The sequence below is a fragment of the Paenibacillus sp. PK4536 genome (genome assembly GCF_028594455.2).
GTDB lineage: Bacteria > Bacillota > Bacilli > Paenibacillales > Paenibacillaceae > Saccharibacillus > Saccharibacillus nuruki.
In genome coordinates this window covers 2,946,134-3,407,506 of record NZ_CP126313.1, presented here as the reverse complement: position 1 = coordinate 3,407,506, position 461,373 = coordinate 2,946,134, and the positions used below count along the sequence as shown (strand labels likewise).

Below are 461,373 nucleotides of genomic sequence, written 5' to 3'. Positions count from 1 at the left end.
AGAGTATTCATGTGGGAAGATTCTTTGTTACCTTTGTATCCGATCACCGGAACATCGTAAGGAATCGCCCAGACACCCTCATAATCATGAAGAGAGAATTCAAGTTCGCCATCTTTTTCATGAACTTGAACATTACCACCAAAGCGAACTTCTACTTTACGGTCGTCACGACGGACTTCCCATTCGTTTCCTTTTTGTAGCCAGTTATCTGGTAATTCAACTTGATTACCATCCACTATTTTTTGCTCAAATAAACCGTATTTATAACGAATACCACAGCCATGCCCTGCATATCCCAGAGAAGCTAGTGAATCCATAAAGCAAGCAGCAAGGCGGCCAAGACCGCCATTACCTAGACCTGCATCTGCTTCTTGTTCTTCTATTTCAGAAAGAGAAACCCCTAAGTCTTCCAGACCTTCTTGTACAATTTCAAGGACACCCATATTGAGTAGGTTATTACCTAGTAGACGTCCTATCAGAAATTCAAGTGATAGATAATAGACTTGCTTTTCTTCATTATCTTTAAATTCGCGGTTCGTTGCTGCCCATTCTTTTCCCGCTGATTCACGGATCATGCGACTTAGAATCGTATATACATCTTCACTTGATACTTCTTCTAACGTTTTTCCTAATTTGGACACTACATTATCCTGAAATATACTTTTGAATGACTCTTTGCTTGTAAACAACAGGGCGTTCCTCCTCTATTCTATTTCTATTCTGTATTTAGACGGAAGTGCTCTTCGCTGTAACGTATGGTTTTATCACATCACCAATCAATGTGCGATCACCTGAAATGCGAACATCTTTATCCAAGATAACATTTTCCAGAACAGCGCCTGCTTCGATTGTACATTTTTGCAAAATAACCGAATTGACAACACGTGCGCCTTTTTCCACTTTAACTCCACGGAACAGAATACTATTTTCAACTTCTCCACCAATAATACATCCATTTGCCAAAAGTGAATTGGTCACTTTAGCGCTTTCTAAATACTTGGTTGGTGCTTCGTATTTAATTTTCGTCTGTACTGGTTTTTCATGGAACAATTTCATATAGTTATCCGGGTTCAATAGAGCCAGACTGTTTTTGTAATAACTTTCCACTGAATTGATGACTGCATTGTAGCCTGTATATTCATAAGCTGCAATTTTCAGACCATTCGGATTGTGCTGAATCACATCACGGAAGAAATAGCTTTTGCCATGAGCGATAGAGTAACGAACTTGATCCAAATACAATTCTTTATCCATAATAAAGATTTCTAGATAAACATTGCTGTGATCACGTTCATGGTGAAAACCGGACACATATCCATTCTCATCTACTTCTACACGACGACATGGGCCATGCTCTGGTTCCAATTCAGCTATTTTTTTGTAAACAACAGTGACATCAGCACCTTTTTCTTTGTGATACTTGTAGACTTCATTGAAATCTACTTTGTTCACATGCTGTGTTCCACTGTTCACTACGATATCACCAGAACTGCGATGGAAATAGTCCATATTATTATGAATATGTTGCAGATCCCCAAGTGAAGTGTCGGTTGGATCATGCCAATCCGGTGGCAAAATAAAGAGTCCGCCCCGTTTACGATCCAAGTCCCACGGTCTACCTTCGCCTAGATGATCCATCAATGAACGATATTTACGACGAACAAATAATGCGATATCTTCCATACCTGCATACATCATATTTGATAAAGCAAAATCGATCAGACGATAGCGTCCACCAAATGGAACGGCTGCACCGCAACGGAAATATGTTAATTCATTTAATTGGTCTAATTCATGATCCAGGTTGATAACTCCTACGAAGCCCTTCATTCCCATCACCGTCCTCTATATTATAATGACTCATTCGTTATTAGTAAGATTTCGCTCTCATCTTCACGATCCACACCGATTTGTGTGCCATCTGGTAATACCATACCATCATCAATAATCGCGCGGTGAATACGGACATTTTTACCTATTTTAACATTAGGCATAATAACAGAATCAGTAATCATACTACCTTCGCCGACTTCCACGCCAAAGAATAGAACTGAATGATTAATTTCACCATGTACAATACAACCTTCGTTAATAATGCTATCACTGACTTTAGCTTCAGGTGCAATGTATTGAGCAGGCTGATTCGGGCTACGTGTGAAAATACGCCAGTTTGGATCATTCAAATCCAATTCCGGATGTTCGGATAACATGTCCATATTGGATTCCCATAGACTTTGGATTGTACCGACATCTCTCCAATAGCCTTCGAATGGATAAGCGTACAATGTTTTGTCATCATCTAATAGTAAAGGAATAATATCTTTACCGAAGTCATAAGAAGATGTTGGATTCGTCTCATCTTGAATTAGATAAGATTTAAGCACATCCCATTTGAACAAGTAAATTCCCATAGAAGCAAGAGTACTTTTTGGATGTTCTGGTTTTTCGTCAAACTCGTAAATTTTAAGATCATCATCTGTATTCAGCATACCAAAACGGCTTGCTTCTTCCAGCGTGACATTGACTACAGAGATGGTGCAATCTGCGTCTTTTTCTTTATGGTAATCCAGCATTTTGCCATAATCCATTTTGTAGATATGGTCACCGGATAAAATAAGAACGTGTTCAGGATCGAATCTTTCCACGAAATTAAGGTTGCGATAGATCGCATCTGCTGTTCCTTGATACCAGCTACTACCTTCTTCGCGTTCATGTGGCGGCAATACAAAGACTCCACCATTTTTGCGATCCATATCCCAATCGTTACCAACACCTATGTATGCATGAAGGACCATGGGTTCATATTGTGTCAATACACCTACTGTATCAATACGTGAATTGGCGCAATTACTAAGAGGAAAATCGATAATACGATAAGTACCACCAAAATATACGGCTGGCTTTGCCAGGAATCTTGTTAGACCTTTGAGTCTTTTGCCTTGACCTCCGGCAAGCAACATTGCTACTACTTCTTTCTTACTCATGGAAAAGCCCCCTTCATGTGATTATCATATAATTTGCAGAGACATGTAACGCTAAGAATCAATGAATCATTTAACGATACCCTTGTATTCCAAAAAAGAAGGAGACCGCCTATTAAGGCATGTTGCACCTATAAATACTACAGATTTTCCTTAAAAACAATACCAGCTATGTTCTGCGCACGGCACGCTTCTACGAATTCAGAAGAAGCTACTATTAGACTGATATCTTCGTTCGAACGAACGAGTCCATGACCTCGAAGCCCATCCGGTTGAAAAGCCACCGAAATGTAATGTACTGGACTTCCATGAATACCCGGAAGTAGTGGAATATGTACAGATTCTTCGGGATCAAGACAATTGATAACGGTCAAAATATTGAGCACCTGAAATCCATTCAGCGGTGTTCCGTTCACAGTGACTTCTGCATCTACCAATTGCACATCTTTATCTGCATATTGTCGAATCACATTAGCTAGCCTGGGTCCGACCAAATCTGGACCGTCGCTCATAAACCAATCAAAATGCATTAAGTGATTAAGATCGATATCTCCTTGCAAATGGAACTTTGGCGTCTTCGCCCAATCTCGTTGAGGTGTGCCTTTTTTGAAACTCAAATGATCCGGCGAATCATTGAAATTGTACTTAAACCAATAACGATCCGGGTATACATTCGCTGGTGATAGGATATAGCACATACATATCTCTTCCTTTCGGGATCGGCAGACCATTCCATACTATAAATGAATGATAGATTTACCTCATTACTTGATTATAGTATCTATTTCTACACATAGGGTAATTCTCCCTGCTTACTGTTCATATTACCTTACCCTTTTACACGTTGTATGTGAAAATCCTTCGTCTGCCAATCTCCCGGCAAAATATATATACCCGAAAATGTGCATTTCGCCACTTTTAAGTGATTACGATTTTGTTACAAGCTGGCTTATTGCTATTTTATACCAGTTATAACACAATTGGATACTAGCAATTCTATTCTGCTATTATTTTAGATAAGTAGCCGCTATTTCACAGATTTTGCGATTGGATAAAGTAATCTCATCTCGCCTTGGAATAGGCTCCCAGCGTGTGACATCATCTAGCCATGTACGTGGTAAATCGACAGGACTTTCTGCTTGCCAGCGTTCTAGCCAGACCTCAGGTAGTGATAGTAATGGCTCTTGATCAATCTGTTGAAGTAGTGGATGGTTGCTCATTTCAAGCCATAACAATGACCACGCTCTAGGCACCACACGCCAGATATCATATCCACCACCACCAAGGGCTACCCACCGTCCTTCGCACCATTGATGAGCCGCTTCATGGATCATACGAGGCATCTCCCGATAGATCTGCATCGAACAATGCAAATGAGACAAAGGATCAAGTGCATGAGCATCGCATCCATGCTGACTAATAATGAGATCAGGACGAGCACGTTCTAACACTTGATGCAGTGTTGTCTCAAAACATTCTAACCACGAATCATCTTCTGTATACGGTTCAAGGGGTAGATTGACTGTAAATCCAAATCCTTCACCTGCACCTCGTTCTTCAACTCTTCCTGTTCCCGGAAATAAATACTTACCGGTCTCATGAATCGAGTACGTGAATACATCAGGATCGGTATAAAAGCACATCTCCACTCCATCCCCATGATGCACATCGGTATCAATATAGAGGACTCTAGCTCCATAAGCTTCTCGTACATGAGCTATAGCAAGTGCCGCATCATTATAAATACAGAAGCCTGCCCCTTTCTGTGGCATCGCATGGTGCAGTCCACCGCCCAAATGAAGCGCATGTGTCGCCTGACCATCCATCACCATCTGCGCCGCAGTTACCGAGCCAGCAGCAATCGACAGCGCACTCTGATGCATACCTGCAAAGTAAGGAGTATCGCCTTGATGAAGACCATATTGTGCAGCATGATCCATCGCTTTTGTGGCAGGATGTTCTACACTTAGTTGCTTTACAACATCGATATATTCAGGAATATGAACTTGTTGTAACAAATGATGATCGGGCAGTTCAGTCGGCACAAAGATTTGGTCTATAGACAAAGCATCCACTTGTTGCAACAGATCACGAGTCAACGTTAATCTACGCTGATCAAATGGATGATTCTGATGAAAAACATATTTTAGACTATCAGGATGATACATATATGCTGCTTTGTCCATCTATCGATTCTCCTTTCTATCGCTCCTAATTAGTACATAAATCGCTGACGGAATCGTAAGCGATCAAATGCTTCTACAGAAGATTGCGGCACATATTTACCTACACGTACCATAAGACAATTGGCAGGATGAGAACATATTTCAGGATCATCTGTCGCGAACCAGACCATATCTACATTTTTCATTAACTGCTCCATCATTTTGCGATAATCCCAGACACTAAGCCCTGTACTTTCAAGATCCCAATGCCAATAGTATTCTGTAGTGAATACAATCATATGATCCAATTGCTCTTCTCGAAAAGAAAGCTGGATCAATTTCTTAGCAATGTCTAGTCCGCGATAGTCATTAGCTACTTCAACTGCACCTAGCTCGATCAAATCTTCCATATTTCCTTCAGACCATCGTTCATATTCATCAGCATAATGAAAAGTAACATAGCCGACGATCATATCACCGTCACACGCCATAATAATACGTCCTTCATCCAATGCCGCAATTTCAATCAATGCTTCCCACTGTTCAGGTGGACGACGAAAAGCATCAAGTTGGGGATGCATCTGCTTGGTACGAATATGTTCTGGAGAGACGGGCCCTTCTAATATTAATGTACACCGAGGAGACACCAGTGTTTCCGTTTGTGGGATTTTCAAATGCTCCATACTGAGATTCCTTTCTGTATTAGAGTATTGAATAGGTTATGTTTTATTGTGTATTTATTGATAACGCTTTCTTTATAGTTTTGATTATACCGACTTTTGCAGTAAATGTATGTGTCGATCTACAAAGAAAGACCTTCTTAGTCATTAAGAAGGTCTGCTCTATATCTATATTGAATATATTATGATTTAATTTCTGTAGCCAACTTGCGATTGGATAGTGTTGTAGCTGACTTCGGCACATTCACTCGACCTACGATGTATTTACCTATTTTCATCCGATTCAATATATTAATCGTTAGATACGAGCAAGCAATCCCTCCGATAAATAACAAAGGAATCTCCAAATATCCTAGTGACCAATGAAAAGATTCCACAGCGAGATCCATCATTTGTAGATAGAACCAATGTAACAAGTAAATGCCGAATGAATACTGACTAATCGCAGATAAGATAGGTGGCATTTTTTTTACATGACGGAACGCTAAAAAGAGTACAAAAATCAATAATACTGTGAATAAGATCATGTCCATTCGTTTTGAGCCAAATCCAAAACTAGAATATACATTATTGTACAGAATCAATGCAATCGATACAGGTAATGCGGCATAGATCCATACTTTGTATTTTTCAATATACTGCATAAAAGTCTGATAATTTTTACCGCAATAATAAGCAAGTGCAAAGTAAAATACCCAACCTGTAAATGGCATCCAGTATCCTCGATCCCAAATATAGGCAATATACTGATTATTGCTAGGCGGTGCTACCAGATTAAAGAAAGCCAAATACCCTACATTCACTACTAGCGATATCATAAGTACCCACTTCGCTGAAAAGCGGTCTATATATTTGTTAAACAGTTGATGTAGAATATAAAACTGGAAAATAACCAATACAAACCATCCGTGATAAGCTCCCAGTAAATTAAATACAACTAGCTTGGGAATTGACCATCCATTTAGAATACCCGACATGATCGCATAAAAGACAGCCATACAAGCAAATGGAATCAATAGAAATTTAATTCGTTTACTATAGAACTGCTTAGGCAAATGATTGGGATACGAATAAGCTAAGACTAATGCGGATATAAAGACAAATGTAGATGTCCCAAACGAAAGCAGTCCAGCCAGAGTCCACAGTCCAAATTGAATTGCACCTTCTGTGCTTTCACCTGTAGTGAATTTGATCGAATGTAATAATACAACACTCATACAAGCGATAGCTCGGATCATGCCTACCTCGCCAATCGTTTGCCTGGGAGAAATGGTACTTTGTTTCATTACGTGATAAACCTCCTTTTAAGTTAAAAAGTATAGTTAATGCTTAAGATTTCTAGGTACACATCTCTCCTTTTAATCTGCTTGACTATTAGGGTAGACATCGAATACTGGTTCTAAAAGAACTCAATCACTAGCATAATTATTCGTTTTGAATTATTATGTTCGTCTAAAATAGTTAAGTTATTCAATACGAATCATTTTCATTCGTTATATATTACTACAAAGTTGTAATCTTTTGTAGTCAAAATGTAAATTTATGATTTTTTTCATGATTATGATGTAAAAGTGATTTGTAAAGAAAAGGATATTTCGCTATGCTATACTACAGGAAAATATAAAATTGAACAATTTGTGAAATCGTAGTATTGTTTTTTGTAAGCGCTATATATGGTAATCGCAACACAAGATCGTATCTCAGTAATCATGGAGGTCATTATGGGAAAAGATAACGTGGAAACTATTGCTGTAGAAGCTACACAAGCCAATATGATGGATTATGAAGAAGCCAGTCGTACATTTGACTGGGCTGATGTAGAAAAAAGGTTCTCGTGGCATGAATCGGGAAAAGTGAATTTGGCTTATGAAGCGATAGATCGTCATGCTACTTCTGGACGTGGTGATCATATCGCTCTTCATTACAGTGATGCAGTACGTAGTGAATCGTATACTTTTGAACAATTACGTCAAGAATCGAATCGTGCTGCTAATATGCTTCGCCAACTAGGGATCGGTAAAGGTGATCGGGTCTTTATTTTTATGCCGAGAACACCTGAACTGTACTTTACACTACTCGGTATTATCAAAATCGGTGCAGTTGCAGGGCCTTTATTTGAAGCTTTTATGGAAACGGCAGTTAGAGATCGCTTGGCAGATAGTGGTGCTATCGCTATTATTACAACCCCCAAATTGGTTGAACGGGTTCCAAGTGCTGATTTGCCAGAACTTCAACATGTGATTCTTGTAGGGGAAGCAGCAGAAATTACTGCTCCTTATATTGATTTTGCCCAAGAAATGAGCAAAGCTTCTACTGAAGCAGAGGTCGAATGGGTAGATCTTGATGATGGTCTAATCCTTCATTATACTTCAGGCTCTACAGGCAAGCCTAAAGGCGTGTATCATGTCCATCGTGCGATGATTCAACAAGAATACACCGGACGGATTGTACTCGATCTTCAAGCGGATGATGTGTATTGGTGTACTGCTGACCCGGGTTGGGTCACAGGAACGTCTTACGGTATTTTTGCACCGTGGTTAAATGGAGTGACTAACATCGTGCGTGGAGGACGATTCAGCCCGCAAGATTGGTATGAGACGATTGGACGCTATCAAGTGACCGTCTGGTATAGTGCGCCTACTGCTTTCCGGATGTTAATGGGAGCTGGAGATGAAGTTGTTCAGCAATATGATCTCTCTTCACTTCGTCATGTATTAAGCGTAGGCGAACCGCTGAACCCTGAAGTTATTCGCTGGGGTTATCGTGTCTATGGTCAACGGATTCATGATACATGGTGGATGACAGAGACAGGCGCACAGCTTATCTGTAACTACCCACGTATGGATATCCGACCTGGTTCGATGGGTCGTCCGATTCCGGGCGTAGAAGCAGCTATTATTGATGATGCTGGTAATATCCTTCCTCCTCTACGAATGGGAAACTTGGCGATTAAGACACCATGGCCTTCGATGATGTACAAAATCTGGAATAATCCTGCCAAATTTGAAGAATATACACGTATTCCGGGATGGTATATCTCAGGGGATTCTGCTTATATGGATGAAGACGGATACTTCTGGTTTCAGGGACGGATTGATGATGTTATCAATACCTCTGGTGAGCGTGTAGGTCCATTTGAAGTCGAAAGTAAACTGGTAGAACACCCAGCAGTTGCCGAAGCAGGAGTTATCGGTAAGCCTGATCCTGTGCGTGGTGAGGTTATCAAAGCCTTTATTTCGCTTCGAGAAGGTTATACAGCTACCGAAGAATTGAAGCAAGAGATCACTCGTTTTGTCAAAGAAGGATTATCTGCTCATGCGGCTCCACGTGAGATTGAATTCAAAGACAAACTTCCCAAAACACGCAGTGGTAAAATTATGCGTCGTGTCTTGAAAGCTTGGGAGTTAGAATTACCTACGGGTGATTTGTCGACTATTGAAGATTAATAGAAATGCTTAATAGCTGAAGTACAGCATCTGAAGTAGACTCAATTCGTAATATCCAAATAGATAAGATCAAAAAAAACCGCCCCTTTTAATCAAGAGGCGGTTTTTTGATCTTATTTTTGTAGTTCTTGTTTTACCGAGTCAATCATTTCAGCTAGCTTTTGAATAGGTAACGGCTTAGATAGAGCACCGTTCATGCCTGAAGCTGAGATCTGTTCCTGATCATCTTTGAATACATGAGCTGTTAAGGCAACAATAGGAATCATTCGATTCTGAATCGTACTGGAATGGCGAATCTCATCTGTAGCTTGAAGCCCATCCATTACAGGCATTTGAATATCCATCAGTACCAGATCATAAGTCGAATCTTTTTCTAATGCACGAACAGCTTCTAGACCATTTTCTGCAAATTCTGCGCGATGCCCCAGCTTTTCTAACATACGCATCGTAATAAGACGGCTAATCCGGTCATCATCAGCTAATAGTATTTTTAAGCTATTAGGGTTGGATTCAGCAACCATATCTTCTGGTGGTTCGATATCTTGTACTAAAGGCGTGTATTCTTTGTTCATCCCTTCACTCGTAGACGTATGAGCATAACCCATTGGAATCGTAAATTGGAAAATTGTGCCGATTCCCGGATCACTATCCACCGTGATCTGTCCACCCATTAACTCAACAATTTGCTGACTAATAACAAGTCCTAGACCTGTCCCACCAAATTTGCGAGTCTGTGAATCATCTACTTGACTGAAACTTTTAAATAATTTAGGCATGTCTTTTTCTGCAATGCCGATACCTGTATCTTTAACTTTAAAATGAAGCATCAACTTATCTTCAGATAATTCTTGTCCTTCAAGTGAAATCTTTACCGAACCTTCTGCTGTAAATTTGATAGCGTTACCAATCAAGTTATTCAGCACTTGCTTCAGTCGGTGCGGATCTCCTAGCACGATTTGAGGTACACGTTTACCGATATGAAGAAGCAAATCAATCTTTTTCTCTAACGCTAACGGACGATGCGCTTTGATCGTAATATCCATCAACTCATGAATATTATATTCGATATTTTCAAGATTCATTTTTTCTGCTTCGATCTTAGAGAAATCCAGTACATCATTAATTAGTGTTAATAATGTCTCTGCACTATTTTGAACAATTTTCATATTATCGCGTTGTTCTTGATCAATCTCACTTAACAAGATCAATTCGGTCATTCCGATAATACCGTTCAATGGTGTGCGGAACTCATGACTCATATTAGCGATAAAACGGCTTTTCGCACGATTAGCAGCTTCTGCTAATTCGGCTGCACGTTTGGCTTGTTGCTCCGCTGTTTTGCGATCTGTAATATCAAATTGAATTCCTACAAAATAATGGCATTCACCATTTCGATCAAAAATAGGATCTAAATTAATTTCATTCCAAAAAGGAGTTCCATTCTTTGTATAATTCAAAATCTCGATGACAGCAGATTCTTGTTTATTCAATGCTTCACGAATCTTTTTAACCGCTGCTGGATCGGTATCTACCCCTTGTAGAAAACGACAGTTATATCCGATCGCTTGGTTTTTAGTGTAACCTGTCAATTCTGTGAAATGACTATTTACAAAAACAAGCGGAAAGTCTCTTCTTCGTGCATCTGCAATCGTTACAGAAGATTTTAAATTCTGTACTACATACTCCCAGTCGACTGCTGCTGTTTTAGGATTTATATTCATGGTGCCTCCCAAAGATTTATGTCAAGTTCATCCATTAGTTATATCTATCATATAATTATAGCTAAATTTAAACAAGTAGAAGGATATTCAAACTTTTTATTATAATAAAAAAAGTACTGATTAGCGAGTAACCTCTGCTGATTCAGTACTTTTCATTCTAGTTTATCTCATTTGTTCTAATATTGTGACTCCATAAAAAATCTACCTTTTAATACGTTGTCCCATACTACAGACTGAGCAGATTCCGATAATGAAGATTGAATCGATTTTTTCATTGTAGCTGATGTTGGTGCTGGCTCAATCATTTTGATATTGGCTTGCTTATTATTCGCATCGAATTGCAATAGTTGTCCTGATTGTTGCCATGATTGCCACACAGGTAATGCCCCGCTATGAATAGGTTGATCATGCAAGAAATGACGAATATATTGACGGTAACGATGCATCAATTGTACTCTTCCTGCTTGATTATCTTCTTTGTAAAATTGATCTTTAAATAATAATCCATAATTACTTTGCGCAAAGTTACCACTTAAGAAGTCCATATCTACGCCATGAGTAGCTGCTAGGTATTTGGCAGGTGCTTGTAATCCATCTACATCGGTTCCCCATGCAAAACGATACACATAGATCGGTAATGCTTTACTATCTTGGGTAAATGTATTCGCTACTTGATCGGCATTAAACGCGGAATATAATTGACTTCCATATTCGGTCGCTTGCCAGAACTGCTTCTGCTCTGCTTTGTCCCATGTATTTTTGGTAAAATGGTCGCTAAACTGAGGATCATAAGCAGCAAACACATTAAACTCATTTTTCATACTACCAATTAACATCGGTACACGATTGTATTTGCCACTTTGTACCACATCGAATCCATTTTTCGGTAGAACATATCCATCTGCAAATAAATGCGGAAATTCAGACATTCGAATCATAACGCTACCTACAGCTTGAACCAGTTGCTTACTATCCAGTGAACGTAGCGTTTGTTGTAATGTAGCAGCATCTGTTTCTTTAAGATACGTGAGCGCTTCACTTTCAGTAGCAGCTTTACCTGCTTGAACTAATACTTTCGCTAATTGAGTATTGGAATAAGCTTGTCCTTCCGCTGGTGTAGCTGTGGTCATTCCTCCGCTTAAAGGCATCGCTTTGGTAAATAATCCTTTGGCTAGTGGCGAAATGACTAATGCTAATACATCGCGCGCTCCGGCAGACTGACCGCCTAATGTTACATTATTGGCATCACCGCCAAAGCTACCAATCTGCTGCTGTACCCATTTCAAGGCTGCAATCTGGTCTAATAGCGCAAAATTGCCTGAATCTTCTGCTGGATCGCCACTTTGTATTGCTTTGTTATGAATCCATCCTAATAAGCCTAAGCGATAATTCACAGTCACAACAACCGAGTCCGTGCTAGTAGCTAAAGACTGCGCTTCCAGAGCAGCCGAACTTCCTGTTACATTTCCCCCACCATGCAAAAAGACAAGCACAGGCAGGTCGGTTGCAGACGTATGTGGTCGATAAATATTAAGATATAGACAGTCTTCAGCACCAACGACTTTCCCATCTACTAATTGAGTACAGATTTTGCCTGCTTGGAGAGCATTATAATGCTGGGTTGGAGATGATGCGATCGGTTGAGGTGCTTTCCAGCGTAAGTCTCCTACAGGAGCTTGAGCATAGGGAATACCTGACCATACTAATGTATTATTGTTACCTGCTTGTAACCCTTTAAATATACCTACACTTGTAGGTTGATTTACATTTTCTTCATATTTGTAGTTCATCGTATCACTCTTTGTTTGGTTAGATTGAACGGCTCCTTCTACGATACCGTTGTTAGATAATATACACATGAATACAAGCAACCACAACCATTGAACTTTTTTCTTCATCATTTGAATACCTCCTTGATTGGCAAATCGTTTGATTTATAGATGTATACAAAGAAAAGCACTAGCTCTATAGCTATGTAGATCAAGATGAACGTAAAAAAACCTAATCCAACCACAGAGGATACACAGTAATGTGTTCTTCTATCGTCAAATTAGGTTTTGCCTGCTAGAGCAGTAACAATCCTTTATATTACAGGTAGTATACACTCTTTTGGTAACGCTTACAATATATTTTGTCGAAAATAGTAAAAACTTGTTTTCTTTACCTTACTTAAGGCAGAGAGAACAAGTTTTTACTATCTTGATCTATGAACTAATCTACATTCTTTTGAACTATTGCAAAACACGGCGAGCCGTTACATAGTGCTTCACCCAATAATCAAGATCTAGATTAGAAATAGCGATACCGTCCAAACTCACACTATTATGAACTAGCTTGTTATCGCCAGCGTATATGCCTACATGAGAAATCACATTTGGATCTCCACCTGAGAAGAAAAGTAAATCTCCTTTTTGCCATTGTCCACGTTCAACTTCGATGCCTACATTTTTCTGATATTGTGTTCCCCAAGCCAGATCAATACCTGCTTGTGCGAATACATACCGTGTAAATGAAGAGCAATCAAACAATGTAGGTGCTTCATTTTTGCCATAACCATAATGCGTAATTCCTTGTAAAGCTAATGCACTACCCAGAATAAGATCAGCAGTCGCTTCATCCAAAGGTGACCCTGTTGCTAGTGTAGGTGGTGGTGTAACCGTTACAGGTGGCTGGAATGGCACATCATCCACTTCTGGAATTGCATCTACAGGTAAGCTTGTAAGCACAGGTGTAGCTGAAGCTGGTAACGTATACGATACGTAATCTGTCGATACATAACCGATGGTGCCTGTATTATCTTTGATTTTGATCCAAGAAGCACTGGGTTGTTCCAAAGCTTTGAACGTTTCACCGACAGGCATCACTCGTAATACAGCACTACCTGTTTTGGGCTCTGCTCTAAAATTAACACCCCGTTCGATAATGCCTGTACCTGGATCATTGGTACGAGGTACTGTTGTCACGGGTGGTGTACTTGGCGATACGGACGCAGGCGCACTAGCTTGCGTGATCGTTGGTGTATCTTTTGGTGTCTGAAGCTTAGAAGACGATTGTTCTTGACTGGATACTGTATTGGTAGACGTTGTTGGTGTACTTATCGTCTCAGCGTCTGCTGGCTTAGGTGTATAGTTGATATAACTTGCCGATACATAGCCTGTTTTTACGCCTACTTTGACTCGTAACCAATAACTATTTACTTCTCGAAGTATTTTAATATTCGTTCCAGGTTGGAGTGTACCATACACTGTACTATCTGCTGACGGACCTGAACGGAAGTTAACTGGCAGATTCACTTTGCCTACCGGTACAGGCGTTGCTGCTGCTTCCATCATTTGAGGCGTAGAAGTGAGCAACACAGCCGCTGTCACCAGAGTAATAAGATTTCGTTTCATAGATGCCCTCCTTGAAAATTCTGTTGCGATTGGTCTGATGTCTCCTGATGTGTAGAGTCTATGTATTAACCACAAAAATGACAAGTTCGTCATTAGTTTACCGTGGTTAATTACCACTCCATCTTAATAATGAAACAGTAGCGGTCGAATACATTTCCAAGATAACGTTATTCTACCCCTAAATATTCTTTAATACCTGCTACAACAGCTTCTGCTAATTGTTCTTGAAAGGCATCGGTATACATTAAAGCTTCATCTTTCGGACTACTTAAATATCCAGCTTCGATCAATATAGCAGGCATTTTCGTCTCGCGTGTCACATGAAGACTCTTCTGATGAATACCACGATCCGATAATCCTAGAGCTGCTACCACATGTTTATGCACGATTTGTGCAAGACTCAAGCTACTTGTACGGCTGTAATACATTTCTGTACCACTTGGAGAAACAGCAGAATCTGTACTATTTCCATGAATCGATACAAATACATCGGCATTCAGATCATTGGCAATCTTCACACGATCTGGCAAAGTAGGATAACTATCATCACTACGTGTTAACACAAAATCGATATTCGGCTCTTGTTCTAATAAAGCTTGAATTTTGAGTACGACTGGCAATGTAAAGTTTTTCTCATATCGTCCTGTCAGACTGATTGCACCTGAATCTTTACCACCATGACCTGCATCAATAACGACTAATTTCTTGCCATCTTTCCCTGGTCCAGAACCGGGTGTGACAGGGACAGCCGTCGAAGGTGTATCAGTTGGAGTCGTATTCGGATCGTTATTAGGATCAGAAGCAGGAGATGTTGAACCGTCTGGATTAGTGACTACAGGATCGGTAGACGTATTCGGATTACCTGATACCTGTGTGTTTCCGTTATTGGTGGTCGTTCCTGTTCCATTGTTGATTGTAGATGCTGGTTTAATTGCACCATCTAATTCGACAATGACTACACCTTTATTGTTATTGATCACTTTGTATTTCTGTGCGTTATTCAGATCCATCACGACACGCACTGTAGATGGTGCATTACTAAATAATGAATAACGGATACCTGCTACATCTGGATCACCTGCTACATCGACTTTTCCTACATTACCTAGATTCATTACTTTTCCATTTAAAAATGAATCTGAAAAAGCAGTTTTCGGTAAATCAAGCACGATACGATTCGGATTCGTCAGTGCGCTGTATTTAGGTGATGCTGTTCCATTTAACGTCACTGTTAAGCGACTATCACTAAAGCTAATCGCTTGCAAAGCAGAAGCATTGGTTGTATCTGCTGGTGTTGTCGTATCTGGAGTCTTATCAGGTACAGAAGGTTCTATTTTTTTAGGTGTAGTTAGAAAAACCGTTTTGACTGTATTGTCCCATTTGACTGTTGTTCCTGTATTTTCACTGATAAACCGAAGCGGAACAAGCGTTGTTCCATTTTGCAATAAAGGCGCTTCAGGTAGATCAATCAATTTATTGTCGACCGTAGCCACATGACTACCTGCTACAAGTTGTAATGTTGTTTTATCTTTTTTAATCGTTGCTGTCTGTGCCTTATTCGACCAGCTCACTTTGTAACCTAATTGTTCTACGATAACACGTAGCGGTACCATCACTGTTCCATCTACTGTCTCTACTTGTCCGCTTGCAGGTAGAGCTAACTCTTGCCCATCCAAATTAATATGAGTGCTCGCTGTAATGGCAGCATGTCCTGTCGAAGGCAAGACTACCATCAAAATCATGATCAGAGTTAGCATCCATAAACTTATTCTTTTCATATCATCCCTACCATTCCCTGGTTCACATTATGTATGATGCGATATCCCAGTCATTATTGTGATACAAGTGCCTATCCGATGAGTTCTATTGTGTGGGTAAAGGAAATACTGAATACATTATTTATCGGTAAGTTCAGACATAACCTTTAAACGATCGACACATTTTTATAACATTCTTGTTATTTATTTCGCCAATTGGGTATACAACTCCTTTTAAAAAGAAAAATCGTTTATAAAAAGAACAACTTTGTTAGCAAATAAAGGCATTTTATACGTAATGTTTACTATGTAGTAACAGTACTATCATAAAGTGTATGTCTACCGTTTGTAAATAATCAATATATATTTTTTAACATATTGTGTAAAAGCTATCTTTATATAGATATGATGTTTGATGTTCACCTAACTATAGAAATATTCATTTAACGAATCTTTATTGTCAAAAGTGCTAAAATATTGAGTTTTTATAGGTACCTTTCCTTTGACCTGCAAGCTACAATAAATCTTGTTCCTTCGCAAAAGGAATCTTTTTAAAACGTTTAATGTAAACGCATACAATCAAAAAGAACTGAGGAGGTTATTTATGTTCAAGTGGTCTGGTAAAATCATGAAACGTATATCTGGGGTTGTATTGAGTCTTTCTATTCTAACAGGATTAAGCTATAGTGTCGCTCCACTGACTTCTACAGCAGATGCGGCTACATTTGCCAAAGGTGCTGATGTTGGTTGGTTATCTGAAATGGAATCGTATAACTGGGCTTTTTATAATGATGCTGGCGTTAAGCAAGATGCTCTACAAATTCTTAAAGATCATGGAATGAACTCAATTCGTCTACGTGTATGGGTTAATCCTGCTAAAAATTTCTCTAATAAAGCAGATGTGATCAAACAAGCGGTTCGTGCTAAAAAAATGGGTTTCCGTATTATGATTGATTTCCATTATAGCGATGTCTGGGCTGATCCTGCTCATCAGACCAAGCCTAAAGATTGGGCTAGCAAAGATTTTAACGGATTAATGAAAGCTGTCTATGATCATACGTATGATGTGCTGACTGCTCTCAAAGCGCAAGGAGTTACGCCAGAATGGGTACAAGTTGGTAATGAAACGAACAACGGTATGCTCTGGGAAGAAGGACGTGCTTCTGCTAATATGAAAAATTTCGCCTGGTTAATCAATTCCGGGTATGATGCGACAAAAGCAGTCAATAGCAGTACAAAAGTGATTGTTCATTTATCTAACGGCTATGATAATTCATTGTATCGCTGGATGTTTGATGGACTCAAAGCGAATGGTGCTAAATACGATGTCATCGGAATGTCGCTTTATCCAGAGAAAAATAATTGGCAAACTTTGAATCAACAAACGTTAACCAATATGAATGATATGGTCGCTCGTTATGGCAAAGAAGTCATGGTCTGTGAAGTCGGTATGGATGCTAGTGATCCGGCAACGTCTAAAGCTTTTTTGACCGATATTTTGAACAAAACACGTTCTGTCTCTGGTGGTAAAGGATTAGGTGTGTTCTATTGGGAACCTCAGTCTTACGGTACGTGGTACGAATATACTAAAGGTGCTTTTGATGCTAAAGGGAAAGTGACGATTGCTTTAGATGCGTTTTTGAACTAAAAGCTGGGTCGGTTTCGTGCTGAAAAGGGAGAGCACTTCAGGGGCAGTATTGTCCTTGTCGTCGCTATTGATAGGAACTATTTAATGAGCAGGCGGAATATGTAGAAGGAAAAAGAGCTATTTAGGCTGTGTTGTTGACAGCACAATAGCTCTTTTTTAGATGAAATAGGTTATATCTGTTCGGGTTGGACTAGGTTCCAGATGTGTAAAGATTGTACTTGAGTGATACCGTTGGAATATAACGCAATACCTTGTGATTCTGGTTGTGGATAGATGCGTCCGGTCATTACTTTTTCGCCATCTTGTAAAAACACTTCCACTGAAGATAAATCTACAAAAATGCGTAGGTGTAGTTGACCTTCGGGTGTAATTAGCGAAGCGATCCGCTCACCGCCTGGTCCGATACCCGATTGGTCACGATTAAAGCGAAATAATTGTTCCAAAGGCGAGTAGCTGAGTACTGTTGTTTCTGCTTCACCGGTACGTAAATGTATAGCAAATTCTTCGGATTTGCTGACGTCGATATTCAGTTCAATCTCGTAACTTTCGCCTCTGTAATCCAGCACTTGTTGTCCTTGTACTTCAAATGATTCTGCATATAATCCTTCTAAGCGATATTGTTCCAATTCAGCAACAGGACGGAACAATAAGCGTTCACCGTCACGGATAACTTCGCGTGGTAACGTCATCGCTCCTGCCCAGTGATGTCCATTTTGGGTAGGCATTAATGCTTCCCAGCTATCCATCCAACCGATCATGATACGTCTACCTTGCTGATCGAGTGTGGTCTGACAAGCATAGAAATCAAAGCCATAGTCAATCGGAATATACTGTTTATAATCAAAAATGCCTGTATCAGTATCAAGCTTACCCAACATATATACGGTAGAATGTAAATTATGATAATTATTTCCTTGCGGCGACATTCGTTGTGGAGACATCATTAATACATCTACACCATCCAAATCGAACACATCCGGGCATTCCCAGTTGTCGCCCAATGTACCGTCGCTTTGTGCCATCACATTCATATATTCCCATGTATGAAGATCCACCGAGCGATAAAGTAAAATCAATCCTTTACCTTGATCATCATTGGAGCCAAGCACCATATAAAATTGTCCATTCCGTTCAAATACTTTAGGGTCACGGAAATCTTTTTGACTGGTATGTGCAGGAATTTGATCGGTATTAATGACTGGATTATGAGCATCTTTTGTAAACAGAATACCATCTTGTGATATCGCTAGATTCTGAACTTGATAATAGTCTTTGGTAATATCAGGTCCTGTCATAATATGCCCTGTATATAGTAGATATAGACTGTCCTTATGCTCTATCGCACTTCCTGAAAAACATCCATCACGATCATATTCTTGATCCGGTGCCAGAGCGACAGGTAGATGTCTCCACTCGATCAAATCTTTACTGACTGCATGTCCCCAATGCATGGGTCCCCATACTGGTTGATACGGATGATATTGATAAAATAAATGATATTCCCCTTTATATTGAACAAAACCGTTAGGATCATTGATCCATCCAAATTCACCCATAAAATGATAATGCAAACGATATTGATCGACTAGCAAATGTTTGGAATCAGCAACAAAATGATTGGCACGTTCGATACTATAACTCATTTTTTATCTTCCTTTCTTCTATTTAATAAGAAAAGTAAATATGGTTCGAGTAGATATCTATAAGTGACATGGTGTCATAATAAGAGTATAGATTGCCTGAAGCATCCTATCAATCGGTTAACATACATTTTATAAAAAACCTCCACACTACAGGGTGGAAGCTCTTTCAATAAGCTCAACATCTAATTGATTTTTGATTACATATTCTTCTTTGTTTATTTGTTGACTTAATAACTTAATCGCTAATTTCCCTATGTCTTCTATAGGTTGGCGAATCGTTGTTAAAGAAGGTGTGATCCACGGTGCGATACTGACATCATCATAGCCGATAACTTTAATTTGTTCAGGTACCTTGATGCCTAGCTCTATACATTCTTTGATCACATAAGCTGCAATAATATCACTGGTTGCAAAAACGCCATCCAGATCGGGATGATCGGTTAACAATTGACGAATCATTTTTTGATATTCTTGGTTATGAAAGACATTCGTATCTGTTTCGATAACAATATGTTCAACATTATGTACATTGACTACATCCAAAAAAGCTTTACTTCGCTCATTTGCAAGTAAATTCAATTGTAAGTTTCCACAAATATGAGCAATCTTTCGGCATCCTTGCTTAATAAGCAATTCGGTTGCCAGCTTTCCTCCCATATAATTGTCAGACGAAATGTAAGGAATATCTCCTATTTGCCGGTCAAACGTAACAATAGGGCTTTGCACATTCTGATATTGTTCTGTCTCCAGTGTATGGCTACTCATAATAATGCCATCTACTCGATTACCTCGCATCATATCAATATATTCTTTTTCTTTAACCGGATCTAGATGAGAGTTACATAACAATACCTTCATTCCATTTTCATAAGCATAATATTCAATCTGACTGGCAAATGCTGCGAAAAAAGGATGGGATACATCCGGCACAATTAATCCAATAATATTGGACTGCTTGTTTTTGAGAGAACGTGCAATTTCGTTAGGTTGGTAATTTAAGTGTTCCATCGAAGAGTACACTTTTTTACGAGTCTTATCACTGATATAACCCCTGTTATTGAGTACACGGGATACTGTTGTTGGAGTGACGCCAGCATGTTTGGCGACATCATGTATGGTCGGCATGTCTCTCCCCCTCTTGATAATTTGAATAATAAACAATAAATGTAAACGGTTTAACTTTCTCTTTATAGCGATATGTGTTTCTTTCAGATTTCAATATATATGAAAGCTCAACAATATTCAATGTTATTTTAATTGTTTCGACATATATTTTATTTTTAAAGCATTTTTACGACAATTATATATCAGATTAAAGATAAAAATTAAAATACATATAAAAATAAGGAAGGAATGAGTGATCCATTCCTTCCCTACTTTGATCTATTATAGGCTTCTTTTCAGTACACGAATTCCATATGCTGGAATCTCTATTTCTTTAGGTAATTCAACATGTTCTTGATCTTCTAATAGATCATAATAGGTCTGTTGATCCAATGAAATAGATTGTGCAGCAGAAGTGTAATTCTGAATAAACAGAAATTCATCTTTTTCATTCATACGTGAATGGGCAGTGACACCTTTAGGTAAATTTCCTGCTAATGTACGCTTGATTTCTTGACGATCTGTTAATTTTCCGATAAATGCATCTAAGAAATCATAGTCTGTACGAGCTGCAATATAGTAAGCTTCACCTGCTCCAAATGTATTGACTGTTAGTGCTGGACGATCTGCATAAAAGTCATTACCATATACAGCCAATGCTTGTGCATTTTCCAAATGGATAAGATCACAAAGTTCTTTCACATCATATGTTCCTTGCATTTGTAATTCATTGTTATCAGACATTTTCAAATGATTGCGCTCATGATCATGCAATCCATCGATTTCTTCTGACCAGATCCCTAGTACGTTGCGTAAAGGGCCCGGGAATCCGCCAAGGAAACATAAATCGGTCTCATTTACAATACCTGACCAGTACGTACTTACGAGTGTTCCGCCTGCTTCTACAAATTGCTCCATTCGTTCGTCTACCCCTTCACGTACCAGGTATAACATAGGGGCTACAACGATTTTGTACTTGGACAAATCTTGATCCATATCGATCACATCGACAGGAATACCACGTTCCCAGAAAGGACGGTAACAATTAAGTACAGTCTCATCATACTTCATACCGATATTACGAGGACCTTGACTGTCTTTGATTGCCCAGCGATTTTCCCAATCGTAGATTACTGCGACTTCTGCATTCACATGGCTGCCGACGATATCTTGCATACTGGATAACGCTTGCCCCACATCTTGTACATCTTTAAATACACGTGTATGTTCATGTCCTACATGATCGACTACAGCACCGTGGAATTTTTCGCTTGAACCACGACTTTTGCGCCATTGGAAATACTGCACAGAATCTGACCCGTGTGCAACAGCTTGTAGTGAAGATAACATATGCATATTAGGTCGTTTATTTTTACTGACTTCTTGCCAGTTGGTTAAGCTTGGTGTACTTTCCATCAATAAGAAAGGTTTTTGTTTGATCGAACGAACAATATCATGCATAAATGCAATACTTGCTCCCTGTACTTCATCTCCTGCTTGATCATGCCATGTTGGGTAACTATCCCAAGACAATACATCCAACAGATCAGCGAATTTCCAGTAGTTCAATCCATCGAAATTCCCTGTAAACATAAAGTTAGTCGTTACAGGCAGTAAACGATTGATTTTGCGCAAAGGTTCGATTTCATGACGGCAAAAATCTACTGTCTGATCGGTAACAAAACGACGCCAGTCTAAGTTCATACCATGCACTTGAGTCTCACCATGTGGAGCAGGTGATTCTACTTGAGACCAATCGGTATACGTATGACTCCAGAAGTTCGTCCACCATGCTTCATTTAGAGTATCAAGTGTTGTGTATTTGTTTTGCACCCAAGTACGGAAGGCATCCTGACAATAATCACAATGACATTCGCCACCGTATTCATTTGAAATATGCCATCCGATTACTGCTGGATGCTCTCCATAGCGTTCTGCTAATTTGGTATTCATGATATCGACTTTTTCACGATAAACTGGTGAAGTAAAACAATGATTATGACGGAATCCATGTAAATTACGTACACGATTCGCTTCTACACGTAAGACTTCAGGATATTTTGCAGACATCCAAGCTGGACGTGCTCCACTCGGTGTGGCTAACAAGGCTGAAATTCCATTCGCTGCAAAATTATCCAGTATGCGATCTAGCCATTCAAAGTTATATACACCTTCTTCGGGTTCTAATGCGACCCAAGAGAAAATACCTACAGACATTACGTTACATTTGGCTAATTTCATCAAACGAATATCTTCTTCTAAAATATCTGGACGATGTTGCCATTGTTCAGGGTTATAATCGGCTCCGTGAAGCATTTGGTTCCAAGTGGATTCAATTGTTGTCATGATGGGCTCCTTTAATGGTTAAATATTTGCTTGAGTTAGACCGCTCCAGGAACAAAATCATTCTTGTCGTCGCTGGTAAAGTCAGATATCTTGATTGACTGCTAGGCAGTCGATATCTGACTTTAAAGGCGAACGCTTTGCTCTTTCAGAATTGATTTTGTTCCCTGCGCTCTGATAAGGGAGCAACTTTTTAAAAGATAAAGTGCGCCCTTTGCATGGAAGTGGCAGGGGTAAGGATAGATGTTTAAAAGATTTTGGTTACTTTTTATACTTTTATACTTTTTAATTACATCATGATTAGTAAGAATAATTATTTAAAATATATCCTTTTGACAGCGATAAATATCTTTGTTTATTTGGTTTTCAATATATTGATGGGGTAGTACATAAACTAGCGTTACCATGTAATAATGAATGGTTACTATTCTTTTACCGAGCCTAGAGTCATCCCTTTAACAAAGAATTTTTGTAGGAAAGGATAGACGATTAAGATAGGTGCTGCGCCGATGAAAATTTGGGCGGCTTTGACGGTTGTTTGTGAGATCAATTCCATTTCTTTCGGGCTGGAGCTCATAGAACTCATATCTTGTTGAATAATAACGGTTTGTAAAAATGTAGCTAGTGGGAATTGGCTGGCATTGTTTAGATAGAGCAATCCATCAAACCAAGAGTTCCAATGGAACACCATGCTGAATAGTGTAATGGTTGCGATTGATGGTAATGAGATCGGTAAGTAAATGGTAAACAAGGTACGGAATGGTCCTGCGCCATCAATAAATGATGCTTCTTCCAGTTCTTTGGGAATACCACGGAAAAAGTTAAGCATAAGGATAACCAGGAATGTGTTCACTGCACCAGGCAATACCAGTACCCAGAATGAATCGATCAAGCCTAATTTCTGAATAACGATATAGAACGGTACTAATCCGCCGGTAAATACCATACTGAATACGAAGATCCATGAGTAAATATTACGTCCTTTAAATACCGAATTGTCTTTAGACAATGGGTAAGCGGCTAGGAAGGTTAGGCATAATGTAATCGCTGTACCAATTACGGTACGTAAGACAGATATCCAGATAGAATGTAAAAATACTGGATTAAACATCGTCTTTTTATAGGCTTCTAATGAAAATTGGATTGGCCACAAAGCGACTAGATTAGCATCTGCTGCTGCTTTGGAACTGAGTGAAATCGCTAATACATGCACTAAAGGTATAATACACATAATCGATAACAGGATAAGCAAAATCGTGTTAAATACATTGAAAACACGATATCCTCTGGTTTTGAAATACATATTCTCCCTCTTTCCTTTATGTTTCGCTTTTTAAATGATCCGTTGATGTTGTACTGAGGTTAATACATAACCTTTAGAATATACGGTAGTTCGCCCATTTGTACGCCAAACGGTAAGACAAGAGAATAAGAACCATACTGATCACAGATTTGAACAATCCAATAGCTGTACCAAAGCCCATTTCACCATTCAAGATCGCTGTACGATAGACAAAGGTGTCAATAATATCGCCTTTAGCATAGACAAGCGGGTTGTATAAGTTAAATATCTGATCGAATCCAGCGTTCAATACATTACCAAGTGCTAGTGTACCTACTACAGCTACCATTGGAATCATTGAAGGAATCGTAACGTACAAGGTTTGTTTGAGTCGAGTTGCTCCATCCATCTCTGCTGCTTCATAAAGAGAAGGATTGATACCTGCCAGTGTTGCTAAGAAAATGATTGTATTGTATCCAAATTCCTTCCATACATCAGATGCAATGACTGTGAACCGGAACCAGTCATTATCCCCGAGAAAGAAGATCGGTTGCACACCAAATGTGCTTAAAATACGGTTAGCGAATCCATCAGTTGCTAATAGATCAATCAAGATTCCGCCCAAAATAACCCATGACAGAAAATGCGGTAAGTAGACTAATGTTTGAATGGTACGTTGCAATTTAACACGACGAATCTCATTCAATAAAATCGCAAAAATAAAGGGAACAAATAAATTAAAAATCAGTTTGAGTACAGCAATCACTAATGTGTTCCAGATTACTTGTATACTATCTTGTCTTTCAAATAAATAACGGAAATTAGCCAGTCCTACCCATTCGGAACCTGTAAATCCTAACCACGGCTTATAATCTTGAAATGCCATCACAATACCTGCCATCGGTACATAACTGAAAATAAGCAAGAAAATCATAGATGGTAGTAACATCACATGAAACGGCCAAGTTTTTCTAAGTGTTTTCATTTCTCTCCTCCTAATACCTTTTATATCGTTTTTCCTCTATATTTCGATTTCTCTATATATTGCTTACTGTTATGGTTGTAATCAGTAGATAGGAAGAAAATAACGACTCTGGATAGAGTCGTTATTTTCTCATATCCTTTTATTGCATTTCGATCATTCTTAATGTATTACTTAAGATTATTTATGAACGCTCTTATACCAGTCATTTACTTCTTTGGTTACTTCGTCTCCACCTGACGTTTTCCATGTCTGTACAAAAGTATCAAATGAATCGATAGGTGATTTACCGTAAATGATTTCATTAAAAGTTTGACTCTCGATTTTGTTCAAATAGTCCATTTTTGTTTTCATGCTTTGTGTTGTTGGACCTGTAAACATATTTGGATAAGAACTGTCTTTCTGAGACATCAATACTTTAGCCGCTTCCGGTGTCAAAGGCCCATAGTTATTTTGAATATCACGTTCTAGACGAGTCTCTGCTTTACCACCATCTGCTAATTTAATCAAAGCATCCATTTGAGCATTAGGAATACGTGCGCCATCACGAACTAACAAGTAACGTACACTGTTCACATAACCGCCCGGGATATTTTCGCCTGTCAACAATTTGCCTGAAGAATCGACATCGTAGTCATATCCTTTGAATAGACCTTTATCAAATTCACTATTTGCTGAAGGATTAGCTAATTGATCAAACATATAGTTTTGGTACGTAAAGAATGCTTCAGGATGTTTCATGTTTTTATTGATCAATGTTACGCCGTTCGTTGTTGTTGTACCATGACGCATCGCTTTGCCATTCGGTCCAACAGGGATCGTGATGGGTTTCCATACTGCACTTGGAACGTTTTTCACAGTATCTTGTAAAGGCCATCCGCTCATCCAGTAAGGTCCTGGCAAAATACCTGCTGTACCTGCAACTGCTGGTTCAGAAGTTTTGTTTTCATCCCATAGTGCTGCTTCTTTCGGAATGTATCCTTTATCAAACCATTCTTTGATCTTCACCAGACCTTCTTTCATACCGGGTTGGATCGAACCGTATTGCAATGTACCATCAGAACCTAGATTCCATTGTTGAGGAATCGTTCCATAAGCTCCGAAGATCCACGAAGGATCACCCATCCATGTGTTCATAGAAGATTTGAATCCGATACTGAGTGGAATTACTTTATCTGGTGCTAATCCATCTGGATTATTGTTTTTGAAAGCTTCCATTACTTTTTCTAGCTCATCCATAGTAGTAGGCGCTTTCATATTTAGCTTGGTTAACCAATCTTGACGAATCCACAATACATAATCATGGTTGTATGCATAATCAAGTACAGGAATACCCATTTTTTTACCATCACGGATATAAGGATTCCATACATTCGCATCTTCAGACATTGCTTTTTTCCACGTATCTGAAGCGTATTTATCGAACAACGGTCCAACTTCGCTATACATACCGGAATCGATCAAATCTTGTGCAAGTTGCGAATCCGTATCACCGATTGTCACGACATCTGGCATTTCTTGTCCTGAAGACATTGCCAATCTGACTTTCGTTGCAAATGCACCGTTCGTATCGGTTACAGACCAGAGTGATTTGACATCAATACCGAATTTATCTTTTGCCCATTTGGTTGCTACATTATTTTCAGCAGATTCTCCATTTTTAAATTGTAAGGTTGGATCTACTCCCCACACTGTGGTGATGGTTACTGGAGGATCGTATTTCTCTTTGTATACGTTTTCAGTATTGACCGCCGCAGGTGCGCTTTCTTTTCCGCCTCCGCATCCTGCTAGGCTTGCCGCTACAAGTAGTGTACTCATGACGATTGTTGCTGTTTTCTTGATTCCCATGTTGCTCCCCCTTATTTTACATTCAAGCTTATTATTGCTCACGTTCGTTCATATTGTATGTTGCTTCTTGCTTACTTCTTAAGTATAGGTGCAAGAACATCAATCGCCTATGTCACGAATATAACATTCCTGCACCTTTTGCAATCATTTATGTTTCACGGAACTCATTTGGAGTCATTCCGTAATGTTTTTTGAACAATTTGCTAAAATATTGGGGGTTTTGATAACCTAACGCTGCGGTAATCTCATAAATTTTGCTATTGGTGTGTTTGAGCATATATAATGCTTTTTCCATCCGAATCCGAATAATATAATCGCCCAGTCCTTCACCTGTTTCTGTTTTATAGATTTTAGACAAATACACGGGATGAAGAAATACACGATCTGCAATCGTTTTGACGGATACATCTTGCCCTAGACTTTCAGCGACCATTTCTTGCACTTGCTTCACAATGCGGCTACGACTTGGTTCTAATGCTGAAGGTGTTCCTTGCAGTTCAATCCGGGTCAGCACACTATTACACCATAGACGAAGCTTGCTGAGTGAACCTGTAATCTGTTGCGCTGAAAAAGGGTCTAATCCTCCTGAATCCGAAGCTGCTAATTTGTAGCCATGATGATGTGCCATATACACCAGTGCATTACTCACTGCCAGATAGACTTCATACAAATGTTCATGGGTTAAGGGTAAGGACTCCATCGTATCAAGCACTTGATCGACCTTTTGCTTAGCGGCATTCCATTGTGCAGATTCTAACAGATGAATAAGCGCTGGCGGTTTGTAGAGCGATTCCATAAATTTCATAGCAGATGGACGCTCTAACGGTTGATGCTGTTCTTGAATAAAATGAATGCCTTGTTCTGCTGCTGCATAAGCCAGATGGGCAAAACGCATCATATGACGATAGGTCGATGACATTTCTGCCGGGAATACAAAAGGATCACTAACCCAGAAAGACAAATTCGTTTTCAAATAACGATGTACGCTATCTCTTAGTTCACGTATGTGTAGCTTATAACCCGAGTAGATCTGAGCATCATACTGCCATAAGATCACCAAACCTCCTTGTGGTGCTCTCCCTAACCAGACTCCTCCATGCGCACCTAGAATCTCATTTGTAATATTCCCAATCGCATATTCTAACAATCGAATTGCTTCTTCTGTCTGATCTTGGGTATACGACCCTGGAGGAACAAATAACATCTGCGCTGTATGATTTGGCTTAATTTGAATATCATACGTTTCTAAGCGAGATAACATACTACGATCAGAAGCTTCTCTGCCAAGCAGTAGATCATTTAGCAGACCATCTCGCAACAACTCAAGCTCCGATTGACGCTGATAAGCCAGCTGATTATATTTATCTGTCTGTCCCCACTCCGCTTCAATCTCATTCACTACACGACGAATACTTTCCATAAATGGATCATCATCAACAGGCTTGAGAATATAATCGCCTGCTTTGAGACGAATCGCTTTCTGTGCATATTCAAAATCAGAATAACCAGTTAACACCAGTGTACGAATATGTGGCCATGTATTTCCGATTTCAGCCAGTAACTCGAGTCCATCCCGATCAGGCATACGGATATCAGTCACTACGATATCAATATCATATTTTTTCAACGTTGTCAGTGCTTGATCTACTGAATCTGCACGATACACGTCTTCTATCCCTAATTCTGTCCATGGAATCGTGAGTTCTAAGCTTTCTGTAACATAAGATTCATCATCGACAAGTAAAATGTTCATAATTAACGGTTCACTCCTGAATGTTAGTTCCTTTATTTTGCGTCCAACTGAGAGTCACTTTAAGTCCACCTAATTCAGATGGTGACAAATGCACCCCAGATTGCTCGCCAAAACGCAATGTTAATCGTTGATGTACATTCCATAGTCCACAGCCCATTTCTTCGCCTAATGGTTCGGATAGACTCTGCTGTAGATGTGCTAAAGCTTCAGGTTCCATTCCTTTTCCATCATCTTCTACGCTCAAAAACCACTGTTCTTCATCACACCAACCATGAATAGTGATTAACCCTGCTGACGAATACCGCTCAATGCCATGAATCACTGCATTTTCAACAAGTGGTTGTACAATCAGCGGTGGAATCAGGATGTGTTTGATATTTTCTGACAAATGAATATTATAATTCAATCTGGACATACGCATCTGCTGAATTTCCAAATAATTTTGGACAAAATCAATTTCTTCTGTCATCGGAACCAGATCACGTTCTTGACGGGTTGTATATCGATAATATTGAGACAAATTTTTGGACATCGCAATAACGGCTTGCTGGTTATTCAGCTTCGCCATACTGGTAATAAATGAAAAGCAATTGTAAAAAAAGTGCGGATTAATCTGTGACTGTAGCTGCTTTAGCCTCGCTTCACGCACATGAATTTTCTCCATATACACATTTTCAAATAGAGACTGGATCTGAGCCACCATTGAGTTAAAGCGAATCGATAGATAAGCAAATTCACTTCTACCTTTCGGTCGTATACGCACCGAGTAATCTTCTTGCTTTAACCGATCAAACCCAGCAATCAACTGACGAATCGGAACCTGTACCTGTGCGTATAGAAGATAAGAAGCCAGACAGCTCATTAATAACAGAGCGATCATCGACAAATAAAATAATCGATTCGAATTATGGATCGGCTGTAACACATCGTCCAAAGGAATATAGTCTACCATGTACCAACCGGTTACTTCAGATCGAACAGCATTCACCATGTACTGTTGATCCGCGATCTCAATCGTGCGACTTTCTAAAGCTTGTAATGGCTTTTCTCTAAGATGACCGATCAATTCATCTGTTAAGACATGATCAGCTGAACGATTATAGACGACACCCAGTTCTGGATTATAGTAAAAAGGATCACGTCGACCATCACTTTTGAATTTATCAAGCATATCTTGAATATTACTACTATCAAATTCCACCCGTATCACGGTACTTGCATCTCGCAAATCTGGAGTATTGGCAGTATACGGAGAAATGGTTGTCCATGAGAAATTGAATGTGGTTCTGTTATTATCATGTAATGAAGTGACTTGCCAGCCGGGCTTCGCCCAACGTTGAGCTTGACTGATACGATAGTCTTTCATATCGTTATCTGTAACTAACCGCATCAGGCTTGGCGAATAGATCGACAAATGACTTCGCCAGTTCGATGAACTTTCTTGAATCGCTAATTTACCTTGAATACGCTTGACCAATGTGATCGCATCAAGATTTAGATATCCATTTTGTAAATAAATATCATTAAAACTCACAATATCCGGATCATGAATTAACAAATTCGGCCATGATGATAATAATTCGATGTTGGTATTAACCTGTGTCTGAAAAAAGTTCAATTGATTAATATTCGATTGATTCAGTTCCCGGCTGAGTACTTCTGTTGTTGTACGGTTAGAGTAGATATACAGAATCATAATAGGAATCAGCATAATCACAATTAACATGACCATCTTAGTAAATAAATTATATCGATACATCCTGCTTCATCCTCGCCTTGTCATAAACATTCCGCCACGCATCATAAAATACCCGATCAGGCTAATCACCCAGATCATTGCTGTAAAAACAAACATAAAATGTAATTGCACCGGATCAGTCACAATGTCTATCACATCTTTCCAGATTGACTTGGGATGTGTTATCGCATTCCAACTATTCCAACGAATAAACCGTCCAATATAGATACCGATACTGCTTAGAATCAGAACAATATGCGCAAATATCCACGAACGTACAACACCATAACGTTCACTCACTAATTGCTGTATCGAAGACAATGAATACGTACCTAATCCCAATCCTAAGATAGCCGCGACAAAAAATAAAAACAGATGATACCAGAATTCCAAATGAAATAAAAAGCGTTGTCCTGATGGAACTTCAAAATGAACAAACGGATGCAATGTGTCTGTTACCAGATATACTGAATTAGGATAAAACAATAACCAGACAATTCCTGCTCCAATCACCAATATATTTTTGATCCAAGACTGACGTAACTTGACCAATACATCTATACACAAAGCTAGACCAATCGGAACCCAGCCTAGAAAAATGTCCCAGTTTAGATAACGGTAAATATCTCGCCCTGTATAATCTCGTAAATGAATACCTAGTGCCACACAAAACCCTGTAGCGATCAATAACGTGATCAACATAACCATTTTGCCTGTCCATACTTTGGTACCCCAGATATTGTAATTCTGATTCATTATGATTCTCCTTGCTGGTCAAATTGTTCACAGTACTCTAGCATTTCTTCCAATCGAGCCAATTGCTTGATCCAATCGCTAGGAATCTGATCATAACCGTAATGTATTCCAGCTAGTCCTCCTGCTACAGCGGCTGTTGTATCGGTATCTTCACCTAGATTCACTGCTTGTAATACCGCATCCCGATAATTTGAAGTATGCAGAAGTACCCATATACTGGCTTCTAATGTGTGCACTACATATCCGCTTGAAGAGATTTCCTCTATAGGAAACTGATCGATCGAGCCACTAAGTAAGCGCTGATACCGTTCTATTTCTGGATAATCGGCATATTCACTATTAATGATCTGACAAGCCTTTTGATAGCCATCTTTGATCGTCATCGGTGAAGAAGCTTGTAACAACTGGATACCTATTTCGACATAAATAATACCCCCAAGAATAGATACAGGATGACGATGCGTTAAAGAAGATACACGTGTAATCCAATCCAGACGTGTACTCGCATCTTGATCGACTAATTTATAAATTAAAGGCAGAATACGCATCAATGATCCATTGCCATTGCTATACTCGTCATGACCTCCTGCTTGTTCTGGATGGTTCGGATCTTTTTCTATAAGTGCAATGGCTTTTCGGGTCGCAATCCCAATATCAAATACTTCATAATGTGCACCCCAGAGCCCTTGACGATACCACTGAATAAAACGTCTTCCCAAATCGATCGTATCCAATTGTGGATGGTGAACAAGACTAACTAATAATGCGACCGTCAATGCTCCATCGTCTGACCATGTCCCTGCTGGTTGTTGATGAGTACCATAACCGATCATATCTACAGCAGGCTGACGAGCTATGATTGAACGATCCAAAAATTCGTAAGGGACACCTACAGCGTCTCCAACTAACAATCCGATGATTCCATCTTTACTAGAATGGTTTATAAATGACATATTATGTAGTCTCCTTCTCTGATTAATTTCAATGTATAAATCATTTAATGCTATAATAATTTCCAAACTTATGAGGAGTGAGCGATATGATTATTGATATACAACACGCCAGCTGGCGCAGAGATCAGACTATGATTATCAACGATATTTCCTGGCAAGTACAGCCCGGAGAACATTGGTGCTTACTCGGTCTCAACGGTTCGGGCAAAACCACATTACTGAATATGGTGAATGGTTACATTTGGCCGACCACAGGTAGTATTAACGTGCTTGATGAACAATTCGGTGCTGTCGATCTGCGAGAACATCGCAAAAAAATCGGCTGGGTCAGTACATCGATGCAACAACGATTACATGGTCATGAGAAAGCAGAGAACATTGTGCTTAGTGGCAAATTTGCTTCGATTGGTATTTACGATCAGATCGAAGAACAAGATCATGCACAAGCTTTATCTATTATGAAGCAATTGGATGCCGAAAGGCTAGTAGGACGCACTTATGATACCTTATCTCAAGGAGAGCGGCAACGTATTCTGATTGCTAGAGCTTTGATGGCGTCGCCAGAATTGCTGATTTTGGATGAACCTTGTACAGGGCTTGATATTTTTTCACGTGATCAATTACTGCATCGGATACAATCGATAGCGATGCAAGATCATGCGCCTACATTACTCTATGTTACGCATCATATCGAAGAAATCATGCCTTGCTTTAACAAAACATTATTGATTCGCGATGGAGCGGTATTTGCTTCAGGTGATACAACAGCGATGGTGGAATCCAAGCAACTCAGTTCTTTTTTCAATACCCCTGTAGATGTACGATCCGAACCCGGACAACGCTACTCTATTCGCTTGGTATAATAAGTAAAATAATCGTCAAGGGTACGGTTACAGACTTTATTTGTACTTCATGCTCGATTACTCACCACATCGATACATCTAAGAATAAATCACATAAAGGAGTATACCTATGAACTATCGTAACCTTGGAAAAAGTGGATTAAAAGTATCTGAACTGGGTCTGGGCACCAATTCTTTTGGCAAACGTGCAGATCAAGAAACATCGATTCGTATTTTACATACTGCTATAGATCGGGGAATTAATTTTATTGATACCGCTAATATCTATGCAGGCACAGCTTCAGAACGCATTATTGGTCAAGGTCTACAAGGTGGTAAACGTCAACAAGTGGTATTAACGACCAAAGCTGGTCTTCCAATGGGTGAAGGCCCTAATGATCGTGGTTCTTCTCGCTATCATCTTGAACGCGAATTGGATCAAAGTCTCAAACGGTTGCAGACCGATTATGTAGATCTGTATCAAATTCATACGTTCGATCCGTATACTCCATTAGAAGAAACATTACGTACACTAGATGATATGGTACGTTCAGGTAAAGTAAGGTATATCGGCGCTTCGAATTATGCGGCATGGGAATTGATGAAAGCATTAAGTATCAGTGATCAATTCAATCTCAATCGCTATGTATCACTTCAGACCTCATACTCTTTAGCAGATCGTACACCGGAGCAAGAAGTGGTTCCTTTATGTCTGGATCAAGGGTTAGGCATTATTCCTTATTTCCCTCTTGCTGGTGGTATTCTTACTGGTAAATATTCAGATAAGCAACCTTCTCCTTCAGGTTCGCGTGCAGATACAGATCCTTCTTTCCAGCGCTTTTTTAATACCCAACGTCTCAATCTAGGTGAAGTATTACGACTGTATGCACAAAATCGCTCCACTGAACCTACAACGCTTGCCTTAGCATGGTTACTCAAACGTCCTGCTGTTGCTACAGTCATTGTAGGCGCTACACATGCAGATCAATTGGAAAGTAATCTGAATAGCTTAGACTATGTCATTAGTGATGAAGTCGATGCTCGATTAGATGAAATGAGCCGTTCAAACAAGAATGGAGAACCTTTTGCTAGTTATCGCATATAATGAAGATAGGCATACTCTATATTTCGTGTAACTACCATCGTATTCAGAACCGTCGGGAGGTTAAACCATTATGACCCATCATTCAGATTTGTATGCTTCGCACATCAACTATCCTGCACCTTTACAGGCAGGCGATCTTATCGGTATTATTGCTCCATCCAGTGGGTTAGAACCAGAGATTCATCATTTAATACACCGGTCTACAGCGTATCTGCATCAACTAGGGTATCAGACACGTGTCGGTAGCAGTGTATGGACTAATGATAAATGTGTAAGCTTACCTAAAGAACAACGGGCAGCCGAGTTAGAGCAATTCCTGCTTGATGATAAGATCAAAGCCATTATTCCTCCATGGGGTGGCGAATTTCTAATGGATATTTTGCCCTTATTAAATTGGGAAAAGATTCGTCAAGCCTCACCTACATGGATTCTAGGATTTTCAGATATTAGCACTTTAACCTTTACGTATACGATGATGACAGGATATGCATCAGCTCATGGACCTGGAGTGGTTGATATTTCAGGAGCGGATGATAATCTGACGATTCGCTGGCAGGATCTTTTATCTGCTGCATCAGGACAAAGCGTCGAGCAATCATCTTCTACGTATCATCAGACGCATAGCGATTATTCGAAGCCTAATTTCAATCTGGATACGCCTACAGAATGGAAGATTCTCGGACAAGAAGATCAACCAGAATCTTCTCTTGAATTGTCAGGACGATTGATAGGTGGTTGTATGGATGTGCTTACTCCACTGATCGGTACACCATGGGCTCCTGTGACCGATTTTATCCAACATTATGATCAAGAAGAAGGATTTATCTGGTATCTGGAAAGTTGTGAAATGAATGCGGGTGATATTTATCGTCATCTCTGGCAAATGAATCAAGCGGGTTGGTTCCAGCATACACGTGGTGTGCTGATCGGTAGACCTGCTGGCTATACACCTGTCAAAAATTTCGAACTTCAAGATGCATTACAAGCTGTATTCGGAGAACAACAGATTCCTGTGATCTATAATGTAGATATTGGACATATTCCTCCTCAACTTACATTAATTAATGGGGCTAGTGCTCATATTCAAGTATCTAATGGATCAGGTACAGTTCAACAAACATTACGTTAAATAACAAAAAGACTGCGTCCTCAGTAATCTTGGGATGCAGTCTTTTTGTGTTCTATATTGATTAATCATACAGATAGAAACTTATTGGTTTTGAAGTTGATGCAAATAGTGAATCATGCGCTGATCTTGCTCATGATCATATTCGTAGCCTGTCACTTCTGCTACATATACCGATAGATTACGGAATAGCTTTGTCATCTGAAGCAAGCTTTGCCAGTTATCATCTAACAGATTGCCTGCATACGTTTGTGCTAATGCTTGCGCTAATTCAGGTTCTAGCTGTTGTCGATATCCAGCCCGATCATGATGATACATCACATCCCACTCATGCTGACTACCTGCATACCAATCTAACATTTTTTCAAGATAACGAGTTCGTAGAATATGATCCAACTGATATTTAGCGAAAAGCAATTCTTGTTGCAAAAGGCTTTTGGCTGTTTGCATACAATACCACCAAAATTCATGCTGAATCTGTTCATATTCTTGCCGTGCAGGTTTATTTAGACGTACAGACTGTTGATTAAGTACCACGATTGAATGTTGTATACGATGATCTTTATCCAGCAATACTTGGTATATCGGTGTAGTGAAAGCAGATTCATTGTCGATCTGATTCTCCCATTCACTCACAGGATAGATTTGAAATTCGATTTCGATACCATCGGTATACAATACATTCTGAGTACAAGCAACCGCTCCAGTCACCGAATGATGACGAATATGTTGTAATGTAGTCAACGGTTCTCCGAATGTATGCAACCATTCTTCTTGCCAGATCATTGTATTCAGTTCATTCACTATACATTGAATATGATAGGTTGCTAACGGATTACTATGAACTTGATTATTACCATGTGTACCTGCCAAAACAACAGCACGAATATTGGTTGTCTGTTCTGCCCATGTGACGATCATATTTATAATTTGCTCTTGTGATTTGATTGTATTCACTGTTTTATCCCACCTGTCTGCAAATTAACTCTTTCACCTTATCCTTCTTTTTCATATTAACAAAGTTTACCATATAAAAGCTGTATTACTTTGCATTTCATAGCTCATTTTCATCAATTATGTAAATTTTTGCTCAAACAGTGAAAAATAACAATCTTCTTTCCGATAATAGATAAGGTACTCTACAAAATAGCATCTATAGATAGACGTTTTATCAGATGGATCATGTAGCACTTACATAATTTAGATTGGCACAAATACTCAATCTCATAAAGGAGTGAATTTTTTTATGTCTCGCTCGACGGCGATTCCTACTACTTCTGTAACTCCTAAGCATGTACCTCATTATATGATGATGGTACTGATTATTGGAGTTATTTTAGTGATCATCGAATGTTATTTTTCATTAATCATCAACAGAGAACACATGTATTCACAAACTGGATCACTTTTTCGTACATTAGGCTGTATTCTTGTAGGAGCTTGTCTAGCCGTATCCGGCACAGTCATGCAGTATATTTCGCGTAACACAATGACTTCTCCTTCCACTATGGGCTTGACTCAAGGAACAGCGCTAGCATTATGCATTATTATTATCTTTCTACCTTCACTAAGTCAGTGGATGATTATGGTCTGGGCGATTGCAGGCGCAGCTATAGGTGGATTCGTAGCTTATAGTATCGGCAATCTACTTCCATGGAAAGTAAAATCATTACGCCAGATCAGTGGCGGAATCGCAGCTGTCTTCTTAATTACAGTGATCTCTATGATTATATATTCTTCTTATTCTACTATTGATTATATCGATCATCTGGTGAATCCTACTATATTAGGTGACCCACGCTTTACCATCTGGGTGCTGTTACCTGTCACTGTAGGCGCAATAGTAATCTGTTGGTTACTTTCACTACGTGTACCATCCCACTCAGCAACAACTCGTTTCTTTTCATTAAGTTGGGCAACGATCATTTGTATGCTGATGGTGATTCTGATGACAGGCATATCGACGATGTTAGCTGGGCCGCTTGGACTGGTGGGCATTATTATTCCAAGCATATTGCGCTTTTTCTTTCATCAACCGCCGATTCGCTGGTTGATTCTAGGGTCATCGATTTATGGCGCAGTATTGATTCTTGGATTGGATATTTTATCACATACGATTGATCCGATTTTTGATATTGCGGTGATGCCGATCACCGTTATTATCGGTGCTCCTTTTTTAATTTATCAGATTAGCAAAGAAATTGAGAGAAATTTACTTCGTTATTCATAAGCTTCTACTGTAAGTATGGATGTATCCGGCTCTTTCCCTTTATAAATCAACAACAAACTGTTATACTACGAAGGTTGATTGCGGATACATCCAACAGGGGAGGCATATGACGTGCGTGTACTAATATCGATCTGGAACGAAATACGTAGTTGGCCGCACAATGTGCGGTTATTTTTCTGGGCTAATTTATTTTATCAAATAGGTACAGGGATGTTCAGTGTACTCTACAATTTGTATATTCAAGGGTTAGGTTACCCCGATGTGATGAACGGACGTATTATTAGTATTCAATCCTTAGCTACTGCTATTTTATTTATACCTGTCGGATTAATGGGCGATCGATTCAGCCGTAAAAAGTTACTAGTGCTGGGTGCTTTGACCAGTGGTCTATTTTTTATCGGTAGATCTTTTGCGATGAATGAACAAAGTTTATTAGTTTTAGCTGTGTGTTCGGGAATATTTGCTTCTATTTTTCAAGTCATGGCTATTCCTTTTTTGGCTGAAAATGTAGAGAAATCCAAGCGTCTACGAATGTTCAGTTATCTGGCTTGTCTTACACTTGCAGCTCAGGTACTGGGTAATACAGGCGGTGGTGTGCTTGCCGATATTCTACAATTTACAGGACTCACGTACATATTAAGTCTACAGTTAGTGCTTTTACTGGGGAGTATAGCGACTTTAGCTGCTTTTATCCCGATGGCGATGATTCGGGAAAATGCTTCATCCGCGGTACCTGCTCCACTTGAAGTTAAAACACTAGAGACCAAGCAATCCGAACCTGAGCCAATAGCAGTCTCGACTGCGACTAAATCTGTTCCATCGACTGCTCATTCAGATACTGTATTTATCAGTCGCTTTCTACTCGCTCAGTTATTAACAGGATTAGGTTCGGGGTTAGTTGTGCCTTACTTAAATCTGTATTTCACCAATCGATTCGCAGTTTCGTTAACTTCAATGAGTATATTGATTTCGTTAGGACAATTAATGACGATTGTATCGATGTTACTCGGCCCTTCGTTGGCAGCACGAATAGGTCCAGTACGAGCGGTGGTTGTGTTTCAATTGCTATCGTTACCGTTCTTATTGTTAACCGGATTTACAAATGTATTGATTATCGCTTCAATTAGCTTTTTGTTCCGACAAGCACTGATGAATGCGGCAAATCCTTTGCAATCTTCTATCATGGTAGATCGTGTGTCTGACAAAAGACGTAGTATTGCCAATTCATTAATGCAGACCGTATTTATGTTAGGTTGGGCAAGTATGGGACCTGTACAATCGTATCTAGTCACTAGCTATGGAACGTATTGGGGTTATGCGATTGCGTTTAGTATCACAGGCGTATTGTATACGATCTCTTCGTTGTTATATTACTTTATGTTCCGCAAGCCCACGAACACAGGGAATCAACCCGTTTCTATCTAAATAGGCTACATCATAGGCAACTTTGCAAAACTATATATTATGAATTAAAAAAGCATCCTGTTATCAAACAGGATGCTTTTCTTTATAATGATCTTTGTCTAAACGTAGATATATAGCGCCATAGACACCAACCTATCGTTGCCCCGATCGAATTTAGAATCAGATCATCGATATCAAATGTTCCACGTTTACTGATCATCTGTACAATTTCGATAATGAGAATACCTAATGCGAAGCGAATCATAAATGCCCGCCAAGTATATGACTTTAGCAAAGGAATACATACTCCAAACGGAACAAAGACAGCAATATTTCCGAATAAATTAATCCACTGATCGATCCGCCCACCTACTCGCATCAAAGCAAAATCAGTAATCGTATGAAAAGGAACGATATTATACCGATAAGCTGCTTGAGGGTCATACTCTCTTCCAAATCCGAAAAACATCCAATACAGCAACAATGGCGTGTATATACATAATAAAATAAACGACACTTTTCTGATCATACAGACCTACACTTTCTTTGTACTCACTTTAAATATGATTCTAATAATAGATCAATGAATCTGATGATATAAGGAAGAACCAACCTTTTTCTCTATATCCATTTGTAGCAATAGTTCTAATAATCCTTCAGGCACAACCAAAGCATTAAGGTCTTCTTTCAGATCCATCAGTGTTTTCCATTCTGCTTCATAGGCTACTTCATTACTTTCTATTCCGTATACGATATCTTGCTGATAAATCAAAGGATCTTTTGCTTGTGCACTATAAATAAAATTGATCTCATGTCCTAATACTTCTTTAATTTCTCCTGAATCTTGATGTTGCTCTGTAAACTTAAAATGATTCTCAATTACATACTGCAATATAGGTTCAATGATCTCAACATTGATCTCCTCTTTTACTTCTCGCGTTACTGCTGTTAAACTGTTTTCGCCATATTCCATCGTTCCACCTACAGGGCGATACATCGTTTTACTTTTATGTACGTTTTCAATTCGTTGAAAAAGAAAACGTTGGTCTTGCTGTAGCAAACAAAGACATACTGTACGAATATGCATACATTTCCACCTTTCTAATATTAGATTATTTTATCATCTACTATTCATCACGAACGCAAGCTGATGTCATATCCTATCTGATAAAAGTCAGCAAGGTCTTGTCTACCGGTAGTGGATAAGCGCTTGATTGCTTCTTCAATACTCACCACATCTACTACAGAGACTTGTTCTCCATCTGGAGGATTAAACGGTTGATGATTGAGCTGTACCTGTCCATAGACAGTAAGACGAATAAAAGAAGGATGTGGAATATACGATCGATAAGGAGTCTCGGCAGAAGAGATACATTGAAAATAGCCGAAAACATGATAATCGATAAGGGTTGCCCCCATTTCTTCCATAACTTCACGCTCAAGAGCAGTTACATAATGTTCTCCTTCTTCCAATGTCCCTCCTGGCAATTCCCAGCGTCCATCTTCCAATTGCATGATCACCACTTGATCGCCTACCATCGGTACAATCGATATGTTACTAATCTGTGCAATATCTATTTCATCTAGCGAAGTAATTGGTTGGAATCTTGCTGTAACCGGTCCCCAAGAAATAGGTTGTGAGAGCGCTGGTAATGTACTTAATAATTGCCCGGTTTGCTTCATATCAAAAACCGATTTTGCCGCTTTGAGCCATGGATGAAGTACCATCTGCTCTCGTTGTTGCCAGATATAATCCAAATACACTACAATCGCATCATCTAAAGAATGCTCTGCGGCAGATTTCATCTGATGAATAAAAGGAGCCGAATCTTCTGATGCCCAAGAGCATTTATCGGCTACAAATAGAATTTTATCCATCGTGCCAAGCTCAGCTTGCAGTGTCGTATGACAAGTAATCGCACTTAACAGATCTGGCTCATCCAAACCGAACCATTCCGCGGCTAACCCGCTGGATAATTTCTGATGCAATACATAAGGAACTTGTCGTTCTTCAGCTAATATTTCGATCTCTAGTTGCTCTGCTAGTATAACTTTCTCATGATCGGTCAATAGTGTACTGAGATCATGTAAGTACCCTGCATATTGAGCGGTATGTTGATCTGCTCCATACCGTTCTGCCAACATTACCGCTTGCTTTGCCACATTCAGACTGTGTTGCCATGTATCTTGTTGATGATTTTTGTCAAAGGTATATTCAAGATAATCAGGTATAGATTGTTCTGGATGATAAGGTTCTAAATATTGTGCTAACAGTTGCTGGGCTATATTGTTCATTACTTTTTCCACTCTCCATCCAACGCATTCATCTCTTATTTAAAATATCGTGTTACCACTTCATATGCAAGTTTGGGACGGCGATAACCATCTACGATTCCTTTATTGTTTTGTGTACGTGCTCGCATCATCGGCCAGATGCCTTCTTCCGTAACACGACAATCGCAGAATTGCCAGATAAACATCCCTGATATATATGCTCGCTCATTATATGCTCTCAAATTACTTTCAATAATATCTGCTTGTCGTTCTTCTGTGCCTTTGACACGATTAGGTGAACGATAGCCATAAAATCCATCTGCTCCAAATTCACTCATTATCATCGGTTTCCCTTTTCCACCTGCTTGATCTGCCCATTGGCGTGCTAGATCGCATAATTCCCCGGGATCTTCATCCCCATACCAACCTGGATAGAGATTAAAAGATACAATGTCTGCTAGATCAAAACAAATCTCATTTTCCCGATGATGAGAAGCAAAGCTAAGCGGTCGACTATGATCTAAGCTACGAATCTGCTCCAATTGATGTTGATAATGAACTCGACCTTCTTCTTGATCGCTTGCACATTCATTTAGAATGGCCCATATGATAATCGATGGATGATTGTAATGTTGAGTGACCATTTCACGATTTACTTGTTCACACTGCTCTATAAATTGCGGATGACGCATATCTTCGATACTCAATCCACGAGCATGATTTTCTTCCCATACCAGTATTCCATATTCATCACATAGATCAAGAAAACGTTCATCATTTGGATAATGACTCGTACGAACGGCATTTGCACCTGTATGAATCATTAATTCTAGATCCTGTACCATCAATGCGATAGGAAAAGAAGCACCAACCATCGGATGATCTTCATGGCGATTGAACCCTTTTAACACAATAGGTTGGTGATTCAGTAACAACTTCCCTTCATATGTATTAATCGTTCGAAATCCTACCCGTTCCACCCAATCATCTACAAGTTCTATCGTGTGCGACTGATGCTGATACCATAAAGTCTGCCATTCATAAAGATAAGGATGCTCACAGCTCCATGACTGTATATTCGAAAATGTGAACGTGTGCGTAAATTCCAAATATTGTCCAGCTTTTAGCGTGATTTCTGGTAATTCTTGCTTCCAGAGTGTGGATTGCTGAAGCGGCGATAATTCAAATTGGATGTGCCCTTTAATATCATGATCTGCACGAGACTGTAGAGCTATCCGCACATTTGCTTGCCAGTTTCCTTCTTCATCTGTTGTCCAATCTTCTTTGATAGGTGTAAATTGAACCCATTGAATGGAGCAACTTTGTAACGGAAGTATTTCTATTATGACCGGACGAATCATACCTCCATATGTATAGTAATCATTAGGAAGATGAAGGGCAGAATGTTGACCAAATGAATTATCGACTTCTACACACAATTCATGAGCACCCGGCTCTACATTCATAATAGTCGTATCGAATGCTGTATAAGCATTATAATGCTCAGCTACTTGTTGTCCGTCCCAATAAACTTTAGCAGTATGACTCACACCTTTGAATAACAGCCGAACATGGGCTGTATTGTCGATATAAATCGATCTGCGATATATCCCTTGTCCGCGATAAGTCAACAATTGAGGATGCATTTCCCAACAACCGGGTACAGCAAGCTTGTAGTCATAATCTGTATTTTCAGCTAATTCGTCTATTGATAACGCTCTCATTTTACCAAAGTCCCATAGGCCTTCCAGTGATTGTCTAGCCCGAATACGGTGATTTTGAAATAATCGATCCATAATGCACTCTCCTTTGATCTATCCGAATGTACGATTAGCTTAGCATAACAAAAATACAGAAACCAGCACAAAAAAGAAGCAAACCTATTCTTTTAGCCTATAGCCAAAAAGATGGTTTGCTTCACATTTTATCTAATTACTGGATTATATTGTTCAGTCCAGCTCTGTTCAACATGATCAATAATTTCAACCAATGCTTCTTCATTATTTGTTTTTACCGTTATCCAATTGGCCACTTGTTTGAGATCTGAATGTGCATTTTGCATCGCTACACCATGCCCTGCTAGCTTAATCATTTCTACATCGTTCAAATGATCCCCTACAGCTAGCACTTCATCAGGCTGACTACCTGTCATTGTAATTAATTGTTGTAAGGCTGTTCCTTTGTTTATCCCAAAAGGCAATATTTCTAAAATGTCATGTTCTGATTTAACGGTATTTAGAAATTCAATCTGTTGCTGAAAAAGAGTTAACGATTGAGGCTCGCCCAGTAACATCATCTTAGTAATTTGTTCAGCAATATATTCTAATCCCATCAAAGTAATCACTTGTACTTCCACTTGCTCTTTATCAATCCAACACTGGATTCTAGGCGTAATTCGTGTGCAGTAAATCTGTTCCTGATGAAATACAAGCAAGTCCAGATCAAAGGGCTGACGAATACTATAGTAGTGATTAAATATCCACTGTACATGCGATTTAGAGACAAATTGCTCTTCAAGAAAGCAAGCTTGTAGCGGATCATAGATCTTGGCTCCATTGTATAGAATCAGAGGATTGGTTAGATGCAATAATTCTATAAACGGTTGTACGCTCATTAGTGATCGACCTGTAGCTAAAGTAAAGTATCCTCCACGTTCTGTAAATGTACGAATACGTTGCTGAATATAAGGAGATATCTGTTGGTGTGTATCTAGTAAAGTGCCATCTACATCTGATACGATCCAACGAATAGGCATATGCATAGACTGATCGATAGACATCGTTAGCCCCCTCAATATATAAAATATGTAAAGCATCGGTTAGTATACATGCACATTCATCGCACCAAAAGAATATTTGCCAAGCAATCACGTTACGTTATCCATCTTACAAGTCAATTGTTAGCCACAGTATCATTTTGTGCTGTTGATTTGTTAAATGCAAAAAAAAGACTGACATGGATCAAAGATCGCAGTCAGCCTTTTTGTACATATATACATTTATTGATATGAAAATCTTATCGCTTGGTTAGTAGAATTTACAATTTCTTATCGTCTACTTTATTCAACCAATCTTCAATATTACCAATCACTGAAGCTACACAACCGTCTTCAAATGGAGACGTCAACCCGCCTACTTTCACAAGCTCTGTAAATGGTTTGCTTCCACCTGCACGACATAATTGAAGATAATCATCCCATGCTGGCTTCTGATCTTCATTCATCCGTTTCCAGAATTGGAAAGCACAGATTTGAGCCAGTGTATAGTCAATATAATAGAATGGCGATTCATAAATATGACCTTGTTTTTGCCAGTAAGCTCCACTTTGCAGATATAGATTATCGCTTTGATCCCAGAATGGTAGGTACTTCTCTTCTACCGATTTCCAAGCCGCTTTGCGCTCTGCTGGTGTGAAGTCTGGATTTTCATAAATAATATGTTGGAATTCATCGACAGCGACTCCATAAGGAATAAAGATTAACCCGCTGGATAAATGATCGAATTTGTATTTCTCTGTATCTTCTTTGAAGAACAATTCCATCCATGGCCATGTAAAGAACTCCATACTCATCGAATGAATTTCGGCGGCTTCTGAGGTCGGCCATGTGTATTCAGGCACTTCAAAATGACGGCTTTCATAGACTTGGAAAGCATGCCCTACTTCGTGTGTCAGTACATCAATATCGCCCGATGTTCCATTAAAGTTAGCAAAAATAAATGGACTTTGGTGGTCATTAATAAAGGTACAATAACCGCCACCCATTTTACCTTTTTTACTTAACAAATCCATCAATTCATGTTCCATCATAAATTCATAGAATTCATTAATTTCTGGCGACAATTCTTTATACATTTGTGCACCGTTTTGGATAATAAATTCAGGATCACCTTTAGGCGTCGGATTACCTGTAGGGAAAGAGTACTCTTGATCAAAATAAGACAAGCGCTCTAATCCCAAACGCTCACGTTGACGTTCTTTCAAACGCGCTGCTGCTGGGACAATATACTCTTGAACTTGTTTGCGGAAATTAGCTACTTGTTCAGGACCATAATCGGTACGTCCCATACGTGCATATCCTAATGCTGTAAATGTTTTGTATCCTAGCTTGTGAGCAATCGTTGTACGAATCTTAACTAACTCATCATAAATACGATCCAATTCTTCGCCTTGTTCAGCAAGGAATCCATAACGAGCTTCGCCTGCACGTTGTCTCATATCACGATCTTTGGATAAACCAAACGGTGCTAATTGAGAAAGAGTACGTTCTTCCCCTTCAAACGGAATTTTAGCCGATGCAATCAATTGAGCATAAGCAGTCGTTAACTTATTTTCTTGTTGCAAATCTGCAATAATATCCGGATGGAATGTTTTAAGTTTCATTTCAGCTAATGCGAATAGGTGGCTACCCCATTTTTGCTCTAATTCGGTACGGAACGCAGAAGTAACCAGTGCCTTATAATACGTGTCTATGTACTCTTGAAACAGAGGATCGATTTCATCCATGTAATCTTGCTCTGCTTTGTAGAATTCATCATTCGTATTAATAGAATGGCGAATATAGACAAGTTGTGCTTGAGTTGAATACGTATTGAACAACTTGTTAATTTCAGCCATCGCACGATCCTGCTCTTGAAACGTAGTTGCATTTACAAATTGACTTAACAATTCATCAAATGTAACTTTAACCGCATCCAAATTCGGGCGTTCGTAAGGAAATTCACTAAATTTCATAGGGTATACATCCTCTCTGTATGTAAGCTCCCGGCACATACCGGTTGTTTACATGTTACTAAATTTCACACACAATTTATAGTTTTTTTATCCAATGGTCGAATAAATAGTAAAAATTGCATCTATAGTCTCATATGAACTTGATGTTATTGGCAAATAAATAGATAGCGTACAAATTTTCCTTTGCGAATATGGCAGACTTCGATCACTTGTAAGCCTACAGCTTCGATAGAATCTTCTATAGGTTCTGTCGCCAGAATAAGAATACGCTCTCCTAGACGTTTGCTACTGGCAAGCATATCTAATCGTTCTTCACTGCTTAGCACAGAGCACAAATTATAAGGTAAATCCAAAACTAACGCATGATAGCGTCCTTCTAATCCTCGCATATCTGCTATCTTCACAATATCTGGCATACCGTAATAAGATAGATTTTCTCGTGCTCCTTGCACTGCTAAAGGATTAAGATCATAACCTATAATGTCTATACCCATAGATAAAGCTTCGATCAACACCGTTCCTATGCCACAACAAGGATCAATCATTGTTATTCCTGTAGGTTGTGGAACAGCAATATTGACGACGGCTCTAGCGACTCGTGTACTGAGTGCTGTAGAGTAATGTTTGGGCTTATCATTATGGTGAAGCCAAACAGGTTCAGAAGCTATACATGTTCCTACTACCCAGCGATGATTGGCAAATGTAATCCCTAGCATGATTTGCGGATTTTTCATTTGAGCGTTGCCGCGAATATTCATGCCTATTTGGCGTTCTATCGAACGTTTTTCATCATAGGTGAATAACTGTTCTGCATCAAGGCACATTAATTTGAACGTCTGCTCTTGTAATTGGATGCTCTGTACTATCATTTCCAATTGTTCTAATGTGTTAGCTTCATATTGCACAGCTATCCGATAGTGGATAAAAGGGCTACGATTGGGAGATATAGCCATGTTCGTTTCAAGATAACGGTCATGCAATGTGGACTCCGATGTTCTATAGGTAAATAACGAACGTAATTCTAACTGACATAGCTCATACTCATCTTCATGACAAGCATAAGTATAGATATAGGAAGCGGCATGTTCTGGATTCGATTCATCCGGTGTGTCAGATGAAGATGGTGATGGATATAGCACGATATTAACCTCTTTTCGTTGTTCAACTTCTACTGATTATATCAAACTATAATGAATTAAAAAAAGATCAGATGCACTTATCAAAAGTGATCTGATCTCTTGTCATGAATCTATCCGCATCTATATATCTATAGAATAAGATGATCATACCGCCACATTTATTTTATTTATACTACAGTAGCATGTACTTTTGTGGTTGCTCCTGCTTTGCTAACCATATTACGAGCAATCCATACTCCTGCCGCCCCTGCTTGTGCTAGTCCACGGGTTACCCCTGCACCATCACCACCACAATATAGACCATCAATTTCAGTTTCTAAATGTTCATCTAACTTTGGACGAGCAGAATAGAATTTAGCTTCTACACCGTAGAATAATGTATGTTCAGAAGCAATACCCGGTGTTACACCTTCTAACGCTTCTACCATTTCGATCAAGCTTTTCATTGTGTTATAAGGTAAGACCAATCCTAGATCGCCGGGAACCGCTTCTTTAAGTGTAGGTTCAAGGAATCCCTCATTAATCCGTTCTCTAGTCGAACGACGACCACGAAGAATATCACCATACTTCTGTACAATCACTCCACCGCTCGATAGATCATTAGCACGACGGCAGATTTCACGAGCATATTCATTGGGCTTATCAAATGGCTCTGTAAATTTGTGTGATACCAGTAGAGCAAAGTTCGTATTCGCAGAACCAAGTACCGGATCTTTAAATGAATGACCATTTGCCGCCATCACACCACTATGATTCTCAACGACCACATGACCGGAAGGATTACTACAGAATGTTCTTACTCTTGTCCCAACCGAAGTATTGAAAATAAATTTACCTTCATATAAATGTTCATTGATCTGACGCATCACCACATCAGACGTTTCAACTCTCACACCTACATCCACCTGATTATTGTACATTTTTAGACGACGTTTTTTCAAAATGTCGGTTAACCATGCAGAACCATCACGTCCGGGAGCAATCATCACCATCGGTGCTTCATAGGTCTCTCCTTTTTTGGTAGTGATACCTGTGATGCGGTGTTTACCTTCGATTTTGGTCGTGATAATATCTTCTACTTCTGCTTTGAATACCATATCAATGCGTGAAGTTAAATAACTATAAATAGATTTTAAAATTTCCAAGTTCTGCTCGGTTCCCAAATGACGAACTTCGGCACGAAGCAATTTCAAACCTGAAGCATATCCACGTTGCTCAATATCACGAATAGTATCTGTTGTAGGGTCGGTAATATTACGAGTAGCTCCATGTTCTAGATTGATATCATCCACATAACGAATCAATTCCATTACTTTCGAAGGGGAAAGATAATCGGTTAACCATCCTCCAAATTCAGTAGTAATATTGAATTTACCATCGCTATATGCGCCTGCTCCACCGAAACCTGCGGTTACTGAACAAGCGGGTAGACAGCCAGCATAATCTTTTTTACCTGCGGGAGGTGGACATAATTGAATCTTCTCTTCCATAATCGGACAACTGCGACGATGAATATCATGCCCTTTATCGATCAACAATACTTTCCAATCCGGTGCTTGACGAGTCAATTCATAACATGCAAAAATCCCTGCTGGTCCTGCGCCTACAACAATACAATCATAATGGTTCATAATGTCCTCCTGAGTTGAGTAATATGGGGTCAACGCACAAAAAAATCCTGACTGTTGAATAGATATGCCAAAGCATACTATTCGTAGTCAGGAATTTATGGTCCCTTGTAGAAACCCCCAAACCTTATTTTCGGGGATATACGAATATATTAGATATCAAAATCATTAAAATGTAGGATCAACAAGTCATTGAATACCATCCAATCATTTGCGCTGTAACTTCTATTCTTAATTGTACGAGTAAGATGTATTCATACTAAGTACTAATTAAGAACATTGCGTAAAAATACCACTGTAGCGCCTATACATCTCTATTGGCTACAGTGGTATCTTACAAAAAAATAAGCGAACGGTCAAGTGTTAATTTGAATAATAGTTCGTATAAATTGATTTTATATGTTTATTATTTTTTAATAAAAGTATATTTATCGCTAATTAACGAACATTACTTATTATAAAATCTGCGATCTTTCGTCATTTTTTTTATTTTCCCTCTTTTGATTGTTGTGCTTCATTTTTCCTTTAGACTTCTGCATTTAGTTGATGGTTTATCATCTATCATTTGCTATAGATTTATATTTTAATGCGTAACTGACGATTGAAAATCATTACGACTGCCTTTATTTGTATGATAGAAAAGTACATCTCCATCGTTGAGTTGAAAATTATATCCCCAAGGATCATTAAATTGCTTTTGAAATCCTTCCAATTGCCATTGGTTCATAAGTGGTGCATGGATATATTGTAGATGAGGATGATCGGTATCTCCTTGTTGGATCGTTTCAATATCAAAGTTAACCACAATATATCCATCGGTTAAAAAGACAGACGAATGTTCATCTAATCCTTTGGCACCGTTATTTACTGGATTATTTTTGTTGGTACTATCTGTACTTTGTTCAGCAGATTGTTGTCGATTGGTATTTGTAGAACCGCTAACGTCTTGCAAAGATGTCCCTTGTTTGACTACATATACATCTGACGGCAAGCTATATTCTCCATACCACTTTTGTATAGCAGCCAAAGAACGCATTGTATTATTTCCTTGAGGTAAATGTTGTTGTGGACCGATTAATGTACGTAATGGCTGAGTCAATAATAGATGGGTAAAGTTACCGATATTGACTTTGCGCGTATGACTGGCTTTGCTGAACATTGCAATCGCTTCTTCTGGATTAGTCGGAGTAACCGATATGACGGACAAAGGTGATTGTTCATCTTGAGTCGCTACCGTTTCCCATGAGAGTCCGGTAAGATCTTGCCAGATGGACGATAATGCACGTTCCCATGCTGTATTCCAAAATGAAGTCAATGGTGTAGACGGTTGAGAATGAGCCACTTTATTTGGTGTTTTAGACGGCAGTGCTTGTTTTTGTAAAAGAAGATCATACATATACAAAGCCGTATTTTTCAATTCTTCTTCAGGTACATGACGTGTTGGATCATTCAAAATGGTATACCGTTGCACTGTATCTTGAGGCGATCCTATTTTAATCAAATTCTCTGTCGCTGTTGAATAATACACATCAACTGGAAAAGGAGTGCCACCTTGCCGTGGTACATAACGAAATGTAGGTGTAATTCGAATGCCATCTTTTGAACCGAACATATTCCCTTTTGTTTTCAAATCAAATTTAAAGTGATATCCCGTTTTGACTGCTAGATTTCTGTAAAAGGGATGACTTCCCTGACGTACTGGTATTACATAAGGCGCTGTATTTCCACGAGGCGCTCCATCAATACCATTTTCCCCCACCCAATACGATGTTCCATCAGGTACAGCTAGATTTTGCCACGGATGGAATACGATCTGCCAGTTGTAATCTGCAATATCAGTAATATGAAAATCATAGACACGACCGATCACTTCTACTGGTACACTTTCGACAGCTACATGGTTATCTAATGTTACATTGGCGTTGTGCTGTACGGTAAACGAAGATGGTGCATTTTCAGCAATCGTACGGAATAAAATATCGTATTTACCTTCATCTACCCAGACTGGCAAAAAGAATGTTGTATCCAATTGATTAACGGGTACATCTACCCATGTGTTTTTAGGAATAAATGTAGTCTGTTCTTTATTATAAGTGTCAAACGGAAATTGAACCTGCTTTGTACGTATATACTTCGCATAGTCTCGATTGCCATAACCCGGATAATTAACATGCTGTCCAACAGTAGGAATACGCACTGAAAAAGGACGATCCAAAATAAGCGCTGAACTGTACGCATCAGGTACTGTTTTCTGATTATGCTTCTGATCATCAGACACCAATGAATAATTGACTACAGGGGTATGGACAGTAACCGTATTGATGCCATTAATCGGGAATGTCTGGTTAGCTCCGCCATCAATATTTCCCGGTAAAAGATTATATTCGATCGTACCTGTACTTGGTGCATTTTTTAGATTCGTTTTGGTTTTGGGAATCATATGGTTAGCACTATAAAGCGTATCTTTGCTAATCATAGTAGGCATAGACAGTGCTTTAGGGGTTGGCCCTTTTTTGATCGTTCGTGTACTATCCATAATGATGTCATTGTTAAACTTCAGATTATCATTTTCTACTTCTACATTATCTACAGCATTTTCAGCTTTTCTTTTCATATCGCTGCTTTCATCTGGAATGCTAGGACGGCTACTTCCACTTTTCGTTAAGTTTTTGGTACCTCCATTCTGATTACCAGGATTCTTAGGAGCATAATAGGTACCTGTAGTTAAAACAGAATAAGATGGCGGTATATAGTTGTTAGGAGAAATTATAATCTTATTATCTGCAAACGCATAGTTATTCAGCGTAGCTTGCTTAATTCCGTATACTCCCAATTGATCGATTTTCCAAAATGCATACGGTCGCTGAATATCAAAAGAATAATTAACTGTTTTGGTATCTTTCTTCTCTCCATCATCCCATTTTAATTTGTACGTTCGTTTAACCGATATTCGATATGTACATTCCCCTGTATATTCTGTAAAGGTATGTTGAGAAAGATAATTCAATGCAAATACATTACCATATAGACTTTCCGAGGTCGGAATCCCTTGAGCGACATCGAACATTTCGCTTCCTCGTCGATCGGCTTTGATGATCGCGGATACCATTGGATCCATGTAATTGCCAGTTAATTGCTGACCTGCTTGAGGAATCGTACATATTGCTGAAGGACCTGTTGTCGGTGGCTCTTCGGCTGCACCTACAGTGATAGTAGCACTATCTTTGAGACTCCACGGATCTTTTGACCAATATGCTGTAATCTGCGCTGTTCCTGTAGCATGGGCAGTTACTTCTCCTGTAGCAGGATCCACACTAGCAATCGCAGGATCAGACGATTCCCATTTCGTCTGATCTCGATGTGTGACATCAATCCAATTATCTGTAAATTCTTGTTCATTGTAAGCTTTCGTACGTACTTCAGCAGTTAGTTGTTCCGTATCGTCAATTTGCAATGTTGTATCCGATTTGACTTGAATTTCTTTCTTTTCGATGACATGTCCGGTGTAGTTGATTAGTAGTGGAGTGTAATATTCTACCCACCGTTTATCAGCACCATCTTGACGTGTATCATATTTATAGGCTATTTGTGGTGTATATGGATAACCAGTTTCAGTTCTTATTAGTGCAAATATATCTCCTTTATTAAATTCTGCACTTATACCTTTATAACTATACTGACTTTTTTCACCTATACCATTGTAAGATTGGCTTTTATCAAATTCTATCTTTTCAAAAACTAGATCACTGATATATTTTTGATCATATGGCTTAAAATTTGAATCAAGCATTCTTTTAGGTGGATATTTTTCTAAAGTAATTTTGTATTTCACTTCTTTTGCTAATGGGAAAGCTTCACTTCCACGACCATGAGTACCTGTAGTGTAATTATCAGCACCTTCATTTCTTGAAGCACTCCATATTTCTGTATCACTCTGTACCCATATGACTTTTGGATTAGGGTCATTATCTCCAGTTAATGGAATAGTTAAAGTTTGAATTTTGGCTGATTTACTTGGCGATATGTTTATATCTGATGGATAATCACCGATATTTATAGCTTCACTATACATTTTGTTAGGTCCAATAAATATATTCATTAGAGAAAATAATATAAATAAAGTACATAATATTTTTATTTTTTTACTCATGGTTCTCAGCTCCATATTATTTTGTAATTCCAAAAATGGAACCATCTGAAGTACTATATGTGATAAATGGATTTTCAACTGGAATAGAATTTTTCACCCAAATGTCCATTCCCACTTCATTATTTATATATTTTTCAAATGCGCTTTGAGGATTCTCAGTGGGTAAAGTATGATAACCAAATTTTTTAGGAAGATTGTTTCTGATAGCTGAACTAACTACTAATCTACCTAAACCACTATTCATATAATGATCAAAATTAAAGTTTTTTATTGTTGGATAAATAACTTGATTTTCATAAACTCGATAATAATTTTGTTCATCGCCTCTTTTATCTTCTTTTGTTAGAAAAACATTTTGATAAATACCTTTTATATTATTCCAGTCACGGGAATCTACAATAATAAAGTAATTCATAACCAAGCTTCCAGAACCATTTTGAAATTTCGTACTTTTACTCTTAACATCTTTAAAAGAAGTTTTTCCATTTTTGAGATCAGTTAATACGTTCATATTCGTTCCTGTCGTACCTACAGCTCTTAACTCCTTCAATCCTGTAAATGAATCTGCTGATTGTTTCTGTACATTGGCTAACCGCACCAAAATAACAGCTGCTTCTGCGCGTGTAGTGGTTTGTCCGCCGCCAAAAGTTCCATCTGCATAACCAGACATTAGACCTGTTCCCATCATCAGGGATACATAAGGGTATTCGCTTTTACTCATGGTTTTTTTAAAATATTCGGCTACCGGTACGACTGTATCTACAGTATCGGTAAGGGCTTGCTTATAATCTGTACTAGCTGTTGCTAGACCAGAAGACATCCATTTTGCCATTTCTTTGCGAGTAAGGGGAGTGGTCGGCTTGAATCCATTGGGATAATCAGAAGGAGTCAAAAATCCTTTAGCTACCACTTCATTCACTTCTTTTTCACTCCAATTGCCTGCAAGGTCTGCAAAACTGCCTTTACCTTCGGCTTTCTCATTCACAGACACACGATCTAGCAAAACGGCAAACTCGGCACGTGTGACTTGGGCACCCGGCTTGAATGTACCATCTGCATATCCTTTGAAATATCCTTTAGATACAGCTTCATCGATTGCTGTTTTTGCCCAGTGAGACGAAGTAACATCTTTGAACGTAGTAGCATTGGTGGTCTGCATCAAAGGACTTAACATTACCGAAAGTGTAGCTACTGCGAATACGGAACTGATTAATTTTTTCATTTTAAAATACTCCTCTATCTTTCAAATTGTGATATGTAGTTGCTGTATTTCTATTCCAATCGTAATCTTTTCTGCTGGTAAACTAATCTAGGTATTTAAGACTAAATGGTATACCACTTGCATCATTATATGGGATAAATAGGATTCTTCCAAGTACTTATTTAGTTAGCATATATTTCTGTTAAATTCATATGTAATCACAAAAAAGCGGACTACTCCCTGAAAAGGAATAATCCGCGTGCTTCGCGAGAATATAGGTATTAAGACATAGTTTTCATTTCGGCAAGAATAACATAAAATAATAAAGCTGTAAACCCATTTCTTTTTATACAACAAAAAAGAATGGACTGCAATCACTCCATTCTTCGCTTCCATGCTTATATCATTTACAAAACAATACCGTTCATTTTCAAATGAGCAATAAACATATCTTTGGTAGACGGATGTTGTGTAGCATCTACCCATTCTTCTGGTTGCCAGGCGTTTCCTGTTTTGAGCGCTCTTGGACAATGGATAAAACATTCTTCCACTTCCACGATAATACCAAGCCCCATCGTTTTGCCTGTCCAATTCATTTGCTCTAGCAATGCACTGTCTTTGGTAATTCGGGCATGCCCATTAACACGTAACACTTCATTCATACCGGGAATCAGGAAAATCATACCTAATTTAGGATTGCCTAGTATATTTAACAACGAATCTGCACGCCGATTACCATGACGTTCCGGGAAAATAAGCCGTTGATCATCCAACACTTTCACAAACCCTTGCTCATCTCCACGTGGAGAAACATCGCATTTGCCTTCTTGATCAGAGGTAGATAAGAAAAATAGTGATGATAGTGATAAGTAGTAAGCAATATGTGGATCAATAGACGCAACCGTCTTTTTGATAATATGTTCATGAGGAACTCCAGTAAATGCTCTTAATTCTTCAATCGATGTAATATAGGTTGTAGATTGTTCTATGTTCGCTGTATCGTTAGACTTGTTCATATTACCCTCCCTTGTGCTCGGTTGGGTTTATCATAACAATCTACAACACACGTGTCCATATTCCTACACTTCAATGGCTCTTCAAAGTATATTTATCAGTAACTACACTACATCTATTAGAATCTCATTTTACCGCCTAATCTCTACGTATCCCTTTAAATGAATTAAAATATAAATTAAACGAGACAAAAGACGTATTCAAGCTATTTATATATTCTAGATTTTTATATATTTTGTCTGCAATATGGTGACATTCCTCGGTTGAACGTGCGAAATGACTTCCAAAATATTTTTGCATAATCCAATAGACTTGGTTGCCTAATTCTTCAGCGGACTTCATATAAGGAAGTATTTTGACAATATGATCGATTTCAATCGAATATTCATCAGGTAAGCACCATTCGATCAGATTCATCGGATTCCAATACATCATATGTTTCTCTACCATGGTATATATATCTTGATTAAATGCCTGACTCGGCTTATTGTTCATGATTAACCTCCTACCCGGATAGCTATCTATCCAGAGCGTGATCTCTTTCTCTAATTTACTCTGTTATCAGGTTGTTGAATCATATTTTGCAACTATATTTATAGACTGTAAAATAATTTACTTTTCTACAAAATACTGACTAAAAAAAGTATCTCTTATTCTGCTTCACCTGTAAATATGGTAAAAGTCCCACTTGATTGCCTATTCGTGCATTTCCCGAATTACATATCACCCGATTCCATAAGCATCAGAAAGGGTAAATAAAGCATTACAAGACCTAACTTGCTTTATAATACTATTTCTAATACAAAAGGATGATGAATCATGGAACACGAAAAAGACGTACAAACACTATCAGACTGGTTGAATAATCATCTTAAACGTACCATCATTATCGAAAAACATGAATTAGATGATACCGATGAAGTTCATTTCACAGTCACTGAAGTCGATATTCGCAGTGAAGATAATGCGATTGACGATTATGTAGAAAGCTCTTTGATTTTGCACGGAGAAGGTTCTACATCGAATGCAGATGGCGATAATGTTCCTCTTCCGCAAAATACGTATGAAATTGCTTTACATGATCTTCGCATTGATCATATAGATGATACCCATGTTAAATTAAATACAGAACGTGCTCAATATGCGTTAACAGCTAAATAAACATCTATACTCAACTTTATGTATATATTATTTGATCTCAAAACCTCTTTCGGCTAGATCGATATAAGATTTATTTCTTATTCGTTCTCAAGCAAAAGAGGTTTTTTGTCGTCTTCTTATCTTGTATTTGTATAGGCGATTCTATGGTTTATCTGTGTATTCCTACGATTTGGCACTTACACCCTCTAAAATAATTGTAAAAAAAAGTTTATTTTGCTAATATCAATCCCGAAGTTAGTAAACGCTTACAAAAAAATGTGAAGAGGGTGTATATGTTCATGTCTATGTTCAAAAAAAGCCTTAATCTTGTTTTGTTAAGCTCGTTGATGATTACACCATTATTATCGGTACCTGCACAGACGTATGCAGCCAATGAATCGGTAGAAGTCTGGTTAACGACTGCTGATCCCAATTCAGAACCTGCTGTCGGACTAAGCCCAGGTGCACGTCTTACAAAGAAAGCGAATATTAATTTCGCAACTACCACAGGCAATGCAGACTATACGATCAATGTAAATGAAGGCAAAACATATCAAACCATGGATGGATTCGGTGTTTCTTTAACAGATTCATCTACATGGTTAATGAATTACAAGCTTAGTAGTGGCAAACGGGCTGAAGTGATGGAACGCCTTTTCGGCAATACAGGTATAGGCATGAGTATGCTACGTCAGACGATGGGTGCTAGTGACTTTGCGTGGAGTACGTATACTTACGATGATACAGCAGGAGATACTTCTCTCAGCCAATTCTCGATTGCAAGGGATCAACCTTATATTATACCTATGACCAAAGCAGCGCTTGCCAAAAATCCAAACCTTAAAATTATCGCTTCTCCATGGAGCGCTCCAGCTTGGATGAAATATACAACCAATGACAAAAACGGTACAGGTAAATTACAAGCACAATACTACCCTACCTATGCTAATTACTTTGTGAAATTTATTCAAAGTTATCAAGCACAAGGGATTCCAATCTATGCAGTCACTCCGCAAAATGAACCATTATTTGAACCTGGACGTTATCCGGGCATGAATATGAATGAGCAAGATCAGATCGGTATGATCGGTGACTACTTAAGCCCAGCTCTTAAAAATGCAGGTCTTAACACAAAAGTAATCGCTTATGATCATAACTATGATAACTGGTCTTACCCGAATACAGTTATTGTAGGGCTTAAAAATAGTGGCAAATCCAGTGCTGTAGCTGGTAGTGCTTTCCATCATTACGGCGGCGACTACACAGCTATGACTTCGATGCATAATGCGCATCCAGATAAAGATATCTGGTTTACAGAAGGTGGATTTGGCGATTGGAATGACAAAGTGGACGGCTCCACTCAAGGATTCGATAATATGATCAATGAATTTATCGGGATTACTCGTAACTGGTCCAAATCGATTATCTTGTGGAATGCTGCTCTAGATCAAAAAGATGGCCCTAGTGTAATCGGAGATTACAATACCAACAAAGGTATGATTACGATCCAGAACTCGGATAACAGCAACAGTAATCCAGAAGATAAAGTCACCTATAACAAACAATATTACCTTTTAGGACATTTCAGTAAATTTGTCGTTACAGGAGCTACACGTATTGATACCAATTCATCTAACGATATCCAAAATGTAGCGTTCAAAAATCCAGATGGTACAAAAGTGGTTGTATTGTACAATTCTCAGACAGCAACCAAAACAGTTAAAGTGCAATGGAATGGTCAGTCTACCAACTATACCGTTCCTGGTAAATCGGTTGTTACGTTGAAATGGTAATACGTATACTCTCTGTCGCTAACATGTAAACGTAAAAAGCTCTGTTCCTCTCTTCATTCCTATGTTGCTATAGGTATGTTTAGAGGGGACAGAGTTTTTTTATGTTATGCTATTCCGTTTTGATCATCTATACCTGTAGTTATTATATTACAATTAGTTTCGAAGTATTCCCTGTTGCTGATCTTGCTGACTCAAATCTTCAAATAATGGACGTTGTGCAGGATTAATCTGCTCGATATTCATTTCTTCTATCGGATAAAATACAAATGCCACCGACTCATGATCATCATCTTCAAATAACAACGTTTTTCCATCTGAAGCGATCTTGTCTTCCAGATCAGCCACTACATCGAAAATAAACATTACAAATACCACATCATCTCCACCGGGGTAGGTATACTTTAATCGTTCTCCGCTATACACAGCATACAAGGTAGAAGAAATAACTTCTAAGCTAGTCTCTTCTTTCACTTCACGTATCATGGTTTCTTCAACCGTCTCGCCTGCATGCATACCACCACCCGGTAGACCCCAATCGTTAGAATCCGCACGCTTTTGCCATAATATGCGGTTATGCTGATCTCGAATAATCGCTCCACCGGTTACAATAATCTGACGCTCTTTATCTGAATGTTCCATACGATTCCCCTCTTTTCTTAATAAAATAGAGTTATTCTAGGTAATCAGCTATTAAAAAATGCTGGCTATATGGCTGTTAGTAAAATCCAACAGTATATAACACAGCATTCAGTTTGTATGCGTAATTTGGCTATAGATCACTGAAATAGTTCATTGAATTTATGATCAATCGTACTTATTTTTTGTCTTTCAATAATTTCTCACGTTCTGCATACATATCAGGCAAGTGATCTTGTAACTTCGGATTAGGATCAGGATAAGACAAATCCAAATCTTCCAGTGTGCGTACTACAATTTGTAAAACAGCTAGATCACGATACCAACGATTATCAGCAGAAACGATATGCCACGGATGGTCTTTGGTTGCCGCATGAGTAAACACATCTTCATAATACGCTTGATAATCATCCCAAGATTTACGTTCTAACAGATCACTTTCATCGAATTTCCAGTTCTTTTTCGGATTTTCGATACGTGCAATTAATTTCTCTAGCTGAAACTCTTTAGAAATATGCAAAAAGATTTTGACTACTTTCACGCCATTATCGTCTAACATTTCTTCAAAGTGTCGTATTTGTTTAAATCGTTGCTGTGCCTTTTTATCTGAAATTAATTTATGCACACGTGTAATCAATACATCTTCATAGTAAGAACGGTTAAAGGCTGTAATATAACCCAGTCCAGAGACTAACTTGTGAGCACGCCAGAGAAAGTCATGATCTAACTCTTCACGAGTTGGTGTCTTAAAGCTATGCGTCTGCACACCTTGTGGATGAGAGATCGAAAAGACTTTGTTAATTACGCCATCTTTCCCACTGCAATCCATGCCTTGAAAAATAAAAAGAAGCGATTTTTTCTTGCTTGAGAATAACTTGTCTTGTAACTTCTCAAATCGTTTCATCAGCTCTTTAGTTTCTTTTTCCGTATCTTCTTTGGATGTGTACTCGCCAGTGCTTTTAGGATCGATCTTCTTCAGATCAATCTTATCTCCTGTTGCCAGTACCCAGTTCAATGGTCGCTTGGACATATCTATCGCTCCTTTAATAAAAAAACGTTTCTTTATCTATATAACCGAAACTGTTCTAAAAAAAGTAATAGGTTCCAAAGGGAGTCCCTTTACTGCTTCACACTATATTTTAAAGAGCTTGTTGTTCATGTATGGCTTCATTCAATTCTTGTTGTAATTGCTTCATAAATGTATTCCATGTGTCTTCATCGACTTTTAGCTTTTTGGGATTGAAATCTTCCAATGTTTCTACCCATACTCGCTTATCATTAATATGCCCTAATTGAGTCTGGATCTTTTTGTACACTTCTTCCGAATCCCGGAACTTGGAACTGAGTGCAAATTCAGCAGCAGACGCGGTATACCGAATTTCTTTAGCAGCGATCCGCAATTGATGCAATTCATGCAGTGCTTCAACAGAATCTATACCTTCTGTTTTAGCGGTCTGGCGATACGTACGCTTTTGTTGTTCATAAGCAATCTCAAGTTCACGCATGATCCGATTCACATCTGCTTGCGCCGCTAACGTTTCCAGATGATCTTCGATCAATGTTTTCCATTTCTTTTTAAGTATTTTGCCTTGGAGCTTAGGTAATTTTTTGGCAAGCTTGGTGCGGTACTCTTTGCGTTCTTGTTTGTGGGCTTTAATAACTGCTTTGAGAAGATCAGCTTCATCTTTATGGTCATCTGCTTTGGCATCTTCTTTACGTTCTTTGAAAGCATCGATCATCACATCGGCATCTCTAACTTTACCAAGTGCTTTTTGTGATTTTTTCAACAAAGGAATCAATCCTGCTTGATCCGAAGCATCCAAAATACGTAACAAAGTCATCAACTTACGGCAATTCACACGTGCTTGATGTACATCTTCATCATCAAAATCTTTCACTGCTTTCTGACCATAACTCAAAAATTTATCATAATGCTCTTGTAAGACCGTCTGCCATTGCGTCGTTTTACTTTTAGCTAAGCCTGTCGTTTGAATAGTGGTCATCGATATTCCTCCAGTTGGATGAATCGTTATTATCAAAGGTTTGTATACTATTTAACACATTCTAACCTTATTGAGTCATATCAAGACGATACTCTTTCATTATAACGAATTGGCGTTCACTAAGCTATTTAGCCTGTGCATGGATCACAAAGCGATGTTGCTTCACTTCAAAGTAGCCTTGCTTTTGAATTAATAAATGAATGGCGTATAGGTCATCCATATGTTCTTCGATCTGAAAGTTCGGAATCTGCCATGGAATCGCTTTGAGATAATATAACAAAGCTCCAATATCGTAAAATCGTTCAGTTGGAAATTCTTCTTTTTGGTACACTATTTCAAAGTCATTCTTTTCAAGTTGCGCGACTGCTGTTGCTAGATTCCAATCTATAAATTCTTGGTTAAGAGGCTTATGTAAATGTTGGTTAATCTGCTGGTCATTCAGTCCACCTACTTGCTGAGTCATCAACCATCCATCTTTTTGTAACAAACGTCTTACTTCACTTGGACTATACGCTTCATGCTGATTGGTGATGAGATTAAACTGTTGATCGGCAAATGGTAAATAATCATCGGTATCAATTTGCACAACCTGTACACCTAATGGTTCTAACCGTTCCTTAGCAATCGGTACATTAGGAGCATAAGCTTCTGTTGCATAGATAGATGGTGGAAACGGTTGCAAGCTTGATAAAAATTCTCCGCCACCTGTTCCCATATCTAACATTGATTGAGATTGTCTGATATGTGGTACGATCATCTGTTCAAAATTCCATGATAACGGTTGTACTTTCATTCTTCCACTATCTGTAACCCATGAGAAATCCCATCCACTAAATTCCTGCTCTGCATCTTTGACATATTTCCAAAACGTTGGGTCTTGTATCATTTTGTATGACTCCTTTTTATTGGTAATATATACAGTATAGTTGATAACTAGCTAAGAAAGGAAGATTGGATGAGTATGTATTATAGAAAAGAACATTCATATGCTTAGTGTGCTTCGCTCAAATGCTGTTATAAATTATTTAAATGAATAGGACAATATCGTAGAGATGCAGAATATTTTGAACTGTTAAAAAGCAGTATATGTTAGTGAAATCACTTACGCTTCAGCATAGAAAATAAGAGCCTACTATTACAGACTCCTATTTGGTATTCCCTTGAATAAATGTTCTAACAACAGTTTCCAATCGTTCGACCATTTCAGCAAGTTGTTCATCACTCATATTTTCTATCGACGACTGATCGTTCATATCCAGATGCCAAATCACACTTTTCAGTATGTAACTGTATGTAAAAAACACCTGATCCATAAGAGAACGCTCTAACGTAGGATAATCTTGTGACTGCTCTGTAAGTTGAGTAATCGCATCTACATATTCTTTAAATGCCGCTATATTGAACATATTCTTCTCATGAAGATCATGAATAAAGCTTCCTTCGCTCCCTTTGAAATTTTGTTCGATAGTGGTTCTTGCATCATACATAATTCTATTCCTCCTGCAAAAGTATAATTCTTATATTGATACACTATCGCATTCCATCTATGTATCAAGCTACATTATACTTGAAAAGCACCTGTCATTCCTGTCTGCAAATGAATTGCAAATCGCTGTAGTACATCTTGAGCTTGGTGCTCTTGATCATATTTGCCTACAGTAAAAGCAGATTCAACAGAGCCGTTACCAGCATACGCAGAGATTACGAATTTATGATCGGCGGTTTCAAGTTCTAAAGTGAGGACAGTTGCATCAATAAATGTTGTACCGTCTTGGCTTCTGATCCACATGGTTAAGTGCTCCTTTGATTGGGTTAATATGTATTTTTAGAAAAGAGTGCTAAGGGTTCGAGTATGGGTATACTCCGCTTCGTCAACGGATTATCCTTATCGTCGCTGTTGTGATTGGATATCTGGATTAACCGCTTATCGCGGAAGATATCCAATCACAAAGGCGAGCGCTTTGCTCTTTCAGGACAATTCTGTTGCCTTCGCTTTGAAGATTTAGAGAATACTCTTCTATAATATTTAATAATTCCAGATACACATTATTGCTGTATCAGCAAAAAAATATCTAATTTTTGTCTTTCACATTACAAATTTTAAATCTATTTTTCTAATTTAGCAATAAATAATTTTCTATTTTAGAAAAGTGATATTATTTATTTGCTATATTAGAAAGGAAGTGTGATTACTGTGAAGACCGGAGAACGAATTAAATTACTAAGAGAAGAAGCTGGTCTTAGTCAATTAGACTTGTCTAAATTAATTCATATAAACAATAGCGTATTATCCAGAATTGAATCCGGAAAAAGACCTGTAGAAGACCATGAATTAAAAACCATTGCTGACTACTTTAATGTAGATGCTGATTTTTTAATAGGCAGAAAAGATGTACAACGAGTTGATAATGAGAACAAGGATTACATAGATCATACACTTGGATGGACAGAAGAGGAAAAGCAAATTGCTGAGGCTGTTATTCAGACATTACGGCAATTGAAAAGCCAGACTGATAAAGAAAAATAAAGAAAGAACCAACACTATATGATGTTGGTGCTTTCTTTATTTTTAAATTAAATCTGAAGGATATTGCTCAATTCTATTTATAATATCTCTAGTTAATTTCGATAAGGATTTACGATGAAAATTGTCTATATCATTATAATTTCCAAATAATATATTTTTAATTTCCTGCTCATTTTCATATAACCCTTCAAAGGACTGCAATTCTTTTCTTTTAGTTTTATTATAATAATGATATTTTTGCAGAATTTCAAAAACAATATCATTATGATTTTTGTATAGTTCTTCAATTCCAAGTACATTTAATTGATCTCTAATAAGTTTCTCATTAGAGGGATCGGGTTTGACAGATACCTTAACATGATCTTGATGACTTATTGCTTTTATATCATCAATGTTAAAATCAAATGTAATTAAATGTTCTATTTTATCTATAGAGTAAGGTGAGATTAAAAGTGGAGTATGACTTTTGGCATGATTACAACTAGAACATACAGGTAGTAAATTGTAGAAAGACATAGCCAGCAATGGATACTGTGATTGACTATAGAAATGATCTAATTGGCAAGTTCTTTTAATAGTATATTCAGTTCCATTCGTTCCAATTTTACTTATCCTTTTGGTATTATTTATATAATTCCTATTACATAATGGACATACTTTAAATCCTAAAGATTCTACCATAGTGTTTGCATTGTAATTTGCTCTAGGTTTTCCTCTTGGTTTACGAAGTCCAATATGAGCATCATCTCTACCAGAGAATTTATTATACATTTTTTGGAAAATTTTATTTTTTTTATAGTTCACATTATTTTTTGCCATCTCACTAAGTACATCAAATTTTGAAGTAATAATTTCATACAAAGTATTAGAAATTCCATCTTTTTTTAAGTTAGCGTCGAATTCGGCTTCTATCTCATTTACATTCAATTTTTTAGTTTTTTTATTCTGCTTAAAATCTTTGTATAATTGATTTCTCACAGCTAAATAATGTATTTCAGCAAGTTCATCTAATTTATCATTATAAATTCTTATCATTCTCATCCGACCTTCTGAAACGATTTTCGAGTTCTCTTACTTCTAATTTCTTTATATATTCTTTGAGTTTAATATTTTCTTCTAATAAATTATTTTTTGATTCTTGATCGTCCTTAATTGCTTTCATATACATTTCGTTTAGCTTTAATGCAATTAAAGGCTCTCCCATAAGTTCTATAATATATTTAAAATCTCTTTTTTCATTTTCTGATAACTTTTTATCTTTATTTGAATTGTCGTCATTAAGACGCTTAATTAAAAAGTTGATTTTTTGCCTAGCAAATTCTCCTATAGTTGTTTCCATAAAAAAACTATCTGAAAATAAAGTATGGATATTACTTGCAAACGTTTTTTCAAGATTTGATTTTATTACAACTTTTTTCTCTTTATTTGTATCCAGAGCAATAATTTGATTTGTATGCAAATCAGATAATAAGAAGGGAGAATGCGTGGTACAAATAATTGTATATTTCTGTTTGGACTTATTACTAACATCTTTTAAAAATTCTAAAAGAATAAATATTAATTTTCTACTCCATTCAGGATGCATAAAATTATTGGGTTCATCTAGTAAAATAGTAACATGTTTATTATTTTTTAACGTTTGAATGTTTATTGCATGATAGATTACAGAAAACAAATTGATTATATCTTCTTCACCTGTACTTAAGTTACTAAAATCAGCATGTATATATCCAGATTCTTTAGATACGTATTTGTCATATAATTTACTAAATTCTTTAATATATTCAAAATGTTTCGTAAATTCAAACTCAATATTATCTTCAATTAATCTTTCATCAATTTTATTAAAAAAACAAATAAATTCTTTATAAGCTTTATCATATAATTTTAAATGTGTATTTTCTTTATCAATATATAACTTTTTAAAATCAGTTTTTAAAAGTCTTTTTAGTAGCATTTTCGATAATTTGTCACAAATTTCTTCTAAATAAGCTTGATCGTCAAAATGTTTTATAACATGTAGTTCTTTAATAATTGATTCCACTGTTTGTTCATTAATATTAATTATTTCCTCATTAACTGTAATTATTTCTTTAAAGATTTTATGGATGTAAGATTTCAAAAATTTAATAATAAAACTTTTCTTCTTATTAGGTTGATTTTCTTTTATCTTATCTAAAATCTCTTTTAATTCCTCAACAATATTAAAATTAAGGACATTAATGCACAAATTAATATTTTTTTGAAAAGTAAAAATTTGTTCTAAATATTTTTTTGCTGAACATCTGAACTATTAATATTATAAATAAAATCACACTTTTGTATTAAATTATTTTCTGTTCTTCTAAAAGCAAATCTTTTTATATTATCTCTTTTATTAGGTATATTACTAATAGAATTCAAGCGATTAAAGTAAATCACAAAACTTATTTCATTTCTATAACCATTAAAAGGCTCCTTATATTTGAATCTTTTTTCTTTATCTTCGTATTCAGCCAATATGCAATAAGTTTTATGATTATCTATGGAATGATTAATTATTAAATTAATCATTCCATTTCCCTCAATAATATATTCATTATTTTTATAGTGATAAATATTTAAAAATAAATCACTAACACTAGGATTAAGAAGATCACAATTATTGATTCCATTTCCTAATAAATGCATTATATTAGTTTTTCCCGTACCATTTTTTCCTACAATCACTTTAATATTCTCTATACAAGAGTAATCAGAAAAAAGATTAAAGTAATCATCATTTTTTTTAATATTTATTGTTTGCGTATCTTCTGTGAATTCAACTTCAAATTCATTATCCCAATTTAAGCCAATCTTCTCTAGATTTCGATACTTTTCAATCCATGTATAAATAAGTTTCATTCATTTATCCTTTCTATGTTCCAAAATTTAATAATTTCAGAATTATTATTTGACTTATTTAATAAGCAAAGAAAATCTTATTTGAAATTTTCTCTGCTTATTCATAATATTAAATCATCGTTCCTGATTTAGAATTATTAAATACTTTTTTAGCTGTTTTACCAATTGTGTTTGTTCCTATTCCATCTACTGCTCCTCCTATAATACCTCCAAGCAACGGAACAGCTTTTCCTAAATTTACAAGACCCTTTGTTCCAAACTTAGTAACTAATCTAACTCCTACAGCTTTATTGATTGCTTTAATAATTTCATAAGGAACTTTTTTAATAGCTTCTCTTGCTAAACTATTTCCTATTTTTATTCCGGCTTGTTTTAAAACATCTGAAGCCGCTTGTCCAGTAAGACACACAAAAACAAATGTCTTTACTTGATCATCTTTTAGATCATAACCGCGCATATGAGCAATCGTAGCTATCAATCTAATTTGAATATACATTACAGATGCTATATTGGCAGGAATTGCCACTGGCAGAGTCACTATTCCTCCTAATCCAGTCAGAAATCCGCTTGTAATTCCTTTAGCATTTTGCCACCGAATTAAACTATCGATAGCTTCTTCAACTGAATTGTGTTTATTCAAGTAATTTCTTGATAACTCTTCTACTGTTTCAGCACCAGGGATGCCATTCATAGCTTTTTCATAGCTCCAATTTAGTAATTTGGTCATTTTACTTTCATCTAAAATTTCGTTAGCCAACTTAGTATCCTCCTAAAATTTATCAGATAAAATATATGTAATAATTAGATTTTTATTACATATATAGAATAATATATTTTTAGTTATAAAGTCTAGATAAATAAACTATAAGACCTAATTTCAAAATAGTAAATTAGTCCCTTTTCAAATTCAAGATGCTTTTCTCATAATTTATTTTAGTTCTTTTTAATGCTTAAGATGCTCTAAAAGTATCTACATTAATTTTAAGACTTTCATTTAGTATCATCATCTTTCGAAACTCCAGAATCCAAGACTCTATATTTAAAAATGCGCCATACAATATACACTACAGCAAAAACCAAACTCCATTTTAAACATATAGATAACATGAGATATAAGTAGTCTGATCAAGATAAAGTCATACCTATTACTTACTCTGTTTGTTATGATTCTACTTAATTATACGAATATTCTTTGTACCCACTAGAATATTCTTTGTACCACTATATGTAACGATGCAAGCTATAATAAACAATACAACCGGTATTACCATCCACAATATATTAATATTTCAAAATGCTATACGTAAAATTAGAATTCATTGTACGATCAGATGAGCCTATTGCCGAAATGATAAAACCTGTACAAAGAATGCAAATCGAAGCAAGAAACAAACTGCATCCTGTTATTACTTTGATCATATTCCTCTCTCCTTTACTAATGTATTTATTTTAATACCTTTTATCATGCAACTTCTTCCTTTCATATGCGTCCATATACATAATCACCTTAACACAACCAAGAAAGGAAATCCTTACCATGAATAAAAAAATGATCTTCTCTGCTTTATTATCGTCTACTCTACTGTTGCAATCATCTTTATGTAATCCTGCACTAGCATCTAGTTCTTCCTTTCCAACTACATATACTTTTTATTTTGCTGATGATCCTAAAGGGTTTATTGTGAATCCTACGATCAATCAGAACGGTACCATCTTTGTAGATATCCGTGAGTTAGCCCAAGATGCTGGATTAACGTTTGCTTGGGATTCGACAGGTCAGCGTGCTTCACTTAACGGATTTATGAAAAAAGTAGCTATCCGCTTAGGAAGCCGTACAGCTATGCTAGATGGGAAAATCATCACCTTAAGTGCAGCGCCTTTTACATCTAAAGACAAAAGAAATAATGTTGAAGCTGTCTATGTCCCTATTCGCTTTGCTGTACAACTGCTTGGCGGCGATCATATACAAGTGGATCGACAACAAGTCCATGTCACAGCCCATAACATCAAGTCTTATGATGTCATCACAGATGTCTACAAAGGCTCTACATATACGCTAAAAAAAGACGGCGGAGACTTATATGTAGCTCATGGGAAGCAGACTCCGGTGAAGTTAGTCTCACTCGGGATCAATTTCGATTCAGTCAATATGGAGTTTGAGTCAACTGCGGGTGGATTGTTGATCCTTACGATTAATGATGCGTATGGAGAACCACATATTCATAATCAACAAGTAAAGCTTATTTTCCAAAAAGGGAAGTTGATCCGAAAAGCATATACAGACTTTACCAGAATCAACGACTCCGACATTTCTAGGTATCAAGGTAAGATTGTGCTAAGCGATGGGAAAATATTGCGAATGATTGAAGATGGAACAGGAAATGTTGTCGATCATCTTGATCTGGTCAAGCTTGGTAGTAGCAGTAACGAAAAATATGCTGTAGAAGGTCTGTACGATGATGCCATCCTTATGCGTACAGCATCCAAAGGACGACTGCTTCTCATTGATCGTAATACTAACCAATCTGTCACATTATACAAAGAACTACTGGATACTTCGTGGCAAAAACAGATTGGCGAAGATGTGGATATCGACTCTTTTGGATCAGGTGATTATCTTCAATTGGATAAAAGAGTCAATCATACATTCTATTTTACTTTTCGTACTGGCTCTAATCAGGAAAAACATTTCACCTATACTTTAAAATCGTAGATCATTCTACTTCATTGATATTGGAAGCTATACATCATCTCGCATCGCTATATTTCCAAATAAAAACACACCTCAGATAGATATAAGATAACGTTGAACGTTCTTCCTATCTATCTGAGGTGTATTAAATTCTTACGAGCAATAAGCTACAATAGTCAAAATTACGAATTCAATTCGGCTAATCTTGCGCCCACTCTAGCTACAGCAACACCTTGGATCGGTGATCCGTTAGAAGTGAAATTGACATAATACGTACCGGATTCCCAAGGCTTAGTTGTATATATCGACCAGTTGGTTCCACCTGCGATAGTAACTACACGTTCAGTCACAAGCGCACCTGTTGGTGAATCTTTGGATATGGATATAGCAATTCGTTGCTTCCCTTTGTTTTTCACCCAGATTTTCGCATAACGATACCCTTTATCTATTGTAAAAGGCTTGGACATCTGTGTACCCGATAAGCGCTCAACCAATACAGTTTGAGTAGATTGTGGTAGGCTTTTGGGATCATCTTTTTTTAACATAGGAATGCCAGACTCTCTCTTAAAAACAGAATCTCCTACCCCTTCTGCTCTTCCTACTTTAGAACTTAATACGAAAGGTAATGGATCAACAGGCGTTAATGTCGTATTATTTACAACATTGCTATCTGGACTGCTGACTGCTTGAGTACTCTCTGATTCTACATTGTAATAAGTAAAAATTGGTACTACTACGAATACTACAATTAATGCTAGTACGGCAATTGTAATAACACGTACTTTCTTATGCTTATCCCATTTTTTCCTAACGTCCGAGCTTGATGTAGATTTATTTTTTTCCATTATTATTACCCTGCTCTCTATAGCTTAAATAGCTAAATTAATCTTTCGTCATACATTCTATGTATCGTTAAACAAACTCCTTTCTATATGATATGAGTTACTATTTATATATAATTTATCTTTTTTATTGTTTAATTGTCAATTATAGTATGTAAGTTGTCTATTCTAATACAGAAAGGAATTTAATGTAATGTACAAAAAAATAGCTTTCACGACTATGCTTACGTCTATCTTACTAGCTTCTACATTCACACCTATATATGCCAAACCTGCTGTACCTGTTACTACCTATGAATTTAATTATGCTCAAGATCAGAATAATTACTTTGGCTCTTCTAGTGGGGCAACTATCACTCGTAATGGTGTTACTTTTATCGAAGTTAAGGAATTGTTAGTAGGTAGATTAGGGTTAAAGCTACATTGGGATCAGAATAGAAAACAAGCGACTTTTGACGGCTTTATGAAAGAAATAGTCTTGCGTATAGGCAGTCATACAGCAACAATCGATAGTAAGTCTATAACGATGAATGCCGCACCATTTACAATACAAAATCCTATCACCAAACAAAAGGATATCTATGTTCCTATTCGTGCTGTTGTACAATTTCTTGGCGGGCATTCTCTACGCGTCAATCCACAAAATCATGTGATTATTGCTGATCAATTGCAAGCATTTAATGTGATTACAGATGTATATCAAGGTAACACGTACACGATGAAAAAGATCAATGGCGATCTGTACCGCTCTTACCGCAATCATAAACCTGTTAAAATCGCTTCGATTCATAACGCTCTAGATTTTTTTGAATTTTCCAATATAGATGTAAGTTCTACCTCCAAAGGATTACAGATCATTCGTATCCAAAATGCTTCAGGAGAACCTCATATTTATCATGAAGATTTCACCATGATATTTAAAAATGGATCTTTAATCCGTCAATCTTCTATGGATTATCATTTAAATAAACACACCAATAGTACAATGTATAATGGCAATATTATACTTAACGATGGTCAGAACTTACGAATCATTGAAGATGGTACAGGCAATGTATTAGAAAATATAGATTTGGTCAAACTGGCGGGTAAAAAAGATAGGTATGTCGTTGAATCTCTTCAGTCTGATATTGTGTTACTACAGGCGATCAGTGACTCTCATCTTACATTAATTGACCGCAAAACTGGTCACTCTGTTGTTCTATATAAAGAATTGCTTACTACTGAACAACAAAAATTAGTCGATCCTACGACCATGCCTTTCGGTATTGATGACCGCTTAACTTATGTCAAGCGTATCCATAACAGGCTCTATTTCACTTACGGTAAAGACTCTGAAGATGAGCAACAAGTAACGTATACGTTGAAGTGAAAAGTAATCTACTATACAATACTTCTAAGTAGTGCTGTGGTTATATGACTTCTATTTGAAGGAGGAACACTGTGAGTATATTAGATAATATTGTACACATGCAGTGGATTACGGATGCTTGTCTCGGAGATCAGACTGCCTGGACCAAATTAAAAGAATTACCTATTTTAATAACAGGTGAACAGGGCACATTATTGATCATTGAAAGTGACGATTCAGGCAATCAAAAAGGTTATATTGCTACTTATCAGCCTAATGGCTCAGGTATGACTTCAACATTCGCTATTCCGACTGCTTTTTATGTCAATCAGATTGCGTATGAACAAGATTCTTTTATGTTATATAGTGAATCTAATGAAGTATTGCAAGCGACTCCTGAACAATTTCTAATGCAACGAATAATTGTAGATCAGGATTCTGTACGTTATCAACATAATCTTACCGACGACTTTTTTAAAATTCCATTCAAGCAAAAAGGACTAGAAGATACATATCATGATGCTACTTTAGGCGAACTTCAATTTAATGTTAGCCTTCAATACTATACCAGTGTGTTAACAACATCTTTTCAACAGCAACCGATTGAAGTGATTATCCATGTACAACAGCGTCAGGAATTAATGGATGTGCTTCCTGTAGTACACCCAATTCTGGAACAACTACAAGATTATTATCAACAGGGATTAGAAGAATTATGGCAAAGTGGAACAGAAGAAGATCAAGCCAGTATGAAGAAGCAAGACTTTTTTAATCTATTTATACTTGAAACTATTGCTATCGCCTATTATGGAAACTTTGATCTATGGTTGATCGATACTGAAGGTATTCTCGAATTAGATGGCTACTCTCCTGTATTTTATTTTGATACCGATCGGACTTTGATTCGGTGCGGATTTGAGTAGTATGATGAATATATATTAACAACAAAAAGGTGCACACTTCTACGTATAATATCGTATAAGTGTGCACCTTTTTAGTAAGATATCAGCAAAATTAAAGTTCATTCTAATCAGTAGATTTATTTTACTAGATCCTATTTAACTCTATTTAATGTATTCAGGCTAATAGGATGCGGTAGTGCAAAAATTATGTTTTAGAATATTGCATTCTACTTCTACCAGCTAGATTTGGTAATACCGGGAATTTGACCTTTATGAGCTAACTCACGGAATACGATACGGGATACTTTGAATTTTTGTAGATATCCTCTTGGACGACCTGTAATCTGGCAACGGCTTTTGAGTCGCGTTGGAGAAGAATTGCGTGGTAATTTTTGCAATGCTTCATAGTCTCCTTTTGCTTTCAGTTCACGACGTAAATCTGCGTATTTGGCGACCATTTTTTCACGTTGTTGTTGGCGAACGACTTTTGATTTTTTAGCCATAATATAATAACTCCTTTTATCATTCATTTGATTTGTTATTGATTTTGTTTATATTGCTATACCAATGTCCTGCTTATTGACCTAATTGTGGGAAAGGATCTTTGAACTTTTTCCAGTTAGAATTCATTTCTTCTTCCGTCAGTAAAGCCTGATCCAAAGACTGCTCAATCTGCGCACGATCCAGATCGATTCCGATCATAACCAGCTTGGTCACTCGATCTCCCCATACCTCATCCCAATCTGTTGGTAGCCGGTAATTATCGCCTAGATGATACTGTCGTTCTTCTTCACTCAGCGCTGCAATCCATAAGCCTGCTGGTGATAATTGCTTGGAACTGCCTGCTTGACTGAATGATATGGCTGTCCGATTACGTGTAGCCATCCATAGAATACCTTTGGCACGAACCACTTCTTGGGGCCATTTTGTAATCCATTGCAATAACCGCTCTGGATGAAAAGGAACTTTGCGCTTGTACACAAATGAACTGATTCCGTATTCTTCGGTCTCCGGTGTATGTTCTTCTTTCATCATTTCTTGTATCCAACCTGCGGATTGACTGGCTTGTTCGAAATCGAATCGCCCTGTATTCAAGATCTCATGCGGATCGACCTTACCATATGTGGAACGGATGATTTTGGCGTTCGGTTGCAGTCCACGAAGTGCAGTTTCTAATCGTTCTAATTCATTAGGTTCAATCAGATCGCATTTATTCAAGATCAACACATCGCAAAATTCTACCTGCTCAATCAACAGATGCACTATTCGGCGTGTATCATCTTCTCCTGCGGCTTGTCCACGATCTGCAAGAGATTCACGTGAATGATAATCGTTCCAGAATCCTTGAGCATCGACAACGGTCACCATTGTATCCAGACGGGTAAATTGCGTCAGATCGATACCCTGTTCTTCATCTACATAACTGAATGTCTGAGCAACAGGAACTGGTTCGCCAATGCCTGTCGATTCGATCAACAGATAATCATAACGTCCATCTTTGGCTAGCCGTTCTACTTCTACTAATAGATCTTCACGCAGTGTACAGCAGATGCACCCATTAGACATTTCGACTAATTTCTCATCTGTTCGAGACAATCCGCCTCCATCGCGGATAAGATCAGCATCAATATTCACATCACTCAAGTCGTTAACGATGACTGCGACTTTCAAGCCTTCTCGATTATTTAATACATGATTCAATAATGTTGTTTTGCCTGCCCCTAGATAACCACTCAACACAGTAACAGGCATCTTAAACGCTTGTTCGATCATAGTCATGATTTACACCTCGCATTTCTTTAATCGTAATTATTACTATTAAATCTATGAATACACTGTACTCCTCTTATTTCTAGTTTGTCAAATCATTTTCACCGTATTACACATATGAAAATAAGATCATACGTTAATTAATATTTATATTTTTTAGTTTACAATCGTAATCGTAACGATTATTATTTATGAAGTGTAGTTATTCATTCAGCAAGCAAAACACTGTGCAATATGTACATCGTTAGTCATACCGTTTACAGATTTACTATATATAAGGGGGATTTTTCTTGTTATCATTATTGTCCAAAAAAATAGGTTATTCGATTTCATTCGTTATATTTGTTTTATTGTTAAGTGCTTGTACTTCACAGACTTCTTCTACTTCGGGTGAAGCGACAGACACCAAAAAGCTAACCCTTTTATTCAATGTGCAAAGCAATACCATTGATCCTCATACCGATGTAAACTATACCGCTTCTCGTGCAGGGATTAGCGAAACGCTAGTTAAGATTGATGATGAGCAACAACTACAACCGTGGTTAGCCACTTCTTGGAAAAGTAAAGATGGACAACATTGGACATTCCAGATTCGTCCAAATGTTACTTTTCACAGTGGTGCTCCTGTCGATGCACAAGCGGTTAAATCTTCATTAGAACGTGTCACTCAAGAAAATCCAGCGATTCGTAATGCGCTACATATTGAGAAAATGACAGCTAATGGGCAAACTTTGCAGATCGTTACCGACACCCCTCTTCCTCAGTTCCCTTCTGAACTGGTACATCCTAATACGGGTATTATTGATACGTCTGTCGATGCAAGTACACCAAGTGGTACCGGCCCTTTTGTATTGAGCCAATTCAAGCCCGGTATAGAAGTAGATGTGAAGCGGAATCCGAGTTACTGGAATGGACAGGTTAAGTTAGATGAAGCAACCTTCTCTTTTAATGAAGATGCGAATGCTCGTCTGTTGGCACTACAATCGGGTAATGCAGATGTAGTCTATCGCTTCCCTGTAGAAAGTCTGTCTCAATTACAAACGGATCCTAATCTAGTGATTGAATCTGTGCCTGGATTACGTGCACATCAGCTTATTTATAATATGGAGAATCCACACCTTGGCAAATTACCTGTTAGACAAGCGATCGACGCATTATTAAATCGTCAAGAAATTGTAGATGCTGTTATGTCAGGTCAAGCTTCGGTAGCGGAAGGTCCTTTCTTAGCAGATTCACCTCTTTCTCCAAAATACACAGCGAAGCCATTTGATATAGAACGTGCACGTACGTTATTTGCTCAAGCTGGATATACGGTAACCAATGGACAAGTGACTAATAACGGGGCACCTTTAACTTTCAACCTTGTAACGTATCAGTCACGTGCTGAATTGCCTATTATTGCTCAGCTTTTACAAGCCAATGCTACTCAATTAGGCATTAAGCTGAATATTCAGCAGGTCGATAATGCAGATGAGTATCTAGCCGAAAATAAAAATTGGGATATGGCGATCTATAGCTTTATTACAGCGCCACGTGGAGATGCAAGTTATCTCCTCAACTCAGTCTATACACCAACAGGTGGGCTGAATTATGGACAAGTCAAAGACCAAGCACTCAACACATTAATCCAACAATTGAACCAAACGGTAGATGTAGAACAACGTAATCAGATTGCCCAACAAGCAGTAGAAATGATCGATCGCAACTTGCTACACTCTTATATTATTCATCCGAATAACTTTGTGGCGCATCAGAAACGTGTCAGTGGCTGGGTCACAAGCAAAAGCGAATATTATATGTTAACGAAAGATCTGGATGTGAATTAATATGCGTATTTTTGTACAGAAAATAACAGGATTATTGTTATTTCTTCTGATCTTATCGTTTATTAGCTTTTGTCTACTGCAATTAGTACCGGGTGATCCCATTCGTAGCATGTTACGAGTCGATGATGTAGCTGTGACGGATGATCAGATACAGCAGATGCGTGAACAACTTGGGCTGGATCAATCTGTTTTTGTTCAATATGGATACTGGCTTCAAAATCTATTTTCGTTAGATCTAGGTAACTCTTATATGACTGGACGACCTGTATTTATTGAATTTATCGAGAAGATTCCATATACCCTTATGCTGACAGGCACTTCATTGTTAGTGATGATTATGATTTCGCTTCCGCTAGGGATTCTGTCTGCCCTTTATCGTGGTCGTATGACAGATCATTTGAGCCGAATCTTTGCACTGATTGGCTCTTCGATTCCTAGCTTCTGGTTAGGTCTGTTATTGATTGATCTATTTGCGGTTAAGCTTAGAATATTGCCTTCGATGGGTGAAGGTTCATGGCAACATCTTATTCTACCTTCGATTACACTTGGAATTGCGATGTCTGCGGTATATGTGCGGTTGATTCGGGCGAGTATTTTGGAAAGTAGTCATCAGGAATTTATTCGTTCTGCTCAAGCGCGTGGTGTAGGTAAACAGCGTATTTTCACTTTTCATCTTATGCGTCATAGTCTAATTCCACTACTGACTGTTTTTAGTGAAAGTATCGGCAGTCTACTTGGAGGAACCGTCGTTATTGAAGTGCTATTTGCGTATCCCGGTCTAGGCAAATGGATCGTCGATGCCATAACAGCGCGGGATTATCCGATTATTCAAGGCTATATGCTATTTATGAGTATTTTTATTGTTTTACTGAATATGATCGTGGAATGGTCTTATCGCTACATCAATCCAGCTATTGCGATCGATCCGCGTAAAAAAGGAGTGACTTCCTGATGAGTCTAAGCATAGGATTACGTTACTCTTTTTTAACTCTATTTCTTTTATTTCTGATTGTCGCTCTAGTCTGGACACCTTACGATCCTTACCAAATTCAGATGGGTGATAGACTTCAGACGTCCAGCGCTATCCATTGGTTAGGTACAGATCATCTAGGCAGAGATTTGTTATCTCGAATTATGGAAGGTGCTCGTACCACTGTAGGTATCAGTCTAACGATACTGTTTGTATCTTTATTGATCGGTGTTCCTTTTGGACTGTTATCCGGTTATATCGGTGGCTGGTTAGATAAAGCATTCAAAAAAATCATAGATGCTTTTATGACATTACCGGATTATATCTTTGCCTTAATATTAACTGGATTATTAGGGCCTGGATTATTGAACTTGATCTTTGCGATTACAGCTGTCAAATGGGTCAGTTATGCTCGTTTGGTACGGAGTATTGTACTGGAACAACGCCAAAAAGATTATGTCCGACTAGCAGAAATCAGTGGTATGAAGCCGTGGAAATTAGTTGTAAAGCATATTTTGCCACATACCATCGGTAATCTGCTTGTACTGGCTACACTCGATATCGGTAAAATTATTCTGATGATCGCTTCACTGTCGTATATCGGTCTAGGTCCACAACCGCCTAGTCCGGAATGGGGCGCTATGCTAAGTGAAGGCAAAACGTATTTCCAGACCGCTCCACATCTTATGATTTTCCCGGGATTATGTATAGTCATCACTGTATTGTTGACCAATAGCTGGGGTGATTTTCTACGTGATCGGTACGATGTGCATATTCAATCCCATTCAGCCAAGCGTTCAATGTCTTCTATTCTTTTCCGCAAAGGGGTGTAATCCATGTTATCTATACGTGGACTGACGGTTCATCATCAATTACAGACACTGGTTCATCCGCTAGATCTTCAGTTACATCGTGGAGAATGGTTAGCCCTTGCTGGTGAAAGTGGAAGTGGTAAAACATTGACCAGTCTAGCCATTGGTGGTTTACTTTCAGCCGATCTTCATGCTCACGGCAGTATTCAATTAGAAGGTAAAGAATTACTTCATTTATCAGAACCTGAACTTCGGCATATTCGTGGGCGTGAGATTGCTTATGTATTTCAAGATTATCAGAGTGCGTTCACTCCTTTTATTACAATTGGTAAGCAAATGGACGAAATGATACGTGCTCATACATCGTTATCCCGTCAACAGCGCCAACATTCCTGTTTAGCGCATTTAGAGCAAGTTGAATTACCTGCCAAGCAAGTCTACAATAGCTATCCGTTTGAACTCAGTGGCGGGCAATTACAACGTGCTGCGATTGCTACAGCGCTGTTGCTTTCTCCTAAAGTCTTAATTGCAGATGAACCGACAACAGCGCTAGATAGTCTAACATCGCGTTCTATTATTCAGTTAATTCAACGAATCCAGCAAGAAACAGGAATCGCTATTTTGTGGATTACGCATGATCTGCGTCAAGTCCAACGTACTGCCGATACATTACTTATTATGAAGTCCGGACAAGTCGTAGAATCTGGAAAAAGTCACAGCATCTTTTTCCATCCTACACATCCGTATACAGTTCAACTTTTATCTTCTATTCCCAAATTACCTTCTCGCTACCGATTAGAGTTACAAAATAAGCAGGTGAACACATGATGACAACGACATTTACACCTATTTTGAAAGCAGATCATCTTACTAAAATCTATAGCGATCGCCCTACTCCTGCATTATCTGATGTATCTTTGACGATAGATAAAGGAGAATGTGTCGGTATTGTCGGTGAAAGTGGTAGTGGCAAAAGCACACTGGCACGCTGTCTATTACGTTTAGAATCGTTAGATCAAGGTACGATTGAATTTAGGCAACAACTGTATCATTCGCTTAAAGGTCATTCTTTGCGTCAGGCAAGGCAACATATAGGAGCTGTATTTCAGCATCCTACAGCCGCACTTAATCCTAAGCTCACGATTATCGATTCATTAATGGAACCGTTAGATTTACAACCATCACTACGTCCTTCTTTTGTATCGCCAACGATTCGTAATCGAGAGCAGATCGCTACACAGTTACTTGAATATGTTCAATTACCTACCAAGTTGTTATCAGCCTATCCACATGAATTAAGTGGCGGGCAAAAACAGCGTGTCACCATTGCCCGGGCAATCAGTACTGAACCTGATCTGATCATCTTAGATGAGCCAACAGCCAGTCTAGATGTGACGAGTCAAGCCGCTGTACTGAAATTACTGCAAGAACTTCAACAATCGCTTCATTTATCATATTTGTTTATTTCTCATGATCTAGCTGCGGTGTATCAAATGAGTGATCGTATTCTGGTGATGCGTCATGGACAAGTTGTAGATCAATTTGCATCAAACGATCTGTATCATGAAGAACGCCATGAATATACAGCTTCGCTTTTAGATGTATTTTTGGCATAAAGAATACTATTGGCTTAGTTCACATCTTATATAGACCCTTTTGAGAGTAGATATCATTCTACTTTCAAAAGGGTTTTTTATATATTCATATTGTAATCATTATGTATATAAATAGTTCTTTTCGACTTATTTAATAATCATTAACCATCTATTTATAATGTATATCGTCTAAAATATTGACAAAATGTCGATACATCCATATGATTTATAAAGACGTTTTAACTATATAGATAAGTGAGGTTGGTCATTTGTTAAAGAAGATATGGAAACAATGGAAATGGATTGTTAGCATTTGTCTTATCATAAGTGTCAGTACAGTTGGATATTATACATATTCGATTTACCAATTTGCTCATACAATTTCAATCGCAGATGATACGTACCGTTCTCCTTCTATGGATCAAGATCAGGCTGCACCTGTATCTATTCCGAAATGGGATGGCAAAGAGCCTGTCCACATTTTACTAATGGGTACAGATACTCGGGATGTTGATAGTAATGGACGTTCCGATTCTATGATGGTGGCTACGATCGATCCGATCACCAAAAAAGCGTATTTGATGTCTATTTTACGAGATACGTATGTGGATATTCCGGGTCATGGAAGCAGTCGGTTGAATGCGGCTTATTCGTACGGGGGTGTCGAGCTGGCTAAAGAAACAGTCAGTGGTCTGCTCGGAATTCCGATTGATTACTATGTCACGATTGATTTTGAAGGATTTAAGACATTAGTGGATACGATCGGTGGTGTCGAGATCGATGTGGAAAAAGATATGGATTATACCGATGGTGGCGATCAGCACCGCTATGATATTCATTTGACTAAAGGTTTACAACGTTTAGATGGAACTCATGCCCTTCAGTATGTCCGTTTCCGTCATGATGCTACATCCGACTTCACGCGTACAGAGCGACAACGTAAGTTTTTGACTGCTCTTGCAGCAGAACTACAAAGCTCTACGTCTATCGTCAAATTACCAAGTATTTTGAGTTCGATTGCGCCTTATCTGCATACCAATCTGTCTCTCAACAATATGATCAAATTATCTTCACTTGGCTTAGATATTAATCTGGATAAAACCGAAAAATTACAGATTCCACCGAATCATCTACTGCAAGAAATCAAAGTCAAAGGAGCTTCGGTGATCGGTGTTGATCCACAAAAGTTACATGAGTATGTGCAAAAGCAACTCTCTTCTAGCAACGATGATTCCAGTTCAGATACAACCGATAATAAGTAAACACAACAATTAGCGTCTGTGCCAGTGACTTGGTATGGACGCTTTTGATTTGTATTTCGCATATCTCATTTATATAAAATTAATCCTCTAACAAAGACAAAATGCCTGTAATCGAATGTTCGATAAACGAACGTTCTGGTCGTGACTTCAACATCACTGTAAGCCCTATTAACGATACGATTAGCGTCTGTGCCAGTGACTTGGTATGGACGCTTTTTGGTAATTGCCCTGCTTGCACTCCCTGTTCCAAACGCTCTTGAAAAATGACTGTCAAATACATCTGATGTTCTCGCGTCAAAATTTCAATCTTTTCATCATGAGTCGCTAGTTCAACCATCGTATTGATACAAAAACATCCTCTACTCGTTTTCCCTCCATACCCTTCTCTAGCAATCTGTTCAAAAAAAGCACGAAATGCTTCTTGTACTGATACATGATCCTGTAATTGCTGACGAACTGATACTGCATGCCATTGATTATATTTGCGCAAAGAAGCTTCAAATAATTCTTGCTTATCGCCAAACGTAGCATACAGACTAGGACGCTGAATCCCCATTCCTGTGGTGAGATCTGTCAAAGACGTCGCTTCGAATCCATTTTCCCAAAATAATTGCATCGCTGCCTCTAAAGCTTGCTCTTCATTAAATTTACGCTTCCGTACCATGATTATATACCCAACCTTTCTGTACCAATCAGTATATTATCATTCTATAGATGATCGATTTGATTGTCAAAGTGAATTTATTTCTATTGACAATTGATTTGTAAAGGGGTTATATTGCTTGCGAATCATTTTGTACCAATCGGTATAATTAAAATATATTATAAAAGGATGATCTATCGATGAAGAAAACATTAGTACATACTTCATTTTCTCGTTCTATGGCTTTCTTATTTGCAGTTGCTTGTGGGTTGGCTGTTGCTAATATTTATTATGCGCAACCCTTGTTAGATGCGTTAGCTTCAGAATTTGGTATTACTCATTCATTGATCGGTGTTGTAATTACAGTTACTCAAATCTGTTATGCACTAGGATTGTTTTTACTTGTTCCTTTGGGGGATCTGATTCAGCGCAGACGTCTAATTATTATTCACATGGGGTTATCTGTGATTGCGCTTGTCATCGTAGGATTTGCGCCAACGATCTATATTCTTTTTGCAGGCTTAGCTATTGTTGGATTGCTTGCTGTGGTCACACAGACACTGGTTGCTTATGCTTCTTCACTTGCTAAGCCTACAGAACGTGGACAGATTGTAGGTATCGTGACTAGCGGGGTAGTGATTGGAATTTTATTTGCCCGTTCACTTGCAGGTTTTCTAACCGATTTGGCGGGTTGGAGATCTGTTTATCTGGTATCTGCTTGTTTGATGACTTTGATTACATGTGTCTTGTTCAAAATATTGCCAAGTGATCAGCAAGTTAAATCATCACTCTCGTACACCCAACTTCTTCGTTCTATGTTAGATTTGTATATTCAACAGCCTATATTACGTATTCGAGGCATACTAGCAATGTTGATCTTTATCGTTTTTAGTATATTGTGGACTTCGATGGTATTGCCCTTAAGTGAACCTCCATTCTCGCTCAGTCATACAGCGATCGGAGCATTTGGATTAGCAGGAATTGCAGGTACACTTGGAGCTATTCGAGCAGGCAAATTAGCCGATCAAGGCAAAGCTCAATGGACTACAGGCATCGCCCTTGTATTGCTACTACTCTCATGGGTGCCATTATCGTATATAGGATCATCACTATACTGGTTGATTGTCGGGATTGTGTTACTTGATCTCGCTGTACAAGCTGTCCATGTGACAAACCAGAGTATGATTTTCACTATTTTGCCTGAAGCACGTGGTCGATTAACCGCAAGTTATATGATCTTCTATTCAATCGGTAGTGCTATTGGTTCTATGTCTTCCACGATGATGTACAGTTATGCAGGTTGGAGTGGAGTATGTTATCTGGGTGCTGGTGTAAGTCTGCTTGCTTTGGTATTCTGGTTGGTTACGCTCAAAAACCCAGCTCATTCACAGTCGCCAAGTTGACCTGTGATGAGCTAGGTTTCTATTTTTTTGATTCATCATTTATAGACATATAGCAATATTATAAGAGAGGATAGACTGTTGATTACAAAATCTGTGGTGATGACTGACTGTTCATCTTCTGAAATATTTCGTCCAATTCTGCTCGTGAAGCGAGGCGTGATTTCTCAGAACTGCCATAGCCTACTTCGACTTCGCCTGCTTCAATTCGTTGCATGATGCTATCTGCAAATTCATCTACCGGTACACCCCAATCATGTAGCCCTACGCCACCTAGATCAGTATTGACACCTGGCGGGATAATCTCTACGACATCGATCGGCGAGCCTACTAATTGTTGACGCAATGATAATGTAAATGAATGTAGCCCTGCTTTGGTCGCGCAGTAGATCGGTGCAGATGCTTTGGGTGAGAAAGAAAGTCCTGAAGTGACATTGATAATAGCCGCATGACTTTGTTGACGAAGATGAGGTAGAAATAAAGTCGTCAAATGAATCGGCGCATCTAGATTAATGGCTAATTCTTGACGATGAGCCGCCCAGCTAATTTGGTTGTCGTGAACCGAGAAATTGCGCTGTATACCTGCATTATTCATAATCATATTTAGCTTGGGAAATTCAGTCAACACACGATCTGCTAATCCCACACGATGAGCTTCTTCAGCTACATCTGTAACGATCGTATGTAATGCTGGATATTGTTTCTGCACATCATCCAACCAATCTTGACGTCTTCCACAGATAATAACCGTATTACCCAGCGCCATAAATCGTTTTGCAAAAGCCAAACCAATTCCTGATGCTCCACCTGTAATTAATATTGTATTTCCTGACATTTTCATCGTATAACCCTCCATCTATTGTAAAAATAGGACTTCTATTCATATACCCATTTTTACACAAACGATAGCTTAAATAGGGTAAACCGATTTAAAGATAATTTATTATTAGAGTAAATCCATACTCTATGAAACATGTATAGTTTACAATTTATTTTGAGAGTTATACGTTAAACTCCATTCATAAGGAGCTGTAAATCATGGAATAACAACGCTCATCTCAACGCAAAAAGTGGAAAATAACGTTAATGATTATATTGTTTATTTTAATTGTATGGGTACTTATGGGAATATATCAGTTTGCTGTTGCCAAATCATATAAAAAGCTGATCACAGTCTATAGTGATCAGCTTTTTATATGAGATATATAATTATGGCTATCACCCGATCAACAATGTATATACAATCCCGGGACCATGCACCCCGATTGTTAATTCATTTTCAATATCAGAAGAACGACTAGGCCCTGAGATAAAATGAATACCAGCAGGTAGAGTCTCTCTACCTTTACTATCCCATGGAATCAGTAGTTCGCCTAAGCGTGTCTGCAAGCGTTCGATCGGGAGTAACACGATACAGACGGTCGGTAATAAACTCACCGATCTACCTTGTGATGCAGAAGACGTTACCATAACTGTACCTGTATATGCAGCGGCTCCATCAGCCAAGACAATTCCGATATCCGCTTCGGCGGCTCTTGCTTTCCATGCTTCTTCTGTATGGCTATTCCACGCTGATATTTGTACATGGGGTAGGCGCGCTTCCAAAGTTAATGCTTCTGTCTCCGGTAATTGTTGGCGGACGATATACTGTGCATTCAATAGATGGCTTTGTTCAGCAATAAATGCACCTGCTTCTGCCAACGTCTGCATCCGTAATACATTACCACCCACTTCGGTAAAATGCTTTGTGAATTTTTCGATCTTTTCAGCTTCATTCCAATTGAAATCTTGCCAGATCTCTGGTGCCCCGCGAAAAGGATGTTGCGGTGCTTCTTGGATTCGTGGGCGTTGTAGACGATCTGCAATATGGTTCATAAATGTCTGCTGTTTGGCTTTGGACTTCTGCTCTAATTCATCAAGCCAATCTGCTTGCGATGAATCATGTTGTTCATGATCTGGCGTAAGATGAGAACCTTCAGGATTGGGTACCACGGGTGGCTTAACAGAAAAAGGTTGATTAGTGTTACTCATGTGATTCTCCTCCTGTTCTGCTTGTGGACTTGTTATGTTGGCGATCTGCAAGTACTTGTTCCATTCGCTGACGTACCGCAGGGTCTATCGTTTTCGGTTGAGCCGTAGTCTCCGCAGATAGTTCTTTCCATTGATCACGGAAAGAATGATTCGCTAACGTTGGAGCTACACGGTACGTGTTCCATCCTTTAAGTGGCCCTAGTTTGAGATGAATACCACTATTATGCACAAATGGTTTTTGGGCAATTTTCCCCAAACGCATAGCTAGTGCAAATCGCTTCGAATTAGCCATTAATGTGGCAAACCCTCTCATACCGAGTGCTTCAAGTTTGTCGCCATGACCTCGCTCCACTTTGCGCCTGCGTAGAGAAACAAGCATATCGTGGAGCGGAATTTTGACCGGACAAGCTTCATAACAGGCTCCACATAGACTGGATGCACTGGCGATATCATCCCATTCAGCTACATTTTTATTCAGCGCTGGTGTTAACACAGCCCCGATCGGTCCACTATATGTTCCACCATACGAATGACCACCAATCTGACGATAGACCGGACAGACATTCAGACATGCCCCACAACGGATACAATTGAGTAATTCTTGAAATTCAGGATCACCCAACTGTTGTGAGCGACCGTTATCTACAATAATAATATGCATTTCTTCTGGGCCATCAGCATCTACGGTACGCTTGGGTCCAGTAATGCCAGACATGTACATGGTTAAGCGTTGTCCGGTAGCCGACCGCGGCAGAAGGGTCGCCATCACTTCAAGGTCAGCCCATGAAGGAACGATACGTTCCATCCCCATTAATGTGATCTGCGTCTTAGGAACCGTAGTTACCATACGGGCATTACCTTCATTTTCAAATAACACCATCGAACCCGTCTCTGCGATCGCAAAGTTACATCCGGTCATCCCGATATCGGCTTCCAGAAATTTTTGCCGTAATTTGCGCCGTACATAACCTGCCAGAATCGTCGTATCCGGTTCTAACGTTTCCCCTGCATCTTCGGATAAAAGCTCAGCAATCTGGTAACGATTTTTGTGTATAGCTGGAATTACAATATGAGAAGGGCCTTCGCCAGCTAATTGGATAATATACTCACCGAGATCGCTCTCAATTGCTTCAATACCAGATAATTCAAGCGCTTGATTAATATGCACTTCTTCTGACACCATAGATTTGGATTTGATAACAGACTGTGCTTCTTTCTGTCTAGCGATCGTCATGACGATATCTGTCGCTTCTACTGCATTATCCGCAAAATGAACATGGACTCCATTACTACGAGCATTTTCTACAAATAGATTGAGATAATAATCGAGATGAGCAATTGTATGCAAACGAATCTGACGACCCCGTTCACGCCATTCTTCCCAGTTCCCATGTTCGGTAGAAGCTACTTTTTTACCACTTCGTAGACGATCGGTTGTAAAACGCACTGCATTTCGCAGAAAATCATCATTTAGCGCAATATCTGCACGTTCTTTGACTGTACCACGGGTAGAAGATGCTGGATTCATCGTATATTCACCCCTTCATATAGAAGTTCAGCTAGATGCATAACCCGTACTTGTTCACCACGATGTCTAAGATTGCCTGCAATATTCATCAGACATGCCATATCCAGACCGACCAATACCTCAGCTTCTGTCTCCTTGATATGATCGACTTTTTCAGTGACCATCGCACCTGATATATCTGCCATCTTCACAGCAAATGTACCGCCAAAGCCACAGCAATCTTCAGCAAAAGGTAGCGGTACCAGTTCTAATCCTTGTACATGATTTAACAAGGCGATCGGTTCATCTTTGATTCCAAGCAGACGACTACCATGACAGGACGGGTGATATGTGACTTTATAAGGAAATGCTGCTCCGATATCGGTAATTCCCAATACTTTGACCAGAAATTGCGTAAATTCATACGTCTTACTTTCCAATTCGTGAGCTAGCGCTAAATATTCCGGTTCATCTTTAAATAATTCAGGATAATGATGAATCATATAGGTGCAAGAACCGGACGGAGATACCACAAAGTCGCTAGATTGAAACGCTCTCAAAATCGTCCGTGCGGCTCTTCTTGTCTCATCCCAATACCCACTATTGTAAGAAGGCTGACCGCAACAGGTCTGCACGGGTGGGAAATCAAGCTGTATACCATGTGCAGCTAATAGACGTACCATCGCTTCACCGACTTTGGGATAGATAGCATCACTCAGACAAGTAATAAATAACGATACTTTCACTCTGCACACCTCTTCCCTCTATACATAAGATGACAGCCATATCTTCTACGACTGCCATCTTTTATTTGCATATTCATAAGCGTATATCATTGTGTCATTAGCTTCTTGTTACATCATCGTTATTGACAAGGATACATTTAGACAACCGTCACTTGAATCGATTGTTCTTGATATTGCGCTATACTTTCAGGAGATAGACGGCGATCGGTAATAAGTTCATGAACTTCACTCAAGTCCATCACATGGGTAAATGCTTGAACACCGAATTTACTTGCATCTGCTAGCAAAATTACTTTATCCGCCATACCGACCATTTTTTGCTTCACTCGTCCTTGCATCTCGTTCGATTCGCTAACGCCTCGTTCGGCATGGATTCCTTTGCACGACAGAAATACTTTATCTACATAATACGTATCCAGTGAACGCTCGGCTAAGGGTCCGACAAAGGATAGCGAGCGTGATAATAACAATCCACCTGTAGAAATCACATCAATCTTTTCTTTATTGCTAAGTTGTGTTGCTACACGAATCGAATTGGTCAGTACAGTCAATGGAATATCAGGTAGACTTTCTGCCATATACCATGCGGTTGTACTTGCATCCAGTATGATTCGATCTTGCGGCTCAATCAGCTTAATAGCTTCGCGAGCAATCCGCCGTTTCTCTTCTGCATACGTAATTTCACGTTCGGAAAAAGGAGTCTCCGGTTGCTCGTCTTTGATACTGACTGCACCACCATGAGAGCGACGCAGTAATCCTTGACGTTCTAAGCGATCCAGATCACGCCGGATCGTCTCTTCGGTCACCTGACACTGTTCACTCAGTTCCGTTACACGCATACTTCCTTTTTCATTGACCAGTCTTATAATCATGTCGTATCGTTCTGCCACCAACATATCAGCCACACTCCGTATCGTTATTGGGTAGACACTGTGATCAATCGCAGAAATTGCCCGTAAGCTTCTTCCCAAGCTTGTACCTGCTCCGGTTCATAGATTTCGATAGGAAAAGAATCCCGGATTACGGTTCTTGCTTCCTGCATGTCTTTGAATGTCCCCTGTGCTATCCATTGTACCGCTAAATTGCCAATTGCGCTTCCCTCAGCAGGACCTGCCCACACCGGACGACCGATCGCATTTGCTGACCACTGACACAGCAGTTTATTTTGAATACCGCCACCCACCATATGCAATCCTTCAAATGTTTGGTCAGATAACTGTTCGGTCAGTTCTAGCACATAACGATATTTCAGAGCCAGACTTTCAAAAATACAACGCGTAAGCGCTCCATACGTATCAGGTGGTTGTTGTCCAGTCTGCCGGCAATATTGACGAATCCGAGAACGCATATCTCCCGCATGAAGAAACAATACATCATCTGGATCAATCAGAGCCGCAAAAGCAGGAGCTTGCTGTGCATGATGAATCCATTGTTCAAATGAATAGTGATGCCCTTCCCGCTCAGCTTCACGCTTCAATTCTTGAAAAATCCACAGTCCCATAATATTTTTCAACAAACGATACGTGCCATAAGCTCCGCCTTCGTTGGTAAAGTTCCATTTCATCGCTTGCTCATGAATAATCGGTTGCTTCACTTCTGTTCCCATCAGCGACCATGTTCCACAGCTTAAATAGGCAAAAGAACCTGATAAAGCGGGTACAGCTACCACAGCAGAAGCGGTATCATGTTCTGCTACAGCTGTGACTGGAATCGCTGGAATCCCTAGATCAACCATTAATGAAGAACGTATACGCCCTGCTGATGATCCAGGTTGAACCGGTTTGTGGAACCATGAAGCTGGAATACCGATACTGGATAATAACTTGCGATCCCAATCTCCTTGTATCACATTAAAGAGCTGTGTGGTCGTCGCATTCGTAAATTCATTAATCATTTCACCCGTCATAAAATAACGCAATAGATCAGGAATCATCAAAAAGCGCTCGGCTTCGCTCAGTAACGGTGAATCACTTTGGCGTAATGCAGCTAATTGGTAAATTGTATTAAACGAAAGAAACTGAATGCCTGTCGCTTCAAAAATAGCACGTTTCGATAAGTGATCTTGTACTTTCTCCATCACTCCATGGGTATGCCAATCGCGATAATGGTATGGATTCCCCAGCAGTTCGCCATGTCGTCCAATCAATCCATAATCGACTGCCCATGAATCAATACCGATACTCTCTGGCAACATATGCTCTTGCTTGGCAATGATCAGTCCTTGCTGAATTTCATGATAAAGGCGCAAAATATCCCAATGTAAACGGTCGCCTACTTTGACTGGCTGATTGGTAAAGCGATGAATCTCTTGAGTCACGATCCGGTTATCGGTCAGCCTACCTATAATCGCTCGTCCACTGCCTGCTCCTAGATCGTAAGCAAGGATACTCACCAGCTTGCACCACCTTTGCCTCTCGCTAGAATCGAAGAACCATAATTATCAGCTAGATATGCTTTCATCGGATCAATTGGTACACCTATTTCTTCACGAATCGAATGTAACAATGGTGTCACATCAAATTCAAAAGCTTTACGCACCGCATCTTCTGCTCCTAATACATCACCTTTGCGCTGTGCTTCGGCTACTTCTTGGTGGTCAATCAATAACGCTTTGGCATATTGCGTCTGCACATTCATCACTGAGCGAATCATCGCCGGAATTTTGGATTCGATATTATGAGATTGATCGATCATATAGAGCATTTTATTCACGGTATCTACCAATAGTTGTTCCTGACTATCCAGTGCATCCAAAATCTGATAAAAGATTAAAAATAACTCATACGGATTCATAGTACCGACAACTAGATCATCATCTGCATACTTATAACTGTTGAAATGGAAACCGCCCAAACGACCTTCATCAATCAAATACGAGACAATATGCTCCACATTGGCCCCCGGTAAATGATGACCCGTATCAACCAGTACTTGTGCTTGCTCGCCTAACTTGAGCGACAAATTATACGCCATCCCCCAATCCGCTATATCCGTATGGTAGAAAGCAGGTTCAAAACATTTATATTCAATCAACATCCGCATATCTGGATCAAGGATTTTATACATTTCTTGCAATCCTTCAAGCATCCAGTGTTTACGCTGACGAATACTGCCTTGACCGGGATAATTGGTACCATCGGCAAACCAAAGGCTGAAATCTTTAGATTTGGTTTCTTTTGCGATATCTACACATTCTTTCAAATGAGCAATCGCTTTATTCCGAATCGCTGAATCTGCATGAGTGACGCTACCCAGCATATAATCTTCATCTTGGAAAAGGTTGGGATTGATCGCTCCGATTGTCAGTCCCAAACTTTCTGCATGGCTACGTAATTGACTATAGTCATCTACTTGATCCCACGGAATATGGATAGCTACGGATTGGCAAGCCCCTGTTACTTTGTGTACTTGGGCGGCATCTTCTAATTTCTCAAATGGGGTACGTGGCACCCCGACTTTTTGAAATACTTTAAAGCGAGTTCCTGAATCGCCATATCCCCATGATGGAGTTTCGATTTGTAGCGCTTTCAATCTTGAACGGACAGTGTTCAGGTCGATTCCTCGGGACTGTTGTTGTTCTTCAAATAAGGCATAGGCATTCATTTTGTGGGCTCCTTTGGCAATTTTATGGATAGGTATCTGGGTGGGAGAACGCTATGGGAATATTATTGTTCTTGTCGTCGCTGTTGAAGTCATATCCCTTTGATTTCCGCTTTGCGGTAGGGATATGACTTCAAAGGCGATCGTTTCACTCTTTCAGAACAATAATATTCCCTTCGCTCAGAGGGGAGAGATACCTATGAAGTAAAGATTTTAAAGGTTGGTTGGTGGGTAGCTAATGTTACTTTATTGGGAGATCATTTAGAGTTACTTAGGGTGCTTTGTTGAGATAGAGTTTTAATTTTATTTTTAGAAATGCTTATTAGGTATTGCTTGTATAATTTTCCATGTTTATTTCCATATTATACCTATTATTGAATGATAAGAATGAGTTTATTTATTGTTACGATTTTAAAAGTATGATTTTGATTTTTATCATTAATTGGATTGCATCTTAACTGCACAGCTTAACGGGTGAATGCGGCTGGGACACCGCCGTCGATGGTTAGCATACAACCTGTTGTTTTTTCGGCTTTGGATGAAGCGAAAAAGGCGATGCCTTCAGCGATATCTTTTGGATAAATGTTGACCAGTAATGTGGTGCGTTTGCGGTAGTGTTCTTCTAATTGATCAGGTTCGATACCATAAGCGGCGGCACGTTCGTTACGCCAGTTGGAATTCCAGATTGCTGATCCTTGTAAAATAGCATCAGGTAAGATGGTATTGACACGGATGCCGTGTTCGCCACCTTCTGCTGCGATACAACGAGCAAGATGAGCTTCTAGTGCTTTGGCAGAACTATAGGCGGTTACACTTTTGCCTGCATAGATTGAATTCTTGGAGCCGATAAATATCATACTGCCGCCTAGTGCCTGTTCTTTCATCGCTTTAAAAGCTTCACGAGCGACCAAGAAGTAGCCTGTACCCAGAACATTCATATTCAGATTCCACTCTTTGAGTGTGGTATCTTCAAATTTACTAGAAGTGGCAAGACCTGCATTGTTTACAATAATATCGATTCCACCATAATGAATAGCTGTCTCTGCATACGCTTGAGCAACTTGTTCTTCACTGGTGACATCCATCTGGACAGCCAGTGCACGATGAGGGCCGTATTGAGCATTAATCTCATCTGCTACTTTCTGTGCACCTTCCAGATTCAAGTCTGCTAGCACTACATGAGCACCTTCACTTACCAGTCGACGAGCCGTTTCGCTTCCGATTCCTCCTGCTCCACCTGTAATGAGAGCAATTTGGCGTGAAAATTCCGTTTCGGCAGGCGCAAGCGATAATTTATATAATTCTAAAGGCCAGTACTCTACATTGTATGATTCTGATTCGCTCAGGGACACAAATTGTCCAAGTGAAGTCGCTCCACGCATTACAGCAATCGCACGATGATATAATGCTCCACTGACTAAAGACATCGCATGGCTTTTGCCTGTATTGATCATACCGATTCCCGGAATTAAGATGACTCGTGGTGCGGCTTCGAACATCACATCGCCTTCATGGGCATTTTGTTCAAAATAATTTTGATATTTCTGTTTATAATTGGTAATGCCTTGAATGACTGCTTGTTTGAGTCCTTCATGATCTTCAGCACTTGGTTGCCAGTCAATAAATAAGGGTGTCATTTTGGTATGTACAAGGTGATCTGGACAAGCCGCGCCTACTTGGGATAATCGACTTGCATCGTTCGCATTTACAAAAGAAAGTACATCTTCAGCATCGTCAAATGTTAAAATCATTCGTTTGCTGTCACTTACTGCTCCACGTACTGCTGGCATAATGTGAGCAACCAGTTCACGGCGTTGGTTAGCTTCTAGAGATTGAACTTTCTCGCCACCGAATAACGGTTGTTTTGAAGCTTTTTGTTCGATATAGGTTGCAGCTTTATTAATCATTTCGATCGTTTTGGCATAACATTCTTCCTGTGTAGCTCCCCATGTGACTAGACCATGCTTCTCCATCAAGACCAATTCAGCATTGGGATGATCCAGTACGCCTTGAGCGATCATTTTGGACAATGTGAATCCCGGACGAATATAGGGAACCCAGACAAAGGTATCTCCGAAAATCTCTTGAGCTATTTCTTTGCCGTTATCTGCGCAACACAGACCGATAATCGAATCAGGATGAGTATGATCAACATGTTTGAAAGGCAAAAATGCGTGCAATAATGTCTCAATCGATGGACGAGGTGCTTTGGCATCGATCATACAATTGGCGAGATAAGCCACCATCTGATCATCAGGCATTTCTTCTTTTTCAAATAATGGACGAATATCATCAAGTCGTAATCCTGTAAAATGTTTGGCTTCCATCGACGCTAGATCAGAACCACTGCCTTTGACATACATCACTTCAATCTCACGACCTCGAAAATCAGTTGTGATTTCTTTGCTAGATGTATTACCTCCACCCCAGTTACATACACGGCGATCTGAACCAATAAGATTAGAACGATATACCAGTTGATCTACACCTTCTGTAATCTTTGCAACCTGTCCTGTGTTCCACTGATTCGGTATCATGATATTCCTCCATTAATGAATAAGTTTGGATAGATATTTGGATATGTTTGTTTTGCTTTGATAGGAGTATATCATCTTTGAATACGTTTGAAAAGTTTATAAACAAAAATAAACGGGTTACATTTTAAAAATGTTAACGCTTACTCAAAATTTTACGGAGAATAGTACAGTATTATAAAGATTATTAACTGCTTAATTGACATATAAAAAGCCATTGTATTTGCTTCAGTCTATTTCTCTTAGAACAAACAGAGTCATATGCTGATAAAGCATTTTGTACAATGGCTTAGTATGGTGATATTGATTTTGGAAGTTCCTTTTTATAAATAGATAGTACGCTTTCGCAGAATAACACTTTACTGACTATCTGCCATACCTGAATAGACTTGACCTGTAGCTTGAGATCCTGCTTGCGCTCTGGTCTTACCATCGGCTGCCCATAATAATCCACGACGCATCATTTCTTTGACAGGTGGCATATCTACGATATCGGCATGATGACCTAGCGAGTTGTAATACACTCTGCCTGTACCCCATCGCTTTGTCCAAGCGACAGGCATCTGTACTTGACCATTAAGACGATGTGGACCATCTACAATTGGAAAAGTTGTCGTCGCCAGCACTTCTATAGCAGGATCAATATGAAGATAATACTGTTCTGATTTCACTTGAAAATCAGCGATCCCTTCGACAAGCGGACTAGAGCTTGGGCTGATATTGACGGTATACTCTACTCCATCATTTCCGGGATGTGCTACCCACTGTCCTCCTGTCATGAACTGCCAATCGACATTTTTACGAAAAGCATCACACATGCCTCCATGACAACCCGCTAGTCCTGTACCTTGTTGCACAGCCGCAGAGACATGATCTACTAATTGTTGTTCAATGTCATCCATCGTCCACACAGGTACGATCAGATCAAGCCCAAGTAATTTATCGGCATCTCTAAAAGCTTCTAGATCATTCGCTAGTTCTACCTCAAAAGAAGCTTCTTGTAGTATATCTGCAAATATGCGAGAGACTTGTTCAGGCTCATGCCCATCCCAGCCACCCCATACGATCAATGCTTTTCTCATCTTTAACACTCCTTAGAATTCTAATGGATGGTGCAAAAATTATGAAAATGATGCAAATTCAGGTTGCTTCCATTCGTAGTGAACACCGGTCAATGATTCAGACAGCGTCCATAATTGCTTAGAAAGATCGGCTTGATATAGCTTATCAATATGATCATCTGACTTGGGATATCCTTTGCGTCCACCTTTACCATCTGGCCCTATATATTCTCCGCCATGTACTGCTGGAGAAGTCGCCGCATATAAGGTAGGCAAAGCACCCATTAATGCAGGTTGTCCGAAAGAACGAGATAACAATCCAAATATGCCACTCACAGGCTTGCCTGAACCACGTGAAGCCAAGTTGGTATGTGTAAACCCTGGATGACAAGCCACACTGATCACATCCGCTTGATGCTGTGCTAGACGCAACTGTAATTCACGAGCAAATAGCATATTAGCAAGCTTACTTTGACTATAAAATTTAAATGCTCGATATCCTTTGCTACCATCCAGATTATCGAAATCGATCTTACCTGCATACGCCGCAATACTACTCAATGTTACGATTCGAGCTGAAGGTGTAGCAAGCAGATGAGGTAATAGTAAACCTGTCAATGCGAAGTGCCCTAAATGATTACTACCGAATTGCAACTCAAATCCATCTTGAGTACGGCTATAAGGAGGCATCATCACACCTGCATTATTAATTAAAATCGATAATTGATGATGCTTCTGTCTGAACTCTTCGGCAAAATTACGAATACTGGCTAATTCACTCAGATCCAGACGCATTAATTGTAATTTGGCGGTAGGATGAACATTCTGAATATTTTGAAGGGCTTGTTGACCTTTTTCATAATTGCGTACAGCCATAATAATCTCTGCTCCGCGACCAGCCAGTATACGAGTCGCTTCGTATCCTATACCACTATTGGCGCCTGTAATAACGATCGTTTTGCCTTGCATATCAGGTACTTGTGATTCATCCCAGTGAGTTGTCATCGAATGTCCCTCCTTTTTATCGCTAATGGTCTTGCCCATTGCTGTAGTTCTACATATCAGCGATATTGATCCAACGACGTTCTTCAATCGAACGTTCGACTGCTTCTAATACTGCTTGACACTTCACTCCGTCTTCAAAGTTAGGCGAAGCTTGCCGTTCTTCAGTGATAGCATTAACCAGCTCTAACATTTCATGAATAAACGTATGTTCAAATCCAATCGTATGCCCGGGTGGCCACCATGCATCCATATAATCATGAACATCATCTGTTGCTAATACCCGGCGGAATCCCTGTGTATCTGCTTCGTCTGATGTAAAGTAGACTTCTAATTCATTCATTCGTTCAAAATCAAACTTTACACTACCCAGACTGCCATTAATTTCAAATGAATTGGTCGAACGGTGCCCTGCTGCAAATCGAGTGGCTTCAAAACTGCCTAAAGCTCCATTTACAAATCGACTCATAAACAATGTTGCATCATCGACCGTTACATCGCCTTGTGGACCATCTTGATTTCCTTTAGCACTTAAGCCTGTCATTTCGGTAGCTAGGGGACGCTTTTTGATAAATGTCTCACTCATTCCGATCACTTCTTCCATATCCCCTACAAGATAATGCGCAAGGTCTATTAAATGAGCGCCAAGATCACCATGGGAACCAGAACCGGCAATTTCTTTTTGCAGACGCCAGACTAATGGGAAATGAGGATCAAGCAACCAGTCTTGTAGAAACCATGCACGAAAATGTCGAATTTCTCCCAACCGCCCGCTATCAATTAACTTTTTCGCTAATCGTACCGCAGGTGAGAAACGATAATTAAACCCAATCATATGCACAATTCCTGCTTGGTTTGCGGCTTCTAACATTTCGCGTGAATCAGCAAGTGATAAAGCTAACGGTTTCTCACAAAAGAGATGTTTACCCGCTTGTACGGCTGCTAACGCAATTTCTTTGTGCATATTACTCGGTGCATTAATATCAATCAGATCAATATCAGGACGAGCGATCAAATCTTGCCAATCTGTTACATGTTCTGCCCAACCAAATTGCTCTGCGGCTTGTTCCACTTGCTTGGAATCACGACCACAGATAACAGACATGTGAGGCTTTGCTGCTTTTGGAAAAAACATCGGTAGACTGCGATATGCATTGCTATGCGCCTTCCCCATAAATTTATACCCAATCATGCCAATATGTATATCTTTCATCTGATCTCCTCCTTAGAAATATAACGCTTTCATAAAAAAGAATATCGATTTATCACTTGATTTTATTATGGCAGAATCAATAGTCGATCACAATCAAATCCAAAACAATGTTTGTCCAAAGCGAGAACGGGTATATATAGAAAGGAACACTATACTGATTTCAATACGAGGAGGAGTTAATCATGACAGAAGAAAACAAACAACCCGAAACTCATTCAGAAGATACACTGATGGAGAAAAAGAGAAAAGAGGATGGCTCCAATATCGAGACACAAGCCGATGAATGGACAGCCAAACCTTCTCCAAAAGCAGCTGGAGATGACGATAAATCTAATAAAGAGTAACCTTTTTCAGACATCCTTTTAATCTATACAGCATCATTTAGCAATTGTTGATATATTCTATTGTTACAACATACAGCCTGTAATCAAGCATTTAGATGCTCTGATAACAGGCTGTTTTTTTGTCGGTCATTATCGCTCGTCTTCTTTAAAGAAATCAAACTTAATAAATTTATCGAAAATAGTGTAAATAACAACTGCTCCTAACGGAATCATTGAATAATACCACATTGGATGATGTGCGACTTGACCTTCTGGTGCCCGAACTAAAAGTTCAAACATCACCAAGCAATACATCACGGCTATGAGCCTACCTGTTATATTTTTACCTTTTAACATAAGTGGTGTTCACCTCCAGTAAGTACTATCATACACTTTTTATATTTATTCCTCTTTATCTCAAAAATGGATTTTATATTACTATTTTCATTTTACCATAGCTGTATGGGACAAATAAACCTTATCCCCTATCTTAAGCAATGAAAAAGAAGGTGAGACGTATGATACGCTTCACCTTCTTATGGGTTCTAACACTATCTATCATGCTTCTTCTATCGATCTCAAGCATTGTTCAATTGTTGCTTCATTGTCACTCTAGTACGTATCCATTTAGCCACTTCCATCAACAATACTGCTCCTAACGCAAGCCCTGTAGCTACAGCCCATTGCTGTACACCAAACTCTACAGGAATAGAGAAAATATCGCGTACCCCTGGAAGTAATGTGACTCCATATAGACACAGACATAGGGCTACTGCACCCAATACATATTTGTTGCTAAACAATCCTACTCCAAATGCGGTCTGTACATTGGAACGAGCAGCAAAAGTCTGGAACGTTCTTGCTAGAATCAATGTTGTAAATGCCATCGCAACACTCATTTCTGGTGAGTGTTGTAAACCGATATACTGTGACAAAATCACTGCAATACCGATCAGCACACCACGTGTAATCACAGCCTGCATCGTTCCACCTGCAAAAATACCTTCATTGATATCTCTTGGCTTCCGGCTCATCACATCAGGTTCTGCTTTTTCCATGCCTAATGCAATAGCAGGTAGAGAATCATTCGCTAAATTGATAAACAGTAATTGAATCGCTGTAAAAGGATTGATCCAATCCATAATCAAAGCGAACAAAATCGCTATAATCGCACCCAAGTTGCCTGCAAATAAATAGGCAATCGCTTTTTTAATATTATCGAATACCGTTCTACCTACACCTACTGCATTGACAATAGATACAAAGTTATCATCGGTCAGGATCATCGCTGCTGAATCTTTAGCTACATCTGTTCCGCTACCCATAGCGACACCAATATCAGCTTGCTTGAGTGCCGGTGCATCATTGACACCGTCTCCAGTCATAGCTGTAATCTTACCTTTTTTCTGCCACGCACGAACGATTCTGATTTTATTTTCAGGAGATACACGTGCATAGACAGCAATTTTCTCCAATTGATGATCGAGTTCCTGTTCAGACATTTGATCCAGTTCTTGACCGGTAACCGCAATATCTTGATCATCCATTAGACCAATATCTCTACCTATCGCTTGCGCTGTAGTTTTGTGATCTCCTGTAATCATTACTGTGCGGATACCTGCTTTTTTGGATTCTGCAATCGAACCAGCCACTTCTTCACGCGGTGGATCGATCATAGCGCTTAGTCCAACAAGAATAAGCTCCTGCTCATCCTCTATACCGACTTGAGTCTGATCATTAGGAATAATTTTGTATCCATACGCTAACACTCGCAAAGCACGATTCGAAAAGTCTTCGTTAGCAGTCTGCATACGCTCACGAATCTCGTCCGTTAGTGGAACGACTTTGTCACCTACAAATACTTGTGTACAGCGACCGATTAACACATCCGGCCCACCTTTAGTGAGCATTGCTTTTTGATCATCAAACATATGGATCGTAGACATCAGTTTGCGATCGGAATCAAATGGGAGCTCACCTTGACGCGGAAATTCTTCACGAATTTCGTTGTAGTTTTTATTCTTTTTGTTACTAAAAGCGATCAAAGCGACTTCTGTAGGATCACCTAACTCTTTACCTTCATCATTGATATTCGAGTCATTACATAATACAGCGATATGCAGTAATCGGCGTTCGCCTTCCGACCATTGCTGAGGATCATCCGGGAAATCATCGGTACTTCCATCTGGTAGAAAGTAATCAACTACCGTCATTTTATTTTGTGTTAAGGTACCTGTTTTGTCGGTACAGATAACACTCGTAGAACCAAGTGATTCAACCGCAGGTAATTTACGAATAATAGCATGTTGTTTTGCCATTTTATTGGTTCCGACAGACAACACAATCGTCACGATAGACGATAAAGCTTCTGGAATAGCTGCTACTGCTACCGCCACAGCAAACATTAATGCATTCAAGATAGCTGCCGTCATATCGACTACTTCATTTGAAAACCAGATCCGACCTGCTTCTACGCCAAAAATAACGATACATAGCAGTAAAATAAATATACCTAATTTTTTACTAAAGCTTTCAAGCTTACGTTGTAGTGGTGTCTGCTTGGCTTCTGCACTTTCGATCAATCCAGCAATTTTACCTATTTCGGTATTTAATGCTGTTCCTGTAATCACAACTGTGCCCCGTCCATACACGACCAGTGAACCGCTAAACACCATATTGCGGCGATCTCCAATCGGCGCTTCCTCATGAATAAGATCAATATGCTTATCTACAGCTTCGGATTCTCCAGTAAGCATCCCTTCATCGACTTTGAGACTACCTGATTCTAGTAAGCGTCCATCCGCAGGTACATAATCTCCTGCTTCGAGAAGTACAATATCTCCACTGACCAATTCTCTAGCTTCGATACTTTGCTTTTTTCCATCCCGAATCACTTTAGCTTCAGGCGCAGACATTTGCCTCAGTGCATCAATCGAACTTTCTGCTTTGCGTGTCTGTACAACACTGATAATCGCATTCAGTATTAACACAAAGAAAATAATAATCGATTCTACCCATTGCCCTAATATAAGTTGCACAGTTACAGCTGCTAATAATACGATAACCATGGGATCTTTGAAATTTTCTAAAAACAGCTTCCATGTTGATGTTTTCTTTTTACCTTTGAGTTCATTGTATCCTTGCGTCTCAATACGCTGCTTCGCTTCTTGATTCGATAATCCTTGTGTCGAACTTTCCACTTCCTCAAGTACTTGATCAACTTCCTGACGATAATATTCCATTCCAACACTCCTTTATCTGTGATTACAGTCTGCTCTCTATTATGCCAATGTTGATATGTATCTTTTTAAATAACATATAACAACGGGTTTATACTCTTTTTTTACCCAAAAAAAGCTTGTATTATCTGCTTTTGATATGTACTTTTGGTGACAACTCAAAAAAGGAATCTGAACATCCTCTACCAAGCAGAATGCCAGACTCCTTTTTACAAAAACAGCATAAGTCGATATTGATATAGGATGATCTGATCTAAAAGAATCATTCTAATTCGTTTGTGTAGGATTCCATTGATCTGTTCCACCAAGTACCGTTTGGATAGTGATTGCTTTTGCCTGCTCATTGGTTAAGAATTTTGCCCATTTCACGCGTGCATTGTTGTTCGCTCCTGCACCTTTGCTTGCATATTCATAATAACGAGCTGTTGCTTCATTCGCTGGATCACGCCAGTTATCCCAACCTGTAGGTTGAATATGAGCTCCCATATCGGTATTGATATACGTCACTGCTGAATAAGGACGCCACGGTCTACCGAGGTATACTGATTGATTGGCTGTTCCACTGCTGGTCAGACGACTATTTAAAAAGACATAGCCATACTTCGTATCTGCACCTGTAGAAGCAGCGGTAACATAGCCTGCACCTAGACTATGAATCTGACATTGATCAAATACAGCTGTCGCCGATCCGAAAATAAAATCAACCGTTCCTTCAATATAACAGTTTTTGAAATATTGCCTGCCTGTACCCGGTGTATAAACTGTATCTTGATGCCCTAGAAAACGAACATCGGTATAGATCGCTTTGTCTGCATTATTATAAAAAGCTACAGCTTGCCCAGCATTGATCCCTGCATTGTTGCGGAAAGTAATCGTTTTGGCTTGAAAATAATCGCCTTTGACCGTAGTACTTGCGCTATTGGTTGTACTTCCACTACTGACATTGGTGGCATTGTAGCTAAGAATAGTCCCTGTCGCACTTTCTCCTTGTAATGTAATCCGGGGTTGAGTGATCGTTAATTTTTCAGTATACGTACCGTTTTTGATATAAATTATTTTCTGTTGATTATTGTTAGCTGGAATCGAATTGATGGCTGCTTGTACCGTTTGGTACTGACCTGAACCTTTCTGATCCACAACGATTGCTCCTGCCGGAATAGCCGCTGTAGCAGATGCTAATTCTGTAGAGCTAGATGAGGTTAGATCATTTACAGATGTAGAAGAGATCGTATTCGCCTCCGCAGAAGTTATCCCTACAATGGATAAAGATAAAGCAGTAACCATCGCTGTTGTTCCTAGCACTTTCCATGTTTTCATGCCAACACTCCTTCGAATAAAGTAAACTTTCTCAAAAAGATAACGCTTACATATTTAAGGATAACAACATTTCTTTCAACTAGGTTTAAGGTTCATAATACCTTTTATAACTTATTTTGGAAATATAATCTTATAGAGATAGAATGCAATAAAAAAGACTACTCTTAACGAAAAGAGTAGCCTTTCTTTTTGAAGTTTAAAATAGTTATTGGATCTCTGCTTTGCTGATTGATCTATTATCATTAGATAGTATCTTAGACGATCAGATTAATTGCAATTGTTTGGCTTGTTCCTCGGTCAAAATAAACTGTTCATTGGCATACGTATCATCATCTTGATCCACACCGAACATCTGCATTACTTTTTCCCATATTCCTTTTTGAACAGCTTCTTCACGTGTAATAATAATTTTCATTGTATTCTCCGCCTTTGCTATATGTATATCGTCTTGCTTATCATTAAACCTTTCTCATAGTAGACTAAACGATTAGTATATAATCTCTGCTCCTATTCGACTATATATCAACATAAATAAAACTCTCTATCGTCCCGCACTAATCAGCGAAAACGATAGAGAGCTTACAGATAACTTCATTTCTATCTTATTTATAAAAGCTTGTCATGTTCGTACATATTAGTACGGTTTAGCATCATGACCTTTTTCTTGAGCTAATTTGGCTGCTTTGTTGGCACGATGTAACGGTTTGTTCGAAGGATCAGCTTTAATTTTAGCTAATTCATCTGTTACCCGCTGTGCATACTCGGTATCCGCTTGTTGTAGATTTGCAATAAATTTATCGCTAATCACATCAGCACATTGCGCTAGATTTGCTGCAATATTGGCTACTAGCTCATTACGTTCCCAATCTTCAAAGTTACGATACGTTTCTCCTGCTTGTGCAAAATCGTTAGGACGATCTAGCTTCTGACGCATTAGATTTACATCATAATAATGAGGCTCATGATCAGCACCTGCTTTGGGAGCTTCTTTCAGACCACCCAGAGAAGAAGGCTCATAATTTACATGAGGATTCTGCTTCGGCGCTGTGTCTGGCTCATAACGCATTTGCCCACCGGATTGGTTGGTAGCGACATTCGACTTCGGTGCATTGATCGGCAATTGCTGATAGTTCGCTCCTACCCGGTGACGCTGGGTATCCGAATAAGAGAATGTACGCCCTTGTAACAATTTATCATCCGAGAAGTCTAATCCATCTACCAGTACCCCTGTACCGAACGCCACTTGCTCGACTTCAGTAAAATAGTCTACTGGATTACGATTCAGTGTCATTTTGCCGACTGGAAGAAATGGGAATTGATCTTCTGGCCATAACTTGGTCGGATCAAGCGGATCAAAGTCCAGCTCAGGATGATAATCATCGCTCATAATCTGTACGCACAATTCCCACTCTGGATATTCTCCACGATCAATCGCATCATACAGATCAACTGTCGCATGGTTAAAATCTAACCCTTGCACTTGATTCGCCTGTTCTTGCGTTAGATTCTGAATCCCTTGTTCTACCGGTTCCCAGTGATACTTGATCAATACGGCTTCTCCGTCTTTGTTGACCCACTTGTAGGTATTTACACCGGAACCTTGCATTTGCCGGTAGTTCGCAGGGATTCCCCATGGAGAAAAGAGGAATGTTGCCATATGTGTAGACTCTGGACTATTTGCCAGAAAATCAAAAAAGCGTTCCATATCTTGTACATTCGTAACAGGATCAGGCTTAAAGGCATGAACCATATCAGGGAATTTCAAAGGATCACGAATAAAGAATATTTTTAAGTTATTACCGACTAGATCCCAGTTACCATCTTCGGTATAGAATTTTGTCGCAAATCCGCGCGGATCACGTAATGTTTCAGGTGAATGATTGCCATGTACCACTGTTGAAAAGCGTACAAAAACAGGCGTTTGCTTTCCTTTTTCTTGAAAAAGTTTGGCACGAGTATACTTGGAAATCGGTTCATCGCCAGCTGTTCCATATGCTTCGAATACGCCATGTGCTCCAGCGCCTCGAGCATGAACAACACGTTCTGGAATACGCTCCCGATCAAAATGAGAGATTTTTTCTAAAAAGTTGTAGTTCTCTAGCGTAATCGGACCTCGATTACCTACGGTTCTTACATTCTGATTGTCAGTAACCGGATGTCCCTGACGATTCGTTAACGTTAATTCTTCTTCATGTTCACTTGCTTGCGGTTGCTTCTGATTATCGTCTGCCATGGATAGTCCGCCTTTCGAAAAAGTATGAACTTGCTGTATTCCAAATGAACAATAATACACAGGTGTACATCTTATCATTGCTTCTACTTTAGTCTTTTCCAAAGCATAGATCGATATCTTTGAAAAAGAATATAAGTATTACCTTTTTTTACCTGCATGAGCACATTATAAAACATTTTTTGTCTGAATAGTGTACTATTTTTAAATTTATGTCTGAAATGTGAATGAAGATATGATGAAGTTGGTAACGTTTGCTTTTCATTTTTAACTTCCTTATAATAAGAACAATCAGGCTATGGTGCCCCTTCCTTCTAATCCAACTGCTGCTTTATTAGGGACACCTGTTTCCTGATTTTTTTATTTGTTTTTGTATAACAATGGTTGGTGCTTATCCTATTAAGCGCTTAAGGAGTGAATATCGCCGATGGATCAATTTTCGATTTATTTACAACGTGAATTAAAAGTAATTTTACATACTCAGCAACAAGAATCTCCATTACCTGCTAATGTATTAGCTACAGCATTGACCAACTTAGAACCGCTAGGGTTTACATTTTCGCCAGCAGTATTAGATATATTAAATACATGGTCAGTAACTACTTTTACTGCGTGGTATAAGAAATTAGTGAAAGAACTCTGTGAAATGACAGGTTTTGAACGGAATTATCGGATGATGTACCCTCGATTCCCCGATCAAGTGATGCAAATGTCAGATGCAGAGCTATACATAAACGCTCTTATTCATTATTGGACAGGCATTTTACCTGAGAGTCATAGTACCCCTGAAGATGAACAACCGAAGATTATGCTATTGGATCAAGTCTCTTTACGTGTGATTCATTTAGGAACAGAAGAAGAATTTGACCAAATATGTGAACATTTACTTCGTGCGGTCTCTGCACTTCCTGTAACAAGTCGTGAGCATTTGGTCTGGTTTGCGAATCATCAACCTCACTGGCAACAAAGTACACCTGATGTGATCCCTAATAAAGAGAATGCTGCTATCTTTATGGCAGCATTAATTTCTGCGGGTAAAATAGATAAAGAATGGCTATATACTCATGTGCAGACAGCTACCGATATTTTGCGCATCGCTACTGCTTTGTCTAATGGGGATGTGAGTCTTGCAACAAATACTCGATTTGTTTCTTTTTCACGTGCTCAGCGGAAATTAATCCTAGCCTTGTTGGAAAATATCAGTAACCCGCTGGAAGATATGTTCCGTTATGAAGGCAGATGGATTCGATTAGGCGAAAGACTTCACCCGGGCGAATACCGTCAACATTTTCCACAAACAGCGATACATTTTGATGCTCTGCGCCATGGAGATCGTCCAAAAACATTTTATTCCCAAGTGGAACAAGCTTTTGCTTCTCATCAGGATCAGCATATCTTAGAGCTATTAAGTCAGCGTCCAGGTGAATTTGTACGTCGTCTGGATCGATTGATTCGTAGTGGTGTTGATATGGAGGCTTTGTTGAATCGATATCGGATGATCGCTCCCGAAGTAGCTACACCTATTTTATTAAGTGTACTGGCTCATTTTGAAAAGCGTTCTTCTACCTTACCTAGACGTCACTTTTTCCCAAAAGGCAATACAGCTAAGCTATTTGTATCTACTCAACCTCTTGTTCCTTTAACTGAACAGGTAACGTCTTCGATTATTGCAGTCACAAAGCAAGCATTGATCGACAAATTTGCTGAACAGCCAGATCTGGGACAAATCTATATCGATCCTCAGTTGAAAAGACATTTTGTACCTTTAGGTGTACGTTCTGCTAGTAAGTCATTACGTACATTAACACGTGGTTCATGGATATCACTGAATCAAGGCGATACCTTGCGCTTTTTTGTATGGTGGAAAGAAGGATGGGTAAATGGTGTACATAGTGATCGCGTAGATATTGATCTATCTGCTATTCTGTATGATGATCAATGGCAACGAATAGAGCATATTTCCTATATGAATCTGCGTTCCGATCACTTTTTAGCGGCTCATAGTGGGGATATTGTTACGGCTCCTGAAGGGGCGGCAGAGTATATCGACTTGCATCTTCCTTCTGTCCGAGAATCGGGAGTGCGCTATATTCAGATGTCTGTGAATGCTTTTACATCACAAGTATTCAAAGATTTACCTGAATGTTATGCAGGGTGGATGATGCGTCAAGTGCCACAATCAGGTGAAGTCTTTGAAGCATCTACTGTGCAAAATCGTATAGATATTGCGGCTAATTCCCGTATCTGTATTCCAGTTATTGTCGATGTAGAACGATGTGAAATGTTGTGGACAGATATCGCTCTGGAGCATTATCCTGATGATGTTAATAATATTGCAACAAACCGGATGAGCTCTGCACTGATCGGACGAGCAATGACTGAATTGATTCGACCGAATCTGTATCAGTTGTTCCATCTTCACGCTGAGGCTCATGGAACATTGACTCCACATATTGAAGAAGCTGATATCATTTTCACAGCAGAGTTGGATCAGGATGCTTTGATTCGTTCGATGAACGACAAGACACTGTTACCCGATGTAAAAGTGATTACGCCGCTAGATCAAGATCAGATTTTAGCTGATTTTTTATAATAAACGGTACTATGATATCTACATTTTGTATCAAAAATACCTTTGTGTACGTCTTATAAGTGTAGTGCCTGATGATTGCTTATTTGTACTCATAGGTTACTGCACTTTTATTCATTTCAACGATTCGATATGTATCACTCATATATGTCTAATCAAAAGGAGTACTTCATCATGTCTCTTAAACGAGTTACATTGCTAAAAGACAAAATCGTAGATTTCAATACCTATCCCTTTTCGCTTCCTCTTATTCAGCGTCTGGATCAGCTTCATTTCGATCATCCAGTTACTTTTTTTGTCGGGGAAAATGGGTCAGGGAAATCGACGCTTTTGGAAGGAATAGCGTATCAATGTGGGTTTCATACAGCAGGCGGTTCACGTAATAACAGTTATGAAGTCGATCAAGCCGAATCTGCTTTGGGGGACTATTTGCGTTTGTCATGGCTCCCCAAATTAACAAATGGCTTTTTCCTGAGAGCCGAATCTTTTTACCAGTTCGCTTCTCATATTGATGATGTAGACAGTATTAAAAATTATGGTGGCAAGTCTCTTCATCATCAATCGCATGGAGAATCATTTTTAACATTGTTCACGCAAAAGTTTACCAATGCGCGCGAAAAATCTATCTATCTCTTAGATGAGCCTGAAGCCGCTCTCTCTCCTGCCAGACAACTGTCTTTAATGCGAATTATTAAAGACCTTTCGCCACGCTCGCAGTTTATTATTGCGACCCATTCGCCGATTCTGCTCGGCTACCCTGATGCTGAGATTATCAGCTTCGATCAAGATCGGCTAGAGCCTATTCACTATCAAGATACCGACCATTACCAGATCACTAGACGATTTCTGGAAAATCCGAAAAGAATGCTGGATGAACTGTTCAGTGACGATGATTAGAAACATAAGTTTGCTTTATTCATCTTATCTATCTTCGAGGATATAGACCACTAATTCTGATATACCGAACACATTAGCAATGATTAGGGTAAATAGACAGACTGTTCGCACCACATTAACAACTCATTTCGTAAAAAATTCAACATAAAAAGCCTCTATAGTTCCAGCTTATAGAGGCTTTTTATGTTCCTAATTACAAGCTACAAGAACAATACCATCCCTGTAAGCTTGCTCACCAGACTAGATGACATCAAATTTCAAGCGATCCAACCTTGTATGCTGAATATACCATTGACCTTCGATCGCTACGAATGTCTCTTCGTAATAACCGTACCCGTGAAAAGAAATATTTTCGCTTCCTTCTGGAAAAGTTACATAATCCTCCATCGGCGAGAAGACTTTCGCTTCGGTTGCCGAAATCATTTCAATTTCAGCACTATGTACCTGATGTACCGTTTCCGCAGGATGTACAAGGTCTTTGAACACTTTGACAATCGTATCTCGACCTTCTAACACAGGAATCGGATTGCCTTCTGTACTAAAATCAGCTACTGCATCCGAAGCAAATACACTCCCTAATTCATCCCACTTTTTCATATCAATCAGCCGACAATAACGAGATTTGGTATTACGAATGCCTTCATAAGCTAGCAGAAGTTCCATATCAGTCATAAACGAATATTTCATTATGATTCCCCTAACCGATTAATCTAATTCTAATCCTTTGGTCTCTTTACCTAGAAAAGCAACTGCCGCTACACCGATCAGAATCGTAACAAAAAAGATCGTAAAGATGGTACTAATAGCTACCCCTTTACCGACTAACATTCCGACTAGAAATGGAGCGATAACCCCGCCGACACGTCCAAATGCAGCAGCCATCCCTACGCCTGTTGAGCGTACTTTGGTCGGATACAATTCAGGGGTATACGCATATAATCCACCCCAAGCACCCAGGTTAAAGAAGGATAAACAAATACCAGCCATCAAAAGCGAAGCTGTTGTTGTCGCAAATCCGAACCAGATAGCACTGACAGCAGTCAGAATTAAGTACACAATCAATACAAATTTACGTCCAAATTTCTCAATAAAATAAGCCGCTGTAAAATAACCTGGCAATTGTGCCAATGTCATAATAAGCACGTACTCAAAACTTTTGATCAATGTAAAACCTTTCAATCCCATCACGGATGGTAACCACAAAAACATACCATAATAAGAAAACACAACTGTAAACCATAAGATCCACGCCATAATCGTAGTACGGCGATGTTCACTACTCCAGATATCTGCGAGTCCTTTTACAAAAGAAGCACGTTTGCCTGCTCCACCTTTAACAAACTTCGGTGAATCTTCAATCGCCCGGCGTAAATATAACGCATACAGCGCAGGTACAGCCCCTATAATAAAGCCCCATTGCCAGCCATATTGTGCGATAACAAAGTAAGCAACGACCGCTGAAATAATCCAACCGAGTGCCCAGAAGCTTTCCAGTAATACAACAGCTCGTCCGCGGTCTTGTACAGATACCGATTCAGACACCAATGTAGAAGCTACTGGGAGTTCTCCACCTAATCCAAAGCCTGCGATAAACCGTAACACTAACAGTATGCCGAATCCTGTGGCTAGAGCAGATAATCCACTCGCAATAGAGAAGATCAACAAGGTCCACAACAAAATCGACTTACGTCCATAACGATCGGCTAGATATCCTGCTGTGGCAGCACCTACAGCCATACCAACCGAGTTAATACTGGTCAGATAACCGATTTGTTGCGGTGCTAGATTCCAATCTTTTGCCAGTGCAGCAGCGATAAATGAAATCATACCTACTTCCATCGCATCAAACATCCAGCTAAATCCAGCACTGACCAGCAATTTACGCTGTTTTGGATTTTGCAACATTTCTAACTTATTCATGCACTTTGCCCCTTCTTTCTCTGCGCTTGTACTTTTTGTTACATACTTTCTCAAACCCAATCTTCGTTCATTAGAGATGAACGGTCTGGACGATGATAACAGCGATCCTATTGATGTTGATCATTCTATTGAGATCGATCACTAACAATGGATGACCCTTTAGCTATCGTACGAAGTGAATTTGGATTGTTTACGAATTCTATTATAACCAGATTCTCAGAAATATACCTCTCATCTTTTCATTTCAGACGCAAAAAACTTAAAATTTTTATTTTAATAAGCATTATTGTGTTAACCGTCGATCAATTATGTATTAATTTTCCAATATATAGAATCGATTTGTAAAAATATTTTATACATAAATGAGTATCGTTTCTAATATTTAGAAATTAAAATTTGCTTAAGGATAATATCATTATCCAGACCACATTACAGGAGGAATATAATGAATATCAAGTATACGATTTTGGGGGTATCTTTTACAGTTATTCTAGGATTAACGGCTTTACCACAACAAGCATGGATGGCTCCTACCACTCCTGTTGTTGCTCCTTCTCCCGGGGCTTGGGCAACAGGACAGACGCCTGCCAACGTTTCTCCGAACAAGCCTGCGATTTTGTTTGTTCATGGTCTAACCAGCAAAGCCAATGTCTGGTATGAAGATAATGATATGTATGAGTATGCTTACAAAAATGGATATCAAACGGCTTTTATCAATATGTATGATATTACAGGTACACCGGAAGATATGTGGAAAGATGGAGAATTGCTTGCCACCAAAATTCAAGAGATCAGCAAATACTTTGGCAAAAAAGTAGTCATTGTCGCTCATAGCAAAGGCGGAGTAGATACTCAATCCGCATTGGTACGTTACAATGCCTATCCTTATGTTTCTCGTGTCATTACACTCAGTACACCTCATCATGGTTCTCAATTAGCAGATCTTGCTTATAGCAGTTGGGCTGGATGGCTTGCCGATCTTGTTGGATCACAAAGTCCGGGTACCAGTTCACTTCAGACCTCCTATATGGATTATTTTCGATCTGAAATGGCAAAAGACCCTGATGTAAACAAAGTTCCTTTTTACACAATGAGTGGTAACAAATGGTCGGGTTCTGGTAAAGCTTCATATACTTTTGGCGGTTCATACTTATCGCTGTTCGGTAGTAACGATGGTGTAGTGACTACAGATAGCGCTCTATTGCCCAGCGCAACTTTGATTCAGTCCGGGGCTTGGAATCATAAAACAGTACGTACAGGTTCATCCACATTTGATCTGTTCAAATCATATATCGGTACTCTTCCTGCCGCTGTAGCCAGTCTCAAAACACCTGCTTCTGTTACAGAAAACACCTATCAGACCCAGCCATCGGCCACCAATCCAACTATGCCAAGCCGTTCACAATCGACTCCTCCTGTCGATCCATATAACGTGACCTCTGAAGACGGTCATGGACAATATTATATTCGGGGCGGAGAACATCAAGGTGTAGCGCATGAGACATTAACTGTAGAAAACAATGTTAAAACGATCTCGCTCGATTGGCTCAGTGATCAACCACTAACTGATTTACAATTCATTTCACCAAGTGGGAAAAAGCAAAATATTAACGTACAATCGAATCCGGATGATGAATTTTTCCCAGGAGCTTATCATCAGATCGCTACACTACAGCAACCTGAAGCAGGAGAATGGAAAGTACAAGCGACCAGTGCAAGTAAAGGTGCTTATCTTATGACTGCTGTGTATACACCGGGTGCAGAGCAAGTAGAACTCAAAACTAATCTTAGCAATAATCAGTTACGTATGAACGTCAATACCGAAGGTCTGGACGAACAACGTACTCACCTGAATTACACGGTGAACTATTATCATCCTGATGGTACTAAGCTTGCACCACCTACCGAGCGTGCTAACCGCTCAATGACTACTCAAGAATCGGTAACTACGCCTGTAGCGAATACTCCTTCTATTTATGTCGTTACAACCGATATCGATGGATATACAGAAGCAGGTTACCCGTACCGCCGTACTCTTGTAAAATCTGTTTATGTAGATGAGCAAGGCAATACGTATAGTCAGTAATACAATCGTGCTTCAGTTATCCTATTTAGAACCGATTGTGTAAGGTACATTAAAGAATATTGTATTATATGATATGAAAAGCTCAACATCGAGAGTATTGCTCTTGTCGATGTTGAGCTTCTTTTTTTTATATCTATTTGAATTAATCGTATTACCCTGATCTAAAGCATGATATCAGTAGTCTATTCATACCTAGTCCCTATCTATTTATTGTAGCCTGCATCCTGATAAAATGTTTAATCTAAGGCTATAGCTTGAGGTTGTCTTTGGTGATACGTATAGATCGACTGAAATCCACATTGTTTCGCCAACGCTATCGCATCTGTTATACCTGCTCCTGTATGTTCTACAAAGTGAGAATCGGAACCAAGTGTGAGTAACTCTCCACCTAACTGTCGATATAACTGCAATACTTCTGAAGAGGGAAACGATTGATCGACCCCACTTCGCCAACCTGATGTATTAATCTCGATACCAATATTGCGTGCAATCGCTGTTTGCAGTATCGCTTCAATAACTTCTTGATGATCTTCTAACTTGTAATTGCCTACCGTTCCTACTGCATATCTTTTTAATAAATCCAAGTGAGCCATCACATCAATATCTGCACACTCTACCATTTTTAATACTTCTTTAAAATATAGATCATAATGATTAATACCTTCTTGCGCTAAAAAAAGCCTTAATTTACACTCATCCATATTGTGTACAGACCCTAGAATAAAATCGAGTGGTTGATTAGCTAATGCTGCTTGATACTGTGTCTTCATATGATGAGGTTCACACAATTCAATTCCTATTTTAATCTTCAACTGCCCTGCATATCGCTCACGAGCGTTTTCAATCTCATGTATATAATGTTCAAAATTCAAATGCCCGTACGTAGGCAGTACTGGATTAACTGCATAATGTTCTGTAAAACAAATCTCTTGGATGCCACATCGTACCGCTTCTGCACATACTTCATTCATAACCGCCTGTGAATCAAAAGAATGATTTGTATGTACATGGTAATCATAGATCATCGTCATGCTCCTTCTATTTTATTCTATATCGTCATCAATCCAACGCACAAAAAAACTGTTCTTCTTCTACCGTAGCAGAAAAAGAACAGTCTGTATATTTATAGCTTACTTCGTTAATGTGCTAGATTCTTCTGCATCTTTAACCGGGAACCAGCCTGTCATTGTCATAATAGAATTCCACAATGGATCTGGAACAACCAAACGATCTTGGTCTTGTTTAGTCAATGAATAATCGATTTCAGACTCACGACCGGATTCTACTTTTTCAACCCAATCCGGATCTACGATCAATTCACGACCAAGTGCTACTAGTGGTGCACCTGTATTGATAACATTTAATGCATCCTCAGGTGTGTTAACAGCACCTACACCGATTACTGGAACTTTAGCGCCTACACGTTCTTGAATAATTTCAAGACGAGAACGTTTGTCATCTACACCACGACGTGGAGTCGAAGCATATTCCATTAGAGATACGTGCAAGTAGCTCAAGTTTTTCTCAGCTAATGCATCGATTAATACCAATGTATCTGCCATTGTGATCCCAGGAGTTTCTGGTTCTTCTGGAGAGAAACGGTATCCTACAATGAAAGGTCCTTTAGCATGTTCTTTTACTGCGCGTTGTACTTCGTCCACTACTGCTAATGGGAACGTTAGACGTTTTTCTAAGCTTCCGCCCCATTTATCTTCACGACGGTTCGCATGTGGAGAAAAGAATTGTTGCACTAAGTATCCGTTTGCGCCATGAATCTCTACGCCATCGAATCCAGCTTCAATTGCATTCGCTGTTGCTTTACCAAAATCAACAATAATATCGTCGATTTCTTGTGCTGTTAATTCACGAGGAGCTGGAGCTTCGCTACCATCATTTGTGCGATCTGTTGCGATTGCACTTGGAGCGGCTACATCACCATTAACCAATTCAGCCGGACTTAGACGACCTGCATGAAAAATTTGCAAAACAGCTTTAGCACCATTAGATTTCAATGTTGTTGCTAATTTGCGTAGACCTTCTGTAAATTCAGCACCTGTAGCACCAAATTGATTTTGGAAACCGATACCGCCTTTAGTTACATAAGCAACAGCTGTTACAGCCATACCTACGCCACCTGTGCGACGTGCATAATATTCAAGCTCTGCATCAGAAACAGTAGCATCTGTGTTAGAAGAAAAATGTGTCATAGGAGCAAGAACAATACGGTTTTTTAATTCAATACCATCATTCAGTTGGAACGGTTCAAATAAAGATTTATATTTTGTATTCAAGGCTATCTCTCCTATTCTCTATATCGTACATGTTATTATTTAATGTGACTATATATATTATAGTAACCAATTCAATTTTATGCAAGTAATATACTAAAAATAATTAAGTATACTAACAATACCTATTACTACAGCATATTCCTTTCTGCACAATAGGTATTGTTAGTTAATGTTGAAGCACTGTTTAAGATTGAGAAATCGTTTTGCGTTTGCTATTTACTGGAGAAGCTTTGGCTTTCTCTTCTTGCTTCTCTGTATTTTTGCGTGGGGGTTCTTTTAAGAAGAAGATTAAAATTAATGCTAATACAGATAATCCAGAAGCTACTAAGAACGCCATATTCGTACCATGAATCAACGCATTTTCAGTGCTATTTCCTAATAGAGCAGATGAAGAACTAGCATTGGTCAAAATAGTAATTAACACCGCTGTTCCGATCGATCCACCGACTTGACGTAACGTATTGTTCATCGCAGATGCGTGAGATAACAAATGGGTAGGCAATTGATTCAGACCTGCTGTCGTTACTGGCATCAATACCATCGACATACCGAACATCCGTAGTGTAAACATAATCGTGATGTACGTAATCGATGTAGTTGATGTTAAGAAAGCAAATGGAATCGTTCCGCCTGCCATCAGGATCAATCCTATCGTACTGATGACTTTAGCACCGTATTTATCAAAAATACGACCTGTGATCGGTGACATAATCCCCATCAGAATCGCTCCGGGTAAAACAATCAATCCTGAATGTAGAGCTGTCATATGACGAGCATTTTGAATATATAAAGGCATCAATGTGGATGCACCAATCATCGCTGTAAATACAATCACTGTAATAATCATTGAAACTGTAAACACGCGATCTTTAAATACACGGAATTCCAATAATGGTTCTTTTAATTTGAACTGACGAGTGACAAATAGATACAGACTGACTACACCGACTAGAATACTAATAATCACTGTAGGATCATTCCAGCCTTTAGAAGCGCTACTGAATCCGTACAATAGACCACCGAATCCTAATGTAGATAATGTTACTGAAGTCATATCCAATTTCGGATTTCTCAATTCACTTACATTTTTGAGGGCAAAGATAGCTATCACAAGGTCGATCACTGCAATCGGTAAAATAATGTAGAACAGTGTACGCCATGAGTATGAATCAACAATCCAACCGGACAGTGTAGGTCCAATCGCTGGTGCAAATGAAATGACCAGACCGATCATCCCCATGGCTGCTCCCCGTTTTTCTTTTGGGAAAATCACTAAAAATACAGTCTGCATCAGCGGCATAATAATACCTGCTCCTGCTGCCTGTACAACACGACCGACTAACAATGTACCAAAGTTAGGCGAAACGGCTGCAATGAGTGTTCCTAACGCAAATAAACCAACAGACGTAATAAATAACGCCCGTGTTGAAAATTTATCGATTAAGTACGCTGTCACTGGAATCATAATCCCGTTGACGAGCATGAAAATCGTTGTTAACCATTGAGCAGCTGTTGCATCAATATTAAGATCACTCATAATATGCGGTAATGCTGTTACAAGTAGGGTCTGGTTCAATATCGCTACAAATGCACCTGCCAGCATAATAGCGACAATAAGCGTAATATTTAATTTCGGCTTATTCGGTGTTGAAATATTATTCATGTTTCTTTTCCTCCCATGTTGCACGATATACATGTTGTAGTTGAGCGACTTCCTGCTGAAGCTCTTCCCTTTTCTGTAAATATGCGATTAATGCTTCAATCATAAAGGTTTGCGGTATGACTTTTTTACGTTCCGTGTTTAATCGTTCGGTAGCGGCTATCAGATCCGGGCGAATCGATTCAGGTGAACGTTGATGAATCGCTGTACTGAGTTCACGTATGATTTTGCGCCATTCACTTTCGCCAAAATACTTATGTCGTACATCTGGGTCAGACAAATCAAACTGCTGTGCCATTTGTTCGGTAATCAGTGGTGTTCGATTCAGATGCTTTTGAATCATGGCTTCTAGACTTTCTACAACAAATTCAGATAAAGCAGACAGCTCAAAATTCGTATTTTTGTTCCATCGTAATAAAAACATAAATTCTTTGACGATTCCTTGCATGCACAACGATAAGTCCCATACAATCGGTTCCACCTTATCTCCAAATGCCTGAAGAATCGCTTCCTTCTGCCAGTTCAACATCGTACGCTTGAATTGCAACATAGCTGCTCGAATCTGCGCACTCAATTCCAGAGGCATCGTCTGATTTAGCACCAAGAAAAATTCATGCTTTAAAACAAACTCTTGAAACTGTACCACTAACTTCTGAGTAAATTGTTCTTTAGGTGATACATGATCTTCAAAATGTAATCGATTAGCCGCTAGCAAAATTTCTTCATGCATTTGCTTCACAATGTGTAACAAAATATCTTCTTTAGATTCAAATAACTTGTAAATCGAAGCTTTGGACATATTGCACTGCTCTGCAATATCCTGCACCGTTGTTGAGAAATAACCTTTTTCTGCAAACAACTGACCTCCAGCGATAAGGATCACGCGCTTCCGTTCTTCTACCATAATCAATAACCTCTTCTGCACTATACTTTCACACATTAACCCCTATTGAAACGTTCAAAAACTTTATAGTACTCACGAAACTCTCTAGTTCTTATACTTACTATTTTATACCCCGTTACGTTTGAAGTCAATCTTCCTACCTATAAATTATGTAAAATTGTTCATAAAAAGATTTAAAGTGGATGTGATTAGCCATCTACTAGCAGATGCTCATATCTGTTAACATAGCAAAAAAAGACAGCTTCTACAGGAATATCGTAGGAACTGTCTTTATGCTTAACTCCATATTAAAGCTGTCCATATTGAGATATAGCAGTACTTTTTATTCGTTTAAAGCTTTTTCAAGAGCTGCTAGATTGGTACGCATAACAGATACATAATTTTCACCAGCAGATGTTTCTGCACTGGTTAATCCTTCTAAAGGATTCAGTACATCGGTTTTGGCACCTATTTCATCAGCGATCGTTTTAGCAACATTTGAAGAAACTAGCGTTTCGAAGAAAATCGTTTTAACATCATTTTGTTTCGCAAAATCTACGATTTTCGCCATCGCTTCTGCAGATGGTTCTTGTTCAGGAGAAAGACCTGCAATCGGTACTTGAGTTAAGCCATAATCATGAGCAAGATAAGCAAATGCCGCATGTTGTGTAATAAAGTCTTTACGTTTCACTTTAGAAAGACTTGCTTTGTATTCAGCATCTAACTTCTGAAGTTCTGCAATATAAGCATCTGCATTTTTTTTGTAATCAGCTGTGTGATCTGGATCAAGTGTTGTTAGAGCTGTCTCAATATTGCGAACTTCAGTCTGTGCTTGAAGTGGAGATAGCCACACGTGAGGATCAAGAGATCCATGATCATGACCTTCTTCTGTCGCATGATCAGCTTCTTCTGCATGACCTGCTTCTTCGCCTTCATGTTCTTCTTCTGTGCTCTCCATCATTTGAATACCTTGACTGGCTTCGACTAATTTAGGGCCACTATCGCCTAATGTATCTTTTACTTGATCAATCCAAGATTCGACACCGCCACCGTTGTAGACAAGCATATCTGCATCTGTCATTTTAGCAATATCTTGAGCTGTCGGTTCCCAATCATGAGGTTCTGTACCTGCTGGTACTAACACTTGTACATCTGCAAGATCGCCGGCAACTTTAGACGTAAATTCTTGCATCGGATAAAAGCTAGTCACGATATGCAGTTTCTTACCAGTCGTTGTTGAAGCAGTATTACCGTCTGTCGTAGGTGATGCTGAATTCGAATTATTACCGCAAGCAGCAAGTAATGTACTCATACTTAACAAAGCGATCAAAGGCAGTGTTACCCAACTCTTCTTTTTCATATTCATGTGTAATCTCTCACCTCTCCTAGTCCACTCTTATTTTTATATTGATCATAGATGTTGATGAAGCTTTATCTTTTATTCAAAACTTGTGTTTTGACTTTGCTGTTTTGTTCACTACGATTTTGACGTTGCCAGAATCGACGACTATCAATATCCGGCGCATATCCATCGTTTTTGTTACGATTCAGACGATAATAGATACGTTGGATACCCATGCCTACTAATAAGAATGTTAGCAATAATAGAGCCACTGTTGCTCCTGGAGGCGTGTTCACATAATACGAAGTGGTTAATCCTCCAAACATACCGATCAGACCAATAGCTACAGCAATCACTAGCGCCGAAGTAAATCCTTTGGCAAAGCGAAGAGCTAATGCCGCAGGTAAAGCCATCAATGCAGAGACTAATAACACTCCTACAATCGGCATTGCCGCAGCTACTGTCATTCCTGTTAATACTGCAAACGTCTGCGATAACCAGCGTACATGCGTTCCACCGATCTGAGCGGTTTCTTCATCAAAAGTCAGATTGTACAGTGGTCTTCTCATCGTGACCCAATAAATAATAACCAGTGCAAATACGGTTCCGATAATCCATAACTGGGTGCTACTGACCGCAACAATAGAACCAAATAAATAAGAGCTAAAGCTACGGGTTAGTGATGAACTCATACTCATCAATACCAGCGCAAGCGCCAGACCACCAGTCATAATAACAGCGACCGATACTTCACCATAACCACGGAAGTTCCGTCTGAGTCGTTCGATAATCAATGCTCCTAATAAGGCAACAATAAATCCACCAATAGACGGATTAAAACCAAGTACAGCACCGATCGCTACACCTGCTAGAGATACGTGAGAAAGCGTATCAGCCATTAATACCTGTCTACGCAAAACCAGATATACGCCAAGCAGTGGAGCGATGACAGCAATCATTCCTCCGGCCCAAAACGCGCGCTGCATGAACTCGTAGTCAAACATGCCCATCCTCCACCCTCCTCTCTCTCCAAACGAATAATACGATCCAAATACGGTTCTGCTTCTTCAAGTCCGTGTGTAACCATAACTACTGTACGTCCATGCTTTTGTACATGATGACGCATTAATTCATAAAATCCTTTACGGCTTTCCAAGTCCATTCCTGTTGTAGGCTCATCTAGAATAAGCACATCAGGTTCTTGGGCAAGCGCACGTGCGATACAGACACGTTGCTTCTGTCCACCAGATAATTCCCCGATCTTACGATCACGAAGTTCCCACATGCCTACAGCTTCAAGAGATGACTGAACTAACTGCGCTTGCTGAGCACCAAAACGTCTAAATAATCCAAGATTCATATGACAACCGGAACGAACTAATTCATAGACCGTACTCGGGAAACCGCTATTAAATGAGGATACTTGTTGTGGGACATAACCGATCACAGGTTTGGATCCTTTTTCATTACGCTTAATCTGTACTTGTCCACTCCAAGGTTTCAATATACCAAGCAATAACTTGAGTGAAGTGGTTTTGGCAGCACCATTGGGGCCACTTAAAGCCAAAAATTCATTACTATATATTTCCATCGACAACCGATTCACTACCGGTTCACGATCATATCCAAAAATAACGTCTTGCATCGAAGCTAATAACAAGATATAGCGCTCCTTCCATTCTTTCCGTTCTTATCGTAATTTTTACGAATACCACCTGAATAACTTTACTCCTATGCTATTCCTCTTGTCAACCTATTTAAACAAAATAATTACGATTTAGTTTTTTTAGTGAATATGACTATATTTATATTAGCAAAACGTAAAAAAACAAGCTTTACTTCTACCTTAGAATGATGCTTTGTTCGCATCAGGCAGTTGTAAAGCTTGTTCTTGTATTTCAATGTATTAAATGAATTATTGTTTTAACAAAGAGAAGATAATTCGAGCATTGTCTGTATTATCGATCAGACCTGCAAATTGTTCTTTTTGTGGGCCAAAAGCATATACAGGCACATCTTCACCTGTATGTCCGCCTGTTGTCCAACCTGTAAAGGAACGTGTATCAAAAATCTTCTCAATCGCATTATCAATCGTAGTTACATCTTTTTTCACAGCTGCTTTTTGTACCGATTGAATTTCAGTTGCTGTTAAAGGAATAGAGATATATTTTCTCAGTGTACTTTTCACATTTGCACCTTTAGCAATTTCATTTGCCATAAAATCAGGTGTGCGTTTAGCTGCTTTTAATGATTCTACTTTGAAATTATATTCGCCACCAGCACCCAGAGTCATTCCACCTGTAGAGTGATCTGCTGTCGCTACCACTAAAGTTTCACCATCTTTTTTCGCAAAGTCGATAGCCGCTTGATACGCTTTTTCAAAATCACCCATTTCGCTCATCGCTCCGACAACATCATTATCATGACCTGCCCAATCAATCTGACTTCCTTCTACCATTAAGAAGAATCCTTTGTCATTTTGATCTAGACGTTTAATTGCTGCACTCGTCATTTCTTGCAAAGAAGGAGTTTTACTTGTACGGTCAATGGCTTTATCCAATCCACCTGGAGCGAACAACCCTAACAATTGATTACTATTATTGTTCAATAGACCGTTGCGATCTGTCACATAAGAATAACCTGCTTTTTTAAATTCTTCTGTCAAATTGCGATCTTTACGTACGAAATAGTCTTTACCTCCGCCAAGCAATACATCTACTTTATGCTTACCGTTGATCATCTCATCAAAATAATCGTCTGCAATCCCTGCCATATTTTTACGACTCGGATCATGAGCACCAAAAGCCGCTGGTGTCGCGTGAGTAATCTCAGAAGTTGCGACAAGACCTGTTGATTTGCCGTTTTCTTTCGCTTGTTCTAGCACTGTTTTGACGTTGGATTTGTCATTATCAACCGCTATTGCTGCATTATATGTTTTGACACCACCAGACATCGCTGTTGCCGCTGAAGCTGAATCTGTAATATTTTCAGAATCATCATCAGGGTATGTTGTCTGTGCACCTACAAGATATGCATCGAATGCTGTTTTTTCTACTGCTTTGGTTGCAGGGTTATCTTTGAAATAGCGATAAGCGGTCATATAAGAAGGCCCCATGCCATCGCCAATTAGAAAAATAACATTTTTCACTTTAGCCGGTTGATTCACTTCTGTGTTCACATCGTCTTGTGCAAGTGCAGTCTGCGCCACTCCACTTGTCAAAGTAATTCCAGCCAGAGCTGCAATTGCGATCATTTTTTTCATTGTTTGTTTCATTTGTTTGTAAATCCCCTTTTTTTATAAATTATAAAATATATGTATCAACAACCATATTCACTATACCGATCATTTGTGAATTCTAAACCCTTTGAATATCAACTCTATGTAAATTCATATAAACAGTAAAAAAACGCTACCTTGTTGACGATAGCGTTTTTGGATATTTCTTTATTGTTGAGCATTTTTTTATTCTTTAAGCAACAAAGAATTGTAGTATTATCTTAACTCTCGATGGTGTACAAACGGGAACTTTCTTCCCAAATTTCGCCTTGCTCCAGACGGAATAGTCCTTTTTCATCATCTGGAAGATCCACATTAGGTGCATTGACTAGATTGGTCTGTGGCTCAGGGCAAATAAATTCGCCGCATGCGATATTGTTCCAGATCATCCAATGCTTATAAGCCGTTCCAACATCATAGACTAATTTTACACCTAGACGAGTATCTGTGATTTCTGTAAAGTTACGTCCACGTTGTGGTACAGCTGTATAATGGTTATCTGCTTCTTCGCCTGAAGGATTCGCTCCATCATTTTGGAATTGTTCTTCCCACGCTGATAACGGTTGGAATTCACCTGTCGGTAACATACGCTCTGTCATTTGATAACGCTCACCGATCGTTGCTTTGAAAGACATATCTTCTGACTTACTATCCGGTGCAAACGGAGCATTTAATGCAGTATGGAAAGCAAGCATAACTGGCATATCTTCTGCACCATCATTGCGAATTTGAATTTGTTGCAACAACCCTTCTGCCGACAACGTATATTTTAATTTCACTGTAAACAAATGCGGGAAATATTTATATACTTCATGATGCTCATCGACACTTACACTAAGTAAGACTGAACTTGATTGTGCATTAGCTTCATATACATCCACATTCCAAGGAATCGTATGCAAAAATCCATGCAAATGATTATGCGTTTCAACTTCATTGATCGGGAATGTGTACGTTTTACCATTCCATGTAAATGTTCCATCTTCATAACGATTCGGTGGAAAAAGAACGGGAATCCCATTTACACCTGGATTTGCTCGAAAAGCATCCATTTCATCTTCTTTTGGTTCACGTAAAAAGCGATATCCTTTTTCATTATCACGATAAGCAATCAGATTCGCTCCTATTGCTGGCAATACAATCGCTTCTTGCCCTGCATAAGTAAGTACAATAGCAGGTTCTCCTTGATAAGATTGTTCGGAAGCGCTAGTAAGATTAGACATGAACAAATTCCCCTTTTCTTATAGTAGGATAGAATATCAGATATTCACTTCGCAAAAATCATTTTTGATTTTACTAGATGATGTCGCGTTTTTACTGCCAAACGCTAGACAAGGCGGATTTTTTCTCCGCGTTTGGCGGATTCTAGACATGCGGCGATGACTTTGGTATTGCGGATTGCATCTTCCGGGCTATAAGGTAATGGAGTTCCATCAATTACAGCTGCGGCAAAAGCATCGACTTGAAGAGCAAAATGATTGGCCACTTGTACATTTTCTCCGCGCTTGCCTTCATCGGTATAGATGACGACTTGAGGTTCATCTTCACTGTCATTGCGTCCAAAAGCATATGGTAATTTAATACGCCCTTTGGTACCTACAATTTCTAGAGCACAGCTCGGATATGCCCACATTCCACATTCAAAGGTTAATGAAGCCGAACCTGGAAATTCAATCAGACCGGATGCCATCATATCGACATGATCATGTTTAGAAGAAAAGAATCCTTGTACGGTTACAGCTACAGGTTCAGACCCGAAATACATACGTGCAGCAGATACAGGATAGACACCCAAATCATATAATGAGCCGCCACCCATTTCACGGCGATATCTTACGTTATCAATATCTTCTGCATTGTTAGATGTAAATCGTCCATGCATCGAACGAATCGTACCAATCTCGCCGGATTCAATAATATCTCTGACACGTGCATGCTTCGGATGGTAACGATACATAAATCCTTCGGCAAATAACACCCCTGATCTACGACATACGTCCACCATTTCAGCCGCTTCTTGCGCATCCAGTGCCGCAGGCTTTTCACATAATACATGTTTGCCTGCTTCTGCTGATTTGATCGTCCATTCTTTGTGCAAATGATTCGGCAATGGAATATACACAGCATCAATATCAGGATCAGCTAATAACTCTTCATAGCTACCATAGGCTCTTGGAATATTGCACTGTTCGGCTACTACTTGCGCCAGTTCTAACGAACGACTCGCAATCGCCAATGTTTCATTACGTAACGATTCATGAATAGAAGGGATGACGGCGCTTACAGCAATCCCTGCGGTGCTCATAATGCCCCACTTTAATTTACGTTCAGTCATGATTGTATTCCTTCCCTTCGTTTTAAATTAAATGATTTTAACTTTCCGGCAAGGAGTTTAACTCATTTCTACACTATATACCCATTTGTAGTTATTTGTAATTGTCTGTGGCGGCTTTGGTGAGCATTCCGATACATCGATCCAGATCGACCTTCACTTGTTTCTTATACAGATTCGCTTTCTCATGCCCATCATCTGTAAAATGATAAATAACAATCTCCTGAAAATCGACTTTGGGATCATTACCTTTTAATTGCTTCGTTCGGTAAAGTACACCATCATGCACCAATTCGTGCAAAGCTCGATAAATTTCGCTCTGTGGAGGAGAATAACCAAACGACTCAAATCGTGCTTTCATCTCTTCAAGCATCTCATATCCATATCCGTGATGTTCTTCAACCATAGAAATCAGATACAATTTGATAAAGGCTCGTTGTGCAATCATAAACGCCATTTTCTCGTCCCCCTTCTGCATACTGGTGTGTGACCCGTTATCCAAAGGGTTATCCCATCAGAACATCTGTCCATGTTCTATTATATGAAATTTTCACTGGTTTGAAAAGTTAAGCAGTCTTTAATGACATAAGTAGAGATCATATTTTTGGAATATAGTCATTGATACGTGATTTTCGGTTTTCTATTTTGAATTTTTCATATGTTGAAATAATTATTACATATTTCTGTACTCATATATATTCTGTTTAAATGAGTTGCTCATTTCCGGCTGTCCCTCGTCGGTTCTATCCATTTTGTGATTGTTATATCCTTCTATTCACTGTTTCGAATTTTTCATGTCATTAAATTTAATAATAAATAAAAAAAACACCTTCAAATATTCAATCCAGCTCGAATACAAAAGAACTGAATAAAATCTTGAAGGTGTTCTGTTTGAAGGTAGTTTAACGATTATTTTGAGATCCTTGATTCTACTTTTTAGATCCCTGTCCATACATCTTTGGCATATTGACCTTTGCTGAGTAAGTCGTCTAGCCATTGTACGGATTGTTCTTCACTTGCTCCATGTACTTCTTGATACGCTTCTCGCAAAGTTAGCTCTACATCCGGAGCCATCTTTGTTCCATCTCCACAGATATAGAAATGAGCACCTTGATCTATCAGTTCGATTAGCATAGGAGCATCTTTCTTCATTTGATGTTGAACATATACTTTGACTTCTTCTTTTTCACGAGAAAAAGCAGTATGCAATGTCACAATTCCTTTATGTGCATATTTTTCTAATTCTTCACGATACAAAAAGTCGTGTTCTGGATGACGGCAACCAAAGTATAGATGAGCTTGTCCCAGTGTTTTGCCTTCTTGTTGTAATACTTCTCTGGCTTGTAAAAAACCGCGGAAAGGAGCTACACCTGTACCCGGTCCTACCATAATGATCGGTGTTGCTGGATCATCAGGTAATTGGAAACCTGATTGCGGTCTACGAATAAACATAACGATAGATGAACCGATGGCTTGTTCTGCAAGATAATTAGAAGCAATACCACGATATTCTCCTTTGCCACTACGCGCAGCTCCACGTACAACACTTACCGTAATACTGATTCGATCGGAATGAACTTTAGGCGAACTTGAGATTGAATAGTAACGTGGTTTGAGTGGTGGCAATAATTCCAAGAAACGGTCGAATGGAATTTCGCAAGCTTCATATTGTTCGATTATATCCAGCATGGTGATTCGTTTAGCAAGTACTTCTGTTTTGTATTTTTCTTCATCTAATAACGCTTCTATTTCTTTACGATGTGGTGGACATACTGTATAAGCAGCCACTTCTCGAATCTGTGCACGTGTAGCAGCATCTTGTAATTCGACGCTGTGTCCTAATAAGTCAGGCAAGCTTACTGGACGCTCTAATGGTAAATGAGCTGCACTACGTCCACTACCTTTAAGCAATAGATGATCTGACAATTTCAAATGAAAACGATCGGTCACTCGCTTAATCAGACTGGCTGGATTCTGTGGCAATATGCCTAAATGATCACCTTCACGATAGGATGCTTCGGCAGGCAAAGACACTTCAATATGTCGTGTGCTACGACCGCTATCATGATGTTGCAATTCACGATTGTCTAGAATCTCGGAATGGAACGCATCATAGGTCTCAGCGAGTGGTGTACCTACCATCCCACTAACAAAACTAACCGATAGATTGCTGTGTTCTTTCTTGTCACCACCCGCATAATTAAGATCGAATGCTCCCATCAATTGCGGCCATAATTGCTCTTTCCAATCATCTAATTGCTTTTCAAAATCATCACTTGCATCGCCTTCACCTTGCTCATAAAGACGCTGTGCTCCCAGTTCATTCAATCGTTGATCTACCCAATGAGGTATTTTCTGATAGGTGCTTGCCCAGTTATGATCTCCACAACCAAATACAGCATATTTCACACCTTGTAATGCGCTTGCTTCTACTCCTTGCAACCAGTCCACAAAGTACTTCGCATTATCTGGCGGATTGCCATTATACGAAGCCGTAACGATTAGTACAGCACCTTCTGTTGGTAGTTTGGCTGCGTATTGATCCAGTGTTCCGACTTCACTACGGAAACCAAGATAATGACCGGTTTCTGCTAGTTCACGTGCAATCCCTTCAGCTGTGCCTAGATTAGAACCGTACAATACCAATAATGGGGTATTATGACCTGCTAATTTGGGATCAGCTTCGATTTTTTGCGCTTTTTCTTGCTCTTGCTGACTTTCTTCCATAACAGCGACAGCTGTTGGATTTTTGCGTACTTTCACTTTCATTGTAAAATTGTCCGGTTTGAGGGTTAGCGTTTCTTTGATTTTGAGCTGATAATCGGTATGATCAATAATCTCAAAATGTTTTAACACCATTCCTAATACTAATGTCGCTTCATGCAAAGCAAACTGTTGACCGATACAGGCACGTTGCCCATTACCAAACGGTTTGTACGCATGATGAGGAACTTTACTGTCATCTTCAAATCGTTCAGGACGGAATTCTTCTACATCTTCACCCCATGCTTCAGTATCCCGATGCAACTTGGGAATCAATACACTGACCGCATCACCTTTATTTAAATGATATTGACCATCCAAAACCGTATCTTCTTTGGCATATAGTGAAAAGGCAGGCGCTGTTGGCCACAGACGCAATGCTTCATTTAAAATCATTCGTATATAATCTAACTGTCTGACTTGCTTATACGATGGCAATGGATCAACCAATACACGATCTACTTCTTCATATGCTTTTTGCAGTTTATCTTTATTTTTGAGCAAATAATATATCGCAAATGATAGCAATCCACTGGTTGTCTCATGTCCAGCAATAAGGAAGGTAATCATCTGATAGCGAATATTTTCATCGTCTAATGTCTCGCCCGTCTCAGGGTCTTTGCCGTTAAGCATATGAGATAACAGATCGTCCTTGCCTTCGGTCAATCCTTCGCGGCGTTCAGCAATAATTTTGTCAACAGTAGAGAACATATGCTCAATATCATGCTTGTACTGGCGTTTTTTCGTAATCATTAATTTATCTTGAATACCTAGTCGTTGCAATTGACTCATCGCTTCATCTAATGCACGAGTCATACTTACAATAAATGGATGAGGTTGATCACGGTAGAAGCTATTAAAGCGATAATTAAAACCACATAATCCAATCGTATCCAGTGTCAGGCGGGTCATATCTTCAGGTACATTGACACTTTCGTCTGGATTCAATCGTGCCCATTTCTGAACTAATTGAGTAGCAATATCGACCATCATATTCTGATACCCTTGCATCGCTCGCTGGCTAAAGCTTGGCAACAAAATATGGTGTGCTTTTTTCCAATTGGGTTCATGCGTCCAACTTGTAAATAATCCATCGCCTGTAAATGGACGGACATTTTGCAGAGGTGCCCATACATTTTTATCAAATCGAGATTCGTCACATGCTTCCTGTACTAATTTGTGTCCGGAAAGGTAAACTTGCTCTCTTCCGGGCAACTCCATTCGAAAAATCGGTCCATATTGATAAGATAACTTTACAATCGATTGCAACGGAGCTTCAGCATCGATCAAGGGTAAATTACCGAGTAAGCCTACTTTTTTCGGTTGTGGAATATCTGTATAGGTGGTCATTATGATTCCTCCTTATTTCTTCTGCTCTATCGCGTTCCAGCAACATTCCTCCACTTGCTCTATCAATTCTGCCGACAGTACTACACCGCCCAGACGTACTGCATTATACAATTCTTTGAAAGCACCAAATACGATCGCTATTAATACAGGTGATGGCAATGAACGAATCATCTGTTGCTCAATGCCATAATCACAAAAGGCATAAAGTGCATGTTGTAACTGTTCAAATAATTGTTTGTTCGCAGCTGTCAAATACCATCCTTGTGCATGTGTGACAATAAAATGTAGATGATTGATATCTTGTTTGGCGAAGTGTACCATGCCATAAAATAAATGCCTGAACTGTGTGCGTACATCTTCACCATTTTGATATAATTGACCTACTGTCGCTTCTGTGAGTGATAACGTCCCTTGCTCAAATAATACATTCACCAGTGCTTCTTTATTTTCAAAATAACGATAAATCGTGCCTGCTCCTACTTTGGCGGCTTCGGCAATAACCGGTACTGTCGTACCATCGAATCCACGATCAGCAAATAATTGAAGTGCAGCCGACAAGATTAAATCTTGCTTGTGAAGTGTTGCTTCCATCGTATTCACTCCTTTCTATTCTGTATGGTCTATCTCTATTTTGCTCTACATTCATCAGCTAATCTTTGAGTGATATCAGCGGAATGAATATTCATTCCGTAAATACACTATAAACTTTTTAATCATTTGATTTCAACTTTGACACTCTTTAGCCTTATACATTCTATTCTTTTAAGGATAACAAATAAGAACTTAAAAAAGCAGACATCGGTTGTAATCAGATGTCTGCTTCTTTGGATTTACTATAATTTAACTGGATTCTTTTTACGTAATGACATGCCTGTTAGCCAGTGTCCGTAAGGAATATGTGAGATCACATAAGTAACGAATACTGATAATACGAGCGTAATTATCCATACGATGATCATTCTTACTGTAATATTCATTCCTGCTAATAATGACTCTTCTATGATATAACTTATTCTTAACATCAAAGCATGTGCCAAATAACCACCATATGAATATCGACTTAGTGTAATCCATAATTGTCGATGATACGTACCACCACTAGATAGGATACTCAAAGCTATAATATAGATTAGCAATAGAAATGCAATCAGGAACAATCCCATGGCAGGTTCTAATAAGGTTAATGCGATAAACCGTCTACCAAATGGAGCTTCTGGAGGAAAATGCCCTAAGACCAGCCCTGTATAATACACCGCAAACAACCCGCATATCACTATCACAGGAAATTTCACCCGTTTTAGGATATCCAGGAACACATTGATATGTAGTCCAGCTAAAGCACCTAATAGAAAATAAAACAAATAATAGATCACATTACGATCAGCATAGGTTGTAAAATATGCACTAAGAATCGGAATATTTAACATGGTGGCTGTATCGGTAATATAAGGCCTTGCAAATAAAATAAGTTCATATCCTACAACTAACCCGATCATCAATATCCATGCACGATAACGTTGTCCATTAATCCATGCTATCGTTTTTCTTACACCTATACGTAGAGGCGGAAACAACAGATACATCGGAATAATCATCACAATATACCATAAGTGATAACTTGATTTACCTGTAAGCCAAAAGCGAATCATGGTCGTGATCCATTCCCACGGTGGATTATTGTAAATACCTAACATAAACGAATAAATAACCGACCATAACAGATAAGGCACAATAATGTCTTTAAATCGTTTACGAACAAACGATACATAATTGATTTTTCCTTCATAGTTATAAAAAAGCACCAGCCCTGTGATGAAAATAAAGGCCGGTACTGCAAATTTGGCCGCTAATAGCAATAAAGTAAGCCGAGCCCCATCCTCCATTTTCAATTCTGGGACTACAGAAAAATGAGCAATCGAATGCTGAAGCACGACAGCGGCAAAAGCCATACCACGCAAAATCTCGATTTCTCTTAATCTAGGTTTTTTTGTCATAATGTTACTCCTGAGGGAATATTCAATAGTTCTTCATAAGTCGGTCTTATGAAGTCAAACGTGATCCACAACCCCAGCTTGCAGTGTTAGACATTGTTGGTGTTGGCATGCGTTGTGATTCATTTCTAGGCGATGGTGATGGTGCACCTGGAAGACGAAGTTCGTTACGTAACTTGTTGATCCATTTACGACGATTTCTTTTTTTGTCCTTTGCAGAACCAGATGTGGGCTGAGTCAGTTTATCCTGTACGTCCATGATTATAACCTCCTCATTGATAAAGTAAAGGGAACATAATACATACCCTTTCACTGTCAGTATACCTCTTCTAGCGATAATCTAACAGGGCATTTATAACCTAATGCACGTTTTTTTGGCAATTACTGTAGCGAATCTAGTAGAATAATGACGAAAAGCCTATCTCTGGCAGAAAATCTGACCAAAGATAAGCTTTTGAATATTTCTTTATATAATTTAGGAAAAATCAATTATACGCCGTAACCGCCATTAGAATATGAAGTCAATTTGTTGTCTGATCCTTGACTATCATCGTTAAGACTGTCTTTATCTATTTCTTTGTGAACTTTAGACGCGTTCGGATCTTCTTCTGTACGTCCTACAGGTTGATCTTGCTTTGTTGTAGACTGGTCTAGCGTAGCTTGACGGTCTGCTTGTGTACGGTAACGAGTCTCATTCAATGTACGGTTATTACGGAATACACCATATACATTGTCATAACGGTCATCATCTTCTACAAGTACAAGAATTTTACCATTATTCACATAACCTTCGTATTCAGTAGCTTCCTCTTCCGGTATACCCATACCGATTAGTCCGCCCAACAATCCACCTGCTCCAGCACCTACAGCTGCACCAGTAATCGTCGCTGCAATCGGTCCTGCTGCTAGAATTGGCCCGATACCCGGTATAGCTAGCGCACCAAGACCTGCTAACAAGCCTGCTGTTCCGCCAAGTACTCCGCCTGTAGTCGCTCCTGTTGCTACACCTTCTGGTGCTTTGGTATCTGTTTCTTCTGTAATATTACGTAATTCTTCACGGTCTTTGGTAATCACAGAGATTTCATCTGTAGAAAATCCTTGACCTTTTAATTGTTCAATTGCATTAGAAGCTTCTTGTTCTGTATTAAATACGCCTACGATTTTCTTATCCATTGTTGTTACCTCCCGAGTATTAACCTTTTATCACCTAATTTGGTATCAGGTTGCATGTGAAGTTATTACCCTTGAAGGCATATTTTCAATCGGAATCCCCAAAAAAGTGTTGACAAAATCATATTTCTGTAGTTAGACACTTAGCATTTAAGATTGACGTGGTTTAGCACGATGTGTAGGTTCAGCTGTTAGCGGATTTTCAGGCCAATAATGCTTGGGATATCTGCCTTTCAAATCTTTTTTGATTTCAAAATAGGCTTCTTGCCAAAAGCTATTCAAATCGTTCGTGACCTGCACCGGTCGCCCTGCTGGAGATAATAAATGGATCGTCAGCGGAGTATGATAACCTATAGTCGGTGTAGTGAGACAACCAAATAACTCTTGTAATCGTACAGCGATAAATGGACGCAATGGATCATGATAGTTAACCGGAATTCGTGATCCGCTAGGAACGTCAATATGTGTAGGTGCCAATCGCTCTATCGCTTGACGTTGTTCCCATGATAACTGCTGAGTTAGCAGCTCTGTGATATTTACCTTACGCAATTCACTAAATCGACGGATTCCTTCTATATAAGGGAGTAACCATTGATCCATGTCTGCTAATAATGTCTGATCATCCATAGCAGGATAATCGGCTTGAAGATGATGCATAAAAGATATTCGCTCTCTCCACTGCACAGCTGTTTTGGTCCAGTTCAAGCTATCCAATCCTTTGCGCCGAATAGCTTCTATCATTGCCTGCTGAATCTTTTCTGCTGAAGGCTTAGGATCAGGCACCGATTGCAAAGTAATAGATCCCAGACAAGTATCAATACTTGCAGATATCCTTTCGCTCTCTTCATCGTAGTGAACTTGAGAGACCAATTGAATATGAGCTTGATGGACTTCTCGAATGTGTGCTTCACTTATAACTGTGGCTAATCTAATCATACTGTCTGTGCCTGTACCATCTAATTCGGCGGCAACAAGATACGAAGCAGTTGCTAAATATTCAGAATGAGCCAGCTTCTTATTCCATACAGCTCCTCTTCCCATACGTAATAGAAAGGTACCATTCCCACGATTTTTGGCTATTCGATCAGGATAAGCAAGTGATAATAACAGCCCTGTATGGAATTTAGAAGAAAGATGTTCTGAAGGAGCATCCTTAATATCCACTTCAACTAAACGTGCTTGCTTCTCAAATCGTTGACTCCATTCACGAATACGTTTGACCGCCGCCTGATCTACTGTATACGATGTATTGCCATGAAGAGCTTGTACACGATGTTCCAAATCTGCACCTGCTTCATGAAATGACAATATATCGCGTTCTTGTAACAAAGCGGCTAGATCACACGCTTGTTGAACCAGACCTAAAGGAATAGCTTTTACAATCATATGAGCAAGACGAGGATGAACACGAAGCTTAGCTAATTCACGTCCATGCGCTGTTATACATTTCTGATCGTCCAGAGCTTCCAGATGGATCAATAATTGACAAGCTTGCTCATAAGCGGCTTTCGGTGGCTGATCTAACCAGTTCAATTCATTAATATCTGTTCCCCAGAGTGCAATTTGCAAAGCCGTCGAAGCCAGATCACTTTGCATGATTTCTGGTAAACGAGTAGGCGATAAATACAATTGTTCTTCTTCACTCCACATGCGATAACATATGCCAGCATTTTGTCGCCCTGCTCGGCCTCGGCGTTGATCTGCACTATCTTGAGATACACGTTCTGTTGCCAAATGTTGCATCCCTGTCCGAGCGGAAAAGACAGGCGTACGCATCAGACCGCTATCAATAACAATACGGATTCCATTTATTGTAATACTCGATTCTGCTAACGATGTAGATAATACGACTTTACGTGTATGTTCTATAGAAGGAGCAAGCACTTGATCCTGTTCTGATGCGCTCATACCACCATGTAAAATGACTATTTCTGCCTTAGTACCCATCAGATGAATTAAAGATGCACATTCTCGATATACCGATCGAATCTCACGTATACCTGGCAAAAAGACCAGTACATTTCCTTCATGTTGCTGTAATGCTTCTTGGATAGTCGAAGCTACTTTTTTAGCCCAATCAGAATATGGACGTTGATACATATTAAAAATCGACTCGCCTGCCACATAATAAGTTTCTACAGGATATGTTCGTCCTGCACTTGAAAGTATAGGCGCATTCCCTAATAAAGCTGCAATAGGATGTGGATTCATCGTAGCAGACATAACGACTATCCTTAGATCTTCACGCAAAATAGACCTACTCTCTATCGCCAGAGCAAGCCCCAGATCAGCATGCAGATTCCGTTCATGAAATTCATCAAAAATAATCAAACCTACTTGTTCTAATGAAGGATCATGCTGGATCATTGCTGTCAAAATACCTTCAGTCACCACTTCGATCACTGTATGCTTACTTACTTTGCTATCCAAAGCTACTCGATAACCAACCGTTTGACCGACTTGCTCTCCTAAGGAAGCCGCCATAAAGCGTGCCGCAGCAATCGCAGCTACACGGCGAGGTTCTAGCATAATAATGCGCTTATGTTCTAGCCATTTTTCATGGCGTAAAGCAAGTGGAATACGCGTTGTTTTACCCGCTCCCGGTTCCGCTGTTAATACGGCCATTCCTTGTTGCTCTAAATATAATTTTAAGTCCGGAATCAACGCATCTACTGGTAAATTCAATAATTCAGTCAAATCATAATTCCTTTCTGTAAACGTCTGATTATCTATATAAACGCTATCTAATAAAATGAGAATTAAATATTCCAAGCAAACCTTTTTCAATCACATATTACTATTCTAAGTGAATTTACGACGAATTTGATGTTCATATCGTTGATAAGAAGCATTATCATACAATCCTCTTTGAGCTGTAATCATCTGTAAACGCAATGTTTTCTCATCTAATCTACGATGTAAAGCTTGTCGTTCACCTGCATGCTGACAAGCTGCGATCAGATCGGTTAAGGTTAACATCTCTTGTCGCAATTGTAACTCTTCTGGAATGACACCTGCATTTTTCATCAATTTATAAGCGGCACGTAATTCTTCAGGCACATGAGATAAATCTTCCAATTCCAGTGGCTTTCCTTTTCCCGGAAGATCATCGAATTCTCCTTGTTGTATCGCTTCGTTAATCTTCTGTTCAGCTAACCAAGATAACATAGTGGTTGTCACCTCTTTGATTATTATTTATATCTATTACAGTAATCATTTCAATAGCCTCATAATATAACAAAAGAAGCTCCTATAACAGAGCTTCTTGGTCATTATTTATGATATACATGATTATTAATTATCTATTTAGAGAGTCAGCAACAGATTAACACAACAACGATTCTGCGCCATCAATCGTAATCTGCGCTCCTGTGATATGAGCCGCTTCTGGAGAAGATAAGAAGGTAACCAGATCTGCTACATTATCCGCTGAACCCGATTGCCCTGCCAAAGGTTGACGACCATTCGGGAATTCAATAGGAATAGCAATATTGCGTACCAGTTCATTCACTTCTGTACTTTGATCAATGTTCGTTGAGATTGCTCCCGGACAGATTACATTGACACGAACTTTGAATTGAGCCAGTTCAAGAGCAGCCATTTTAGCAAAAGCGACTTGACCTGCTTTGGAAGTACTATAAGCTGACATACCAAAGCTTGCAAATGTGGTATTACCATTAATCGAACTGGTAATCACAATACTTCCGCCTCCATGCTCTTTTAAGAAAGGAAGCGCATACTTGATCGTCAGAAAAGTACCGCCTAGATTGGTATTGATCGTACGTTGCCAGTCTTCGAATCCGATCTCATCAATAGGAGCAAGTACTCCGTTAATCCCTGCATTAGCAAAAACAATATCCAGACCACTAAAATGTTCTGCTCCTGCCTGAATTGCATGTTTCACTTGTTCTTCATTTGCAATATCCATCTCAAAAGCCAATGCTGCATCAGGACGAATCGCATTTGCTTCTGCTTCTGTTTCACGTATACGTTCAAGCGATAGATCACATAAGATCACATTCGCTCCCTCAGCTACGAATTTAAGAGCAGTCGCTTTACCAATGCCAGAACCTGCTCCGGTCACCAACGCTGTTTTACCTGCAAAGCGATGTATATTAATTGTAGATTCCATCATTTACTCCACTCCTTTTAAATAAAATATGTATGCACAAGTATTGCACTCTCGTGCTTCAACAATTTACCCAATATAGGTACTCATGGAATCACTTTTTCATATTTTTTTAACAATTTTAACAATAAAAAAACCGAACAGATATCACCTGTCCGGCTCCTAGGATCTACTTCTACAATTATACAGGATCAGGTTGTTGTACCCAATCAAGCAACATACGACGTAACTGCTTTTTATCAACAGGCACAGCGATCACCCAATCTTCATGATCTTGATTGCTCATACGAACAATCCAATTGGTATTCTGATCAGCCAATAGCACTGCGCCTTGACGTTGCCAACTATCTTCTTCCCATTGAGAAAATTGAATCTCAGCACGAAGACTATAATTATGCAACACTTTTGCAAAAATACGTGAACCTTCAGAATCTCCGGTCATTTCAGTTAATTCTGAAATCATCTTTTCTAATTGAATAGGTTCACCATCACGAAAATACTGATCAAACCATTGCCGCGAAAATGTTAATGCAGGCATTTCACCTATTTTGTTATTACTTAATTTCATTCGTTTTAACAATAATGTGCATGCTTTATTAAGACTTCCTAATTCAGTTAACGTATAGCTTCCCGGTAAAGTAGGCGTTTGCTTAATATCAACTACCGTTTCATGCGTAAAATAGCTATGCCCTTCACGGACTTTACTATTAGCATCTGTAGCACAAAAGTAACGTATACAGCATCCACGCTTATAGGTGCCGATAAACTTTCCTTGTAAATATGCATCTGGTGGAAGTGACGCTAATTCATTATTATCTTCTATAATCAAGCATCCTTTTTGCAATAAAGATGTACTTGCTTGCTTCCATATATCAGCCAGTTCTTCAGCAGTACTATGGTGGAATGGATTGTCTATACCCATGATCTGATCGAATCCAAGTATGCCGCCTAAAAAGAACAATTCTTTGTCTGTCAACGTCATCATTAGTTCTTTGGAAGAATTTAAAGTTAACATGTGGACTATCTTCTCCCTTCCATACCGGCATGTGAGCTTTTATAACTATATAAAGGGCGACTATTTACGAAAATAATAGAATACAGGTTCTTAGTACCTATTCAAATGTAGCACTATAGGCTTAATTTTGTCAATTGTTTCCCGAAATATATTCCATTTTTAACCATAAATGATTATTATAAGTAATGTAGGTTTATTGAACATTATGTGTCTTGCTTTAAAATTCATGCTAATGTTTTAGGTGAAAATCATGTAATTTTAAGTTTTCTTTAAGGAAAGGTGATTACAATAAAGTCAAGTTAGTCGAGAGGCTAAACCTACACAATCTTTTGAATTCAAATTACTTATAAAAATAAACGAGGTGATTAATAGTGAAAACGACAATTCTTTTAGAGAACAAGATGGTTCCGGTTTACTTTAACGCCGAGAATACACAACCAATGTCCAAGCTGTTAAGACTATTACGCAGAACGATTGAACACAAAGTTGTAAATGGTAAAAAAATGATTAAAACATGTCTAGATACAGTGATCAGTATCGAAGTTGTGGGTTCTGAAGCGATTTTGCACACTTATCGTGAAAGCGATACTTTAGCTTTATCTCTATACTAAACAAGATGAATCTCCATGCACTTCTATAGACATTACGCTGGGCCTGAAAACGGAACATTTCCGTTTGGCCCTTTCTGTCTGAGCTTTCTTAGTCATTACATAAAATAGTGTATTCTTGTCATTTAGCCGGTGTTACATACTGATCTTTACGGATCTATATGTAATACCGGCTTTTTGTGAGCAATTCGATCATTTTAAATAAAAATGCAGGTAAATCAATTGCACACCAATTAACTTTAAGTAATCTAGTGTACTTTTAAAAGAAATATCTTAAAAGTTATTAAATTACTGAAGTGATAGTCTGTATCAAATGTATATTATGTGATATAATAGGTTTATTAAAAGAGGTGATATAGATGGATACATCAATGCTTTGTCCTCGATTCGAAAAGGGGATGCAGATTTTAAGTAAACGTTGGAATGGCTTAATTATTTATCAACTGATGGGTGGTCCTCAACGCTTTTGCTCTATTCAATCATCACTCCCGGTAAGCGGTCGTCTTTTGTCCGAACGCCTGAAGGATCTAGAGCATGAAGGAATGGTTGTCCGCCATGTATACCCTGAGACTCCGGTACGGATTGAATATGAATTAACTCAAAAAGGATTAGCATTAGAATCTGTTATACGCGGTATTCAGGACTGGTCTCAATCATGGGTAGAGCCAGAAGCAATGGTTTTAGAAGCCGAGTATTCTCAAACAGCTAAATAACACAACCATTATAACTATAAAAAAACATCCGGCTCCTTTAAGGAGAACGGATGTTTTTTTGTGAACTCTAAGCATCTACTATATACATCATTAACTCTCATGATTATCTAGACAATCAAAAGAATAATGATGAGAATGTCTCATTAAAGTGATTGATAATCTAAAATCATTTTAGCTAATATATTGATGTTTTCTAACAGCTTCTTGCTTTTCTGCACTCCGGATACGGATAACAAATAAGCGCAATAAATTGGTACGAGTATGCTCATTGGCTTCACGGCTTAATTTATGGAGTATAAAACGATCTATTGACATACCTGCTCAACTCCTTCTCGATTCACCAGAAGCTTCGTTACCAATATACAGTCCATAATAAGATTATGGTAAATCTTCCGGTAAGAATTAATAACCGCATTTCAGATCTTTCAAACCCCTTTTTGATCTTTTTGCTAGGAAATATAGCTATGATTTAACATATACGATCATGCAAAAACGACCTTATCATCCATACGCAGGAATAATAAAGCCGTTTAGGTTGAACAGATCTATGATTGCATTATAGAATACTTGTTGAGTCGATTGATTTAAATATTAGGAAATTCACGGTATTCATGTTGAATACTAATCCAACGTGTACGTGTAAATTTCTCAATCGCCCAATCGCCGCCGAAACGTCCCAAACCAGATGATTTTTCGCCACCGAACATCACATGTGCTTCATCATTTACAGATTGATCATTCACATGCACCATGCCACTTTCTACTTCTTGAGCGACACGATAACCACGTTCAATATTCGATGTAAATACAGATCCACTCAGACCATATTCACTACGATTGACGATTTCAATCGCATCTGCTTCATTTTGGGCACGAATCAATAAAGCAACAGGTCCGAACAATTCATGTTGTGCTGCTGAATTGTCAGGAGACACTTCACTTAATACAGTTGGCTCAAGCACGCTGCCTTTGCTTTTACCACCATACAGTAATTTAGCGCCTTCTTTTTGCGCTTGTTCGATAACTTCTAATAAACGATCTACTTCTTTCTCATGAATCAAAGGCCCAACTAACGTTTTCTCATCAGCAGGGTCACCGAATTTGAGACCTTTGACTGTATTCGTAAATTTCTCTACAAAAGTATCATAGATTGAATCATCAATCACAATACGATTAAGTGCCATACAGATCTGTCCTTGATGGAAAAACTTACCGTATACAGCGGCTTCGACAGCTTTATCAATGTCCGCATCATCCAATACGATCATTGCATTGTCGCCGCCTAACTCTAGCGCTACATCTTTCAAATGTTCGCCTGCTAATTTACCGATCCCACGTCCTACTTCTGTTGAACCTGTAAATGAAATCAATTTAGGAATCGGGTGTTTGACAAAAGCATCGCCTATTTCGCTACCACTACCACTGACAACACTAAGGACTCCTTTAGGTAATCCTGCTTTTTCAAAAATATCAGCGATTAATAATCCTGCTGTGATCGGTGTATCTGAAGCAGGCTTGATCACTACACCATTACCTACAGCAAGTGCTGGAGCGACAGAACGCATACATAGATGTAGAGGGAAATTCCACGGTCCAATTACACCGATTACACCTTTAGCTTCACGAACAACACGGTTTTCTTTGCCCGGGATATCTGAACCGATCAATTCCCCTTTCATTCGATAAGGGAACGAAGACGATTCTTCCAAAATACGTACTGTTGTCATCCATTCACGTTCTGCTTTGAGACGGGTACTACCTGATTCAGCAATCAACAGATCTACGATTTCTTCTTTACGTTCATTCATTTGCATCATCGCTTCACGCATGACTTTAGCACGTACAGCAAGAGGCGTTTTAGACCATTTCTTACCTTCTGTTTGCGCTATTTTGTACGCTTTATCTAGATCATTTTCATCCGAAGAACGCCATTCTACTAATGTTTCACCTGTATAAGGATTTTTATTTTGCATCATTTTGTCAGAAGAACCTTCTACCCATTCTCCAGCTATAAATTGCTTGTTCCAATGTGTATATTTCGATTGTACTAGTGTCATAATAATATCCTCCTTAGGATAGCCTTAATACGTAATAGGCATATATAAATATCGAATAATAACAATTAGTTAGTATATTACTATTATTGCAATTGCTTCTCGTATACTTTACCCTTGTCTTTGGTGAAACAAACATTTAAAACAAATTTATATATCATTATTGATATATAAAAAAAGCCAGAACCTTTAAAGGCACTGGCTTTTGACATGTATTTATTTATAATATCTATTTTACAATTTTAAGATATATATACTTTTAACTTTTGCGTCCTACAATCAATCCATGCGTACTTAATCCTAAAATACTACGCTCCCGGCATGTCTGAAAATGATAGTTGATCCATGTGTTATATGTATCTTTATCCATCACATCTATCGAACCATCTATAGTATGCGTTATTCCATCTGCTCCCGCATGATCGACAATCTCAGCCTGAGCAGACAGCAAATCTTGCTCCATCTGTTCTGGTGATGTGACATACAAGTCTGTCCAGAAGCTATCTTCTTCACCATCGTAAAATACACCTTCTTGCAATACTTTCTCTATAACAGAAGGACGCATATAACCTTGTTCTTTCACTGCTAACATAGGTGCAATCGAGTATTTATTAATATAAGCCACAATAAGTATTCCACCCAAGCGGAGTACTCGCATACTTTCAGACAGACAAGATGCACGATCTTCAGTTGAAGTCAGATGATAATAAGGACCTAGACAAAGTACCATATCAAACGATTGGTCTGCATAATTAGATAAATGAATAGCATTACCGATTTCTGCTTGTACAGATAATACTTGCTTAGATTGCACGATTTTGGCTTGAATTTGCTCAATATGCTTAGGTGTGATATCGATAGCTGTTACAGAGTGCCCGTGAGCTGCATAATGAAGAGCATATACACCACTTCCTGCTCCACTGTCTAAGATCGCAGATGCTGGAGGTAACTGAGATAACCATGTATCTATCATATGTAGAGTCGTTAGATATTCAACTGCTCGAGATGGACGTTCGAATCTTGAATCTTCATTATAAGATTGATAAAACTGAGACACTGCATCGGTCATTTCTATTCCTCCTTTGTCGATTTCATACCATTATATGACAATTCGTTTCTAAAGATAAGTATAGAATAGTAAGTGATCTTGACAGCCTTTTATAAGGGTGAGAAAATAATTTTTTGTATCATCTATAAGAAAGGAGTACCTCTATTCTATGAAAAACTCTTTATTATCGTTACGTCATATTCACCCTTTAGCATGGACAATCATTATAGGAACGTTATTTGGAAGAATGGCGACTTCGATGAGTATTCCTTTTTTATCGATTTATCTTACCCAGTCTTTAGGAGCGTCACCTACACAAACAGGGATTACAGTAGCTGTCAGTTCATTAGTAGGGGTATTTGCTAGCTTTTATGGAGGTTATATCTCAGATCGGATCGGGCGTAAAAAAGTAATGATTTTATCAATTACAGGGTGGAGTATTGTATTTTTTGCTTTTGCTGCTTCCAATCAAATCTGGATGTTTTTTATAGTAAATACGCTAAACGGGCTTTGCCGCTCTTTATTCGAGCCTACTTCTAGAGCACTGTTATCAGAAGTGACTCCACAAGAGCAAAAATTGCTAGTATTTAATATGCGCTATACAGCGGTTAATGTAGGCGTTGTTTTCGGCCCATTGTTAGGATTATGGTTAAGTCGTGATGGATCAAGCAGTGCTTTTGTAATGGCAGGGTGTATCTATGTACTTTATACGATTATCCTTAGTTTTCAATTTGGTAAACATCCTGTGCATAGCAAATCTTCAATAACAAATGAACAACGGATTACGTTAAAAGAAGCATTACGCATTATTTCTCAAGATCGAGTCTTTTTATACATATTGATCGGCACCACATTCTGTGTACTGGGTTATGGACATCTTAATTCAACTTTACCGCAATATTTAGCATTGGTTCCTCATTTACAAAATGGTACAACATGGTTTGCTTATATGTTAACACTCAATGCTATTACTGTACTGGTTGTACAATATCCATTAGTAAAATGGGCTTCACGCTTTGCGCCTGTTGTTTCTTTGATTGTGGGCAATGTGTTTGTAGCGACGAGCTTACTTCTATATGGATTAGCAAGTACTGGTGTAGCCTTTATGTTAATTACCGTTATTTTCACAATCGGTGAAGTATTGTTATTTACGATGATGGATATGTTAATAGATCGTATTGCCAAGCCAGAATGGAAAGGAACGTATTTTGGAACGATTGGATTTAATAATCTGGGTAGTGTCTGCGCCCCTATACTCGGAGGTTTTTTACTTGATGCTAGAGGCGCAGCACACAGTGTCCAGATATTTGTACCTTTAGCATTGACTTGTGCGCTTGGTCTACCATTTCTGATTGCAGCTTATCGTCGTATGAATAAATCTAGTCATATTTGACGATTAACGCTGAGTCCGTATTTCACTAGCTGCTATATCCAAAATAGAATGTTCACCCCAGCTACTAATGAAAGAATAGATTGAAAGACTACTTAATAACTCTTCGCTCAATTCTCCTTGTTCTACTTGTGCCATCAAAACATCACGTATCTGTGCATCGCTACGTGACCAGGGAACCGTCCGCATACCGCCTATTTCTTGTCCGGCGGAGCGGCGATCCCATACTCCTGCTACTTGCTCTAAAGAAAATACAGTAGATATCCCTTGATCGGTTCGGAAGTATACTTTCACTTGATCGGGTAAAAGAATGACTTGTTCAATCACTCCATCTACTAAAGGAATATCACCTATAAAAATATCATTGACCATCGTCAAGCTCCATTCTGTGATCGCTTTATCTATTTGTTTGTGTAGCCATTTGCTTTATCAATGCAGGCATCCATTCCGATAATACATAAAATTGAAATCCGTCTTGTTTCGCTTTGGACGTATCCATAATCCATGAATCAGGCACACCAAAAGGAGACTGTGCTTCATCATCTGTTTCGCTTTGAATAATCGCTTGTTGTTCGGTACCCTGCTCTATCCACTGTACCAATTCACGTAGACGGACTTCTCCGTCAGAACGGGCATTCACAGGTCCTGTCAATTCAGAAGAAATGCCTAACCAGAATAAAAATTCAGCGGCTTCTTGTTCATGAATAAAGTTCATCTGTGCTTCAAGATTCGAAATGCCAATCACTTTACCACTTAATACACGTTCGACATGAAAATCTAACCGCTTGGTATAATCATTAGGCCCTAACACAATTGGAAATCGTACCGCCGCTACTGGAAAATCAGCCTGTTGGAAAAAAACAGCTTCTGCTTGACGCTTTCCTTCTCCATAACTAAGCTCTGCTTCTGGATCTGCATCAATTGTATAATGATGTGTATCCACATCTGATTCGTGGCATATACCTGTGCCGAAATCATAGACGGATAAGCTAGAAGTCAAAATATAACGTTTGGTTTTGTTTTGGAAAATAGACACTGCTTCACGTGCTTGCTGTGGTGTAAAGCAAATATTATCGTAGACAACATCATATTGCTGATCACCGATCGCCTTTTCCAAAGCTACTGCATCTTCACGATCTACCACTAAGCGTTGCACTTGATCTCCAAATTCATCTTCCGTTTTGCCACGAGTCAGTAGTGTTACTTTGATCTGTTCTTTCAATAGCAATTCCACTAGATTTTTGCCGAAAAAGCGTGTGCCACCTAATACCAATACGTTAGTCATTAAGAATTCCTCCTATTTGATATCTAATAGTTTATGAGCTTTCCAGATGAATGTAGCCATTAAGATATACACAAGTAGACCAAAAATAACGTATATAACTCCTAGTAATCCTGCTAGTATAACCAAATTGCCTTCACTTGTAGAGGATACAAAAGCACTGATCGCTAATACAGCCAACGCTACAATCTGATTACATACATAAATGATCCAGCGCTGATAAGATACTTTTTTGAAATCTGGTAAGTTCTGTGCTTCTGCCAGTTCACCGATACCTTTACATACGGTATAAATAATAAATAAATCAGCAATAATAACGAGTAGCGATACGATAGCCAGCCACCACGGTAAAGGTAATACATTGGCTTGACCGGGTAAAAAGATCTGAATAATCGCAAGTACTGCCGCACTGATAGCAGCTATTTTACCTTTGGCGAATTGTGGATTTACTTTTTCTAATTTCATAAATCCAATAAAATACAAAACGCTTACAATAACAGTAGGTACATAATCTAACCAGATTGCTGCTAATCCGAATCGGTTCAATCCTGTAATCAATATCCCTAGTATAGCTTGACCTAAAAACGCCCAAAATAAATACAAAATACTCATGATGATCTCCTTTCATCTTCCCTGCTTCAATTATGTATAGATATGTCTTCTCTTTCATCTTACCATCAAATGACTTTTTGACCAAAAAGGCTATCTAGCTATAGCGTGTAATCATGATAGGATATAGGCAAAACGTATAACCATATCCTACCAGAATGCGCTATGATGATTGTAACAAACAATCCACTTTCAGGGGGAATAATAATGCCAAAAGTACTGAGTAGCAATATCGGTTATCCACGTCTAGGGGAACAACGAGAATGGAAAAAAGCACTTGAAGCGTTCTGGAGTAACAAAATTTCTGAAGCTGACTTTTTACAAACGATGAAAGATTTGCGTCTCGCTCATCTGAGTAAACAAAGCAAAGCAGGTATAGATCTGATTCCTGTAGGCGACTTTTCCTATTATGATCAGGTTCTAGATACTGCGGTCACTTTCGGATTAGTTCCAGAGCGATTTGGCTATACAGGTGGTGAAGTATCATTACAACAATACTTTGATATTGCTCGTGGGACAGACAATGCTACAGCAGGTGAAATGACCAAATGGTTCAATACTAATTACCATTATATTGTCCCAGAACTGGGTGGAATCACACCACAATTAACAGAAAACCGTCCACTGCGACTATACTTAGAAGCCAAAACAGAATTAGGCATTGAGACCAAACCTGTAGTGATTGGCCCGTATACCTTCCTCAAACTGTCTAAAGGATATGATGCTTCTGAATTCAAGCATTGGCTGGATCAGTTAGCTCCACTTTATATTGAAATATTGCAAGGATTGAATAAAGCAGGTGTACGCTGGGTTCAGATGGATGAGCCATCTCTTGCGCTAGAAGTATCTACAGAAGAATGGCAATGGGTGCAAGACATTTATGCTCAGTTCAATCAAGCGACTCCTGATGTGAACTTGCTAGTACAGACTTATTTTGAAGGTGTCGATGATTTTGGTAAATTGATCGATCTACCTGTACAAGGAATTGGCTTGGACTTTGTACATGGATTAGAGCAAAATCTGAACAACCTTGATGATTGGGGATTCCCTGAAGACAAAATTCTAGGCGTAGGTCTAGTCGATGGTCGCAATATCTGGCGTTCCAAATTAGAAGATAAAATTGAATTGATTCAAACTATTTCTCAAACTGTACCTGCCGATCGTTTACTGATTCAGCCGTCTTGCAGTCTACAACATGTACCGGTAACCACCAACAGCGAAACGTCTCTTGATCCGATTATCAAAGACGCTCTTGCTTTTGCAGATCAGAAATTAGAAGAATTGGCTTTGCTAACGAAAGCCGCTAATATCGGTGCAAGTGCGGTACAAGAAGCATTGGATCGCAGTCGTGAAGCCGTAGAACGTATTGCTCATTCGTCATGGCGTGCTCCACAAGAACAACATCTACAACAAGATGAAGGTTCCGCTACACGAAATGTTCCTTTTGCACAGCGTCAAGTGATACATGCAGAAAAATGGAAATTACCATTATTGCCTACAACGACGATCGGTAGCTTCCCACAAACGGTCGAAGTACGCCGTGCTCGTCAATTATGGCGTAAAGGAGAATTATCGCCAGCAGACTATAATCGTTTTATTGAAGAGCAGATTCAAGATTGGATTTCGATTCAAGAAGAGTTGAAATTAGATGTATTGGTACATGGTGAATTTGAACGTACTGATATGGTCGAATTTTTCGGAGAACAATTAGATGGGTTTACATTTACACGCTTTGGTTGGGTTCAATCGTATGGTTCACGTTGCGTGAAGCCACCGGTGATCTATGGTAATGTCCATTTTGTAAAACCAATGACCGTAACGGAAACAAAATATGCTCAATCATTAACCACTAAACCTGTTAAAGGGATGTTAACAGGTCCAGTAACGATTCTAAACTGGTCATTTGTACGTGACGATATTCCTCGTAGTAAAGTGTCTTACCAGATCGCACGCGCTATTTCAGATGAGATTCTAGCACTTGAAGCGGCGGGTATTGAAATGATTCAGGTAGATGAGCCTGCTCTACGTGAAGGATTGCCTCTAAAACGTAGCAAATGGCAAGAATATCTGGATTGGGCAGTAGGTTCGTTCCGTCTATCTACAGCCGCTGTACAAGAAACAACACAAATTCATACTCACATGTGTTATTCCGAATTCCATGATATTATTGATGCGATCAAAGATATGGATGCCGATGTTATCTCTATTGAGACATCTCGTAGTCATGGTGAATTGATTTCTTCTTTTGAAGTTCATGGGTATGATAAAGGCATTGGTCTAGGTGTCTATGATATTCATAGTCCTCGTGTACCTGCCAAAGAAGAAATGGTACAGTTGATCGAACGCGCTCTACGTGTACTTGATCCGAAATTGTTCTGGATTAACCCGGACTGTGGATTAAAAACTCGTGCACATCCTGAGACTGTGGCTGCTTTGAAATTAATGGTTGAAGCCGCAGACGATATTCGTCAAAAGCTAGGTCAAGAAGTAAGCGCAGGTAAGCTTTAATTGCCAAAAGGATGCTAATTTTCAATACAATGTCTAATAAGCTGATAGATTAACAAATAAAAGCCTTTCATGATTAGAGCGGATTCCGACGAATGCTCTTGATCGTGAAAGGCTTTTTATTCAAATAGGAATAAGATTATTCGAAAACAGGACGCATAAAGCTACGCTCGTAACTGATAATACACTTGTTTTTATTAGCAAATTCAAATGCTTGCTGGCATTCTTCATCTACCTCCATCTCTTGACGATAACGTTCGTAATCCGCAAGACTCGGAAAAGAAAATAAAGCATAAGCGATATTATTCGCCCCTTCATGTGGAAGAAAGTATCCGTGATGAGTGCCCCCTAATTTGTTAACTAGCGGTATCCACATCTTCGCATATTGCTCAAATTCTTTCACTTGGTAAGGATCGATCACATATTTGAGATAGCATGTAATCATCGTATTCCTCCTACCTTATTCACTAATCCAGACTGTTTTTTCAGCAAATGGAGTCCGCTTACTTTGTTGATCCTTATTTTCCGGTACACCAATATAAATAAAGCCTAGCATTTTACCTTTTTCACTTAGATCAAAAGCTTTACCCATCAATTCGTGATAACAAGGCTCGCCACTTCTCCATACTGCGCCTAGTCCTAACTCGTAAATTTCAAGCAACATATTTTGAATAGCTGCAAAGACTGCACCATATTCTTCAAGTTCGATAATTTTAGGATTGTCCTCAGGTTCTACCGCTACAGCGATAATTAATGGTGCACGTTCTACCTTTTTGCGTGCAGAAGATAGACTTTCTTCAGTAACTTCACCATTACCTGCTACGCTAGCTAATGCTTCTGCTAACTTATTACGTCCATTACCTTCTAATACGAAAAATTTCCACGGTTCAGTTAGACGATGATTCGGTGCCCAGATCCCTGCTTCCAAAATACGCTCAATACTTTCGCGTGGAATAGAGTCCTGCTTTACTTTACCAATCGAACGCCGATTACGAATACTTTCTGAAATACTCATCTATAATTTCCTCCTCTATGATAATCATTCTCAGTCTCTTGTTTATTGTACACGAAGTGGGAAGAAATCTCTAATTTTAACTTTTCTGATCAATGGATAAAAGAATAATCAACTCAAAACATGACCCTGTATATCATAGAGTCATTTTTGAGTTGATTATATTACCGCTCAATTATTATGTAAACAGATCTTACAAATCCCCGAACCCGCCCTCGTCTATATCTATAATCAGCATGTGGTAGTAACAATAATAGGTGAGTTGTACTCATGTAACAATACAAGGCTAATTTATCATTAAAGGACTCGAACCTTCAGAAATTGCCCCTCATTTCTACCCAACGGTCCAACTTAAACCAGTTGGCGGTTTGTATGCTCGCCTTATAGATAATAGATTACCAACTTGTAAGTGTGTACAGTATGATCTTTAATCAATCAAATCGGTTTTCCAATTCAGTTCTTGAATACGAGTATCCAGTTCACGATACGTTTTGGCCAGATGATCCATCTCTTCTTGCAACGTTCCAATATTTACGGTCGCTAGAAAGCGGACTTCTGACTTGGTATAACGATCTTGCTTGATACTGGCTGTATGCATCAGATCATTCAGTATATTGCGACGTAACCCAAGCGTATCTCGATCGGCTAATGCATCAGCTAATGTTGTCTCATTTTCAAAGATCACTTGTGCATTGGTACGATTAATTCGTTTGATCAGTACATTTAATTCGGTTAACAAATGACCCATTTCTTTTAGCAATTCATTGGGGCGCTCAGGTGGCTTTTCACCTTCTTGTACTTTAGCGCTTCGGCTCAGACGTACTTTCATCTGCTCTATTCTTTTCTGCACATCAGATCGTACTATTAATGCTTCTGCTAACTTCATTACTTTCACCTCCATTACATATTTCTTTCCTATTTCCGCAAATGTCCCTATCATTATAGGTATAACCAATCACTATGTAAATAAACCTTTTGCAATATGTTAAAATAGAGAAAATCGATTCTCAGGAGGATTTATGATGGGTAAAGAAATTGAAAAAAAATACGTATTACATACTTATCCTACAGATTTGGATATTGTAGAGACACAAGAAATTCATCAGACCTATTTGGCTACCAGTGAATCTGAGACGTTGCGAGTACGCAAATTAGTCATTAATGGTCAAGAGCAATTCACGATGACCCATAAAGTAGGCAAAGGACTAGTACGTGAAGAAACAGAATTTGATATTGGTGCTGGTATTTATGAACAGCTAATAGGTAAGTTAGAGGTAACCCCTTTAATTAAAACACGTAAAAAAGTGAAGTGGAATGACTATCATTTTGATCTGGATATTTATCATAATACGGTACAAAAGGATCTTATAACCATCGAAATAGAATTTGCAGAAGAAGCAGATGTAGAACATTTCCAAAAGCCCGATTGGTTCGGTGAAGATGTGACCGGTGAAAACCAATATGTGAATAGCGTACTATGGGAACATATTCAATCCGCAGCTAAGTAAAAGGTATATGTTCCCCGCCTTCTATCCAGTATTGTCATATAGCATAGAGTGATTTATGCTAAAAAAATAGCGTATCATCTTGGCGATTACTACCTTGAGATGTTACGCTATTTGGTTTACTGTGTTTCTTCTTTTAATAGTAAAGTTAGACGATTCCATTCTTGTTCAAACGCTTCTGGTTCTACAAATGGACATTCACCTGAAAAATACCAATCTGTCAGTAAAAAGATTAATTCATACATACCCTGATAATACAATTCTGGATAAGCATTGCGAGAGCGGAAATTGTCATGTGATGACCAATCTTTGACAAAATTCGTGAAGAACCAAAATCCACTTGCTATATGCCGTTCCAAAGGTGCTGTCGGTTCTAATTGCTGGATATACTTTACCATCAATTTGAATACTTTTACCAAATGTACATGATCCCAGTCGAGATCTACTCGTAAGTGCAATATAAAGCTTTCTTTCTCTCCTTCTAATTCATGTAAAAGTTGTCGGGTGATATCCTCTTTATTCATCATCTGACCCTCCTTAATTTCAACATCATATCATCAAGTCCTACAGCGAGCAGTATACCGAATGTATCTCGAACCAGATCAATCCACAAAAATCCTTTGCCTAAGACCAATCCGCCAAGCATAGTATGACGTATGTCGTTAATCCATATGGCTTGATATAGCTGACTACATTCAATTAGATAACAAAATAACAAACTTAATATTGCAGCAAATAACAGACTTCTATGTACCCATATGATACGTATTCCTATATAAATCATTATTGCCCATAGCACATCTCCTGCATGATCGGATAGAATATCAGGTAACGTAGAAGCATATATTCGTGATGCTAATCCAAGTGCAATAGTTATTATAATAGCTACACTGTAATAAAATCGTACTCTTTTGCTCGCAGATGAAAGCTTATGCACAGGTTTAGAGGTAAACACTATCTATCCTCCTACTTGATAGTTATGTATTTTGTAAGTATACGTATGGTAATCATACCGAAAAAATAAAGTAAAAGCGACTTCATAAGGATTATCAGAACCTTAGAAGTCGCTTCAGTATTTATATATAATGATCTATTCAATGATTTACTATTAATCTGTAATTTTTTACTTGGCTGGTGCAGGTTTCACTTTAGCTTTTTTAGGTTTCTTTTTACCATAATTTCGGAACTTCTCTTCCAATTCTTCTAATGTAAAGCCTTTGGTTTCTGGTAAATATTTTTGTACAAATGTAATCGCCAGTAATCCTAAAGCTGCGAACAAATAGAATGTTGCAGATAGTCCAATACCTGCCATCAATATAGGGAATGTTAATCCAACTAAGAAGTTAACAATCCACAAACAGAATACGGTCACACCCATTCCGAACCCACGTAATTGTAATGGGAAAATCTCAGATAACATTAACCAGGTTACCGGAGAAATCGCGCCTTGTTGGAAAGCAAGGAAGGTAACGGTTAAGGATAAGATTACATAAGGCAATGCAGGTGAACCTTCCAATACTGCTGAGAAAATCGCAATCAGTAATAATACGCATGTTGTACCGATTAGACCCGTTCTAAGCATAGGACGACGACCTACTTTACCTAGCAACCACATTCCCAAAAACGTTGCAGCTACGGAGATTACACCGTTCGCAATATTACTAATCAAAGCTGCTTTAGTTTCAAAACCTGAATCTTTAAGAATCTCAGTACCATAATAAATAATCGAATTAACACCCGTAATCTGCTGAACAACTGCGATACCTAATCCAATAAACATCAGACGGCGTATCCAAGGTACAGCAAGATCTTTAAAGCCTGCTTTTTCTGTACTTTCTTCTGCATCAAAGGAAGCTTTGATTTCTTCTACTTCTATTTTTGCTTGTTCTTCTGTACGAATTTTGCGAAGTGCTTTTAATGCACGTTCATTTTTACCTTTTGCCACTAACCAACGTGGACTTTCAGGCACACGTAACATTCCAAAAAATAAGAAGATTGCTGGAATAGAAGCGATCGCTAACATATAGCGCCATACATGGGTATTATCGCCCATCGTTATTCCTAGAATGGCATTAAAGATAAAGGCAAGCAATTGACCACTCACAATCATCAGTTCATTACGGGTAACAATACCGCCACGTTTGTTTGCGGGAGACATTTCTGCTAGATACGAAGGTACGGTTACCGAAGCACCACCTACAGCAAGTCCCAATAAGAAGCGACAAATGACCATAACGGTAACGTTAGGAGCAAGGGTTGAACCGACGGTAGCGACGAAAAACAAAACTGCTAGATAGATAATATTTTGCTTACGTCCCAAGTAATCAGAAAGCCGTCCGCCTGCGATCGCTCCGAATGCTGCACCAAACAGCAGAATACTTGCGACTAATCCTTCTGTAAACGAGTTCAGCCCGAGTGCCGCTGACATAAATGGTAAAGCCCCGTTGATTACCCCTGTATCATAACCAAATAGCAATCCACCCAATGTAGATATCAAAATAATTTTACGTAAAAATGCCTTTTGACTGGCTCCCTTTTCCATCATCATCTCTCCCTATTCATTCCTAAAACGTTATTGCCACTTATTCTGTCTATGTACTTACATATATTGAGTTCATCGATTGACACATTTTCCACTTAAGAAAGATGTAATTTCGATTGAATCAAACAATGACTGACGTACTTTAGTTTCAGAAAAAAAAGCATCTATTTTCAGCCTGTAATCAATATACCCAAAAGCTTACATATTGAATAACAGTATCGAATGAAAAGAATGACATATGATAGAGTTGGATTAATACGATATTACTTTTTCTATTTAAAATATTATGTAATCTCAATATATTCGCTAACGCTTGATTCTAATAATCCGATCAATTCTTCATCCATAAACAAATAAAATATAAAAAAGGAACTTCCAACGATCTGGAAGTTCCTTTTTTGATAATAAATTAGCCTTCGATCAACAATGTTTCTGGATCTTCAAGCAATTCTTTGACTTTAACGAGGAAGCTTACTGCTTCGCTACCGTCAATAATACGGTGATCATATGACAATGCGATATACATCATCGGACGATTTTCCATACGTTCTGCATCAATTGCTACCGGACGAAGCTGGATTTTGTGCATACCCAGAATCGCTACTTGCGGTGCATTCAAGATTGGCGTTGAAAGCAAGGAACCAAATACACCACCGTTGGTGATTGTAAATGTACCTCCTTGAAGCTCAGACAATCCTAATGTGTTTGAACGTGCTTTAGAAGCTAACGTTGCGATTTCTTTTTCGATTTGTGCAAAACCTAGACGGTCTGCATCACGAACAACAGGAACCACAAGACCTTCTTTAGCAGATACCGCAATACCGATATCATAGAATTTCTTCACAATAACATCATCGCCATCAATCTCAGCATTGACCATAGGGAACTTTTTAAGTGCCCCTACAACTGCTTTGGTGAAGAAAGACATAAATCCTAGACCTACATCATATTTCTCTTTAAACGCATCTTTACGGCGTTTACGAACATCCAAGATCGCTGTCATGTCTACTTCATTAAATGTTGTTAACATTGCAGCATTATGCTGAGCTTCAACTAGACGATTCGCAATCGTGCGACGACGACGTGACATCGGTTGACGATCTGCCGGTTTAGCTGGATTGTTCTCAACAGGTTTTTTAGCAGGTGCAGCTTCAGATTTCGCTGGTGCTGGTTTGTCACCATGTTTGCGTACATCGTCTGGATTGACTCTGCCGATCGGATCGTTGCTTTGTACCGATCCTAGATCAATACCACGCTCACGAGCTAACTTGCGAGCAGCCGGTGTACCGATAGCATCCCCATTATCTGGTTTGCTTGTTACAGCATTTGTCGATTTATCGGTTGCTTTTTCAGCAGCAGGCTCAGCACCTTTTGCTGGGTAGTTAATTGTAACGACATCATCTGATTTACTTTCAGGCTTCGATTCTGGAGCTGGTTTGGATTCAGATGCAGCAGGTTTGCTACTTCCACTTCCAGCACCGATCACACCTACAGATTCACCGACTTGTACTGTTTCACCTTCTTGCTTGGTGATAGACTCTACAACTCCATCTTCTTCGGCACTGATCTCCAAGTTGACTTTATCTGTCTCAAGCTCAAGCAGTACATCTCCTTGACTGACAGTGTCTCCTTCTTTCACAACCCATTTTGATACCGTTCCTTCGGTTATAGACTCGCCCATTTCGGGTACTTTAATTTCACTCACAGCCGACTACCTCCCAGGGATATGTTGTTCTGTAAAGAATTTTGTTTGAGTGCTAATCCTAGTATACGCTGTTGTTCGATGGCGTGAATATGTTGATAACCACTAGCCGGGCTAGAACGTTCTGGACGACCGATATAACTTACCGCTACACCTTCTTGTGCCAAATCGCGCAAGCGTGCATCAGTATATCTCCAGTATCCCATGTTTTGCGGTTCTTCTTGTAACCAGATAATTTCTTGCAAGTTCGTAAACTCTGCTAGAACAGCATTGATTTCTTCTTTCGGGAATGGATACAGTTGTTCTACACGAATCACATGTAACCAAGAGTAGTCTTCTTCTTTGTTTTTATCCAAAGCCTCTTCGAGATCGATCGCTACTTTACCCGTACAAAGGATCACACGTTGTACAGCATTCTTTTTGTCGCCCAGACCTTTTTGTTGCAAAATCGGTTGGAACGTTCCTTCACTAAATTCCGCAGGTGATGAAGCAACACGCGGATTACGAATTAGACTTTTCGGTGCCATCACCACTAATGGACGTACATTTTCTTCCTGAGTACTACGTGCCTGACGGCGAAGTAGATGGAAGTATTGTGACGCAGAAGTCAGGTTAGCTACAGTAAAGTTATCTTCGGCTGCCAATTGCAAGAAGCGTTCTGGACGAGCACTAGAATGCTCAGGTCCCATACCTTCATGACCATGTGGCAACAACATCACAAGACTGGATTTTTGTGTCCATTTACTACGTCCAGCTGAGATAAACTGGTCAATAATAACTTGCGCTGCATTAGTGAAATCGCCGTATTGTGCTTCCCAGATTACTAATGTTTCCGGTGCATACACATTGTATCCATATTCAAATCCAAGTACTGAAGCTTCAGACAATGGACTGTTATGAATAGCGAATGATGCTTTCGCTTCTGGCAAACGATGTAACGGACAGAAAGGTTCACCTGTCTGTGCATCATGCAATACTAGATTACGATGAGCAAATGTCGCACGTTCTACATCTTGTCCAGTAATCCGAATAGGCTTACCATCTGCTAAGATTGAAGCAAATGCCAGTGTTTCTGCATGTCCCCAATCAACTTTGCCTTCTGGACTAAGTGCAGTTGCACGACGTTCCAGAATACGCTGTAGTTTAGGATACACATTGAAGTTTTCTGGCCATTTCAGCAATCCCTCGTTGATCGTGTTGAGTAGATTAGCAGGAACTCCAGTAGAAGCTTCAGGTGTTTTGCTATCTGCTTCCAGACGATTTAGAGGTGCATTGGAATCTTCAGTATGATCTGTTTTCACTTCTTCGTAGATCGATTTTAGATGATCTTGGATTTCAGCTTTGAACTGCTCATAACGTTTTTCATCCACAACACCTTGCTTCGCCAATTTGTTACCATATAGTGAAGCTACACGAAGGTGATTCTTCACTTTGCCATACATAATGGGTTGAGTCGTTTCAGGATCATCTGTTTCATTATGACCATAACGACGATACCCAATCAGATCAATCAAGAAATCTTTTTTAAATAAATTACGATATTCAGTCGCCATAGCTACAGCACGTAGACAAGCTTCTGGATCATCTGCGTTCACATGGATAATTGGAATCTCATATCCTTTAGCAAGATCACTTGCATAATGAGTCGAACGTGAATCTCCACTGTCTGTTGTGAAGCCTAGACGGTTATTAACAATAATATGAATAGTACCGCCATTTTGATAACCTGTTAGCTGATTAAAGTTAAGCGTCTCTGCGACAATACCTTCACCTGCGAATGCGGCATCACCATGCATGATGATAGCTGCTGCTTTGTCAGGGTCTTGGCGAGGATAACCTTTGTCTGTACGATCATCCTGTGCAGCACGAGTAAATCCTTCAACCACCGGGTTAACATATTCCAAATGACTTGGATTGTTTGCCAGTGTCAGACGAGTTTCAAAGCTTTGCCCTTCTGGAGTAACAGAACGATGTGCACCTAAATGGTACTTCACATCACCTGTCCAGCCAAAAGTAACACCCATCGAGCCTTCAGAAGGCATTGTGTCTTTATTGGGTGAATGATGGAACTCGGAGAAAATCTTGCTGTATGGCTTACCAAGAACATGAGCCAATACATTTAGACGACCACGATGCGCCATTCCCATTAAGACATGTCTTGCGCCACTACGTGCAGCAATACGTACGATTGAATCTAGCATCGGTACAAGGACATCATTACCTTCGATTGAGAAGCGCTTTTGTCCAATAAATGTACGATGTAAGAATTCTTCAAATTGTTCGACTTCCACTAGACGCTTGAACAATTCAATGCGTTCTTCGTCATCCAATGAAAGTGTAGACGATCCTGTTTCAACTTGACGGTTAAGCCAGTTACGCTCTTTTTCATCATGTACATGTGCAAATTCATAAGCCAGTGGACCTGTATACTTCTTACGCAACATCTGGATAGCTTCCCATCCGTCTTTTGCTTCAGGAGGTGCATTTTCCCAGATCAATGATGCTGGTAATTGTGCAAGGTCACGTTGTCCCAGTCCGTATTGCTCTGGATCAAGTAAACGAACATCAGTCGCTGTACTTAGTCCAAGCGGATCAATGTCCGCTGCCAGATGCCCGTATGTACGGATATTCCATACTAAACGTTCGGCTGCAACCGCTTTCTTAAGCAAATTAGTGTCTACTTTAGCTGGTGTTTCTGTACTACTACTTACCACTGTTTGACCAGATGATACGGTAACAGGAGCAACAGGCTCTCCATAACGTTCAAAAAGTTCACGGTATCCTTCATCTACAGAATTCGGATCTTGTTTGTACAGTTCATATTGTTCTTGTACATACCCCAAATTGGGTCCGTAATACGATTCCCACAGCCATGGTTGGTTTGATTCGTCGATTGTCATCGAGGATTCCCTCCGTCTTGAATTTTTTGTGAATATATTTGTGACGGAATTGCAACATATTTAATTATACCTCTATATGATTGATCACAAAATAGCCTAGAATTAGACTATGAACGAGTAAAACGTCTTTTTTTCAAGAAAACGTTTTCTCACGCTGCACATAAAGAGTTATTCAGGTTTTTTAGCCCTTTTACGGCTATTTTTAATCCAAATACAGGAAAACAGAGATTTTGAGAATAGACATATCGCATTTTGTATATATCATTCTGCACATTCTAGTTGAATACTGAGCAGTGCATGCCCCCTCATTCGTACTAAATTACTCTTTACTCTTCCCATTCTACAATACATAGGTATGAATTTCCAATTTAAATGCTTACTATTTTTACCCAAATCTTCCTGAGATTGATTTCGTAGCAAAAAGGACATGCAAAAAAGTGTCACCACTACTTCACACATCCTCCTTTTTTTGTTCACTTTTGAGATCATTTGCGATTACGATGTTGTGATACGCATCATATCGATATGAGGAATATCGTCTTCTAGATACATTTCTGAGATCGGTTCAAATCCATAACTGCTATAAAATTTCTCTAAGTAATGCTGAGCTTGGATTTTAATTTTGTCTTCTTTCAATTCATGCTGAATAAATTCGATACTTTTACGGAATAGCTCTTGCGCTAATCCTTTTCCACGATATTCACGCTTTACAATCACTCGACCGATAGAAGCTTCTGGATAGGCTACACCGGAAGGAAGAAGTCTTGAATACGCAACAATCTGACCCTCTTCTTCTTTGTAAAGATGATAGCTGGCGATATCTTTACCATCTACTTCTTGATAAGGGCAGTTCTGTTCAACCACAAAAATAGCTGTTCGTTCTTGCAAAATGCGATACATTTCTAAAGATGTTAATTCATCAAACGTTTTGATATGCCAACTCATCGTATCTCTCCTCTTACACTCACTTCTTCATGTTTACATTGGATGAATGAAATTTGATAGGGTTATTTGTAATTCACTTTAACATTTCAGATCATTATTCGTAAAATATTTTGTGCATCTTTTATGCATCTATAATTTATTTTCAAAAAACGAGATTGCTGATATAGAGAAAAGCTCTGTCTGTCCGAATATACGACTTCAGATCAAGTCAGTATCACGAACAGACAGAGCTATTTATAATTTGTTTATGATTTCATGCTTACATATGCTTTGATCTATTCAGACAAGATCGATAGAACATATTAACCCATAATGACTTTAACTTCGTGTTCTTTACCATCACGGAAATCTGGCAAGATATTGCCTTCGATTACTTTACCGTCGACTTTGATTTCTTTAATACCACGAGCTACCCCTGCTGCATTATCTACATGCAGATTATACGTAGCTCCACGGAAAGCACGACGATACGTGAACTCTTTCCAGTCTTTCGGAATACTTGGATCTACCAATAGACCTTCATTCTCAGCACGTACGCCTAGAATCCAGTTCGTTGCCATACGTTGTAACCACTGCGAAGAACCGGTATACCATGTCCAGCCTCCACGACCATAGTTAGGTGAGATTGGACCATCCGAGTTACCTGGTGTTACATACGGCTCGCCTACATAACCATTAGGATCATCAGAACGGTTAGGTGGACAAATTTTGCTATACGCTTCATACGCTTTCTCTGGTTGACCAATCAGTGTATACGCCCATACTGCCCAAGTAGCTGCATGCGTATAGACACCTCCGTTTTCACGTAAGCCTGGAGCATAGCGAGTAATATAACCGATATCACGACGAACTTTAGTATAAGCAGGGTACAATAGCAAAGCACCATGATCACGTAGTAAATGTTTACTTACGCTATCCATTGCTTGTTGTCCACGCTCTTGATCAGCTACGCCAGAGATAACAGCCCACATCTGTGGATTCAAGAAGATTTGACCTTCTTCATTTTCTTTCGATCCTACTTTTAAACCATCATCGTTGGTCGCTTGTAGATACCACTCGCCATCCCAACCATATTTGTTCAATGCTGCTTTTAAGCTACCTTGTACTTCAACCATTTTATCTGCAAAGACTTGATCGCCACGTTTGGCTGCTACTGGTGCAAAGTTACCTAGGATAAGGTATAAGAACTCACCTACCCAGAAGCTTTCACCTCTCCACTCATAACCAATCGCACTTAGACCATCATTCCAGTCATGTTCACCCATCAATGGAACACCACGTGGGCTAAAGCGTAAGAATGTTTTCTCAATCGCCAATTTACAATGCTCATATACCGTTGCTTCTCCACCATCAAGGAACGGAGTAACTTCATCTAAGATATCGTAGTCCTGTGTTTCTTTCAGATACGCATCCATGATGAACGGAAGCCATAACAAGTCATCTGAACAACGTGTACGAGGACCGCCGCCACGAATCGTGAACCACCAGTGAAGTACATCACCTTCTTGGAATTGTTGAGAAGCATGCATAAGAATTTGTTTACGCATCAGTTCTGGCTTGCTTGTTAAGAAAATCTGAGAATCTTGCAATTGGTCACGGTAACCATATCCTGCACTTGTTTGATAATAGGCTGTTTTACCCCATAGACGACAAGAGATAGATTGATACTTCAACCATACATTAGTCATAATATTCATCGCTGGATCAGGAGTGTGAATTTCTTCAACATCAATGAGTTCACTCCAGAATGCATGTACATCTTGAAGTGTACGTTCTGCTGCTTCTACGGTTGTATATTTTTGGATCAATGCATCTGCATCTTCTTTTTCTTGCTCTGCTGCACCAATTGTAAATACAACGGTATGTGAAGCGCCTGCTTCTAAGTTAATCGCTACACGTAAAGAAGCTGTAGCATCACCAAAGCGTCCACTATTACCTGCTAATTCTTTATCAATCATTGCTTGTGGACGAGATTCTTCTCCATACATACCTACAAATGATTCTTTGTCTGCATCAAAAGAAGAAGGGGTTTCACTTGCCGCATGGAACGCTGTATAAGGCCAGCTTACATTGTTACTGCGTCCTTTTTCATCCGGGAAGCTCCATAAGTATTTTTCAAGCTGAATCGCGTTCAGGTCTTGTTTATATTCAGAGTTCATAAAGATTTTGTGGAATTCACGATGCTCATCTGGCGCAAAACCTGGAGCCCATTCAAAATAAGTCGTTGCATCCAGTTCACGCGCTGTTGTGCTGTTATTAGTTACTTTGAGCTGCATAATTTCAAGTGGTGCATCAGGAGCTACAAATACGGTTAACTCACTGCGAATGCCATCCACCTGTTGTGTAAATACGCTATAACCAATACCATGACGTACTTCGTAGAATTCATATTCTGCCATAACGGGTTTCCAGCCTGCTGACCAGAACTTACCTGAGTTACGATCACGTAGATAAATAAATTTACCCCATGAATCTTTAATCACATCTTGGAAAAGACGAGTGATTCGGTTCTGCCCTGCATTACCACGCCATGAGCAACCGCCACCTGCTTGCGATACCATAAAGGAGTAATCGCCATTACTGATAATATTGCTCCACGGACGTGGTGTGCGTGGATTGGTAATTACATATTCACGACCATTTTCTGTAAAATAACCATATTCATTTTGGAAAAGTCCTGTTTGTTGTGTTTGATTTTTTATTGTTGACATTCAATATCCCTCCAAAAAGTAAACTTGTATTCTTCTATCCAAAATACGTTCTCGTAGAACGAATTGTCTCTTGTGCTGCTACAGCATTGTAATTATGATTCAGGTATGAAATTACTTCATACCTGAAATGGTGTATCCTTCGATAATATGACGCTGCATAAAGATAAACAGAATAACGATCGGTACAACCATGAATGAAGCACCTGCCATCTGAATAGCAAAGTCACCACCATATTGACCTTTCAATAATGATAATCCAACTGATAACGTGTATAGATTTTCATCATTGGCAATAATCAACGGCCACAAGAAACTGTTCCATCCGCCGATAAAGGTTAAGATCCCTTGTACTGCAAAGATTGGCTTCGCAATCGGAATTACCAATTGGAAGAATGTACGTAATTCACTGGCTCCATCCAATCGTGCTGCTTCGATCAAGTCAGCCGGAATGGTTGTCATAAATTGACGGAATAAGAAAATACCAAACGCATTAACCATACCTGGCAAAACAATACCTGCCATTGTATTGGTTAGGTTCATCTGATTCAGCAATAGATAGACTGGAATCATTGTAACTTGAGAAGGAATCATCATTGTTCCTAATACAAGATAGTAGAGAACATTACGACCCGGGAATTCGAACTTAGCAAATGCATACCCTGCTGCCGCATTTAAAAATAAACCAATAAAGGAGAAAAATACGATAACTAATGTGTTCCACAAATAGGTCGCAAATCTCATCTCTGTAAATAGACGTACATAGTTCTCAAGCGTAGCTTGTTGTGGCCAGAACTTCGGTGTTAAGGCTACAACTTCACTTTCTGGTTTGAAGGATGCAAGAATCATCCATACAAAAGGGATACACATCGCTATACTCCCAAGAAGTAGCAGCGTAATCACTATCGTTTTGTAGACCGGTTTGACTTGAATATCCATTTTGGAACCTCCCTTCATACTTTGTTCTGTTTATTGAGCTGACTACAGAACTTAGTATTCTACATCGCTGTCTTTTTTACGTACTTTGAACTGGATCATTGTTACAAGAATAATGATTGCAAATAGAACAATAGAACCTGCTGCTGCATAACCAAAGTTATTGCGTTGGAACCCTGTGTTGTAAATAAATAATGCCATAGACATCGTGCTGTTAATTGGACCACCTTTGGTCATAACAAGCGGCTCTTCAAAAAATTGAATCCAGCCGATTAGTGTTGTAATCGATACGAAAAAAGTAGCAAAGCTGAGCAAAGGAACCGTAATCTTAGTCAACTGTTCCCAACGGCTTGCTCCATCAATCTGAGCAGCTTCATAGTACGTACGCGGAATCCCTTGTAACGCTGCTAAGAAAATGATCATATTCAGACCGATTGCTTTCCACACCGCCATAATAATCAGTGAGAACTTAGCAATAACAGGATCTTGTAACCAACTGACAGGATCGATCCCGATAAAGCCTAACATCTGATTAATGAGACCATATTGAGAGTTATACAAATATCCCCAGATTACAGCTACAGCTACGATATTTGTAATCGAAGGCATGTAGTAAATCACTCGGAAAGATTTGAAAAGCCAACTGGTACCCTGATTAATCAAAATCGCAATGGCCATCGAAATAAGAACAACTGAAGGAACACCAACGACTACAAAAATAAGAGTATTGAACATCGACTTCTGGAATGTTGCATCCGAGAACAATCGAACAAAGTTATCAAATCCATTAAATTTGATATTCGAGAAGTCAGCCAATCCCGATAAGTTCATGTTTGTAAAACTGATGAAAATAGCGATAAAGATAGGAATAAATGAAAACAAAAACAAAATAATTAGCGTGGGTGCAATAAATAAATACGGATATTTATATTTGTTTAATTTTTGCAAAGCGTTTTGCATATTGGATTCCCTCCTTCACAGAAGTTTTGACATTCTGGTGTACTATCGATCTCATCCAGATTCACCGTAGATCATTTCATCTAAGCTGGAATCGGATGAGAACAATAGCTAATGTAAATATTTTAAATATAGTTTTGGCAGGTGCTTATTCTGCGAGTAGACTATCTGCGCCTGTGTTTACTTCTTCCATCTGTTCTTTGATATCTGCTCCACCAATCGTAATTTGTTGTAGAGCAGCTTTGATCAGATCACCGATCGATTCCCATGATTTCACAAATGGAGATGGGCGTGCTGTATCGAGTTGGTCACGGAATGTTTGAACAATAGGTTTATTGTTAAAGACTTCGTTATCCCAAGCTTTCATGTTGGCAGGTAGATCCTGATCATGTTTATACTTAGCAACTTGTGTTTCAGGATCACTCATGAAAGCAATAAATTTAGCTGCATCATCTTTGTTGGCTGCACTACTGAATACACTCCAGTTAGATCCACCTAAAATAGAAGCGCTTTTGCCACCTTCTTCTTTTGGAGGAATTACAGCTGTTGCCCATTGATCTGATTTCAGATCAGGTAGATCTGTTTTGATCTGATTCGCAGACCACGGACCACTCACGAACATTGGAATTAAGCCTTGACCAAATGAAGGCAATAATTTGATATCGCTCTCGTTAGGTGTTAATCCTTCTTTAAAGAAGCTAGTCAAATACTCAATCGTTTCGATATAAGCAGGTTGATTGAACTGTGCTTTGTTATCACTACTGATGACTTCACTGCCATTTTCCCAAGCATAAGGCAAGGTGAATGCTGCATCCTGAGTATCTAACAAAATACCGTATCTTCCTTTGCTTTTATCTGTTAATTTGGTAGCTGCATCTTTTAGTTCAGCCCAACTCTTCGGAGCTTCGTTATAACCTACTTGTTTCAACAAATCTGTACGATAGAACAGTACGCGAGTCTCCAAGTACCATGGAATACCGACTAACTGATCGTTAACCGTCATGGTTTCTTGAGCACCTTTGAAAAAGTTCTCTGGTTTGAGATTAGGAAATTCTTCTGTGTATGGAGTCAGATCAAGCAATGCTCCGGCTTCAGCAAATTCTGGAATCCATGTGGTACCCATTTGGATAACATCCGGTCCTTTTTTGGAAGCGACCGCAGTTAGCAATTTATCATGAGCGTTATCCCATGGAATAAACTGAGTTTCTACTTTAATGTCTGGATATTTTTTTTCAAAAGCAGGGATCAGTGTCGAAATGGCATTATCTTCTCCACCCATTCCCCATACTTTCAATACACGTTTACCATCTGAAGTTGTGGTCACCCCTGCTTCTTCTTTATTTCCACAAGCAGCTAATACTAATGAACTGATCAGTAACAATACCAACATTGATTTCCACATTTTAAACATTCATTTCACCCCGTTTATTTAGTAAAGGCATATGAATCTTTGGCAAAGGATACTACTCAAACTTATCAAGATTGTGTTGGGCAGCACCTCTGCCCTGTGGATATCATGAGATTAGTTGGCCAATAAATCATCAGCCTGGCTGTTCACCTGATCCATTTGTTCTTGAACGTCAGCGCCACCGATTGTAATTTCTTGCATCGCTGCTTTGATTAGATCAGCAATACTTTCCCAAGGTTTTACGAATGGAGCTGGACGTGCTGTATCCATTTGTGTACGGAACGTTTGAATATCTTTGTTAGAAGCAAGTGATTTGTCTTCCCATGCTTTGGTTGTAGAAGGTAAATCTTTGGTCAATTCATACCATTTCACTTGTACAGATGGTTCATTCATGTACGAAATAAATTTAGCTCCATCGTCTTTATTTGCTGCACTGCTGAATACCGATAGACTAGATCCACCTAAGATAGAAGCACTTTTACCGTTTTCATCTTTAGCTGGAATCGTAACCGTACCCCATTGATCGTCTTTTAGATCAGGCAATTCATCTTTGATCTGTTGTACAGACCATGGTCCACTGATAAACATAGGGATAATACCTTCACCAAATGATGGTAGAAGTTTCAAATCGACTTGAGAAGGTGCTAGTTTTTCAGTAAAGAAGCTACTCAAGTATTTAACAGCCTCTACATATTGCGGTTGATTAAATTGAGCTTTGTTGTCACTACTAATCACTTCACTACCATTTTCCCAAGCAAACGGAAGTGTAAATACTTGATCCTGGCTATCTAGCAAAATACCATAGTTACCATTGCCTCTAGCTGCCAATTTGGTTGCTGCATCTTTCAATTCAGCCCACGTTTTTGGTGGTTCGTTATAACCAACTTGTTTTAGCAAATCTGCACGGTAGAATAATACGCGAGTATCGATATACCATGGAATACCAACCAATTGATCGTTGTATGTCATTGTTTGTTGAGCACCTTTGAAGAAGTTATCTACTTTCAGATTTGGATATTTCTCTGTGTAAGAAGATAAATCTAGCAATGCTCCAGCATCTGCAAATTCAGGAATCCAACCCAGTCCCATTTGCACAACATCAGGACCTTTTTTAGAAGCGACAGCCGTTAGCAATTTGTCATGGGCATTATCCCAAGGAATCGCTTGCACTTCGACTTTGATATCCGGGTTAGCTTTTTCAAAATCAGGTACGATCTTAGCAAGTGCTGTTCCTTCTGCACCCATCCCCCATACTTTCAATACACGTTTGCCATCTGCTGTTGTTGCCGCTGCTTCTTCTTTGTTGCCACATGCTGACAAGATCAGAGAAAAGATCAACATACAAGCTACAACGGTTTTCCATGTTTTTGTCATTCAATTCACCTCTTTATTATTATAGAAAATGCTTACAATCCATCTTGCTTGTGATGAATCAGATGTAACTTATAAAGGAGCTCGTACAGTCCCCCGGGAAACTAACTCAGTATCCAGTTTGTATTGCGGACTTACAGTCTCTCCTTTTAAAATCTGAAAAATCAGATGTACAGCTAATGCCCCTACTTCATAATCTGGCTGTCTTACTGTAGTCAAAGACGGTGTCAAAAATCGGGCTTGCACAATATCATCAAAACCGATAACCGATATATCATCAGGAACAACAATTCCAGCTTCATTCAAAGCCGTAATGCCTCCTAATGCCATCTCATCATTTGCAAAAAATACAGCCTCTGGAATTTCTCCTTGCGCAATCATTAATTTGACTGCACGATAACCGCCTTCTTCTGTGAAATTGCCGATCAGATTCCAGCGTGGTTCAATCGTTAAGCCATGCTTATTCATCGCTTGTACAAAGCCGTTATAGCGGTCTTTGTTGTGCTTACTGCTTGCCGGACCGGATACATAAGCAATTTTGCGATGTCCTGCTTCGATCAGATGCTCAGTAGCTAAAATGCCACCTTTTTCATTATCTGCTTCAACATAACAAACACTTTCATGCTCTAACCTTCGATCTAACATAACAATCGGGAATCCTTCACGAGCCGATTCCAAAATCGTACGATCTGGAATATTGTGAGCAAGGATAATCGCTCCATCTACTCTTTTCTCTTTGATAAACTTCACAGCTGTTGATGATTCTCCACCAATTGAGCTACAAGCAATCAAGTCATATCCATTGTTCAGGCTCACTTCTTGCACGCCTTTGATCAATCTAGAGTAATACGGACCGGATAGATCGCTTAACAGTAGAGCAATCGTATTTGTTTTGGAACGCTTAAGATCAGAAGCAATCCCATTCTTCTGATAATTCAACTGTTTAGCAGCAACAATCACTTTATCGCGTGTTTTAGGACTAACTCTTCCGATTCCATTTAGCGCATAGGACGCAGTCGATACTGCGACACCCGCTAAAGCGGCTACATCCTTGATCGTTGCTCCCATTGACTTCCCCCCTGGTGTTAATTTGCTAATCGAAACGTTTCGATAAAATCATAAAAAAATGATTTACCCTTTTCTACCAACACCTTAAATGTAGATATAAAAAATGGATTTTTATGGATTTTTAGCTAAAATAGCTAATTTTATGCGCTTTATTCACTAATTTATAGTGTATTCTGCATAAAATGAATAATGTATTGTTTTATACCATTTTGTCGAAACGTTTCTACACGCTTATTATATATCTGCTTGTAACCGATTTCAATACCTTTTAAAATTTTTTTGTTATTTTGTCGAATGTAGTGTTGTGAATCGCGGGTTATACAAGATGTAGGTTAACGAATTCTAAAGCGATCGATATGATCTTGAAGTCCTTCTTCTCTCAAAATACGTAATTGCTCTACTCCAAACAAATCAAAATGAGGATAACGATCACGAAAATGGATATACCGGGGGTTTAACTGATGGTCTTTGCACCATTTTTGCAATTTCTCAATATCAGCACAACCGACTTTGGTTACTGTACGCATATTGGGGAATCGATTATCGATCCAATAGTGAGTCAAAAAAGCAATTTGTCCATTACTTACCTGTTGTTTCCAATCATTTAACTGGGATCGATCTATACCAAATGCCATCCTCTTCACCTTTCCTCAGTACAATCTCTCTATTTATGTGTTACAACATCTGTGTAGCAAAAAAGATCAACCCTATAACTAGCAGCTGATCAATTGCTTTATTTAGAAGATCGTGTATTTATTAAAGTAGATTTACTTATTGTTCTCTTTTTCTTTTTGTTGTTCTTCTAAACGTTTAGCCATACCTTCTGGATAAGCATTTTCACTCGAAGACGAAGATTTCGTCGCATCTTTATCTTTTTCTTCTTTTTTCTCCATATTTAAATCTTCCATAGGCATAGGATCTACATTCTGTTCCGACTCAAAACGGTCAAACAAACTTTCGTTTTCAGTAGGATAATGTTCTGGATGATCACGCTTGCCTTGTTGTTCTTCAATTTTATCGTTTTTTCTTGGCTCAGTCATCATTGATCTCTCCTTTGGCTATATCTGAATCGTCTATAGTATAGAAAGAATAGCAGTTACTGTACTTTACCTCTATACGCAAAATTGAAACATTTTACTGACTATTCTCGCCAAAAGAAGATGTGATTCATAGCAAAAAATCGTGTCTACCTAGAATGCTCTCCAGCAACTAGAAGACACGATTTTCTGATCGATATTATGATGTAAATAGAATTCTATTTAATCAAGATGCAATGCAATTACATGTATACAGACCATACACATACAGGTTTGGAAACTTCTATACTTTTACCTGTGTATGTTAATTTACCACTTTCAGCATCTACTGCAAATGTAACGATATTATTACCATCACGATTAGCCGCTAATACATAGTTACCATTAGGTGTTAAAGAGAAGTGTCTTGGATGACCGCCTTCAGTCGATACATGTTGTACTAACGTAAGCTCTCCTGTCGCCTGATCAACTTCATATTGAACAATACTGTCATGTCCACGATTTGATCCATAGACAAAGCGACCATCTTTGGAAATTGTAATCTCAGCACAACCATTTTCACCATCATAATCTGCTGGTAATGTAGAAATACTATGAATTTCGCTTAATGTACCGTTGCTTCCATCATACTGATAAGCTGTAACCGTTGAATTAAGTTCATTAATCACAAACGCATATTTTCCGTTCGGATGGAAAACAAGATGGCGAGGCCCTGCACCAGGTGCAGTCACTTGCTCTGCTACACGCTCTAACTTACCTTCTTCTTCATTTAGTGCATAAGTATAAATGCGATCTAAGCCCAAGTCCTGAACCAATAGGTATTTTCCTGTAGGATCGTAGAATGAAGAATGTGGGTGTGGACGATCTTGATTCGGATGTACGCTATGTCCTTGATGTTGTTGTACATCTAACGATTCACCAATCTGACCATCTTCACGAATCGCAAACAATCCTACCATTCCTCCATGATAACTGGTTACGCTCAAGTACTTACTATCTGCTGAGCGCTGAATATGGCATGTAGGTGCACCTACAGTATTTAGACGATTTAATAAATGAAGACTTCCTTTCGCTGGATCAATCGCAAACGAAGAAGCTTCACCAATTTTAGTGCCATCAGAATAAGCAGCTTCACCGATAGCATATAATCGACCTGCGGTAGCATCGACATTTACAAATGTAGGATTTTTAAGTCCCATAAAAGCATCAGTCTGAGTCAATTCACCGGTTGCTTCGTCCAAACTATATACATATAACCCGTTATCTGTTGATTCTGCATAAGAGCCTGCAAATACAAGCAAGCGTTCATTTTGGTTGTTCATGTGTGATTCCTCCACTCTATTTATATGTTATTTATGACGGATGAACAAAAGTTCCTCTATATAAGGTAACGCCTTCTGCACAAAAAATCAAAGTTCGTGATCGGAATCATCATATAGATTTATATTCAACTGTCAGTTACACTAAATATAATCCAACTTTTGTAAAGTCTAAGCATTCCAATCTATCTAAGCAGGGGTGAGTTCAATGATAGTTCGTAAATGGTTAGTAGGGCTTGCAGGTGTTTTATTATTTGCTTCAGGTAGCCAAGCTTTTGCCGCTTTCGATGATCTGGATAACACATTAGACAAAAAGAAGATTGAATATTTGGATGAGTATCATATTTTGACAGGCATGACTGATACGAAATATGCGCCAGAACGTGCATTAAATACAGCACAAGGTGTAAGCGCACTTGTTAAAGGGCTTGATCTCAATCTCGATAATATGCGATTTATCAAAAAGCCGGAAGCTAGTGATTACTATACACGTATCAGTAATGAGGCATGGTATAGCAATGATATGATTGTCGCTTATCTGAATGGACTCGATATTCCGGCAGATGTAGATGTAACTGCTGCGATGACGCGTGGTCAATTTGCTACATTGCTCTGGCAAGCGGTAGAACAAGTCGATCCTGATATTAATGAATCGGGTGGTAACAATATTGCTTCGGCGACTGCCAACGAAGAAATAGCAGACGACAATTCGTTAACTGCGATGGATCAGCAAATGCTACAACAAGTTATTCACAGAGAAATTGCTACACTTGATTCCAAAAACAAATTTTATCCCGATGAACCTATTACCCGTGCCGAAGCCGCAGTTATGTTGTACAATGCGATTGAACTCACAGGCAAGCTGGGCAATGTAGGGACAATAGAATAATATAGTAAATGATATGATCGAATAAGAATATTTTTATACGTTTCAATTAGCTAACTAGTTAAATCAAACTCCTTTGATATTGAGCTTAGAAGTGCTCATTGTCAAAGGAGTTTTTGTTTCATTTCTAATTAAGATTCAGACGTTGCCAATCTTCTATCGTGATCGCATACAAAGCATGATCTTCCCAGTTGCCATTAATATGTAAGTAACGCTCAGCTAGTCCTTCACGGCGAAATCCTGACTTTTCCAAAACACGTAATGACGGCGTATTCCATGGCATTACACCTGCTTGTAACCGATGAAGTTGTCCTTCGGTAAAAGCGAACTGTAAACACTGTTGAACAGCCATCGAAGCATACCCTTTGCCATGATGATCTTGATCTACAAAATAACCGATATTTCCATTTTGAAAAGGGCCACGAGCAATTCCACTAATCTCGATTCGTCCTACCAATTGATCATGAACAGATTGAAATATACCAAATACATATCCTTGACCTGCTTCAAAATTCAGTTCCCCGTTGATTAGCATTTCTTGCTGAACTTCAAGTCTCCAATACGATTCCGGACGAACAGGCTCATATGTTTTTAAATAATCTCGATTGCGATGACGTAACTGCAATAATGAATCAGCATGCGTCAGTGTAAGTGGCTTTAAATAAATTTCTGATTGCATAAAATATTCCTCCTCCTTTGTTGTATGTATCATAAAACAATTCTTATTTTTGTTCTACGTAAACCATCAGTTATTTATTAGAGTCGTCTATTGTAACTACTGTGGCTTGTGTTCAACAAACCCATCAAAAACCAGTATCGATCTCAAGAACAATCTGTTCTGAATAAAGATACTGGCTTGAGGATTGTATAGACTGAGCTACATCAGAGTGTTACTTCACTACCTTTTACGTACCAAATTGAGCGGCATGCAGACGACTATATGCTCCACCCGCTTGAATCAGTTCATCATGAGCACCTTGTTCGGCGATACCTTCTTTGGTCACTACAATAATACGATCTGCATTTTTGATCGTTGCTAGACGATGGGCGATAATCAAAGTTGTTCTACCTTGCGACAATTCATTGAGCGATTGCTGAATTGCGGCTTCTGTCTCGGTATCCAATGCAGATGTCGCTTCATCTAGAATCAAAATTGGTGGATTTTTGAGGAACATGCGAGCAATCGATAGACGTTGTTTTTGACCACCAGATAGCTTCACACCACGTTCGCCTATAATCGTATCCATTCCTTCTTCATAGGAAGTAATCACTTCTTCAAGTTGTGCTTGACGTGCGGCTGTCCATATTTCTTCTTCAGTCGCTCCAAGTTTGCCATAAGCGATATTTTCACGAATAGTACCATCAAATAAAAATACTTCTTGTTGTACTACACCAATCTGTGAACGTAACGATGACAAAGTCATCTGACGAATATCGATGCCATCAATCGTCACTTCACCTTCGGCAATATCATAAAATCGTGGTAACAAGCTACAAATCGTTGTTTTCCCTGCACCTGAAGGACCTACAAGAGCAACTGTCTCTCCTTCACGAATCTGAAGATCGATTCCTTTCAAAATATAATCTTTACCTTCATATCCAAAGCATACATTGTTGTAGGTGATATTGCCTTTCAGCCCACTCACTTCTTTGGCATCAGGTAGATCATGAATTTCTGTATCGGTATTTAGCAATTCTTCAAAACGACGGAATCCAGCTATTCCTTTAGGATATGTCTCAATCACTGAATTCAATTGCTTGATCGGCGCTAGAAATACATTCGACAATAGAACAAATGCAATAAAATCACCGTAACTCATGCCTTTTTCAATCACAAACCATGTTCCACAAACAAGCACAAAGATCGATACAAATTTCATCAAAATATAACTAATCGACGAGTTCCATGCCATAATTCGATAAGCGACAAGCTTGGTACGACGAAAACGTCCATTATTGATTGCAAATTGACTAATCTCATGATCTTCATTGGCAAAAGCTTGGACTACACGCATACCTGTTACGTTATTTTCAACACGGGCATTAAAATCAGCTATATCTCCAAACATACGCCGGAAAGCAACTGACATTTTGCGTCCAAAAAAGAGCGATAAATAAATCATCAAAGGCACTACTACAAACGTTAAAATCGCCAGATCCATATTAATACTAGCCATCAAAGCAAATGCACCAACAAGTGTCATCACAGCGATAAACAAATCTTCTGGCCCATGATGAGCAATCTCTCCAATATCCATCAGATCATTGGTCATACGTGATACCAGATGCCCTGTCTTCGCATTATCGAAAAAGCGAAATGGTAACCGCTGTACATGATCAAACAGCTTTTTACGCATATCGGTCTCAATATTAATACCTAGTTTGTGTCCCCAATAGGTAACCACGTAATTCAGAAACGAACTGACTACGAATATGCCTAACAATCCAATACATGCCCACAAAATCACACGCCATTCCCCGCCTGGAAGCAAATCGTCAATCACTCGATTTACAGCCAGTGGGAAGGCTAGCTCCAAAATAGCTGCAATAATAGCACAACCAAAATCGATAATAAATAGTCCTCTATATGGACGATAATAAGAAAAAAAACGTTTTAACATTACTGTCTCCTTTTCTGTTCCTCATTGATGTGTAGTTCATTATGGTTGTATAGACTTCAAAATGTATGTATACCTTCATCAATACAGGTATATAATGCGTACGTACTCAGACGATTTCTTACTAAACGCACTAAAATACTTGTATGTTGATAGCGTTGGACTAGAGTTCTCCTTTCTTTATTATATAGGTATGATATCTACAAAATATAGGTAAAATATCTACAAAAAATAACCATCTCAGTAGTGTAAAACTACATCTAGATGGTTATTATAGCATTCTTTTTCGCAATTGATAATGATTATCAATTAATTTTTAAATTGTTATCGTGTTCGTCTTATCCAAAAGGTAAAAATATCGCTACGGACATAATCATATGAATATAATATTTTGCGATTCATTTCATCATAATGAGTCTGCTTTAACAATAAAACAGAGGATTGTGGGTGCACAAGTAATTTACGACTATGAGGATCGGTAGCCAGTGGAACCGTTAATTCAGAATCGGCACCTACAATCTCTATGCCTACCTGTTGTTCTAAATGTTGAAATAAAGAACCTGTAAATACACTTTCATCAAATGTATTACCGACCAGTTGAACAGGCATATAATTGATCGAATGTGCAACAATTTCTCCATTAGCCATTCGTGAACGTTCTAAAACAATCATCGGTTCATCGACAGACAACTCCATACGTTCGGCTACTTCAGGAGGACACTTTTCTAATATAATATAAGCTAATCGTTGATCTTCGATAAGCCCTGCTGAACGAATCATATCCCCTATACTATATAATCGATCTAGTGAACTTGGGATATGTTGAAGGGCCTGAGTTAGAAATGTTCCACTGCCGTGTTTGACAACTAATTTCCCTTCATCTTGAAGCTTACGTATAGCTCCACGAACGGTCGTACGGCAGACTTTAAATTGAGTCGCCAGCTTGGATTCAGAGGGTAGTTTGTCTCCAGCATGAACATTATGTTCTGTTATCCATTGCTCGATACGGGATTTGATCGTTTCCTGCTTGGCAGACATCCTGTACAATTCATCCTTTCTATACGTATGATCACATGCAATAAGTTATATATTTAAGATGAATGTGTAATATAAATCGCATTCGTGAACGCAATCATGCTATACATGTCGGCAAAATACCCATACAACTCTACACGTACCCAGCTTAATGCCTCTGCTTGTACCAATTCACAATCATAGACTTCTGTCTGTACAGGAATCTGTTGTTCGAACAATATTCCTTGATTACTGTTCACCACTAAGCGTAACGATTGATCCACTAACAGATAATGTTTTTGACGACAGATTGTATCTAATGCTATTTCTAACTTTAAGATTTGATCTTGTGGACAATCGATTTCTTGCCCGATGCTATACCGTTTCGCATGATTATCATGGATAGGATTAACTACATGAGCTGTAAATGTAAGTAGTGGCCCCATCGTAATCGTGACTGCTCCCTGACGCATAGCTGTAAGAACCGAATTATCTTTAGGCTCCAACTCTACATGATCGGTAAACGGTGTATCGGAAGTCTGTACGATATCTAATGAATACCACAACTGATCTTCATCTTCTGTGCCCAAATACGTAATAGCCGCAGGTGCATCATGATCTTCTGTTCGATGCCAATCCCGCCCGCTAGTCGCTGTAATACGATGCCCTTCATTAAGTAAAGATGTCCACCAAGCATATGCACGCTGACTATCCTTTTTTATAGCAGGCATTAAGGTAGACCAGACTTCAATATAATCGACTTTTTCCCAGTTATAGATAGGATATTCCCAGTAACAACCCGTACAGATAGGGCTACCAATACGAAATGGGTGAGCAATCCCCACAAGTCCACCTTGTGCATGTACTTCATCTATCCCTTGTTCAATATCATAAATACCATAACTACGCCAATCTACATAATCGTGAATACCGAGTGTAAGCATATGTCCATAAAAAGTCGTCCATTCCATCCCGGGCACGATATGAATACCTGTCTCTGCTTGTACACGTTGACGATCTTGTAGCCCTGATTGTGTATTGTGATCGGTTAACGCAATGCAATCAATGCCTAGAGCTAGCGCCGATTGAACAAGTTGATCTAATGTATGTTGTCCATCACTATGCAGTGTATGGGTATGTAATTCAGAAGGTATCCATTTCATTTTGTTAGTTCCCCCATACTTCAAGCTGATAATCACATTCAGGTGTAACAACAGAATGAATACTTAACGTTACTTTCCATTGCCCTACTGGATTGAATCCTTTCCAGAATCCAGGAGAAGCATGATCTGCTGATAAAAAGTGTGTCTGTTGCGGATCTTGCCGATGAGCTTGACCGCGATGTGTCTGCGGATCATCAATAGAAAGAGTAATCAGATTGTGTAAAGGCGCATACTTCTGCCAGTCTTGCACTTGTGGATCGTTATAGCCATATTTCAACATGGCAGATTCAATCATTTCTTTGGCCTGATGGGTATCTGTTAATGTTTTGGGTGTATAGTTGAACTCAATCCGAATCATTGAGGACTGTTCTAGTATTGGAAAAGTATACGTAATATGAGTCTGTGTAGCGGATGAATCAATACGACCAGACACATTCAACCATTTCTCCATGTATAAATATCCCCTTTCCTATTCACTGATCTGTCTGGGTCGCTATGTTATCGCATTTATCTCTATATAAGTGTCATACAACTCCATAATGTCTGTGTAGGTGCATCTGAAGTGAGTTCGACCTGTGTAGAAGCTTGAATCCCTTTAGTCGGTACATATTCATGATCAAGCATAAAGGCATAGATCCCTTTCACCCCTATACGATTAACCCCTTCTGGTAAAAGAGTGACTCGAATCTCAGCAATCTGATCTACGTATATACCAGAACGCAACTTAATGGTCGTCGAAAAATGTAAATCAGGACCTTGATAAGCAGCACGAAAATCAGCTACTCGTAAATCGCCAAAGCTAGAAGAAAACCATTCATCTTGTCCCTGCAAACGTACTTGATAATCAAGACAAGTCTGCTGTACGTCTGCTCGTGAATTATAGACATCTAAAGCAAACTTGGAACTTTGGATAAACAAATATTGACGCTGATCGCCAAGTTTCCATGAAGAAGCATCGTGATTACGTTCTACAATATACTGACGATTCATTTCCCAATTGGTGACCTGATACGTAAATGGATAATCACTCATAATCTGCTCACGAGGTTCTTGCTCAGGATACCAGCGATACGATGGTGGCAAAATCAACCGATAATCAGAACGAACTTCATCCACAAAATTTCCGTTGGCTGTTGCTGCTTGCAAAATAGGTAGACCTCCACAATCGGTATTTCCTTGAAAAGCAGTTGTGACGTGATTAGGGCCTTGATAAGTCGCTGTAAGAAGATGACCTGCAAGATCAAGTTCCACCCGATACATCCATTCAATATCTGTTGTTCTGCCCCACTTACTCATCAATAAACCTGACGGTGTGCCTTCATCTTCATGACTAAAAACCATATGATATTCAATAATGGTTCGACTTTCCTTCTGTTGCATCCAGTACATCAGTAGCAGTGGTGTATCTGTAAATGTGCTTTCATAATCATGAGACAAATTACGTCCGTACAGAATCGGAGTATGCTGATAAACGAGCGCTGATGAAGAGGCAGGACTGATCCAGTGAAATTCACACTGCTCCAAATAAACAAGATTCACTTTGGAAGGTGATTCTTGCTCACGAAACTCTAATTCGATCTCATACGTACCTGCTTCTAATTGCCCAATCAGGCGAGTATATACAAAAGACTCTTTGCCATAAAACAAAATCAAATCTTGATTATACTGTTGATTCACATATATACGAACCATTGCAGATTCATGATTCTTCTGTTGCCAGTGACTATTACTCATTGCTTTCAAATGAAGTTCTACGAATCCTTTGGCAGTCACTTCGCATTGCATATAACAACGTTGTGAACGTTCTAATGATGTATTCAGTTGTATAGTACTGATAACGGTAGAGTGGCTTTGAGTGTTATTCATCACGATTATCCCTCTTTCCCCATCGTTCGAATATAGAAATACCCCATGACAGAACATAGTAAGAACATCAACACAGCCATAGCACTTGCTGTATGTGTCTCCTGATAATTAGAAAAGACTTGTTGCATCGCTACACCTAATACTTGAGGTGAATTAGCTCCGATTAGAAAAGGAGCAGTAAAGCTTCCGATCACACCCATAAAAATAAACGTGATAGCTACCCACATCGTTTTGTATGAAAGGGGTAATACAAAGCGGAAAAATAATTGCCCTATATTCGCTCCAGCATCACGCGCGCTTTCGATTACCGAGTTAGGGACTGCCGCCAGAGCAGAACTAAGCAACATTGTAGCAAATGGAATATTGAACCACAGGTTGGCAAGCACTAAACCGTTATAATCATAGATAATTTGGGGAAAAGTATCGATTCCGATCAACAACAGTAGCCGTGACAACCAACCATGATTACCATACATCGTGATCAAACCGTAAGTCGCAATAACACCGGGTACGAACATCGGAATAAAGTACAATCGGTTAATCCATTTCACAACCCAACCATGACCAAAACGTAAATAGACAGCTAAAGAGTAACTAATCACTAACGATAATAAAGTAGACACAATCGTTACATTTAGGGTATATATAATATTTTTACGCATCGTCGGTTCAGTGAATAAACGAATATAATTGGCTAATCCGAATCCACTACCATTTTCATCAATTAGACTTTCTCGAATAGCATATACAATAGGCACAATCACGACAAAAAACAAAATAAGAAAGGAAGGGATGACTAGAGCAAGCCCTAGTATCCCTTTTTTCACACTAGCATTCATCATCATTGACCAGCGACATCTGTCTGCCAGCGTTTGTAAATCTCTTGTTGAAGATCTCCACCGTTAAATTGGCGGTATGAAGCGGAGACACTTGCAAATTTATCTTGTAATTCTTTAGACATCAGATCCCATTTGATTCCCGGGTATCCATACATTTTGTTTACTACAATCGTTTGTGCTTCTGGTGTCAGGACATAATCAAGCAATTTTTGAGCAGCTTCTTTTTTAGTCGACATTTCGGGAACCATTAAGTAAGAAGGGCCACCTGTAAAAGCAGGGCTAATCTGCGTCAGCTTAGTCGTGTCAGGTAGTAATTGCTTGCTAGTCTGTTCAAGCGCCATATCTGACCATGCAGGAACCATATCAACTTCACCGTTAGCGAGTAAATCTAGAGTCCCTTGATTCTTTTTCGGATAGACTCCTTGTTGATACATAGAAGGTCCTAGTTCTTTCAATAAGTTAAATCCTTGATCCCATTTCTGGGCGATAGCAGGATCACTACTGTTCATATCTTCAGCAGGCAAAAAGTTATAGATCGCTGTAGTTACAAATGAACTACCTGCTCCACCTGTAGATGGATCGTTATAGGCAAATTTACCAGGATGTTGACGAATCCAATCGTATAGCTCGTCTGCTGTTTTGGGAGGATTAGGTACATTTTGACTGTTATACGCCAGTACGACAGAAGAAGCACGGTAAGGCACAGCCATATCATCTACTTGTTTAAGTACACTAGCATCAATATTGTTGAGATTAGGCACACCTGTTGTATCCAGTTTCGCCCAGATTCCATTTTTGTTGCCTTTTGAGATATCATCCAAGCTACCTTCATACAAATCAACATCCACATTGGCTTGTCCACTTTGCTTGGCAGCTAACAATCGATCCAGTGCTGATTGTCCACCTGTACCTGAAGGAAGATAGACCAATTTTACTTTGATCGTTGGATTGGCTTGTTCAAAAGCTGGAATCAACGTTTCCCATAACTCTTTTACATTGAGAGAACCACCGGTATATAATGAAATTTCTGTCGATGGTGTAGAAGAATTACTGCTTGCACTTGCTGCTTCTGTAGCTGATTTGCCACCGCATCCTGCCAACCCCATTGCTAGACATAATCCAAGAATCAATAGCATACTCATTTTAGCTTTGTTAAACACAAGAACATCCTCCTTTAAAATAACTGCTTTTAAAATGATTTAAGCGTGAGCTTCTTGTCTTGGTGCTACTTCGGATACACTGATGGCTGGAAAAACATTCATTTTATGAAACATCAGTGAGATGGATTGACCTGGATGTAAGGTAGCTGCTTGTTCGCGAGGCACAAATACTTTTAACGTTTCTTCTTCATAATTGACTGATATTTCTGCATAATGACCGAGTACCATCACCTGACGAATCTGACCTTCTAAGCCCCCTGCTTGCGCTGACAGATAAATGTCTTCTGGACGGACAGCAACGATACAATCTCCAATCGGTAATGCTACATTGGGATTCGGTACACGTAATTCACCGACTGTAATATGCTGTCCATCACTCACCCCCTTCAATACATTGATACGACCGATAAAGCTAGCTACAAATAACGATTGCGGAGCATCATAGATCTCTTGTGGTGTCGATAACTGTTCAATCTGCCCGCCATGCATCACTACAATTCGATCTGAGATCGACAAGGCTTCTTCCTGATCATGCGTGACAAATACCATCGTCATCTCTGTTAATGTCTGGATATCACGCAATTCTTCACGCATCTCCATCCGTAGCTTGGCATCCAATGCTGAAAAGGGCTCGTCTAGCAATAACACATCGGGCTTTAACAATAAAGCTCTAGCCAAAGCGACTCGTTGCTGTTGTCCACCAGATAATTGGGTAGGGTTTTTGCTTGCTGCGCTACTGAGTTGTACCAATTCCAACGCCGCTGTTACTTCACGTTCAATATCGGGCTTTTTATATTTGCGAATTTTGAGACCAAATGCTAGATTTTCATACACCGTCATATGCGGCCATAAGTTATAGCTTTGGAATACCATCGCTGTCGGTCTTTTTTCAGGAGGCAAATTCAATACACTATTTCCACGAATCAAAATATCTCCATGATCCGGTTCTAAAAATCCGCCGATCGAACGCAAAACAGTTGTTTTACCGCATCCGGAAGGGCCGAGCAATGTCACCATTTCGCCTTTGGCGATATCTAGCGAAATATTTCTCACACCATCGCCTGTTTTGAATACTTTGCTCAAATTCCGAATCGATAATTGCGACTCTACTGTTGTATTCATAGCTCCTCCTGCTCTCTATGTCTTATTTCATTTAGAACATGTATCAAATCGATTATTTCACTTGAAATCCACCGGATAACACATCAGCACTTACAAACTTACGTGCCGCCACTAGCAAGATCACTGTAGGTAATGTCAGAATGACTGAAAACACAGCACCTGTTGTATTGGGATAATCTGCAATAATCGAATACATAATAATCGGCATTGTTTTAAAATCAGGAATCCCGACTAGCAGTGTTCCTTGCGCTTCATCCAGGGAAGCAAGAAAAGTGAAAATGGAAGCGACCATAATACCCGGGAAAGCCATCGGAAACGTAATTTTCCAAAATACTCGAAGTGGTCCTGCTCCAACATCACGTGCTGATTCTTCTTGCGCTTGATGTACACTGCGAAAAGCAGAAGCCGGAATCCATGTCATATACATCAATGTGTTGACCATATGAATGAGCACAATCCCAACAAAGGTGTTCATTAGCCCGAATTTGTAAAATAGAACTGCAATCGATACGTAAAGCCCCATTTTGGGAAACGCATGTGTCAGTAAAAAAGAAAACAAAAACCATTTACTCAGCGGAAATGAAATACGAGCAAATGCATACGCCGCAGGCACACATACAATGATCGAACATACGGTAACGACAGTGGCGATCAAAAAGGAAAGAGAGATCGACTGCAATACATCATCTTGACTCAAAACAAATTGCCACCATTGCAATGACCAGCTTTGCGGTAAAGCCGCAGGATACTGCCATTTTCCAGATACCGCTAGAATCAATAGATTGAGCAGCGGCCCTAGAAAGAAAACAACGAACACAATCAACAGTAAAAACTCTACTACTTTGCGTTTACCTAACGCCTGTACATACCACTTCATAATTCATTCCTTTCTCCACCCGATCTGCACATATGTAATCTGTCAAAACGATCATGACTATAAGCGTTAGTACTCCAAGTTGTTTAGACGTCTACATCACTAACACTTCTGAGTATAAGAACCTTTTATCTTCGCAAAATATGTCGAAATATAGGTTTTGGTAAAGGTTGAAAATAATCTGTTTATAGATTTAATATGTAACAAACAAAATAGGATGGGCTTTTACTTTGTAGGTTTACAGTTTATATAGTAGGTAAATTCAAAGTAGATGCTTATGTATGTAAATCTCATTTAAATCTGTAGACATGCTAAAAAGACCTTTAACGATTGCAATCAATCTGCATGCATTAAAAGCCTCAATCATAATTCATATAAATCAATCCATTTTAAAGCGATTGATTTTGGTATAATGGAGAATCTGTATTTTAAAGATATGGAATGTACAGAAAAAATTGAAGTTGGTGTAGACACTGGAGGATGGAAATTGTTAGTATCTCGGATGGATTTGAACGATTATATTGCAAAGTATGTCAATTATTTATTGATCGAAAAAAATTTATCACCAAAATCGATCAAAGCGTATCAATCTGATTTGAACATGTTCAATGATTGGTTAGTAGAGAATCAGATTGAAACTGTCACTGAAGCCGAAATCTATTTGTATTTCAATACATTGAGTCACTTGAATCTATTAAAAGATTCTACCATCAAACGGAAATACATATCCTTTAAAGGATTTTTCTTATTTTTAGCTCAAAAACATTGGATCGATCAATCTCCATTAATTCATTTCGGTAAGCGATTTAAAACAGCAAAACGTATTCCTAAAACGTTACCGACCAATGAAATCAAACGTTTATTATCTGCTCCAGAACATGATCGAAATCGCCTCAAAACCGCATTCAGTACTCGATTAAGTATCCGCAATGATGCCATTATCGACTTACTCTTTTCAACAGGTATTCGTATCGGGGAATTAGTACAGATTCGCCTAAAAGATCTCGATCTACGCAATCGAGTGGTTGTGATATTTGGCAAAGGACGTAAAGAACGTCTACTTTATCTATCTAGCAAAGAACTGATTGATAAGATCCAAGACTGGCTTAAAGTAAGAGACGCTTTTGATCCAAAAGATGACTGCTTATTTTTAAATAAGTATGGAAATGGCTTATCGATCTACGGTATTGAAGATATTTTTTGTAAATATAAAGAAATGGCAAAAATCAATCAAAGTGCCACACCCCACTATCTCCGTCATTCTTTTGCTACTCAATTGTTAGAAAACGGAGCAGATTTGAGAGCTGTTCAAGAAATCTTGGGACATTCTAGTGTGAGTACAACCGAGATTTATACAGAGGTATCCGTCAAAAGAAAGCGCGCTGTATTAACAAAATTCAATCCTAGAAATCGATTAGAGACCTCCAAATAACTATGAATTATTTGGAGGTCTTTTAATGTGTGAAATAAATTAAATTCCATGATTACATAGCAAAAGGAGAAATTTATGATATTTTTTTGTTTTTCAAGCAAGGATCGCCATAATATAGTAGAAGCCATCCTATACCATATTAGAAATTACCGAATTCCTGTATGGTATGATCGAGATCAGATGCTTCTAGGTGACGAACGCAATTATAAAAATTTTGTGGAAGGAGTCGAAGCATCTTCATATGGAATCATAATTTTAAGTCCGAATTCGATTCAGTCTTATTGTGCCAATGAAGAAATCGATTTAATGTATGAACAATATTTAAAAGGTAATATGCATGTTTTTCCTATATTCTTTAATCTTTCTGCAAGTGAAATTCCTCCAAAATACGATTGGTTAAAAAATTTAGTTTATAAAGAAATTACTCCCTCTATTGATGTTCGTTCAACCTGCAACCATATTATTTGTAAATTTCTTTCGGATGATTTGAGCAAGCATGAAAGTCGCAACTTTCATGCTTTAGAGAAAAGGATGAAAAAAAGAGAATGTGATCCTTATATTTTAATCTTACTCCGATCTTATTTGGAATTAGATGAAAAAAACTTCAATTCTCGAATAGCTTTACTATATGCTGGCTGTTCTTATATAGAATGTAATTACGATTTAAGTAACGCCCCTGCTTATTATACAGCTGGGTTCAAAAAGTTATTTAACGAAACAAAACTTTCACTAGAAGTAGACTTAAGAGACATACTAATGATCGAGAGCCTTTTCTTATTATTAGTTAGCACGTTTGTTCTCGGCAACCTCGTTAAGGATGTGTAAAATAATATTGGCTATTTTTTCAGGATCTTTCTCTGTCATTAGTTCATTTATTGTTTGTGAAAGATAAGGAAATTCATTAATATTCTTCTTAACTTCTTTCCAAATCACTTCTGCTTCGTATCCAGTACTTCCAACAGGAATAATCGTCATATTGCGTTCTTTTGCAAGTAAAAATTCCTGATAAACACCTTCACTGTAATGTCCTGTTTTTTCAATAGAACCTTGTTCTGTAGTTTTCTTACTTTGACCAAATAAGAAGATAGCGGCACTACAATCATGTAACATGCTGATTCTATATTCTTGTTTTTTCTCTTGTGAAAGATCTTTATGAAAAGGAAAAGGTCTCATTGAAAGATATTTCTCCTTATTTTGAAAACCTTTTTCCGCCAAATATTGATAAGAGTATCCAGTGATTAGAGTGCCTAACCGTTTTCCTACTCCTGTAGATATTCTATAATCTTTTCCAAGTAATGAAGTAACCAAAGCTTGCGATAATTGATCTGATTGGGTCACTACCTCATTTTTGACTTTGTCATATGCACCAGATATAAAAACCTTTTTTTCCCTAATTCTAGCATTTAATTTTTTTAAAAGAGGAATGATACTATCTTTTGTTATGCAAATAGCTTGAATATTATATCTTTGTTTGAGATCGTCTACCATATGCTCAAATTCAATCGTTGTTTCTTGATTTACTAGCATGATGGCATAATGCGTATTTCCTACTCCTCCAAGTAAATGATTTATTGAACTAAGGCAATCGAGAACAAGGGAATCTGTAAAGCTATAACCAACAAAAAGAAAAGTATTTGAAATTAATTCTTTTTTCAAAAATGTTAAAAATAAAGTATGACTATTTGAATAGTGATCATAGTCCTTCTTAGTTAATATCATTTTTTCTAAGTCAGAAATATCACCATTAAGCTTATAAACATTCACTTTTTCGTTTCGATCAATATTGACTAAGTTTTTTTCATTATGTATAACATTACGAGGAATAAATCGACGATCCAATTCTTGTTCAATTAAAGGATCATAATTCGTTGTCCAAATATTATTGAAATTCACATCAATTAATTCACTTAAAATTTCATTTCCAGGTTTGAATTTATTGATCTGCTCATTAATTTTTTTTCTTAATTGCGGCTCTGTATATTTATTAGCATAATATTGCGCGACTTTATATAAATCTGTATTTTCTGTAAGTTTTATTTCTAATTCGGCGGCTAAAGATTCAAATAAATATCCCCAAGTCGAATGTCCAGAATTTCGGGATACACCAGATCCAGCAAATAAAGAAGACATTTTGTTTATTGATTGTGTAGCTAAATCATCTAAAAAATGATTTAATTCTCGTTCAGTTTTTTCAATTAAACGCTTAGTAACTGGATTATTTTCTAATTCCATTAGTAGTTCCTCCAAATTTTATCAAAAATTTATTTCACACATTAAAAGACCTCCAAATAATTCATAGTTATTTGGTGTTTATTTCATTTTAATGTTCAACCCATTTAATTGTAAAATAAGGTGCAATCTAACAAACAAGACTATAGTACCACATCTTATTTTCAAAAAATAGTAATTTCTTCATTTAAAACAAAAAAAGACCTTTTTTAGAAGGTCTTTAGTTCCAATTTTTGATGCTAATTTAATTTTTATTATCCCAATACTACTTCTTAACTTTCTGCCAAATGTCTTCCAACTCATTCAACTCATTAATCACATGCCACGGTTCTATCCCTAACTGCTGATCCCACTCAAAACTTCGTCGCAGGAAAATGCCTCTCATCCCTGATTGAGAAGCTCCCCAGATATCATTCGTAGGATGATCGCCTACAAATACCGTTTCTTCCCCCGTCGTGCCTAACTTTTCCAGTATCATCTCGTAAATCTTCGGATCTGGCTTTTTGATCCCTGCTTCACCTGAAGTAAGAATTACATCGAAATAAGATTCCAATTCCAAGTGTTCTACTTTGCCGTATTGTATTTCATGGTGTCCATTCGTTAATATGCCTAATTTGTATCCTTGAGCCTGACATGCGTGGATCGCTTCAAGGGCATGATTCATAAGACGGGCTTCTTTCATATAATGTTCTTTATAGTACGCAAATAATTGATCTGCATTCGGTCTTTCTAACCAGGGCAAACGCTCAACTAATTCTTCAAAAAAACCTTGTTTTTCCCGGTAGCCGTCTGCATCAGTAATCCGCATATACCCTACAATATCTCTGGCTTTCTGTTCATCGACATGACCCAAGTAATCTGCAACGAATTTTTGTGAAAAAGTTCGAAACGTATGATCTCGATCCATTAATGTATTGTCCAAATCAAAAATAACTGCACTAATCTCCATGATCTCTCTCACTCCTATATGTAATCTCTATACATCATTTACTAAAAGTATAGCAGATTGTGTCAGTGCTTGAACTGTACCTTAAGCAAATGCAACAAAAAACCCGCTTAGATATCAGCGGGTTTTTATCAATATACAGTGTGCAGAGAATCTACTCTCTTTGATCTGTGAATGTTCCTAGTTAAACTTCATTATAAATTACAACAATACGTAAGAACGATCTTCCTGTGCTTTGACATCGGGTAACGCTACAGGCTGACGATGGGTCACCATCATTTCTTGATCGGTCATATACAATTTGAACTCAGGAAGCTCATGCAAATAATGCTGTTGATACAACATTCGAGAATCCACTTCAAAATACACAGAGTCTTCTACAATCGGTAATTTTCCAGTTTCATTCATATAATCATCTACAGCAAGCTGTACACGATCCAAATGATACGGAATAGACTTGTCTTCTTCTGCAAAAATCTCAAAAGTCTCTCGGGATAAATAGAACTTCTGATCACTCACTCCACCTAAATAACGAGCGATACGTGGCAAGTCCAAGCTGCTATCTTCTTTCATTAGTACGGTACGATTAATCCCATTACCCATTTCACGTTCAAATTGCAATACTGCACAGCGCAATTCGTCTAGTGTTACATGAACCGACGGGAACTTGTTGACGTCTTCTTTGTCTTTTCTTTTAAATAGTCCAAGTACAGACATATCGGTCTCTCCTCCCTCATTCTGGGATAACTAAGCGATCGAGTGCGAAAACGTTTTCAGATACCTCTAAAGAAAGTTGCTAACTTTTTTGTGCTTACTATCATTGTACCTCATTTAACATGAATTGATTCAATTTTTTACAAATTTGTGCGTTTTGCATCTTAAATTGTGTCTATGTGCCTAAGCAAGCTAGAATTTTATAACATATTAAGGTAGGATAAATATGGTTCTATTTTAATAACGATCTGAACGGACAAAGATCGTCTATACAGAAAAGAGATTATGGAAGGAGCTAGACCACTGTGATGGAAGATGTAATTATTATTGGTGCTGGACCTTGCGGATTATCTGCTGCAATCGAATGCACACGTTTAGGCATGAAGACATTATTGATTGAAAAGTATAATATGGTACATTCGATTTACTTATATCCAACGAATATGCAATTTTTTAGTACAGCTGAATTGTTAGAAATCGGAGATTTGCCGTTCTCTACTCCGTATGACAAGCCTTTCCGTCATGAAGCTTTAGCTTATTATCGCCGTGCAGCAGGTCATTACGATCTACGTGTACAGCCTTATACGGAAGCTTTGGAAGTACAACCACGACAAGATGGTACGTTTGAGATTCAGACAACCAATCGTCATGGCGAAGACAAAACATATAAAGCACGTAAAGTTATTATTGCTACAGGTTATTTTGATCATCCGAACTATCTAGGTATTCCGGGTGAAGAATTAGATAAAGTAACTCACTATTTCCGTGAAGCTCATCCTTATGCGGGTATGCGGGTAACTGTTATTGGCGGAAGTAATTCTGCTGTCGATGCTGCTCTTGAAATCGTACGTGTCGGTGCTCATGTCGATATGGTCTACCGTGGTAGCGATCTTTCTCAAAATATCAAATCATGGGTACGTCCTGTATTTGAAGGTCAGGTGTTGAAAGGCAATGTCACTCTTCACTTGAACTCTAAAGTCACAGAGATTACGTCGTCTCAAGTTACCATCACGCAAAATGATGGCGAAACAGCAACGATTGAGAATGATTTCGTCCTTGCTATGACAGGCTTCCATCCTGATCGTAAATTACTCACATCTGCTGGGATTGAAATGAGTGACGATATGGATAAACCGAAGTTCGATCTGGAAACGATGGAATCGAATATTCCGGGTTTGTATGTAGCTGGCGTTATCGCCTCTGGTCGTAATGCAAATGAAGTCTTTATTGAGACAGGTCGTCGTCATGGTAACAAAATTGCGAATCATATTCACAAACAACTGGCTCATTAATAAAAATTTATCCACGATAAAAAAGGTAATCATTTAAATGTAAAGGTGTCCGCTTATGCGGGCATTTTGCTATTTAAAGATGTCAAGAAAGGAGTGATCTTATCAAAATGGCTGCGATCGATACACCTGCACTGATTTTGTTAGTTCTAGCGGCGCTCGGGATTATTGGTAATAACTCAACCGTAACGATTGCTATGCTAGTCTTATTGCTTATTCGCGTATTGGGCTGGCATCAAGCCTTTCCATGGTTACAGAAATATGGCTTAACAATTGGTATTATTATTTTGACGATCGGTGTAATGACCCCACTTGCAAGTGGTAAAATTTCACTGGATACGATACTTTCTTCTTTTCTCAGCTGGAAATCACTTGCTGCGATCGGAATTGGCTTATTCGTGGCTTATCTTGGTGGACGGGGCACGATATTAATGACTAATCAACCTACTGTAGTGGCTGGATTGTTAATAGGGACACTGTTAGGCGTAGCCTTTTTCAAAGGTGTACCTGTAGGTCCATTGATTGCCGCAGGTCTATTATCTCTACTAATTGGCAAATCGTAGCCTCTATAATGACTATAACCAACCACATTCAACGATTATGCTTATCCGATAGGCTTAGGTATGATATACTTTCTAAATATGAATCGATGATAAAATGCTTATATTGAATGTGTTAGCATCATCCAGGAGGATACACCTATGTCTCAAACTTTTGTTATTGAAGCGGTTATGATCGCAATCTATGGTCAACTGCTTGATCCGGAAAAACCGGTAGAATATATTGTGCCTTACACAAGTATTATGGAGTTATATGAATTTGCGGAAAGTACTGAACCGTTAATGAATGAAGATAATGAGAATCAGTATGTCAAAACAAGAATTCAGCAATTGATTGCTTATTTTGAAGAACCCTTGAACAAAAAGAAAATTCAACGTTCTCTTCAAGTTCCATGGGCTCAAAGTTCGGCTATTTTACTCAGTGAAAAAGTCCAATTAAAAATCATTAATGCGATGGATAATGCTCACTATGGCGAATCTTTTGATCCGATTGAAACGGAAATGATTCTTTCTGCGCTAAAAAAAGAAGCACCGATGTTGACCGATCAATTTGAAATGATTCATCGAATTATTGAAGCCAAAATTCCTGTGCAAGTATACGATATCGAAGATTTCGCATTTGCTCTTGAAGGCACACCTACTGTCTAAATGGATTTAAATTATTCCAAGTAAAATACGTAAAAAAAGCTTCTTCCTCATAACAAGGAAGAAGCTTTTTTTGAATCGATGATCCAATAATACAGCGAGCCTTATTGAGATTCAGGCATGTACGCATACCGAATATCGTCTTCATGCTCAATATATTCAACATTCAGGCGATATCCGTTGATATACCACAAATCTTGATCTTCCATATAGAAATGGATATTTTCTACATCTTGCGTTAATGCCGGGCTCACTGGTGGTTCAACAGAAATGCCTAGTGAGAACCCTGGATGAATTTCACTGTTACTGCTGTATCGTGCATAAAAGCGAACAGCATCGCCTTCAGCTAGACTCAATTCTTTTTTGTACCAGCGTGCGGCTTCATCAGATACGGCTATACTCATGATTTATACCACCTCTCTTTTTTACCTTTACCCTATTTTCTATCCTATTATAACATGATATCTTTATTGCTTTTTTGATTCATTTCTTTGCAACAAAATAGCTATATATTAAAAAAATATGAAGATTTTATGAATTTTACGTTGACAATGCAAAAATTGCAGTGATACAATCAACAGCAGACAGGTACTAATTTAGAAGTTATTACCATCTGCATACTACTTTGAAGAAGAAAGGGTGAATCTCCATGGATAAAATGATGAATGTACATAACCACGCCTATGTTCCCGTAGCTTTATCACAATTAAATATCGGAGCACCCCAGCAGATGGAATCCTTCAAGTAGATTGCGTACTTTAAATCACGCTTGATCTCTATCCAACATGATAATTATTTGTCATATGGCGGTTGCTTAGCAATCGCGCTATATGATGTCCATACAAGACACGTCGTTTGCGTTTGCAGACGACGTGTCTTTTTATGTGGATTTTGACAAGTGTTCGACAGAAAGGTAGTGAGTATATGTTTGCTGTTTTTAAAAATTTAGGCTGGTTTTTCAGCCGCGAACGAAAGCGGTATTTGATCGGTATTATTTTATTGATCATTGCCGGTGTACTTGAATTAGCACCTCCTAAGTTACTAGGCAGTGCGATTGATGAGATTTCAGGCGGTACGATTACCGTGTCTTCATTGGTTTATTATATTTCCGTCACATTAGCTATTCTGGTTGTGATCTATGGAATTACGTATGTATGGATGCATAGTCTATTCGGTGGATCAAATCTGGTAGAACGTCTATTACGTACTCGCTTTATGGCTCATTTGCTACGTATGACTCCGCCCTTTTTTGAACGAAATCGTACAGGTGACTTGATGGCTCGTGCCACCAATGATCTACGTGCGGTGTCTATGACTGTAGGATTCGGCATGTTAACTCTTACCGATTCCACGTTCTTTTTATTAACGATACTGTTAGCGATGGGATTCGTAATTAGCTGGAAATTAACGATTGCGGCTATTCTTCCACTTCCTTTTATAGCACTGGCTATGGCGATTTACGGTAAAGTGGTTCATGCACGTTATACACTGGCACAGGATGCTTTCGGTGATATGAACGATCAGGTACTCGAATCGGTTGCTGGTGTACGTGTTATTCGTGCGTATGTACAAGAACGTTTTGATGAGAACCGATTTGAAAAGATCACTGACGACGTCTATCGCAAAAACTTACGAGTCGTTATGGTGGATGCGCTATTTGAACCTACAATTCGACTATTTGTGGGATTGAGTTATATTATTGCACTCGGGTACGGAATTTATCTGGTGTTCCATAATGAGTTAACACTTGGCGATCTGGTTTCTTTCAACTTGTATCTAGGAATGATGATCTGGCCGATGTTTGCGATTGGTGAATTGATCAATCTGATGCAACGTGGTAGCGCTTCGCTAGATCGTGTGAACGAAGTTCTTTATGTAAAACCTGATGTAGATGATATTACTCAACCTGTGCATGTTCCTTCCCTTCATAAAATTGAATTTAAAGATGTCACGTTCCGTTATCCTACGTCCACTGTCGATAATCTAGAGCATCTAAATCTACAGATTCGTGCAGGTGAGACTCTAGGCGTAGTCGGCAGAACGGGTAGTGGTAAATCCACGCTACTCAAACAACTGCTCTATGAATATCCTACAGGAGCAGGAAATCTTACGATTGGTGATGTACCTATTCAGGATATTGCCAAAGATCAATTACACGGTTGGATCGGTTATGTTCCGCAAGAACAAATCCTTTTCTCTCGTAGTGTGCGTGAAAATATTCGCTTCGGTAAATCAGACGCTACCGATGATGAAGTGTTGAATGCGATTCATACAGCAGCTTTTGATAAAGATCTGCATACGCTTTCTGATGGTCTAGATACGATTGTGGGTGAACGTGGCGTGGCTTTATCAGGCGGTCAAAAACAACGTGTATCGCTTGCTCGTGCATTTATCTCTGAACCTGAAGTACTGATTCTCGATGATGCTTTATCCGCTGTCGATGCTCGTACAGAAACTAGAATTATTGAAAATATTCGTACCAAACGTGCAGGTAAAACGACATTGATCGCTACCCATCGCCTTTCAGCGGTAGAACATGCAGATCATATCGTCGTACTGGATCGCGGAAAAATTATTGAAGAAGGAACCCATGCTGAATTGCTACAGTCGGATGGCTGGTATCGTGAGCAATATGAACGTCAGCAATTGGCGGATTCCTTAGAGGGGTAGGTGTCTGCATTGGAGACTCAAGATTACAACGAGCAACCGACAACAAAGCTCGATAACAAAACCATTACCAAAAGGCTTTACCAATATGCGTTACGCTCGAAAAAAACTTTTATTATAGCATTGGTCATGTTAGCGATCGGTGTAGGGGCTGAACTTGCAGGTCCCTTTATCGCTAAAAATATTATTGATAATCATTTATTCGCAATTGAACAACCTTTTTATCAGACTTCTTCCAGTACGAATGCTGTACTGTATAACGGCAACTATTACAAACGTGAAGGTTTCTGGACAGAAGGCGAAACTAAAGGAGCACAGGCTCATGTGATCCAGAGTGGAACCAGTTTTTATTTTGTCGAAGGTTCTGTACCTTCAACGAAAGGTGAACGAACATTTACAGATGGGGTATTAACGATTCAAAATAATCAAAGTACAGCCTCTTATCCAGCTGTTCCTTTGACAGCTAACAAATTATTTTCGTTTTATCAACCTGAATTGCCGGGTATTTATAAGCTAATTGGCTGGTACTTTGTATTCTTGTTGATCACGATTATTATGGAATTTGGGAAAACGTACTGGCTCCAATCGTCGGCCAACAAAGTCATTCAGCAATTACGCTTAGACTTGTATGCTCATATTCAGCGATTGCCAATTCCTTTTTTCGATAATCTGCCAGCAGGTAAAGTAGTATCCCGGATTACGAATGATACTGAAGCTGTCAAAGATTTATTTGTCGCTGTACTAGCTAACTTTAGTTCAGGGATTGTCTATATGATTGGTGTCTATATCGCACTCTTTTTACTAGACTGGCGTCTGGGTATGATTTGTTTGTTTGTAATCCCTCTACTCGTTCTATGGATCGTACTTTATCGTAAAATAGCAACCAAATATAATACGATTATTCGTTCCAGACTGAGTGAAATTAATGCTATTATCAATGAATCAATTCAAGGAATGTCGATTATTCGTGTATTCCGTAAGCAACGTCAGACTCAAGAAGAATTTGAGAATTTGAATAACGATTACCTGTTCTATCAGAATAAAATGTTAAATCTAAATGCGTTTACTTCCCATAATCTAGTTAACGTTTTGCGCAGTCTTACTTTTGCGATTGTGTTATGGTATTTCGGTGCTTCTGCATTAGGCGGAGTCGAAGGTGTCATTTCATTAGGAGTACTGTACGCTTTTGTCGATGTATTAGGAAGATTGTTCCAACCGGTTACAGGCATGGTCAATCAATTAGCTGCACTCGATTTATCTATGGTATCCGCAGGACGTGTATTCGAGTTAATGGATGAAAAAGGCGAGCAAGTGACCGATGGTGCTATGCCTCGTTATCAAGGGAATGTAGAATTTAAAGACGTAACTTTTGCTTACAAAAAAGATCCTGTACTCAAACACATTAGCTTTGAAGCGAAGCAAGGTCAGACTGTAGCCCTGGTCGGTCATACCGGTTCTGGTAAAAGTTCGATCATTAACCTGCTCTTCCGCTTCTATGATCCACAGCAAGGCACGATTACAATCGATGGTCAAAATGTTCAACAATTGCCGAAACAATGGTTACGCCAGCATATGGGCATCGTGCTTCAAGATCCTTATCTATTTACAGGAACGATTGCTTCTAATGTCAATTTGGAAAATGAACAGATCTCGCGTGAACGTATCGAACAAGCTTTACGTGATGTCGGTGCAGAACAGATTCTGTCTGATCTTCCTAAAGGCTATGATGAACCTGTTATGGAAAAAGGAAGTACACTCTCTGCGGGGCAACGTCAATTGATCTCATTTGCTAGAGCACTTGCTTTTGATCCAGCGATTCTTATTCTGGATGAAGCAACAGCGAATATTGATACAGAGACAGAAGCATTGATTCAATCCGCTTTGGATGTTTTGAAAAAAGGACGTACCACTTTCATTATCGCTCACCGTTTATCTACGATTCGCAGTGCAGATCAGATTCTCGTCTTGCATCGTGGTGAAATTGTAGAACGTGGTAGTCATGATGAATTAATGGAAATAGATGGACGTTATCGTCAGATGTACCGGATGCAAGTCGGTTCCGGTTCCAATATGGTCGCTGATGGTACCGAGTCTGCGAAAGACAAAGAAGTTCAAGTCCCTGCTCATCTTGCTGGACGCACAACATAAAAAAGAAGCCTGCATGATCCAGATCAATGGATTATGCAGGCTTCTTTTTTACTAATTTATTTCAAATTTTACAATGAGAACGCTTTTGTTTTTTCTAATAAGCGACTGGTCATTGTGCTTAATTCATCAGAAGATGAAGAAATTTCTTCCATAATAGCCGTTTCTTCGTGAGTTGCCATGGAAATTTGTTTGGCTCCCTCATAAAAGGTATCTGCCATTTGACGAATCGTATGCACATTCTGATACGTGAGTTCTACACGATCTGTTTGTTCTGTAATAGAGTCTTCCATCAATTGAACCGCAGACATAAACTCATACACTACACTTGAAAATTCGATCAGTGTAGACTCTACTTTATGCGTGTTGGAGGTTTCATTTTGTACCAATTCATTTTGATTATGAATCAACTGCACCGTTTCATGAATCTGAGCTTGTACCGCCATAATCAGACTATGAATTTTCTGTGCTGAATCGTTACTTTGTTCTGCCAATTTACGAATCTCTGTAGCAACGACAGCAAATCCTGCTCCATGTTCCCCAGCATGAGCCGCTTCGATAGAAGCATTTAACGCTAGCAAATGAGTCTGCTCTGCTAATTCTTTGACTGTTCCTGTAACAGCACCGATATCAGAAGCTTGATGATCTAACAGACGTACCGTTTGTTCCGCTTGTGTCTGAGATTCGGATAATGTGCTCATGCCTGATTTGAGTGATAAAAAGATATTTTTGGTCGCTTCTACTGATTGTTCCATATTACCAGACAAGGCACGCATATGAGACGACTTTTCTTTCATTTCTTGAAAAGATTCCAACATCTGTTCTGCGGTCTGTAGTGAAGACTCTGAAGATTCACGTTGCTTGCCTACACCACGGTAAATATCATCTGCTACTGTTGCCATAGACTCAATCTGACTGGTCGCTTCGGTAATCGAATGACTGAGATTTTCGGCATTATGAGATGTGGTCGTGGTATTACTAGCAATATCGTTAATAATATCTTTAATATTGTTCACCATGACGCGAAAAGCATCATTCAATACTTTAATTTCATCTTCTTCACGACGCTCTGGGATATCTACCATCAGATCGCCTGCGGATACACGCTTGGCTGCTTTGGATAGATTAACGATTGGTTTAGTTAAAAATTTAGAAATCGCAAATCCTAATATCCCACTCCAAGTAATGCCCATCAACAATATAATAGACACATATAACCAATCACTCATTTCTGTTGCTAAATACGCTTTCAAATAGAAAATAAAAAAGGCACTTGTTCCATACGTAATAATAGATACACCGATAAAACTTAAAACTAACTTTGAACCTAATGATAATTTCATGATACACCTCATAGATCTAAGATTTGGAGTAGAAATAAATAAGGTCATATGTTGGATAATGAGTAAAGAGATGAGTTATACTTTGCTTCTACCTATACTCACTTTTGTACGATTGAGTCACTTATTAATTTAAATTTTAGCAAATAATAAGCAATATCGTTGTGACAAAAGTCATAGCAAAGTAAATTTTATGAGTCTTTCGACGCAATAAACGTTTTTGTGTCTTTTTTCATATCCTTACATATGTAACTTGCTCTCTTGCTTGCGGCAAGCTATTGTTAACTTAATGCTTTTCAAATAAAATAACTAGAGCATAATGTCTTAAAGGGGATGAATGGCCATGGAACGAACTCGACCTTGGAGCGAGCGATTCAAATTATTTTTTCTAAACAATCGGTTTGTCATTTTTTTGCTAGTATTGTTGTTAATCTCAATAAACATTTTTGTACTTTCCAAAATACCTTATGTCTTTACCCCGCTTTTCGTTTTAATTAAAACTGTAATTTTGCCTATTATTTTGAGCGGTATTCTGTTTTACTTATTTAATCCATTAGTCAATTTTCTGGAAAAACGCAAAGTAAAAAGAATATATTCCATCATTTTACTTTATCTTCTTATTATCGGTCTGATTGTATTAATTGTTAGCCTTGTCATCCCTGTGATTCAGACGCAGATTCGAGAATTAATTCGTAATATTCCATCCTTTTACGATGGTATTGTGAATCAGATTCAATACTGGTTAGGTGGAGATGTATCCAAGCAAATACAACATACGTTCAGTATCAATCCGAATGATCTGGTACAGAATTTATCGGAAAAAGGATCTTCTATTATTAACCAGACGTTTACTGGTATTGGTGGATTTTTGGGAGCTTTAACGGAAACGGTATTATCGATTGTGACCGTTCCATTTATTTTATTTTACTTACTTAAAGATGGCGCTAAATTACCGAATTTCATTATGAAATTTATTCCTGTGACTTTACGTAGTCAAACCGGTAAAGTAATGTCTGAAATGAATCATCAGATCAGTTCGTATATTCGTGGACAAATTATTGTGAGTGTATGTATCGGGATCTTACTTTATATTGGCTATCAGATTATCGGTCTTGATTATTCGTTAATTCTAGCTATTATGGCTTCTTGTACAAGTATTGTTCCTTATTTGGGACCTGCTATTGCGATTACTCCAGCATTGATAGTGGCTCTAGTGACTTCTCCATTTATGTTATTAAAAATGGTGATTGTATGGACGATTGTACAATTAATAGAAGGTAAACTCATTTCGCCACAGATCATGGGTAAATCTCTTAAAGTTCATCCGATTACAATTATCTTTGTGATTTTGACAGCAGGTAAATTATTCGGAGTGATTGGAATTTTGTTAGCTGTTCCTGGTTATGCTGTACTTAAAGTAATCGTGACTCATTTATTTGATTGGTTCAAAGTAAGCTCTAATCTATATGAAAAGAAAAAGATTACTGAACCTCCTGTTATCAAACCATAAACGGTGCATGATTATATTGTAGAAACTGTAAAATGACCTACACCCCAGAAAAAACATCATAAAAAAAGACCTGAGTCTAACTGTACATTCCTATACAGTGGCTCAGGTCTTTTTGTTTATACTTTATACTTTATGCTTTATGCTTATTGAATGGAGTTTTATTTAGCCAATTCAGGTGTATATCCCTCAGGGATCGTTGTTGTTACTTTACCTTCTGTAATCACTTGAGGATTCATTTCACCTGGAGCTGGTTTTTTCACATTGTAACTAACCACTGCACGCTTATCATCGGTTAATTGTACTTTAGTAATTTCTACTGAATAACCCGGGTTAGGAAGTTGTACAGTTAGTGTTACTGTTTGTTGATCCGCTGTCTCTGCTGGAGCAACACTTAGTTCTGGCTCATTGCCCATTTGATCATCACCCGTTTCACCTGGTGCAGGAGTAGTTGTATCATCATTTGCTTTGTTATAACGATCTACCATTTGTACACCATGGTATACCCATTCTGCGGCTTGCATACGTGTAATTTCTTTGGTAGGCATAAATGCTTTACCTACAGAGCTACGATCAATCACATTCATATTGACCAAATCTTGAATCGCTCCTGAAGCTTCTTTACTAATTTGATCTTGATCGGTAAAGACTGCAAACATTTTGGTTGTAGGATAATTACCTGTCACATTAATTGCTTCATGTAACCAGATTGCAAATTGCTCACGAGTTACTTTTTTCTCAGCATCAAATGAAGGGATCGATATATTGTTAGCTTCAGCAATACGTAAAGCGTCGGTATACCATGCTTTACGAACTAGATCATCACCCGGTTTTGTTACATCCCCTTTTAATTCAAAAGCTTTAACCAAAATCTGAATCGCTTGTGGCTGTGTAAGTGTCATATCTGGCTTGAATTGAGTAGAAGTCACGCCATTAATAACTCCTTTATCATGTAACATATTGATGATTGTTTGATTATCTTTGTCTTTCACATCGGTAAATGTAGAAGCAGCACTTGCACTTCCTGCTCCTGCAATCGCCAATGATAATGTTAATACAGCTACTGCTTTTTTCTTATGATTCCACATTTGTAATCATCCCTCCATTGAATAGGTCTACTGTCGAATAAATTGGTTTTTATTCAACCTTACAATGCCCTAGACGTATAGAAGTTCTCATTTGTTGCACATCAATTATACAGCAATCACATCTGTTCTGGCGTTTGCAGTCCAAGTAAAGTCATTAGCCTTTTCAAATAAAGTCCTGTTTGCATAGTAAGTGACATACGCTGAGCCTTCACAGACAGCGGAGCATCCACGATCCGATCTTTGTTATAAAATTGGTTAAATAACTTGGCGGTTTCTAGTGTATATCTAGCGATAATAGAAGGTTCATGTTGTGTTGCTGCTCGTTCCAATTCGTGTGTGTATCTTGATAAATGGATCAGTAAAGCCCAGCTCGCATGACTCCATTCTCTATTCATTGTATCTGTTTCCAGTTCGATTGTGGTCTGGTTATGCTGTGAAGTATTCATTGTTTGTACTTTTCGCAAAATGCTTTGGATTCTAGCATAGGTGTATTGAAGATAGGGACCTGTCTCTCCTTCAAAAGTTACAGCGTCTTTCAATGAAAAATCGATCTCATTCTGACGATTATTTTTGAGATCCCCGAAAATAATCGCACCAATACCGATCTGCTCAGCCACCTGTTCTTTATTCGGCAAATCAGGACTTTTTTCAGCAATAATTTGTGTTGCTCGTTCTACAGCTTGATCCAATACTTCTTCCAAAAAGACCACTTTTCCTTTACGGGTAGACATCTTTTTACCATCAACTTTCATTAAGCCAAATGGCACATGAATACAATCTGTTGACCATGAGTGTCCCATTTTACGAAGCACTTCAAATACCTGTTTGAAATGCAATGTCTGCTCTCCGCCGACCACATAGATCAACTGATCTGCACCCATTATTTCTTTGCGATAAATAGCAGTCGCCAGATCACGGGTCGGATAAATCGTTGTCCCATCTGATTTCAAAATCAAACATGGTGGTAATTCCTGTTCATCTAATCTCACTACCTGTGCTCCATCGCTTTCGACAAGTAATTGCTGACGCTGCAATTGCGCAATCACAGCAGGCATTTTATCGTTATAAAAGCTTTCACCAAGTACAGCATCGAACTCTACCCCTAGCCGTTGATACATTTTCTGAAGCGACTGCATACTTACGTCTACAAAATAATGCCATAGTTCTACAGCTTGAGCATCGCCTTGTTCTAATTTGCGGAACCAATCTCTTGCTTCATCATCTAACCGAGGATTCTGTTCAACTTCTTCATGAAATTGAATGTATACTCTTAACGATTCTCCTATAGGATTCAGCTTCAATTGCTCTGGATCGCCCCACCGTAAGTAAGCGGTTATTAATTTACCAAATTGTGTTCCCCAATCTCCTAAATGATTGACTCGAATCGCTTCATACCCTACGGCTTGGTAGATCCGATGCAAAGCCGCTCCTATAATGGTTGAACGCAAATGTCCTACTCCAAAAGGCTTGGCTATATTAGGCGATGACATATCGATTACAATCCGCTTACCTGCACCTATCTGAAGCTCTGTATTTTGTTGCTCTTCTAGACTGGATAATATCTCAGTTCCATAATAAGCACGATCCCAGGTCAAATTGATATAAGCACCTACAGCTTGTGCCTGAATATGAGCATCTGCTAACGGTTGTTCTATTGCTGTTATTATTTCTGTCGCAATCTGGTCAGGCGAACGTCTCCATGTTTTGGCAAAAGTATAACAAGGAAATGCCAGATCACCCATACCAATCGTTGGCGGAACTTCAAGCATTTGAATCAATTCTTCTTCAGTCATTGAGGTTACAGGTTGTAACATCGAAGCGACTTGTTGTTTGAATAAATGAGCTAATTTCATCTGTAAATTCTCCTTTACGTATATTTTAAAATTCATGTGGTTATTCATGTTGTATCTTTGCTAGATACTGGTTTGACTATGTACAAAATACAAAAAAAGCACTCATCTGCTTAAGTGAGTTATCACTTAAGAGACGAGCGCTTATAATAAGCATTCCCGCGGTACCACTCTTTGTACAGTATGTATATGTGGATACTACCATTATTGTATCTGCTCCATCATCCCATTACTGTCGCTTGATAACGATAACGGTGTCAGCCGGACTTATCTATACAGATAAATTAGATCCATGATCGTGTTCACCTTTTGAATAAGTCATTTCCCGAGTGCGGTTCACCTACGAATGTTTTACCGGCTTTCACTCTCCCGGTTCGCTGCTTAAACAGTGATCGTTATGGCTACTCTCTCGTTCATGAATGATAAATGTAAAGTTTAGATTGTATTATACATACGGTGTTAGGTTTACGCAACCTAAAAATTGCAATAAAAAACCTTCGCAAATATGCAAAGGTTCTGAAAATAGTTATGGTTATCCTTACTGTCTATGTATAAAGTAGTAGATTATACAGCTACCATCAAATCTCTACACATGTCTACACAACGACGGCAGGCTTCAATACATTCACGAGAGTGCGCATTGTCATGTTTGGAGCATTCATCAATACAAGCTTCACAGACTTTAGCACATAATTCAGCAATTTCACCAGCAAATTGGCTACCTTGACTTAGCGATTGTGCTGTAAAAGAACAGATCTCTGCACATTCACGAGTAATACGTATACAGTCACACAATTTCTCAAGATTATATTCTTTCAAATTAGCTACATACGAAAGATTACAAGCATTCATAGCCTCGACACAAGCTTCAATATGAGCATGGTATAATTTTTGATTAGTCATCATTAGTATGACCTCCGTTGAGATTGTAATAGTTATATCGAACTATTACCCCGGCTATACTCATATTGAAACTGTGTACTTACGATAATTTAGCAGCTTGCTCTTCTAATGCTAACAACTGTTCCTTTATCAACTCTTTGTCGAAATGCTCTCCAATAAAAACAGCAACATCAGGGACTGCTTTTTGTGGCGTAATCTTCATAAAGTCCATTTCACGATAAGCATATTGGAACAAAAAACGACTTGCGGTGTCGTTAAATGTTAGAATCCCTTTTGCACGATAAACTTCAGTCGGTAAAGACCGGATTACATTCTCAAAAGCTTCACTATTAATCGGGTGCTCAAAATAATGGGTATACGCCATCACATGACTATGTGAACCATGCATATGCTCGGAATGGGTATGATCATGACTGTGTTCAGTCGAAGTTGAAGTCTGTTTATTTTGCGCTAATGTTTCTTTGGCATCGACGATCGATGAAAGGTCTGTATAGATGGTACTCGGCACTTCACAGCGCACTGTCGTATGAATAGGTGCATACGCATTCCATCCACGTAGAATAGCTTCTAACTTTGTAATGGTTGTTGCATCGACACGATCACTTTTATTCAAAATCAATACAGAAGCACACCGAATCTGCTCTTGCATCAGACGATATGTTTTGCCTTTCTGCTCTTGATACAATTCCCATAGATGAGCTGCATCGACTACAGTTATCAAATTTTTCAATTCCATATGGTTGTACAATGAAGTCTCTGTAACCGCATCTAGAATTTCGATTGGATTCGCCACACCGGAAGCTTCGATAATAATCACGTCAGGCTTTTCGGTTTCCATTAAATTATATAATTCCATACTTAGATCAGCACGAATCGAACAGCAGATACATCCACTTAATAATTCAGCCATCGCCACATCTTGATCGACCATCATCCCATCCAAATTGACATCGCCGATCTCATTCATAATCACAGCAGGTGTTTTGCCAAGGGATTTCCATTCTTGAATCATATGTTGAAGCATGGTGGTTTTGCCACTGCCTAGAAATCCAGACAAAATATATACAGGTGTTGTCATTGATATCCTCCTCGTGCATGGTTCTTTGATTTATTAATTTAGGGCTACTCTTATATTATACACTGACATGGCAAGTGTTCATGATCGATCACAACCTATGTTACAATGGCAGGGATGCTTGAATGAGAATAAAGGAGTGAATAAATACCATGAGATCCGTAGATGAACATCGCGCAGAAGCACCAGATACTGTACGTTGTATGGTCATTACTGTGTCAGATACTCGCACTGAAGCAACCGATACAGGTGGACAATTATTACAGTCCCTTTTAACAGAGAATGGTTATCAGGTTATAGATTATACCATCGTTAAAGATAGCTATGTTGGTATCCGTGAATTGCTTCATGATGCCGCAGAACGTCCAGAAGTCGAAGCTATTTTGTTAACAGGTGGCACAGGGATAGCTCCGCAAGATGTAACGTTTGAAGCAGTACAAAGTCTTTTGACGAAAGAATTACCTGGTTTTGGAGAGATTTTTCGCTTTCTGAGTTTTACTGAAGATATTGGTTCAGCTGCCATTATGAGCCGTGCGATTGCAGGTACTATCGGAGGAACTGCTGTCTTTTCGATGCCCGGTTCACGAGGTGCGGTGAAGTTAGCGATGGAACGCATTATTATTCCTGAATTGGGACATGTGATGCGAGAAATTTATAAAAAATAATGGAATAGATTCTATAGGATCATATGCCAACACAGAAGCATAAATGATCTCCCATCCTAGATGGCATACACTATCGATATCATGCCATAGCAAAAAAGCACACTGCCGCTTATCGATGCAGTGTGCTTTTTGATTTTTACTTTATACCTAATGTGATCAGATGAAATACACCTCAGGATGTAACTTTAATCAACTGACGACCGACTGCTTTACCTGCTAGAATCGTTTCTAACGCTTGTGGTATTTGTTCTAGCGTATATTCTGTAACCGCTTGATGAATAGCTGTAGTTGGTTTCCAATCGCTTGCTAGGTGCTTCCAGACTCTTTGTCTGATCTCAATAGGGCAAAATACAGAATCAATGCCGATCAGATGTGCTCCACGTAGAATAAAGGGAAAGACTGAACTTTCAAAATCGTTACCTGCTGTCATACCCGATACAGCCACTACACCACGATATTTTAATGATTTCAGCCGTTCTCCTAGCCCTTTACCACCTGTAGGGTCGATAATACCTGCCCAAGTGGATTTACCTAATGGACCGTCTACTTTCTGCTCCGCTTCTTCTCTTGAAATGATTTGAGACGCTCCCAGTGTGGTTAACCAGTCCTTTTGATCGGCTTTGCCACTTGCTGCATAGACTTCATATCCTAATGCACTCAAGATCGAAATAGCTATGGTTCCCACACCACCTGTAGATCCTGTGACAAGGATCGGACCGTCTTCAGGTTTGATTCCATGTTGAATTAACGCATCTACAGACATTCCAGCCGTAAATCCAGCCGTACCAATAATCATTGCTTCTTTAGCACTTAGTCCTTGAGGTAGCTTAATCAACCATTCGGCAGGCACGCGAGCATACTCACTGTACCCTCCATAATGACTGACACCCAGCTTATATCCAGTACATAGCACTTGATCGCCTACTTGAAACTGCTCATCGCTTGACTCTACTACTTCTCCTGCCAAATCTATCCCCGGCACAAACGGGTACTGCTTCACAATCTTGCCTTCTGCTATACTTGCCAGTCCATCTTTATAATTGACATCTGAATACGATACTTTAATGGTGACAGATCCTTCAGGTAATTGATGAAGTTGTAATTGTTGAACCTCACCGGTTACTTTTTGATCTGACTGTTCTAATACAAACGCACGAAATGTCTGTTCCATCTAACTCATCCTTTCTATCTTTCCTTCTTTATCATAAGGATTCCTTCAAAGCCTGACAGCGATAAATGCTACATTCTGTTCACTGTACTCTCTTACGTAATATAACCAAAAAACCCACCTTTATAAAAAAGGCAGGTTCAGATTCTGGTTTAGTACTGATTAAAGTTCTTCTTCCGGTAAATATTGTGCAATCAATTTCTGCTTCATTTCCCAAGCTTTGACGCTCACATTTACACGATAAATCTCAGGATTTAATTTACGCAAATATTCTGGCCAGAATTCATCCAGTTGACTCACATGATACGCCCGGATCTCTTCCAAATTAGGCATCGTATAGACTTGCTTACCTTCGATAAAAATAGGTTCCAACATAGGAACAGCTTTATAGTCAGATACATATTTACGAATATAAGGATGCGCTGGATTAAACAATTTAAGACGTTTGCCTTCAAGCGGCTCTTTTTCATCTGGGAAACAGATATAGTCCGCAATAGCTTTACCATTGGTTGGATTGATAATGCGGTAGACTTCTTTCGTTCCCGGTGTCGATACTTTTTCGGGATTAGCCGAGATTTTGATTGTAGGTACCATTTCGCCATCAATCTCGCACTCGACTAATTTGTATACGCCACCCAAAGAAGGTTGATCTGATGCTGTGATTAACTGTGTTCCTACGCCCCATGTATCAATTCGTGCCCCTTGCGCTTTTAGATCCAAGATTGTATTTTCATCGAGATCGTTAGAAGCAACGATTTTGACGTAAGATAATCCTGCATCATCTAACATTTTGCGAGCTTGAATCGACAAATATGCAAGGTCACCACTATCCAGACGAATAGCAATCATCTTTTTGCCACGAGCTTCTAAGTCTTTGGCGGTCTTAATCGCATGAGGTACACCGCTACCTAACGTATCAAATGTATCGACTAGCAAAGTGACTCCATCTGGCATCGCATTCGCATAACGATCAAAAGCTTCTTGTTCATTACCGAAACTTTGTACCCAAGCATGAGCATGTGTACCTTTGGTAGGAATACCGAATCTAGCCCCTGCTAACATATTTGAAGTCGCATGGAAGCCTGCGATATAAGCCGCTCTAGCTCCCCAGATCGCCGCATCGGCTTCTTGAGCACGTCTTGTACCAAACTCTAGCAACGTATCCGTACCGCCCACCTGCTTGATCCGTGAAGCTTTGGTGGCAATTAGCGTCTGATAGTTCATAAAGTTAAGCAAAGCTGTCTCTACCAACTGTGCTTCAATAATCGAACCTTCTACACGAATCAATGGCTCATCTGCAAAAACAACGGCTCCTTCTTTCATCGAAAACAAATTGCCATGAAAACGGAACTGGCGCAATTCTTCTAAAAACTTCGCGTCATAGTTCTCTTCCTGTTCTGCCAGATAAGCAATATCTTCTTCTCGAAAACTCAAGTTGGTTATATAATTCACAATCCGTTCCAGACCTGCAAAGACGGCATATCCGTTACCGAAAGGAAGTCTGCGGAAATAAGCTTCAAATACTGCTTTCTTATGATGTGTACCGTTAATCCAATGAGCATACATCATATTGATCTGATACTTATCTGTATGTAAAGCCAGTCCCATTTCGTTCATCACCATGTCACCTCTTCATTGTTGATCATGCTAAAGCAATTCTGCTTGCACGTCTTTCTGCTGCACAAGCAGAATTGTGAATCATTGCACATTAATAACTATGAATAAGTTGTGCACCTATACTTTTCTCAAAATGATCGATTGCCCATACATGACCTTGTGCATTAAAGCTTGCTATTGCATCGGTATGAATCACTAATTTGAACCCTTTATTGTAAGCATCTACAGCTGTATGCAGTACACAGATATCGGTACATACGCCAATGAGATGCAATTCAGTTATTCCACGTTCACGCAATTTCAATTCAAGATCGGTTCCGGCAAACGCGCTGTATCTCGTTTTATCCATCCAGACGATCTGCTGTTGATGTTCTGCATAGACTTCACTTAACCGACCATACAATTCTCGTCCAGCTGTACCACGAATATTATGTGGTGGAAAAAGAGTGGTCTCTGGATGGTACGCATCATTCGGTTCATGCATATCAACAGCCATCACTACATAATCATGAGTACTAACAAATTTCTCTGTCAATTCAACGATACGCTGTTCAATATCGATTGCAGGTTGTCCTACAGGTAAAGCACCATCTACAAAGTCACGAGTATAATCGATCACAATAAGAGCTTTCATGATATAGACCTCCAGATATTGAAATACAAACAATCATTCAGCATATCCTTACGAATAAATCGAAAGACGAGGTACAAGACCTGTAAAACGATACAATTGTGCTGGGCGTTGAGAGTACTGATTCGAACTTAGTAAGTTCCCCTCTTCATCATGCACCTCTTCAATAATACCTTTACGGCTACGTGTTGAAGTGATTTTGCGAATAAAGTTCGGTTCTTCAAAGTCAGGTACAACCGCTTTGATCACCTGATACAATTCGCTTAACGTAAATTCAGGCGGCAAAAACTTTTTGGCAATCACTGTACTAAGCATCTGTTCTTGAATTCGCATATACGCATCACGAATAATATCATGATGATCAAATCCAAGTTCTAGCTTTTCTAATGCTTCTTCAATCGTAAATAGACCGACTTCTTCCGCATCATCAGCAGCTTGCCGTTTTTCCAACACCTGTTCTTCTACTAAAGCAAAAAACGCATGCGATATAATCCAACCACGAGGATCACGCCCGGGCTCACTATAGACACCCAAATACTCAAGATGGCGACCGTCGACTCCTGTCTCTTCTTTGAGTTCACGCTGTGCGGCTTCAAATAAAGACTCATCATCACGTGAAAATCCACCAGGCAAAGCCCATTTTCCGGCAAAAGGCCATGAGCGACGACGAATCAACATTACTTTCAGTTCACGCAAAGGTAATGTTTTGGTAAACGTCTTCCGCTCTTTTTTGGTCAAAGTAAACATGACAATATCGGCGGGTGCGCCATCGGGCGTACGATACTTTTTGACATCATACGAATGCTGTTTGCTGTTATCCGTCATCGTTATCACCACTGTTCATTTTATCTTTTTGATAATATCATTATGAATGATTCTCTAAGGCAGGTCAATCTTTATTTGCGAGTTGCGATAAATGTAGCTGTCGAGATAGCGCCTACAACGCCTTGTTCGTTAGAAACTTCAGCTTGTAAAGTTACTGTTCTTCCTGAAAGATGAAGAATTCTAGCTGTTGCGAATAATTCGCCTTCTTTCATCGACTCTACAAAATGCGTATTCATATTTGTTGTAACACAAGGTTGCCCATCTTGAATCGCCATCGACAACATCCCCATCACCTGATCCATCATCGACATCTGCACACCACCATGCACAATATGCATATGATTAAGATGTTGTGGAGTCGCCGTGAGTCCAATCGTAATATAATCTTGCTCACTTGCGATTAGACGGCACCCCAATAATCCCCAATATAGTTGTTCGCTTTTTTTTAATATTTCATCCCAATGTGTCAAAAAATGCTCCTCCTGTTCAAAACGGTTGTTACAATAACAATCCCATTTGTATCAAATCTACATACTGATGTTCAACCACTAATGCGTTTTTTTGAATCCCTTCGATACGAAAACCTAATGAACGATATAAATGTAAAGCGCGTTCATTACTGCCTTGTACATTCAATTCAAGACGATGTAAATGCCGATCTTGCGCCCAATGAATCATCGTCTGAAATAATCGTCGTCCAATCCCACGATTAGCATACTCTTGAAGTACACCTACAACAATATATACACTATGACGATTACGTGCAACTTTGCCACCAATCGCTTCCAAATATCCAATAATCTGACCTTCGTATTCAGCTAGAAAAATATTAGAATTGGCACTACGCAGTGCATAGCGAATCATCTCTCGTTGTTCGGCTTCATTCAGATTCCGTTCTCCTGGTTCAAGAAGCATAAATGTAGTCTGTTCATCTAATTTCTGCTTCATCCGAACCAAAGCCCCTGAATCTTTCATCTGCGCAATACGTACAGACACTAACATTGCTAGATAAGGTTCTTTGGTATAGGGATATACAGAAGACAGAGAGTTAGAATATGCCCATGTTTTTTGTAAAAGCACTTGATCACGGCAGACAATTCCATTTTCGATAATCGGTTGCTGGTAATGTCTAATAAAATGATCATGCTCGATTCGTATCATGCGAAAACCATGTTTTTGATAAAAAGCAAGTGCTCCTAGACTCGAATTACCTGTAGCCACAGTAACCACTTGAGCTTTGTACTGTTTTAACTGCTGTAATACTTCATCTAGTAATTTGCTACCAATCCCTTGTGTCTCATAATCTACTTCTACCGCAATGTTCATAATTTCCCATTCTTGTGCTGCACGTTGAAGCACTCCACAGACGCCTACGATATGATTCGCTATTTCTGCGGTCCACCAACGACAATAGGCTTTGTAGTGTTCTATAGCTTCTAGATCAGGATCAGCAAGCATTAACAAGGTAATCGGTATACTTTCGTGATTGGATTGAGCACGGATTAACACAGAATCATAACTATAATCAGAAGATTCCATGACCATTCACTTCTTTCTGCATGTAGAATCAAGAGCAATGAGTGATTGTTAACAATGACTATCCACTACAACGAAAAAAGATATCGGAATACAAAAAGACGCGGCTATAGGCTCCGCGTCTTTGAATTTGTTCTAGTCATTGCAGGACGATGGAGGTGAATCCTTACCGCTCTCTACATTAATTTTCTCAGAAACGGTATCATGGATAACGGAAATAACCATTTGTAACATATCGTTAATTTCGACCTGACTTTCTTGATAATCCGATACTAAAGGAATATCATCCAGTTCTTGTTGTAACGCTGTTAATTCGCCTTCAATTCGAGCAATCATTTTTTCGTTTTTCATCGATTCAAAAGCAACCACTTCTTTTTGCTTTTTTTTGATGGTACGAATTAACTCTTCGATCCGTGGATGAGTTTGAATCATTTTTTCTGCTCTTTTGAAATGATCCACTTCTTCACTTTCCGAGATCAATGCAGCTAATTGTTTTGTTTTTGCCATAATATCTTCACGAATAAAAAGACCCTGTGTATTCAATTCAAGTGGTGCTCCGCCTGTCGTTGATTCAACATTGCGATCATGATGCTCCATCGACAATCCTCCGTTCACGTTCCAAATTTAATTAATAAGCTATAACCGGTTCTGGAACCAGATCGCCTTTGATATAGAATGTTTTATAATCAGTAATTTGTACATGTACGAATTGACCGATCATATCTGCTGAACCTTCAAAATGCACCAGTTTGTTAGAACGTGTGCGTCCTGCAAGCACAGTAGCATTATTTTTACTTTCACCTTCAACCAATACTTCAACGACTTGACCTAAGAATTTCTCACTACCGATCAAGCTATAATCTTTAATTGTTTTGTTCAAGCGTTGCAAACGTTCTTTTTTCACTTCCATCGGTACATTGTCTTCCATCACTGCAGCGGGTGTACCTTCACGTGGTGAATAGATAAAGGTAAATGCTGAATCGAATCCTACTTCACGCACAAGTGATAATGTTTCTTCGAATTGCTCATCAGTCTCCCCGGGGAACCCTACAATAATATCTGTAGTCAGCACCGCATGAGGAATCGCTGTTTTGATTCTACCCACCAAGTCTAGATACAACTCGCGTGTATATTTACGACTCATTTTCTTGAGCACTGCACTGCTACCTGATTGCACAGGCAAATGAATATGTTCGACTAGATTGCCACCTTTAGCCAGTACTTCGATCAAGCGATCATCAAAATCTCTTGGATGCGATGTTGTAAAGCGAACACGCGGAATATCAATTTTAGAGATATCATCCATTAGATCGCCAAATGTATAATTCATACCTGTCAAATCTTTGCCATAAGCATTTACATTTTGACCCAGTAGTGTAATTTCTTTAAATCCTTGACGTGCTAATTCACGCACCTCAGCAATAACATCTTGCGGAAGACGACTGCGTTCTTTACCACGTGTAAAAGGCACAATGCAATACGTACAGAATTTATCGCATCCATACATAATATTTACCCAACCACGCATACCCTGCCGCTTTTTCGGTAAATTTTCGACGATGTCTCCTTCTTTGGACCAGACTTCGACGACCATTTCTTTACTGAATAGCGATTCTTGGATCAAATAAGGCAGACGGTGAATATTATGTGTACCGAAGATCATATCTACAAATCCATGCTTTTGCATAATACGGTTAACGACGCCTTCTTCTTGCGACATACATCCGCATACACCGAGTAACAAGCCCGGGTTTTCTAGTTTCAATGTTTTGAGATGACCCAATTCACCGAATACACGATCTTCTGCATTTTCACGAATAGCACACGTATTTAACAAAATAATATCTGCTTCTTCTCGGCTTTCAGTCGCTTGGTAGCCCATTTGTTCCAGCATGCCTTTAATAGTCTCCGAATCATGCTCATTCATCTGACAACCAAATGTATAGACCAGATAATGCTTACCAATTCCGATCATACGCATGTCTTCTGGGATGCTTTCTTCGTACACGACTTGAACATCTTGTTTACCACGTTTCTTTTCTTCACGTTGATTCGGTTCAGATATAATATGGATTTCCCGACCTCGGATACGAATTTTTTTGCCAGTTTCATCTTCTGAAATCACTTTAGCATCCGAAAAATCAAAATACTTGGAATAATCCTTAATTTCTTTTGACATGCTGCCACTCCCCACTGTAAGCATCATTCTAAAGTTCTGTATGCCTCTTCCAACATCTCAAAAAAGCATTACTGCTAATTATATCATGCTTACTCTATTATAAAAAGCTGTCAAATTATACCTCATCCACCCGTATAACAGCTAATATTCTTAACTAGTTAACCAGACATTTAGCGAGCACTGACTGTACCGATCCGAATCTTAGGAGACTTCGTAGGATCGATCGCTTGTAACACTTTTAATAGATTGGCTTCAGATAAAGCGATACAGCCATCGGTAGGTCGATTGTATGCTCGCCAGATATGCATAAAGATCGCACTGCCTTTGCCTTTAATAATTGGATCGGTATTGTAATTCACAACCATACCGTATTTATACAGCGGATTATCCATTCTTTCATAGGATGCCCAGCGTTGATTGGGGTTGCCTGATTCAGTCACCTTTTGATTATAATCATTAGAACTGACATCATCGACCCAGTAATCTTGAGAAGTATGAGGTTGATAATTCACTTTCAGACCTGTAGGCTTGGACGCTGTGCCAAAAGCAGTTCCTAATGAATAGGTACCTAGAGGTGTTTTGCCATCCCCTTCTTTAATTTTGCCTACTCCGTTTTTCCCTAGGACTACGGGTAAAGCAGCGATTTGCAGTTTCCAGTTTCCATTTTGCTTATTGTATATCTGAAGTGTGCCTTTGAATGTCTTCTTATTTGCAGCTGTGACTAGAATAACTTGTTCTGTATGCAGTTGATCGAATTTGTGAAAAAGTGCTTGCTGATGCGCATTTTGTTCATCTGTTAAGGTATTAGACGCGGCTATACTCATTGATGTTGTCGTATTTACCATTGCACTTAGCGTATAGATTAATATCCCTAACGATACCCATTTGAGCATACTTCTTAATCGCATCTAGTTCCCTCCATTGCACGCTATATTTTAATAAGGAATGTATCATAAAAAAGCATAACAAAAAAGCCTATTTCAAAAGAGCGAAATAGGCTTGCTGTATAAAAAGCTATTATTAATCGATAATTTCAGCAGTGTCGCCAGTAGCAGCACCGGAAGCATTGGCTTCATCTGTATCGATATGCATGTCTAATGCAAAAGAATCAGATACACGTGCAATGACGTTTTCTAGAACAAGACCACGTTCACCAGACAAGCGAACTTTCAACAACTCTTGATCTTTAATTCCCCATTTTGCTGCATCAGAAGTATGGAAATGAATATGACGTGCAGCTACAATCACGCCTTCTTCGATTTGTACTTCACCCGCAGGTCCTTTAAGAAGTACACCCGTTGTACCATCAATTTTACCAGATTCACGTACTGGAGCTTTTACGCCAATAGCAAAAGAATCCGTGCGAGAGATTTCCAATTGTGTTGCTGGACGAGCAGGTCCTAAAATACGAACTTTTTCAAAACTTCCTTTGCTACCTACAACAGCAACAGTTTCATTAGCAGCAAATTGTCCAGGTTGGGACAACGCTTTAAATTCTGTTAATTGGTATCCTTCACCAAATAATACTTCAATGTGTTCTTGAGTTAGATGAATATGACGTGCAGACACGCCTACAGGTACAGTTTTACTCATGTGATCACTCACTCCTTCGATATTCTCTATTTCATTTGCACTTTGTAACAAAACGCACATACTCGTACATTTGCAAAATGCATGCTACTTTATTATACATCTTTTATATCAAAAATGAAAAGCAACTCAGCAAAAAGACCTCCAAGCTTAACCAACAAGCTTACAGGTCCCAAGTATCCAAACGAATTGCTACTTTTACCTATCATCTCTGTTGCAAGATTTACACTCTATAATAGGATCATTATAGGCATCCACTTACGTTCAGGATAGCAGCATTATTATCTAGGTTCTACAATCAACTTCATGGCGGTTCTGTCTTCTCCATCAATCACAATGTCCGTAAAGGCTGGAATACAAATCAGGTCAACTCCACTTGGTGCTACGAATCCCCGGGCAATAGCGACTGCTTTGATTGCTTGATTCAGTGCACCTGCTCCAATTGCTTGAAGTTCAGCAGCACCTCTTTCACGCAATACCCCTGCCAATGCTCCTGCTACAGAATTCGGGTTGGATTTTGCTGAAACTTTTAATACTTCCATGATAAGTACCTCCCCTGGGAATGAATGATGGCTTGATTCCATGATTAGTAGATAATATTCGACAACATCCTTTTGGTTCCTGCTGCATAAAATCAAAAATCAATGATATTTCACATAAAATTTATAAAGATTTTAAACACTCTGCTGGGACTTGAAACTATTCCATATGCCATTCGTCTTCATACATACGAATCTTTTCAATCTTTTTCGCTCTGCCTGTCTGATCGTCTATATCCACATACACAGCATGAAAATGCCATTTGCCTTCACACACTTGGAAACGAGCGGGCAACTGTGTCTGGAATTTATACAATACCGCATCACGCTGCATACCGAGTACACCTTCGTATGAACCTACCATACCTGTATCGGTCAAATAAGCTGTTCCGCCAGGTAGCAAGGTGTCATCATTACTTTGGACATGAGTGTGTGTACCAACGACCATAGAAGCTCTACCATCCAAATGCCATCCCATCGCAATCTTTTCTGAAGTGGCTTCTGCATGGAAATCAACTAATACACAATTCACTTTCCCTTTCAATTCATCCATAATCTCATCGACTTTGCGAAAAGGACAATCGATCGCTGGTAGAAATGTACGACCTTGCAGATTCACGATACCTAGCTGCTTACCGCCGGCTTTGATAATCGTATATCCACGTCCAGGCGTATCTGGAGGAAAGTTAGCGGGACGAATCATACGGGGTTCATCATCTATAAATTCAAAAATCTCTTTGTTGTCCCATGTATGGTTACCCATCGTTATACCGTGTACACCCATTTCAAAAAGTTGACGAGCGATTCCTCGCGTAATGCCCCGACCTGAAGCTGAGTTTTCGGCATTAGCTATGATGATGTCCGGGGTATACTTTGATTTTAACCGAGGTAGCGTCTCTTTAATCGCTTTACGACCTGTACTTCCAACAATATCTCCAATAAATATAACTTTAATGATAATTCCTCCGTCCACGAAGAGAAAAAGTGACCTGATTGCCAGGTCACTTTTCGCATCGTTCTTTATTTTGCGTAATCGACTGCTCTCGTTTCACGAATAACAGTAACTTTAATATGTCCTGGATAATCCAGTTCATTTTCGATCATCTTCGTAATATCACGTGCCAAGCGGAAACTATCTGCATCATCCACTTTATCCGGTTGAACCATAACGCGAATTTCGCGTCCGGCTTGAATAGCATATGATTTCTCTACGCCTTCAAAGGATTCAGAGATTTCTTCTAGTTTCTCCAGACGACGGATGTACGTTTCTAATGTTTCACGACGTGCACCTGGTCTTGCGGCAGACAATGCATCTGCTGCGCCCACAAGCATCGCAATAATAGAAGTCGCTTCCGTATCGCCGTGGTGAGACGCGATACTGTTAATTACAACTGGATGTTCTTTGTATTTCTTAGCCAACTCTACGCCAATCTCTACATGAGAACCTTCCACTTCGTGATCGAGTGCTTTACCGATATCATGCAGTAATCCTGCGCGTTTCGCTAAAGTGATATCTTGACCCAATTCGGAAGCCATCAAACCTGTAAGGTAAGCCACTTCCATGGAATGTTTGAGTACGTTTTGACCGTAACTGGTACGGAATTTGAGACGTCCCAAAATCTTGATAAGATCTGGATGAAGTCCATGTACGCCAACTTCAAATGTAGACTGCTCACCGTATTCACGGATACGCTCATCCACTTCACGACGTGCTTTATCCACCATTTCTTCAATTCTTGCAGGATGTATACGTCCATCTGCTACCAATTTTTCAAGAGCGGTACGGGCAATTTCACGGCGAATCGGATCGAATCCAGAAAGGATAACAGCTTCCGGTGTATCATCGATAATTAAATCGATACCTGTAAGTGTCTCCAATGCACGAATATTACGACCTTCACGACCGATAATTCTGCCTTTCATTTCTTCATTAGGCAAGGTGACAACAGAGACGGTAGTCTCGGCTACATGATCCGCAGCACAACGTTGAATAGCAAGAGTAATAATCTCGCGAGAACGTTTGTCTGCTTCATTTTTCGCCTGTTGTTCAATATCCTTGATCATTTGTGATGTTTCGTGGCGAACTTCCTGCTCCACGTTGCTCAAAATGATACCTCGAGCATCTTCCATAGACAGATTAGAAATTCGTTCGAGTTCCGCAACCTGACTGGTGTGAAGTTGTTCAATTTGTTGCTGAGTCTCTTCAATACGTTTCTCTTTGTTAGCCACTTGTTCTTCTTTGCGTTCTAGTGATTCAATTTTTTTATCCAGCGACTCTTCCTTCTGCAACAATCGTCTTTCCAGGCGTTGATTTTCATTACGACGCTCACGAATGTCTTTTTCAGCTTCAGTTCTGAGTTTGTGCACTTCGTCTTTTGCTTCCAGAACTGTTTCTTTTTTCTGTGCTTCTGCTTCTTTCTTCGCACTTTCTACGATTTGGATAGCAGCTTGTTCAGCACTAGAAATTTTAGCTTCTGCAAGAGACTTGCGAATAAAATATCCGACCAAGAACCCAAAGAATAATGCGGCAACAACGAGAATTGTGGTCCAGAGAACTTCCATTCTGTTCACCTCCTCGCTGATTCCTCCAAGGTATTCCCTGGGAATTACATGTTCATTTGGTTAATCGATGATTCGTCCCTTATACATTTGTTCCATTGCTCATGCGGGTACATGTGCTAATTCCCTTTTCATAGGGAGATCAAACATTCTAAAATTCTTCAGAAATGTCTTGCTACAGAATTCATTACCCACTTCATCTAATCACCTGCCGGGAAAAGATGACGTAAAAATGACAATCTGCACAAGTACATTTTATTATTTGCCAAAAGACATTGTCAAGCAATTGCAGTAACCGTATTTAACGATGTCAAGTTTGTTACCCTAAATGACGCGGTTATTCGGTTTTATTATATTTGGATTTTAGTGGTTATTCCCAATCATCTTCTGGCTTTTGTTGAACAGCATCTAGGGCTTTCCTTACAATATCCGAAGAATATCCTCTTCTCATTAAAAAAGCCATCGTTTTTCTTTTTTTATCAAAAACTTCTCCCGAAGTCGATTTCCATTTTTTTTCTGCTAGTATTGTAGCACTTGCGATTTCATCATTAGGATCGATTTCTTCCAAAGCTTGCTCTATATTTTCTTTGTTTACACCTTTTTGGCGTAATTCTTGTCTAATCCATACTTTACCTTTTTTCTGGCTATTCACTCTTTGTTTGGCCCACTGTTGAGCATATAACTCATCATCGATTAATTTCTCTTGTTGTAATCGTACAAGAGTCGTCTCAATGATCTCAGGATGAATTTCTTTTTCTTTAAGCTTGCGTGCAATCTCTGTTCGAGTACGTGCTTTGCGACTCAAATAATTCAGTGCTTCTGCATAAGCCGTTTGACGTTCATTAGCGATCACAATATTTTCTAGTTCTTCTTTAGAAAAGGACATGCCTTTTAACAGCCGATACTTGATCATAACATCTTCATGCACCATAAGGTTCAACTCACCGAAGGTTAACTTATAATGATGCCTAGGCTTACGTAGAGGGGTTACAGCCGTAATCTCTACTTCACCCTCATCAGGGAACCCATCTAGACGCTCTCCTTCATCTGCATAGATATCCCATTCTTCATCAGCCTCAGGTTCAGAGGTAGTATTAGTATTGGACGGTTTTTTAGCATAACGACGATAATCAGCCATAATTGTTTCCTTTCGTCTATCTATATTTTAAATCAGTGTATAGTGATCAGATGAATCTTTTATTAAATATAAATAAAAAAGCGCCCTGAACGTATTTCACGTCCTGGGCGCTACAGGATTTAAGCATATATCATCTTAAAGTGATTATTCAGTTGCTTTAGAGAATAATTCTTGCTCTTCAAGACTTTCTTTTTCTTTTTCTTCAGCTGATGGTTCTTCAACCACTGTTGTTAAATTGCTAGATACACGAATTTTTTGTTCAATGATATCTGCAATGTGTGGATTTTCTTTCAAAAACTGCTTAGAGTTCTCGCGACCTTGACCCATACGCTCACCTTCGTAAGAGTACCAAGCACCACTTTTGTTAACAATATCGTGTTCTACACCAATATCGATCAAGCTACCTTCTTTGGAGATACCTTCTCCGTACATGATATCCACTTCAGCTTGTTTGAATGGAGGAGCCACTTTGTTTTTAACAACTTTGATACGTGTACGGTTACCGACAACATCGTTACCGTTTTTGATTGCTTCAATACGACGCACGTCTAGACGTACAGTAGAGTAGAATTTAAGTGCACGACCACCAGGAGTTGTCTCAGGGTTACCAAACATAACGCCAACTTTTTCACGAAGCTGATTGATAAAGATCGTGATTGTTTTGGATTTGCTGATTGCACCAGACAATTTACGCAATGCTTGAGACATCAAACGTGCTTGCAAACCAACGTGAGAGTCACCCATTTCGCCTTCGATCTCTGCTTTTGGTACCAATGCTGCTACAGAATCGATAACGATAATATCTACAGCGCCACTACGTACAAGAGCTTCCGCGATCTCTAGACCTTGCTCACCTGTATCTGGTTGAGATAATAATAGCTCATCAATATTAACACCCAAGTTTTTAGCATATTGAGGATCCAAAGCATGCTCTGCATCGATAAATGCTGCTTGTCCTCCAGCTTTTTGAACTTCAGCAATAGCATGAAGTGCTACTGTTGTTTTACCTGAAGATTCTGGTCCGTATATTTCGATAATACGTCCTCTTGGCATACCGCCTGTTCCCAAAGCAATATCCAAAGCAATAGATCCACTAGGAATAACTTCAACTTGCATATGAGTGGATTCTCCAAGTTTCATAACCGAACCTTTACCAAATTGCTTCTCTATTTGACGAAGCGCCATATCTAACGCTGCACGACGATCTGACAATAAACTCACGTCCCTCTTCTTCTTATTTATACTCTAATTATACTACTTTTTTTCTCATTTGCCAAGCTTTTTTCGAACATATATTCGTCTTTTTGGCATGAAATCATTACTTAATTACATTTATTGGTAATAAATAATGATTTCAAATAGATGCATGTATTGCTTGATTTTGGGTCTATAAACATAAAAAAAACCGCAACAAATAAATTTGCTGCGGTTCTTCCGTCTACGGTTATTTTAGCATAACAGACGTAGGAATTGCAATAAGCTTCATAGGCTCTTGTACGTCTGATGCAGGTTGTTTTATTTAAAGTGTACTATTTTACAGATTCCTTCTGAAGTTCACTTAAACGAAGCCACAAACGGTACAGGATACTTTTGGCAGCCCGAACACGGATCGATTCACGATTACCACGGATATTCAATTCAAATACCTGTGTAGGTTGATTGCGTTCTGCTAGCCCTACATATACCAAACCTACAGGTTTGCGTTCCGAAGAACCTGGACCCGCTACACCGGTAATCGATACAGCAAAGTCTGTATCTAATGTTTTTCTAGCTTCATCCGCTAGCACTTCTGCTACTTCTGGGCTAACTGCTCCTGGAGCATTCTCGCCTTCTAGTAACTCATGAGGGACATTTAGCATTTTTTCTTTCATTTCATTGGAATAGCAGACGACTCCACCCAGAAATACATTTCCGCTTCCCGGAATAAGAGTTAGATTTTGCATCAGTAGACCCCCTGTGCAACTTTCTGCTGCAGTTAGGGTTAACTTCATACCTGTCATCATTAATAAAATTTGTTCTTCTATACTTATATTTTGATCAGCATACATATGATTAGGCAAACGATCACGAATCTGAGCTTCCATATTTTTCAGCTTGGTCATCGCTTCTTTTTCTGTAGCTGCTTTGGTGGTCAGACGAATAGTCACTTCTGCTTCTTTGGCATAAGGTGCAATCGTAGGATCACTCTGAGCACTGATCAGATCAATTAATGCATCTTCAAGAGCAGATTCACCAATACCTGCAAATTTAAGCATTTTTGAATAAATAGGATGTTCATCTGTGAGCACATGCTCAAGAAGCCAAGGTTTCGCTTCATTTTCAAACATCGGTTGTAATTCTTTGGGAGGTCCTGGTAGAACGATATAATATTTCTCTTTATCTTCAATCGCAATTCCTACAGCCAATCCTGTAGAATTAGCAAGCACATGACTGTTTTCAATCACAAGAGCTTGGCGACGATTATTTTCAGTCATTGTAATGTCTCTGCCTTCAAAAAAGCTAGCGACTTTCTCCATAGAAGCTGGATCAATATAGATTGATCTTCCTAAAACTTCAGCTAATGCATCTTTGGTCAGATCATCTTGAGTAGGTCCAATTCCGCCCGAAAATAAAATAACATCTGCGCGACTGCTTGCAAGTTCAATCGCTTGTTTGAGTCGATTTAAGTTATCTCCTACTACAGTCTGATAATAAACATCTATTCCCATATAGGATAATTGTTGAGATAAATATCTGGCATTCGTATTAGTGATCTGACCTAGTAATAGTTCTGTACCTACTGCGATAATTTCTGCTTTCATTACAAGTGCCTCCTTATTATTAGGGTTGCTCTGTGATGTAAATGCTTCGAAATGAATACAAAGTACTGTGACTATGGCAAAAGTAAGCGGCAATAGAGAAAACCCTATCGCCGCTTACACTATATTACTTGTTATATCACCTATTTTCTGATGAACAGAAACAGGTTATTTTAACTGGAAAAATGAAGTAACGATTTATTTTTGACAAAATAATCAATACCGGAATAGATTGTGATTAGTGTAGCTGCCCAGATCATAATCTCCGCAAATGGAATACCTAGTAAAGCAAATGGGAAATTATTGATCATTAAAGCAGAGATCGCTATAATTTGTGTAATCGTTTTGGCTTTGCCCCAATTACTAGCTGCAACGACTTTGCCATCCAATAATGCGATTTGACGAAGTCCTGTTACTGCAAATTCACGGCTAATGATAATCACAACCATCCATGCTTCACATTTACCAAGAGCCACCAATGAGATCAATGCCGCAGATACCAATAATTTATCAGCCAAAGGATCAAGTAACTTCCCTAGATTGGTGACTAAATTACGACTACGTGCAATATGTCCATCAATGCCATCTGTACTTGCTGCAATAATAAAGATCAAAGCCGCAATAAGATCGTTGTAACTAACCTCAAAAGATGCTCCAATTTTTAAAAGCCCTTCTCCAAACGAAAAATTAACGAGCAGGAACAACATCATCACCGGTACTAAGAAAATACGGGTAAGCGTTATGCGGTTAGGTAAATTCATTGTGTATCCTCCTTACTGCATCTATTTTCAACAGCGAACCAATGATATGTAATTGCTCCCGCCTGCATCTTTTGTTTCATCTTTTTACTGCCTCCATCAATTCGATCACAACCATGGTGATACCTGATTTATTTCATATTCGTGAATTGAAGATCCACAGTAAGGTCTGCTTTGCGAAGCAATTGGATTACTGCTTGCAAATCATCTCTATTCTTTCCGGTAACCCGAATCTGATCGCCTTGAATCTGACTTTTCACTTTCAATTTTGCATCACGGATTAACGTATTGATTTTTTTGGAGTTTTCTTGATCAATACCTTGTTTTAATTTGAGTCGTTGACGAACCGTTCCCATCGACGCAGACTCTATTGTTCCATAGTCTATATTTTTGATAGGCAATCCTCTTTTGAGCATTTTGGATTGCAAAATATCAATCAAAGCACCTAACTTATAATCATCATCAGAAACCACAACTAATGTTTCCTTTTCTAACGTTAGAGTACTTTTACTTCCTTTAAAATCAAAACGACTTGCTAATTCTTTCTCTGTTTGCGTAATCGCATTTGTCATCTCTTGCATATCCATTTTCGAGACAATATCGAATGAACTCTCTGCCATGTGATTTCCCCCTTTTAGGTAAAATTATAGAATATATGTTGTTACAAGTCTAATGGCACAAAAAGGACATCCTTAATCTGCTGTCTAATGGCAGCTTGAAGGTATGTCCTTTTTTGTGTGACTAACCATTAATTTCCGCTTGTCTCTGTAGTCGTCGATTCATCTGTTGTCGCATCTGTAGAAGAATCTGTCGATGTACCCGTAGAATCCGTAGTTTCTGTAGCCGGAGCTTCTTTCACTAATTTCAAAACAATACGTGAAGTTGCTTTACCATCTGTGATCGGTTGTCCATTGATTGTAATATCGGTAGCTGGAGAATTACCAGACTTGATATATAATCCTGTATCCGCTAGATCGTAAGAAAGGTCTTGTCCACTTTCCGTATTATTGAAAAATAAACGTTCTCCGCTAGAATCTGCTGATTTGTATACTTCAAGCCAACTTTGACCCGTTGCTTTGATACTTACTTTAAGCGGTGTCGTACCTGTGTAATTCACATTAAAAATAGTGTTTCTGCCTTCTTTACCTGCTTGTGTAATCACAGGTTGAGAAGCTGTATCTGTAGTCGTTGTAGGATCTGTAGCTTCTTCATCCGTACCCGTTGCTTCAGGTGTAGATTGTTCTTGATCTGTACCTGCTCCAGTCGGTGGTGTTGTCGTTGTACTTTCTGGAGTTGTTGGCGTTGTTGTTTCCGGTTTAGTTGTTGCCTGTGGTGTCGTGGTCGTTGGTTGTGTTGTCTCTTGTTGTTGACCTTTGTTATTTGTTGCCACTTCAGGAGCACCGTTATCTGTACGCACTACGAAAATGTAGACCAATACGACGATCAATAATGGGAATATCCACATCAATGTTGTTGATAACCATTTACCGCTTCGTCCCGATCCTGAAGATGTTCTTCTTGCCGCTCGCCTTTGTTGCACTACCGGTTCCATCACTGCTTCTGTTTCGGTCTCTGGAACATCGTCTTGATGCTCTTGTAACAACTCATCCGCACTAAGACCTACCGCTTCCGCATACGTTTTAATAAATGCACGTACATAAAAACTGCCTGGAAGTACTTTAAAATCTCCTGCTTCAATAGCTTCCAAATAGCGTTTACGTATTTTGGTCATTTCTTGCACATCATCAAGTGATAAACCTTTCGCAAGGCGGGCATCCCTTAACTGCCGACCTAGATCTGACATACTATTACCTCCTGGTTATAATGTTTTTGACTTTTTTTATATATCATCCGCATAACTTTCCGTGAATGTATCATAGACGATCTCTTCTCCCGGATTGTTGCGCAATTCAATAATAATGTTGAAATCACTGTACTCATAATCAGATTCCCGCACAAAAATATCGGGATGTTCGATCACTTTGGTACTTGGCATCGCCATGATATCTTGAAGCAATTGGTGATGACGTTCATTGGAACGAATCGTACTCACAATCCCATCGATAATAAAGATGTTGTTTGGATTGTTCTCCTCTTCAGATAATTGACTACGTACCGTTTGTCTAAGCAAAGTCGAAGATACAAATGTCCACCGTTTCATCGCACATACGCTACCTGCGATAATCGACTCTGTTTTGCCAACACGTGGCATTCCACGTAAACCGATAATCTGATTGCCTTCACGCTTAAATATTTCACCAAGGAAATCAACCAACAAGCCCAGTTCATCTCTTGTAAAACGGAATGTCTTCTTGTCATCCGAATCACGCTCAATATAACGTCCATGACGTACAGCTAGAATATCAACAAGCTTGGGTTGACGTAAAGCCGTCACTGTAATATTGCTCACTTTAGCGAGCATATCGCCAAGCAAACGAATCTTCTCATCATCATCTGTCTCTAATAGCATACCACGGGTCTTACCCTCTACACCATTAATGGTCAAAATGTTAACATTCAGCATACCCAATAAAGACGCCACATCTCCCAATAGACCAGGACGATTTTTATGTATCCTGTACTCCAAATACCACTGTTTTAGTTCCACGTTCACCTCTAACCTTTCTATCGCATGAATACTTTATAGCTCGAATCCTATGTCGATGGATCAAACATTTATTTTTACAACGGTGCTACTATATAGTCATCAAAGCAGATAGTCTGTACGAACTCCGACCCTTTTCTGCTGTTCAATGCAAAGTCATTAACACGTTAATGATATATAAAATAAAATAGAAAGGCAAGAAGCAGACAGTAACAACTTCGTCATCACTCAAACTACACGATTATATCATGATATGAATAGGAGCTTCTATATCTAAATATAGAAGCTCCTTCATCGTATTAAATATCTTACGTCCTTAACAACCTCAAGTCAAAAATCCACCATTCGGGCTGACTACTTGTCCCGTCATATATCCCGATTCAGGCAACGCCAAAAAGTAAACCATCGAAGCAATTTCATCTGGTTCAGCAATTCGTCCTGCTGGAATCTCTTCTTCCAACGATTCAATTTCCGAAGGTTCCAGATGAGCAATCATCTCTGTACGCACTACACCCGGCGCGATCGCATTCACAGTCACACCAGAGGGCGCTAGCTCTTTGGCTAACGCTTTGGTAAAAGCATTGATTCCACCTTTACTTGCTGAATACAACACTTCACAAGAAGCGCCTGTGATCCCCCAGATACTCGACACATTAATAATACGTCCATACCGTTGATGGATCATATGCGGCATAAAAGCTTGAGTACAAAGAAAAACGCTTTTGAGATTGGTAGCAATCACATCATCGAAATCTTGTTCTGTCATATCAGTCAACATTCCATAATGAGCGATACCTGCATTATTTACCAGAATATCAGGCAACATGTCATGCTGTTCCAACTTCTCACGCATCCGCTTAATCTGTTCCATACTGCGTAAATCTGCTGCAATAGTCAGTACTTTCACACCGTAATCCAGACAGACACGAGCTACATCATTCGCTTCTTCATGCGAACTACGATAGTGAACAGCGACATTCATTCCAGCCATCGCAAACCGTTTGGCTGTCGCAGCCCCTATCCCTTTACTTGCCCCTGTAACCAAGACGGTCATTTGTGAAAAAGGCTTGCTACTTGCTGCTACAGATGGGGACTGATTCACGGACTAACAACCACCGAGACAGCTAGCTGATCCCAGTTCATATGTTCACGCAAACGAGCATTTACATCTTCAACCGTTAATGATTCGTAGATAGGAAGAATATCAAAGAAGTCACTATCACGGAAACGATTACGTGTAAATTCATGTGCAATACTTTCTGGAGAATTTAACATTCGCAAGTATCCACCGATTTTTTTACGTAAAGCTCGATCAAATGCATCTTGACTAAAGCCAGTAGCAACCACTTTATTAATCTCTTCTTGCAGACGTTTGACAAGTAGCTTAGGATCACGGGTATCTCCACCCATCATCGAATAGCCATATTCGGTTGTACTGCTATAATCACTTCCGAAATCATCTGAAATCAATTCTTCGTCATACAAAGTCTGGTACAACTGCGTACTGTTTCCTAGCAATAGATCGAGCATCAGCTTGGTTGTTAATGTACGACGTTGTAGAGCTTCACCTGTAAGACCATTTTTGACTTCTTTTAGACCTAGTAGACATTTAGGCTCTGATACAGGCAAGCGAACTTCGTGCCATGCTTCTCCTACAGCTACAGGTTCTTCTTCAAAGAAACGACTGATTGCACCTTGTGGTTGATAATCTTTCGCTTTTTGATTCGAACGTACTTGCTCCATAACTGTAGCAGGATCAACTCCACCTACTACGAATAGCATCATATTCGAAGGATGATAAAACGTGTTGTAACACTCGTACAATGTATCTTTAGTTATCGTACTAATCGATTCAATCGTACCTGCAATATCGATGCGTAATGGATTTTTTTGATACATAGCTTCAAGCAATCCATAATACACACGCCAGTCTGCATTATCTTGATACATTTGAATTTCTTGACCGATAATACCTTTTTCTTTATCTACATTTTCTTTGGTAAAATAAGGATTCTGTACATAATTCAACAATGTTTCTAGATTATCTTCAATCTGTTCTGTTGCTGAAAATAAATATACAGTCTGCTCAAAGCTAGTAAATGCGTTAGCAGAAGCTCCTTTAACTGAAAATTTAGAAAATACATCCACACCATCAGGTTCTTCAAACATTTTATGCTCCAAAAAGTGAGCAATACCATCAGGTACTTTAACTTCTTCTTGTCCTTCTACTTGGAAATGATTATCTACAGAGCCATATTTGGTTGCAAATGTAGCATATGTTTTTTGAAATCCTTCTTTGGGAAGCACATATACTTGTAGTCCGTTATCCATTGTTTCGAAATATAATGTTTCTTGTAAACGCTCATAGCGGATGCTTTCCATAATTATGCCTCCTTCTGTTCTGTCGTAAGGAAATAAATCGTATCCAGTGTCAAAACACTTGCCGCAGTCTGGATCTGCTCTTTTGTAACCGATTCTACTTCAGACAACAATTGCTCTACCGGACGATCTTTATCTGCAAAACGTCCATTGAAATCATAACCGATCATTTGATAAGCAGAATCACGAGATTCTAACAAATCGTTGCGAATCATTGCTTTGGTCTGACTGATCTCTGATTCACTGATTTCACCAGCTTGCAGAATAGCCAATTGTTCTTTGATAATATTTAGTGCTTTATCAAAGTTCTGTATTTCAATACCTGATTGGATCGTAGTAATTCCTTTGTAAGGATCAAATCGTGAACCGACATAGTACGCTAGACTTTCTTTTTCACGTACATTGGTAAACAATTTGGAATGAGGGAATCCACCAAGAATACCGTTTGCTACCCATGCAGATGCATAACGGTTATCTCCATAAGTAATCGGTGTGCGTAATCCCATGTTCAGTTTACCTTGACTGATTTCCATTTTTTCAACAATATGTTTAACTTCTGCACCAGCAGAACGTGGAATAGATATTTTGTAAGCATGTAAGGTATTGGTTTTGCGAGCAAATTGACTACTTACAAGCTCTAGAACCTCATCTAACGTAGTATCGCCTACCACATACAGATCCATCGTGCTATTTTCAAGCCATTGCTGGTAGCGTTCATAGACGTTAGCACCGTTCAATTGATCTAGATCACTAAGTTGACCCAGTGCATTTAAGCGGTAAGGCTCATCTTTACACATTTCTTGAATACAACGTTCAGCTGCATAACGAATTTTGTCATTCACTACAGACTCTAAGCGTTTACGAACATTCTCACGCTCAGCAGTCACATATTTTTCACGGAATGCATTATTTTCAAGCACAGGATTAGTCACTGCATCGCCTAAAAACGAAATACTTTGTTTTAACAGCGACTCATCTGCGGATACAAACGAATCATTGATCGTATCCATACGGAATTGCACCATTTGATAATCGCCTTTTTTATATACGTCAAATCCAAAGCCTGCACCATACATATTTTCTAAAGCTTCACGAAATTGTGTTGTTTCTGGATACTTGGCTGTTCCTCTACGCAAAATAAAAGGAATCAAAGCTGTAGGAGTAACTGTATCTTCTGCAAGGGGGGTTCCCATATAAAGTGAAACGGCAAATGTTTTGAATCGTGTCGTTGGCATTACATGTACACGTATTCCATTCACTTCACCGCGTTCGAATCCGGTCTTATTCAACGTCAAAACTCCTTTATCAAGCCAATTTGGTGATACTCTAACTCTACTTATTTTATACTAATCGAAATACAAGAAGCAAACGAGATGACAGGTATTTCGTTATAGCGCTATATGAGTCAAAGTATTCAAAAAAGCCATTGGGTTTCTTTCACCCCTCCATCTGTGATAAAATTTAGTCTCTGATGAAGGAATATAGACGGTCTGATGTCGAATTTCTGGAGATCAGCAGATTTAAAGCAACATATTTTGGATACACTTCGTCATACTATATGAGGAATGGTCATGCTCAGTCTATCTGGCAAAACAAGCAGTATTATCAAGGGGTCATACTTTAGATTGCGTATAGTAAAAAAGTATATCTCCAAATCTAGAAAAAAAGGAGCTCGACGAACAACATGAAACTAAGAAAAAAACCTGTGATTATTGCTACTGTGTCCGCTCTTGCTATTTCCGGCAGTATTTTTGTAAATAGCACATATGCTTCTCAAGCGACCAAGCAACTCAAAGCGATGTACAACAACATTAAAGTCATTTACAACAACCAAGAAGTGACTGTAGATGCTAGCCAAGAACCTTTCATGGTTAACGGTACTACATACATTCCACTTCGTATGATGGGTGATGTATTTGATAAAAAAGTAACTTGGGACAATACGAACAAAATCGTAAATGTAGCTGACAAAACAACTCAAGTGCCTCAAACAACTGTAGATACGTTAAATTCTCAAATCCAAAATCTACAATTGCAATTGAATACAGCAACAGCGCAAAACACTACAAAAGATACAACGATTGCTCAATTGCAAGCGCAAATCACAAGCTTAAACACTCAAATTACAGATTTGAAAAACAATAATACGAACTCCAATTCAAACAGCACAACATTGAATAAGTTACAAACAACACTTAACAATTCTTATGCTGATTACAAAGGTACAAGTGCTAATATTGAATTAACAGGTAATTCAGACAAATTGAAAGTGAATATCAAAGTCACTGAAAGTGTATGGAACGATTTGTCTACTTCGAACCGCAGAACATTATTACAAAATATCGTAGATGCTATTCATGACAACAGCACTTATGATGAAGCTACAGTAACAGGAACCGTAGTTACCAAAAACTCTGTTAAGTTGCTAACTTTCTCAACCAATAGCAGTAACAGTATCATTATTGGTTCAAATGTTGATCTAAGTACAGTTCAAACTACATTGAATAACGACTTTGGTACGTACAAAGGTGTTAAATTGTCGATTGAATTGTCTAACGACAACGATGAAGAAATCGTATTCCGTATCTATGCTAACAAAGGTGATTGGAATTCATTAACTTCATACCAAACCAATACATTGTTCAATAGCGTTGCTGAAGAAATTGATAGCGCGTATAGCAATATGAACAAAAAGATTTATGGATTTGTGTATGATAGCTCCAACAAAACAAGTATTTTAGAGCGTTACAACGGTTCATAAGATTTCGTTCGTTGAACATCTAATACGCATAAAAAAGAAGCGCTACTCGCTAATACTTAGGAGTGGCGCTTCTTTTTATTTATTATTAAGGGTAGATGAGATGATAAATCCACTCTGGGATAGATCACCTCTTGCACTACCTGTTCTACATCGATTATGAATTGCTAGCTAACTTCTGCTGATATTGCTCAATCGTAATCAAGACTTCACGAGGCTTACTGCCCTCATAAGGACCTACAATTCCATGAGCTTCTAAAGAATCGATTAGACGTGCTGCACGAGTATACCCTACTCTCATGCGTCGTTGTAATAGAGATACCGAAGCTTGCTTACCTTCTACTACAATCTGCACAGCTTGATCATACAATTCATCCAATTGTTCATCCATGTTATTCACCGTATCGTCGATTTCAGGAACCAAGTCTTCTACATACTGGGCATCTCCTTGACCACGACAGTAGGCAACAATCGCTTCTACTTCTTCGTCAGACATAAAGGCTCCCTGTACACGAGTCGGTTTGGAAGAACCTACAGGCATAAATAGCATATCCCCGCGACCAAGCAATTTCTCCGCTCCACCCATATCCAGAATAGTCCGTGAGTCGATCTGTGAAGACACACCGAATGCGATCCGTGAAGGAATATTAGCTTTGATGACCCCTGTAATAACATCGACTGAAGGACGCTGAGTTGCAATAATCAAATGAATACCTGCTGCCCGTGCCATCTGTGCTAAACGTGCAATTGCATCTTCCACATCTCCAGCAGCAACCATCATCAGATCGGCTAACTCATCGACAATTACCACGATATAGGGTAAAACAGCCGTTGGATTATCTTTCATCAGATTATTGTAGCCTTCCATATTACGGGTACCTGATTTGGAAAATAACTCATACCGTTTTTCCATTTCGACAACGATCTTTTTCAGTGCTAATGAAGCACGTTTGGGATCAGTCACGACCGGTGCTAACAGATGCGGAATCCCATTATAAATATTCAACTCTACCATTTTAGGATCGACCATTAAGAATTTGACTTCATCTGGCTTCGCTTTGTACAAGATGCTTGTAATAATACCATTAATACATACAGATTTACCTGAACCTGTGGCTCCAGCTACAAGTAAATGGGGCATTTTAGCCAAGTTCCCTACAATCGTCTGTCCTGCAATATCTCGTCCGAAAGCAATAGACAATTTGGCTTCTGACTCTTGGAAAATCGAAGTTTCCATCACTTCACGCATAGTAACCATCGCTACTTCGTTATTCGGTACTTCTATCCCTACAGCGGCTTTACCTGGAATCGGTGCTTCCATCCGAATATCTTTAGCAGCCAGTGCTAATGCAATATCATCGGTTAATCCTACAATACGGCTTACTTTGACACCTACATCAGGTTGCAGTTCATAACGGGTTACTGCCGGTCCACGAACGACTTCAACGACTTTGGCACGTACTCCAAAACTTTCAAGTGTAGTCTCTAGCTTACGTGCAATCACCATATAGTCATTTTGATCATTAGCAGTACTAATATTCTTCGGCTTCGCTAATAAAGCAAATGAAGGCAATTTGTAAGGCTTAGGCTGTGGTACAGGCGGAGGCACGATCGTGCTACCTTCTATTACTCCTGAAGCAATACCGGAACTCTGCTGATCTTCTACAGGGTTATTAGTCTCAGCTTCTATTGATTCTGCATCTGTATTGGTTAGATCTTCTTCTACCAGATGCAACGGCATGACTGCCTGTTCATTCTGATCTGCCTGAAGAATAGCTGTTAAAGCTTCTGTTTCTATATCTGTTGATAAATGATCTGTAGTCGCATGTTCGCTATTGTATTCTTCTTCACTCTGCTCTCCACGTTCATACTGCATTTGTGCAAAAAAGTCACGGATAATCGGAGGCTTTTCAGCTAGTGATCCTTCGGAATCTACATTATCCCAAATATCACTTTCTGGCGTAGATGCTACAGCAGGTGAAGTCGATAGATTAGCTTGTTCATCAAGCTCGGTTTTTGCAGATAATCGACTTTTCGATCGAGTAGGCATAGCAGTCACAACAGATGCGGTTGCAAGTCTAGCTTCTGCTTCTTCATACTGTGCATCAATCGCAGCATATTGATTTTCTTCCGCTTCTTCGGTTTGACGCTTACGTTTCCAAGGAAAAAGACTAGACTTGGTACGTTGTGCTTCCTCTTCTTCGTCTTCTAGCTCATCTTCATAAGCTTCCATCTCTGCTGCTTCTGCTGCTTGCAGTTCACGTTCTTCTTGACGTTCTGCTTTGGCAATCTGCATCAGTTCTATCTTTTCCTGACTCCATGAAGAGAATTGTCTAACATGCAAACGAATACGTTGTACTAGATCAGCGACCGACAACTGAGTAATCAGCATCAGACTGATAATTACCATAACCGTAGCAATAAGTTTCGTTCCGATCACGCCGAACAACATCATAAATAACCACATCTGGACAGCACCAATATAACCACCTGCTGTTTGCCTTGCTGGCAACAAAGTTAATTGTTCTGCTGGCACATACATTAAAATACTGATCAGTGTAGCTGCACAGGTCAATAATACCAATCCAGATAATCTGCCGTTCCATCCTCGTGGCCATTTTCGTCTTAGCATAATAGCCAGTCCAATATAAATACCTACCAGAGGTAATACGAAATAGACTTTGCCTAAAATAAAGGCTGTTATGTAATGCAGAAATTCACCCACTGCGGCTTGTCTGGATAACGCAATCACCGAAAATGTAATCAAAATAATACCATAGACTTCATATTTTAATGTCGCCCAAGCGGATACTTTAGCTTTGGTATTTCGCTTCCGAGCAACAGGTTTACGCTTGGTTGTCGTTGTTGTTTTCCGAGTCGCTGAAGAAGTTTTGGACACCACTTTTTTTCGTGGTGAACTTTGCGCTGACTTGGATTTCTGGGTTGTTGTAGGCTTCGCCATCTGTCACCACCTCCGATGCACTATTATATCATATACCAAGCAAATTGAGACGATTTCGCTCTCTAAAAAAAACGCAAAACCCCCGTTCATCACATGGGACCGTCCAATATACCATGTGATGAACGGGGGCGACTGGTTGCCTCTTACCCGTTTATTCTATATTTCATGAACTCAGACTTCCATAATGATCGGAAGGATCATAGGTCTACGGCGCGTTTGCTCATATAAGAAACGACCAAGAGAGTCTTTAACACTTGTTTTAAGTGAAGCCCACTCATTAACACGTTCGCTCATTAAGCGTTGCAATGTGCTTGTTACGATGCGGTTCGCTTCATCCAGCAATCCTTCAGATTCGCGAACATATACGAATCCACGAGAGATGATGTCTGGTCCAGATACAATCTGTCCATCTTGCTTGCTAAGCGTTACGACAACAACAAGGATACCATCTTGTGACAATAGTTTACGATCACGAAGAACGATATTTCCTACATCACCTACGCCTAATCCATCGATTAACACGTTACCAGAAGTGACTTTACCGGCTTTGCGTGCTACTCCACCTTGAATCTCAACAGTATCACCAATATCAATCATAAAGATATCTTCTGGAGCAATACCTACAGCTTCACCTAGTAAAGCATGTTTACGTTGCATACGGTGTTCACCATGAATAGGAATAAAGAATTTCGGTTTCATCAAGTTAAGCATTAATTTAAGCTCTTCTTGTGATCCGTGTCCTGATACATGGACGCCTGAGTTAGAACCACTGTAGATAACATTTGCACCTAAGCGGAACAATTCATCAATCGTACGTCCGATATATTTTTCATTACCCGGTACAGGTGTAGCTGCAATAATAACAGTATCTCCCGGTAAAATATCGACTTTGCGGTGTGTCGAACGGGCCATACGTGTAAGTGCTGACATCGGCTCGCCTTGACTTCCTGTAGACAGGATAACTACACGATCTGCTGCCATTTTGTTGACTTCTTCTGGCTCGATAATCATACCATCTGGAATTTCAAGGTATCCAAGATCAGAAGCGATTCCTACTACATTTACCATACTTCTACCGATAACTGTGATCTTACGACCTGTTGCAGCAGCAGCGTTAACTACTTGCTGAATACGGTGAACGTTAGATGCGAATGTAGCGACAACTACACGTTGTGTTGCTTTACGGAAAATATCTTCTAACACAATACCTACATTGCGTTCTGAAGGTGTAAAGCCTGGTTTTTCAGCATTTGTACTATCGGATAGTAGTGCAAGAACACCTTTACTACCAATTTCAGCCATACGTTGCAAGTTAGCGAATTCACCATTTACAGGCGTATGATCAAATTTAAAGTCACCTGTGTGTACAACGTTACCTTCTGGAGTAGCGACACATACACCTACAGAATCAGGAATACTATGGTTCGTACGGAAGAATGTAGCAGTGAGGGTGTTACCTAATTTAAGCTCTGAATCTTCATTGATCAGAATACGTTTAGTTTCGCCAAGCAGATTTGCTTCTTTCAGCTTGTTCTCCACTAATCCAATCGTTAATTTGGTACCGTATACAGGTACATTTAAATGTTTCAATACATATGGCAAACCACCGATATGATCTTCGTGACCATGCGTCAAAATGATAGCACGTACTTTGTCACGGTTTTCTGTAAGGTATGAAATATCAGGGATAACGATATCGATCCCTAGCATATCTTCCTCTGGGAATTTAAGACCTGAATCAATTACGACAATGTCATTACCATATTGAATGACGTACATATTTTTACCAATTTCACCAACGCCGCCCAAAGCAAAGATCGTCAGTTTTTCGTTATTCGTTTTTTTCGACAATGTTATCTAGACCTCCTATAAGTATTGGACGTATTACTAAATATTTTTAAACAAATTTAATGTGTATATACAATAATTACAAAACTTTCGATAAAGGTGGGTTCCTTTTTCAAAACGGATATCTATCAAACCGTTTCGATTCCGCAAGGAATCAGCACCCGAAAGCTTTATCGGTTCGTTGACCGTCTGCTGAGTTGCACAAATACTCTGCCTGACAAAGTACCCATTCAGCAAACCTCTATTTCTTTATACCGCACCCAGTCACTTGAGATTATTATACATGATTAAAAAACAAAAACACAAGTCATGTTTGCTTGAGTCTGCTAAAGCCTTTATAAACTGCCCTGTTTCATTCAAATTTTATCTATTCATTTCCAATATTTTATTTCTAGCTTCTTATGTATGCGTAAAAATTTATCGCTTTAAAAATAAAAAAGCTGCTCCTAATTAAGAGCAACTTTTTTATGTCTAGAACGATTATATGATCGATCATCTACTTTATACAAATAATTGATCGATAAATTGTTGTTCTTGATCGGTAGGCGGTAATAATGGCAGTCTAACGTTACCATTACCAAAGCCACGTTTAGATAGTGCATATTTCACCGCAGATGGATTAGGAAGCGGCTCAGGGCTTTCAAATAACCCTTTGAAAATAGGGAACAGCTTTTGGTTCAGCTTAGCTGCTTCTACAGGACGACCTGCAAGATAAGCTTCGATCATATCAGTCATCTCTGCACCTACCACATGACTAGCTACACTGATAATACCATGAGCCCCTACAGCCAGAGCAGGTAAACCTGAAGAATCATCACCTGAATAGACTTGGAAGCCTTCTGGCGCATGAGCAACAATCTGGGTAACTTGTTCAAGTGAAGCACATTCTTTGGTTCCAACAATATTGGAAATTTCGGCAAGCTTAAGTGTTGTTGTTACAGACATACTTGTAATTGTACGACCTGGAACATTGTACATAATAACCGGAAGTTCTGTAGCTTGAGCAATCACTTTAAAATGCTCATATATACCAGCTTGATTAGGTTTGTTGTAATAAGGAACCACAATCAATACACCGTCTATGCCTAATTTGGAAGCTTCCCGGGTCAAATGTATCGAATGACGTGTCTCATTACTACCTGTTCCAGCGATAATTTTACATCGTCCTGCTGCATGTTTAACCGAAAACTCAAACATTTGCAGTTTTTCTTCATCGCTAAGTGTAGGCGATTCACCGGTTGTACCACATACTACTAATGATTCTGATTTTTGAACATCAATTAAATAATCGATTAATCTTGCTGTAGCATCCCAATCAATCTCATCTTGTTCATTAAAAGGGGTAATCATCGCTGTCATTAATCTTCCAAAGTCTACCACTCTATTTCCTCCTTCAAATACGGAGCTATCCGATGACCTGTATTCAGCACATGATTATAGATGCAATTGGAATTGAGAATGTAGTGCACGAACAGCTTGCACCATATCTTCTTTTTTCACAAGCACCCATATGGTTGTATTCGAATCGGCTGATTGCAATATCGGAATATTTTGTCCTGTCAAAGCAGCTACAATTCGAGCCATAATTCCAGGTACTCCATTGATTCCGCCGCCGATCACAGAAACTTTTGCGCAACCTGATAATCCTGTAGGTTGCAGACCCATTTCTTCTAATACTGCAAGTGCACGTTCTGCTTCGCTATCAAATACGGTATATACAGCTCCAAATGGCGTTACATTAATAAAATCAACACTAATACTATTTTCAGCCATGGCTTGGAACACTTTCAATTGAAGATGTTCGACACCTTCTTGTTGACCGACTGTAATCTGTGTAACGTTATTCACATAAGCGATTCCTGTAACCAGACGATCAACAACACCTGTTGGTGTATCTGCAAAACGTTCAGACTGTGTAACAAGTGTGCCTTCTGTATCTGCAAATGTAGAACGTACACGTACAGGCACTTGAGCTTGCATTGCAATCTCTACAGCACGAGGATGAATCACTTTGGCACCTTGATATGCCATATTACAAATCTCGTTATAACTAACATAAGCAAGTGGCTTGGCATCTTCTACAATACGTGGATCAGCCGTCAATATACCATTAACATCAGTATAGATATCAACCATATCGGCATGTAGTGCTGCTCCAAGAGCTGTAGCCGAAGTATCACTTCCACCACGTCCTAATGTGGTGAGATCTCCTGCTTCACTTTGTCCTTGAAATCCTGTAACGATCACGACTTTGCCACTATCCAGTTCACGACTCACACGATCTGGACGTACAGCAAGAATACGTGCATTTCCAAAATTATCATCGGTAATAAATCCAGCCTGTGCTCCAGTCAGAACAATCGAAGCGATTCCTTCACTGTTTAAAATACCGCTTAACGTGACTGCCGAAATCATTTCTCCGCATCCCATTAACAAATCACGTTCACGTGGAGAAGGGATACTGCCGTTAAGTACAGTACTTTCAAGCAATGTATCGGTGGCATAAGGATCACCACTACGTCCCATCGCTGAAACTACGATTACGAGCTTGACCTGCTCGGCAAGCTCGCGTTTGATATGACGAAGTACATGGACCCTCGCTTCAGGTGTAGACAGCGAAGTTCCTCCAAATTTCTGCACTAAAATATTTTGCTTTTCTACCACAGTAGACATAATAACTATGCGCCTCCGTTAGCTAATTGCTGGTGTTTTTGCTGCAATAATCTCGGCAATTTGCACGGCGTTCCAAGCTGCACCTTTAAGCAAGTTGTCAGATACAATCCACATATTCAAACCACGTTCATGACCTAGATCACGACGTAAACGTCCTACAAACACATCATTTTTTCCAGCTGCTTCTGTAGCTAGTGGATACGCTTGATTCGCTGGATCATCAACTAAAGTAATACCTGGCGCATGTTGCAACAATGTTTTCACTTCATCTAGATCATAATCTTGTTTTAATTCTACATATACAGATTCCGAGTGACCATAGACAACAGGCACACGTACACAAGTTGTCGTTACATGGATCGACTCATCTTCCATAATTTTTTTCGTTTCATTTACCATTTTCATTTCTTCCAATGTATATCCGTTGTCCTGAAATTTATCGATTTGAGGGATCACGTTAAAAGCAATTTGGTGTTTGACCGGTAATGAGCCTACAGGCAAAATATCCGGAGTCACTTCTTCGCCTTCAAGTACCGATTTGCTTTGACGCTTCAATTCATCAATCGCCTGATTCCCTGCTCCAGATACCGCTTGATACGTCGAAGCGATAATACGATCGATACCATAACGATCATAAAGTGGTTTCAGTGCTGCAACCATCTGGATTGTAGAGCAGTTAGGGTTGGCAATAATACCGTTATGATCTGCTATACGGTCACTATTGACCTCAGGAACCACGAGAGGGGTATTGGGGTCCATACGGAAAGCATTTGTATTATCAATGCATACAGCGCCATGTCTGACGGCGTGAGGAGCGAGTGCCTTACTGATATCTCCTCCTGCGCTAAATAAAGCGATATGTACACCGTCAAAACTATCCGGTGTCGCTTCTTCTACTGTAACTTCCTGACCTTTAAAGAGCACCTTTTTACCGGCAGAACGCGCAGAAGACAATAACTTCAATGTTTTTACCGGAAAATCTCGTTCCTCAAGCAATCTTACGATTTGTTGACCCACTGCTCCTGTCGCTCCTACGACAGCTACATTAAACGATTGATTAGACATCTGGCATATCTCTCCCCTTCGATTTCAAAAAGTTCATTTACATCTGAATGTAAACGTAAACGGCAGTCGCAAAGACTACCGTCAACTTTTAGCCAGCTTTCACTGGATTATAATTTCAGTGTTCTGCAATAATTGTAGAAATAATATCATTCCCTGTTACATCTTTCAACTGTTTTCGCAAAAACATTTTAATCATGTAAAGCTTTACTTCGTTCCTGTATGTCCAAAACCACCAACACCGCGTACTGTTTCTGATAATTGTTGTACTTCAATCAAATCCACTTCAGGTACAATCTGGAATACCATTTGTGCTATACGTTCACCACGATCGATCGCAAAAGCTTCTTCACCCAAATTGATCAACAACACTTTGATCTCTCCGCGATAATCTGCATCAATCGTACCCGGTGTATTGAGGCATGTAATTCCATGCTTATACGCAAGTCCACTACGTGGGCGAATCTGTGCTTCAAGTCCAGCAGGCATCGCTAATGCTAGTCCTGTTGGTACCAATGCTCTTTTGCCTGGTTCTAATACCATCGGCTCTGTTACCGCAGCATACAGATCGAATCCAGAAGCCAGTTCAGACATTTTGCGGGGTAATTCTAATCCTTCACTGCCGGGTAAAGCCATAATTTCAACATTAATAGACAAGTTCATCTCTCCTAACATGAGCAAGACTTCGTTCAGAATGACCTACCATTGCCAGCGCATAAGGCTCTGCAAACATATCATCAATCACCGAGCGAATATCTTCCATCGTCACTTCTTCAATATATTGTAATGTCTGATCGACTGTATTGTGTTTGCCAAGCATAATTTCATTTTTGCCCAGACGATTCATAATACTGCTTGTGCTTTCAAGACTCAATACAAGACTGCCTTTCAGTTGTTGTTTCCCTTGATATAACTCTTGTTCAGTAATGCCATTGACTTTGACATCATGTAACAGAGCATGTGTCAATTCAAAAACGTCTTTGGTCTGCTTCGGTGCTGTTCCTGCATAGATCGTAAATAATCCACTATCTGCATGAGCTGTATAATAAGAATAGACCGAATACGCCAATCCTCTTTTTTCACGAATCTCTTGGAAAAGACGTGAACTCATGCCTCCGCCCAGCGTATTGTTCAGAAGCACCATAGCGTAATACCGTGGATCATCTATTTTACCACCAGGAAAGTTCATACAGATATGATTTTGTTCTGTTTTTTTCTTATGAAAAATCTGCCCGCCTGCAAAAGCAGGTATGGTTAAGTCTTGCTTGGTTCCATGATTATCAAAAGCACCGAAATGTTTCTCCAACAAAGGGATCACACTGTCGTCTATATTACCAGCGACACTGATCACTGTATTTTCGATTGTATAATGTTCTTTCATATAGGCTCTAAGCTCTTCACTACCCATAGGATGAAGACGTTCTTCGGTTCCCAAAATAGGATAAGCTAATGGATGATCCCCATACGAAGACATCGTGACTAGATCGTGTACCAGATCATCTGGATCATCTTCATACATTAAAATTTCTTCAAGAATAACATTTTTTTCTTTTTTCAATTCTTCCGGATCAAGCAATGAGTTGAAAAACATATCCGATAAAATATCGACAGCGATGGATAAATGCTCATCTAATACTTTAGCGTAAAAACATGTATATTCTTTGGCGGTAAAAGCATTCACATCGCCACCGATACCGTCAAATACTTCAGCAATCTTTTGCGCATCAAAGCGCTCTGTTCCTTTAAATAACATATGCTCGATAAAATGTGAAATTCCATTGGTCACTAAATTTTCATAACGTGAACCTGTTTTGATCCAGATCCCAATCGTGACAGAACGGAAGGTCGGCATTTTTTCCATAACTATTCGTAGACCATTGTGTAGTTGAACTCGTTCCATGCGAGGGCCTCCCATTCGATAAATGCATACCTATCCTACCAGACTTTTAAAAACCGCTCAAGACTTCGCTATATGTGCAGAGCTTGTAGATCTATCTTTAACGTACTCATTTTAGTATTTAAAATAAAATCCTACAAAAAAAGAGTCAGAATAAAATCTTCTGGCTCTTTGAATTGTTTACTTTATCTCAGCATTGCTAAATAAATAGCAAAACATGAACTTAAGATTGTGTTTTAGCTGTTCCTTCAGCAACAAGTACTGCTTTGCGAGAAAGATTTACACGACCTTGATTATCAATTTCAGTTACTTTAACCGTAATCGAATCACCGATAGCAATAACATCTTCTACGTTAGCTACACGCTCTGTAGAGAGTTGAGAAATGTGTACCAGTCCATCTTTACCTGGAATAATTTCTACAAATGCACCGAATTTCTCAATACGTTTTACTTTACCTAAATACGTTTCGCCAACTTTCACTTCACGCACTAAGTTTTCTATCATCGTTTGAGCTTGTTTGATCATCGCTTCATCCGAAGAACCGATAAATACGCGACCATCTTGCTCGATATCAATTTTTACGCCAGTCTCATCAATAATTTTGTTGATGATTTTACCACCCGGTCCGATTACATCGCGGATTTTGTCTGGATTGATATTGATAATCATAATTTTCGGAGCATATGCAGAAAGGCTTGTTCTTGGCGTTTGAATGATTTCCATCATTTTGCTAAGAATAAACAAACGTCCTTCACGTGCTTGTGACAATGCATCCGATAAAATTTGACGGCTAATTCCATCAATTTTGATATCCATTTGAATAGCTGTTACACCTTCAGCCGTACCTGCTACTTTAAAGTCCATATCTCCTAAATGATCTTCCATACCTTGGATATCACTTAGAATCGATACATGCTCTTGATCTTTAATAAGACCCATTGCAATACCGGCTACAGGAGCTTTAATTGGTACACCCGCATCCATCATCGCAAGCGTACTTGCACAGATACTTGCTTGTGAAGTTGAACCATTGGATTCCAATACTTCAGACACTAGACGAATCGTATATGGGAATTCTTTTTCAGAAGGAATAACTTTCATCAATGCACGTTCGCCTAGAGCACCGTGACCGATTTCACGACGACCTGGTGGACGGAGTGGACGAGCTTCACCTACGCTAAATGGAGGGAAGTTGTAATGATGCATAAAGCGTTTAGAAGACTCTGGTGCGATACCATCCAAGATTTGTCCGTCTCCAAGTGCACCCAATGTACAAATACTCAATGCTTGAGTTTGTCCACGAGTAAACAATCCAGATCCGTGAGTTCTTGGTAGTAAGTTCACATCACACTCAATCGCACGAATTTCAGCTAAACCACGACCATCTGGACGTACTTTTTCATGAGTAATCAGACGACGTACTTCTTCTTTTACGATATCATGCAATATTTCTTTAACATCCTTCATGAGGTCAGGAGTCTCTATGTACTTCTCCTCAAAAAAGGCTACAGCTTCATCATTAACTACATCAATAGCATCTTGACGAGCTTGTTTCTCAGCTACACGTACAGCGTCAACCAAACGAGCTTGAGCATATTCACGTACTGCTGCATTCACATCACTGTCCACCGTATGAAGTTTAACTTCCATTTTAGGTTTACCAGCTTTGCTTACAAGTTCTTCAATCGCTGCTACGATATGTTGAATTTCGTCATGACCAAACATGATCGCTTCTAACATAACGTCTTCAGGCATTTCGTTCGCTTCTGCTTCAACCATCATGATCGCTTCTCTTGTTCCTGCAACCACAAGATAAAGATCACTTACTTCTTGTTGAGCTACTGTTGGGTTCACAATAAACTGACCGTCGATGCGTCCAACTGCTACGCTACCTACAGGACCGTTAAAAGGAACATCAGAAATGCTCAATGCTGCTGAAGTACCGATCATTGCTGCAATTTGAGGCTCGCAATCTTGCTCCACGCTCATAACAAGGTTCGCAATCTGAATATCATTACGGAAACCTTCAGGGAATAACGGACGAATAGGACGGTCTGTCAAACGGCTTGCCAAGATTGCTTTCTCGCTTGGACGACCTTCACGTTTGATAAATCCGCCTGGAATTTTACCTACTGCATATAATTTTTCTTCGTAGTTTACGGTAAGTGGGAAAAAGTCTAAGTCTTTAGGACCTGATGATGCCGTTACTGTACATAGAACTGCTGTATCACCGTAACGTACCATAACTGCTGCATTTGCTTGTTTAGCTAAACGACCTGTTTCAAATGTCAGCGTTCTTCCTCCGAGCTGCATTTCAACTCGCTGTTCCATGAAATTCCTCCTTTTTTAAGTCCATTATTTGTATTCTATAAAAAGGTGATGATTCCCTGCTTCCAGGAAATCTCACCGCTAGACTCTATGCTTATATGATCACTAATAAGTATAAAAATTGCAAAAATACCTCTACTTACAAAAAGCAACCCGGCCGTCACCGTCGGCTCCGAAAAGACCATACGGCTGAACAACCAGGCTGCTTTGGACATACTTTTTAATTTTAGCGACGAAGACCTAATTTTTCGATCAATGCACTATAACGTTTAACGTCAGTCTTTTTGATGTAAGCCAAAAGCTTACGACGTTGACCAACCATTTTCAACAATCCACGACGGGAATGATGATCCTTCTTGTGAGCACGAAAATGCGTTTGCAGATTCAAAATGTTCTCAGTAAGGATAGCGACTTGCACCTCAACAGATCCTGTATCGGATTCGTGAGTTCTGTGCTCTTCGATCAATTGGTGCTTGCGTTCTTGTGTTAATGCCATCCTATTCACCTCCTAATAGTGTAATTCATAATAACCGTTAGCCTCGTTATCGACGGTGAGATCGTATAACCAAGCCAAGGTTTTGAAGACTGTCATTTATTAGAATGACAACGTTGATTAGTATAGCATAAGTCGATATTAAATATCAACGGTATTCTTATGATTCATGATCAAGATTCGATAATAATAAACGTGCACCGTCTGCATCTTTACGAATTTGAGTAACTAACTCTTCAATTCCGCTGAACTTCTGCTCGGGACGAATATAATCTATTAATTCCACAGCTAGATGCTGTCCGTAGAGATCGCCTTGAAAATCAAGAATGTGAGCTTCGAAACTAGGTCGTGTCTCTCCTGTTTGGAACGTAGGCTTGTATCCGATATTCATAACACCAGCACGCCAAGCCCCTTCAGCAAGTACACGAACTGCATATACTCCAGAAGACGGCACTACATAATTTCCATCCAGTTCTAGATTAGCGGTCGGGAATCCAATCGTACGTCCACGCTTATCACCATCAACCACTTTACCACGAATCTGGTAAGGACGACCTAATAGCTTATACGCATGAGCGACATTGCCTTCTCGCAAAGCACCACGAATAGCCGAACTACTTACTTTATTTCCTTCTAATAAAAAAGCAGGAACTGTTTCTACAGACAATACATTTTCACCCAATGTACGTAGTAGATCTGGATTCCCTTCGCCTTTGTATCCAAAATGGAAATCAAAGCCGACCACTACCGTATGAACTTGTAATGGGCATAACATTTGTTCATAAAATTGCTGTGGTGTGACCTGTGAAAAAGCATGATTGAATTCAGCGATATATAATGTATCTACACCCATCGCACGCAACAATTCTTCCTTCATTGCAAGCGGTGTAAGATAACCTTCATAATCGCCTTTTCCCATCACTTCTTTGGGATGAGGATTGAAAGTCATCACAGAAGCAGGAACACCCAGTCGTCTAGCTAGACGAATACCGTGATCAATCACACTTGCATGTCCAAGATGAAGCCCGTCAAACTGTCCAATCACAAGTACTTGTGGTTTGGAAGCATGTTTCACTACATCTTCAGGCCATGGATAAGATAAATGTACTGTATTCATTACGATATCACCTGCAATTCCACAATGGATTCGTTACGGTAAAAATACTTTAACAGGTACAATTTCTTGTGCGGGTTGTTCCAAACGGAAAATACCGATAAAAATCCCATCTGGTGCATACAATTTAAATACAGGTGACTCTGTTGTCATATCAGCTAGAAGTTGTGATTCATCGTGTGGCTGAATCGCATCGATGCTGATACGTTTACCCTGTAGTGTATGCTTATATACCGAAGCATCTACTGTATAAGAAGGTAGATTAGACATAGCTTGATCTGGCTTGATCAAATGTTGTTCTAATACGCCTTGCTCTACAGCTTCTGCAATTTGTTCAAATGTTACACATTGATCGAGTGAAATACCCGCTGATTGTGTGCGAACCAATTCAACCATCACCGAAGGTACATGCAGAGCACGTCCAATGTCTACACAAAGCGTACGAATATAAGTTCCTTTTGAACATAATGCTCGGAAAGAAACTTCAGGATGATCCCCTGCTTTGAAATCAATGATTTCCAATTCATAGATCGTTACTTCTCGCGCTTTGCGTTCAATCGTTTTGCCTTCTCGTGCTAATTCATACAGACGTTTACCATCTACTTTAATCGCAGAGTACATCGGGGGTACTTGAGAGATCGTTCCAATCATTTGCCCCAGTACATGACGCACTTGTTCTTCCGATACATCTACTGTATCGATCTGCTCTGTAATCGTACCGGTCATATCTTCGGTATCTGTAGCTAATCCTAATCGAAGTGTAGCTACGTATTCTTTGGGCATTTCTTGCAAATATTCAACAATTCGTGTTGAACGTCCCAGACATAATGGTAATACACCTGTTACGGCTGGATCAAGTGTACCGGTATGTCCTATTCTTTTCATGCTTACAAGACGCCGAACTTTGGCAACCACATCGTGAGAAGTGAAGCCCGCCGGTTTATGTACCGCAAGCACTCCATCAAATTCATTCATAATGACTCCTTCACCTGCTGGATCACCTGTGCTGTAACTTCTTCCAGAGTCCCTTCCAAACGGCAACCTGCAGCTTTAATATGACCTCCACCGCCAAAATGTTGAGCAACGGCTGCCACATTGACTTTACCTGCAGAACGGAGACTTGCTTTAACAGCAGTATCATTAATTACCTTAAAAAAGATGCCCACTTCGACGCCTTGAATATTACGAGGATAGTTAACAATACCTTCTAAGTCTTCATTATCGGCTCCAGCTATAATCATATGTTCAGGTGTAACATGGACATGAGCAATTTTGCCATCTTCACACATTTGTAATGTCGATAATGCCATCCCTAATACTTTCACTTGTGGTAAAGTCACTTCTTCTAGCAATGTTTCTGCTAAATCCGGTCCATTTACACCAAGATCCAATAATCGTGAAGCAATCTCCATTACTTTAGGAGAAGTACTGGAGTAACGGAATCCGCCTGTGTCTGTTAACAGACCCGTATAGATAGCTTCAGCCGCTTCTTTGGTCCATTTCACATCAAAACATTCAATCCAGTCATATAAAATTTCAGCAGTTGCAGCTGCATCTGCTTTGATCAGATTAACTTCGCCATAATTATCATTGGTCGGGTGATGATCAATATTTAAAATAGAAGCTGTATCACTCATCCAATGGCTAACTAAACCTACACGTTTGAAATCTGCACAATCTACACAAATAATATGTTGATATTGACGTTCACTACCATCCTCTTGTTGATCAATAATCTGATCAGATAAGGTTAGATAGTGCATTCTTTTGGGAATCGGTCCTTCATTCACCAGTGTGAATTTTTTGCCTAGACAAGACAGAAGCCAGCCCACTACTACAGTGGAACTGACTGCGTCTCCGTCCGGCTGAACATGCGAAACCACTAGAAAATCATCGTGCTCCTCAATAAATGCTTTCGCATTCAGAAGCCCTTGTTCATAGGTCTGCATCGCCGTCTCCTTTAAAGATCAAGCTATATGGCTTGATCCTTGTAAAAGTGATTAAAATTACTCGTTCGTTTCGTCTTTTTTGATCTCACCCAAAAGTTCTTCGATTCGACTACCATAAGCAATCGATTCGTCGATTTTGAAAATCAACTCTGGAGTGTGACGCAAACGGATACGTTTGCCCAATTCAGAACGAAGGAACCCTGTTGCTTTTTCGATACCTTTTACAGAATTCGCTTTTTGCTCTTCATCACCCATCACACTAAGGTATACCTCAGCTTGTGATAGGTCATTAGTGACATCTACACCTGTTACCGTTACAAAACCGATACGTGGGTCTTTCATTTCACTTTGAATAAGCAAGCTTAATTCTTTTTTGATTTGTTCTCCGACTCTACCTGTTCGGATTTTAGCCATGTTTTTTCACCTCGCACTTAGCGCTCTACGGTTTCCATTATGAATGCTTCGATAATGTCGCCTTCTTTGAGGTCATTGTAGCCATCTAATGTAATACCACATTCATACCCTTGAGCCACTTCTTTAGCATCGTCTTTGAAACGTTTAAGTGAATCTAATTTACCTTCAAAGATAACAATACCATCGCGGATCAGACGGCTTTCAGCAGCGCGGACCATTTTACCGGAAGTAACCATACATCCTGCAATAGCTCCAACTTTACTGATTTTGAATACGCTACGTACTTCAGCGTGACCAACAACAACTTCTTTATATTCTGGATCCAGCATGCCTTTCATAGCTTGCTCGATTTCTTCAATAGCATTATAGATAACACGATGTAGACGGATATCTACTTTTTCTTGCTCAGCGGTTTGCGTTGCTTGACTATCTGGACGAACGTTAAAACCAATAACGATCGCATTAGAAGCAGCAGCAAGGATAATATCAGAATCGTTAATCGCACCTACACCACGGTGGATAATTTTGACGCGAACGCCTTCGACTTCGATTTTTTCCAATGAACCTTTAAGAGCTTCAACCGAACCTTGAACGTCACCTTTGATAATTACGTTAAGGTCTTTGATTTCACCATCTTTGATATGTTGGAAAAGATCATCCAATGTTACACGAGTGTTAGCACCCAATTCAGACTGACGGTGTGTAATCGCACGTTTGTCAGCGATTGAACGAGCTTTACGCTCATCTTCAAACACCATGAACGGATCTCCCGCTAAAGGAACTTCAGTCAGACCTGTAATTTCTACTGGTGTAGAAGGGCCTGCTTCTTTAAGACGGCGACCTTTATCATTTACCATGGCACGGATACGTCCGAAGCAGTTACCTGCAACAAATGCGTCTCCGATTTTGAGTGTACCGTTTTGTACAAGAATACGTACAACCGGACCGCGACCTTTATCTAGCTCTGCCTCGATAACCGCACCACGAGCACGTTTGTCAGGGTTTGCTTTATAGTCGTTCACTTCAGCAACCAACAAGATCATTTCAAGCAAGTCTTCAATACCTTCGCGTTGTTTTGCAGATACATTAACAAAGATTGTATCTCCGCCCCACTCTTCCGGTACCAATTCATACTCTGTTAACTCTTGTTTTACTTTATCAGGGTTCGCACCTGGTTTATCAATTTTGTTTACAGCAACAATAATAGGAAGACCCGCTGCTTTCGCATGGTTAATCGCTTCTACTGTCTGTGGCATAACGCCATCATCTGCTGCAACTACGATAATTGTAATATCTGTAACTTGTGCACCACGAGCACGCATAGCTGTAAACGCTTCGTGACCCGGTGTATCCAAGAAAGTAATTTTCTTTTTGTTGATTTCAACTTGATATGCACCGATATGCTGAGTGATACCACCAGCTTCGCCACCAGTTACGTTCGTAGAACGGATAGCATCAAGCAATGTTGTTTTACCATGATCGACGTGACCCATGATCGTTACAACTGGAGGACGTGTGCTCAAATCAGCTTCATCATCGACTTCTTCAACGGTTTCAAAACGATCATCTTCAACTGCGATTTTGATTTCAACTTCTACGCCATAGTCGCTAGCAAGCAACTGAATCGTATCCAAATCAAGCTCTTGGTTAATCGTAGCCATTACGCCACTTGTGATCAACTTTTTGATAACTTCTGAAGCATCTTTATGAAGCAATTTAGCTGTTTCACCAACAGTCATTTCACCGCGAACGATGATTTTCTTAGGTGTATTATCAATTTTCTCACGAGGAGGTTGGTTGCTATATTGATTTTTACCGCGACCTTTACCACCACGTCCACTGTTACGGTTACTATTGTTGTTGCTACCATAACGGTTACCGCCGCCACCGGAGCGATTGCCTCCGCCTTGACCGCCACCAGTACTGTTATTGCGTTTAGGACCAGCATTACTACTTCCAGTACCGCCACTAGCATTGCGGTTACCATTGCTACTTGTACTGCTGTTACCTGTAGGACCAGCGCTTCTTACTTGACCTGAAGGCTGACGGTTCTGAGAACTGGATTGAGATGGCGGACGAGAAGCACTGCTTGGTTGGCGACTGCTTTGTCCTGATGTTGAAGATGTTCTAGAACTGCTGTTGTTACTTCCCGTACTTGGACGGTTACTTGATTGACTAGACGACGAGTTACTACGGTTACTGCTAGAGGAACCGTTTTGGGGTTTGTTATTCCCACTATTTGAGTTGTTCTGCGTTTTCGTATCCATACCTACCTGCTTTTCCTGTTGAATTTTTTCACGAGTACGATCCGCACTCGCGTTTTGGGTTGTTGAATTGACATGCTTATCCGCAGCATTTGATTTGATATCTTTGAAAAACTTTTCCACTTTGGATACAGCATCATTTTCCATAACACTCATATGATTATTGACCGGTACATCCAGTCTTTTCAAGATCGTAATGATTTCCTTACTACTCATATTGAGAGATTTCGCATATTCATAAACTCTCAGTTTATCCTTCTGCTCCTGTGTGCTCAATATATTCCACCTCCGAGGAATTCCCCATTCGTTTGCGGAATAACTCTGCGAAACCCTTGTCTGTCAGAGCCAACACGACTCGTCCATCTCTACCAATACTTGAGCCGAGCTGATCACGGTCATACCCGATAAGAAGCGGAATACTGTAACTTCCGCATTTATCACGGAATTTTTTCTGTGTATTATCTGAAGCATCTCCAGCTAATACGACAAGGGTGGCTTCTTGAGAACGAATCGCTTTGAGAACCAATTCGTCTCCAGATAACACTTTGCCGGCTCGCATCGCAAGCCCGAGTAGGGATAGTTCGTTATTCATTAGCGCCTCTTTCCTGTACTGTGCAAAAATCGTTCTCTACACTGCTAAATTCATGGGCAAGCTGCTCATATATTTCCGCACTAACAGGCGCTTTGAGTGCACGATCAAACGCACGACTCTTTTGTGCCAAACGAAAACAGGCCATGTTGCCACAAATATACGCACCACGTCCCGATTTTTTACCGGTCAAATCCATTTCCACCTGATCGTCTGGCGTACGTACAATACGCACTAGACTTTTCTTAGGCATCATTTGCTGGCAAGCTACACATTTGCGCAGCGGTACTTTCTTGGTTTTTATCATCATCTCATGTCCCCCTTCGAACTCCCCATATTGTTATCATAACATCAACATCCAAAGCGGCACCTGTCCCCTGCCATTTTGAGGGAAAGTCCTATCAGGCATACAAATGAAAATGTTTAGTCAACCGATATCGAATCTTGGTGCATTTCTTCGCTAGCTTCTTTTGGACGACCATATTCTTCTTCTGCTTGTGTCTCGCTCTTAATATCAATTTTCCATCCTGTTAATTTGGCAGCAAGACGAGCATTTTGCCCTTTGATACCAATTGCCAGAGATAGTTGATAATCAGGAACGATTACGCGTGCCATTTTCTCATCTTCAAATACTTGAACTTCCAGTACTTTGGATGGGCTAAGAGCATTAGCAACATACTCTTCAACACTATCAGAATAACGAACGATATCGATTTTTTCACCGCGAAGTTCACCAACGATCATCTGTACACGTATACCACGAGGACCTACACATGAACCAACTGGATCTACTTCTTCGTTGCGTGAGAAGACAGCAATTTTAGAACGGAAGCCTGCTTCACGTGCTACAGAACGAATTTCAACCACACCATCGAAAATCTCAGGTACTTCAAGTTCGAACAAACGTTTAAGCAATCCTGGATGTGTGCGTGACAAAATGATCTGAGGACCTTTAGTTGTATTTTCCACTTTAGTGATATAAGCCTTGATACGTTCATTCATTGTGAATTTCTCGTTAGGCATTAATTCAGTTAGAGGAAGTACAGCTTCGATCTTACCAAGATCCACATAAATATTACGTGCATCTTGACGTTGAACGATACCTGTTACGATATCTTCTTCTTTGTCGATAAAAGCATTGTAAATCAAACCACGTTCTGCTTCACGAATACGTTGAGTTACGACTTGCTTCGCTGTTTGTGCAGCAATACGTCCAAAGTCACGCGGAGTCACTTCGATCTCAGCAACATCTTCCAACTGAAAGTTCGGGTTGATGTCGTGCGCAGATACTATAGAAATCTCTGTACGTGCATCCAAGACTTCTTCCACTACATTTTTACGTGCAAATACTTTGATAACTCCTGTATTGCGGTTCATATCAACACGTACATTTTGTGCTGCATTAAAATTACGCTTGTAACTGGAAATTAGGGCAGCCTCGATCGCTTCGAACACGATGTCTTTGCTGATTCCTCGTTCTCTTTCCAATTCGTTCATTGCTTCAATAAACTCCATACTCATGTGCTTCAAGTTCCCCCTTTCAAAAAACTACCGTTTAAAAAATGATTGCCAGTCTTGCGCTGGCTACTTTTTCATATGGAATAGTGTGAGTTTTTTTGCCCGCTTCGATCAGTAATTCTTCATTATCAAATGAAAGCAATCGTCCCTCAAATTCCTTCTGTCCATCCAAAGCTGCATACGTTGTTACAAAAACATCTTTGCCAACTGCTTTTGCAACATCTTCACTCTTCTTAAGTGGACGTTCTGCACCTGGAGAAGATACTTCTAGAAAATAAGCTCCCGTAATCGGATCATTGCCATCCAATTGTTCACTCATATATTCGCTGATCCGACTGCAATCTTCGATATCAATACCGCCGTCCTTATCCACGAACACTCGCAAAAACCAGTTACTGCCTTCTTTTACATATTCCACATCGACCAACTCGAAGCCATGCTCACTCAAAAATGGCTGTACCATTTCTTCTACGGTCGTTTTAATCTTCGGTGTGCTCAAACAATTCAACCCTCCATCACCTTAAAATCCTATATACAAAACATGTTGTTGAACCAATTCATTATTGCCGCTTTTTGTAGAAAATCGAACCAATTTACTTCTCTCGGTTCGATCTTCTGCGTCATTATTTCCTGTAAATGTATTCAACAACCGTATACCAAAGAGTAAAGAGTGGGTTTCCCCACTCTTCACAAAACGGTTTTATCTTCCTTATCACCTTAAAATTATATCATAATTCCAAAGGAGTGACAAGTAAATAACCTTGACTACAAGGTGTTAATGCTTGGTACATGACGCATCGTCTTGATTTAAAATAGAGACAGCTGATTGCTTTCTGGCAAGCCACGGAAACAACCCATTTGCGTCATCAATTCCACGATCGTTTTAGTCGCTTTGGATTTCTGTTGGAAATCTTCAATCGACAGATATTCTCCGTGTTGACGAGAAGCCGCAATATTACGTGCTGCATTATCACCAATCCCCGGTACAGCTGAAAATGGAGGAATCAAGCTATCTCCATCCACTGTAAATGTAGTCGCTTCAGAGCGATACAGATCCACCGGTTGGAATTTGAATCCACGTGCTGTCATTTCAAGTGCCATTTCTAACATAGGAATCATATTTTTTTCTTTGGTTGGAGCTTGGAATCCCATTTGTTCAATCTCGACAATTTTACGATAGATCGCTTCATATCCCTGACAACATAGATCAGGATCAAAGTCTTCGATCCGTACTGTAAAATAAGTCGCATAGTATTGAATTGGATAATACAGTTTGAAGTAAGCCGTCCGCACTGCTGAAATAACATAAGCAGCAGCATGGGCTTTCGGAAACATGTACTGGATTTTGAGGCAGGAATCAATATACCACTGCGGTACTTTGCATTTCTTCATCTCATCAATCCACTCTTGGGACAACCCTTTCCCTTTACGTACACTTTCAGTAATTTTAAAAGCAAGACTGGCATCCATACCTGCTTTGTAAATTAAGAACAACATAATATCATCACGACAACCGATTACTGTTTTGATATTACAGGTATTATTTTTGATCAAATCTTGTGCATTTCCTAACCATACCCCTGTTCCATGAGACAGACCTGATATCTGCAACAAATCGGCAAAGGAAGAAGGTAGCGATTCAATTAACATCTGGCGTACAAATTTAGTACCCATCTCAGGTACACCATAAGTAGCAACAGGGCTGCGTAATTGCTCTGCTGTAATCCCTAATGCTTCTGTCGAGTTAAACATACTCATGACTTTGGGATCATTCATCGGAATCTTCGTCGGATCTACACCTGTCAAATCCTGCAACATCCGCATCATGGTCGGATCATCATGTCCTAGTATATCTAGCTTGAGCAAGTTGGCTTCAAAAGCATGATAATCAAAGTGTGTCGTTTTCCACTCTGCATTCACATCATCTGCCGGGAACTGAACAGGTGTAATATCTTCTACATCCATATAATCCGGTACAACAACGATACCGCCGGGATGCTGTCCTGTACTCCGTTTGACGCCTGTACATCCTGAAGCTAGGCGGCTAAGTTCAGCATTACGCCATTTCTTCTGATGCAATTCTTCATATTTTTTAGCAAAACCAAATGCTGTTTTTTCCGCTACTGTACCAATGGTACCCGCACGGAATACATTTTTTTCGCCAAACAATTCTTTGGTGTAATTATGAGCTTTCGGTTGATAATCCCCTGAGAAGTTCAAATCGATATCGGGAACTTTATCCCCTTTAAATCCTAAAAACGTTTCAAACGGAATATCTTGACCTTCCCCTTTAAGCTTACCATTACAATCAGGGCAGTCTTTGTCGGGTAAATCGAATCCACTCGGGATACTACCATCTAAAAACCATTCACTATGTCTACATTCTGGGTTGGTACAGATATAGTGAGCAGGCAATGGGTTTACTTCAGAGATACCTAGAAACGTAGCTACAACAGAAGAACCTACAGAACCCCGTGAACCTACCAAATAACCATCTTGGTTAGACTTTTTAACTAGTTTCTCGGAAATCAAATAGTTGGCAGAAAATCCGAACTTGATAATCGGTTCTAATTCTTTTTCAAGACGTTTTACAACAACATCTGGTAACTCTTCGCCATAGATCGACTTCGCTGTATCATAACAAGTATTTCGAATTTCTTCGTCTGCGCCTTCCAAAATAGGTGTAAACAATTTTTCAGGGAACAGCTCAAACGATTCAAAACGTTCTGCTAATGCTTGTGTATTGGTAACAACGACTTCTTTGGCTTTGCTTTCACCCATAAAGCTGAATTCTTCGATCATTTCATTCGTTGTGCGTAAATGAGCATCCGGTTTACGCTGATCTTTAAGCGGACTAAAACCAGTAATCCCGTTAATCGTAATATCACGGAACAATTTCTGTCTCGGTTCCAAATAATGAACATTTCCTGTTGCGACTACCGGTTTGTCTAATTTAGCTCCGATATCATAAATTTTGTTCACAGCGATCTCTAACTCACGTGGACTTGCTACTAATCCTTTGTCCACCAGATGCATGTACATCGTTAGCGGCTGAATTTCTAATACATCATAGAATTGAGCAATTTCCTCGGCTTCTTCTACTGATTTATTAAGAACGGCTTCGAAGAACTCCCCTTTTTCACAACCAGAGAGAACTAACAATCCTTCTCTATATTCAGTCAATACCGATTTAGGTATACGAGCTACTCGTTTGAAGTATTGAGTATGTGATAAAGTGATTAATTTAAATAGATTCTTTTTGCCAATCTCATTCAATGCATAAATACCACAATGAAAAGGACGCACATTGGATAAATCTTGCCCTACAAATTCATTCAAACGATCCAAACGAGTTAAGCGACGTTCTTTATCCGCATCACTCAATAGTCCAAACAAAATGCCTCCAAGTGCTAGTGTATCGTCAATCGCACGGTGATGGCTTTCCAAAGAGACTTTATATTTCGAAGCTAATGTATTTAGACGATGATTTTTCAATGTTGGATACAGTAAACGTGCTAATTCAAGAGTATCTAACACCGGATTTTCCATTTCTGGTAAATCGTGATTTTTCAGTGTAGCTTGAATAAAGCCGATATCAAAACGTGCGTTATGCGCGACTAGAATACCATCACCCGCAAATTCTACAAATTCACGAATCACTTGATCAATCTCTGGTGCTCCACGAACCATTTCATCCGTAATATTAGTCAACTGCTGAATATTGTAAGGAATACGTTCATGCGGATCAACAAAAGTCGCATAGCGATCTAACTCTTTGCCATCTACCATTTTGATCGCTGCAATTTCAATAATTTTGTTCTGTGTAACCGATAGACCGGTTGTTTCTATATCAAAAACGATATACGTAGCTGTTTTCAAATCAATCGGTTGAGGATTGAGTACAATCGCTACGGCATCATTCACTACATTCGCTTCAAGTCCGTACATCATTTTGATACCATGCTTTTTAGCAGCTTTGTAGGCTTCAGGATAACATTGAACTCCACCATGATCGGTAACTGCAATGGCAGAATGTCCCCATGCCGCGGCTGTTTTGACATATTGATCAATCGGGGTAATACCATCCATTGAACTCATTGTTGTATGCAAATGAAATTCAACCCGTTTTTCGTCAGCATCATCTTTGCGTCCAGCAGGAGCTTTAACTTCGCTTAGATCCGATGGAATCATGACAAGTTCTGGAATAGTCATAAAGCGATCGTATTCTACTCTACCACGAGCTTTTACCCATTTTCCATTGGCTAGTAGATTCATGATTTTAAGATCTTCTTTATTTTTAGCAAACATTTTCATTTGCAAGGAATCACTAAAGTCTGTTAAGAAATACGTAAATAATGTACTACCATTACGAAGCTCTTTGCTTTCTAAGCCAAAAATAGTTCCCTGAATCGTAATTTTCTTTTCTTCATCTTGAATATCTTGAAGTGGTGTAGGTTGTTCTTTGATCTCATAACCAACTTGTAAGCGTACAGGCTCTCCATCTGCATCGGTATCTTCTTCGAACTCGGATTCCATACTGGTCATCAATTTCTCGATTTCTTCCAGTTCTTCTTTACGACGCTGTACATGGAATTCTTCTACAGCTTCAGTCGTATTTTCACCCACTTGAAGCTTGATCCGTAATGTAAGGTTAAAATAATCTTGATAAAAGCGTACGATAGCTTGATCAATTTGTTTCTTTTTGGCAAGTTCTAGTGACATGTTATCACTCATCGTCACCGTAACTGTATGATCGTCTACCATATATTTAGCACGTGTCATCCATCCATTAACAGAAGGGATTTCACGTTGTACCCATTCCAAAAACATATTCCAATATTCTTCTACAATCTGTACCACATCGACAGCTTCATCGTATTGAAACAGAAAGCGAATTTTGGCGATATGCCCCATCTTTTCTTGAATATGCAAGCAAAACGCACGATAGGTTGGTGCTGCTACTAATGTTTCTTTCGCAATCACGATTTTCCATTCTTTATTGCTACGACTAATCTCTACTCGATCGATCATACCATCTGCAAAATGAGGCTCCATTAATCCAGCAGGTACTTGTGCCTGGTTCATTAACAGTTCGAACCGTGTTCTTTTCTCTCCACTAACGCTCATAAGATCCCCCTTTCCAAAAAGCAACAAGCCTCCACTAAAGTTGGTATCAGACTGCCGTCTACTCCACTCTGTTGGAAGCTTGCCTGCTTCAATAGCTTTACATCGTTAGCTATATGTTCATTTCAGCCCTATACCAACAGCAGCTAGAAATTGAATTATACATTTATCCGATCTAGATAGATAACAGTCTAGATCTATAAGATATCTTAATAAGCACGAGCGAATACAACAGTATGTTTCGCAGGTTCACCTGTAACAAGACATTTTTCTTTTTGTACATCTAATTGGAAAGGAATATTACGGATCGTTGCTCCTGTTTCTTCTTTTACTTTCGCTTCGGATTCGATCGTACCATCCCAGCCTGCGATAAAGAAGCCACGTTTTTCTTCCATAATAGCTTTCATTTCATCCAATGTATCGACTTGGTGCATGTTTTCTTCACGGAAAGCAAGCGCACGATCGTACATTTCTTGTTGTACTTGATCTAACATATTTTGAACTTCAGTTACGATATTTTCAAGAGCCACTTGTTTTTTCTCGCCTGTGATACGAGAAACCAATACACATACTCCATTTTCCATATCACGAGGTCCAATTTCCAAACGAACTGGAATACCACGCATTTCATATTCATTGAATTTCCAACCTGGACGTACATCGGCACGATCATCAATACCTACACGTACTCCGGCTTTTTTCAATTCAGCAAATAATTCATCTGCACGTCCTACAACCATATCACGTGTTTTAGGAGGTCCAATTGGAATAATCATGACTTGTTTTGGAGCCACTTTAGGAGGCAAAGCCAATCCACGATCATCACCGTGCACCATGATAAGCGCACCGATTAGACGTGTACTTACACCCCAAGAAGTGGTATGTGCATACTCTTGTGTATTATCACGACTTAAGTATTGAATTTCAAAAGCTTCTGCAAAGTTAGTACCCATAAAGTGAGAAGTACCTGCTTGTACAGCACGTCCATCTTTCATCATCGCTTCGATAGAATACGTGTCACGTGCGCCTGCAAATTTCTCAGAAGGACTCTTCTGCCCTGTAATTACAGGAATCGCTAAGAAACTTTCTACAAAATCACGATACACTTCAAGCATACGCATTGTTTCTTCGCGTGCTTCTGTTTCTGTTTCGTGAGCAGTATGACCTTCTTGCCACAAGAATTCACTTGTACGTAAGAAAGGCAATGTACGTTTTTCCCAACGAACAACGTTAGCCCACTGGTTAATCAATACTGGAAGATCCCGGTAAGATTGAATCCATTTAGAATACATATGTCCGAACATGGTTTCTGATGTAGGGCGAATAGCCAAACGTTCTTCTAGCTTATCTCCACCTGCTTCAGTTACCCAAGGCAATTCAGGATTAAATCCTTCGATATGTTCTTTTTCTTTTTCAAAAAAGCTTTCTGGAATAAATAATGGGAAATACGCATTACGATGACCGGTTTCTTTAAAACGACGGTCTAAATCGTGCTGAATATGCTCCCAAATTTCATATCCATCCGGGCGGAAAACGATACAACCGCGTACAGGTGAATAGTCCATTAATTCAGCTTTTTTGATCACGTCAATATACCAACGTGAGAAGTCTTCGCTTTGTGGTGTAATTTCAGTTACGAATTGTTTGTCCTGCTTATCATTCGACATAAAAATGGATATCCTCCTGTAAGTAACCAAATATTTAGCGAGCAGATCTGAATAATATCAGAATCGATATCTGTTATTATTAGTCGCTCATTTTACCTTATTGTATCATGATTGTGAGTGCTTGTTGAATGATTTCAGACAAAGAAGCAAAAGAGTGATGATCTGCAACATCCTTCAACTTTACGCTGAGGCGTACATGTTGCATTTCCACCCTTCTGCTTCCGTGGTCTTTCTTTGAGTATATCATGTCTGTCTATACGCTACAGCACAGATATTAACCTTTAATTAAACGTACAATATCATTATAGGTTACAGCGATCATCAGCAAGAATAACATACCGAATCCGATTAAATGAACCAGACCTTCTTTGCTTGGTTCAAGTGGCTTACGACGTATCCATTCCACCAACAAGAAAATCAAACGACTTCCATCTAATGCTGGAATAGGCAATAGATTGAATATTCCCAAGTTGGTACTAATTAGTGCTGTCCAAAGAATCATACTATCAAGTCCCTGTCTTGCGACTTCAGTCGTAACTTGAATCGTACCTACAGGTCCTGCTAGATCATCTAAATGGAACTGTCCAAAAATTAACATTTTTAAACTTGTTAAAATCGTTGTACTCATATCGATAAAGCGTTCGCCTGCATAGCTAAATGTTTCACCAAAAGAAGCTGAACGAGTTTGAGGTTCTACAGCGACCCCTACTTTACCTACATTTTTTTCATTTGCTTTAGGAGTAATAGTAACCGTCTGTTCTTGACCACCACGTTCAATCGTCCACTCCATAGGTTTACCAGCCGAAGATTCAATCAAACTAATCATTTTGACAGAATCTCCTGCAATTTCGGTTCCGTTGACTTTCTCCACTAGATCGCCTTTTAGCAACCCACTAGATTGAGCTGGAGAATCCGAAGTGACCTGACCCAAAATAACCCCTGTTGGATTTTCAACAGGTACACCTGTCATACGTACCAAGATCAGACAAAGAATAAAAGCAAGAATAAAGTTCATTGCAGGTCCTGCAAAAATAGACAATGCACGTTGACCTACAGTTGCACTATTAAACTGACGATTGCGCGGTGCAATCTGAATATCTTGCCCTTTGATCGACATCATTGCTTTGGGATCTACATTAAATGTTTGAATATCACCATCAACATCTAATACAATTTTGAGATCATCAATAATATCAATTGATTGTACTTCGCCACGAATAACATTCTTACGATTATCTAATTGATCTACAAAAATCGTTTTAACGACTTCATTGGCTGTACGAATAGCGATCGTCTGTCCGGGCTGAATCTCAACCAGTTCAGGATCTTCACCAGCCATACGGGCATAACCACCAAACGGCAGTAAACGCAATGTAAATACAGTCTCATCTTTTTTATATGAAAACAGTTTTGGGCCGAAGCCAATAGCAAATTCGCGTACTAATACTCCTGCACGCTTGGCAAAATAATAATGCCCCCACTCATGCACTGTAACAATAATAAAAAACATGAGTACCGTCATAACTACTACTTGAAGTGTCTCCAAATCGCCAAATCCTCCTTTTTCGCTTGCGACCGAAGGTCTGCACTTTTAGATTATCACTTTTGTACGGTCTGATACAAGCAGAGCATGGCGAACATCAAGAAATAAATTCCATTTCTGTTGATAATCCCGGTTATAGGCATAATCGTCATGATACAAAACCACTATCACATTATCTATACAACATACCATTCCTTTTACAATACTGAAAATGCACTGGCTCTTGCTCTAGTCTGTGCGTCGGTAGCATAGATGACTTCTAGCTCTGGATTGGCAATCACTTCATGCTGTTGTAGAGCATCCGCAATAATATCTTCGATCAATAAGAATGGAATTTCTCCATTTAAAAATCGAGCTACTGCAATTTCATTCGCTGCATTAAATACTGTCGGTGCTGTTCCGCCCAAACGTCCTGCTTCAAAAGCCATGCTTAGACAAGGAAAACGATTGTAATCCATTTCACGGAAATTAAGCTGTCCGATCTGAGCTAACGACAGACGCGAAGAAGGAGCTTGCTGACGATCAGGATACGTTAATGCATATTGAATCGGTACACGCATATCTGGATTACCCAATTGTGCAATAATACTGGTATCTACAAATTCTACAAATGAATGAATAATACTTTCAGGATGCAACAGTACTGAAATCTGATCATAAGGCATATCAAATAGCCAGTGTGCTTCAATCACTTCAAGTCCTTTATTCGCCATCGTTGCAGAATCAATCGTAATTTTGGAACCCATAGACCAGTTAGGATGCTTCAGTGCATCAGCCACAGTCACATGCTTCAATTGCTCTCGTGTACGATCACGAAATGAACCTCCCGAAGCAGTCAACGTTAATTGATGTACACGTTCACGGGGTTCTCCATTTAGACATTGAAATAATGCTGAATGTTCGCTATCAATCGGCAACAATTGAACGCCTTTTTGTCTAGCACGAGCTGTAACTAGATGACCTGCTGTTACCAATGTTTCTTTATTCGCTAATCCTATCGTTTTGCCTGCATCAATCGCTGCAAGTGTAGATGGAAGCCCCATACTACCCATAACTGCTGTAACAACGGTATCTGCATCTGTTCCTGCTGCAATTTCAATCAATCCTTGCTCCCCATAGAATACTTCGATATGAGAAGGTAGTTGTTGCTTGATCTGCTCTGCTGATTGTTTAGAACCTACAGAAACTTTAGATGGCTTAAACTCCAATACTTGCTGAATCAACAATTCTATATTATTACCTGCTGCTAGTCCTTCAACTTCAAAAGCTTCAGGATGCGCACGAACAACATCTAATGTTTGAGTACCGATTGAACCTGTAGAGCCAAGAATCGCTAATTTTTTCATTGTGCACCCCGTTAGATTACAATAGGTTATCATTTAAATCCGTATCATTTAGAAAGGTAAAAGCAACGCAATATGAACCAGTGGAAATACCATTAACCAGCTATCACAGCGATCTAAAATACCACCATGACCTGGTAACAATTTTCCAGAATCTTTGATTCCATAGATGCGCTTGTATGCCGATTGAATCAAATCACCCATTTGTCCTACGACTGCCGCTGCTATACCTATTAATATCGCATTGGTCATTGGAAGAAGTTCTGGTGATATCAGTGAGAAGATAACAGCTACAATAATAGCAAATACGACTCCACCAATCGCACCTTCAACCGTTTTATTGGGACTGATCGAAGGCCATAGCTTATTTTTGCCAAGCATTTTTCCTGTAAAATAAGCTCCAATATCACTAGCCCAAATCGAAGCTAGCAACATAAACGTCCAAAATAATCCATGTCCGTCTGGTGTCTGACGTGTATCTGCAATATATGCAAACCCTGTACCTATATAAACGGCTCCGATGAACAATAATGCCATTTGTTTAATATCCACTTTATTTTTGGAAATAACAGTAATGGACAATAATAACAGCATCACAATCCACATACTGTGATCAACAGACAACGGCGGTTCAAGATTCATTAATGTCCATGGTAAAAGCATATATAGCACACTAATATAACCAATCACTGCCGGTGCTCCGAACGGAGCCGACTTTGTCATGATTACAAATTCATAATATCCAATAAGAGCCATCACCACGAGCAGCCCATGATAAGCATAGCCACCGAGCAGGCAAAGCCCTAAGTAGAGTATTCCGGCTACAATGCCAGTGATTATCCGCTCTTTCACAATCCATCCTCCATCCGAACAAATGAATATTCCCTGCCTATGCAGAGATCACCATTCATTTCAAACCACCATATCTGCGAGTTCTACGCTGGTATTCTAATACCGCTTCGATCATATGCTGCTTGCCAAACTCTGGCCAAAAAATAGGAGTGAACCATAATTCTGTATAGGCAAGTTGCCACAACATAAAATTACTCAGGCGAAGTTCTCCGCTTGTTCGTATAAGTAAATCAGGATCAGGCATCCCTGAAGATTGTAAAACACGTTCAAAACTTTCAGAAGTGATATCTTCGATACGCATTGTACCTTTTTGTACAGCTTGAGCGACTTCTTTCACACCTTCAGTAATTTCATCACGACTTCCATAATTCAGAGCAAAAGTAAGAACCAGTCCTGTATTATTAGCAGTATCACGAATCGCTTTTTCTAAAGGCTCAATCGTATGAGGGGGTAATACATCTTTGTGTCCCATCAAACGAATCTGTACATTTTTTGCAATCAACTCATCCAATTCAGATGCTATAAATTCACCAGGAAGTTTCATCAAAAAATCGACTTCCTCTTTGGGTCTTTTCCAATTTTCAGTAGAGAAGGCATACATGGTTAAATATTGAACTCCCAAGTCATCCGCAGCAATTGTGGCACGCTTTACAGCCTTCATACCATTCTGATGACCCATTACACGCGGTAATCCCAAACTTTTCGCCCATCGTCCATTGCCATCCATAATGATAGCGATATGCTTTGGAATATTATCTTGCGAAAGCTCGGAGGAAACCTGTATCTCTTCCTTTTTCCACCACGAGCGAACACGCTTGAGCATCACTTTTCCTCCATGCGAGTAGTGAAAAGAGACAAACCCCACCTATTCGGAGGGGTCGTAAGTCTCTTACACTTCCATAATCTCTTTTTCTTTTGAAGCTAGTACATTATCAACTTCTGCAATAAATTTGTCTGTAAGTTTCTGCACATCTTCTTGATGACGACGTGATTCATCCTCAGAAATGTCTGTTTTTTCAAGCTTTTTAATATCTTCATTAGCATCACGACGAATATTACGAATCGCTACTTTGGATTCTTCGCCAAACTTTTTAGTTAATTTAACCAATTCAGAACGACGCTCTTCTGTTAGAGCTGGAATACTTAGACGAACAATGTTACCATCGTTAGCCGGTGTAAGACCCAAGTCTGATTTCATAATTGCGCGTTCAATCTCAGCTAAAGAAGATTTATCCCAAGGCTGAATAATCAATGTACGTGAATCCGGTGTACTGATATTTGCCAACTGATTAAGAGGTGTCAAAGCACCGTAATATTCAACTTGTACACGATCTAAAATAGAAGATGAAGCACGACCAGCACGAAGCGTGGACAGATCACGGCTTAAAGCTTGAATAGCTTTCTCCATGCGCTCTTCTGCACTTGTTTTGATTGATTGTGGCATTAATCTACACTCCCTTTAACGATCGTCCCGATCTTCTCGCCGAGCACGACCCGTTTGATGTTTCCTTCTTCGGTAATCGCAAACACGATGAGTGGAATATTGTTATCCATACACAACGATGAAGCTGTAGAATCCATTACACCTAGATTTTGATTCAAGATATCCAGGTATGTAAGTTGTTCGAATTTTTGAGCATTTTCGTCTTTAAATGGATCTGCTGAGTATACGCCATCCACTTTATTTTTAGCCATCAAAATAACTTCTGCTTCGATTTCAGCAGCACGTAAAGCAGCTGTTGTATCTGTAGAGAAGAAAGGATTACCCGTACCTGCTGCGAAAATAACAACTCGACCTTTTTCTAAGTGACGAATAGCTCTTCTGCGGATATAAGGTTCTGCGATTTGTTGCATTGCAATAGAAGTCTGCACACGAGTAGGCACTTCAATCTGCTCTAATGCATCTTGCAAAGCTAAAGAATTCATTACAGTGGCAAGCATACCCATATAATCGGCTGTTGCGCGGTCAATACCATTTGCGCTGCCCGCGATTCCACGCCAGATGTTGCCTCCTCCACATACAATCGCAACTTCTACACCCAATGCGACAACTTCTTTGATCTGATTGGCAATTGAGACGATTGTATCGGCATCAATACCGTATCCGTTTTGACCCGATAATGATTCACCGCTGACTTTCAAGACAACTCTTTTAAATACAGGTTTATTCAATTGTATACCCTCCACTTTGTGAAAATTAGTCCTGATGGTGATAAAGCCGGATAGGGCGCTGATACTGCCTGTTCCGGCTCTGCCATGAGGTTCTCGGAATGATAAGATTTTACAAAAGAAGGAACACAGTCTGTGTCCCTTCCTTCTGTTCTATTCTTAAATCGTGTTCCGGTTATTGTAAATCTTTAGTTCGCTAGTAGCGATTATTGATTTACTTGTGCCATAACTTCTTCAACAAAGTTGTCTTGTTTTTTCTCAAGACCTTCACCTAGTTCATAACGAACAAAGCGACGGATAGAAATATTTTCACCAATTGTGCTGATTTTTTCGTTCAACAATTGATCGATTGTTTTATCAGGGTTTTTAACGAAAGTTTGCTCCATCAAGCAATACTCTTCATAGTATTTACCGATGCGGCCTTCAACCATTTTTTCAACGATTTTTTCTGGTTTGCCTTCGTTCAACGCTTGAGCTTTCAAAATTTCTTTTTCTTTCTCAAGTGCTTCTGTTGGAACTTCTTCACGACGAACATACAATGGGCTAGCTGCTGCGATTTGCATAGCGATATCGCGTGCAAACTCTTTAAATTGGTCTGTTTTACCAACAAAGTCAGTTTCACAGTTGATTTCTACCAATACGCCGATACGACCGCCAGCGTGGATGTAAGATTCAACTACGCCTTCTGTTGCAGCGCGTCCAGCTTTACCAGCTGCTGCAGAAAGACCTTTTTCACGAAGTACGTCTACTGCTTTAGAGATATCACCGTTTGTTTCTTCAAGCGCTTTTTTACAATCTAACATTCCTGCGCCTGTTTTTTCACGAAGCTCTTTTACTGCGCTAGCATTAACTGCCATTGTTGTAACCTCCATATAATTAGAAATTTAGTTTTTTATACATCATCTTAAAAAAAGGGCAGTGAGAGGTTATCCACCTGCCAACCACCCTTTTTATTTTGTCATTCATTTAAAGACATATGAATAGAAATAATTATGCAGTTTGCTCGCCTTGGTTAGCTTCAACCACAGCATCAGCCATTTTTCCAGTCAACAATTTAACAGCGCGAATCGCGTCATCATTACCAGGAATAACATAATCGATCTCGTCTGGATCACAGTTAGTATCAACGATACCTACGATTGGAATACCCAATTTGCGTGCTTCTGCAACAGCGATACGCTCTTTACGAGGATCGATGATGAACAATGCGCTAGGTAAACCTTTCATGTTTTTGATACCGCCCAAGAATTTCTCAAGACGATCTTTTTCTTTGCGAAGCAAGATTACTTCTTTTTTAGGAAGAACTTCAAAAGTACCGTCTTCTTCCCATTTTTCCAACTCTTTCAAACGATTGATACGTTTTTTGATCGTTTCAAAGTTAGTTAGAGTTCCACCCAACCAACGTTGGTTGATGTAGAATTGACCAGAACGCTCAGCTTCTTCTTTAACAGAATCTTGAGCTTGTTTTTTCGTACCAACGAACAATACTGTACCGCCGTCAGCAGCGATGGATTTTACAAAGTTGTAAGCTTCATCAACTTTTTTCACTGTTTTTTGCAAATCAATGATGTAAATTCCGTTTCTTTCTGTAAAAATGTAACGATCCATTTTCGGGTTCCAACGACGTGTTTGGTGACCGAAGTGTACGCCAGCTTCTAAAAGCTGTTTCATGGAAATAACTGCCATATCCATGTACCTCCTATTATTTTGGTTTTTTGTGTGCCTCCGCAAACGTCAACTTTCGGTAAAACTTTTCGTCTGAAAAGCACCTTTACCTGAAATCAGAATGCGTGTGTTTTAACACCATTAGTTAATATATCATATCAAATACATATTGTGCAACACCCAAATTGATTGATATGTAGTAGTCATCATATTCAGACGTGAAGCCGCCTTATAATGCAGCAATCACATTATTGAGACGGCTCATGCGTGATCTTATCAATAATTGAATCCAAATCTTCACCTGCACTCAAATTGAATGTGCCGATTTGTAATTTCGTATTGGCTTTAAGTTCAGAGACCCGATTCACAAATTCTTTTTGGCTATCAATAACACCTTTTGTTTTTAAATTATAAGCTATATCATTTAGCATTTCTCCACTTGTAATTTTAAACGTAGTCGGTGTATTCGGTTGCGTTGGAGAACTTGGAGTGCTTGTTTTTGGCGTTGTACTTTTGGTTTCTGTCGACTCTGGTGTGGCTGGATTTTCTGGAGTTGTTGGTTGCTCGCTAGTCGGCTCTTTGGTTGTTGTCTTGCTCGCTTCTGCCTTTTGAGCTTTAGCGGCTTCTTCTTTTTGCTTCTCTTCTTGCTGCAACTGTTTCCATTCATCACTGCTATACACTTTTTCTGTCGAATCATACACCTGCATATTTTGAGTCTGTGCTGCTTCTCTGATCTGTTCAGCGGTTAACTGGGTACCATCTAACATGGTCTGACCATTACCAATATTAAAAAGCTGAAGCAAAACAGCACCGATAATAATTCCTACACCTATACCCATTATTAAAGAACGATTTTTAATCACTTATGATCCTCCTGTTTAGCCAACTGCAAAATCAATTGTACTTCGCCTCGCTGTAAACCTACAGTTTTGGCAATAGTATCAATAGATTTCCCATTTTCATAAAGGGCAAACAGTTCTTGATAACGATCCTGAATACGTTCTGTCGTGTCTGGTTGCTCTTCTACAACCGGTTCACTGTACTGTTGCGCCATTCGTGCAGCTGATTCCCGCAACGCGTCTCCTTGTGTTCCTGTACCCTGTGTTTGCGTATATGCAGGATTCTGCATGGTAGCTACAGGTGGAACAGCAGATGGCATGATAACAGGATCAGGCTTTTGCTCTAGCTGGATCAGGCGTTGTCTCATCTCTGTTAATTGTTCTTGAAGAGCTAACTGCTTGGCAGTAGACTCTTGCTTAATTTTAGAGACTAGATCAATAATTTCTTCATTTTCTTTCTCGATCTCAGCCATGTAATGTTCTAATGTATCCTCGACTTTATCTACTGTAGCCATAGACTGAGCTGTTGCTGCTACATTACGAGCTTTGGGTAACAAAAATCCATATACAATTGCGACTGCTCCGATCAGAACAATATATATCCATCCTGGCAAATTCATTCAACTCACCTTTTGTGTGGTTTAAATTTTAGAAAGACAAATCGATATTTTTACCTTTGTAAGGATGTTCCGCTGGCTTCACTTCTGGATGAGGGTGTTCGTCAGAATGATGCTCACTAGCCGTATGGTGATGTTCTCCAGGTTCTCCATCATGGATAAAGTTAGATGACGACTCGTTCACTTCTCCGCTACGGTTACGCATACGTTCTGTATGCTCATTGATTTGCTCAGCCAGTAAAGTCTGATCAATCGCCGGACGTAACAAGTGTGCTTGTTGAATTTTACCCACTTCACTGGTTCTAGGAATAGCAATTTGCAATTCAATATTTCGTAAGCTCATCTCAAACACCCCACCTTATGGTTAATTAATGGTTAGAAACCATCACAATATCACCATCATCATATGTGAAGCTAACTCGTTCTGAAGTATCCTTAATATATTTAGTATATCTACCGATAACCACTTTAGAACCACCGAAGATAGTATGAATGACTTCAACTTTAGCTTTCGCCGATTCTTCTAGTGTTCTTTCGATTTCCCAAATACTTTCTTTGATTTCATCATGTTCACGCAGTTGGCTTTTTTTAGTCGCTGATAATTTAATACGCAAAGCCAATTTATCTGAACCAAGTTGTCCAGCAGAAGCAAGTTGATCTAATAAATGAAGTGCTTTTTCTGTTTTTTCCAAATTCTCTACATGGGTTTTTAATTCTTTGCGTAGTACACCCAGTTGATTACGTAATTCAGGAAGAACACCTACTTCAATATCAGTCACCGTAAAGCTGCTATTTCCGATTGTTCGCGCAACAACTGTTTCACCTGCTTGTAATTGCCCACCTACTATTAATCCTTTAGGTCCATTACATACAATCGTTTTACCTGCACGTACATTGGAATGCATAATACTTTGAGATACGATAACCGCTTCGCCTGCTTCTACATTTCCATCTTGAATAAATGAGCTTTTCACATTTACCGCAGCTTTGACTAACCCTTTATGATAACCGATAACTCCACCTGTGATTTCGATCGAACCCCCTGCTTCGAGTTCTGCACCTTCTACACCACCAACGATACGAATATCACCCGATGCTTTGACACGAAAATTAGATAACACATTACCACGTATAACGACCGTACCTACAAAGTCGATATTGCCTGTATGATAATCAATATCTCCGTTAACTTCATAGACAGGAAATACGTTAATTTTACTTTTTTCGGTCAATGATATCATACCATCTAAAGCAGCATAAATAACGGTATGTTCTGGATTTAACACAATATTTTTACCAACTTTGAATCGAGCTTCTTTGCCCGGTTTGTAAGGAATAGGTTCACCTGCAACCGATATTCCGTCTTCTCCAGGTAATGGATCGATTTTCTTACCGATCATTTGCCCTTTACGAACATTGTTAAGTTGGACTAATTCTTTGTAATCTACCTTACCATCTTGAGTTTCAAGTGGTCTTCTACCTACATCATCAAATGATACGGTATATTCAATTCTTCCATCTATTCCATTCACCGGCTTTTGCCCTTGAGCAACGATTGCTTTGTCCAAAGTATAAGCTTCAGGCTGACTAGAAATTTGTTGTAAAATTATTGAATCGATCCCATGACTCAAACCTTGCGTACGCAAAAATCCCTCCAGTTGTTCGGCTGTGCATTCAAATTCTTCATCAAACTTTGTAAATTCAAGATAAGCGATAGATTTGTCTTCAGAAAAGATAACTTTTAAATATGGGTCTATTGCTAATTGAGAGGTCACGCCTAATTCACCCTTTCATACAAGTAGCGGCGTCTCACATGTCTTGCATTAATAGACCTTTTTGCTTATCCAGTGCTCCACGCAAACGTAGAATAGCTTTGGAATGAAGTTGAGAGATTCGTGATGGTGATAATGACATGACTTCAGCAATCTCACTGAGTGATAGGTCTTCATAATAGAGCAGTGATACAACCGTTCTCTCTTTCTCGGTAAGCTTTTCGATCCCTTTCATAAGCGATTCTTTAAGTACAAAATCGTTTACAGCGCGATCTGGATTTTTGGCTTTCTCATCTACAATCAAAGACATTCTTGTTTCTGATTCTTCTTCACGAATAGGATCTTCCAAAGAAGTAATCGTCATTACAGCTACATCTTGAAGCATATTTTGAAAATCTTTTTCCGTAATATCCAAATAGTTACTGATCTCTGCATCGGATACGGAACGCAAATATTTTTGCTCTAGTTGCTGATAAGCGTCTTCAATTTTGCGTGCTTTCTCACGTACCGATCTTGGAACCCAATCTCCTTGACGAAGACCATCCAATATGGCACCACGTACTCTCCAAGAAGCATACGTTTCAAATTGAAGTCCACGTTTATAATCAAACTTTTCAATAGCATCAATTAAACCCATGACCCCATTACTCATCAGATCATCTTTAGAAACATTTTTGGGTAATCCAATTGCAAGGCGGCTGGAAACATATTCAACGGTGCCATAGTAGTTTTCAATCAGCTTCTTTTTGGCTTCTACGTTTCCATACTCCTTCCATTGTACCCACAATTCTGAGTGATTTAGATGTGCTGCCTTTTGCTCGCTCAATTGCTTTCACCCTCCTTACTTTTGTGTCAGGTGACGAACAGCCTTCGCCATTTCCTCCGGATCTTGTTGCTTATTTGAAACCAGTTTTGGCGGATTAAGAGGTGCAAAGCCACCCTTGTCCACTGTGTCTGTTGGTTTCGGTGTTAGCAAATCGCTTAACTCCTGATCTTGATCAGGCGTTACTACATCAAATTGGCCCCCTCTGCTTGGATCATCTACGGAAGAATCAGGTTGTCCATTTTCCGAAGAAGTTGGAGTAGAAGGCTTATTCGTGGCTGCACCTGCAGGATTGGCTAGAATCCCAAGAACAAAGCGCAGCACGAATGCCAGGAAAAACCATAATGCAAATCCTAAAACGCCTCTAAATAAGCTAGTGGTCCATAAATTGTTTTCGATAGAAGCAAAAAAGGTAATCAAAAAACCGATTAAGCCTAACCAGAGATTAATTTTAATATTCCCTACCATAGGCTATAATTCCTTCTTACCCATTTGTACGCTTCTTATGAACAAAATCCCAGAAATACAATCCATTTCTATCGTTCGTCCGTAATTAGCGCCAGTATCCTCAGCTAACAATGGAATTTTGTATTCTTCTAAAAACAATTTACACGCTTCCACATTGCGAGGACCAATTCGCATGTGATCACCACCACTAGAAAAGTTAAACATTTGAGCACCGCCAGCCATTTTAGCAACGATTCGTGAGCGCGAAGCACCCAACGCTGTCATTTTGCGAACAAGTTCTGGAAGTGCTGTATCTGCATATTTGGCTATATTCAATTGTCCGTCTCTAGCAATATCCGATGAAGGAAGCATCACATGAGCCATCCCTGCAAGTTGAATGTTTTTGTCATATAGCGTTAGGCCCACACAAGAACCAAGTCCCGTCGTTCGAATAATTCCGGATGTTTTCACGACGTTTAAATCCGCCATACCCACTTTAACAATGTTTTGCTCTTCAATCATCAGTCAATGGAACTCCTAATGATTTAAAAATTTTATCAAAAGATTCAGGGTCCGGAATCAAGAAAAACTGCCCTTCCACTTCTTCTTTTCCTTCTAAGAAAGTCGTATCGATCAACAGTGCATCGTCGCCCATTTCGCCGAATTGGATCAGACCATAATTTAAAATAGCACCCGCCATATCCATTGCTAAGCCAGGAACAGTCGGTGTCATTGAAAGTTGTGTGAAATCAGCTAATGAAGATAGATACGAGCCTGCCAAAATATTTCCAATCTCAGATAATGCAGATTGTTCCATTTCGTTGAAAAACTCTTCTTCACTTGCTTCAATTCCTGCTAAACGATGAAGTAATCCTTTACCCGCTTCAGGAGTTAGAATAAAGAACAAATTCCCTGGTGCTTCACCTTCTACACGAAAGAAAACAGCAAGTACGATTTGTTCAGGTCCTCCAACTTTATCCGCAATCTTTTCAAAAGGTAAAATCTGCACTTTAGGCACTGCCATATCAATCGGTTTATCTAAAAGTTGGGAAAGGGCAGTGGCTGCATTGCCTGCCCCTATGTTTCCCACTTCTTTTAGAACATCCATTTTGAACCCTTCAAGATCATCAAAAAGGTTCATAAGTTTAGTCCTCGATATTTTCTAGTTGACTGACTTCGCTTCGGTTCAAGACTTCAGCAAGGTTAAGCATAATCAGCAGCCGTTCTTCGTCCAGCTTAGCAACTCCATCAAGATATCTAGCTTTCACTCCACCTACAACTTCAGGCGGTTTCTCAATACGACCACGATCTAGATCCACTACATCATTAGCAGAATCAACGATAAATCCAACTTGAGTGGTATCTACGTCTACAATGATAATACGTGTTTGATCGTTATATTCATTTTCCGGAAGGTTAAAACGTCCACGAAGGTCAATAACCGGAATAACAACACCACGTAAATTGATAACACCTTTTACAAAATCAAATGTTTTCGGTACACGTGTAATTGGTAACATACGTTCAATCGTTTGTACTTTATCTACTTCAATACCGTATTCTTCTTTTGCAAGCTTAAAAACGATAACTTTTATATCTTCTGCCATGGGTAAATCCTCCTTGTTATAAACTACATCACTTGATAAATGCGTTCGGATCAATAATCAAAGCCACTTGGCCATCCCCAAGAATCGTTGCTCCTGAAACCCCTTGAATATCTGGAAGATATTTGCCCAAGCTTTTCAGTACGATTTCGTTTTGACCAATAAAGTTCTCAACAGCTAGTGCTGCTAGTTTGTCACCTTTACGGATTACGACAATTTCTGTTTCTTCTTCTTCACGCTCATCAAAGTCTGGAACTTCGAATACACGGCTCAATGAAAGTAACGGAATATGCGTTTCACGATAAGGAATTAATTGACTACCATGCAAATCACGTACCTGTTTGGATTTGATAATACCTGTTTCCACAATTGAAGTTAATGGAATCGCATATTTCTCTGAACCTACACGAATCAACATCGCTGAAATAATAGACAATGTCAATGGAAGTTGTACAGAGAACTTGGTTCCTTTACCTGGTGTGGAGTACACAGTTACATGTCCGCCAAGTGATGAAATTTTGGATTTAACCACGTCTAGACCAACACCACGTCCAGAAATATCAGAGATCACTTCAGCTGTACTGAATCCTGGTGCGAAAAGAAGTTGATATACTTCTTCATCTTTCATCGTAACAGATTGCTCTTGAGTTACGACGCCTTTTTTGATTGCACTTTGAAGAATTTTGTCGCGGTAGATTCCACGTCCATCATCCTCAATCTCAATAAATACATGATTACCACTATGAAATGCGCTTAGTTTGACAACGCCTGTCTCATCTTTACCTGCTGCAATACGATCTGCAATAGGCTCAACACCGTGGTCAACTGAGTTACGCAGTAAATGAACCAGTGGATCACCGATTTCATCAATAACTGTGCGGTCTAGCTCTGTTTCAGCACCTGTGATAATTAAGTCTAATTTTTTGTCTAATGATTTAGCCAAATCACGTACCATACGAGGGAAACGGTTAAATACAGTATCTACCGGAACCATTCTCAATTTGAGTACGATATTTTGCAAATCACTACTTACACGACCCATATGCTCTACAGCATCTGTTAGTGCAGGTACTTTCACTTCACTTGCAAGCTGTTCTAGACGTACACGGTCAATAAGCAATTCGCTGAACAAGTTCATAAGAACATCCAAGCGATCGATATCTACACGGATTGTACGAGATGGAGCAGCAACCGCTGCTTTGGCAGCCGCTTTTGGTGCAGCTGGTGGCGCTGCTGCGACTTTAGCTTCTTCAACGACTGGAGCTGAAGCAACAGATGCTGTTTCTACAGGCAAGATTTCAGAAGAAATTGGAGATGATTTAGCTGCTGTAGCAGACATTTCTCGCAACGATTCTGCATCCAAGCGTGTCATCGTTACATTTTCAATCTCAGATACGCCGAGGATCATCGTTTTGAGTTCAGCTTCATCTTTTTGCGTGATGTAATACAGAGAGAAGCTACGATCAAATTTATCCTGTTCGATATCTTGTGTAGAAGGTTCAGATTTGATAACTTCACCGAAACGCTCTAACATATCAAACACCATATAGGCACGAACCGCTTTTAGTTGACAATCTTCACGAATAAAGACTTCAAGGTAAAGCGCTTGATGACCTTCAGACATCGATTGTTCAATAACAGATTGTTGGAACTCATCCAATTGGATTCCTTTGCTCTCTTGAACAATTTCAGCTGGTGTTGATGATGTTGGTGTAGCAGATACTGCTTTAGATACAGCTGGTGCCATGTCTCCACGTACAATCGCTTGTAAAGATTCTACGATTGCGGTTACATCTGCTTTACCTTCTCCGCCTTGTGTAATATCTTGAACCATTGATTCCAAAGCGTCCAAACTTTTAAACAATGTATCAAAAATAAATTCTTGCATTGCTAATTTTTCATTACGTACCAAATCAAGTACATTTTCCATTTGGTGCGTTAGTGCTGCTAAATCTTCAAAACCCATTGTTGCTGCCATACCTTTAAGTGTATGTGCTGAGCGGAAAATAACTTGGACGATCCCAAGGTCAGCCGGGCTGCTTTCCAATTCCAGCATTTTTTCGTTCAACGATTGTAGATGATCGTTCGACTCATCAATAAACATGTTTAGATATTGATTCATGTCCACCGTGAGACACCTCCTCCATAAGATAGCATATAGCTTGTTGTAAACTATTTAACGATTTGTATAAGTTTAGGCGCAATTTCCGGCAATGGCAGGAGGTGATTGACACATCCAAGCTCTACGGCCGACCGCGGCATTCCGTACACTACACAGGTATCTTCGTTTTCTGCGATTGTAGAGTTTATACCGCTATCATATAAATTTTTCATTTCTCTTGCGCCATCGCTTCCCATACCTGTCATTAATACAGCATGACGCTGTAGCTCGGTAAAAGGTTGGATAGAGGCAAAAAGCGTATCCACTGAAGGGCGATGTCCATTACGTGGTGGTTCTTGTGTAAGCTGTATCCGGTAACTTCCTTGATTGCGAGCGACAGTCATATGATAACCGCCAGGAGCAATATAAGCTGTACCTGCTTGAAGAACCATTCCCTGTTCTGCTTCAACGACAGTAATACGACTTAAACTGTTCAAACGCTGGGCCAGAGATCGTGTAAAATTCGGCGGCATATGCTGAACAATCACAATCGGAGCAGGAAAGTTAGCCGGGATATTTTCTAATAAGCTTTTAAGCGCTCTAGGACCGCCGGTAGAGCATCCAACTGCTACCAACTGACGCCAAGGAGCTGTATTGCGTTCAACGCCTGCTGGGCGATTTACAGCCGGAGTAGACATTGATGGTGACACAGGTGCTACTGGTTTTTCGATTTCTTTTTTGAAAGAAGAAGCCGCCGGTGGAGTAACCACTGGTTTGGTGCGTTTCGGTTCTTCTTCACGAACAGGCTTAGTCGGTATCTCCGGTTGCTTTTTAACCGGTGTTCCAGTAACAAAGGAAGGCTTAGACACATGACGCGGATCCGCAGGCTTAGGTGCTACAGGACGTTTGTCTTGTGCTTGCTTGTCTGTTGTTACTTCTGGACGTGAAGGACGTGCAGTTGTATTCGGTGTTGGCGATGCTGGTTTGACCTGAAACCGTTCTGGACGACCTTGTTCCAGACGTTTATCAATGTCACGTTTAGATGTTTTTTTCTCAGAAGGGGCTGCCTGAGGTTCTGTTGAAGGTTGTTTGCCTTCTTCTTGCAGCTCTTGACTGTCTTGCAGATATGGCGACGGAGCAACGTCAGCCGCCATGTTTTTTTGTTCAGCTCTTTTGCGGTTTCTTTCCAGTGCATGAACAGCGGTATGAAGTTGTCTTCGTAGCTGTTGCCCAACCTCTTCAATATCCTGCGAATTACTGACGGAAGGCTTACGAATAAAGTCAAAAGCACCATTTTCCAAAGCCATAATTGTTTCACGCATACCCTGCTCATTAATGCCTGATAACATAATTATCGGCAGAGGACGCTGAGACATTATAATTTTTAGTGCTTCTAGCCCATTCATTTCTGGCATTTCTACATCCATTGTAACAACATCGGGTTTAAGTTCGACTACTTTTTTAGCAGCTTCACGCCCGTTGTTTGCAGTATCTATCACGTGAAACAGAGGATCTGTCTCAATTAAATCCGAAATGATTTTTCTCATAAAAGGAGAATCGTCAACAACTAATATTTTATAAGTTGTCATATCAGCACCTCTGTTCCCTACAGAATCATTTAGTACGTTTAAGCCATTTTTGCATAAATCCTTTGATTCCTGTTAAGGTTCCTTCTGGACTTGCGTTTGGTGCAACCATATAACGTTGAGCCAAATTTTGAATGTCTTTGGATGCAATACATCCGGGAGAGTAGATTGAAAAAGGAACTTGTTTTTTTACGGATTGACTCACATGAGAATCATCGCTTACAAATCCCAAAAGAGGAATTTCTAAGTTCAGAAAGCGACTGGTAACCAATCTAATTTTATCTGAAGTCTGTACTGCTTCTTTTTCACTTTCAGCTCGATTCACGACTAATTTGAAAGAAACATCTTCTTCCATTCCGTGAACCACTTTGATTAATGCATACGCATCTGTAATCGAAGTTGGTTCTGGTGTCGTCACTACAATACATTCGTCAGCTGACATGATAAATTGTAGTGTTTCTTTCGACAAACCTGCTCCAGTGTCAAACAGAATATAATCCATATCTGTTGCTACTTTTTGAATCTGGTCTGTAAAGTAGATTAAATCTTTATCGGATAAAGAGAACAATGAGGTTAGCCCGGATCCACCAGCGATATAAGGTAATGATCCTGCTCCCTTTTCAATAATCTCATTGATCTGTTTCTCTCCACTAAGTAGATGAGACAAGTTAAACTTAGATCGTACACCCATCAGTACATCGATATTCGCCATTCCAATATCTGCATCAAATACCAACACTTTTCGCCCGAGCCGTTGAAGAGCAAGTGCAAAATTAAGCGTGAAATTGGATTTGCCTACTCCACCTTTACCGCTAGTGATCGTGATAAACTTCGCACTACGTGGTTCTGATTTAGGAGCCTGCACCGTTTTGGACGACATCAAATTTCTTAGTGATTGGGCTTGGTCCATCATGGCAATATATCTCCAAGCAATAGATTGGCAAGAAAGTCTGGACTTGGCATCAATAGATCGTCAGGTACATTCTGTCCATTGGTCATATAAGAGAGTCGCAATGGATATTCCTGAAGAAGATTGAACAAAGCACCATAACTTCCTGTCTCGTCTGCTTTGGTAAAGATCACTTTGTCCAATGGATACTTACTAAAATGTTCTGTGATCGTTCTCATATCTTCTGTTTTGGAAGTAAAAGATAAAACCAGATACGTTTCACTATTTTCCAATGGAGCTAATAAGCTTTGTAATTCAGATACCAGTAATTCATTACGGTAATTACGACCCGCTGTATCCATCAAAATCAGATCACATTCAGCTAAACGTTGTAGTGAGCGCTGCAAATCTCCAGGAGATTGAACCACTTCTAAAGGTACTCCTAAAATAGAGGCATACGTTCTAAGCTGCTCTACTGCCGATATACGGTACGTATCCGAAGTAATAAGACCTACTTTACGTTTATACTTAAATAACTGTTCAGCAGCCAGCTTAGCGATTGTAGTAGTCTTTCCTACACCTGTAGGACCTGCGACATATACAATTTTGGTAGCCGGATCAATCCCACCACCGATGCGTGATTGCGTAAACTGTTCGATCTGAAACTTCATAGCTGCTTTGGCATCGACATTGGTAATTAATTCTGGAGCTGGAAATTGTCCCATAGCTTCACTTAACCATGAATCAAGCAATTCTTGATCTAATCCTTGCTTTTTAAGACGGTCTGCGATTTCAATCAATGATGTTGGTAACGTCGCCATTTCTTTCTCACGACTTAAGTCAGCCATCATTTTTTTCATTTCACGTAATTCTTCAAATAATTTGTCTTGTTGATCCGATTGACTTGCACCATTAAATTCTGGAGCCTTATACACTGGCTGTTCAGCAACGAATGGAACATGACGTAAAGAAGATTGGGCTTGGTCTGAAATGCTTGGTTCCAGTGGAGCCGAGAATGGTGTTGAAGCTACCGAGTTACCTTCAGCTGAATCGGTTGGTTCTCCTGCTAATGCTTGTCGCATCGATTCAGCAAAAGCTTCACTTGATTTACGATAGGCGTCTGGTACTACACGTTTAGGCACCGCAGCCGGAATATTAATCTCCGGCTGTGCTTTTACTGGTTCAGTAGCTTGTTCTTTCTCTACGGCTGCAATCACTTCAATCTTTTTTTTCTGAAACATCCCTAGAAAGCCGCCTGTTTTAAGTTCTTTGGTACTTAAAATAACTGCATCGCTACCAAGATCAGTTCGAATTTTTAACATCGCATCGGGCATTGTATCAACGATATATCGTTTTACCCTCATAAGTTCACCACCCCGACACTTTGAATTTCAACGTTAGGTTCAAGTTCACTGTAAGAAAGAACTGGAATATCCTGCATCGTGCGTTCAATCACTTGACGCAGATACATGCGTATAGCTGGCGAAGTCAACACGATCGGTTGTTGTCCCATTTGCAAAAGACGATTCACTTGCTCATTCATCTTCTGATACATCGATTGGGTCGATACCGGATCAAGAGCCAGATAACTTCCTTGTTCAGATTGCTGTACACTTTCGGCAATCTTTTTCTCCAGATTAGGTCCTACTGTAATCACACGTAGTGTTTCACCCTGGCTTGTAAATTGCTGCGTAATTTGTCGGGATAGAGCTTGACGTACATATTCAGTTAATACATCTGGATCTTTGGTATATGTTCCATAATCGGCAAGTGTCTCGAATATTGTAACCATATCCCGTATAGAAATTTTTTCTCTTAGTAATTTCACGAATACTTTTTGGATATCTCCTACTGCTAACACCGAAGGAATCAAGTCATCTACAAGCACAGGATAATTCTCGCGCAAGTTGTCAATCAATGCTCTTGTTTCTTGACGACCTAGTAGTTCATGACAATGTTTTTTGATCAGTTCAGTTAAATGTGTAGCCACAACTGAAGGTGGATCAACCACAGTGTAACCAGATAATTCAGCACGTTCTTTTGTTAATTCATCAATCCACAAAGCTGGTAAACCAAAGGCTGGTTCTAAAGTCTCTATTCCTGTAATCGAATCATCATCAAACCCAGGACTCATAGCGAGATAGTGATTTAGTAGTAATTCACCACCACCTACCACATTTCCTTTAATTTTGATGACATATTCATTTGGTTTTAATTGAATATTATCCCGAATACGGATAACAGGTACCACAAGACCTAGTTCAAGTGCACATTGACGACGAATCATAATAATACGATCCAGTAAATCGCCACCTTGCTGTGTATCAGCCAGAGGAATCAGACCATATCCAAATTCGAATTCAATCGGATCGATCTGTAGTAAGTTGATAACACTTTCAGGACTACGTACTTCTTCGATCTGTTGTTCTTCTTGTTGCTGTTCGGCTTCGACTACTTTTAAGTCAAGATTAGACTGCATCTTCCGAGCAGCGAATACTAACAGAATCGCTAGAGGGAATGTAGTTAAAAAGTGAATCGGTGTAAAAATACCTAACAGTGTAATTACGCCTGCTACGATATATAACAATTTTGGATAAGAGAATAATTGTGCTGTAATATCGTCTGCCAAGTTACCTTCAGAAGAAGCTCTTGTAACAATTAGACCCGCAGCTGTTGAAATCAGTAATGCTGGAATCTGACTGACTAGACCATCACCAATAGTTAAAACAGAATACGTTGAAAGTGCTTCAGCGAATGGCATTCCGTGAACAGTCATCCCAATAATAAATCCACCAATTAGATTAATTAAGAGGATGATAATACTCGCAATAGCATCCCCTTTTACAAATTTACTTGCACCATCCATCGCTCCGTAGAAATCGGCTTCACGTTCGATTTTGCTACGACGTTCTCTAGCTTGATGTTCATTGATTAGACCTGCATTTAGATCCGCATCAATACTCATTTGCTTACCAGGCATAGCATCGAGCGTAAAACGTGCTCCAACCTCTGCTACCCGTTCAGAACCTTTAGTGATAACGATAAATTGTACAACGACGAGAATAAGGAAAACAACAAATCCAATAGCGATTTGTCCACCTGCAATCCAGCTACCAAATGTAGCAACAACTGAACCTGCATCCCCTTGTCCCAAAATCAATTTTGTTGTAGATATATTCAAAGCTAGCCGGAATAATGTGGTTATGAGCAACATAGCCGGGAAGATAGAAAATTCCAGTGCTTCTTTTGTATTCATTGCAATCAAAAGAATAATCATTGCCAGGGAAATATTCACAATCAGCAATACATCGAGTAGCCATGTCGGGATCGGAAGAATCATCATCATAATAATTCCTATGACACCCGCAAGCACAACCAAATCTTTAGTTTTCAATGCTATCCAGCCCTCCGATCCCCTGGTTTACTTGTTTTTACCTTTCATCTTGTACACATAAGCAAGAACTTCTGCTACCGCTTGAAAAAGATCACCCGGAATAGAATCTCCTATTTCTGATCTAGCAAACAATGCTCTTGCGAGCGGTTTGTTTTCCATCACGACAACACCATGTTGCTTGGCAAGTTCTCTTATTCGCAGGGCGACGTAATCTTGACCTTTCGCCACCACTTGTGGAGCAGCCATCTGACCATTGTCATATTTCAAAGCTACTGCAAAGTGAGTCGGGTTGGTAATAATAACGTCAGCATTGGGAACGTCCTGCATCATTCGCTGCATCGCCATACGGCGCTGTCTTTCACGAATTTTCCCTTTTATCAACGGATCCCCTTCCACCTTTTTATATTCATCTTTAATATCTTGTTTGGACATCCGTATTCCTTTATTATGCTCATATCGCTGATACATATAATCAAAGATAGCAAGTACAAGTAAAGCAACACCTACTTTTATGCCCAAGCTCATTGTTAATCCAGCCGTATAGTGAAGAATGGCTTCAACAGACATATAAGCTGTTTTGGATAATTCATGAGAAGCACCAGACAATGTCTGATAAACCAGATATCCGATGACCGAGAGTTTGAGTATTGATTTCAAAAATTCTACGACTGAACGCATAGAAGCAATATTTTTAAATCCTTTAATCGGATCAAGCTTGCTGAACTTAGGTTGTATAGGCTCTCCGACTAGCAAAAAGCCAACCTGTGCATAGTTAGCGACTAATGCAAGTACTACAACAACCCCGAATACAGGTGAAACCAACATCATAATCTGTATCGCATATTGACCAAGCATCTGCATAATATTAGCTACAGTAACATCCATCGTTAAACGATGTAGAAAAGAATCTGTGAATAGCCATTCAATTCGTTTCATAAAAAAACTGCTGAACATCATCAAAGAAAATATTCCACCTAGCAATACCGCAGAACCGGGTATATCCATACTTTTAGCTACTTGACCTTTTTTACGCGTTTCTTGCTTTTTCTGAGATGTTGCTTCTTCTGTTTTTTCTCCAGAAAATAATTGCAGATTGATCCGTAATCTGAATGCCAATTCACAACCTCCTTCCATACGAAGTTTATTGTGGTCTGTTACCTACTACTTTTAATAACGATTGCATCGCTTGAAATAGTTGAGCAAAAACATGTTCGAACAGATAGCCAAAGCTTGGAGTTAACAGCATTAACATAAATAGTCCAAGAATAATCTTCACCGGCACACCGATAACAAAAATGTTAAATTGCGGTGCACTACGTGCTAGAAATCCAAGTCCTACATCTGTTAGAAACATAGCTACTACAATAGGTGCGGCCATTTGAAAAGCAATTAAAAATGAATTACTGAATGTTCGAATAAGAAATTCACTAATCGATCCATCCATCATTTTACTCATGATCTCAGAATCAATTGGAATCCAGTCATAACTATAAAGTACAGACTGAATCAAATAATGATGACCATTCATGCTCAAAAACAGCAGCATTGCTATCATGTACTTCAAATTACCAAACAATGGTGAAGATGCGCCTGTTAACGGATCAAGTACACTAGCGATACCAAAACCCGTTTGAATATCAATAAACGCACCAGCCATTTGTATAACAGCAAACATTAAATAAGCAACATAACCAAGCATCAATCCAACCATGACTTCTCTGATAACCAGTAGAACATAAATTTCTGGACTTTCTGATACGGTTACTGTTGTACTTTTGATCAAAAAAATTAAAAGGGATATAAAAAAGGCAATGCCTACTTTAAATGTGTTGGGCACTCCTTTTGATGAAAAAACGGGTGAAACTACAAAAAAAGCAATCATTCGACAAAAAACAAGCAAAAAAACAGGAAAACTTTGCTGTAACATCTCCATAAGCAATCAGCCTAACCGACATATTTGTATAAATTGTCGAGAATATTATACGTGTAATCTACTAGAACACTCAGTATCCATGGACCGAATAGCAGAAGTGCAAGCATAACAGCCACAATCTTAGGTACAAAGGCAAGCGTTTGCTCCTGAATTTGCGTAGTAGCCTGAAAAATACTGACTAACAGACCCACTACAAGTCCAAGTACAAGCATCGGTGCGCTGACTTTGAGTACTGTATACACTGCCTGTCCCGCCATACCGATGATAAACTCCGAACTCATGATTAACCTCCCTTAATTAGGAACATCTCTAACTTCGCTAATTGAAGCTGAGTAAGAGGGACTTAACGACCAAATACCATCCGTCTACAAGAACGAACAGTAAAATTTTAAACGGTAATGAAATCATAATCGGCGGTAGCATCATCATACCCATCGCCATAAGTACACTGGCGACTACAATATCAATAACTAAGAACGGTATGAAAATCATAAAGCCCATTTGAAAAGCTGTTTTCAATTCACTGATTGCGTAAGAAGGCACCATAACCGTAAGCGGAATATCTTGGATATTGCTTGGTTTTTCTGCACCAGTGTAATTGAGGAAAAGAAGTAAATCTTTTTCACGTGTATGTTTAAACATAAATTCTTTAATCGGTATTTCAGCAGCTTTCAAAGCCTCAGTCTGTGTAATACTACCTTTCAAATAAGGTTGAAGCGCTGTTTGGTTCATAGTGGATAGTACCGGCGACATTATAAAAATAGTTAAAAATAAAGCCAGCCCCACCAATACCTGGTTAGGAGGCATCTGGTTAGTCCCGAGCGAAGTCCGGACAAAGCTGAGCACAATAACAATACGGGTAAAGCTAGTCATTAAGACTAAGAATGCTGGCGCAACACTTATAACGGTAAGCAGCAACAGGATAGATAACGAGCTAGTTGCTGGTGCTGCATCTCCTGAGCCACTATCATTGCCGATCTGAATATCAATATTAGGTATCGGATCGGCAGTGGCAAATGCTGAACTTACAGATGTCAGACTAACGATAAAAAGCAGTACGAGCGTTATAATCAGCTTTTTTTTCATGAATCCCTCGACCGATCTGTAGAGTTTTCCTCCTTCATCAGCTCTTCCATCTTCTGTTTACGATTAGGAATTTGGCGAAGTTTACTTTCAAATACTTCTTGAAAAGCTTCAGTTTCTCCCAGTTCCTCTTCTTGCACATCCGATTTTGGACGAAATCTTGCACTGATTTTGGAGATTAGTGGAGAAAGAATATTTTTCTGCTCCACTGCTTCTGTTTGAAATGAACGGATAATCAGCATAGCTTCTTCAGGATCCGAAATTTTATCCACTAATGTGATATCATCTCCAACACCTACCAAATATATGCTGCTACCAATTTCTATAACTTGTAATGATTTATTTGGCCCCATCGCTACCCCGCCGATCGTGCGTATCGCACGACGTGATAACCAGGTTTGACTTTTACGACCAAGAAATTTAAGTAGTAAAATGATAAGGGCTATAATTACAGCCAAGACGATTATAACCCAGACTATGCTTAGGAAATAATCGCCTGTTCCTCCCATTGTGGCTGTTTCACCTGACATGGGAATAATCTCCTACACGCCAAGCGTTTTGCTAATTGCTTCGATAACACGGTCAGCTTGGAAGGGTTTAACGATAAAATCTTTAGCTCCCGCTTGAATTGCATCAATAACCATTGCTTGTTGACCCATCGCAGAGCACATAATTACTTTTGCAGCTGCATCCAGCTTTTTGATTTCTTTAAGAGCAGCGATACCGTCCATTTCAGGCATTGTGATATCCATAGTAATTAAATCAGGACGCAGTTCTTTAAATTTCTCGATAGCTTGTGAGCCATCTTGTGCTTCCCCCACTACTTCATATCCGTTTTTACTCAAAATGTCGCGAATCATCATTCTCATAAAAGCTGCATCGTCCACGATAAGAATTCGGTTTGCCATTGATTTAAAATCCTCCCTAAATGATCATTATTGTATTTTTTGAATGCGGTCCCATTGGCTGATGATATCCGTAACACGAACACCAAAGTTTTCATCAATAACAACAACTTCGCCTTTAGCAATCAGTTTGTTATTTACAAGGATGTCTACCGGTTCACCTGCCAATTTGTCTAGTTCAATGATTGCGCCCTGAGACAATTCGAGGATATCTTTAATTTGCTTTTGGGTCCTACCTAATTCTACGGTTACTTTGAGCGGTATGTCCATCAATAAGTTCAAATTATTTTCATCCATGTTCGTCACAGACGGTGATTGGAAGTTTGCAAACTGAACAGGTTGAACATTAACCTCTCTTCCAGCCATACCACCATAATGCTGTGGAGCCTGTGGTGGATAAGCCTGAGGCGGGTAAGCCTGTGGTGGCATCGCATACCCTGGTGGATATTGCGGATACGGTGGGTAAGGCGGATACGGCTGTTCTGGCGCTCCGTATGGAGGCTGTTGGCTATAATCCGGTTGCATACCCGGCATACCTGGTTGTGGCATATTAGGCGGTGCCATAGGTTGCTGTGGAGCCTGTTGAGGTGGTACGGCAGCCGTAGGTGCTGGTGGTGCGACTGGAACTTCTGGTTCGGCTACTGTTTCTTCAGCACCTCCATTAATTAATATATCTACCATATATTTAGCAAATTCGACTGTTAACAATTGCATAATTGTAGAATCAATCAAATCACCAATCAAAAGTCGGAATGAAATTTTGATTAAGGTCTCATCATTAGGCAACATCGTTACCCCTTGATCATTGCTTACATCAAGGATATCAATTCCTGGTGGTGAAATATTAACAAAACGATTAAAAATAGTCGACATCGATGTTGCTGAGGAACCCATCATTTGATTCATCGCTTCTTGAACCGCACTGATATGAATCTCATTCAACTCTTCATCTTTTGGTTCTCCTTCGCCACCTAACATCAGATCGGCGATTACTTGTGCATCTCTTTTTTGAATCACTAATGAATTTATCCCTTGAAATCCATCTACATATTCAACATGAACAGCAACATGAGGTTTAGGGAACTCATTTTCAAACTCAGGACGTGTAATAATTCCTACTTGAGGAGTTGTAATATCTACTTTTTGTCCAAGTAGTGTAGATAATGCTGTTGCTGCACTACCGAAAGTAATATTACCAATCTCACCAAGAGCATCCTGCTCCATAGGAGTCAAAAAGTCGTCCACCGTTTTGACAGACGATGACGAAGAAGTATCTTCATCGCTTGCAGACTGCTTAAGCAAAGCGTCGATTTCTTCTTGTGACAAATAATCCTTACTCGTCAAATTCTTCCACTCCTTCACTCACAATTTCATCAATCTGAATAGCTACCCGGTCTTTTACTGTTCCCGGACTGCCAATAAATTTAACTTTATTTCCTATTTTGATCGATAGTGCATCATGTACAGGCTTGTTCAGTGAAATCACATCACCTATAGATAAGCCGATAAACTCCTGAATTGATAAATTAGATTCTCCTAATTCAGCAATAACAGGCAATGTAGCACGATTCACACGATGTTGTAGAGCTTCTACTTCTTCTGGAGCAGGCTCTTTCTTCTGAGAAACGAACCAGTGATGCGCAGATAACTTCGTCATAATCGGCTCAATAACCACGTGAGGAATACATAAGTTGATCATCCCTGTCGTGTCACCGATTTTGGTACTTAGTGAGATCAAGGCTATCGTTTCATTGGGTGAGACAATCTGCATAAATTGTGGATTCGTCTCTAATGCTTCCATTCGCGGTGTAAGATCGATCACCGTTTTCCAAGCTTCTTGCAAACTATCGAATGTACGGCTAAATACTCGCTCAATAATTGTCGTCTCGATCTCTGTCAACGCGTTTATTTTAGAAGGAGCATTACCTACACCACCAAGCAAACGATCTAGCATTGCATAAGCAATATTAGGATGAACTTCCATGACCATTCGACCTTCAAGCGGTTCAGCTTCAAATATATTAAGTATCGTCATTTTAGGAATAGAACGAATAAACTCATCATACGGAAGTTGTTCTACCTGTACCACACTAATTTGAACAAAAGTACGAAGTTGAGCAGAAAAATAGGTTGTCAGATATCTGGCAAAGTTCTCGTGAATCCTTGTCAAACTTCGAATATGATCTTTAGAAAAACGGACAGCCCGTTTAAAATCATATGCTCTAACCTTTTTCTGTGTATCCTCTTTTTTCAGTTCTTCTGCATCCATCTCACCAGAAGAAAGTGCTGCTAAAAGAGCATCTATCTCATTTTGGGATAATACATCTACCATAATCTCACCCCCCTTGCTAGTTTATTTGTAATGAGGATCATCTTATTCCAAGATTAAATCGCACTTACAATAAAATTAGTGATCTCAATATCTACGACTTTACCTCCATCTTCTGGAAGAGAACTGTTAATTAATTTGAGTAACTTGTCATTTAGAGCATCTTTTCCTTTTGCTCCATTTAACGCATCAGGGTTCGTATCAGCAAGTGTTTTGATGATCAATGGTTTTACTTTCAAATCTTTGATCAATTCAAAAGCCTCTTTTGTTTTACCATCTTGAAGTTGGAAGGAGAAACTCATATTAACTACGTATGAAGGATCACCCAAGTTTGTTTTGATATCGTCTATTGTTGAAGAGACCTCGGCTATTTCAGAAGCTGTCATTTTAGATAAGGCTTCTTTTTCAGCAGCAGCTGCGGCGGCAGCACTTACGGGTTCTTTCTCTCCGAACATATTTCCCATTAAGAAATAGGCTACTACACCGATTAATCCTACTGCCAATACCCCGCTAACGAGCCAAGGTAGTAACTTTTTCATGATAATTCCTCCATATGCTGCACTTTAATAGTTCCTGTTAATGTGCCTATACTTTTGTTGTATTCGTGGATGAGTTTGTTTAATTGATCTGCTTTTTCTAAAACGATAATTCGTTTGCCTGTAGTTAATGTGACATACGTATCAGGTGTTTCTTCGATCATCTCGATTAAGAGTGAATTAAGCCACATTGGCGAACCATTTAATCTTGTTACAGGGATCATTTTGCCCCTCCTCAAAAAATGTCCTTATACAGCAAAAGGATGAGAAGGATAATATCATCCTTCTCGAACCTTTCATTAATTATCGTTTCAAGTTAACAATTTCTTCAAGAATAGAATCAGAAGTCGTAATAATACGAGAGTTCGCTTGGAAACCACGTTGAGCGACGATCATTTCTGTAAATTCACTTGTTAAATCAACGTTAGACATTTCAAGCTGACCTGCTACGATTGCACCAGTACCCGTTTCAGCATTATTTGCTGTAGTTAGAGTAATTTCTCCATCTAAAATCGCATTTGGTGTTACACGATACAAGCTACCTCCGATTTTTTCCAAACCTTCAGGGTTAGTTACTTTAGCAACTGCTAAAGTCTGACCTGTAGCTGTCGTACCATCTGCCAATGTGTATAATAGTTGACCATTTTGCTGAATCGTAAATGAAGTTGCTTCTTCTCCAACGACGACAGGAGCGCCGTCACTATCGACTACAAAAGCTCCATCAGAAGTTACAAGGTTACGGTTAGCATCTACATGGAAGTCACCAGCACGTGTTAGATAAGGTACTTCTTGCTCTTCAGTCAATTTAACAGCGAAGAATCCATCACCATCTAGACGTAAGTCTGTAGGGTTATTTGTTGTTTGTGCACTACCTGCTAAGTGAAGAGTATCAATAGAAGATACGGATGAACCTAAACCAATCTGTTGAGCATTTACACCACCAGCTGTATCTGTAGGCGCTGAAGTTCCTTTAACCGTTTGACTCAAAATATCTTGGAACATTACGCGAGATTGTTTAAAACCTACTGTATTTACATTGGCAATATTATTACCAATAACATCTAATTTAGTTTGAAAGCCTTTCATACCTGAAATTCCTGAATATAAAGATCTTAACATTGTGTTTCCTCCTATGGATGTTCAATTAGTGGGATGAGACTGCTTCAGTCGGTCGGCTAGTCTCCTGACTTTCCAATAATGGTCCAAGTCAGCAATCAAATAATTACAGCACTGTCGATTTGAGTAAAAACGTTATCTTTCATTGATTTGCCATCCATGGCGGTAACAACGGTCCGATTGGGTACATTCACTATTAAAGCGACATTGTTTTGCATCAGAATCAGTGATTCTTTGGACCCTTTTGCAGCGGCTTTATCTATAGCCTGATTAACACTTTTTAACTGATCGGCACTAAGTTCGATTCCTCGTTGCTCTAATCGTTTAGAAGCATGATTGCTGAACTTTAGTAATTTGTTATCTAAAATGTTTTGAAAGTCAGATGTTGACGTTTCATTGTTTACATTTTTGGTACGTCCCAGTAGACCGGAATTGAGATTAGTCGGATATAACTGACCTACTTGGATAGGACCACTCATGATGAACCTTCTTCACTAGCCGGTGTTGGTGTATCCGTTACAGGTTCTGGTGTTGTCTGTGTTGCTCCTGTAGGTGTACCTGCTTGTTCTCCTGAAGATTCAGTAGACGTTTCTTCAGTGGTAGGCGTAGGCACTGTTGCAGCTGGTTCAGTCGTTGTTGCCGGTGTTGTTGTTTCTACTGGTGCTGTTGGTGTCTCTGTTACGCCTGATGGTGTTGTTGGCGCCGGTGTCGGTGTAGCCGTATCAGGTTTGGCTGGTGTTGTCGTTGCATTAGCTGCTTCTACCATAGCAATAATACTAAGCGGAACAGCATTTTCTCCTACCTGCGCATATTGCACGCCAGCTTTCATAACAATCGATCCTACAACTCCGGATTGATATGTTGTTGTTTTCTCACCTGTTGCACTATCTGTTTTTTCTTCAGGCCAAGTGATTTTTTTACCGATCAATTGGGAAGAAGCTCCTAGTGAACTATCTACAGATGAACCTACAGAATCAATTTTTTTACCGATGTTGATCAACTGTTCTAATGAGGAGAACTGAGCCATCTGTCCGATAAATTCAGTGTTTTCCATTGGAGACATTGGATCCTGGTTTTTTAATTGAGCGACTAGAATCGTTAGAAACTGATCTTTACCTAACTCGCTTTTGTTTGTTTCGGCTGCTTTCTTTACATTACTTGCAGAGTAATTAGGCCACATATTGGATGTTGAAATTGCATCTGCCAATTAAATTCACCTCCGTTCGTTTATGCCTTAGCTACATAAGTGCTACCATAGTTGACTGTGCTCGATGCTGTAGCGGCTTTTGTTTCTTCACGCCATTCTTTTAACTCACCATTCAATTCAGCTGCAAGGATTGCATCATCATTCTGTTCTTCTCGTCCATTGGAACGTCGTCCAGACTGTTGTTGACCTGCACTCGAACCAAATCCCTGTCCGCCGTTATACATTTGAGATTGCAATGAAGAACTTTGTGTTACCTCTAGCTTTTCAACTTGAAGTCCTTGAGATTGAAGCGCTGAGCGTAATTGAGACATTTGTTGATCCAACATATCTTTTGCCATATGCTTTTCAGTAATAAATTGAGCTAAGACTTGACCGTTTTGTATTGTAATTTTGACATCCACTTTACCCAAGTTTTCAGGATTCAATGAAATGGTTGCTTCAGAGATATCTTTGAATTGTTGGACATCTAATTTATTAACGATAAATTTACTCATTTCATCTGGAAAGTTCTGAATATTCACAGTTGTTGTTGGTACTACAACTTTTGCATTAGGTACGGCTTCCGCACGCATTGCAAATTGTCCTACTGTCATTACAACTGGTTCAGGTTGCTCATCCGCTTGATCAGACGCAGCTCCTTGCTCACCACTAGCATCTTTTGCAGCATTTTGAATAATGCTTTGTACTGCACCTTGTTCAGCAGCTTTCTTCGTTTCATCTACTACTGTGATCTGTGCCGCTGTATTTGCTTTCGCTTCATCTTTAGGGGCTGTAATGATAGCTCCTTGATTATTTACAGAAGTTGTCACTGCATCAGGTGTTTGAGTACTCGCTTTTTGCAACATCGTTTGTAGTCCTGTAAGCAATTGTTCTAGTTCAGGATTAGCTGCTTGTGTACCATTTTTGACAGCTTGTAAAGTATCTACAATTTGTGTCACAGCATCTGCTACTGCAAATCGAAGTGTTTCTGGGTTTTTAGCCAGATTGTTCATAGCGGATTGTGCTGTATCCAAAACGTTAGAAGCTGTTACGTCTTGTGCATCTGTTCCTTCTGTTGGAGATGTTGATTCTGAAGAACCTGATAAAACTTGTTGAACTTGTGTCAACCAACCTTGTAAAGATTGAACAAGAGCAGGATCTGTTGTAATGGCTTGATCCATATCTTGCAGTTTGTCCAATAGATCGTCTAGAAGCTTACCTACTTTCTCAACTTGTTCCCCATTTGTTCCATCACCTGTGACATCAGTAGATTGTTGTCCACCAGAAATCATCGCCTGTAGTGTTTCTAATAAAGAAGCAGCAGTACCCATAATTCCAGAAGCCGTTTCTACTAATGGATTAGTTGGTGTACCATTTACTCCCATTACCTGTACAAGAGCTTGATTAAAGCCTGGAGCCGAAGTAACATTCGTACCTGATGCTTTGGTTGCCGTCGTTGCGCCCGCATTACCTAATAAGTTTTGAAGTATCATACTCATTTATTATCACCTCCTTTAAGGAAAAGGTTAATAAGACAGACTTCCCAACTGTGACCTATATCGACACAATAGGAAATGCTTCCGACTCTATTCATCATTAGTTACCTAATAATTTATTGACGATCTGTGCAGTGCCTGTAGGATCTGTTGTAGACATTGCAGCCAAAATACTAGAACGTGTAGAATCATCCATCGTGTTCAAAATTTGAAGCACTTTAGTCTGACTCACTTTAGCTGTTTGTAATAACAATGTTGCTGCACTACTTGCTGGCATACTTGTAAATGTCTGAGCCATCGCTTCTGCATCTAATTTTGTACTAGAAGTAGACGCTGGTGTCGTCGCTACAGTAGGCGCATTCGCAGGTGTTGGTTTGGCATTTCTCAAAGCCAAAGATGTTTCTGCTGCTATTTTAGGATCCATTTTTTGCAAGATACCTGCTTGATCCGTAGCATTCATTTCATTTAAAATCAAAACCTGTTCATCTGTAGTCATGACTTGCATAATCGCTGCTGCTTTAGAAGAGCTCATCTCAGCATAGACTTTAGAAAGATTTTTGATCTGTTTTTGATATCCAGTAGGTGGAGCTGTACCCGCGGCTGCCGCAGTAGCATCCGCCAATTCTTTAGTTTTTTTCTCTTCTTCTAGTGTGTCAATAGTTGTTTGTTGTTTTGTATTTACCACATTTGCTGCATCCAATTTTTCTTTTAATGCTTTGACGGTTGCATCGTTGCTTTCAGTTTGAGTCGCACTTGCTGTTGTACTACTTTCTTTATCGGCAGAAGGCACCCAATTTTTCACTATAGGAATTTGGTCTAATGTATTAAACATACTTTTACGTAAATCTACGTTGAATAACATAACGATTACGCCTACTAATACAAGGGTAAACAGAATTGGAGTTGCAATAAAAAGGAATCTTCCCATTCCACCTGATTCCTTTTCCACTTCCATTTCTGGACTTTTCTTCGCCACGGTAAACCTCCTTGAGCCAAACATACTTAATTCTAATTAGCGTCATACTGGTATCAATTGGTGTATATATTACTTGGAGTTCATTACATAACGCACTGTAGCCATTTCGTCGAGATCATTTTGCTCACGAACCATGTGCTCATGAGTAAATTTAGTCTTTGCTTTATCTTTGGCTTGTAACCATACTTTTTCATCAACCATTTTTTCAGTTAAATGAAGTTTTTTGTGTTCTACTTCTACCTGAGCTTCACGAATATCGATAATTTTGCGTGAGATACATTGATCGAGATAAACGACATAACGTTGTAAATCTTGCAATTCAGAAATAGGCGCTCTATTTTCAATCGCTTGATTAATCATTTCCAACGTGCGGCCTTGATCTTCCAGCAGTTGATCTAATGTTTGTTCCTGTGCTTGTAGTTCTCCCAGTGCTGAAGATAATAGCCATTCTGCCTGGTTCTTTGCACTCGATTTGATATCAACAACTTTTTGAAAAGTATACTGGAATTTCATAAATTATCAGCTCCTCGCAAATTCGGCAATCATCTGTTCTTGTGCTCCAGAAAGTGTCGTTTTTTCATGTACTTTTTGTTTGGTGAATCTCCAGATATCTTGTATACGTTCAATCGCTTCATCAATATCAGGACTGGATCCTTTTTGATAAGCACCGATATTAATTAAATCTTCTGATTCTTTAAATACAGACATCAGTCGCTTGATATTATCTGCTGCATCTGTCTGTTCTTCTTCTACAATGTCTTTCATTACCCGGCTGATACTGGCTAATACATCAATCGCTGGAAACTGTCCTTTGTTAGCAATAGAGCGATTCAGCACGATATGACCATCCAAGATTCCTCTGACAGCATCAGCTATCGGTTCATTCATATCATCACCATCTACCAGTACGGTATAGAAAGCAGTGATAGAGCCTGTAGGTCCTGTACCCGCTCTTTCTAACAACTTGGGTAATCCAGCAAATACAGATGGTGTATATCCTCTCATTGCAGGTGGTTCGCCGACAGCCAATCCTACCTCACGTTGAGCCATAGCATAACGAGTGACTGAATCCATCATAAACATCACGTTCATTCCGCGATCTCTGAAATATTCAGCTATCGTTGTAGCAATCAAAGCACCTTTGATACGAATGAGTGCAGGTTGATCAGATGTAGCCACGATAACGACAGAACGTTGTAACCCTTCTGGACCTAGATCGCGTTCGATAAAATCGCGTACTTCACGTCCACGTTCTCCAATAAGTGCAATTACATTCACATCTGCTTCTGTATTACGAGCAATCATTCCCATTAACGTACTTTTACCAACACCAGAACCAGCGAAGATACCTACACGCTGACCTTTACCTATGGTTAACAGTCCGTCAATCGCTCTTACTCCTATACTGATAGGATCTTGAACTCTGGGTCTTGAAAGTGGATTAGGTGGTGTGTTAAAGGTAGAATAATGGGTCATTCTTGCTGGAATCAATGAACCATCTAAAGGTTGTCCTAATCCATCTAGCACTTTACCTAGTAATTCTGAACCTACTTGAACAGTAAGCGGCTTCCCTGTACCGACAACATCACATCCTGGACCAATCGATTGTAACTCACCGAGTGGCATTAACAGAACTTTGTTATCCCGGAAACCAACTACTTCAGCTCGTAATGGAGCAATACCTTTTGTTGGATAGATATAACATACATCTCCAATGCTTGCGTCCGGCCCTTCAGACTCAACCATCAATCCTATCACCTGAGTCACTTTACCGTTGATACGAACCGGATCAAGTTGCTTTAAATATTCTAAATATCGTGAAGAATTAAGATCCTGCATTTCCATTCCCCCGCTCTTCATCATGAAGCGCTAAGCGAACCAATTCTTTTTTAATTTCGCTTAGTTGAGTATCAATACGAGCATCCACACTACCAAATGCTGATCGAATGACACAGCCGCGATCGGTTACCGTCGAATCCGGTAAAATTTGAAGTTCTGCTTGAGAGTCGATTGACAGTGTTAACTCTTCTCTAGCAGCATGTACAAAATCGAATTGACTTGGACTAATACACAATGTAATGACACCTTGTTCTCGCTTGCGAGCGAGTGTTCTTTTAATCAAATCAATCACATAATCTTCTTGTTCTTCAAGCTTTTTATTAATCACTTTTTCAGCTATACCACAACTCAAGTTAACTAAGAATGGTTCTGCTTCTTGAATAATTTGCTCTTTAGCTTCATAAGCTTGACCGAGAACTGTCTGTGCTTCTTGCATCACTTCAGTCATGTGAATTTGCATTTCAGCTTCAACACGTTCTCTTCCTTCTTCAAAACCTTCTTGAAAAGCTTGTACTTTAATCGCTTCAATCAAGTGCTCATCTTGCTGACGACGTTCTTCCCACCAAGCTGCAATCATTTCTTGTGCATTTTGGAGAATACGTTCTGCTTCTTCAGCCGCTTCGCGTACTTGACGTTCTGCAAATTCTTTGGCATCTGTTAACATTTCTTCTTTCAAGCGAACCGTATGCTCATCCACATGCGGTTGATCATAAGCATGTGAATGAGGAACAATATAGGATTCTTGATGATTTAGATCTGATTGTTTGTAATAATCACGGCTAAAGTCGAGCTTTTTAAGCACTTCCACCGGAGTGTACTGGGATGATTTGATCAAATTAGACAATGATATCATCTCCTCCACCGCGCGCTATGATAATTTCACCAGACTCTTCAAGTCTTCTGATAATGCCTACAATACGAGTCTGAGCTTCTTCTACATCTTTCAAACGTACAGGACCCATGAATTCCATTTCTTCTTTGAATGTCTCAGCCATACGTTTGGACATATTTTTGAATACAGATTCGCGTACATCTTCGCTTGCCACTTTGAGCGCCAATTGAAGATCGGCGTTTTCCACATCCCGTACAATCCGCTGAATCGAACGATCGTCGATATTGACAATATCTTCGAAAACAAACATCCGTTTTTTGATTTCTTCAGCAAGTTCAGGATCTTGAATTTCTAGTGAATCCAGGATCGTTCTTTCTGTTCCTCGGTCAACACCATTCAAGATTTGAACAATCGATTCGATACCACCAGCATTTGTATAATCTTGTGTAACTGTTGCTGATAGTTTCTGTTCTAGTACACGTTCAATTTGTGAAATAACTTCTGGTGATGTACTGTCCATCATCGCAACTCTTCTTGCAACTTCAGCTTGCTTTTCTTGAGGTAACGAAGAAAGAATAGCTGCTGCTTGTTCGAATTGCAGATAAGACAATACTAGAGCAATCGTTTGTGGATTTTCATTTTGGATAAAGTTCAAAATCTGACTAGGATCTGCTTTACGAGCAAAATCAAATGGTCTTACTTGTAAAGTAGCTGTTAGTCTGTTAATCACTTCAAGCGCTTTATTTTCACCTAACGCTTTTTCAAGAATTTCTTTGGCGTAATTGATACCGCCTTGAGAAATATATTCTTGTGCTAAGCAAATTTGGTGAAATTCGGAAACTACCGAGTCTTTTTCACTACTTTCTACTTTGCGTACGTTAGCAATTTCGAGTGTTAATTGTTCTATTTCTTCATCACGTAGATGTTTAAATATTTGAGCCGATACTTCCGGTCCGAGTGAGATTAATAATATGGCTGCTTTCTGTCTTCCGTTAAGCGCCTGAGTACTTCCCTTTGCCATCGATTCACCTCTTATTCATCAGCAAGCCATGTACGTAATAAGTTAACAAATTCATCTGGTTTCTTTTTGGCAAGTGATTCAAGTTGTTTACGTACTTGACTATCATTCGTCAAGTTATCCAAACTAATCGAAGGAAGCTCAGTTACTACCGGTAACAGCATATCTTCTTCATAGTTTCCTGTTTGTTGTTGCTTACGACGACGGTAGATTACGAACACCACTGCTGCGATTACAAGTGCTGCAAGTGCTGCAATAATCCAAGTCATATTGTTAGCGAAAAATCCTTCATCTGTTGTGTCTGTAACGAATGCTTGTGAGAACACATTTACTTTAGATGTTAAAGCAGCATCATTTGCTGCATAGGTCACTCCGTTTTCTGACAACGAAGTTCTAACGATACTTTCCAGCATACCTTTGACATTATCCAAAGTTGCTTGGTCTGCTGGTTGTCCAGGTAAAGGATCAATAGCAACGTTGATTGTTAGATCTTTTACAAAATAAGGACTGGATACAATTTCATTATGAATTTTGTTGACATCATAATTGATTGTACTTTGAGATTTTTCTGATTCATTACTACCTGATGATGAGCCACCTGGATAAGTTGGAGTATCTGTACCGCCTGTGCCAGCAACACCGCTATCAGGAGTGGAAGAACCGGTACTGCTTTCTTGGATCTGTTGAGCACTGATCTCGATGCCTTTCATATTCTCAACATCGACAGGCTCTACACGATCTTCTTTTGAATTTTTTTGATCAAAATTCAAGTTCGAAGCAACCAATACATTTACTCGTTCAGGTCCTAGCAATCTTCCCAAAAACTGTCTTACATTATTTTCAATATCAGCTTCATACTTTTTCTGTAAAGCCATGTTTTCTTGTACTGCACCTGCAAGTCCAGAAGGACCGCCACCTTTAACAGTGGATACTAATTCGCTACCGTCTGTACCATTTGTGATAGTAATATTCACAATCGGTAAGTGAGGAACAGCTGTACTTACTAAGTTATAGTACCCGTCGATAGCTTCTTGCGTCACACGAAAACCTGGCTTGAACTGCATCACTACGGAAGCTGTACCTGTGTCTTCATCTTCTGTGCTAGCAAATAGACTTTCTTGTGGCAAATTCACTAATACTTTTGCATTGCTTACTCCGTTCATTTGTTTAAGCAATTGCGATACTTCACCATTCAAAGCGTTATTATATTTTACGTTAAACTCATTATCTGTCATACCAATAGCAGAAGAACTAGCGTTAAATTCGCTAAATCCGATCGTTCCGTTCTGCATCAACCCTTGCGATCCTACAGCTACTTTTGCTTTAGCAGCACTTTCACTCGCTACGGAAATACTCGTACCATCTTGATTTAACTGGTAAGGAATACCTTGTCCATCTAAGTATTCCATAATCGCAGCCGAGTCTGTAGAATCTAAATTCTGAAATGCTACTTCATATTGCACTTTAGAAAACTGAATTGTTAGTACAACAATAGCTAGAATAATAAACGCCAGCGTTGAGATTAGTAATATTTTTTGGTTTTTATTAAAATTCTTCCAGTATTGGACAAGTTTATCTCTATACTGGGCAACTCTCTCATTCACACTGTCACCCCACTCGAAACTATGCTATGAAACATATAATTGATTACAATTGCGTACGCATGATTTCTTGATACGCTTCAAGCGCTTTGTTACGAACTTGAGAAACCATTTGTAGACTCAGTAGCGATTTCTCGGCAGCGACCATGACTTGATCAACATCCACTTGTCCTAAAATGAATTTGTCGTTCATCTGGTGAACTGTTTTCTCCTGTTGTCCAACTTGATTCATAGCATCTTCTAAGTAAGAACCAAATTGTTCCATCGCTTCACCAGGTGTTGCTTTGGCTTGCGTCGTCATTCCCGTTGTCATCTTTAAAGGGGATGCAGCATTGAACATTGTGTTCTCTATCATTATTTACCCCGCCTTTCTATCTTTGATCGTTTATTTACCAATTTGTAGTGCTTTGGTAATCATTGCTTTAGAAGCATTGAGTGCAGTTACGTTAGCTTCATATGAACGCGAAGCTGATATCATGTCCACCATTTCTTTTAAATTATCGACGTTTGGCATTTTCACATAGCCGTCTTTGTCTGCGTCTGGATGAGTCGGGTTATATACAAGTTTGAAAGGTTCTGGATCTTCTTGAATCGCTGAAGCTTTAACACCGTTAATTCCGTTGCGGCTTCCATTCATTGCGGAATCAAGTGTATCTGAGAAAGAAGGTTTGTTTGTTGACAACACAACTTCTTTACGACGGTAAGGAACAGCTTCACCATTGACGACTTGAGCTCTTGTTGTCTCTGCATTCGCAATATTAGAGGAGACGACATCCATCCGAAGTCGTTGTGCGGTTAAAGCAGAAGCGCTAATATCAAAACTGCTACTAATTCTCATGGATTAGCTTCCTCCCTGAATAGCGGTTCGCATCATTTTAATCTGATGATTAATTTGTTCAATATAAGCATTGTAACGAAGTTGGTTTTCAGCAAGATTGCTCATTTCTACATCCATGTCCACATTGTTTAAGTTGTTATTCATGACTGTGCTTTCGTTGCTAGTGACCATTGCTTGAGGAATAGAATTTGTATTACCTAATTGAAAATGTCTTTTATCTTCAACTTTACCACTAAATGGCATCTGAGAATCATCCATTTGGCTTTTAAGCATATTTTCAAAAGATACATCTGATCTTTTAAAATAAGGAGTATCTGCATTGGCAATGTTATTTGAAATAACTTGCTGTCTGAGTGTAGCTGCTCCCATTGCTCCTTCTAATCTTTTAAATCCAACATCATTTAAAAGGTTCATTGACATCACTCCTTTCAATATCCATGCTGATCTGGAAAGTAAATTCCATATTTTTATCATAATTCCTTTTTTTTCGACAAAATCATTGCAAATCATGTTCGTAGTTGAAGTTGTTTTGTGCGTCATTCTTCCTAAAATCTTATACCATAAGTTTCCTAGAGAATTGGACATAACACAATGAGAATAAAGCCCTATCTTTTGACAAAAACTGAGTCTTTTTGTCTTGTTTTAAAAAAATTCTTCCAAATTACATGAAGAAAATACCATTTAAGATGAATTAAACCATGTAATTTTTGTCGATTATGCACGAAATTAACTAACTTAACTTTTAAAGGTTTTATTTAATTTTAAATATTTTAGGTCTTTTATCATCTATAGCGTCCTGATAAAAATTAAGAAGATTAGTTAATTGAACAACTTTTAGCACGATTTAGCGACATATAGCCTAGTGCATATTACTTACTGAAAAATAATTTTTTAAGGTTTTGTGAATTTTATTTCATTTATCCATTTTATTTTTGACTAAATGTGCTTTTTAGAGAATAGTGCATGCTGGGGAAAAAGAATTTGCATGTTTGCGAAAATGAATCAATCATAACGTATTCATTGTAAATTGGCTAGTATAATATATACGTGTTCTTTACTATATCGGATCATCTCAACTGATCTTGTACTGTGTTTTTCTTTCTGTACTCATCATACAACTTTCGCGAGTATGAAAATATAGGAAAAAGGCGGGGAACTTTGAGAAACAGTACCCCACCTTTTTCCTAAAAAGATGATTTCCTATTCAATTTTAGTCTTTAGCGACTAGTACAAGTACTATAGCCATAGAAATTTACAGAATATACTGACTCAAATCTCTGTTTTGAGCAATTTCTCTTAATTTCTCTTGAACATATTGAGGGGTAATAATCATTTTTTCTAACGTCAATTCAGGTGCTTCAAAAGATAAATCTTCAAGCAGTTTTTCCAAAATCGTATGCAATCGACGTGCACCAATATTTTCAGTATTCTGATTAACGGCTGCGGCGATCGAAGCAATCTCACGGATCGCTTCAGGAGAAAATTCTAACTCTATATTTTCTGAACGTAAAAGATAAATGTATTGTTTTGTTAACGCATTTTCAGGCTCTGTTAAAATATTTACAAAGTCTTCTAGAGTTAAACTATCCAATTCTACCCGAATCGGGAAGCGTCCTTGTAATTCAGGAATCAAATCTGAAGGCTTGGACGTATGGAAAGCTCCAGCTGCGATAAATAAAATATAATCGGTTTTGACCGGACCATATTTGGTCATAATGGTAGAACCTTCAACGATTGGAAGGATATCGCGTTGTACCCCTTCTCTCGAAACGTCAGGTCCTGTACCACGCCCAGAACTGGTTACTTTATCAATCTCATCGATAAAAATAATACCAGTCTGTTCTGCACGACGTAGCGACTCTTGATTCACATCGTCCATGTCCATCAATTTATTCGCTTCTTGTTGCGTTAATATTTTACGAGCATCTTTAATAGGGAGTTTACGTTTTTTTGTTTTTTTAGGTAAAAAGCTACCTAACATTTCTTGCATATTCATGCCCATTTGATCATTGCCTTGACCTGCAAACATATCCATTAAAGAAGGCATAGAATCTTCAACTTCAACTTCAATCACATCGTTTTCTAACTTGCCTGCCAACAGATCAAAACGCACTCTACGTCTTTTATCTTGAATCGAACCCTCTTGTTCAAAATTCGTCTGAGGTTCTTCAGGCTGACTTTGATTACCAAATAGCATTTCAAGCGGATTACGTTGTGATTTATTTTTAAAACCAGAAGGTACTAGGATTTCGACGATACGTTCATTCGCCATTTCTTCTGCTTGATCTTTTACTTTTTCAGTACGTTCTAATTTCACCATACGAATAGCTGTTTCTACTAGGTCGCGTACCATAGATTCAACATCTCTTCCTACATAACCTACTTCAGTAAACTTGGTTGCTTCTACTTTAATAAACGGAGCATGAACCAACTTCGCTAAGCGACGAGCAATTTCTGTTTTACCTACACCTGTTGGACCGATCATTAAAATATTTTTAGGTACGATCTCATCCTGCATATTTTCCGGTAATAGGCTACGACGATAACGATTACGAAGTGCGACCGCAACTGATTTTTTAGCGTTTTTTTGTCCAACAATATACTTATCCAATTCGGTAACTATTTCTCTAGGGGTCAAAGCAGTGGTTGTCATGATCTTACCTCCATATCGATAAAAGTAGTGAACTGATATTAATGATCATTATTAAACAAAGATACGATTATATAAAAACCGGTGCTTCGTCGCACCTGTTACTAAAGTACGCAGTAGCACCGGTCCCTCTTACAATTCTTCTACAATAATATTATCATTCGTATATACACAAATCTCCGCAGCGATATGCAAAGAGGCTTCTACGATATCTTTAGCTTCCATATCTTTACTATGACGTTTAAGTGCACGAGCCGCAGACAATGCAAAATTGCCTCCAGAACCGATAGCAATCACATCATCGTCAGGTTCAATGATTTCTCCGCCACCTGAAATCAATAAAATTCCACTTTGATCCATAACGATCAATAAAGCTTCTAGTTTGCGAAGTACACGATCAGAACGCCATTCTTTCGCTAGCTCTACAGCAGCACGTTGCAAATTACCATGATGTTCTTCAAGCTTTTCTTCAAACTTTTCAAACAACGTAATCGCATCAGCTACAGAACCTGCAAATCCAGCGAGTACTTGTCCGCGATAGAGGCGACGTATTTTTTTGGCATGTTGCTTCATAATAACATTTTGTCCGAATGTAACTTGACCGTCACCCGCGATAGCTGCTTTACCATTGTGACGAACAGCACATATCGTTGTAGCGTGAAATGAGAGATCCATTTATACTTCCCCTCCTTTACATAGTCAAACGTTAATTATTGTGTAACTTCTGATGGCTCTAGCTCAAAAAATGTTTTAATACTTTCTAAAGCTTGATGCGCCAGCATTTCGTTTTTCTCTTTTTTATTACGAATACGTTTTTCTGGTTTAGGTAGCAGACCAAAGTTCGCATTCATCGGTTGGAAATGATCTGGATCAGCATGTGTAATATAGTGAGCCATACTTCCTAGTGTACTCTCCAAAGGTAAATGAAGCAATTCTTGCCCTTTAGCTAGACGTGCTGCGTTCATACCTGCTATCAATCCAGAAGCCGCAGATTCTACATATCCTTCTACACCTGTCATTTGTCCAGCAAAGAAAATACGATGATCATTTTTAAGCTGATACGTATCTTCTAACAGTCTAGGCGAATTGATAAATGTATTACGGTGCATTACTCCAAAACGAACGTATTCCGCATTTTCAAGACCAGGAATCATTGAAAATACACGACGCTGCTCGCCCCATTTCAAATGCGTCTGGAATCCAACTAGATTATATAACGTACCTGCTGCATTATCTTGACGCAATTGAACAACCGCATAAGGTAATTCACCTGTATGAGGATTAATTAAACCTACAGGTTTCATCGGTCCAAATAAAGCAGTTTGTCTACCACGTTTCATCATCACTTCAATAGGCATACAACCTTCAAAATAGATTTCTTTTTCAAAATCTTTTAATTGAGCGGTTTCTGCTTCGATCAGTGCTTCATAAAACGCATTAAACTCTTCTTCATTCATCGGACAGTTCAGGTAAGCGGCTTCACCTTTATCATAACGTGAAGCTAAGTAGACTTTATTCATATCAATAGAATCTTTTTCAACGATAGGTGCCGCAGCATCATAGAAATAGAAATATTCTTCACCTAATAAAGCTTGAATTTGCTGTGACAATGCAGGTGAAGTTAGCGGGCCTGTAGCAATAACTACAATACCGTCTGTAGGAATTTGTTGTAATTCTTCATTGACTACAGTCACCAACGGATGGTTATGCAGAGTAGATGTAATTTCACCAGAGAACCCATCACGGTCTACAGCAAGAGCTCCTCCTGCTGGAACGGCATGACGATCCGCTGCTCCAAGTACCAAAGAGTTCAGCATACGCATTTCTTCTTTCATTACCCCTACTGCATTTGCTAATGTATTCGAACGTAATGAATTACTGCATACTAATTCTGCAAATTGATTCGTATGATGCGCTGGTGTTTTTACAACAGGACGCATTTCATATAAAGTGACAGGCACACCTTGACTTGCGATTTGCCAAGCCGCTTCACTACCTGCAAGTCCTGCCCCAATAACCGTTACTTTTTGAATATCTGACACAATAAAAAACCTCCTGCATAATGCACTTAATCTAAATAGTTATAACTTGTACCCTATTTAAATGAATAAATAAGATACAAGTTATAGGTAAAGTGGATACAATGATCCACACTTTATTTAATGATACGTATTATACGTGAAAAAGTCTCAAAATCCTACTTCTTAGCAACTAAACGTCAATCCACCTCTAATGCCTCATCTTCTTGTTCTTCAACCATCTCCGTATGATCACAATGAGTACATTGCAACTTCACACCTTGTTTGTTGCGTTTTTCGACCATCATCGATTCACAGACTGGACAAGGTTTAGGCGATGGACGATCCCATGATACAAAATCACAATCAGGGTAACGATCGCAACCATAAAAGACTCTGCCTTTTTTACTGCGACGTTCGACGACATGACCTTCTTTACACGTTGGACAGGTTACGCCGATATCTTTGATAATAGGCTTCGTGTTACGACAATCTGGGAAGCCTGAGCAAGCTAAGAATTTACCGAAACGTCCTAATTTATATACAAGTGGTAATCCACATTTATCACAAATTTCATCAGACACTTCGTCTTCAATTTCGATTTCTTTCATTTCTTCTTCTGCAAATTCTAAGCGCTTTTCAAAAGACTCGTAAAACTCGCTCAAAACATGAACCCAGTTCTCTTCACCTTCTTCAACATGGTCCAAATTCTGTTCCATATTCGCAGTAAACTCAGCATTCAATATTTCAGGGAAAAATTCTTCCATCAACTGAATAACCAATTCACCCAGTTCTGTAGGCATAAATTTCTTTTCTTCAATCGCTACATAACCACGCTTTTGAATCGTTTCGAGTGTTGGTGCATACGTACTTGGTCGCCCTATACCTAACTCTTCCAACGTTTTCACTAAACGTGCTTCTGTATAACGCGGAGGCGGTTGAGTAAAATGCTGTTTGGGTTCGATCTCTTCTTTTTGAAGTTGATCGCCTTGAGCAAGTGGTGGTAAGAATTTGTCGCCTTCTTCTTTACCATCATCATTACCTTCCACATACAATTTCATAAACCCTTGAAAACGCACTTTGGAACCTACTGCACGGAAGGTTGTAGGACCTGCTGTGATATCAACAGATAATGTATCCAAAACAGCTGAAGACATTTGACTGGCTGCAAAACGTTCCCAGATCAATTTGTATAAGCGGAATTGATCACGACTCATTAATGGCTTCAATGTATCCGGTTCACGGATTGCAGAAGTTGGACGAATCGCTTCATGCGCATCTTGTGAATTTGCTGCTTTTTTAGAATACTGGCGTGGTTCATCAGGAACGAACTCTTTACCGTATTTTTCTAAAATAAATTCTTTCACTTCTTCTTGTGCTGATGCAGCTACACGGGTTGAATCGGTACGCATATAGGTAATCAAACCAACGGTTCCTTCTTTACCTAGATCGATACCTTCGTATAATTGTTGAGCTACTGACATCGTTTTGGCTGCACGGAAGTTTAATTTACGAGCGGCTTCCTGCTGTAAAGAAGATGTTGTAAATGGTGCAGATGGATGACGCAAACGTTCACGTTCTTTGACATTGGATACTTCAAAAGAAGAATCTCCAATCGCCGCTAGAATTTCTTTCACTTCGGCTTCATTATGAAGTTCTTTTTTCTCGCCATTTAAGCGGTTGAACTTCGCTTCAAACGTTGTATCATTAATCGTTAATTTCGCAGTAATACTCCAGTACTCTTCAGCTACGAAATCAGAGATTTCATTTTCACGATCAATAATAATTTTAACAGCTACGGATTGAACACGACCTGCGGACAAACCTTTTTTTACTTTTTTCCATAACAATGGACTGATTTTGTACCCTACTAATCGATCCAGTATACGACGTGCTTGTTGAGCGTTTACAAGATCCATATTAATTTGACGCGGTGTTTTGAAAGCGTCTTTTACTGCTTGTTTGGTGATTTCATTAAATACAACGCGACACATTTCGGTTTCGCCAACGTCAAGCGCATGAGCCAAATGCCATGCTATTGCTTCACCTTCGCGATCCGGATCGGCTGCAAGATAGACTTTTTTCACCTTTTTACGGGCATCTTTTAATTCTTTGAGGATAGAACCTTTGCCTCGAATCGTAATATATCTAGGATCAAAATTATGTTCTACATCAACACCTATTTGGCTTTTAGGCAAATCGCGAACATGTCCCATAGATGCTTTAACAATATATTTACTACCCAGGTACTTACCGATTGTTTTTGCTTTTGCCGGTGATTCTACAATAACCAGTGTATCTGCTGCCATTAGGTTCGTCCCCCTTTCATCATTTCTATCTTTTATATTATTTATATTAAGGTATATAGCGCACCAGAGCGTTGACTGATCTGTTTTTTTATGATTAAAGATAACAGAACGGTATGCAAAAGTCCAAAATCAAACTTCGATTGAATATGTAATTCATCAATCGTTGCATCACCCTGCTCCAATATAAGGTATATCGTTTTTTCGTCTGTTGTCAAATCGAATTTTGCAGAAAAGTCTGAAATTGGAGGTTTTGAAGCACTCATTTGACTGGATTTTTCTTTCATTTCGTACGGATTATCACACCGTTTGATTAAACTTGAATCATATTCCTTCATTATATCTTCTGTAGAGGTAACCAGAATGGCTCCTTGCTTCAGTAGAGAAAGCGTCCCCTGACTTTTGGGAGAAGTGATTGGCCCAGGTACAGCAAAAACATCACGATTCTGTTCCATGGCAAAATCAGCGGTAATCAAAGAACCACTTCTAGCATCAGCTTCAACAACCACAGACCCGTAAGAGAGCCCTGATATAATGCGATTACGTTGCGGAAATAGCCCGGGTGAGGATTTGGTACCTATCGGATACTCGGATAATACAAGTCCTTGATCAGCAATTCGATGATACAATGAGCGATTTTCCGCAGGATAAATAGTATCAATCGCTGTGCCTAGAACAGCAATAGTCTGTCCATTCGCTCGAAGCGCTGCTTCGTGACATACACTATCAATACCTCTCGCCATTCCACTGACTATCGTAACACCACGCTCTGCCATTTCACCAGCAAGTAACTCACCAACTTTGCGTCCATAAGCGGTCGGAACTCTTGTCCCTACCATACCGATACAGAAGCTAGATAGCAGTTCTACCCGTCCTTTAGCATATAATATCCATGGCGGTTGAAAAGTTTCCTTCATTAAAGTAGGATACTCCTCATCAAGCATCGTGATAATATGAATTCCTTGCTCCTCATACTTCTTTATTTTGGTTTGGAGATACTCTGGTTGTAGCTGTTCAGGTAAAGATTGAGCTACTTTCTCAGGCATGCCTAATCCACGCCAGCTTCCGGCATCCCATTCCGGCAGTTCGCGCAGATCTACATGATTCTGCAATATATCCTTCATTCTTTTCCAACCTATACCAGAAGCTTCACATAGTCCAAGCCATATCCATTTATCATCCATTGTAATGATCTCCTTTTCAGGAGCAGGAACAAATCGTCCTTCTCCATTTAATCGTAAACCTAACTATTTTGCAAGCGTTTACTTCATTTTTAGGTATTTTCTTCCATTATTCTAAGTCATTTTGAGGTAAAAAAAGCTAAATGAACGCAAAAAAAGCAACCTTTGTCTCCTCAAGAGAATACAAAGGTTGCTTACCTTATACGTCCGTTACTATCTAATTACATTCATTATAAAGAACAGACTGTAAAAAGTCTATATAGGAGTATTAAAGTCCCTTTTTAGTGCGTAGTACACTCACTTAAAAGACCTTTTTCTTCTAAAACTTCAACTAATGTTGAACCCATTTCAGAAGGAGTAGGTGCTACTTTAATACCGCAAGATTCTAGCTTAGCAATTTTTTCAGCAGCAGTACCTTTACCACCGGAAATGATTGCGCCTGCATGTCCCATACGTTTGCCCGGAGGAGCTGTAGCGCCGCCGATAAAGCCTACTACAGGCTTCGTCATATTCGCTTCAATCCACTCTGCCGCTTCTTCTTCTGCTGTACCACCGATCTCACCAATCATAATGACTGCGCGAGTATTCGGATCTTCGTTAAACATTTTCAGAATATCAATAAATTCTGAACCTTTAACTGGATCTCCACCGATACCTACAGCAGATGATTGACCGATTCCACGAGTAGACAATTGATGAACAGCTTCATACGTTAATGTACCACTACGTGATACAACACCTACATAACCTGGCTTGTGAATATAACCTGGCATAATACCAATTTTACATTCGCCTGGTGTAATAACACCCGGGCAGTTAGGTCCGATTAAGACTGTTTTTTTGCCTTTTAGATAACGGGATACTTTAACCATATCCAACACTGGAATACCTTCTGTAATACAGATAACCAGATCTAGTTCAGCATCGATTGCTTCAAGAATAGAATCAGCTGCAAATGCAGGAGGTACATAGATAACACTTGCTGTAGCGCCTGTTTTTTCCTTAGCTTCTACAACCGTATTAAAGACTGGCAATTTAACTGTTTTGCCATCTTCCAGTGTAATCTCAACATCAGTTCCACCTTTACCAGGTGTTACGCCGCCAACCATTTGAGTACCGTAATCTAGCGCACCCTTAGTATGAAAGAGTCCTGTTGCCCCGGTAATACCCTGAGTGATGACTTTTGTATGCTTATCTACCAAAATACTCATTGTTTAGACACAGCTCCTATCACTTAATTTAGGTCCTGGATTTTATACGAGAGCTACGATCTTCTGTGCTCCGTCCGCCATAGAATCCGCGGCAACGATGTTTAGCCCTGATTCGGCGAGAATTTGTTTACCTAAATCTACGTTCGTACCTTCAAGTCTTACAACTAAAGGACGATCCAGACCGATTTGTTTGGCAGCTTCAACTACGCCGTTAGCGATAACATCACAACGCATAATACCACCAAATATATTAATGAAAATACCTTTTACACTACTATCGGACAAAATAATTTTGAATGCTTCTGTTACTTTCTCCGTTGTTGCACCGCCCCCTACGTCAAGGAAGTTAGCCGGTTCGCCGCCATAATATTTGATAATATCCATCGTAGCCATAGCCAGACCTGCACCATTAACCATACAACCGATATTACCATCAAGAGCGATATAACTTAGATCGTATTTGGAAGCTTCAATTTCTTTTGCATCTTCTTCATCCAGATCACGAAGTTCAAGAATATCAGGATGTCTAAAGATCGCATTCGAATCAAAATTCAATTTTGCATCCAAAGCAATAACTTCACCGTCACCAGTAACAACTAGCGGGTTGATTTCTGCGATAGAGCAATCTTTTTCGATAAAAGCAGTATACAATGCAGTCATAAATTTAGCTGCTTTGTTCACTTGTTTTGTCGGAATATTGATTGCGTATGCTAGTTTACGAGCTTGGAACATTTGTAGACCAATAGCCGGGTCTACGGTTTCACGGAAAATCTTTTCAGGTGTTTTCTCAGCGACTTCTTCAATTTCAGTGCCGCCTTCTTCAGATGCCATGATCACGACTCTACCTGTAGCACGGTCGATAACAACACCTATGTAATATTCTTTTTGAATATCACAGCCTTCTTCGATTAGAAGTCGTTTAACTTCTTTTCCTTCAGGACCTGTCTGATGTGTTACAAGCACTTTACCCAAAATCTCTTGAGCATAAGTACGTACTTCGTCCAGACTTTTAGCTACTTTAACTCCGCCAGCTTTACCACGACCACCAGCATGAATTTGAGCTTTGACCACACACACTGGGCTGCCCAGTGATTGAGCTGCTTCTACAGCTTCTTCTACCGTGAAAGCAACTTTACCTTCCGGTACAACTACTCCGTACTGTTTAAGTACTTGTTTTCCCTGATATTCATGGATATTCATTCAATAAATCCTCCTATCAACATGAATGCATTCCGGCAAGAGCCCCCGGCAAATCAATAACCTTCAATATTGTAACATGTTTTTAAAACGCTTTCCTTAAAAATTTCGCCAATTTACTCCATTTACTGGAAGTTATCTTGAGTAAGCTAGCTCTTACTTAATATATCATGTATACGCTATCAAAGTAAAAAAACAAAAGCCCTTTTACCAAAATTCGATAAAAGGGCTTTATTTCAACCGATATGCTGTTACACAAGATACCTGTATTTTGTATAGATTAAGACTTGTTATTCGCCATTTCGATATTCGTTTGGTGTACATTATGAAGCAACTGTTTAAATTCGCCTAGCAATTCTTCAAGTTTCTTCGTATTCATACATGTTCCATCCATAACATCTTGTGGAATATTAACTGCTTGTTCCTGCAACTGCTGACCTGCTTCAGTCAATGTAATATGCACTTTACGCTCGTCTTCTGTAGAACGTTTACGAATAATCAAGCCAGCGGCTTCTAAACGCTTAAGCAAAGGAGTCAATGTACCTGAATCCAAATACAAAGCATTTCCTAATTCTTTAACTGTACACTCTTGTTGCTCCCATAACACGATCATTACGAGATATTGAGAATAAGTCACTCCCAAGCGATCCAATAGCGGTTGATACATTTTAGTCATTTCGCGAGAAGAAGCATAAATAGCAAAACAAAGTTGATTTTCAAGCTTTAACTGCGGATGTGGATACTCGTTAGAATCTGTAGTCATGCTATATCACCTACCTATAATTATTATAAAATATATTTTTCTTTAACTAATATTTTACCCAAATACAAAAAAATGAACGACTAACAAGAGTGTGCGAAATCTACTTTATAGATATGATTATATCATAAAATCTACTGATTTACATAAAGATAGCGAAAAATATTTTACTTTTCATATTAATTGTGTTAAATTTAATTTTGTAAAATAAATTATATAAAAAGGTGGAGTTATTCATGTTAACTATCCAACAAAAAATGTATGAAACTACAGTAAAAGCAGTTGGAGGTCGTGCAGGTTATGTTGAATCTTCTAGCCCTGAACTTCGTTTAGATATTGCAACACCAAAAGAAATGGGCGGCGCTGGCGGTGCTGGTACTAACCCTGAACAATTATTTGCAGCAGGATATTCTGCTTGTTTTGATAGTGCTCTAAATATGGTTGCTCGTATGCAAAAAATCAAACACGAAGGTACAGAAGTAAATGCTACTGTAAGCTTCGGTAAAGCTGAAGATGGCGGATTTGCGCTTGCTGTTAAAATGGATGTTTTGGTTAAAGGTGTAGAGCGTGATGTAGCTATGAAATTAGTAGAAGAAGCTCATAACGTATGTCCTTACTCTCGCGCAACACGTGGTAATATCGCTGTAGAACTAAACGTTATCTAATATTAGATTGTCCAACTTGTACTTTATCCCTATAAACCCTTTCTAACTCTACCCCCTTAATATAGAGTTTAGAATATCGATTTTGAGAATATTACAAAAGAAGCAGTCCCCTAACTGCTTCTTTTTTCTATGCAAATAAAACATTTTTGTTCTATTTTGATTTATTTTCAGAAAATATGATATTATTACAAACGTTCCAAAACGTTGCTATGACTGATATTTTCTAATTATAATTATGGATTCATGGTTCTTACAAAATGTAAGATTCGTGTCAAAATCGACTGTTGTGTGTATGTATGTTATAGTGAAAAACGTTATTTATTTTTCATATTCAAAAGATTCATCGCCTTACAGATGAACTTAACACACAGGAGGTCCAATTTATGAAACTCAAAATCAGTACTTTTCTACTTGCACTCACCGTCGTAGCTGCGACCGCCGGCTGTTCTAATGGCAACACAGAAACACCAGCTAGCACGACAACCCCAACAACAACCAATGAATCTACAGCCACTGATTCTACAGCAACAACAGATGAAGGTGCCGCTGTAACTGACAATGAAATGGCTACAACTGAAGACGCAACTACGACAGACCCTGCTACAGAAAGCACAGACAAAGCAACTACAGATGCTACTACTGATAGCACTGCAACAGATGTTTCTGCTGAGAAAGTAGCAAGTGCCATCAAAGCGCAAAAGATCGATTTGATCTCTGCTCCAGATGAGCAAAATAGCTGGGTATTGAATGATGTAAAAGCTACTCGTTATGTAACAGATAAAGACTTGAATAAACAGGAAACTGTTTCTATTTATAGCTTCAAATCAGCTGACGATGCTAAAAAAGGGTTGGAAGATTTGAAAACTCAAACAAGCAAAACCCCTTACGATTTGCTTAACAAATCCACTTACACTAAAGGTAATGCTGTAGTGGTATACTGGTTTGAGCCTTCTTTAAACAAAGGTAGCAAAGAAAAAGGAATGTTAGACGCTAAACTTCAAAAAGCTGTAGATAGCTTGTAAGTTAGATTCAGCTTCTTGAACCTAATTCATTGTGAGTATTTGATCCAAACTCTTTATTATACTGTTTAAAAACAGACTATAATATTAAATGAGCTAAACAAAAAGAACCGTTTATAAAAAACGGTTCTTTTTGCTGTATTTATTATTACCAGCATTCTAAGAGTGCTCTGTTTTGCTGCTCACCATTATTTGGATAATTACTCTCTTCCACCTGTAAAAGGATTGATCTCATACGTCAGATCTCGACCTGCTTTTTTTTCTTCATGCGCTATACGTTTACCAATCGCTATGTGATACCAAATTCCTGGGGCAGAAAGCAATACCATAAATAACAAATACCATACTATAACCATATTTATCAGCTCCTAAATATTAGTCAGCTTCACAATATTTCCATTCATCTTCTGGCATTTCATATTCGTCGGAAGAAAAACGTTGTTCTTGGAAAGGATCAGCTACATTATGAAAGCCATGATCTTCCCAGAATCCACGTCGATCTTCTTTCATAAATTCAATACCACGCACCCATTTGGCACTTTTCCAAAAATAAAATTTCGGAACAACCATCCGTAATGGCCCCCCGTGTTTGGCAGTAATCGGTTGATCATCATAATTCCAAGCTAATAATACATCTTCGTCCATCAGATCTTTCAAAGCTACATTGGTTTCATAATCAGGATCTGCATGAATCATTACATATTTTGCTTCTGATTTGACTTTCAATACATTCATTAGATCAGAAAATTTGACACCTTCCCATGCTGTATCAAATTTAGACCAGCGAGTCACACAATGAATATCACTGACAGTACGAGTGACTGGTAACTTTTGCAAATCTTCAAATGTAAATACTTGCTCTTCTTCAACTTCGCCAAAAATACGCAAATTCCAAAAATTCATATCATATTCAGGTACACTACCTTCATGCAAAATCGGAAAACTTTCAGTAAGTGTCTGTCCCGGAGGTAAGCGACGTTGTAAATCTTGCTCTAATATAGGCGTTTGCGGAACTTTAGCGCCTTTTAGACGATCTGCTTTATTCTGCATTATTGCCCCTCCTGTCTTTTTGTATTCATATTCTATATTTTAACATTAATTTTTGCGTATTTATAGCAATTCATCTGAGTACTGATTCAATAAAGTCTAGTATCCTTAGATCTATACTACAATCATGAACTCTTTATAAAAGACTTCAGTAACTATTCACTATCGCTTTAATCTTTGATGAAATCGGACATATATAGGGTGAATATTTGAGTTATTGTCTATCTTTTACCTATATTGAGCAAAATCAGTACATATTTTGCTTTACTATGGACAAAAATAGGGTCAATACTTGGGTTCCTATTTATTTGCCCTATTTTTGTCCATAATAAAATAATAATTTTGATCAATGACCCTATTTTTGTCGCATTTCATTTCAAAATAACGCTAATAATCACTGTGATTATGGCTGATTGACACCCTAATTTTGTCCATAGTATGCCCTACAATTGTCTATAGTTCGTCCTATTTTTGTCGCACTCTACCCTAAAGTTGTCTATAGTTCGAACCTAAATCTGTCTGACTTCTGCCCTATTTTCGTCTACAAATGACCCTAAAACTGTCCATAATTTACCCTATTTTTGTCCGATATTAAGGCTGGCAAGCTAGGACTATCAACAGATATCATCGACTCTAAACAAGTAAAATATTTAAAACAATAAAAACAAGATATGTAAAATAAGATAAACAACTCAAAGTAAGATATTGTGCTGCTTAAGCTACTTTTATCATAGATTATCTATTATAATGAAGGAACGTCTTGGAGGTTATATAACATATGAAGAAAAATAATCTGGTTACAAAGTCTAATGATCTTATTGAAATGCCTTTAAAAATGAGTGTAGTTGAACTACGCATTATTTATGTACTGATCAGCATTATTTCGCCGGAAGATCAAGAATTTCAACGATACCGATTTAAGATTAGTGAATTTGCCAAATTAGCAGGTGTGAAAAATAAAAATATTTATGCACAAGTAAAAGAATACACACTAAATCTAATGTCCCATCCTTTTTACATAAATGAAAACTTACAAGTAAACTGGTTGGCATCTGCGGAATACTTTCCAAATGAGGGCATAATTGAAGTCGAATTTTCGCCCAAGTTAAAACCTTATCTTCTTCAATTGAAGGAAAAATTCACTTCATTTCGTCTAAACGATATTCTAAAGCTTAAAAGTGCTTATTCTATGCGCATCTATGAGCTTTTAAAACAATATGAGAAACTAGGTCAGCGTACTCTTAAAGTTCAACGTTTAAAAGAACTACTAGGTATCGAAGATCAATATCCCGTTTACTCGGACTTTAAAAAGCGTGTGATCACCAAAGCACAGCAAGAAATCAACAAAAGTACAGATATCGAATTTAGTTATGTGGAACGTAAAAGCGGTCGTAAAGTAGATGAAATTGTATTTACAATCAAAACAAAAGCTAAACAAAATGTCACGATTCTTCCAGCTACTGAAGCGGTATCCTCGGTACAACCTCATACAGCTCATCGTTTAAGCGATCGTTTGAAAAAAGAATTTGGATTAACGATGATAACGATCCAAACGATTTTAAAAGCGTACGAAAAAGACTATATCACTGAAATTCTAGATATCGTCAAAATCGATGTACTGAGTGGACGTGTACATGATATTCCAGCTTATACAGTCGCTGCGCTGAAAAATGATTATCGCAAAAAGAAAACAGAACTTGATATGGAGCTAGAGCGCCAGCACACATTGAAATTAGAAAAAGAACAAAAATCGCAGTTACAACAACAATATTATGCGACTGTTGCTGAAAAGTTGAATCAGTATATTATTGCTATGAGTGAAGAACAGCTAAATATAGAAGTTCAAGCGATGTTACATAGTGTAGCTGACAAAGATATCGAAATTATTATCACAGATGTTCGTGATCCACAATTGATGTCTGGTGGTTACTTCAGACAATATCTCAATAAAAAATACTTTAGTGATTATACATTTGATGTATTTATGCTAGACATCACAAAAGCTTAAAAAAAGAGAAGTAGCTATAATAGCCACTTCTCTTTTTTATGACATCATTACATCATCGGTGCATAAGCGCGAAGAAAAACGCGTACGCCTTCAGTAATGATATGTTTCACTTGCTTTTGATCCAAATCCTTAGGGTTGGGTTGATTAAATACCAGCAGAATCGTTAGCGCAGCAAAGTGCTTGGTAGCCATATGAGGATCAGGGATATTCAGTAATTTATTTTCTCCAAACGCTATAAACCTCTTGATAATGCCTTCTTCTGTTGCACGATCCATATCTTCATAAAAAGATTCTGGCAAATTAGCAACCTCTACCATAGCTAGACGGATCAAAGCTTTATAATCAGACGAACCATTGGCAAAGACAACTATTTGTTCACAAAATAAAATAAGAGCTTGCTCCAAATCATCAAATTCCAAAAGATGATCTGAAATTCCTTGTTCAATCATATTTAGAACAGTTGCACTGGTTTCTTCCATAACCGTAAGTAATAAGTGTTGTTTATCCCCATAATAATCATACACTGTCCGTTTAGAAACTCCTGCTCTATGAGCAACAGCATCAACACTGGATTGGTTAAATCCCTCAGATAGAAAAAGTTCTCGTGCTGCTGCAATAATTTTAGTTCGTTTATCTAAAGAACCTTTACGAACTTTTTTATTTTCTATCGTATTCATTCTCAAATTCCCCCCTTATAAGTATATTATCAAAAATTGATTAAAGTTCCACTTTACTTATTACACTGCACGGTGTAGTATAATTCATTATCTGCTATATCCCAAGGAGGATTCTATACATGGAAACGATCTTTTCTTCTATTGATGTGCTTATTGTTGGAGCTGGACCTACAGGACTTACACTTGCTTGCGATCTTGCCCGTCGAAATATTAGCCACCGCATTATTGATAAAAACACTGTATATAACGTAGCATCTCGATCCAAAGCTATTCAACCTCGTTCCCTTGAGGTCGTTGATGATTTGGAAGCTATTGACTACATTTTAGATACAGGTGTTGTCGATTTGCCTGTTCGTTATTATACTGCTGATGGTAAAAGTATAGATAAGCCATCTATTACTGTTGCCGCTAGCAGCAAGTTTGAGACACCCTATCGTCATCCAGTCTGGATTGCTCAATTTGATGTAGAAAAAGCATTACGTGATTGCTATGTTATTCTTGGAGGTCAAGTCGAGTTAGGGATAGAAGCTGTAAAGCTTGTTCAAGATTTGGATGGAGTAACAGTAACTGTCAAGACATCGCAAGGCGAAGAGCAAATTCATGCTCGTTATGTAGTCGGTGCAGATGGAGGTAAAAGTAATATTCGCAAGTTTATTCAATTGCCATTAGTTGGCGAGACATACGATGATGAGCGGTGGTATCTGGGAGATATACAATTAGAAGGTCTAGATCGTGATCGTATTCATATTTGGACATCTTCAGAAGGAATGTTAGGGATAACTCCACTACCCAAATCGAATATTTGGCAACTGCAAGCCACTATTTCAGCAGAAATTCAAAACCCAGCAGAACCATCTTTAGAATTGTATCAGACTATGTTGGATCAACGAGCTGGTACTGGGCGTGTTAAGCTCACTCATGCATCCTGGCTTTCTATTTACCGAATCAATGTGCGGATGGTTGAATGTTATCATAGCCATAGAGTTTTCCTTGCTGGTGATGCGGCACATGTTCATTCTCCAGCAGGAGGTCAGGGTATGAACACAGGGATGCAAGATGCGTATAATCTTGGATGGAAACTAGCCGCCGTACTTCAAGGAGCTGATACTCATTTACTCCATACGTATGATGAGGAGCGCCGTCCAATTGCTCAAGCTGTTCTTCAAGATAGTTCTAAGAAAATAAAAGCAGTTACTGCAACAGTAACTGAAAGTGGGTCATTATCTCAATCTCTAAGTACAATATCCGATGATCTAACAAGCGGGCTTTCTATTTCCTATCGCTCCAGTTCTCTTACTCGTTCATTTACTGGAAAAAACATTCCTCTTTTACTACCTGGAGATCGTGCTCCTAATGCTGATATTCTGCAAAGTGAAAAATTTTCCGGAACTATTTTTGATCTGCTACGTGGTACACACTGGACAGTTTTAGCTTTTGTAAATCATACCGATTCTTCTATATTGGAAAACCTTACTCATGACCAGCTTCGCTTATATTCTATACTTCCATCACACACAGAGAGAACAGATCATATCATTGATAAAGCAGGAAATGCTTATCGAATTTACAATATATCAAATGAAGAACTACTATTGATTCGTCCAGATGGCTATATTGCACTACGTACTTCTATAGAAGAGTCACGATCTATTTTACAATATTTAAATGCTATCTATTACTTAAGTTAAATAGACTGTCTTATCCCAATTAGCAAGAAAGTGAACAGAAGGAATGAGATAAGTCATTCCTCCTGTTCACTTTTTTTATCTATTTTACATTAATATATGTTACTACTTATCCATGCATCGGATTACTCAGGTCTAATTGACGATATTGAATCGCTTCTGCAATATGAACCGCTTCAATCTGCTCCATATTTTCCAGATCAGCAATCGTTCGAGCTAATTTCAAAATTCGATCTCTAGCTCGCATACTCATTCCTAATTGTTCAAAAGCCGTTTCTAACAGTTGGTTAGCAGAATCAGATAAAAAGGTATATTCACGTAACCATTTACCTGATAATTCACTATTCCAATGAATATCCAAATGCTGATAGCGATTCAATTGAATCTGGTGTGCTTGCTCTACGACAGCACGCATACTTGCCGAATCATAGCCTGTATCTTCTGTTCCTTCTTTGGCTCGTTGCCAATCTTGCTCGGTAGGACGAGGCACTTCTATTTGCAGATCTATTCGATCCAATAATGGACCTGAGATTTTGGAACGATAGCGAGCAATCTGACTATGACTACATGTGCAAGGATGAGCAGCATGTGTACTCCCTAGATATCCACAAGGACAAGGATTCATCGAACCTGCTAATAAGAAATTAGCGGGGAATGAAAATACAGCTCGTGCTCTACTGATCGTCACTTGATGATCTTCGAGCGGCTGTCGCAATACTTCTAATACCGATCTTGGAAACTCTGGCAATTCATCTAAAAATAATATCCCTTGATGCGCCAGGCTGACTTCTCCCGGCTTAGGTATACTTCCCCCTCCAATCAATCCTGTAACTGTTGTACTGTGATGAGGGGCGCGAAAAGGACGCACAGAGATTAAGCCAGCATTAGAGTCTTTGAATCGTCCTGATACACTAAAAATTTTAGTCACTTCCAGTGCTTCAGCATCAGTTAAGACAGGCAAAATAGTAGGTAGACGTTTAATCAACATCGTCTTTCCTGTACCGGGAGGACCTAATAATAAGATATTATGCATTCCTGCGGCAGCAATCATTAATGCTCGCTTCACATGTTGCTGTCCGAATACATCTCCATAATCTTCTTGCATCGATGACGTGGGATGCTGGATATGTTCTTTTTTGACCTTTTGTACACGTAATGGGGACAGAATGACCATTTTGCGTGGATCTGATTTCTTTTTCGATTTATTCATCGAATCATCTATCGCTGTAGCGAGTTTCTGTTCATTGGGAGAAGAATGAGCATGAATCTGTTTTACTTTAATCTCAGGCTGACCGGGTAAAGACATGTGGAAAGATTCAATATGATCTTGCGATACAGGCTGATTTGCTTTCCTATCGGAATCATGTTGTGAACCAGCAAACAAATCATTTAGATGATGAATAGCATATACCTCTATACCTTCTACTAACGCAGCTTCTGTTGCATTTTCTTGAGGAACCAATACTGCTTTTAACCCATGCTGACGAGCGGTATCGACCATAGACAACACCCCCGGAACAGGTCGCAAAGTCCCATCTAATGCTAATTCTCCAATTAACAAGATTTGATCTTGATCCGGCAAAACAATCTGATCACTTGTTGTCAAAATACCCATCGCAATCGCAAGATCAAAGGCTGAACCTTCTTTGCGTAAATCTGCGGGTGCCAGATTGATCGTCACTCGTTGATTAGGAAAAGTAAATCCGCAATTTTTAATCGCAGAACGCACTCTTTCGATCGATTCTCGAATCGCTGAATCGGGTAATCCAATAATCGCAACCATGGGCAGACCATTCGATAAGTCTGTCTCGACTTCCACCATAACTCCATTGATTCCATGTAAACAAGCACTAAATAATTTACCATACATAATAAAAAAACACCCTTTCTCCAAAAACCTTGTTAATCTCGCAACTGATTACAGTGCGGATAGAACTACCGGTTTATTGAAAAAGGGTGCTTCCTCTATTTTCAATAGATTTTATTTACAACTCATTATACAAAAGCAGCTACGATATGCTCCAACTCTACCACTTGATAGGAATGATTCATCTGAATCGTTATCACATCATAGCGAAAAGGAAAATGTGACTGCCCTTTGTGATGCGCATAGACTTCTGCGGTTTCCCGAATTTGTTTTTGTTTGCGCCAGTCGACAGATTCAGCGGGCGTGCCATATACATCACTTGTACGACTTCGCACTTCTACAATCACAATCGTGCCTTCGTAAAAAGCAATAATATCCAACTCACCACTACGACAGCTCCAGTTGCGATAACCAATCTGATAGCCTTGTTGTTCTAAATAATAAGCAGCGGTATCTTCGGCAATACGTCCTTTGTATTTGCGATCATCTGTTTTCACCAATCATGACCGCCTCGATTCAAATTCTTATCTGCACGATAAATAAAGCTAAGCACTTCAGCAACCAGTTCAAACAATTCACCCGGAATTTGTTGATCAAGATCAAGCTTCGACAATACTTCAACTAACGCCGCATCTTGTTGCACAGCTACTCCTGCTTCTTGCGCTTTTTCTAGAATACTTTCGGCAATTCTTCCTTTACCTTTGGCTACTACTATCGGAGCTGAATTTTGATTTGGATCGTACTTAAGGGCAACGGCTCTTTTGGCTCTCATTGCCATATCGTCTTTGGGTTTATTCATATTTTCATATCCACCCCTTTGTAATCAGGCGGTGCATAACGTTGTAAAAGATCATGATCTGACATACCTGTACTGTTTTCATTAGTAGCAATGGATCGAACAGGCATGGCATCTACTTTAAGAGATAACAATTGATAACCTAATGCACTCATCGCTGTAGCCATTTCTTCACGTTTACTTTCAACAAGAGGTGCGAGTTGTTCCAGATCATTATGCACTTTAAGAGTAACGATTTTGTCTACGACATGCACATCGACAAGAGTAGGTCCTAATGAATGCATATCTAGGTCAAACCATAGTCGGCAATTAGAAGCGTCTAATTCCCCTTTAGGGCCACGGCGAGATTGAATCTGTACAGAAGCTGTTTCCTGTCCATCTGGACCTTTAAATGGAACAAACATCGTGACCTGTGCAAAAGGAGCAGTACGATCTGTATTTAGCAATAATTGCTGACCTGTTAATTGCTGAACTAGCTGTTGCGCGGCTTCTTTCAACGCTGGAGGAACATCATCTGCGGCTGTCAATTGAAGTAAGATTCCTTTTAATGTATCTTGAACTTTGCTAACAGCATCATCCGTATTCGAAGCCATTTGTTGTGCAATATGAGCTGGATTTGTCGCATCTACACTATTACGGTTATTTAGAAGTGCAGGATTCAGTAAAGGATCTGCTTCTGTTGGTGTATTCTGCGCATTAATTGCTGCTTGCGCCTGTGCATTGGCAGTCACTTGTTTCGGATTCATGGTGTTTTGCAATTCGGCATCTGGAGCTATCTGATCTGGATTTGTTGCGATTTGTTGGAGTCCATTCGGATTAGCAACACGAGCTGTAGGTGCAGGCAATAGTTCTTCTAATGTAGGATTTGGCATACCATTAACCATATTCATATTAGACTGAAGAGCCGGATTAGCATTACGAGCCGTTGTAGGGTCTGTTGATGCTTGTGTAAGTCCATTAGCTCCCAAAGATGTGGTTGTCTGCTCAGAGCGTGTAGGTACAGTTTCAGGGGCTGTATTATTTACACTTGCACGTGCTACTTGTTGTTCATGCTCTGCTCCAAGCAATTTCAACACACGACCCAACCACGGTTCTGTTGCTTGAGCTTTTGGACTACCTGTTGCTGCTGTATTTGTAGAATTAGCCAGAACTGATGGAGCATCCTCCGCAGTGTTTGACGGACTAATCGTTGTAGAAGCATTTGTCATTGATCCTTGTGCTTGTTGTGTTGGATTATTGGCTGTTGTGGTCACAGGTGCTGTTGGCGATTGAGGACCATTTGGATTAGGTACAGATGGTAAAGTCATTTTGCCACTATTAACATCTGTATCTGGATTGGCAGATTGTGCAACGATACTTCCCAATTGATCCAGTACCGTTTGTAATTTACCCAGTAACACAGATGTGGGATTATTATTTTGTGCGGGATTAGCATTTCCTTGAACTGCCTGATTAGATGTCGATGGATTCGATGCTACATTCTCTGGCGCTTGATCGCTAGTTGTACCTTTACCTAGATTCACTGCATTTTCTTGTACTTGTGTCACGGTAGCACGAACCAGATTATCCAGATTGCTTAACAGATCATGAAGAGGAGGTCCAAATATCGCTTGCTGTAGACCGCTCACACTCTGTGCTGTCACAGGTAGACCCCGCTGAATCGCTACAGCCGCAGATTGTACCCATTCACCTACAGGTACACCAACTGGCTTTTGAGACAGTGTTGATTGTATATTTTTGACGTTATCGGCATTAAGCGTTATACCCGACGCTCTCATCTGAGTAATCATTTCACGATTTTCTTTGGTATCTGGCAAGTTAAAAGATTCTAATACTTCTCCCATCGACGCATTAGATAAAGGATTCGATGGATTGCCTGTTACAGGTTTTAAAACAGGTAACCCATCTGAATCAGGAGCTTGTACTTGTAATAATGTAGTTGCTCCTTGTTGTAAAGGTGTCTCTAATTTGGCTCTGACCTTCACACCTTGAATCTGGACAACTGCTTCTTGCCCATCTTCCGATACGCTTGTCACCACTCCGCGGACGACTTGACCTTCTTTCAACTCCATTTGCCGTGCTTCACCTGGCTTGCTATCGCCTATAAGCCCACGGAATAGTGATCCAATATTCATAGTCATCCCTCCTATCATCTTTTCTAGTTCATCATGATCTCTATTTTTGTATCACTAACAAGTAGACTATAAATAACTTCAACATTATGAAGACCATTTGTAGTCGATGCTTATGTATATTTTGATTTACGATTCGTCCTCTTGGTTATCTTATTTATCGGTTAAAAAGTGTCTAATGATGAGGATATGTCTATACAAAAAAGAACCCGCTCTTTATTGTAAGATGCGGGTTCTTCCCATAGCATATCTATTGATATCTTCACATAAAGTAATATAGATGCATAATAAATCATTCTATCTTAGAATTCAATACCTTGATGTCTAAAATAAAGTGGGTTGTTCGAGTAATAAATTGCCCAAAAAGCTTTTGCGATGTAATGGTGTAATCCCCTGCGCAATAATCTGAGCACGATGAACTTTGGTCGCGTATCCTTTATGACCAGCAATACCATAGCCTGGATATTGTTCTTCCCATTCACCCACACACAGACGATCACGAGTGACTTTGGCAATAATCGACGCAGCCGCAATACTATGACTATTCGCATCACCTTTGATAATCGAGCGTTGCGGAATATCAAGATCGACCTTTTCAGCATCCACGAGAATGTAATCAGGAGATACGCTTAATTGTTGCAAAGCGATCTTCATCGCTAGCCTGGCAGCTTGCTTGATATTAATCTCATCAATCGTTGCTGCGTCTACATAACCAACACCTACAGCGAGTGCTTGCTCCATAATCTGATCATAGAGTTGCTCACGCTTTTTCTCAGACAGCTTTTTAGAGTCATTTACGCCTTCAATGATTACACCTTCAGGCATAATTACAGCTGCCGCAATCACATCTCCAAATAGACAACCTCGTCCTACTTCATCTACACCTGCAATATGGTGATATCCTTCTGTAATACATTCACGTTCATATTTTAACAATTCTGACATGATGATTCCTCCAATACTTAAGGAGTCTCCATGGAGATTCGTCCCATTTTACCTGCACGCAACTCACGCAAAATAACTTTGGACGCTTTTTCTAAATCAATGCGTCCACCACTCATTAAGCAACCACGTTTATGACCGATTTCTTCCATAATTTCTACGATTTCATTCGGGTTTTCAAAATCTTGTGGTTGTTCAGATAATTCAAAACGTTCAGCGATATTATCCCAATAGTGCTTGCAGATGTATTTCATTCCGAAATAAGCTACATCTTCTACGTTCAGAATTTCTTCACGAATAGCGCCTGTTACTGCTAGCTTATAACCGATAATTTGGTCTTCAAATTTAGGCCACAAAATACCCGGTGTATCTAACAGTTCCATTTCTGTACCGACTTTGATCCACTGTTGCCCTTTGGTTACACCTGGACGGTCACCGGTCAAAGCAATACTTTTTCCTGCAAGACGGTTGATCAAAGTCGATTTACCTACGTTTGGAATCCCTACAATCAATCCGCGCATAGGACGTTGATTCATGCCTTTAGCAGCACGTTTGTCACGCTTGTCTTTCAACAAGACTTTAGAACGTTCCGCGATCTCTTTGATCCCTTGTCCACTTGCAGAGTCTAAAGGAAGAACAGCATGTCCTTCTTCTTTAAAATATTCAACCCATTCTGCTGTCACTTTGGGATCAGCCAAATCGGATTTGTTCAAAATAATCATTCTCGGTTTGCCCTGCAAAATCTCATCAATCATTGGATTACGACTGGAGAGTGGCAGACGTGCATCCACGAGTTCAATAACCATATCGATTAATTTAAGCTTTGCCTCGATCTGGCGACGTGCTCTTGTCATATGTCCGGGAAACCATTGAATAGCCATCGGTTTTCCCCCTTACTTCTTTAAATTAGCTGTCCGTATATGTTAGGCAGCTTTATTGTTCAACCCACTTCGCATCACTAAACGGCCAGAAAATAACATCTGCACGTCCAATAATATCTCCAAGCGGTATATAACCGATCATACGACTGTCTTGACTGTTGGAACGATTATCTCCCATAACAAATACATGACCCGCAGGTACAGTTCCATCCGGGAAATTCTCTGTTGGGAAATTGTTAATATTATAATCGCTACCTTGTGCATGTGCATTATCCAATGCCGATTGGATATAAGGCTCACTGATTTCTTTACCATTGACAGTAACTTTATCACCTTCAACTTTAACAGTGTCTCCAGCAACAGCGATAACACGTTTGATAAAGTCACGATTTTGTGAAGGAACTTTCAGTACAACTACTTCTCCAGGTTGCGGAGTACGAATATCGTATAGAATTTTGTTCACGATCACACGTTCACCCGTATGAAAATTCGGTTGCATGGATGGACCGTCTACAATAAACGGTTCAAACAAGAACCAGCGGATAACGACAACAAGTAACAAAGCAACCACAATCGCTTTGATCCACTCTTTTGTCTCGCTTTTCTTTTTCTTCTCAGGTTGTATCGTTCCTGAACCTGGAGTACCTGTGTTGACAGGTTCTTGTACTTCTGTCGTATTTGCTGCATGTACTTCATTGTTAGATGGTTTTGTGTCTTGCTCCATAGGCCATGCCTTCTTTCCTGGTTTAATTGGCGCTTTGTATATGTACCGACTAACATACTAGGACTAATCCTTATGCTACGTATACCAAGTACCTATACGATTTCACTCTATCTATTTTACACACAATTTTGTAAAAACCAAATTTTGAAGGATTCTATTCGTCAAGAAATACAAAAATCCCGTCTACAGCCGTGTATAAAGGCTGTCCGGCGGAATCGGATGTGAATCATTATCTTAAATAACAGCGTAAAAATAACGAAAAGGGCTTGTTTCACCAAGCCCTTCTCAATCGCGTATCCAAAAGGATTAACGACGCAATTCTTTAATTCTAGCTGCTTTACCGCGAAGCTCACGAAGATAGTACAATTTCGCACGGCGAACTTTACCACGACGAGCTACTTCTAGTTTATCGATTTTAGGTGAATTTACTGGGAAAGTTCTTTCCACACCTACACCGTAAGAAATTTTACGTACTGTAAAAGTTTCACCGATGCCGCCACCTTGGCGTTTGATTACAACTCCCTCGAACAACTGAACACGTTCGCGAGTACCCTCGATTACCTTAACATGCACTTTTAAAGTGTCGCCTGCACGGAAATTAGGGATATCTTTACGAAGTTGATCTTGAGTAATTTCTTGAATGATATTCATTAATAACTTCCTCCTTCCACACAGATGTTCATACGTCTCAGGGAATAATTCCTCATCATTGATCGTAGAGGACCATCAGATTCACACAACAGTCTAATATTATCATAGATCCTTATAGAATAACAACACTTTTTCAAAAAAAGTTAAAAGATATATCCACTTTAAATCATCTTTGATTCATTATCTATATGGTTAACTATTCAAAATCACTTTGTTCTAGTAGATGTTGTAGACTTTTCAAGCGATTGATTTCTTCTTCAAAAGTAAGATGATCTGTTAATCGACTATTTTCTAACGCTCGTATTCTTGCTGTCTTTTTGTGATCAATACTACGATCAATTAATTTCACGACTGTATTACGTCCACTGTAATCAGCGATAAAATATTTTTTGTACGATTCGACTTCAATATACATAAGATAGGCAAATTCCGGTAGCAAACGATTGATCACAATCGTAGCATCCTGTTCTACAAATTCTTTATTTAAAACTGAAGCATATCCCTGACTACGCAAGTCACTACTTAATCGATCCAACCATTGCACGTATTCCTGTCGCAAATCATTCATGGTGTCCAAACTCCTATTCATTGGGCTTATCCAATTCCAATATGTACCTAGAGATACAAAAAAGAATTTCCCCATAATCGACCTCTACAGATCTTCATACAGCGAAATTCTTAGGTATATTTAGTTAACTACGCTGATTGTTAAGCCATTGGCGTTCTTTGGTTGTCAAATCAGCTTGTTCTAACAATTCTGGACGACGTTCTAATGTACGAAGTAAGGATTGTTCACGGCGCCACTTTTCTACATTAGCATGATGACCGGATAATAAAATATCAGGTACTTTCATCCCTCTATATTCGACTGGACGTGTATAATGTGGATATTCTAGCAAGCCTGTGCTAAACGAATCGGTCACCGCACTGTTAGCATTCCCTAATACCCCTGGTAAAAGGCGTACAATGCTGTCTACAGCCGCCATAGCCGGTATTTCACCGCCAGTAAGCACATAATCACCTATTGATATCTCATCGGTTACCAGATGCTCACGAATACGTTCATCATATCCTTCATAATGACCGCAGATAAATATCAAATGTTCTTCCTGAGCCAATTCTTCAGCTTTGCGTTGGGTAAAAGGCTCCCCCTGTGGACACATCAAAATAATACGTGGAGATACAGATGTTGATGCAGGTGCCAAATCTTCCACAGCATCAAAAATAGGCTCAGGCTTGAGCACCATTCCCCCGCCTCCACCATAAGGTGTATCGTCTACCGTACCATGTTTGCTTTTAGAATACGTACGAAAATTAATCGCATTTAATTCCACAATACCTTTGGCAGCGGCTTTACCCAGAATGCTAGAACCAAATACACCGGTAAACATTTCCGGAAATAAGGTCAGCACATCGATCTTCATCATTCCAAAAGACCTTCCATCACATGAATCAGTACCTTTTTCTCTTCAACATTAATATCAAGCACCACATCATGAATATAAGGAATCAATACTTCTTCGCCTTTATCTGGACGAACGACCCATACATCATTAGCACCCGGTTTTAAAATATCTACAATCTTACCAATTTTGGTGCCTTCTTCTGTAAAGACTTCACAATCTAGAATTTCATGAAAATAAAACTCATCTTCTTCTAACTCGATGATATCATCTTTAGAAACTTTTAATGTCCAGCCTTTATATTTCTCTACTTCGTTAATATTGCCAAATCCTTTAAAACGAACCACATACATATTTTTCTGCAAACGAGAACTTACGATTTCAACTTCAAGTTTATTCCCGTTTTCTTCATTAATCATCCAGAGTTTTTTGCCTTCAGCAAAACGAATTTCAGCAAAATCGGTATTCGGATATATTTTGAGTTCTCCGCGGATACCATGTGTATTTGCTACTTTACCTACAGTTAAAAATTGTTCAGTCATGTTATTCTCCTCTAACCTGTAATCTATATTTGATCGTATTTTGATTGAAAATGTACGAAAAAGGGCTAGGACATCATCCTAACCCTCTTTCGTATATTTTTAAGACATTATATCAACGGTCACCCGTTTATTAGTCTTGACTGCTGCTGATGTAACGACCGTGCGGAGAGCCTTGGCGATACGTCCTTGCTTGCCGATCACTTTACCAGCATCGTCCGGATGGACGCTAAGTTCGTATACGATCAAGTTCTCTTTTTCCACAACGTTCACTTTTACATCATCGGGATGATCCACGAGAGCTTTAGCAATAACCATTACTAATTGTTCCATAGATACTCCTCCGAATCAGCAATTATTTTTGCTGTTTAAGCTCATGAAACTTTTTCATAACGCCCGCTTTGCTAAGCAAGTTGCGAACGGTATCAGAAGCTTGTGCTCCTTGTTGAAGCCATTGAAGAGCTTTTTCCTCATCAATCTTAGTTACAGAAGGTTCTGCAACTGGATTATAAGTACCGATTTCTTCGATGAAACGGCCATCACGAGGGGACCGAGAATCGGAAACCACGATACGATAGAAAGGCGCTTTATGAGCACCGATGCGTTTTAGACGAATACGTACTGCCACGAAAATTCACCTCCTTCAAATTAGTTCAATAATATATACATTGCATTTCCTGGGTTTAACGGAAAGGAAACTTCATTCCCTTGCCACCCATTTTTTGCATTTGTTTCATCATTTTATTGTTCTTGCCGCCGCCCTTAGGATCCATCATATCCGAGAACTGCTTCATCATACGGCGCATTTCATCGAACTGCTTGATCAGACGGTTTACTTCTGCAACAGAAGTTCCGCTACCTGTAGCGATCCGTTTACGACGACTATGATTGATTACCTCTGGATGTTGTTTCTCCTGAACAGTCATCGACTGAACAATTGCTTCAATACGTCCAACTTGCTTATCATCAACTTGAAGATTTTGGTTTTTCATTTTTCCCATACCTGGAATCATGTCCATAATCTGATCAAGCGGTCCAAGCTTTTTCACTTGATCCATTTGCTCTAAGAAATCTTCGAATGTAAATTCGGCATTACGCATTTTGCGTTCCATTTCTTTTGCCTTATCTTCATCGATATTCATTTGAGCTTTTTCGATCAAGGATAACATATCACCCATACCTAGAATACGTGAAGCCATACGCTCTGGATGGAAAGCTTCCATTGCATCTAGCTTTTCACCAAGAGTGGTGAATTTGATCGGACACCCTGTTACGGCTTTGACAGACAATGCTGCACCACCACGAGTATCTCCATCAAGCTTAGTTAAGACTACACCTGTTAATTGCAATTGAGTGTTAAAGTTCTCGGCTACATTGACTGCATCCTGACCTGTCATCGCATCTACAACTAACAGAACTTCATCCGGATTCACTAATTCATGAATCTGGCGCAATTCATCCATCAATTCTTCATCAATATGCAAGCGACCTGCTGTATCAATAATCACGTAATCATTATTGTTATTTTTGGCTTCTTGCAAAGCTTGACGAGCAATCTCAACTGGACTTGTCTGATCTCCCATTGTAAATACCGGTGTATTGATTTGCTCTCCCAGTACTTGCAACTGTTTGATCGCTGCCGGACGATAAATATCGCCTGCAACCAGTAAAGGACGATGATTTTGCTTTTGAAGCATTTTGGCTAGTTTCCCAGAGGTTGTTGTTTTACCAGCACCTTGCAACCCGACCATCATAATAACGGTTGGTGACTTCGCTGCTTTGGCAAGTTTGGACTGTGTTCCACCCATCAACTCGGTAAGCTCTTTATTAACAATGTCGATAATTACCATGCCTGGTGTGAAGCTTTCCATCACATCTTTACCGACCGCTTTTTCTTTCACTTTGGAAATGAATTCTTTTACGACTTTGAAATTAACGTCTGCTTCAAGTAACGCTAACCGCACTTCGCGCATTGCTTCGTTTACATCTTCTTCAGATACTTTACCTTTACCACGAAGTTTGCTAAATACGTTTTGCAGTCGTGTTGTTAAGCTTTCAAATGCCATGTGTCTTCACCTCCGTTTATTTCACGTTAAATAATATATGGTCTGTATATCTATATCGTACTTCTTTACATGTATAAGTATATATGAATTAATCGTTGGCTTCCAAGCGCTCTACAATATCCATCATTTGCGATTGATATTCATGCGTCACTCCACTTGAAGACAATGTCGATTTGAGCTCTTCTAAATCACGCACACGGCGATAATGCTTTTCCATCAGACCAAGCTTTTCTTCGTACATTTCTAATACTTGCTCTGCACGCTTAATATGCTCATACACCGCTTGTCGACTAATACTGAACTCTGCGGCGATCTCTCCTAGAGAGTAATCATCATGAAAATAGTATTTAAGGAACATCTGCTGTTTGTCTGTAAGTAGAAGCTCGTAGAAATCAAATAATGAATTAATTCGGGTCGTTTTATCGAGCCGATTCTCTTGACTCATATGGGGCACTCCCTCCGTCAAGGAAAAACACTTTACACCTCATCAACGTTCTATATCATAGCAAAAAATAAAATAAGATGTCAAGCATAATTACTTAACATCTTATTACTTTTATAAATGAGCTTCAAATATCGATCATGCAAGCCCAAAATATGAACTTTTTACGTCTATTTATCTATTACAAATGAATCGGCAAAACATAAAATAAAATCATAAAGAAATGCAAAATGCTACCTGCGAGCACAAACAGATGCCAAACCGCATGGTGGAAAGGAAATCCACGCCAGACGTAAAAGATCGTACCCAGCGTATACATTAATCCACCAATAGCAAGTAGAATAATTCCACCGCTTGCCATATTCGTTGTCAATGGTTCCCATGCGATAACAATTAACCATCCCATTAAGATATAGAAAATCGTCGACATAAATAGAAAACGTTTGACGAAGTATGCTTTAAATGCACATCCTAAAATGGCGATGCCCCATACGATTCCAAATATACTCCAACCCAGTGCCCCTTTAACAACAATTAACATCAAAGGTGTATATGTCCCTGCAATAAATAGATAAATGGCTGAATGATCAAAAATTTCAAATAAATCTTTGGCTTTGCCCTCTCTGAATCCATGTACTAAGGTGGAACTGGTATACAACAACAGCATGCTGACTCCATAAATCGTAAAGCTTACTACATGCCATGGTGTACCTTTAAGTACAGCAAAAACAATTAAAATAACTAATGCAGCAATACTAAGAGCAGCTCCTATACCATGAGTTACTGCATTTGCTACTTCTTCTTTACGGCTATACGTATGTGTGAGAGCCATAAGTCACTTCCTTTCTTCGATCCAATCTTATCCCCATGCTATATGATCTACTTGATGCTTAAATGTTATGTAAATAACTCTAGATCGTATCTGATAACGAAAATAAAAAGCAGTAGAAATCGGATAAGAGTTATCTCATTTCCGTTTGATTTCTACTGCTATTATAACTCAGTTCTGTATGAAGATGCTACTTTGGCAATCTGGCCCTACTCTTTGGAATCCGTCTTTTCAGCTTCTTCCTCTTCTTGAATCAATCCTGCAAATAAAGCATGAACAAACTGTTCACTATCAAACGGTTGTAAGTCATCAATCTTCTCGCCTAGACCTACAAATTTAACCGGTAAGTCTAATTCTTGACGAATGGCTACCACGATTCCACCTTTAGCGGTTCCATCTAATTTGGTCAATACCAGACCCGTTACGCCACTTTTCTCACCGAATAGTTTGGCTTGACTTAGTGCATTTTGACCTGTTGTCGCATCAAGTACCATCAGTACTTCGTGCGGAGCATCTGGAATTTCACGTTGAATTACACGGAAGATTTTGTTCAACTCATCCATTAGATTGCTTTTATTCTGTAAACGTCCTGCGGTGTCGCATAACAATACGTCTGCTCCACGCTGCTTAGCTGCGCGTACAGCATCATACATCACTGCTGCTGGGTCAGAGCCTGATTGTTGCTTAATCACTTCTACGCCTGCACGTTGGCCCCATACTTCTAATTGCTCAATAGCTCCCGCACGGAATGTATCTCCTGCGGCAAGCAACACTTTTTTACCTTCTTGTTTGAAACGGTGTGCCATTTTGCCAATTGTTGTTGTTTTACCTACACCATTGACACCTACAAATAAAATAACTGTAATTCCACCTGGTTGCATATTTAAGCCTGTATTTTCGTTTCCACGAAGTAAGCCCGTTAACTTCTCAGATAATACAGGTTGTAGTTCAGCAGCATCTTCGATTCGGCGAATACGAACTTCTTCACGAAGATCATCAATAAGCTCCATCACTGTATTTACGCCTACATCAGCACCGATAAGAATTTCTTCTAATTCTTCATAGAACTCTTCATCAATTTTTTTGCGACGAATTACAAGGTCTGATACTTTTTCAACAAACCCTTTACGTGTTTTTTCTAAACCATCGCGGAACTGTTTAGTTACTGTTTCTGTTTTTGTAGAAATGCTGTCTTTTAACTTTTTAAAAAAGCTCATGAGATTCCTCCAGATGATCAATTATATATAGTCCATAATAAGCCTATCAAAATGTAAATAGATTAAGCGATATCTGCTTCTTCATCGTCCAATTTAACAGAAACCAGCTTCGAGACGCCGCCTTCTTCCATCGTGACTCCATATAGCACATCAGCTTCTTCCATAGTGCCTTTGCGATGAGTCACTACGATAAACTGTGTTAATCCTGAAAACTCTCTTAGATACTGTGCAAACCGCACTACGTTCGCTTCATCCAGTGCCGCTTCTACTTCATCGAGTACACAGAACGGTACAGGTTTAACTTGTAAAATGGCAAATAACAATGCCATCGCTGTTAATGCTCGTTCGCCACCAGAAAGCAATTGTAGATTTTGCAACTTTTTACCCGGTGGTTGGGCGACAATATCAATTCCTGTTTCAAGCATGCGTTCAGGATCGATCAATACCAAGTCTGCACGACCTCCACCAAATAACTTACTAAATACCGTACCAAATTGACCACGAATCGCATCAAATGTGACTTTGAAGCGTTTGGACATTTCTTCATCCATTTCGCGAATGACTTGATATAGTGTTGTTTTGGCTTCGACCAGATCGTTTTGTTGAAGCGTCAAAAATTCATAACGTTCATTCACACGTTGATATTCTTCGATCGCTCCTAGATTTACTTCACCCAGATCCATGATTTTGGATTTCAGATGACGCACTTCTTTTTCAGCCACTTCAATATCTTCTGGTAATTCATAATCTCTTTTTGCCATTTCGTAAGTGAGTTCGTAATCTTCACGCAATTTGGCTAAAATATTTTCAAGTTCTACATCCAAGCGATTGACTTGAATTTCTATTTTGCGCAATTCATCTTCAACGGTTTTGAGTTCGTTACGCTGTTCGCGTGTTTCGTTTTCTTCCAGTTCTAACTTTTGTTGAAGTCGTATTCGTTCTGCACGTTTCAATTCAAGTTGTTCACTGGTTTCTGTACGTTTACGGCGTAGACGTTCCAAATCAGTACGTTGCTTCGTTTGTTCACGCTCATTTTTTTCCAAATCTTTAAGAATAACAGCCAGTTGTTCTCGATTGCTCTCCAACTCTTGACCATAATCTTGTGATTCTTCCTGTGAACGGGATAATTGTTCTTCTAGTGAGAAGATTTCTTGACTCAGTTTACCTTCACGAATTTTGAGATCAGTTACTTTTTCTTGCAACTGTTCTTTAGCAGACTCATTCGATTTACGCATTTTTTCTGCATTTTGGATACTATCTTGAATCGCTTGCTCTTGCTTTTGCAATTCAATTAGTTTCTGTTCTGCATCTTTACGAGCTTTGGCAATCCCTGCAAGTTCTTCAGTATAGCTACTTGTCTCTTGTCCATACAATTCATATTGTTCATTCACATGACGTAACTCATGCTCGATTTGTTTGAGTTCGCTTGCGACCTGTTGTTCTTCTGTACGCTTACGATCCCCATCCGCTCGCAATTGATCCAGTCGATGTTCATGATCTTGCAGACGCTTCTGCACATCAATAATTTCTTTTTGCAGACGTTTCACTTGAGACTCGCTTTCAGTGATCTCATTTCCCAACTGATCCAATTGGCGTTTACGTCCAAGTAAATTATTATTCTTTTTGTGCTGACTACCCCCGGTCATCGATCCACCTGCGTTGACAACATCGCCCTCAAGCGTCACGATCCGGTAACGGTATCCTAATTTGCCTGCGATACGGTTGGCTTGCTCTAACGTCTCTGCAATGACTACACTGCCGATCAGACTACCGACTATCGATGCATAACGCTCATCATAGTCGACCAGTTCAGCACCAATCCCGACAAAACCTTCTGCACTTTCAGCAAGTCGTTTGTCATTATCCTGCATTTTGCGTGGACGAATAACATCAAGAGGTAAAAATGTAGCTCTGCCTAATTGACGTTGCTTCAAAAATGCTATCGCTTTACGCGATACTTCTTCATCTTCCATCACCACATGCTGTACTGAAGCACCAAGCGCCGTTTCCATTGCCAGTTCTAATTTCTCAGGCACGGTGATGAGTTCGGCTACAGCCCCGTGTACTCCGTGCAGTTGTGAGTTACGTGAAGCTTTGAGCACTTCTTTAACGCCCAGCATAAAGCCTTCAAAGTCTTCTTGCATTTCCTGCATCGTATCCCGGCGAGACACTAATGCTTCACGACGTTGCTCCCATTTGCGAATGGCTGTCTGCATTTCTTCGCCAGACTTCTGTAACTTATGCAATTGCTCACTATGTTGAATATAATCAACACGTATTTTAGCAATTTCTTTAGCTAATTTATCCGTCTGTAACGCAGAAGCAACTTTGCTATCTTCAAGACGTTTTTTCTCGGCTTTCCATTTACCAGATTCACTTTCTGCTCGTACCATACGGCGTTGTGTATTCTCGGTCTGCTGATCTGCGTACCGAATTTCATTACGAGCTTGTGCCATCGTATTCATCAGTTCTAGCAATTCGCCTTTCAAGCTTTCTTCCTGATGTTGTCCGATACCACCATTAATCTGGATCAGGCTATTTTCTTCTTGAGTAATATTTTGCTGTAGTTCTTGCAATTGCTTCGTTAAGGTAGCGAACTTGGTCTGTAATTGTTGACTTTCTCCTGTACGCTGACTGGTACGTTCTTCACTACGCTCTAAAGCTACACCTAATTGCTTTTGATTTTGTTCTAAATTTAGACGGCGTTCTTTGAGTAATTCACCCAGACCTTCTGATTTCTCCGTCTGCTCGCTATATTGAAGCAGTAATCCTTGTAGTTGCTCTACAGCTTCTTCTGCTTCACGAAGAGCACCACGTTCACTTTCAAGCTTCTCATCATGACCGGATACAACACTTGCTAACTTTTGCTGTACTTTTTCCAGTTCAGCCATTTTGGCACTTGCTGTACTCCATGCGGTATGAATCCGTTCGATACCATGAACATAGAGCGATATTTCTTTATGTTTAAGCTCTTCTTTGAGTTCTTTGAAATGAATCGCTTTGGTAGATTGTTCTTTTAGGGGTTCAATCTGATCTTCTAATTCATGTACAAGATCATAGATACGTAACAAATTCTGCTCGGTATCATCTAATTTACGAACCGCATCTTTTTTACGAGACTTGTATTTCACAATTCCAGATGCTTCTTCAAAAATACCCCGACGATCTTCCGAACGAGTACTTAGTATTTCTTCGATACGTCCTTGCCCGATAATCGAATAAGCTTCTTTCCCTATCCCTGTATCCATAAACAGCTCAGTAATATCTTTTAGACGACAAGATTGTTTGTTGATCAAATATTCGCTATCTCCACTACGGTGTACACGGCGCGTAATCGTAACTTCGCCAAAATCGAGTGGTAGCGTCTGATCTTCATTATCAAGTGTAAGCGACACTTCTGAATAACTTACTGCCTTCCGACTATCACTACCTGCAAAAATAATATCTTCCATTTTGCCACCACGAAGAGACTTGGCACTTTGCTCACCAAGCACCCAGCGGATCCCGTCAGATATATTGCTTTTACCGCTACCGTTTGGTCCGACAACGGCGGTAATACCTTTCACAAATTCCATTTCTGTCTTATCCGCAAAAGATTTAAATCCTGCTAATTCTATTCTTTTCAGGAACATAGTTCGTTGTTCACCTCTACTGCTATTGTAGCATAATTACCTGCTGCTTCATCAATGGAAAAAGAGCAAAAAGCGGTCGATGCCTCTTGATTCACGCAAGCTGGCTGTGACTGCTCTTTGCTCTTTGTTTGTCCTGTAATTGTCAGAAAAGAGAACGGTTTATTTCAACTTCAACCGATTCAATGCCGCGGCAGCTGCCCGTTGCTCTGCTTCTTTTTTAGAACGCCCGGCTCCCTGACCTAAACTCTCTTCTCCCATACATACTTCCGAGACAAACTCCCGCTCATGTGCAGGGCCTTTCTCTTCAATAATACGATACTCCAGTACTCCCATATTGTGATGCTGAGTTAACTCCTGAAGCTCGGTCTTGAAGTCCATCATCTGGAACTGCCCACCTGGAGAAATGCCTGAGAATACATGTGCGTTTAGAAAAGACTTCACAGCTTCTAAGCCTTGGTCCAGATATAATGCTCCAATAAAAGATTCAAAAACATCAGCGAGCAGTGCTGGACGCTGACGTCCGCCTGTCAATTCTTCTCCCTTGCCAAGCAAAACGTATCTGCCAAAGTCGAGCGCTTCCGCAAACTTCACCAACGAAGGCTCGCATACAATCGCTGCACGCAACTTCGTAAGTTCACCTTCAGGACGCTCAGGATATGCATTGTACAGGTACTCCGACACTGTCAATTCCAAAACCGCATCACCCAAAAATTCCAAACGTTCATTATCTTGATGTTGACTAAAACGATGTTCGTTCACATACGAAGCATGTGTGAACGCCTGTTTGAGCAATTGACGGTTTTGAAATTGGATTTGAATTTGCTGTTGTAGCTGTTTCACATCTCCGTTCAAGAAACTGACTCCTTACACTTCAAATTTCTTCAGGATGACTGAGGCATTATGCCCCCCAAATCCAAAAGAGTTGGACATTACTACATTCAAATCTGCTTTGCGCGCTTCATTCGGCACATAGTCTAAATCACATTCAGGATCTTGATTATGCAAATTGATCGTAGGAGCGATAATCTGATTTTCTAAAGATAGTGCACAGATTACAGCTTCAATACCACCAGCTGCTCCTAAAAGGTGACCTGTCATCGACTTGGTCGAACTTACAGCGATGTTATACGCATGATCGCCTAATGCTAATTTGATTGCTTTGGTTTCAGACTTATCGCCTACAGGAGTCGATGTACCGTGAGCATTGATATAATCAATATCTTCCGGTGCAATACCTGCACTACGAATCGCCATTTTCATACAACGAGCTGGACCATCAGGATCAGGCTCTGTCATATGGTGAGCATCTGCGCTTAGTCCATAACCAATCACTTCAGCGTAAATATGAGCTCCACGTTTTTGAGCATGCTCCAGTGATTCAAGAATCATAATTCCTGAACCTTCACCCATTACAAATCCATCACGACCGGTATCAAACGGACGACTTGCGGTTGTTGCATCATCGTTACGTGTAGACATCGCACGCATCGCACAGAAACCACCCAATCCCGAAGGACGAATCGTTGCTTCAGCACCACCGGTAATCATAACGTCTGCTTCACCATCACGGATAAATTTGAATGAATCTCCTATGGCATGACTACCACTTGCACACGCACTGACAGGAGCCAAGTTAGGTCCTTTAGCGCCGTGAAGAATAGATACATGACCAGAAGCCATATTCGCAATCATCATAGGAATAAAGAATGGACTTACTCGCTTTGGTCCTTTTTGCATCAAAATAGCATGCTGATCTTCAAATGTACCTAGACCACCAATACCTGATCCGATAATAACCCCAACACGCTCAGGATCTGTATCTTCTGCAATATTAAGTTTACTGTCTTTCAAAGCTTCAACCGTTGCTGCTTCTGCAAATTGAACAAAACGGTCCATTTTGCGAGCTTCTTTACGTTCCATATAATCTTCTGCATTGAAGTCTTTCACTTCAGCAGCAATTTGCGTAGGATAACCACTGACATCAAAACTTTCAATGGTACTTACACCGGATTGACCGGTAATGATATTATTCCAAAATGTATCTTTGTCTTTACCAAGGGAAGTCATAACTCCCAAGCCTGTAATTACTACTCTATGCTTCAAACACATTCACCTCTATATCGACTGCATGTGTATATTTTTTGTTCCATCCAAAAGACGCCAAAATGAGGAGAAGTCCCGGCCCGCTAACAAGCAGGTAACGGGACTTTAGTTAAGCCTTAGGTATGAGATTGTATGTAAGTTACAACTTCACCTACGGTCGTAATTTTCTCCGCATCTTCGTCAGAAATTTCCAAGTCAAACTCATCTTCCAATTCCATAACAAGTTCCACTACATCAAGCGAATCTGCGCCAAGATCATCTTTAAAAGATGATTCCAATTTAATTTCAGCTTCGTCAGCTCCCAAACGGTCAATAACGATGCGTTTTACACGATCCAAAACATCAGACATCCGTTTCACCTCCTCTTCCAAAGTATTATACGAAAATCACACGTAAAAAGCCACATATCCCTAAAAGAGATATTGTACTTCTTTTACATGTACATACCGCCATCCACATGAAGCGTCTGTCCTGTCATGTAAGAAGCTGCTGGTGATACTAAGAAAGAAACAACCGATGCAATTTCTTCGGGTTGACCGAGACGTGCAAGCGGAATACCTTCTAGCATTTTGTTACGCAGTTCTTCACTCAGTTCATCCGTCATATCTGTTGCAATAAATCCGGGCGCCACACAATTCACTGTGATGCCACGTGAAGCTAATTCTTTTGCGGATGCTTTGGTTAAACCAATTACACCTGCTTTGGCTGCGACATAGTTGGCTTGTCCAGGGTTACCCAGTACACCTACTACAGAAGAAATATTAATAATACGACCGTAACGTTGTTTCATCATCGGACGTGTAACCGCTTTGAGGCAATTAAACACACCTTTGAGGTTCGTCTCAATGACTTGATCAAATTCGTCTTCTTTCATTCGCATGATCAGGTTATCACGGGTAATTCCTGCATTATTAATCAAAATGTCGATTTTACCAAAAGTTTCGTTAACTTGTTTGACCATAGCTTCGGCTTCTGTAGCTATTCCTACATTAGCACGAACAGCAAAAGCTTTGACGCCTAACTCTTCGATCAGACGTACGGTTTCGTTAGCAGCATCTTCACTACCCGCATAGTTAACTGCGATATCTGCTCCAGCTTCTGCTAGTGCAATCGCAATACTACGACCTATGCCTCGTGAAGCTCCTGTAACCAAAGCAGCTTGTCCTTGAAGTGGCTTACTCATAACATACGCATCTCCTTTTCAAATGAATCATCTGATCCGGCTTCTGGAGGGAAGATTAAACTTCCACTTGAAGTGCTTCTATACTTTCCAGACTGCTTATATTAATCAAGCGTACATTTTTATCTATTTTTTTAATTAATCCTGTTAATACATTACCAGGGCCAATTTCGATAAAAGTATCTACACCTTCATGAATCAGAAAACGAACACTATCTTCCCATAATACAGGAGAGTATACCTGTTCTACCAGTAACGCTTGAATATCGCTTCCCTGAGTCACTGTTTTGGCTGTTACGTTCGCCACAACCGGTACAGTCGCATCACGGAAAGATACCGTTTGTAAACGCTCAGATAATTGATCTGCTGCTGATTTCATCAAAGAAGAATGGAAAGGCCCACTCACTTCAAGCATAATCGCACGTTTGCCACCGATTTCTTTCACTCTTGTTGCTACAGCATTTACGCCTTCTACCGAACCTGATACTACAATCTGTCCGGGACAGTTCACATTAGCCAGTTCCACTGCATGTCCTGTAGCTGAAATCTCAGCACACAATGCCGCTAAAGGTTCACGTTCTGCTCCAAGTACAGCAGCCATAGCTCCTTGACCGGATGGAACAGCTTGCTCCATATATTGACCACGTGCACGTACAATCGCTACAGCTTGATCAAAATCCAAAGCATTAGCGGCTACAAGAGCACTATATTCTCCAAGACTATGACCTGCTACATAATCAGGTGTAATATTTTTAGATTTTAAAGCTTCAAACAAAGCGATACTTGCCGTTAACAAAGCAGGCTGTGTATTCGCTGTTTGTTTCAATTGCTCTTCAGGTCCTTCAAAAGCAAGTTCACTGATGCTAAAACCTAATACTTCATCAGCTGTTTTGAACAACTCTGCTGCTTGAGGTAATGCATCGTAAACGTCTTTTGCCATACCTACTTTTTGAGCACCTTGACCTGGAAATACAAATGCTATTTTACCCATAGGAATCATCTCCTCCCTATTATCTGTTACCAATCAGATTCGTTGGATTACCACACTAATACAGATGCGCCCCAAGTTAGACCGCCGCCAAAACCAACCATAACGACACGATCGCCTTCTTTGATTCGTCCTTGTTCCACAGCTTCTACTAATGCTAGTGGAATAGATGCCGCAGAAGTATTCGCATATCGATCAACATTGATCATCACTCGATCTTCTGACAACTCTAGACGGTTCATCGCGGATTGAATAATACGGATATTCGCTTGGTGAGGAATCAAAATATCGATATCATCTTTAGTCATTCCTGCTTTGCGAAGAACTTCATCGGTTGCTGAACCCATCACACGAACGGCAAATTTGAAGACTTCACGTCCACCCATACGAATATAATGTTGATTGTTGCTTAGCGTTTCTGCGGAAGCTGGCAATCTTGAACCGCCTGCTGGCATTGTTAATAATTCGCCACCAGAACCTTCAGCACCAAGATCGAATGATTTAAATCCACGACCTTCGCCCACTTCACCGATAATCACTGCTCCAGCACCATCACCGAACAACACACAAGTGTTACGATCGGTATAGTCTGTAATACGTGATAACGTATCTGCTCCAATAACCAAAGCATTTTTATATAAACCCATTTGCAACATACTTGTTGCAGATGCTAGTGAATAGACAAATCCAGAACACGCTGCTGATAAATCGAAAGCCGCCGCATTTTTTGCACCTAATTTATCTTGCAAAATACAAGCGGTTGAAGGGAAAAATGTATCTGGTGTAATCGTAGCTACTACAATTAAATCCAATTCTGTTGCATCCATACCTGCTGATTCCAATGCTTTGAGTGCTGCTTCATAGGCTAAATCAGAAGTTGCTTGCTCTGGAGCTGCAATATGACGCTCACGAATACCTGTACGACTGACAATCCATTCGTCATTCGTTTCAACCATTTTTTCAAGATCTGCATTTGTTAATATTTTTTCAGGAACATATTTTCCTGTTCCGATAATACCGATAGGTAAAACATTAATCATTGGTGTCACTCTCTTCCCACTAATTTCCTCATCGTTTTCGTTCCACGTCATTACGGTGGGGATGGATAAAACATGACGCAAGATGCTTATTGTATAACTTCTTTAGATATATTTTCAACCAACTGATTGCTGATCGCTATTCTTGCCTGACGAACAGCATGCTTAATGGCTCCAGCGTCAGATGAACCATGACTTTTGAGAACAAGTCCGTTCAATCCAAGTAAAGGAGCACCTCCATGCTCTTTGTAATCCAGCTTGCCTTTGAGACTGCGAAGTTCGGGCATTAATAATGCTGCCCCAATCTTGGTCTTGAGCGATTTGCTAAATTGTTGTTTGAGCAGTGAAAACATCGCTGATGCTGTACCCTCAAGTGACTTTAACATAATGTTGCCTGCAAAACCATCGCAGACCAACACATCACAGACTCCATTAAGTACATCGCGAGCTTCTACATTTCCTACAAAATTAATAGGCAATGCTTCTAGTAATGGGTACGCTTCTTTGGTTAATTCATTGCCTTTGTTGGCTTCTGTACCTACGTTCAATAATCCTACACGCGGGTTAGTAATACCATGAACTTTGTCTCTATAAATGCTACCCATCAGCGCATACTGTGCTAGATGTTCTGGTTTTGCATCCATATTAGCTCCAAGATCAAGCGCAAGTGTTCCGCCATCGTCGATCGTTGGAATCATAGGCGCCAGCGCAGGACGCTCAATGCCTTTGATACGACCAACAACGAGCAAACCTGTTGTCATCAGTGCGCCTGTATTCCCTGCTGAGATCATCGCTTGAGCATTGCCTTCTTTGACCATGCGACCTGCTACAACCATTGAAGCGTCTTTTTTACGACGAACAGCTTTGACGGGCTCATCTTCTGCTTCAATAATTTCAGTCGTGTGTACTATTTTTAAGTTGGATGGAATCTCTGTCAGTAGTGCTCGAATACGAGTCTCGTCTCCAACTAAAATGATCTCGGTATCTTTCCATTCTTTGGCGGCTTCGAGTCCACCTAATACATTGCTGTCTGGAGCGTGATCTCCGCCCATCGCATCAATGGCGATTATCATGATCTACTCCTCCTTCATGCTGTTCTTCACCATCTGAACGATAGATTGTAAAGTTTCCTTGGAATACCATTTCTTCACCAACATACGTCAGTACTTCTACTTTGGCTTTTCCTTTACGTGCAGGATTAGACTGCACATATGCTTTGGCAATACACTTTTCACCCAGATGAACCGAGCGGACAAATCTGATATCTGCCGATGCTGTCAAAGCAATCGCATCATTGATCACAGCGACCGCTAATGAATTCGCCTGTGCAAAAATGTGATGTCCACGTGCAATCTGTGTACGAGAAAATATATGTTCTTCACGAATCTCAAAAATAGAGATTCCGCTTTTGTCGAGTTGCAGATCAACAACATCTCCGATAACTTCATCTAGAGGAAGTGATTTTACCTGATCGTAGGAGCGCTCAGCCATCAATTTCATTCGCTCACGCAACTCCGGTATTCCAAGTTCCATTCGATCTAGACGAATCGTCTGAATACTGACTTTTAATTGTCTGGTTAATTCTTGATCAGTCACAAACGGATTCTCTTCGATAATCTTCACGAGCCGTTGTTGGCGCTGCCGTTTGGGCAAACGTTCGATGGCTACGCACCTCCTTCGTGTTACGCAAATCGCACACAGATTTTAAAATTAAAGATACAACTTGAAAAGTTCTATCCGGATACTACTGTATTCAAAAATATATGTAAACCTATTCGGTTTTAGTTTAATTTCATGTTGCCGTTCATTTTTTAGAACCTGGTACTAAGAATGTAGTATAAAGCATATTGAACTAAAAAGAAAGTGTCTGGTCTAGGTTATCCGCTAAACACGATTTTTCTGTGAACATTGTGTTTGATATACCAAATTATAAATATACAAAAAAATAGTACTTCACCAAATGATGAAGTACTACCTTTGTGAAAGACTATTGTTTGATAATCTCTCTTGATTTGTATGTTCCGCATACTTTGCAAACGCGGTGAGCCAATTTCATTTCTCCGCATTGCTCGCATTTCACCAAACCAGGTACTGCCAATTTAAAATGTGTACGACGTTTATCACGACGTGTTTTGGAAGTTCTCCGTTGAGGTACTGCCATTGTTCCCACCTCCTTCATCTAATCAATCTTATCCAATGAACATATTACATGATCATTAAATCACTTAAAGAAATCTTTGAGTCCTGCCATTCTCGGATCGATAGGTGTGTTGTCACAACCGCAATCCTGCTCGTTCAGGTTGACTCCGCATGTCGGGCAAAGACCTTTGCAGTCTTCACTGCATAATACTCCAGGCGGAAGTTCAAGTACAGCAGCTTGTTCCATATATGGAGCTAAATCAACGGTATCTGTATTCACATACAGTGTATCATTATCTTCAGCTACATCTTCTGGTTCTTCACCATGCTTGAATTCTTCCTGAATCTCGAACTGTAAGTTCAAATCCACAGGCTTCAGACAACGTACACACGCCATCTGTAAGTCAAGTTTCAGTGTTCCTTGTACATCAACCACTTCATTGACTCTTTGCGCCGCTTTCACATCTACTTGGAGAGGTGTATAAGACAGAACATCGCTATGTTCCTTTAAAATGGAACTCATGTCAAGCGTGTCATGAAACTCTATCGGTTGATCGCTTTGCGCCAATTTTCTAAATTGAAATTGCATCATTATCACTCCAAACAAACAAAAATTATTATACCGATTATACGCAAGCTTTGTCAATGAATATTTGTTAAGGTATTTTGGTTAACACCTATTTTCGTTTATACTGATACCTATATTCAATATCAATGCTTGAGTTTTAAAAAGGAGCCTATCTATGAAAGTCGCAGGAATAATCGTCGAATATAATCCACTTCACTATGGACATCTACTTCATTTACAACGGACACGCGAAAAAACAGAATGTGATGCTATCGTTGCTGTGATGAGTGGTGGCTTCACACAACGTGGCGAACCGGCTATTTTTAGCAAATGGGCACGTACTGAAATGGCACTACATGCTGGATGTGATCTGGTTATCGAGTTACCTTCTGCTTATACTGTACAACCTGCTGAGTGGTTCGCTTATGGCGCAGTTTCACTTCTTGAAGCGACAGGTCTTGTAGATTCATTAGTGTTCGGTAGTGAGTCTGGTTCTCTGTCCCCATTAAAAGCTTTAGCAGACCTGCTAACGAACGAATCACCTGAACTGCGTCTACTTATCCAGAATCATCTTAAAGAAGGGATAAGCTACCCTGCGGCCCTTGGTCAAGCAGTAGCCAGTCTCTATAGTATACCAGATCAAGCCACATCTTTGTTAGATCAACCTAATAATACACTTGGACTTCAATATATGATTGCGCTGAATCGGTTAAATAGTTCTATACTGCCGGAGACGATCCAGCGAGAACAATCGCAATATCATGATCTTCAACCGACTCATGAACAGATTGCAAGCGCTACAGCAGTACGCAGGCTTCTATTTAGCGATGTTCAGCAAGCAACACCGTATCTGCCCGCAAGTACGATGTCTATTATTGAGCGCGAAATAGCCGCAGGTCGTGGCCCTGTAAAGCTTGATCAGTTATGGCAATCTTTATTTCAGCAGATTACCACGCATTCACCACAACAACTTGCACAGTATTATGATATGAGTGAAGGGTTGGAATATCGTTTCAAAAAAATATTACCTACTTTACAAAATTACAGTATTACTGATCTGATGACAGCACTCAAAACCAAACGTTATACTTATACACGTCTACAACGGCTTATTGCACATCTATTATTAGGTCATACGAAGTCGGTGTTGAGCATCGAACAGTTGGAACAAGGTCCCGGGTATATTCGTGTACTTGGCTTTACAGACACAGGCAGAGAATTATTACGACAAATGAAAAAGACCGCTTCTCTACCGGTGATTACCAAACCGACAGATACCGATCATGTTCATATGGAGCTAGATATTCGCGCTTCTGCTATTCAAGCTTCTTGCTTTGCTGTACAGCAATCTTCTACTTTATATTCGGATTATAGACGCTCTCCGATTAGAATATAATGATGTCAAAATAAACAAAACCATTACGAAGTTGATAAGGTATTCAATGCGTTAAGTGCATCATCTAACGTACTTACCGAGATCAGTTGCATCGAAGATTTCATTTTGGCTAATTGTGCTTTGGCATCGGCATAATTGCCTTTAGGCACTAAGAAAATAGTTGCTCCTGCTTGCTGAGCTGCGACCACTTTGTGCTGAACACCACCAATTTCTCCAACTTGACCTTGAGGATTAATCGTTCCTGTACCTGCAATACGATGTCCTCGGGTTAAGTCTCCTGACGTTAATTGATTATAGATTTCTAATGTAAACATCAATCCAGCCGAAGGCCCACCAATATTAGTATTGGCAAAATGAACTTCATGATCCGCATCTTTAGGCGCGATTTTTTGGACTTCACCGATCGATACGCCAAATCCGACACGTTCTTGTCCGTTGCTATCTTTAAATTGAGTTAAGCTCACAGGCAGAGTAATCTGATTACCTGCACGATCAAGCACCACTTGCACTTGATCGCCATTTTTTTTGCTTTGTAATACTTGTTCCAGTTGTTTAAACGATGTAATCGGTTGCTGATCTATAGAAATAAATTTGTCCCCGGCATGAATAGAAGTACGAGCATCCGGTACACTAACCACAAATACATACTGAGGTTCTACACCGTAAGGAATACCTGCTTTTTTGTAAGCAGCAGCGATCGCATACGATTGTGAACTGCTCATATAATACAATTGTTCTGCTTCATATTCAGCACGATTACTTTGAATTGTTTTGCGAACAATTTCTTCATTGGAATCAAATAAAGAAGCGATCAACATCGCTGTATTGGCGTAAGTGACCGATATGGTGGTTAGCATAAATGTTCCTTTTTCATCCTTCTGACCACCAGCCACACTTACGATTGGCTTCAATTCATCGGCACTACCAGGTCCATTGATCATATAAGGAGTTGGCATATATACCAGTACATAGACCAGAATAACAACACAAATAATATACAAAAAAGATTGTTTGCGGCTCATCGGGGATTTTAATAATCGGCCAGGCATGTTTTTCTCTCCTTTGATTCTTTTACAGCCTCACTTGGCGGCTACTCTTATTATCCCACGCTTATGTCCTCAATTCCATATTCGCGATCTAACTACTCGCTATCCGGACCTTCACTGAACTTTTGTTTTAAATGTTTTTCTATAATAGGCGGTACAAATTCAGATACGTTGCCATTAAAACGAGCGATTTCTTTAACCACGCTCGAGCTTAAATAAGAATATTTCGGATTGGTCATCATAAAAATAGTCTCTGCATCTGGATTCAGTTCACGATTGATCGAAGCCATTTGTAATTCATACTCAAAATCAGTCACTGAACGAATACCACGCACAATCACCTGCGCTTGGCGTTCACGTATGTAATTCGCTAACAGATCGCGAAAACTTTCAATGGTTACATTTGGCAAATCTGCGGTGACTTCTTTTAACAATTCAACCCGTTCTTCCACGCTAAATAGGGGCTTTTTGCTCATATTATTCAAAACAGCTACCACCAGATGATCGAACTGCTTGGCAGCACGATGAATAATATCCATATGCCCCATCGTTACAGGGTCAAAGCTCCCTGGATAAACCGCTAGATGTGATTTGGTTCCATGTTCACTCATTGGATGATTGTCCTCCCTGTTGTTGTGGTTCATATTCGTATACATTAATCGCTGTTTCTCCATAAACCACATGACGAATACACACGAAATGTTCTAGTTCTTCTGGATAATCATGTCCTGATTCATACTCTAGAACAATCGTTGCTGCTGGAGCTAACAATCCTCGTTCATGCATTTCGTTCATCAGTTCGATCCCATTTTTCATTTTGTAAGGAGGATCAAGAAATACAAGATCAAATAGGGCTTCACGTTTGGCTAATACTTTCAGTGCACGTCCTGCTTCATTACGGTACACTTCAGCTTGTTCGGTCAAGCCAGCCACTTGTAGATTACCACGAATCACTTCTATACTTTTATGTTCCAAATCTATAAATACCCCTTGCTGGATACCACGACTGAGTGCTTCGATCCCCAGACCGCCTGTACCTGCAAAAAGATCTAATACTTTTCCACCATCAAAATAAGGTCCAATAATACTAAAAATCGATTCTTTTACTTTGTCTGTTGTCGGACGTGTTCCATTACCGGGTACAGCTTTTAATGGACGCCCTTTGGCACTGCCTGATATGACTCTCATCTTGTGTTCACCTGTCTTTATGATATTTCGTATCACCATCTATTTGGCTTCATATGTCAGTTCTACGATGTACAAAGCTATCGTATCATATCATGTCTATGGTTCAAAAGGAATGTATCCTCAGCTTAGATTAGCATGCTAGATATAGATATGATGATGTATATATCAAAAAGCCCCTACAAGCAATGTAGGGACCTTCTGTATTTTAAAATCGATTGACTACGAGCTATAAAGTTCATTATTGCAATATAAATTTCACTTTGGTTCCATCCGGATATTTAGTCAATTGGTTACCCACCCATGATCCTGCTCCGCGGTTGTCTGAAGGTGTGACATAACGGATATCAGCTCCTGTACCGCCTTCAAGACACATCGCCATCGGCCACTCATCACGATCATAACCGGATTTGGTAGGTACTCCTTTTAATGAATCTTCACGTCTTTGATCTGCGCCATCCCGATCAATCGTACAGACTTCAGAATGTCCATCTGCAATTGCGTCTTTGATATGATCTGCTGTCTCAGGGTAACGACTGGTTGGAAAAGTAAGTGTGTAATCATAGGCTGCTGCTGCGTATATCGTATTATGTATTTTGCCCTCACCTTGCACTAAAAATGACACCGTTACTAACATCATAAACGTCATAGCTGTAAACAAAATCTTTTTCATACATCAACTTCCTTCCATTTTTTATTTAAATAATATAGGATATGAGATTATTTTAACTGCAATTTGTGATTTTTAAAATAGGTTTATGTAAATTTAACAAACATAAATTGTGAGTAATATTTAATCATTGCCTTTATCTGCGATTACATTTTATATAAAGTTAACAAATACCTAACATAAAATCCCAAAAAAATAACCCCATCGATTATCGACAGGGTCTATATTTATATTTATTTCAAAAGGGGTATGTCTGTATATTAAACGCTTGATATGAAATTAATCTGATGATTAGCTGAAAATAAGATTAATTTTATTTTGCTTGGATTTATATTTTATAGAGATTGTCCGATATAGATTAGGTATGCCTTCATTTCCAATACAGGCAACGAAAGGAGGTCCTATCATGGATATCGCTTCATTATCCACGGCAATGAGCCAAAGTTCGCTTTCGCAAGCTGTTGGTATCAAAGTACTTTCGTTATCTAAAGACATGGCTGAGCAACAAGGTCAACAAATGGCAGAAATGCTTAAACAAGCACCTCACCCGAATTTGGGAGGATCACTAGATATTCGCGCGTAATTCTGTATAAGATCACTTTTCTTATCTTTTATGATGCCGAATATGTAGCCTTGTCTGTCATCAGCAGACTTGGGAACAGAGCAAAAGGCTTCAATCTAGATCGATTGAGGCTTTTTGCTCTGTTTTACGTTATATTTGTGCTTTATTGTATAAAATATCTTCTATTCTTTTGAAGTCACAGATTGCTCAAGATTTACTGCACGCTTCCCTTGATTAAAGTAAGCGGTTGGCATCCCTTTCACTCCTGGCTTAACCATAAACAAACCACCTGCTAGCGGTTGATCTGCACTATCATCATCTTGTGCTGTTGTGATATAAAGCTCATCCAGATGCTCACCACCAAAAGCACAAGACGTGACACAGTTAACAGGCAAGGAGACTTCTGCAATCACTTTGCCACTGGTTGGATCAATACGTGAGACACGTTGACCCCCCCAGCGAGCGACCCACAACATGCCTTCTGCATCGATCGTCATTCCATCCGGATATCCTTCACTTTCGTCTACCGTAGCAACGACTTGTTTATTCGAAATGGTACCTTCATTGATATCATAATCAAAAGACACAATTTCAAGTGTTGGCGTATCAATATAATACAACGTACTATGATCTGCGCTCCATGCTAATCCATTCGATGTAGAAACTTCATCTATTAGCAAAGAAACATTGCCTTCAGTATTTAAGCTATAAAAAGCACCTTGCTCGGATTCTCCATTCAAACTCATTGTTCCTGCAAGGAAACGCCCTGCTGGATCGCATTTACCATCATTGAATCGGTTACCCGGTCTGCCTTCTTCAGGATCGTGAATAATGAATTTCTCGCCTGTGGTCAGATTTAAGCGATATAGCCCACTAATAAGTGCGACAATCACTTCATTTTCCAGATACGGAACTACTGCGCTAACATGCTCTCCAATATCTATAGTACGATCTTCATGGGTAGAAGGATAATACATATGCAATTGATAACCTTCAATATCCACCCAGAGTAAGCGTTGAGATTGTTGATCCCAGCTGGGTCCTTCACCTAATTTGGCTTTGGCATCGATAACGATATTTGCTGTATATGTTTTGATACGTAACCCTCCTTGCTTTTCAATTATGGTGTAGAACGGCTCCAATCATATTGAACAGCTTGCAAAAATGAACGAGCAAGCACTAAATGTCCATTTTGATTCGGATGAACATGATCCCATCCATTCGATAATGAAGCTGGATACACATAAGCAGACAATGCGTCAAAAGCCGCTTGAGTATCTACAACGATCACCCCTGTTTCTTGTGCAATACGTTTCACAGATTCTCCGTAAATATCCATCGTCGCACGCATAGGATCTTCAGTAGTCGTTGATAAGTAATAAGGTGTCATTAAGATTAACCCTTTGACTTTAGGCAATGTCTGCTGTACCAGTTCACGCAATGTCTGTTCATATTCTTCTAAGTATACATGCCAATCCGTTTCAAGTGGATGGCTGAACTGCCGCCATACATCATTGATCCCGATCATAATAGATACCCAATCTGGATTGTGTTTGAACACATCTTCTTCCCAGCGAGCTTTGAGATGTTTGACCTGATCTCCACTTGTACCTGTATTGAGTACACGAATATTATAATCAGGATAAACCGTTTGCAAAAGAGAATCGACTAAAGAAACATAACCGTCACCGATCTCCCAGTATTGTCCTACAGGTCGTCCACGTCCACAATCAGTAACCGAGTCACCAATCATCAATAAGGTGCTATTTTTTTCAATTTTCATCTCTATCCATCTCCTCTAGACTGACAAAAATAGGGTCATCTACAAGTACAGTGATTACCATCCTTGACGATGAAGCCAAATCATACATTGCTTGGTCCAGTTTCCCATAACTGGGTGCTCCAAAGCAAGTCCCTGTCCATGTCCACCGCTCTCATAAATATGTAATTCAAATGGAACATGATGTTGCTCTAAAGCCATTGCTATCTGCAAGCTATTTTGGACGGGTACAACATCATCATCTGTATTATGCCAGATAAAAGCAGGCGGTGTCTGTGCTGTAACACATTGCTCTGCACTATGAGCACGAATCTGTTCAGGAGATGCTTCTGCTCCCAATAAAGATAATCGAGAACCCTCATGTCCATAGTGCTCCATCGTAATAACCGGATAGCACAAAATCATAGCATCCGGTCTCGAACTAATCGATTGAGTAACTCCTGCTACCGTCACCGATTGTTCTTCGTACACAGTACCTGTCATCGCTGCTAAATGACCCCCTGCGGAAAATCCTAATATCGCGATTTTGGACGGATGAATGCCATAATGCGCGGCATGTGCGCGTACATAACAAATAGCACGTTGACCATCTTCTAATGGAATACGTTGCTGTTTGGGTGATAAACGATAATGAAGTACAAAAGCAGAAATACCATTTTGATTAAGCCACTCTGCAACAGGCGCACCTTCATGGTCTGCCCGATGTTCATACCCTCCGCCGGGCAATACAATGACCACTTTATCCGAATACTCTACAATAAACGGTACTAAATAAGCTCTTTCTTCTGTGGTAGCTGTATCTTCTTTTCCATCGATCCATATCTTTTCTACACTCACATTTTGATCCCCTTTCTGAACTATCACTGGTTATCAATATATTGTAAGCGCTTAATAAAATCAACTCAATAATTGAAGCAGATCGGACCTATCCGCTTCATGATTCATTGATAATCTAACCTATTATTCAATACAAATTACGGAATTGTTCCGGTGTAACATCTTCTAATCGACGGAATGTAGCTACAAAATGACTGGAATCTCTAAATCCAACTTGACCTGCTACTTCTTTAATCGTCATGCGAGGATACAGTGTCATCAATTCTTTGGCTTTACGAATACGAAGTAAAATAAAATAAGCATACGCCGTCATTCCAAATGTCTGGCGGAATAAAGTATTCAAATGTCTCGCACTTACACCGACTTGATCTGCCATATCTTCAAGACCAATATTAGGATCGTCATAATGGGATTCCATAAAGGACATCAGTGGCTTCAATCGTTCTACTGTATGGGATAACGAAGGCAGATTATTCACACGACCATGCTTTTTGAGCAATGTTAAAAAGCGGTATAGATCCGAACTGGTATCTAGCCCTGATAAGTCACGATCACTACGAATCTGACCCAGTAGTCCACTGGTAAATGTCTCTAATTCACATCCACGATCCCATTCATAATAAGCCGAATGTGATAATCCAAGCGTAGATACGATAGCGAGAGACTGAGGTCCTCCAAATGTTAAATACGCGGTCTCCCATACCCCGCTGATCGGACGATACCCATGAGCATCTCTGGGTGCCAATAATACACCTGATCCTGCTTTGACTGTATAGCTGGTTCCACCAAAATAAAGTTCGCCTTCTCCATTAACAGCTTGAATCCAATGATAACAAGGATAGCCATCTGGACGATCAATAGATTCCTGATCGGCGTTGTACCCGATACTCTCCATATGAATAGGTAACTGCAAGTCTCTAAGCTCTGTAAAAAAGCGACGATCCGGTATAGTTACATACATATTTTTCACTTCCAATCTCCATATTATTATACACTAAGCACATTTTATTATATTCTATAAGGGAACGAGTTGCTTTACTATAGAGTTATTCTTATACAAGGAGTGACAATCATGATTAGCAGTAAACTTCCCAAAATTTTTTACGGTGGCGATTATAATCCTGAACAATGGGATCAACAGACACACCAAGAAGATCTACAACTATTCAAACAAGCTGGAATCGATATTGCTACAGTCAATGTATTCTCTTGGGCACGTAATCAGCCCGATGAAGTTCATTATCAATTTGAATGGTTAGACCAATTGATCGATAGCCTTTATGAAAGCGGTATCTATACTTGTCTTGCAACCAGTACTGCTGCACATCCGGCATGGATGGCGAAAAAATATCCTGATGTTCTTCGTACGGATAAAGATGGTCGTAAGCGTAAATTCGGCGGTCGTCATAACTCTTGCCCTAATAGCCCGACGTATCGTAAATACTCCACAGAAATTGCTAGTCGACTTGCCGAACGTTATAAAGATCATCCTGCAATTGTAGTATGGCATGTCTCTAACGAATACGGTGGCGATTGTTATTGTGACAATTGTGAACGTGCTTTCCGTGTATGGCTCAAAAAGCGCTATGATACATTAGATGCACTGAATACCGCATGGAACACTTCATTCTGGGGTCATACTTTTTATGACTGGGATGAAATTGTGCTGCCAAGTAATTTGAGCGAAGAATGGGGAGACGATAATACGAACTTCCAAGGTATGTCTCTTGACTATTCCCGTTTCAACTCGGACAGCATGCTAGAGTGTTATCAATTGGAATATGATGCGATTAAAACTATTGTTCCAGAAGCATTAATTACTACGAATCTTATGGGCTTTTTCAAACCTTTAGATTATTTTAAATGGGCGAAACAGATGGACATTATCTCATGGGATAACTATCCAGGATTGGACACACCGGTTAGTTATACCGCTTTAGCTCATGATCTGATGCGCGGTATCAAAAATGGTGATCCATTTATGCTGATGGAACAGACGCCTAGTCAACAGAACTGGCAAGCTTACAATTCACTTAAACGCCCGGGTGTGATGCGCTTATGGAGTTACCAAGCTGTCGCTCATGGTGCAGATACTATTATGTTTTTCCAACTTCGTCGTTCAGCAGGCGCATGTGAGAAATTCCATGGTGCTGTCATTGAACATGTTGGACATTCCAATACACGTGTATTCCGTGAAACCGCAGCACTTGGAAGCGAATTACAGACTTTGGGTGACACATTACTTGATTCGCGTATTGAATCCAAAGTTGCTATACTGTTTGATTGGGACAACTGGTGGGCCATCGAAAAATCAAGCGGTCCTACGATTGCGCTCAAATATGTAGATCAGATACATAAATACTACAAAGCCTTTTATGATCGTAATGTTCAGGTCGATGTAGTGGGTGTAGATTCTGATCTTAGCGCCTACGAATTAGTTATCGCGCCTGTTCTTTATATGGTCAAACCAGGTCTAGCTGATAAATTAGAACAATTTACGCAAAATGGTGGCACATTTGTCACGACATTCTTTAGCGGCATTGTAGGCGAGACTGATTTGGTTGCTCTGGGTGGTTATCCTGGCGAACTACGTAAGTTGCTTGGTATCTGGGTAGAAGAAACAGATGCTCTGCTTCCTACGATGCGTAACCAAATCGTAATGGATACTCCTTTAGGTGATCTTAACGGCGATTATGAATGCGGCATGCTCTGCGATCTGCTTCATACCGAAGGTGCCGAAGTTCTTGCCCACTATGGTGATGACTTTTACAAAGGAATGCCTGTACTTACCCGTAATACGTATGGTAAAGGTGAAGCATGGTATATCGCTTCTGATGGAGAAGAAGCTTTTATTGACGGTCTCATGAAATTTATTGCCGATCACAAAGGCATTCAACCTGTGCTTGATACTCCAGCAGGTGTTGAAGCTGGAAGACGTGTTAAAAACGGCGAACAATTCATTTTCTTGCTCAACCATAATGCGGAAGCTGCTACAGTAGAACTACACGATCTACAAACGACTAATTTGCTAGATCCTCATCACACAGGTTCTTCTATCGAAATTCCTGCGCGTGGTTCTCTTATTCTTAGTGCTTCCTATAGCAGTTAAATCCATTTCAGTGTAATATTAATCTCAATTGGTAATATATGACATGATAATCGATTAACATCCTTATTTTACCACGAATGAAGCGATACGTAAAATGTATTTAATTACATTTACGTATCGCTTTTTTTCGTTCGTATTTCTAGGCTATATCTATATTTAAACCGTCATTTGCTTATAAAATAACGCCATCTTTAAAAATAGCTATTTCGCGGAAACCATGTTTTTCACTGTTCGTTTGTTGCCGTCCTGAAGCAATATCTACAATCGATGTTAATAGATCTAGAGATACTTCTTCCATCGTTTTACCTTCTAATAGTTGCCCTGCATTATAATCAATCCAATGTTTTTTTCGATAAGCCAGATCTGATTGTGTAGCGATTTTGAGTGTAGGTACAGGTCCACCAAATGGCGTTCCTCTTCCTGTCGTAAATAACACAATGTGTGCCCCTGCCGCAGATAGGGCTGTGACAGATACCAGATCATTACCGGGTGCTTCGATAATATTTAGTCCGGATTGTTGTACACGCATACCGTATCTGAGTACATCCATGACTTGAGAATGTCCACCTTTTTGCGTACAACCCAGAGACTTTTCTTCCAGTGTAGTGATGCCTCCTGCTTTGTTTCCCGGCGACGGATTTTCATAAATATTTTGCCCATGATTCACAAAGTATTGCTTAAAACCGTTGATCAATTCAACCAGTTCGTCAAACACTTGCGGTGTCTGCGCACGATTCATCAATATTGTCTCTGCACCAAACATCTCCGGTACTTCTGTTAGGATTGCTGTTCCTCCAGCAGAGACAATAAGATCTGCAATAGAACCGACTAACGGATTAGCTGTAATGCCTGATAGACCATCTGAGCCACCACATTTTAAGCCTATTTTTAATTTGGATAAAGGAACCGGTTGGCGCTGTACTTGCTCTGCCTGCATGACCAGTTCTTCCAGTAAGTTTAATCCTACTTCCATCTCATCATCTTCTTCTTGTGCTTTGAGATAACGGACTTTGTGCGCATATTCTGATGGGATTGCTTCGGCAAATTGTTCAATCTGATTATTTTCACAACCTAGTCCGATAACTAGCACACCCGCTGCATTGGGATGAAGTACAAGTGAAGCTAATAATTGCTTCGTGTATTCCAGATCATCACCTAATTGGGAACAACCAAATGGATGCGGAAAATGATAGACCCCTTCAACCCGTCCTTGCATATCTGCATGAGCAATACGAGCGAGCGCTTCACAGACTTTGTTAATACAACCTACAGTATTAATAATCCAGATTTCATTACGAATACCGACTTCGCCATTCTCACGTACATATCCTTCAAATGTCTGTAAATGTTCAGGAACAATTGTAGGCATCCATGTCGGTGTAGGTTCATAACGATAATCTAATGTTCCTGATAGACCTGTACGTAGATTATGCGTATGAATCCATTGTCCGGGCTGAATGTGCTCTTTGGCTTTGCCGATTGAAAATCCGTATTTCATTACATCTTGATCAGGAGCAATCTCATGTACTGCTATTTTGTGACCACGTGGAACAAGATCACTAACAGACAGGATGGTTCCATTTTCCAGCATAATGAGTTCGCCGGGAGACACATCTCGAAGCGCAATCACAACATCATCTTGCTTTTGGATAGTGATGCAATCTTTGATTATAGTATTCATAGCTGTGGTTCCTCCAATATTCGAATATTCGATACGATGGCTTTCGCTAATCCTTCAATTTCAGTCAAATCTTCATCCCAGATCTGTTGATCTGCCAAAATAGACGCAACAACATTTGCTAATTGTGGTTGTTGCCAGTGTTCTGCAAGGCGCTGTAGATAGCGTTCATTATCTTTTATAGTAATCAGTGTGCCTGATGGAATCTTCGTCTGATACCGTTGTCCATCTTCCACTGATTGTGTCCGATACAATAAAATCAAAGCTGCAAAGGAGTACACGATCTCAGCAGGCAACTGGTTATATTTTTCTGAATACGCTTTCAATGTTGGTAAGATTCGAGTCTTAAATTTGCTTAGACTGTTCAGTGCAATATCTTGCAGACGATGTTCCAGATAGGGATTACGGAAACGCTCGAATGTTGCTGTTGCATAAGCATGCAGTTCTTTTTCATCTAATGTTAATGCTGGAATCACTTCTTTAGTGATCGTAGACATAACCCAATCGCTAAGCTTTGTATCTTCCATCACATCACGAACAGTGACTTTGCTATACCATAATCCTACAGGAGTCATTAAAGTATGCGCTCCATTAAGAATACGTACTTTGCGTTTTTGAAAAGGTTGAAGGTCTTTCACCCAATGCACATTCAGTCCAATCTGTGCCAATGGTAAACGCTTGTCCAATTCTGGTTCCCCTTGAATCGCCCATAGATGATAAGGTTCTGCTGTATTGATAAATGGATCTTCGTAACCATACTGATTTGCCAGACGTTGATATTCTTCTTCAGGTGGCATACCGGGTACAATTCGATCCACCAGATTGTTGAGAAAACGCTGGGACTGCTCGATCCATGTCACAAAATCAGCACCCAATCCAAATTCTTTCGCATAACGAAGTACATATTGCTTGAGTAGATCACCATTATGTTCTATTAATTCGCAAGGTAAAATTAACAACCCGTGTTCCAAGCTCCCTGCAAAATGTTGAAATCTGCGATACAAAAATACGGTTAATCGTGCAGGATAATTAAGTAACGGTTCTCCTTCTGTATAGTGGATCGGTTCATAGGCTAATCCTGCTTCTGTCGTATTGGAGATAATGATATCCAAAGACTCCAATTCCGCTAATTGTAGAAATTGTTCCCATTCGGTATAAGGGTCGATAAACGTTTTGAACACAGGAATAATAGACTTTTCTTCAATCACTTCTCCCTGTTGTAATCCCCGCGTGATCAATGTATACAGCCCATCTTGCTCTGCTAATTGTTTTAATTTGATAGCTCCATTTGGTGTAGGCGGAGTCAGAGCAATACTGCCATGGTATTTCCCTTGATTAATACTTTCATAGATCATCCAATCAAAAAATCCTCTTAAAAAGTTACCTCCACCTATTTGCAATATTTTAATCGGAAGCTGGCGAATAGTTTCGATCTTACGACGCTCATCCTGACTATTCATTTCTAACCGCAAAGGTGCAATATATTTTCCGATCGACATGATACGCCTCCATCCTGATTTATATATGATGATTATATTTTCGATTAAATGATTGCATCAATATTGTTCACGTTAACATTTTACAAAATATGACTCTTATTTGCTTCCTATTGTAGCATCAAATCTATAAAAATAGTCAACTAAAATATATTTATTATGATCCTTTTTTTATTTCAACTACGATCGGGACGTATTCTGTAGTCATTGGCTATAAAAAAATAACGAACATCGAGAGTATTCTCAACATTCGTTATTTCTGTGTTCACTTTGGACGAAGTAGTCATCAAGTCTCAATGCATTACTTAAATATACGACGACATAATAATTGTAAAAGCGGTCCACTTTTTTCATACCATTGTAGTCCAGCATCAAGACGCTTGGCTTGAGCAATCACCACATCAGCATCATCGATCCCTTCGAAATATCGGCTTAAAAAGTGCATAAATACATCAATACGACGTAATAAAATAAGCAATGGGATCACTTCAGTCTCCTGATCTGATAACTGAACATGAGTAGCATATCCTTGTAAAAAAGCAGTACATTGCTTTTCGTCTGCTCCATTCCACTCTACAGTCTGCAACATATCTGATAAGCATACCGCTGGCTCCATAGCCCGTAGATCACGTGTAACAAATTCAAAATCCAATATAGCGGTAATCTCTCCATCAGCGGATTCAAGCATATTCGATGCATTTAGATCCCCATGAATTAATTGATGTGGTAATGATACCAGACGTGTAATCCGCATCAACTGCTCTCCAAGGCGTTCTCCAATCCGATAAAGAATATCTGCAATACTGTTAAAATCTTCTGGTGGATGAGCGCAGAACGCTTCCAATCGACCCGGACTGCACAAAGGATACGATTGACCTAAACGATAATAAGGCGGATACACTGGATGCAGATCAATATCAATCTGTGCCAATGCCGCTGATAATTGACCGGTGACCTGTCCAAAGTGGAAAATCTCTTCTGTTGTTCTAAGTTGAGGCGTCCGCCCATCCATATAATGAAATAACGCTGCTATTCTGCCAGCGCTACGAGAATCATCTTCATTGACTGGTTGTGTAACATAGATTGTCTGCCCTTTGGTATCTTTGACAGGCTTTGGTGTATTTAGCCCAACCAAAACAGCAGGAAGTGCAGATAATACTTCATGCTCATAACGAACTTTCTCAGGCTCGTTGTGTGTCTCATAACGTCTTAACACATAACGACTAGACGCGTGATCGATAAACATCGTGGTATTATTCATACCGCCTTTACCTTCAACCATATGCCAATTTCCAGATGGAAAATAATGATCTGCCAGTTGTTCCATGGAATCTATATATTCGCTTTCCAAGGGTTCCCCTCCTTGCTGCCTTTTATAATGCGGGTAATGGAGAAGCTGATTGAGTCCATATCGTTGAGAACTCTAGGTGCAGACACTGACTTTTTTCAAGCCAAAATATGTGAGCAATAGAAATGCAACACGACCATGCTTCATCTATTACGTTGTCTGTATACTATTCAGCAATCTTATCAGCCTATTGCATCTTATTTTCGATGAAAGCTAACCTCTAACCTTTTACCTGTTTGTTAATAATATAACAATTCAGGTGTCCTTACCAATCCAAATTTTAACGGATTGCAAAAGTTCAGGAATACGTTTACTTAAACAGCACTGATTCTTGTAATTCTTACCTTATAAATAGCTAGGTAGCTTCTATATCCTATCTTTGTATGGGTAAAAGATATAAGTGTATACACCAAAAATCCTTTTCCTGTTCGCAGTGATCTGCTTCAAGAAAAGGATTGATCTTCTATAGGATAGGAAGTGGGTCAGTATCATTGTTGATATGGTTAGCGTTAACGAATAATTTGTTGTTGAGTCGGCAGTTGGATATCTTGTTGCTGGCATTTGGTAGCGGCACTTTGGACAGCTCGCATAATTCCTCCGTATCCAGTGCATCGACATAAATTACCACATAGTCCTTCTTTGATCTCATGATCGCTCGGAAGAGGATTCTGATCCAGTAAAGCTTTGGTTGAAATAATCATACCGGGTGTACAATATCCACATTGAAATCCACCTTCTTCTAAAAAAGCTTCTTGAATCGGATGTAATTGATCTTCGTGTTCACCGTGTAATCCTTCAATAGTCGTAATCTCTTTGCCTGCACATTGATAAGCCATCGTCAGACACGAATTAACAGGTTCTCCATCAATCAAGACCATACAAGCACCACAACGACCGATTTCACAAGAGACTTTGGTTCCAGTCAGATCGAGGTCACCACGGATGATATCTAATAGACGACGCGAAGGATCAATTTGCAGTTCACGATGTTCTTTATTCACAGTCGCTTGCCAGGTTGTATTTGTTGTTTTCATCGTGGACTCACTCCTTCTTCTTGCCATGTTTCGATTGATTGAATCAGTAATTCACGAGCAACAGGTAAATGAGGAACCCATACACCGACAGCATCCCGAATCGCAGCTGTAATCGCTGGTGCAAGCGCCACTGAACCTATCTCGCCTATTCCTCGTGGACCAAAGGTGTCTCCTTCTGGCAAATCTTCGATCGCTTCTACTTCAAGAGAGGTATGCATATCTTTGATTGTAGGAATCAGATACGTATCCATATTTTTAGTCAAATAATGCCCTTGATCCATCACTGCATCTTCAGTAAGTGTGAATCCTAATGCCATCACACTACCGCCTTCAATTTGTCCCAAAAATCCCATCGGATTAATGACCGGTCCTGCGGCAACCGTATGATAATTCGCTAACAATTTCACATGTCCTGTTAATGTATTAACTTCCACTTCGGCGGCAACAGCGGCATACGTATATAAATAATGTCCACCGACTACAGCATCCGGCGTAGTTGGATAAGCGAATTCGGTATCAAAAATCAATTGTTCTTGTTGACCGGATTGACTCATATATTCTGCAATTTCAAGATACGTGATAACAGGTTCAGATTCTTCTAAAAGAATCGGGTCATCGGTCAATAATCGTATCCCTTTAACCCCTGTGGTTAACTGCTCCGACGGTACACCTGTGATTTGCGTAGCTATTTTTAAGATCGTTTGAAGAAAAGGAGTCTTCAGTCGTTGCAAAGCCATCCATGCCATCGTCGTCGAACGGGAAGCTGTACTTGAGCCGCTATGAGGTACACGATCCGTATCTCCTATAACGATACTAAGATCATCAGGTTCACACTGGAAGAGATCCATCAACATCATCTCTAATGTAGCAATTAATCCTTGTCCGAATTCTTCATAGCTAAATGAAACTTCAATCTTGCCTTGTTCATTGAGTGCAAGACGCCCGCCAGCGGGGTCATCAATCCCATATCCTAAGCCTGCACCATGCATAGCCAGTGCCGCCCCTATCCCACGCTTAATCCATGGAGGCTGGAACGTGGATGACTCTTCACTTAGTCCGCTCATCACTTCAACGTTATCATGCCATTCAGAATCTGCTGAGCTAGCTAACTGTAACTTACGTTGCCATAGCTTGGATTCAGCCAATGCTTGCATCACTTGTTCAAGACCATTGGTCTGTAAAATACGTTGTTCTAATGGCCCAGGATCATGTTGCAGACGACGATTCATCATTCGGAATTCCCACGGGTCCATATGAATCATTTCAGCCAACCGATCCATTTGCCCTTCCATTGCAAATATCGCCTGATTGCCACCAAATCCACGAAATTCACCAGATAGTCCGTTGTTGGTATAGACCGATACGCCTTCTACATCCACATGCTCAATACGGTAGGGCCCCATAGAGTGTTCTGTTGCAAAATTAAGCACAGGTGCTCCGAGTGTCGCATATGCTCCTGTATCTGCCACAATACGAACATAATGAGCGATAAGACGGCCTTCTTCGTCCATGCCTGTTTTCATTTCAATCTTCATCGGATGACGCTTGAGTCCAGCCCGAACCGATTCCTGACGTGAATTATGCATTTTGATCGGACGACCACTTTTCAATGCTAATAATGAACCATACGGCTGTACATTTAATTCATCTTTACCGCCAAATGAACCCCCAATTGGACTGGATATCACACGAATACGTTCTTCATCCCAACCTAGAATACGCGCAATTTGCATCCGATCTTTATAACCATGTTGCGTTGGAGCATAGACCGTCAGACGACCATCGCTTTCAGGGACAAATAAACCGCCTTCTGTTTCCATATACGCATGCATTTGTCTGGGTGTACTGTAGACTTGATGCATCACATACGCACAAGCCGCTAAAGCCGTATCTGTACTTCCACGCTTCACTTGCGTACGATGAAGAACATTGCCTTGGGGATGAAGCCTTGGAGCTGATTCTTCCAGTGCTCTAGTCGGATCGGTAATCGTCTCTAACACTTCATATTCTACATGGATCAAAGACAGCGCATGTTCAGCAATCTCTAATGACGTTGCGGCTACGGCTGCAATTGCATCTCCAATATAACGAACCGTATCTTCACATAAAGCAGGTTGATCAGGGGTAGCTATACCAAATCGATTCAGTCCGGGGACATCCTGATGAGTAATCACTGCGATAACGCCTTCATAGGCTTCGGCTTCAGACACATCCAATGACAAAATACGTGCATGCGGATGAATACTGCGTAGAACACGTCCATATAACATGCCTTCTGCGGTCATATCGGTTAAATATCGCAATTCACCAGTTACTTTTTCTTTACCATCCCGTCGTTTGCGCCAGCGTTCCCCACTACTCTCCCGATTCAATAGCATACTCTGTCATCTCCTTTCGATCTGTGAATGAATACTTTCCCATAATCCAGCTGCTAGCAGCTTTCCTGCTGTTTGTTGACGATACTGTTCACTAGCAAAAGGATCACTGTATGTTACAAAGTCTTCACTTGCTAATAGAGCTATCGAAGTGATCATTTCTGCATGATACCGATTTCCTTCTAATAACTGTTCACATCTTGATAGTCGCATCGCAATACCTGAACCACCACCTGCGGCTATTCTAACTTGTGAGAAGTGCCCTAACGGATCGACCATGGCACGAAAAGCCACCGTAACCAGCGATGGCGTAAATGCTTCTCTCCGTCCAATTTTGCGAAAAAAAGTGATTTCTTGTTGATGTTCAGTAGACTGCTTTTCTAATACAATACCCATTAAAATAGCATCTAGACTTCTACGACCGCTTTTCACTACATCTAACCAATCGACGATATCTTGTTGGATCAAGTCGACTTCGCTTCCGATATCTGCCCAATGAAGTGAAGCATTGTGCACTAACAAAGCGGGAATAGCATCACCCACTGCTGAAGCTATATTGCCCCCGATCGTTGCTTGATTACGAATAGAAGGAGCGGCAATATGACGACAAGCTTCATATAGAGTGGCTCCATGATTCGCTATATACGTATCTGCTCCGCATTCGCGTAGTCTTGTTAACGCTCCAATGCGTATATGCTGATCACTCTCATCAATACCACGGAGATCGGCAATCGTATCGAGTCTTATTAAATGCTCATGTTTACTTACGATGCCGCCTTCCCACTGAGTACGCAATAAGGTTCCACCTGCTACAAAAGCGGCATTGGCTCCATATTGACGTTTGATCATCATGGCTTCTTCCATATCTGCCGGTTCCCACACCTGACATGGAAAAGGATCAGGAATCCTGCTTGTCTCTATATTCATTTCCATGATGTCACCTCCACTTGTTCAAACCTTACTTTCGATGATGATATGTGAGCCTTTATCATCTATCCGTTGAACAAATTTTAATGAAATCATAGATTTATGTCAATTATTCTAACCTATATTTGTGTTATACCTAAATTAAAGGCATTATTTTGTGCTTTACGCCCTTTAAATAAATAAAATACGATCTTATATGTAATATAATATAACATAAAATGAAAATATTAATATTGAGCTAGATGCTGTTGGATCTGTAGCCATGCTTCAGGTGTATCTGCATCCCAGAAGAAATGATCGGGATATCTCACGATATTGCTATAAAAATAAGGATTTGTTAGTAACTTACGAGCGCCTTGATCACCTTCCAGTTCTTCTAGATACGTCCACATATGTTCAGGAAAAATAACAGGAGGCTTTATTCCTTCATGATCGGCACAAGCAATAAAATCTACATCCGGCTGATGCTGATAAATAGTCATTAGTTCAGTCAACATAGTCGATGTAATTAAAGGTTGATCACCAAGTAAAATAAGTACGGCATCTGCTGAAGATAACCGTACTTGCTTCATTCCACAACGAATCGAATACGACATTCCTAAATGTGCTTGTTCACATACTACATTTTGCATTTTAGAAGGGTATTGCTGTATCCAATCTTGAATCTCCTGTTGCCATTGTGATGAAGAATAAGGTGCTGTGACAGTGATAACCTGCTGAATCTGCTCGGTATGGAGCACAGTAGACAGTACCTTCCCTCCAATCGTCATGACAGGCGTTGCATTTTGATTAGAGGGTATAGATTCTAACGGTAGACTTAATTTGTCTTTGCCCATACGACTGCTTTTACCCGCCGTAAGCACTAATGCGGTAATGTTCATTCATAACTTCCTTTCTCGGTACAAGCACACGCCCGCGTTTGACAGCAATCAACTCGGCTACAATACTAATCGCTATTTCATCAGGGCCATCTGCTCCAATCGATAAGCCCACAGGCGAATGGAGATTAGCATAAGCAGGTAATTGATCCATCAGACGACGTGTCCGCTCTTTAGAACCCATGATTCCTAGATAAGCACAATCTTGGTCTATCATTAACTCAATCCATTCTCGTTCACGTGGGAAATTATGACTCATTAATATCACATAATCTTGTTCACCTGGCTGGATCTGTTCATACAATGATTGTGGAAATCCGACAACACAGGTCGCTCCGGGAAAACGTTCATTTGTACATAATCCTTCACGCCAGTCTCCGATCACTACGTCAAATCCAGCTACCTGTGCCAAAGAATGAACAAGTTTACTGTCATCTCCAGCACCGATCAGAATTAGACGTGGCTTAGGTCGATACGTGCGTACGAATGTATACTGCTCCTTTTCCGAAGAAGGAACTTGTACTATACTCAAATCTGCATTATGAGCAAGCATCAACGGTTGATGAGATAACTGATAATCAATCTGGTCGCCATTATTTTGAAAAGAACGAGTTAATACGACATTTTCACCTTGATTTAAGCGGGTATACAATTCAGTGATCACATTCAAAAAGGAACCTCTGACTGGCTCTAACAAAATATTCAATAATCCGCCACAGCCGATATTTTCGCCCCAGGATAGATCATCTGCTGGTCGCATATCATATTCCACGACGCAGACTTGTGAACTGTCCCAGACAGCATCGACGCGAGCTACAAGATCGCTCTCTAAGCAACCCGGGCTAATACTTCCAAATTGCTGTCCATCAGCCGTCAGAATCATGGAGACTCCTTCTTTGCGGTACGCATGTCCTTCTACATGGACAACAGTAGCCAGAACTGTACGTATGTGTTGTTGATGTTGCGATAATGCAATTGTGCACAGGTCTTTCATATCCATGAGTCTCCATCTCCTTTGAATGTAACTATGAATTTTTAAATCCGTGTCATTAAACGTTTAATCGAACGATCAGACTCACGTAATACAATACTGCGATCAATTGTTTTGACACGGCGATTCGCTAATACTACGCTACCATCAATAATCACAGTATCTACATTGCTACGTGTAGCGGAGTAGACCACTCTGGAATAGACATCCACATCATATGAAGGAAATGTATGATAATCTTCTAAATCCAGTAGTACCATATCTGCTTTTTTACCGACTTCGAGACTACCGATTTCTTTGGCCATACCAAGTACTTCTGCGCCACCCATCGTTGCCATACGTAGCACCGTTCTAGCATCCATCACTGTAGGCCCATGAGGAACCTTTTGGATCAAAGCCGCCAGTCGCATTTCTTGGAACATATCTAGATTGTTGTTACAGGGTGCTCCATCAGCGCCAAGACCGACATGAATATGACGATTCATTAAGTCTGGAATCTCGGCAATTCCTGAAGATAACTTCAGATTGGAACCCGGACAATGCGTTACTTTAACTCCACGCTTGTATAAAATCTGCTTTTCTTCTTCGCTTAGCCAGACACAGTGTGCCAGAATCAGACGTGGATTCGCTAACCCGATATGATCGAGATAGACAATATTGCGCATGCCTCGCTCTTGTTCAACCAGTGAAATTTCGCCACGATTTTCAGAAGCATGGGTATGCACTTTAACATGATATTGTGCTGAAAGATCACGAACTTCGGTCAACAATCGTTCAGTACAAGAAACAACGAATCGTGGACAAAATGCATATTGAATACGTCCACCGCCGAATCCATTCCATTTTTCCAGTAAATCTACACTTTTTTGTAGAGATTCATCGGTATCTTCTTGTAAAGGTTCAGGTACATCGGTTCCATGATCCATCATCACTTTGCCCGAGATCACACGTAGTCCACTCTGCGCCATCGCTTGAAAAGCCGAATCGGTATAATGCACTGTTTCCATATCACAAATGGTAGTCGTTCCACTGGAAATAAGTTCTCCAATACCAAGCAAAGCCGAATAGAAAATGGATTCTTCATCATGAGCCGCTTCCAGTGGCCAGATACGCTTACGCAACCAGTCCATTAGCTCCATATCATCCGCTCGACCACGGAACAATGTCTGACACAAATGAATATGAGTCTGAATAAATCCGGGAAGCAATGTTTTGCCTCGTCCATCTATTTCTTGATCCGCATGATCGTCTAAATAAGGAGCCATTTTGACAATTTTATTATTTTCGATCAATAAATCTCCGATAAATACTTCTTCAGTGGCATTCATTGTGACCATCTGTGCTTGTCTTATCATGATGCTTCCCATGTTGCTTACCCCTCTCTGTCTCTATACCACGTTATATGCCAATCGCGATCCCATCACTACGAGGGTCAGCCGCACCGCTAAATACGCCTTGTTCACTAATCATAATCCCCTGTGCTTCGCCCATTACCGCATCATAATCACGGATCGGTTCAACGATATGACCGTATGCTTCTAAACGTGAATAAATATCTTCGTACGAACGACTTTCGATCTTCAACGTATCGCTCATATCGCCCCATGTTCGTCCATAGAGCCAGCGAGGTAATCCTATGGCTTGTTGGATATTAAGCTGATAATCAATCACCCCGGTCAAAATAGACAACTGTGTCTGTGGTTGCCCTTCTCCACCTTGTGTACCTAACAGCAGATAAGGCTTACCATTTTTGGTAACCATCCCGGGCATTAACGTATGGAACGTTCGTTTACGTGGCTCCAAGACATTAGGCGCACGATCATCCAGTGAAAAGAATGATCCACGATTTTGTAAAATGACTCCACTATCTCCCGGTACATAAGCCGATCCAAAATCAAAATAAAGACTTTGAATAAACGAAACGGTATTTCCTTCATCATCTGTGACAGCCGCATAGGCTGTATCTTGACCCATCGCTGGTGATAGATGGGGAGACGCTTGTGGACGATACTGCATGTCATACCATAATTTGCGTGCATAGTCTTTGGAAAGTAATTGCTCTAGCGGAATCTCTCTAAACGCAGGATCAGTCAAATAACGATCACGATCTTGAAATGCTTTTTTGACGGTCTCAACTACAAGATGATAAAATTCAGGCGAAAAACGAGCAATCGACGATAGTTCTACATTTTCCAGAATATTGAGCATCATCAATACCGAGAATCCCTGTGTATTCGGTGGCATTTGATAGACTTCATGCCCTCGATAAGTGGTCGAAACAGGTTCTACCCATTCGCCTTGATGGGCTGCTAGATCAGCGGTTGTGAGCACACTACCGTCTCGTTCTGTCGCTTCCCCGATCATCTGTCCGATACTGCCACGATAAAAGCATTCACTTCCTTGCTCACTAATCAATCGAAGCGTCTGAGCAAGCTTATGCTGAACAACAATATCGCCTTCTACAAGTGGAATACCCTGAGGGCAAAATACGGATTGAAGATGAGAATCTTGTTGTATCCATTCCAGATCACGTATAATCCAGCGTGCTAGACTAGGTGAAGCAGGAAAGCCTTCTTCGGCATAACGTACCGCAGGAGCCATAATCTCAGCCCACGATAATCGTCCATACTTTTTCCAGACATTCTCCCAAGCATCCACCATACCCGGTACCGTTACAGCAGCCAAAGGGCCACGGCTTGGAATAGAAGTATACCCTTGCTTGGTGTACCATTCAGGAGTTGCTTTGGAGGCGGAACGCCCACTTCCATTATACCCTTCAATCTTGCCTGTACGCCCATCATGAATCAGAAAAAAAGCATCTCCACCAGGTCCTGTCATATGTGGATAAACGACACCCAGTACAGCACTTACCGCAACCGCAGCATCGAATGCATTACCACCGGACTGCAAAATAAATGCACCTGTCTGACTTGCTAAATAATGCGGTGCTGCAACCATTCCTCTACGCGATTGGGGCATAATGTTCACTGGTACGTCACCTCTTTCTGACCGGCATAGACACGAAGCGCCGCTTGCACTCCTTGTCCTGCTGGCAATGATACACCATGATGAATCAATACTGCTTCTAAAGCGCCCAAGACGTGGAGTACATTTTTGCGACTACTGCTATATCCCATACTCCCAATCCGCCAGATTTTACCTTGTAATGGGCCAAATGAACTGGCGATCTCAATCCCAAAATCATGCAATAACATCGAGCGTACACTTTCTCCGTCTACACCTGATGGAATATAAATACATGTTACTACAGGCAATCGTGCAGCATCATCACCGAATAATTCTAAGCCCATACCACGAATACCGGCTACGATCGCAGCTCCATTTTCCGCATGACGTGCAAAACGTGCTTCAAGCCCTTCTTCTAATAAAATCCGTAATCCTTCACGTAATCCGTACAACATCGAAGTCGCTTCAGTATGATGATTAAGTCGCTTTGGACTCCAATAATCTTGCAGTTGAGCAAGGTCAAAGTAATTGCTAGCAATACGATGATGACCGGATAGGACGGCTGAAGGAATATCGTCTACAGGACGAAGTCCACGCTCAATACTTTTACGATTCTGAATCTTACGTTCCACTCGATCATTGTACGTAATCGGTGCCATACCTGAAGGGACAGATAGACACTTCTGTGTTCCTCCCATAACCGCATCCACTTTCCATTCATCGGTATAAAAAGGAACACCTCCGATGGTTGCAACCGCATCGACAATAAATAACACATCATGCTCACGGCAAAAGTGACCGATCTCTGGTAAAGGTTGCATACATCCTGTAGACGTTTCCCCATGGACCATTGCTACAATTGTAGGACGATGTTGTAGAATAGCTTGCTGTACAGTTTGAGGATCAAATACCGTTCCCCATTCGGTCTCAATCGTCACAACGTCTGCACCGCAACGCTCAGCAATTTCCGTTAATAAATGACCAAATCGTCCATAGATCGGAACCAATACTTTATCACCCGGTTCAATCAAACTAACCATAACGGCTTCTAGACCTGAGCGTGAAGTACCATCTACAGGAAAAGCCCACTGATTATCCGTTATATATAATTCACGTAACATTTCCATTGTCTCATTCATGATATCGGTAAAAGCCGGATCAAATTGTCCCAAAATAGGCATCGACATTGCTCGCAATACACGCGGATCGACTTCAACAGGACCCGGTGTCATAATGGTGCGCGGGGGCGGAGATAAGTCTTTATAACGCTTCATGGTATTCACCTCGATAAGCATATTGATATAGCAATTCGGTTAGCACTTTGAAGCCCTGTACGATATCAGCTTCGGCTGTATATTCCAATGGATTATGACTAATTCCTTCCCGACTAGGTACAAAAATCATAGCAGAAGGACATTCCACGCCGAAAATCTGAGCATCATGCCCTGCCCCACTCGGAAGTAACATCGATGATATGCCTGCTTGATCACATACATGTTGCAAATCATCAATCATCGCTTGATGCATCGGCACAGGTTCAGCACGTAGATGTTCTTTCCACGATAATGTTAATCCCTCTTGCTGAGCAATCGCCGAAATTTCTTCATATAAAGCATCTGTATAATCATTCAATATACGATGATCCAGATGACGGATATCCAATGTAAATGTAGTTTCGCCTGCAATCACATTTGGTACATTTGGTGAAACATGTAGACTACCTACTGTAGCTACCAGAGGATCACCCCACTCCAGTGCCGAACGTTTCACATGACTAATCATTAATGCTGCTCCTGCCAAAGTATCTCTACGCCACTGCATGGGTGTTGTTCCTGCATGATTGCTTTCACCGAGTACCTTCACTTCGATCCGGCGTTGTCCTACAATGCCTGTCACCACACCGATCTGATGGTCTGTCCGCTCCAGTACAAATCCTTGTTCAATATGAAGTTCGATATAAGCAGCAAATTCTCGTTTACACGTTGAATAGTTCGAATCAGTTCCAAATCCGGCTTGTTTCATCGCTTGTTCGAGACTGATCCCTTCCCGATCTTGCACCATAGGAACTTGATCCGCTTGATAAGATCCTGTTATATTACCTGAACCCCAATAGGTTAAAGGAAATCGGCTACCTTCTTCTTCTGCCAGTGATATGACTTCAATCGTTCGTAAAGGCTGTCCATATGTTTCTTTTAAATAAGACAGTGCCAGCACACCGGCTACAACGCCAAGTGCACCATCATATTTTCCTCCAAAAACAACCGTATCGATATGAGAACCCGTTACAATCGGTAATTGTTCAGCTTGTTTTCCTACTAATCGACCGCTTAGATTTCCGACTTGATCGTAAAAGGGTTCTAATCCTTGTGCTTCCATATAAGTAAATAAAGACTGTTGTGCTTCTAACCATGCAGGAGTATAAAGTAAACGTGTGACTCCGCCTTGCTCGTCAGCTCCGAATTGAGCCAGCCACTCTAACATATCGTGTAATTTTGCACTGTAATTTTCGATCATAGGAGCTGCTTGCTTAGCCATGAATCACTCCTCCTGTCTGATAAGCGATAAACTGCCCTACACATGTATCTGTTAATCCTGAAGATTGGTCATAAACAATATGTCCGCGTACAATTGTTTTTTGCACTGTCGAAGAAAAAGAATATCCGATATACGGACTTTGACGATGCTTATCATAAAGATCCTCTTTATCTAACGTATTCGGTTGATTCAGATCAACAAGCACCAGATCAGCATCTAAACCTATTTCAATCTGACCTTTAGACTGTGCCAAGCCTAACCGTTGTGCCGGATTCTTCGACAACATATTCGTTATCGCTGGCAAAGGAATCTGTCGCTGGTGATATCCTTCTTCTAACATTAATAACAATGTGCTTTGTGCTCCCGAAATACCGCCCCATGCTTCAAAAAAATTAGTGGATTGCTTCATTTCTGGAGGACAAGGCGAATGATCCGAAGCAATAATATCAATTAGTCCCAGAGATACAGCATCCCAGAGAGCAGATTGTTCTTCAGCACTCCGTAAAGGTGGAGCACACTTCGCAAGTACACCTTTATTCTCCATATCTTGATCTGTTAACACTAAATAGTGAGGGCACGTCTCTACCGTCACATTCAGCCCTTCTTGCTTAGCGGCTGTAATGATATCAACAGCTTCACGACTACTGATATGCACAAAATGCAAAGCACAACCTGTCTGACGGCTATAATCTAGCGCACGTTGTACAGCGATGACTTCCGCAACAATCGGTCTGGAATCCAGATAATCTCTAACCCCTGTTTTCCCTTTGGCTATCGCTTGATGTGCAAGTGTAGATACCGTCGATTCATCTTCTGCATGTAATGCAAGCACATGACCTAAGCGTGCGATTTCTTTCATCCCTGCTAATAACGTATCATCATCTGCTCTTGTGAAAATCTCTTCCCCTTCGCCGCCCGGTTCTGACATAAATGCTTTGAACCCGACTACACTGCCTACAGATAGCTCTGCTAGTTGCGCTACATTGCCTTCGACCAGACCACCCCAGAGCGCATAATCAACATAAGAATGATGTTCTGCCGCTGTCTTTTTGGTAGCAAGATGTTCTGCATTTACAGTTGGAGGTACTCCATTCAGTGGCATATCGACATAAGTTGTCATTCCACCTGCGGCAAGGGCAGCCGAACCTGTCTGGAATCCTTCCCAGCTACCTAATCCGGGTTCATTAAAATGAACATGAATGTCAACAGTGCCTGGTAAAATATGCAACCCTTCTGCTTGGATAACAGTAATCTCATTTCCATATGTCATAGGAGGAGTGAGCGATTGTATAGTTCCATTTCGAATACCAATATCTAGTTTTGCTACACGATCTGATAATACGACTGTTCCTCCAGCAATAATCAAATCCAGTTCTGGTTGCATGCTCTACACTCCTTTTCACTTCCCATGGGCTAACATCATGTATGCCTCTGCTATCCAGCTTATTTCAAATAGATCAACTTCCGCGATATGTACTATATCCACCGGGAGCGACCAATAAGGGAATATGATAATTTTGCTCGGTATCTACAATATGGAAACGTAAAGGAATCTGTTCCCACAGTAATGTTTCTTCTGTGCTTGTACCGATATTTCGATGATAATCGCCTACATAAAAAATCAATTCGTACACTCCTGCTTGTATATCTTCCCCTGATAACAATGGTTGATCGACACGTCCGTCTGCATTGGTGATTGCGGTAGCCAATAATGCTTGCTTTGCACTATCATAAAGTTCGACTTTAACCCCTTGTGCGGGTATACCTTGTGCCAAATTTAATACATGCGTTGTTATTTTACCGCTCACTCACTCCACCTGCTTTCTGTATAGATTACGCTCCTCTGCCCACATTTGAAGTCTTAATCCTGCTATCGTATGTACTTGTCCAAGAGCAGTTTGAAATTCTTCTGTAGCTGATCTACCGGTTCGTTGACGCATGGATTCTAGAATTTGATCTGTACTTTTTCCTTTGACAGCTAGAATAAATGGAAATTGATATTGGTCGGTATAATTGCGATTGAGTTCAGCTAGCTGTTCAAATTGTTCTGCTGATAGTCCAGTCAATCCCGCTCCTGCTTGTTCCGATTGTGAATGTTCACTCATTTCTATTTTGGTTCCCAGATCTGGATGCTGTCTTAATAACGTTAACTGTGTTTCTTGACTGGATTCAGCCACTATATTTTTCATGGTATTTAACATGTCTTGTAAAGTATTGAACGGTTGATGCTCCCATGCTTGCTCTGTAATCCAAGCAGAATGTTCATATAATCCGCCAAATTGCTGTAAAAATTCTTCTTTTGACCATAACTGCCATGGTTTCTGTGTCATTTCCATTATTATTCCTCTTTTCGTTCGTTCTTTTTTATCATTTTACGTAAGGTTATTGAACATATCAACTAAACACCTATAAATTTGTTATATAACATAACATTGAAGTGGTGTTTTGTGAATAATATAAAAAACCCTTAACAGAAGGCAAGGGTTCATCTACATATAATCAGCAAACCTAGATATAATCAGCAAACAGAAAAAGTCTATTCTTTACGTATAGCAACCAGATAGCCATCCAAAGAAATCGGTAACCTTTATCCAATACTACCCTAATCTGCTATCGGCTAAGACTGCTGTTTATCTTTCAAAAATTTGCGGAACGTAAATACCATTTTAAGCTTGAGTAGATCGTTTGTTTTTTTGAAATCCATCTGCAATAATCCACCAATCTTATCCATTCGATACGTTACTGTATTGCGATGCACATACAACTGCTTAGCCGCTTCATTAATCAATCCATCATTTTCAACAAAAGCTTCAAGGGTATTCATAAGTACCTGATTGGGATCGCTATCTTTGATCAGTAACGGTTCCAGTATCTTATGACAATACGTCTCCATAATATTCTCCGGTACATGTTGAAATACATACGCAAATTCCAATGTCTGAAATTGTAAAGCAATATGCGTCATTCCAAATCGCTTCGCTAACTTGCGTGTCTCCAATGTTTCCTGATACGCTTCACGTAATGAACTGGGTTCCGTCTTAATCTTACTGATCCAAAAGCGCGGACTACCTCCATCATGACTAAGTGATTCCATATCTTCAAACCGATTCATCAAAAACGTAGACAACTCTTCACCATAATCACGCTCGGATGGACAAGCATAGATCGACAATATACCTTCTTCAATCCGAAAATGCTGAGAAGGAAATAACTGCATGAGCGGATTATATTGTAACTCTTGATGAATCTGTGCAAGACGCTTTTCAGAAGAAAAAGCTTGAGGTTCAAGGGTCGTTAATACACATTGATAAGGACCTGTGAATAACTGAACACCTAATCGTCCTGTACCCTCGGTAAGATCATCCAGAGACATTCGCTTGGATAGATATTGTGTAATCAGTGTACGCATCTTATCTTGCACACCTGGATTCACATGTTCACGGTAAGTAGTATCCATATGGAAGGCTAACACTTCTGCCGCTTGCTGAAATAACTCCTCTTCTTCTTTCAGGAGCATCGAGCTATCTGTGAAAACAAGCAAAAATCCATATTGCTCACTACGCTTCATAATCGGTACACGGTAACAGCTACCAAGGTTCCATTTCACACGGGTAGGTGACATTTTCCACGGCCATCCTTGCAGTACATTGTCTCCGCCTTCGCCACCATTATAGAGAATATGTCCGCGGGAGCCAATAATCGCAATCGGATATTTCAAAATATCTTCCAGTACAGCAAAAACATTTCCCTGTTGATCCTGATTAAGCGCAAACTGCATAAGACGCTTTTGCTTATGTAAAACCGATTGCAACAGTTTGGTACTCCGTTCATGTTCCGCTTGAAAAAGAGCATTCATCTGATCGGAAAAGGTAAATTGAAAAGGAAGCTCAAGCAGTGGAAATTGTAAACGATCGGCTTCATCAATGATCGCTTGTGGAATCACTTCCCAGAATCGTCCTAACTTGACTCCTAGACCTGCACAACCACGCTCATTCAATTTACGCATCAGCTTGATCGCTTCTTCTTCACTGTCTTTCATAATAAAAGCAGTTGTAAATAACATTTCTCCACTTTTGATCCAGTCGGCGATATCTGGCGCGTCCATAACATTCACTGACTTCATCAGTCGTGATGTTCCCCGGGCACCCGCAACAAGGCGCGCTTCAGATAGAGGGTACACTGCGAGCGCTTCTTGAACCGTTAATTGCATACGAGTACCTCCTATTCCGCTAACATCTCTACGAAATTCCAAATAATATTGTGATGTATTATAACATACAAATCATTTGCATTAGTATAACGATTATTTATACCTTTTCTCTTATGACTCGATCTAAACAAAAAATACACCCTTCTATCCACTATAACTTCGATCTGCATAGGGCAAGATCTAGGTTAATAAGGACAAAAGAGTGTATTCAGATACAATAATCTTCTATTGCGTGAAATAAATCAAACGATAGTAGTTCAGTTCAAGATTATATGATAATCCTTATTACGATTTTAACGACTGTAATTACTCATCGTCTTCTTCAACATCATAACGACAGATATAGCGTTCTGAAGCTGCATTCAATTCACCATTGCCAATAACAGTAAATCCAATATTGCGGTAAAATTCTGCACCTTCATCATCAGCTTCAGCCAATAGAACAGCAGGCTCTGCTGTTTCTAATAATTCTAGTAAAATGCCACGTCCATAGCCTTTACCACGTTCGGCTGGTGTAATCGCTAAATGACGTACACGCAATGTGTATGGTGCTTCGCCTTCTTCTGCGCAACCAATAACACCGATCCATTCGCCTTCTTCTTGGTATCCGTATAAATGCATATGATCCTGTGTACTATATTGGTGTATCACTGCTTCCAACACTTGAGGATCAGGAAACACTGCATACGATAATAATTCCTGTAATTGAGGTTGTTCTAATCTTCCATCGATCCGTTCTAACACACTGTATTCCTCCTGTACGGTTTGCTTGACTACTTCTCTATTTTACATGATGTGTCAAACCGCTACACGATTTCATTTCATATCCTTATATATCTGTATCTTTTCCGACTTGTTCTAACACTTCAGGGTGAGGTTGTGGATCTTCTTTACAAGCAGCAAATGTGATCCAATTACCTTGAAGTTCGATTTCTTTATTGTCTTTCGTTTCTTCGATCGCTTGTGCTACCGCTTTGCGCTCGATAATATTCCAACCTTCATAATATTGATGTAATAGACTTACCAATTGCTCTGTGGTCAAATTCAATTCAATATTACCTTCTTCTGCTCCTCCTGTCTGTTGATCGACCTGTTGGACGGAAGAAGTCATCGAAATCAGATGAATACCACCTGTACGAGTACCTGCTTGCATATTCGCAATCACTTTTTGCAAAGATTCTTCAGAAGATACATGTTCTAAGCATCCGGTAGCGATCATATAATCGTATTCTTCTTTGGCAATCTCGTAACTTTCCACATCACTGGTCACCGCTTCAATTCGATCAGCCACTTTATATTCTTCTGCATATTTTTTCAATTGATCTATCGCAGAATCTAACAAATCGACTCCAACGACCACACCGCCTTGAGTGAGTTGTTGCGCTACTGGAATCGTATGTCTACCTACACCACAAGCCATATCAAGCACTTTAGGAGCCGGTGTATATTTTTGCAGTCGCTCTAATAACTCCATTACAATCGGTGTAGGCCCTGCCATCCATGTACCCGGTTCAAATAATTTATTTTCTTCGTAAAACTTTTCGTGGTAATCTGACTCTGATTCTCTAGCTGTATCAAATGTTGCGCACATCCATATCGCCCCTTATTTCGAATTTGTATATATACCATTACCCAATTATTTATCCTTTCTAAAGGAAGCATTCAATTTATTTGTATAGACATATATGTAAAAGAAAAACCTCCAATCAAAACAAAAAACGGAACCTGCTTTGTGCAGACTCCGTACTATCGTTTTTATTTGATTAGATGTTCTAGTTCCCGACATGCTTTCTCATAAGCAGGTACCAGTAACTGTACAAGCTCCTGAACACCTCGCAAGTCGTTTTCTTTAGCAAGACTTTCAATCTCATGCAGTAATTGTGCCATATATTGAATACCTATACTCAAGCTACCTGATTTCAGTTCGTGTGCTGCTTCAGACAGTGCAGTTGCATCTTTACGAAGCACTAACTTTTGTAATCGTTCTAGCTTGTTAGGTGTCTCACTTTTGTACATTTCGATCAGTGTCCGTAATATCTCTGGATCTCCATCATCATTGAGATCTAATATTTCCTGAATAACACTCATATCTAATGCTTTTTCATGAACAATATCAGGCAGCCATTTACGCATCATTATCGTTAAACTTTCCAGATTAACAGGCTTTGTCAAAATATCATTCATACCTGCATCCAAGCATTTCTGACGATCTTCCTGACTTGTATTTCCTGTTAACGCAATGATAGGTACAGGAGAACGCATTTCTGCTGTTTCCAACTCACGTATCTTATGAGTGGCTTGCAGACCATCCATAATAGGCATACGATTATCCATTAAGATCAGATGATACGTATGACCCAAATACTTGGATATCGCTTCTTGTCCATTACTCACTGTATGCACCTGTTCCATACCCATTTTTTTCAACTGCAATTGAATAACCTGACGATTGATCGGATTGTCTTCTACAATTAATATCGATTTATCTGTCTGCTTGTGATGCAGACTTGAAGGCAATTTCAGATGTTCGCTTTGTTGACCACCCAAATGATTAGAGATCAATTCTGGAGTATCCGAAGAAGTTTGAACTTTTTTGAGCGGAATATCGAACCAAAAAGTTGATCCCTTATTTTCTTCACTTTTCAAATCAATCGTTCCTTCCATCAGCTCTACAAATGACTTGCATATGGAGAGCCCCAGCCCTGTTCCTTCTACATTATTTTTTCCAGGTTGATCGGCTTGTGCATAAGGCTGAAACATATTTTTTTGATTCTCTTCTGAAATGCCGATTCCGGTGTCTGTAACTTCAATGTGAAGAATCTGTGAATTTGCACTATTGTGTTTGAGTTGTATACTCACTTCGATGGTTCCTTGATTAGTAAATTTATTAGCGTTACTCAGTAGATTAAGCAAAATTTGTCTTATTCTACCTCCATCACCGATCAATTCATTTTCTACTCGATAATCGATAAAAGCAGAAATGATGTTTTGATTTTTTTGCGCTTTCGGCTGGCTTAGTCGAATAATATGATCCAATAACAATCGTAGATCAATCGGCTCTTCTTGCAGTCTCATTTTGCCTGCTTCCATTTTGGAAAGATCAAGCATATTGTTAATCATACTGAGCAGTAACTCAGCGGATTCTTGAATCAACATCACCGATTGTTTTTGCTCATCCGATAATTCAGAAGTCATCAAAATTTCTGACATTCCGATCATTCCATTCATCGGTGTGCGTATCTCATGAGTCATGATTGCCAAAAAACGAGAGCGAGCTTGATTCGCATGAATCGCTTCTTCTTTGGCTGCATTTAATTCAGCATTGGTCTTGGCTAGTTGACGTTGTAACGTAACCATTTCATTATTCATTGCCGAAAATTCAGACAGAATTTGTTCTTCTTGATATTTGCTTTTGATCATCTTATGGGAAAGATCTTCGATCGTTTTACGCAAAATCGTGATTTCTTGTTCAGCATTCGTCATTGCGTTCATCTTCCCTTCTAAAGGCTATTTAACCTTTTACCGAGGGCTGGCTGCCTGATTGGTTCAGGGCTACTAAGCTTGTCGCTACTTCAACAGCTTTATTTGCATCAGGTGCAAAACCATCTGCCCCAACTCGCTTCCACAGTTCCCTGTCAATATTAAACGGCAATCCGCCGACAATGATTTTGACATGTCTGGTTGATTCTTCAGCGCGAATTTTTTCGATCAAGTCTTGCACTAAATGAACGTGAAAGGTCATTGTTGCAGAGATAGCGATAATATCCGCTTGATGTTGCACTATCGATTGTAAAAGACTGTGATCTGGAACATTAGCACCTAGATAGTAAGTATCCCAGCCTTCCATTTCAAAAAAATCAGCCAACATGCGAATTCCGATCTCATGTTGTTCTTCTCCTACACAAGCCGCAACCAGGCGATATCGCTCTTGTCCCGCACTGATCCAATAAGGATACAGACGTGAAATAATGCTTTGAGTCGCAGCTGTGCAGAAATGTTCTTGTGCAATATTGATTTGGCTAGTCTGCCATAATCGACCGATCTCATATTGTACAGTCTGGAATATATGAATGTATATGTCTTTGATAGGAGTATCGTTTTCAAGAAGGTGTACGATCAGCGTGTAGGCTTCTTTGCGTTCTGTACGTAGTAAGCAATCTAAATATTGCTTAGCTTCTTTTCCTAATAACGAGGTTTCCACAATATACGATGATTGAAATTCAGTTGTTTGAACATGCTGTATACCCATATCCAAATAGTCAATCACATTGGACTTATGGGGATGATCAAAACTTTTTTGGAGCGCTTTTTTGATGGCATTCAAGTTCACTAATAAATCTTGTTCGGATACTCGATATCCATTTAAAAGCACTTTAAGCCATGAAATATAATTCATAAACAAACTTGGACTCTTCATCAATACACTTTCAGCTAAATAACTAAGGGTATATAAAGAATCTTGTTTGGTTCGTATTCTGCCGTTCGGTCCGAATCGTTGTATCAAATCAGGTTGCTGACGATATTGCATCTGTGTGACCTTTTCTGCAAATCGATTCGCTTCTGAGATTAACTGTTGTCCTGCTGTACCTTCTTGTTGTAGTGCCATGCGTGTGACCTCCCTGTCATAAAGACCTTACGAGGATCAATTCGCCTGCACAGATCGTAAGATGTATTTACAACTGCTGTTTATTATTCAGCTTATTGTCATATCCAGAATGTATACCTTGGTGAAATTTTCCCATAGATTGATGAATTAAGCAAGTTCTATAGGTTGCATTTTATACATAAAGCCCACTTTTAAGCCTTAGATAAATGTAAAAAAACAGAAAAAGCTGTCAAAAATCAACAGCTTTCGTTTTTTAAACGTATTTGTATAGTTGTAGAATATGAATCCGTTTGCAGTTCAGCTACCATTTCCCATTGAATACCTATTCGTTCCTCTAGCATATCCTTCTGATCTGAAGTCAATCTCAATCCAGACAACCTATTTTCATGTTGGCTATAATCTTTATGCTCTTGTAATTGAAAGCGCAATTTGAGTAATCGTTTCACTCCACCAATATGAATAAATTTGAAGCGATATCCTTCAATCATCGCTCGTTCCCACGGATCGTTCATTTCAGTAGCGATATGTAGGCGATCCAGCATATCCATATTAGGATCATCTACTTTGGATACAATGGTTGCAAAGTCTTTGTGATGAATAAAATCGAGCAGTTGAGCAGCAGGTATTCCACTGCTCAAACAGTTCTCAATCCACAGACCTACTGGTAATGACAACTTCACTTTTTCCAGAAATGGTTCTTTCATGGATTCACCTCTATTGGGAAATGAATATGTTGCTTCACCCAGTCGTTGACATGGCTCAGTAGATCAACACGATAGCTAGGCTTTCCGCTTTTTAACACTGTATGATTTGAATCAGGATAACGTACCATTTTGGTTTGTTTTCCTTGCCGTTTTAGAGCGGTATACAGTTGTTCACTCTGTTCGATAGGGCAACGCATATCTTGTTCACCATGAATAATAAGCAGTGGTGTATTGATATGCTGTACATGAGCAAGAGGAGATTGCGACCATAACTGATCAAAGTCTTCCCATGGATTCCCACCTACGATCCCTTCTGTATACGAAATACCAATATCACTAATTCCATAAAAGGATATCCAATTGGAAATACAGCGCTGTGTGACAGCCACACGAAAACGATGATCATGAGCAATAATCCAATTGACCATTAATCCTCCATAACTACCACCGCATATCCCTAATCGCTGTTCATCTAATTGAGGATGATGCTGTAATACATGATTAACAGCTTCGATAAGATCACGATAATCACCACCACCGAAATCTTGACGACATGCTTGTGCAAAATGTTGACCGTATCCAAAGCTACCACGCGGATTAAGCATTAACACTGCATACCCTTGCGATACTAATGTCTGCATCTCATGGCTATACACATCAGAGATCATAGCATGAGGCCCTCCATGAATCTGTAAAATCAGTGGTATGTTATCGCTATTGTCTGTAACTTGTACAGGTTTCATCAACCATCCTTGAATCTTAATTCCGTCTTCATGGGTGTACCAAAATGATTCTGGAATAGAGACTTCATGTTGAGATAACCACAGATCTGCTGTATGTGTTAAGCGATAGGGATCACTTGATAGATGATGAGCTACTGGATCAACTGGTAATTCTACCAATTCATAAGGATGATTAGCATCTGCTATCAATGCAACAAATCGATCTCCTTGTGGAGCAACTACCAGCTGATGAATATCTTTTCCACCTGTGGTGATTGCAGTACATGTTCCTTGATTAGTGATTCGGTAAATATCTACACTTCCTTGATAGGTTCCTAGTACATAGACAGATTGTCCATCTATATCGTAGATCGGTCCTGGAATAGCCGCAGCTGACTTCATATCATTCAGTATAAAATTACCGAATTGAATATCAGAGTATGGAGTGAGCGAGTCTATCTGCCCGGTTGAACGATCCACACGGTACACTTGATTCTGAGTTCCACTTCCATATTCTCGATTATTAGCAATACATGTCCATGACTGTCCATCCGGTGCATACGCAAATTGACTGATAGTAAGGTCATGTCTGGTTTGTAATTCGGTCTGCTCAGAAGCCATATTTAAAGTATACAAATCATTATAAAAAACTAGATCCATATCGCTATATATAATAGAAGGTTTTTTTTGAGCAAGGTAACTAATTTCGGTTCCATCCGGTGACCAGACAGGATAAGAAGCATCAAATTCACCGCTTGTTAATTGCTTTATTTGACGATGTTGTAATTCTAATAAAAATAAATGTTGGTACGTTCCATTCCATAATCCAGAACCTTCTGCTTTGGGCGTCGTTCGCTCTACAATATGTCCACGATCAGGTAAATGAGCTTGCTTTTCATATTCACCTATTACTCGGCTAGTCATAATTATAGAACGTCCATCTGGTGACCAGCGGAAGAATCCAATACCACGTTCCAGCTTACTATATGGAGTCATAGATCCAGAAGTATAATCCAGTATCCACAATTGAGGTTTTTTATCGGTTTTACGAATAAAAGCTAGATATCGTCCATCTGGTGACCAGCTAGGCGCTGTATCATAATCGCCATCAGTGATCCTTTTGGTGTGTTTACGATCTGCTGAAATATAATAAATATGCGTTTTGTACTGATTATGTTCACGATCAATGATTTTATGCATATAAGCTATAGATCCATCTGGATGAATAGAAGGATCGCTTACCCATTGATAATCGTACAAATCTTCTGGTTGTATCGCCTTTTTACTCATCACCCTAGTCTCCTTCACTTATCACGTTCTTATCTATACTTCATAATTGTTATAGGGATCGTTATATTGATATTGGCAAGGGTCTTTACGATTGATCATTTGTAATTCGAGGATCTAATTTATCCCGCAACCAATCTCCAAGAAAGATAACTCCCAATACTGTAAATGTAATCGCCAATCCTGGAAAAGTAGCGACCCACCAACTGGTTGCAATATACTGTCTGCCATCACTCAGCATTCCACCCCATGATACATCTGGTGGCTTAATCCCTAATCCGAGAAAGCTTAGCGACGCTTCCATTAGAATCGTTGTCGCTACATTCATACTGGAAATAACGATCAACGATGACATCACATTTGGTAAAATATGATGGAAAATTAAGCGACCTTGCCCTGCGCCTGCCGATTGTGCCGCTTTGACAAAATCACGTTCTTTAAGACTTAATACTTCACTACGAATGACTCTTGCATACGATACCCAGTTGGTTAATCCAATCACGATAATTAAAGTGATCAATCCCGGCTGAGTCACAGCTAATACAACCAATGCTAATAATATCGAAGGAATCGCTAGAAAAGAATCTGCAACCCGCATAATAATGGCATTAATCCATTTCCCATAATATCCAGATAATAATCCCAGTACAGCTCCGATCATGCCGGACACCAATACTGCTCCTACACCAACAATTAAGGATACCCGAGCTCCATATACAATTCGGCTCCAGATATCACGACCTAGATTATCTGTGCCTAACCAGTAAGTCGACTCGCCTCCATCTAACCATACCGGTGGCTTGAGTCGTTTTAAAGGAGCAACCGAAGCTGGATCATGACTCGCTAACCACGGTGCAAATAAAGCACATAATACAACCGCTACAATAATCAGCAACCCCAATGTGCCGGTTTTACTTTTTAATAACTGACGGATCATTCCTTGATCAGGCATGTCTACCCCATCCTTTCTGCCGATTGGTTCCTGATCAACTGTATCTAATACGAGGATCAAGCAGGCGATACGAAATATCAGTCAATAGATTTCCTATAATGACAATCAATGCGATCACAAATACAGAAGCCTGTACAATCGCCATATCATGCGTGTTTACTGCTGTTACTAACAATTGCCCTAGTCCTGGCCAAGCAAATACGGTTTCAGTAATCAATGTGCCACCGATCAGACTGGTAAATTGCAATCCTACAATCGTGACAACAGGAATTAAGCCATTACGAAAAGCATGCTTCATAATAATAATAAATGGACGTAACCCTTTACTCTTCGCAGTCAAAATATAATCCTGATTCAGAATTTCAAGCATACTGGAACGCACCAAGCGGGTCATCTGTGCACCAATTCCAATCCCCAGAGTAAAAGCAGGCAATAACAAATGCTCTATTCCTCCTCTACCGGAGACAGGTAAAGCACCTAACATTACTGAAAAGAATAAAATCAGCATAATCCCCATCCAAAAGTTAGGCATTGCTTTGCCAATCACAGAAATACCTGATATCAATAAGTCGGTAAATGTATTACGCTTGACCGCAGACAAAATACCGAGTGGAATCGCCATAATAATCGCAAAAATCATCGCTGCTACCGCCAACTCAAAGCTAGCGGGTAATCGTTCTAAAACCAGTGGTAAAGCAGATTCTCCATAACGAAAAGAAGTTCCAAAATCTCCTTGCAATGCGCTTCCTAGAAATGTGATGTATTGCTTATACAGTGGTTGATCCAATCCGAGTGCCTCTGTAAGCACAGCGCGATCTTCTGCTGTAGCCGTTTCAGGTAACATTAACGCTACAGGATCACCGGTCACCCGCACTAAAATAAATACAATTAACGATACCAGTAGCAATACCGGAATCACCTGAAGCAGTGACTTTATAATATAGCCTTTCAATCCAATCACCTCCGTACCTCGTATATACTGAACTTTTGCCGATTTTTATAACAAAAAGCAGGGAAGACATATGGCTATCCCTGCTTTAATTTGTTTATCCATTCACAGGTGTAATATCATCTGCATAGAACATTTCATCACTTCTTGGCGTAAATTTCACACGGTTATCTGCTCCATAAATTCCTTCCATTTGGAACAAATACACTGCTGGGCGATCTTCTGCCAAAATCTGTTGTACCTCTTGATATTGTTTTTCACGTGATGCTGGATCCATATTTACAAGCGCATCTTGTAATAACTTTTCAACTTTAGGATTGTTATAATCCGTTTCCCCTGCTGCTTCTGTTTTGAGATAACGATTATAGTTATTGGATGCGTCAAATAATGAATTACCTATGCCGATCATAAAAATTTCTTTGAATGATTTGGAACTGTATCGTTCACTAAAAGCACTTGGTTCTAGCACTTCCAGATTTGCTTTAAATCCTGCTTCATTCAGCATAGCCGCTACCACTTCAGCATATTCTTTGTATTGAGAAGAGACCGTCATATTCAGTTCTGCTCCTGTATGACCGGATTCTTGTAATAATTGCTTCGCTTTGGCTGGATCGTATAATGTCTGTTTGTATAGCGAAGGATCTGCTCCAAAGTTACCCGGTGTAACAGATGTACGAGTCACAATCCCTGCTCCGCCTGCAATACTGTCTACAATCCCTTGCTTGTCAATCACCAAGTCAATTGCTTCACGTACTTTCGGATCAGCTGTGACTCTACCCTCTGTTTCACGCAAAATTAATTGAAGTACACGTTGGATTGGAGCTTTAACGATTTGTTTGCCTTCTTCGCTCTGAATACGTTCTACATCGGTAGAAGGAATACCTGAAGCAATATCAATGCCTCCTGCTAACAATTCAGATACACGGGTAGAAGCTTCAGGGATTGAGCGGAACACAACCGTATCCCATTTAGGTGCTTCTCCAAAATACTTATCATTTTTGACCAGTTCTACACGGTCATCTTTTGTCCATTTGCTGAACTTGTAAGGACCTGTCCCGACTGGACTTTTAAGAAAAGCATCGATTCCTTTTTCTTTGATATATTTTGAAGGTAGAATGCCTGCTCCCATTTTGGACAAACGATTTAATAATAGTGGATCAGGACCATCTGTGATCATATCAACGGTGTAATCATCGACTACTTTTACTTCTTTAATAGATTTGAAATACGAGTTTTGTTTGAGCGCACTATCTTTGGCTACACGATCAATCGTGTATTTCACATCTGCGGCTGTGAACGGATCACCATTATGGAAAGTAACGCCTTCACGTAGCTTGAATCTCCATGTTGTATCGTTTACTTGTTCCCATGAAGTAGCCAGCACAGGCACTTTCTTTTGTTCATTATCATTTTTGACTAAATAATCGAACATGTTGACCAGTACAGCTTCACTAGAGGTATTGTTATTGTTATGTGGATCAAAGCTTTCAATATCAGTCGCATTCCCGATCGTTAATGTTTTGCTATTCGTAGCTGAATCTGTAGATGATTCTTTGCTACTAACACACCCTGCTAATACAATCGCGACCACTAACAATAATAATCCACTGGTTATCCATGATTTTGTTTTCATTTTCTCCACTCCACCCTTTTAAATCGTACTTTTTTTATTGATGCGTGTGACGGATCGGTTGATCCAAATAATGTAATGCCATAGCAGACAACATCGCTACACCATAAGGAAGTGCAGATTCATCAAGATCGAACATGGGATGATGCAATGGATATGAAGTCTCAGGTTGTCCATTACTTGTCCCTAAACGGAAAAACACAGCAGGTACTTGTTCAGCATAAAAAGCAAAGTCTTCGCCACCTGTAGAAGGTCGAGTATATTGCCACTCCGGCCCTTCTGCCATCAGATCGCAAGTAGCAGTCAAAAAATCAACCATTTGATTATCATTTTTGACGACAGGATAATTCATGTGGTAATCGAGTTCGTAATCAGCTCCAAAGGAACCTACAATCCCTTCAATAACCTGCTTAATCTTCGTAGGCATTTGCTGACGGATATCCGCAGATAATGTGCGTACTGTGCCTACCATTTCAACTTCAGAAGCAATCGAAGCTGCCATTGTTCCTCCTCGAATCTGTCCGATACTGACAACAGCTGTTTCTAATGGATCGATCATTCGACTGGTAACATGTTGCAGGGCAGAAATGACTTGCGCTGATACGGCTATCGCATCAATACCTTCATGCGGACGTGCTCCATGTCCTCCTTTACCAATAATACGAAGTGTGAAAAAGTCAGCTGAAGCAAAAGCGACTCCTTTACAAACAGATACTTCACCGATCTGCAAACTCGGATAAACATGTAAGCCTGTCATTGCATCCACATGCGGATGCTCCAGTACCCCATCTTTGATCATGGCATCGGCTCCGGCTAGCCCTTCTTCCGCCGGTTGAAAAACGAATTTGATATTACCGGATATCGGTCTACCCAGACTACTTAGTAATTGAGCTGCACCCATTAAAATGGTTGTATGTGCATCATGACCGCACAGATGAGCTTTACCGGCGGTTTGCGAAGCATAGCTCGTATCTTTGGCATCTTGTATCGGTAAAGCATCCATATCTGCTCGAAGTGCAATTGTTGGTCCGGGTTCTATACCACGCAACAGTCCGACAACACCTGTTTTGCCTATACCCGTCTGCACTTCAAGCCCTAGACTTTGTAAATGCTCTGCTGCAATCGCTGAGGTTCGAACTTCCTCATAACCAATCTCAGGATGTCTATGTAGATCACGTCGCCATGTAGTTAATTTTTCTTGCATAGACTGCGCAGCAGGTAATAACTGCGACAGTCTCACTTGTATCCCTTGCGGATCAGAATGATTCATAAGGATTCACTCTCCTTTTCTTGAGTTCGGATATCATGATCAAATACTCGATGATAGATCGAAGAGGCAGACTGTTCAATATGTTGACGCATCAATATTCGAGAGCGTTCACCATCATGTGCACGCAGTACATCTAACAATTCGAAATGGCTATCTGAATTGCGTACCCGTACTTCTTGACTATAAGGCATAAGATCAAGTGCAGGATTGATCTTGGTACGAATCTCTCGTACTGCTTTTTCAAAATAAGCATTATCAGATGCTTTGGCAATCATCAGGTGAAACTTCACATCCAGCGCACGAAATAACTCGCGTGAACAATCTTGTTCAATACTCATCTCTAGATACTGCTGTAGTTGATGTAACTGTTCGACTTGAATATGCTGTGCAGCTAGAAAAGCAGCTTCTGGTTCAATAATCAGACGGTATTCAAATACTTTGCTCCATGACTCCCAATTACTCGCAATCTGTTCACGGTGACGATGATGAGAATTGAGCGTTAAAGGTAAAACAAAGGTTCCTCCTTTAGCCCCGACACGCTTTTCAATCAATCCCTCTTCTTCTAATCGAGAAAGAGCTTCACGTACCGCTAATCGGCTAGCATTGAACATAACCGCCATATCTCGTTCATTGGGAAGTTGTTCTTCAGGTAGTAATTCTTTTAAAATAATCGATTCTTCTAATTGGTCGAAAATAAAATCACTAACTTTTTTAGGAGAAACTTTCTCAAATTGTTGTGGAAAATAAGTTCGCATGTCTTCCTCCTGATTTAAAAAGTAATGAGGATATAGTGTTAATTGTTCTAATTGAATGGTATAAGGTACGAACTTTAGACCATTTAATAAGGCGACAAAAAGTGACTTTTATTTAATATACTCTCTGTTGGAACAGAGGTCAACGATTATTCATACCAAAACGATAGGTTTTATCAATTTCAAATAAAAAAGCCTAATCAGTGGTATAATCACTGATTAGACTTCTTTGTTCGCGGCAGCATATCCTAGCTTTTTGAGTAATGGAATAATATCTAATTTCTCATCATGATTTAACCCTTGTGTAGCTTTGATAATAGCTTGTTTGTGACCTGTAAAAATGCTCTCAAAAAATTGATTGCCTTCTTCAGTTAGCTCTGCAAAAATAACACGACGGTCATTATCACAAGCACGACGGCATAACATATTTTTCTTTTCTAACTTGTCGACCACATACGTGATATTCCCGCTAGAAATCAGTACTTTTTGCCCTATTTTCTGCAATGGCTGTGGATTCTCGCTGTGATACAAAAAGTCCAATACACCAAACTCAGTTGGGTTCAGACCATAACTTTGAATATCATCATTCACCTGATTCATTACAGCCTGATAAGCACGTGACAATATAATTAACAAATGAAGAGATTCTTTTTCTTCATCATTTTCCATATCTGGATTCGGTTGAATCGACGAGTGTTTCATCTATGAAACCTCCTAACTATCATAATCGTTATATTCTAAACATATAGCGCCTGCGATGTTTTTCATTTAAATTCAGAAAAATATACGCAGACGCTTTATGATTTTATTTCAATAAAATACGTTTAAATTAGAAGCTTTGTGCAACTGTTGCTGCATTTTGAAGACCATCAGCAACGATTTGTTGTGAACGATCCGGGAATGCGTTGTGACCTTCGATGATGAATTTCTCAACATCTGTAATACCCCAGAAGCCAAGCAATGTTTGTACATAACGTACAGCCAATTCGATATCAGCGCCAGGACCTTCAGAATATACGCCACCACTAGCGTGTAACAACATTACTTTTTTACCACCAGCAAGTCCTACAGGACCTTCAGCAGTATATTTGAACGTTTTGCCAGCTTGAGACAAGTAGTCGAAGTAGCTATGCAATACAGCAGGAACAGCAAAGTTCCACAATGGGAATGCAATAACCACTTTATCAGCACCCAAAAATTGAGTTAAGTATTTGTTTACACGGTCAACAGCCGCTTGCTCTTCAGCAGATACTTCCATACCTTGAGAAGCTTTGAAGTTAGCACCTAGAACAAATGCATCATAGTAAGGAATATTTTCAGCAAATAAATCAAGTTCTACCACTTCGTCTTGTGGATGAGAAGTTTTGTAGCTGTTTAGGAATGCTTCGTATAGTTGTACGCTGACTGCTTGATCAGCAGGACGGTTATTCGCTTTAACAAAAAGAACTTTAGACATGGATGAAATCTCTCCTTTTATTTGGATACTGTAATAGTATCAATTCATAAATCTTAATTTAAAGATAATATATAAATACACTTTTGTCAACTATAAATTATATAGTGTACTGATAGCAGTTAAACTAAAAGCAACCATCTGATCACTTCCTCTATCAGACAGTTTCTTTTAGTTTTTAGCTTGCTTTATTATATTTATGAACGACGAGCAGGTGCACGTAATACTTCGATAACGCCACTTTCATAAGCAACAACAACTGCACTAGCCATATTAATAAATAATCCATTATCTACAACACCTGGAATATTATTCAACTGATGATGTAATCGTGCTGCATCCTCAATCACATTGAAATGACAATCTACTGTATAGTTGCCATTGTCTGTTTTGAACACATCGCCATCTTTCGTTTGACGCAATACAGGTTTGCATCCAAAGCTAGCTAATTTCTCAATCGTCCACTCATGAGCAAAAGTAACCACTTCTACAGGCAAAGGAAAAGCGCCCAGTTTCTGTACCACTTTATTTTCACCTGTAATGATCATCACTTGACGACTTCGAGCGGCTACGATTTTTTCACGTAACAATGCGCCTCCGCCCCCTTTAATGAGATTAAGATTAGGATCGACCTCATCTGCACCATCAATTGTAAGATCAATTTCTCCTACTTCAGCAAAAGGAATGATGGGTATAGACCACTCCCGTGCTAGATTTTCTGATTGAACAGAGGTTGCTACTGCACGTATATGTAGTCCTTGCTTCACACGTTCACCAATTTTTTCAATAGCATAAGCCGCTGTAGAACCTGTACCTAGACCAACCATCATCCCTTCTTCTACCCAATCCACTGCTTTCTCCGCCGCTAACTTTTTGATATTCATGACCTGTTCACTCCATTATTTAGTCTAATAATTTATTGGATACGATGTTATGGATATGAAATAACAGAATGAGTCTCATCCATAGATTTCATGTAACATTTGCACTATACTGAATACGGGTGAATATTCTCAGCATCATACTATACACATTCACAAATTAAAAGGAGCTTACTATTATGCGAACCGAAAATCAGATCAAATCCAAACTCAACGAATTGACATTGCAGAAAAGAAATATCCAGACACGCCTTGAGGGTCTAACGCCTGAAACTGCTTCTTATACCTCGCTCAATGAACAACTTGCTCGTATCGAAGATATGTCCAATATGCTTGAATGGGTACTTAATGAACCGCTAGGAAAATATCATGCGTAATCATCTTATATCCTATTTTATCTGAATGTATTCAGAATTACAAAAGCAATTCCTCTCTAATTTCTATCCTTCTTATTGCAAAAAATGACAAAAACTATATAATTCTAAATATTTTTTAGGTCTTTTGGTTCAATTCTATAGAACTATGTTTATAAAGTTAAAGAAAATTACTAACTACTATAAATTATTGGAATACAAATTCCGACATATAGAAATGAGTGTTACTGTGCCATTTTTTACAGCTTTATGGAAATAAAGCGACAAATTATTCGAAACAAGCCGATTTATGGGTCATACTAAATACCTAATTTGCTTAGTTCTCTATTAGTTGATTTGTTATTTTATTTCTTATTGATTGTTGTCAACAAACAGGCTCACAACAATCCTTATCCATCTACAAAATCTTAGATTGTTGACTACGTTGACCGATAAGCTTTATAGGGAGTCACGCAACCTTAGATTCACCAACCAAAAATAGGAGTGAGAGCATTGAAGAAAATCAGTAGACTATCTTTTTTCGCTAAAAATTTATTAATCTCAGCAGCTAGTATCATACTTATCGGAGTCATCTTGTTGGTAAGCAGTTATTTTACCCAGAAAACGATCTTAATCAATCAACTTCATGGTCAAGTTCAAGCGGTAACCGACACTTTTGCACAAGGTATTACTCTTGCTGATGTTGAAAAACTTGTGGCTGAAAAAAGTTATGAGGGTGCTAAACAAACAGAAATCCGTAGCTACTTAGATAATATCAACAAATATAATCCTAACATTTCTCAAGCTTACATTTTCGGGACGGAATTGGCAGACGGTAATAAAACATCATTGATCGCTGTGCCAACTAAAGTTATGGAAGCTTTAAAACAGGGAAATATCGATATCGGATATTTGTACGAACAACCTACTGAAATCGTAAACGGAATTCAAGAAATGCTCAAAACGAAGCAACCTACTTTTACAAGTTTCTACACCGATGATCTTGGACTATGGACGACTATTTTGTATCCTATTCAAAATGGTGACGGTAAAGTTGTTGCTTACTTTGGAGTAGATGCAGATGCAAGTGCTGTACCAGAAGGTCTGAATCAATTGTTAGTGCGTGGTATTACGATCATGGTACTCTTCCTTATCGTTATCTTCTTACTTCAATTCTTTGTAGTTCGTAGAACACTAGCTCCTCTTCGCGAATTGATTCGTGGAATTGAAGATGTAAGTAAAGGTAATCTAGATATTCATATCAAAACAGGTAAAGATGATCTAGGGATTATCAATCACAAATTTAACCAAATGGTTGAAAAAATGAACAGTGTTATCGTCAATGTACAATCTGCTTCTCAACAAGTTACTGAATCTGCCAAAATGCTAATGGATACTTCATCTGACAATAGTGAGCGTTCATTAACATTGATTAGCAATATTCAAGACATCGCTAATGGTATGAAATATCAAGAAGAAGCTACAGAAGATACAGCTAAAGCAATGGGAGAAATTTCAACCGTTATTCATACGATTGCTAACAACTCTTCCAACGTAGCAGACCAAGCGTATTCAATGGAGCAAAAATCAGTAGAAGGTAATAAAGTCGTTAACCAAGTAACAGAACAAATGACATTGATCTCTCGTTCTGTACATGATACTTCCAAAGCAGTTGAATTGCTTGAAAGTCGTTCACAAGAAATCGGTAATATTCTAGGTATTATTACAGGAATCTCCGGTCAGACTAACTTGCTTGCTTTGAATGCATCGATTGAAGCAGCACGTGTAGGTGAACATGGACGTGGATTTGCAGTGGTTGCTGGAGAAGTTCGTAACCTTGCAGAACAGTCTGCTCAATCTGCGAACCAGATCAGTACTTTAATCACTGAGATTCAAACAGAGATCCAAAATGCAGTAACTGCAATGAAAAAAGGAACAGAAGAAGTGGAATATGGTCTATCTATTGCTGACCAAACTGGCAAACTGTTTGCCGAAATTCAATCTGTAACTAAACAAGTAACCGAGCAAATTCAAGATATTTCTAGTGCTACTCAAGAAATCTCAGCAGGTACAGAAGAAATGACAGCAACTACAGAGAACCTTAAAACAACAGCAAGTGTTGCAGCAGAAAATAGCGCTAAAGTATCTCAGCACGTTGAAGGTCAAAAATCTTCGATTATCTCGACCACAGATGCAGCTAACCAACTTTCAACAATGGCTGAACAACTTCAAGAATTGATCTCTCATTTCCATGTACGCAAAATAGATTAATCTGATTTAGGGAAGAATGCCTTCCACAGAACTTGTGGACGGCATTCACTTTCTATCCTAATATCTTTATTTTAAGAAAATTATATATTTTATTTCATCATTAGATCACATTTAATTCACATATATCGCTTACTCTTTTCTCATATCTACCATTACAGCGATCAACTTCAAAGGAGAGATGTTCTATGTCACTGTCGGAAAATGCCTTTACACCTAACGAATATATTCAATTACCTGCTTTGCAAATTCCACTAGATCAAGCAAGACAACAACAGAAAGATACGTTTGCTGTTTATCGTTTTGACCTAGGTGCCAAAATTGCTTTATACATCGGGACATTAGTCAATCCTATTGAGCGTCAAGCTGTTCTGTTTTCTGCTTACCTTGGATGGCTTTATCGAATCTCGGGGGAACACGAGATTCATGCAGTATCTGGATCAACAACTGGACTTTTCCCTTTTTCTCTTTCTATCGAAGATTATCCTTATTTTCAGTCTTTAGTCGACTATGTTGCTTCACAACTCGATGCAAGCCCAGCTACATCTCCTGTAAAAAGCGAAACGGTTTTTCATTTTGGACAGCAGATTCCTGCACAACCTGGACAAGTCATGAACTGGACATTAGAAGCTCATGCCACCTCACTCTCTATTGCGATTGAATATAACGATTCTTTACTAACAGCAGCAACGATTGAACGCTTTGCGGATTATTATATCCGTTTGTTAGAAGGATTATTAGATAATACAGCACTTGCTATTGGTTCTATTGATATATTAAATGCTCAAGACCACGCGATCTATCAAGAAATGAATAACACTGCTTTCCCTTATCAAGATCAACAAACGTATCATGGCGCTTTTGAAGCTGCTGTAAATAAATATCCTCAACATACTGCTATTTCTTTTCAAGGGACAGAATATACGTATGAAGAGTTGAATCAGCGCGCTAACCAAGTTGCACATTTGTTGTTAAGACAAGGACTGCAACAGGGTGAATTTGTAACGATGTATATTGATCGCAGTCTGGACAGTGTGATCAGCTTACTAGGTATTATGAAAGCTGGCGGTGTCTATGTACCTGTAGATCCTTCTCATCCTGATGAACGCAATCACTATATTGTACAAGATACCCAATCTGCTTTTGTATTGATTCAGCACAAATACAATAATAAAGTTCTTCAACTGACTGAAGGTATTACCACATTACGAGGCATCCTTGATATTGAATATCTGAACTTAACATCTGATCCAGCATTTTTGGTCAATCCGAATATTACTGTATTACCTGATGATCTAGCTTATGTTATTTATACGTCTGGTTCTACAGGTAAGCCTAAAGGTACATTGGTTGCTCATCGTGGCGTAGTCAACTTAGGCGAAATTTTGCAAAGAGAATTTAATGTAACTTCTCAAGATGTGATGACTCAGTTTGCTACTTATAGCTTTGACGGCTCTGTCTGGGAAACAATTGCTGCCCTTTTCCATGGTGCACATTTATTCTTATTAGATGCTGAAGAAAGAGTGTCTATCGAAGAATTTGCAATTGCCATTGAGCGTACACAAACAACAATTGTAACAGCTTTACCTACTGTATTCTTTAATCAGTTATCTGCTTATTTGTCTGACGAAGGTTATGCCAGATTAGCCAGTCTTAAATTGATTGCTGCTGCTGGAGAAGCGTTGTATGGCAAACGTGTACGGACGTTCCAACAGAAAATAGGCAAACCGATTGAAGTGGTCAATGCCTATGGTCCTACTGAATGTACGGTTTGTGCAACTATGCATAAAGTAGATACTACACTTAGTGAAGATGTTGTAAATGTTCCTATTGGACGCCCTATTGATAACTATAAAGTCTATATCATGAACGAATTTCAAATGCTCTCTCCTGTAGGCGTTCCTGGAGAAATTTATATTTCAACTGTAGGTATTGCTCATGGTTATCTGGATCAACCTGAAAAAACAGCCGCAGCCTTTATGCCAGACCCATCCGGTAATGGTGAAAAAATCTATCGTTCGGGTGACTTAGCTAAATTGTTAGCAGATGGTACGATTGAATATGTAGGTAGACGCGATTCTCAGATTAAAATTCGAGGTCATCGTATCGAAATCGGTGAAATTGAAGATAGCCTGAACAAATATCCGAATATGCAAGATGCTGTTGTGGTTCCTAAAGTAGATGAAACCGGTCAAAATATGCTAGTCGCTTACTTTACAACGATTGATGGTACAGCATTATCTCCAGCTGCAATTAAGCAATTTTTGTCTGATCGACTGCCTTCTTATTTTGTGCCTAGATTTGTATGTCAGTTAGACGAGATTCCTATCTCTCCAACAGGCAAAGCAGAACGCAAAAAATTGATCGCTTATGATCATATCGAAATGCAAGAAACAGCTACCGATTATGTCGCTCCACAAAACGAAACACAACAATGGATAGCAGATGCATGGTCAGGCGTTTTAAATAAGCAACAAATAGGTATTCACGATGACTTTTTTGAAATTGGCGGAGATTCTCTGAAAGTACTCCATGTTCTTACATTGTTAAAACCACAATTTCCTAATCTCAAAATAGCAGATCTGTTCGCTTACAAAACGATTATCCAGTTAGCCGAATATGCTCTTCAGTTAGACGATAAAATGAATATTGAAGCAACAAGCCCAACGATTGAACACACTATTGATCTGGTGGAGTTCCCTGCTCGTATTCAAACCAGTTATTCAGGATTGCTGAACACCACTCATGTTTTATTAACAGGCGCTACAGGATATCTAGGATCACACTTGCTGTATGAGCTTTTGCAACAAAGTAATGCTCACATCTATGCCCTTGTACGTAAAACAGGTAGTGCAGCTAGTATAGAACGTCTCAAAGGCACAATGGAACTGTATTTCGGACAAGAAGTATTACGTGACTTTGAAGAACGTGTAACTGCTGTAGAAGGCGATCTAGAAAGTAAGCATCTAGGACTTAGCGATAGCGATTATGAAATGATTACAGAGCATATTGATGCGATTATCCATAGTGCAGCAGATGTTCGACATTTCGGGGATACAGAACAATTTGCCAAATCTAATATTTATTCAACAGCAGAATTACTAGCGATCGCTAGTACACGTCAAGGCATTCGCTTCCATCATATTTCTACGATGGGCATTCCTGAAGATTTATCATTAGAAGGCAAATGGGATCAAGTAAAACAAACCGGCATCCTTGCTGACGATCTTCAAACTGAAAATATGTACACTAACAGCAAGCTAGAAGCAGAAAAATTAATATTTGCAGCTGGAGAACGTGGTATCCCTGTCAACATCTATCGCGCAGGTAACTTATCTAGCCAATCGGTAACTGGTCGCTTCCAACGTAATATAGACAGTAATGCAATGTATCGTATGATCAAAGCGATGCTGTTATTAGGTAAAGCCCCTGCTGCAAATCAATGGATGGACTTTACACCGATAGATTATGCAGGTCGTTCAATTATTCATCTGGCGCTTCAACCGGATACAGCAGGTCAAATGTTCCATATCTGTAACCCACAACAAGTTCATTACGATGATTTGATTGCAATGATCCAAACGTTTGGATATTCGATTGATGTTTTACCAGCTAAAGAATATGCTGAATGGCTGTTAGATTCTTCTATCGAGAAGCAAGCAGATGCTCTTTTGTTAGCAATGGGTCAATTAGATGGTGATGGCGCTAAAGATTCTCCTTACCGACTCGCTAATCCTGAGACTGCCAAGTTGTTAGAGCAACAAGAAGTATTCTGTCCCAAACCTGATTATGAATTTATATCAGCTATGTTGAGTTATGCATCAAGTATCGGTTACTTCCCTACTGCACCTGTACGTGATGTAGCTGATGTCACTGTCGATGAAATGATTTCTAGTGATATGAATAGATAAAATGATAAAATAAGCGTCTAAATAATTAGGTAAAAGACCCGGTTTATTGAACGGGTCTTTTATTTTTTTGAAATATTTTGCACAACTTAATTGAAAACTATAAACTTTCTCAAAATCGTACCGATATAAATAATACATAATACGACATATTAAGACAAAATAAAACAAAATTTATTTTGTCGATTATTGTATTAATATGTTTCAAAGTGTATAATATGGTTAAATATATAATACTTAATACCTATAATAAGCAGGGAGACCTAAGACTAATGAACTTTAAAAACTCCAAACTAAAATTAACGGCACTTATTGCCACTATCGCTATTCCACTTACGTTGTCACTATATGTACCAACTATGAATACTACAGATACAACTACTCAACGTTATATCGTTTCTTATTCTAACGATCAAGGTAAAGAACAGATTGCACAAGTAGCTGATCAATCTACTAATGATCTTCACGCATTTAACCATCTAAATATGGTTGCTGTCAATCTTACAAATGATCAAAAGAATGATCTTGCTACACAATCAGGCATTACAAGTATCGAACAAAATACAACCTATACTTCGGCTGCTCAAGCTTTTGGTGGAAATATCAAAACAGTAAATGTAAAAGGAAATGAACAAGCTTCATGGGGATACGGTACTATTGATGCTCAAATGGCTTCTGATAGTGGTTACACAGGTAAAGGTGTAAAAATCGCTATTTTAGATACAGGAATTTCTGCTCACTCTGAATTGAATATCGCTGGTGGTGTATCTGAAGTGGGTTACACTCAATCTTATGCAGATGATAATGGACACGGAACATTTGTAGCAGGCGTGATTGGCGCTCAATCGAATGGTAAAGGTCTTGTAGGTGAAGCACCAGACGCTCAAATCTACGCAGTCAAAATTTTGGATAGCAAAGGTAATGGTTCAACAGAAGATTTAGCTAAAGGTGTAGACTGGGCTATTCAGAACCATATGGATATTGTTAACATGTCGATCGCTTTTCCAGAAGGTTCTCCAGCCGTTGAACAAGTACTTGCTTCTGCTGATCAAAATGGCATCTTGCTTATCGCAGCTGCTGGTAATAAAGGTACAGCTAGTGCAGCAACAGATACGGTTCAATATCCAGCTAAATCTAGCCATGTGATCGCTGTAGCTGCTATAGACGACAATCTACAACGTGCTGATTTTTCTTCTAGCGGTTCTGATATCGAACTTACAGCACCAGGTGTAGATATTGTGAGTACATCTAGTAACGGTAAATATGAGCTTCGTAGTGGTACATCGGTTGCTGCTCCATTTGTAACAGGTATGGCTGCTATTCTCAAACAAGCTTATCCAGGTAGCACTAATGCACAGATTCGTCAGGCTCTAAACCAAGGCAGTATTGATTTGGGAGCAGTAGGTCAAGACAATCTGTATGGTAACGGTATGATCAGCTTCCAGCATTTATTAGGTAAAGCTTCTATTCTTGCTTCTAAGTAATGATCCCATGTCCACTTTCCCTTGAAAAGCTGGCATGTTCATATAGAGAATACTTTGTCCCTGTTTGCACTAGATGACGCAGCTTATATCTACTACAACCTAAACTATTCATATAGTATTGTGATGATCCACATCAGATAATAATATGCATCCAAATAGCCACGGTTTTATACCTGTGCTCATCCAAAAATAAAAGCGCCGTTCTCAGCCAGAGACACGACGCTTTTATTTTGTTCTTTTATTGTTTCACTAGAGCAAACGTCTAAAGTTCAGCGACAGGCAAGCTACCTTGCATCCAATGAAGCTCACTATCTCGAATGACATAGTCTGCCCATTTCATCTCACCAATTCCCCAATTACGAAACTCGGTAATATGACGGTAAAATTGCTCAATCACAGCTTCTTTCGGTTCAGACATCAACGATTGAATCTGTTCACGTAACCGCTCAGGCTTCTCTCTCACACTGTCTAGTACACGCATCATCCACTTATGTCCGGGATACAACATTTCATTATGTGCAAGCACCATACGGCCACCGAATAGCGCCATATTCATCACTGCTTGATGTAGCAAATACGTATCATCACGCTTCAACGCTTGTTTGCATTCTCCATACCATGCTTCAAATTGAGCATAAAACCGATGGATATTATTTTGCTTCAGAGACATAGGATATTCTGTGATCGTGTTTAATACATCCCGCAGTTCTGGAATATCTGAGAATACGACAATAGCACCTAGAAAAGCAAACCGTGCAGGTTCACTACCACAGCGAGCTACTTTCTCCAAATACGCCATACTAATGTATTTGCCATCTATATTTTGCAAAGAACGTCCTACCTTACATTCGGCTCCATCATAATGCAATGAACCGGATTGGAAACGGTCTTCAAATTCTTGATCTGAAACAATAATCATAATATTCATATCTGAATGAGGTGAAGAATATCCATAAGCGACCGAACCAGTGATCAATAGCCCTTTCACTGATGAATCACCACGAAGATGTTCTGTCAGTTGTGAGAGGCAATCCGATAATATATTCACACGGGCCCTCCTTAATCTCAATTTTTTAGTGTTCGATTGATAATGATAATTATTATCAATTAACTTTGTAACGATATTGTAGCTTATTCAATTTCACTTGGCAAGTATTTATGGCGAATCTGTGTCTACAAAATTCAAACGGTATCGAATATATTCACAATTACGCTGATAATTGGGATATGAACTAAAGCTTACGCATCTATTGCACTCTATCGCTCAACAGAAAAAAGCCTTTTTCTTGTAACTCTGAAGATGAATTCAGAAATCACTTGAAAAAGGCTTCGTGGAATCATTTTATTATACAATACTGTAGTTCACGATCTGCTTTCGCTCACTCTAGCAATTACGCTTTGGGATGAATCATTTGAGAAGGATCAACGTATTTGTCGAATTCTTCTTCCGTCAACAATCCACTTTGTAATACAGCTTCTTTCAAAGATAGCCCTTCTTGATGTGCATGCTTGGCAATTTTCGCTGCATTTTCATAACCAATATGCGGGTTAAGTGCAGTTACAAGCATTAATGAATTGTCCAAGTTATGTTTAATCTGATCAACATTCGCTTCAATGCCTACAGCACAATGATCATTGAATGAAATCAATGCATCACCAAGTAATTGAACCGATTGGAGGAAATTATAAATAATTACCGGCTTAAATACATTCAATTCAAAGTTCCCTTGACTTGCCGCAAAACCGATCGCTGCATCATTCCCCATCACCTGCGTAACGACCATCGTCATCGCTTCGGATTGAGTAGGATTGACTTTACCCGGCATAATTGAACTACCCGGTTCATTAGCAGGAATTGTAAGCTCTCCTAGACCGCTACGAGGTCCACTTGCTAACCAGCGCACATCATTAGCAATCTTCATCAGATCAGCCGCTAGTGCTTTGACAGCGCCGTGTACATAGACCACTTCATCATGGCTTGTTAACGCATGGAATTTATTTGGAGCCGTCACAAATGATTTGCCTGTTAATTCTGAAATTTTCTCAGAAGTTAGTCGTCCAAAATCAGGATGTGCATTAATTCCTGTTCCGACCGCTGTGCCTCCGATAGCAAGTTCTTTCATTTCTTCTACACTATGTGTAATCATACGTGTACTTTTCGCCAGCATCGCTTCCCATCCACTGATCTCTTGTCCCAGTGTAAGTGGCGTTGCATCTTGCAAATGAGTACGTCCAATTTTGATCAAATCTTTGAACTCTTCTGATTTCTGTGTAAACGTCTGTTGAAGCTTAGCAATCGCAGGGATCAAATGATCTTCTACAGCCAATACACCAGCTACATGTAATGCTGTTGGAAAAGTATCATTCGAACTTTGCGACATATTCACATCATCATTCGGATGTAGACGATCTGTTTTGCCTTGTTCTTCAAGCCACTGATTACCACGATGTGCAATCACTTCATTGACGTTCATATTGGACTGTGTACCGCTTCCTGTCTGCCAGACAACTAATGGGAAGTGTTCATCCCATTGACCTGTTAGAATCTCATCTGCGGCTTGAGCGATCGCTTGTGCTTTATCAGCGGATAATTTACCTAATTGTTGATTGACCAGTGCTGCGCTTTTTTTGAGCAAAGCAAATGCATAGACCACTTGCTTCGGCATTTTTTCTTGACCAATTTTGAAGTTTTCTTTACTACGCTGTGTTTGTGCACCCCATAATTTATCAGCAGGTACATTAATTTCGCCTATTGTATCTTTCTCTACACGGTATTCCACTCGACAAAATCCTCCTTTGGATCAAATCATCTGTAAAATAGTAGGACAGATTAGCATCATTCTGCTAAAGATCAACCTCTATGATTGTAACGCTTACATGCTCTGCAAATCAATCCTTTATACACCAATCGATCGGTTCCATCCCTTGTGATTCCAAAAATTGATTCGTATGACTAAATGGCTTACTGCCCATAAATCCTTTGTGCGCTGAAAAAGGACTGGGATGCGTAGAGGTAATCACATGGTGCTTACTACGGTCGATCGCTGCTCCTTTACGCTGTGCATGGCTTCCCCACAGAATAAATACAGCAGGTGTCTCACGTTCATTTACAGCTTCTATCACACGATCTGTAAATGTCTCCCATCCTTGATTCTGATGCGAAGCCGCTTGTCCACGTCTGACTGTCAGTACAGCATTCAATAATAAAACTCCTTGTTCTGCCCAATGGATCAATGAACCATGCTTAGGGATAGCACACCCTAGATCATCATGTAACTCTTGATAAATATTATGTAATGAAGGTGGAATCGATACGCCTGGCTTGACTGAAAAGCTTAACCCGTGCGCTTGTCCTGGACCATGATAAGGATCTTGACCCAAAATAACGACCCGAGTTGATTCTAATGAAGTGTAATGCAGTGCGTTAAAAATATCATACATATCTGGATAGATCGTTGCTGTCCGATATTCTTGCGCTAGAAATTGACGCAGTTCCAAATAATAAGGCTTTTGCAGTTCATCTTCTAGTACATCTGCCCAATCGTTGCGAAATATAGCACTCATAAATTAGCTTCTTCCTTTCATTGACTAGATTCTTTTATCATTACCCATATTTAAGAATAACCAAAAAAATAGCAGTCTCTTGATAATACTCAAGAAACTGCTATGTGAATATATCTATATTTTACAGACGGGATTGCAAAAATTCATCAGTAAACTTTTTAAATTTATGACTCATTTGAGTTAAACTATCTACCACTTCACTAAATTCATTCACTAAGTGTGCTTGTTCATGAGAAGACGTAGCAATTGCTGAAATTTCTTGTTCCATATATTGAATCGATTGTTGCACACTGGATAATGATTTCTCGATATTTTGTGTCGCTTGCTTCGTATCGACAGACAATTTGCGTACTTCAGACGCTACGACACCAAACCCTGCTCCTGCTTCTCCTACACGGGCTGCTTCAATCGCTGCATTCAGACCTAACAAATTGGTCTGCTCTGAAATTTCACGGATAAAGCCAGCGACTTTATTCACATCTTTAGAATTTTCAACTGCTTGACGGGTGTTGGACTGAATATCTGTTGTTGTTGCAGATAATTGCTGTGATTGAGCAGCAATCGTCTGAACCATATCGCTTAATTGTCCACTGATCGTTTCTAGATCAATAGTGAAGTTACCTAACAGCTCATTGTGTTGTAACGTGTACGCTGTTGCCAAAGCACCGATCACTTTACCATTTGCGTCTTTAATTGGAACCGAAGCGGCATCCAATTCAAATCCATACGCAGAAGCAGGTACACGACTCACAGAAGATATTCCATCTACCAATGCTGCACGTAAATTATTATCGTCTGGCGAGATCGGTGTACCTGGACGCAAACCAAGATCCAATTCTTTAGCAGGACGATAATATTTAAACTCTTTCAAGTCACATACACCTAACATAATATCGTTACCTACAATTTTTTCGAAATATTGCATACAGATAACCATCATATCTACAATGCTGATTGATCCATGACCTGAAATTTCATAATTGCCATTATTATTTATTTGATTTGAAGACTCATTAGACAAGTGATTCACTCCTCATACTATAAATTGTTCATAATTTAATTTCGTCATTTTGAAGTTGTTTGTGAATAGCATTATTGATAATCATTGTATATTTAAGAATGAATCTATCATTTTAAAAAATATTTTTTATTCTTTTGAAAGTCTCATTTTGACAATAATAAGGTCATTTTTATACTATATATGGTCTATTGATATTTTTTAAATCAACATATCGATTTGGGTTTGTCTTTGGTTCACCTCTAATTCCCCCCAAAACCAAAACGTAGAGTTGTGTGAATCCTTTAAATATGGTAAAAATGATACATAGACATTGTTTTTCAGCAATTTGTCTTGGATAATAAACAATCGCTTAAAAGTGTACATATCGATCATTTTGGTTAATAGAATGATAGGTGTTTATTTCTAGGCGTGTTGTAGATACATGTTACAAATTGCAGCTGGATGCCTAACGTTTTACAAATTATAGAATTTTACGAGGAGGAAAAGAGAAATGAAATTTTTCTTAGACACAGGTAACCTTGAAGAAATCAAACGTATTTCACGTTTGGGAATCGTAGATGGTGTAACAACTAACCCTTCATTGATCGCTAAAGAAGGTCGTGTATTTAAAGATGTAATCGACGAAATTTGTGCGATTATTGACGGACCAGTAAGCGCAGAGGTTGTAAGCCTTGATGCTGAAGGTATGTTGAAAGAAGCTCACGAAATCGCAAAATGGGCACCAAACGTTGTTATCAAATTGCCTATGACTGAAGAAGGATTGTACGCTTGTAACCAACTTTCTAAAGAAGGTATCAAAACAAACGTAACTTTGATCTTCTCCGCAGCACAAGGTTTGATGGCAGCTAAAGCTGGCGCTACATTCATCAGCCCATTCGTAGGTCGTCTAGATGATATCGCTGTTGATGGTATGAAATTGATTCGCGATCTTCGTTCAATCTTAGACACTTATGGTTTGAAATCAGAAATTATCGCTGCAAGTATCCGTAATGTAGGTCATGTAGAAGCAGCTGCTCTTGCTGGTGCTCACATCGCTACTATTCCAGGTACTTTGGTTCCAGTTCTATGGAAACACCCATTGACTGACAGTGGTATCGAACGTTTCTTGAAAGACTGGGAATCTGTTCCTCAAGCTAAAGAAGAAGTTAAAGAAGAAGCTGGAACTAAATAAGTCATCCAAGTATAAGTGATTATACTTTATAAGCAGGGATCTTCGGATTCCTGCTTTTTTATTGCAAATTTTAATTGTCTTAGATATAATTGTTATAACATCTATATTGAATGATGCCTTTACCTAATGAGAAGTAAGATATTTAACTTCGTACAAATCACTTTCTTATTCAATCACAAAAAGTCGCGCTTTTAGTTGCAGGCGCTAAGGAGTGGGTATATCGTGCAAGAATTAGAATCGATCGGGTTTGTGTTAGGAACGACTTATCGTAAAGTCAGTCAGTCTTTGGCTTATCATTTAAAAGAACATGATATTACACCTGAACAATGGAGTGTATTGTATTATGTCTGTGCGCAAGAAGGTATGAATCAGAAAGAACTAGCTTCGCATGTGTTCAAAGATCAACCGACTACGGCTCGTATATTGGATGTATTGCACCGCAAAAATCTAATTCGTAAAGAAATGGACCCTCAAGATCGTAGAGCTTTTCTTGTCTACCCTCTGCCTGCTGGGCGTAAATTAATGGAAAAAATCTATGCGATTGAACAAAAACATAATCAAGACTTAACAAACCTACTTACACCTGAGCAATTCAAAGAACTTCATCATTTACTGCATTTATTACGCAATAAGTTAGAACCTCATGCCGAAGATACACCTGAAGTACCGCGTCACAAGAATTAGGATTGGCAAAAGAAATGGAGAGAAATATAGACTATGGAACATACTAACAAAGAGAACCTTTTATCAAAAGATAGCCTTCCATCCCAACAGGATCAACCGTTAACAGAGATAGCAGATATAGATGCAGACGCCCCTTCTCGTCTTTGGACGAAAGAATTTTTAATTTTAACTGCATGTAACTTACTTGTTTTTCTTAATCTGCATATGATCTTATCTTCTTTACCTTTATACATGCGTGAACATTATAATGCAGGCGACTTCTATGTCAGTCTATGTACAAGTCTGATGGCATTAGCAGCGATCGTTTCCCGTTTATTTTCAGCGAGAGCCTTAGAACTGGGTAAACGGAATGTGATTTTGTTTGGTGGATTGTTGATCGCACTGCTAGGTACGATTGGATACTATTTTAGTGCTACTATTATTTTATTATTGGTGATGCGTGTTATTTTTGGATTTGGATTTGGGATGTATAGTACTACTTTTCCAACGATGGTATCCGATATTATCCCACGCAAGCGCATGGGTGAAGGTATGGGATACTTTGGTCTGTCGACTACAATCTCCATGTCGATGGGTCCACTGATCGGGATGAGTATTGAAAAGCAATATGGATTTACACCGTTGATTATTATTGGTTCGATATTTATTCTTATTTTGTTCCCGCTTGCTTATAGCCTTGTTAAAGGGCAAGATAAAAAGATTGCTGAGCAAAAAATCATAGCAGATCAGCGCAAATTAGCTGCCCAAGCCAAAGCAGCTTCAGAAGGAATAGTTGTTGAGACAATCGATACTCCATCGCTTCCTGCTAAAGCTTCTAAATTCGAGAAAAAATTATTATTACCCAGTCTTTTGAATTTCTTAATGTCATTAACATATGGTGGATTGGTAAGCTTTATCGCTTTATTCGGTAAAGAAGCTCATCTTGCTAATCCAGGTTACTTTTTCTTATTTAATGCTTTGGCTGTGATTGCAGTTCGTCCGTTTTCAGGCAAAATCTATGATAGCAAAGGCCCTAAAGCGCTGATCATACCCGGTGCTGTCTTATTAATCGCCGGTTTATTATTGTTATCTTTTGCACACTCTACGCTTGGCTTATTCGGTTCAGCGATATGTTATGGACTAGGATGGGGAGCATTACAACCAACCATGCAGACATGGATGATTCAAGTGGTCAATCCACATCAACGTGGTATGGCGAACGGGATGTTCCTCAACTCACTGGATATGGGCGTAGCGCTCGGTGCGATGATCTTAGGAGCTATTGCAGGGATTACCAGTTATACTTCTATGTACCGCTTCTCCGCTCTGTTTATCGTGTTATATATCCTTGTAGGTATTGTCTATATGATCAAAGCCAAAGGAACACCTGCTCAGACACAGCACAGTATTCATATCAAAATTAAATAATATCGATTTTAGATTCAAATGAAATATTTCCCTCTGCACATATTAAAAAGACTGCCTCTACATCATGTAGAAGCAGTCTTTTTTGATTATTTTCACAAGCCTCATATGATATTCACATATTCATTGAATTCATTGAATGATCTCAAATGTACAAGCTTTTTTTGTGGATACTGAAACAGACTCTATAAAGAGTACTAGCTTACAGCGTTACCGTTACTTTCTGGTCTTGTGCTTGCAATCGGATACCGTGTTCAACAGTAGATTGCTCTGCACCTACGATTGCGCCAACACTTATAATACCTCGTAGTACAACAGACCACGATTTGAGTGTACCTTCTGTAGCGATATCAATCGTATTATTTTGACGAGAAGCTGTTACGATCGCTTCTTGTGCACCTTGCATATTCACTAAACGGATTGAAGTGGATTGACCTTCTTCCAATTCGAAAATATGAAGTTCTACACCATCGGTATAATCATAATCTGGTTTGTTTTCTTCTGCACCTAGAGCAATAATGCTATTTGGCTTAACCAGTAAAGGCAAGTTCATAAAGTCGAATGTCTCGTTATACCAACGTCCACCTTGTACAGAAGCACCTGTTAAGAAGTTCGTCCATTTGCCTTCAGGTACATAGTAAGTCGCTAATCCTTCGGTATTAAAGATCGGAGCTACCAATAGAGAATCACCGAACATGTACTGACGATCTAATGTATGAGTCGTTGGATCTTCATGGAAATCGAGTACCATTGGACGCATCATCGGTACACCCTGCTCAGACGCGTTTACAGCCGCATCGAATAGGTAAGGCATCAGGCGACATTTGAGCTTCGTAAATGCACGTAACACATCGACAGACTCTTCATCGAACAACCAAGGGACACGATACGATTCGTTACCATGTAGACGACTATGCGAAGACAACATACCGAATTGAACCCAGCGTTTGTAGACCTCTGGTGCAGCTGTCATTTCAAAGCCTGAAATATCATGACTCCAGAATCCAAAACCAGATACTCCTAGAGATAATCCGCCACGTAGCGATTCCGCCATCGATTCGAATGTAGAAGAACAATCGCCGCCCCAGTGTACAGGGAATTGTTGTCCACCAACTGTAGCCGAACGTGCGAACAATGCTGCTTCATTTTTGCCTAAGCTTTCTTCCAATAATTCAAATACCACTTTGTTATATAAGAAAGTGTAATAGTTGTGCATTTTCACAGGATCAGAACCATCGTAATAAACGACATCAGTTGGAATACGCTCACCAAAGTCTGTTTTGAACGAGTCTACGCCTTGGTCAATTAGCACTTTCAACTTGCTCTTATACCATTTCACTGCATCTGGATTGGTAAAGTCGACCAGACCCATCCCTGCTTGCCATAGATCCCATTGCCATACACTACCATCTGCACGTTTAACGAGATAACCATGCTCCATACCTTCATCAAATAAATATGACTTCTCAGCGATGTACGGATTGATCCATGCACAGATTTTGAGACCTTTTTCTTTCAAGCGTGTCAGCATCGCTTCCGGTTCAGGGAACATGCGCTCATCCCAGACAAAATCACACCATTGGTATTCACGCATCCAGAAACAGTCAAAATGGAACACCGATAATGGAAGATCACGTTCTTTCATACCATCGACAAAATGATTTACTGTTGCTTCATCATAATCAGTTGTAAATGAAGTCGTTAACCATAGTCCAAATGTCCAGGCTGGTGGCAATGCAGGCTTGCCTGTTAATGTTGTGTAATTATCTAGCACTTCTTTTGGATTACGACCACCAATGATGTAATATTCTAAGCTTTCGCCTTCAACACTGAATTGTACTTTAGATACATTTTCAGAAGCCACTTCATACGATACTTTCTCTGGATGGTTAACGAATACGCCATATCCTTTGCTTGAAAGGTAAAATGGAATATTTTTGTATGCTTGCTCACTGCTTGTACCGCCATCTTCATTCCAGATATCGACAACCTGTCCGTTTTTGACAAATGGTGTAAAGCGCTCGCCTAAGCCATAAATATATTCGCCAATTCCTAATTCCAATTGCTCACGGAAAAAGACCGTATCTTCAGGACCGTTAATATAACCTGGACCCCGGTGTACACTACCTGTTAAATGACGACCTGCGAAATCAAAGCTGATTCCCCAATTGCTATTTTTACGAATGGTTGCTGTCAGATCGCCTGTTTGAAATACAGTACGATCGTCATCTTCGACGATTTGAATATCGGTCTCCAATTGAGCCAATTCAAATTCAGGTCCTTTTTTTAATCCACCTTTGTGATGGTTAAATTGCACTTTAATCACGTTCGGGATAGGAGAACTCAAAGATGCTTTGAGCAATGTCCCATTTAACGTATCGCCTTTATGTACAATTTTCTTAGTTGCTGCGTATAACGTTAATTCATCATTTTTGGTTACGATATCGCGAATATCCACTGGATGTTGCATACTGTACCCTTTGCGTGTCATCCAATAGCCATCTGTAAATTTCATGTCATTTCCCCCAATAATATTGATTTGGTTATAAAAATGTATTTGTGCAAATCGTTTTGCTATAGTTATAATAATATTGATAAAGAAAGCGCTTTTCTTCTTTTATTTTGATCATATGTGTAAGGATATTGATATTGGGCTGATTTGATGAGGGTGGGGGATCTTTGATGGGAGGTGCTGCGTGAAGGAGGCAGTGCTTGTCGTCGCTGGTGAAGAAAAATGCTTTGAATGACTGCTAAAGCAGTCGCATTTTTCTTCAAAGGCGATCGCTTCGCTCTTTCAGCACCGCCTCCTTCCCTCCGCTCGTGGTAGGAGATCATCCGCTTTTCACAAGAATGCAGGAAATTTCAATAAGGTGGTGGGTAGGAAATGAATAAGAACAAAGAAATGAAATCGGCAAGAGAGATGTTGACTGCTAATAAAGTGTATAGTGATGATGAATCAATACAAGCTCTTGAAGATCAGATTACATTTATAGATAATCATGGATTATCTGAAATGAATCTTCACCTTTCATCAAATGCTGTAAAAAAGAATACATTTCTTGCTGCTATAGCAGAACATAATTTTCTTACGCAATTGATTAACTATAATGCTGGTATTAACATTCAATACGAACCTTCAGAGAGTAACAGACCAATTGATTTCGTATATACAAAATCTAACATTAAGTATTCTATCCAAATGAAAAGTTTATCTATTAGTAAAAGAGATAATATACAAAACAAATTGATAAGTCATTTAAAAAATGAATTAACTCATATTAAAATTAATAAATATATAACAATCCATAAAAATATACGTTTTAAAAAAGTAGATATACCTGAATTTATTAGCTATTTGAATTCAAATATATCTTTTTTCAAAGATAACGAGATGTATTGTTATCCTTCTAAAATAGATGAAAAATTACAATTTAGTTTATTCCCACCAAATAAGAAAAACTTAAACAATCTAACTTTAGGTATTTCTAGTGACCTATCAATGATAGATATAACAGAAGAAAGTTCTGAACAAATAAAAGGAAATCTTGAAAAAGCTATAGGTGCTTTTGAAACTGATAATGACAACCAAAATATTAATTTGATTGTTACAGAAGCTAATGAGTTTGATGAGATAGATTTCTCTCAAGCAGCTTATGGAGAAGAAATTTATGATTTTAGTAATAATTTAATTAAAATCATAAGAGATACAGGCGGTTTCTTTTTTAAGGAAGAATACTCTCATAAAATTGCAGGTATCATATCTGCTCATAGATTAGATCATAGGATAATATCTGGTTATAAAAATGTTTTGTATATAAGCCCTCATTTTGAGGACTTAATGGATGTAATCAAAGCTGGTGTTCCAATTGATGAAGTGTTGACCTTTAGAGATATCCCTTTATATGAATGACCACTTTCTACAGCGGAGCAAATGGAATTGTTCTGAAGAAGCGAAGCGTTCGCCTTTGTGAGCTAATCTCTACCGCAGAGCGGTAATAAAAGAGATTAGCTCACAACAGCGATCGTAAGAATAATCCATTTACGGAGCGTTAAATCGCTCTATTGCACAATATTATATGATTTAAGGCGGTGATTGGATGATTAAGGAGCAATTGCGGGAAGAGTTAAAAGAAAATCGGATTCATGGGAGTCTGATGTATCCGGTGAGTGTGTATCCGATGGATGATATTGAGGAAGAGACTGTTTTGGAGTGTCACTGGCATGAAGAACCAGAATTGATTTTGGTGACGAAAGGTCGTGCTTTGTTTCAAATTGGAACGATTCCTTATGAGGTACATGCGGGTGAAGCGGTGTTTGTGAATAGTGGTGAGATTCATACTGCATATCAGATGGAACATGAATCTTGTAGCTTTGTAGCGACTGTATTTAGTATGTCTTTGTTAAATAGTGCAGGCTATGACATGATACAAGCGCGATTTATAGATCCATTGTTACGTAAGCAAATGGTGTTGCCTGTTCATATTCGAGGACAAGAAGTCTGGGAACAGGAAGTGTTGACATTGCTAAATCAGATTGTGGATATCAATAAACAGCAGACCGTAACATGCGAACTGACTACCAAAGCGTATCTTTATCTAATTTTTGCCCAAATGATTGAGCATATGGATACTCAAGTGGCTCTTATTCCTGCGCCGAGCGATAAAGTACAACGACTCAAAACAGTACTCGGTCATATCCATGATAACTACCAACAGCCATTACGTTTACGTGAATTAGCAGAACAGATCAATATGAGCGAAGGACATTTTTGTCGCTTTTTCAAAAGTTTAACTCAAAAAAGCCCTATCGATTACATCAATCGTTATCGGACCCAGCAAGCTTGTCGACTGTTAGAAAGCAGTGATCGCAAAATCGTCGATATTTCGCTTGAAGTTGGATTTGATAGTTTGAGTTATTTTATCTCTGTCTTCAAGCAACATCGAGGATCGACTCCTTCACAATATCGCAAACAGACCAATGGTGTCTCCAATTCGTTCATTACTGAGTTGCAAAAGAATTCTATTGAGTGACAATGCTAATGAAATAAGTAGATGTAAAAAAGGAGAACCTCTGCGAAATGACACAAAAGTTCTCCTTTTTCACTTACTATCTATTAACCACGATGATCATTGAGCACATAGCGATCTGCATCCATACCGGTAATAAATGGAGTCACTTCATCAATCGCATATAAATGTAATACGTGCATCGCCCGTGTACAAGCCGTGTAAAATAATTTGCGTTCGGCTTCACGATGATACTGTTGACTGGAAGCATCATATAATACAACTGCATCAAATTCTACACCTTTAGCTAGATAAGCAGGAATAATAACGGTTCCTTTTTCAAAAGCAGGTGTGTTTTTAGTAATCTTACGCAGTGTGATCTGTTCTTTAAGCATATGATAGGCTTCTTCGCATTCACTCTCCGTTTTGCAAATAATCGCTGTATACTGATAACCTTGCTGTTGTAGCCCGTGAATATCTCGAATAATATCGGTATGCATCGATTCACGATCATCATAGAGAGATACTTGTGGCTTATCTCCACGACGATTAAATGGAATAATATGCTCTCCACCTTTAATCATGCCCCGTGTAAAGTCTACAATTTCATACGTAGAACGATAACTACGGGTCAAACGAATAATCTCGCTATTTTCTTTACCATATAATTCTAACAAAGGATCTTCTTCATCAAAAACAGAATTATGGCTATAAATCGCTTGATTAAGATCGCCTAAAGCTGTCATGCGAGCACGTGGAAACAATCGCTTCATAAATTCCAACTGGAACGGTGAATAATCCTGTACTTCATCGACAATTACATGCTTAATCGCATGGTTAGAACGGAATCCTTGTAGTTGCTCTTTCAGATACAGATAAGGTGTAGCATCTTCGTATCCCAATTCACCTTGATCCAAACGACTAACGGTTTGTTTGGCAAAGTCTTCCCAACCTTCAGGCAATTGACCGTTGTTGATTTTGGCAAATAATACTTCGTCTGTGAACATCTTACGATAGACTGCTTTGATATCTGCAAAGCGAAGCCTTTTCACCCATTTACGTAGTGGTTTGAGCCAATCATTAACGACCATTCGAGCAGCCAATTCGGCTTCTAATTGGAAATCATCAAAAGAAGGCATTTTCCCTTTTTGCTTCCGACGCATCATGGTATAGGCACGATGATAATCATCGGTACTCATCAATTGCACTTGTTCTTCTACCCAAGCTTCTTTACGTTCTTTGCGTCCAAATAAACTAACTTCTTTAAGTAGCCAATCCCGCATTAATTCGATACGATTACCTAATTTGACAGCGGAATCGAATCCATAAAATTTATCTAACATCTGTTCACGGGTCACGATATCTTTACCTTGAAAACGAATCGGACGGAATACCATCCCTTCGGTTAACAATAGCTCTGTATATCGACGAATCGCTTTGAGATAAGTTGCTGATGATTTATAGCGAATTCCTTGTACACGTGCATCATGCTCCAGATCGTCTTTCCATGCTAAAAGATATTCCATTTGTGAAAAAACATCTTCCAGATCAAATTCTCTTCCGATTCGACGTTCTAGATACGCTTGAAATGTTGTCTGTAACATATTCTCTTCGCCAAGTTCAGGTAATACAGTAGATACATAACTGTTAAACATAGAGTTCGGGGAAAAGAGTACCATCTGATCCGCGCGCAAGCTATCACGGTAACGATACAGCAGATACGCTACACGTTGTAACGCTGCTGATGTTTTACCACTGCCTGCGGCTCCTTGTACAACCAGTAAACGACTACGATCGTTACGAATTACGCTATTTTGTTCTTTTTGAATGGTAGCTACAATATTTTTCATCTGATTATCTGCGGTATGACTAAGTACTTGCTGTAACAATTCATCACCGATCGTAACTCCTGTATCAAATAAAACATCAATCTTGGCATCACGAATAACAAATTGACGTTTTAATTCCATATTCCCTTCAATATTCCCTACAGGTGTACGGTATGAAGCTGGCCCGGGAGCACCATCATAATAAAGACTCGATACCGGAGCGCGCCAGTCATAGATCAGAAACGTTTCTTCATCATCATCGAGAAAAGAACCAATACCTAGATAAATATGGTCGGTTGCAGGCTCACCTACTTCTTTGAAGTCGATCCGTCCAAAATACGGTGATCCTGATAAACGACGTAATTTGTCTAAAGTTACACTGGAACGCTTGTGAGCTAATTCAATCTCGGTCAATACCTGTGATTGCTGACGCAAACTGGTTGAAGTCTCACCTACATCATCCGGTTCACTAAAGTTAACAGTTACTTCATCCCAGAAGTCTTTACGCATACCGACAACATCGCCACGTGCTGCTCCTACTTCTTGTTCAAGCACTGCCATTTTGCGATTAATCTGACGGGTTACGTCATCTACCCGTGCTTGTTCGTCTTTCCAATCTTGATCATCTATCGCCATATTGGATCATCTCCTTTATCTATCTCTGAATGTTCTATGCAAATATACATTTGACAATATATATTAATTATGTTATGTTAATTCTGTATTGATAATTTTGGTATATTTATGTTCTTTTGCAGACCAATTTTTATTGTACGCTCATCTATTACAAATTGCAAATACCAAAGCCGCATGTCTGGAGTTGTCCAGCAATGCGGCTTTTTTTGATGGTTCTATTTGATTTAAAATGATTTATTTGGTTAAGATAATAGGTTCGCCTTTAGTGATAATCATCGTGTGCTCATATTGAGCTACAAAGCTACCATCATCTGTTTTGAGTGTCCAACCATCGCTACCTTCTGCTACTTCTTCTGCTTTGGTCGATACGAATGGTTCGTAAGCAATCACAGAGCCTTCTTTCCATAGCCCATTATCTGTTGGATCATAATAACTCAAAATATATTCAGGATCATCATGTAACGATAGACCAATCCCGTGTCCCGTTAAGTTGGTAATAATTTTAAATCCTAATTTTTTGGCGGTATTATATGTTGCTTTACCTGCATTGCTTCGCTTAGAACCTGCACGAATTTTTTGAGCCCCTGCTTCAAATGCCAAAATCGAAGCTTCACACAATTGAGTCAGAAGCGGATCGCCTTTACCCACAACGAAAGATACGCCTGTATCAGCAAAATAACCATCTAATGAAGCAGACACATCGACATTCACCAGATCGCCTTCCTGAATCACACGATCCCCTGGAATACCGTGAGCCACTTCTTCATTGACACTAATACAAGTAAAGCCCGGGAAATCATATGTCACTTTAGGTCCAGATAGTGCGCCATGCTGTTCTAACAACTTAGCTGCATGTAAATCAAGGTCTATCGTACGCATTCCTGGCTTCGTCATATCTTTCAGTTCATCGCGGATAATAGCGACCACTCGACCTATTTTTTTTAATCCTTCGATATCTTTTTCTGTTTTGGCAATCATATCTTTTTCTCCTTTGTCGTAAACGTCAGGAAACGCCGACAAATAAGCAGGTGTGATTGAACCTGTTTTTTGCCGGCGACTTCGTGTCGCACTTCTGTATATTTCCTGATTCATCTTCTAGCTCATATTCTATATTGTATAATTAATCTTCACTCGTTACAAATAAATCTACTACTTTTCATCATTGATCTATTCATTCTTATAATGATTATGAGTAAAAGAGCAACGCAAAAAGGAGAGAATCACTCTCTCCTTCTTGTAGATATTTAGTATGACAATCGTTTGTCATGCAGCCATACTCCGACAAGCTTCAGCGCAATGACGGCAGGCTTCTGCACAACGTTGACAATGGTCATGATCATGTTTGGCACACTCTTGAGCACAATCTTCACAGATTTGCGCGCATAATGCACAAATTTGTTGCATATATGGACTTTGAGAAGTCATAGCTTTGGCAGCATACTCACATATATCTGCACATTCACGATCCAGTCGTAAACAGCCTCTCATCATATCCAAATCTTTTTCTTCCAGACAAGCAGCATAACATTGATTACAAGCTTCCATACATTCCAGACAAGCTTCTAGACATTTTTGTCTTTCTGCTACAGATATCATTGTTAATTCCTCCTTGGTATTAAGTTTCGCTCTACTATTTATTTAACCTAAATAGAGAAAACTAATACAAAATACAGGAATTAATCCAAATTATCGATAATACGGTCAAGCATTTTGATGGTGATATTACGTTCTTCGACTGTAAAACCATTAAATACATCTTCAATGGTCTGACTGGCTTTATCACCTAGATCGTCAACAATACTACGGCAGTAATCTGTCAAATAAATCAGATTGGTACGACGATCGTCAGGATGAGGTACACGTACCACCATCCCGCGTTTGATCATATTATCGATCAATCTCGATACGCTAGGCTGATCTTTACGAGATAGGCGTGCAAGACGGTTCTGTGTCTGCCCGTCCCGTCTCCATAAAAATGAAATCAAAATCCATTGTTCATGTGTGACCGGATAGCCACCATCACGGAAATATTGATTTAAGCGATTGTGTGCAAGACGTGTAGCAATAGAAAGTTTGTAACCGATTGAGTTCTCTAATGTGTAGGGGATATTCGTCATTCCCATAAGTCTCCTTTTAAACAGTCATCTTCGATGTATCGACTTGGTTATTATGATTTCCAAGGCCAAGTCGGGAAATTTCTGCGGTCCTGTTTCTCTTCATTTTCTTTTTCAATAGTATCATGCTTAGAACTGGTATGATCTACTAAGCGATTAAGGCGTTCTAATTGATAGCCATAATCATACATCACAGCTGCTACAATAGACAACCTTAACACGCCACTAAAGTTTTCTTGATAGCGATCAATCATGGTATCCAAAAATTGATCATTGGCTTGCTCAACTTCTTCAGCCTCATGTCCATCATTTTTAATCTTATTATCGAGCTTCAGCAAAATATGCTCATGGAACTTAATTAACTGTTCCAGATGATTGTCAAAGTAATCATCTAACTGTGGAGTTCGTTCTGCTTGAAAATAATGTTGCTCTATAGCAGTTAGTACATCTACCCCTTTCCTAAGCGCTGTTAGCATTTGTTTATTGACTACAATGTGTCGATGTCGACTGAAAGAAGCTCGTTTTAATTTCTTCAGTTCCTCTTCCATCAAATTGTACTTATCACTTAAAGACTGAATCGAATTTTCTAGCGCTTTTTTTTCTTCACGGAAAACAGACTCTTTAATTTCATCTGACACTGCTGTTCGTAACAACAAAGATAATTTAGCGAATGTATTCTCAATCTGCCCTTTAAACTGTTCTAATGGCTTCGGTGGTGCAACCAGTATATTAATCAAAAAGGCAGACACGATACCAATAATACTGAGTGAAAAGCGATTAAGTGCAAATTGCCATTGACCGGAAGCTTCCATTACCGAAATAACAGTCACTAATGTTAGGCCAATCGTATCTCCCATTTTGAGACGCAAACAAATCATAATCACCACAACACACATCAAGCCAATCGCAATTGGCTCATTGGAGAAAAACATTCCTCCAAGTAGTGCTAGTATGGCTCCTAATGTATTGGTCTGAATCTGATCCAGAAAATAACGGAAAGAGCGGTAAATAGATGGTTGCATTGCAAAAATAGCAGCAACCGCAGCAATCACCGGTGGCGTCAGATCAAGCCAGGAGCTAATGTACAAAGCAAGCGTAACCGCGATTCCGGTTTTGAGCATGCGGGCTCCAAAATTCACATGTGTTCCTCCTTCTAATGATACGGGTTCGAGTAGATTAATCTTTGAGTATAATAGTTGTAAAAATAGTGGAATATATAGTATTACCCCAGATTAGTCCTTTTGTGAAGCAGAAGGTTGAACTTTTTTACCTCGCAGTCTACGCAGTAGCGGTACACGATACTTTACCATCACCCATTTGATCACAATATAAATAATAATCGCAAAGATAATGCTGTTTACAGCGGCTCCTGTAATAAAATCAACTCCTGCATCCCGCCAATGATGAGACTGATGGATCGGCTGCATATAATCTTCTGGCCAGTCTGGAATATCAATATTAGGCATACTTGCTGGAAGACGCGCAGAGCGCCATAATGTCACTAAAAAATGTCCTGTATGATAATTCAGAAAAAACGTTAAAGGCCATACAAAAGAATCCAGTGAAGCGGCGAAAATAGCGGCTGGCATCGCTCCTTTGAATAAACGGGTTAATCCCAATGAGAGTATGGGACCGATACCAATTAAAGGATACCAGCTTGGAAATAGTCCTACTGAAAAACCAATAGCTACTTGATGTGCTCCTTTTTTTAAGCGAAGCAGGCGAATCATGTTTAATTTCAGAAATCGTCCCGGGTGAATTTTTTTCATCAGGACCTCCAATCAGTGCCTTATCCATGTCAGTATTCTTTATTGTAACTGGTTCTTTTACGTAAAGAAAGTCTGGCTTCATGGAATTTGTCGAAATATGACAAAAAGCGCCCTTCCGTATGATAACGGCATTAGGCGCTCTGAAATGTATAGCTATAGAGGTTACATTTATATCATAATTTTCTCTTTTAATAATTCTGCTAAAATATCAGGGTAATCGGTAATAATACCGCCGACTTGCATGTCGATCAGTTCGCGCATAACGATAGGATCATTGATCGTCCATACGTTATATATCACTCCGGCTTGCTCTGCTTGTGCTACCCCGTCAGATGTAACTGCACTGTAATGAGCATGTAAAGCTGAAGCGCCAAATGTTTTGACATAATCCCATGGATGGACTAGATTTTCCATATACAGAATGCCTGTTTGAATCTCAGGTGCTAATTGATGACATGTCTGTAATGTATAATGGTTGAAACTTGAAATAATCACACGATCAGTCAAATTATACTCTTGTATCATACGTACCAATTTTTCTTCAATACCTATATAGGGTTCAATATTGTTTTTGATCTCAATATTAAGCATCATCTCTGTCGGTGCGATCCAGGACAATAACTCGCTTAATAACGGAACATGTTCATTGGCAAATTCCTCGCTATACCATGAACCTGCATCTAATGTTTTAATTTCATCGTATGTTAAATCTTTAATCTGACCTTCATACCCTGTAGTACGCTTCAAGCTCTCATCATGAATCAAGACAAGCTGTCCGTCTTTGGTCATTTGTACATCAGTTTCAATCCCGGTTGCTTCCAATTTCCAACTTTTCTCAAAAGCCGCCATTGTGTTTTCTGGGCAATACCCGGAAGCTCCTCTGTGCGCGTAATTGATAATCGATTTCATGGAATAGCTCCTTTTCGATATAGCTGATTTGTAATCTACATATTCTACTTTACCAATTATACACATTAATGATTAGGAGAATATAAAAAAAACCACTTTCTTAAATGATCCAGAAAGTGGTTTTTTATTCATTATTATAGATAAATTATTTGTCATGAGTAGATCAAACTATTATTTCACAAGTGCTTTATTGGCTAAAGTCTGTGTATCAGCCAGCATTTTCTGCATATCCATTCCATAATGATTACCTAGTAAAATAACCAGAACATCATCATCCAAATTATGCGTAAATCCTGTTGCATATCCTGTACCACTACCATTGTGATAGATGGTGCGTTTGCCATCTACATTTTTAATTAAGAATGCATAACCGTATGGCTTCAGATCGGAATATGTTGTAAACATTTTGTTGACGGTATCTTCACTTAGAATCGTATGATTATCAAATGATTTGTACCATTTCATCATATCATCCAGTGTTGAATAAAACGTACCTGTACCGGATTGAGATACATAATATCCTGCTTCATCCCAAGTATCGCCGTCTTTGACATATCCAGTGATCGTTTTGGTTGCTGGTGTTGTCTCGCCAGTGTCTTTCATATTTAAAGGATCTAAAAATTTCTGTTGGATATACTCTCCATACGATTCACCGGATACCTGTTGAATGATATAAGCTAGCAATACATAACCTTGATTACTATAGTTAAATCGTTCTCCTGGCTCAAAGCGTAACGGTTTGGTTTTGATCTCATCTACTGTCTGTTCTAACGTCATTCCTTCTGTACGGGTGAAGTTAGAGTTAAAGCCTGCGGTATGTGATAACAGCATATGCACTGTAATCTCATTCCCACGCGGGAAGTCTGGAATATAATCGGATAGATGATCGGTTAACTTTACTTTACCATCTTCGATTAATTTCATCACTGCGGATGCGGTAAATGATTTGCTCAATGAAGCAATACGAGATTTACCATCAGGAGGTGTTGCTTTTTCGCCACCAGATAATCCGTATCCTTTACGCATAACCACTTTACCTTTGTATGCAACAAGAGCTAGACCCGAATAATTTTGAGATTGTAAATACGTATCTACCGTTCTGGCAGAGCTTGCATATACGGTCGATTGATCGGGTGTCAAATTAATCGTCGTTACTTCAGGTGTAGAACTTACGGTCAAATTCGCTTTAAGTGAATCCGATAAAAAGCGTGCTGGAACCATCATCGTACCATATACGTTACGAGATACTTCTGGCATTTCAATCTCATATCCATCTAAAGTAATCTTATTCGTATTGGGTGTATGTACAACCTTGTCTCCATGACTATACATAACAACAGAACGAGTTGACGCATCCCATTGTGCTGTGGCTCCTAATTCACGAGCAGCTTGACGTAAAGGAACCAGTGTTGTTCCTTTGGTTACAAATGGTGCTGTATCCCAAGCGACTTCTTTGCCAGCAATCGTAATTACTGCGGGCTTTTCTGTACTTGCTGCTTGAGCTTTGGGTGCGATATGTGAAGCTGGAACAATAGAAACGGTTAGTGCAGAAACGATTAACAATTTGGTCGCTAACGATACCCAATTGCTTTTTTTAACAAATGTCATAACGGTAAAATCCTCCTAAATCAGATGTAGCATTATAACGCATGCTCACGTAGCCGATAATATGCAGCACTATCTATTATAGTAGTTCAGCCTTCGTACAAGCAAGGCGAATACACATCAAATATGCGATTGATCGAAAAACACAGTCATAGTGTGTACGCTTTGCTCGACCTAAAAGTTGTGCTCCTCTCTGATTTTGTTGAGGTTATGACGAGGTAGTTAGCTGTTTGACAGCATCTTTGATTTTCAATTCATCTGCGATCGGACCCGTACTGATCCAATACTTGGCATTTACAGAATACAGATGATGGTTTTGCACAGCGGGTAGTGCTTGCCAGATCGGTGATTTTTGCAATTCGGCAAATTCAGACTGATCTTTCTGTAAATCTTCGCTTGTTCCTCCTGCACTGCCTGATGTGACAAACACATAATCAGCTTTGACTTCAGGAAGTACTTCTGTCGATAAATTTACATTTTGTTTATCTGGATTGTCTTTCTGCAATTGATACACCAGTGGCATCGGTAGCAATCCAAGATCGTTGTATAACATGCCTGCATAGCCAGGTAACGTTTGACCTTGTTTATTCTGATACCCTGGCAGATACAGACGTATATCTTTACTTGTTGTCCGTAAAAAAGCGATCGTTGCTTTATCGCCGACAGCCTCCGTAATAGTAGCTTTGGCTTGTTGAACCTGACGATTATGATCGGTAATGACTTGGTGAGCTTGATCTTCCAGATCCAATGCCTTACCTATTTTGACAATAGAATTTTTCCAATCTTCACGATCATACACAATGGTAGGAGCGATTAAGCTTAACTGATCATATGTAGTTCGATCAATCGTGGCACTGGCTACGATCAGATCAGGCTGTACATCGGCAAAAGCTTCTAGATTGGCTAAGCCACTATCCATATTTAGAATAGATACTTGCTGCGCTTTGAGACGATCTTCTAAATAATAATTCTCACCCACAGATACTCCTAATACTAATGGAGCTTTGAGCGAAAGCAACATATCTTCAAGATTGTATGAAGCGATACGCTTAGGATGTAATGGAATCGCTGTCGTTCCGAATAGATGCTCTACCGATTGAGTCTGTGTAGCATCGGTTTGACTTGTAACCATTGATGATTCAGATGAACCTGTAGCACCACAGCCTGCTACAACTATACATAAGATAAGGATGAATACAGGAAAGACTTTGCGTAATGATAATAAATACATGTTTTCACTCCTTTTATTTATTGAGAATAATTCTCATTTATAAATATAACATAGTATTTGCTTTTATGAATCTAAACGCTTCGATTTTCATTTTTTAAATACATATCTACACCAAAAAGCCTTCTATTCCTTTGAAAGATAACTGTCCATCCAAAGTATATAAAAAGCTTTAATGATAATCAGATAAATAATCTATAGGTATAATTCTCTGATATTATAAAAATTCATTATAATGGATAACCACTTGTCTCAAAAATTGTAGCGACTTCTCTGTATTGGACGACTCCAAAGAATGATTAGCTTCTGGCAATACAATCGTCTCCATCTGTTGCAAATGTTTTACTTTTTCACGACTGATCTGACTGAACATCGGATCATCGGTACCGTATAGCAATAATCCTTGCGACTGAGTAATATAAGGCAATGTCTGATCGAGCGGAGTTAGAAATAGATGACGTACAGGTAATGCTTTGTATTGGTCAAATACGCCTCCTGCTACTACCGTCCCCAGACTTTTGCTAATACTGGTGTAATTGGTGTAGTTGTATGCATTGGATTGACGGATCACTTCTGTACACTCTTTAACCAAAATATCCATTTGATCGGATTCCAGTTCAGTTCGAGCTGCCTGATAACCATACTCTAATTGAAGAACATCGTTTCCTTTTTCTAAAGCACTTTGGGTCGCATAATACAATAAAGAACGATCACAAGAATAGCTTTTACCTGGAAATAAAATAACAAGTGTAGAGGAACCTTGTGTAATATGTATATGTCTGCATGTTGTTCCCCAATGAGACTGGGTTTCAATAATCTTTCGTTTCAACAACACTATATTCCCCCTATACCGATAGCTTGATCATAGAACCAACAAACGTAGACATGCTCTGTTTATTTATCCTCAAGAAGTCTATACATTAGCTCCTTTATACAGTCAGCCCCTTACGAATCAGATTGGCACTGACAGGCTCACGTCCTAATTCTCGTGCCCAAATGGATAACTGACCGATATGATGAATCTCATGGGCAATCACATGACGCATCACCTCACCATAGGTCAATGATTCGCTTGATCCGTCTTTGCGTATATTGTGAAGAATATGGTTTTCTTGATCGGATGTCCATGCTTGTATATATCCGCCTACTTCTACATGCAATTGATCGGACAAAGCCCGTAATTGAGCGACTGTATGGTAGTCTTCAAAATCAGTGAGTAAGCCATGTTGATCTCTAAGGTCATTAATCCAGCTATATTCTACATCTACAATATGATAGAGCGTATACAAAATACTGCCTACGCCGCCGGTACGTTGTTGGAGCAATTCTTCTATCGATACGGATTCACACCAATCGAACCACTCTTGACGTACTTGCCAGTTATAGCGAAATAACATTTCCATCGGTATACCTCCATTTTCCAGATCGTTTTATCTATTCAAAACAATGATATAGATAGGTCTTCCCGTTCATACTCCGTTGGTCTGGATCATAAATATGAGAAGTGAGTAATTGTTCTACCGTTAATGAAAGAATAAATTTCTGCAATTGAATCTGATCGTCAAATTGCAAACGCAGTACCTGATCATGTTTATCGTCCTCTAGTGTAATATCCCAAGTTCCTATATTAGCGTTTGTCATTTTCAAGCACTCCTTGTTGATGTGTTATCCCTTAGTATACATGACATCGCCCTATCTTTCCTATCCTTTCTCTATTGTTCATTATCGTTCTAGTTCACTATCTGTAAAATGGCGAATGCCTTTTTCTTGTTCAAATTTGTTCTGATTATACGTGGCAGAACTTTGACGTGGGATCGATAAGCTATTCCATTCACCGGTTTTGAGCATTTTGGCAATATATACAATCTGTCCAACATGATATGGATAATGAGCAAGCTGTCGATTGATCGCTTCAAGTAAAGTATGCCCTTCATTACGAATATAGATGATCTGTTCTAACTGCTGAGGTTCAACTTGGTCCAGCGTATCTAATAAACACTTCCACCCTTCTTCCCACTTGCTGATCACATCAGCCGCTGTAGCAAGATCATTTTCAAACTCAGCATCTCGATTACGCCATTCCTTTTCACCATCGGTTGTAAATATTTCTGTCCATCGTGAAAGCATATTGCCCCATAAATGTTTTACAATCATCGCAATACTATTACTTTCTTCACTGGGAATAACAAATAACTGATCTTCTTCTAATTGTGACATCGCTTTATCACCGAGCGTTTTGTAATATAAAAACTGCTTACGTGCACTGGATAAAATGTTAGTATATATTTCCATAATATTAACCTCCACTATTGGGATAGGATCATATTCGTCTTATAATGGTATTTTAAAGCAATATCGACAGTACTCCCAATTATTTTTTATCATGTAAGCGATTAAATATTTGTATAAGCTTCATTTATCACTTTACAAATGTCGATCATATGCCGAAATATACATTACTACCTTTGTCATTTTTTATCAAAATATAGGAGATTTACAGATTTGCGATTGGCATGAGTGTGATACATTGCAGTATGATAGATAAACCGTAGCCTCTTTTTCTCGAAAAATATTACTGATTAATAACTTTTTATTTTGTTTAACCATTTATGTACTACATTTGTATAGCTAACTGTTATTTTTAGAAAGGAATTAAACGATCATGAAGCACCACGCTAGAAGAGAACGAGATAACGAACAATTACGAAGCAAAATTATGGATGCGGCACGTACTCTTTTTGTCACTGAAGGATATGCTCACGTATCAATGCGTAAAATTGCAGATCGTATCGAATATTCACCGACCACTATTTATCACTATTTTGCGAATAAAGAAGCCATTGTGCAGGAGTTATTGCGTGAAGTCTATTCTCAATTTTTTACTGTGTTAACGAAGCAAGCGAATCAATTAGAAGAACATGGTTACGATATTCCAGCACGCCTATTTCTAGTATCCAAAACGTATGTAGAATATGGGATTATGCATCCTGATCATTATGATATTATGTTTATCAGCAATCTAGAATCCGTATCAAATGCAGAACTTGATGTGAACGATCGACTTAATGGATATACTTTTCTCCATGAAGCGGTACAGATCGCAATTGATCAACAATATATTGTAGATGTCGAAGCAGATATCATTGTACGCTCACTCTGGGCGATGTTGCACGGATTAACTACGACATTATCTAGCTTTTCCGAACGGATTGGTCAAGAGCAAGACGAACCACAAGCACAGCAAAAGGATACACTGTCTAAAAAAGAAAACAGTATATCCCCGTACAAACAGCACATTATTGACTTTACTCTTCGGCATTATATGAAGAGTATTCTACAACCAGGTACACCACTACCTGAGTCTGATCCTGAACTATAATTCTATACGGTAAATAGCAAATCCTTCTCCGTTCATTCCAGCGTACGTTAAATGTGGATGAGCGGATAGGATTTTTTGTGCATCCGGTGAAGAAGGAACAGTAATGATCGGCTTGGATAATACCAGTTCTTTATCAGAGGATGATCCTAATGTAAGCGACCAGTTATGATCTGCTTCTGGATGAATCACCTTTTGTGCACGAATATACTGAATCAATACTTCTCGATTCTCTACAGGCACATCTAAAATAACACGATTTCCATCAGGATTAGCAAATGGAGTCGAATATGCCCGGTATTGATTGGTCACCACGATATACTCTGCATGATCCTCTACGTCTTTGCCTTCATAACGTAACTGTTCAATACGATGAGCATCTTTGTTCAATAATTGTCCTGCTGCACTATACCGTGGTGGCTGACACACATTGATCTGATACGTCATTCCGTCAATGATATCGAAATTAAACGAAGGAAAATCGGGATGAAGCAATGATTGTTCTTCAGTAACCTGTGGATCAATATGCTGATAAAGCCCTGCTGACCATTCTAACCATTCACGAATCTCTGCCCCGGTTAGACGTACTGCGCATAACGTATTCGCGTAATTATAAATATCCGATGTATGTTGTAGTGTCATTTTGCCAGCTTCAATATAAGCGTAATATTGTGGTCCATACCGTCCACCTGTTTTGAAAGCAGAAGCAGCCGACACGATAGGAAGATGACTGTACAATGTATCTGCTAATGCTTGTTGTGCATACCAGATTTGAGCGTTATTAATAATTTGTACATAAGCACTATCCATTACTAATGAAAAATAACTGTACAACGGAATCGTACTTTCTCCTACAGGTGTATGAATATGATCCAATATGATTTGGTGCGGAATAGCAGCAATCTGTTCTAATTCTAGATCTGGTTCTACAGTAGATACTCCTTGTTCACGATCATAAATCGCACGCAATTGCGATATACCTTGTTCTACACTCCACACATCATTCTTATAGTGCAATTGCAGATCGATGATGCCTAGATGACTCCCCCACACGCCAGCTTCTACCGCAGGCACACCGTTAATTGTACCTTGCTCTAGATCCACTCCTTGTTTACCAGCAAATTCATTGCCCGGAAATAACTTATGCGCATGCCCGAAAAAGATCGCATCGATCCCTTCAATCTCACTTAGCGGTAAAACAGCATTTTCACTGAGAACCGTTGTATCGTCAGAGTCTACATATCCAGTATGAGCAAGCATCACAATCAGATCTGCCCCTGCTGTACGCATCTGTGGAATCCAATACTGTGTCGCTCTCACCATATCTTGCACTGTGATTTCACCTTCTAAATGAGCCTTGTCCCATTGCATAATCTGAGGAGGCACTACGCCTATCACACCGATATGAATATTATGTATATCTCCATGATCGTCTACAATTTGTCGTTCTAAAATTAAGTAAGGTGGCAACAATGTATCAGGTGATCTATCTGATCCTTGAGCTGTTGCTGAATCCTTAGAAGCATGATAAATATTAGCATTCGTATATGGAAACTGGGCACCTTCTATACACTGCTGTAAATAATCCAATCCATAATTAAATTCATGATTGCCTACGGTTGCTGCATCATACGATAACGTATTCATTAATTGATGAATCGGATGTACTTTGTTTGTTGCTTCTATATAAGAATCTTGTTGCCAGAACAGACTGGAAGCTGCGTAATCCCCTAATGGATTTCCCTGTAAAATATCTCCGTTATCAAACAGCATATGATTTTCCACTTCTTTACGTGCTTGGTGAATCAAAGTCGCTGTACGAGATAGTCCAATATCTACAGTCTCTTCATTACGATAGTAATCATATCCTGTCAGACTCACATGCAGATCAGTTGTTCCTAATAAACGCAATTGAGCTGTGATCGGTTGCTTGGTATTCATTCTATACTCCTTCTTTCACACTCATAATAGTAACCATTTTACAAAACATTTGACCACTGTTTAATATTTTACAAATAATTGACAGAAGTCATCATTTGCGCTGACCCTTCTTTCCCAATAAAAACGTAGAATAAATTTTGTGGGTTGTTTATCACCATTTACAAATGTATAACAACTTTAAAAGTGATATTAACTATCATAGTTATACCTTAGCTTATCGTAAATAGTAAATATCTAACCTACAAATGATTACATAAGGGAGTTTTGCATACTTCAAACGGTGCCTACGGTCTATATCATGCACAGCTTTACCTACACAACCAGTAAGACTACTTTTCTAGGGGGAAATAAAAGTGTTCAAAAAAATATTAATGTTAAGTATGACCGTTGCTCTGGCAACAGGACTTGCAGCTTGTGGTAATCAAGCGGCATCTACAGGAACAGGTAATGCAGCAGAGTCTTCTAGCTATGTACCGACTGAATTAAAAGTTCAATTCGTACCTTCACAAAATGCAGACACGCTTGAAGCCAAAGCCAAACCACTTGAACAATTACTAGGCGACAAATTAGGGATTCCTGTCAAAGTAACAGTGTCTCCTGATTACAATACAATCGTAGAAGCAATGGCTTCCAAACAAATTGATGTTGGATTTTTACCACCGAATGCTTACGTACTTGCTCATGACAACCGTAAAGCAGCAGACTTATTGCTACAAGCTCTTCGTTTCGGTGTAAATGATGAAACAGGTCAACCGACTACAGATAAAGTAAACTTTTACAAATCAATGATTATCGTTAAAAAAGATTCGGACATCAAAACACTTGCTGATCTAAAAGGTAAAAAAATGGGATGGCAAGATGTGACTTCTTCCGCAGGTTATGTATTCCCGGCAGCTGAAATGAAAGCAGCAGGTATTGATCCAGATACAGACGTACAAGGTATCACGATCAAAGGTCATGATGCGGCTGTAATGGCTCTTCTTAATGGACAAGTTGATGCCGTAGCGATCTTCCAAGATGCTCGTAACAATGTTAAAAAAGATGTTCCAGACGTATTCGAACAAACGCGTGTCCTTCACTTCACTGCTCCTATTCCTAACGATACGATCAGCGTACGTTCTGATATGGATCAAGCATGGCGCGACAAAATCAGTCAAGCCTTTATCGATATCGGTAACGATCCAGAAGGTAGCAAAATTATTGAAGAAATCTACAGTCATGTAGGTTATGAAAAAGGCGACGATAAAAACTTCGATCCTGTTCGTAAATATGCAGAAGCTGTAGGTCAAGCAACCAAGTAAACAAAGAATGTAGTGAGCACTTGGCAGCACCGTCCTTCTTTTCGGACGGTGTTTGCTATTTTACATAGCAATCTGCTTGTTGAGTTCATCTATAGGTACGATGCGACTAATGAAGTACATTATTCTGAATATAGAAAGTTGGCAAATCATGATTACATTCAATGACGTTTCCAAAGTGTATCCTAATGGAACCAAAGGGCTTAACCATATCAATCTAACGATTAACGAAGGCGAATTAGTCGTCATTGTCGGACTGTCCGGCGCAGGTAAATCAACTTTACTTCGTTCGATCAATCGGTTGATCGATATTAGCGAAGGTGATATCCAGATTAACGGTCAATCGATCACTTCGGCTTCAGGTGCCAAATTGCGCCGTATTCGCCGTGGGATCGGTATGATTTTCCAAAGTTTTAATCTAGTGAAACGTTCGACTGTAATGCGTAATGTATTGTCCGGTCGTGTAGGTCATCATTCTACACTACGCACTGTATTCGGTATGTTCCCCAAAGAAGACCATGAACTTGCTTTAGATGCGTTAGCACGCGTTAATTTGCAAGAAAAAGCATATAGTCGTGCAGATCAGTTATCCGGTGGACAGCAACAACGGGTATCTATCGCACGAGCGTTAGCACAACAACCACAGATTATTCTAGCCGATGAACCGGTAGCTTCTCTTGATCCGTTAACGACTCGTCAAGTAATGGATGATCTTCAACGTATTAATCAAGAACTTCAAATTACTACGATTATTAATCTGCATTTTATAGATTTGGCACGTGAATATGCGACTCGGATTATCGGGTTACGGGCAGGAGAAATTGTATTCGATGGAACACCGGAAGAAGCTACAGATGATGTATTTTCTCATATTTACGGACGCCCGATCCATCGTGATGAAGTATTAGGCGCTAATGCACCTGGCGAAGATATCGTGACTGTGATTCCAGATGCGGCAGATATCAAAGCGACTTCTGGAGAACCGTTATGAATATGATGATTGAAGCCCCTGCGGCTCCTAAGAAATATAAAAAAATACTGACATGGCTATTTTTTATAGTCGTGCTTGTCCTTTGTAGTATTCAGACTGAAGTTACTCCTTATCAATTGATACGTGGATTACCACAAATGGGCATTTTGTTAAGTGAAATGTTCCCACCCGATTGGAGTTACTTGCCTACGATCTGGAAGCCGATGGTTGAAACCGTACAGATTGCACTGGTCGGTACGATGCTAGGTGGATTGTTAGCAATCCCTGTATCGTTACTCTGTGCCTACAATATTGTACAAAGTCGTTTGGTTTCTTTGCCTGTACGCTTGATTCTGAATTTAGTGCGTACCATTCCTGATCTATTGTTTGCTGCGATTTTTGTAGCGATTTTCGGGATAGGACCATTTGCCGGAATGTTAGCGATTCTATTTTTCTCATTTGGACTTATTGCTAAGCTTACTTTTGAAGCGATCGAAGCGATTGATCCAGGTCCTATGGAAGCTATGACGGCTGTAGGTGCCAATAAAATTCAATTAATCGTCTTTGGCGTAATTCCTCAAGCGTTGCCTTATTACATGTCTTATCTGTTGTATGCTTTTGAAATTAATGTACGAGCAGCTTCTGTTCTAGGTCTAGTGGGTGCTGGTGGTATTGGTCTATTACTGGATCGCTCTCTTGGATTATTCCGATATGATCGCGCAGCTATGATTATTTTGCTAACGCTTGTGATTGTACTGGTTATTGATTACGGAAGTACTGTATTGCGGAGGAAATTACTATGAATCATACGTTACCTGCTAAGCCACTCTGGCACAAAATTCGTCCGTGGTGTTGGGTTATTTTTCTGGTTGTTGTGTATATCTGGGCATTTAATGGTCTCAAATTCGAAGGGATTCAATCCACTGCCAAAAGTGTCTCCCTCTCTATTTTAGATGGATTTATGCATCCTGATTGGTCATTTGTTTATGATCCTGCGGGTGAAGATTTATTACGTGGACTACTTGATACTTTAGTCATTTCAATCTTAGGTACATTTATTTCTGCTTTTCTTTGTATTCCTTTTGCTTTTTGGGCAGCAACTAATATGAGTCGTCGTCGTCCAGTTTCAGGAACAGGTAAGTTCAGTCTTAGTGTAATTCGCGTCTTTCCTGAAATGATTGTTGCGATCTTATTTATCAAAGCTGTTGGCCCGGGTTCTTTTGCCGGTGTGCTTGCACTTGGTATCCATTCGATCGGTATGCTTGCCAAGTTATTTTCAGAAACGATAGAAAGTATTGAAACAGGCCCTAGTGAAGCCTTAACGGCTGCTGGAGCCACGCGATTACAAATTCTATGGTTTGCCGTATTGCCTCAAGTGATTCCTCAATTTCTCTCGTATTCGTTGTATCGGTTCGAGATTAATATTCGCTCAGCTACAACACTGGGTCTAGTAGGCGCTGGCGGTATCGGAACACCACTGATTTTTGCTCTAAATATGCGTAATTGGAATCGTGTAGGTGTGATTCTGTTAGGAATCATCGTACTGGTTATCTTAACCGATCTGATCTCGGGTTGGATTCGGAAGCGTATTGTGTAAAATGGTTGGTTAGCGCTACATGATAAGCAATCAGCAGATCGTATCGATTGCTAGATAGAAACAAAATAAAAAGGCATGAGCACTCTGGGATTCATCAGAGTATTCATGCCTTTTTGGTATGGATCTAGTATTGCCTATAGCTTACCGATTCAAGTCTAATCTTAATGCTCAATATCTTCTTCATACTCTGCTTTTTGCTGTTCCCAGTATTGCTTATCTTCAGCAGTAATCGCTCGTAAGACTTTGCAAGGATTTCCTACAGCAATCACATTGTCTGGAATGTCTTTGGTGACCACCGAGCCTGAACCGATTATTACATTGTTCCCAATCGTTACACCCGGGTTAATCACTGCATTTGCTCCGATCCAGACATCATTGCCTATCGTGATTTCTTTACCAAATTCTAAAAGGGTATTGCGTACATCAGGGTCAATAGTATGCCCTGCTGTATACACACCTACTCGCGGGCCAAAAAACACATTGTTGCCTATCTTTACTTTGGCAACATCAATAATAATACAATCATAATTAGCATAAAAGTTATTACCAATTGTAATATGACAACCATAATCACAACGGAATGGTGGTTCAATAAATACGTTCTTACCTGCGGATTCTAACAATTGCTGAAGTAATTCAGTCCTATACTCCCACTGCTCTTCGGTTGTGTTGTTAAATAATCGAGTAAGCATCCGAGATTTCTTATTATCTGTTGCTAATTCGCCTACACCAGCCATATATAATTTCTGGGCCAGCATCTTTTCTTTGTCTGTTGCCATGTATACGATTGCCTCCTTGAATATCCACCTGTATCTGCTTAATTCATTAGACAATGATGGGGTATTAAATTATAATATTACTTATTATAATACTTTTAATAACTATTATCAAAATTCGATAGAGGTGATATCCATACAACCGTTTATCCATAACACGATACATGTAAAACAAATCAATACAGAAGTGATTAAAAAAACTCTAAAATCGCTCACTTCAGCGACCAAAGCTAATCTAGCTCAAGCTACAGGATTAAGTATCGCTACCTGTGGAACAATACTCAATGAATTACTAACAACGGGTGAAGTGTTAGAACATGAACAAGAAGATTCTCATGGTGGTCGTCCTGCGAAGAAGTTTATGTATAATGCTCACTTTTCTTATATTGCTTGTATCTATATCAAAGCAGAAGAAACTCGGCACTCGCTGACGTATACTGTAGCTAATTCCATAGGTCAATATATCGAAAGCGGGCATGAAGAGGTGTCTTCTGTGAATGCGACAATAATTGATCATTTGATCGAACGATTGATTCATACCTATGGCAATATCAAAGCGATTGGGATAGGGATTCCGGGTGTAGCGCATCAAGGGATGATACAGATCTGTGATGCTTCAGAACTGATTGGGGTTCCTTTAGAATCTCAATTGAACGAAAAGTATGGCATCGATATTATTATTGAAAATGATATGAATCTGACCGCTTATGGATTTTATCAAAAACAACAGTATGATCAAGATAAAACGATAGCAGTAGTGACTTTTATCAAAGGAAGCTTTCCCGGTGCAGGATTAATGATCGATGGGCATATTCACAAAGGAAATACTCGATTTGCAGGTGAAATTTCTTTTCTCCCTTTCGGCATAACACGAGAAGAACAATATGCTCAACTTCATCAGCCTTCGACTTTTATTCCTTTAGCCGCCAAAATGCTAATCAGCTTAATCGCTACAATTAATCCGGAAAAGATTGCTTTAACAGGCGATCAAATACATTCAGAACAAGTTAAAGATTTGTACAACGCTTGTCTGGAATACATTCCTTTAGAACATATGGCAGAACTTCACATGTTGAAAGAGCCTGATCAAGATTATATGCATGGGCTGGTGTCTATGACTTTAGAAAGCTTAGATTATGCATTACAGTTGGTTGAAAAGCGAAGATAAATGATTAGATGTTGATAACTTTTGGCTTCTTGAAGATCAAAAAAACCATTCCTTAGAAAGTAGGAATGGTTTTTTGATTTATTTTCTAATTTGCTCTTCGATAGGTGTATTCATATATAGAAGTGCTCCACCATAGTCTAAGATTTCAAAAGTTAACGGTTGTGTTAAAAATTTGTTTTCAAAGCTTAATTCATATTGTCCTTCTTGGTTTCCATAAAGCATCCTTCCTTCTAAAGGATACTCTTTTCCAAGTCCATCTTTAAAAGTAGATTTCATGTCAAAAATATAAGTAGCATCTGGATCACTCACAGCGTACGATAATGCTATTTTAATATGACTATCTTGTTGTGTTACAGAAGAAACTTCAATTTTGTTATCTCTTGTAGCTTGAATTTTCTTTTCCTCAGTATTTATAGTAATTGATATAGGTTTAGCCAAAGCAGGCTTGATTTTTTCGATATCCACCCATAATCTTTGATCTGAAGCATAATAATTACTTTCACTATAATTTATAAAATGAGTAGCACTTCCTTCTTTATACGTAGTGTACTTATTAATCACAAAAGGACTTTTAATTCTCCCGCTAGGCTCATAAGCAAATACGTTAGAATAGATACCTTGAAGTGTTCCTTTAGATTGTGGTTCCCATGCAAACTCGGTATCTGTGCGTAAAGGTGTCTGGGACACTTTGAGTAGTTTAAATGTATATCCTTGAACAGTATACGATTTATTAAATATTGTTTCTTTTTTCAAGCCTTCGAATTTCTGTGTGTCAATCTGAAACGGGATATTTAATGTTTCTTCTTTATTTTTATAAAATCCATTATGCACTTTAGCTGATAATGTTATATGATCAGGTACTTCACTCCAACTTGCAAAATCAAAAATTAATAAGCCATGACTTGACCTTTTATTTTCCAGTTTATCCTGATCAGGCAGAACAATATTGTCAAAGTAGTTGCCGACATTCATACCTTGCGACTGATTCATCAGGATAGGATGTTCTTCACTATCAATCTCCGCTCGACCTTGATCATTGATTCGATTTTTCGCTGTATAAAAGATCATCACTCTGCTACTATCTGCGACAACGCCTTCTATACTCAAAGTATAATTTTCAGATTCTACTTTTTGATTAATAGGCTGATATAGTCCATGATCTACTGCACTTTTTAATGATTTGGTTAACCCATTCTGCCTATATAATGTATTCATATAATCAGGTAATCCCGAACGAATCAAAGAGACAGATGTGTTAGATATTGGAGCATGCGAAATCCATATTCCTCCCACTGTGCATATTAGAATAGCTACCATAGTAGTGATCCAAATAGGACGTTTCCATTGCCACGACTTTTGTTGTTTTTGGCGGTTAGCACGTTCTATACCTTGCATGATCGATTTTTCTAAATGTTGTTCTGCCACTTGTTTACTAATCTCTTTTATCTCTTGAGCTTGTTTATGTAGCTGCAACTCATTCGAATTTTTCATTTCTAACTTCACCTCCTATATCAATCTTGGTTCTGATTTGTTTGAGTCCCTGATGAAGCCATGTCTTAACTGTTCCTTCTGATTTCCCTAATACTTTAGCTATTTCAGCAAGAGTCATATCATCATAGTATTTAAGAATTAATACATGTCGATAATTAGGCTTGAGACGATCCAAAGCACGTTCCAAATCGAGTTTGTCATCATGTACCATTTCAGATACTTTACCAATCATATGTCTTTCTAACAAAGGAACATTACGTTTACGACGTTTCAGTTCATCCATACAGCAGTTAATCAGAATTCGAATAAGCCAAGGAATAAAAGCTTCTGGATGACTTAATTTATGACATTTAGACCATCCTCGATATGTGGTTTCTTGTAAAATATCTAGTGCATCTGCTTCATTATGCATATAACTGTAAGCAATCCCATATAACCTTCGACGATGTGACGACACAAGATGATAAAATGCTTGCTCATCCCCTTTACAAGCAGCCACCGCCCATTCATGTTCCTCCATGATGACACTTCCTTTTCGCTATCTAAATATTCATATATATAAGACAATCAGAGTGTATAAACAGTTTTTTTTTTTAAGAACACAAAAAAAGAGAGATTTCTCTCTCTTTTTCATTATTTTAATACTATATTGTTACCGGAAAATTTAATTATTCTACCAATAGAATATCACGAATCATTTTTATATTGCCTTGAGATTCCTCTTGTAGTTGCTCTGCTTGTTCTATCATGTTCAAATGATCTTGGATTTCTGTGATATATATTTGCTTTTCTTCTTCAAATTCACTAAGTACGTAACTGAGATAAAATAGTGCTATTGATTCTTCGCCTGACTCTATATAATTGGTTACTTCTTTTTTCCATGCAGGTAATAGATCATTCGCAATATCATCTAGATTTTCGGCTAAAGCTTCAATTGCATGATATTCTGTTTTGTAATAATGTTCAAAAACACTTTGACCTATCCGATTCTCATTGTTCTTGATCTCTTGAAGCCAGTAATTGACTTGTTCATTAAATGAACGTTGTTGTAAGTCCATCTTCAATTGTTCAAATTGAAAATCACCTTGATGTAATTCAGGAAGAGCTTTGTACAGTACTTCACGTTCAACAGTTTGTCTCATCATAATACTTCGATCAGTTCCGGCATCACCAATAGCACCAAAAAAAATAAAATCAGAAGTCTTATTTATTTTTGCTTCAATATCTGTATCTTTTAAACGCTTGGCTACTTCTTGTACTGCAATATAATGACCAAATTTAATAAGAGATTCGTTTATAATTATTGAAATATTATTGAAATCTCCTTCATACAACGGAACATACAATTCATCGACTTCAAAGTCACATACCTTGTCCTCAATTACGTGTACTCCAGTTAAAATATCTAAAATTTCATCATTATGAAGTTGATTATCAAAAGAGAAATTCCCTAAATTATACTTACTGTAATTCAATTCCACTATATCTTTTTCTTCTGTAAGATATTTTTCTTGAGAACGTTTAAATCGTTCCTCTGTATTTATGTACAATTGAAAATCATAATATTCACTAGTAGCAATAGCAATTATATACACATCTTTATTATACTCAGAAGATATAAATTGCTCTATTTCATCTACACTTTGTTTATACAATTGCTCTATCATCTGTTCCTGCGTTATGTAAGGCACACCTGCTGGTAGCTCGGGTAACTGATACAATTCATCATCTGTCGTCAAAATATAATTTGTAGGATTCAACATAAATGGTTGTCGATTTTTCATAACTTTAGCAATATCAATTTCATAAAAATGCATAATTGACCTTCTTTCTGCGTCTATTATAATGGTATTTCTTTTTATCTATCGGTCATTTTATTACTCTAGATTAACATTTTCCAAAATAAAAAGGAGATTGCTCTCCTTTGTTATAGATCTATATTGATCTTTAGCGTTACCAGCAGACATTCAATCATCCACTTATACTTTCCTTTATTCATTTACTTTTTTACCGCTTTGAATAAAATAAAAGAAGGCTTGCGACGCTCTTGTGTGAGCTTCGGCATTTTCTCCAAACCTTCTGGAATAGACTCCGGTTCATCGATGTGTTGTACGATCAAATCATGAGCAATCATACCATTTACCAGTGTAGATACTTTCCGGTGATACTTAATCACATTATCAACAACCCAGTGAGTGCTACGTTGCCCTTCTTCCCCATAATTATCTATCGCATAATGCAATCTCTCTCCGTGCTCATCTTCTACCCAACCCTCCATATCTAACTTGGCTGTGGTTATTGGATGCTCGGTTGAAAAGACCAATGTTCCTCCGGAACGTAACCACTTCGCAATCTGCGCCATCAGGCGATCATAATCAGCCACATAATGAAAAGCTAAAGAGCTGACAATCAGATCAAAAGATTCAGCTTCAAAATTCAATTCTTCTATCGGTGCATGAATATATGTAATCTCTGGAAGCTTGGGTGCAATACTTAACATTTTGCTCGAGATATCCGCGCCGGTCACATGCGCTGCTCCCTGTTCTACCATATATGAAGCTAACTTACCGAATCCACAACCCATATCAAGTACTGTTAATCCTTTTAAATCCGGCAATAATGCTTTCAAAGCAGGTTGCTCTACAAAATCATTAAAAGTAATCCCTGTGCTCCGTAACTCTTTATAATATTCAAAAAAAGTCGGGTCATCATAAATATTTTGGCGCATCACCTGTAACCTCCTCAACGCATTTACTTTTGGCGACAAACTACAATGTTCTGTCCATTTAAACTCATTATACAATATAAAGCAAAACAAAAGAGCCGCTAAACACGGCTCTCGTGTATGTATTAATATCCGCCTGTATTCGAAGCCCATACTGGACCTTTGCCAGTAGCATAAAGAACAACATTTCCATCATCTTGTACCACCAGGCTATCTCCAATTAATCCAGCAGGTACATTACCTTTATAATGTGCATTACTCCATCCTTTCACATCTGCTGTCCAAAATACGATACCTTTAGAAGGATCAGTAACGCGTAGTGTGTTAGGGAGAAGTGTTAATGCTTCTGGATATCGTTGAAATTCACGACCTAAAAATGTGTCATAGTATTTGAATACATCACCATCAGTATTCGTATCCCACATTGGAATGCCAGCATCACGATACAATACCAAGTTGCCATCATTTTGCATGACCAAATTAAATCTACCGCTTGGGGATGATAACATCTGACCTTTAGCCAATGTCTCGCCAACGTTCAGTGTACTTTTAGCAGATGCAGCTGAAGCATGGTTGAACTGAAGCATAAATACTGCAAGTAAAACTAGAACAAACTTTAACGAAATACTTTTCATCACCATTTCTCCCTTTGGATATAATTTTAATTCCTGAAATAATATATTACAATTTCAAGGTATTATCAACTAATTTTTAACATTATATACAATTAAGGGATTTTAAAATGATCGGTTATTTTATACGATTTTTAACACAAATGGTGTATATTTTAATGAAATTATTCTATTATACGTATAATTTTAATACTTATTATGATTATTTAATCATTCTACTATTTTTTTATTTCTATATATTTATACCGATTTGATTCGATTTCGTTCTAATATGTATGTCTTCCCCTTTCTTATCTAAATCGATAACTTATATTTTATTTATAATAAAATGGTTACATATGCTAAATATTATTATGTATATAGATTCCGGATAACTTTGAGTCCTTCTGCTTACAATGTAATTTTAAGGGTATAAATGTAAAAAGAACCTATTTTAATTACAGGAGGAATAATTGTAATGAAAAAACCTTTAGGTAAAAAACATCTCGTCCTTTCTTTTCTAGGTGGAGCTTTATTTTTTTCAGGTATTTCATTTGCAGCAGATGCTACAACGGTGACTCCGAATACAGAGGCATTAAAATTTTATGTAGATGGTGAACAAAAAACCACTTCAGCACAATACAATAATCAGGGTAGTATGGTTCCAGAGTCTTTTAGATATAGTGGTACTACATATGTACCGATTCGCCATGTGAGCGATCTTCTAGGTAACAAAATGTACTGGGAACCTCAATCTGCAACGATTTCTGTTAACAGTCCAGTGGTAGAGATCAAAAATAGCAAAGGTGAGTCGATAGGAACAGCCATCCTTACACAAGATCAGAATAATGTGAATATCAAAGTGAATGTCAAAAATCTACCCGCAGGTAAACACGGGATTCATGTTCACCAATCAGCTATTACGAATAACGACTTCGCTACAGCAGGATCACATCTGAATCCAGAAGGACATGAACATGGACGACTCAATCCCAAAGGACAACATACAGGTGATCTACCTAACTTAGAAGTAGCCGCAGATGGTACAGCTAATACTACAATGGTATTACCAAATGCCAGTCTAGAAAAAGGAAATGAACACACTCTTTTAGGGGCTTCCATTATTATTCATGCTGCTCCAGATGATGAGATGACTGATCCGACAGGAAATTCAGGAGATCGTATTGCTGGAGGAAATATTCCACAGTAATCGAATTTATAAGGATAGGAAAAAAATATAGGTTTATTCAAAAACTCTCTATATGGTTTAGAGAGTTTTTTCTTTTATGTTTCTTTGGATTGCAGAACTTTATGTTGGATGCCCTTTGTACAGGCAAATTAAAGTTCAAAATGGTCTAACGTAGAAGTATCTTTCGCTATCGACTATACTGGTTATATCTCATTTTTAGGTGAAAGAGGTGATAGATATGCCCATTCTTCGCAAGCCGATCAGACGTACACGCCAGATTATCACATTGATTGCTATTGCGGTAGTGGCTTTGACGTTTCTATATGTAAGCAGTATAAAGACAACAGAAGGTGTATTCCGCGTGGTCGGCGTGACCGATCAAGGTATTGTGGTTCAACAAGTTCAAGACACTGCTAATCTCAAAACAACACCAGATATTATGCAGTTAGTACAGATCGATCAGCTTTATTTTATCCGCTATCATTCAGACTGGATACGCCATCCCAAGTTAGAAGATATTCAATTGGTCGCTCCAAAAAGTGCAGGTTAAAGCATATATGATCACATGCTTACCTGCACTTTTATTTAAAAAACTTATCTACTAATCCAGTAGCACTAACATATTTGGTATTGTAATGAATCCGCAGTAATGTTTCATCTGTGGGATCCCCTTTCACTCCTTTAAAATAAACAGTGCCTTTACCTTCATCTGTTATTTGACTTGTTTCTCTTTGAGCCTTCGTATCGTTACTGTTAAGTTGGTTATCTTGTGAATACATAAATGCTGTCTCAAACGTTCGATATCCTTTACCAAATACATACATATACTTGTAGCCGTCATTGGCATCTTCTTCTACGCCAATACTAAAACAATAAACCTGATTCTTCTTATTATCTGCACGAGATTCTTGTAGCCATTCGTCTATAAGTTTTTGGTGTTGTGGTTCAATCTTATCAAATTCATATGTATAAATATCTTGTAATAACGGTTTTTGTACTTCTTGCTTATACTGTACAGTAGCTTTCGGAACTTCAACGCTAGGTCGTGCAGGTGCGGTGCAACTAGCAAGCAAGATCATACTACTTATAGATAAACCACTTATTATTTTACGCATAATGACTCCTATTCTCAGATAAATAAATATCAAAGGAACTTATCTATAGAAATCGCAATAGATGAGTTCCTTTGTTTGTTTATAGCCAAAATGTCGGATATTTTCGATGCTTGATTAAGTTATTGTATAGCAAGGCAACACAGACTACCACGATAGAACCGATTAACACCGGCGTAATTAGAAAAGACCATGAACTCGCTGCGGTAATGACAACGATCGGATTTGCACCGGCAGGAGGATGAGTCGTTTTCGTTAATATCATAAGAGCAATACCCAGTCCAACTGCTAAAGATAAAGCCCAGATGCCGTTCCCTAACCAGTGATATATCACCAAACCGCATAAAGCAGTAATAAAGTGTCCACCAATAATATTTCTAGGTTGCGATACAGCCGCCTCTGGAAGTGCAAAAGCCAGTACACAACTTGCGCCAAAAGGAGCTATCAATAAAGACAAATGCAACCCTTCTGAAAGACTCACCAGTATAAATATAGTGATAAATCCACCGATAAAAGCTAAAATAGCCTGCCACATACTAACCTTCAGTGGAGAACGAGCTTGTGTTGAACTTTTGTTGAAATATAACTTTAGATTTTTGTACAAAATGATAACCCCTCTACAGATGTTTATTTCCCTATAGAAGTATACATCAAAATGAGACATCTTTATAATGAATAATACTAATAATGATTATCTAATAATATGCTTATATTTGAATAATAATTTGTGTTTATTGCGCTCAATCGTAAAAAATTATAAAACCAATAACATCGTAATCGATGTACCGACGACAGCTACTTTTTCAAATCCTAAACGTTCATATAAGCGTACAACGGGATTGCTCGGATCTACACTCAATGAGACTTGAGCAATCTGTTGTTGTCGTAATTCAGTTAGTAATGCTTGCATAAGCGCTGTACCTACCCCTTGTCCACGATACTCATCCAATACGGCTAATCCTAACTCTGGTGTTACCTCGTCAATATAACCGTACCCTTGATTGTCTGCTGGCAATACTCTAGCCGTCACAGCTCCAATCGGTTGTTGCTGGTCATTGATTGCAATATAACCAACATCTCCAGCTTGACCCCAATCTTCTACATATTTAGCCAGATGTGGTTCATAGATCACTTCCCGATCAAATGGTGCTTCTCCTTCACGCACATAAAGAGACAAATATAACGTTTCCCACAAAAAATTCTGATCGTCTGCGGTAACTGCCCGAATACTCCATGTATGCATATCCAACCACTCCTTTATTTATATATGTACTCTGTCTATACCGGCTTATTCCCATACCTGATCTAACTTATCAGCATAAAATAAAATCGCTCGCTGATATCGTTCAATCCCTTTATCATTTGTTGTCTCTGCTAGTTCAGTCATTAATAACTGCATGCCTTCTGCATATTGTTCTAGATTGTACAGCACCATTGCATAAAACACTCTAAATTCTCGTGCCTCCGGATAGTCTTGAATCGCTTGCTTGAAAAGAGTCGCTGCTTTGTCATAATGAGCCAATGTGCGGTACGTGCTACCTAGTCCAAGCATCGCTCCCTGACGATCTTCGCCTTGTAGTCCATTAGCAAGAGCTTGTTCATAATAAGGCATGGCTTGTGCTTCTAATCCTAAATTGTCATACGTCCATGCCACCTGATATAACAACACAGGATCATCGGGATCTTCCAATAATAAATGGAGTAATTTCGTGCGTGCTTCTTCTAATTGTCCATTTTGACGTAATTCAATCGCTTCTTGCATCTGAGTATTGGTCATCTTGGTTCTTCCTTTCGACTTGTTGTTTCTGTACTCCATTCTGGATTCGATACATCAATGTAGCTATAAGATCGCTATCATTATAACAAAAGACCGACAATGATTGTCGATCTTCGATAGATGAATATGAAGTTGAAGTTGAAGTTGTACAGACGTATTTATTGGATTTGCTGAAATGAATCGTAGTGATCGGTTGTTTTGTAGATCAGTCCATCGGTAGAATACAATATCCGATTGGCTCCCCGAAAACCAGATGTATAGTTGATATCGGCTTCATGCCATTTGCGTCCTTTGGAAGCTGGCAGCAGCTTTTCATAATTACTAAAATAATCGCCACCAATACTTTTACCGGGTGCTACTTTATTCAAATTACCTTTCGACGATTCCCAGCCCAACGATTCTGCTTTGGACTTGGTGATATAGTTACAAGGTAATTTTTTATATTCTTTCAGATAATCGGCAACACCATCAAAGGTATTGATAACTTTGCATGTATTTGCGGAGTTCGTTTGGTTATTGTTACTCTGGTTATTTGAGGTTTGGCTAGTATTGCTTGTCGGTTTAATCGAAGATTCATTCTGTGTCTGCGAATTATTCGAATCAACCTGTGCTGTCTGATTAGATGCTGTGGTACTTGTATTTGTAGACGATCCATCTTGTAACTGGGTGATAAAGATAACACCCAATACAAGGATTAATACAATACCTGATAATATCTTTTTCAAAAAAATACCCCCTATTTATAAATCTTATTCTAGATGTTTATTTAAATATTCCTTTATACTTCATAAAATTTATATAATTTAAATGTATATCCTATAGATATACATTACAATCTAAATATCTTATACTATATTTATAAAATAAAATGAGGTGATGAATATGTCCAAAGCTACACTTAGCAAATGGGGAAACAGTAGTGCTATACGTATCCCTACAGATCTAATTAAGCGTTTAAATTGGTCTGAAGGTACAGAAATAGAAATGATTATTACCAATGATAATGAAATTCTTCTACGTCCGATTCTTCAACAGGAAGAATCTAATCAAGATTTGAAAGCTCACCTCAATAATCTTTTAGCTCAAATCAAACCAGAATCTCCCCGCCATAAAGAAGTAGATTGGGGTATTGAAGGAGACGAGAAACTTTGAAAATTCCAACTCGTGGCGATTTAATATGGCTTGATTTTGATCCACAAGCGGGTCATGAACAAGCTGGTCGCCGTCCTGCTATCGTATTATCAGAAGAAAATTTTAATCAAATTACTGGTTTTGCTGTCGTATGTCCGATTACAAATCAAATAAAGAATTATCCTTTTGAAGTTGAACTCCCTGCTGGTCTTCGATTTCAAGGCGTTGTTTTAACCGATCAAATGAAAAGCTTGGATATTAAAAAACGTAACTTTTCTATTGTAGATCATTTGTCTATTCAAACAAAATCGATGCAAACCATTTTGCGTAACACACGGTCTATTTTAGCCTGATTACAGTACTAAGCATTCAGGACTTTAAAGTTTTAGAATTCTCCTGATGCAGATATAAGGAGAAATAAATTGAAATTCGTAAAATTAATGCTAAGCCTTACTATAGCTTTATCCGCAATAAATATTCAACTCCAACCGATGTATGCACAATCATCTAGTAAGGTCGATCCAGCACTCAAAGAACGCCTGATGAAACAATACGGTCTATTACCTGCTTCATCTGAAAAACAGCCTTCTCTACTTGATCTAAGTCAGGGTAATTTTGGATTCAGTTTTGGAGAAAGTGATTCTGTATCTTCTTTTTTACCTACTGCACTTTTACGCGTTTATTTTCGCTTGATCTGATCTAGTTGTTATATCGACTGCATCGCTCTGGAAATTTTTTTAGCATTTCATCAATTTCTTCAATCTTTTCTTGTAATACTTCTTTCGTAGACGAGATAATAAACTTTTTCTCATATTCACCTTGATCTAGTTTTATTAGCTTATGCGGATAAAACGCATGACTTAAGCTAAGTTCAATCTGCCCTTCTTCGATATAAGAAACTTCAATTTCCGGATCCATAAATGCTGCGAACTTCCATGTCATCTGGTTATCTCGCACCGAAATTAACCAATCTCGCAAACTTTTCAATTCCGAAGTCATCATAGACGGACTGATGGCTTTCCACTGAAACCCATTTTGATCTTGAGCGATAATCTGTACGGTTAGCCAATCGTCATACCATTCTTCTATAACTTCATATTGATACCCTAAAATCTTGATTTCTACTCTTGCCTTACCATCTATCCATAACATATGATGTACCGCCTTATTTTAAAATGTATGTATAAGATATTCTATAAGATTGCCTTATTGCTTGGTCGAACGTTGTGGAAATTCTACAATCATGTTATCCAGTTGCTGTATGAGATCATACAAAACATCTTCAGGCAATTCCATAATTAAACTTTTATCTACCGTTTGTCTACCATGCTCCATTAAGGCTTTAGGATAAAAAGACTGAGATATGCCTATTTCTACTGTTCCATCCGGAATGTATGTAAAGCTTAATTCAGGTTCCATGAAATAGAACGTCTGCCACACCACATTCTGTACTCGTATCGAACCGAACCAATCTCGTAAGTCCTGTAATTCTTTAGCAAACATACAAGAACTACTCGCTTCCCACTGTAATCCATTCTCATCTTGAGCGATCAACTGCACCGTTAGCCAGTCGTCATATAAGCATTCCACTCTTTCTAGAGGATAATCATAATGTAAGATGTTGAGTTCAAATCGGATGTTTCCACTAATCCATAGCATGTAATGTGCCACCTTTGTTAAATTTAAGTGTAAAAAGACAGTATACCAAACTTTACGAGTGACATCACTTTGCCATCAGAGTGACCGTATACAGCTAAAATAAGCGATGCTACGATAATAGCATCACTTTTGTGGAGGTTTGTATTATGAATGATTTTGAAAAAGATTTTAATCAATTCAAGTCAATGCGGATGGAAAGTATAGCGAATACGATTATTTATGGATCAGAAGAGTATAAGAAGTTGATGTTGGATAGTGATCGGCTGTTTACCGAGTTATGTACATATGTGAAACCAGAAGGAATGAAGTTGTTGATAGATTATTGTAATGTAGTGACTCTGCTACAAGGTATAGCAGAGTCGGTGATGTATGAGCAGGGATTAAAAGATGGGATCAAATTTAAAAATATTTTTCTAACAAAGACAAATTTTAATTAGATTAAAATATGATTTTTTGAAAAATTGATTATTTTTTATAAAATCTATTTGATTTCCAACAAAATAATTTATTTTGCACATAAAAATACAATAATATTATTAAACCAAATAAGGGAATGTAAAGATTAAAGGCTAATGCAATGAATGAAAGTAAAGATATGATCCTTGTGATCTTTACAAGGATTGTAGGAATATAATATACATCTTTAAATATATAGAAAAAAAACAATAAAGCCAAAGTTAAAAAAGTTGATATTATAAAGAATTTGAGATAGTTAAATTCTTTTGAAAAAGTGATATATAGCTTATATGGATCTGATTTGTATTTTTTATTTCTATTGATTTTTTTACTTCCAGCATTAAGATATTTTAAATATTCTTCTGATGGATTTTTTATATTCTCTTCTATGATTTTTTTTTGAAAAGAATAAGTATAATTGTTTAAATTAGATTTTAATGGTTTCTCTAATAAAATATGATTGGTAATAAGCATTCCACTAAGCATTAAAGACTCTGCTTCGATATTTGTGAATGTATCTAAATCTGTTCTTATTCTAGATAAATAATATTGTACTGATTGATCTATGCCATAATCTGTTAATGGCATACTCCCTAACTTGAATGAAGGAGGTTCATTTAAGAGTCCTTTTCTAATACTTATTAATGTCAAATTATTTTTTTGAAAATTAGTATTCTCAATACTATGCTTTTTAAGTTGATCCATTAATATGTCATTTGTTCGCATTAGCATATCTAAGGGTGAAGTTTCATAATAAAGGGTTTGATCAATATGCAAGGATCCATCACTAACAATAATCTGGTCGTAGTCTTCTTCCATAAGTGCTGATATTCCCAAATTATCTATTACTCCACCATCTATAAATGATAATATGGATTTATCCAAAAATATATTCATTGGAGGAAATAAGCCCGGTACGCATGAAGAAGCTGCTACAACATGTCCTATAGTTAACTTTTTATAGTCAAATCTATATTTATTTGCTTGATATTTAGATATTTCTTCAGCAAACTTAAAAAAATTATTTTCGGCATCTTTTAAATCCGAAGTAAAACAACATATCTTTCCAAAGTTTACATTAGTTGAATTTATAATCAATTTAGGGAGACCTTCTGATTGACACAACTGATCCATCGTTACATTTTTATCCTTAAATGAAAATTCATCAAAAAAATATTTATTTAATAATTCTACTAAGTTATGATTTTCAGCAAGAGATTTATTTCTTATAAATAAATCTCCTAAATGATGAATAAAAAACTTATTTCTAAGATTCTTGTTTACTTTCTTAAAAAAATCAATTGATATCTTTTCAATAATTTCTATATAATCTTGATCGACTAAGTCTTTATTTAATTTATTTTTATATCTTTGTAGTTCTAGGTAATAATATGCTCCAATAATTGACCCTCCAGAAACAGTAGATATTGCTGTCACATGTTTGAGAAGACCTAATCTAGCAAGTTCGCTTAGTACACCAATATGAAAAAATGAAGCTCTAAAACCTCCTCCCGATAATGCTAATGCTATTCGCTTTTGTTTAACTGATTCATCCAATTGCTACTCCTCGTTTCAATAAAATATAAAACTAAAATATTATATATTTATCTACCATTTTTCTTAAACTATAATCTTTCAAATAATTGGAATCATTAGAAGTAAGATCTATAAATTTAAACTTATCTATAGATACTTTTTGGGAATCCAATATATATTTCTCTTTTCCTTTAATTTCAACGATTATAATTTTTAAAGTTTCTTCTGAATTTTTTATACTATGATTAGATGTATACACTTCTAAACTAGCATACTCTTGAATCGATTCTTTTTTGACAAACTGATTTGAGTTACTCAACTCAAAAAATTTACTTTTAGATTCTAAAATCTTTTTAAATTTTTCTGTAAAGAGTTCTTCTGGCTTCAAATAGTATAAATTTATATTATTTTGCATATTTAAAAAAGCATATGGAAGATTAAATTTATTTATATATTTATAATAGTATCCTTCAGATTTTATGAATTTATCTATCATATCTATAAATTTATTATTAGAAGAATTTATTTTGGTTATAGTCCTGATACACATTAATAATATTTCAGGATAGTTTTTAATTAAACTTAGAATCTCATTACTTTTATTCTTATTTTTTTGTTTTGTATTATCACTAAAAGAAATAGGAGATTTTAAAGGACAATTGTTATATTTTTCTTGATCATATTTTGCTAAATTTTTAATATCTTTACTGTAATGTTTTGCATATAATGGTTTAGACTTTTCATTTCCAATTTTTTTTTGAGGATATAAATTAATAATTTGGATTGGATTATTACAAGAAGGACAGACAGCATAATATTTCATTTTTTCTTCTTTTATAAAATATGGTTCTCTTTTATGAGTAAGATTCTCAAAATTAGTAACTGTTAATTCATGAATAATATTTGATTCTTGCGAAATTTTGAATATTTTCAATGATTTTTCCTCCTAAATATATTTAAAATTAATTACATTTTCATTTATTTAAAATTTCAAAAGATATCTTAGATTAATATTCTTATATTAAAAAAATGAAATATAAGATTTCACGCTAGGATCATTCAAGTAATAATCATCAAAAGACATAAATTCATATTTGTGATTAGTATAATTGCCTCTTATGACACTTCCAGAAATATGATGACCTAATCCTAAACCATAATGAGTTTTAAATTTCCATTGTCCATTCGCATCTTTCTCCATAGTAATAAAATCTTCATCTGAACTAATAGAATACTTATCTAAATTCTCATTAGTTTGTTTAAAAGACCAATTGTATTCCGTATATACATAAGCGATCTGATCATCCGCATATAATACTGCAACATTTTTAGGGTATGTTTTATATTCTGCTTTTCCTCCTTCAATTGCTTGCTTCTTACTATTGGCAACTTCAAATGAAGCATATAATGCTTTTTTTATTTCTTTTACCTTCTCAGGTTCATTCATTTTAAGGTTGTTCACTTTATCATGAATATCATCTAAATAAAGAGCCTGATTCCAAGATGTTGAAGTATCTACTTTCCAAGCATTATTCACTCTTATTAAGCGAAGCCATACTGCTCCGGGTTTTCGTGATACTTTACCCATCTCTAGATAAGGAACTTTCACCATTACTTCATCATGAGATATAAAAAACAGATGTTTAATTGTCCAATCTGTTACTGTAAGGTGTGGTTCTGGCCATTGTTCATCAGAGAAAGCTGTTTCGATCCAACCTTCATCATGTTCTAAAAAAGCAGCAGTATACAATGACAAATCTGGACTGTATCCTTCTGATGATCCTGTCATATAGTGATTCACAAATTCTTTGACTTGGTTTACTTGTTCAGTTTTGTTATCCCAAGAATTCATATTAATGATATGTTTTGAAAAATCGTATTTCACATCATAATTTAATAAAGAAGCTACAAAATCAATAGGTATATACAAACGTCCATTTTTAAAAGTTGCAGTCGTTGGCATTGTTATATACTCTTCTGCAAAATCATATATATCATTATTGATATATATTTCTATAACATGATCACCATCTCTAAATATTAGACGATTAAGAATTGTAGTTGAAAGAGACTCTTTTCGCTCTACCAAAGACCTTTTTTCCCAACCTAGTGGTCTGCCTACTTTGAATCCAGTATTATTCAACAAATCTGCTGCCGATACCATCATTAATCCATCCTGCATAAAAGCTTGTGTTTGAATAGCTTGTTGATTACCTTCCGTATCAATTTGTAGTGAATATGCTTCTAATTTTGAAGAACTTATCGTACTTTTATTATCTGCGTAAGCTACTCTAGACACAGGCAAACACTGCACAAGTAGCCCTGCTACAAGCACTCCTTTAATAATCAATCTATATACTTTTTTCATGTACAAACCCCTTTTATGTATTTTTTTGTTACTAATAAGTACTATTCTTATTAACGGCAAATTCTATAGTATAAATTAGAGTTGATTGATGTTAACTTGTACCTTATAAATAAAATAAGTCTATTCCTCCATAATAGAGAGACAGGCTTATCTTTTATTCTGGCTTTCAATACATACACGTACGGTTCTATACAATATAGAAAAGTTAAAGTAGATTATTGTACTTCAACCGCAAATATTATAAATTTTATTTTTCTACTTCTTGCCATTTAAGATCAAGCAATATAGGTGGTATATAAACAGGACTAAAAAACTCATATTCTAGATTTCTATTCAGTTGTCCGATTAAAATCTCACCTTTGGAATTGTATTGAATTTTCCAATCTGCACTAATTGCTGCTTTACCTCGTTTTAATTTTTCAATGGCTTCGTTCCAACTTAATGGATCATGTGGCTGATTATTAATTTTAATAATGTAAGCATCATATTCTTCCTTTATACGTTGTTCATGTTGTTGCTCTAATTCAAAATCAGCTTCAGAATCCCAAATTTCTATAAAATCTATACCTTTGATATTATTGGCTAAAAGCAATTCTTTAAATTCATCAGATACAAAATAAGTTAAATCAGCAAGTCCAGGTATTTTAAATATATGTCTTTTTTCATTATCCTTTAGAATAGATTCTACAAAAGAGATTTTACTATACCTTCTGATTATTCCACTATAGATCGTATCAGGAATAGACTTTTCAGCATCCACACAATCAATCACATTAAAAATATTACATAGGTAGAAATTAAAATCAGGGTGTTGAACAGGAAGAAATTCAATTAAATCCTTAACAAGGGGGTTAACAATATTAAATACCTTTTCACTAATTACAGGAATGCTTGATATATAAACAGCAAAATCACTATATTTGTACTTTTTCTTAACTGTGCCTACTGGATATTCAGGCCAAGATAAAGGTAATAGTTCTCCATTGAAATAAGGAAATTCAAATTTCATAAACTTTTCTTGATCTAAAGAAACCAACATTATACTCTCATGACTAGGCTCAATTTTCCAAATTTTCATTTTATTCTCCTTAATTAATTGCTATAGAACTTTTCAAAACGATTAAGTACTCATTTAATTTTTATTCTATACTTAAAAAAATGAAATATAAGATTTCACAATAGAATCATTGTAGATAGTAATTATCAAACGCCATAAACTGATACTTATAATTAGAATAATTTCCTCTTATGAGGGTACTTGGAATGCTATATTCGAGTTCTAAATTGTAACGCATTTTAAAACTCCATTGTCCCTTTATATTTTTCTGCATAGTAATAAAATCTTTATTAGAAGCAATATAATATTTATTTAAGTTTTCATCTGTTTGTTTAAATGACCAGTTATATTCTGTGTATACATATGCAATCTCATCATCTGCATATAGTACTTCAATATTCTTAGGAAAAGTTTTATATTCGACTTCAGTTCCTTCTACTGTCTGTTTTTTAGCATTTGCCCGATTAAATGAACTATACAATCCTTTTTTGATTGCTTTTACTTTTTGTGGTTTATTGATTTTAAGCTTTTTTATTTTCGCTTTCATATCATTTAAATAAAGAGGTTGAGCCCAAGAGGTTGAACTGTCTACCTTCCATTCGCTATCCGTTCGTATTAAACGAAGCCATACTCCACCTACTTTTTTTGATGCTTTACCAACTTCTAAGTAAGGAACTTTTACCATGACTTCATCATGAGATATAAAAAATAAATATCGAATATTCCAATCTTTAAGTACAAGGTTCGGTTCTGGCAATTGTTGATTAGAAAAAGCCGTATCAATCATATCCTCATCATGTTCTAGAAAAGCTGTGGTATATAGTGATAAATCTGAACTATATCCTCCTGATGCTCCATTCATATAACGATTCACAAATTCCTTGACTTGTTTCACTTGCTCTTTCTTATTATTCCAAGAATTAATTACAATTACATTTGTTAAGTAATCATATTTCACATCATAATTCAGTAGAGTGGTCATGAACTCAAGAGGTATGTATAAGTAGCCATTCATAACAGTTGCATGAGTGGGCATACCCACAGATTCTTTAATTGAAAATTCACTATGTTGTTCCTTTATAAAAATGTCTATCGAAAAGTTATCCTTGTTAAATCTAAAAGAATTAAAAATAGTACTTGAAAGAAATTCATTTCGTTCTACCAAAAAGCTAGTTTTTGAAGCATCACTCTCTTCTATTTTGAACCCCGTATTATTCAATAAATCTGCTGCCGATACCATCATTAATCCATCCTGCATAAAACCCTGTGTTTGAATGGTTTGTTGATTACCTTCCGTATTAATTTGTAGTGAATATGCTTCTAATTTTGCTGGTGTGACTAACCATTCCTCATCAGCCGCATAAGCAAATGTAGACACAGCCAAACACTGCACAAGTAGCCCTGCTACAAGCACTCCTTTAATAATCAATTCATATACTTTTTTCATGTACAAACCCCTTTTATGTATATTTTGTTACTAATAAGTACTATTGTTATTAACGGCATTTGCTCTTATTTAATTTACCTATCATTGAGCAAGAATTAACTTATTTGAAATAATACGATTTTCGCAGTGTTTTTAGCAGTTACTTAGCATTCTACTTATAACCAAACATCAAAAAAAGCTGTCGCTCCTGTGAGCACAGCTTTTTCTTCATTTCTATATTTGCCGATCCGAATCTTCTATATTCACTCTTCCACTTGATCCCTTACCCATATCCGGAATCCATTGCCTTCCGCTTGAGCTTCTTCTAGTACACCTAGTACTTGATCTGCTTTGTCTCCTAGACGTTCACGGCTTACATCATAGTTTAGCCACTCCATCTGTAAGGGCAATTCGATCATGCCTGTTAAACAATCCCATAGAGCATCTAGATTTTTTCCATAAAATTCAGGCAGTTCTAACTTCTGTTGGAGTGTCTCGTGTAGTTCAGCGATGGTATGAAAGTCCTCGCCATTGATTGTTACCATGTTCATCTTTAATCATCCTTTACATCTTAAAGTGCTATTCATAGCTATATGCCAGAAGCAATCATCTGCTCTGGCATACGCGTATGAACAACGTTTATGTTCTACATTTTCGTAAATGAAGCATAGTGATCTGTTGTTTTGTACACTAGACCGTCATTGGAGTACAAAATACGATCGGAGTTACGGAAGCCGGAAGTGTAGTTGATATCTGCTTCACGCCATGTGCGTCCACTTGCTGTTGGAAGTAATCCTTCACGGTTGCTGAATACATCTCCACCAATACTTTTACCTGGAGCGACTGTTGCTAAGTTTCCTTTAGAAGAAACCCATCCAAGCGCAGATGCTTGCGATTTCGTAATAAAGTTACATGGCAATGTTTTATTCGCTTTGATGTAATTCGATACACCTGTGAACGTGTTGATAATCGTACACGTTGCTGCTGAAGCTTTTTCTGGCTGTGCAACAGGTGTAACTTGTGAGCCGGTAAAGAAGACAACCGTTAACATGAGTGCAAGTAGTGCTGTGGACAAAAATCTTTTCATTTTCCAGCCTCCTATGTAGCTCGTATTGGATGAACGTTGTTAACTTATAACGTCATATACACATTATAGGTAACAAGTATTCTCTTTACCATTTATATCACACAAGTTTGTTTAAAATTTTAAATTTAATGCATCTATTTGTAAATTTTTCTAAATATAACGTAAAATGAAAGTAAAAGTAACCCCTATATCTCTCTAATCTTCATCTAAACTTAGAAATAAAGGTTACATGCACATGCTTGTTTATTTTACCATATCAATCCAGCGACATCAGGGATACTTCTATATGTTCTATTCGTGCATCCTTCTTGAATAAGGATATAAAAATAGCTACCTCTTCATCAAGTGTAAAGAGATAGCTCGATCTTTATTTACAATTTTAACAAATCTTCTCGAATCGGAGTAAACACATCCAACAATGCAGAGTCTTCTTCAAGTGCAATGACTCCGTGTAACGCATTCGGAGGAATATTAATCGACTGTCCTTGCGTGACTGTGGTCTGCTCATTGTCGATCGTAAATGTAAATGAACCGCGCAGACAGTAACTCATCTGTTGATGAGGATGTTGATGCTGGTATCCTTCTGCGCCTTTGGTAAAATGAACTTCCATCATCATTAAGCCACCATTGGCATTCAGAATACAACGTTTTACTCCCGGCTCTGCATCTTCCCATACCCCTAGATTACTCATACCAATTCTGCCTCCTTATTTATGTTGAACAGCTTTAAGATTGGATCTAGTCAAATATAAGTTTGGACTACGTTATATCTTGATTGCTTCATCTGCATCTACGCGTTTCCATTTGCGATAATTGCCCATAATAATAAGCAATAGAATTAAGAAAGCCACAGCATAACTTGCAATTAACATCAAAGACACTTGAATCGGTGCACGATCCAATGTATAGCCAATCAGCACAGGGAATACAGCATTACCAAAGCCTGCAAATCCGGTGATCAGACTGGTTACTGTACGAGCCATATTAGGTAAAGTATGATTCGCATAGACCATCGTAATCGAGTACACACCTGACATCGTAAATCCTAACAATGGTACTAATAGATAGCCTGCCCATTCTTGACGGAATACGAGAAATGCCAGCAGAATCAATAGACTCAGTGACATACTGATCAATAGGAAGCGACTATAATTCACCCGGCGAATGATCCAACTGGTTGCCAGTCGCCCGATAACCATGGCTCCCCAGAACGCTCCAATACTAATCGAAGCATAGTATTCCGAACTGCCAAAATAACTAATAAAGATAGAAGATAAGAAATTATTCAGACTACCTTCTATTCCACAATACACAAAAATCATCAGCAAAAATATGCTTAATAACACTATTTTATGTCTTCCTGTTACCGTAGCTGAAGGCGCAACTTCTACGGCATCGACTGCTTGATTGGATGATGTCTCTTCTTCTCGGGAATATTGAATACGCATCCATACAATCCCCATCACTAGCGAGATCAATCCAGTAACTGCAAATACCCACTGCCAGTGCCCTAGTGCAATAAAACCGCTTGCAAAAACAGGCATACCGAGCGCCCCAAGACCGAACGATACTTCCAAATAACTCATCGTCACCGCTCGCCGACTCACAAATCTCTCCATCACGAGAGCCGCTACAACAACTTCAATCGCAGATACACTGAGACTATTAAAAAAGTTCAATATTGTAATCCATGAGTACTCTGGTAAAGTGAGCATCATACTCTGGGTGACCGCAATAATAAGCGCTGAACTTGCCAGTGTAACCTTTTCGCCAAATCGATGCATCATATAAGCAGACAATGGAACTCCGATCAAGAATCCAATCGAACCGATAAATACCAGTGTTCCACCCTCCGTATAACTTAGATTATAATGCCCCAATAACTGCGGCATAATCGCTCCAATGGTAGTCACCACTAATCCTGCTAGAAAATACATCAGATACGATGCCAATGCAAACTTCTTCATATCAACAACCTTTCCTGCACTTACGCAACCATCTTTATTTACTAGATAAAAAAATACGTTTTCTTCTCTATATTCTTATATCCTATCTTTTCTACCCTATCAGAAAATGTCGAATAATGAAAGCAAAAAAGCCTCCTTTCACCAAATCTATGGCAAAAGAAGGCTTTTATTTATCATATTAAAATGTTCGTCATTATACACCGACTTCTATATTATAAAGTGGATGCACTACATAGTTATAAATGTACTACCGTATGCATCATTCAAGGTGTAATGTATTAAACTATAATTTTATTGATTTTTTAATTTAGCTTTGTATGCTTTGGAATATTGATCCGCCGCAATAATCGCATCTTTCACATCATCCGCAGTCACAGGGAAAGGCAGATTATGAGCCGTCTCATCTGCTTTGGTCGCCGCTTCAGCTACACGATAAAGATCTTCATCGCTTGCATCTTGTAAATGTAGATCTTCCAATGTCACTGGCAATTCCAAGCTGATATAGAAAGCAATATAACGTTCGATTTCTTGAATAGAACGTTTCTCAAGAGCTAACTGTGACAACGTACCAAAAGCGACTTTCTCACCATGTGTCATATGATGAATTTCTCCATCCAATACAGTAAATCCATTATGGATAGCATGTGCCGCAGCTAGACCTCCACTTTCGAATCCAAGTCCACTGAGTAGTGTATTGGCTTCAACTACCGATTCAAGCGCAGGTGTAACCACTTTACGTTTAACTGATTCATAAGCAAGTACACCATAATCGAACAATACTTCTTCGCATTTACGAGCAATCGCTTCAGCCGCAATCGTTGTTAGACCGCCTGCCATGGTTGTCGCGCGAGCTTCAATTACTGCTCTAGCTTCTACCCATGTTGCTAGTGCATCTGCTATACCCGAAGATAAGAAGCGTGGTGGTGCGCCGGCAATCGTTTTGGTATCGACTAGAATCAAGTCAGGATTTTTGTTGTAAAATTTATAACTTTCAAATACACCTTCATCTGAATAAATAACCGAAAGTGCACTGGTTGGTGCATCGGTAGACGCTGTTGTTGGGATAATAACGCTGTACCCACCCAACTGATCGCTGACCGCTTTGGCGGTATCTAACGTTTTACCACCGCCTACACCGATAACGATCGTTGCCTGACCTTCTTTACCAAGTCCTGCTAGACGGTTAATCTCATTTGTTGAAGCTTCACCGTTAAATACGGCTTTGGTGTATTGTACGCCAGCTTTGTCCAAACTTTCCAATACACGGTTCCCTGCTATATCCCAGACAATATCATCAGCGATAACTAATGCTTTGCCATCGTTAATGCCTTTGACGTATTCTCCTGCTTTGTCGGTAACATCTCTACCCTGTACGTATTTTCCCGGGCTGATAAATATGCGTTCTGTCATGAAGATCTTCCCCTTCCAATTCATCAAATAGTTGGTCGAATGGATCCTATTACTCCGCTATGTACCTGAATGTGTACTTCCCTATATTGTAAATGTTGCCCACTATTCATCTTAGTTATTAGGAATCGGCAATGGCGGATCAATAGTCTCTTCTTCTAATTTCACCAAAACTGACCTTTATGAACACTAAGAAGGTTAGCTTTCGGCTTTTCAAAGTAGATAATGATGTTGATTATAGAATATAGGTGATTATTGTCAAATAGAGTATTCCAAAAATATGAAATTCTGCTAACAGCGAATATTATTTTATTTTGTTCGCCTTTTTTACGAACAAAGTATTGCATCTTTACAAGTTATACCATATAATAAGAACATAAGTTCTTATACTAGGTGGTGATATGAATGGCTGTATTTTTATCTGAAGAAGAGCGATCTCTGGTAAAAAGCTATCTGCTGCTTGTTTATATTCAAAAGAAATTTGATCGTGATGCAAAGTCGTTAGAGGAAAGTGATCAATTGCCGTCTGCCGGATTATATATGGAAGTGATTCGTAGCGGTATTGACCGCACTAATCTATTGTTGTCAGAAGTTCGTCGTGATCTGCGTAGTCATAATTTACGATTATATGAGATTAATCAATCTCCTACTCATATTGAAGCTCAGATTCTTTGTAGTGGTCATCATGGCGTATTTCAGTTAGGAATAACTGAATTTCATCAAGAAGCGAATGAACGGATGCGTGCTTATCTGGGATTGTCTCCTGTTCCAGCTACTCATACACCTTCGTCTTATGAAGATCAAGGTTCTCCACATCCTGCAACAGTGTCTAATAACACGAAGCTACGGGAACCTTCTCGTTATTCAGGTTATCGTCCTTATCGTACAGGTACACTTGGTTAATTACAGTTATTCTAGGGGTTACTATCTAAATACCGTCTAGATTCCATATCCATTGATTTTAGTGAAACCACACATTTCGCTAGTCTGCATTTTCATTCAACTCCTTGAATGGCTTTTATATAATAAAAGCATCTATGATCTCTGTCTTGTCGGCAGATGTTCATAGATGCTTTTTTGTGTGACTTTATATAACTCTTTGACTGCTTTTATTTGGATGATGCTTTATTCCTCAGATGCTGGCTGAGTAGTATCGTCCATTTCATCTAGCGGACTCCGGCGTTCTTCTTTGGAAGGCTGATAGATATAGCTACGACTTAATTTAACAACGTTACGGTTAGGACGGCGAATCAGTACCTGCTCATCATCCCATGCTACAACGATGCCACGAATATCATTTTCTCGAATATCATCACGCACGACACGGACTTTCTCACCGGATACACGGTATGCATCTAATTCATCATCTGTAATCATCAATTCACCCTCTTATCGATTATATTTATCTGTACAAAAAAAGACCTAAATGAAATCCCATTTAGGTCTGATAATTTGTTGAAATGTCTGTAGATTCTAGTTGACTGTAACGACAAAGGATTTTCCTAAAGCGGATTAACGCTGTGCAGGTTCTTTGGTATCGTTTTTCTCGAACCAAAAATCAAGCACTTTAGCTGACATCACACGTTGTTCTACATATTCTACTTGGTGAGCTGAAAATTCTTGCTCCCATGCAAAATCCAGGTCTTTACACAATCCTACAATGGTCAACAGTTCTGACCAGGCAACATAGCGTTTATACCAAAAGAACTGAGGATGTTCAATCATATAGGGATACAGGTCATCAAATTCAGTGTGCTTACAATCCAAAGCACGCTCGAAGTGAATTTTTGCATCGGCTAGTTTTTTGATGAAGAACTCTTCAGTAATCGGTTCTTTCCCCATTGGTCTGCCTCCCCTCGATAACATATCTTTATTATAAGACAAATATACCCCATTTGGAAAGAGATTGCTCACATTTTCAACAAAAGGTTCAAGATATTTGTAAATGTAGTGACAATTGCGCTTAGATCACCAAGCACGAATATGGGTTATATTGTAACATATCGGAATCTGCTTTACCGAATATAAGACTTTGTTGCAACAAATTTGATTCAACTAGAACTTATTTGTAATTGTCTATCTATACGGTAACTACGTGTATGATACCACTTTGGATCACCCGAATGTAATTTGTCCATCTTGAAGTGAAGTGATTTTGACCAGTGAATCCAGACGAATATTCTGATCACGAATCGCTTGTGCTCCACTTTGGAAGCATTTCTCGATTACAATACCTACGCCTAGTAATGTTGCACCGGAGCGTTCAATAATGCGAATCATTCCGCGAGCGGCATCTCCATTTGCGATAATATCATCAATAAATAGAATACGATCTTGCTCGGTCACAAATTGACGGGACAGCATAATATCGGTCACAATCCCTTTGGTAAATGAAGGCACACGCTCGATCAATGAATCGGGATCAGCAAGCAATGTCTTTTTACGACGTGCAAACACAAGCGGTACACCCAGTTCAAAAGCTGTTGTGAAAGCGACCGGAATCCCTGAAGATTCAACGGTAACCACTTTGGTAACCCCTTCTGTCCGGTACAAATCCGCAAACTCTTTGCCCATACGCATAATCAGTTGCGGATCGACTTGATGATTCAGTATGGCATCTAATTTTAGTACATCGTTAGACATAACTGATCCTTCTGCCAAAATACGTTGTTTTAATTCTTCCATATTCTCCGTCCCCCATCACCGGTATTCTGGTGCTTCTTTAGTGTCATCATATCATGTATCAAAGCTGTGATTTACTTTTTTCTATTCTGGCTCATTCGGTAATACCGATAACTGAGACATGGATTCTACTGAATTTTCAGGTTGAAATTCCAAATATAACTTTTTGAGTTCATTGACGATGTGACTTAATGAATATTGTGTTTTGGCTTTTTCCCAGCCTGTGCGTGCCAATTCATAACGATACGAAGGATCATTGATGACTTTTTCAAGCGCATCTGCAAGCAACTTTTCATTTTCCGGTGGAACTAATAATCCATTGACACCATCTTCAATCTGCTCGGCTATACCACCAATATCGGTTCCAACTAATGCTAACCAACAAAGGGCTGCTTCAGCAAACACGGAACCAAATGCTTCAGCACGCGAAGGCAGAACGAAAATATCAAAGAAAGGCATAAATTCTTCTGGATGTAAGGTATATCCATAAAAAATCGTTTCTTCATAAATACCTAACTTTTTCGCTAAGTCTTCAAGATCAGTACGACTTGGACCATCCCCGATAATATGCAGTACATACGCTTGTCCACGCTGTTTGAGAAGCGCGCAAGCCTCAAGTAGTGTGTCTAGACCTTTCGCAGGGACAAGGCGACATACGGTGATAAGCTGAGCCACTTCATTTTCATGAGCGATCGGCTTGAATCGTTTCTCATCGAATCCATTCGGTAACACTCTGACGTGCTCAGGATGATCTAAAAAAGGCGCTAAGTATTGACGGAACGAATGAGATACCGTCATCAAAATATCTGTTTTATGTTCTAGTTCTCGGTACAATGATGTCAAAAATTGATCTTCCAGTCCACCACGTTCGATTTTACCATTCAAAATCAGTTCACGTTCATAACTGGAGTGAATGGTCTGTACCAGCGGCGTATCTGGAAATACTTCTTTCATCACCATACCGACTAATGGATGATGAGAATGGATAAGATCATACGGTTTATTCAATCGCATTTTCGCCCACCAGCGGTAATCTTTATACGTCTGAATATACTTCGTTACTATAGGACTTTCACTATAGATCGTCCAATCAAACGTTTCAAAAACAACGTCTTCTTTTCCTTTATTGCGAATCCGTTTGGGCAAAGAAAATAATTCCATTTCCCAGCGTGCAGAACTGAACCGTTCCTGCAAATAAGGGATCATGGACGATACGCCCCCTGGCTGTTCAGGAGGAAAAAACAAAGCTTGCAACAATCTCAAAATTGTTCCTCCTTCCTGTATGCTGATAATTATTGATTGTACCATGTATTGAAGTCAACCAACACAACAAAACCGCTCAAAATACAGAGCGGCTAATCAAAATTTAAACAGATATCAGTCCATGCTTGACCAAAATGTGATGAATACCATCTTCGTTGTTAGATAACGTAACCTCATCTGCCGCGGCTTTGACTTCAGCAGGAGAATTATCCATCGCAACCCCAAGTCCGGCATACGTAATCATCGAAAGGTCGTTAAAATAATTACCGATCGCTATCACTTCCGAAGAGGCAATCCCTTTACTTTCAGCCAGTGCTTGTAGCGAAGACCCTTTGGAAGATTGAGGATGCATGAGGTCGATAAAAAACTCACCACTCCGCAACATATTGAACTCTGGATTCCATGTTATCCATTCTGCATAAGCTTGATCTAATTGATCAATTGTAGCAAAAGCACTTAGCTTGAGCACAGGCTCTGTAAATTCACTCCACGGTGGTAATACTTGAGGTGTCATTAGAAAGTTATCATACATTTTACCTGCATCTGCTTGTAATGTATCAATTGAATCCACGTACAACCCAAATGCTGTATTGATATCAAAATGAATATCATGTTGCTTACAGTACTGAATATAGGGATCAAGCCCTTGCGCGGCTAACGGAAATTGATGCACGATTTCTCGGGTACCTGCATGAACAGTGGCTGCCCCATTATGGACAATCACATAACCATCTTCGTGTAATCCGAGTTGCTCCATGTATGGAATCGAGTTAATGGGTGTTCTACCTGTGCAAAATACGATCTCCACGCCTTGAGCGGCTACTTGCTTGATCGATTGTGCGGTCTGTGGTGAAATCTCATGATGATCATTTAAAAGAGTTCCATCCATATCGAGTGCAATTAAACGGTATGTCATTGTTCACCTGTCCTTAAATTTATTGTTCAGTTCCTCGTCCAATCTGAACTAACTCTTCAGCGGTAAGTTCACGATATTTTCCAGTTGATAGTGTCGGATCTAGTTGTAAAGCGCCCATAGAGACGCGCTTGAGGAATGTTACTTTTTTGCCTACAGATTCGAACATGCGTTTTACTTGATGGAATTTGCCTTCTGAGATGGTAAGGCGGATCTGGGACATGGTTCCTTCTGGACTTGGCGTGTGATTAAGAATTTGTAATTCAGCAGGCAACGTTACATAACCATCTTCAAGAGTAACCCCTTTGCTAAATTGAACGATATCGTCTTCGGTCACTTCTCCCAGTACGTCAGCTTCATACGTTTTGGGAACGTGTTTGCGTGGAGATAGCAGTTCATGGGCTAAGCGACCATCGTTGGTGATCAGTAGCAACCCTTCAGTGTCTTTATCCAAGCGACCGACAGGAAACGGTTCAAATACCTGATATTCGATATCCAATAAATCCACCACCGTAGAGTCATGACGATCCTCAGTAGCGGAGATTACTCCTTGCGGTTTGTTCATCAACAAATAAATATATTCACGATAATTCACTTGTTCTCCATCAAATTCTAGCTTTTCTTGATAAGGATCGATCTGTAATCCGCTATCTTTGACAACTTCATCATTGACTTTGATGCGTCCTTGTTTGGCGGCACGTTTGAGTTCGCTTCGTGTACCGTAACCTAGATTTCCTAATATTTTGTCTACGCGTTGCTTTTTAACTGATGTTTTCATAAATTTTATGTCCATCTCCATCCTGCTGGATATTCATTTTTGAGCATACCCTCTAACCATTTTCCCCATCCTACTGAATAACCGTCTATACAGACTAATACATAGCCTTTAGGTAGAATATCTGTAGCACGTTCTACACGTTGTTCTTCGATCGTTAATGTTTCTCCTTTTAAGTAGGAAATAGCTTCAGTGGTGTTTGATTGAAGCTGGATACAGCGCTTGGCTTCGGTGGTCTGAAGCGCAGTAGCAAGAGCATGAGACGGTGTAAAGCGTCCATTCTTTATCGTACCGACAAACCAACCCGGTCTGACCACTTTAAGCCCTTTGAGTTGCTGTTCTGTTATCGGTGATTGATAAATACGTCCACCAAAATGAATCCAGTTCTGCGACCATGTTAGATTCAATTCACGATCTGTAAATTCTTGAATCACTTCTGTCATCGACAATGATTCATTGTGATCGCTTGATGGAGTTTTTGCATCGGAACGATAGTCTTTGCTTTTTTTACCTGAACGGCGATCACTTTTCCAATCGTGTTGGTCTTTCGTAGATGATCGTTTTTCGGCACGTTTCGGTTTGTCCGTATATGTTTTGGAGAATGTAAACTGTGGGTTAATATTCATTATAGGATGATTTGCTACAGGTTCCGCTTCTCCTTGATGATCCAGCACACAAATATAATGCCCTTCTCCTTCGATTAGATGTGGCCATAATCGAGCACTATGCGCTGTCTGTTCGAGTGATGCTGTAGATACAGGCTGATAAGATTCATTATGGTCTACATCCAGAGCAGTCCCACTCAACATGGAAGTACCTGCTTGTAATTCATGTTCTACTTGCTGCGCCCAATCACTATGACCGGGTGCAAAATGTTCTGCATTTTGTAGTGGAGTCACTTGAAATTCAGCATACTGATCTAGAAATACAGCGATACTACGCTCATTTTCCTCAGGTGCAAACGTACACGTCGAATATACGATTCGTCCACCGGGAGCTAACATTTTAGCTACAATATTCAAAATATCTTGTTGCATCATTGCACAGCGTTCAACCGAATGATTGACCCACTGGCGTGCCATATCTTCATCTTTACGGAACATACCTTCACCTGAACAAGGCGCATCGACTAATATTTTGTTGAAAAATCCTGCAAACTGCTCTGCGATATGCTCGGGTGTCTCATTCAAAACGACGGCATTACGAACACCGTATAATTCCATATTTTTAGCAAGGGCTTTGGTACGATCTGCACTGATATCATTGGTCACTAATATCCCTTGTCCTTGTAGAGCCGCTGCAATCTGCGTAGACTTGCCTCCAGGAGCGGCACATAGATCAAGTACCCGATCACCCGGCTGTACATCTAGCGCTTCCACAGGAGCCATAGCACTAGGCTCTTGAATATAGTAAAGTCCTGCATGATAATACGGATGCTTACCCGGTCTTGTTCCTTCTTCTACATAATATCCGGTAGGACACCACGGAATCGGACGTAATGCGAATGGTGTTATATGTTGAAAATCCTGATCGGTGATTTTGAGTGTATTGATGCGTATGCCTGCATGAGGTGATTGTTGATAGCTATCCATAAAAGACTGGAATTCATCACCGAGCAAATCTTGCATCCGCTGCACGAATAGCGGCGGGAGTTGCAAAGCCATATTGGGTCGTTCTCCTTTAATTGAGGTTGATAATAGATCGATTGATCTGCATAAATCCAGACAAACGTTATTTTATTTTACCATAGTTTAAAGCTACTCATACCAAAAAGCTTGCCATAGTGGCAAGCTTAGTGTGTACGCTTATATTTCCAAGCGCTTAAAGTAAGATATTTTGCTTCGCAAAAATCACTTTTGATTGGACTTGGGTCGCGCTTTGACTGCCAAGCGCTAGAGTAAGATATTTTGCTTCGCAAAAATCACTTTTGATTGGACTTGGGTCGCGCTTTGACTGCCAAGCGCTAGAGTAAGATATTTTGCTTTGCAAAAATCACTTTTGATTGGACTGGGTCGCGCTTCTACTTCCAAGCGCTAGAGTTCTTTCGATTTGGGACCTCGTTCGTAGCCTGTGCGTAACGGTAGATTCGGTTGAATGGTCTGATACGCTTGGTCTACTTCTTTTTGCAATAATGGGTCTGTAATTTGGATATTGAGGTCATAAAAGTCAAAAGGTTGTTCTTGATAATGTTCTAGTCGCTCAATATACAATTGCACATCTGCCATTAGTTTTTCCATATTAATGCCGAGTGCATGATGTTGATACGGCAGTAATTTGTTATAACTGCTTTTCATCATTTTGACAGCACCAGCGATTTTATTATAGGTATGATTCACTGTTCCATTGCGGAAATGAAAGAGTGCAACTGCAATTTGTAGCAATCCCTGATATACCGGTTCTCGCTGTTTCTCTAGCCATAACTCTTCCAGCACTTCATGACATTCAAAATAATCGCGATCCCGATTAAAGTAGACCAGATATGCTACATACAGCGGCTCAAAATTGGCTTTCATCTTCTTCTCCACTTACTTTAACTGACTCTGCTCGAAGCATGACTTTGATATCGCTGGATAATTCTTTGAGCCCTTCAAAATCATGTTCTTGCCATAATTCATCAAACCGCTTGCGGAAAGCAATCGCTTCTACAATCAGATGGAAGAAGTACAACTTGTGGATATCCGTCAGAATCCGATGCACAATACTAGAATCATCTTCAAAGCTTTTCTGAGCGGATAAAATATCTTCACGAATACTGGACATTTCGTTATCGAGCACCATCGCCGCTTCTGCCGCTGTTTTGAGTCGACTACGAATATCGTCCGGTAGACTGTTATGGTATTTATAATTCAAAGAGTGTTCAATCGTTGCCCAGAAATTCATCGCAAGTGTACGAATCTGAATCTCAGCAAGCACCATTTTTTGTCCGAAAGCGGTCTGCACCGGATATTCAGCAATCATATGGAAGCTACGGTATCCACTATCTTTGAAGTTAGTAATATAATCTTTTTCATATAACACTGTTAAATCTTTGCGAGAACGTACATACTGGGCAACCCAACGAATATCTTCTACAAATTGGCACATGATACGGATGCCGGCGATATCCTCGATTCCAGTTTCAAGTTCATCCATCGGTACATCTAGACGTTTGGCTTTATCTAGAATACTCGATATTTTTTTGACACGACCGGTTACAAATTCAATCGGTGCATATTCCTGACGCTTTTTAAGTTCTGAACGCATTGTTTTGAACTTGACTTTTAATTCTTCAACCGCTTGCTCATAGGGAAGCAAGAATAATCCCCAGTCTCTTCCGTCCATCTTCATGCCTCCTTAGTCTATGACCTCTTCCTTGAGTCGAGGGTATATTGGATTAATGATGATCTGCTCCCACTGCCTGGGAAATGTGTGTGAATCCGTCACGTTGCATACGCTCCCGGATATCCATATGTATCTTCCGGGTCACTTCCGGTCCTTCGTAGATAAATGAAGTATAAATCTCGACCAGACTAGAACCCGCTCTGATTTTGTCATAAGCATCCTGTCCTGAGAAAATGCCTCCACAACCTATGATTGGCAGTTTACCTTCAGTCTGACGATACACTTGAGAAATGATTTCTGTGGATCGCTTGGTTAGTGGTCTGCCGCTTAGTCCACCTGCTTCACTCGCATGCTGATGAGTCAATCCATCACGAGATAGCGTAGTATTGCTAGCAATTAGACCTGCTACACCACTTGCAGCAATCGTATCCACCATATGTTCAAGTTCATTATCGTTGACATCCGGTGCAATTTTGACCAGTACCGATTTGGACATGCCATTTTGCTTCGCTTGTCGTTTCATTTCACCCATCACTTGTCTGAGCAAATCTTTTAATTCATCACCATGCTGCAAGTTTCGCAGATCAGGTGTGTTAGGTGAGCTAATATTAACTACAAAAAAATCAGCATATCGATACAATGTGCGAATACACGTTTCATAATCGCTAGCTGCATCTGCATTAGACGTTACTTTATTTTTACCGATATTGACTGCTATAGGAATAGGTCTTGAAGACAATGAACGCAGTCTTCCTGCCATAGCAGCTGCCCCTTCATTATTGAAGCCCATCCGATTCACCAGCGCTTCATCTGAAGGCAAGCGAAACAAACGTGGCAATTCATTACCGGATTGTGCTTTGGGTGTTACTGTTCCGACTTCCATAAATCCAAAACCTGACGCAGACAATCCTGGAACAGCCTGAGCATTTTTGTCTAACCCTGCCGCAAGACCAACAGGACTAGGAAATGAAAGTCCAAACAATTCAGTCGTCATATCTGGTGTACTTGTCACCCCATACATCGACTTCATAGCAGCTAATGTGCCTGGTATACGCACTCCCGCGCCCAGACCTCCAATAACCATATGATGTGCTTTTTCCGGGTCCATCCGAAATAACATAGGTTTGAAAACATTGCGATAAAGCAAGTCACATTCACTCCGTTCCTGGCATTTACAAAAAGCCTTTATGCATGAATGTACAAGGAATATAGTATATTAACCTGTACATTCATTCTCTATACCAGTTTATCCTGTTCTGTGACAAAAGAAAAGCGCTCTTCTCATTTGAAAAGAGCGTCCACTGTGTACATAAACTCAAACGGTCTATAATGAATCAAACCAGTGACTACAAGGAACCATCCTAATTCAACCAATGATAATGACGGGAAGGATCAGTCTGATCTTGAGTGCGATTTGTCTTGAAACGTACAGTCGGTATCGCAGGATCACCCGGCAACACATTACTCGCAATCGTCACTTTGGTACCTAACGGAATCATATCGAATAATTCTTCAACATCGGCTTGATCCATCCGCACACAACCTAGCGATTCATCTTTCCCAACACTATCCGGATCATTGGTACCATGAATAGCATAATTTGTATCCGATAACTGCATACCCCGACTTCCAAATTCTCCTTTGGATTTACTATTTGGATTGATCACTTTAATGGATACTCTAAACGTTCCTTCAGGCGTTTTGCTTCCACCTAGCCCGACTTCATAATTGCGTAAAATAATCGATCCACTTACAATCGCCAAGCGATGCTTTTCTCTGTCTACGATCACTTCAAGTGGCTTTGTAAAATAAGGATGATTACCCAGTGTAGAGGAGAAAGCTTTGTCTCCTCTGGTACTTTCACTATCACCTGTACTTTGTCCCGGACGACTTTGCCATTTTTTCAATGCTGTAAATGTGCTATTCATCGTATCCGAACTACCTGCTAACCAGTTACCGGGAAAAGGAGCATCCAATTGATTGATCTGCGCCGGAAGATTCCCTTTAGCTGTAATATAATTCGTAATCGCAGTCTGCATCACAATCCATTGTTCTTGTTGCTGTACCCATGCCGCAGATTCATTAGTATAACGTTCCAGTTCTCCCGGCTTACACTTACAAGCTTCTGGATCATACGATTGTAGATCGATTTGTCCGGGTTGCTTGGTTGCAGCCATTGTATATAATACAGGCATATTGTCTTTCCATATCAACCAATCATCTTGCTTTTCCATACCTAGTACTGAGGCTACTTGAGGTGCTGTTTGGAACAATTGTTGTTGCATATACTTGGATACCGCCAATAATGAAGCATTGCTATGAATCCCCGATGCTTCAGCTGTAAAGCTAAGCGGCACAGAGTATCCTTTGAACGTTTCTTTCGGTTGTTTTTGAGAGGCTACCTGAGTAGGTAACTTGGTTGGTTGAGAAGCCAAGTGATCTGCAAGAGGATCATCTGTTGCGTGAGGAGCGTCTACAGAACGTAACATAATCAGAAAAAGCAATAATAATGCGAATAAGCTACGCCGCCAACGACGTATTTTATGATCTCTTTTTTCAGCCATTTCCATGAGCTTGGCTTCATAATCTTTCAAAATATCAGCAGGGACTTTGCTATGTTCAAACGCTTCGTATACATCTCCAGCTTTGTTGTAACAGTAATTAGCTTTACCCATTTGCCCATCTGCTTCATATTCTTTACCTAACAAATACCAGCCCATTCTGTTGTTGGGATGCATTTTGACATATCGCTTTAGATAGAGTAGATTTTTCATTCATTACCTCCAGCATGGACACTGCGCTCCAATATTCTATATTTTCTCTATAGTATGTACCATTTAGGGATAATTACTTTAGATTTAAAATGTACTACAATATTATTTATATCGGCTAATCTGTGTATTTCTTCAAGGGGCTTTAAAAAGATGATAAAAGGCGTTGAGAGACACATATGTGCCTCTGCAACGCCTTTTATTCGGACCCTGTATTTATGATATTATAAATACAATCTAAATTATTCAGATTGAGCGAAAGGCTCATCAGCAATTTTGATTGAATCTGTAGGGCAACCATCGCAAGCATCTTGCAAGTCATCGTACATATCGTCTGGAATTGCCATTATACCGCGGTTAGCATCACCATCATAAATCACTTCTGCCAAACCTTCATCATCATAATCGTAAACGTCTGGAGCTGTTGCTCCACAAGCACCACAAGCGATGCATGTATCTTTATCAACCCAACTATATTTCCCCATCTTTATATATGCCTCCTATCGTTACTTACCAGTTGTCTTTTTGAGAACCGACACCAGTGTACATATACTCACAATATAATATAAAAAATCGATAATTTCAAATCAATAACCAGCAATTTCCAATACACAAATTGTAACATACCTCTTGCATTAATCCAAGATTCCCTAAAATTTAAACTATATTTTTTTATTTTAATGTCTATTTAGCGTCTATTCTTCCATACTTGGTAAGATAACTCTATCTTTTTGCAGCGAAGTTCCTCTGATTTTGTGATTGCGAATCAATACCGAAGGATCATTACCTAACATGCCTGCTGTCAAAATCGCACTTTCGCCAAATTTGTCACGTAATTTATCCATTACTTCATTTAACTGTTCTTTGACCGGTTGACGACTATAATCGAACAAATCCATTTGTAGAGCCGCTTCTTCTTTCGGTTGCAAATTCTGAAGAGATACACCCAGCAATCGTACAGGCGCACGATCTCCCCAATGGCGATCATACAATGCGCAAGCTTCACGATAGACTTCATCAGCGGTTTCGGTAGGAACAGCCAGCGATTTGGAGCGGGTGATCGTTTTCATATCTGGTGTACGAATCGTAATCTGAATCGTCTGTGCTATTAATTTCTGACGACGCAATCGGCGACACACCTGATCACTTAGATTGAGCATTACTCTTCTGATATCATCACGTGCTTGAATATCTGCGGGTAATGTTGTGGTATGCCCTATCGACTTACTGACTTCACGATCAATCTCAACAGGTGAATGGTCAATACCGTTAGCCGCTTGTTTGAGCCAGCTTCCCATTACACCAAATCTAGCTGTTAAGCGAGCTTCATCTGCCGCCGCCAGTTGTCCAATCGTGCGAATACCCATATCTACCAATTTGGCAGATGTTTTACCACCTACACCAAATAATTGTCCACATGGCTTATCCCACAACAACTTGGGCATATCTCGTATACGCAAAATCGAAATTCCTTTAGGCTTTTTCATATCAGAAGCCATTTTTGCCAGTAATTTATTAGGAGCAATCCCTATCGAACACGGCAAATGCAATTCGTCCCAGATCCGTTGTTGTAGCTGTTCAGCAATCTGTGGAGGTGTACCGAATTGACTTGAACCGGTGATATCTAGATAACATTCATCAATGGAGGTTGCTTGCAACATTGGCGTATAACTATAGGCAATATTCATAAATGCCATCGAGTATTGTTTATACAAATAAAAATCAGGCGAAATTAAGATCAGATTCGGGCATTTTTGTAAAGCTTCTCTAACTAACATACCTGTTTTGACGCCACGATTTCTAGCTTCATACGATGAAGTTACCACTATTCCTTTACGAAGTTCAACACTACCCGCAACAGCAGTTGGTTTTCCTTGATATTTGTCAGGTTCTTCCGCCGTATGAACAGAACAGTAAAAAGCATTCATATCCACATGCAGAATGACCCTTCCTTTGGCAGGGTAGTAATTGGCATGATGCCTCAAGTTGATCATCCTCCTTGCCTGTGTAGAGTGTACCCTGTTCCCTTTGCTCGATGATCCGAATCATTTACAATAAATATCGTATGGTTTTATTATATCGTAACTGTATCATTTAGCCTATCCTATCCCTCTAAAAATAAGTACAAACGTTCGACATTTTATTATGTATGTATTGGAGCTGAATAGAGATGAATCAATTTCAACCTTATGGATACTGAGCCAGATACTTTTGTACTAATTCATATCCTGCTACAGAAAGTGGAGGATAATCTTGTAATTCACTGATTTCAAGTATTCTGATGTAGCCGTCATTATGATATAGATGGTTAGAAACGGAGAAATATTGCAACGACGCTTGTTCAGCCGATAATGGAGCATAATCGATGATTTGCCATGTTCCTTTTGCGAGTAATTTAGAGGCGGTAACGATCATGGAGAAAGATCCTCGATAATTTGTAAATAAAAGATACTGTTGTTCCCCGTGATAGACTTCATCTTCTTGAATAGAAAGCACACCAAATGAAAATACCTTTTTAAATCGGTCATGCAGAGCACTAATCACCTGACAAATCGCAAATCGATGATCATGCATTGGAATCATAAAAATATCGCCTGCTTTATACTTTACCTTTTTAAACATCTCCTAACTCCTTTTTTCGTTTATTAATACGTCCTCTGATGGGCT

General features: G+C 39.1%; 419 protein-coding genes and 1 riboswitch (1 of these 420 running past the window's edge). Of the genes, 69 read left to right on the top strand and 350 right to left on the bottom strand.

Features of this window, described 5'->3' with window-relative positions; genetic code table 11:
* The 7 genes from PO903_RS15330 to PO903_RS15300 form a co-directional block, all read right to left on the bottom strand.
* Window positions 1–689 carry the 5' portion of a glycogen/starch/alpha-glucan phosphorylase gene (locus PO903_RS15330; protein ID WP_069328415.1) on the bottom strand. Its footprint begins 1,756 nt before the window's first position, so the window shows 689 of its 2,445 coding nt (coding positions 1–689); it begins with the start codon at window positions 687–689; its stop codon lies beyond the left edge, outside the window.
* A 37-nt stretch (window positions 690–726) separates the two neighbouring features.
* Complete coding sequence (gene glgD / locus PO903_RS15325) at window positions 727–1,830, bottom strand: glucose-1-phosphate adenylyltransferase subunit GlgD (protein ID WP_069328463.1); 1,104 nt, start codon at window positions 1,828–1,830, stop codon at window positions 727–729.
* Window positions 1,831–1,850: 20 nt separating this feature from the next.
* On the bottom strand, window positions 1,851–2,984 hold the full coding sequence (locus PO903_RS15320; protein ID WP_069328416.1) for a glucose-1-phosphate adenylyltransferase: 1,134 nt from the start codon (window positions 2,982–2,984) through the stop codon (window positions 1,851–1,853).
* A gap of 137 nt (window positions 2,985–3,121) precedes the next feature.
* Window positions 3,122–3,679: an imm11 family protein gene (locus tag PO903_RS15315; RefSeq protein ID WP_069328417.1), complete on the bottom strand. Its 558-nt coding sequence runs from the start codon at window positions 3,677–3,679 to the stop codon at window positions 3,122–3,124.
* A 309-nt stretch (window positions 3,680–3,988) separates the two neighbouring features.
* Window positions 3,989–5,167 (bottom strand): acetoin utilization protein AcuC, encoded by a 1,179-nt coding sequence (locus PO903_RS15310; RefSeq protein ID WP_273593845.1) that lies wholly within the window; start codon window positions 5,165–5,167, stop codon window positions 3,989–3,991.
* Between the two features lie 29 nt (window positions 5,168–5,196).
* Window positions 5,197–5,829: a GNAT family N-acetyltransferase gene (locus PO903_RS15305; protein ID WP_069328419.1), complete on the bottom strand. Its 633-nt coding sequence runs from the start codon at window positions 5,827–5,829 to the stop codon at window positions 5,197–5,199.
* Between the two features lie 179 nt (window positions 5,830–6,008).
* Window positions 6,009–7,112 (bottom strand): acyltransferase family protein, encoded by a 1,104-nt coding sequence (locus PO903_RS15300; RefSeq protein ID WP_273593844.1) that lies wholly within the window; start codon window positions 7,110–7,112, stop codon window positions 6,009–6,011.
* Between the two features lie 435 nt (window positions 7,113–7,547).
* Between PO903_RS15300 and acsA the strand changes: the two genes are divergently transcribed.
* Window positions 7,548–9,272 carry an acetate--CoA ligase gene (acsA, locus tag PO903_RS15295; protein ID WP_273593843.1) on the top strand — a complete coding sequence of 575 codons (1,725 nt, stop codon included), beginning with the start codon at window positions 7,548–7,550 and terminating at the stop codon, window positions 9,270–9,272.
* A gap of 113 nt (window positions 9,273–9,385) precedes the next feature.
* Here the strand turns inward: acsA and PO903_RS15290 are convergent, their stop codons facing one another.
* The 4 genes from PO903_RS15290 to PO903_RS15275 form a co-directional block, all read right to left on the bottom strand.
* Window positions 9,386–10,993, bottom strand: a complete 1,608-nt coding sequence (locus PO903_RS15290; RefSeq protein WP_273593842.1) for an ATP-binding protein — start codon at window positions 10,991–10,993, stop codon at window positions 9,386–9,388.
* A 176-nt stretch (window positions 10,994–11,169) separates the two neighbouring features.
* Window positions 11,170–12,894: a carboxylesterase family protein gene (locus tag PO903_RS15285; RefSeq protein WP_273593841.1), complete on the bottom strand. Its 1,725-nt coding sequence runs from the start codon at window positions 12,892–12,894 to the stop codon at window positions 11,170–11,172.
* 330 nt (window positions 12,895–13,224) lie between these two features.
* Window positions 13,225–14,385, bottom strand: coding sequence for a C40 family peptidase (locus PO903_RS15280; protein ID WP_273593840.1), 1,161 nt, complete (start codon window positions 14,383–14,385; stop codon window positions 13,225–13,227).
* Window positions 14,386–14,552: 167 nt separating this feature from the next.
* Window positions 14,553–16,163, bottom strand: a complete 1,611-nt coding sequence (locus PO903_RS15275) for an N-acetylmuramoyl-L-alanine amidase family protein (protein ID WP_273593839.1) — start codon at window positions 16,161–16,163, stop codon at window positions 14,553–14,555.
* Between the two features lie 583 nt (window positions 16,164–16,746).
* On the opposite strand from PO903_RS15275, the gene PO903_RS15270 reads away from it, so the two are divergent.
* Window positions 16,747–17,790: a glycoside hydrolase family 53 protein gene (locus tag PO903_RS15270; protein WP_273593838.1), complete on the top strand. Its 1,044-nt coding sequence runs from the start codon at window positions 16,747–16,749 to the stop codon at window positions 17,788–17,790.
* A gap of 170 nt (window positions 17,791–17,960) precedes the next feature.
* Here PO903_RS15270 and PO903_RS15265 read toward each other — a convergent pair whose 3' ends face one another.
* The 10 genes from PO903_RS15265 to PO903_RS15220 form a co-directional block, all read right to left on the bottom strand.
* Complete coding sequence (locus tag PO903_RS15265) at window positions 17,961–19,433, bottom strand: glycoside hydrolase family 32 protein (RefSeq protein ID WP_273593837.1); 1,473 nt, start codon at window positions 19,431–19,433, stop codon at window positions 17,961–17,963.
* A gap of 147 nt (window positions 19,434–19,580) precedes the next feature.
* Window positions 19,581–20,558, bottom strand: coding sequence for a LacI family DNA-binding transcriptional regulator (locus PO903_RS15260; protein ID WP_273593836.1), 978 nt, complete (start codon window positions 20,556–20,558; stop codon window positions 19,581–19,583).
* 261 nt (window positions 20,559–20,819) lie between these two features.
* Complete coding sequence (locus tag PO903_RS15255; protein ID WP_273593835.1) at window positions 20,820–22,883, bottom strand: beta-galactosidase; 2,064 nt, start codon at window positions 22,881–22,883, stop codon at window positions 20,820–20,822.
* A 421-nt stretch (window positions 22,884–23,304) separates the two neighbouring features.
* On the bottom strand, window positions 23,305–24,183 hold the full coding sequence (locus PO903_RS15250) for a carbohydrate ABC transporter permease (RefSeq protein WP_069328429.1): 879 nt from the start codon (window positions 24,181–24,183) through the stop codon (window positions 23,305–23,307).
* Between the two features lie 73 nt (window positions 24,184–24,256).
* Window positions 24,257–25,147: an ABC transporter permease gene (locus tag PO903_RS15245; RefSeq protein WP_069328430.1), complete on the bottom strand. Its 891-nt coding sequence runs from the start codon at window positions 25,145–25,147 to the stop codon at window positions 24,257–24,259.
* A 177-nt stretch (window positions 25,148–25,324) separates the two neighbouring features.
* Window positions 25,325–26,992: a type 2 periplasmic-binding domain-containing protein gene (locus PO903_RS15240; protein ID WP_069328431.1), complete on the bottom strand. Its 1,668-nt coding sequence runs from the start codon at window positions 26,990–26,992 to the stop codon at window positions 25,325–25,327.
* Between the two features lie 148 nt (window positions 26,993–27,140).
* The gene (locus PO903_RS15235) at window positions 27,141–28,745 is read right to left on the bottom strand and encodes a response regulator (RefSeq protein ID WP_069328432.1); all 1,605 of its coding nucleotides are present in this window, start codon (window positions 28,743–28,745) and stop codon (window positions 27,141–27,143) included.
* A gap of 10 nt (window positions 28,746–28,755) precedes the next feature.
* Window positions 28,756–30,504 carry a sensor histidine kinase gene (locus tag PO903_RS15230; RefSeq protein ID WP_273593834.1) on the bottom strand — a complete coding sequence of 583 codons (1,749 nt, stop codon included), beginning with the start codon at window positions 30,502–30,504 and terminating at the stop codon, window positions 28,756–28,758.
* A gap of 6 nt (window positions 30,505–30,510) precedes the next feature.
* Window positions 30,511–31,239 carry a DUF1361 domain-containing protein gene (locus tag PO903_RS15225; RefSeq protein ID WP_273593833.1) on the bottom strand — a complete coding sequence of 243 codons (729 nt, stop codon included), beginning with the start codon at window positions 31,237–31,239 and terminating at the stop codon, window positions 30,511–30,513.
* Entirely contained in the window at window positions 31,239–32,192 is a 954-nt protein-coding gene (locus PO903_RS15220) for an ADP-ribosylglycohydrolase family protein (RefSeq protein ID WP_137225086.1), read from the bottom strand. Before PO903_RS15220 ends, PO903_RS15225 begins: the two co-directional genes overlap by 1 nt.
* Window positions 32,193–32,278: 86 nt before the next feature.
* On the opposite strand from PO903_RS15220, the gene PO903_RS15215 reads away from it, so the two are divergent.
* From PO903_RS15215 to PO903_RS15205, 3 genes are all read left to right on the top strand, one after another.
* Window positions 32,279–33,055 carry an ABC transporter ATP-binding protein gene (locus PO903_RS15215; protein WP_273593832.1) on the top strand — a complete coding sequence of 259 codons (777 nt, stop codon included), beginning with the start codon at window positions 32,279–32,281 and terminating at the stop codon, window positions 33,053–33,055.
* 109 nt (window positions 33,056–33,164) lie between these two features.
* Window positions 33,165–34,139, top strand: coding sequence for an aldo/keto reductase (locus tag PO903_RS15210; RefSeq protein WP_069328437.1), 975 nt, complete (start codon window positions 33,165–33,167; stop codon window positions 34,137–34,139).
* A gap of 70 nt (window positions 34,140–34,209) precedes the next feature.
* Window positions 34,210–35,268, top strand: coding sequence for a S66 family peptidase (locus tag PO903_RS15205; RefSeq protein WP_273593831.1), 1,059 nt, complete (start codon window positions 34,210–34,212; stop codon window positions 35,266–35,268).
* An 81-nt stretch (window positions 35,269–35,349) separates the two neighbouring features.
* Here the strand turns inward: PO903_RS15205 and PO903_RS15200 are convergent, their stop codons facing one another.
* A complete protein-coding gene (locus tag PO903_RS15200) occupies window positions 35,350–36,222 on the bottom strand; it encodes an aminoglycoside 6-adenylyltransferase (RefSeq protein ID WP_273593830.1) in 873 nt (290 codons plus the stop codon).
* 289 nt (window positions 36,223–36,511) lie between these two features.
* Here PO903_RS15200 and PO903_RS15195 point away from each other — a divergent pair, with 289 nt between their 5' ends.
* Window positions 36,512–37,495: a FecCD family ABC transporter permease gene (locus PO903_RS15195; protein WP_273593829.1), complete on the top strand. Its 984-nt coding sequence runs from the start codon at window positions 36,512–36,514 to the stop codon at window positions 37,493–37,495.
* Between the two features lie 111 nt (window positions 37,496–37,606).
* Window positions 37,607–38,920 carry an MFS transporter gene (locus tag PO903_RS15190; RefSeq protein ID WP_273593828.1) on the top strand — a complete coding sequence of 438 codons (1,314 nt, stop codon included), beginning with the start codon at window positions 37,607–37,609 and terminating at the stop codon, window positions 38,918–38,920.
* Between the two features lie 82 nt (window positions 38,921–39,002).
* On the opposite strand, the gene PO903_RS15185 is transcribed toward PO903_RS15190, so the two are convergent.
* From PO903_RS15185 to PO903_RS15130, 12 genes are all read right to left on the bottom strand, one after another.
* Window positions 39,003–39,428, bottom strand: a complete 426-nt coding sequence (locus PO903_RS15185; protein ID WP_069328442.1) for a VanZ family protein — start codon at window positions 39,426–39,428, stop codon at window positions 39,003–39,005.
* A 51-nt stretch (window positions 39,429–39,479) separates the two neighbouring features.
* Complete coding sequence (locus PO903_RS15180; protein WP_273593827.1) at window positions 39,480–39,986, bottom strand: NUDIX domain-containing protein; 507 nt, start codon at window positions 39,984–39,986, stop codon at window positions 39,480–39,482.
* Window positions 39,987–40,033: 47 nt separating this feature from the next.
* Complete coding sequence (yqeK, locus tag PO903_RS15175; protein ID WP_273593826.1) at window positions 40,034–41,194, bottom strand: bis(5'-nucleosyl)-tetraphosphatase (symmetrical) YqeK; 1,161 nt, start codon at window positions 41,192–41,194, stop codon at window positions 40,034–40,036.
* A 35-nt stretch (window positions 41,195–41,229) separates the two neighbouring features.
* Window positions 41,230–42,969, bottom strand: coding sequence for a glycoside hydrolase family 2 protein (locus PO903_RS15170; RefSeq protein ID WP_273593825.1), 1,740 nt, complete (start codon window positions 42,967–42,969; stop codon window positions 41,230–41,232).
* 128 nt (window positions 42,970–43,097) lie between these two features.
* Window positions 43,098–43,952, bottom strand: a complete 855-nt coding sequence (locus PO903_RS15165; RefSeq protein ID WP_273593824.1) for a Cof-type HAD-IIB family hydrolase — start codon at window positions 43,950–43,952, stop codon at window positions 43,098–43,100.
* A gap of 257 nt (window positions 43,953–44,209) precedes the next feature.
* Window positions 44,210–45,904, bottom strand: a complete 1,695-nt coding sequence (locus tag PO903_RS15160) for a M3 family oligoendopeptidase (RefSeq protein ID WP_137225097.1) — start codon at window positions 45,902–45,904, stop codon at window positions 44,210–44,212.
* A 146-nt stretch (window positions 45,905–46,050) separates the two neighbouring features.
* Window positions 46,051–47,043, bottom strand: a complete 993-nt coding sequence (locus tag PO903_RS15155) for a TRM11 family SAM-dependent methyltransferase (RefSeq protein ID WP_273593823.1) — start codon at window positions 47,041–47,043, stop codon at window positions 46,051–46,053.
* Between the two features lie 167 nt (window positions 47,044–47,210).
* A complete protein-coding gene (locus tag PO903_RS15150; protein WP_273593822.1) occupies window positions 47,211–48,674 on the bottom strand; it encodes an NAD(P)/FAD-dependent oxidoreductase in 1,464 nt (487 codons plus the stop codon).
* Window positions 48,675–48,738: 64 nt separating this feature from the next.
* Window positions 48,739–48,838, bottom strand: a riboswitch (purine riboswitch).
* 416 nt (window positions 48,839–49,254) lie between these two features.
* Complete coding sequence (locus PO903_RS15145) at window positions 49,255–52,821, bottom strand: DUF5704 domain-containing protein (protein ID WP_273593821.1); 3,567 nt, start codon at window positions 52,819–52,821, stop codon at window positions 49,255–49,257.
* Window positions 52,822–52,837: 16 nt separating this feature from the next.
* Window positions 52,838–54,043, bottom strand: coding sequence for an S-layer homology domain-containing protein (locus PO903_RS15140; protein ID WP_273593820.1), 1,206 nt, complete (start codon window positions 54,041–54,043; stop codon window positions 52,838–52,840).
* Between the two features lie 386 nt (window positions 54,044–54,429).
* A complete protein-coding gene (locus tag PO903_RS15135; protein ID WP_273593819.1) occupies window positions 54,430–55,038 on the bottom strand; it encodes an MSMEG_1061 family FMN-dependent PPOX-type flavoprotein in 609 nt (202 codons plus the stop codon).
* A gap of 136 nt (window positions 55,039–55,174) precedes the next feature.
* On the bottom strand, window positions 55,175–55,531 hold the full coding sequence (locus tag PO903_RS15130) for a hypothetical protein (protein ID WP_273593818.1): 357 nt from the start codon (window positions 55,529–55,531) through the stop codon (window positions 55,175–55,177).
* A gap of 324 nt (window positions 55,532–55,855) precedes the next feature.
* Between PO903_RS15130 and ymzB the strand changes: the two genes are divergently transcribed.
* Entirely contained in the window at window positions 55,856–56,197 is a 342-nt protein-coding gene (gene ymzB, locus PO903_RS15125; RefSeq protein ID WP_273593817.1) for a protein YmzB, read from the top strand.
* 278 nt (window positions 56,198–56,475) lie between these two features.
* Window positions 56,476–57,969, top strand: a complete 1,494-nt coding sequence (locus PO903_RS15120; protein ID WP_273593816.1) for a glycoside hydrolase family 30 protein — start codon at window positions 56,476–56,478, stop codon at window positions 57,967–57,969.
* 153 nt (window positions 57,970–58,122) lie between these two features.
* Here the strand turns inward: PO903_RS15120 and PO903_RS15115 are convergent, their stop codons facing one another.
* The 6 genes from PO903_RS15115 to PO903_RS15090 all read right to left on the bottom strand — a co-directional run bounded on the left by PO903_RS15115 (window position 58,123) and on the right by PO903_RS15090 (window position 62,397).
* A complete protein-coding gene (locus tag PO903_RS15115) occupies window positions 58,123–58,608 on the bottom strand; it encodes an NUDIX domain-containing protein (protein WP_273593815.1) in 486 nt (161 codons plus the stop codon).
* 175 nt (window positions 58,609–58,783) lie between these two features.
* Window positions 58,784–59,635 carry a PPK2 family polyphosphate kinase gene (locus tag PO903_RS15110; protein WP_273593814.1) on the bottom strand — a complete coding sequence of 284 codons (852 nt, stop codon included), beginning with the start codon at window positions 59,633–59,635 and terminating at the stop codon, window positions 58,784–58,786.
* A gap of 109 nt (window positions 59,636–59,744) precedes the next feature.
* On the bottom strand, window positions 59,745–60,608 hold the full coding sequence (locus PO903_RS15105; RefSeq protein WP_137222892.1) for a CHAD domain-containing protein: 864 nt from the start codon (window positions 60,606–60,608) through the stop codon (window positions 59,745–59,747).
* Between the two features lie 124 nt (window positions 60,609–60,732).
* Window positions 60,733–61,494, bottom strand: a complete 762-nt coding sequence (locus PO903_RS15100) for a class I SAM-dependent methyltransferase (RefSeq protein ID WP_273593813.1) — start codon at window positions 61,492–61,494, stop codon at window positions 60,733–60,735.
* Between the two features lie 259 nt (window positions 61,495–61,753).
* On the bottom strand, window positions 61,754–62,095 hold the full coding sequence (locus PO903_RS15095) for a hypothetical protein (protein WP_273593812.1): 342 nt from the start codon (window positions 62,093–62,095) through the stop codon (window positions 61,754–61,756).
* 74 nt (window positions 62,096–62,169) lie between these two features.
* Entirely contained in the window at window positions 62,170–62,397 is a 228-nt protein-coding gene (locus PO903_RS15090) for a hypothetical protein (protein WP_273593811.1), read from the bottom strand.
* Between the two features lie 405 nt (window positions 62,398–62,802).
* Between PO903_RS15090 and PO903_RS15085 the strand changes: the two genes are divergently transcribed.
* Window positions 62,803–63,135, top strand: a complete 333-nt coding sequence (locus PO903_RS15085; RefSeq protein WP_273593810.1) for a helix-turn-helix domain-containing protein — start codon at window positions 62,803–62,805, stop codon at window positions 63,133–63,135.
* Window positions 63,136–63,177: 42 nt separating this feature from the next.
* Here PO903_RS15085 and PO903_RS15080 read toward each other — a convergent pair whose 3' ends face one another.
* From PO903_RS15080 to PO903_RS15065, 4 genes are all read right to left on the bottom strand, one after another.
* Window positions 63,178–64,170 (bottom strand): hypothetical protein, encoded by a 993-nt coding sequence (locus tag PO903_RS15080; RefSeq protein ID WP_273593809.1) that lies wholly within the window; start codon window positions 64,168–64,170, stop codon window positions 63,178–63,180.
* The gene (locus PO903_RS15075) at window positions 64,154–65,365 is read right to left on the bottom strand and encodes an AAA family ATPase (protein ID WP_273593808.1); all 1,212 of its coding nucleotides are present in this window, start codon (window positions 65,363–65,365) and stop codon (window positions 64,154–64,156) included. The genes PO903_RS15080 and PO903_RS15075 overlap by 17 nt, the downstream gene beginning before the upstream one ends.
* Window positions 65,366–65,397: 32 nt before the next feature.
* Entirely contained in the window at window positions 65,398–66,018 is a 621-nt protein-coding gene (locus tag PO903_RS15070) for a hypothetical protein (protein ID WP_273593807.1), read from the bottom strand.
* 109 nt (window positions 66,019–66,127) lie between these two features.
* Entirely contained in the window at window positions 66,128–66,775 is a 648-nt protein-coding gene (locus PO903_RS15065; protein ID WP_273593806.1) for an EcsC family protein, read from the bottom strand.
* A 780-nt stretch (window positions 66,776–67,555) separates the two neighbouring features.
* On the opposite strand from PO903_RS15065, the gene PO903_RS15060 reads away from it, so the two are divergent.
* Window positions 67,556–68,731, top strand: coding sequence for a copper amine oxidase N-terminal domain-containing protein (locus PO903_RS15060; protein WP_273593805.1), 1,176 nt, complete (start codon window positions 67,556–67,558; stop codon window positions 68,729–68,731).
* Between the two features lie 161 nt (window positions 68,732–68,892).
* Here PO903_RS15060 and PO903_RS15055 read toward each other — a convergent pair whose 3' ends face one another.
* Window positions 68,893–69,555: a hypothetical protein gene (locus PO903_RS15055; RefSeq protein ID WP_273593804.1), complete on the bottom strand. Its 663-nt coding sequence runs from the start codon at window positions 69,553–69,555 to the stop codon at window positions 68,893–68,895.
* Window positions 69,556–69,745: 190 nt separating this feature from the next.
* On the opposite strand from PO903_RS15055, the gene PO903_RS15050 reads away from it, so the two are divergent.
* Window positions 69,746–70,924, top strand: coding sequence for a copper amine oxidase N-terminal domain-containing protein (locus tag PO903_RS15050; RefSeq protein WP_273593803.1), 1,179 nt, complete (start codon window positions 69,746–69,748; stop codon window positions 70,922–70,924).
* Window positions 70,925–70,995: 71 nt separating this feature from the next.
* On the top strand, window positions 70,996–71,826 hold the full coding sequence (locus tag PO903_RS15045; protein ID WP_273593802.1) for a hypothetical protein: 831 nt from the start codon (window positions 70,996–70,998) through the stop codon (window positions 71,824–71,826).
* Window positions 71,827–72,038: 212 nt separating this feature from the next.
* Here the strand turns inward: PO903_RS15045 and rpsN are convergent, their stop codons facing one another.
* Window positions 72,039–72,308: a 30S ribosomal protein S14 gene (gene rpsN, locus PO903_RS15040; protein WP_273593801.1), complete on the bottom strand. Its 270-nt coding sequence runs from the start codon at window positions 72,306–72,308 to the stop codon at window positions 72,039–72,041.
* Window positions 72,309–72,381: 73 nt separating this feature from the next.
* A complete protein-coding gene (locus PO903_RS15035; protein ID WP_502921693.1) occupies window positions 72,382–73,587 on the bottom strand; it encodes a GTP-binding protein in 1,206 nt (401 codons plus the stop codon).
* A gap of 278 nt (window positions 73,588–73,865) precedes the next feature.
* Between PO903_RS15035 and nikA the strand changes: the two genes are divergently transcribed.
* The 6 genes from nikA to PO903_RS15005 all read left to right on the top strand — a co-directional run bounded on the left by nikA (window position 73,866) and on the right by PO903_RS15005 (window position 80,040).
* Window positions 73,866–75,401, top strand: coding sequence for a nickel ABC transporter substrate-binding protein (gene nikA / locus PO903_RS15030; protein ID WP_273593800.1), 1,536 nt, complete (start codon window positions 73,866–73,868; stop codon window positions 75,399–75,401).
* Between the two features lies 1 nt (window position 75,402).
* A complete protein-coding gene (gene nikB, locus PO903_RS15025; RefSeq protein WP_273593799.1) occupies window positions 75,403–76,353 on the top strand; it encodes a nickel ABC transporter permease in 951 nt (316 codons plus the stop codon).
* Entirely contained in the window at window positions 76,353–77,204 is an 852-nt protein-coding gene (gene nikC, locus PO903_RS15020; RefSeq protein ID WP_273593798.1) for a nickel transporter permease, read from the top strand. Before nikB ends, nikC begins: the two co-directional genes overlap by 1 nt.
* A 3-nt stretch (window positions 77,205–77,207) precedes the next feature.
* Complete coding sequence (locus PO903_RS15015) at window positions 77,208–78,011, top strand: ABC transporter ATP-binding protein (RefSeq protein WP_137222872.1); 804 nt, start codon at window positions 77,208–77,210, stop codon at window positions 78,009–78,011.
* Window positions 78,011–78,799, top strand: a complete 789-nt coding sequence (locus PO903_RS15010) for an ABC transporter ATP-binding protein (RefSeq protein WP_273593797.1) — start codon at window positions 78,011–78,013, stop codon at window positions 78,797–78,799. The genes PO903_RS15015 and PO903_RS15010 overlap by 1 nt, the downstream gene beginning before the upstream one ends.
* Before the next feature lie 260 nt (window positions 78,800–79,059).
* Window positions 79,060–80,040 (top strand): LCP family protein, encoded by a 981-nt coding sequence (locus PO903_RS15005; protein WP_502921692.1) that lies wholly within the window; start codon window positions 79,060–79,062, stop codon window positions 80,038–80,040.
* 79 nt (window positions 80,041–80,119) lie between these two features.
* On the opposite strand, the gene PO903_RS15000 is transcribed toward PO903_RS15005, so the two are convergent.
* Window positions 80,120–80,704: a TetR/AcrR family transcriptional regulator gene (locus PO903_RS15000; protein WP_273593795.1), complete on the bottom strand. Its 585-nt coding sequence runs from the start codon at window positions 80,702–80,704 to the stop codon at window positions 80,120–80,122.
* Between the two features lie 179 nt (window positions 80,705–80,883).
* On the opposite strand from PO903_RS15000, the gene PO903_RS14995 reads away from it, so the two are divergent.
* The gene (locus tag PO903_RS14995) at window positions 80,884–82,086 is read left to right on the top strand and encodes an MFS transporter (protein WP_273593794.1); all 1,203 of its coding nucleotides are present in this window, start codon (window positions 80,884–80,886) and stop codon (window positions 82,084–82,086) included.
* Between the two features lie 82 nt (window positions 82,087–82,168).
* Here PO903_RS14995 and PO903_RS14990 read toward each other — a convergent pair whose 3' ends face one another.
* From PO903_RS14990 to PO903_RS14940, 11 genes are all read right to left on the bottom strand, one after another.
* Window positions 82,169–82,924 carry an SDR family oxidoreductase gene (locus PO903_RS14990; RefSeq protein WP_137222867.1) on the bottom strand — a complete coding sequence of 252 codons (756 nt, stop codon included), beginning with the start codon at window positions 82,922–82,924 and terminating at the stop codon, window positions 82,169–82,171.
* Window positions 82,925–83,301: 377 nt separating this feature from the next.
* The gene (locus PO903_RS14985; protein ID WP_273593793.1) at window positions 83,302–84,114 is read right to left on the bottom strand and encodes a LutC/YkgG family protein; all 813 of its coding nucleotides are present in this window, start codon (window positions 84,112–84,114) and stop codon (window positions 83,302–83,304) included.
* Window positions 84,107–85,642 carry a LutB/LldF family L-lactate oxidation iron-sulfur protein gene (locus tag PO903_RS14980; RefSeq protein ID WP_273593792.1) on the bottom strand — a complete coding sequence of 512 codons (1,536 nt, stop codon included), beginning with the start codon at window positions 85,640–85,642 and terminating at the stop codon, window positions 84,107–84,109. Before PO903_RS14980 ends, PO903_RS14985 begins: the two co-directional genes overlap by 8 nt.
* Window positions 85,639–86,367 (bottom strand): (Fe-S)-binding protein, encoded by a 729-nt coding sequence (locus tag PO903_RS14975; RefSeq protein ID WP_273593791.1) that lies wholly within the window; start codon window positions 86,365–86,367, stop codon window positions 85,639–85,641. The genes PO903_RS14980 and PO903_RS14975 overlap by 4 nt, the downstream gene beginning before the upstream one ends.
* A 137-nt stretch (window positions 86,368–86,504) precedes the next feature.
* Entirely contained in the window at window positions 86,505–87,263 is a 759-nt protein-coding gene (locus PO903_RS14970; RefSeq protein ID WP_273594660.1) for a DeoR/GlpR family DNA-binding transcription regulator, read from the bottom strand.
* A gap of 20 nt (window positions 87,264–87,283) precedes the next feature.
* The gene (gene rhaB, locus PO903_RS14965; RefSeq protein ID WP_273593790.1) at window positions 87,284–88,759 is read right to left on the bottom strand and encodes a rhamnulokinase; all 1,476 of its coding nucleotides are present in this window, start codon (window positions 88,757–88,759) and stop codon (window positions 87,284–87,286) included.
* Window positions 88,756–89,970 (bottom strand): L-rhamnose isomerase, encoded by a 1,215-nt coding sequence (gene rhaI, locus PO903_RS14960; RefSeq protein ID WP_137222859.1) that lies wholly within the window; start codon window positions 89,968–89,970, stop codon window positions 88,756–88,758. The genes rhaB and rhaI overlap by 4 nt, the downstream gene beginning before the upstream one ends.
* Before the next feature lie 464 nt (window positions 89,971–90,434).
* A complete protein-coding gene (locus tag PO903_RS14955; protein WP_273593789.1) occupies window positions 90,435–92,504 on the bottom strand; it encodes a bifunctional aldolase/short-chain dehydrogenase in 2,070 nt (689 codons plus the stop codon).
* 356 nt (window positions 92,505–92,860) lie between these two features.
* The gene (locus tag PO903_RS14950; protein WP_273593788.1) at window positions 92,861–93,583 is read right to left on the bottom strand and encodes a ThuA domain-containing protein; all 723 of its coding nucleotides are present in this window, start codon (window positions 93,581–93,583) and stop codon (window positions 92,861–92,863) included.
* 39 nt (window positions 93,584–93,622) lie between these two features.
* Entirely contained in the window at window positions 93,623–94,567 is a 945-nt protein-coding gene (locus PO903_RS14945) for an oxidoreductase (RefSeq protein ID WP_069325914.1), read from the bottom strand.
* A 49-nt stretch (window positions 94,568–94,616) separates the two neighbouring features.
* Window positions 94,617–95,777, bottom strand: coding sequence for a Gfo/Idh/MocA family protein (locus PO903_RS14940; RefSeq protein ID WP_273593787.1), 1,161 nt, complete (start codon window positions 95,775–95,777; stop codon window positions 94,617–94,619).
* 182 nt (window positions 95,778–95,959) lie between these two features.
* Here PO903_RS14940 and PO903_RS14935 point away from each other — a divergent pair, with 182 nt between their 5' ends.
* Entirely contained in the window at window positions 95,960–96,121 is a 162-nt protein-coding gene (locus PO903_RS14935) for a hypothetical protein (RefSeq protein ID WP_273593786.1), read from the top strand.
* 129 nt (window positions 96,122–96,250) lie between these two features.
* Here PO903_RS14935 and PO903_RS14930 read toward each other — a convergent pair whose 3' ends face one another.
* The 5 genes from PO903_RS14930 to PO903_RS14910 all read right to left on the bottom strand — a co-directional run bounded on the left by PO903_RS14930 (window position 96,251) and on the right by PO903_RS14910 (window position 102,889).
* Window positions 96,251–96,457 carry a hypothetical protein gene (locus tag PO903_RS14930; RefSeq protein WP_069325912.1) on the bottom strand — a complete coding sequence of 69 codons (207 nt, stop codon included), beginning with the start codon at window positions 96,455–96,457 and terminating at the stop codon, window positions 96,251–96,253.
* 221 nt (window positions 96,458–96,678) lie between these two features.
* The gene (locus PO903_RS14925) at window positions 96,679–99,342 is read right to left on the bottom strand and encodes a cation-translocating P-type ATPase (protein WP_273593785.1); all 2,664 of its coding nucleotides are present in this window, start codon (window positions 99,340–99,342) and stop codon (window positions 96,679–96,681) included.
* 264 nt (window positions 99,343–99,606) lie between these two features.
* A complete protein-coding gene (locus PO903_RS14920) occupies window positions 99,607–100,656 on the bottom strand; it encodes a pectinesterase family protein (protein ID WP_273593784.1) in 1,050 nt (349 codons plus the stop codon).
* 262 nt (window positions 100,657–100,918) lie between these two features.
* Window positions 100,919–101,071: a hypothetical protein gene (locus PO903_RS14915; RefSeq protein WP_193555948.1), complete on the bottom strand. Its 153-nt coding sequence runs from the start codon at window positions 101,069–101,071 to the stop codon at window positions 100,919–100,921.
* Between the two features lie 219 nt (window positions 101,072–101,290).
* Window positions 101,291–102,889 carry a catalase gene (locus PO903_RS14910; protein WP_069325910.1) on the bottom strand — a complete coding sequence of 533 codons (1,599 nt, stop codon included), beginning with the start codon at window positions 102,887–102,889 and terminating at the stop codon, window positions 101,291–101,293.
* A gap of 424 nt (window positions 102,890–103,313) precedes the next feature.
* Between PO903_RS14910 and PO903_RS14905 the strand changes: the two genes are divergently transcribed.
* On the top strand, window positions 103,314–105,479 hold the full coding sequence (locus PO903_RS14905; protein ID WP_273593783.1) for a TerD family protein: 2,166 nt from the start codon (window positions 103,314–103,316) through the stop codon (window positions 105,477–105,479).
* 171 nt (window positions 105,480–105,650) lie between these two features.
* Window positions 105,651–106,373, top strand: a complete 723-nt coding sequence (locus PO903_RS14900) for an AAA family ATPase (protein ID WP_273593782.1) — start codon at window positions 105,651–105,653, stop codon at window positions 106,371–106,373.
* Between the two features lie 240 nt (window positions 106,374–106,613).
* Here the strand turns inward: PO903_RS14900 and PO903_RS14895 are convergent, their stop codons facing one another.
* Together PO903_RS14895 and PO903_RS14890 are read right to left on the bottom strand one after the other, a co-directional pair.
* Entirely contained in the window at window positions 106,614–107,060 is a 447-nt protein-coding gene (locus tag PO903_RS14895) for a nuclear transport factor 2 family protein (protein ID WP_069325907.1), read from the bottom strand.
* An 18-nt stretch (window positions 107,061–107,078) separates the two neighbouring features.
* The gene (locus PO903_RS14890) at window positions 107,079–108,293 is read right to left on the bottom strand and encodes an MFS transporter (RefSeq protein ID WP_137222846.1); all 1,215 of its coding nucleotides are present in this window, start codon (window positions 108,291–108,293) and stop codon (window positions 107,079–107,081) included.
* A gap of 445 nt (window positions 108,294–108,738) precedes the next feature.
* Here PO903_RS14890 and PO903_RS14885 point away from each other — a divergent pair, with 445 nt between their 5' ends.
* Window positions 108,739–110,379, top strand: coding sequence for an esterase/lipase family protein (locus PO903_RS14885; RefSeq protein WP_273593781.1), 1,641 nt, complete (start codon window positions 108,739–108,741; stop codon window positions 110,377–110,379).
* A 236-nt stretch (window positions 110,380–110,615) separates the two neighbouring features.
* Here the strand turns inward: PO903_RS14885 and PO903_RS14880 are convergent, their stop codons facing one another.
* The 20 genes from PO903_RS14880 to PO903_RS14785 all read right to left on the bottom strand — a co-directional run bounded on the left by PO903_RS14880 (window position 110,616) and on the right by PO903_RS14785 (window position 134,582).
* Complete coding sequence (locus tag PO903_RS14880; protein WP_273593780.1) at window positions 110,616–111,404, bottom strand: histidinol-phosphatase HisJ family protein; 789 nt, start codon at window positions 111,402–111,404, stop codon at window positions 110,616–110,618.
* A gap of 105 nt (window positions 111,405–111,509) precedes the next feature.
* On the bottom strand, window positions 111,510–112,670 hold the full coding sequence (locus tag PO903_RS14875) for an NADH-dependent flavin oxidoreductase (RefSeq protein WP_069325903.1): 1,161 nt from the start codon (window positions 112,668–112,670) through the stop codon (window positions 111,510–111,512).
* 184 nt (window positions 112,671–112,854) lie between these two features.
* Window positions 112,855–114,333 carry an MDR family MFS transporter gene (locus tag PO903_RS14870; protein ID WP_273593779.1) on the bottom strand — a complete coding sequence of 493 codons (1,479 nt, stop codon included), beginning with the start codon at window positions 114,331–114,333 and terminating at the stop codon, window positions 112,855–112,857.
* A complete protein-coding gene (locus PO903_RS14865) occupies window positions 114,326–115,234 on the bottom strand; it encodes a TetR/AcrR family transcriptional regulator (protein WP_273593778.1) in 909 nt (302 codons plus the stop codon). Before PO903_RS14865 ends, PO903_RS14870 begins: the two co-directional genes overlap by 8 nt.
* 322 nt (window positions 115,235–115,556) lie before the next feature.
* Window positions 115,557–116,579: a metal ABC transporter substrate-binding protein gene (locus PO903_RS14860; protein ID WP_069325900.1), complete on the bottom strand. Its 1,023-nt coding sequence runs from the start codon at window positions 116,577–116,579 to the stop codon at window positions 115,557–115,559.
* A gap of 65 nt (window positions 116,580–116,644) precedes the next feature.
* Window positions 116,645–117,565, bottom strand: coding sequence for a metal ABC transporter permease (locus PO903_RS14855; protein ID WP_069325899.1), 921 nt, complete (start codon window positions 117,563–117,565; stop codon window positions 116,645–116,647).
* Entirely contained in the window at window positions 117,511–118,215 is a 705-nt protein-coding gene (locus PO903_RS14850; protein WP_069325898.1) for a metal ABC transporter ATP-binding protein, read from the bottom strand. The genes PO903_RS14855 and PO903_RS14850 overlap by 55 nt, the downstream gene beginning before the upstream one ends.
* Before the next feature lie 255 nt (window positions 118,216–118,470).
* Window positions 118,471–119,829, bottom strand: a complete 1,359-nt coding sequence (locus PO903_RS14845) for an alkaline phosphatase (RefSeq protein WP_273593777.1) — start codon at window positions 119,827–119,829, stop codon at window positions 118,471–118,473.
* 224 nt (window positions 119,830–120,053) lie between these two features.
* Entirely contained in the window at window positions 120,054–121,055 is a 1,002-nt protein-coding gene (locus PO903_RS14840) for an aldose 1-epimerase (RefSeq protein ID WP_273593776.1), read from the bottom strand.
* A 104-nt stretch (window positions 121,056–121,159) separates the two neighbouring features.
* The gene (locus tag PO903_RS14835) at window positions 121,160–122,167 is read right to left on the bottom strand and encodes a Gfo/Idh/MocA family protein (RefSeq protein WP_069325895.1); all 1,008 of its coding nucleotides are present in this window, start codon (window positions 122,165–122,167) and stop codon (window positions 121,160–121,162) included.
* Between the two features lie 91 nt (window positions 122,168–122,258).
* Window positions 122,259–122,621 carry a replication termination protein gene (locus PO903_RS14830; RefSeq protein ID WP_069325894.1) on the bottom strand — a complete coding sequence of 121 codons (363 nt, stop codon included), beginning with the start codon at window positions 122,619–122,621 and terminating at the stop codon, window positions 122,259–122,261.
* Window positions 122,622–123,100: 479 nt separating this feature from the next.
* Window positions 123,101–126,277: a bifunctional cytochrome P450/NADPH--P450 reductase gene (locus PO903_RS14825; protein WP_273593775.1), complete on the bottom strand. Its 3,177-nt coding sequence runs from the start codon at window positions 126,275–126,277 to the stop codon at window positions 123,101–123,103.
* A 12-nt stretch (window positions 126,278–126,289) separates the two neighbouring features.
* On the bottom strand, window positions 126,290–126,868 hold the full coding sequence (locus PO903_RS14820) for a TetR/AcrR family transcriptional regulator (protein ID WP_273593774.1): 579 nt from the start codon (window positions 126,866–126,868) through the stop codon (window positions 126,290–126,292).
* Window positions 126,869–127,110: 242 nt separating this feature from the next.
* Complete coding sequence (locus tag PO903_RS14815; RefSeq protein WP_273593773.1) at window positions 127,111–128,271, bottom strand: acyltransferase; 1,161 nt, start codon at window positions 128,269–128,271, stop codon at window positions 127,111–127,113.
* Window positions 128,272–128,317: 46 nt separating this feature from the next.
* Window positions 128,318–128,527 carry a hypothetical protein gene (locus tag PO903_RS14810; protein ID WP_069325890.1) on the bottom strand — a complete coding sequence of 70 codons (210 nt, stop codon included), beginning with the start codon at window positions 128,525–128,527 and terminating at the stop codon, window positions 128,318–128,320.
* 230 nt (window positions 128,528–128,757) lie between these two features.
* Entirely contained in the window at window positions 128,758–129,441 is a 684-nt protein-coding gene (locus tag PO903_RS14805; RefSeq protein WP_137222826.1) for a general stress protein, read from the bottom strand.
* 147 nt (window positions 129,442–129,588) lie between these two features.
* The gene (gene hrpB, locus PO903_RS14800) at window positions 129,589–132,135 is read right to left on the bottom strand and encodes an ATP-dependent helicase HrpB (RefSeq protein WP_273593772.1); all 2,547 of its coding nucleotides are present in this window, start codon (window positions 132,133–132,135) and stop codon (window positions 129,589–129,591) included.
* Between the two features lie 105 nt (window positions 132,136–132,240).
* Window positions 132,241–132,606 carry a DnaJ family domain-containing protein gene (locus PO903_RS14795; protein ID WP_069325936.1) on the bottom strand — a complete coding sequence of 122 codons (366 nt, stop codon included), beginning with the start codon at window positions 132,604–132,606 and terminating at the stop codon, window positions 132,241–132,243.
* A 157-nt stretch (window positions 132,607–132,763) separates the two neighbouring features.
* The gene (locus tag PO903_RS14790) at window positions 132,764–133,570 is read right to left on the bottom strand and encodes an SDR family oxidoreductase (RefSeq protein WP_137222932.1); all 807 of its coding nucleotides are present in this window, start codon (window positions 133,568–133,570) and stop codon (window positions 132,764–132,766) included.
* A 178-nt stretch (window positions 133,571–133,748) separates the two neighbouring features.
* Window positions 133,749–134,582: a hypothetical protein gene (locus PO903_RS14785; RefSeq protein ID WP_069325887.1), complete on the bottom strand. Its 834-nt coding sequence runs from the start codon at window positions 134,580–134,582 to the stop codon at window positions 133,749–133,751.
* Window positions 134,583–134,953: 371 nt separating this feature from the next.
* Between PO903_RS14785 and PO903_RS14780 the strand changes: the two genes are divergently transcribed.
* The gene (locus tag PO903_RS14780; RefSeq protein ID WP_069325886.1) at window positions 134,954–135,193 is read left to right on the top strand and encodes a hypothetical protein; all 240 of its coding nucleotides are present in this window, start codon (window positions 134,954–134,956) and stop codon (window positions 135,191–135,193) included.
* Between the two features lie 356 nt (window positions 135,194–135,549).
* The gene (locus PO903_RS14775) at window positions 135,550–135,903 is read left to right on the top strand and encodes a winged helix-turn-helix transcriptional regulator (RefSeq protein ID WP_069325885.1); all 354 of its coding nucleotides are present in this window, start codon (window positions 135,550–135,552) and stop codon (window positions 135,901–135,903) included.
* 171 nt (window positions 135,904–136,074) lie between these two features.
* On the opposite strand, the gene PO903_RS14770 is transcribed toward PO903_RS14775, so the two are convergent.
* The 3 genes from PO903_RS14770 to PO903_RS14760 all read right to left on the bottom strand — a co-directional run bounded on the left by PO903_RS14770 (window position 136,075) and on the right by PO903_RS14760 (window position 139,026).
* Window positions 136,075–136,218, bottom strand: coding sequence for a hypothetical protein (locus tag PO903_RS14770; protein ID WP_175425102.1), 144 nt, complete (start codon window positions 136,216–136,218; stop codon window positions 136,075–136,077).
* A 269-nt stretch (window positions 136,219–136,487) separates the two neighbouring features.
* Window positions 136,488–137,960 (bottom strand): aldehyde dehydrogenase family protein, encoded by a 1,473-nt coding sequence (locus tag PO903_RS14765; RefSeq protein ID WP_273593771.1) that lies wholly within the window; start codon window positions 137,958–137,960, stop codon window positions 136,488–136,490.
* 256 nt (window positions 137,961–138,216) lie between these two features.
* On the bottom strand, window positions 138,217–139,026 hold the full coding sequence (locus tag PO903_RS14760) for a class I SAM-dependent methyltransferase (protein ID WP_273593770.1): 810 nt from the start codon (window positions 139,024–139,026) through the stop codon (window positions 138,217–138,219).
* Window positions 139,027–139,174: 148 nt separating this feature from the next.
* Between PO903_RS14760 and PO903_RS14755 the strand changes: the two genes are divergently transcribed.
* The gene (locus PO903_RS14755; protein ID WP_273593769.1) at window positions 139,175–140,398 is read left to right on the top strand and encodes an MDR family MFS transporter; all 1,224 of its coding nucleotides are present in this window, start codon (window positions 139,175–139,177) and stop codon (window positions 140,396–140,398) included.
* Window positions 140,399–140,401: 3 nt separating this feature from the next.
* On the opposite strand, the gene PO903_RS14750 is transcribed toward PO903_RS14755, so the two are convergent.
* The 3 genes from PO903_RS14750 to PO903_RS14740 are packed head-to-tail and all read right to left on the bottom strand — an operon-like array spanning window position 140,402 to window position 142,289.
* On the bottom strand, window positions 140,402–140,767 hold the full coding sequence (locus PO903_RS14750) for a hypothetical protein (RefSeq protein ID WP_069325881.1): 366 nt from the start codon (window positions 140,765–140,767) through the stop codon (window positions 140,402–140,404).
* Window positions 140,768–140,792: 25 nt separating this feature from the next.
* A complete protein-coding gene (locus tag PO903_RS14745) occupies window positions 140,793–141,680 on the bottom strand; it encodes an NAD-dependent epimerase/dehydratase family protein (protein ID WP_273593768.1) in 888 nt (295 codons plus the stop codon).
* A 12-nt stretch (window positions 141,681–141,692) separates the two neighbouring features.
* Window positions 141,693–142,289, bottom strand: coding sequence for a hypothetical protein (locus PO903_RS14740; protein ID WP_137222812.1), 597 nt, complete (start codon window positions 142,287–142,289; stop codon window positions 141,693–141,695).
* A gap of 204 nt (window positions 142,290–142,493) precedes the next feature.
* On the opposite strand from PO903_RS14740, the gene metE reads away from it, so the two are divergent.
* Window positions 142,494–144,794 (top strand): 5-methyltetrahydropteroyltriglutamate--homocysteine S-methyltransferase, encoded by a 2,301-nt coding sequence (gene metE, locus PO903_RS14735; RefSeq protein ID WP_273593767.1) that lies wholly within the window; start codon window positions 142,494–142,496, stop codon window positions 144,792–144,794.
* A gap of 136 nt (window positions 144,795–144,930) precedes the next feature.
* Here the strand turns inward: metE and PO903_RS14730 are convergent, their stop codons facing one another.
* From PO903_RS14730 to PO903_RS14720, 3 genes are all read right to left on the bottom strand, one after another.
* Entirely contained in the window at window positions 144,931–145,236 is a 306-nt protein-coding gene (locus PO903_RS14730; protein WP_273593766.1) for an NIPSNAP family protein, read from the bottom strand.
* A 15-nt stretch (window positions 145,237–145,251) separates the two neighbouring features.
* Window positions 145,252–145,806, bottom strand: a complete 555-nt coding sequence (locus tag PO903_RS14725) for a nitroreductase family protein (RefSeq protein WP_273593765.1) — start codon at window positions 145,804–145,806, stop codon at window positions 145,252–145,254.
* Between the two features lie 424 nt (window positions 145,807–146,230).
* A complete protein-coding gene (locus PO903_RS14720) occupies window positions 146,231–146,689 on the bottom strand; it encodes a DIP1984 family protein (RefSeq protein ID WP_273593764.1) in 459 nt (152 codons plus the stop codon).
* A 136-nt stretch (window positions 146,690–146,825) separates the two neighbouring features.
* Between PO903_RS14720 and PO903_RS14715 the strand changes: the two genes are divergently transcribed.
* On the top strand, window positions 146,826–147,311 hold the full coding sequence (locus tag PO903_RS14715; RefSeq protein ID WP_273593763.1) for a CYTH domain-containing protein: 486 nt from the start codon (window positions 146,826–146,828) through the stop codon (window positions 147,309–147,311).
* 116 nt (window positions 147,312–147,427) lie between these two features.
* Here PO903_RS14715 and PO903_RS14710 read toward each other — a convergent pair whose 3' ends face one another.
* From PO903_RS14710 to PO903_RS14640, 15 genes are all read right to left on the bottom strand, one after another.
* On the bottom strand, window positions 147,428–147,832 hold the full coding sequence (locus tag PO903_RS14710) for a hypothetical protein (RefSeq protein ID WP_273593762.1): 405 nt from the start codon (window positions 147,830–147,832) through the stop codon (window positions 147,428–147,430).
* Window positions 147,832–148,263 (bottom strand): ribosomal maturation YjgA family protein, encoded by a 432-nt coding sequence (locus PO903_RS14705; RefSeq protein ID WP_273593761.1) that lies wholly within the window; start codon window positions 148,261–148,263, stop codon window positions 147,832–147,834. Before PO903_RS14705 ends, PO903_RS14710 begins: the two co-directional genes overlap by 1 nt.
* Before the next feature lie 168 nt (window positions 148,264–148,431).
* On the bottom strand, window positions 148,432–149,850 hold the full coding sequence (locus PO903_RS14700) for a sugar porter family MFS transporter (protein ID WP_069325872.1): 1,419 nt from the start codon (window positions 149,848–149,850) through the stop codon (window positions 148,432–148,434).
* 409 nt (window positions 149,851–150,259) lie between these two features.
* Complete coding sequence (gene odhB, locus PO903_RS14695; RefSeq protein ID WP_137222797.1) at window positions 150,260–151,555, bottom strand: 2-oxoglutarate dehydrogenase complex dihydrolipoyllysine-residue succinyltransferase; 1,296 nt, start codon at window positions 151,553–151,555, stop codon at window positions 150,260–150,262.
* The gene (locus tag PO903_RS14690) at window positions 151,552–154,452 is read right to left on the bottom strand and encodes a 2-oxoglutarate dehydrogenase E1 component (protein ID WP_069325870.1); all 2,901 of its coding nucleotides are present in this window, start codon (window positions 154,450–154,452) and stop codon (window positions 151,552–151,554) included. Before PO903_RS14690 ends, odhB begins: the two co-directional genes overlap by 4 nt.
* A gap of 495 nt (window positions 154,453–154,947) precedes the next feature.
* Complete coding sequence (locus PO903_RS14685; RefSeq protein WP_137222795.1) at window positions 154,948–155,397, bottom strand: GNAT family N-acetyltransferase; 450 nt, start codon at window positions 155,395–155,397, stop codon at window positions 154,948–154,950.
* A gap of 302 nt (window positions 155,398–155,699) precedes the next feature.
* Window positions 155,700–158,108, bottom strand: coding sequence for a glycoside hydrolase family 94 protein (locus tag PO903_RS14680; RefSeq protein ID WP_273593760.1), 2,409 nt, complete (start codon window positions 158,106–158,108; stop codon window positions 155,700–155,702).
* Window positions 158,109–158,219: 111 nt separating this feature from the next.
* A complete protein-coding gene (locus PO903_RS14675) occupies window positions 158,220–159,044 on the bottom strand; it encodes a carbohydrate ABC transporter permease (protein WP_069325867.1) in 825 nt (274 codons plus the stop codon).
* Between the two features lie 51 nt (window positions 159,045–159,095).
* Window positions 159,096–160,001: a carbohydrate ABC transporter permease gene (locus PO903_RS14670; protein WP_069325866.1), complete on the bottom strand. Its 906-nt coding sequence runs from the start codon at window positions 159,999–160,001 to the stop codon at window positions 159,096–159,098.
* A gap of 145 nt (window positions 160,002–160,146) precedes the next feature.
* Window positions 160,147–161,409 carry a sugar ABC transporter substrate-binding protein gene (locus tag PO903_RS14665; RefSeq protein WP_069325865.1) on the bottom strand — a complete coding sequence of 421 codons (1,263 nt, stop codon included), beginning with the start codon at window positions 161,407–161,409 and terminating at the stop codon, window positions 160,147–160,149.
* Between the two features lie 111 nt (window positions 161,410–161,520).
* Window positions 161,521–162,780, bottom strand: a complete 1,260-nt coding sequence (locus tag PO903_RS14660) for a sugar ABC transporter substrate-binding protein (RefSeq protein WP_069325864.1) — start codon at window positions 162,778–162,780, stop codon at window positions 161,521–161,523.
* Between the two features lie 69 nt (window positions 162,781–162,849).
* On the bottom strand, window positions 162,850–163,845 hold the full coding sequence (locus PO903_RS14655; protein WP_069325863.1) for a LacI family DNA-binding transcriptional regulator: 996 nt from the start codon (window positions 163,843–163,845) through the stop codon (window positions 162,850–162,852).
* Window positions 163,846–164,177: 332 nt separating this feature from the next.
* The gene (locus PO903_RS14650; protein ID WP_069325862.1) at window positions 164,178–164,480 is read right to left on the bottom strand and encodes a hypothetical protein; all 303 of its coding nucleotides are present in this window, start codon (window positions 164,478–164,480) and stop codon (window positions 164,178–164,180) included.
* 132 nt (window positions 164,481–164,612) lie between these two features.
* Entirely contained in the window at window positions 164,613–164,888 is a 276-nt protein-coding gene (locus PO903_RS14645) for a YczO family protein (protein ID WP_371748214.1), read from the bottom strand.
* A gap of 236 nt (window positions 164,889–165,124) precedes the next feature.
* Complete coding sequence (locus PO903_RS14640; protein ID WP_273593759.1) at window positions 165,125–166,204, bottom strand: lactonase family protein; 1,080 nt, start codon at window positions 166,202–166,204, stop codon at window positions 165,125–165,127.
* A gap of 205 nt (window positions 166,205–166,409) precedes the next feature.
* Between PO903_RS14640 and PO903_RS14635 the strand changes: the two genes are divergently transcribed.
* Window positions 166,410–167,090 carry an S-layer homology domain-containing protein gene (locus PO903_RS14635; protein WP_069325859.1) on the top strand — a complete coding sequence of 227 codons (681 nt, stop codon included), beginning with the start codon at window positions 166,410–166,412 and terminating at the stop codon, window positions 167,088–167,090.
* 124 nt (window positions 167,091–167,214) lie between these two features.
* On the opposite strand, the gene PO903_RS14630 is transcribed toward PO903_RS14635, so the two are convergent.
* The 10 genes from PO903_RS14630 to PO903_RS14585 form a co-directional block, all read right to left on the bottom strand.
* The gene (locus PO903_RS14630) at window positions 167,215–167,766 is read right to left on the bottom strand and encodes a GNAT family N-acetyltransferase (RefSeq protein ID WP_273593758.1); all 552 of its coding nucleotides are present in this window, start codon (window positions 167,764–167,766) and stop codon (window positions 167,215–167,217) included.
* A 226-nt stretch (window positions 167,767–167,992) separates the two neighbouring features.
* Window positions 167,993–169,708: an ABC transporter ATP-binding protein gene (locus PO903_RS14625; protein ID WP_069325857.1), complete on the bottom strand. Its 1,716-nt coding sequence runs from the start codon at window positions 169,706–169,708 to the stop codon at window positions 167,993–167,995.
* 321 nt (window positions 169,709–170,029) lie between these two features.
* Window positions 170,030–170,743 (bottom strand): GntR family transcriptional regulator, encoded by a 714-nt coding sequence (locus tag PO903_RS14620; RefSeq protein WP_069325856.1) that lies wholly within the window; start codon window positions 170,741–170,743, stop codon window positions 170,030–170,032.
* 53 nt (window positions 170,744–170,796) lie between these two features.
* Window positions 170,797–171,882 carry a CehA/McbA family metallohydrolase gene (locus PO903_RS14615; protein WP_069325855.1) on the bottom strand — a complete coding sequence of 362 codons (1,086 nt, stop codon included), beginning with the start codon at window positions 171,880–171,882 and terminating at the stop codon, window positions 170,797–170,799.
* A gap of 4 nt (window positions 171,883–171,886) precedes the next feature.
* Window positions 171,887–172,333, bottom strand: coding sequence for a hypothetical protein (locus PO903_RS14610; protein ID WP_069325854.1), 447 nt, complete (start codon window positions 172,331–172,333; stop codon window positions 171,887–171,889).
* A 62-nt stretch (window positions 172,334–172,395) separates the two neighbouring features.
* On the bottom strand, window positions 172,396–173,748 hold the full coding sequence (locus PO903_RS14605) for a hypothetical protein (RefSeq protein ID WP_273593757.1): 1,353 nt from the start codon (window positions 173,746–173,748) through the stop codon (window positions 172,396–172,398).
* A 5-nt stretch (window positions 173,749–173,753) separates the two neighbouring features.
* On the bottom strand, window positions 173,754–174,587 hold the full coding sequence (locus PO903_RS14600; protein WP_273594659.1) for an ABC transporter permease: 834 nt from the start codon (window positions 174,585–174,587) through the stop codon (window positions 173,754–173,756).
* A 2-nt stretch (window positions 174,588–174,589) separates the two neighbouring features.
* Window positions 174,590–175,747: an extracellular solute-binding protein gene (locus tag PO903_RS14595; protein WP_069325852.1), complete on the bottom strand. Its 1,158-nt coding sequence runs from the start codon at window positions 175,745–175,747 to the stop codon at window positions 174,590–174,592.
* A 39-nt stretch (window positions 175,748–175,786) separates the two neighbouring features.
* On the bottom strand, window positions 175,787–176,869 hold the full coding sequence (locus tag PO903_RS14590) for an ABC transporter ATP-binding protein (RefSeq protein WP_137222781.1): 1,083 nt from the start codon (window positions 176,867–176,869) through the stop codon (window positions 175,787–175,789).
* A gap of 52 nt (window positions 176,870–176,921) precedes the next feature.
* On the bottom strand, window positions 176,922–177,746 hold the full coding sequence (locus PO903_RS14585; RefSeq protein ID WP_069325850.1) for an ABC transporter permease: 825 nt from the start codon (window positions 177,744–177,746) through the stop codon (window positions 176,922–176,924).
* 484 nt (window positions 177,747–178,230) lie between these two features.
* Between PO903_RS14585 and PO903_RS14580 the strand changes: the two genes are divergently transcribed.
* Window positions 178,231–179,175, top strand: a complete 945-nt coding sequence (locus PO903_RS14580) for a tyrosine-type recombinase/integrase (RefSeq protein WP_273593756.1) — start codon at window positions 178,231–178,233, stop codon at window positions 179,173–179,175.
* 75 nt (window positions 179,176–179,250) lie between these two features.
* A complete protein-coding gene (locus PO903_RS14575) occupies window positions 179,251–180,000 on the top strand; it encodes a toll/interleukin-1 receptor domain-containing protein (RefSeq protein ID WP_273593755.1) in 750 nt (249 codons plus the stop codon).
* Here the strand turns inward: PO903_RS14575 and PO903_RS14570 are convergent.
* From PO903_RS14570 to PO903_RS14560, 3 genes are all read right to left on the bottom strand, one after another.
* Window positions 179,956–181,407: an SIR2 family protein gene (locus tag PO903_RS14570; RefSeq protein ID WP_069329911.1), complete on the bottom strand. Its 1,452-nt coding sequence runs from the start codon at window positions 181,405–181,407 to the stop codon at window positions 179,956–179,958. The two genes, PO903_RS14575 and PO903_RS14570, sit on opposite strands and share 45 nt — an antisense overlap.
* Window positions 181,408–181,669: 262 nt before the next feature.
* Window positions 181,670–182,353, bottom strand: coding sequence for an HAD family hydrolase (locus PO903_RS14565; RefSeq protein ID WP_273593754.1), 684 nt, complete (start codon window positions 182,351–182,353; stop codon window positions 181,670–181,672).
* A gap of 198 nt (window positions 182,354–182,551) precedes the next feature.
* Window positions 182,552–183,067 carry a DUF3939 domain-containing protein gene (locus PO903_RS14560; protein WP_137222777.1) on the bottom strand — a complete coding sequence of 172 codons (516 nt, stop codon included), beginning with the start codon at window positions 183,065–183,067 and terminating at the stop codon, window positions 182,552–182,554.
* A gap of 305 nt (window positions 183,068–183,372) precedes the next feature.
* Here PO903_RS14560 and PO903_RS14555 point away from each other — a divergent pair, with 305 nt between their 5' ends.
* The 3 genes from PO903_RS14555 (at window position 183,373) to PO903_RS14545 (ending at window position 185,561) form a co-directional block, all read left to right on the top strand.
* Entirely contained in the window at window positions 183,373–184,356 is a 984-nt protein-coding gene (locus PO903_RS14555; protein ID WP_069327301.1) for a YpdA family putative bacillithiol disulfide reductase, read from the top strand.
* Between the two features lie 116 nt (window positions 184,357–184,472).
* Window positions 184,473–184,916 (top strand): DUF441 domain-containing protein, encoded by a 444-nt coding sequence (locus PO903_RS14550; RefSeq protein ID WP_069327443.1) that lies wholly within the window; start codon window positions 184,473–184,475, stop codon window positions 184,914–184,916.
* Window positions 184,917–185,054: 138 nt separating this feature from the next.
* On the top strand, window positions 185,055–185,561 hold the full coding sequence (locus PO903_RS14545; protein ID WP_069327302.1) for an ADP-heptose synthase: 507 nt from the start codon (window positions 185,055–185,057) through the stop codon (window positions 185,559–185,561).
* A gap of 101 nt (window positions 185,562–185,662) precedes the next feature.
* Here the strand turns inward: PO903_RS14545 and PO903_RS14540 are convergent, their stop codons facing one another.
* A complete protein-coding gene (locus PO903_RS14540) occupies window positions 185,663–185,962 on the bottom strand; it encodes a HesB/YadR/YfhF family protein (protein WP_069327303.1) in 300 nt (99 codons plus the stop codon).
* A 520-nt stretch (window positions 185,963–186,482) separates the two neighbouring features.
* On the opposite strand from PO903_RS14540, the gene PO903_RS14535 reads away from it, so the two are divergent.
* Both PO903_RS14535 and PO903_RS14530 read left to right on the top strand, forming a co-directional pair.
* On the top strand, window positions 186,483–188,228 hold the full coding sequence (locus PO903_RS14535; protein WP_069327304.1) for an ABC transporter ATP-binding protein: 1,746 nt from the start codon (window positions 186,483–186,485) through the stop codon (window positions 188,226–188,228).
* Window positions 188,229–188,237: 9 nt separating this feature from the next.
* The gene (locus tag PO903_RS14530) at window positions 188,238–190,373 is read left to right on the top strand and encodes an ABC transporter ATP-binding protein (RefSeq protein WP_137222773.1); all 2,136 of its coding nucleotides are present in this window, start codon (window positions 188,238–188,240) and stop codon (window positions 190,371–190,373) included.
* A gap of 68 nt (window positions 190,374–190,441) precedes the next feature.
* Here PO903_RS14530 and PO903_RS14525 read toward each other — a convergent pair whose 3' ends face one another.
* Window positions 190,442–191,713 carry a methyl-accepting chemotaxis protein gene (locus PO903_RS14525; RefSeq protein WP_069327305.1) on the bottom strand — a complete coding sequence of 424 codons (1,272 nt, stop codon included), beginning with the start codon at window positions 191,711–191,713 and terminating at the stop codon, window positions 190,442–190,444.
* A 340-nt stretch (window positions 191,714–192,053) separates the two neighbouring features.
* Here PO903_RS14525 and PO903_RS14520 point away from each other — a divergent pair, with 340 nt between their 5' ends.
* Window positions 192,054–193,220, top strand: coding sequence for an AI-2E family transporter (locus PO903_RS14520; RefSeq protein WP_137222771.1), 1,167 nt, complete (start codon window positions 192,054–192,056; stop codon window positions 193,218–193,220).
* Window positions 193,221–193,378: 158 nt separating this feature from the next.
* Here PO903_RS14520 and PO903_RS14515 read toward each other — a convergent pair whose 3' ends face one another.
* The 4 genes from PO903_RS14515 to PO903_RS14500 all read right to left on the bottom strand — a co-directional run bounded on the left by PO903_RS14515 (window position 193,379) and on the right by PO903_RS14500 (window position 198,136).
* On the bottom strand, window positions 193,379–194,305 hold the full coding sequence (locus PO903_RS14515; RefSeq protein ID WP_273593753.1) for a protease complex subunit PrcB family protein: 927 nt from the start codon (window positions 194,303–194,305) through the stop codon (window positions 193,379–193,381).
* A 116-nt stretch (window positions 194,306–194,421) separates the two neighbouring features.
* Entirely contained in the window at window positions 194,422–196,158 is a 1,737-nt protein-coding gene (argS, locus tag PO903_RS14510; RefSeq protein WP_273593752.1) for an arginine--tRNA ligase, read from the bottom strand.
* Between the two features lie 561 nt (window positions 196,159–196,719).
* The gene (locus PO903_RS14505; RefSeq protein ID WP_273594658.1) at window positions 196,720–197,058 is read right to left on the bottom strand and encodes a four-helix bundle copper-binding protein; all 339 of its coding nucleotides are present in this window, start codon (window positions 197,056–197,058) and stop codon (window positions 196,720–196,722) included.
* A 79-nt stretch (window positions 197,059–197,137) separates the two neighbouring features.
* Window positions 197,138–198,136, bottom strand: a complete 999-nt coding sequence (locus tag PO903_RS14500) for a CobW family GTP-binding protein (protein ID WP_273593751.1) — start codon at window positions 198,134–198,136, stop codon at window positions 197,138–197,140.
* A 149-nt stretch (window positions 198,137–198,285) separates the two neighbouring features.
* On the opposite strand from PO903_RS14500, the gene PO903_RS14495 reads away from it, so the two are divergent.
* On the top strand, window positions 198,286–198,798 hold the full coding sequence (locus PO903_RS14495; RefSeq protein ID WP_137222761.1) for a MogA/MoaB family molybdenum cofactor biosynthesis protein: 513 nt from the start codon (window positions 198,286–198,288) through the stop codon (window positions 198,796–198,798).
* Window positions 198,799–198,970: 172 nt separating this feature from the next.
* Here PO903_RS14495 and PO903_RS14490 read toward each other — a convergent pair whose 3' ends face one another.
* The 23 genes from PO903_RS14490 to yfmF form a co-directional block, all read right to left on the bottom strand.
* A complete protein-coding gene (locus PO903_RS14490; RefSeq protein WP_273593750.1) occupies window positions 198,971–199,969 on the bottom strand; it encodes an acrylyl-CoA reductase family protein in 999 nt (332 codons plus the stop codon).
* A gap of 159 nt (window positions 199,970–200,128) precedes the next feature.
* Entirely contained in the window at window positions 200,129–201,583 is a 1,455-nt protein-coding gene (locus tag PO903_RS14485) for a nicotinate phosphoribosyltransferase (protein ID WP_069327311.1), read from the bottom strand.
* 91 nt (window positions 201,584–201,674) lie between these two features.
* The gene (locus PO903_RS14480) at window positions 201,675–202,217 is read right to left on the bottom strand and encodes a cysteine hydrolase family protein (RefSeq protein WP_273593749.1); all 543 of its coding nucleotides are present in this window, start codon (window positions 202,215–202,217) and stop codon (window positions 201,675–201,677) included.
* Between the two features lie 48 nt (window positions 202,218–202,265).
* Entirely contained in the window at window positions 202,266–203,039 is a 774-nt protein-coding gene (locus PO903_RS14475; protein ID WP_175425157.1) for an NUDIX domain-containing protein, read from the bottom strand.
* A gap of 71 nt (window positions 203,040–203,110) precedes the next feature.
* Window positions 203,111–203,509: a PaaI family thioesterase gene (locus PO903_RS14470; protein ID WP_069327314.1), complete on the bottom strand. Its 399-nt coding sequence runs from the start codon at window positions 203,507–203,509 to the stop codon at window positions 203,111–203,113.
* A 28-nt stretch (window positions 203,510–203,537) separates the two neighbouring features.
* On the bottom strand, window positions 203,538–204,578 hold the full coding sequence (locus PO903_RS14465; protein WP_273593748.1) for a GNAT family N-acetyltransferase: 1,041 nt from the start codon (window positions 204,576–204,578) through the stop codon (window positions 203,538–203,540).
* Between the two features lie 132 nt (window positions 204,579–204,710).
* Window positions 204,711–205,172, bottom strand: a complete 462-nt coding sequence (locus PO903_RS14460) for a YlbF/YmcA family competence regulator (protein WP_069327315.1) — start codon at window positions 205,170–205,172, stop codon at window positions 204,711–204,713.
* Between the two features lie 31 nt (window positions 205,173–205,203).
* The gene (gene miaB, locus PO903_RS14455; protein WP_273593747.1) at window positions 205,204–206,754 is read right to left on the bottom strand and encodes a tRNA (N6-isopentenyl adenosine(37)-C2)-methylthiotransferase MiaB; all 1,551 of its coding nucleotides are present in this window, start codon (window positions 206,752–206,754) and stop codon (window positions 205,204–205,206) included.
* Window positions 206,755–206,924: 170 nt separating this feature from the next.
* The gene (locus tag PO903_RS14450; protein WP_273593746.1) at window positions 206,925–207,662 is read right to left on the bottom strand and encodes a L,D-transpeptidase family protein; all 738 of its coding nucleotides are present in this window, start codon (window positions 207,660–207,662) and stop codon (window positions 206,925–206,927) included.
* Between the two features lie 112 nt (window positions 207,663–207,774).
* Window positions 207,775–208,347 (bottom strand): phosphate propanoyltransferase, encoded by a 573-nt coding sequence (pduL, locus tag PO903_RS14445; RefSeq protein WP_273593745.1) that lies wholly within the window; start codon window positions 208,345–208,347, stop codon window positions 207,775–207,777.
* 278 nt (window positions 208,348–208,625) lie between these two features.
* Window positions 208,626–208,886, bottom strand: coding sequence for a stage V sporulation protein S (locus tag PO903_RS14440; protein ID WP_017813748.1), 261 nt, complete (start codon window positions 208,884–208,886; stop codon window positions 208,626–208,628).
* A gap of 157 nt (window positions 208,887–209,043) precedes the next feature.
* Complete coding sequence (locus tag PO903_RS14435; RefSeq protein ID WP_153226900.1) at window positions 209,044–209,838, bottom strand: TIGR00282 family metallophosphoesterase; 795 nt, start codon at window positions 209,836–209,838, stop codon at window positions 209,044–209,046.
* Between the two features lie 65 nt (window positions 209,839–209,903).
* Entirely contained in the window at window positions 209,904–211,445 is a 1,542-nt protein-coding gene (gene rny, locus PO903_RS14430) for a ribonuclease Y (RefSeq protein WP_069327318.1), read from the bottom strand.
* 367 nt (window positions 211,446–211,812) lie between these two features.
* Window positions 211,813–212,580, bottom strand: coding sequence for a regulatory protein RecX (locus PO903_RS14425; protein WP_083243443.1), 768 nt, complete (start codon window positions 212,578–212,580; stop codon window positions 211,813–211,815).
* A 144-nt stretch (window positions 212,581–212,724) separates the two neighbouring features.
* Entirely contained in the window at window positions 212,725–213,792 is a 1,068-nt protein-coding gene (gene recA, locus PO903_RS14420) for a recombinase RecA (RefSeq protein WP_069327319.1), read from the bottom strand.
* Window positions 213,793–214,109: 317 nt separating this feature from the next.
* The gene (locus tag PO903_RS14415) at window positions 214,110–215,381 is read right to left on the bottom strand and encodes a competence/damage-inducible protein A (RefSeq protein ID WP_273593744.1); all 1,272 of its coding nucleotides are present in this window, start codon (window positions 215,379–215,381) and stop codon (window positions 214,110–214,112) included.
* A gap of 170 nt (window positions 215,382–215,551) precedes the next feature.
* On the bottom strand, window positions 215,552–216,139 hold the full coding sequence (gene pgsA / locus PO903_RS14410) for a CDP-diacylglycerol--glycerol-3-phosphate 3-phosphatidyltransferase (RefSeq protein ID WP_069327321.1): 588 nt from the start codon (window positions 216,137–216,139) through the stop codon (window positions 215,552–215,554).
* A gap of 128 nt (window positions 216,140–216,267) precedes the next feature.
* On the bottom strand, window positions 216,268–216,756 hold the full coding sequence (locus tag PO903_RS14405) for a YajQ family cyclic di-GMP-binding protein (RefSeq protein ID WP_069327322.1): 489 nt from the start codon (window positions 216,754–216,756) through the stop codon (window positions 216,268–216,270).
* A gap of 128 nt (window positions 216,757–216,884) precedes the next feature.
* Window positions 216,885–217,940 (bottom strand): helix-turn-helix domain-containing protein, encoded by a 1,056-nt coding sequence (locus PO903_RS14400; RefSeq protein ID WP_273593743.1) that lies wholly within the window; start codon window positions 217,938–217,940, stop codon window positions 216,885–216,887.
* A 36-nt stretch (window positions 217,941–217,976) separates the two neighbouring features.
* On the bottom strand, window positions 217,977–218,744 hold the full coding sequence (locus tag PO903_RS14395; protein WP_069327324.1) for a DUF3388 domain-containing protein: 768 nt from the start codon (window positions 218,742–218,744) through the stop codon (window positions 217,977–217,979).
* A 322-nt stretch (window positions 218,745–219,066) separates the two neighbouring features.
* Window positions 219,067–219,795: an elongation factor P 5-aminopentanone reductase gene (gene ymfI, locus PO903_RS14390; protein ID WP_069327451.1), complete on the bottom strand. Its 729-nt coding sequence runs from the start codon at window positions 219,793–219,795 to the stop codon at window positions 219,067–219,069.
* A gap of 44 nt (window positions 219,796–219,839) precedes the next feature.
* On the bottom strand, window positions 219,840–221,123 hold the full coding sequence (gene yfmH, locus PO903_RS14385; protein ID WP_069327325.1) for an EF-P 5-aminopentanol modification-associated protein YfmH: 1,284 nt from the start codon (window positions 221,121–221,123) through the stop codon (window positions 219,840–219,842).
* 2 nt (window positions 221,124–221,125) lie between these two features.
* On the bottom strand, window positions 221,126–222,409 hold the full coding sequence (yfmF, locus tag PO903_RS14380; protein WP_069327326.1) for an EF-P 5-aminopentanol modification-associated protein YfmF: 1,284 nt from the start codon (window positions 222,407–222,409) through the stop codon (window positions 221,126–221,128).
* A gap of 395 nt (window positions 222,410–222,804) precedes the next feature.
* Between yfmF and PO903_RS14375 the strand changes: the two genes are divergently transcribed.
* Entirely contained in the window at window positions 222,805–223,881 is a 1,077-nt protein-coding gene (locus PO903_RS14375; protein ID WP_273593742.1) for a stalk domain-containing protein, read from the top strand.
* A 154-nt stretch (window positions 223,882–224,035) separates the two neighbouring features.
* On the opposite strand, the gene PO903_RS14370 is transcribed toward PO903_RS14375, so the two are convergent.
* The 73 genes from PO903_RS14370 to PO903_RS14010 form a co-directional block, all read right to left on the bottom strand.
* The gene (locus PO903_RS14370) at window positions 224,036–226,840 is read right to left on the bottom strand and encodes an FtsK/SpoIIIE family DNA translocase (RefSeq protein ID WP_273593741.1); all 2,805 of its coding nucleotides are present in this window, start codon (window positions 226,838–226,840) and stop codon (window positions 224,036–224,038) included.
* Window positions 226,841–227,011: 171 nt separating this feature from the next.
* Window positions 227,012–228,691, bottom strand: coding sequence for a ribonuclease J (locus PO903_RS14365; protein ID WP_069327328.1), 1,680 nt, complete (start codon window positions 228,689–228,691; stop codon window positions 227,012–227,014).
* Between the two features lie 498 nt (window positions 228,692–229,189).
* The gene (gene dapA, locus PO903_RS14360) at window positions 229,190–230,068 is read right to left on the bottom strand and encodes a 4-hydroxy-tetrahydrodipicolinate synthase (RefSeq protein ID WP_137222743.1); all 879 of its coding nucleotides are present in this window, start codon (window positions 230,066–230,068) and stop codon (window positions 229,190–229,192) included.
* Window positions 230,069–230,122: 54 nt separating this feature from the next.
* The gene (gene dapG, locus PO903_RS14355) at window positions 230,123–231,361 is read right to left on the bottom strand and encodes an aspartate kinase (protein ID WP_273593740.1); all 1,239 of its coding nucleotides are present in this window, start codon (window positions 231,359–231,361) and stop codon (window positions 230,123–230,125) included.
* A gap of 18 nt (window positions 231,362–231,379) precedes the next feature.
* The gene (locus tag PO903_RS14350; protein WP_069327330.1) at window positions 231,380–232,426 is read right to left on the bottom strand and encodes an aspartate-semialdehyde dehydrogenase; all 1,047 of its coding nucleotides are present in this window, start codon (window positions 232,424–232,426) and stop codon (window positions 231,380–231,382) included.
* Between the two features lie 204 nt (window positions 232,427–232,630).
* Entirely contained in the window at window positions 232,631–233,086 is a 456-nt protein-coding gene (gene dut / locus PO903_RS14345) for a dUTP diphosphatase (protein ID WP_502921647.1), read from the bottom strand.
* Window positions 233,070–234,323 (bottom strand): M16 family metallopeptidase, encoded by a 1,254-nt coding sequence (locus tag PO903_RS14340; RefSeq protein WP_273593738.1) that lies wholly within the window; start codon window positions 234,321–234,323, stop codon window positions 233,070–233,072. The genes dut and PO903_RS14340 overlap by 17 nt, the downstream gene beginning before the upstream one ends.
* Window positions 234,324–234,543: 220 nt before the next feature.
* Window positions 234,544–236,652, bottom strand: a complete 2,109-nt coding sequence (gene pnp, locus PO903_RS14335) for a polyribonucleotide nucleotidyltransferase (RefSeq protein WP_069327333.1) — start codon at window positions 236,650–236,652, stop codon at window positions 234,544–234,546.
* A gap of 223 nt (window positions 236,653–236,875) precedes the next feature.
* Window positions 236,876–237,145 carry a 30S ribosomal protein S15 gene (gene rpsO / locus PO903_RS14330; RefSeq protein WP_069327334.1) on the bottom strand — a complete coding sequence of 90 codons (270 nt, stop codon included), beginning with the start codon at window positions 237,143–237,145 and terminating at the stop codon, window positions 236,876–236,878.
* 157 nt (window positions 237,146–237,302) lie between these two features.
* On the bottom strand, window positions 237,303–238,259 hold the full coding sequence (locus tag PO903_RS14325) for a bifunctional riboflavin kinase/FAD synthetase (protein ID WP_137222739.1): 957 nt from the start codon (window positions 238,257–238,259) through the stop codon (window positions 237,303–237,305).
* Between the two features lie 33 nt (window positions 238,260–238,292).
* Window positions 238,293–239,231, bottom strand: a complete 939-nt coding sequence (truB, locus tag PO903_RS14320) for a tRNA pseudouridine(55) synthase TruB (RefSeq protein ID WP_273593737.1) — start codon at window positions 239,229–239,231, stop codon at window positions 238,293–238,295.
* The gene (locus PO903_RS14315; protein WP_273593736.1) at window positions 239,228–240,205 is read right to left on the bottom strand and encodes a DHH family phosphoesterase; all 978 of its coding nucleotides are present in this window, start codon (window positions 240,203–240,205) and stop codon (window positions 239,228–239,230) included. The genes truB and PO903_RS14315 overlap by 4 nt, the downstream gene beginning before the upstream one ends.
* A gap of 57 nt (window positions 240,206–240,262) precedes the next feature.
* Window positions 240,263–240,619: a 30S ribosome-binding factor RbfA gene (gene rbfA / locus PO903_RS14310; protein ID WP_069327338.1), complete on the bottom strand. Its 357-nt coding sequence runs from the start codon at window positions 240,617–240,619 to the stop codon at window positions 240,263–240,265.
* A gap of 17 nt (window positions 240,620–240,636) precedes the next feature.
* Window positions 240,637–243,159, bottom strand: coding sequence for a translation initiation factor IF-2 (gene infB, locus PO903_RS14305; protein WP_273593735.1), 2,523 nt, complete (start codon window positions 243,157–243,159; stop codon window positions 240,637–240,639).
* Window positions 243,134–243,475 carry a L7Ae/L30e/S12e/Gadd45 family ribosomal protein gene (locus tag PO903_RS14300; RefSeq protein ID WP_069327340.1) on the bottom strand — a complete coding sequence of 114 codons (342 nt, stop codon included), beginning with the start codon at window positions 243,473–243,475 and terminating at the stop codon, window positions 243,134–243,136. Before PO903_RS14300 ends, infB begins: the two co-directional genes overlap by 26 nt.
* Window positions 243,468–243,776, bottom strand: a complete 309-nt coding sequence (gene rnpM, locus PO903_RS14295; protein WP_069327454.1) for an RNase P modulator RnpM — start codon at window positions 243,774–243,776, stop codon at window positions 243,468–243,470. The genes PO903_RS14300 and rnpM overlap by 8 nt, the downstream gene beginning before the upstream one ends.
* Window positions 243,777–243,895: 119 nt before the next feature.
* The gene (gene nusA, locus PO903_RS14290; protein ID WP_069327341.1) at window positions 243,896–244,993 is read right to left on the bottom strand and encodes a transcription termination factor NusA; all 1,098 of its coding nucleotides are present in this window, start codon (window positions 244,991–244,993) and stop codon (window positions 243,896–243,898) included.
* Window positions 244,994–245,027: 34 nt separating this feature from the next.
* The gene (gene rimP / locus PO903_RS14285) at window positions 245,028–245,489 is read right to left on the bottom strand and encodes a ribosome maturation factor RimP (RefSeq protein WP_069327342.1); all 462 of its coding nucleotides are present in this window, start codon (window positions 245,487–245,489) and stop codon (window positions 245,028–245,030) included.
* Between the two features lie 308 nt (window positions 245,490–245,797).
* Complete coding sequence (locus PO903_RS14280) at window positions 245,798–250,117, bottom strand: PolC-type DNA polymerase III (protein WP_137222735.1); 4,320 nt, start codon at window positions 250,115–250,117, stop codon at window positions 245,798–245,800.
* A gap of 206 nt (window positions 250,118–250,323) precedes the next feature.
* Window positions 250,324–251,781, bottom strand: coding sequence for a proline--tRNA ligase (proS, locus tag PO903_RS14275; RefSeq protein ID WP_273593734.1), 1,458 nt, complete (start codon window positions 251,779–251,781; stop codon window positions 250,324–250,326).
* Between the two features lie 274 nt (window positions 251,782–252,055).
* Window positions 252,056–253,327, bottom strand: a complete 1,272-nt coding sequence (gene rseP, locus PO903_RS14270; protein WP_069327345.1) for an RIP metalloprotease RseP — start codon at window positions 253,325–253,327, stop codon at window positions 252,056–252,058.
* Between the two features lie 194 nt (window positions 253,328–253,521).
* Window positions 253,522–254,670, bottom strand: coding sequence for a 1-deoxy-D-xylulose-5-phosphate reductoisomerase (locus tag PO903_RS14265; RefSeq protein WP_069327346.1), 1,149 nt, complete (start codon window positions 254,668–254,670; stop codon window positions 253,522–253,524).
* A 48-nt stretch (window positions 254,671–254,718) separates the two neighbouring features.
* Window positions 254,719–255,519, bottom strand: a complete 801-nt coding sequence (locus PO903_RS14260; protein ID WP_137222729.1) for a phosphatidate cytidylyltransferase — start codon at window positions 255,517–255,519, stop codon at window positions 254,719–254,721.
* 55 nt (window positions 255,520–255,574) lie between these two features.
* Window positions 255,575–256,342, bottom strand: coding sequence for an undecaprenyl pyrophosphate synthase (gene uppS, locus PO903_RS14255; RefSeq protein WP_069327348.1), 768 nt, complete (start codon window positions 256,340–256,342; stop codon window positions 255,575–255,577).
* 66 nt (window positions 256,343–256,408) lie between these two features.
* On the bottom strand, window positions 256,409–256,963 hold the full coding sequence (gene frr / locus PO903_RS14250; RefSeq protein ID WP_069327349.1) for a ribosome recycling factor: 555 nt from the start codon (window positions 256,961–256,963) through the stop codon (window positions 256,409–256,411).
* Window positions 256,963–257,691: a UMP kinase gene (gene pyrH / locus PO903_RS14245; RefSeq protein ID WP_069327350.1), complete on the bottom strand. Its 729-nt coding sequence runs from the start codon at window positions 257,689–257,691 to the stop codon at window positions 256,963–256,965. The genes frr and pyrH overlap by 1 nt, the downstream gene beginning before the upstream one ends.
* 203 nt (window positions 257,692–257,894) lie before the next feature.
* Window positions 257,895–258,545 (bottom strand): translation elongation factor Ts, encoded by a 651-nt coding sequence (tsf, locus tag PO903_RS14240; RefSeq protein ID WP_069327351.1) that lies wholly within the window; start codon window positions 258,543–258,545, stop codon window positions 257,895–257,897.
* Between the two features lie 133 nt (window positions 258,546–258,678).
* Window positions 258,679–259,374, bottom strand: coding sequence for a 30S ribosomal protein S2 (rpsB, locus tag PO903_RS14235; protein WP_069327352.1), 696 nt, complete (start codon window positions 259,372–259,374; stop codon window positions 258,679–258,681).
* 227 nt (window positions 259,375–259,601) lie between these two features.
* On the bottom strand, window positions 259,602–260,216 hold the full coding sequence (locus PO903_RS14230; RefSeq protein WP_273593733.1) for an MltG/YceG/YrrL family protein: 615 nt from the start codon (window positions 260,214–260,216) through the stop codon (window positions 259,602–259,604).
* Complete coding sequence (locus PO903_RS14225) at window positions 260,213–260,812, bottom strand: DUF6115 domain-containing protein (protein ID WP_069327354.1); 600 nt, start codon at window positions 260,810–260,812, stop codon at window positions 260,213–260,215. Before PO903_RS14225 ends, PO903_RS14230 begins: the two co-directional genes overlap by 4 nt.
* Window positions 260,813–260,840: 28 nt before the next feature.
* Window positions 260,841–261,152 carry a hypothetical protein gene (locus PO903_RS14220; RefSeq protein WP_069327355.1) on the bottom strand — a complete coding sequence of 104 codons (312 nt, stop codon included), beginning with the start codon at window positions 261,150–261,152 and terminating at the stop codon, window positions 260,841–260,843.
* A 25-nt stretch (window positions 261,153–261,177) separates the two neighbouring features.
* Complete coding sequence (locus PO903_RS14215; RefSeq protein WP_273593732.1) at window positions 261,178–262,584, bottom strand: flagellar assembly protein A; 1,407 nt, start codon at window positions 262,582–262,584, stop codon at window positions 261,178–261,180.
* Window positions 262,585–262,618: 34 nt separating this feature from the next.
* Window positions 262,619–263,407: a FliA/WhiG family RNA polymerase sigma factor gene (locus PO903_RS14210; RefSeq protein WP_069327357.1), complete on the bottom strand. Its 789-nt coding sequence runs from the start codon at window positions 263,405–263,407 to the stop codon at window positions 262,619–262,621.
* Between the two features lie 15 nt (window positions 263,408–263,422).
* Entirely contained in the window at window positions 263,423–263,872 is a 450-nt protein-coding gene (locus tag PO903_RS14205; RefSeq protein WP_069327358.1) for a hypothetical protein, read from the bottom strand.
* A gap of 3 nt (window positions 263,873–263,875) precedes the next feature.
* Window positions 263,876–264,373: a chemotaxis protein CheD gene (locus PO903_RS14200; protein WP_069327359.1), complete on the bottom strand. Its 498-nt coding sequence runs from the start codon at window positions 264,371–264,373 to the stop codon at window positions 263,876–263,878.
* Window positions 264,366–264,992 carry a chemotaxis protein CheC gene (locus PO903_RS14195; protein WP_069327360.1) on the bottom strand — a complete coding sequence of 209 codons (627 nt, stop codon included), beginning with the start codon at window positions 264,990–264,992 and terminating at the stop codon, window positions 264,366–264,368. Before PO903_RS14195 ends, PO903_RS14200 begins: the two co-directional genes overlap by 8 nt.
* A gap of 4 nt (window positions 264,993–264,996) precedes the next feature.
* A complete protein-coding gene (locus tag PO903_RS14190; protein WP_069327361.1) occupies window positions 264,997–265,458 on the bottom strand; it encodes a chemotaxis protein CheW in 462 nt (153 codons plus the stop codon).
* A gap of 28 nt (window positions 265,459–265,486) precedes the next feature.
* Window positions 265,487–267,583: a chemotaxis protein CheA gene (locus PO903_RS14185; protein WP_273593731.1), complete on the bottom strand. Its 2,097-nt coding sequence runs from the start codon at window positions 267,581–267,583 to the stop codon at window positions 265,487–265,489.
* A 44-nt stretch (window positions 267,584–267,627) separates the two neighbouring features.
* Entirely contained in the window at window positions 267,628–269,145 is a 1,518-nt protein-coding gene (locus PO903_RS14180) for a protein-glutamate methylesterase/protein-glutamine glutaminase (protein WP_137222723.1), read from the bottom strand.
* A gap of 25 nt (window positions 269,146–269,170) precedes the next feature.
* Window positions 269,171–270,055: a MinD/ParA family protein gene (locus PO903_RS14175; RefSeq protein WP_069327364.1), complete on the bottom strand. Its 885-nt coding sequence runs from the start codon at window positions 270,053–270,055 to the stop codon at window positions 269,171–269,173.
* Window positions 270,052–271,395: a flagellar biosynthesis GTPase FlhF gene (gene flhF / locus PO903_RS14170; protein WP_273593730.1), complete on the bottom strand. Its 1,344-nt coding sequence runs from the start codon at window positions 271,393–271,395 to the stop codon at window positions 270,052–270,054. Before flhF ends, PO903_RS14175 begins: the two co-directional genes overlap by 4 nt.
* Window positions 271,392–273,425: a flagellar biosynthesis protein FlhA gene (flhA, locus tag PO903_RS14165; protein ID WP_069327366.1), complete on the bottom strand. Its 2,034-nt coding sequence runs from the start codon at window positions 273,423–273,425 to the stop codon at window positions 271,392–271,394. The genes flhF and flhA overlap by 4 nt, the downstream gene beginning before the upstream one ends.
* A gap of 27 nt (window positions 273,426–273,452) precedes the next feature.
* Window positions 273,453–274,541, bottom strand: coding sequence for a flagellar biosynthesis protein FlhB (gene flhB / locus PO903_RS14160; protein ID WP_371748216.1), 1,089 nt, complete (start codon window positions 274,539–274,541; stop codon window positions 273,453–273,455).
* Between the two features lie 25 nt (window positions 274,542–274,566).
* Window positions 274,567–275,358, bottom strand: a complete 792-nt coding sequence (gene fliR / locus PO903_RS14155) for a flagellar biosynthetic protein FliR (RefSeq protein ID WP_273593729.1) — start codon at window positions 275,356–275,358, stop codon at window positions 274,567–274,569.
* 11 nt (window positions 275,359–275,369) lie between these two features.
* Entirely contained in the window at window positions 275,370–275,639 is a 270-nt protein-coding gene (gene fliQ / locus PO903_RS14150; protein WP_069327369.1) for a flagellar biosynthesis protein FliQ, read from the bottom strand.
* 37 nt (window positions 275,640–275,676) lie between these two features.
* A complete protein-coding gene (fliP, locus tag PO903_RS14145) occupies window positions 275,677–276,444 on the bottom strand; it encodes a flagellar type III secretion system pore protein FliP (RefSeq protein WP_069327370.1) in 768 nt (255 codons plus the stop codon).
* Window positions 276,441–276,971 carry a flagellar biosynthetic protein FliO gene (locus tag PO903_RS14140; protein WP_069327371.1) on the bottom strand — a complete coding sequence of 177 codons (531 nt, stop codon included), beginning with the start codon at window positions 276,969–276,971 and terminating at the stop codon, window positions 276,441–276,443. Before PO903_RS14140 ends, fliP begins: the two co-directional genes overlap by 4 nt.
* Before the next feature lie 12 nt (window positions 276,972–276,983).
* Window positions 276,984–277,349: a response regulator gene (locus PO903_RS14135; protein WP_069327372.1), complete on the bottom strand. Its 366-nt coding sequence runs from the start codon at window positions 277,347–277,349 to the stop codon at window positions 276,984–276,986.
* Window positions 277,350–277,376: 27 nt separating this feature from the next.
* Window positions 277,377–278,690, bottom strand: coding sequence for a flagellar motor switch phosphatase FliY (fliY, locus tag PO903_RS14130; protein ID WP_069327373.1), 1,314 nt, complete (start codon window positions 278,688–278,690; stop codon window positions 277,377–277,379).
* Window positions 278,680–279,678 (bottom strand): flagellar motor switch protein FliM, encoded by a 999-nt coding sequence (gene fliM / locus PO903_RS14125; RefSeq protein WP_069327374.1) that lies wholly within the window; start codon window positions 279,676–279,678, stop codon window positions 278,680–278,682. Before fliM ends, fliY begins: the two co-directional genes overlap by 11 nt.
* 53 nt (window positions 279,679–279,731) lie before the next feature.
* Window positions 279,732–280,214, bottom strand: coding sequence for a flagellar basal body-associated FliL family protein (locus PO903_RS14120; RefSeq protein ID WP_069327375.1), 483 nt, complete (start codon window positions 280,212–280,214; stop codon window positions 279,732–279,734).
* Window positions 280,211–280,435 carry a flagellar FlbD family protein gene (locus PO903_RS14115; protein ID WP_069327376.1) on the bottom strand — a complete coding sequence of 75 codons (225 nt, stop codon included), beginning with the start codon at window positions 280,433–280,435 and terminating at the stop codon, window positions 280,211–280,213. Before PO903_RS14115 ends, PO903_RS14120 begins: the two co-directional genes overlap by 4 nt.
* 79 nt (window positions 280,436–280,514) lie before the next feature.
* Window positions 280,515–281,330 carry a flagellar basal body rod protein FlgG gene (gene flgG / locus PO903_RS14110; RefSeq protein ID WP_137222710.1) on the bottom strand — a complete coding sequence of 272 codons (816 nt, stop codon included), beginning with the start codon at window positions 281,328–281,330 and terminating at the stop codon, window positions 280,515–280,517.
* A 95-nt stretch (window positions 281,331–281,425) separates the two neighbouring features.
* Complete coding sequence (locus PO903_RS14105) at window positions 281,426–281,806, bottom strand: TIGR02530 family flagellar biosynthesis protein (RefSeq protein ID WP_137222708.1); 381 nt, start codon at window positions 281,804–281,806, stop codon at window positions 281,426–281,428.
* Window positions 281,803–282,534, bottom strand: coding sequence for a flagellar hook capping FlgD N-terminal domain-containing protein (locus PO903_RS14100; protein WP_273593728.1), 732 nt, complete (start codon window positions 282,532–282,534; stop codon window positions 281,803–281,805). Before PO903_RS14100 ends, PO903_RS14105 begins: the two co-directional genes overlap by 4 nt.
* Window positions 282,535–282,554: 20 nt before the next feature.
* Window positions 282,555–284,012 (bottom strand): flagellar hook-length control protein FliK, encoded by a 1,458-nt coding sequence (locus PO903_RS14095; protein WP_273593727.1) that lies wholly within the window; start codon window positions 284,010–284,012, stop codon window positions 282,555–282,557.
* Between the two features lie 97 nt (window positions 284,013–284,109).
* Window positions 284,110–284,985 carry a MotE family protein gene (locus PO903_RS14090; protein WP_273593726.1) on the bottom strand — a complete coding sequence of 292 codons (876 nt, stop codon included), beginning with the start codon at window positions 284,983–284,985 and terminating at the stop codon, window positions 284,110–284,112.
* A 69-nt stretch (window positions 284,986–285,054) separates the two neighbouring features.
* A complete protein-coding gene (fliJ, locus tag PO903_RS14085) occupies window positions 285,055–285,498 on the bottom strand; it encodes a flagellar export protein FliJ (protein WP_069327382.1) in 444 nt (147 codons plus the stop codon).
* Between the two features lie 6 nt (window positions 285,499–285,504).
* Window positions 285,505–286,824 carry a flagellar protein export ATPase FliI gene (gene fliI, locus PO903_RS14080; protein WP_069327383.1) on the bottom strand — a complete coding sequence of 440 codons (1,320 nt, stop codon included), beginning with the start codon at window positions 286,822–286,824 and terminating at the stop codon, window positions 285,505–285,507.
* A complete protein-coding gene (locus tag PO903_RS14075) occupies window positions 286,811–287,668 on the bottom strand; it encodes a FliH/SctL family protein (protein WP_137222702.1) in 858 nt (285 codons plus the stop codon). The genes fliI and PO903_RS14075 overlap by 14 nt, the downstream gene beginning before the upstream one ends.
* Complete coding sequence (gene fliG / locus PO903_RS14070; RefSeq protein WP_137222700.1) at window positions 287,661–288,677, bottom strand: flagellar motor switch protein FliG; 1,017 nt, start codon at window positions 288,675–288,677, stop codon at window positions 287,661–287,663. The genes PO903_RS14075 and fliG overlap by 8 nt, the downstream gene beginning before the upstream one ends.
* Window positions 288,678–288,688: 11 nt before the next feature.
* On the bottom strand, window positions 288,689–290,278 hold the full coding sequence (fliF, locus tag PO903_RS14065; RefSeq protein ID WP_273593725.1) for a flagellar basal-body MS-ring/collar protein FliF: 1,590 nt from the start codon (window positions 290,276–290,278) through the stop codon (window positions 288,689–288,691).
* 43 nt (window positions 290,279–290,321) lie between these two features.
* A complete protein-coding gene (gene fliE / locus PO903_RS14060) occupies window positions 290,322–290,630 on the bottom strand; it encodes a flagellar hook-basal body complex protein FliE (protein ID WP_137222696.1) in 309 nt (102 codons plus the stop codon).
* A gap of 30 nt (window positions 290,631–290,660) precedes the next feature.
* Window positions 290,661–291,113, bottom strand: coding sequence for a flagellar basal body rod protein FlgC (flgC, locus tag PO903_RS14055; protein ID WP_137222694.1), 453 nt, complete (start codon window positions 291,111–291,113; stop codon window positions 290,661–290,663).
* A 3-nt stretch (window positions 291,114–291,116) separates the two neighbouring features.
* Window positions 291,117–291,527: a flagellar basal body rod protein FlgB gene (gene flgB, locus PO903_RS14050; RefSeq protein WP_069327389.1), complete on the bottom strand. Its 411-nt coding sequence runs from the start codon at window positions 291,525–291,527 to the stop codon at window positions 291,117–291,119.
* Window positions 291,528–292,365: 838 nt separating this feature from the next.
* Window positions 292,366–293,766 carry an ATP-dependent protease ATPase subunit HslU gene (gene hslU, locus PO903_RS14045; protein WP_273593724.1) on the bottom strand — a complete coding sequence of 467 codons (1,401 nt, stop codon included), beginning with the start codon at window positions 293,764–293,766 and terminating at the stop codon, window positions 292,366–292,368.
* Between the two features lie 129 nt (window positions 293,767–293,895).
* Window positions 293,896–294,438 carry an ATP-dependent protease subunit HslV gene (hslV, locus tag PO903_RS14040; RefSeq protein WP_069327391.1) on the bottom strand — a complete coding sequence of 181 codons (543 nt, stop codon included), beginning with the start codon at window positions 294,436–294,438 and terminating at the stop codon, window positions 293,896–293,898.
* Window positions 294,439–294,473: 35 nt separating this feature from the next.
* On the bottom strand, window positions 294,474–295,805 hold the full coding sequence (trmFO, locus tag PO903_RS14035; protein WP_069327392.1) for an FADH(2)-oxidizing methylenetetrahydrofolate--tRNA-(uracil(54)-C(5))-methyltransferase TrmFO: 1,332 nt from the start codon (window positions 295,803–295,805) through the stop codon (window positions 294,474–294,476).
* 176 nt (window positions 295,806–295,981) lie between these two features.
* A complete protein-coding gene (gene topA, locus PO903_RS14030) occupies window positions 295,982–298,090 on the bottom strand; it encodes a type I DNA topoisomerase (protein ID WP_069327393.1) in 2,109 nt (702 codons plus the stop codon).
* Between the two features lie 41 nt (window positions 298,091–298,131).
* Window positions 298,132–299,271, bottom strand: coding sequence for a DNA-processing protein DprA (dprA, locus tag PO903_RS14025; RefSeq protein WP_069327394.1), 1,140 nt, complete (start codon window positions 299,269–299,271; stop codon window positions 298,132–298,134).
* Between the two features lie 278 nt (window positions 299,272–299,549).
* On the bottom strand, window positions 299,550–300,479 hold the full coding sequence (sucD, locus tag PO903_RS14020; protein ID WP_273593723.1) for a succinate--CoA ligase subunit alpha: 930 nt from the start codon (window positions 300,477–300,479) through the stop codon (window positions 299,550–299,552).
* Between the two features lie 42 nt (window positions 300,480–300,521).
* Window positions 300,522–301,679 (bottom strand): ADP-forming succinate--CoA ligase subunit beta, encoded by a 1,158-nt coding sequence (sucC, locus tag PO903_RS14015; RefSeq protein ID WP_069327396.1) that lies wholly within the window; start codon window positions 301,677–301,679, stop codon window positions 300,522–300,524.
* A gap of 277 nt (window positions 301,680–301,956) precedes the next feature.
* Window positions 301,957–302,439, bottom strand: a complete 483-nt coding sequence (locus PO903_RS14010; protein ID WP_069327397.1) for a MarR family winged helix-turn-helix transcriptional regulator — start codon at window positions 302,437–302,439, stop codon at window positions 301,957–301,959.
* Between the two features lie 233 nt (window positions 302,440–302,672).
* Here PO903_RS14010 and PO903_RS14005 point away from each other — a divergent pair, with 233 nt between their 5' ends.
* Window positions 302,673–303,101, top strand: a complete 429-nt coding sequence (locus PO903_RS14005; protein ID WP_069327398.1) for an organic hydroperoxide resistance protein — start codon at window positions 302,673–302,675, stop codon at window positions 303,099–303,101.
* A 383-nt stretch (window positions 303,102–303,484) separates the two neighbouring features.
* Complete coding sequence (locus PO903_RS14000; RefSeq protein ID WP_273593722.1) at window positions 303,485–304,123, top strand: hypothetical protein; 639 nt, start codon at window positions 303,485–303,487, stop codon at window positions 304,121–304,123.
* Window positions 304,124–304,320: 197 nt separating this feature from the next.
* Here PO903_RS14000 and PO903_RS13995 read toward each other — a convergent pair whose 3' ends face one another.
* Together PO903_RS13995 and PO903_RS13990 are read right to left on the bottom strand one after the other, a co-directional pair.
* Entirely contained in the window at window positions 304,321–304,476 is a 156-nt protein-coding gene (locus PO903_RS13995; RefSeq protein ID WP_175425160.1) for a hypothetical protein, read from the bottom strand.
* Window positions 304,477–304,495: 19 nt separating this feature from the next.
* Window positions 304,496–305,170 (bottom strand): sulfite oxidase-like oxidoreductase, encoded by a 675-nt coding sequence (locus tag PO903_RS13990; RefSeq protein ID WP_273593721.1) that lies wholly within the window; start codon window positions 305,168–305,170, stop codon window positions 304,496–304,498.
* Between the two features lie 775 nt (window positions 305,171–305,945).
* On the opposite strand from PO903_RS13990, the gene PO903_RS13985 reads away from it, so the two are divergent.
* Complete coding sequence (locus PO903_RS13985; protein WP_273593720.1) at window positions 305,946–307,175, top strand: replication initiation protein; 1,230 nt, start codon at window positions 305,946–305,948, stop codon at window positions 307,173–307,175.
* Window positions 307,176–307,222: 47 nt separating this feature from the next.
* Here PO903_RS13985 and PO903_RS13980 read toward each other — a convergent pair whose 3' ends face one another.
* A complete protein-coding gene (locus PO903_RS13980; protein ID WP_069327402.1) occupies window positions 307,223–307,852 on the bottom strand; it encodes a TetR/AcrR family transcriptional regulator in 630 nt (209 codons plus the stop codon).
* Between the two features lie 119 nt (window positions 307,853–307,971).
* Here PO903_RS13980 and PO903_RS13975 point away from each other — a divergent pair, with 119 nt between their 5' ends.
* Window positions 307,972–309,540: an FAD-dependent monooxygenase gene (locus PO903_RS13975; RefSeq protein ID WP_273593719.1), complete on the top strand. Its 1,569-nt coding sequence runs from the start codon at window positions 307,972–307,974 to the stop codon at window positions 309,538–309,540.
* Between the two features lie 106 nt (window positions 309,541–309,646).
* On the opposite strand, the gene PO903_RS13970 is transcribed toward PO903_RS13975, so the two are convergent.
* From PO903_RS13970 to PO903_RS13835, 28 genes are all read right to left on the bottom strand, one after another.
* Complete coding sequence (locus tag PO903_RS13970) at window positions 309,647–311,407, bottom strand: YifB family Mg chelatase-like AAA ATPase (RefSeq protein WP_273593718.1); 1,761 nt, start codon at window positions 311,405–311,407, stop codon at window positions 309,647–309,649.
* 125 nt (window positions 311,408–311,532) lie between these two features.
* Complete coding sequence (locus PO903_RS13965; RefSeq protein WP_241669336.1) at window positions 311,533–311,901, bottom strand: YraN family protein; 369 nt, start codon at window positions 311,899–311,901, stop codon at window positions 311,533–311,535.
* Window positions 311,898–312,203 carry an EscU/YscU/HrcU family type III secretion system export apparatus switch protein gene (locus PO903_RS13960; RefSeq protein ID WP_069327406.1) on the bottom strand — a complete coding sequence of 102 codons (306 nt, stop codon included), beginning with the start codon at window positions 312,201–312,203 and terminating at the stop codon, window positions 311,898–311,900. Before PO903_RS13960 ends, PO903_RS13965 begins: the two co-directional genes overlap by 4 nt.
* Entirely contained in the window at window positions 312,200–314,335 is a 2,136-nt protein-coding gene (locus PO903_RS13955; protein WP_273593717.1) for a TP0910 N-terminal domain-containing protein, read from the bottom strand. Before PO903_RS13955 ends, PO903_RS13960 begins: the two co-directional genes overlap by 4 nt.
* Before the next feature lie 321 nt (window positions 314,336–314,656).
* Entirely contained in the window at window positions 314,657–315,277 is a 621-nt protein-coding gene (gene rnhB, locus PO903_RS13950; RefSeq protein ID WP_137222674.1) for a ribonuclease HII, read from the bottom strand.
* Window positions 315,278–315,294: 17 nt separating this feature from the next.
* A complete protein-coding gene (gene ylqF, locus PO903_RS13945; protein ID WP_273593716.1) occupies window positions 315,295–316,155 on the bottom strand; it encodes a ribosome biogenesis GTPase YlqF in 861 nt (286 codons plus the stop codon).
* Window positions 316,156–316,207: 52 nt separating this feature from the next.
* Entirely contained in the window at window positions 316,208–316,879 is a 672-nt protein-coding gene (gene lepB / locus PO903_RS13940) for a signal peptidase I (protein WP_273593715.1), read from the bottom strand.
* A gap of 306 nt (window positions 316,880–317,185) precedes the next feature.
* A complete protein-coding gene (gene rplS / locus PO903_RS13935) occupies window positions 317,186–317,530 on the bottom strand; it encodes a 50S ribosomal protein L19 (protein WP_069327410.1) in 345 nt (114 codons plus the stop codon).
* A gap of 196 nt (window positions 317,531–317,726) precedes the next feature.
* On the bottom strand, window positions 317,727–318,098 hold the full coding sequence (locus PO903_RS13930) for a hypothetical protein (protein WP_273593714.1): 372 nt from the start codon (window positions 318,096–318,098) through the stop codon (window positions 317,727–317,729).
* Between the two features lie 124 nt (window positions 318,099–318,222).
* On the bottom strand, window positions 318,223–318,954 hold the full coding sequence (trmD, locus tag PO903_RS13925) for a tRNA (guanosine(37)-N1)-methyltransferase TrmD (RefSeq protein ID WP_137222920.1): 732 nt from the start codon (window positions 318,952–318,954) through the stop codon (window positions 318,223–318,225).
* Window positions 318,954–319,475 (bottom strand): ribosome maturation factor RimM, encoded by a 522-nt coding sequence (gene rimM / locus PO903_RS13920; RefSeq protein ID WP_273593713.1) that lies wholly within the window; start codon window positions 319,473–319,475, stop codon window positions 318,954–318,956. Before rimM ends, trmD begins: the two co-directional genes overlap by 1 nt.
* A 99-nt stretch (window positions 319,476–319,574) precedes the next feature.
* A complete protein-coding gene (locus PO903_RS13915; protein ID WP_069327413.1) occupies window positions 319,575–319,805 on the bottom strand; it encodes a KH domain-containing protein in 231 nt (76 codons plus the stop codon).
* 22 nt (window positions 319,806–319,827) lie between these two features.
* Window positions 319,828–320,100 carry a 30S ribosomal protein S16 gene (gene rpsP, locus PO903_RS13910; RefSeq protein ID WP_069327414.1) on the bottom strand — a complete coding sequence of 91 codons (273 nt, stop codon included), beginning with the start codon at window positions 320,098–320,100 and terminating at the stop codon, window positions 319,828–319,830.
* Between the two features lie 55 nt (window positions 320,101–320,155).
* Complete coding sequence (gene ffh, locus PO903_RS13905; protein ID WP_069327415.1) at window positions 320,156–321,538, bottom strand: signal recognition particle protein; 1,383 nt, start codon at window positions 321,536–321,538, stop codon at window positions 320,156–320,158.
* An 88-nt stretch (window positions 321,539–321,626) separates the two neighbouring features.
* Window positions 321,627–321,983: a putative DNA-binding protein gene (locus PO903_RS13900; RefSeq protein WP_069327416.1), complete on the bottom strand. Its 357-nt coding sequence runs from the start codon at window positions 321,981–321,983 to the stop codon at window positions 321,627–321,629.
* Between the two features lie 178 nt (window positions 321,984–322,161).
* Window positions 322,162–322,812: a PAQR family membrane homeostasis protein TrhA gene (gene trhA, locus PO903_RS13895; RefSeq protein WP_273593712.1), complete on the bottom strand. Its 651-nt coding sequence runs from the start codon at window positions 322,810–322,812 to the stop codon at window positions 322,162–322,164.
* Window positions 322,813–323,018: 206 nt separating this feature from the next.
* A complete protein-coding gene (gene ftsY, locus PO903_RS13890; protein WP_273593711.1) occupies window positions 323,019–324,026 on the bottom strand; it encodes a signal recognition particle-docking protein FtsY in 1,008 nt (335 codons plus the stop codon).
* Between the two features lie 62 nt (window positions 324,027–324,088).
* On the bottom strand, window positions 324,089–327,658 hold the full coding sequence (smc, locus tag PO903_RS13885; RefSeq protein WP_273593710.1) for a chromosome segregation protein SMC: 3,570 nt from the start codon (window positions 327,656–327,658) through the stop codon (window positions 324,089–324,091).
* A 159-nt stretch (window positions 327,659–327,817) separates the two neighbouring features.
* Window positions 327,818–328,510 carry a ribonuclease III gene (rnc, locus tag PO903_RS13880; protein ID WP_069327420.1) on the bottom strand — a complete coding sequence of 231 codons (693 nt, stop codon included), beginning with the start codon at window positions 328,508–328,510 and terminating at the stop codon, window positions 327,818–327,820.
* Between the two features lie 12 nt (window positions 328,511–328,522).
* Complete coding sequence (gene fabF / locus PO903_RS13875) at window positions 328,523–329,761, bottom strand: beta-ketoacyl-ACP synthase II (protein WP_161594245.1); 1,239 nt, start codon at window positions 329,759–329,761, stop codon at window positions 328,523–328,525.
* A 116-nt stretch (window positions 329,762–329,877) separates the two neighbouring features.
* On the bottom strand, window positions 329,878–330,111 hold the full coding sequence (gene acpP, locus PO903_RS13870; protein WP_069327422.1) for an acyl carrier protein: 234 nt from the start codon (window positions 330,109–330,111) through the stop codon (window positions 329,878–329,880).
* A gap of 83 nt (window positions 330,112–330,194) precedes the next feature.
* A complete protein-coding gene (fabG, locus tag PO903_RS13865) occupies window positions 330,195–330,944 on the bottom strand; it encodes a 3-oxoacyl-[acyl-carrier-protein] reductase (RefSeq protein ID WP_069327423.1) in 750 nt (249 codons plus the stop codon).
* A 55-nt stretch (window positions 330,945–330,999) separates the two neighbouring features.
* Complete coding sequence (fabD, locus tag PO903_RS13860; RefSeq protein ID WP_273593709.1) at window positions 331,000–331,932, bottom strand: ACP S-malonyltransferase; 933 nt, start codon at window positions 331,930–331,932, stop codon at window positions 331,000–331,002.
* 47 nt (window positions 331,933–331,979) lie between these two features.
* Complete coding sequence (locus PO903_RS13855) at window positions 331,980–332,969, bottom strand: beta-ketoacyl-ACP synthase III (RefSeq protein ID WP_069327425.1); 990 nt, start codon at window positions 332,967–332,969, stop codon at window positions 331,980–331,982.
* Window positions 332,970–333,055: 86 nt separating this feature from the next.
* Window positions 333,056–334,039 carry a phosphate acyltransferase PlsX gene (plsX, locus tag PO903_RS13850; RefSeq protein ID WP_069327426.1) on the bottom strand — a complete coding sequence of 328 codons (984 nt, stop codon included), beginning with the start codon at window positions 334,037–334,039 and terminating at the stop codon, window positions 333,056–333,058.
* A complete protein-coding gene (fapR, locus tag PO903_RS13845; RefSeq protein WP_069327427.1) occupies window positions 334,023–334,619 on the bottom strand; it encodes a transcription factor FapR in 597 nt (198 codons plus the stop codon). The genes plsX and fapR overlap by 17 nt, the downstream gene beginning before the upstream one ends.
* A 334-nt stretch (window positions 334,620–334,953) precedes the next feature.
* Window positions 334,954–335,127, bottom strand: coding sequence for a 50S ribosomal protein L32 (gene rpmF / locus PO903_RS13840; RefSeq protein WP_069327428.1), 174 nt, complete (start codon window positions 335,125–335,127; stop codon window positions 334,954–334,956).
* 60 nt (window positions 335,128–335,187) lie between these two features.
* Window positions 335,188–335,628: a YceD family protein gene (locus PO903_RS13835; RefSeq protein WP_241669335.1), complete on the bottom strand. Its 441-nt coding sequence runs from the start codon at window positions 335,626–335,628 to the stop codon at window positions 335,188–335,190.
* A gap of 220 nt (window positions 335,629–335,848) precedes the next feature.
* Between PO903_RS13835 and PO903_RS13830 the strand changes: the two genes are divergently transcribed.
* On the top strand, window positions 335,849–337,069 hold the full coding sequence (locus tag PO903_RS13830; protein WP_137222659.1) for a nucleotidyltransferase: 1,221 nt from the start codon (window positions 335,849–335,851) through the stop codon (window positions 337,067–337,069).
* Between the two features lie 23 nt (window positions 337,070–337,092).
* Here the strand turns inward: PO903_RS13830 and PO903_RS13825 are convergent, their stop codons facing one another.
* From PO903_RS13825 to PO903_RS13810, 4 genes are all read right to left on the bottom strand, one after another.
* Window positions 337,093–338,118 (bottom strand): YlbL family protein, encoded by a 1,026-nt coding sequence (locus PO903_RS13825; RefSeq protein ID WP_273593708.1) that lies wholly within the window; start codon window positions 338,116–338,118, stop codon window positions 337,093–337,095.
* Between the two features lie 92 nt (window positions 338,119–338,210).
* Complete coding sequence (coaD, locus tag PO903_RS13820) at window positions 338,211–338,726, bottom strand: pantetheine-phosphate adenylyltransferase (RefSeq protein WP_069327432.1); 516 nt, start codon at window positions 338,724–338,726, stop codon at window positions 338,211–338,213.
* Window positions 338,719–339,342, bottom strand: a complete 624-nt coding sequence (rsmD, locus tag PO903_RS13815) for a 16S rRNA (guanine(966)-N(2))-methyltransferase RsmD (RefSeq protein WP_137222655.1) — start codon at window positions 339,340–339,342, stop codon at window positions 338,719–338,721. The genes coaD and rsmD overlap by 8 nt, the downstream gene beginning before the upstream one ends.
* 199 nt (window positions 339,343–339,541) lie before the next feature.
* Window positions 339,542–339,937 carry a NucA/NucB deoxyribonuclease domain-containing protein gene (locus PO903_RS13810; RefSeq protein WP_371748229.1) on the bottom strand — a complete coding sequence of 132 codons (396 nt, stop codon included), beginning with the start codon at window positions 339,935–339,937 and terminating at the stop codon, window positions 339,542–339,544.
* 439 nt (window positions 339,938–340,376) lie between these two features.
* On the opposite strand from PO903_RS13810, the gene PO903_RS13805 reads away from it, so the two are divergent.
* The gene (locus tag PO903_RS13805) at window positions 340,377–340,553 is read left to right on the top strand and encodes a YjfB family protein (protein WP_069327434.1); all 177 of its coding nucleotides are present in this window, start codon (window positions 340,377–340,379) and stop codon (window positions 340,551–340,553) included.
* A gap of 161 nt (window positions 340,554–340,714) precedes the next feature.
* On the opposite strand, the gene PO903_RS13800 is transcribed toward PO903_RS13805, so the two are convergent.
* From PO903_RS13800 to PO903_RS13785, 4 genes are all read right to left on the bottom strand, one after another.
* Window positions 340,715–341,629, bottom strand: a complete 915-nt coding sequence (locus tag PO903_RS13800; RefSeq protein WP_273594657.1) for an SMP-30/gluconolactonase/LRE family protein — start codon at window positions 341,627–341,629, stop codon at window positions 340,715–340,717.
* Window positions 341,630–341,652: 23 nt separating this feature from the next.
* The gene (locus PO903_RS13795) at window positions 341,653–342,315 is read right to left on the bottom strand and encodes an SGNH/GDSL hydrolase family protein (RefSeq protein WP_273593707.1); all 663 of its coding nucleotides are present in this window, start codon (window positions 342,313–342,315) and stop codon (window positions 341,653–341,655) included.
* Window positions 342,316–342,369: 54 nt separating this feature from the next.
* Entirely contained in the window at window positions 342,370–343,149 is a 780-nt protein-coding gene (locus tag PO903_RS13790; RefSeq protein WP_273593706.1) for an alpha/beta hydrolase, read from the bottom strand.
* 127 nt (window positions 343,150–343,276) lie between these two features.
* Entirely contained in the window at window positions 343,277–344,110 is an 834-nt protein-coding gene (locus PO903_RS13785) for an AraC family transcriptional regulator (RefSeq protein WP_069327437.1), read from the bottom strand.
* Window positions 344,111–344,221: 111 nt separating this feature from the next.
* Between PO903_RS13785 and PO903_RS13780 the strand changes: the two genes are divergently transcribed.
* Entirely contained in the window at window positions 344,222–346,258 is a 2,037-nt protein-coding gene (locus tag PO903_RS13780; RefSeq protein ID WP_273593705.1) for a beta-galactosidase, read from the top strand.
* A 172-nt stretch (window positions 346,259–346,430) separates the two neighbouring features.
* Here the strand turns inward: PO903_RS13780 and PO903_RS13775 are convergent, their stop codons facing one another.
* From PO903_RS13775 to rpiA, 30 genes are all read right to left on the bottom strand, one after another.
* A complete protein-coding gene (locus PO903_RS13775) occupies window positions 346,431–347,939 on the bottom strand; it encodes a UxaA family hydrolase (protein ID WP_273593704.1) in 1,509 nt (502 codons plus the stop codon).
* A complete protein-coding gene (locus PO903_RS13770) occupies window positions 347,936–349,435 on the bottom strand; it encodes a tagaturonate reductase (protein ID WP_273593703.1) in 1,500 nt (499 codons plus the stop codon). The genes PO903_RS13775 and PO903_RS13770 overlap by 4 nt, the downstream gene beginning before the upstream one ends.
* A gap of 298 nt (window positions 349,436–349,733) precedes the next feature.
* Window positions 349,734–350,783 carry a phosphotransferase gene (locus PO903_RS13765; RefSeq protein ID WP_083243450.1) on the bottom strand — a complete coding sequence of 350 codons (1,050 nt, stop codon included), beginning with the start codon at window positions 350,781–350,783 and terminating at the stop codon, window positions 349,734–349,736.
* Between the two features lie 506 nt (window positions 350,784–351,289).
* Window positions 351,290–351,814, bottom strand: coding sequence for a (2Fe-2S)-binding protein (locus PO903_RS13760; protein ID WP_273593702.1), 525 nt, complete (start codon window positions 351,812–351,814; stop codon window positions 351,290–351,292).
* Window positions 351,811–354,192: a xanthine dehydrogenase subunit D gene (pucD, locus tag PO903_RS13755; protein ID WP_273593701.1), complete on the bottom strand. Its 2,382-nt coding sequence runs from the start codon at window positions 354,190–354,192 to the stop codon at window positions 351,811–351,813. The genes PO903_RS13760 and pucD overlap by 4 nt, the downstream gene beginning before the upstream one ends.
* A 6-nt stretch (window positions 354,193–354,198) precedes the next feature.
* Entirely contained in the window at window positions 354,199–355,122 is a 924-nt protein-coding gene (locus tag PO903_RS13750; protein WP_273593700.1) for an FAD binding domain-containing protein, read from the bottom strand.
* 221 nt (window positions 355,123–355,343) lie between these two features.
* A complete protein-coding gene (locus tag PO903_RS13745; protein ID WP_137222644.1) occupies window positions 355,344–355,997 on the bottom strand; it encodes a nucleotidyltransferase family protein in 654 nt (217 codons plus the stop codon).
* Entirely contained in the window at window positions 355,963–356,994 is a 1,032-nt protein-coding gene (locus PO903_RS13740) for an XdhC family protein (protein WP_273593699.1), read from the bottom strand. Before PO903_RS13740 ends, PO903_RS13745 begins: the two co-directional genes overlap by 35 nt.
* Window positions 356,995–357,029: 35 nt before the next feature.
* Window positions 357,030–358,352, bottom strand: coding sequence for a 5'-deoxyadenosine deaminase (locus PO903_RS13735; protein ID WP_273593698.1), 1,323 nt, complete (start codon window positions 358,350–358,352; stop codon window positions 357,030–357,032).
* Between the two features lie 31 nt (window positions 358,353–358,383).
* On the bottom strand, window positions 358,384–359,973 hold the full coding sequence (gene ggt / locus PO903_RS13730) for a gamma-glutamyltransferase (RefSeq protein WP_502921646.1): 1,590 nt from the start codon (window positions 359,971–359,973) through the stop codon (window positions 358,384–358,386).
* Window positions 359,970–361,226: a pyridoxal-phosphate-dependent aminotransferase family protein gene (locus tag PO903_RS13725; RefSeq protein ID WP_273593697.1), complete on the bottom strand. Its 1,257-nt coding sequence runs from the start codon at window positions 361,224–361,226 to the stop codon at window positions 359,970–359,972. The genes ggt and PO903_RS13725 overlap by 4 nt, the downstream gene beginning before the upstream one ends.
* Entirely contained in the window at window positions 361,213–362,487 is a 1,275-nt protein-coding gene (allC, locus tag PO903_RS13720; protein WP_273593696.1) for an allantoate deiminase, read from the bottom strand. The genes PO903_RS13725 and allC overlap by 14 nt, the downstream gene beginning before the upstream one ends.
* Window positions 362,480–363,871 (bottom strand): allantoinase, encoded by a 1,392-nt coding sequence (locus tag PO903_RS13715; protein ID WP_273593695.1) that lies wholly within the window; start codon window positions 363,869–363,871, stop codon window positions 362,480–362,482. The genes allC and PO903_RS13715 overlap by 8 nt, the downstream gene beginning before the upstream one ends.
* 73 nt (window positions 363,872–363,944) lie before the next feature.
* A complete protein-coding gene (gene uraH, locus PO903_RS13710) occupies window positions 363,945–364,295 on the bottom strand; it encodes a hydroxyisourate hydrolase (protein ID WP_273593694.1) in 351 nt (116 codons plus the stop codon).
* Window positions 364,296–364,823: a 2-oxo-4-hydroxy-4-carboxy-5-ureidoimidazoline decarboxylase gene (gene uraD / locus PO903_RS13705; protein ID WP_273593693.1), complete on the bottom strand. Its 528-nt coding sequence runs from the start codon at window positions 364,821–364,823 to the stop codon at window positions 364,296–364,298. It lies immediately after the preceding gene.
* Window positions 364,824–365,104: 281 nt separating this feature from the next.
* Complete coding sequence (locus tag PO903_RS13700; RefSeq protein WP_273593692.1) at window positions 365,105–366,697, bottom strand: PucR family transcriptional regulator; 1,593 nt, start codon at window positions 366,695–366,697, stop codon at window positions 365,105–365,107.
* A gap of 306 nt (window positions 366,698–367,003) precedes the next feature.
* Window positions 367,004–367,441, bottom strand: a complete 438-nt coding sequence (locus PO903_RS13695) for a GNAT family N-acetyltransferase (protein ID WP_069326349.1) — start codon at window positions 367,439–367,441, stop codon at window positions 367,004–367,006.
* A gap of 85 nt (window positions 367,442–367,526) precedes the next feature.
* Entirely contained in the window at window positions 367,527–368,288 is a 762-nt protein-coding gene (locus tag PO903_RS13690; RefSeq protein ID WP_273593691.1) for a class I SAM-dependent methyltransferase, read from the bottom strand.
* Window positions 368,289–368,452: 164 nt separating this feature from the next.
* A complete protein-coding gene (locus tag PO903_RS13685) occupies window positions 368,453–370,180 on the bottom strand; it encodes an ATP-binding protein (RefSeq protein WP_273593690.1) in 1,728 nt (575 codons plus the stop codon).
* 28 nt (window positions 370,181–370,208) lie between these two features.
* On the bottom strand, window positions 370,209–371,303 hold the full coding sequence (locus tag PO903_RS13680; protein ID WP_273593689.1) for a cobalamin B12-binding domain-containing protein: 1,095 nt from the start codon (window positions 371,301–371,303) through the stop codon (window positions 370,209–370,211).
* A 236-nt stretch (window positions 371,304–371,539) separates the two neighbouring features.
* Window positions 371,540–372,007 (bottom strand): hypothetical protein, encoded by a 468-nt coding sequence (locus PO903_RS13675; RefSeq protein WP_273593688.1) that lies wholly within the window; start codon window positions 372,005–372,007, stop codon window positions 371,540–371,542.
* A complete protein-coding gene (locus tag PO903_RS13670; RefSeq protein ID WP_273593687.1) occupies window positions 372,004–374,019 on the bottom strand; it encodes a S9 family peptidase in 2,016 nt (671 codons plus the stop codon). The genes PO903_RS13675 and PO903_RS13670 overlap by 4 nt, the downstream gene beginning before the upstream one ends.
* A gap of 85 nt (window positions 374,020–374,104) precedes the next feature.
* Window positions 374,105–374,968, bottom strand: a complete 864-nt coding sequence (locus PO903_RS13665) for an ABC transporter permease (protein WP_137222612.1) — start codon at window positions 374,966–374,968, stop codon at window positions 374,105–374,107.
* A 34-nt stretch (window positions 374,969–375,002) separates the two neighbouring features.
* Complete coding sequence (locus tag PO903_RS13660; protein WP_069326344.1) at window positions 375,003–375,920, bottom strand: ABC transporter permease; 918 nt, start codon at window positions 375,918–375,920, stop codon at window positions 375,003–375,005.
* A gap of 94 nt (window positions 375,921–376,014) precedes the next feature.
* A complete protein-coding gene (locus PO903_RS13655) occupies window positions 376,015–377,550 on the bottom strand; it encodes an ABC transporter substrate-binding protein (protein ID WP_273593686.1) in 1,536 nt (511 codons plus the stop codon).
* A 34-nt stretch (window positions 377,551–377,584) separates the two neighbouring features.
* The gene (locus PO903_RS13650) at window positions 377,585–378,817 is read right to left on the bottom strand and encodes a M20 metallopeptidase family protein (RefSeq protein WP_273593685.1); all 1,233 of its coding nucleotides are present in this window, start codon (window positions 378,815–378,817) and stop codon (window positions 377,585–377,587) included.
* Window positions 378,814–379,572 (bottom strand): FadR/GntR family transcriptional regulator, encoded by a 759-nt coding sequence (locus tag PO903_RS13645; RefSeq protein ID WP_273593684.1) that lies wholly within the window; start codon window positions 379,570–379,572, stop codon window positions 378,814–378,816. The genes PO903_RS13650 and PO903_RS13645 overlap by 4 nt, the downstream gene beginning before the upstream one ends.
* Before the next feature lie 216 nt (window positions 379,573–379,788).
* Window positions 379,789–380,271 (bottom strand): MarR family winged helix-turn-helix transcriptional regulator, encoded by a 483-nt coding sequence (locus PO903_RS13640; protein ID WP_425415566.1) that lies wholly within the window; start codon window positions 380,269–380,271, stop codon window positions 379,789–379,791.
* Window positions 380,272–380,398: 127 nt separating this feature from the next.
* A complete protein-coding gene (locus PO903_RS13635; protein WP_069326340.1) occupies window positions 380,399–381,025 on the bottom strand; it encodes an FMN-dependent NADH-azoreductase in 627 nt (208 codons plus the stop codon).
* A gap of 194 nt (window positions 381,026–381,219) precedes the next feature.
* Window positions 381,220–381,906, bottom strand: coding sequence for a ribose-5-phosphate isomerase RpiA (rpiA, locus tag PO903_RS13630; RefSeq protein ID WP_069326339.1), 687 nt, complete (start codon window positions 381,904–381,906; stop codon window positions 381,220–381,222).
* A gap of 176 nt (window positions 381,907–382,082) precedes the next feature.
* Between rpiA and PO903_RS13625 the strand changes: the two genes are divergently transcribed.
* The 4 genes from PO903_RS13625 (at window position 382,083) to PO903_RS13610 (ending at window position 389,916) form a co-directional block, all read left to right on the top strand.
* The gene (locus PO903_RS13625) at window positions 382,083–382,280 is read left to right on the top strand and encodes a hypothetical protein (RefSeq protein WP_069326338.1); all 198 of its coding nucleotides are present in this window, start codon (window positions 382,083–382,085) and stop codon (window positions 382,278–382,280) included.
* A gap of 489 nt (window positions 382,281–382,769) precedes the next feature.
* Window positions 382,770–384,527: a methyl-accepting chemotaxis protein gene (locus PO903_RS13620; protein WP_069326337.1), complete on the top strand. Its 1,758-nt coding sequence runs from the start codon at window positions 382,770–382,772 to the stop codon at window positions 384,525–384,527.
* Window positions 384,528–384,712: 185 nt separating this feature from the next.
* The gene (locus tag PO903_RS13615; RefSeq protein ID WP_273593683.1) at window positions 384,713–388,435 is read left to right on the top strand and encodes a non-ribosomal peptide synthetase family protein; all 3,723 of its coding nucleotides are present in this window, start codon (window positions 384,713–384,715) and stop codon (window positions 388,433–388,435) included.
* 269 nt (window positions 388,436–388,704) lie between these two features.
* Window positions 388,705–389,916: a S8 family peptidase gene (locus PO903_RS13610; RefSeq protein ID WP_273593682.1), complete on the top strand. Its 1,212-nt coding sequence runs from the start codon at window positions 388,705–388,707 to the stop codon at window positions 389,914–389,916.
* A 262-nt stretch (window positions 389,917–390,178) separates the two neighbouring features.
* On the opposite strand, the gene PO903_RS13605 is transcribed toward PO903_RS13610, so the two are convergent.
* From PO903_RS13605 to PO903_RS13590, 4 genes are all read right to left on the bottom strand, one after another.
* On the bottom strand, window positions 390,179–390,964 hold the full coding sequence (locus PO903_RS13605) for a hypothetical protein (protein ID WP_069326334.1): 786 nt from the start codon (window positions 390,962–390,964) through the stop codon (window positions 390,179–390,181).
* Between the two features lie 343 nt (window positions 390,965–391,307).
* Window positions 391,308–392,696, bottom strand: coding sequence for a class II fumarate hydratase (fumC, locus tag PO903_RS13600; protein ID WP_069326333.1), 1,389 nt, complete (start codon window positions 392,694–392,696; stop codon window positions 391,308–391,310).
* A 109-nt stretch (window positions 392,697–392,805) separates the two neighbouring features.
* Window positions 392,806–393,480, bottom strand: coding sequence for a uracil-DNA glycosylase (locus tag PO903_RS13595; RefSeq protein ID WP_137222596.1), 675 nt, complete (start codon window positions 393,478–393,480; stop codon window positions 392,806–392,808).
* A 121-nt stretch (window positions 393,481–393,601) separates the two neighbouring features.
* The gene (locus tag PO903_RS13590) at window positions 393,602–394,501 is read right to left on the bottom strand and encodes a methyl-accepting chemotaxis protein (protein ID WP_273593681.1); all 900 of its coding nucleotides are present in this window, start codon (window positions 394,499–394,501) and stop codon (window positions 393,602–393,604) included.
* 490 nt (window positions 394,502–394,991) lie between these two features.
* Between PO903_RS13590 and fsa the strand changes: the two genes are divergently transcribed.
* The 3 genes from fsa (at window position 394,992) to PO903_RS13575 (ending at window position 397,763) form a co-directional block, all read left to right on the top strand.
* Window positions 394,992–395,672: a fructose-6-phosphate aldolase gene (fsa, locus tag PO903_RS13585; protein WP_069326331.1), complete on the top strand. Its 681-nt coding sequence runs from the start codon at window positions 394,992–394,994 to the stop codon at window positions 395,670–395,672.
* 222 nt (window positions 395,673–395,894) lie between these two features.
* Window positions 395,895–396,356, top strand: coding sequence for a MarR family winged helix-turn-helix transcriptional regulator (locus PO903_RS13580; protein ID WP_273593680.1), 462 nt, complete (start codon window positions 395,895–395,897; stop codon window positions 396,354–396,356).
* Between the two features lie 33 nt (window positions 396,357–396,389).
* On the top strand, window positions 396,390–397,763 hold the full coding sequence (locus tag PO903_RS13575; RefSeq protein WP_083243339.1) for an MFS transporter: 1,374 nt from the start codon (window positions 396,390–396,392) through the stop codon (window positions 397,761–397,763).
* Between the two features lie 199 nt (window positions 397,764–397,962).
* On the opposite strand, the gene yicI is transcribed toward PO903_RS13575, so the two are convergent.
* Window positions 397,963–400,275, bottom strand: a complete 2,313-nt coding sequence (gene yicI / locus PO903_RS13570; RefSeq protein ID WP_273593679.1) for an alpha-xylosidase — start codon at window positions 400,273–400,275, stop codon at window positions 397,963–397,965.
* A 369-nt stretch (window positions 400,276–400,644) separates the two neighbouring features.
* Between yicI and PO903_RS13565 the strand changes: the two genes are divergently transcribed.
* Together PO903_RS13565 and PO903_RS13560 are read left to right on the top strand one after the other, a co-directional pair.
* Window positions 400,645–401,670, top strand: coding sequence for a hypothetical protein (locus PO903_RS13565; protein ID WP_273593678.1), 1,026 nt, complete (start codon window positions 400,645–400,647; stop codon window positions 401,668–401,670).
* A 187-nt stretch (window positions 401,671–401,857) separates the two neighbouring features.
* Window positions 401,858–402,790: a helix-turn-helix transcriptional regulator gene (locus PO903_RS13560; protein ID WP_273593677.1), complete on the top strand. Its 933-nt coding sequence runs from the start codon at window positions 401,858–401,860 to the stop codon at window positions 402,788–402,790.
* 83 nt (window positions 402,791–402,873) lie between these two features.
* On the opposite strand, the gene helD is transcribed toward PO903_RS13560, so the two are convergent.
* The 13 genes from helD to PO903_RS13495 all read right to left on the bottom strand — a co-directional run bounded on the left by helD (window position 402,874) and on the right by PO903_RS13495 (window position 415,148).
* Window positions 402,874–405,231, bottom strand: a complete 2,358-nt coding sequence (gene helD / locus PO903_RS13555; RefSeq protein ID WP_273593676.1) for an RNA polymerase recycling motor HelD — start codon at window positions 405,229–405,231, stop codon at window positions 402,874–402,876.
* 234 nt (window positions 405,232–405,465) lie between these two features.
* Window positions 405,466–406,209, bottom strand: a complete 744-nt coding sequence (gene map, locus PO903_RS13550) for a type I methionyl aminopeptidase (protein WP_069326327.1) — start codon at window positions 406,207–406,209, stop codon at window positions 405,466–405,468.
* A gap of 285 nt (window positions 406,210–406,494) precedes the next feature.
* On the bottom strand, window positions 406,495–406,827 hold the full coding sequence (locus PO903_RS13545; RefSeq protein WP_069326326.1) for a four-helix bundle copper-binding protein: 333 nt from the start codon (window positions 406,825–406,827) through the stop codon (window positions 406,495–406,497).
* A gap of 80 nt (window positions 406,828–406,907) precedes the next feature.
* The gene (locus PO903_RS13540) at window positions 406,908–407,348 is read right to left on the bottom strand and encodes a MarR family winged helix-turn-helix transcriptional regulator (protein ID WP_069326325.1); all 441 of its coding nucleotides are present in this window, start codon (window positions 407,346–407,348) and stop codon (window positions 406,908–406,910) included.
* Window positions 407,349–407,398: 50 nt separating this feature from the next.
* Window positions 407,399–408,484, bottom strand: a complete 1,086-nt coding sequence (locus PO903_RS13535; RefSeq protein ID WP_069326324.1) for an FUSC family protein — start codon at window positions 408,482–408,484, stop codon at window positions 407,399–407,401.
* A gap of 93 nt (window positions 408,485–408,577) precedes the next feature.
* Window positions 408,578–409,114 (bottom strand): DUF2062 domain-containing protein, encoded by a 537-nt coding sequence (locus PO903_RS13530; protein WP_069326323.1) that lies wholly within the window; start codon window positions 409,112–409,114, stop codon window positions 408,578–408,580.
* A gap of 168 nt (window positions 409,115–409,282) precedes the next feature.
* Window positions 409,283–410,023: a glycerophosphodiester phosphodiesterase gene (locus PO903_RS13525; RefSeq protein WP_273593675.1), complete on the bottom strand. Its 741-nt coding sequence runs from the start codon at window positions 410,021–410,023 to the stop codon at window positions 409,283–409,285.
* Window positions 410,024–410,194: 171 nt separating this feature from the next.
* Window positions 410,195–411,631, bottom strand: coding sequence for a serine hydrolase domain-containing protein (locus PO903_RS13520; RefSeq protein WP_069326321.1), 1,437 nt, complete (start codon window positions 411,629–411,631; stop codon window positions 410,195–410,197).
* 205 nt (window positions 411,632–411,836) lie between these two features.
* Entirely contained in the window at window positions 411,837–412,859 is a 1,023-nt protein-coding gene (locus tag PO903_RS13515) for an ABC transporter substrate-binding protein (protein ID WP_273593674.1), read from the bottom strand.
* Window positions 412,860–413,073: 214 nt separating this feature from the next.
* A complete protein-coding gene (locus PO903_RS13510) occupies window positions 413,074–413,688 on the bottom strand; it encodes an alpha/beta hydrolase (RefSeq protein WP_273593673.1) in 615 nt (204 codons plus the stop codon).
* A 97-nt stretch (window positions 413,689–413,785) separates the two neighbouring features.
* Window positions 413,786–414,259, bottom strand: a complete 474-nt coding sequence (locus tag PO903_RS13505) for a DinB family protein (RefSeq protein WP_273593672.1) — start codon at window positions 414,257–414,259, stop codon at window positions 413,786–413,788.
* A 31-nt stretch (window positions 414,260–414,290) separates the two neighbouring features.
* The gene (locus PO903_RS13500; protein ID WP_069326318.1) at window positions 414,291–414,497 is read right to left on the bottom strand and encodes a hypothetical protein; all 207 of its coding nucleotides are present in this window, start codon (window positions 414,495–414,497) and stop codon (window positions 414,291–414,293) included.
* 81 nt (window positions 414,498–414,578) lie between these two features.
* Entirely contained in the window at window positions 414,579–415,148 is a 570-nt protein-coding gene (locus PO903_RS13495; RefSeq protein WP_273593671.1) for a DUF1572 family protein, read from the bottom strand.
* A gap of 370 nt (window positions 415,149–415,518) precedes the next feature.
* On the opposite strand from PO903_RS13495, the gene PO903_RS13490 reads away from it, so the two are divergent.
* Window positions 415,519–416,235, top strand: a complete 717-nt coding sequence (locus PO903_RS13490; RefSeq protein ID WP_273593670.1) for a TetR/AcrR family transcriptional regulator — start codon at window positions 415,519–415,521, stop codon at window positions 416,233–416,235.
* Here the strand turns inward: PO903_RS13490 and PO903_RS13485 are convergent.
* Window positions 416,230–418,173, bottom strand: coding sequence for a bifunctional 2',3'-cyclic-nucleotide 2'-phosphodiesterase/3'-nucleotidase (locus PO903_RS13485; protein WP_273593669.1), 1,944 nt, complete (start codon window positions 418,171–418,173; stop codon window positions 416,230–416,232). The two genes, PO903_RS13490 and PO903_RS13485, sit on opposite strands and share 6 nt — an antisense overlap.
* Window positions 418,174–418,526: 353 nt before the next feature.
* Here PO903_RS13485 and PO903_RS13480 point away from each other — a divergent pair, with 353 nt between their 5' ends.
* The 4 genes from PO903_RS13480 to phnE (PO903_RS13465) all read left to right on the top strand — a co-directional run bounded on the left by PO903_RS13480 (window position 418,527) and on the right by phnE (PO903_RS13465) (window position 422,038).
* On the top strand, window positions 418,527–419,474 hold the full coding sequence (locus tag PO903_RS13480; RefSeq protein ID WP_069326314.1) for a phosphate/phosphite/phosphonate ABC transporter substrate-binding protein: 948 nt from the start codon (window positions 418,527–418,529) through the stop codon (window positions 419,472–419,474).
* 148 nt (window positions 419,475–419,622) lie between these two features.
* Entirely contained in the window at window positions 419,623–420,462 is an 840-nt protein-coding gene (gene phnC / locus PO903_RS13475) for a phosphonate ABC transporter ATP-binding protein (protein WP_083243337.1), read from the top strand.
* Window positions 420,459–421,244, top strand: a complete 786-nt coding sequence (phnE, locus tag PO903_RS13470) for a phosphonate ABC transporter, permease protein PhnE (protein ID WP_083243336.1) — start codon at window positions 420,459–420,461, stop codon at window positions 421,242–421,244. The genes phnC and phnE (PO903_RS13470) overlap by 4 nt, the downstream gene beginning before the upstream one ends.
* Window positions 421,241–422,038: a phosphonate ABC transporter, permease protein PhnE gene (gene phnE / locus PO903_RS13465; RefSeq protein WP_069326312.1), complete on the top strand. Its 798-nt coding sequence runs from the start codon at window positions 421,241–421,243 to the stop codon at window positions 422,036–422,038. The genes phnE (PO903_RS13470) and phnE (PO903_RS13465) overlap by 4 nt, the downstream gene beginning before the upstream one ends.
* Before the next feature lie 161 nt (window positions 422,039–422,199).
* On the opposite strand, the gene PO903_RS13460 is transcribed toward phnE (PO903_RS13465), so the two are convergent.
* The gene (locus PO903_RS13460) at window positions 422,200–422,817 is read right to left on the bottom strand and encodes a sugar O-acetyltransferase (RefSeq protein WP_273593668.1); all 618 of its coding nucleotides are present in this window, start codon (window positions 422,815–422,817) and stop codon (window positions 422,200–422,202) included.
* A 184-nt stretch (window positions 422,818–423,001) separates the two neighbouring features.
* Here PO903_RS13460 and PO903_RS13455 point away from each other — a divergent pair, with 184 nt between their 5' ends.
* Entirely contained in the window at window positions 423,002–423,982 is a 981-nt protein-coding gene (locus PO903_RS13455; protein WP_350339071.1) for an ROK family protein, read from the top strand.
* A 78-nt stretch (window positions 423,983–424,060) separates the two neighbouring features.
* Here PO903_RS13455 and PO903_RS13450 read toward each other — a convergent pair whose 3' ends face one another.
* From PO903_RS13450 to PO903_RS13430, 5 genes are all read right to left on the bottom strand, one after another.
* Window positions 424,061–425,473: a DUF4179 domain-containing protein gene (locus PO903_RS13450; protein WP_273593667.1), complete on the bottom strand. Its 1,413-nt coding sequence runs from the start codon at window positions 425,471–425,473 to the stop codon at window positions 424,061–424,063.
* Entirely contained in the window at window positions 425,457–425,993 is a 537-nt protein-coding gene (locus tag PO903_RS13445; protein WP_273593666.1) for a sigma-70 family RNA polymerase sigma factor, read from the bottom strand. The genes PO903_RS13450 and PO903_RS13445 overlap by 17 nt, the downstream gene beginning before the upstream one ends.
* Window positions 425,994–426,141: 148 nt before the next feature.
* Complete coding sequence (locus PO903_RS13440) at window positions 426,142–427,290, bottom strand: hypothetical protein (protein WP_273593665.1); 1,149 nt, start codon at window positions 427,288–427,290, stop codon at window positions 426,142–426,144.
* A 182-nt stretch (window positions 427,291–427,472) separates the two neighbouring features.
* Entirely contained in the window at window positions 427,473–428,201 is a 729-nt protein-coding gene (locus PO903_RS13435) for a class I SAM-dependent methyltransferase (RefSeq protein WP_069326310.1), read from the bottom strand.
* Window positions 428,202–428,323: 122 nt separating this feature from the next.
* Window positions 428,324–428,833, bottom strand: coding sequence for a hypothetical protein (locus tag PO903_RS13430; RefSeq protein WP_273593664.1), 510 nt, complete (start codon window positions 428,831–428,833; stop codon window positions 428,324–428,326).
* A 454-nt stretch (window positions 428,834–429,287) separates the two neighbouring features.
* On the opposite strand from PO903_RS13430, the gene PO903_RS13425 reads away from it, so the two are divergent.
* The gene (locus PO903_RS13425) at window positions 429,288–430,019 is read left to right on the top strand and encodes a superoxide dismutase family protein (RefSeq protein ID WP_273593663.1); all 732 of its coding nucleotides are present in this window, start codon (window positions 429,288–429,290) and stop codon (window positions 430,017–430,019) included.
* A gap of 217 nt (window positions 430,020–430,236) precedes the next feature.
* Complete coding sequence (locus PO903_RS13420) at window positions 430,237–430,548, top strand: hypothetical protein (protein WP_273593662.1); 312 nt, start codon at window positions 430,237–430,239, stop codon at window positions 430,546–430,548.
* 31 nt (window positions 430,549–430,579) lie between these two features.
* Here the strand turns inward: PO903_RS13420 and PO903_RS13415 are convergent, their stop codons facing one another.
* The 5 genes from PO903_RS13415 to PO903_RS13395 form a co-directional block, all read right to left on the bottom strand.
* Entirely contained in the window at window positions 430,580–431,113 is a 534-nt protein-coding gene (locus PO903_RS13415) for a hypothetical protein (protein ID WP_273593661.1), read from the bottom strand.
* 79 nt (window positions 431,114–431,192) lie between these two features.
* Window positions 431,193–431,714 (bottom strand): HPP family protein, encoded by a 522-nt coding sequence (locus tag PO903_RS13410; protein ID WP_241669331.1) that lies wholly within the window; start codon window positions 431,712–431,714, stop codon window positions 431,193–431,195.
* Between the two features lie 150 nt (window positions 431,715–431,864).
* Window positions 431,865–432,353: a GNAT family N-acetyltransferase gene (locus PO903_RS13405; protein ID WP_273593660.1), complete on the bottom strand. Its 489-nt coding sequence runs from the start codon at window positions 432,351–432,353 to the stop codon at window positions 431,865–431,867.
* A gap of 45 nt (window positions 432,354–432,398) precedes the next feature.
* On the bottom strand, window positions 432,399–432,887 hold the full coding sequence (locus PO903_RS13400) for a tetratricopeptide repeat protein (protein ID WP_137222558.1): 489 nt from the start codon (window positions 432,885–432,887) through the stop codon (window positions 432,399–432,401).
* 158 nt (window positions 432,888–433,045) lie between these two features.
* Window positions 433,046–433,612 carry a ribonuclease domain-containing protein gene (locus PO903_RS13395; RefSeq protein WP_441343326.1) on the bottom strand — a complete coding sequence of 189 codons (567 nt, stop codon included), beginning with the start codon at window positions 433,610–433,612 and terminating at the stop codon, window positions 433,046–433,048.
* A gap of 157 nt (window positions 433,613–433,769) precedes the next feature.
* Here PO903_RS13395 and PO903_RS13390 point away from each other — a divergent pair, with 157 nt between their 5' ends.
* The 3 genes from PO903_RS13390 (at window position 433,770) to PO903_RS13380 (ending at window position 434,716) form a co-directional block, all read left to right on the top strand.
* Window positions 433,770–434,039: an AbrB/MazE/SpoVT family DNA-binding domain-containing protein gene (locus tag PO903_RS13390; RefSeq protein ID WP_241669330.1), complete on the top strand. Its 270-nt coding sequence runs from the start codon at window positions 433,770–433,772 to the stop codon at window positions 434,037–434,039.
* A complete protein-coding gene (locus PO903_RS13385; RefSeq protein ID WP_137222552.1) occupies window positions 434,036–434,371 on the top strand; it encodes a type II toxin-antitoxin system PemK/MazF family toxin in 336 nt (111 codons plus the stop codon). The genes PO903_RS13390 and PO903_RS13385 overlap by 4 nt, the downstream gene beginning before the upstream one ends.
* Before the next feature lie 69 nt (window positions 434,372–434,440).
* Window positions 434,441–434,716, top strand: coding sequence for a hypothetical protein (locus PO903_RS13380; protein ID WP_137222550.1), 276 nt, complete (start codon window positions 434,441–434,443; stop codon window positions 434,714–434,716).
* 1 nt (window position 434,717) lies between these two features.
* Here PO903_RS13380 and PO903_RS13375 read toward each other — a convergent pair whose 3' ends face one another.
* Both PO903_RS13375 and PO903_RS13370 read right to left on the bottom strand, forming a co-directional pair.
* Window positions 434,718–435,170 (bottom strand): WapI family immunity protein, encoded by a 453-nt coding sequence (locus PO903_RS13375; protein ID WP_137222548.1) that lies wholly within the window; start codon window positions 435,168–435,170, stop codon window positions 434,718–434,720.
* Between the two features lie 54 nt (window positions 435,171–435,224).
* Window positions 435,225–435,677, bottom strand: a complete 453-nt coding sequence (locus PO903_RS13370) for a WapI family immunity protein (protein ID WP_273593659.1) — start codon at window positions 435,675–435,677, stop codon at window positions 435,225–435,227.
* A gap of 146 nt (window positions 435,678–435,823) precedes the next feature.
* Here PO903_RS13370 and PO903_RS13365 point away from each other — a divergent pair, with 146 nt between their 5' ends.
* Window positions 435,824–436,114 carry a hypothetical protein gene (locus tag PO903_RS13365; RefSeq protein WP_273593658.1) on the top strand — a complete coding sequence of 97 codons (291 nt, stop codon included), beginning with the start codon at window positions 435,824–435,826 and terminating at the stop codon, window positions 436,112–436,114.
* Between the two features lie 28 nt (window positions 436,115–436,142).
* Here the strand turns inward: PO903_RS13365 and PO903_RS13360 are convergent, their stop codons facing one another.
* From PO903_RS13360 to PO903_RS13315, 10 genes are all read right to left on the bottom strand, one after another.
* Entirely contained in the window at window positions 436,143–437,690 is a 1,548-nt protein-coding gene (locus tag PO903_RS13360; protein ID WP_273593657.1) for a patatin-like phospholipase family protein, read from the bottom strand.
* A 31-nt stretch (window positions 437,691–437,721) separates the two neighbouring features.
* Entirely contained in the window at window positions 437,722–438,603 is an 882-nt protein-coding gene (locus tag PO903_RS13355) for a hypothetical protein (RefSeq protein ID WP_273593656.1), read from the bottom strand.
* Between the two features lie 87 nt (window positions 438,604–438,690).
* Entirely contained in the window at window positions 438,691–440,037 is a 1,347-nt protein-coding gene (locus PO903_RS13350) for a stalk domain-containing protein (protein ID WP_273593655.1), read from the bottom strand.
* A gap of 247 nt (window positions 440,038–440,284) precedes the next feature.
* Window positions 440,285–441,115, bottom strand: a complete 831-nt coding sequence (locus tag PO903_RS13345; protein ID WP_273593654.1) for an imm11 family protein — start codon at window positions 441,113–441,115, stop codon at window positions 440,285–440,287.
* A 106-nt stretch (window positions 441,116–441,221) separates the two neighbouring features.
* Window positions 441,222–442,541, bottom strand: coding sequence for a stalk domain-containing protein (locus PO903_RS13340; protein WP_273593653.1), 1,320 nt, complete (start codon window positions 442,539–442,541; stop codon window positions 441,222–441,224).
* Between the two features lie 242 nt (window positions 442,542–442,783).
* Window positions 442,784–443,071 carry a barstar family protein gene (locus tag PO903_RS13335; RefSeq protein WP_273593652.1) on the bottom strand — a complete coding sequence of 96 codons (288 nt, stop codon included), beginning with the start codon at window positions 443,069–443,071 and terminating at the stop codon, window positions 442,784–442,786.
* Window positions 443,072–443,166: 95 nt separating this feature from the next.
* Window positions 443,167–443,607 carry a ribonuclease gene (locus tag PO903_RS13330; protein ID WP_069327827.1) on the bottom strand — a complete coding sequence of 147 codons (441 nt, stop codon included), beginning with the start codon at window positions 443,605–443,607 and terminating at the stop codon, window positions 443,167–443,169.
* A gap of 371 nt (window positions 443,608–443,978) precedes the next feature.
* On the bottom strand, window positions 443,979–444,299 hold the full coding sequence (locus PO903_RS13325) for a cupin domain-containing protein (protein WP_273593651.1): 321 nt from the start codon (window positions 444,297–444,299) through the stop codon (window positions 443,979–443,981).
* Between the two features lie 72 nt (window positions 444,300–444,371).
* Window positions 444,372–445,574 (bottom strand): MFS transporter, encoded by a 1,203-nt coding sequence (locus PO903_RS13320; protein ID WP_069327825.1) that lies wholly within the window; start codon window positions 445,572–445,574, stop codon window positions 444,372–444,374.
* Between the two features lie 291 nt (window positions 445,575–445,865).
* Window positions 445,866–446,984 carry a glycerol dehydrogenase gene (locus tag PO903_RS13315; RefSeq protein WP_273593650.1) on the bottom strand — a complete coding sequence of 373 codons (1,119 nt, stop codon included), beginning with the start codon at window positions 446,982–446,984 and terminating at the stop codon, window positions 445,866–445,868.
* 402 nt (window positions 446,985–447,386) lie between these two features.
* Here PO903_RS13315 and PO903_RS13310 point away from each other — a divergent pair, with 402 nt between their 5' ends.
* Window positions 447,387–447,884: a YhjD family protein gene (locus PO903_RS13310; protein WP_273593649.1), complete on the top strand. Its 498-nt coding sequence runs from the start codon at window positions 447,387–447,389 to the stop codon at window positions 447,882–447,884.
* Between the two features lie 222 nt (window positions 447,885–448,106).
* On the opposite strand, the gene PO903_RS13305 is transcribed toward PO903_RS13310, so the two are convergent.
* From PO903_RS13305 to PO903_RS13240, 14 genes are all read right to left on the bottom strand, one after another.
* Window positions 448,107–448,358 carry a hypothetical protein gene (locus tag PO903_RS13305; RefSeq protein ID WP_069327822.1) on the bottom strand — a complete coding sequence of 84 codons (252 nt, stop codon included), beginning with the start codon at window positions 448,356–448,358 and terminating at the stop codon, window positions 448,107–448,109.
* 135 nt (window positions 448,359–448,493) lie between these two features.
* A complete protein-coding gene (locus tag PO903_RS13300) occupies window positions 448,494–448,823 on the bottom strand; it encodes a hypothetical protein (protein ID WP_069327821.1) in 330 nt (109 codons plus the stop codon).
* A gap of 273 nt (window positions 448,824–449,096) precedes the next feature.
* The gene (locus PO903_RS13295; RefSeq protein WP_069327820.1) at window positions 449,097–449,666 is read right to left on the bottom strand and encodes a xanthine phosphoribosyltransferase; all 570 of its coding nucleotides are present in this window, start codon (window positions 449,664–449,666) and stop codon (window positions 449,097–449,099) included.
* Window positions 449,667–449,747: 81 nt separating this feature from the next.
* Window positions 449,748–450,926, bottom strand: a complete 1,179-nt coding sequence (locus PO903_RS13290) for a glycosyltransferase family 4 protein (RefSeq protein ID WP_273593648.1) — start codon at window positions 450,924–450,926, stop codon at window positions 449,748–449,750.
* Window positions 450,927–451,029: 103 nt separating this feature from the next.
* Window positions 451,030–451,842, bottom strand: a complete 813-nt coding sequence (locus PO903_RS13285; RefSeq protein ID WP_273593647.1) for a Cof-type HAD-IIB family hydrolase — start codon at window positions 451,840–451,842, stop codon at window positions 451,030–451,032.
* A gap of 19 nt (window positions 451,843–451,861) precedes the next feature.
* A complete protein-coding gene (locus PO903_RS13280) occupies window positions 451,862–452,632 on the bottom strand; it encodes a pseudouridine synthase (RefSeq protein WP_285097159.1) in 771 nt (256 codons plus the stop codon).
* Complete coding sequence (locus PO903_RS13275) at window positions 452,623–454,278, bottom strand: RsmF rRNA methyltransferase first C-terminal domain-containing protein (protein ID WP_273593645.1); 1,656 nt, start codon at window positions 454,276–454,278, stop codon at window positions 452,623–452,625. Before PO903_RS13275 ends, PO903_RS13280 begins: the two co-directional genes overlap by 10 nt.
* A gap of 369 nt (window positions 454,279–454,647) precedes the next feature.
* Window positions 454,648–455,127, bottom strand: coding sequence for a DUF309 domain-containing protein (locus PO903_RS13270; protein WP_069327815.1), 480 nt, complete (start codon window positions 455,125–455,127; stop codon window positions 454,648–454,650).
* Window positions 455,111–455,935 (bottom strand): GTP diphosphokinase, encoded by an 825-nt coding sequence (gene yjbM, locus PO903_RS13265; protein ID WP_069327814.1) that lies wholly within the window; start codon window positions 455,933–455,935, stop codon window positions 455,111–455,113. Before yjbM ends, PO903_RS13270 begins: the two co-directional genes overlap by 17 nt.
* A 52-nt stretch (window positions 455,936–455,987) precedes the next feature.
* Window positions 455,988–457,082, bottom strand: a complete 1,095-nt coding sequence (locus tag PO903_RS13260; RefSeq protein ID WP_273593644.1) for a quinone-dependent dihydroorotate dehydrogenase — start codon at window positions 457,080–457,082, stop codon at window positions 455,988–455,990.
* 214 nt (window positions 457,083–457,296) lie between these two features.
* Window positions 457,297–458,709 carry a L,D-transpeptidase gene (locus tag PO903_RS13255; RefSeq protein WP_273593643.1) on the bottom strand — a complete coding sequence of 471 codons (1,413 nt, stop codon included), beginning with the start codon at window positions 458,707–458,709 and terminating at the stop codon, window positions 457,297–457,299.
* A 239-nt stretch (window positions 458,710–458,948) separates the two neighbouring features.
* Window positions 458,949–459,191, bottom strand: a complete 243-nt coding sequence (locus PO903_RS13250; protein ID WP_069327812.1) for a ferredoxin — start codon at window positions 459,189–459,191, stop codon at window positions 458,949–458,951.
* A 210-nt stretch (window positions 459,192–459,401) separates the two neighbouring features.
* Complete coding sequence (locus PO903_RS13245) at window positions 459,402–460,691, bottom strand: DNA polymerase IV (RefSeq protein ID WP_273593642.1); 1,290 nt, start codon at window positions 460,689–460,691, stop codon at window positions 459,402–459,404.
* A gap of 202 nt (window positions 460,692–460,893) precedes the next feature.
* Window positions 460,894–461,328: an immunity 26/phosphotriesterase HocA family protein gene (locus tag PO903_RS13240; protein WP_273593641.1), complete on the bottom strand. Its 435-nt coding sequence runs from the start codon at window positions 461,326–461,328 to the stop codon at window positions 460,894–460,896.
* Window positions 461,329–461,373: the final 45 nt, after the last annotated feature.

What these genes read in the sequence shown, in the direction of transcription:
- glgD (WP_069328463.1), bottom strand. Translation starts at nt 1,830, where the DNA reads ATGAAGGGCTTCGTAGGAGTTATCAACCTGGATCATGAATTAGACCAA.
- PO903_RS15320 (WP_069328416.1), bottom strand. Translation starts at nt 2,984, where the DNA reads ATGAGTAAGAAAGAAGTAGTAGCAATGTTGCTTGCCGGAGGTCAAGGC.
- PO903_RS15315 (WP_069328417.1), bottom strand. Translation starts at nt 3,679, where the DNA reads ATGTGCTATATCCTATCACCAGCGAATGTATACCCGGATCGTTATTGG.
- PO903_RS15310 (WP_273593845.1), bottom strand. Translation starts at nt 5,167, where the DNA reads ATGGACAAAGCAGCATATATGTATCATCCTGATAGTCTAAAATATGTT.
- PO903_RS15305 (WP_069328419.1), bottom strand. Translation starts at nt 5,829, where the DNA reads ATGGAGCATTTGAAAATCCCACAAACGGAAACACTGGTGTCTCCTCGG.
- PO903_RS15300 (WP_273593844.1), bottom strand. Translation starts at nt 7,112, where the DNA reads ATGAAACAAAGTACCATTTCTCCCAGGCAAACGATTGGCGAGGTAGGC.
- acsA (WP_273593843.1), top strand. Translation starts at nt 7,548, where the DNA reads ATGGGAAAAGATAACGTGGAAACTATTGCTGTAGAAGCTACACAAGCC.
- PO903_RS15290 (WP_273593842.1), bottom strand. Translation starts at nt 10,993, where the DNA reads ATGAATATAAATCCTAAAACAGCAGCAGTCGACTGGGAGTATGTAGTA.
- PO903_RS15285 (WP_273593841.1), bottom strand. Translation starts at nt 12,894, where the DNA reads ATGATGAAGAAAAAAGTTCAATGGTTGTGGTTGCTTGTATTCATGTGT.
- PO903_RS15280 (WP_273593840.1), bottom strand. Translation starts at nt 14,385, where the DNA reads ATGAAACGAAATCTTATTACTCTGGTGACAGCGGCTGTGTTGCTCACT.
- PO903_RS15275 (WP_273593839.1), bottom strand. Translation starts at nt 16,163, where the DNA reads ATGAAAAGAATAAGTTTATGGATGCTAACTCTGATCATGATTTTGATG.
- PO903_RS15270 (WP_273593838.1), top strand. Translation starts at nt 16,747, where the DNA reads ATGTTCAAGTGGTCTGGTAAAATCATGAAACGTATATCTGGGGTTGTA.
- PO903_RS15265 (WP_273593837.1), bottom strand. Translation starts at nt 19,433, where the DNA reads ATGAGTTATAGTATCGAACGTGCCAATCATTTTGTTGCTGATTCCAAA.
- PO903_RS15260 (WP_273593836.1), bottom strand. Translation starts at nt 20,558, where the DNA reads ATGCCGACCATACATGATGTCGCCAAACATGCTGGCGTCACTCCAACA.
- PO903_RS15255 (WP_273593835.1), bottom strand. Translation starts at nt 22,883, where the DNA reads ATGACAACAATTGAATCCACTTGGAACCAAATGCTTCACGGAGCCGAT.
- PO903_RS15250 (WP_069328429.1), bottom strand. Translation starts at nt 24,183, where the DNA reads ATGTATTTCAAAACCAGAGGATATCGTGTTTTCAATGTATTTAACACG.
- PO903_RS15245 (WP_069328430.1), bottom strand. Translation starts at nt 25,147, where the DNA reads ATGAAAACACTTAGAAAAACTTGGCCGTTTCATGTGATGTTACTACCA.
- PO903_RS15240 (WP_069328431.1), bottom strand. Translation starts at nt 26,992, where the DNA reads ATGGGAATCAAGAAAACAGCAACAATCGTCATGAGTACACTACTTGTA.
- PO903_RS15235 (WP_069328432.1), bottom strand. Translation starts at nt 28,745, where the DNA reads ATGAACATTTTACTTGTCGATGATGAATCTTATGTTACAGAAAGCTTA.
- PO903_RS15230 (WP_273593834.1), bottom strand. Translation starts at nt 30,504, where the DNA reads ATGTATCGATATAATTTATTTACTAAGATGGTCATGTTAATTGTGATT.
- PO903_RS15225 (WP_273593833.1), bottom strand. Translation starts at nt 31,239, where the DNA reads ATGAATCAGAATTACAATATCTGGGGTACCAAAGTATGGACAGGCAAA.
- PO903_RS15220 (WP_137225086.1), bottom strand. Translation starts at nt 32,192, where the DNA reads ATGTCATTTATAAACCATTCTAGTAAAGATGGAATCATCGGATTGTTA.
- PO903_RS15215 (WP_273593832.1), top strand. Translation starts at nt 32,279, where the DNA reads ATGATTATTGATATACAACACGCCAGCTGGCGCAGAGATCAGACTATG.
- PO903_RS15210 (WP_069328437.1), top strand. Translation starts at nt 33,165, where the DNA reads ATGAACTATCGTAACCTTGGAAAAAGTGGATTAAAAGTATCTGAACTG.
- PO903_RS15205 (WP_273593831.1), top strand. Translation starts at nt 34,210, where the DNA reads ATGACCCATCATTCAGATTTGTATGCTTCGCACATCAACTATCCTGCA.
- PO903_RS15195 (WP_273593829.1), top strand. Translation starts at nt 36,512, where the DNA reads ATGTCTCGCTCGACGGCGATTCCTACTACTTCTGTAACTCCTAAGCAT.
- PO903_RS15185 (WP_069328442.1), bottom strand. Translation starts at nt 39,428, where the DNA reads ATGATCAGAAAAGTGTCGTTTATTTTATTATGTATATACACGCCATTG.
- PO903_RS15180 (WP_273593827.1), bottom strand. Translation starts at nt 39,986, where the DNA reads ATGCATATTCGTACAGTATGTCTTTGTTTGCTACAGCAAGACCAACGT.
- yqeK (WP_273593826.1), bottom strand. Translation starts at nt 41,194, where the DNA reads ATGAACAATATAGCCCAGCAACTGTTAGCACAATATTTAGAACCTTAT.
- PO903_RS15170 (WP_273593825.1), bottom strand. Translation starts at nt 42,969, where the DNA reads ATGGATCGATTATTTCAAAATCACCGTATTCGGGCTAGACAATCACTG.
- PO903_RS15165 (WP_273593824.1), bottom strand. Translation starts at nt 43,952, where the DNA reads ATGTCTATCGATCAGTCTATGCATATGCCTATTCGTTGGATCGTATCA.
- PO903_RS15160 (WP_137225097.1), bottom strand. Translation starts at nt 45,904, where the DNA reads ATGAAATTTAGTGAATTTCCTTACGAACGCCCGAATTTGGATGCGGTT.
- PO903_RS15150 (WP_273593822.1), bottom strand. Translation starts at nt 48,674, where the DNA reads ATGAACCATTATGATTGTATTGTTGTAGGCGCAGGACCAGCAGGGATT.
- PO903_RS15145 (WP_273593821.1), bottom strand. Translation starts at nt 52,821, where the DNA reads ATGAGTAAAAAAATAAAAATATTATGTACTTTATTTATATTATTTTCT.
- PO903_RS15140 (WP_273593820.1), bottom strand. Translation starts at nt 54,043, where the DNA reads ATGAAAAAATTAATCAGTTCCGTATTCGCAGTAGCTACACTTTCGGTA.
- PO903_RS15135 (WP_273593819.1), bottom strand. Translation starts at nt 55,038, where the DNA reads ATGAACAAGTCTAACGATACAGCGAACATAGAACAATCTACAACCTAT.
- PO903_RS15130 (WP_273593818.1), bottom strand. Translation starts at nt 55,531, where the DNA reads ATGAACAATAAGCCGAGTCAGGCATTTAATCAAGATATATATACCATG.
- ymzB (WP_273593817.1), top strand. Translation starts at nt 55,856, where the DNA reads ATGGAACACGAAAAAGACGTACAAACACTATCAGACTGGTTGAATAAT.
- PO903_RS15120 (WP_273593816.1), top strand. Translation starts at nt 56,476, where the DNA reads ATGTCTATGTTCAAAAAAAGCCTTAATCTTGTTTTGTTAAGCTCGTTG.
- PO903_RS15115 (WP_273593815.1), bottom strand. Translation starts at nt 58,608, where the DNA reads ATGGAACATTCAGATAAAGAGCGTCAGATTATTGTAACCGGTGGAGCG.
- PO903_RS15110 (WP_273593814.1), bottom strand. Translation starts at nt 59,635, where the DNA reads ATGTCCAAGCGACCATTGAACTGGGTACTGGCAACAGGAGATAAGATT.
- PO903_RS15105 (WP_137222892.1), bottom strand. Translation starts at nt 60,608, where the DNA reads ATGACCACTATTCAAACGACAGGCTTAGCTAAAAGTAAAACGACGCAA.
- PO903_RS15100 (WP_273593813.1), bottom strand. Translation starts at nt 61,494, where the DNA reads ATGATACAAGACCCAACGTTTTGGAAATATGTCAAAGATGCAGAGCAG.
- PO903_RS15095 (WP_273593812.1), bottom strand. Translation starts at nt 62,095, where the DNA reads ATGTATGATGCAAGAACCACTATCGAACAAAATTTCAAAGGGAGCGAA.
- PO903_RS15090 (WP_273593811.1), bottom strand. Translation starts at nt 62,397, where the DNA reads ATGTGGATCAGAAGCCAAGACGGTACAACATTTATTGATGCAACTGTC.
- PO903_RS15080 (WP_273593809.1), bottom strand. Translation starts at nt 64,170, where the DNA reads ATGATAAGAATTTATAATGATAAATTAGATGAACTTGCTGAAATACAT.
- PO903_RS15070 (WP_273593807.1), bottom strand. Translation starts at nt 66,018, where the DNA reads ATGAAACTTATTTATACATGGATTGAAAAGTATCGAAATCTAGAGAAG.
- PO903_RS15060 (WP_273593805.1), top strand. Translation starts at nt 67,556, where the DNA reads ATGAATAAAAAAATGATCTTCTCTGCTTTATTATCGTCTACTCTACTG.
- PO903_RS15055 (WP_273593804.1), bottom strand. Translation starts at nt 69,555, where the DNA reads ATGGAAAAAAATAAATCTACATCAAGCTCGGACGTTAGGAAAAAATGG.
- PO903_RS15050 (WP_273593803.1), top strand. Translation starts at nt 69,746, where the DNA reads ATGTACAAAAAAATAGCTTTCACGACTATGCTTACGTCTATCTTACTA.
- rpsN (WP_273593801.1), bottom strand. Translation starts at nt 72,308, where the DNA reads ATGGCTAAAAAATCAAAAGTCGTTCGCCAACAACAACGTGAAAAAATG.
- nikB (WP_273593799.1), top strand. Translation starts at nt 75,403, where the DNA reads ATGCGTATTTTTGTACAGAAAATAACAGGATTATTGTTATTTCTTCTG.
- nikC (WP_273593798.1), top strand. Translation starts at nt 76,353, where the DNA reads ATGAGTCTAAGCATAGGATTACGTTACTCTTTTTTAACTCTATTTCTT.
- PO903_RS15015 (WP_137222872.1), top strand. Translation starts at nt 77,208, where the DNA reads ATGTTATCTATACGTGGACTGACGGTTCATCATCAATTACAGACACTG.
- PO903_RS15010 (WP_273593797.1), top strand. Translation starts at nt 78,011, where the DNA reads ATGACAACGACATTTACACCTATTTTGAAAGCAGATCATCTTACTAAA.
- PO903_RS15000 (WP_273593795.1), bottom strand. Translation starts at nt 80,704, where the DNA reads ATGGTACGGAAGCGTAAATTTAATGAAGAGCAAGCTTTAGAGGCAGCG.
- PO903_RS14995 (WP_273593794.1), top strand. Translation starts at nt 80,884, where the DNA reads ATGAAGAAAACATTAGTACATACTTCATTTTCTCGTTCTATGGCTTTC.
- PO903_RS14990 (WP_137222867.1), bottom strand. Translation starts at nt 82,924, where the DNA reads ATGAAAATGTCAGGAAATACAATATTAATTACAGGTGGAGCATCAGGA.
- PO903_RS14985 (WP_273593793.1), bottom strand. Translation starts at nt 84,114, where the DNA reads ATGAGTAACACTAATCAACCTTTTTCTGTTAAGCCACCCGTGGTACCC.
- PO903_RS14980 (WP_273593792.1), bottom strand. Translation starts at nt 85,642, where the DNA reads ATGAATCCAGCATCTTCTACCCGTGGTACAGTCAAAGAACGTGCAGAT.
- PO903_RS14970 (WP_273594660.1), bottom strand. Translation starts at nt 87,263, where the DNA reads ATGTTGGTGGCAGAACGATACGACATGATTATAAGACTGGTCAATGAA.
- rhaI (WP_137222859.1), bottom strand. Translation starts at nt 89,970, where the DNA reads ATGAATGCCTATGCCTTATTTGAAGAACAACAACAGTCCCGAGGAATC.
- PO903_RS14955 (WP_273593789.1), bottom strand. Translation starts at nt 92,504, where the DNA reads ATGATACCGAATCAGTGGAACACAGGACAGGTTGCAAAGATTACAGAA.
- PO903_RS14950 (WP_273593788.1), bottom strand. Translation starts at nt 93,583, where the DNA reads ATGAGAAAAGCATTGATCGTATGGGGTGGCTGGGATGGGCATGAGCCT.
- PO903_RS14945 (WP_069325914.1), bottom strand. Translation starts at nt 94,567, where the DNA reads ATGACAACTCACTGGGATGAATCACAAGTACCTGATATGCAAGGCAAA.
- PO903_RS14940 (WP_273593787.1), bottom strand. Translation starts at nt 95,777, where the DNA reads ATGAAAGATATACATATTGGCATGATTGGGTATAAATTTATGGGGAAG.
- PO903_RS14935 (WP_273593786.1), top strand. Translation starts at nt 95,960, where the DNA reads ATGACAGAAGAAAACAAACAACCCGAAACTCATTCAGAAGATACACTG.
- PO903_RS14930 (WP_069325912.1), bottom strand. Translation starts at nt 96,457, where the DNA reads ATGTTAAAAGGTAAAAATATAACAGGTAGGCTCATAGCCGTGATGTAT.
- PO903_RS14925 (WP_273593785.1), bottom strand. Translation starts at nt 99,342, where the DNA reads ATGGAATATTATCGTCAGGAAGTTGATCAAGTACTTGAGGAAGTGGAA.
- PO903_RS14920 (WP_273593784.1), bottom strand. Translation starts at nt 100,656, where the DNA reads ATGAAAACATGGAAAGTGCTAGGAACAACAGCGATGGTTACTGCTTTA.
- PO903_RS14915 (WP_193555948.1), bottom strand. Translation starts at nt 101,071, where the DNA reads ATGAAAATTATTATTACACGTGAAGAAGCTGTTCAAAAAGGAATATGG.
- PO903_RS14910 (WP_069325910.1), bottom strand. Translation starts at nt 102,889, where the DNA reads ATGGCAGACGATAATCAGAAGCAACCGCAAGCAAGTGAACATGAAGAA.
- PO903_RS14905 (WP_273593783.1), top strand. Translation starts at nt 103,314, where the DNA reads ATGGATCAATTTTCGATTTATTTACAACGTGAATTAAAAGTAATTTTA.
- PO903_RS14900 (WP_273593782.1), top strand. Translation starts at nt 105,651, where the DNA reads ATGTCTCTTAAACGAGTTACATTGCTAAAAGACAAAATCGTAGATTTC.
- PO903_RS14895 (WP_069325907.1), bottom strand. Translation starts at nt 107,060, where the DNA reads ATGAAATATTCGTTTATGACTGATATGGAACTTCTGCTAGCTTATGAA.
- PO903_RS14890 (WP_137222846.1), bottom strand. Translation starts at nt 108,293, where the DNA reads ATGAATAAGTTAGAAATGTTGCAAAATCCAAAACAGCGTAAATTGCTG.
- PO903_RS14885 (WP_273593781.1), top strand. Translation starts at nt 108,739, where the DNA reads ATGAATATCAAGTATACGATTTTGGGGGTATCTTTTACAGTTATTCTA.
- PO903_RS14880 (WP_273593780.1), bottom strand. Translation starts at nt 111,404, where the DNA reads ATGATCTATGATTACCATGTACATACAAATCATTCTTTTGATTCACAG.
- PO903_RS14870 (WP_273593779.1), bottom strand. Translation starts at nt 114,333, where the DNA reads ATGAATAATATTTCAACACCGAATAAGCCGAAATTAAATATTACGCTT.
- PO903_RS14865 (WP_273593778.1), bottom strand. Translation starts at nt 115,234, where the DNA reads ATGGTAGAAGAACGGAAGCGCGTGATCCTTATCGCTGGAGGTCAGTTG.
- PO903_RS14860 (WP_069325900.1), bottom strand. Translation starts at nt 116,579, where the DNA reads ATGAATATGAAAAAGAAGAGTTGGGTAACACTGCCTTTGATCGCTTTG.
- PO903_RS14855 (WP_069325899.1), bottom strand. Translation starts at nt 117,565, where the DNA reads ATGGGCATGTTTGACTACGAGTTCATGCAGCGCGCGTTTTGGGCCGGA.
- PO903_RS14845 (WP_273593777.1), bottom strand. Translation starts at nt 119,829, where the DNA reads ATGAAACAAACAATGAAAAAAATGATCGCAATTGCAGCTCTGGCTGGA.
- PO903_RS14840 (WP_273593776.1), bottom strand. Translation starts at nt 121,055, where the DNA reads ATGTCTAATCTTACTAGCGCTTCCGAACAATCTTATCAAGGAGAACCT.
- PO903_RS14835 (WP_069325895.1), bottom strand. Translation starts at nt 122,167, where the DNA reads ATGACTGAACGTAAATTAAAGTGGGGCATTATGAGCACCGCAGGGATT.
- PO903_RS14830 (WP_069325894.1), bottom strand. Translation starts at nt 122,621, where the DNA reads ATGGCGTTTATGATTGCACAACGAGCCTTTATCAAATTGTATCTGATT.
- PO903_RS14825 (WP_273593775.1), bottom strand. Translation starts at nt 126,277, where the DNA reads ATGACCACCTATACAGATATTCCACAACCGAAAAAAGTAGGCTTACTC.
- PO903_RS14820 (WP_273593774.1), bottom strand. Translation starts at nt 126,868, where the DNA reads ATGGAAGCAACACTTCACAAGCAAGATTTAATCTTGTCGGCTGCACTT.
- PO903_RS14815 (WP_273593773.1), bottom strand. Translation starts at nt 128,271, where the DNA reads ATGACAAAAAAACCTAGATTAAGAGAAATCGAGATTTTGCGTGGTATG.
- PO903_RS14810 (WP_069325890.1), bottom strand. Translation starts at nt 128,527, where the DNA reads ATGGACGTACAGGATAAACTGACTCAGCCCACATCTGGTTCTGCAAAG.
- PO903_RS14805 (WP_137222826.1), bottom strand. Translation starts at nt 129,441, where the DNA reads ATGGATAAGAAAATCGTAGGCGTATTTAATACAGAACAAGAAGCTTCT.
- PO903_RS14795 (WP_069325936.1), bottom strand. Translation starts at nt 132,606, where the DNA reads ATGTTATCTTGGTTAGCTGAACAGAAGATTAACGAAGCGATACAACAA.
- PO903_RS14790 (WP_137222932.1), bottom strand. Translation starts at nt 133,570, where the DNA reads ATGGAATCTACAATTAATATACATCGCTTTGCAGGTAAAACAGCGTTG.
- PO903_RS14785 (WP_069325887.1), bottom strand. Translation starts at nt 134,582, where the DNA reads ATGTTAACTTTAAATTCTTCCAAAGAACTAATGATGACGTTGACAGAC.
- PO903_RS14775 (WP_069325885.1), top strand. Translation starts at nt 135,550, where the DNA reads ATGGATACATCAATGCTTTGTCCTCGATTCGAAAAGGGGATGCAGATT.
- PO903_RS14770 (WP_175425102.1), bottom strand. Translation starts at nt 136,218, where the DNA reads ATGTCAATAGATCGTTTTATACTCCATAAATTAAGCCGTGAAGCCAAT.
- PO903_RS14765 (WP_273593771.1), bottom strand. Translation starts at nt 137,960, where the DNA reads ATGACACTAGTACAATCGAAATATACACATTGGAACAAGCAATTTATA.
- PO903_RS14760 (WP_273593770.1), bottom strand. Translation starts at nt 139,026, where the DNA reads ATGACCGATGCAGTGTCTCAGTTTTATCAATCTTATAATGAAGATTCA.
- PO903_RS14755 (WP_273593769.1), top strand. Translation starts at nt 139,175, where the DNA reads ATGAAAAACTCTTTATTATCGTTACGTCATATTCACCCTTTAGCATGG.
- PO903_RS14750 (WP_069325881.1), bottom strand. Translation starts at nt 140,767, where the DNA reads ATGGTCAATGATATTTTTATAGGTGATATTCCTTTAGTAGATGGAGTG.
- PO903_RS14745 (WP_273593768.1), bottom strand. Translation starts at nt 141,680, where the DNA reads ATGACTAACGTATTGGTATTAGGTGGCACACGCTTTTTCGGCAAAAAT.
- PO903_RS14740 (WP_137222812.1), bottom strand. Translation starts at nt 142,289, where the DNA reads ATGAGTATTTTGTATTTATTTTGGGCGTTTTTAGGTCAAGCTATACTA.
- metE (WP_273593767.1), top strand. Translation starts at nt 142,494, where the DNA reads ATGCCAAAAGTACTGAGTAGCAATATCGGTTATCCACGTCTAGGGGAA.
- PO903_RS14730 (WP_273593766.1), bottom strand. Translation starts at nt 145,236, where the DNA reads ATGATTACATGCTATCTCAAATATGTGATCGATCCTTACCAAGTGAAA.
- PO903_RS14725 (WP_273593765.1), bottom strand. Translation starts at nt 145,806, where the DNA reads ATGAGTATTTCAGAAAGTATTCGTAATCGGCGTTCGATTGGTAAAGTA.
- PO903_RS14720 (WP_273593764.1), bottom strand. Translation starts at nt 146,689, where the DNA reads ATGAAGTTAGCAGAAGCATTAATAGTACGATCTGATGTGCAGAAAAGA.
- PO903_RS14715 (WP_273593763.1), top strand. Translation starts at nt 146,826, where the DNA reads ATGGGTAAAGAAATTGAAAAAAAATACGTATTACATACTTATCCTACA.
- PO903_RS14710 (WP_273593762.1), bottom strand. Translation starts at nt 147,832, where the DNA reads ATGAATAAAGAGGATATCACCCGACAACTTTTACATGAATTAGAAGGA.
- PO903_RS14700 (WP_069325872.1), bottom strand. Translation starts at nt 149,850, where the DNA reads ATGGAAAAGGGAGCCAGTCAAAAGGCATTTTTACGTAAAATTATTTTG.
- PO903_RS14690 (WP_069325870.1), bottom strand. Translation starts at nt 154,452, where the DNA reads ATGACAATCGACGAATCAAACCAACCATGGCTGTGGGAATCGTATTAC.
- PO903_RS14685 (WP_137222795.1), bottom strand. Translation starts at nt 155,397, where the DNA reads ATGAGTTGGCATATCAAAACGTTTGATGAATTAACATCTTTAGAAATG.
- PO903_RS14680 (WP_273593760.1), bottom strand. Translation starts at nt 158,108, where the DNA reads ATGTCAACAATAAAAAATCAAACACAACAAACAGGACTTTTCCAAAAT.
- PO903_RS14675 (WP_069325867.1), bottom strand. Translation starts at nt 159,044, where the DNA reads ATGGATATTCAAGTCAAACCGGTCTACAAAACGATAGTGATTACGCTG.
- PO903_RS14670 (WP_069325866.1), bottom strand. Translation starts at nt 160,001, where the DNA reads ATGCAAAACGCTTTGCAAAAATTAAACAAATATAAATATCCGTATTTA.
- PO903_RS14665 (WP_069325865.1), bottom strand. Translation starts at nt 161,409, where the DNA reads ATGTTTAAAATGTGGAAATCAATGTTGGTATTGTTACTGATCAGTTCA.
- PO903_RS14660 (WP_069325864.1), bottom strand. Translation starts at nt 162,780, where the DNA reads ATGACAAAAACATGGAAAACCGTTGTAGCTTGTATGTTGATCTTTTCT.
- PO903_RS14655 (WP_069325863.1), bottom strand. Translation starts at nt 163,845, where the DNA reads ATGGGAGCAACGATCAAGGATGTAGCCGCTTTAGCGGGTGTCGCAGTA.
- PO903_RS14650 (WP_069325862.1), bottom strand. Translation starts at nt 164,480, where the DNA reads ATGGCATTTGGTATAGATCGATCCCAGTTAAATGATTGGAAACAACAG.
- PO903_RS14645 (WP_371748214.1), bottom strand. Translation starts at nt 164,888, where the DNA reads ATGATGACTGAGCCAAGAAAAAACGATAAAATTGAAGAACAACAAGGC.
- PO903_RS14640 (WP_273593759.1), bottom strand. Translation starts at nt 166,204, where the DNA reads ATGAACAACCAAAATGAACGCTTGCTTGTATTTGCAGGCTCTTATGCA.
- PO903_RS14635 (WP_069325859.1), top strand. Translation starts at nt 166,410, where the DNA reads ATGATAGTTCGTAAATGGTTAGTAGGGCTTGCAGGTGTTTTATTATTT.
- PO903_RS14630 (WP_273593758.1), bottom strand. Translation starts at nt 167,766, where the DNA reads ATGCAATCAGAAATTTATTTAAAGCCACTTACACTGACGCATGCTGAT.
- PO903_RS14625 (WP_069325857.1), bottom strand. Translation starts at nt 169,708, where the DNA reads ATGTTAAAACGTTTTTTTTCTTATTATCGTCCATATAGAGGACTATTT.
- PO903_RS14620 (WP_069325856.1), bottom strand. Translation starts at nt 170,743, where the DNA reads ATGTCTGCCAAGCAGGAAACGATCAAATCCCGTATCGAGCAATGGATA.
- PO903_RS14615 (WP_069325855.1), bottom strand. Translation starts at nt 171,882, where the DNA reads ATGAAATGGATACCTTCTGAATTACATACCCATACACTGCATAGTGAT.
- PO903_RS14610 (WP_069325854.1), bottom strand. Translation starts at nt 172,333, where the DNA reads ATGGAGAAATGGTTGAATGTGTCTGGTCGTATTGATTCATCCGCTACA.
- PO903_RS14605 (WP_273593757.1), bottom strand. Translation starts at nt 173,748, where the DNA reads ATGAATAACACTCAAAGCCACTCTACCGTTATCAGTACTATACAACTG.
- PO903_RS14600 (WP_273594659.1), bottom strand. Translation starts at nt 174,587, where the DNA reads ATGAATGCTAGTGTGAAAAAAGGGATACTAGGGCTTGCTCTAGTCATC.
- PO903_RS14590 (WP_137222781.1), bottom strand. Translation starts at nt 176,869, where the DNA reads ATGAATACAACAGTAGAGTCGCAATTATCGATTCGGAATTTGAGCAAA.
- PO903_RS14585 (WP_069325850.1), bottom strand. Translation starts at nt 177,746, where the DNA reads ATGAAGTGGTATGTACAGGCGTTAGGTAAACGCAAAGTAGTAGAGTTT.
- PO903_RS14575 (WP_273593755.1), top strand. Translation starts at nt 179,251, where the DNA reads ATGATATTTTTTTGTTTTTCAAGCAAGGATCGCCATAATATAGTAGAA.
- PO903_RS14570 (WP_069329911.1), bottom strand. Translation starts at nt 181,407, where the DNA reads ATGGAATTAGAAAATAATCCAGTTACTAAGCGTTTAATTGAAAAAACT.
- PO903_RS14565 (WP_273593754.1), bottom strand. Translation starts at nt 182,353, where the DNA reads ATGGAGATTAGTGCAGTTATTTTTGATTTGGACAATACATTAATGGAT.
- PO903_RS14560 (WP_137222777.1), bottom strand. Translation starts at nt 183,067, where the DNA reads ATGTCTGTACTTGGACTATTTAAAAGAAAAGACAAAGAAGACGTCAAC.
- PO903_RS14555 (WP_069327301.1), top strand. Translation starts at nt 183,373, where the DNA reads ATGGAAGATGTAATTATTATTGGTGCTGGACCTTGCGGATTATCTGCT.
- PO903_RS14545 (WP_069327302.1), top strand. Translation starts at nt 185,055, where the DNA reads ATGTCTCAAACTTTTGTTATTGAAGCGGTTATGATCGCAATCTATGGT.
- PO903_RS14540 (WP_069327303.1), bottom strand. Translation starts at nt 185,962, where the DNA reads ATGAGTATAGCCGTATCTGATGAAGCCGCACGCTGGTACAAAAAAGAA.
- PO903_RS14535 (WP_069327304.1), top strand. Translation starts at nt 186,483, where the DNA reads ATGTTTGCTGTTTTTAAAAATTTAGGCTGGTTTTTCAGCCGCGAACGA.
- PO903_RS14525 (WP_069327305.1), bottom strand. Translation starts at nt 191,713, where the DNA reads ATGAAATTATCATTAGGTTCAAAGTTAGTTTTAAGTTTTATCGGTGTA.
- PO903_RS14520 (WP_137222771.1), top strand. Translation starts at nt 192,054, where the DNA reads ATGGAACGAACTCGACCTTGGAGCGAGCGATTCAAATTATTTTTTCTA.
- PO903_RS14515 (WP_273593753.1), bottom strand. Translation starts at nt 194,305, where the DNA reads ATGTGGAATCATAAGAAAAAAGCAGTAGCTGTATTAACATTATCATTG.
- argS (WP_273593752.1), bottom strand. Translation starts at nt 196,158, where the DNA reads ATGAAATTAGCTCATTTATTCAAACAACAAGTCGCTTCGATGTTACAA.
- PO903_RS14505 (WP_273594658.1), bottom strand. Translation starts at nt 197,058, where the DNA reads ATGACTAATCAAAAATTATACCATGCTCATATTGAAGCTTGTGTCGAG.
- PO903_RS14500 (WP_273593751.1), bottom strand. Translation starts at nt 198,136, where the DNA reads ATGACAACACCTGTATATATTTTGTCTGGATTTCTAGGCAGTGGCAAA.
- PO903_RS14495 (WP_137222761.1), top strand. Translation starts at nt 198,286, where the DNA reads ATGAGATCCGTAGATGAACATCGCGCAGAAGCACCAGATACTGTACGT.
- PO903_RS14490 (WP_273593750.1), bottom strand. Translation starts at nt 199,969, where the DNA reads ATGGAACAGACATTTCGTGCGTTTGTATTAGAACAGTCAGATCAAAAA.
- PO903_RS14485 (WP_069327311.1), bottom strand. Translation starts at nt 201,583, where the DNA reads ATGAACGAAATGGGACTGGCTTTACATACAGATAAGTATCAGATCAAT.
- PO903_RS14480 (WP_273593749.1), bottom strand. Translation starts at nt 202,217, where the DNA reads ATGAAAGCTCTTATTGTGATCGATTATACTCGTGACTTTGTAGATGGT.
- PO903_RS14475 (WP_175425157.1), bottom strand. Translation starts at nt 203,039, where the DNA reads ATGACGGATAACAGCAAACAGCATTCGTATGATGTCAAAAAGTATCGT.
- PO903_RS14465 (WP_273593748.1), bottom strand. Translation starts at nt 204,578, where the DNA reads ATGGAATCTTCTGATTATAGTTATGATTCTGTGTTAATCCGTGCTCAA.
- PO903_RS14460 (WP_069327315.1), bottom strand. Translation starts at nt 205,172, where the DNA reads ATGGAGCATCATGATCGCAATGTTGAATCAACGACAGGCGGAGCACCA.
- miaB (WP_273593747.1), bottom strand. Translation starts at nt 206,754, where the DNA reads ATGTCAAAAGAAATTAAGGATTATTCCAAGTATTTTGATTTTTCGGAT.
- PO903_RS14450 (WP_273593746.1), bottom strand. Translation starts at nt 207,662, where the DNA reads ATGCGATTAAGAAGTATGCTCAAATGGGTATCGTTAGGGATATTAATC.
- pduL (WP_273593745.1), bottom strand. Translation starts at nt 208,347, where the DNA reads ATGAGTAAAACTGTACCTGTAGGCGTGTCTGCACGTCATATTCATCTA.
- PO903_RS14440 (WP_017813748.1), bottom strand. Translation starts at nt 208,886, where the DNA reads ATGGAAGTATTAAAAGTTTCAGCAAAATCCAACCCGAATTCTGTAGCA.
- rny (WP_069327318.1), bottom strand. Translation starts at nt 211,445, where the DNA reads ATGGAAGTTCTCTGGACCACAATTCTCGTTGTTGCCGCATTATTCTTT.
- PO903_RS14425 (WP_083243443.1), bottom strand. Translation starts at nt 212,580, where the DNA reads ATGGCTGATTATCGTCGTTATGCTAAAAAACCGTCCAATACTAATACT.
- PO903_RS14415 (WP_273593744.1), bottom strand. Translation starts at nt 215,381, where the DNA reads ATGAAAGCAGAAATTATCGCAGTAGGTACAGAACTATTACTAGGTCAG.
- pgsA (WP_069327321.1), bottom strand. Translation starts at nt 216,139, where the DNA reads ATGAATTTACCTAACCGCATAACGCTTACCCGTATTTTCTTAGTACCG.
- PO903_RS14405 (WP_069327322.1), bottom strand. Translation starts at nt 216,756, where the DNA reads ATGGCAGAGAGTTCATTCGATATTGTCTCGAAAATGGATATGCAAGAG.
- PO903_RS14400 (WP_273593743.1), bottom strand. Translation starts at nt 217,940, where the DNA reads ATGTCAGATCTAGGTCGGCAGTTAAGGGATGCCCGCCTTGCGAAAGGT.
- ymfI (WP_069327451.1), bottom strand. Translation starts at nt 219,795, where the DNA reads ATGACCGTCTTGGTTACAGGGGCAAGTAAAGGGATAGGGGCTGCGACA.
- yfmH (WP_069327325.1), bottom strand. Translation starts at nt 221,123, where the DNA reads ATGGAAAGCATCCGCTATGAGCGTTTACAAGAAACATTATATTTCGAA.
- PO903_RS14375 (WP_273593742.1), top strand. Translation starts at nt 222,805, where the DNA reads ATGAAACTAAGAAAAAAACCTGTGATTATTGCTACTGTGTCCGCTCTT.
- PO903_RS14370 (WP_273593741.1), bottom strand. Translation starts at nt 226,840, where the DNA reads ATGGCGAAGCCTACAACAACCCAGAAATCCAAGTCAGCGCAAAGTTCA.
- dapG (WP_273593740.1), bottom strand. Translation starts at nt 231,361, where the DNA reads ATGTCTACTGTGGTAGAAAAGCAAAATATTTTAGTGCAGAAATTTGGA.
- PO903_RS14350 (WP_069327330.1), bottom strand. Translation starts at nt 232,426, where the DNA reads ATGTCTAATCAATCGTTTAATGTAGCTGTCGTAGGAGCGACAGGAGCA.
- dut (WP_502921647.1), bottom strand. Translation starts at nt 233,086, where the DNA reads ATGAACTTGTCTATTAATGTTGAAATTATGGCTTTACCCGGCAGTGAA.
- PO903_RS14340 (WP_273593738.1), bottom strand. Translation starts at nt 234,323, where the DNA reads ATGGAACGAGTTCAACTACACAATGGTCTACGAATAGTTATGGAAAAA.
- pnp (WP_069327333.1), bottom strand. Translation starts at nt 236,652, where the DNA reads ATGGAACAGCGAGTTGAAATGCAGCTCGGAGGAAGAACGCTGACATTT.
- rpsO (WP_069327334.1), bottom strand. Translation starts at nt 237,145, where the DNA reads ATGGCATTAACACAAGAACGCAAGCACCAATTGATCGAAGAGCACAGA.
- PO903_RS14325 (WP_137222739.1), bottom strand. Translation starts at nt 238,259, where the DNA reads ATGAATACAGTACATTTATCTTATCCATGGCCTGAAGATGTAGTGAAA.
- truB (WP_273593737.1), bottom strand. Translation starts at nt 239,231, where the DNA reads ATGAATGAATTTGATGGAGTGCTTGCGGTACATAAACCGGCGGGCTTC.
- PO903_RS14315 (WP_273593736.1), bottom strand. Translation starts at nt 240,205, where the DNA reads ATGCAGACCTATGAACAAGGGCTTCTGAATGCGAAAGCATTTATTGAG.
- rbfA (WP_069327338.1), bottom strand. Translation starts at nt 240,619, where the DNA reads ATGGCTAAAATCCGAACAGGTAGAGTCGGAGAACAAATCAAAAAAGAA.
- PO903_RS14300 (WP_069327340.1), bottom strand. Translation starts at nt 243,475, where the DNA reads ATGAATAACGAACTATCCCTACTCGGGCTTGCGATGCGAGCCGGCAAA.
- nusA (WP_069327341.1), bottom strand. Translation starts at nt 244,993, where the DNA reads ATGAGTATGGAGTTTATTGAAGCAATGAACGAATTGGAAAGAGAACGA.
- PO903_RS14280 (WP_137222735.1), bottom strand. Translation starts at nt 250,117, where the DNA reads ATGAGCGTTAGTGGAGAGAAAAGAACACGGTTCGAACTGTTAATGAAC.
- proS (WP_273593734.1), bottom strand. Translation starts at nt 251,781, where the DNA reads ATGTCGAATGATAAGCAGGACAAACAATTCGTAACTGAAATTACACCA.
- PO903_RS14265 (WP_069327346.1), bottom strand. Translation starts at nt 254,670, where the DNA reads ATGAAAAAATTAGCGATTCTTGGCTCTACAGGTTCAATCGGTACTCAA.
- uppS (WP_069327348.1), bottom strand. Translation starts at nt 256,342, where the DNA reads ATGCTCAAGCGTGTTCGCTCGTGGTGGAAAAAGGAAGAGATACAGGTT.
- frr (WP_069327349.1), bottom strand. Translation starts at nt 256,963, where the DNA reads ATGCCACAATCAATCAAAACAAGTGCAGAAGAGCGCATGGAGAAAGCT.
- tsf (WP_069327351.1), bottom strand. Translation starts at nt 258,545, where the DNA reads ATGGCAGTTAATGCTAGCGCAGTAAAAGAGCTTCGTGAAAAAACAGGC.
- rpsB (WP_069327352.1), bottom strand. Translation starts at nt 259,374, where the DNA reads ATGGCAGTTATTTCCATGAAACAGCTTTTAGAAGCTGGCGTACACTTC.
- PO903_RS14225 (WP_069327354.1), bottom strand. Translation starts at nt 260,812, where the DNA reads ATGAATTTGCCAGGATGGATATATATTGTTCTGATCGGAGCAGTCGCA.
- PO903_RS14220 (WP_069327355.1), bottom strand. Translation starts at nt 261,152, where the DNA reads ATGAGCTTACGAAATATTGAATTGCAAATTGCTATTCCTAGAACCAGT.
- PO903_RS14205 (WP_069327358.1), bottom strand. Translation starts at nt 263,872, where the DNA reads ATGGTAGGGAATATTAAAATTAATCTCTGGTTAGGCTTAATCGGTTTT.
- PO903_RS14200 (WP_069327359.1), bottom strand. Translation starts at nt 264,373, where the DNA reads ATGATTGAAGAGCAAAACATTGTTAAAGTGGGTATGGCGGATTTAAAC.
- PO903_RS14195 (WP_069327360.1), bottom strand. Translation starts at nt 264,992, where the DNA reads ATGAACCTTTTTGATGATCTTGAAGGGTTCAAAATGGATGTTCTAAAA.
- PO903_RS14190 (WP_069327361.1), bottom strand. Translation starts at nt 265,458, where the DNA reads ATGGCAGAAGATATAAAAGTTATCGTTTTTAAGCTTGCAAAAGAAGAA.
- PO903_RS14180 (WP_137222723.1), bottom strand. Translation starts at nt 269,145, where the DNA reads ATGACAACTTATAAAATATTAGTTGTTGACGATTCTCCTTTTATGAGA.
- PO903_RS14175 (WP_069327364.1), bottom strand. Translation starts at nt 270,055, where the DNA reads ATGATGGACCAAGCCCAATCACTAAGAAATTTGATGTCGTCCAAAACG.
- flhF (WP_273593730.1), bottom strand. Translation starts at nt 271,395, where the DNA reads ATGAGGGTAAAACGATATATCGTTGATACAATGCCCGATGCGATGTTA.
- fliR (WP_273593729.1), bottom strand. Translation starts at nt 275,358, where the DNA reads ATGGAGATGTTACAGCAAAGTTTTCCTGTTTTTTTGCTTGTTTTTTGT.
- fliQ (WP_069327369.1), bottom strand. Translation starts at nt 275,639, where the DNA reads ATGAGTTCGGAGTTTATCATCGGTATGGCGGGACAGGCAGTGTATACA.
- fliP (WP_069327370.1), bottom strand. Translation starts at nt 276,444, where the DNA reads ATGAAAAAAAAGCTGATTATAACGCTCGTACTGCTTTTTATCGTTAGT.
- PO903_RS14140 (WP_069327371.1), bottom strand. Translation starts at nt 276,971, where the DNA reads ATGTCAGGTGAAACAGCCACAATGGGAGGAACAGGCGATTATTTCCTA.
- PO903_RS14135 (WP_069327372.1), bottom strand. Translation starts at nt 277,349, where the DNA reads ATGGCAAACCGAATTCTTATCGTGGACGATGCAGCTTTTATGAGAATG.
- fliM (WP_069327374.1), bottom strand. Translation starts at nt 279,678, where the DNA reads ATGGTAGATGTATTATCCCAAAATGAGATAGATGCTCTTTTAGCAGCA.
- PO903_RS14120 (WP_069327375.1), bottom strand. Translation starts at nt 280,214, where the DNA reads ATGAAAAAGTTACTACCTTGGCTCGTTAGCGGGGTATTGGCAGTAGGA.
- PO903_RS14115 (WP_069327376.1), bottom strand. Translation starts at nt 280,435, where the DNA reads ATGATCCCTGTAACAAGATTAAATGGTTCGCCAATGTGGCTTAATTCA.
- flgG (WP_137222710.1), bottom strand. Translation starts at nt 281,330, where the DNA reads ATGTTAAGATCTTTATATTCAGGAATTTCAGGTATGAAAGGCTTTCAA.
- PO903_RS14105 (WP_137222708.1), bottom strand. Translation starts at nt 281,806, where the DNA reads ATGAGTGGTCCTATCCAAGTAGGTCAGTTATATCCGACTAATCTCAAT.
- PO903_RS14095 (WP_273593727.1), bottom strand. Translation starts at nt 284,012, where the DNA reads ATGAGTATGATACTTCAAAACTTATTAGGTAATGCGGGCGCAACGACG.
- fliJ (WP_069327382.1), bottom strand. Translation starts at nt 285,498, where the DNA reads ATGAAATTCCAGTATACTTTTCAAAAAGTTGTTGATATCAAATCGAGT.
- fliI (WP_069327383.1), bottom strand. Translation starts at nt 286,824, where the DNA reads ATGCAGGATCTTAATTCTTCACGATATTTAGAATATTTAAAGCAACTT.
- fliG (WP_137222700.1), bottom strand. Translation starts at nt 288,677, where the DNA reads ATGGCAAAGGGAAGTACTCAGGCGCTTAACGGAAGACAGAAAGCAGCC.
- fliE (WP_137222696.1), bottom strand. Translation starts at nt 290,630, where the DNA reads ATGATAGAGAACACAATGTTCAATGCTGCATCCCCTTTAAAGATGACA.
- flgC (WP_137222694.1), bottom strand. Translation starts at nt 291,113, where the DNA reads ATGAGAATTAGTAGCAGTTTTGATATTAGCGCTTCTGCTTTAACCGCA.
- flgB (WP_069327389.1), bottom strand. Translation starts at nt 291,527, where the DNA reads ATGAACCTTTTAAATGATGTTGGATTTAAAAGATTAGAAGGAGCAATG.
- hslU (WP_273593724.1), bottom strand. Translation starts at nt 293,766, where the DNA reads ATGACAACCACTGCTTTGACCCCTAGAGAAATAGTTACCGAATTGGAT.
- hslV (WP_069327391.1), bottom strand. Translation starts at nt 294,438, where the DNA reads ATGGATCTCTCATTTCACGCTACAACGATATGTGCTGTTCGTCACAAT.
- topA (WP_069327393.1), bottom strand. Translation starts at nt 298,090, where the DNA reads ATGGCAGCAGATACACTGGTTATTGTAGAATCACCGGCAAAAGCAAAA.
- dprA (WP_069327394.1), bottom strand. Translation starts at nt 299,271, where the DNA reads ATGGATGATAAATGGATATGGCTTGGACTATGTGAAGCTTCTGGTATA.
- sucD (WP_273593723.1), bottom strand. Translation starts at nt 300,479, where the DNA reads ATGAGTATTTTGGTAGATAAGCATACAAAAGTCATCACTCAGGGTATT.
- sucC (WP_069327396.1), bottom strand. Translation starts at nt 301,679, where the DNA reads ATGAATATCCATGAATATCAGGGAAAACAAGTACTTAAACAGTACGGA.
- PO903_RS14010 (WP_069327397.1), bottom strand. Translation starts at nt 302,439, where the DNA reads ATGACTACAGATTCTAACGAGTATCCACATCCGCAGTTAAAGCTTGAA.
- PO903_RS14005 (WP_069327398.1), top strand. Translation starts at nt 302,673, where the DNA reads ATGTTAACTATCCAACAAAAAATGTATGAAACTACAGTAAAAGCAGTT.
- PO903_RS14000 (WP_273593722.1), top strand. Translation starts at nt 303,485, where the DNA reads ATGAAACTCAAAATCAGTACTTTTCTACTTGCACTCACCGTCGTAGCT.
- PO903_RS13995 (WP_175425160.1), bottom strand. Translation starts at nt 304,476, where the DNA reads ATGGTTATAGTATGGTATTTGTTATTTATGGTATTGCTTTCTGCCCCA.
- PO903_RS13990 (WP_273593721.1), bottom strand. Translation starts at nt 305,170, where the DNA reads ATGCAGAATAAAGCAGATCGTCTAAAAGGCGCTAAAGTTCCGCAAACG.
- PO903_RS13985 (WP_273593720.1), top strand. Translation starts at nt 305,946, where the DNA reads ATGAAGAAAAATAATCTGGTTACAAAGTCTAATGATCTTATTGAAATG.
- PO903_RS13980 (WP_069327402.1), bottom strand. Translation starts at nt 307,852, where the DNA reads ATGAATACGATAGAAAATAAAAAAGTTCGTAAAGGTTCTTTAGATAAA.
- PO903_RS13975 (WP_273593719.1), top strand. Translation starts at nt 307,972, where the DNA reads ATGGAAACGATCTTTTCTTCTATTGATGTGCTTATTGTTGGAGCTGGA.
- PO903_RS13970 (WP_273593718.1), bottom strand. Translation starts at nt 311,407, where the DNA reads ATGTATGGTAAATTATTTAGTGCTTGTTTACATGGAATCAATGGAGTT.
- PO903_RS13960 (WP_069327406.1), bottom strand. Translation starts at nt 312,203, where the DNA reads ATGAATAAACCCAAAGACGATATGGCAATGAGAGCCAAAAGAGCCGTT.
- PO903_RS13955 (WP_273593717.1), bottom strand. Translation starts at nt 314,335, where the DNA reads ATGAATATTGGATCACTATTCCGTGGGCTTATAGGCGATAGCAAGCCA.
- rnhB (WP_137222674.1), bottom strand. Translation starts at nt 315,277, where the DNA reads ATGTCAGAATTGTTAAAATATGAACGTGAATGTATTACAGAAGGATAT.
- ylqF (WP_273593716.1), bottom strand. Translation starts at nt 316,155, where the DNA reads ATGGCTATTCAATGGTTTCCCGGACATATGACAAGAGCACGTCGCCAG.
- lepB (WP_273593715.1), bottom strand. Translation starts at nt 316,879, where the DNA reads ATGGAGCAAGACACAAAACCATCTAACAATGAAGTACATGCAGCAAAT.
- rplS (WP_069327410.1), bottom strand. Translation starts at nt 317,530, where the DNA reads ATGAATATCATTCAAGAAATTACTCAAGATCAACTTCGTAAAGATATC.
- PO903_RS13930 (WP_273593714.1), bottom strand. Translation starts at nt 318,098, where the DNA reads ATGAATGATTTGCGACAGGAATACGTGCAATGGTTGGATCGATTAAGT.
- trmD (WP_137222920.1), bottom strand. Translation starts at nt 318,954, where the DNA reads ATGAAGATCGATGTGCTGACCTTATTTCCGGAAATGTTTACCGGTGTA.
- rimM (WP_273593713.1), bottom strand. Translation starts at nt 319,475, where the DNA reads ATGACTGAACAATTTTTAACTGTAGGTAAAGTAGCAAATACACATGGT.
- PO903_RS13915 (WP_069327413.1), bottom strand. Translation starts at nt 319,805, where the DNA reads ATGGAACAATTAGTAATGGTTATTGCTAAAGCTCTCGTGGATCATCCC.
- ffh (WP_069327415.1), bottom strand. Translation starts at nt 321,538, where the DNA reads ATGGCATTTGAAAGCTTAACAACACGACTGCAAAACGTATTTAGCAAA.
- PO903_RS13900 (WP_069327416.1), bottom strand. Translation starts at nt 321,983, where the DNA reads ATGAGTCAAGAGAATCGGCTCGATAAAACGACCCGAATTAATTCATTA.
- trhA (WP_273593712.1), bottom strand. Translation starts at nt 322,812, where the DNA reads ATGGCTCTCACACATACGTATAGCCGTAAAGAAGAAGTAGCAAATGCA.
- ftsY (WP_273593711.1), bottom strand. Translation starts at nt 324,026, where the DNA reads ATGAGCTTTTTTAAAAAGTTAAAAGACAGCATTTCTACAAAAACAGAA.
- smc (WP_273593710.1), bottom strand. Translation starts at nt 327,658, where the DNA reads ATGTTCCTGAAAAGAATAGAATTAGCAGGATTTAAATCTTTTGCGGAT.
- acpP (WP_069327422.1), bottom strand. Translation starts at nt 330,111, where the DNA reads ATGTCTGATGTTTTGGATCGTGTAAAACGCATCGTTATTGACCGTTTG.
- fabG (WP_069327423.1), bottom strand. Translation starts at nt 330,944, where the DNA reads ATGAGTAAGCCACTTCAAGGACAAGCTGCTTTGGTTACAGGAGCTTCA.
- fabD (WP_273593709.1), bottom strand. Translation starts at nt 331,932, where the DNA reads ATGGGTAAAATAGCATTTGTATTTCCAGGTCAAGGTGCTCAAAAAGTA.
- PO903_RS13855 (WP_069327425.1), bottom strand. Translation starts at nt 332,969, where the DNA reads ATGATTAATGTTTTACCTATCGGTATTATCGGAACAGGAAAATATGTT.
- plsX (WP_069327426.1), bottom strand. Translation starts at nt 334,039, where the DNA reads ATGATAATCGCCATTGATGCGATGGGCGGAGATCACGCTCCAGACAGC.
- rpmF (WP_069327428.1), bottom strand. Translation starts at nt 335,127, where the DNA reads ATGGCAGTACCTCAACGGAGAACTTCCAAAACACGTCGTGATAAACGT.
- PO903_RS13835 (WP_241669335.1), bottom strand. Translation starts at nt 335,628, where the DNA reads ATGAGTTCCATTTTAAAGGAACATAGCGATGTTCTGTCTTATACACCT.
- PO903_RS13830 (WP_137222659.1), top strand. Translation starts at nt 335,849, where the DNA reads ATGAAAGTCGCAGGAATAATCGTCGAATATAATCCACTTCACTATGGA.
- PO903_RS13825 (WP_273593708.1), bottom strand. Translation starts at nt 338,118, where the DNA reads ATGCCTGGCCGATTATTAAAATCCCCGATGAGCCGCAAACAATCTTTT.
- coaD (WP_069327432.1), bottom strand. Translation starts at nt 338,726, where the DNA reads ATGAGTGAACATGGAACCAAATCACATCTAGCGGTTTATCCAGGGAGC.
- rsmD (WP_137222655.1), bottom strand. Translation starts at nt 339,342, where the DNA reads ATGGTGATACGAAATATCATAAAGACAGGTGAACACAAGATGAGAGTC.
- PO903_RS13810 (WP_371748229.1), bottom strand. Translation starts at nt 339,937, where the DNA reads ATGTTAGTAACGGTGTCATTTTTAGTGCAAGGTGAGGGCAAAATACAT.
- PO903_RS13805 (WP_069327434.1), top strand. Translation starts at nt 340,377, where the DNA reads ATGGATATCGCTTCATTATCCACGGCAATGAGCCAAAGTTCGCTTTCG.
- PO903_RS13795 (WP_273593707.1), bottom strand. Translation starts at nt 342,315, where the DNA reads ATGAAAATTGAAAAAAATAGCACCTTATTGATGATTGGTGACTCGGTT.
- PO903_RS13785 (WP_069327437.1), bottom strand. Translation starts at nt 344,110, where the DNA reads ATGTATGTAACTATACCGGATCGTCGCTTTTTTACAGAGCTTAGAGAC.
- PO903_RS13780 (WP_273593705.1), top strand. Translation starts at nt 344,222, where the DNA reads ATGATTAGCAGTAAACTTCCCAAAATTTTTTACGGTGGCGATTATAAT.
- PO903_RS13775 (WP_273593704.1), bottom strand. Translation starts at nt 347,939, where the DNA reads ATGAATACTATAATCAAAGATTGCATCACTATCCAAAAGCAAGATGAT.
- PO903_RS13770 (WP_273593703.1), bottom strand. Translation starts at nt 349,435, where the DNA reads ATGTCGATCGGAAAATATATTGCACCTTTGCGGTTAGAAATGAATAGT.
- PO903_RS13760 (WP_273593702.1), bottom strand. Translation starts at nt 351,814, where the DNA reads ATGAAAACAACAAATACAACCTGGCAAGCGACTGTGAATAAAGAACAT.
- pucD (WP_273593701.1), bottom strand. Translation starts at nt 354,192, where the DNA reads ATGCTATTGAATCGGGAGAGTAGTGGGGAACGCTGGCGCAAACGACGG.
- PO903_RS13750 (WP_273593700.1), bottom strand. Translation starts at nt 355,122, where the DNA reads ATGGAAATGAATATAGAGACAAGCAGGATTCCTGATCCTTTTCCATGT.
- PO903_RS13745 (WP_137222644.1), bottom strand. Translation starts at nt 355,997, where the DNA reads ATGAACATTACCGCATTAGTGCTTACGGCGGGTAAAAGCAGTCGTATG.
- PO903_RS13740 (WP_273593699.1), bottom strand. Translation starts at nt 356,994, where the DNA reads ATGGATATGAAAGACCTGTGCACAATTGCATTATCGCAACATCAACAA.
- PO903_RS13735 (WP_273593698.1), bottom strand. Translation starts at nt 358,352, where the DNA reads ATGGGAAGCATCATGATAAGACAAGCACAGATGGTCACAATGAATGCC.
- PO903_RS13725 (WP_273593697.1), bottom strand. Translation starts at nt 361,226, where the DNA reads ATGAAGCGTTATAAAGACTTATCTCCGCCCCCGCGCACCATTATGACA.
- allC (WP_273593696.1), bottom strand. Translation starts at nt 362,487, where the DNA reads ATGGCTAAGCAAGCAGCTCCTATGATCGAAAATTACAGTGCAAAATTA.
- PO903_RS13715 (WP_273593695.1), bottom strand. Translation starts at nt 363,871, where the DNA reads ATGCAACCAGAACTGGATTTGATTATTGCTGGAGGAACAGTCGTATTA.
- uraD (WP_273593693.1), bottom strand. Translation starts at nt 364,823, where the DNA reads ATGGAAATGACACAGAAACCATGGCAGTTATGGTCAAAAGAAGAATTT.
- PO903_RS13700 (WP_273593692.1), bottom strand. Translation starts at nt 366,697, where the DNA reads ATGCAATTAACGGTTCAAGAAGCGCTCGCAGTGTACCCTCTATCTGAA.
- PO903_RS13690 (WP_273593691.1), bottom strand. Translation starts at nt 368,288, where the DNA reads ATGTGCGCAACATTTGATACAGCTAGAGAATCAGAGTCAGATTACCAC.
- PO903_RS13685 (WP_273593690.1), bottom strand. Translation starts at nt 370,180, where the DNA reads ATGACGAATGCTGAACAAGAAATCACGATTTTGCGTAAAACGATCGAA.
- PO903_RS13680 (WP_273593689.1), bottom strand. Translation starts at nt 371,303, where the DNA reads ATGGCACTACAACAAGAAGGTACAGCAGGACAACAGTTAATCTCAGAA.
- PO903_RS13675 (WP_273593688.1), bottom strand. Translation starts at nt 372,007, where the DNA reads ATGAAAGAACCATTTCTGGAAAAAGTGAAGTTGTCATTACCAGTAGGT.
- PO903_RS13670 (WP_273593687.1), bottom strand. Translation starts at nt 374,019, where the DNA reads ATGAGTAAAAAGGCGATACAACCAGAAGATTTGTACGATTATCAATGG.
- PO903_RS13665 (WP_137222612.1), bottom strand. Translation starts at nt 374,968, where the DNA reads ATGCCTGATCAAGGAATGATCCGTCAGTTATTAAAAAGTAAAACCGGC.
- PO903_RS13655 (WP_273593686.1), bottom strand. Translation starts at nt 377,550, where the DNA reads ATGAAAACAAAATCATGGATAACCAGTGGATTATTATTGTTAGTGGTC.
- PO903_RS13650 (WP_273593685.1), bottom strand. Translation starts at nt 378,817, where the DNA reads ATGAATCATTCTGATCCGCAAGGGATACAAGTGAGACTGTCGCAGTTA.
- PO903_RS13645 (WP_273593684.1), bottom strand. Translation starts at nt 379,572, where the DNA reads ATGCGAACTTATTTTCCACAACAATTTGAGAAAGTTTCTCCTAAAAAA.
- PO903_RS13640 (WP_425415566.1), bottom strand. Translation starts at nt 380,271, where the DNA reads ATGAAACACTCGTCGATTCAACCGAATCCAGATATGGAAAATGATGAA.
- PO903_RS13635 (WP_069326340.1), bottom strand. Translation starts at nt 381,025, where the DNA reads ATGTCTAAAGTTCTTTTTGTTAAAGCGAATAACCGTCCTGCTGATCAA.
- rpiA (WP_069326339.1), bottom strand. Translation starts at nt 381,906, where the DNA reads ATGAATATCAAAAAGTTAGCGGCGGAGAAAGCAGTGGATTGGGTAGAA.
- PO903_RS13625 (WP_069326338.1), top strand. Translation starts at nt 382,083, where the DNA reads ATGCGAACCGAAAATCAGATCAAATCCAAACTCAACGAATTGACATTG.
- PO903_RS13615 (WP_273593683.1), top strand. Translation starts at nt 384,713, where the DNA reads ATGTCACTGTCGGAAAATGCCTTTACACCTAACGAATATATTCAATTA.
- PO903_RS13610 (WP_273593682.1), top strand. Translation starts at nt 388,705, where the DNA reads ATGAACTTTAAAAACTCCAAACTAAAATTAACGGCACTTATTGCCACT.
- PO903_RS13595 (WP_137222596.1), bottom strand. Translation starts at nt 393,480, where the DNA reads ATGAGTGCTATATTTCGCAACGATTGGGCAGATGTACTAGAAGATGAA.
- fsa (WP_069326331.1), top strand. Translation starts at nt 394,992, where the DNA reads ATGAAATTTTTCTTAGACACAGGTAACCTTGAAGAAATCAAACGTATT.
- PO903_RS13575 (WP_083243339.1), top strand. Translation starts at nt 396,390, where the DNA reads ATGGAACATACTAACAAAGAGAACCTTTTATCAAAAGATAGCCTTCCA.
- yicI (WP_273593679.1), bottom strand. Translation starts at nt 400,275, where the DNA reads ATGAAATTTACAGATGGCTATTGGATGACACGCAAAGGGTACAGTATG.
- PO903_RS13565 (WP_273593678.1), top strand. Translation starts at nt 400,645, where the DNA reads ATGAATAAGAACAAAGAAATGAAATCGGCAAGAGAGATGTTGACTGCT.
- PO903_RS13560 (WP_273593677.1), top strand. Translation starts at nt 401,858, where the DNA reads ATGATTAAGGAGCAATTGCGGGAAGAGTTAAAAGAAAATCGGATTCAT.
- helD (WP_273593676.1), bottom strand. Translation starts at nt 405,231, where the DNA reads ATGGCGATAGATGATCAAGATTGGAAAGACGAACAAGCACGGGTAGAT.
- map (WP_069326327.1), bottom strand. Translation starts at nt 406,209, where the DNA reads ATGATTGCCAAAACAGAAAAAGATATCGAAGGATTAAAAAAAATAGGT.
- PO903_RS13545 (WP_069326326.1), bottom strand. Translation starts at nt 406,827, where the DNA reads ATGATATCTGTAGCAGAAAGACAAAAATGTCTAGAAGCTTGTCTGGAA.
- PO903_RS13540 (WP_069326325.1), bottom strand. Translation starts at nt 407,348, where the DNA reads ATGACGAATATCCCCTACACATTAGAGAACTCAATCGGTTACAAACTT.
- PO903_RS13530 (WP_069326323.1), bottom strand. Translation starts at nt 409,114, where the DNA reads ATGAAAAAAATTCACCCGGGACGATTTCTGAAATTAAACATGATTCGC.
- PO903_RS13525 (WP_273593675.1), bottom strand. Translation starts at nt 410,023, where the DNA reads ATGAAATCGATTATCAATTACGCGCACAGAGGAGCTTCCGGGTATTGC.
- PO903_RS13520 (WP_069326321.1), bottom strand. Translation starts at nt 411,631, where the DNA reads ATGACATTTGTTAAAAAAAGCAATTGGGTATCGTTAGCGACCAAATTG.
- PO903_RS13515 (WP_273593674.1), bottom strand. Translation starts at nt 412,859, where the DNA reads ATGTATTTATTATCATTACGCAAAGTCTTTCCTGTATTCATCCTTATC.
- PO903_RS13505 (WP_273593672.1), bottom strand. Translation starts at nt 414,259, where the DNA reads ATGGAAATGTTATTTCGCTATAACTGGCAAGTACGTCAAGAGTGGTTC.
- PO903_RS13500 (WP_069326318.1), bottom strand. Translation starts at nt 414,497, where the DNA reads ATGACAAACGCTAATATAGGAACTTGGGATATTACACTAGAGGACGAT.
- PO903_RS13495 (WP_273593671.1), bottom strand. Translation starts at nt 415,148, where the DNA reads ATGGAAATATATACTAACATTTTATCCAGTGCACGTAAGCAGTTTTTA.
- PO903_RS13490 (WP_273593670.1), top strand. Translation starts at nt 415,519, where the DNA reads ATGAAGCACCACGCTAGAAGAGAACGAGATAACGAACAATTACGAAGC.
- PO903_RS13485 (WP_273593669.1), bottom strand. Translation starts at nt 418,173, where the DNA reads ATGAATACCAAGCAACCGATCACAGCTCAATTGCGTTTATTAGGAACA.
- phnC (WP_083243337.1), top strand. Translation starts at nt 419,623, where the DNA reads ATGATTACATTCAATGACGTTTCCAAAGTGTATCCTAATGGAACCAAA.
- phnE (WP_083243336.1), top strand. Translation starts at nt 420,459, where the DNA reads ATGAATATGATGATTGAAGCCCCTGCGGCTCCTAAGAAATATAAAAAA.
- phnE (WP_069326312.1), top strand. Translation starts at nt 421,241, where the DNA reads ATGAATCATACGTTACCTGCTAAGCCACTCTGGCACAAAATTCGTCCG.
- PO903_RS13460 (WP_273593668.1), bottom strand. Translation starts at nt 422,817, where the DNA reads ATGGCAACAGACAAAGAAAAGATGCTGGCCCAGAAATTATATATGGCT.
- PO903_RS13450 (WP_273593667.1), bottom strand. Translation starts at nt 425,473, where the DNA reads ATGAAAAATTCGAATGAGTTGCAGCTACATAAACAAGCTCAAGAGATA.
- PO903_RS13445 (WP_273593666.1), bottom strand. Translation starts at nt 425,993, where the DNA reads ATGGAGGAACATGAATGGGCGGTGGCTGCTTGTAAAGGGGATGAGCAA.
- PO903_RS13440 (WP_273593665.1), bottom strand. Translation starts at nt 427,290, where the DNA reads ATGCATTTTTATGAAATTGATATTGCTAAAGTTATGAAAAATCGACAA.
- PO903_RS13435 (WP_069326310.1), bottom strand. Translation starts at nt 428,201, where the DNA reads ATGCGCCAAAATATTTATGATGACCCGACTTTTTTTGAATATTATAAA.
- PO903_RS13430 (WP_273593664.1), bottom strand. Translation starts at nt 428,833, where the DNA reads ATGAAAAGTATTTCGTTAAAGTTTGTTCTAGTTTTACTTGCAGTATTT.
- PO903_RS13425 (WP_273593663.1), top strand. Translation starts at nt 429,288, where the DNA reads ATGAAAAAACCTTTAGGTAAAAAACATCTCGTCCTTTCTTTTCTAGGT.
- PO903_RS13420 (WP_273593662.1), top strand. Translation starts at nt 430,237, where the DNA reads ATGCCCATTCTTCGCAAGCCGATCAGACGTACACGCCAGATTATCACA.
- PO903_RS13415 (WP_273593661.1), bottom strand. Translation starts at nt 431,113, where the DNA reads ATGCGTAAAATAATAAGTGGTTTATCTATAAGTAGTATGATCTTGCTT.
- PO903_RS13405 (WP_273593660.1), bottom strand. Translation starts at nt 432,353, where the DNA reads ATGCATACATGGAGTATTCGGGCAGTTACCGCAGACGATCAGAATTTT.
- PO903_RS13400 (WP_137222558.1), bottom strand. Translation starts at nt 432,887, where the DNA reads ATGACCAATACTCAGATGCAAGAAGCGATTGAATTACGTCAAAATGGA.
- PO903_RS13390 (WP_241669330.1), top strand. Translation starts at nt 433,770, where the DNA reads ATGTCCAAAGCTACACTTAGCAAATGGGGAAACAGTAGTGCTATACGT.
- PO903_RS13375 (WP_137222548.1), bottom strand. Translation starts at nt 435,170, where the DNA reads ATGTTATGGATAGATGGTAAGGCAAGAGTAGAAATCAAGATTTTAGGG.
- PO903_RS13370 (WP_273593659.1), bottom strand. Translation starts at nt 435,677, where the DNA reads ATGCTATGGATTAGTGGAAACATCCGATTTGAACTCAACATCTTACAT.
- PO903_RS13365 (WP_273593658.1), top strand. Translation starts at nt 435,824, where the DNA reads ATGAATGATTTTGAAAAAGATTTTAATCAATTCAAGTCAATGCGGATG.
- PO903_RS13350 (WP_273593655.1), bottom strand. Translation starts at nt 440,037, where the DNA reads ATGAAAAAAGTATATAGATTGATTATTAAAGGAGTGCTTGTAGCAGGG.
- PO903_RS13345 (WP_273593654.1), bottom strand. Translation starts at nt 441,115, where the DNA reads ATGAAAATTTGGAAAATTGAGCCTAGTCATGAGAGTATAATGTTGGTT.
- PO903_RS13340 (WP_273593653.1), bottom strand. Translation starts at nt 442,541, where the DNA reads ATGAAAAAAGTATATGAATTGATTATTAAAGGAGTGCTTGTAGCAGGG.
- PO903_RS13335 (WP_273593652.1), bottom strand. Translation starts at nt 443,071, where the DNA reads ATGAACATGGTAACAATCAATGGCGAGGACTTTCATACCATCGCTGAA.
- PO903_RS13330 (WP_069327827.1), bottom strand. Translation starts at nt 443,607, where the DNA reads ATGAAAAGATTTTTGTCCACAGCACTACTTGCACTCATGTTAACGGTT.
- PO903_RS13325 (WP_273593651.1), bottom strand. Translation starts at nt 444,299, where the DNA reads ATGAGTAATCTAGGGGTATGGGAAGATGCAGAGCCGGGAGTAAAACGT.
- PO903_RS13320 (WP_069327825.1), bottom strand. Translation starts at nt 445,574, where the DNA reads ATGAAGAAGTTTGCATTGGCATCGTATCTGATGTATTTTCTAGCAGGA.
- PO903_RS13315 (WP_273593650.1), bottom strand. Translation starts at nt 446,984, where the DNA reads ATGACAGAACGCATATTTATCAGCCCGGGAAAATACGTACAGGGTAGA.
- PO903_RS13310 (WP_273593649.1), top strand. Translation starts at nt 447,387, where the DNA reads ATGGCTGTATTTTTATCTGAAGAAGAGCGATCTCTGGTAAAAAGCTAT.
- PO903_RS13305 (WP_069327822.1), bottom strand. Translation starts at nt 448,358, where the DNA reads ATGATTACAGATGATGAATTAGATGCATACCGTGTATCCGGTGAGAAA.
- PO903_RS13300 (WP_069327821.1), bottom strand. Translation starts at nt 448,823, where the DNA reads ATGGGGAAAGAACCGATTACTGAAGAGTTCTTCATCAAAAAACTAGCC.
- PO903_RS13295 (WP_069327820.1), bottom strand. Translation starts at nt 449,666, where the DNA reads ATGGAAGAATTAAAACAACGTATTTTGGCAGAAGGATCAGTTATGTCT.
- PO903_RS13285 (WP_273593647.1), bottom strand. Translation starts at nt 451,842, where the DNA reads ATGACATACCGTTTAATTGCACTCGATATGGATGGAACTCTTTTAAAT.
- PO903_RS13280 (WP_285097159.1), bottom strand. Translation starts at nt 452,632, where the DNA reads ATGGACATAAAATTTATGAAAACATCAGTTAAAAAGCAACGCGTAGAC.
- PO903_RS13275 (WP_273593645.1), bottom strand. Translation starts at nt 454,278, where the DNA reads ATGGCTTTGCAACTCCCGCCGCTATTCGTGCAGCGGATGCAAGATTTG.
- PO903_RS13270 (WP_069327815.1), bottom strand. Translation starts at nt 455,127, where the DNA reads ATGAAAGCCAATTTTGAGCCGCTGTATGTAGCATATCTGGTCTACTTT.
- yjbM (WP_069327814.1), bottom strand. Translation starts at nt 455,935, where the DNA reads ATGGACGGAAGAGACTGGGGATTATTCTTGCTTCCCTATGAGCAAGCG.
- PO903_RS13255 (WP_273593643.1), bottom strand. Translation starts at nt 458,709, where the DNA reads ATGAAAAATCTACTCTATCTAAAGCGATATGTCAAAATGCATCCCAAC.
- PO903_RS13250 (WP_069327812.1), bottom strand. Translation starts at nt 459,191, where the DNA reads ATGGGGAAATATAGTTGGGTTGATAAAGATACATGCATCGCTTGTGGT.
- PO903_RS13240 (WP_273593641.1), bottom strand. Translation starts at nt 461,328, where the DNA reads ATGTTTAAAAAGGTAAAGTATAAAGCAGGCGATATTTTTATGATTCCA.